At 64.2% G+C, this 448,231-nt stretch carries 461 protein-coding genes, 7 tRNA genes and 5 pseudogenes (1 of these 473 running past the window's edge); 233 read left to right on the top strand and 240 right to left on the bottom strand.

Annotated features, from left to right (window positions below; translation table 11 throughout):
• Window positions 1–101: 101 nt before the first annotated feature.
• Window positions 102–578: a hypothetical protein gene (locus BVU17_03235; protein ID AUG46581.1), complete on the top strand. Its 477-nt coding sequence runs from the start codon at window positions 102–104 to the stop codon at window positions 576–578.
• A 1-nt stretch (window position 579) separates the two neighbouring features.
• On the opposite strand, the gene BVU17_03240 is transcribed toward BVU17_03235, so the two are convergent.
• Window positions 580–801, bottom strand: coding sequence for a hypothetical protein (locus BVU17_03240; protein ID AUG46582.1), 222 nt, complete (start codon window positions 799–801; stop codon window positions 580–582).
• A gap of 86 nt (window positions 802–887) precedes the next feature.
• Here BVU17_03240 and BVU17_03245 point away from each other — a divergent pair, with 86 nt between their 5' ends.
• Both BVU17_03245 and BVU17_03250 read left to right on the top strand, forming a co-directional pair.
• Window positions 888–1,613, top strand: coding sequence for a uridine phosphorylase (locus tag BVU17_03245; protein ID AUG46583.1), 726 nt, complete (start codon window positions 888–890; stop codon window positions 1,611–1,613).
• Between the two features lie 87 nt (window positions 1,614–1,700).
• A complete protein-coding gene (locus BVU17_03250; GenBank protein ID AUG46584.1) occupies window positions 1,701–3,215 on the top strand; it encodes a universal stress protein UspA in 1,515 nt (504 codons plus the stop codon).
• Here the strand turns inward: BVU17_03250 and BVU17_03255 are convergent.
• Window positions 3,212–4,420 (bottom strand): potassium channel protein, encoded by a 1,209-nt coding sequence (locus BVU17_03255; protein ID AUG46585.1) that lies wholly within the window; start codon window positions 4,418–4,420, stop codon window positions 3,212–3,214. The genes BVU17_03250 and BVU17_03255 overlap by 4 nt on opposite strands.
• A gap of 29 nt (window positions 4,421–4,449) precedes the next feature.
• Between BVU17_03255 and BVU17_03260 the strand changes: the two genes are divergently transcribed.
• From BVU17_03260 to BVU17_03270, 3 genes are all read left to right on the top strand, one after another.
• The gene (locus tag BVU17_03260; protein AUG46586.1) at window positions 4,450–5,730 is read left to right on the top strand and encodes a potassium transporter TrkA; all 1,281 of its coding nucleotides are present in this window, start codon (window positions 4,450–4,452) and stop codon (window positions 5,728–5,730) included.
• Window positions 5,727–7,490, top strand: coding sequence for a potassium transporter TrkA (locus BVU17_03265; protein ID AUG46587.1), 1,764 nt, complete (start codon window positions 5,727–5,729; stop codon window positions 7,488–7,490). Before BVU17_03260 ends, BVU17_03265 begins: the two co-directional genes overlap by 4 nt.
• 109 nt (window positions 7,491–7,599) lie before the next feature.
• Window positions 7,600–7,878: a molybdopterin synthase sulfur carrier subunit gene (locus tag BVU17_03270; GenBank protein ID AUG46588.1), complete on the top strand. Its 279-nt coding sequence runs from the start codon at window positions 7,600–7,602 to the stop codon at window positions 7,876–7,878.
• A gap of 18 nt (window positions 7,879–7,896) precedes the next feature.
• Here the strand turns inward: BVU17_03270 and BVU17_03275 are convergent, their stop codons facing one another.
• The 3 genes from BVU17_03275 to BVU17_03285 form a co-directional block, all read right to left on the bottom strand.
• The gene (locus BVU17_03275; GenBank protein AUG46589.1) at window positions 7,897–9,552 is read right to left on the bottom strand and encodes a histidine kinase; all 1,656 of its coding nucleotides are present in this window, start codon (window positions 9,550–9,552) and stop codon (window positions 7,897–7,899) included.
• A gap of 63 nt (window positions 9,553–9,615) precedes the next feature.
• A complete protein-coding gene (locus BVU17_03280; GenBank protein ID AUG46590.1) occupies window positions 9,616–10,494 on the bottom strand; it encodes a GNAT family N-acetyltransferase in 879 nt (292 codons plus the stop codon).
• A 77-nt stretch (window positions 10,495–10,571) separates the two neighbouring features.
• Window positions 10,572–11,819 (bottom strand): glutamyl-tRNA(Gln) amidotransferase subunit D, encoded by a 1,248-nt coding sequence (locus tag BVU17_03285; GenBank protein AUG46591.1) that lies wholly within the window; start codon window positions 11,817–11,819, stop codon window positions 10,572–10,574.
• A 177-nt stretch (window positions 11,820–11,996) separates the two neighbouring features.
• On the opposite strand from BVU17_03285, the gene BVU17_03290 reads away from it, so the two are divergent.
• The 3 genes from BVU17_03290 (at window position 11,997) to BVU17_03300 (ending at window position 15,089) form a co-directional block, all read left to right on the top strand.
• Window positions 11,997–12,596 carry a hypothetical protein gene (locus tag BVU17_03290; GenBank protein ID AUG46592.1) on the top strand — a complete coding sequence of 200 codons (600 nt, stop codon included), beginning with the start codon at window positions 11,997–11,999 and terminating at the stop codon, window positions 12,594–12,596.
• A gap of 73 nt (window positions 12,597–12,669) precedes the next feature.
• The gene (locus BVU17_03295) at window positions 12,670–13,179 is read left to right on the top strand and encodes a hypothetical protein (protein AUG46593.1); all 510 of its coding nucleotides are present in this window, start codon (window positions 12,670–12,672) and stop codon (window positions 13,177–13,179) included.
• 344 nt (window positions 13,180–13,523) lie between these two features.
• Window positions 13,524–15,089 carry a sodium:proton antiporter gene (locus BVU17_03300; GenBank protein AUG46594.1) on the top strand — a complete coding sequence of 522 codons (1,566 nt, stop codon included), beginning with the start codon at window positions 13,524–13,526 and terminating at the stop codon, window positions 15,087–15,089.
• A 30-nt stretch (window positions 15,090–15,119) separates the two neighbouring features.
• Here the strand turns inward: BVU17_03300 and BVU17_03305 are convergent, their stop codons facing one another.
• The 3 genes from BVU17_03305 to BVU17_03315 form a co-directional block, all read right to left on the bottom strand.
• Window positions 15,120–15,767, bottom strand: a complete 648-nt coding sequence (locus tag BVU17_03305; protein ID AUG46595.1) for a MarR family transcriptional regulator — start codon at window positions 15,765–15,767, stop codon at window positions 15,120–15,122.
• Window positions 15,768–15,864: 97 nt separating this feature from the next.
• On the bottom strand, window positions 15,865–17,301 hold the full coding sequence (locus BVU17_03310) for a hypothetical protein (GenBank protein ID AUG46596.1): 1,437 nt from the start codon (window positions 17,299–17,301) through the stop codon (window positions 15,865–15,867).
• 108 nt (window positions 17,302–17,409) lie between these two features.
• Window positions 17,410–18,042 carry a hypothetical protein gene (locus BVU17_03315; protein AUG46597.1) on the bottom strand — a complete coding sequence of 211 codons (633 nt, stop codon included), beginning with the start codon at window positions 18,040–18,042 and terminating at the stop codon, window positions 17,410–17,412.
• Window positions 18,043–18,189: 147 nt separating this feature from the next.
• Here BVU17_03315 and BVU17_03320 point away from each other — a divergent pair, with 147 nt between their 5' ends.
• The 5 genes from BVU17_03320 (at window position 18,190) to BVU17_03340 (ending at window position 22,803) form a co-directional block, all read left to right on the top strand.
• Window positions 18,190–18,555 carry a hypothetical protein gene (locus BVU17_03320; protein AUG46598.1) on the top strand — a complete coding sequence of 122 codons (366 nt, stop codon included), beginning with the start codon at window positions 18,190–18,192 and terminating at the stop codon, window positions 18,553–18,555.
• Window positions 18,556–19,052: 497 nt separating this feature from the next.
• Window positions 19,053–19,718 (top strand): DNA-binding protein, encoded by a 666-nt coding sequence (locus BVU17_03325; GenBank protein ID AUG46599.1) that lies wholly within the window; start codon window positions 19,053–19,055, stop codon window positions 19,716–19,718.
• A 71-nt stretch (window positions 19,719–19,789) separates the two neighbouring features.
• The gene (locus tag BVU17_03330) at window positions 19,790–20,683 is read left to right on the top strand and encodes a hypothetical protein (GenBank protein AUG46600.1); all 894 of its coding nucleotides are present in this window, start codon (window positions 19,790–19,792) and stop codon (window positions 20,681–20,683) included.
• A 75-nt stretch (window positions 20,684–20,758) separates the two neighbouring features.
• Window positions 20,759–21,769 (top strand): hypothetical protein, encoded by a 1,011-nt coding sequence (locus tag BVU17_03335; protein ID AUG46601.1) that lies wholly within the window; start codon window positions 20,759–20,761, stop codon window positions 21,767–21,769.
• Complete coding sequence (locus tag BVU17_03340) at window positions 21,766–22,803, top strand: dipeptide epimerase (protein AUG46602.1); 1,038 nt, start codon at window positions 21,766–21,768, stop codon at window positions 22,801–22,803. The genes BVU17_03335 and BVU17_03340 overlap by 4 nt, the downstream gene beginning before the upstream one ends.
• A gap of 50 nt (window positions 22,804–22,853) precedes the next feature.
• Here BVU17_03340 and BVU17_03345 read toward each other — a convergent pair whose 3' ends face one another.
• From BVU17_03345 to BVU17_03360, 4 genes are all read right to left on the bottom strand, one after another.
• A complete protein-coding gene (locus BVU17_03345) occupies window positions 22,854–23,327 on the bottom strand; it encodes a peroxiredoxin (protein AUG46603.1) in 474 nt (157 codons plus the stop codon).
• A gap of 80 nt (window positions 23,328–23,407) precedes the next feature.
• Window positions 23,408–25,351, bottom strand: coding sequence for a hypothetical protein (locus BVU17_03350; protein ID AUG46604.1), 1,944 nt, complete (start codon window positions 25,349–25,351; stop codon window positions 23,408–23,410).
• A gap of 57 nt (window positions 25,352–25,408) precedes the next feature.
• Window positions 25,409–25,921 (bottom strand): gamma carbonic anhydrase family protein, encoded by a 513-nt coding sequence (locus BVU17_03355; GenBank protein AUG46605.1) that lies wholly within the window; start codon window positions 25,919–25,921, stop codon window positions 25,409–25,411.
• A 110-nt stretch (window positions 25,922–26,031) separates the two neighbouring features.
• Window positions 26,032–26,463, bottom strand: coding sequence for a universal stress protein (locus BVU17_03360; protein AUG46606.1), 432 nt, complete (start codon window positions 26,461–26,463; stop codon window positions 26,032–26,034).
• A 182-nt stretch (window positions 26,464–26,645) separates the two neighbouring features.
• Here BVU17_03360 and BVU17_03365 point away from each other — a divergent pair, with 182 nt between their 5' ends.
• The 5 genes from BVU17_03365 to BVU17_03385 all read left to right on the top strand — a co-directional run bounded on the left by BVU17_03365 (window position 26,646) and on the right by BVU17_03385 (window position 32,181).
• Window positions 26,646–27,212 carry a hypothetical protein gene (locus BVU17_03365; GenBank protein ID AUG46607.1) on the top strand — a complete coding sequence of 189 codons (567 nt, stop codon included), beginning with the start codon at window positions 26,646–26,648 and terminating at the stop codon, window positions 27,210–27,212.
• Between the two features lie 58 nt (window positions 27,213–27,270).
• The gene (locus BVU17_03370; GenBank protein AUG46608.1) at window positions 27,271–29,199 is read left to right on the top strand and encodes a threonine--tRNA ligase; all 1,929 of its coding nucleotides are present in this window, start codon (window positions 27,271–27,273) and stop codon (window positions 29,197–29,199) included.
• A gap of 95 nt (window positions 29,200–29,294) precedes the next feature.
• A complete protein-coding gene (locus BVU17_03375; protein AUG46609.1) occupies window positions 29,295–30,335 on the top strand; it encodes a hypothetical protein in 1,041 nt (346 codons plus the stop codon).
• A 49-nt stretch (window positions 30,336–30,384) separates the two neighbouring features.
• Entirely contained in the window at window positions 30,385–31,287 is a 903-nt protein-coding gene (locus BVU17_03380; GenBank protein ID AUG46610.1) for a diacylglycerol kinase, read from the top strand.
• A gap of 87 nt (window positions 31,288–31,374) precedes the next feature.
• Complete coding sequence (locus BVU17_03385; protein AUG46611.1) at window positions 31,375–32,181, top strand: hypothetical protein; 807 nt, start codon at window positions 31,375–31,377, stop codon at window positions 32,179–32,181.
• A gap of 17 nt (window positions 32,182–32,198) precedes the next feature.
• Here BVU17_03385 and BVU17_03390 read toward each other — a convergent pair whose 3' ends face one another.
• The gene (locus BVU17_03390) at window positions 32,199–33,041 is read right to left on the bottom strand and encodes a phage shock protein A (protein AUG46612.1); all 843 of its coding nucleotides are present in this window, start codon (window positions 33,039–33,041) and stop codon (window positions 32,199–32,201) included.
• Window positions 33,042–33,101: 60 nt separating this feature from the next.
• On the opposite strand from BVU17_03390, the gene BVU17_03395 reads away from it, so the two are divergent.
• From BVU17_03395 to BVU17_03420, 6 genes are all read left to right on the top strand, one after another.
• Window positions 33,102–33,695, top strand: coding sequence for an alpha/beta hydrolase (locus BVU17_03395; GenBank protein AUG46613.1), 594 nt, complete (start codon window positions 33,102–33,104; stop codon window positions 33,693–33,695).
• Window positions 33,682–33,951, top strand: a complete 270-nt coding sequence (locus tag BVU17_03400) for a hypothetical protein (protein ID AUG46614.1) — start codon at window positions 33,682–33,684, stop codon at window positions 33,949–33,951. Before BVU17_03395 ends, BVU17_03400 begins: the two co-directional genes overlap by 14 nt.
• Window positions 33,952–33,999: 48 nt before the next feature.
• A complete protein-coding gene (locus BVU17_03405; GenBank protein ID AUG46615.1) occupies window positions 34,000–34,191 on the top strand; it encodes a hypothetical protein in 192 nt (63 codons plus the stop codon).
• A gap of 77 nt (window positions 34,192–34,268) precedes the next feature.
• Complete coding sequence (locus BVU17_03410) at window positions 34,269–35,930, top strand: CTP synthetase (GenBank protein ID AUG46616.1); 1,662 nt, start codon at window positions 34,269–34,271, stop codon at window positions 35,928–35,930.
• Window positions 35,930–36,847 carry a GMP synthase gene (locus tag BVU17_03415; protein AUG46617.1) on the top strand — a complete coding sequence of 306 codons (918 nt, stop codon included), beginning with the start codon at window positions 35,930–35,932 and terminating at the stop codon, window positions 36,845–36,847. The genes BVU17_03410 and BVU17_03415 overlap by 1 nt, the downstream gene beginning before the upstream one ends.
• Complete coding sequence (locus BVU17_03420) at window positions 36,844–37,158, top strand: CTP synthetase (GenBank protein AUG46618.1); 315 nt, start codon at window positions 36,844–36,846, stop codon at window positions 37,156–37,158. The genes BVU17_03415 and BVU17_03420 overlap by 4 nt, the downstream gene beginning before the upstream one ends.
• On the opposite strand, the gene BVU17_03425 is transcribed toward BVU17_03420, so the two are convergent.
• The 5 genes from BVU17_03425 to BVU17_03445 form a co-directional block, all read right to left on the bottom strand.
• Window positions 37,159–37,833, bottom strand: coding sequence for an MBL fold hydrolase (locus BVU17_03425; GenBank protein AUG46619.1), 675 nt, complete (start codon window positions 37,831–37,833; stop codon window positions 37,159–37,161).
• A gap of 39 nt (window positions 37,834–37,872) precedes the next feature.
• Window positions 37,873–38,982, bottom strand: coding sequence for a glutamate--cysteine ligase (locus BVU17_03430; GenBank protein ID AUG48824.1), 1,110 nt, complete (start codon window positions 38,980–38,982; stop codon window positions 37,873–37,875).
• 213 nt (window positions 38,983–39,195) lie between these two features.
• Window positions 39,196–40,020 carry an aldehyde oxidoreductase gene (locus tag BVU17_03435; protein ID AUG46620.1) on the bottom strand — a complete coding sequence of 275 codons (825 nt, stop codon included), beginning with the start codon at window positions 40,018–40,020 and terminating at the stop codon, window positions 39,196–39,198.
• An 83-nt stretch (window positions 40,021–40,103) separates the two neighbouring features.
• Window positions 40,104–41,069, bottom strand: coding sequence for a hypothetical protein (locus BVU17_03440; GenBank protein ID AUG46621.1), 966 nt, complete (start codon window positions 41,067–41,069; stop codon window positions 40,104–40,106).
• 205 nt (window positions 41,070–41,274) lie between these two features.
• Window positions 41,275–42,249 carry a molybdenum cofactor biosynthesis protein MoaB gene (locus BVU17_03445; GenBank protein ID AUG46622.1) on the bottom strand — a complete coding sequence of 325 codons (975 nt, stop codon included), beginning with the start codon at window positions 42,247–42,249 and terminating at the stop codon, window positions 41,275–41,277.
• 404 nt (window positions 42,250–42,653) lie between these two features.
• On the opposite strand from BVU17_03445, the gene BVU17_03450 reads away from it, so the two are divergent.
• Window positions 42,654–42,974: a hypothetical protein gene (locus BVU17_03450; protein ID AUG46623.1), complete on the top strand. Its 321-nt coding sequence runs from the start codon at window positions 42,654–42,656 to the stop codon at window positions 42,972–42,974.
• Window positions 42,975–43,016: 42 nt separating this feature from the next.
• The gene (locus BVU17_03455; protein ID AUG46624.1) at window positions 43,017–44,756 is read left to right on the top strand and encodes a PAS domain-containing sensor histidine kinase; all 1,740 of its coding nucleotides are present in this window, start codon (window positions 43,017–43,019) and stop codon (window positions 44,754–44,756) included.
• Between the two features lie 9 nt (window positions 44,757–44,765).
• Here the strand turns inward: BVU17_03455 and BVU17_03460 are convergent, their stop codons facing one another.
• The 3 genes from BVU17_03460 to BVU17_03470 form a co-directional block, all read right to left on the bottom strand.
• Window positions 44,766–45,464, bottom strand: a complete 699-nt coding sequence (locus BVU17_03460; protein AUG46625.1) for a short-chain dehydrogenase — start codon at window positions 45,462–45,464, stop codon at window positions 44,766–44,768.
• Between the two features lie 70 nt (window positions 45,465–45,534).
• The gene (locus tag BVU17_03465) at window positions 45,535–46,098 is read right to left on the bottom strand and encodes an isopentenyl-diphosphate delta-isomerase (protein AUG46626.1); all 564 of its coding nucleotides are present in this window, start codon (window positions 46,096–46,098) and stop codon (window positions 45,535–45,537) included.
• A gap of 47 nt (window positions 46,099–46,145) precedes the next feature.
• The gene (locus BVU17_03470) at window positions 46,146–46,781 is read right to left on the bottom strand and encodes a helix-turn-helix domain-containing protein (protein ID AUG46627.1); all 636 of its coding nucleotides are present in this window, start codon (window positions 46,779–46,781) and stop codon (window positions 46,146–46,148) included.
• A gap of 153 nt (window positions 46,782–46,934) precedes the next feature.
• Here BVU17_03470 and BVU17_03475 point away from each other — a divergent pair, with 153 nt between their 5' ends.
• The 4 genes from BVU17_03475 to BVU17_03490 all read left to right on the top strand — a co-directional run bounded on the left by BVU17_03475 (window position 46,935) and on the right by BVU17_03490 (window position 49,587).
• Window positions 46,935–47,393: a hypothetical protein gene (locus BVU17_03475; protein AUG46628.1), complete on the top strand. Its 459-nt coding sequence runs from the start codon at window positions 46,935–46,937 to the stop codon at window positions 47,391–47,393.
• A 101-nt stretch (window positions 47,394–47,494) separates the two neighbouring features.
• Complete coding sequence (locus tag BVU17_03480) at window positions 47,495–47,800, top strand: hypothetical protein (GenBank protein ID AUG46629.1); 306 nt, start codon at window positions 47,495–47,497, stop codon at window positions 47,798–47,800.
• Window positions 47,801–48,874 (top strand): radical SAM/SPASM domain-containing protein, encoded by a 1,074-nt coding sequence (locus BVU17_03485; GenBank protein AUG46630.1) that lies wholly within the window; start codon window positions 47,801–47,803, stop codon window positions 48,872–48,874.
• Between the two features lie 65 nt (window positions 48,875–48,939).
• Complete coding sequence (locus tag BVU17_03490; protein AUG46631.1) at window positions 48,940–49,587, top strand: bacterio-opsin activator; 648 nt, start codon at window positions 48,940–48,942, stop codon at window positions 49,585–49,587.
• 18 nt (window positions 49,588–49,605) lie between these two features.
• Here BVU17_03490 and BVU17_03495 read toward each other — a convergent pair whose 3' ends face one another.
• The 5 genes from BVU17_03495 to BVU17_03515 all read right to left on the bottom strand — a co-directional run bounded on the left by BVU17_03495 (window position 49,606) and on the right by BVU17_03515 (window position 53,085).
• Window positions 49,606–50,766, bottom strand: a complete 1,161-nt coding sequence (locus tag BVU17_03495) for a hypothetical protein (GenBank protein ID AUG46632.1) — start codon at window positions 50,764–50,766, stop codon at window positions 49,606–49,608.
• Window position 50,767: 1 nt separating this feature from the next.
• Window positions 50,768–51,001 carry a hypothetical protein gene (locus tag BVU17_03500; protein AUG46633.1) on the bottom strand — a complete coding sequence of 78 codons (234 nt, stop codon included), beginning with the start codon at window positions 50,999–51,001 and terminating at the stop codon, window positions 50,768–50,770.
• A 110-nt stretch (window positions 51,002–51,111) separates the two neighbouring features.
• Window positions 51,112–51,408, bottom strand: coding sequence for a hypothetical protein (locus BVU17_03505; GenBank protein ID AUG46634.1), 297 nt, complete (start codon window positions 51,406–51,408; stop codon window positions 51,112–51,114).
• Window positions 51,409–51,457: 49 nt separating this feature from the next.
• Complete coding sequence (locus tag BVU17_03510) at window positions 51,458–51,736, bottom strand: transcriptional regulator (protein ID AUG46635.1); 279 nt, start codon at window positions 51,734–51,736, stop codon at window positions 51,458–51,460.
• Window positions 51,737–51,963: 227 nt separating this feature from the next.
• Entirely contained in the window at window positions 51,964–53,085 is a 1,122-nt protein-coding gene (locus BVU17_03515; GenBank protein ID AUG46636.1) for an aspartate aminotransferase, read from the bottom strand.
• A gap of 250 nt (window positions 53,086–53,335) precedes the next feature.
• Here BVU17_03515 and BVU17_03520 point away from each other — a divergent pair, with 250 nt between their 5' ends.
• Entirely contained in the window at window positions 53,336–55,168 is a 1,833-nt protein-coding gene (locus BVU17_03520) for a peptidase S8 and S53 subtilisin kexin sedolisin (GenBank protein AUG46637.1), read from the top strand.
• A 124-nt stretch (window positions 55,169–55,292) separates the two neighbouring features.
• Here BVU17_03520 and BVU17_03525 read toward each other — a convergent pair whose 3' ends face one another.
• Together BVU17_03525 and BVU17_03530 are read right to left on the bottom strand one after the other, a co-directional pair.
• On the bottom strand, window positions 55,293–56,456 hold the full coding sequence (locus tag BVU17_03525) for an acetyl-CoA acetyltransferase (GenBank protein AUG46638.1): 1,164 nt from the start codon (window positions 56,454–56,456) through the stop codon (window positions 55,293–55,295).
• Window positions 56,457–56,713: 257 nt separating this feature from the next.
• A complete protein-coding gene (locus BVU17_03530) occupies window positions 56,714–57,481 on the bottom strand; it encodes a Crp/Fnr family transcriptional regulator (GenBank protein ID AUG46639.1) in 768 nt (255 codons plus the stop codon).
• 126 nt (window positions 57,482–57,607) lie between these two features.
• Here BVU17_03530 and BVU17_03535 point away from each other — a divergent pair, with 126 nt between their 5' ends.
• A complete protein-coding gene (locus BVU17_03535; protein ID AUG48825.1) occupies window positions 57,608–58,288 on the top strand; it encodes a metallophosphoesterase in 681 nt (226 codons plus the stop codon).
• 228 nt (window positions 58,289–58,516) lie between these two features.
• Here BVU17_03535 and BVU17_03540 read toward each other — a convergent pair whose 3' ends face one another.
• Window positions 58,517–59,770 carry a phytoene dehydrogenase gene (locus BVU17_03540; protein AUG48826.1) on the bottom strand — a complete coding sequence of 418 codons (1,254 nt, stop codon included), beginning with the start codon at window positions 59,768–59,770 and terminating at the stop codon, window positions 58,517–58,519.
• Window positions 59,771–59,853: 83 nt separating this feature from the next.
• On the opposite strand from BVU17_03540, the gene BVU17_03545 reads away from it, so the two are divergent.
• Together BVU17_03545 and BVU17_03550 are read left to right on the top strand one after the other, a co-directional pair.
• Window positions 59,854–61,026 carry a threonine synthase gene (locus tag BVU17_03545; GenBank protein ID AUG46640.1) on the top strand — a complete coding sequence of 391 codons (1,173 nt, stop codon included), beginning with the start codon at window positions 59,854–59,856 and terminating at the stop codon, window positions 61,024–61,026.
• An 88-nt stretch (window positions 61,027–61,114) separates the two neighbouring features.
• Window positions 61,115–62,128: an alcohol dehydrogenase gene (locus BVU17_03550; protein AUG46641.1), complete on the top strand. Its 1,014-nt coding sequence runs from the start codon at window positions 61,115–61,117 to the stop codon at window positions 62,126–62,128.
• Between the two features lie 110 nt (window positions 62,129–62,238).
• Here BVU17_03550 and BVU17_03555 read toward each other — a convergent pair whose 3' ends face one another.
• Window positions 62,239–62,658, bottom strand: coding sequence for a universal stress protein (locus BVU17_03555; GenBank protein ID AUG46642.1), 420 nt, complete (start codon window positions 62,656–62,658; stop codon window positions 62,239–62,241).
• Between the two features lie 240 nt (window positions 62,659–62,898).
• Here BVU17_03555 and BVU17_03560 point away from each other — a divergent pair, with 240 nt between their 5' ends.
• On the top strand, window positions 62,899–63,789 hold the full coding sequence (locus tag BVU17_03560; GenBank protein ID AUG46643.1) for a universal stress protein: 891 nt from the start codon (window positions 62,899–62,901) through the stop codon (window positions 63,787–63,789).
• A gap of 18 nt (window positions 63,790–63,807) precedes the next feature.
• On the opposite strand, the gene BVU17_03565 is transcribed toward BVU17_03560, so the two are convergent.
• The 7 genes from BVU17_03565 to BVU17_03595 all read right to left on the bottom strand — a co-directional run bounded on the left by BVU17_03565 (window position 63,808) and on the right by BVU17_03595 (window position 67,185).
• Window positions 63,808–64,431, bottom strand: coding sequence for a molecular chaperone (locus BVU17_03565; GenBank protein AUG46644.1), 624 nt, complete (start codon window positions 64,429–64,431; stop codon window positions 63,808–63,810).
• A 143-nt stretch (window positions 64,432–64,574) separates the two neighbouring features.
• On the bottom strand, window positions 64,575–65,333 hold the full coding sequence (locus BVU17_03570; GenBank protein AUG46645.1) for a proteasome assembly chaperone family protein: 759 nt from the start codon (window positions 65,331–65,333) through the stop codon (window positions 64,575–64,577).
• A 5-nt stretch (window positions 65,334–65,338) separates the two neighbouring features.
• Entirely contained in the window at window positions 65,339–65,521 is a 183-nt protein-coding gene (locus BVU17_03575; GenBank protein AUG46646.1) for an H/ACA RNA-protein complex component Nop10p, read from the bottom strand.
• A 29-nt stretch (window positions 65,522–65,550) separates the two neighbouring features.
• Window positions 65,551–66,351 carry a translation initiation factor IF-2 subunit alpha gene (locus BVU17_03580; protein AUG46647.1) on the bottom strand — a complete coding sequence of 267 codons (801 nt, stop codon included), beginning with the start codon at window positions 66,349–66,351 and terminating at the stop codon, window positions 65,551–65,553.
• Between the two features lies 1 nt (window position 66,352).
• Window positions 66,353–66,526 carry a 30S ribosomal protein S27e gene (locus BVU17_03585; protein ID AUG46648.1) on the bottom strand — a complete coding sequence of 58 codons (174 nt, stop codon included), beginning with the start codon at window positions 66,524–66,526 and terminating at the stop codon, window positions 66,353–66,355.
• A 2-nt stretch (window positions 66,527–66,528) separates the two neighbouring features.
• Window positions 66,529–66,807 (bottom strand): 50S ribosomal protein L44e, encoded by a 279-nt coding sequence (locus BVU17_03590; GenBank protein ID AUG46649.1) that lies wholly within the window; start codon window positions 66,805–66,807, stop codon window positions 66,529–66,531.
• Between the two features lie 111 nt (window positions 66,808–66,918).
• Window positions 66,919–67,185 carry a hypothetical protein gene (locus BVU17_03595; protein ID AUG46650.1) on the bottom strand — a complete coding sequence of 89 codons (267 nt, stop codon included), beginning with the start codon at window positions 67,183–67,185 and terminating at the stop codon, window positions 66,919–66,921.
• A 186-nt stretch (window positions 67,186–67,371) separates the two neighbouring features.
• Between BVU17_03595 and BVU17_03600 the strand changes: the two genes are divergently transcribed.
• Window positions 67,372–67,644 (top strand): hypothetical protein, encoded by a 273-nt coding sequence (locus tag BVU17_03600; protein AUG48827.1) that lies wholly within the window; start codon window positions 67,372–67,374, stop codon window positions 67,642–67,644.
• Window positions 67,645–67,704: 60 nt separating this feature from the next.
• On the opposite strand, the gene BVU17_03605 is transcribed toward BVU17_03600, so the two are convergent.
• Window positions 67,705–70,023: a hypothetical protein gene (locus tag BVU17_03605; protein ID AUG46651.1), complete on the bottom strand. Its 2,319-nt coding sequence runs from the start codon at window positions 70,021–70,023 to the stop codon at window positions 67,705–67,707.
• Between the two features lie 117 nt (window positions 70,024–70,140).
• Between BVU17_03605 and BVU17_03610 the strand changes: the two genes are divergently transcribed.
• The 3 genes from BVU17_03610 (at window position 70,141) to BVU17_03620 (ending at window position 71,539) form a co-directional block, all read left to right on the top strand.
• Window positions 70,141–70,908, top strand: coding sequence for a dolichol-P-glucose transferase (locus tag BVU17_03610; protein AUG46652.1), 768 nt, complete (start codon window positions 70,141–70,143; stop codon window positions 70,906–70,908).
• Window positions 70,905–71,390 carry a sugar translocase gene (locus BVU17_03615; protein ID AUG46653.1) on the top strand — a complete coding sequence of 162 codons (486 nt, stop codon included), beginning with the start codon at window positions 70,905–70,907 and terminating at the stop codon, window positions 71,388–71,390. The genes BVU17_03610 and BVU17_03615 overlap by 4 nt, the downstream gene beginning before the upstream one ends.
• A gap of 74 nt (window positions 71,391–71,464) precedes the next feature.
• Window positions 71,465–71,539: transfer RNA gene (locus BVU17_03620), tRNA-Met, on the top strand.
• A gap of 368 nt (window positions 71,540–71,907) precedes the next feature.
• Here BVU17_03620 and BVU17_03625 read toward each other — a convergent pair.
• From BVU17_03625 to BVU17_03720, 20 genes are all read right to left on the bottom strand, one after another.
• Window positions 71,908–72,477, bottom strand: coding sequence for an adenine phosphoribosyltransferase (locus BVU17_03625; protein ID AUG46654.1), 570 nt, complete (start codon window positions 72,475–72,477; stop codon window positions 71,908–71,910).
• A gap of 44 nt (window positions 72,478–72,521) precedes the next feature.
• Window positions 72,522–74,426: a hypothetical protein gene (locus BVU17_03630; protein ID AUG46655.1), complete on the bottom strand. Its 1,905-nt coding sequence runs from the start codon at window positions 74,424–74,426 to the stop codon at window positions 72,522–72,524.
• The gene (locus tag BVU17_03635) at window positions 74,423–74,911 is read right to left on the bottom strand and encodes a hypothetical protein (protein ID AUG46656.1); all 489 of its coding nucleotides are present in this window, start codon (window positions 74,909–74,911) and stop codon (window positions 74,423–74,425) included. Before BVU17_03635 ends, BVU17_03630 begins: the two co-directional genes overlap by 4 nt.
• A 282-nt stretch (window positions 74,912–75,193) precedes the next feature.
• A complete protein-coding gene (locus BVU17_03640) occupies window positions 75,194–75,664 on the bottom strand; it encodes a type IV pilin (GenBank protein AUG46657.1) in 471 nt (156 codons plus the stop codon).
• 262 nt (window positions 75,665–75,926) lie between these two features.
• Window positions 75,927–76,505, bottom strand: coding sequence for a hypothetical protein (locus BVU17_03645; GenBank protein ID AUG46658.1), 579 nt, complete (start codon window positions 76,503–76,505; stop codon window positions 75,927–75,929).
• Window positions 76,506–76,617: 112 nt separating this feature from the next.
• The gene (locus BVU17_03650; GenBank protein AUG48828.1) at window positions 76,618–77,079 is read right to left on the bottom strand and encodes a type IV pilin; all 462 of its coding nucleotides are present in this window, start codon (window positions 77,077–77,079) and stop codon (window positions 76,618–76,620) included.
• A gap of 195 nt (window positions 77,080–77,274) precedes the next feature.
• Window positions 77,275–79,059: a Na(+)/H(+) antiporter subunit D gene (locus tag BVU17_03655; GenBank protein ID AUG46659.1), complete on the bottom strand. Its 1,785-nt coding sequence runs from the start codon at window positions 79,057–79,059 to the stop codon at window positions 77,275–77,277.
• Window positions 79,059–80,753, bottom strand: a complete 1,695-nt coding sequence (locus tag BVU17_03660; protein AUG46660.1) for a cation:proton antiporter — start codon at window positions 80,751–80,753, stop codon at window positions 79,059–79,061. The genes BVU17_03655 and BVU17_03660 overlap by 1 nt, the downstream gene beginning before the upstream one ends.
• Window positions 80,750–82,243: a cation:proton antiporter gene (locus tag BVU17_03665; GenBank protein ID AUG46661.1), complete on the bottom strand. Its 1,494-nt coding sequence runs from the start codon at window positions 82,241–82,243 to the stop codon at window positions 80,750–80,752. The genes BVU17_03660 and BVU17_03665 overlap by 4 nt, the downstream gene beginning before the upstream one ends.
• Window positions 82,236–82,592: a cation:proton antiporter gene (locus BVU17_03670; GenBank protein ID AUG46662.1), complete on the bottom strand. Its 357-nt coding sequence runs from the start codon at window positions 82,590–82,592 to the stop codon at window positions 82,236–82,238. Before BVU17_03670 ends, BVU17_03665 begins: the two co-directional genes overlap by 8 nt.
• Entirely contained in the window at window positions 82,592–83,065 is a 474-nt protein-coding gene (locus BVU17_03675; GenBank protein ID AUG46663.1) for a cation:proton antiporter, read from the bottom strand. Before BVU17_03675 ends, BVU17_03670 begins: the two co-directional genes overlap by 1 nt.
• Complete coding sequence (locus BVU17_03680) at window positions 83,062–83,607, bottom strand: cation:proton antiporter (protein AUG46664.1); 546 nt, start codon at window positions 83,605–83,607, stop codon at window positions 83,062–83,064. Before BVU17_03680 ends, BVU17_03675 begins: the two co-directional genes overlap by 4 nt.
• Window positions 83,604–83,924, bottom strand: a complete 321-nt coding sequence (locus BVU17_03685; GenBank protein ID AUG46665.1) for a Na+/H+ antiporter subunit G — start codon at window positions 83,922–83,924, stop codon at window positions 83,604–83,606. The genes BVU17_03680 and BVU17_03685 overlap by 4 nt, the downstream gene beginning before the upstream one ends.
• Window positions 83,921–84,196 carry a cation:proton antiporter gene (locus BVU17_03690; protein AUG46666.1) on the bottom strand — a complete coding sequence of 92 codons (276 nt, stop codon included), beginning with the start codon at window positions 84,194–84,196 and terminating at the stop codon, window positions 83,921–83,923. The genes BVU17_03685 and BVU17_03690 overlap by 4 nt, the downstream gene beginning before the upstream one ends.
• Window positions 84,189–85,253, bottom strand: a complete 1,065-nt coding sequence (locus BVU17_03695; protein AUG48829.1) for a cation:proton antiporter — start codon at window positions 85,251–85,253, stop codon at window positions 84,189–84,191. Before BVU17_03695 ends, BVU17_03690 begins: the two co-directional genes overlap by 8 nt.
• A 128-nt stretch (window positions 85,254–85,381) precedes the next feature.
• A complete protein-coding gene (locus BVU17_03700) occupies window positions 85,382–86,548 on the bottom strand; it encodes a DNA/pantothenate metabolism flavoprotein (protein ID AUG46667.1) in 1,167 nt (388 codons plus the stop codon).
• A 50-nt stretch (window positions 86,549–86,598) separates the two neighbouring features.
• Window positions 86,599–88,164 carry a hypothetical protein gene (locus BVU17_03705; protein AUG46668.1) on the bottom strand — a complete coding sequence of 522 codons (1,566 nt, stop codon included), beginning with the start codon at window positions 88,162–88,164 and terminating at the stop codon, window positions 86,599–86,601.
• Window positions 88,161–89,486 (bottom strand): hypothetical protein, encoded by a 1,326-nt coding sequence (locus BVU17_03710; GenBank protein ID AUG46669.1) that lies wholly within the window; start codon window positions 89,484–89,486, stop codon window positions 88,161–88,163. The genes BVU17_03705 and BVU17_03710 overlap by 4 nt, the downstream gene beginning before the upstream one ends.
• Complete coding sequence (locus BVU17_03715) at window positions 89,483–90,229, bottom strand: hypothetical protein (protein AUG46670.1); 747 nt, start codon at window positions 90,227–90,229, stop codon at window positions 89,483–89,485. The genes BVU17_03710 and BVU17_03715 overlap by 4 nt, the downstream gene beginning before the upstream one ends.
• The gene (locus BVU17_03720; GenBank protein ID AUG46671.1) at window positions 90,229–91,341 is read right to left on the bottom strand and encodes a hypothetical protein; all 1,113 of its coding nucleotides are present in this window, start codon (window positions 91,339–91,341) and stop codon (window positions 90,229–90,231) included. The genes BVU17_03715 and BVU17_03720 overlap by 1 nt, the downstream gene beginning before the upstream one ends.
• Window positions 91,342–91,442: 101 nt before the next feature.
• Here BVU17_03720 and BVU17_03725 point away from each other — a divergent pair, with 101 nt between their 5' ends.
• Window positions 91,443–92,507 carry a protease gene (locus BVU17_03725; protein AUG46672.1) on the top strand — a complete coding sequence of 355 codons (1,065 nt, stop codon included), beginning with the start codon at window positions 91,443–91,445 and terminating at the stop codon, window positions 92,505–92,507.
• Here BVU17_03725 and BVU17_03730 read toward each other — a convergent pair.
• A complete protein-coding gene (locus BVU17_03730; GenBank protein ID AUG46673.1) occupies window positions 92,504–93,232 on the bottom strand; it encodes a thioredoxin reductase in 729 nt (242 codons plus the stop codon). The two genes, BVU17_03725 and BVU17_03730, sit on opposite strands and share 4 nt — an antisense overlap.
• 155 nt (window positions 93,233–93,387) lie before the next feature.
• Between BVU17_03730 and BVU17_03735 the strand changes: the two genes are divergently transcribed.
• From BVU17_03735 to BVU17_03760, 6 genes are all read left to right on the top strand, one after another.
• On the top strand, window positions 93,388–94,602 hold the full coding sequence (locus BVU17_03735; GenBank protein ID AUG46674.1) for a peptidase: 1,215 nt from the start codon (window positions 93,388–93,390) through the stop codon (window positions 94,600–94,602).
• 127 nt (window positions 94,603–94,729) lie between these two features.
• Window positions 94,730–95,311: a hypothetical protein gene (locus BVU17_03740; protein ID AUG46675.1), complete on the top strand. Its 582-nt coding sequence runs from the start codon at window positions 94,730–94,732 to the stop codon at window positions 95,309–95,311.
• A gap of 63 nt (window positions 95,312–95,374) precedes the next feature.
• Window positions 95,375–96,598 (top strand): phosphohydrolase, encoded by a 1,224-nt coding sequence (locus BVU17_03745; protein ID AUG46676.1) that lies wholly within the window; start codon window positions 95,375–95,377, stop codon window positions 96,596–96,598.
• A gap of 21 nt (window positions 96,599–96,619) precedes the next feature.
• A complete protein-coding gene (locus BVU17_03750) occupies window positions 96,620–97,645 on the top strand; it encodes a nucleoside deaminase (protein AUG46677.1) in 1,026 nt (341 codons plus the stop codon).
• Window positions 97,646–97,678: 33 nt separating this feature from the next.
• A complete protein-coding gene (locus tag BVU17_03755; GenBank protein ID AUG46678.1) occupies window positions 97,679–98,137 on the top strand; it encodes a hypothetical protein in 459 nt (152 codons plus the stop codon).
• A gap of 72 nt (window positions 98,138–98,209) precedes the next feature.
• Window positions 98,210–98,689: a stress response protein gene (locus BVU17_03760; GenBank protein ID AUG46679.1), complete on the top strand. Its 480-nt coding sequence runs from the start codon at window positions 98,210–98,212 to the stop codon at window positions 98,687–98,689.
• A gap of 20 nt (window positions 98,690–98,709) precedes the next feature.
• Here the strand turns inward: BVU17_03760 and BVU17_03765 are convergent, their stop codons facing one another.
• From BVU17_03765 to BVU17_03780, 4 genes are all read right to left on the bottom strand, one after another.
• Entirely contained in the window at window positions 98,710–99,657 is a 948-nt protein-coding gene (locus BVU17_03765; protein AUG46680.1) for a biotin--[acetyl-CoA-carboxylase] ligase, read from the bottom strand.
• A 63-nt stretch (window positions 99,658–99,720) separates the two neighbouring features.
• On the bottom strand, window positions 99,721–101,565 hold the full coding sequence (locus BVU17_03770; GenBank protein AUG46681.1) for a carbamoyl phosphate synthase: 1,845 nt from the start codon (window positions 101,563–101,565) through the stop codon (window positions 99,721–99,723).
• Window positions 101,566–101,705: 140 nt separating this feature from the next.
• On the bottom strand, window positions 101,706–102,011 hold the full coding sequence (locus BVU17_03775; GenBank protein AUG46682.1) for an acc operon protein: 306 nt from the start codon (window positions 102,009–102,011) through the stop codon (window positions 101,706–101,708).
• Between the two features lie 2 nt (window positions 102,012–102,013).
• Complete coding sequence (locus tag BVU17_03780; GenBank protein AUG46683.1) at window positions 102,014–103,564, bottom strand: methylmalonyl-CoA carboxyltransferase; 1,551 nt, start codon at window positions 103,562–103,564, stop codon at window positions 102,014–102,016.
• Window positions 103,565–103,705: 141 nt separating this feature from the next.
• Between BVU17_03780 and BVU17_03785 the strand changes: the two genes are divergently transcribed.
• Window positions 103,706–104,329: a uracil-DNA glycosylase gene (locus tag BVU17_03785; GenBank protein ID AUG48830.1), complete on the top strand. Its 624-nt coding sequence runs from the start codon at window positions 103,706–103,708 to the stop codon at window positions 104,327–104,329.
• 45 nt (window positions 104,330–104,374) lie between these two features.
• Here the strand turns inward: BVU17_03785 and BVU17_03790 are convergent, their stop codons facing one another.
• Window positions 104,375–105,166 carry an ArsR family transcriptional regulator gene (locus tag BVU17_03790; protein ID AUG46684.1) on the bottom strand — a complete coding sequence of 264 codons (792 nt, stop codon included), beginning with the start codon at window positions 105,164–105,166 and terminating at the stop codon, window positions 104,375–104,377.
• A 224-nt stretch (window positions 105,167–105,390) separates the two neighbouring features.
• On the opposite strand from BVU17_03790, the gene BVU17_03795 reads away from it, so the two are divergent.
• Window positions 105,391–106,371, top strand: coding sequence for an EamA family transporter (locus BVU17_03795; protein AUG46685.1), 981 nt, complete (start codon window positions 105,391–105,393; stop codon window positions 106,369–106,371).
• A gap of 181 nt (window positions 106,372–106,552) precedes the next feature.
• Here BVU17_03795 and BVU17_03800 read toward each other — a convergent pair whose 3' ends face one another.
• From BVU17_03800 to BVU17_03810, 3 genes are all read right to left on the bottom strand, one after another.
• Complete coding sequence (locus BVU17_03800) at window positions 106,553–107,890, bottom strand: daunorubicin ABC transporter ATP-binding protein (GenBank protein ID AUG46686.1); 1,338 nt, start codon at window positions 107,888–107,890, stop codon at window positions 106,553–106,555.
• Between the two features lie 195 nt (window positions 107,891–108,085).
• Window positions 108,086–108,796, bottom strand: coding sequence for a glucose 1-dehydrogenase (locus BVU17_03805; GenBank protein ID AUG46687.1), 711 nt, complete (start codon window positions 108,794–108,796; stop codon window positions 108,086–108,088).
• An 83-nt stretch (window positions 108,797–108,879) separates the two neighbouring features.
• A complete protein-coding gene (locus BVU17_03810) occupies window positions 108,880–109,836 on the bottom strand; it encodes a zinc-binding dehydrogenase (protein AUG46688.1) in 957 nt (318 codons plus the stop codon).
• A gap of 399 nt (window positions 109,837–110,235) precedes the next feature.
• Between BVU17_03810 and BVU17_03815 the strand changes: the two genes are divergently transcribed.
• Together BVU17_03815 and BVU17_03820 are read left to right on the top strand one after the other, a co-directional pair.
• A complete protein-coding gene (locus tag BVU17_03815; protein AUG48831.1) occupies window positions 110,236–112,437 on the top strand; it encodes a histidine kinase in 2,202 nt (733 codons plus the stop codon).
• 2 nt (window positions 112,438–112,439) lie between these two features.
• Window positions 112,440–113,150: a sensory rhodopsin-2 gene (locus BVU17_03820; GenBank protein ID AUG46689.1), complete on the top strand. Its 711-nt coding sequence runs from the start codon at window positions 112,440–112,442 to the stop codon at window positions 113,148–113,150.
• 153 nt (window positions 113,151–113,303) lie between these two features.
• On the opposite strand, the gene BVU17_03825 is transcribed toward BVU17_03820, so the two are convergent.
• Together BVU17_03825 and BVU17_03830 are read right to left on the bottom strand one after the other, a co-directional pair.
• A complete protein-coding gene (locus tag BVU17_03825) occupies window positions 113,304–113,636 on the bottom strand; it encodes a hypothetical protein (GenBank protein ID AUG46690.1) in 333 nt (110 codons plus the stop codon).
• Window positions 113,637–113,770: 134 nt separating this feature from the next.
• Window positions 113,771–114,730 carry a transcription initiation factor IIB 3 gene (locus BVU17_03830; protein AUG46691.1) on the bottom strand — a complete coding sequence of 320 codons (960 nt, stop codon included), beginning with the start codon at window positions 114,728–114,730 and terminating at the stop codon, window positions 113,771–113,773.
• A 265-nt stretch (window positions 114,731–114,995) separates the two neighbouring features.
• On the opposite strand from BVU17_03830, the gene BVU17_03835 reads away from it, so the two are divergent.
• Both BVU17_03835 and BVU17_03840 read left to right on the top strand, forming a co-directional pair.
• Window positions 114,996–115,520, top strand: coding sequence for a hypothetical protein (locus tag BVU17_03835; GenBank protein AUG46692.1), 525 nt, complete (start codon window positions 114,996–114,998; stop codon window positions 115,518–115,520).
• A complete protein-coding gene (locus BVU17_03840; GenBank protein ID AUG46693.1) occupies window positions 115,517–116,242 on the top strand; it encodes an RNA methyltransferase in 726 nt (241 codons plus the stop codon). Before BVU17_03835 ends, BVU17_03840 begins: the two co-directional genes overlap by 4 nt.
• 3 nt (window positions 116,243–116,245) lie before the next feature.
• On the opposite strand, the gene BVU17_03845 is transcribed toward BVU17_03840, so the two are convergent.
• Window positions 116,246–118,720 carry a bacterio-opsin activator gene (locus BVU17_03845; protein ID AUG46694.1) on the bottom strand — a complete coding sequence of 825 codons (2,475 nt, stop codon included), beginning with the start codon at window positions 118,718–118,720 and terminating at the stop codon, window positions 116,246–116,248.
• 299 nt (window positions 118,721–119,019) lie between these two features.
• Between BVU17_03845 and BVU17_03850 the strand changes: the two genes are divergently transcribed.
• Both BVU17_03850 and BVU17_03855 read left to right on the top strand, forming a co-directional pair.
• On the top strand, window positions 119,020–119,508 hold the full coding sequence (locus BVU17_03850; protein AUG46695.1) for a hypothetical protein: 489 nt from the start codon (window positions 119,020–119,022) through the stop codon (window positions 119,506–119,508).
• Between the two features lie 61 nt (window positions 119,509–119,569).
• Window positions 119,570–119,989, top strand: a complete 420-nt coding sequence (locus BVU17_03855) for a hypothetical protein (GenBank protein AUG46696.1) — start codon at window positions 119,570–119,572, stop codon at window positions 119,987–119,989.
• Here BVU17_03855 and BVU17_03860 read toward each other — a convergent pair.
• Window positions 119,986–121,857: a glutamyl-tRNA(Gln) amidotransferase subunit E gene (locus BVU17_03860; protein ID AUG46697.1), complete on the bottom strand. Its 1,872-nt coding sequence runs from the start codon at window positions 121,855–121,857 to the stop codon at window positions 119,986–119,988. The two genes, BVU17_03855 and BVU17_03860, sit on opposite strands and share 4 nt — an antisense overlap.
• Before the next feature lie 88 nt (window positions 121,858–121,945).
• On the opposite strand from BVU17_03860, the gene BVU17_03865 reads away from it, so the two are divergent.
• A complete protein-coding gene (locus BVU17_03865) occupies window positions 121,946–122,740 on the top strand; it encodes a hypothetical protein (protein AUG46698.1) in 795 nt (264 codons plus the stop codon).
• A 33-nt stretch (window positions 122,741–122,773) separates the two neighbouring features.
• Here BVU17_03865 and BVU17_03870 read toward each other — a convergent pair whose 3' ends face one another.
• Window positions 122,774–123,070, bottom strand: a complete 297-nt coding sequence (locus tag BVU17_03870) for a hypothetical protein (protein ID AUG46699.1) — start codon at window positions 123,068–123,070, stop codon at window positions 122,774–122,776.
• Window positions 123,071–123,227: 157 nt separating this feature from the next.
• On the opposite strand from BVU17_03870, the gene BVU17_03875 reads away from it, so the two are divergent.
• Window positions 123,228–123,731 (top strand): GNAT family N-acetyltransferase, encoded by a 504-nt coding sequence (locus BVU17_03875; protein ID AUG46700.1) that lies wholly within the window; start codon window positions 123,228–123,230, stop codon window positions 123,729–123,731.
• A gap of 113 nt (window positions 123,732–123,844) precedes the next feature.
• Here BVU17_03875 and aspA read toward each other — a convergent pair whose 3' ends face one another.
• Window positions 123,845–125,251 (bottom strand): aspartate ammonia-lyase, encoded by a 1,407-nt coding sequence (aspA, locus tag BVU17_03880; protein AUG46701.1) that lies wholly within the window; start codon window positions 125,249–125,251, stop codon window positions 123,845–123,847.
• Between the two features lie 564 nt (window positions 125,252–125,815).
• Between aspA and BVU17_03885 the strand changes: the two genes are divergently transcribed.
• Genes BVU17_03885 through BVU17_03895 form a run of 3 tightly spaced genes read left to right on the top strand, consistent with a single transcriptional unit; the run spans window position 125,816 to window position 128,963 of the window.
• Complete coding sequence (locus BVU17_03885) at window positions 125,816–126,880, top strand: ABC transporter permease (protein ID AUG46702.1); 1,065 nt, start codon at window positions 125,816–125,818, stop codon at window positions 126,878–126,880.
• Entirely contained in the window at window positions 126,877–127,806 is a 930-nt protein-coding gene (locus BVU17_03890) for an ABC transporter permease (protein ID AUG46703.1), read from the top strand. The genes BVU17_03885 and BVU17_03890 overlap by 4 nt, the downstream gene beginning before the upstream one ends.
• A gap of 17 nt (window positions 127,807–127,823) precedes the next feature.
• Complete coding sequence (locus BVU17_03895) at window positions 127,824–128,963, top strand: sugar ABC transporter ATP-binding protein (protein AUG46704.1); 1,140 nt, start codon at window positions 127,824–127,826, stop codon at window positions 128,961–128,963.
• Between the two features lie 58 nt (window positions 128,964–129,021).
• Here the strand turns inward: BVU17_03895 and BVU17_03900 are convergent, their stop codons facing one another.
• Window positions 129,022–130,002: a flap endonuclease-1 gene (locus BVU17_03900; GenBank protein AUG46705.1), complete on the bottom strand. Its 981-nt coding sequence runs from the start codon at window positions 130,000–130,002 to the stop codon at window positions 129,022–129,024.
• An 80-nt stretch (window positions 130,003–130,082) separates the two neighbouring features.
• A complete protein-coding gene (locus BVU17_03905) occupies window positions 130,083–130,631 on the bottom strand; it encodes a GNAT family N-acetyltransferase (protein AUG46706.1) in 549 nt (182 codons plus the stop codon).
• A gap of 111 nt (window positions 130,632–130,742) precedes the next feature.
• Here BVU17_03905 and BVU17_03910 point away from each other — a divergent pair, with 111 nt between their 5' ends.
• Window positions 130,743–131,156 (top strand): hypothetical protein, encoded by a 414-nt coding sequence (locus BVU17_03910; GenBank protein AUG46707.1) that lies wholly within the window; start codon window positions 130,743–130,745, stop codon window positions 131,154–131,156.
• Between the two features lie 34 nt (window positions 131,157–131,190).
• Here the strand turns inward: BVU17_03910 and BVU17_03915 are convergent.
• Window positions 131,191–131,371: pseudogene (locus BVU17_03915) on the bottom strand (hypothetical protein).
• Between the two features lie 476 nt (window positions 131,372–131,847).
• Here BVU17_03915 and BVU17_03920 point away from each other — a divergent pair.
• The gene (locus BVU17_03920; GenBank protein ID AUG46708.1) at window positions 131,848–132,081 is read left to right on the top strand and encodes a hypothetical protein; all 234 of its coding nucleotides are present in this window, start codon (window positions 131,848–131,850) and stop codon (window positions 132,079–132,081) included.
• Between the two features lie 116 nt (window positions 132,082–132,197).
• Complete coding sequence (locus BVU17_03925) at window positions 132,198–133,205, top strand: ornithine cyclodeaminase (protein AUG46709.1); 1,008 nt, start codon at window positions 132,198–132,200, stop codon at window positions 133,203–133,205.
• Window positions 133,206–133,217: 12 nt separating this feature from the next.
• Here the strand turns inward: BVU17_03925 and BVU17_03930 are convergent, their stop codons facing one another.
• From BVU17_03930 to BVU17_03940, 3 genes are all read right to left on the bottom strand, one after another.
• Window positions 133,218–134,312 (bottom strand): hypothetical protein, encoded by a 1,095-nt coding sequence (locus tag BVU17_03930; protein ID AUG46710.1) that lies wholly within the window; start codon window positions 134,310–134,312, stop codon window positions 133,218–133,220.
• Between the two features lie 64 nt (window positions 134,313–134,376).
• Complete coding sequence (locus BVU17_03935) at window positions 134,377–134,604, bottom strand: H/ACA RNA-protein complex protein Gar1 (protein AUG46711.1); 228 nt, start codon at window positions 134,602–134,604, stop codon at window positions 134,377–134,379.
• Window positions 134,601–134,879, bottom strand: coding sequence for a signal recognition particle protein Srp19 (locus BVU17_03940; GenBank protein ID AUG46712.1), 279 nt, complete (start codon window positions 134,877–134,879; stop codon window positions 134,601–134,603). The genes BVU17_03935 and BVU17_03940 overlap by 4 nt, the downstream gene beginning before the upstream one ends.
• Window positions 134,880–135,000: 121 nt before the next feature.
• Between BVU17_03940 and BVU17_03945 the strand changes: the two genes are divergently transcribed.
• Window positions 135,001–135,774, top strand: a complete 774-nt coding sequence (locus BVU17_03945; protein ID AUG46713.1) for a hypothetical protein — start codon at window positions 135,001–135,003, stop codon at window positions 135,772–135,774.
• An 879-nt stretch (window positions 135,775–136,653) separates the two neighbouring features.
• On the opposite strand, the gene BVU17_03950 is transcribed toward BVU17_03945, so the two are convergent.
• Complete coding sequence (locus BVU17_03950) at window positions 136,654–137,415, bottom strand: cytochrome c oxidase subunit II (protein ID AUG46714.1); 762 nt, start codon at window positions 137,413–137,415, stop codon at window positions 136,654–136,656.
• Between the two features lie 142 nt (window positions 137,416–137,557).
• Here BVU17_03950 and BVU17_03955 point away from each other — a divergent pair, with 142 nt between their 5' ends.
• From BVU17_03955 to BVU17_03975, 5 genes are all read left to right on the top strand, one after another.
• Entirely contained in the window at window positions 137,558–138,949 is a 1,392-nt protein-coding gene (locus BVU17_03955; protein ID AUG46715.1) for a protoheme IX farnesyltransferase, read from the top strand.
• Window positions 138,946–139,647 (top strand): ABC transporter ATP-binding protein, encoded by a 702-nt coding sequence (locus BVU17_03960; GenBank protein AUG46716.1) that lies wholly within the window; start codon window positions 138,946–138,948, stop codon window positions 139,645–139,647. Before BVU17_03955 ends, BVU17_03960 begins: the two co-directional genes overlap by 4 nt.
• 31 nt (window positions 139,648–139,678) lie before the next feature.
• The gene (locus BVU17_03965; protein ID AUG46717.1) at window positions 139,679–139,918 is read left to right on the top strand and encodes a selenoprotein; all 240 of its coding nucleotides are present in this window, start codon (window positions 139,679–139,681) and stop codon (window positions 139,916–139,918) included.
• A 271-nt stretch (window positions 139,919–140,189) separates the two neighbouring features.
• Window positions 140,190–141,131: an ABC transporter ATP-binding protein gene (locus BVU17_03970; GenBank protein ID AUG46718.1), complete on the top strand. Its 942-nt coding sequence runs from the start codon at window positions 140,190–140,192 to the stop codon at window positions 141,129–141,131.
• Window positions 141,128–141,868, top strand: a complete 741-nt coding sequence (locus tag BVU17_03975; protein ID AUG46719.1) for an ABC transporter permease — start codon at window positions 141,128–141,130, stop codon at window positions 141,866–141,868. Before BVU17_03970 ends, BVU17_03975 begins: the two co-directional genes overlap by 4 nt.
• A 16-nt stretch (window positions 141,869–141,884) precedes the next feature.
• Here the strand turns inward: BVU17_03975 and BVU17_03980 are convergent, their stop codons facing one another.
• Entirely contained in the window at window positions 141,885–142,424 is a 540-nt protein-coding gene (locus BVU17_03980; protein ID AUG46720.1) for a protein phosphatase, read from the bottom strand.
• Window positions 142,425–142,585: 161 nt separating this feature from the next.
• Here BVU17_03980 and BVU17_03985 point away from each other — a divergent pair, with 161 nt between their 5' ends.
• The 5 genes from BVU17_03985 (at window position 142,586) to BVU17_04005 (ending at window position 146,148) form a co-directional block, all read left to right on the top strand.
• Window positions 142,586–143,578 carry a 2-phospho-L-lactate transferase gene (locus BVU17_03985; GenBank protein AUG46721.1) on the top strand — a complete coding sequence of 331 codons (993 nt, stop codon included), beginning with the start codon at window positions 142,586–142,588 and terminating at the stop codon, window positions 143,576–143,578.
• A complete protein-coding gene (locus tag BVU17_03990) occupies window positions 143,578–144,324 on the top strand; it encodes a dihydropyrimidine dehydrogenase (GenBank protein AUG46722.1) in 747 nt (248 codons plus the stop codon). The genes BVU17_03985 and BVU17_03990 overlap by 1 nt, the downstream gene beginning before the upstream one ends.
• The gene (locus BVU17_03995; protein ID AUG46723.1) at window positions 144,297–145,160 is read left to right on the top strand and encodes a triphosphoribosyl-dephospho-CoA synthase; all 864 of its coding nucleotides are present in this window, start codon (window positions 144,297–144,299) and stop codon (window positions 145,158–145,160) included. Before BVU17_03990 ends, BVU17_03995 begins: the two co-directional genes overlap by 28 nt.
• On the top strand, window positions 145,157–145,783 hold the full coding sequence (locus tag BVU17_04000; GenBank protein AUG46724.1) for a hypothetical protein: 627 nt from the start codon (window positions 145,157–145,159) through the stop codon (window positions 145,781–145,783). Before BVU17_03995 ends, BVU17_04000 begins: the two co-directional genes overlap by 4 nt.
• 173 nt (window positions 145,784–145,956) lie before the next feature.
• Entirely contained in the window at window positions 145,957–146,148 is a 192-nt protein-coding gene (locus tag BVU17_04005) for a 30S ribosomal protein S17e (GenBank protein AUG46725.1), read from the top strand.
• 62 nt (window positions 146,149–146,210) lie between these two features.
• On the opposite strand, the gene BVU17_04010 is transcribed toward BVU17_04005, so the two are convergent.
• On the bottom strand, window positions 146,211–147,272 hold the full coding sequence (locus BVU17_04010) for an MRP family ATP-binding protein (protein ID AUG46726.1): 1,062 nt from the start codon (window positions 147,270–147,272) through the stop codon (window positions 146,211–146,213).
• Window positions 147,273–147,417: 145 nt separating this feature from the next.
• Complete coding sequence (locus tag BVU17_04015; protein AUG46727.1) at window positions 147,418–147,717, bottom strand: hypothetical protein; 300 nt, start codon at window positions 147,715–147,717, stop codon at window positions 147,418–147,420.
• A 214-nt stretch (window positions 147,718–147,931) separates the two neighbouring features.
• On the opposite strand from BVU17_04015, the gene BVU17_04020 reads away from it, so the two are divergent.
• From BVU17_04020 to BVU17_04175, 32 genes and pseudogenes are all read left to right on the top strand, one after another.
• A tRNA-Ser gene (locus tag BVU17_04020) sits at window positions 147,932–148,016 on the top strand.
• Between the two features lie 21 nt (window positions 148,017–148,037).
• Window positions 148,038–148,571 carry a 30S ribosomal protein S13 gene (locus tag BVU17_04025; protein AUG46728.1) on the top strand — a complete coding sequence of 178 codons (534 nt, stop codon included), beginning with the start codon at window positions 148,038–148,040 and terminating at the stop codon, window positions 148,569–148,571.
• The gene (locus BVU17_04030; GenBank protein AUG46729.1) at window positions 148,571–149,086 is read left to right on the top strand and encodes a 30S ribosomal protein S4; all 516 of its coding nucleotides are present in this window, start codon (window positions 148,571–148,573) and stop codon (window positions 149,084–149,086) included. Before BVU17_04025 ends, BVU17_04030 begins: the two co-directional genes overlap by 1 nt.
• Window positions 149,083–149,472, top strand: coding sequence for a 30S ribosomal protein S11 (locus tag BVU17_04035; protein AUG46730.1), 390 nt, complete (start codon window positions 149,083–149,085; stop codon window positions 149,470–149,472). Before BVU17_04030 ends, BVU17_04035 begins: the two co-directional genes overlap by 4 nt.
• A gap of 3 nt (window positions 149,473–149,475) precedes the next feature.
• On the top strand, window positions 149,476–150,255 hold the full coding sequence (locus tag BVU17_04040; protein AUG46731.1) for a DNA-directed RNA polymerase subunit D: 780 nt from the start codon (window positions 149,476–149,478) through the stop codon (window positions 150,253–150,255).
• Window positions 150,256–150,359: 104 nt separating this feature from the next.
• Window positions 150,360–150,444, top strand: a tRNA-Leu gene (locus tag BVU17_04045).
• A gap of 24 nt (window positions 150,445–150,468) precedes the next feature.
• Window positions 150,469–150,819 (top strand): 50S ribosomal protein L18e, encoded by a 351-nt coding sequence (locus BVU17_04050; GenBank protein ID AUG46732.1) that lies wholly within the window; start codon window positions 150,469–150,471, stop codon window positions 150,817–150,819.
• Window positions 150,816–151,253 (top strand): 50S ribosomal protein L13, encoded by a 438-nt coding sequence (locus tag BVU17_04055; protein AUG46733.1) that lies wholly within the window; start codon window positions 150,816–150,818, stop codon window positions 151,251–151,253. The genes BVU17_04050 and BVU17_04055 overlap by 4 nt, the downstream gene beginning before the upstream one ends.
• On the top strand, window positions 151,247–151,645 hold the full coding sequence (locus BVU17_04060) for a 30S ribosomal protein S9 (GenBank protein ID AUG46734.1): 399 nt from the start codon (window positions 151,247–151,249) through the stop codon (window positions 151,643–151,645). The genes BVU17_04055 and BVU17_04060 overlap by 7 nt, the downstream gene beginning before the upstream one ends.
• Before the next feature lie 12 nt (window positions 151,646–151,657).
• On the top strand, window positions 151,658–151,858 hold the full coding sequence (locus BVU17_04065; GenBank protein AUG46735.1) for a DNA-directed RNA polymerase subunit N: 201 nt from the start codon (window positions 151,658–151,660) through the stop codon (window positions 151,856–151,858).
• Window positions 151,855–152,028 carry a DNA-directed RNA polymerase subunit K gene (rpoK, locus tag BVU17_04070; protein ID AUG46736.1) on the top strand — a complete coding sequence of 58 codons (174 nt, stop codon included), beginning with the start codon at window positions 151,855–151,857 and terminating at the stop codon, window positions 152,026–152,028. The genes BVU17_04065 and rpoK overlap by 4 nt, the downstream gene beginning before the upstream one ends.
• Before the next feature lie 2 nt (window positions 152,029–152,030).
• Window positions 152,031–153,236 (top strand): phosphopyruvate hydratase, encoded by a 1,206-nt coding sequence (locus BVU17_04075; protein ID AUG46737.1) that lies wholly within the window; start codon window positions 152,031–152,033, stop codon window positions 153,234–153,236.
• Window positions 153,233–154,048, top strand: a complete 816-nt coding sequence (locus tag BVU17_04080) for a 30S ribosomal protein S2 (protein ID AUG46738.1) — start codon at window positions 153,233–153,235, stop codon at window positions 154,046–154,048. The genes BVU17_04075 and BVU17_04080 overlap by 4 nt, the downstream gene beginning before the upstream one ends.
• Window positions 154,049–154,149: 101 nt before the next feature.
• Entirely contained in the window at window positions 154,150–154,533 is a 384-nt protein-coding gene (locus tag BVU17_04085; protein AUG46739.1) for a hypothetical protein, read from the top strand.
• Between the two features lie 55 nt (window positions 154,534–154,588).
• Complete coding sequence (locus tag BVU17_04090) at window positions 154,589–154,972, top strand: hypothetical protein (GenBank protein ID AUG46740.1); 384 nt, start codon at window positions 154,589–154,591, stop codon at window positions 154,970–154,972.
• 60 nt (window positions 154,973–155,032) lie between these two features.
• The gene (locus tag BVU17_04095; GenBank protein ID AUG46741.1) at window positions 155,033–156,370 is read left to right on the top strand and encodes a cytochrome P450; all 1,338 of its coding nucleotides are present in this window, start codon (window positions 155,033–155,035) and stop codon (window positions 156,368–156,370) included.
• Window positions 156,371–156,568: 198 nt separating this feature from the next.
• Window positions 156,569–157,552 carry a mevalonate kinase gene (locus BVU17_04100; GenBank protein ID AUG46742.1) on the top strand — a complete coding sequence of 328 codons (984 nt, stop codon included), beginning with the start codon at window positions 156,569–156,571 and terminating at the stop codon, window positions 157,550–157,552.
• Complete coding sequence (locus BVU17_04105; GenBank protein ID AUG46743.1) at window positions 157,549–158,301, top strand: acetylglutamate kinase; 753 nt, start codon at window positions 157,549–157,551, stop codon at window positions 158,299–158,301. The genes BVU17_04100 and BVU17_04105 overlap by 4 nt, the downstream gene beginning before the upstream one ends.
• A gap of 161 nt (window positions 158,302–158,462) precedes the next feature.
• Window positions 158,463–159,980 carry a hypothetical protein gene (locus BVU17_04110; protein ID AUG46744.1) on the top strand — a complete coding sequence of 506 codons (1,518 nt, stop codon included), beginning with the start codon at window positions 158,463–158,465 and terminating at the stop codon, window positions 159,978–159,980.
• A gap of 264 nt (window positions 159,981–160,244) precedes the next feature.
• Window positions 160,245–161,591, top strand: a complete 1,347-nt coding sequence (locus BVU17_04115) for a ribonuclease J (protein AUG48832.1) — start codon at window positions 160,245–160,247, stop codon at window positions 161,589–161,591.
• A 4-nt stretch (window positions 161,592–161,595) separates the two neighbouring features.
• Window positions 161,596–162,636, top strand: a complete 1,041-nt coding sequence (locus BVU17_04120; GenBank protein AUG46745.1) for a phosphoesterase — start codon at window positions 161,596–161,598, stop codon at window positions 162,634–162,636.
• Between the two features lie 94 nt (window positions 162,637–162,730).
• Entirely contained in the window at window positions 162,731–163,660 is a 930-nt protein-coding gene (locus tag BVU17_04125; GenBank protein ID AUG46746.1) for an arsenic-transporting ATPase, read from the top strand.
• A 183-nt stretch (window positions 163,661–163,843) separates the two neighbouring features.
• Window positions 163,844–165,583: a glutamate--tRNA ligase gene (locus tag BVU17_04130; GenBank protein ID AUG46747.1), complete on the top strand. Its 1,740-nt coding sequence runs from the start codon at window positions 163,844–163,846 to the stop codon at window positions 165,581–165,583.
• Between the two features lie 155 nt (window positions 165,584–165,738).
• Complete coding sequence (locus BVU17_04135) at window positions 165,739–166,110, top strand: molecular chaperone Hsp20 (GenBank protein ID AUG46748.1); 372 nt, start codon at window positions 165,739–165,741, stop codon at window positions 166,108–166,110.
• A gap of 54 nt (window positions 166,111–166,164) precedes the next feature.
• Window positions 166,165–168,309 (top strand): annotated as a pseudogene (locus tag BVU17_04140) (AAA family ATPase).
• Window positions 168,310–168,433: 124 nt separating this feature from the next.
• Window positions 168,434–169,375: a lipase gene (locus BVU17_04145; protein ID AUG46749.1), complete on the top strand. Its 942-nt coding sequence runs from the start codon at window positions 168,434–168,436 to the stop codon at window positions 169,373–169,375.
• A 49-nt stretch (window positions 169,376–169,424) separates the two neighbouring features.
• Window positions 169,425–169,754, top strand: coding sequence for a ferredoxin (locus tag BVU17_04150; GenBank protein ID AUG46750.1), 330 nt, complete (start codon window positions 169,425–169,427; stop codon window positions 169,752–169,754).
• Window positions 169,755–169,944: 190 nt separating this feature from the next.
• A complete protein-coding gene (locus tag BVU17_04155; protein AUG46751.1) occupies window positions 169,945–170,799 on the top strand; it encodes an electron transfer flavoprotein subunit beta in 855 nt (284 codons plus the stop codon).
• Between the two features lie 2 nt (window positions 170,800–170,801).
• On the top strand, window positions 170,802–172,460 hold the full coding sequence (locus BVU17_04160; GenBank protein ID AUG46752.1) for an electron transfer flavoprotein subunit alpha: 1,659 nt from the start codon (window positions 170,802–170,804) through the stop codon (window positions 172,458–172,460).
• The gene (locus BVU17_04165; protein ID AUG46753.1) at window positions 172,453–174,114 is read left to right on the top strand and encodes a flavoprotein; all 1,662 of its coding nucleotides are present in this window, start codon (window positions 172,453–172,455) and stop codon (window positions 174,112–174,114) included. Before BVU17_04160 ends, BVU17_04165 begins: the two co-directional genes overlap by 8 nt.
• 5 nt (window positions 174,115–174,119) lie before the next feature.
• On the top strand, window positions 174,120–174,479 hold the full coding sequence (locus tag BVU17_04170; GenBank protein ID AUG46754.1) for a hypothetical protein: 360 nt from the start codon (window positions 174,120–174,122) through the stop codon (window positions 174,477–174,479).
• A gap of 68 nt (window positions 174,480–174,547) precedes the next feature.
• Window positions 174,548–175,279 (top strand): GNAT family N-acetyltransferase, encoded by a 732-nt coding sequence (locus BVU17_04175; protein AUG46755.1) that lies wholly within the window; start codon window positions 174,548–174,550, stop codon window positions 175,277–175,279.
• Here the strand turns inward: BVU17_04175 and BVU17_04180 are convergent.
• From BVU17_04180 to BVU17_04195, 4 genes are all read right to left on the bottom strand, one after another.
• Complete coding sequence (locus tag BVU17_04180) at window positions 175,276–176,250, bottom strand: luciferase (GenBank protein ID AUG46756.1); 975 nt, start codon at window positions 176,248–176,250, stop codon at window positions 175,276–175,278. The genes BVU17_04175 and BVU17_04180 overlap by 4 nt on opposite strands.
• A gap of 75 nt (window positions 176,251–176,325) precedes the next feature.
• Window positions 176,326–177,927 carry a long-chain fatty acid--CoA ligase gene (locus tag BVU17_04185; protein ID AUG46757.1) on the bottom strand — a complete coding sequence of 534 codons (1,602 nt, stop codon included), beginning with the start codon at window positions 177,925–177,927 and terminating at the stop codon, window positions 176,326–176,328.
• A 284-nt stretch (window positions 177,928–178,211) separates the two neighbouring features.
• A complete protein-coding gene (locus BVU17_04190; GenBank protein AUG46758.1) occupies window positions 178,212–178,709 on the bottom strand; it encodes a hypothetical protein in 498 nt (165 codons plus the stop codon).
• Window positions 178,706–180,943, bottom strand: a complete 2,238-nt coding sequence (locus BVU17_04195) for a tRNA cytosine(34) acetyltransferase TmcA (GenBank protein ID AUG46759.1) — start codon at window positions 180,941–180,943, stop codon at window positions 178,706–178,708. Before BVU17_04195 ends, BVU17_04190 begins: the two co-directional genes overlap by 4 nt.
• Window positions 180,944–181,395: 452 nt before the next feature.
• Here BVU17_04195 and BVU17_04200 point away from each other — a divergent pair, with 452 nt between their 5' ends.
• The 5 genes from BVU17_04200 to BVU17_04220 all read left to right on the top strand — a co-directional run bounded on the left by BVU17_04200 (window position 181,396) and on the right by BVU17_04220 (window position 183,080).
• A complete protein-coding gene (locus BVU17_04200) occupies window positions 181,396–181,758 on the top strand; it encodes a 50S ribosomal protein L7ae (protein AUG46760.1) in 363 nt (120 codons plus the stop codon).
• Window positions 181,759–181,769: 11 nt separating this feature from the next.
• Window positions 181,770–181,997 (top strand): 30S ribosomal protein S28e, encoded by a 228-nt coding sequence (locus tag BVU17_04205; protein AUG46761.1) that lies wholly within the window; start codon window positions 181,770–181,772, stop codon window positions 181,995–181,997.
• Window positions 181,998–181,999: 2 nt separating this feature from the next.
• On the top strand, window positions 182,000–182,293 hold the full coding sequence (locus BVU17_04210) for a 50S ribosomal protein L24e (GenBank protein ID AUG46762.1): 294 nt from the start codon (window positions 182,000–182,002) through the stop codon (window positions 182,291–182,293).
• Entirely contained in the window at window positions 182,293–182,757 is a 465-nt protein-coding gene (locus BVU17_04215; GenBank protein AUG46763.1) for a nucleoside-diphosphate kinase, read from the top strand. The genes BVU17_04210 and BVU17_04215 overlap by 1 nt, the downstream gene beginning before the upstream one ends.
• A 65-nt stretch (window positions 182,758–182,822) precedes the next feature.
• Complete coding sequence (locus BVU17_04220) at window positions 182,823–183,080, top strand: NrdH-redoxin (GenBank protein AUG46764.1); 258 nt, start codon at window positions 182,823–182,825, stop codon at window positions 183,078–183,080.
• Here BVU17_04220 and BVU17_04225 read toward each other — a convergent pair.
• The 11 genes from BVU17_04225 to BVU17_04275 all read right to left on the bottom strand — a co-directional run bounded on the left by BVU17_04225 (window position 183,053) and on the right by BVU17_04275 (window position 189,822).
• Complete coding sequence (locus BVU17_04225; protein ID AUG46765.1) at window positions 183,053–183,766, bottom strand: hypothetical protein; 714 nt, start codon at window positions 183,764–183,766, stop codon at window positions 183,053–183,055. The two genes, BVU17_04220 and BVU17_04225, sit on opposite strands and share 28 nt — an antisense overlap.
• A gap of 48 nt (window positions 183,767–183,814) precedes the next feature.
• A complete protein-coding gene (locus BVU17_04230; protein ID AUG46766.1) occupies window positions 183,815–184,219 on the bottom strand; it encodes a peptide-methionine (R)-S-oxide reductase in 405 nt (134 codons plus the stop codon).
• 179 nt (window positions 184,220–184,398) lie between these two features.
• Window positions 184,399–184,472 (bottom strand) — tRNA-Thr (locus BVU17_04235).
• A gap of 32 nt (window positions 184,473–184,504) precedes the next feature.
• The gene (locus tag BVU17_04240; GenBank protein AUG48833.1) at window positions 184,505–184,951 is read right to left on the bottom strand and encodes a GNAT family N-acetyltransferase; all 447 of its coding nucleotides are present in this window, start codon (window positions 184,949–184,951) and stop codon (window positions 184,505–184,507) included.
• A 107-nt stretch (window positions 184,952–185,058) separates the two neighbouring features.
• The gene (locus tag BVU17_04245; protein ID AUG46767.1) at window positions 185,059–185,634 is read right to left on the bottom strand and encodes an inosine-5-monophosphate dehydrogenase; all 576 of its coding nucleotides are present in this window, start codon (window positions 185,632–185,634) and stop codon (window positions 185,059–185,061) included.
• Window positions 185,635–185,701: 67 nt separating this feature from the next.
• On the bottom strand, window positions 185,702–186,475 hold the full coding sequence (locus BVU17_04250; GenBank protein AUG46768.1) for a GTP cyclohydrolase: 774 nt from the start codon (window positions 186,473–186,475) through the stop codon (window positions 185,702–185,704).
• Window positions 186,476–186,584: 109 nt separating this feature from the next.
• Window positions 186,585–186,923, bottom strand: coding sequence for a hypothetical protein (locus tag BVU17_04255; protein ID AUG46769.1), 339 nt, complete (start codon window positions 186,921–186,923; stop codon window positions 186,585–186,587).
• A 55-nt stretch (window positions 186,924–186,978) separates the two neighbouring features.
• Window positions 186,979–187,278 carry a hypothetical protein gene (locus BVU17_04260; protein AUG46770.1) on the bottom strand — a complete coding sequence of 100 codons (300 nt, stop codon included), beginning with the start codon at window positions 187,276–187,278 and terminating at the stop codon, window positions 186,979–186,981.
• 45 nt (window positions 187,279–187,323) lie between these two features.
• Window positions 187,324–188,586, bottom strand: coding sequence for a hypothetical protein (locus tag BVU17_04265; protein AUG46771.1), 1,263 nt, complete (start codon window positions 188,584–188,586; stop codon window positions 187,324–187,326).
• A gap of 373 nt (window positions 188,587–188,959) precedes the next feature.
• Window positions 188,960–189,043, bottom strand: a tRNA-Ser gene (locus tag BVU17_04270).
• 26 nt (window positions 189,044–189,069) lie between these two features.
• Window positions 189,070–189,822, bottom strand: a complete 753-nt coding sequence (locus BVU17_04275) for a hypothetical protein (protein ID AUG46772.1) — start codon at window positions 189,820–189,822, stop codon at window positions 189,070–189,072.
• A gap of 100 nt (window positions 189,823–189,922) precedes the next feature.
• On the opposite strand from BVU17_04275, the gene BVU17_04280 reads away from it, so the two are divergent.
• Entirely contained in the window at window positions 189,923–190,465 is a 543-nt protein-coding gene (locus tag BVU17_04280; GenBank protein AUG46773.1) for a hypothetical protein, read from the top strand.
• Here the strand turns inward: BVU17_04280 and BVU17_04285 are convergent, their stop codons facing one another.
• The 4 genes from BVU17_04285 to BVU17_04300 all read right to left on the bottom strand — a co-directional run bounded on the left by BVU17_04285 (window position 190,466) and on the right by BVU17_04300 (window position 194,129).
• Entirely contained in the window at window positions 190,466–191,092 is a 627-nt protein-coding gene (locus BVU17_04285; protein ID AUG46774.1) for a uracil-DNA glycosylase, read from the bottom strand. It lies immediately after the preceding gene.
• 1 nt (window position 191,093) lies between these two features.
• Window positions 191,094–192,293 carry a chorismate synthase gene (locus tag BVU17_04290; protein AUG46775.1) on the bottom strand — a complete coding sequence of 400 codons (1,200 nt, stop codon included), beginning with the start codon at window positions 192,291–192,293 and terminating at the stop codon, window positions 191,094–191,096.
• A gap of 48 nt (window positions 192,294–192,341) precedes the next feature.
• Window positions 192,342–192,737: a hypothetical protein gene (locus BVU17_04295; protein AUG46776.1), complete on the bottom strand. Its 396-nt coding sequence runs from the start codon at window positions 192,735–192,737 to the stop codon at window positions 192,342–192,344.
• 102 nt (window positions 192,738–192,839) lie between these two features.
• Window positions 192,840–194,129, bottom strand: a complete 1,290-nt coding sequence (locus BVU17_04300; GenBank protein ID AUG46777.1) for a 3-phosphoshikimate 1-carboxyvinyltransferase — start codon at window positions 194,127–194,129, stop codon at window positions 192,840–192,842.
• A gap of 107 nt (window positions 194,130–194,236) precedes the next feature.
• Between BVU17_04300 and BVU17_04305 the strand changes: the two genes are divergently transcribed.
• A complete protein-coding gene (locus BVU17_04305) occupies window positions 194,237–194,932 on the top strand; it encodes a short-chain dehydrogenase (protein AUG48834.1) in 696 nt (231 codons plus the stop codon).
• A gap of 45 nt (window positions 194,933–194,977) precedes the next feature.
• Window positions 194,978–195,844, top strand: coding sequence for a ZIP family metal transporter (locus BVU17_04310; protein ID AUG46778.1), 867 nt, complete (start codon window positions 194,978–194,980; stop codon window positions 195,842–195,844).
• A gap of 9 nt (window positions 195,845–195,853) precedes the next feature.
• On the opposite strand, the gene BVU17_04315 is transcribed toward BVU17_04310, so the two are convergent.
• From BVU17_04315 to BVU17_04330, 4 genes are all read right to left on the bottom strand, one after another.
• Window positions 195,854–197,251, bottom strand: a complete 1,398-nt coding sequence (locus BVU17_04315) for a histidine kinase (GenBank protein ID AUG46779.1) — start codon at window positions 197,249–197,251, stop codon at window positions 195,854–195,856.
• Window positions 197,252–197,257: 6 nt separating this feature from the next.
• Window positions 197,258–198,748: a recombinase RecA gene (locus BVU17_04320; protein ID AUG46780.1), complete on the bottom strand. Its 1,491-nt coding sequence runs from the start codon at window positions 198,746–198,748 to the stop codon at window positions 197,258–197,260.
• Window positions 198,749–198,973: 225 nt separating this feature from the next.
• Window positions 198,974–200,203, bottom strand: coding sequence for a TIGR00300 family protein (locus tag BVU17_04325; GenBank protein AUG46781.1), 1,230 nt, complete (start codon window positions 200,201–200,203; stop codon window positions 198,974–198,976).
• A 62-nt stretch (window positions 200,204–200,265) separates the two neighbouring features.
• Window positions 200,266–200,652, bottom strand: a complete 387-nt coding sequence (locus BVU17_04330) for a hypothetical protein (GenBank protein ID AUG46782.1) — start codon at window positions 200,650–200,652, stop codon at window positions 200,266–200,268.
• A gap of 159 nt (window positions 200,653–200,811) precedes the next feature.
• Between BVU17_04330 and BVU17_04335 the strand changes: the two genes are divergently transcribed.
• The 3 genes from BVU17_04335 (at window position 200,812) to BVU17_04345 (ending at window position 204,386) form a co-directional block, all read left to right on the top strand.
• Window positions 200,812–202,461: an acetolactate synthase gene (locus tag BVU17_04335; protein ID AUG46783.1), complete on the top strand. Its 1,650-nt coding sequence runs from the start codon at window positions 200,812–200,814 to the stop codon at window positions 202,459–202,461.
• Window positions 202,462–202,495: 34 nt separating this feature from the next.
• A complete protein-coding gene (locus tag BVU17_04340; GenBank protein AUG46784.1) occupies window positions 202,496–203,197 on the top strand; it encodes a DUF159 family protein in 702 nt (233 codons plus the stop codon).
• A gap of 253 nt (window positions 203,198–203,450) precedes the next feature.
• On the top strand, window positions 203,451–204,386 hold the full coding sequence (locus tag BVU17_04345; GenBank protein AUG46785.1) for a cysteine synthase A: 936 nt from the start codon (window positions 203,451–203,453) through the stop codon (window positions 204,384–204,386).
• A gap of 7 nt (window positions 204,387–204,393) precedes the next feature.
• Here BVU17_04345 and BVU17_04350 read toward each other — a convergent pair whose 3' ends face one another.
• Together BVU17_04350 and BVU17_04355 are read right to left on the bottom strand one after the other, a co-directional pair.
• Window positions 204,394–204,678 (bottom strand): hypothetical protein, encoded by a 285-nt coding sequence (locus BVU17_04350; protein AUG46786.1) that lies wholly within the window; start codon window positions 204,676–204,678, stop codon window positions 204,394–204,396.
• A gap of 61 nt (window positions 204,679–204,739) precedes the next feature.
• The gene (locus BVU17_04355; GenBank protein ID AUG46787.1) at window positions 204,740–205,351 is read right to left on the bottom strand and encodes a translation initiation factor IF-2 subunit beta; all 612 of its coding nucleotides are present in this window, start codon (window positions 205,349–205,351) and stop codon (window positions 204,740–204,742) included.
• Between the two features lie 97 nt (window positions 205,352–205,448).
• Here BVU17_04355 and BVU17_04360 point away from each other — a divergent pair, with 97 nt between their 5' ends.
• Together BVU17_04360 and BVU17_04365 are read left to right on the top strand one after the other, a co-directional pair.
• Window positions 205,449–205,826, top strand: a complete 378-nt coding sequence (locus BVU17_04360; protein AUG46788.1) for a transcriptional regulator — start codon at window positions 205,449–205,451, stop codon at window positions 205,824–205,826.
• 9 nt (window positions 205,827–205,835) lie between these two features.
• Window positions 205,836–206,552, top strand: a complete 717-nt coding sequence (locus BVU17_04365; protein ID AUG46789.1) for a hypothetical protein — start codon at window positions 205,836–205,838, stop codon at window positions 206,550–206,552.
• A gap of 39 nt (window positions 206,553–206,591) precedes the next feature.
• Here the strand turns inward: BVU17_04365 and BVU17_04370 are convergent, their stop codons facing one another.
• Entirely contained in the window at window positions 206,592–207,725 is a 1,134-nt protein-coding gene (locus BVU17_04370) for a poly-gamma-glutamate biosynthesis protein (GenBank protein ID AUG48835.1), read from the bottom strand.
• Window positions 207,726–207,846: 121 nt separating this feature from the next.
• Here BVU17_04370 and BVU17_04375 point away from each other — a divergent pair, with 121 nt between their 5' ends.
• Entirely contained in the window at window positions 207,847–208,218 is a 372-nt protein-coding gene (locus BVU17_04375) for a hypothetical protein (protein AUG46790.1), read from the top strand.
• Window positions 208,219–208,254: 36 nt separating this feature from the next.
• Here the strand turns inward: BVU17_04375 and BVU17_04380 are convergent, their stop codons facing one another.
• The 6 genes from BVU17_04380 to BVU17_04405 form a co-directional block, all read right to left on the bottom strand.
• On the bottom strand, window positions 208,255–210,078 hold the full coding sequence (locus BVU17_04380; GenBank protein ID AUG46791.1) for a succinate dehydrogenase: 1,824 nt from the start codon (window positions 210,076–210,078) through the stop codon (window positions 208,255–208,257).
• A 94-nt stretch (window positions 210,079–210,172) separates the two neighbouring features.
• On the bottom strand, window positions 210,173–211,648 hold the full coding sequence (locus tag BVU17_04385) for a Na+/H+ antiporter NhaC (protein ID AUG46792.1): 1,476 nt from the start codon (window positions 211,646–211,648) through the stop codon (window positions 210,173–210,175).
• A gap of 202 nt (window positions 211,649–211,850) precedes the next feature.
• Entirely contained in the window at window positions 211,851–212,963 is a 1,113-nt protein-coding gene (locus BVU17_04390) for a spermidine/putrescine ABC transporter ATP-binding protein (protein ID AUG46793.1), read from the bottom strand.
• Window positions 212,964–212,988: 25 nt separating this feature from the next.
• Entirely contained in the window at window positions 212,989–214,824 is a 1,836-nt protein-coding gene (locus BVU17_04395) for a sulfate ABC transporter permease (protein AUG46794.1), read from the bottom strand.
• A gap of 12 nt (window positions 214,825–214,836) precedes the next feature.
• The gene (locus BVU17_04400) at window positions 214,837–215,949 is read right to left on the bottom strand and encodes a thiamine ABC transporter substrate-binding protein (GenBank protein AUG46795.1); all 1,113 of its coding nucleotides are present in this window, start codon (window positions 215,947–215,949) and stop codon (window positions 214,837–214,839) included.
• A gap of 64 nt (window positions 215,950–216,013) precedes the next feature.
• Window positions 216,014–216,406, bottom strand: a complete 393-nt coding sequence (locus tag BVU17_04405) for a hypothetical protein (protein ID AUG46796.1) — start codon at window positions 216,404–216,406, stop codon at window positions 216,014–216,016.
• Window positions 216,407–216,528: 122 nt separating this feature from the next.
• Here BVU17_04405 and BVU17_04410 point away from each other — a divergent pair, with 122 nt between their 5' ends.
• The 4 genes from BVU17_04410 to BVU17_04425 all read left to right on the top strand — a co-directional run bounded on the left by BVU17_04410 (window position 216,529) and on the right by BVU17_04425 (window position 220,444).
• Window positions 216,529–217,641 carry a pyruvate dehydrogenase (acetyl-transferring) E1 component subunit alpha gene (locus tag BVU17_04410; GenBank protein ID AUG46797.1) on the top strand — a complete coding sequence of 371 codons (1,113 nt, stop codon included), beginning with the start codon at window positions 216,529–216,531 and terminating at the stop codon, window positions 217,639–217,641.
• Window positions 217,642–217,683: 42 nt separating this feature from the next.
• Window positions 217,684–218,406 carry a hypothetical protein gene (locus BVU17_04415; protein AUG46798.1) on the top strand — a complete coding sequence of 241 codons (723 nt, stop codon included), beginning with the start codon at window positions 217,684–217,686 and terminating at the stop codon, window positions 218,404–218,406.
• 161 nt (window positions 218,407–218,567) lie between these two features.
• Window positions 218,568–219,893 carry an Mn2+/Fe2 transporter gene (locus BVU17_04420; protein AUG46799.1) on the top strand — a complete coding sequence of 442 codons (1,326 nt, stop codon included), beginning with the start codon at window positions 218,568–218,570 and terminating at the stop codon, window positions 219,891–219,893.
• Window positions 219,890–220,444, top strand: a complete 555-nt coding sequence (locus BVU17_04425; GenBank protein ID AUG46800.1) for a hypothetical protein — start codon at window positions 219,890–219,892, stop codon at window positions 220,442–220,444. The genes BVU17_04420 and BVU17_04425 overlap by 4 nt, the downstream gene beginning before the upstream one ends.
• A gap of 37 nt (window positions 220,445–220,481) precedes the next feature.
• On the opposite strand, the gene BVU17_04430 is transcribed toward BVU17_04425, so the two are convergent.
• Window positions 220,482–220,730, bottom strand: coding sequence for a hypothetical protein (locus BVU17_04430; protein AUG46801.1), 249 nt, complete (start codon window positions 220,728–220,730; stop codon window positions 220,482–220,484).
• A 256-nt stretch (window positions 220,731–220,986) separates the two neighbouring features.
• Window positions 220,987–222,903 carry a hypothetical protein gene (locus BVU17_04435; GenBank protein AUG46802.1) on the bottom strand — a complete coding sequence of 639 codons (1,917 nt, stop codon included), beginning with the start codon at window positions 222,901–222,903 and terminating at the stop codon, window positions 220,987–220,989.
• A gap of 268 nt (window positions 222,904–223,171) precedes the next feature.
• Between BVU17_04435 and BVU17_04440 the strand changes: the two genes are divergently transcribed.
• A complete protein-coding gene (locus BVU17_04440) occupies window positions 223,172–223,654 on the top strand; it encodes a hypothetical protein (protein AUG46803.1) in 483 nt (160 codons plus the stop codon).
• Between the two features lie 290 nt (window positions 223,655–223,944).
• Here BVU17_04440 and BVU17_04445 read toward each other — a convergent pair whose 3' ends face one another.
• The 4 genes from BVU17_04445 to BVU17_04460 all read right to left on the bottom strand — a co-directional run bounded on the left by BVU17_04445 (window position 223,945) and on the right by BVU17_04460 (window position 227,262).
• Entirely contained in the window at window positions 223,945–225,003 is a 1,059-nt protein-coding gene (locus BVU17_04445) for a hypothetical protein (protein ID AUG46804.1), read from the bottom strand.
• Between the two features lie 79 nt (window positions 225,004–225,082).
• Window positions 225,083–226,351, bottom strand: coding sequence for a Tat pathway signal protein (locus BVU17_04450; GenBank protein ID AUG46805.1), 1,269 nt, complete (start codon window positions 226,349–226,351; stop codon window positions 225,083–225,085).
• Between the two features lie 75 nt (window positions 226,352–226,426).
• Complete coding sequence (locus tag BVU17_04455) at window positions 226,427–226,930, bottom strand: ArsR family transcriptional regulator (GenBank protein ID AUG46806.1); 504 nt, start codon at window positions 226,928–226,930, stop codon at window positions 226,427–226,429.
• Window positions 226,927–227,262, bottom strand: coding sequence for a hypothetical protein (locus BVU17_04460; protein ID AUG46807.1), 336 nt, complete (start codon window positions 227,260–227,262; stop codon window positions 226,927–226,929). Before BVU17_04460 ends, BVU17_04455 begins: the two co-directional genes overlap by 4 nt.
• 81 nt (window positions 227,263–227,343) lie before the next feature.
• Between BVU17_04460 and BVU17_04465 the strand changes: the two genes are divergently transcribed.
• The 3 genes from BVU17_04465 to BVU17_04475 all read left to right on the top strand — a co-directional run bounded on the left by BVU17_04465 (window position 227,344) and on the right by BVU17_04475 (window position 230,500).
• Window positions 227,344–228,066: a hypothetical protein gene (locus BVU17_04465; protein ID AUG46808.1), complete on the top strand. Its 723-nt coding sequence runs from the start codon at window positions 227,344–227,346 to the stop codon at window positions 228,064–228,066.
• A gap of 89 nt (window positions 228,067–228,155) precedes the next feature.
• A complete protein-coding gene (locus BVU17_04470; GenBank protein AUG46809.1) occupies window positions 228,156–228,941 on the top strand; it encodes a hypothetical protein in 786 nt (261 codons plus the stop codon).
• A gap of 104 nt (window positions 228,942–229,045) precedes the next feature.
• A complete protein-coding gene (locus BVU17_04475; protein AUG46810.1) occupies window positions 229,046–230,500 on the top strand; it encodes a proline--tRNA ligase in 1,455 nt (484 codons plus the stop codon).
• Window positions 230,501–230,517: 17 nt separating this feature from the next.
• On the opposite strand, the pseudogene BVU17_04480 reads toward BVU17_04475, so the two are convergent.
• A pseudogene (locus BVU17_04480) lies at window positions 230,518–231,475 on the bottom strand (patatin).
• Window positions 231,476–231,960: 485 nt separating this feature from the next.
• On the opposite strand from BVU17_04480, the gene BVU17_04485 reads away from it, so the two are divergent.
• The 3 genes from BVU17_04485 to BVU17_04495 all read left to right on the top strand — a co-directional run bounded on the left by BVU17_04485 (window position 231,961) and on the right by BVU17_04495 (window position 238,236).
• Window positions 231,961–232,374 (top strand): histidine kinase, encoded by a 414-nt coding sequence (locus BVU17_04485; protein ID AUG46811.1) that lies wholly within the window; start codon window positions 231,961–231,963, stop codon window positions 232,372–232,374.
• Window positions 232,375–232,528: 154 nt separating this feature from the next.
• Window positions 232,529–237,076, top strand: a complete 4,548-nt coding sequence (locus tag BVU17_04490; protein AUG46812.1) for a glutamate synthase large subunit — start codon at window positions 232,529–232,531, stop codon at window positions 237,074–237,076.
• A 188-nt stretch (window positions 237,077–237,264) separates the two neighbouring features.
• On the top strand, window positions 237,265–238,236 hold the full coding sequence (locus BVU17_04495; GenBank protein ID AUG46813.1) for a membrane protease subunit, stomatin/prohibitin: 972 nt from the start codon (window positions 237,265–237,267) through the stop codon (window positions 238,234–238,236).
• A gap of 124 nt (window positions 238,237–238,360) precedes the next feature.
• On the opposite strand, the gene BVU17_04500 is transcribed toward BVU17_04495, so the two are convergent.
• A complete protein-coding gene (locus BVU17_04500) occupies window positions 238,361–238,891 on the bottom strand; it encodes a type IV pilin (GenBank protein ID AUG48836.1) in 531 nt (176 codons plus the stop codon).
• Between the two features lie 246 nt (window positions 238,892–239,137).
• Here BVU17_04500 and BVU17_04505 point away from each other — a divergent pair, with 246 nt between their 5' ends.
• Window positions 239,138–240,121, top strand: a complete 984-nt coding sequence (locus BVU17_04505) for an epimerase (protein AUG46814.1) — start codon at window positions 239,138–239,140, stop codon at window positions 240,119–240,121.
• Here BVU17_04505 and BVU17_04510 read toward each other — a convergent pair.
• Window positions 240,099–240,999 (bottom strand): annotated as a pseudogene (locus BVU17_04510) (transcriptional regulator). The gene BVU17_04505 and the pseudogene BVU17_04510 sit on opposite strands and share 23 nt — an antisense overlap.
• A gap of 155 nt (window positions 241,000–241,154) precedes the next feature.
• On the opposite strand from BVU17_04510, the gene BVU17_04515 reads away from it, so the two are divergent.
• Window positions 241,155–242,213, top strand: coding sequence for an NAD(P)-dependent glycerol-1-phosphate dehydrogenase (locus BVU17_04515; protein AUG46815.1), 1,059 nt, complete (start codon window positions 241,155–241,157; stop codon window positions 242,211–242,213).
• Here BVU17_04515 and BVU17_04520 read toward each other — a convergent pair.
• The 3 genes from BVU17_04520 to BVU17_04530 all read right to left on the bottom strand — a co-directional run bounded on the left by BVU17_04520 (window position 242,210) and on the right by BVU17_04530 (window position 246,509).
• A complete protein-coding gene (locus BVU17_04520) occupies window positions 242,210–242,728 on the bottom strand; it encodes a hypothetical protein (protein ID AUG46816.1) in 519 nt (172 codons plus the stop codon). The genes BVU17_04515 and BVU17_04520 overlap by 4 nt on opposite strands.
• A 110-nt stretch (window positions 242,729–242,838) precedes the next feature.
• Entirely contained in the window at window positions 242,839–244,650 is a 1,812-nt protein-coding gene (locus BVU17_04525) for a S9 family peptidase (GenBank protein AUG46817.1), read from the bottom strand.
• Between the two features lie 74 nt (window positions 244,651–244,724).
• Complete coding sequence (locus BVU17_04530; GenBank protein AUG46818.1) at window positions 244,725–246,509, bottom strand: hypothetical protein; 1,785 nt, start codon at window positions 246,507–246,509, stop codon at window positions 244,725–244,727.
• Between the two features lie 128 nt (window positions 246,510–246,637).
• On the opposite strand from BVU17_04530, the gene BVU17_04535 reads away from it, so the two are divergent.
• Window positions 246,638–247,696, top strand: coding sequence for a glycosyl transferase family 1 (locus tag BVU17_04535; GenBank protein AUG46819.1), 1,059 nt, complete (start codon window positions 246,638–246,640; stop codon window positions 247,694–247,696).
• Between the two features lie 48 nt (window positions 247,697–247,744).
• Here BVU17_04535 and BVU17_04540 read toward each other — a convergent pair whose 3' ends face one another.
• The gene (locus BVU17_04540) at window positions 247,745–249,484 is read right to left on the bottom strand and encodes a sodium:proton antiporter (GenBank protein AUG46820.1); all 1,740 of its coding nucleotides are present in this window, start codon (window positions 249,482–249,484) and stop codon (window positions 247,745–247,747) included.
• Between the two features lie 102 nt (window positions 249,485–249,586).
• Between BVU17_04540 and BVU17_04545 the strand changes: the two genes are divergently transcribed.
• Entirely contained in the window at window positions 249,587–251,452 is a 1,866-nt protein-coding gene (locus BVU17_04545) for a helicase (GenBank protein ID AUG46821.1), read from the top strand.
• A 12-nt stretch (window positions 251,453–251,464) separates the two neighbouring features.
• Here BVU17_04545 and BVU17_04550 read toward each other — a convergent pair whose 3' ends face one another.
• From BVU17_04550 to BVU17_04580, 7 genes are all read right to left on the bottom strand, one after another.
• Complete coding sequence (locus BVU17_04550; GenBank protein ID AUG46822.1) at window positions 251,465–252,073, bottom strand: methyltransferase type 11; 609 nt, start codon at window positions 252,071–252,073, stop codon at window positions 251,465–251,467.
• Between the two features lie 82 nt (window positions 252,074–252,155).
• Window positions 252,156–253,664, bottom strand: coding sequence for a methyl-accepting chemotaxis protein (locus tag BVU17_04555; GenBank protein ID AUG46823.1), 1,509 nt, complete (start codon window positions 253,662–253,664; stop codon window positions 252,156–252,158).
• A 137-nt stretch (window positions 253,665–253,801) separates the two neighbouring features.
• The gene (locus BVU17_04560) at window positions 253,802–256,243 is read right to left on the bottom strand and encodes a dihydropteroate synthase (protein ID AUG46824.1); all 2,442 of its coding nucleotides are present in this window, start codon (window positions 256,241–256,243) and stop codon (window positions 253,802–253,804) included.
• Between the two features lie 113 nt (window positions 256,244–256,356).
• Window positions 256,357–257,061 (bottom strand): hypothetical protein, encoded by a 705-nt coding sequence (locus tag BVU17_04565; protein AUG46825.1) that lies wholly within the window; start codon window positions 257,059–257,061, stop codon window positions 256,357–256,359.
• 42 nt (window positions 257,062–257,103) lie between these two features.
• Window positions 257,104–257,643, bottom strand: coding sequence for a hypothetical protein (locus BVU17_04570; protein AUG46826.1), 540 nt, complete (start codon window positions 257,641–257,643; stop codon window positions 257,104–257,106).
• A gap of 36 nt (window positions 257,644–257,679) precedes the next feature.
• Entirely contained in the window at window positions 257,680–258,666 is a 987-nt protein-coding gene (locus tag BVU17_04575) for a transporter (protein ID AUG46827.1), read from the bottom strand.
• Between the two features lie 147 nt (window positions 258,667–258,813).
• Window positions 258,814–260,394, bottom strand: a complete 1,581-nt coding sequence (locus BVU17_04580; GenBank protein AUG46828.1) for a phosphoribosylglycinamide formyltransferase — start codon at window positions 260,392–260,394, stop codon at window positions 258,814–258,816.
• Window positions 260,395–260,541: 147 nt separating this feature from the next.
• On the opposite strand from BVU17_04580, the gene BVU17_04585 reads away from it, so the two are divergent.
• From BVU17_04585 to BVU17_04605, 5 genes are all read left to right on the top strand, one after another.
• Window positions 260,542–261,096, top strand: a complete 555-nt coding sequence (locus tag BVU17_04585) for a hypothetical protein (GenBank protein ID AUG46829.1) — start codon at window positions 260,542–260,544, stop codon at window positions 261,094–261,096.
• Between the two features lie 245 nt (window positions 261,097–261,341).
• Window positions 261,342–262,409, top strand: coding sequence for an alcohol dehydrogenase (locus BVU17_04590; protein ID AUG46830.1), 1,068 nt, complete (start codon window positions 261,342–261,344; stop codon window positions 262,407–262,409).
• A gap of 125 nt (window positions 262,410–262,534) precedes the next feature.
• Window positions 262,535–263,917, top strand: coding sequence for an adenylosuccinate lyase (locus BVU17_04595; protein ID AUG46831.1), 1,383 nt, complete (start codon window positions 262,535–262,537; stop codon window positions 263,915–263,917).
• A 90-nt stretch (window positions 263,918–264,007) separates the two neighbouring features.
• Window positions 264,008–265,315 (top strand): MFS transporter, encoded by a 1,308-nt coding sequence (locus tag BVU17_04600; protein AUG46832.1) that lies wholly within the window; start codon window positions 264,008–264,010, stop codon window positions 265,313–265,315.
• A gap of 87 nt (window positions 265,316–265,402) precedes the next feature.
• Entirely contained in the window at window positions 265,403–266,047 is a 645-nt protein-coding gene (locus BVU17_04605; GenBank protein AUG46833.1) for a phosphoribosyltransferase, read from the top strand.
• Between the two features lie 16 nt (window positions 266,048–266,063).
• On the opposite strand, the gene BVU17_04610 is transcribed toward BVU17_04605, so the two are convergent.
• From BVU17_04610 to BVU17_04625, 4 genes and pseudogenes are all read right to left on the bottom strand, one after another.
• Window positions 266,064–267,191 (bottom strand): succinyl-diaminopimelate desuccinylase, encoded by a 1,128-nt coding sequence (locus BVU17_04610; protein AUG46834.1) that lies wholly within the window; start codon window positions 267,189–267,191, stop codon window positions 266,064–266,066.
• On the bottom strand, window positions 267,191–268,426 hold the full coding sequence (locus BVU17_04615) for a diaminopimelate decarboxylase (protein ID AUG46835.1): 1,236 nt from the start codon (window positions 268,424–268,426) through the stop codon (window positions 267,191–267,193). Before BVU17_04615 ends, BVU17_04610 begins: the two co-directional genes overlap by 1 nt.
• Before the next feature lie 183 nt (window positions 268,427–268,609).
• Window positions 268,610–269,068 (bottom strand): annotated as a pseudogene (locus tag BVU17_04620) (hypothetical protein).
• 271 nt (window positions 269,069–269,339) lie between these two features.
• Complete coding sequence (locus BVU17_04625) at window positions 269,340–270,170, bottom strand: 2,3,4,5-tetrahydropyridine-2,6-dicarboxylate N-succinyltransferase (GenBank protein ID AUG46836.1); 831 nt, start codon at window positions 270,168–270,170, stop codon at window positions 269,340–269,342.
• 177 nt (window positions 270,171–270,347) lie between these two features.
• Between BVU17_04625 and BVU17_04630 the strand changes: the two genes are divergently transcribed.
• The gene (locus BVU17_04630; protein ID AUG46837.1) at window positions 270,348–273,569 is read left to right on the top strand and encodes an alpha-glucosidase; all 3,222 of its coding nucleotides are present in this window, start codon (window positions 270,348–270,350) and stop codon (window positions 273,567–273,569) included.
• A 363-nt stretch (window positions 273,570–273,932) separates the two neighbouring features.
• Here the strand turns inward: BVU17_04630 and BVU17_04635 are convergent, their stop codons facing one another.
• The 3 genes from BVU17_04635 to BVU17_04645 all read right to left on the bottom strand — a co-directional run bounded on the left by BVU17_04635 (window position 273,933) and on the right by BVU17_04645 (window position 276,276).
• Entirely contained in the window at window positions 273,933–274,682 is a 750-nt protein-coding gene (locus BVU17_04635) for a 4-hydroxy-tetrahydrodipicolinate reductase (protein AUG46838.1), read from the bottom strand.
• A complete protein-coding gene (locus BVU17_04640; protein ID AUG46839.1) occupies window positions 274,679–275,599 on the bottom strand; it encodes a 4-hydroxy-tetrahydrodipicolinate synthase in 921 nt (306 codons plus the stop codon). The genes BVU17_04635 and BVU17_04640 overlap by 4 nt, the downstream gene beginning before the upstream one ends.
• Before the next feature lie 389 nt (window positions 275,600–275,988).
• Complete coding sequence (locus tag BVU17_04645) at window positions 275,989–276,276, bottom strand: hypothetical protein (protein AUG48837.1); 288 nt, start codon at window positions 276,274–276,276, stop codon at window positions 275,989–275,991.
• A 193-nt stretch (window positions 276,277–276,469) separates the two neighbouring features.
• On the opposite strand from BVU17_04645, the gene BVU17_04650 reads away from it, so the two are divergent.
• Window positions 276,470–276,967 (top strand): NYN domain-containing protein, encoded by a 498-nt coding sequence (locus tag BVU17_04650; protein ID AUG46840.1) that lies wholly within the window; start codon window positions 276,470–276,472, stop codon window positions 276,965–276,967.
• 131 nt (window positions 276,968–277,098) lie between these two features.
• Here BVU17_04650 and BVU17_04655 read toward each other — a convergent pair whose 3' ends face one another.
• Window positions 277,099–277,281 (bottom strand): hypothetical protein, encoded by a 183-nt coding sequence (locus BVU17_04655; protein AUG46841.1) that lies wholly within the window; start codon window positions 277,279–277,281, stop codon window positions 277,099–277,101.
• A 577-nt stretch (window positions 277,282–277,858) separates the two neighbouring features.
• Here BVU17_04655 and BVU17_04660 point away from each other — a divergent pair.
• Window positions 277,859–278,326: a pseudouridine synthase gene (locus BVU17_04660; protein ID AUG46842.1), complete on the top strand. Its 468-nt coding sequence runs from the start codon at window positions 277,859–277,861 to the stop codon at window positions 278,324–278,326.
• Between the two features lie 117 nt (window positions 278,327–278,443).
• A complete protein-coding gene (locus BVU17_04665; GenBank protein AUG46843.1) occupies window positions 278,444–278,923 on the top strand; it encodes a hypothetical protein in 480 nt (159 codons plus the stop codon).
• On the opposite strand, the gene BVU17_04670 is transcribed toward BVU17_04665, so the two are convergent.
• On the bottom strand, window positions 278,924–279,874 hold the full coding sequence (locus BVU17_04670; protein AUG46844.1) for a permease: 951 nt from the start codon (window positions 279,872–279,874) through the stop codon (window positions 278,924–278,926).
• 146 nt (window positions 279,875–280,020) lie between these two features.
• On the opposite strand from BVU17_04670, the gene BVU17_04675 reads away from it, so the two are divergent.
• The 4 genes from BVU17_04675 (at window position 280,021) to BVU17_04690 (ending at window position 281,803) form a co-directional block, all read left to right on the top strand.
• Window positions 280,021–280,410, top strand: a complete 390-nt coding sequence (locus BVU17_04675) for a nascent polypeptide-associated complex protein (protein AUG46845.1) — start codon at window positions 280,021–280,023, stop codon at window positions 280,408–280,410.
• A 1-nt stretch (window position 280,411) separates the two neighbouring features.
• The gene (locus BVU17_04680) at window positions 280,412–281,134 is read left to right on the top strand and encodes an SAM-dependent methyltransferase (GenBank protein ID AUG46846.1); all 723 of its coding nucleotides are present in this window, start codon (window positions 280,412–280,414) and stop codon (window positions 281,132–281,134) included.
• A gap of 76 nt (window positions 281,135–281,210) precedes the next feature.
• Window positions 281,211–281,420 carry a hypothetical protein gene (locus BVU17_04685; protein AUG46847.1) on the top strand — a complete coding sequence of 70 codons (210 nt, stop codon included), beginning with the start codon at window positions 281,211–281,213 and terminating at the stop codon, window positions 281,418–281,420.
• 2 nt (window positions 281,421–281,422) lie between these two features.
• A complete protein-coding gene (locus BVU17_04690) occupies window positions 281,423–281,803 on the top strand; it encodes a hypothetical protein (GenBank protein AUG46848.1) in 381 nt (126 codons plus the stop codon).
• Here BVU17_04690 and BVU17_04695 read toward each other — a convergent pair.
• The 3 genes from BVU17_04695 to BVU17_04705 all read right to left on the bottom strand — a co-directional run bounded on the left by BVU17_04695 (window position 281,784) and on the right by BVU17_04705 (window position 283,932).
• Complete coding sequence (locus BVU17_04695; protein ID AUG46849.1) at window positions 281,784–282,395, bottom strand: hypothetical protein; 612 nt, start codon at window positions 282,393–282,395, stop codon at window positions 281,784–281,786. The two genes, BVU17_04690 and BVU17_04695, sit on opposite strands and share 20 nt — an antisense overlap.
• A 9-nt stretch (window positions 282,396–282,404) precedes the next feature.
• On the bottom strand, window positions 282,405–282,731 hold the full coding sequence (locus BVU17_04700; GenBank protein ID AUG46850.1) for a transcription factor S: 327 nt from the start codon (window positions 282,729–282,731) through the stop codon (window positions 282,405–282,407).
• Window positions 282,732–282,849: 118 nt separating this feature from the next.
• Complete coding sequence (locus BVU17_04705) at window positions 282,850–283,932, bottom strand: hypothetical protein (GenBank protein ID AUG46851.1); 1,083 nt, start codon at window positions 283,930–283,932, stop codon at window positions 282,850–282,852.
• 134 nt (window positions 283,933–284,066) lie between these two features.
• Between BVU17_04705 and BVU17_04710 the strand changes: the two genes are divergently transcribed.
• Together BVU17_04710 and BVU17_04715 are read left to right on the top strand one after the other, a co-directional pair.
• The gene (locus BVU17_04710) at window positions 284,067–284,354 is read left to right on the top strand and encodes a hypothetical protein (GenBank protein ID AUG46852.1); all 288 of its coding nucleotides are present in this window, start codon (window positions 284,067–284,069) and stop codon (window positions 284,352–284,354) included.
• A gap of 150 nt (window positions 284,355–284,504) precedes the next feature.
• Window positions 284,505–284,705 carry a hypothetical protein gene (locus tag BVU17_04715; protein ID AUG46853.1) on the top strand — a complete coding sequence of 67 codons (201 nt, stop codon included), beginning with the start codon at window positions 284,505–284,507 and terminating at the stop codon, window positions 284,703–284,705.
• 619 nt (window positions 284,706–285,324) lie between these two features.
• On the opposite strand, the gene BVU17_04720 is transcribed toward BVU17_04715, so the two are convergent.
• From BVU17_04720 to BVU17_04755, 8 genes are all read right to left on the bottom strand, one after another.
• Window positions 285,325–286,095, bottom strand: a complete 771-nt coding sequence (locus BVU17_04720; protein ID AUG46854.1) for an amidase — start codon at window positions 286,093–286,095, stop codon at window positions 285,325–285,327.
• A gap of 80 nt (window positions 286,096–286,175) precedes the next feature.
• On the bottom strand, window positions 286,176–287,885 hold the full coding sequence (locus BVU17_04725; GenBank protein ID AUG46855.1) for a glucohydrolase: 1,710 nt from the start codon (window positions 287,883–287,885) through the stop codon (window positions 286,176–286,178).
• A gap of 11 nt (window positions 287,886–287,896) precedes the next feature.
• Window positions 287,897–289,606 carry a glucohydrolase gene (locus tag BVU17_04730; GenBank protein AUG46856.1) on the bottom strand — a complete coding sequence of 570 codons (1,710 nt, stop codon included), beginning with the start codon at window positions 289,604–289,606 and terminating at the stop codon, window positions 287,897–287,899.
• A 97-nt stretch (window positions 289,607–289,703) separates the two neighbouring features.
• Window positions 289,704–290,786 carry a peptidase gene (locus BVU17_04735; protein ID AUG46857.1) on the bottom strand — a complete coding sequence of 361 codons (1,083 nt, stop codon included), beginning with the start codon at window positions 290,784–290,786 and terminating at the stop codon, window positions 289,704–289,706.
• A gap of 131 nt (window positions 290,787–290,917) precedes the next feature.
• Window positions 290,918–291,877, bottom strand: coding sequence for a nucleoside hydrolase (locus BVU17_04740; protein AUG46858.1), 960 nt, complete (start codon window positions 291,875–291,877; stop codon window positions 290,918–290,920).
• A 115-nt stretch (window positions 291,878–291,992) separates the two neighbouring features.
• On the bottom strand, window positions 291,993–293,006 hold the full coding sequence (locus BVU17_04745; protein AUG46859.1) for an ornithine cyclodeaminase family protein: 1,014 nt from the start codon (window positions 293,004–293,006) through the stop codon (window positions 291,993–291,995).
• A gap of 78 nt (window positions 293,007–293,084) precedes the next feature.
• The gene (locus tag BVU17_04750; protein AUG46860.1) at window positions 293,085–293,357 is read right to left on the bottom strand and encodes a hypothetical protein; all 273 of its coding nucleotides are present in this window, start codon (window positions 293,355–293,357) and stop codon (window positions 293,085–293,087) included.
• Window positions 293,354–294,907 carry a sodium:proton antiporter gene (locus BVU17_04755; protein AUG46861.1) on the bottom strand — a complete coding sequence of 518 codons (1,554 nt, stop codon included), beginning with the start codon at window positions 294,905–294,907 and terminating at the stop codon, window positions 293,354–293,356. The genes BVU17_04750 and BVU17_04755 overlap by 4 nt, the downstream gene beginning before the upstream one ends.
• Window positions 294,908–295,237: 330 nt before the next feature.
• On the opposite strand from BVU17_04755, the gene BVU17_04760 reads away from it, so the two are divergent.
• A complete protein-coding gene (locus tag BVU17_04760; GenBank protein ID AUG46862.1) occupies window positions 295,238–295,990 on the top strand; it encodes a transcriptional regulator in 753 nt (250 codons plus the stop codon).
• Between the two features lie 99 nt (window positions 295,991–296,089).
• On the opposite strand, the gene BVU17_04765 is transcribed toward BVU17_04760, so the two are convergent.
• Window positions 296,090–296,836, bottom strand: coding sequence for a transcriptional regulator (locus BVU17_04765; GenBank protein AUG46863.1), 747 nt, complete (start codon window positions 296,834–296,836; stop codon window positions 296,090–296,092).
• 138 nt (window positions 296,837–296,974) lie between these two features.
• On the opposite strand from BVU17_04765, the gene BVU17_04770 reads away from it, so the two are divergent.
• Both BVU17_04770 and BVU17_04775 read left to right on the top strand, forming a co-directional pair.
• Window positions 296,975–298,018, top strand: a complete 1,044-nt coding sequence (locus tag BVU17_04770) for a hypothetical protein (protein AUG46864.1) — start codon at window positions 296,975–296,977, stop codon at window positions 298,016–298,018.
• Window positions 298,015–299,094: a dipeptide epimerase gene (locus BVU17_04775; GenBank protein AUG46865.1), complete on the top strand. Its 1,080-nt coding sequence runs from the start codon at window positions 298,015–298,017 to the stop codon at window positions 299,092–299,094. The genes BVU17_04770 and BVU17_04775 overlap by 4 nt, the downstream gene beginning before the upstream one ends.
• A gap of 43 nt (window positions 299,095–299,137) precedes the next feature.
• On the opposite strand, the gene BVU17_04780 is transcribed toward BVU17_04775, so the two are convergent.
• The gene (locus BVU17_04780) at window positions 299,138–300,238 is read right to left on the bottom strand and encodes an acyltransferase (protein ID AUG46866.1); all 1,101 of its coding nucleotides are present in this window, start codon (window positions 300,236–300,238) and stop codon (window positions 299,138–299,140) included.
• 201 nt (window positions 300,239–300,439) lie between these two features.
• Between BVU17_04780 and BVU17_04785 the strand changes: the two genes are divergently transcribed.
• A complete protein-coding gene (locus BVU17_04785) occupies window positions 300,440–301,285 on the top strand; it encodes a hypothetical protein (GenBank protein ID AUG46867.1) in 846 nt (281 codons plus the stop codon).
• A gap of 20 nt (window positions 301,286–301,305) precedes the next feature.
• Here BVU17_04785 and BVU17_04790 read toward each other — a convergent pair whose 3' ends face one another.
• Window positions 301,306–302,766 carry a trehalose-6-phosphate synthase gene (locus BVU17_04790; protein ID AUG46868.1) on the bottom strand — a complete coding sequence of 487 codons (1,461 nt, stop codon included), beginning with the start codon at window positions 302,764–302,766 and terminating at the stop codon, window positions 301,306–301,308.
• A gap of 329 nt (window positions 302,767–303,095) precedes the next feature.
• On the opposite strand from BVU17_04790, the gene BVU17_04795 reads away from it, so the two are divergent.
• Window positions 303,096–303,788: a hypothetical protein gene (locus BVU17_04795; protein ID AUG46869.1), complete on the top strand. Its 693-nt coding sequence runs from the start codon at window positions 303,096–303,098 to the stop codon at window positions 303,786–303,788.
• A 15-nt stretch (window positions 303,789–303,803) separates the two neighbouring features.
• Here the strand turns inward: BVU17_04795 and BVU17_04800 are convergent, their stop codons facing one another.
• Complete coding sequence (locus BVU17_04800; protein AUG46870.1) at window positions 303,804–304,802, bottom strand: LLM class F420-dependent oxidoreductase; 999 nt, start codon at window positions 304,800–304,802, stop codon at window positions 303,804–303,806.
• 240 nt (window positions 304,803–305,042) lie between these two features.
• On the opposite strand from BVU17_04800, the gene BVU17_04805 reads away from it, so the two are divergent.
• Both BVU17_04805 and BVU17_04810 read left to right on the top strand, forming a co-directional pair.
• On the top strand, window positions 305,043–305,309 hold the full coding sequence (locus BVU17_04805) for a QacE family quaternary ammonium compound efflux SMR transporter (GenBank protein AUG46871.1): 267 nt from the start codon (window positions 305,043–305,045) through the stop codon (window positions 305,307–305,309).
• A 108-nt stretch (window positions 305,310–305,417) separates the two neighbouring features.
• Window positions 305,418–306,098: a haloacid dehalogenase, type II gene (locus tag BVU17_04810; GenBank protein ID AUG46872.1), complete on the top strand. Its 681-nt coding sequence runs from the start codon at window positions 305,418–305,420 to the stop codon at window positions 306,096–306,098.
• A gap of 94 nt (window positions 306,099–306,192) precedes the next feature.
• Here the strand turns inward: BVU17_04810 and BVU17_04815 are convergent, their stop codons facing one another.
• The 3 genes from BVU17_04815 to BVU17_04825 all read right to left on the bottom strand — a co-directional run bounded on the left by BVU17_04815 (window position 306,193) and on the right by BVU17_04825 (window position 309,613).
• Window positions 306,193–308,430: an amino acid transporter gene (locus BVU17_04815; protein AUG46873.1), complete on the bottom strand. Its 2,238-nt coding sequence runs from the start codon at window positions 308,428–308,430 to the stop codon at window positions 306,193–306,195.
• On the bottom strand, window positions 308,427–308,858 hold the full coding sequence (locus BVU17_04820) for a universal stress protein (protein ID AUG46874.1): 432 nt from the start codon (window positions 308,856–308,858) through the stop codon (window positions 308,427–308,429). Before BVU17_04820 ends, BVU17_04815 begins: the two co-directional genes overlap by 4 nt.
• Window positions 308,859–308,959: 101 nt before the next feature.
• On the bottom strand, window positions 308,960–309,613 hold the full coding sequence (locus BVU17_04825) for a potassium transporter Trk (GenBank protein AUG46875.1): 654 nt from the start codon (window positions 309,611–309,613) through the stop codon (window positions 308,960–308,962).
• A 212-nt stretch (window positions 309,614–309,825) separates the two neighbouring features.
• Between BVU17_04825 and BVU17_04830 the strand changes: the two genes are divergently transcribed.
• Together BVU17_04830 and BVU17_04835 are read left to right on the top strand one after the other, a co-directional pair.
• Window positions 309,826–311,280: an amino acid transporter gene (locus BVU17_04830; GenBank protein AUG46876.1), complete on the top strand. Its 1,455-nt coding sequence runs from the start codon at window positions 309,826–309,828 to the stop codon at window positions 311,278–311,280.
• Window positions 311,281–311,283: 3 nt separating this feature from the next.
• A complete protein-coding gene (locus BVU17_04835; protein ID AUG46877.1) occupies window positions 311,284–311,937 on the top strand; it encodes a potassium transporter Trk in 654 nt (217 codons plus the stop codon).
• Between the two features lie 124 nt (window positions 311,938–312,061).
• Here the strand turns inward: BVU17_04835 and BVU17_04840 are convergent, their stop codons facing one another.
• On the bottom strand, window positions 312,062–313,219 hold the full coding sequence (locus BVU17_04840) for a dihydropteroate synthase (protein ID AUG46878.1): 1,158 nt from the start codon (window positions 313,217–313,219) through the stop codon (window positions 312,062–312,064).
• Window positions 313,220–313,342: 123 nt separating this feature from the next.
• On the opposite strand from BVU17_04840, the gene BVU17_04845 reads away from it, so the two are divergent.
• Both BVU17_04845 and BVU17_04850 read left to right on the top strand, forming a co-directional pair.
• Window positions 313,343–314,530, top strand: a complete 1,188-nt coding sequence (locus tag BVU17_04845) for a histidine kinase (protein AUG46879.1) — start codon at window positions 313,343–313,345, stop codon at window positions 314,528–314,530.
• 96 nt (window positions 314,531–314,626) lie between these two features.
• The gene (locus BVU17_04850; GenBank protein AUG48838.1) at window positions 314,627–315,643 is read left to right on the top strand and encodes a phosphotransferase; all 1,017 of its coding nucleotides are present in this window, start codon (window positions 314,627–314,629) and stop codon (window positions 315,641–315,643) included.
• Here the strand turns inward: BVU17_04850 and BVU17_04855 are convergent.
• Complete coding sequence (locus BVU17_04855) at window positions 315,640–316,518, bottom strand: sugar kinase (protein ID AUG46880.1); 879 nt, start codon at window positions 316,516–316,518, stop codon at window positions 315,640–315,642. The genes BVU17_04850 and BVU17_04855 overlap by 4 nt on opposite strands.
• A 168-nt stretch (window positions 316,519–316,686) precedes the next feature.
• On the opposite strand from BVU17_04855, the gene BVU17_04860 reads away from it, so the two are divergent.
• From BVU17_04860 to BVU17_04870, 3 genes are read left to right on the top strand one after another with little or no spacing between them, the layout of a single operon-like run.
• Window positions 316,687–318,180 carry a hypothetical protein gene (locus BVU17_04860; GenBank protein ID AUG46881.1) on the top strand — a complete coding sequence of 498 codons (1,494 nt, stop codon included), beginning with the start codon at window positions 316,687–316,689 and terminating at the stop codon, window positions 318,178–318,180.
• Complete coding sequence (locus BVU17_04865) at window positions 318,177–318,860, top strand: ABC transporter ATP-binding protein (GenBank protein AUG46882.1); 684 nt, start codon at window positions 318,177–318,179, stop codon at window positions 318,858–318,860. The genes BVU17_04860 and BVU17_04865 overlap by 4 nt, the downstream gene beginning before the upstream one ends.
• On the top strand, window positions 318,850–319,983 hold the full coding sequence (locus BVU17_04870) for an ABC transporter substrate-binding protein (protein ID AUG46883.1): 1,134 nt from the start codon (window positions 318,850–318,852) through the stop codon (window positions 319,981–319,983). Before BVU17_04865 ends, BVU17_04870 begins: the two co-directional genes overlap by 11 nt.
• On the opposite strand, the gene BVU17_04875 is transcribed toward BVU17_04870, so the two are convergent.
• From BVU17_04875 to BVU17_04930, 12 genes are all read right to left on the bottom strand, one after another.
• A complete protein-coding gene (locus BVU17_04875; protein AUG46884.1) occupies window positions 319,980–320,492 on the bottom strand; it encodes a hypothetical protein in 513 nt (170 codons plus the stop codon). The two genes, BVU17_04870 and BVU17_04875, sit on opposite strands and share 4 nt — an antisense overlap.
• A gap of 587 nt (window positions 320,493–321,079) precedes the next feature.
• Window positions 321,080–322,153, bottom strand: a complete 1,074-nt coding sequence (locus BVU17_04880; protein ID AUG46885.1) for a methionine synthase — start codon at window positions 322,151–322,153, stop codon at window positions 321,080–321,082.
• Window positions 322,154–322,157: 4 nt separating this feature from the next.
• Window positions 322,158–323,156: a 5-methyltetrahydropteroyltriglutamate--homocysteine methyltransferase gene (locus BVU17_04885; protein AUG46886.1), complete on the bottom strand. Its 999-nt coding sequence runs from the start codon at window positions 323,154–323,156 to the stop codon at window positions 322,158–322,160.
• Window positions 323,157–323,218: 62 nt separating this feature from the next.
• Window positions 323,219–323,839 carry a methyltransferase gene (locus BVU17_04890; GenBank protein ID AUG46887.1) on the bottom strand — a complete coding sequence of 207 codons (621 nt, stop codon included), beginning with the start codon at window positions 323,837–323,839 and terminating at the stop codon, window positions 323,219–323,221.
• Window position 323,840: 1 nt separating this feature from the next.
• Window positions 323,841–324,698, bottom strand: coding sequence for a 16S rRNA (adenine(1518)-N(6)/adenine(1519)-N(6))-dimethyltransferase (gene ksgA / locus BVU17_04895; GenBank protein AUG46888.1), 858 nt, complete (start codon window positions 324,696–324,698; stop codon window positions 323,841–323,843).
• 81 nt (window positions 324,699–324,779) lie between these two features.
• Window positions 324,780–325,352, bottom strand: a complete 573-nt coding sequence (locus BVU17_04900) for an adenosine deaminase (GenBank protein AUG46889.1) — start codon at window positions 325,350–325,352, stop codon at window positions 324,780–324,782.
• A gap of 174 nt (window positions 325,353–325,526) precedes the next feature.
• Window positions 325,527–325,883: a DNA-directed RNA polymerase subunit F gene (locus BVU17_04905; GenBank protein ID AUG46890.1), complete on the bottom strand. Its 357-nt coding sequence runs from the start codon at window positions 325,881–325,883 to the stop codon at window positions 325,527–325,529.
• Window positions 325,880–326,170, bottom strand: a complete 291-nt coding sequence (locus tag BVU17_04910) for a 50S ribosomal protein L21e (protein AUG46891.1) — start codon at window positions 326,168–326,170, stop codon at window positions 325,880–325,882. Before BVU17_04910 ends, BVU17_04905 begins: the two co-directional genes overlap by 4 nt.
• Window positions 326,171–326,283: 113 nt before the next feature.
• Complete coding sequence (locus tag BVU17_04915) at window positions 326,284–326,550, bottom strand: elongation factor 1-beta (GenBank protein AUG46892.1); 267 nt, start codon at window positions 326,548–326,550, stop codon at window positions 326,284–326,286.
• A gap of 2 nt (window positions 326,551–326,552) precedes the next feature.
• Window positions 326,553–326,732 (bottom strand): RNA-binding protein, encoded by a 180-nt coding sequence (locus tag BVU17_04920; GenBank protein ID AUG46893.1) that lies wholly within the window; start codon window positions 326,730–326,732, stop codon window positions 326,553–326,555.
• A 72-nt stretch (window positions 326,733–326,804) separates the two neighbouring features.
• Window positions 326,805–327,404 carry a DUF2391 domain-containing protein gene (locus BVU17_04925; protein AUG46894.1) on the bottom strand — a complete coding sequence of 200 codons (600 nt, stop codon included), beginning with the start codon at window positions 327,402–327,404 and terminating at the stop codon, window positions 326,805–326,807.
• A complete protein-coding gene (locus BVU17_04930; GenBank protein AUG46895.1) occupies window positions 327,401–328,273 on the bottom strand; it encodes a 3-hydroxyacyl-CoA dehydrogenase in 873 nt (290 codons plus the stop codon). Before BVU17_04930 ends, BVU17_04925 begins: the two co-directional genes overlap by 4 nt.
• Window positions 328,274–328,420: 147 nt before the next feature.
• On the opposite strand from BVU17_04930, the gene BVU17_04935 reads away from it, so the two are divergent.
• Both BVU17_04935 and BVU17_04940 read left to right on the top strand, forming a co-directional pair.
• Complete coding sequence (locus BVU17_04935; GenBank protein AUG46896.1) at window positions 328,421–329,389, top strand: xylose isomerase; 969 nt, start codon at window positions 328,421–328,423, stop codon at window positions 329,387–329,389.
• Between the two features lie 93 nt (window positions 329,390–329,482).
• Window positions 329,483–330,196 (top strand): TIGR00266 family protein, encoded by a 714-nt coding sequence (locus tag BVU17_04940; GenBank protein AUG46897.1) that lies wholly within the window; start codon window positions 329,483–329,485, stop codon window positions 330,194–330,196.
• Between the two features lie 31 nt (window positions 330,197–330,227).
• On the opposite strand, the gene BVU17_04945 is transcribed toward BVU17_04940, so the two are convergent.
• Window positions 330,228–330,608 (bottom strand): histidine kinase, encoded by a 381-nt coding sequence (locus tag BVU17_04945; GenBank protein AUG46898.1) that lies wholly within the window; start codon window positions 330,606–330,608, stop codon window positions 330,228–330,230.
• Window positions 330,609–330,710: 102 nt separating this feature from the next.
• On the opposite strand from BVU17_04945, the gene BVU17_04950 reads away from it, so the two are divergent.
• Both BVU17_04950 and ychF read left to right on the top strand, forming a co-directional pair.
• The gene (locus tag BVU17_04950; protein ID AUG46899.1) at window positions 330,711–331,820 is read left to right on the top strand and encodes an oxidoreductase; all 1,110 of its coding nucleotides are present in this window, start codon (window positions 330,711–330,713) and stop codon (window positions 331,818–331,820) included.
• 45 nt (window positions 331,821–331,865) lie between these two features.
• Window positions 331,866–333,047: a redox-regulated ATPase YchF gene (gene ychF / locus BVU17_04955; protein AUG46900.1), complete on the top strand. Its 1,182-nt coding sequence runs from the start codon at window positions 331,866–331,868 to the stop codon at window positions 333,045–333,047.
• Between the two features lie 16 nt (window positions 333,048–333,063).
• Here ychF and BVU17_04960 read toward each other — a convergent pair whose 3' ends face one another.
• Entirely contained in the window at window positions 333,064–333,990 is a 927-nt protein-coding gene (locus BVU17_04960; GenBank protein AUG46901.1) for a hypothetical protein, read from the bottom strand.
• A 137-nt stretch (window positions 333,991–334,127) separates the two neighbouring features.
• On the opposite strand from BVU17_04960, the gene BVU17_04965 reads away from it, so the two are divergent.
• A complete protein-coding gene (locus tag BVU17_04965) occupies window positions 334,128–335,399 on the top strand; it encodes a histidinol dehydrogenase (GenBank protein ID AUG46902.1) in 1,272 nt (423 codons plus the stop codon).
• An 88-nt stretch (window positions 335,400–335,487) separates the two neighbouring features.
• Window positions 335,488–335,862 (top strand): iron-sulfur cluster assembly accessory protein, encoded by a 375-nt coding sequence (locus BVU17_04970; protein ID AUG46903.1) that lies wholly within the window; start codon window positions 335,488–335,490, stop codon window positions 335,860–335,862.
• On the opposite strand, the gene BVU17_04975 is transcribed toward BVU17_04970, so the two are convergent.
• The 7 genes from BVU17_04975 to BVU17_05005 all read right to left on the bottom strand — a co-directional run bounded on the left by BVU17_04975 (window position 335,863) and on the right by BVU17_05005 (window position 339,746).
• Entirely contained in the window at window positions 335,863–336,063 is a 201-nt protein-coding gene (locus BVU17_04975) for a dodecin (GenBank protein ID AUG46904.1), read from the bottom strand. It abuts the gene before it with no gap.
• 47 nt (window positions 336,064–336,110) lie between these two features.
• Window positions 336,111–336,770 carry a hypothetical protein gene (locus BVU17_04980; GenBank protein ID AUG46905.1) on the bottom strand — a complete coding sequence of 220 codons (660 nt, stop codon included), beginning with the start codon at window positions 336,768–336,770 and terminating at the stop codon, window positions 336,111–336,113.
• Entirely contained in the window at window positions 336,767–337,387 is a 621-nt protein-coding gene (locus BVU17_04985) for a hypothetical protein (protein ID AUG46906.1), read from the bottom strand. The genes BVU17_04980 and BVU17_04985 overlap by 4 nt, the downstream gene beginning before the upstream one ends.
• A 58-nt stretch (window positions 337,388–337,445) precedes the next feature.
• Entirely contained in the window at window positions 337,446–338,360 is a 915-nt protein-coding gene (locus BVU17_04990) for a metal-dependent hydrolase (protein AUG46907.1), read from the bottom strand.
• A 67-nt stretch (window positions 338,361–338,427) separates the two neighbouring features.
• Window positions 338,428–338,961, bottom strand: a complete 534-nt coding sequence (locus BVU17_04995; GenBank protein ID AUG46908.1) for a hypothetical protein — start codon at window positions 338,959–338,961, stop codon at window positions 338,428–338,430.
• Window positions 338,962–338,985: 24 nt separating this feature from the next.
• Window positions 338,986–339,318 (bottom strand): hypothetical protein, encoded by a 333-nt coding sequence (locus BVU17_05000; GenBank protein ID AUG46909.1) that lies wholly within the window; start codon window positions 339,316–339,318, stop codon window positions 338,986–338,988.
• 188 nt (window positions 339,319–339,506) lie between these two features.
• Window positions 339,507–339,746 carry a GNAT family acetyltransferase gene (locus BVU17_05005; protein AUG46910.1) on the bottom strand — a complete coding sequence of 80 codons (240 nt, stop codon included), beginning with the start codon at window positions 339,744–339,746 and terminating at the stop codon, window positions 339,507–339,509.
• 72 nt (window positions 339,747–339,818) lie between these two features.
• Between BVU17_05005 and BVU17_05010 the strand changes: the two genes are divergently transcribed.
• A complete protein-coding gene (locus BVU17_05010) occupies window positions 339,819–341,177 on the top strand; it encodes a bifunctional metallophosphatase/5'-nucleotidase (protein ID AUG46911.1) in 1,359 nt (452 codons plus the stop codon).
• A 32-nt stretch (window positions 341,178–341,209) separates the two neighbouring features.
• Complete coding sequence (locus BVU17_05015) at window positions 341,210–341,656, top strand: universal stress protein UspA (protein ID AUG46912.1); 447 nt, start codon at window positions 341,210–341,212, stop codon at window positions 341,654–341,656.
• On the opposite strand, the gene BVU17_05020 is transcribed toward BVU17_05015, so the two are convergent.
• The gene (locus BVU17_05020) at window positions 341,626–342,687 is read right to left on the bottom strand and encodes a mechanosensitive ion channel protein MscS (GenBank protein AUG46913.1); all 1,062 of its coding nucleotides are present in this window, start codon (window positions 342,685–342,687) and stop codon (window positions 341,626–341,628) included. The genes BVU17_05015 and BVU17_05020 overlap by 31 nt on opposite strands.
• Window positions 342,688–342,764: 77 nt before the next feature.
• Between BVU17_05020 and BVU17_05025 the strand changes: the two genes are divergently transcribed.
• Together BVU17_05025 and BVU17_05030 are read left to right on the top strand one after the other, a co-directional pair.
• On the top strand, window positions 342,765–343,499 hold the full coding sequence (locus BVU17_05025; GenBank protein ID AUG46914.1) for a hypothetical protein: 735 nt from the start codon (window positions 342,765–342,767) through the stop codon (window positions 343,497–343,499).
• Window positions 343,500–343,624: 125 nt separating this feature from the next.
• Window positions 343,625–343,819 (top strand): hypothetical protein, encoded by a 195-nt coding sequence (locus BVU17_05030; protein AUG46915.1) that lies wholly within the window; start codon window positions 343,625–343,627, stop codon window positions 343,817–343,819.
• A gap of 9 nt (window positions 343,820–343,828) precedes the next feature.
• On the opposite strand, the gene BVU17_05035 is transcribed toward BVU17_05030, so the two are convergent.
• Window positions 343,829–344,050 (bottom strand): hypothetical protein, encoded by a 222-nt coding sequence (locus BVU17_05035; protein ID AUG46916.1) that lies wholly within the window; start codon window positions 344,048–344,050, stop codon window positions 343,829–343,831.
• Window positions 344,051–344,149: 99 nt separating this feature from the next.
• Window positions 344,150–345,001 carry an initiation factor 2B gene (locus tag BVU17_05040; protein AUG46917.1) on the bottom strand — a complete coding sequence of 284 codons (852 nt, stop codon included), beginning with the start codon at window positions 344,999–345,001 and terminating at the stop codon, window positions 344,150–344,152.
• A 90-nt stretch (window positions 345,002–345,091) separates the two neighbouring features.
• Here BVU17_05040 and BVU17_05045 point away from each other — a divergent pair, with 90 nt between their 5' ends.
• Window positions 345,092–345,523, top strand: a complete 432-nt coding sequence (locus tag BVU17_05045; GenBank protein AUG46918.1) for a type IV pilin — start codon at window positions 345,092–345,094, stop codon at window positions 345,521–345,523.
• 23 nt (window positions 345,524–345,546) lie between these two features.
• Here BVU17_05045 and BVU17_05050 read toward each other — a convergent pair whose 3' ends face one another.
• On the bottom strand, window positions 345,547–346,641 hold the full coding sequence (locus tag BVU17_05050) for a DoxX family protein (GenBank protein ID AUG46919.1): 1,095 nt from the start codon (window positions 346,639–346,641) through the stop codon (window positions 345,547–345,549).
• 120 nt (window positions 346,642–346,761) lie between these two features.
• On the opposite strand from BVU17_05050, the gene BVU17_05055 reads away from it, so the two are divergent.
• From BVU17_05055 to BVU17_05070, 4 genes are all read left to right on the top strand, one after another.
• Window positions 346,762–347,241, top strand: coding sequence for a GNAT family N-acetyltransferase (locus BVU17_05055; GenBank protein ID AUG46920.1), 480 nt, complete (start codon window positions 346,762–346,764; stop codon window positions 347,239–347,241).
• A 39-nt stretch (window positions 347,242–347,280) separates the two neighbouring features.
• Window positions 347,281–348,459, top strand: a complete 1,179-nt coding sequence (locus BVU17_05060; GenBank protein ID AUG46921.1) for a DNA primase — start codon at window positions 347,281–347,283, stop codon at window positions 348,457–348,459.
• Window positions 348,456–349,400 (top strand): hypothetical protein, encoded by a 945-nt coding sequence (locus tag BVU17_05065; GenBank protein AUG46922.1) that lies wholly within the window; start codon window positions 348,456–348,458, stop codon window positions 349,398–349,400. The genes BVU17_05060 and BVU17_05065 overlap by 4 nt, the downstream gene beginning before the upstream one ends.
• A 101-nt stretch (window positions 349,401–349,501) precedes the next feature.
• Window positions 349,502–349,930 (top strand): hypothetical protein, encoded by a 429-nt coding sequence (locus BVU17_05070; protein AUG46923.1) that lies wholly within the window; start codon window positions 349,502–349,504, stop codon window positions 349,928–349,930.
• A 31-nt stretch (window positions 349,931–349,961) separates the two neighbouring features.
• Here the strand turns inward: BVU17_05070 and BVU17_05075 are convergent, their stop codons facing one another.
• Window positions 349,962–351,047: a serine protease gene (locus BVU17_05075; GenBank protein ID AUG46924.1), complete on the bottom strand. Its 1,086-nt coding sequence runs from the start codon at window positions 351,045–351,047 to the stop codon at window positions 349,962–349,964.
• Between the two features lie 146 nt (window positions 351,048–351,193).
• Here BVU17_05075 and BVU17_05080 point away from each other — a divergent pair, with 146 nt between their 5' ends.
• The 3 genes from BVU17_05080 to BVU17_05090 all read left to right on the top strand — a co-directional run bounded on the left by BVU17_05080 (window position 351,194) and on the right by BVU17_05090 (window position 354,762).
• Window positions 351,194–351,457 carry a hypothetical protein gene (locus BVU17_05080; protein AUG46925.1) on the top strand — a complete coding sequence of 88 codons (264 nt, stop codon included), beginning with the start codon at window positions 351,194–351,196 and terminating at the stop codon, window positions 351,455–351,457.
• 138 nt (window positions 351,458–351,595) lie between these two features.
• Window positions 351,596–353,968, top strand: a complete 2,373-nt coding sequence (locus tag BVU17_05085; protein ID AUG46926.1) for a cadmium-translocating P-type ATPase — start codon at window positions 351,596–351,598, stop codon at window positions 353,966–353,968.
• A 74-nt stretch (window positions 353,969–354,042) separates the two neighbouring features.
• Window positions 354,043–354,762 carry a metal-dependent hydrolase gene (locus BVU17_05090; protein ID AUG46927.1) on the top strand — a complete coding sequence of 240 codons (720 nt, stop codon included), beginning with the start codon at window positions 354,043–354,045 and terminating at the stop codon, window positions 354,760–354,762.
• Here the strand turns inward: BVU17_05090 and BVU17_05095 are convergent.
• Window positions 354,759–356,111, bottom strand: coding sequence for a signal transduction protein (locus tag BVU17_05095; GenBank protein ID AUG46928.1), 1,353 nt, complete (start codon window positions 356,109–356,111; stop codon window positions 354,759–354,761). The genes BVU17_05090 and BVU17_05095 overlap by 4 nt on opposite strands.
• Before the next feature lie 321 nt (window positions 356,112–356,432).
• On the opposite strand from BVU17_05095, the gene BVU17_05100 reads away from it, so the two are divergent.
• Window positions 356,433–356,675, top strand: a complete 243-nt coding sequence (locus BVU17_05100; GenBank protein AUG46929.1) for a hypothetical protein — start codon at window positions 356,433–356,435, stop codon at window positions 356,673–356,675.
• A gap of 69 nt (window positions 356,676–356,744) precedes the next feature.
• On the opposite strand, the gene BVU17_05105 is transcribed toward BVU17_05100, so the two are convergent.
• Window positions 356,745–358,472, bottom strand: coding sequence for a dihydroxy-acid dehydratase (locus BVU17_05105; GenBank protein ID AUG46930.1), 1,728 nt, complete (start codon window positions 358,470–358,472; stop codon window positions 356,745–356,747).
• 120 nt (window positions 358,473–358,592) lie between these two features.
• Between BVU17_05105 and BVU17_05110 the strand changes: the two genes are divergently transcribed.
• Together BVU17_05110 and BVU17_05115 are read left to right on the top strand one after the other, a co-directional pair.
• On the top strand, window positions 358,593–359,558 hold the full coding sequence (locus tag BVU17_05110) for a GHMP kinase (GenBank protein ID AUG46931.1): 966 nt from the start codon (window positions 358,593–358,595) through the stop codon (window positions 359,556–359,558).
• 105 nt (window positions 359,559–359,663) lie between these two features.
• On the top strand, window positions 359,664–360,767 hold the full coding sequence (locus tag BVU17_05115; GenBank protein ID AUG46932.1) for an NADH:flavin oxidoreductase / NADH oxidase: 1,104 nt from the start codon (window positions 359,664–359,666) through the stop codon (window positions 360,765–360,767).
• 6 nt (window positions 360,768–360,773) lie between these two features.
• Here the strand turns inward: BVU17_05115 and BVU17_05120 are convergent, their stop codons facing one another.
• From BVU17_05120 to BVU17_05130, 3 genes are all read right to left on the bottom strand, one after another.
• Complete coding sequence (locus BVU17_05120; GenBank protein ID AUG46933.1) at window positions 360,774–361,775, bottom strand: DUF368 domain-containing protein; 1,002 nt, start codon at window positions 361,773–361,775, stop codon at window positions 360,774–360,776.
• 104 nt (window positions 361,776–361,879) lie between these two features.
• On the bottom strand, window positions 361,880–362,131 hold the full coding sequence (locus BVU17_05125; protein AUG46934.1) for a hypothetical protein: 252 nt from the start codon (window positions 362,129–362,131) through the stop codon (window positions 361,880–361,882).
• 91 nt (window positions 362,132–362,222) lie between these two features.
• Window positions 362,223–363,590, bottom strand: a complete 1,368-nt coding sequence (locus tag BVU17_05130; protein ID AUG46935.1) for a phosphoribosylamine--glycine ligase — start codon at window positions 363,588–363,590, stop codon at window positions 362,223–362,225.
• Window positions 363,591–363,708: 118 nt separating this feature from the next.
• Between BVU17_05130 and BVU17_05135 the strand changes: the two genes are divergently transcribed.
• Complete coding sequence (locus tag BVU17_05135; protein AUG46936.1) at window positions 363,709–363,981, top strand: hypothetical protein; 273 nt, start codon at window positions 363,709–363,711, stop codon at window positions 363,979–363,981.
• 78 nt (window positions 363,982–364,059) lie between these two features.
• Here BVU17_05135 and BVU17_05140 read toward each other — a convergent pair whose 3' ends face one another.
• Complete coding sequence (locus BVU17_05140; protein ID AUG46937.1) at window positions 364,060–364,887, bottom strand: hypothetical protein; 828 nt, start codon at window positions 364,885–364,887, stop codon at window positions 364,060–364,062.
• A 301-nt stretch (window positions 364,888–365,188) separates the two neighbouring features.
• Here BVU17_05140 and BVU17_05145 point away from each other — a divergent pair, with 301 nt between their 5' ends.
• Window positions 365,189–365,962 carry a transcriptional regulator gene (locus BVU17_05145; protein AUG48839.1) on the top strand — a complete coding sequence of 258 codons (774 nt, stop codon included), beginning with the start codon at window positions 365,189–365,191 and terminating at the stop codon, window positions 365,960–365,962.
• On the opposite strand, the gene BVU17_05150 is transcribed toward BVU17_05145, so the two are convergent.
• The 7 genes from BVU17_05150 to BVU17_05180 form a co-directional block, all read right to left on the bottom strand.
• A complete protein-coding gene (locus BVU17_05150; GenBank protein ID AUG46938.1) occupies window positions 365,959–366,282 on the bottom strand; it encodes a transcription factor S in 324 nt (107 codons plus the stop codon). The two genes, BVU17_05145 and BVU17_05150, sit on opposite strands and share 4 nt — an antisense overlap.
• A 32-nt stretch (window positions 366,283–366,314) precedes the next feature.
• Entirely contained in the window at window positions 366,315–366,950 is a 636-nt protein-coding gene (locus BVU17_05155; GenBank protein AUG46939.1) for a hypothetical protein, read from the bottom strand.
• Complete coding sequence (locus tag BVU17_05160; protein ID AUG46940.1) at window positions 366,943–367,815, bottom strand: hypothetical protein; 873 nt, start codon at window positions 367,813–367,815, stop codon at window positions 366,943–366,945. Before BVU17_05160 ends, BVU17_05155 begins: the two co-directional genes overlap by 8 nt.
• Window positions 367,816–367,948: 133 nt before the next feature.
• A complete protein-coding gene (locus tag BVU17_05165; protein ID AUG46941.1) occupies window positions 367,949–368,785 on the bottom strand; it encodes an HTR-like protein in 837 nt (278 codons plus the stop codon).
• Window positions 368,786–368,865: 80 nt separating this feature from the next.
• Entirely contained in the window at window positions 368,866–369,747 is an 882-nt protein-coding gene (locus tag BVU17_05170) for a carotene biosynthesis protein (GenBank protein ID AUG46942.1), read from the bottom strand.
• A complete protein-coding gene (locus tag BVU17_05175; GenBank protein ID AUG46943.1) occupies window positions 369,740–370,624 on the bottom strand; it encodes a lycopene elongase in 885 nt (294 codons plus the stop codon). The genes BVU17_05170 and BVU17_05175 overlap by 8 nt, the downstream gene beginning before the upstream one ends.
• Before the next feature lie 3 nt (window positions 370,625–370,627).
• On the bottom strand, window positions 370,628–372,115 hold the full coding sequence (locus BVU17_05180; protein ID AUG46944.1) for a phytoene dehydrogenase: 1,488 nt from the start codon (window positions 372,113–372,115) through the stop codon (window positions 370,628–370,630).
• Between the two features lie 134 nt (window positions 372,116–372,249).
• Between BVU17_05180 and BVU17_05185 the strand changes: the two genes are divergently transcribed.
• Together BVU17_05185 and BVU17_05190 are read left to right on the top strand one after the other, a co-directional pair.
• Window positions 372,250–373,425 carry a peptidase M24 gene (locus tag BVU17_05185; GenBank protein AUG46945.1) on the top strand — a complete coding sequence of 392 codons (1,176 nt, stop codon included), beginning with the start codon at window positions 372,250–372,252 and terminating at the stop codon, window positions 373,423–373,425.
• 461 nt (window positions 373,426–373,886) lie between these two features.
• Window positions 373,887–374,096, top strand: a complete 210-nt coding sequence (locus tag BVU17_05190; GenBank protein ID AUG46946.1) for a CopG family transcriptional regulator — start codon at window positions 373,887–373,889, stop codon at window positions 374,094–374,096.
• A gap of 8 nt (window positions 374,097–374,104) precedes the next feature.
• On the opposite strand, the gene BVU17_05195 is transcribed toward BVU17_05190, so the two are convergent.
• Together BVU17_05195 and BVU17_05200 are read right to left on the bottom strand one after the other, a co-directional pair.
• Window positions 374,105–374,515 carry a hypothetical protein gene (locus BVU17_05195; GenBank protein ID AUG46947.1) on the bottom strand — a complete coding sequence of 137 codons (411 nt, stop codon included), beginning with the start codon at window positions 374,513–374,515 and terminating at the stop codon, window positions 374,105–374,107.
• Between the two features lie 47 nt (window positions 374,516–374,562).
• Window positions 374,563–375,243 carry a hypothetical protein gene (locus BVU17_05200; protein ID AUG46948.1) on the bottom strand — a complete coding sequence of 227 codons (681 nt, stop codon included), beginning with the start codon at window positions 375,241–375,243 and terminating at the stop codon, window positions 374,563–374,565.
• A gap of 121 nt (window positions 375,244–375,364) precedes the next feature.
• Between BVU17_05200 and BVU17_05205 the strand changes: the two genes are divergently transcribed.
• Window positions 375,365–376,081, top strand: coding sequence for a fosmidomycin resistance protein (locus BVU17_05205; protein ID AUG46949.1), 717 nt, complete (start codon window positions 375,365–375,367; stop codon window positions 376,079–376,081).
• 117 nt (window positions 376,082–376,198) lie between these two features.
• A complete protein-coding gene (locus BVU17_05210; GenBank protein ID AUG46950.1) occupies window positions 376,199–376,489 on the top strand; it encodes a hypothetical protein in 291 nt (96 codons plus the stop codon).
• A gap of 106 nt (window positions 376,490–376,595) precedes the next feature.
• Here BVU17_05210 and BVU17_05215 read toward each other — a convergent pair whose 3' ends face one another.
• Window positions 376,596–376,898, bottom strand: coding sequence for a hypothetical protein (locus BVU17_05215; protein AUG46951.1), 303 nt, complete (start codon window positions 376,896–376,898; stop codon window positions 376,596–376,598).
• 134 nt (window positions 376,899–377,032) lie between these two features.
• Between BVU17_05215 and BVU17_05220 the strand changes: the two genes are divergently transcribed.
• The 12 genes from BVU17_05220 (at window position 377,033) to BVU17_05275 (ending at window position 389,220) form a co-directional block, all read left to right on the top strand.
• On the top strand, window positions 377,033–378,277 hold the full coding sequence (locus tag BVU17_05220; GenBank protein ID AUG46952.1) for a 2-isopropylmalate synthase: 1,245 nt from the start codon (window positions 377,033–377,035) through the stop codon (window positions 378,275–378,277).
• A gap of 345 nt (window positions 378,278–378,622) precedes the next feature.
• Entirely contained in the window at window positions 378,623–380,380 is a 1,758-nt protein-coding gene (locus tag BVU17_05225) for an acetolactate synthase, large subunit, biosynthetic type (protein ID AUG46953.1), read from the top strand.
• Between the two features lie 14 nt (window positions 380,381–380,394).
• Window positions 380,395–380,982 carry an acetolactate synthase small subunit gene (locus tag BVU17_05230; GenBank protein ID AUG46954.1) on the top strand — a complete coding sequence of 196 codons (588 nt, stop codon included), beginning with the start codon at window positions 380,395–380,397 and terminating at the stop codon, window positions 380,980–380,982.
• Window positions 380,975–382,006, top strand: a complete 1,032-nt coding sequence (locus tag BVU17_05235; GenBank protein ID AUG46955.1) for a ketol-acid reductoisomerase — start codon at window positions 380,975–380,977, stop codon at window positions 382,004–382,006. The genes BVU17_05230 and BVU17_05235 overlap by 8 nt, the downstream gene beginning before the upstream one ends.
• Entirely contained in the window at window positions 381,999–382,265 is a 267-nt protein-coding gene (locus BVU17_05240; GenBank protein ID AUG46956.1) for a hypothetical protein, read from the top strand. The genes BVU17_05235 and BVU17_05240 overlap by 8 nt, the downstream gene beginning before the upstream one ends.
• On the top strand, window positions 382,262–383,683 hold the full coding sequence (locus BVU17_05245) for a 3-isopropylmalate dehydratase large subunit (protein ID AUG46957.1): 1,422 nt from the start codon (window positions 382,262–382,264) through the stop codon (window positions 383,681–383,683). Before BVU17_05240 ends, BVU17_05245 begins: the two co-directional genes overlap by 4 nt.
• Complete coding sequence (locus BVU17_05250; protein AUG46958.1) at window positions 383,680–384,324, top strand: 3-isopropylmalate dehydratase small subunit; 645 nt, start codon at window positions 383,680–383,682, stop codon at window positions 384,322–384,324. The genes BVU17_05245 and BVU17_05250 overlap by 4 nt, the downstream gene beginning before the upstream one ends.
• 174 nt (window positions 384,325–384,498) lie before the next feature.
• Window positions 384,499–385,239 (top strand): hypothetical protein, encoded by a 741-nt coding sequence (locus BVU17_05255; GenBank protein AUG46959.1) that lies wholly within the window; start codon window positions 384,499–384,501, stop codon window positions 385,237–385,239.
• A 93-nt stretch (window positions 385,240–385,332) separates the two neighbouring features.
• A complete protein-coding gene (locus tag BVU17_05260; GenBank protein AUG46960.1) occupies window positions 385,333–386,094 on the top strand; it encodes an HTR-like protein in 762 nt (253 codons plus the stop codon).
• Window positions 386,095–386,481: 387 nt separating this feature from the next.
• Window positions 386,482–387,465: an isocitrate dehydrogenase gene (locus BVU17_05265; GenBank protein AUG46961.1), complete on the top strand. Its 984-nt coding sequence runs from the start codon at window positions 386,482–386,484 to the stop codon at window positions 387,463–387,465.
• Window positions 387,466–387,553: 88 nt separating this feature from the next.
• A complete protein-coding gene (locus BVU17_05270; protein ID AUG46962.1) occupies window positions 387,554–388,315 on the top strand; it encodes a DeoR family transcriptional regulator in 762 nt (253 codons plus the stop codon).
• Entirely contained in the window at window positions 388,312–389,220 is a 909-nt protein-coding gene (locus BVU17_05275) for a 1-phosphofructokinase (GenBank protein AUG46963.1), read from the top strand. The genes BVU17_05270 and BVU17_05275 overlap by 4 nt, the downstream gene beginning before the upstream one ends.
• Window positions 389,221–389,260: 40 nt before the next feature.
• Here BVU17_05275 and BVU17_05280 read toward each other — a convergent pair whose 3' ends face one another.
• From BVU17_05280 to BVU17_05290, 3 genes are all read right to left on the bottom strand, one after another.
• Window positions 389,261–390,388, bottom strand: a complete 1,128-nt coding sequence (locus BVU17_05280; GenBank protein ID AUG46964.1) for a hypothetical protein — start codon at window positions 390,386–390,388, stop codon at window positions 389,261–389,263.
• Between the two features lie 3 nt (window positions 390,389–390,391).
• Entirely contained in the window at window positions 390,392–391,174 is a 783-nt protein-coding gene (locus BVU17_05285) for an aldolase (protein AUG46965.1), read from the bottom strand.
• A 259-nt stretch (window positions 391,175–391,433) separates the two neighbouring features.
• The gene (locus BVU17_05290; protein ID AUG46966.1) at window positions 391,434–391,883 is read right to left on the bottom strand and encodes a hypothetical protein; all 450 of its coding nucleotides are present in this window, start codon (window positions 391,881–391,883) and stop codon (window positions 391,434–391,436) included.
• A gap of 177 nt (window positions 391,884–392,060) precedes the next feature.
• On the opposite strand from BVU17_05290, the gene BVU17_05295 reads away from it, so the two are divergent.
• Window positions 392,061–393,344, top strand: coding sequence for a hypothetical protein (locus BVU17_05295; GenBank protein AUG46967.1), 1,284 nt, complete (start codon window positions 392,061–392,063; stop codon window positions 393,342–393,344).
• Window positions 393,345–393,391: 47 nt separating this feature from the next.
• On the opposite strand, the gene BVU17_05300 is transcribed toward BVU17_05295, so the two are convergent.
• Entirely contained in the window at window positions 393,392–393,787 is a 396-nt protein-coding gene (locus BVU17_05300) for a hypothetical protein (protein AUG46968.1), read from the bottom strand.
• Between the two features lie 106 nt (window positions 393,788–393,893).
• Here BVU17_05300 and BVU17_05305 point away from each other — a divergent pair, with 106 nt between their 5' ends.
• Together BVU17_05305 and BVU17_05310 are read left to right on the top strand one after the other, a co-directional pair.
• On the top strand, window positions 393,894–394,265 hold the full coding sequence (locus tag BVU17_05305) for a hypothetical protein (GenBank protein ID AUG46969.1): 372 nt from the start codon (window positions 393,894–393,896) through the stop codon (window positions 394,263–394,265).
• A 52-nt stretch (window positions 394,266–394,317) separates the two neighbouring features.
• Window positions 394,318–395,172 carry a ubiquinone biosynthesis protein UbiA gene (locus tag BVU17_05310; GenBank protein ID AUG46970.1) on the top strand — a complete coding sequence of 285 codons (855 nt, stop codon included), beginning with the start codon at window positions 394,318–394,320 and terminating at the stop codon, window positions 395,170–395,172.
• Between the two features lie 71 nt (window positions 395,173–395,243).
• Here the strand turns inward: BVU17_05310 and BVU17_05315 are convergent, their stop codons facing one another.
• Entirely contained in the window at window positions 395,244–395,903 is a 660-nt protein-coding gene (locus tag BVU17_05315) for a molecular chaperone DnaJ (GenBank protein ID AUG46971.1), read from the bottom strand.
• A 127-nt stretch (window positions 395,904–396,030) separates the two neighbouring features.
• Between BVU17_05315 and BVU17_05320 the strand changes: the two genes are divergently transcribed.
• Window positions 396,031–396,579, top strand: a complete 549-nt coding sequence (locus BVU17_05320) for a hypothetical protein (protein AUG46972.1) — start codon at window positions 396,031–396,033, stop codon at window positions 396,577–396,579.
• Between the two features lie 62 nt (window positions 396,580–396,641).
• Window positions 396,642–397,502 (top strand): CAAX protease family protein, encoded by an 861-nt coding sequence (locus tag BVU17_05325; GenBank protein ID AUG46973.1) that lies wholly within the window; start codon window positions 396,642–396,644, stop codon window positions 397,500–397,502.
• A gap of 829 nt (window positions 397,503–398,331) precedes the next feature.
• Here BVU17_05325 and BVU17_05330 read toward each other — a convergent pair.
• Window positions 398,332–399,690 carry an electron transfer flavoprotein gene (locus BVU17_05330; protein AUG46974.1) on the bottom strand — a complete coding sequence of 453 codons (1,359 nt, stop codon included), beginning with the start codon at window positions 399,688–399,690 and terminating at the stop codon, window positions 398,332–398,334.
• Window positions 399,691–399,786: 96 nt separating this feature from the next.
• Complete coding sequence (locus tag BVU17_05335) at window positions 399,787–400,308, bottom strand: response regulator (GenBank protein AUG46975.1); 522 nt, start codon at window positions 400,306–400,308, stop codon at window positions 399,787–399,789.
• A 216-nt stretch (window positions 400,309–400,524) separates the two neighbouring features.
• On the opposite strand from BVU17_05335, the gene BVU17_05340 reads away from it, so the two are divergent.
• Window positions 400,525–401,478, top strand: coding sequence for a hydroxyacid dehydrogenase (locus BVU17_05340; protein ID AUG46976.1), 954 nt, complete (start codon window positions 400,525–400,527; stop codon window positions 401,476–401,478).
• On the opposite strand, the gene BVU17_05345 is transcribed toward BVU17_05340, so the two are convergent.
• The 4 genes from BVU17_05345 to BVU17_05360 all read right to left on the bottom strand — a co-directional run bounded on the left by BVU17_05345 (window position 401,479) and on the right by BVU17_05360 (window position 405,779).
• Window positions 401,479–401,859, bottom strand: a complete 381-nt coding sequence (locus tag BVU17_05345; GenBank protein AUG46977.1) for a hypothetical protein — start codon at window positions 401,857–401,859, stop codon at window positions 401,479–401,481.
• Window positions 401,860–401,951: 92 nt separating this feature from the next.
• Window positions 401,952–402,989, bottom strand: coding sequence for an aspartate-semialdehyde dehydrogenase (locus tag BVU17_05350; protein ID AUG46978.1), 1,038 nt, complete (start codon window positions 402,987–402,989; stop codon window positions 401,952–401,954).
• A 68-nt stretch (window positions 402,990–403,057) separates the two neighbouring features.
• Complete coding sequence (locus tag BVU17_05355) at window positions 403,058–403,492, bottom strand: hypothetical protein (protein ID AUG46979.1); 435 nt, start codon at window positions 403,490–403,492, stop codon at window positions 403,058–403,060.
• Between the two features lie 58 nt (window positions 403,493–403,550).
• Window positions 403,551–405,779: a DNA-binding protein gene (locus tag BVU17_05360; GenBank protein AUG46980.1), complete on the bottom strand. Its 2,229-nt coding sequence runs from the start codon at window positions 405,777–405,779 to the stop codon at window positions 403,551–403,553.
• 104 nt (window positions 405,780–405,883) lie between these two features.
• Here BVU17_05360 and BVU17_05365 point away from each other — a divergent pair, with 104 nt between their 5' ends.
• From BVU17_05365 to BVU17_05375, 3 genes are all read left to right on the top strand, one after another.
• Complete coding sequence (locus BVU17_05365) at window positions 405,884–406,924, top strand: tyrosine--tRNA ligase (GenBank protein AUG46981.1); 1,041 nt, start codon at window positions 405,884–405,886, stop codon at window positions 406,922–406,924.
• A gap of 12 nt (window positions 406,925–406,936) precedes the next feature.
• Entirely contained in the window at window positions 406,937–407,626 is a 690-nt protein-coding gene (locus BVU17_05370) for an SAM-dependent methyltransferase (protein ID AUG46982.1), read from the top strand.
• Between the two features lie 138 nt (window positions 407,627–407,764).
• A tRNA-Gly gene (locus BVU17_05375) sits at window positions 407,765–407,835 on the top strand.
• A gap of 304 nt (window positions 407,836–408,139) precedes the next feature.
• Here BVU17_05375 and BVU17_05380 read toward each other — a convergent pair.
• The gene (locus tag BVU17_05380) at window positions 408,140–408,454 is read right to left on the bottom strand and encodes a hypothetical protein (GenBank protein ID AUG46983.1); all 315 of its coding nucleotides are present in this window, start codon (window positions 408,452–408,454) and stop codon (window positions 408,140–408,142) included.
• 390 nt (window positions 408,455–408,844) lie between these two features.
• Between BVU17_05380 and BVU17_05385 the strand changes: the two genes are divergently transcribed.
• Window positions 408,845–410,206, top strand: a complete 1,362-nt coding sequence (locus BVU17_05385; protein AUG46984.1) for a DNA polymerase IV — start codon at window positions 408,845–408,847, stop codon at window positions 410,204–410,206.
• A 6-nt stretch (window positions 410,207–410,212) separates the two neighbouring features.
• Here the strand turns inward: BVU17_05385 and BVU17_05390 are convergent, their stop codons facing one another.
• Window positions 410,213–410,560, bottom strand: coding sequence for a hypothetical protein (locus BVU17_05390; GenBank protein ID AUG46985.1), 348 nt, complete (start codon window positions 410,558–410,560; stop codon window positions 410,213–410,215).
• A gap of 169 nt (window positions 410,561–410,729) precedes the next feature.
• On the opposite strand from BVU17_05390, the gene BVU17_05395 reads away from it, so the two are divergent.
• A complete protein-coding gene (locus tag BVU17_05395) occupies window positions 410,730–411,413 on the top strand; it encodes a 5,6-dimethylbenzimidazole synthase (protein AUG46986.1) in 684 nt (227 codons plus the stop codon).
• Window positions 411,414–411,572: 159 nt separating this feature from the next.
• On the top strand, window positions 411,573–413,477 hold the full coding sequence (locus tag BVU17_05400) for an ATPase (protein AUG46987.1): 1,905 nt from the start codon (window positions 411,573–411,575) through the stop codon (window positions 413,475–413,477).
• Window positions 413,478–413,504: 27 nt separating this feature from the next.
• On the opposite strand, the gene BVU17_05405 is transcribed toward BVU17_05400, so the two are convergent.
• Window positions 413,505–414,152, bottom strand: coding sequence for a triose-phosphate isomerase (locus BVU17_05405; protein ID AUG46988.1), 648 nt, complete (start codon window positions 414,150–414,152; stop codon window positions 413,505–413,507).
• Between the two features lie 97 nt (window positions 414,153–414,249).
• On the opposite strand from BVU17_05405, the gene BVU17_05410 reads away from it, so the two are divergent.
• Window positions 414,250–414,855, top strand: coding sequence for a HoxA transcriptional regulator (locus BVU17_05410; protein AUG46989.1), 606 nt, complete (start codon window positions 414,250–414,252; stop codon window positions 414,853–414,855).
• Between the two features lies 1 nt (window position 414,856).
• Here BVU17_05410 and BVU17_05415 read toward each other — a convergent pair whose 3' ends face one another.
• The 4 genes from BVU17_05415 to BVU17_05430 are packed head-to-tail and all read right to left on the bottom strand — an operon-like array spanning window position 414,857 to window position 417,619.
• Window positions 414,857–415,387, bottom strand: a complete 531-nt coding sequence (locus BVU17_05415; protein AUG46990.1) for a transcriptional regulator — start codon at window positions 415,385–415,387, stop codon at window positions 414,857–414,859.
• Window positions 415,388–415,428: 41 nt separating this feature from the next.
• Window positions 415,429–416,037: a CDP-diacylglycerol--glycerol-3-phosphate 3-phosphatidyltransferase gene (locus tag BVU17_05420; protein AUG46991.1), complete on the bottom strand. Its 609-nt coding sequence runs from the start codon at window positions 416,035–416,037 to the stop codon at window positions 415,429–415,431.
• Window positions 416,034–416,540 (bottom strand): adenylate kinase, encoded by a 507-nt coding sequence (locus tag BVU17_05425; protein AUG46992.1) that lies wholly within the window; start codon window positions 416,538–416,540, stop codon window positions 416,034–416,036. Before BVU17_05425 ends, BVU17_05420 begins: the two co-directional genes overlap by 4 nt.
• Window positions 416,537–417,619 carry a histidinol-phosphate transaminase gene (locus tag BVU17_05430; protein AUG46993.1) on the bottom strand — a complete coding sequence of 361 codons (1,083 nt, stop codon included), beginning with the start codon at window positions 417,617–417,619 and terminating at the stop codon, window positions 416,537–416,539. The genes BVU17_05425 and BVU17_05430 overlap by 4 nt, the downstream gene beginning before the upstream one ends.
• 258 nt (window positions 417,620–417,877) lie before the next feature.
• On the opposite strand from BVU17_05430, the gene BVU17_05435 reads away from it, so the two are divergent.
• The 3 genes from BVU17_05435 to BVU17_05445 all read left to right on the top strand — a co-directional run bounded on the left by BVU17_05435 (window position 417,878) and on the right by BVU17_05445 (window position 419,740).
• Window positions 417,878–418,576: a chemotaxis protein CheC gene (locus BVU17_05435; GenBank protein ID AUG46994.1), complete on the top strand. Its 699-nt coding sequence runs from the start codon at window positions 417,878–417,880 to the stop codon at window positions 418,574–418,576.
• A gap of 48 nt (window positions 418,577–418,624) precedes the next feature.
• Complete coding sequence (locus tag BVU17_05440) at window positions 418,625–419,077, top strand: transporter (protein ID AUG46995.1); 453 nt, start codon at window positions 418,625–418,627, stop codon at window positions 419,075–419,077.
• An 84-nt stretch (window positions 419,078–419,161) separates the two neighbouring features.
• A complete protein-coding gene (locus BVU17_05445; GenBank protein AUG46996.1) occupies window positions 419,162–419,740 on the top strand; it encodes a metal-dependent hydrolase in 579 nt (192 codons plus the stop codon).
• Here BVU17_05445 and BVU17_05450 read toward each other — a convergent pair.
• The 3 genes from BVU17_05450 to BVU17_05460 form a co-directional block, all read right to left on the bottom strand.
• Window positions 419,737–421,368, bottom strand: a complete 1,632-nt coding sequence (locus tag BVU17_05450) for a GMC family oxidoreductase (protein ID AUG46997.1) — start codon at window positions 421,366–421,368, stop codon at window positions 419,737–419,739. The two genes, BVU17_05445 and BVU17_05450, sit on opposite strands and share 4 nt — an antisense overlap.
• A 332-nt stretch (window positions 421,369–421,700) precedes the next feature.
• A tRNA-Arg gene (locus tag BVU17_05455) sits at window positions 421,701–421,774 on the bottom strand.
• 77 nt (window positions 421,775–421,851) lie between these two features.
• Window positions 421,852–422,091 carry a preprotein translocase subunit TatA gene (locus tag BVU17_05460; protein AUG46998.1) on the bottom strand — a complete coding sequence of 80 codons (240 nt, stop codon included), beginning with the start codon at window positions 422,089–422,091 and terminating at the stop codon, window positions 421,852–421,854.
• Between the two features lie 377 nt (window positions 422,092–422,468).
• Here BVU17_05460 and BVU17_05465 point away from each other — a divergent pair, with 377 nt between their 5' ends.
• The 7 genes from BVU17_05465 to BVU17_05495 all read left to right on the top strand — a co-directional run bounded on the left by BVU17_05465 (window position 422,469) and on the right by BVU17_05495 (window position 428,558).
• A complete protein-coding gene (locus BVU17_05465; protein ID AUG46999.1) occupies window positions 422,469–422,714 on the top strand; it encodes a hypothetical protein in 246 nt (81 codons plus the stop codon).
• A gap of 60 nt (window positions 422,715–422,774) precedes the next feature.
• Window positions 422,775–423,242: a peroxiredoxin gene (locus tag BVU17_05470; GenBank protein AUG47000.1), complete on the top strand. Its 468-nt coding sequence runs from the start codon at window positions 422,775–422,777 to the stop codon at window positions 423,240–423,242.
• A 41-nt stretch (window positions 423,243–423,283) separates the two neighbouring features.
• Window positions 423,284–424,096 (top strand): phosphohydrolase, encoded by an 813-nt coding sequence (locus tag BVU17_05475; protein AUG47001.1) that lies wholly within the window; start codon window positions 423,284–423,286, stop codon window positions 424,094–424,096.
• A 62-nt stretch (window positions 424,097–424,158) separates the two neighbouring features.
• Window positions 424,159–424,557, top strand: a complete 399-nt coding sequence (locus tag BVU17_05480; protein ID AUG48840.1) for a hypothetical protein — start codon at window positions 424,159–424,161, stop codon at window positions 424,555–424,557.
• Window positions 424,558–424,791: 234 nt separating this feature from the next.
• Entirely contained in the window at window positions 424,792–425,073 is a 282-nt protein-coding gene (locus tag BVU17_05485) for a hypothetical protein (protein AUG47002.1), read from the top strand.
• Between the two features lie 2 nt (window positions 425,074–425,075).
• Complete coding sequence (locus BVU17_05490; protein AUG47003.1) at window positions 425,076–426,650, top strand: chemotaxis protein; 1,575 nt, start codon at window positions 425,076–425,078, stop codon at window positions 426,648–426,650.
• Window positions 426,651–427,307: 657 nt separating this feature from the next.
• Complete coding sequence (locus BVU17_05495) at window positions 427,308–428,558, top strand: hypothetical protein (GenBank protein ID AUG47004.1); 1,251 nt, start codon at window positions 427,308–427,310, stop codon at window positions 428,556–428,558.
• A 2-nt stretch (window positions 428,559–428,560) separates the two neighbouring features.
• Here BVU17_05495 and BVU17_05500 read toward each other — a convergent pair whose 3' ends face one another.
• The 4 genes from BVU17_05500 to BVU17_05515 are packed head-to-tail and all read right to left on the bottom strand — an operon-like array spanning window position 428,561 to window position 432,517.
• Entirely contained in the window at window positions 428,561–429,484 is a 924-nt protein-coding gene (locus BVU17_05500) for an EamA family transporter (protein ID AUG47005.1), read from the bottom strand.
• Between the two features lie 7 nt (window positions 429,485–429,491).
• Complete coding sequence (locus tag BVU17_05505; protein AUG47006.1) at window positions 429,492–430,295, bottom strand: 5'/3'-nucleotidase SurE; 804 nt, start codon at window positions 430,293–430,295, stop codon at window positions 429,492–429,494.
• Between the two features lie 36 nt (window positions 430,296–430,331).
• Window positions 430,332–431,786 (bottom strand): SAM-dependent methyltransferase, encoded by a 1,455-nt coding sequence (locus BVU17_05510; protein ID AUG47007.1) that lies wholly within the window; start codon window positions 431,784–431,786, stop codon window positions 430,332–430,334.
• Entirely contained in the window at window positions 431,783–432,517 is a 735-nt protein-coding gene (locus BVU17_05515) for a prephenate dehydrogenase (protein AUG47008.1), read from the bottom strand. Before BVU17_05515 ends, BVU17_05510 begins: the two co-directional genes overlap by 4 nt.
• 163 nt (window positions 432,518–432,680) lie before the next feature.
• On the opposite strand from BVU17_05515, the gene BVU17_05520 reads away from it, so the two are divergent.
• Window positions 432,681–433,454: a 2-hydroxyhepta-2,4-diene-1,7-dioate isomerase gene (locus tag BVU17_05520; GenBank protein ID AUG47009.1), complete on the top strand. Its 774-nt coding sequence runs from the start codon at window positions 432,681–432,683 to the stop codon at window positions 433,452–433,454.
• A gap of 41 nt (window positions 433,455–433,495) precedes the next feature.
• Here the strand turns inward: BVU17_05520 and BVU17_05525 are convergent, their stop codons facing one another.
• On the bottom strand, window positions 433,496–434,326 hold the full coding sequence (locus BVU17_05525; GenBank protein ID AUG47010.1) for a halocyanin: 831 nt from the start codon (window positions 434,324–434,326) through the stop codon (window positions 433,496–433,498).
• A 317-nt stretch (window positions 434,327–434,643) separates the two neighbouring features.
• Between BVU17_05525 and BVU17_05530 the strand changes: the two genes are divergently transcribed.
• Both BVU17_05530 and BVU17_05535 read left to right on the top strand, forming a co-directional pair.
• Window positions 434,644–435,006, top strand: coding sequence for a transcriptional regulator (locus BVU17_05530; GenBank protein AUG47011.1), 363 nt, complete (start codon window positions 434,644–434,646; stop codon window positions 435,004–435,006).
• A complete protein-coding gene (locus BVU17_05535) occupies window positions 435,003–435,305 on the top strand; it encodes a hypothetical protein (GenBank protein ID AUG47012.1) in 303 nt (100 codons plus the stop codon). The genes BVU17_05530 and BVU17_05535 overlap by 4 nt, the downstream gene beginning before the upstream one ends.
• A gap of 22 nt (window positions 435,306–435,327) precedes the next feature.
• Here BVU17_05535 and BVU17_05540 read toward each other — a convergent pair whose 3' ends face one another.
• A complete protein-coding gene (locus BVU17_05540; GenBank protein AUG47013.1) occupies window positions 435,328–435,903 on the bottom strand; it encodes a halocyanin in 576 nt (191 codons plus the stop codon).
• Between the two features lie 170 nt (window positions 435,904–436,073).
• Between BVU17_05540 and BVU17_05545 the strand changes: the two genes are divergently transcribed.
• Window positions 436,074–437,603, top strand: a complete 1,530-nt coding sequence (locus BVU17_05545; protein AUG47014.1) for a cryptochrome/photolyase family protein — start codon at window positions 436,074–436,076, stop codon at window positions 437,601–437,603.
• A 32-nt stretch (window positions 437,604–437,635) separates the two neighbouring features.
• Here the strand turns inward: BVU17_05545 and BVU17_05550 are convergent, their stop codons facing one another.
• The 3 genes from BVU17_05550 to BVU17_05560 all read right to left on the bottom strand — a co-directional run bounded on the left by BVU17_05550 (window position 437,636) and on the right by BVU17_05560 (window position 442,797).
• Window positions 437,636–439,390: a hypothetical protein gene (locus tag BVU17_05550; GenBank protein AUG47015.1), complete on the bottom strand. Its 1,755-nt coding sequence runs from the start codon at window positions 439,388–439,390 to the stop codon at window positions 437,636–437,638.
• Window positions 439,391–439,442: 52 nt separating this feature from the next.
• Window positions 439,443–442,079 carry an ATPase P gene (locus BVU17_05555; GenBank protein ID AUG47016.1) on the bottom strand — a complete coding sequence of 879 codons (2,637 nt, stop codon included), beginning with the start codon at window positions 442,077–442,079 and terminating at the stop codon, window positions 439,443–439,445.
• A 127-nt stretch (window positions 442,080–442,206) separates the two neighbouring features.
• The gene (locus BVU17_05560; protein AUG47017.1) at window positions 442,207–442,797 is read right to left on the bottom strand and encodes an ArsR family transcriptional regulator; all 591 of its coding nucleotides are present in this window, start codon (window positions 442,795–442,797) and stop codon (window positions 442,207–442,209) included.
• Window positions 442,798–442,951: 154 nt separating this feature from the next.
• On the opposite strand from BVU17_05560, the gene BVU17_05565 reads away from it, so the two are divergent.
• Genes BVU17_05565 through BVU17_05575 form a run of 3 tightly spaced genes read left to right on the top strand, consistent with a single transcriptional unit; the run spans window position 442,952 to window position 445,814 of the window.
• Window positions 442,952–444,037: an adhesin gene (locus BVU17_05565; protein AUG47018.1), complete on the top strand. Its 1,086-nt coding sequence runs from the start codon at window positions 442,952–442,954 to the stop codon at window positions 444,035–444,037.
• 2 nt (window positions 444,038–444,039) lie between these two features.
• Window positions 444,040–444,843, top strand: coding sequence for an ABC transporter ATP-binding protein (locus BVU17_05570; GenBank protein AUG47019.1), 804 nt, complete (start codon window positions 444,040–444,042; stop codon window positions 444,841–444,843).
• Window positions 444,840–445,814 carry an ABC transporter permease gene (locus BVU17_05575; GenBank protein ID AUG47020.1) on the top strand — a complete coding sequence of 325 codons (975 nt, stop codon included), beginning with the start codon at window positions 444,840–444,842 and terminating at the stop codon, window positions 445,812–445,814. The genes BVU17_05570 and BVU17_05575 overlap by 4 nt, the downstream gene beginning before the upstream one ends.
• A 75-nt stretch (window positions 445,815–445,889) precedes the next feature.
• Here the strand turns inward: BVU17_05575 and BVU17_05580 are convergent, their stop codons facing one another.
• The 4 genes from BVU17_05580 to BVU17_05595 form a co-directional block, all read right to left on the bottom strand.
• Window positions 445,890–446,285 (bottom strand): hypothetical protein, encoded by a 396-nt coding sequence (locus BVU17_05580; protein ID AUG47021.1) that lies wholly within the window; start codon window positions 446,283–446,285, stop codon window positions 445,890–445,892.
• Window positions 446,286–446,351: 66 nt separating this feature from the next.
• A complete protein-coding gene (locus tag BVU17_05585; GenBank protein AUG47022.1) occupies window positions 446,352–447,059 on the bottom strand; it encodes a UPF0016 family membrane protein in 708 nt (235 codons plus the stop codon).
• Window positions 447,056–447,748, bottom strand: coding sequence for a DtxR family transcriptional regulator (locus BVU17_05590; GenBank protein ID AUG47023.1), 693 nt, complete (start codon window positions 447,746–447,748; stop codon window positions 447,056–447,058). The genes BVU17_05585 and BVU17_05590 overlap by 4 nt, the downstream gene beginning before the upstream one ends.
• 347 nt (window positions 447,749–448,095) lie before the next feature.
• On the bottom strand, window positions 448,096–448,231 hold the 3' portion of the coding sequence (locus tag BVU17_05595) for a hypothetical protein (GenBank protein ID AUG47024.1). Its footprint extends 113 nt past the window's final position; 136 of the gene's 249 nt are visible here — the last part of the coding sequence; its start codon lies off the right edge, out of view; the stop codon is at window positions 448,096–448,098.

The following is a 448,231-nucleotide window of genomic DNA, read 5'->3' on the forward strand; positions in this document are numbered from 1 at the left end:
TACTATATTAGGTGAACTAAACCCAGAGGGTGCCTCTGTCCGGTCGAGTCGCCATGACCGGATGACACAATCCTCATGGGCATCGCGAGCAAGAGAGACATGTGCTTGATTACCCCATCACGCAGTGGGCGTCTGTCTGTGTCGTCGCCGGCGCGGTCGTCGGCCTGCTGTTGAACATCCCGATGGTGACACAGGACGAGGGGTATCTGCCGGCGTACGTCGCTGGGGCTGGACTTACTCGCGCCGACCCAGCCGCGGTGAGCCGGCCCCTCGCTGTTGCTGTGCATCACGGTACTGCCTTCGCTGCGGCGCTGTTGTACGGCGCGGTCGTCGCGGGCCTCTCGTCCGTGCTTCCGATGGCAGTCTCGCTCAACGGCGTCCCGCTGCTACCGCACATCGCTGGCGTTGCGGGCGTTTCCGCGTTCATCTACTACTTTTTCGCTCGCATCGCCATGCCTCGCTTCGGCGGCAGCGTTCGAGACACCGCTGACGAGATTATCCGACAGTGGGCACTCACGGCGTTCATCTTTGGGACAGCGCTTGCGCTGTTCGTCCCGGTGCTCGTCACCTGGCTGTAAGCTACGTGTCCCCGGCCCGCTTCGAGAGGTTCCTGTAGGCCCCGAGATACAGGAAGACGGTGGCAAGCAGCGCGAACGGAACGACGAGGGTCCACGAGGGGCCGTCCGGCGTTCCCGCGCCGACGGTGTAGCCAGTCAGCAGCCCGAGGACGACTCCGGCGACAATAGCGATACCCGCCGGTCCTCGCATCCGTCTGTCGAACAGCGAGATATCGTCTGCCATACGTCCCCTCTATCGGGCGTCCTACCTCACTGTTGCGACCGACAGGAATCCACTGACTACTAAATAGTTCCGTGCGACTGGCCTGTATGGCGAAACAGCCGCATCTACTCGTCGAACCGGGTGACCTGACAGATATCGCGCTCGTGCCGGGCGACCCCGGACGCGTCGACCGCATTGCAGGCCTCTGTGACGACCACGAAGTCGTCGCACAGAACCGCGAGTACAAACTCGTCAATGCGACCTACGACGGCCGCGAACTGACGATCTGTTCGACCGGCATCGGGTCGCCGTCGACGGCCATTGCCGTCGAGGAACTGGAAGCGGTCGGCGTCGAGACGCTCATCCGCGTCGGAACGACCGGCGCGCTGCAGGAAGGCATCGAAATCGGCGATATGGTCGTCGCCAACGGCGCTGCCAAGGACGAGGGCACGTCCCAGCGCTACGAATCCAAGTCCGTCCCGGCCGTCCCCGACTACGAGGTGCTCTCGTCGCTGGTCGACGCCGCCGAGGCGAACGACGAGGACGTTCACGTCGGTCCAATTGCGACGGACGACGCCTTCTACGCCGAGACGGACGAGTATATCAACGACTGGGAGGACGCCGGTCTGCTGGCCGTCGAGATGGAGGCCGCCGCGCTGTTCTCGCTGTGTCGTCGCAAGGGCCTGCGCTCGGGTGCTATCTGTACCGTCGACGGCAACCTCGTCGAGGGGACACAGAAGGGCAAAACCGAGGACGAGGAACTCCCCGAGAAAGCCAAGAACAACGTCGAGCGCGCTATCGAAATTAGTCTGACGGCGGCCTCGTCGCTGTAGGCACCGCCGCTGTTGACTCCGCACGAGCAGCTAACCCCGCAACTTCCCGGCGGAGGGCTTAACAGATGTTCTCCCGTGGGAACCTGTATGCTCGACCAGTTCCGGAAGTGGTTCCACGCGGCGGTCAGGCGACTCCGGCGGGTCGAGCGCCGCGAACTGCAGGACTTCAGGCGGTGGGCCGAGGTGACGGAAAACCTCGTTCACCTCTCTATGCTGGTGTTTGTCCCGCTCGCTATCGTGCTGGTGACGACGCTGGCAAACGCCGTCCCACGACTGAGTTTCCTGCTGTTCCCGCCGCTCGCGGCGGGGTCGTACACGCTCTTTGTCGACCCGACGAGCAAGTACTCCGACCCGAAGCGGTTCGTCGCGGGCCTCACCATCGGCGCGGTCTGTGGGCTGGGTGCACTCGCAGTCTCGAACAGCTATCTCACAGCGCCGGGCGGCCAGTTCGGCGTCAACGCGCTCGGTGCCGGCCTCGCCGTCTTCGCCACTGGCGTAGTCACCTGGCCGCTGGACATCGAGGAGCCGTCGTCGTACTCGACCGCGCTGCTGGCACTGCTGGTCGAACCGAGCCAGCAGGCGACGTTCGTCGCCAGTGTCTTCCTCGCCAGTTCGCTCGTGGCAGTACTCTTCGTCATCTGGCGCGAGCAGTTCTACGAACAGCGAGCAACGTACCTGTACGAGTCGATGTCCGGTGACGACCACGTTCTGGTCCCGATGCGCGGCGACGCAGCGGGACAGACAGCGATGCTGGGCGCACGACTCGCGGCCGCTCACGAGGCCGGCAAAGTCGTCCTGCTGGACGTGGTTTCGGACAGCGACGCCGCCACGGCCCAGCAAACCCTCACACGGGACACGATACAGCTTGACATCCGGTCCGAGAACGGGGGCGAGCCGGCGTCGGCAGAAACCCGCCCGGTTGGCGACGGCGGTGACCCGGCAACCGCCCCGGCGTCGCCCGAGCAGACGGACCTCGAAGCGGAGATCGATTGGCTGGAGACCCACGCGGACCGGATCGAGACGCGGACGGGCGTCTCCTGTCAGGTCGTCGTCGCGAGCGACCACGGGTCGCCGGCGAAGACAACGCTGCAGACTGCGGCCGAAACCAACTGCGATCTCATTGTCGCACCCTACGAAAGCCAACACGGGGCGCTGACGCCGTATTTACAGCGGCTCTTCCGCAGTGAAAGCGATGTCGTCGTCCACCGCTCCCGGAGCGACCGGACCCGCTGGAAACAGGTCATCGTCCCCGTCCGTAGTGTCAGCGATGTGGCTCACAATATGGTCGACTTCGCCACACGACTGGCCGGCCGGAGCGGGCGGGTCGCCGTCGCGACCTGTATCGGCTCCCGTGGGGACCGCCGCCGGGCCGAAGAGATGCTTGCGGACCTCATCGAACCGTACGAGGGCGCGTTCGAGACGCGGGTTCCGCGGACGGATATCCAGACGTTTCTGTCCGATACGGCGTCGCAGTACGACCTCGTCATGATCGGGGCAAGCCGCGACCGGAGCAAGGCGTCGCGGTTCATCTCCCCACCGACGTTCGAACGGCTGGAGGACGTGGAAACGGATGTCGCTATCGTCGACCGCGGTCGAGCCTAAATCTCCGCGTCGTCCTCGTCGTTCACGTCGAGCAGGTGGTCGGCGATGTTCTCCATCCCCTCGCGGCCCAGCGCGGACTGGACGATGAGGTGGCCGCCCAGTACTGCGGGGCTGATGACCGTGTCCGCGCCCGCTCGCCGAAGCTTTTCGATGTTTTCGCGGTCCGTCGCCGCGGCGACGATGTTGACCGTCGGATTGAGCGTCTGGGCCGTCAGTATCGCCAGCGCGTCCTGCGCGTCGTCGTTCGTCGCCGCGACGACCGCTGCGGCGTCCTCGATACCGGCCCGTTGCATGGGTACTTCGTCGCTCGGGTCCGCAGTCAGGACGGCGATGTCCTGTTGCTGGAGCCGGGTGGCCGTCTCCGTGTCCGGCGTGATGACAACGAACTCGATTTCGCCGGTCAGCTCTTCGATAATCGGTTCCGTCAGGTCGCCGTGGCCGAGTACCAGTACGTGGTTCTCAAGCAGGTCCAGTTGTGCGTCAGTCATGTTTCCGAGTGCCTCCGAAAGCCGTTTTTCGATTGCCGGTCCCAGCAGCGACCCCAGCGCGATGGCGAAACTGGCCGTTCCGAGGACGACCACGGACATGCCGAACAGTTTCGCTTGCTGGCTCTGTGGGGTCATATCGCCGTACCCGACAGTGCTGGCCGTGACCAGCGTGTAATAGAACGCATCAGTCGCCGTCGAAAGGTTGGTGAATTCATCGCGGAGCGCGTACGACCCCGCCGTTCCGTACATGAGCGAGCCGAGGAGCGCCGCGCCAGCGGCCAGTTGCGCCGTCGAGAGGTCGATCGGTCGGTCGAACCGCCGTCGATTCAGGAGCATCGTCGGGAGCGAGAGCAGCGAGAGGGCGACAAGCGGAATCGAAACCGCCGAACTCGGCACGGAGCCGACGAACGGAATCGACACCGCGGAGTTCTGTACCAGCCCCTGTACCGCCGCCACGGGGAGCAAGACGACGGTCGCGTACCACGCGATTCGCAGGCGACGGCGGAGTCCAACGACGCTGACGAGGAGCGTGAACCCCGTGAGTGCGCCGGTGAACCCGGCGGTGCGCTGGATGCTGCGCGGAATGAGGTCCCCGAGCGGCCCGCTGATCGACACGGCACTGATATTGACCACACCAGTGACGAACGACAGCACCGCTACCAACACCGGCAAGAGGATTGTCGCGCGCGCTCCCAGCCAGTCCCGCGGTCTGTCCATACCCATCCAGATTACATCGGTCGGTGTAAATGTACTGTCCGCGGGCCGGAAGCGATTTACTACCGGCCACGCAGGGTGTGGACATGGCTTCGCTCCCGGTCGAGGTGTTGATGGGGATCTATCTGGGGCTGTTGGTGGGAGTGATACCGGCGCTCGTCTCGTGGGCGCTGGGGTTCAGTTTCAAGTATTTCACCGGTATTACCGTGCCAGGGTTCGGTGTCGTCGTGCTCGCAATCGCACTTGCCGGCGTCAGCGGCGGCCTCATGGCACTGGCTGATAAGTCGATTACGCAGGCCCCCAACGCCGAACGAGTGATCACTGCAATCATCCTCGTCGGGATGGTGTCGCTGTACGCACACAGCAAGGGCGACCAGCTCGGGGCAACGTTCCCGAAGCGACTCTCTTTACAGGGGCTACGCGAAAAGAAACTCTCCGCGGACGTGGTTGAATTCGTCGGTGGCCGTGACGAGGTCCGTATTCGTATTGTCGGCGACGTGGCCGACATGGAGGGGTATCCGCCGCTTTCGGAGCCGCTTCGTGCCGACATCCGAAACGAGGAGTGGCGGTTTCCGGCCGACCTCCGCATCGGCGAACTCGAACGCCGGATGGAAGAGCGACTGAAATCCGAGTTCGACCTCGGTGACGCCGCCGTCTCAATCGACGAGCAGGGGCGGGCGACGGTCGTCGCCGCGCCGCCGTTTTCGGGGCTGTCGAAGCGCGTGGGCGATAATCGCCACGCCGTTTCGGTTGAGGCGCTGTTGCCGACCGGTCTGGCCCGCAACGACGAGGTGACAGTGCTGACTGAGGACGCGCAGGTACGGGGGACTGTCGTCAGTGCCCGGTCGGACCCGGTGGCCGACGAGACGCCCGCCGAGACGCCAACGGAACCGGAAATCGCCGACACCGAGCCACCTCCGACGCCGGTCCGGGCCCCGACGACCGACGGTGGCGAGGGGCGACTCACCGTCGCCGTGACCCGGACGGATGTCCAACCGCTCCTGCGCTCAGCCCGGCCAAAGGTCGTGGTCGAACCCCGTGGCACACATCGGGAGTACGAACTCGTTTCCCTTCTCCGGCGAGCCGGCAACCGCTTTCGCCGACTCACGGTTCGCACCGACGGCCCGCTTGACGGGACGACGCTCCGGGACGCCCGTGTTCGGGAGGCCTACGACGTTGCTGTCGTCGCCATCCGGACGCCGGACGGCTGGCAAGTCGCACCGCGCGGCGAGGCAGCCGTTGAGGCGGGCGACGAACTGTACGCGATTGGTCGCCGAACCGACCTCGATGCCTTCGCGGAGGCGGTCGCATGATGCTGGTCGGCCCGACACTGCTCGCACAGGTCGGTGCGAACCTGCAACTGGGGACGGTGTCACGGGCGCTGGTCGAGGGTGTCGTCTGGCTCCTCGCTATTACGATTCTCGCCGCGACGCCAGCTGGTGCTATCGCCGTCTTCTACCGCTGGTACGTCCGTGAGCGCATTCAGACCGGGCTAGCGGTCCTGTTCGGACTGACTGCGGTCGTCCTCGTCATCGGCGCAACGACCGCGCTCAGTGAGGTCATCGCCCAGCGTGAGGACGTGCTGGCGGCCGGGGCGGTCCTGTTGAACCTCGCCGCGTTCCTCGCCGGCGGCGTCGGGGCCTACGGCGGGATGCGCATCGGGGACCGGCTGGGTGTCGACCTCTTTGCCGCGACCGGCGGCCGAAACATCGACGCCGACGTGAGCGAAATCGTCCAGACCGTCGGCCGCGTCACGTCGGTTCGTCTCCCCGAGGATATCGACGATATCATCGGTTACGACCCGATGCCCGACGAGACAAAAGAGACGCTCGCTGACCGCCGCTTTCTCTTCCCGCGGCGGCTGACGAAAGACGAACTCCGGGAGCGGCTGGTTGGCCGGCTCAAAACCGACTACGGCGTTGGCCACGTGGACGTCGAACTGGCCGACGACGGGAACGTCGACTACCTCGCCGTCGGCTCGCGGGCGGCCGGTATCGGGCCGACGTTGCCACCATCGACGAACGCCGTCGCACTCCGGGCTGACCCGGCCCACGCTGCGAGCGCCGGCGACCTCGTTCAGGTCTGGGAGCAAGCGCCATCGAAACGCGTACTCACCGGGGAACTCCGTGGCGTCGCAGACGACGTGGTGACGGTCGCTATCGACGCCGCCGACACGCCGAAACTCGACCCCCAGACCGAGTACAAACTGGTCACGCTCCCGGTGCAGGACCGCTCTGACCGTGAGTTCGCCTCGCTGCTCCGTGCGGCCGACGAGACAATGGGCACCACCGCCGTCGAACCGGGGAGCATGCTCGACGGCGCGCCGGTCGGCAGTCTAGCAGTGTCAGTGGTCGCGATCACCCGCGACGACACAGCGCCGGAGACAATCCCGTCCCGCGAACGCGTCCTCGCGGCCGGTGACACAATCTACGCAATCGCTACCCCGGACGCGTTGCGGCGGCTGGAACAGGCCACGACAGCGGCGGTGGCGGACGAGCCGGACGACGGCGCGGCTGACGGGGACGGACAGTCAAGCGCGTCTGACTCTGCCCCCCGGAACGAGCGAGCGGACCGACCGGAAACAACGGCGGACGACGCGACTGCTGTCTCGGCTGCCGACAGCGCGCAGAATGTCGACGCGGTCGAGACTGCTGCCGATGCCGCGACCGACGCCGGCACGGACACGACTACGGTCGACACTGCCGACGAGTCAGCAGACTCCGCTGTTGAAGATGCGGCGGCTGAGTCTGCGCTGGCTGATGCCGGCGCTGGCGAGAGGACAACCGAGACTGGCGACGAGGCTCCCGACGACCCGCTGGAGGCACTCCGGAACATCGACACGGAGGAGCCAGGCGACGACCTGACGGCCGAGGAAGCGTTCGACGACGTGCCGGCAGACGACGCCGACGACACCGTCGAGGTGTGGGACCCGGAAGAGCGGATCGGCGAGGCTGACGACGAGTCCGCCGAGGCCGGCGACAGCGACTCGACGGACTCCGAAGCGCCAACCGGGGACGGAGACGGCGCAGACGACGAACCGACCGCTGGTGACGGTTCGGAGGACCGAGACTGAATTTCGAGTGTCGGTACCGCCGGATGCACGCTGTCTGTCTCCTGCCTCCGAACCGACCGGACACACCTCAGTCCGGAACCCTCTTTTGCCAGACGCCCGGAGTACGGCTATGGAGTGGAAACTGTTCGCACACCTCCGGGACGCAGCCGACGGCCAGTCGGTCAGCGTCGATATCGAGGCGGACGCCACGGTCGGCACAGCGCTCGATGCGCTGCTCGCGGCCCGACCGGCGCTCGCCGAGGAGGTGCTCGACGAAAACGAGGAGCTGGCCGACCACATCCGGGTGCTCGTCGACGGCGAAGACCCCTTCGCTACCGGTGATGGGCTGGCGACGGCAGTCGACGAGGAGACGGAACTTGCGTTGTTTCCGCCGGTCAGTGGCGGCTGATACGGATCGGCAGCGGGCTCAGTTTTCCAGCGGCCCCGGCGCCGTCACGTTCGAGATGACGACGCGAACGCCGTCCTGATACTCAGTGTCGAGTGTCACGTCCCACCCGTGGGTCCGGGCAAGCATCCGCAAGTTCGGGAGTGTCATCCCGGCTGCGGCGTCCGGTATCGCGCCGCCGTACTCGAAAAAGGCGTCCGACGCTGTCTCGCCAGCCGGGGTCCCGTCGTCGGTGATGACGATCTCGTCGGCCTCCCGGGAAACGGTGACCGTGGACGCGTCGTTGTGTGCCGCGAACGTGAACCCGCTCTCGAAGAGGTCTCGCAGGCGTGTCGGGTCGGCGATGACCTGTCCCTCTACGTCGGCCGCCATCGTGAGGCCGTTGGTGTCAGCACGTTCCCAAGCCCCGTCGACGATTGGCCTGAGGTCGACAGCCGTCGTCTCGTCGATTGTCTGTCCATGTCGAGCCAGCGTCGCGAGTCCGTTGACGATTTCGGACATCCGTTCGGCCGTCTCGGATGTCGACCGGAGGGAGTCTCTTGCCAGGTCCACCTCGCCGCGGTCCAGAGCGTTGCCGGCGACGGAGACACGACCGGTGATTATCTGGAGCGTGTTCAGAAGCTCGTGTCTGATTGCAGTGGCGAACCCCTCCAGTTGTTCGTTCTGTCTGTCAAGCTCGCGGCGACGCCGTTCGCTTTCGGTCACGTCGGTGAACACGAGCATCCGACCGATATTGACCTGTCCCAGCGAAAACGAGGTGTCGCTGACGAGGTAGTACTCTGCTCCGCCACCACGGTTTCGTTCGAGAATCTGCTCGTCCGTTTGCAGTATTTCGGTGACGGCCGGCAGCACCGTCTCAAGGTTCTGTCCGCGGCTCCCGGACAGGGCCGGAAAAAGCCGCTGTGCCTTGCCGTTTGCTTCCTTGATATAGCCGTCATCATCAAGATACACGACCGCTTCGTCGACGCCATCGGTCAACTGGACGGCGAGAAACGCCTCGTCGTACACGTAGAGGACACCGAGCGCGAACAGTGCCACACCGAGCGGTTCGTGGTTGATATCGAGGAGGAGGTCGCTGACGTACCCGACGATATCGAGGATGACCGGCAGCGCTGTAATCCCGACAAGAACCCCGAGCGGACGGGTGTCGTAGTCCGCTTCGAGGAACAGTTCGAACAGCATGAAGAAGCCGACAGTGACGAGCGCGTAGGAGAGCCCTGTCACCACCCAGTGAAACACGCCGTGTGTAATTGCCAGGTGCGGGAACGGGTCGGAAGCGAACTGCGTGGCGAAATAGAGCCCGTGAAACGGATTGGTTAGCTTTACCGCAACGACAGCGAGATACACGCTGACAGCGACCGCACGGTACAGTCGATTCCGGTGGAATGCCCGCCCGGTGTACGCCGAGCAAAAGTATAGCCACGCGCCGACCGTCGCGAGCCCGACGACGAGGCTGCCGAGGTAGAACGCGTATCCCAGCGTCCCGGGCGTGATCAGGAAGCCGAGTTGCAGCGCCGCCCAGCCGCCGCTACAGAGGAGGAGTCCGACCATCCCGCGGCGAGTATCCGGGTCTTCCATGCGAGCGGCTCTGTAGAGCCCGACACCGCATCCGGCTGCCGCGAGAGCGTATGCCGCGACGTACGCGAGAAATGCCGGAGAGCTCCCGACCAGATTCATCTACCTATGGTATGGAGAGTCTTTCAATGAGTGTTGTGTCCGCGTTATCGCCTATGATAACTCTCAGAGGTCGCGGATTTCGAACACGTAGTCCGGACACTCGCTGATGTCTCCGCCGGCGTACGCGGCCTGGGCCACGTGTCGCGGTGTCTCGGGGATGAGGACTCGTGTCCCGTCGACGCCGAGCCTCGCTGCATCGGCAGCGATCGCATCGAATAGGGCCCGTGCAGCGTCGACGTTGCTCCATACCCCGACTGCGTACTCTGCGAGCCGTTCGCCGTCAGCGTCGGTCGTCCGGGCGCGACACGCCATCCCCTGTGGCTTCTCGCCGACGGTCAGGACCGCCCGTTCAGTCGCTAGCCGGTCGAGCGTCTCCCGCGTCAGCGTCGAGAGCGCCCAGCTCTCTCCGCTGTCGAGCGCGAGCCCTGACAGGACGTCTCGACCGTCGCTCCCCTGCCAGTAGCGCCATGCTGTCGTAGGATCGTTTCCGACAGACATCTCGGGCGTTACGTCGGCCGGCTCGGGGTGTGCCCAGCGGAACGACGTGACCGCTTCGAAGCCAGCAGCCAGCGACTGGCCGAGCCCGGCCTCGTTCCAGGAAAACACCATGCTTCGGCCGACTGACGCGCCGGCATCGGCCGCCCATTCGATGAGGCGGTCGGTCAGCAGCGACCCCAACCCCTGCCCTCTGTAGTCCGCGTCGACACGCATCCCCTGGAACCATGCTTCGGTCTCGGTGAGTCTGACGGCCTGCGCGATGCCGACGGCGTGGCCGTCAACGTCGACGACGAGGGTTTTCCGGTCCGGGCCGTCGTCGTCGACCCAGTCGTGGAACACGTCCGGGATGTAATCAGCCATCGCGCGGTCGGCCCAGACATCGCTGGTCAGGTCGACAATAGCCTCGTAGTCGTCGTGACAAGCCGTCCGAACAGTCGGCGACATACCGTTGGACTCGCCCGCGACGATAAAAAAGAGACGCTCCGCGGAGCCACACCGTGACTACTGCGCCGGTCCCAGCGCTACAACCAGGGTGTCGAGCGCTGCTGAATCTCGCCGGCAAGGGGCTCTTGCATCGTATCGGCCACGTCGTCGCTGTTGGCCAGCGCCCACATGAGCTTGACCTTCGCTGTACCGGGGAGCATATCTTCGCCCTCAGTGACGCCGGCGTCAAGCAGGTCCCGTCCGGTATCGTAGACGCGGTCACAGACCCGGCCTTCGAGGCACTGGCTGGTCATGACGACCGGGATGTCCAGTTCCTCGATGGTCCCGATCCAGTCGGTGTTGACATGGCCAAGCCCCGTGCCCTCGATGACAACGCCCTCGCTGTCCTCTGCGGCGGCTTCGAGCAGCGACGGGTCCATCCCCGGCGAGAACTTCAGGAGTTCCACGTCGGTCTCGATGTCGTCGTGCAGCGCCAGGTCGGCGGCGTCCCGTTCGGTGTACTCACGGTGGAACGTAACCGTGCTCTCGCCGTCGATGTCGTAGTCGACCTCGCCAAGCGGCTTCGCGCCGACTGTCTCGAAGGCGTCCCGGCGCGAGGTGTGGTTCTTCCGGACGCGGGTGCCGCGGTGGAGCGCACAGCGGTCGTCGGACTCGTCTGCGTGCATACAGACCAGCACCTCCGCACAGTCGCTCGTCGCAGCCTCGACCGCCGAAACAGCGTTCATCACGTTGTCCGAGGACGGGCGGTCCGCCGACCGCTGGCTGCCAGTAAACACGATTGGAACCGGCGTGTCGAGCATGAACGACAGCGCCGACGCGGAGTACTGCATCGTGTCGGTGCCGTGCATGACGACGATGCCGTCTGCGCCGGCCTCGATTTCCTCGTGGACCGCCTGCGCGAGGTCCTGCCAGACGGCCGGGGTCATGTTCTCCGAGAGAATATTCGCGACGACGCGGCCGCGGTAGTTCGCCATCCCGGCGAGGTCCGGGACCGCTCGCAGTACGTCCTCTGCGTCGAACTGGGCCGTCACTGCACCGGTACGGTAGTCGACGGTCGAGGCGATGGTCCCGCCGGTGGAGATGAGCGACACCGTCGGGAGGTCGTCGTCGAATTCGATTGCCGACTGACTCTGTTCGTCCTGCGCGCTCTCGACGTCGTACACGTCCGACTCCAGCACGTCGACGGATGCGCCCTCGCGGTCGATACCGACGTTGTACCCGCCGTCGAGTTTGACGACGAGGTGCTCGGGCGTACTCGATGGAAGCAACACGCCCTCGTATGTCTGGGCCGCGCGCTCGACGCGGACCCGGTCGCCTGCGTTCATGCGCGGCACTTTCCGCCGGTGGGACTTGAACCCACTCGTTTCGCCGAGCCTTTTCAGCTATACGCCGGACCTGACGACGACCCGCGGCTCCGGTGTGTGGGGCAGTTCGCAGTCGGACTCTCAACACACACGATACCAAACCACAATGTTATCTCACTCGACATGCTCCTAACACGTATGGCAGACAACAAGAACGGGCGCGAAGCGCAGGCTCGAAACGAGGAGCGCCGCCAGCGCGAGCGCGCTATCGCCGAGGAGCTCGAGCGCGCGGACGAGCCCGAGCCGCCAGTCGACTCGACGGAACTCGCGTCCTTCGAGACTGAACTCGACACGCTCGAATTCCCGGCATCAGCGGCTACGGTGGTCGATGCGGTTGGCGATTACGAGATCAAGTCGGCCGAGGGAACGCACACCGTTGCGAATCTCTTGCCCGATGCAGCGGTCGAGTCGTTCGACTCGCCGGCCGAGGTCCGGACCCGAGTCCAGCGGCCGACCGTAGCGGGGGCGATGAAACGGATTGTAAAGGCTGCCGACAGGTATCAAAGCGCGTCGTTCGGTGCCTCACAGCGCGACGGGTACGAGCGGACGTTCCGGGCGCTGCAAGCTATCGATGCGGATGACGACGACGAAGGCATTCGCGCTATCGCCGACTGGATTATTGAGCACATTCACGAGAACGAGACGCTACCGGGGTCCCGCGACGTGCGCCGACGGGCGTCGGAGTTCTGCCGGTCGAACGGTTACTCGGTTCGCAACGACGACTGGCTCGGTATCTGAGCGACACACCGCCGTCTCCCTGACTGCCGACAGGCCCCAAAAGGACCATACTACTCGCCGTCCCATACTCAGTATGGCCGAACGAACCGAGGAGCGGACCCGCGACGCGGACGCGCAGTCGGACGGTGACCTCGGCGTCGATGTCGGCACGACGGAATCAGTAGAGACGGACGTCGCTGTCGGGGAATCACGCGACACGACGTCGTCTATCACCGAAACGTCCACCACAGACAGCGGCAGCTACTTCTCACTGCGGGCGCTGCTGTTCGCCTTCGGCGCGGTCGGCGGCGGGATGGTGCTTGGCGGACTGATACCGCTCGTGCCGTTCACCGAACTGCTCGGCATCGTACTCGGCGGATTCGTCTACGGACTGCTCGCCAGCGAGCGCCGATACGCCGAACTGGGGCTGGCGGGCGGTGTCAGCGGCGGCGCAACGGCCGTTCTGTCCCTCCTCCCACAGCTTGCTGCGGGACTGAACGGTACCAGACTGTTCGCCATCGCCGGTGGGGTCGGTCTCGTCCTCGCGCTCGTCGGACACTACTTCGGCCGGGACCTTCGCAGTGGGCTGACGAGAGACCTGTAGCTTTTCAGGCGACTGTGCCGGTCAGTATCGCGACCGTGCTTGCTGCATTTGCTGCAGTGCATTCCACGGTCCCGTCGCTCGGACTGCAATAGAGGTATCAGACAAACGCTGTTGAAATCTTCTGCCCGTCTTTCGTTTGTGACGGCTCGCTACGATTTCGGCGTGAACGGACGTTTTCGGTGCGACCGATTGTCTCCGTCTCGTCGAACACATCTATAACTTGTTCAATAGTCCAAAAAATAAATAATAATATGATTATACGTTGTTTTCTATGGCCACCTAACCATAATATCTTGAGTTGACAACTCTTATAACTCTCGTATGTAAATCCCGGACCAGAACGTATGGCACCAGAGACATACGGGCTTATCAGCCTGTTCCCGGCGATGCTCGCGATTGTACTGACGCTGTTCACTCGCCAAGTACTCCTCTCGCTGTTTGCAGGCATCTGGATCGGCGCGACGGTGCTCGTCGGCTGGAATCCAGCCGCCGGAGCCGCCCGGAGCCTCCAGTTCGTCGTGGATAACGTGACTGAGCCGTTCAACGTCAAGCTGCTCCTGTTCACGTTCCTCATCGGGGCAATGCTGGGGATGATCTTCCTCTCCGGCGGGATGAATGCGCTGGCGTCACAGATGGTCAAGCGTATTCGGACTCGTCGTCAGGCGGCGCTTGGCACGTCGCTACTGGGAATGACGATCTTCGTCGACTCGTACGCCTCGACGATGATCACCGGGTCTGTCATGCGCCCGATCACTGATAAATTCGACATCAGCCGCGAGAAGCTGGCGTACATCCTTGACTCCACCACTGCACCGACCGCGTCGATATCGGTCGTCTCGACATGGCTCGGGTTCGAGGTCGGGCTCATCGCCGAGCAACTCACCACGATTGGGGTGGAGCGAAGCGCGTTCCTGCTGTTCCTCGAGTCGATACCCTATCGGTTCTACAGCCTGCTCGCACTTGCGATGGTTTTCATCGTCGTCATCGCGGACTTGGACTTCGGGCCGATGGCGAAGGCTGAACGCAGAGCAAAGGAAGAGGGCAAAGTCCTCGGTGACAACGCGGACCCACTCATGGAAACGCAGGAGGACGATATCGTCACGCCCGACCACGTAGAGCCACGGTGGTGGTACTTCGCAGCACCAATTGCCGCACTCGTGGGGGTGACCGGGTTCTCGCTGTATTACTCTGGTGGCGGGTTCGCTGGCCGGAGTCTCACCGATGCACTGTCGAACGCGGCCACCGCTGACGCAATCGTCTGGGCCTCGTTCTCGGCCTGTCTGGTCATTCTGACAATTCTGGTCGGACACGCACGGATTGCGGTCGATAAAGTGAGCGATGCCATCTTCGAGGGATTCAAAATGGTGATGTTCCCCGTTGCGGTGCTCTCGCTCGCGTGGTCCATCGGTGCTGTGAGTCAGGCACTCGGTGTCGGTCCCTACGTCGTCGCTATCAGCGAGGGAATTATCACAGCCGGGATGCTGCCCGCCATCATCTTCCTCAGCGCGGTCATTATCAGCTTCAGCATCGGCACGTCTTGGGGGACGATGGGTATCCTGTTCCCTGTCGCGATACCGCTCGGACACGCTCTCGGCGCGCCGCTTGCCCCAGCTATCGCAGCGATCCTGACCGGCGCGCTGTTTGGCGACCACTGCTCGCCCATCTCCGACACGACAGTGATGTCGAGCATGTTCGCCGCGAGTGACCACGTCGACCACGTGAACACCCAGATTCCCTATGCAGTACTGGCCGGCATCGTCGCAACCGGGCTGTTCCTGCTGGCCGGCTACGGCGTTTCGGCGTACATTGCGCTCCCCGCCGGACTGGTCGCTGTCGGGTCTGTGACGTACCTGCTCTCAGAACAGCTCTCGGTCGAAGTCCCCAGTTCGTACGGTTCGAACGCGGACTGAGACGGTCCGCTCTCCGAAACACCGTTTGGCTCAGACGATTTCCCAGCCGTCGTCGGTCCGTTCGACCACGTCGTCCTCCGCCAGCCGCGTGAGCGCTTCCTCGACGATTTCGGGCGGGGCCTCAATCTCTCGGGCCAGCGCTGGAACGGTATCGATACCGTTTGCGAGCCCGCTGACCAGTTCTGCGTACAGTCGTCCGTCGCCGTTCTCGAAGCCGGAGTCGATGCGGTCCCGTACGTCGGTCATGCGGGCTTGCACCCATCGCTGAGCCAGCGACAGTTCGTTCTCTAGCTGCTGGAGATGCTCCAGTTCGCGCGCCAGGTCGTGAAAGTCCCCGTCAGATGTGGCCCCAACGTCTATCGAGAGGTGGCGACAGGAGGGCATCTCGAACTCGGGGTTTGCCGGATAGGCGCTTTTGGTACCAAACTCGTACGGAGAGACGCGGACCTCCAGACGGAGGTTCCGGGCGATAGAGAAGTACTTTCGGCGTTGGTCGTCCGTCCGGGAGTCGACGAGGCCGGCGTCTTCGAGCTTCTGCAGGTGGTCGATGACCGCTTTCGGACTGACACCGATGTACTCGCTGATTTCGGTGACGTAGCAGGGTTTGTGTGCGAGTAGTTTGAGAATCCGCCGGCGATTGGCGTTTCCAAGGAGATTGAGTAGCTCGGCGGAGTCCATCGATACGTAGGTAGCGGGTCACGGTTCAAAAGTATGACTCTCGTCGGGCGGTTTGCTGGTGTGTCCCCCGCTCAGCGACCGGGTAGGCCCGCGACCCCTATGCGCCGCCGTTCCCGTTGCCCTGACTGCCGCCGTTTCCTCGGTCATTGTCCTGGCCGTTGCCGCCGTCGTTTCCTTGGTCACTACCCTGGCCGCTTCCTTGGTCACCGCCGTCGTTGCCCCCGTCGCCTCCGTTATTTCCCTGGTCCCCGGCCTGGTCGTTTCCGCTATCGTTTCCCTGCCCCTCCCCGCTGTCGTTCCCCTGGTCGCCTTCGTTACCGTTCTGGCTGGTATCGCCGTCGTTGCTCTGGTCGTTTCCGTTATTTCCCCGGTCTCCTTCGTCACCGTTTCCCTGGTCCCCGGCCTGGTCGTTGCCCTGCTCACCCCCGTCGCTGCCTTGGTCGCTCCCGTTACCGTTTCCCTCGTCGTTGCCCCCCTCGCCCGCATCACCGTCGGAATCCGTCTCGGACGAGCCGTCGGCCCCGTCGTTTCCGGATTCGTCGGCGTCAGAACCGTTCTCCCCGCCAGCGCCGTTTCTGGCATCGTTGCCGCTGTCGTCGCTGTCCTCGGTGCCGGACGCTCCACGCTCCCCGTTTTCGTTCCCGTTGCCCCGTTCCGCCCCCCTGTCAGACTCGTTTCCCTCGTTCCCGGCCGCGCCGTCTGCCCCCTCGCTATCGCCGTCGGTACCCCTGTCAGCGGGTGGGCCTCCCTCGGTCTCGTTTTCCTGCTGTCCGGGGGCATCGTCAGGTGGGCCTCGCTCGCTACTGTTTCCCTGCTGTCCGGGAGCCTCGCCGGGCGGGCCTCGGTTGCTCTCGTTGGCACCCCGGTCGGGCGTCTCGGCTGGCGGCCCCCGGTCGCTATCGTTGACTCCGGCGCCGTCGGGCGGTCCTGCTTCGCTCCGGTTGACGCCAGCGTCGTCGGGCGGTCCCTGTTCATCCGGGCCAGCGGTCCCCGGCGGTCCGGCGATACCCCGAGCAATCGATGCGACCTGCTGACCGGAAAGCTTGCTTGCGTTTTGTTTCAACCGTTCCAGTGCAGTGTCGTTTACACCGGTCTGTTCGGCCGCTGCATCGGTATCGTTAATCGCGGTCTGCAGGCCCGCAATCTCTGCGGTGAGTCGGCTCTGCTGTGCCACGTAGGCCTGCTCACTGATGCTTCCGTTCTCGTATCGCTGTTCGAGCGTGGCGTTTCGCTCCTGTAGCCGTTCGAGCCGGCGTTCGAGCGAGCCCGCCCGCTTCGTGACCAGCTCGGCTCGTTCAGTGCCGTTCGATTGGTTGTATGTCGACCGCCACATCCCGTTCTCGACCGTGTCGTTCGCGGCGGCAGCGTTCGACTGGAGGAACGCCGTGAGTTGCGTTCCCATTCCGCTGGCAGACTCGTTCTGCGTGGCCACTGTCTCCGTTGCGGTCTCCTGCGCTGTCACGGCTGGGAGGCCGACAGCGACAGTCCCGACGAAGACCAGCACTGTGAGGAGCGTGGCCTGGCGTGGGCTCATTCCTATTCCTACTTCGACCCTCCCACATCAAAAAGAAACGCCTTCGTTCGTGTCGTTCATCAGCCCCTGAAACAACCGCAGATAGTCCAAGAGTGTTTACGAACGTATTTAACGCGGCTTCCCCGACGGGAGCAGTCGCCAGGCGAGTCCCACCGACAGCACGGACAGCGCGACGGTGGCGACCGGCAGCGCGAGGCCGGGCTCGTAGCGCAACGGCGGATGATATCCGAAGGCGTAATCGAGCACGTCGTTGCACAGGGCCAGCACCAGCGCGGTCACGAGCGCGCCCCTCGTCGTTCGGGCGTAGTGGGGAACTAACAGCCCTTCGGCGATGAAGCCGAGGTGGGTGATGATGATGCCGAAATACGCCCACGGCGCGGGGAAGTACGCGTCGAAGCCGATATTTAACGCCACGACAGTCCACAGCCCCATCTTGACCAGCCAGACCAGCGCAATCGTATGGAGATACGCAAGCGGGACCGTCAGCGGGACCTCGTCGAGCGACTTGCCGAGAAAGGGCAGAAGGGTAGCGACCGACAGCGTCATCAGGAACAGTGCGGCCGGCGAGTCGGCGTACAGCGGCCAGAGGAACGTCGACACCTCGGGCATCGTCTCGACGTAGTACCGGATGCCGACGAGCATCGCCACGGCGTTGACGACCAGCAGCCACACGAGGCTCGGCGTCTGTTCGAGGTAGTACCGCGCGTACCGACGGGGCAACGGCCCCCGCTGCTCGCTCATGGGTCGACTCGGGACCGCTCGCGGCAAAGCCCTGTCGGACGGGAGTCGCTATCGAGCCACCGACTGTGCGTTGCCGCTGTTTGCACGGCGGCAAAAGGCTGCCGGCGAAGACTTATGTATGTGAATGGCACACATACACCTGCACCGATGTTCGAACAGTTTTCGCGTGGATACTACCTCGGCCGCCTCTACGTCGAACCGAGAGATGACGCGGCGGCCGCGATGTGTCGCGAGCAGCACGAACGAGTGAACGAACAGTTGTACGCCTCCGGCGAAGGGGTCGAACGCACAGACTATCCGCTGGTAATGAAACTCGGCTCCCAGCACTTTGCCGTCCACGGAGATGCACAGGTCCCGGCGGACACACTCGTTGTTCCCGAACCGATGCTCGAAGACGCCAACGTCCGGAACCCGCCCAGCCTCGAAGAAGTATTTCTGGCGAAAGCGGACCACGCCGCACAACTGCTCTCTCTCTCAGAGGGCGCGACGATACTCCCTGACACTGCTGTTTGAGCGGGTGAAACTCCGCTTCACTGCGTTCTCATTGGCTACCGGACGGACCGGAATTTTGAAACGTGGGATAAGTAGGTTATACGCTTAAGCTACAGAGCAATGCGGTTCGGGGGCCTCTCTTCACATGTATGTCACAGCGAAACCACGCTGAGGAGCAGGATAGCGCTACTGACTCCAAATTCTACCTCCCCGCCGGCGTATCTCCATCGCATGGTGCCGGCTGGCCCGAACGTCTCTGGGCGCTGCTGTTCAGCCATCGCGTCTGAACCGGTGACACCGCCGTACGGGAACCCGCCGGCTCAGCGGGCACGTATCCCGCTCGGACCGGCCGGACGAGACACGGAAATCGGGCCGCCTGTACTCGGCCCTCACGGCCAACCGACTCAGTTAAATTAGCGCACGACTACCCTCAGCTAGTACCAAGAGTTTGGGACGGATTTCCGCCGACGTCTCCACCACGTAATTGCACGCGCTGGCACACACCACTCTACAGACACATGACCGATATCAAGGCGGTCGTCCGAGCCGAACATCCCGACATCGTCCTCACACAGACCGTTTCCCACGACCGGAGCTCGAAAGTCAGGTCCGTGTCTGAGGCGGGCACGGACCCGACGTCGGGCAAGTTCTTTTACCACATTGAATCGTCCGACTTCCAGCAGTTCGAGGACGGATTACGGAACGACAGCACTGTCGGGGACTTCGAACGCGTCATCGAAACCAGAGACGACGAGGCCATCTACAGCTTCGAGTACACGGACGAAGCAAAGATCCTCTCCCCCGTCATCTCGGCCGCGAACGGGGTTATCCTCGACATGGAAAACGACGGGAGCGCGTGGATACTGACGATATGGCTGCCCGAACGGACGGCTCTCGCTCAGCTGTGGGACTACGCTCAAGAGAACGACATCGACATCGATCTGCTGCGCGTGAACGAGTACGCCAGTCTGGGAAACACGGACGCAGGGCTGACTGACAGCCAGCGGGAGGCGCTCCTCGTCGCACTCGAAATGGGGTATTTCGAAGAGCCGCGGAACGCGACTCTCAGCGATGTCGCCGCCGATCTGGATATCTCTCAACCCGCGGCCGGCGGTCGCCTTCGGCGCGGCATCAGGCGGCTCATCATCTCCTCGCTGAGAGATGACGACGAACCGCCGGACTGAGTGGTAACGCTTCGATGCAGTTGCGGTCCGGGAAGTCACTTTTAAGCCCGTCCCCGTCTGCCATCCAGTCGATGCTTGACCGGTTGCTGGGACGAGCGTCGCTGAAAGAGCGGGTCGCCGAACTCGAGGAGGAGAACCACCACCTCGAACGACAGCTCGACGCCGAGAAGGAGCGCCGTGCCGACGCAGCGACCGAGCGCCAGCGGGCCGAGGCCGAGGTCAATCGGCTGGAAGACCGGGTGGCTGAACTCGAAGACCGCGTCGAGCGCCTGCAGGACGAGGAGGGCGAATCGACGTTCCGGGCCGAGGAGACGCTCAGTCGGGCCCGTCTAAGTGAAGTACTCACTCGGCTGGAATCCTTCGAGACAGAGCCGGAAGGCGTCTTTACTGCCTATATCGACGCGGAGCGTTCCCTGCCCGGGCCAGTTCGGGACGCCTTCGGCGACCGCGCATCGCTGGTCGCCAGCGCCGCGCCGTGTCTAGCTGTGACGGATGACGCCGGCCTCCTGTCGGCGTGCCTGTCGGTCCCTTCGCCGCCGTCGCCGTTCACCGGGTGGGGCGACACCGTTCGGCTGGAGCGGTCGTGGTTCGAACCGACCGGTGAGCACGTCGTCGCGCTGGTCCGCTCGGACCTGTTCGCCATGGGCGAGTACGACGGCCGCGAGCGGACGGCGTTCCACGGCTTCGACTCGGAGCTGAAAAGCCAGCACTCCAAAGGCGGCTTCTCACAGAGCCGGTTCGAGCGGCTTCGGGACCAGCAGATCGACTCCCATCTCGACCGCTGTCGGGCCGCTATCGAGGAGGTGTCCCCCGACCGGCTGTACGTCGTCGGCGAAGGGTCAGTCATCCACGAGTTCGAGGACCTCGCGACGGCGACGAAGCCGGTCGACGCGACCGGGGAGCCTGCCGAGGCACTGGACGACGCCGTTCGGTCACTGTGGACTGTTCGGTTGCGCGTTCCGTAGCTCAGGACCTGTTCAGCCCGGCCCCGTCGGTACCGGTTCCGTAGCTTTTTCGCGGGGCGGCGACTCTGTCCGGCTATGGCCGTAGCCATTTTAACACACGACGCCTTTCCCGACCGGGCCAAGACAGCGGTCGGGTTGTTGCGGTACGGTGACCGAGCAGTACACGCTCTCGTCGACCGCGAGCGGGCCGGACAGCGCGTCAACGACACGCTCCCGGACGTGCAGGACGCCCCTATCGTCGCGTCGATGGCCGACGCGCCCGAGGTGGACGCGCTCGTCATTGGCATCTCTCCAATCGGCGGTGAGTTCGACGAGTCCTGGCGCGAAGACGTTCGCACAGCGCTCGAACGCGGCTGTGACGTGTACGCTGGGCTGCACGACTTCCTGGCCGACGACGAGGAGTTCGCCCGCCTCGCCGAGGAACACGACGCCGAACTCCACGACCTCCGCAAGCCACCAGAGGACCTGACTGTGGCGGCGGGCACCGCCGGCGATGTGGATGCGACAGTCGTCACAACTGTCGGCACCGACTGCTCGACGGGGAAGATGACTGCGTCGTTCGAGATCCGCGATGCGGCCCGGGAGCGCGGCCTCGACGCCGCCGTCGTTCCGACGGGTCAGACCGGCATCGCCATCACTGGCTGGGGCATCGTCATCGACCGTGTCATCGCCGACTACGCCGCCGGCGCGGTCGAGCGGCTGGTCGAAGAAGCGCAGACGGCGGACCTCCTCGTCGTCGAAGGGCAGGGTGCGCTGGCCCATCCAGCCTATTCGGGCGTGACGACGAGCATCCTCCACGGGTCGGTCCCGGATGCGCTCGTTATGTGCCACGAAGCTGGCCGCGAGGCCATCCACGGCTACGAGTCGTTCGATATTCCGCCGCTCTCCGAGTACGTCGACATCTACGAGCGCCTGGCCGCGCCCATCTCGGATGCGTCCGTCGTCGCGGGCATGCTGAACACCCGCCACCTCGACGACGGTGCGGCCGCGGATGCTGTCGCAGGGTACAGTGACGCTCTGGACGCACCGGCGACTGACCCGGTCCGCCACGGCGTTCCGGACGAGGTACTGGACGCCATCCTATGAACTGGCGCGTCGACCGCCTCGAACTGCCGCTGTCGAACCCGTTCGGTATCTCGCGAGAGACCAGCGAGACCAGCGAGACCGTCGTGGTCGAACTTACCCACGAGGGGACTACAGGTACCGGGGCCGTCACGCCGTCAGCGTACTACGACGAGAGTGCCCAGTCAGTGGCCGAAACGCTCCCCGAACTCTGTGAGACCGTCGACCGCATCGGCGACCCACACGCGCAGCAACGCATCGAGCGGGACCTCGACGAGCAAGCGCCGGGTCAGCCTGCCGCACGGATGGCACTCTCTATCGCTGTCCACGACCTCGCCGCTCGGCAGCTGGACCTGCCGCTGTACCGGCAGTGGGGCCTCGACCCCGATGCGGTCCCGCCGACCACCTACACAGTCGGCATCGACTCGCCCGAGCGGATGGCCGAGAAAGCATGGGAGGCGGCCAACAGCGGCTTCGGTCACCTGAAGGTCAAACTCGGGACCGACGACGACCGGGCGCGACTGGACGCGGTTCGGGATGCCGTCCCCGACGCCGAGATACGGGTTGACGCCAACGCCGCCTGGACCGTTCACGAGGCTATCAACAAGGCGGACTGGCTCGCCGACGCTGGTGTGACGATGCTGGAACAGCCGGTCGAGGCCGACGACATCGACGGCCTCCGCCGCGTGACCGACGCGACTGAGATTCCCGTCGCCGCCGACGAATCCTGTGTGACAGCGTCAGACGTACCGCGGGTCGCTGACGCCTGTGACATTGTCAACGCCAAACTGGTCAAATGCGGCGGCCTCAGGCCCGCAACACGGCTGCTCAACGCCGCTGCGGCCCACAATCTCGACCTGATGCTCGGGTGTATGGTCGAGTCCAACGCCAGCATCGCCGCGGCGGTCCATCTCACACCGCTTGTCGACTATGTCGACCTCGACGGGGCGCTCTTGCTGGCATCAGACCCCTACGACGGCGTGCCGCTCGACGGTGCCGTGTTCGACCTCACTTCGGTGTCGGCCGGCACCGGTGCTCGGCGGGCGCGAGACGCGTAGCTGCGAGACAGTACCGATAAAAATCCGGTTCGGAGTGTGATGTGGCCCGCTTATGCCGATTCGACTGCATTTAGCAGCTCATCGTAGTCCGGCTCGTTGGTCGGGTCGTCGGCGACCCAGCTGTAGGTGACTTCGCCGTCGTCGTCGACGACGAACACGGCGCGGTTGGCGACGCCGAGCAGCCCGAGGTCCTCAATGTCGATTTCGAGGCCGTAGTCCTGAATCGCCGACCGGCCCATGTCACTGAGCAGGTCGAACTCCAGCCCGTGCTCGTCGCGGAAGGAGTTCAGCGAGAACGCCGAGTCGGCGCTGACGCCGAGGACCGTCGCGCCGGCGTCGTGGAAGTCCCCGAGGTGTTCCTGCAGGGCCACCATCTCGTTGGAACACGGCGGCGTAAACGCGCCCGGGAAAAACGCGAGCACGACCGGCCCGTCGCCTAGATGGTCGCTCAGTTCGAAGTCCTCTACCTCACCGTTCGCGATTGTCGCCGAGATGTCCGGCGCGGTGTCGCCTGTGGAAACCATCACCCGAATATAACGGCGTCGTCCGAATAAATACCCGCCATCCGGCAGGGCGACCTCGACTCCCTGCCGCCGCTAGCCGCCTACAGCCACTCTTCGAAGGCGTGGTGTTCACGGGTCGCATTGATGTAGTCCCGCTGCATCGACGTGATGGCTGCCGAGAGGTCGTCGCCGTCGTCGAGAGACTCGCGAACGCGGGCGATCTTCCAGTCGCTCGGGGTCGTCCCGGCGTCGTATCGGGCTTCGATAGGCCCGAGGTACTCGTCAATGCGGGCCTCCGGGACGCCTTGCTCTGCCAGTCCCAGACGGGCGTACTCGAAGACCTCGTCGTAGATGGCCGCGCGGTCGGCCGTCCGCTCGCCCTCGGCGGTCACCCACGACAGGTCGGCCTCGAAGCCGTCCTGTGCGGCGTTGTAGAAGCTCCGCCTGGCTTCCTGCCACGGTAGTTCCGCGGCGGGGTGGTCGGCGGCGACCAGCCCGCGGATGAGGCCGACCGTCAGCGCCTGCAGCCCGATCATATCCTTGGCGTGGGGCTGGGTCGGGAGGGGACGGTACTCGATGCGGAGCGACTTTTCAGTGCTTGCTCCCTCGACCGGCGTTCCGCCGGCGACACAGCGGAGCCAGCGCCAGTAGGTCCCGCGCTTGTGGTCGAACTCCCAGAACTCGTCTTCGAACGCCGCCCGGTCGTCGTCGTGCAGGAACTCGCGGAGGAACGGCGCGAACAGGTCGTCGTCGACGACGCGGCCGACAACGTCCGTCGTATCGTCGAGGTCCCGTGGGACCCGGACCTTCGGGTTCTCACTGGTGTTGACAGACTGCTCGAAAGCCGCGATGCGGAGTTCGTGGTGGGTGTTCGCACAGAGCCACTCGCCGTCGGTGTCGCCGTACATATCTGCCGGGAGGAACGGCGAGTTCACCGATAGCGCAAGCAGCGGTCCGAGCGTCCGAATCGCGGCGTTGTAGTACTCGGGGAACGCCTCGGCGTCCGGAACCTGAAGGTGGGGCTGGATCGAGGTGGCCAGGGACTCGAACAGAATCGTTGGGAACGACCCGCTGTACCCCGGCACGTCGAACTCAATGGTGCCGCCGGCGTGGTCCAGCGCCTCGTTGTCCAGTGCCACGTATCTGGGGGCCTGCCGCATGTTGTCCGCGAGGACAACCCCGTCCCTCGTCTCGTGTGCCGAGAGGTACGCCTCGCTGCCCCCCTCGGGCGGGACGGTCCACATCGCATCAAGGACGAGTTCGCAGTTGTGTTTGCTCGCCTGCTGGCGGGCCTGTTTCGTCTGCATCTCTACCGCCGTCGTCTGGACCTCCATCCCGGTCTGGTCGAAGCTGTTTGGCTCGGTGTTGACCTCGGCGTTGTGCACGCCCAGTTCCTTGTTGGCCTCGCCCTCGAACACCACGTCGGGCAGGCGGGTCAGCCGTCCCTCCCAGTCCTCGGGGTCCATGTACGGCTCGTCGTCGTCCTCCTCGACGGACGACTCGACGGCCGGCTCGGCCTCCTCCTCTGGCGTCTCCGGTTCGTCCTCGGCCAGCGGACTGTCCGGGTCGATGTCGAGCGACGGCCCCTCTCCGGGGCCGAATGAATCCTCGGGCTCGTCAGCGGTTTCGGCAGCGTTCTGGTCCGATGGTTCGTTTCCAGCGGGTTCGAGAGAATCGCCCTCGTCTGGCGCAAGGGGCCCTCCGTCACCGTTTGGTTCCAGCGATGCGCCGCCGCCACCTTCTGGCTCTGCCGGCGCGTCGAGCGACCCGCTCCAGGCCGCTTCGCCCGATTCGCTCAGGTCGTCGTTCAGACCTGCTTCGGCGGTTTCCTCGCTATCCTCCGCATCGTCCGGTTCGGGCGGGTCCGGCTCCGCGTTGATGGCGTACAGTTCGATTTCCAGACCGACGGAGAACGCCTCGTTGTCGAACTCCCCGGCCTCGATGGCCCTCCGGAGCTGCATCGCCTGTTCGTCGACCCGTTCAGTGAACGCCGCGGCAGTCTCGTCAGCGAGCGACCGGGTCACTAGGTCGACGATATCGTCCATGCTCGGTACTGTGTGGGTTCTTCCACTATAAGTGACCCGTCGTTGTCCGACGGGGCGTTACTCGAAGAGGTCCTCGTGGCGGGCGGCGAGGTTGGCGTAATCGCCGGAGCTGAACGCCTCGAACACTTCGTTGGGGTCGATGGTGGTCTCGGACAGCGGTGTCACTGTGGCCGGGCTCCCGCGAACAAAGGACTCTGCTGGAACCTCGTAGCCCGGCGGAACGACCGTTCCCATCGCGACGATAGAGCCCTCCCCGATGGTGGCGTCGCTAACCGTCGAATTGAATCCGACGAGCGCCCCGTCCTTGACCGCTGCATCGTTGAGAACGGCCCCGTGGCCGACCATCACCTTCTCCCCGACGGTCGAGGCGTGGACAATGGCTCCGTCACCGATGGCCGATTCGCGGCCCACTTCGACGGGGGCCACGTCGCCGCGCAACACGACGCCGGGCCAGACGTTCGCGTTCGGGCCGACGGTGACATCTCCCACCAGCGTCGCCTCGCGGCTGACGTGGGCGTATCCGTGGATATCTGGCGTGGCTCCTTCGAAGGCGTACTCTCGGCTGTCCATACTGCTACCATCGTGTCGGCCACTCGAAAAGATACCGGTCAGAACGGGGCGCACCGGTCGTATAGCCGCTGTCGAGCGCGTCCGTACCGCAACCGCCAGCCGCACCTGAGCTATTCGATGTGGACGACGAGGACGGGGACGGGCGCGCTCTCGACGACGCGCTCGGTAACGCTCCCGAGATTGGCGACCCGGTCTCGCCCGGTTCGACCGTGGGTCCCCATTACGATGAGGTCGATGTCCTCCTCTTCGGCGTAGTTGGTGATTGTCTTGTGAGGAATCCCTTCCGCCATGGTCGTGACGACCTCGACGCCGGCCTCCTCGCCGCCGACCACGATGTCGTCGAGCGCGACCTCGCCCTCTTCCTCCAGCGACTGACGAACCTCGTCCTGATTGGCCTTGTCGGCCGCGACGTACAGCCGTCTGTCCACGACGTACAGCCCATGGAGGGTCGCGTCGTTGTCGCGCGCGATGGAGGTGGCGTGTGCGAGCGTTTCAGCCGTTCCCGAACTCCCGTCTGTGGCTACGAGCACCGAATCGTACATATCCGGCTTCTCATGCGAACTGTGCCCACATAGTACTCCCTATCACACTGATACGAGCCGTGACTGTCCAACCGACGGTGAAACCGTTTGATTCAGCTTCCGTCGTTCAGTGTATAACCGTTCTAACCATTATTTGTCAACAGGAATACTTTTGCCGGTTGCTGTCCATTCATTTCTATACGATGCAGGGGAGCACGCAGCCAGACGGTACACGGGCAGAACTGTACGTTCGTTCACTACTGCCCGACGGGCACACGCAGCAACAGGCTGCGGTAATTGACCGGCTCCAGGGGCTGTCGGACGACGGTGTTCTGTCAGATATCACTGTTCAGGTCATTGGACGGCAGATACCGTCCACGCCAGCGGAGGCGCGGACCGAACTCGGGCTGTTCGCACTCAACCGAGTTAGCGTCTTTCAGGAGTGGGCAAAACGCAACGAATGTTCACTCGAACCCGCGTTTCAGGTGCGCTCGGTAGACGCTGAAATATCGGGGGAGCAGTACCGGGCGCTCGTGTTTCCAGTCCAACTATTAGCCGAGTACGTCGGATCGAAACTCAGGTGCGTAACGCCGCACACGGCCGACGGGGAGACCGTCACTGTAACGGACCGGCTCACAATGCTCGAAGGCGAGGAAGAACTGACGCTCTCACCGCTCGAACGGGCAAGCGCGGCACGGCCACCAGCCCAGTCTGAGCTGCCAGCGGCCGACACTGCCGACGAGGATTCGGACCCGCCGTTACCAGAGTAACGCCAGCATCGCCCGCGTCTCAATACACTTATCCCCGGCCGCCGTCGTATCCTCGGATATGAGTACGGTCACGGTCACGCTGCCCGACGGGACTCCCTTAGAGGTCGAGCGCGGCAGCACGGTCGAGGATGTCGCCTACGAAATCGGGCCAGGGCTAGGTGACGACACGGTCGCCGGCGTCGTCGATGGCGACCTTGTCGACAAACACGCGCCGCTGACAGACGATGTCAGGCTCGAAATCGTCACCGAGAGCAGTGACGAGTACCTCGACGTGCTTCGTCACTCGGCCGCTCACGTCTTCGCGCAGGCCCTGCAGCGCCTCCACCCTGACGCGAAGCTCACAATCGGGCCGTGGACCGACAACGGGTTCTACTACGACATCACCGGCGTCGACATCGACGAAGACGATCTTGAAGCCATCGAGGCCGAAGCCGAGGAGATCATCGAGGAGGACCTCGACATCGAGCGCGAACTCGTCGACCGCGACGAGGCCTTCGAACGCTACGAGGACAACCCGTTCAAGCAGGACATCCTCGAAACCGAGGCCGCGGACGACGAGGAAGTCTCGTTCTACACGCAGGGCGAGTTCGAAGACCTCTGTCAGGGCCCCCACGTCGAATCGACCGGTGAAATCGGCGGTTTCGCCCTGCTGGAAATCTCGGCGGCCTTCTGGCGCGGCGAGGAGGACAACGAGACGCTGACCCGCGTGTACGGAACCGCCTTCCCGACAGAGGACGCGCTCGACGAGTTCCTCGAACAACGCCGCAAGGCCGAGGAACGGGATCACCGCAAGATCGGCCAGGAGATGGACCTGTTCTCCATCGACGAGACGACCGGGCCGGGCCTGCCGCTGTACGAGCCAAACGGCAAGAAAATCCTCAACGAACTCTCCGAGTACGTCGCCGGGCTGAACCGCGACGCGGGCTACGACGAGGTCGAGACGCCCCACGTCTTCCGCACCGAGCTGTGGAAGAAGTCGGGCCACTACGAGAACTACGTCGACGACATGTTCCTGCTCGACGTCAACGACGAGGAGTACGGCCTGAAGCCGATGAACTGCCCGGGCCACGCCACCATCTTCGAGCAGAACTCCTGGAGCTACCGCGACCTGCCGGTGCGGTACTTCGAGGACGGGAAGGTGTACCGCAAGGAGCAACGCGGCGAACTCTCCGGGCTCTCCCGGACGTGGGCGTTCACCATCGACGACGGCCACCTGTTCGTCCGCCCGGACCAGATCGAGGAGGAGGTGCTGGCGACGGTCGACATCATCCTCGACACGCTTGACACGTTCAACCTCGACTACACCGTCCAGTTCGCCACCCGGCCGGAGAAGTCCGTCGGCGGCGACGAAATCTGGGAGAAAGCCGAGTCCCAGCTGGAGTCGGTCCTTGACGAGCAGGACATCGACTACGTCGTCGAAGAAGGCGACGGCGCGTTCTACGGCCCGAAGATCGACTTCGCCTTCGAGGACGCGCTCGGACGGCACTGGGACGGCCCGACCGTCCAGCTGGATTTCAACATGCCCGAGCGGTTCGACCTCTCCTACACCGGCGAGGACAACGAGGAGCACCGCCCGGTGATGATCCACCGCGCGCTGTATGGCTCCTACGAGCGGTTCTTCATGGTGCTGACCGAACACTACAACGGGAAGTTCCCGCCGTGGCTCGCCCCCGAGCAGATCCGCCTGCTGCCGGTCAGTGACGACAACATCGCCTACTGCGAGGAGATTCAGGACGAACTTGAGGACTTCCGTGTCACCATCGAGGACCGCTCCTGGACCGTCGGCAAGAAGATACAGCAGGCCCACGACGACCGCGTCCCGTATATGTGCGTCATCGGCGACAACGAGGAGGAAGCCGGGACCATCTCGGTCAGGGACCGCAAGGAACGCGAAGAGAAAGACATCGACATCGCCGCGTTCCGCGACCACCTCGAAACCGAAGTCGAGCAACAGCGGACCGCCGTGACGTTCCTCGCCGGCCGATAGCTGCTGTTTGTTCGGCCGATTCTCGCTGCCGCTGTATTGGCACTCCGGAATGCGCCGGGCGCGCCCTTTTATCCCCAGCGGGCGAGCCGACCTGTATGACCACCGACAGCGGGGAGTCGAGCGACACCATGCGGGAGCGCGCCGCGGGCGACACCCGACTCCTCTGGCTCCTCCTCGATGCGGACCGCTGGCTCGTCACCGCCCTCCTCTCGGGCGTTCTGTTCTGTGGCATTCTCGCGGTCGGCCTCCTCCACCCCACGCCGGCCCTGGCGCTGCTGACCCGCGGCGACCCGGTGGAAACGCTGTTCCAGGCGCTGATTACGGGGACGATAACCGCAGTTACGCTGGTCCTGACGCTGAGCCAGCTCGTCCTGTCACAGGAACTCGGCGCGGCCGGCGACCAGCGCGAGCGGATGGACGGGGCGATGCAGTTCCGCGCGGACGTGGCCGACGCCGTCGACGCTCAGGTCAGTCCCGCGGAGCCCTCGGCGTTCCTCCGGTCGCTGGTCCGCGGGACCGCCGAGCGGGCCGAAACAGCCCGGGACGCCGTCGACGACACCGCGCTCGACGACGACCTGACGGCGCTGCTGTCGACGTATCTGGAGGACGTGACGAGCAACGCCGACAGGGTCACCGACCAGCTCGAAGGCGGGACCTTCGGGGAGTTCGACGTCATCAAGGCCGCCCTGAACTACAACTACTCCTGGAAACTGTACGTCGGCCGGCGCATCAGGGAGACCTACGCCGAGGAACTCACCGACGACATCGACGACTCGCTGGCGGAACTCGTCGAGACGCTCGAACTGTTCGGCCCGGCCCGGGAGCACTTCAAGACGCTGTACTTCCAGTGGGAGCTGTCGAACCTCTCCCGGACGCTGCTGTACGTCGCGGTTCCGGCGCTCACCGTCGCGGTCACGTCGCTGCTGTTCCTCGATACGCAGGACTTCGTCGGCCTCACGGCCGGCGTGCCCGACGTGCTGTGGCTCGTCGCCGTGGCGACGACGGCGGCGGTCCTGCCCTTCACCGTCCTGCTGTCGTACATCCTCCGCATCGTCACGATAACCAAGCGGACCCTCGCTATCGGCCCGTTCATCCTCCGGGAGACTGACCGGAGCGCCGACGTCGACTGGGACTGACGGCGACACATCACCACGGTATAAGTGCCGCTCCGGACTCGGTAGTAGTATGCAGATTGGCTCGCGCCGGTGTATCCTCAACCCCGTCAGCGGCGACGGCGAGCACGCCGACTACGTTCCGCGGCTGCTGGAAGCACGCGGGTTCGAGGTGTACGAGACGGCGGCTCCGGGCGACGCCGTCGCGTTCGGCCGCGAGGCGGGCCGGGCCGAGGCTTCCGAGGTCGCCGTCTGTGGCGGCGACGGGACGGTAAACGAGGTCGTCCGCGGCCTCGACGACGCCGGCCACCTCTCGGACGTGACGCTGAGCGTCGTCCCGGCCGGGACCGCGAACCTTCTGGCCGGGAACGTCGGCATCAGGGACATCGAACACGGCGTCGAAATCGCCGACACCGGAACGAAGCGGACCGTGGACGTGGGCGTCGCTGGCGGCGAGCCGTTCCTCGTCTCCTGTATCGCGGGCCTCCCAGCCGACGCCAGCGTTTCGACCCCGGGCGACCTCAAAGAACGGTTCGGCACGCTGGCGTTTCTGCTCACCGGCGCACAGGAGGCGCTGCGTTTCGACGGGCTCGACATCACTATCGCGGCTGTCGGCAAAGACGGGCCGTTCACCTGGTCCGGCGAGGCCACGTGCCTGCTGGTGGGCAACGCCCGCAAGTTCGTCGCCGAAGGCGGGCAGGCGAACATGGAAGACGGCCTGCTCGACGTGGCTATCGTCGAACAGATGCCGACGGGGAATCTCGTCGCGGAGGCTATCGGCCAGCGACTACTGGCACTTGATACCGACGGTGTAACCCACGTCCGAGCGGACGAGATCACCGTCGACGGACACGGTGAGACACTCACCTTCAGCCGCGACGGCGAACTCAGCACCCACGAGACGCTGTCGCTGTCGGTGCGCACGCAGTCGCTCACGCTCCGCGTAGGACCGGGATACGAGCCGAACCCGGAGTGACGGCTTGGACCGACGGTCAGCGGTTCCGCGCCCGAAACCCCGGCGGCGTCCCGGACGCCTTTGTCACCGTCCGTCGAGAGAGGTGGTATGGCCCCGCTCTCGACGGGCGCGCTCGTGGTATTCGCGCTCGTCGCCGCTGCGCTGGCGCTGTTCGTCACCGAATGGCTCCCGCCGGACATGACCGCCGTCGCCGTCCTCGTCGCCCTGGTCGTGCTGGAACCGTACACCGGCGTCCCGGCACGGACAGCCATCGACGGGTTCGCCAGCCCGGCGGTGGTCACTATCGTCGCGATGTACATCCTCAGCGCCGGCGTCGAATCGGCTGGCGTCGTCGACTGGCTGGCCGGGCGACTCGCGGCGCTGGACCTGCTTCCCATCTACATCGCCGCGCTGGGCGGCCTCGTCGCCACGGTGGCGACGGGCACGCTGAGCGCGTCGCAGGCCTACGACGCGGTGAGCTGGAACGTCGTGTTCCTGCTCGCCGGCCTGCTCCCGCTGGGGCAGGCGATGCAGGCCACAGGCGGGGCCGCGTTCGTCGGCGCGCTCCTCGTCGACGCCGCCGGGGTCCTTCCGCCGCTTGCGCTGCTGGCGCTGGTGTACCTCCTCACGGCCGTCCTCGCCAGCGTTATTACTCCGCCCGCAACCGTCGTGCTGATGATTCCGATTGCCGTCGCCACCGCCGCCGAGATCGGCGTTTCCGGGTTCCCGTTTCTCGTTGTCGTCACGTTCGCGGTCGCGACGGCCTTCCTGACTCCCATTGGATACCAGACGAACCTGATGGTCTATGGTCCCGGCGGCTACCGCTTCACCGACTTCGCACGCGTCGGCGGACCGCTCCAGCTGCTTCCGTGTGCCGTGACGACGCTCTCGGTGTCGGTTGTCTGGCCGCTGTAAAGTTCCGGGCCGCCGCGTTACTGCTCGTCCTCTTTCAGCTCGTCAAGCTCCGACTCGACCTCGCTCTCGTCGACGTCGACCTGCGTACTCTCGTCGGCGAGTTCCTGCTCCAGTTCGGCCTCGGAGACGTCCGCGTCGGTCGACCCGCTATCGCCGTCCTCGGCTTTCCCCATCTCGGCTTTCAGCGTGTCGAGTTCGGCGTCGACTGAGCCTTTCTGTCGGACTTCCTCAAGCTCCCGCTCCAGCGAACTCTCATCCGATATCTGACTTTCGAGGACGCCGTCCTCGCGGAGTTCGTCCATCGCCTGCGAGCGGGCTTCCATGTCCTCGGTGCGTTCCTCCGCACGCTCGATAGCCTGATTGATGTCCTGCATCTCGTCGCCCGCGCCGGTCATTGCCTCGTTGACGCGCGCCGACGCCTTGGCGGCCTCGTGGCGGGCCTTCATCGTCTCCTTCTTTGTGCGGAACTGCTCGATCTGTTTCTGGAGCTCGTCTTTCTGCTCGACCAGCTGGTCCTGTTGGTTCTGCAAGTCCTGTATCTGGCCTTCCAGATCCTCTATCTGGCTCATTTTCTGCTTTTTCTTTTCCAGCGCCTGACGAGCGAGGTCTTCACGGTCCTGCTCGACGGCTTGACGCGCCTGTTCGTTGTGCTTCTCGACGTTTTCTTCGAGGCGGCGCTTCTGGATCTCCAGTCGCTTCTTCTGGGTCGTCAGGTCCGCGATGCCCTGTTTGACATCCTGCAGTTCGTCACGCAACTGCTCGTAGCTGTAATCGAGGGTCTCTGTCGGGTCCTCCGCTCGGTTCAGGACGGCGTTGAGTTTCGAGCGGATGACGTACGACGCGCGCGAGAGGATTCCCATGTATGCGCATTGGTCTCTCCAACCTTAAATTTCTTACAGAGGGCTGGCGAGTGAACACGTATGACTACCGTCGGGATTCCGGGCGGGCGAGACGTCACCGCGACGCTCGACCGACCCGGGTCGGACGCTATCGTCGTTGCGTGCCCGCCCCATCCACAGTACGGCGGTAAGCGGTCGGACACGCGCCTGAACGCGGTCAGCGACGCACTGGCCCCCGATGTCGGCTGTCTCCGCTTCGACTACGGCGCGTGGGACGAGGGCCGCGGCGAACGGGTCGACGCCGAGAACGCGCTGGCGTGGGCGAGCGAGCGGGCCGACGCTGTCGGCCTGTTTGGCTACAGTTTCGGCGCAGCTGTGGCGCTCTGTGCGGCCGCCGAACTCGATAGCGAGTCCGAGCCGTCGGTCTTCTCCGTCCTCGCCCCGCCGGCCGGACTGACCGCCCATCTCGATGCTGTCGCCGCGCTCGACGCTATCGACTGCCCGGTACAGGTCGTGGTCGGCGAGCGCGACGACACTGTGGACTGGGAGCCGGTCGTCGACCGGGCCACCGAACTGGGACAGGCCGTCGAGCGTCTGCCGGCCGATCATCACTTCGTCGGCCAGAGCGGCCGTGTCGGTGAGACTGTTGGGCCGTTTCTCCGTGGCCATCTGTAGCCGGTGTCGAATCCGACTGCCGGGACCCGAGACTACCGGACAGTATCGAAAGACAGAGGCACTGTGGGTCCGAGTCCCGACCATGAACCGCCCGCTCGCGTTCGCTGCCGTGTCGTTTGTTGCCACGCTGGTGACGCTGTTAGTACTGATGCAGACGGCACTCGTCGCAGGCGGCCCGCTCCGGGCGCTCGTGCTCGCCTCGGCTGGTGCCATCGGGACCTACGTCGCTATCAGGTCCGGCGTGCTCAAGTCCTGACTCTCGGCCGAAGGTACATTTATACTATATACTGATAAATAGTGATGTATGTCAACGCGAACCAGGGAAGCGGCGTCTCACTCGACACGGCACGGCATCGTCTCGCTTCTGGGTGGGTTCGTCGCTGGCTATCTGTTGTTTATCGCCATCGGCTCAAGTCCCAGTGATGCGGTGTTTTCGGCGCTGTCACTCGCCGCGCTCGTGGCCGCGTGGCGTGTTCTCACGCTGCCCTCACTGTAGCCGCGTTGACACTGCGACGGGGTGGCGAACAGTGCGCGCTCCGAAACCGTTTAGACTACGCGGGGTTCACCGTCGGTATGCCGACCGAACCCGAAACGGACTACGACCCGGAACTGGGTCGGAAGTTCATCTTTGTCACCGGTGGCGTGATGTCTGGCCTGGGGAAAGGCATCACCGCCGCCAGCACAGGCCGATTACTCAAAAACGCCGGGTTCGACGTTACAGCGGTCAAAATTGACCCGTATCTGAACGTCGACGCCGGTACGATGAACCCGTTCCAGCACGGCGAGGTGTACGTGCTGAAAGACGGCGGGGAGGTCGACCTCGATCTGGGGAACTACGAGCGGTTCCTCGACATCGACATGACCTTCGACCACAACGTCACGACGGGCAAGACCTACCAGCACGTCATCGAGAAAGAGCGCGCCGGCGACTACCTCGGTCGCACGGTCCAGATTATCCCGCACATCACCGACGACATCAAACGCCGCATCCGCGAGGCCGCCGAGGGCAACGACGTCTGTATCATCGAGGTCGGTGGCACTGTCGGCGACATCGAGGGGATGCCCTATCTCGAAGCACTCCGGCAGTTCGCCCACGAAGAGGACGAGGACGACATTCTCTTTACCCACGTCACGCTCGTCCCCTACTCGAAGAACGGCGAACAGAAGACCAAGCCGACCCAGCACTCTGTGAAGGAACTGCGCTCTATCGGCCTTCAGCCGGACATCCTCGTCGGTCGCTGTTCGGACAAACTCGACATCGACACGAAAGAGAAAATCGCACTGTTCTGTGACGTGCCGACCGAGGCGGTGTTCTCGAACCCGGATGTCGACGACATCTATCACGTCCCGCTGATGGTCGAAGAAGAAGGTCTCGACCAGTACGTGATGGAGGAACTCGACATCGCGTCGGAGGCCCTGCCCGAGGACGAGCGGGAGAACCGCTGGCGCGACCTCGTCACGCAGCAGACCGAAGGCGAGGTCGAGGTCGCCCTCGTCGGCAAGTACGACCTCGAAGACGCCTACATGTCCGTCCACGAGGCGCTGAAACACGCTGGGTTGGAGAAGAACGTCGACGTGAACGTCCGGTGGGTCAACTCCGAGAAGATGAGCGACCACCACGCGGACCGGATGCGCGAGGCCGACGCCATCGTCGTCCCCGGCGGGTTCGGCGCGCGCGGGACCGAGGGGAAGATCGAGGCGATCCGCTACGCCCGCGAGAACGGCGTTCCCTTCCTCGGGCTGTGTCTCGGCTTCCAGATGGCTGTCGTCGAGTATGCCCGCAACGTCCTCGACCTGGCGGGCGCTCACTCCGCTGAACTCGACGAGGACACGCCACACCCGGTCATCGACATCCTGCCCGAACAGTACGAGATCGAGGACATGGGCGGGACGATGCGGCTGGGTGCTCACGAAACCGAAATCGACGCGAATACGCTCGCCGCGACGTTGTACGGCGGCGAGTCCTGTACCGAACGGCACCGCCACCGCTACGAGGTCAACCCCGAGTACATCGACGACCTCGAAGCCGCCGGGCTGAAGTTCTCCGGCCGCGCCGGGAACCGTATGGAGATACTCGAACTCGGACCGGAAGACCACCCGTACTTCATCGGGACGCAGTTCCATCCGGAGTTCCGCTCCCGGCCGACGCGTGCTAGCCCGCCCTTCGTCGGACTGCTCGAAGCCGTGCTCGGTGAGGACCCACACGCTGCGACGACCGAGGAGGTGAGCCACTGATGGTGAACGTTGACGAGTTCATCGAAGAGGCCAAAGCCGAAATCGCCGAGGAAATCGGCGACAAACACGCCGTCATCGGACTCTCCGGTGGCGTCGACTCCTCGACCGCCGCCGCGCTGGCCTACGAGGCCATCGGCGACCAGCTCACCGCCGTCTACGTCGACACCGGGCTGATGCGGAAAGGCGAGACCGACGAGATCCGCGAGACGTTCGACTACATGGACTCGCTGCGGGTCGTCGAGGCCCAGGACCGCTTCCTCGAGGAACTCGAAGGCGAGACCGACCCCGAGGAGAAACGCCACATCATCGGCGAGCAGTTCATCCGGGAGTTCGAGACGGTCGCCCGCGAGGTCGACGCCGACTACCTCGTCCAGGGGACCATCTACCCCGACCGCATCGAGAGCGAGGGCACGATAAAGAGCCACCACAACGTCGGCGGCCTGCCCGAGCGCATCGACTTCGAGGGCATCGTCGAGCCGATGCGGGACCTCTACAAGGACGAGGTGCGGGAAGTGGCCCGCGCGCTCGACCTTGAAGAGATAATCTCCGAGCGGATGCCGTTCCCCGGTCCCGGGCTCGCGGTGCGTATCATCGGCGAGGTCACCGAGGAGAAACTCGAAGTCGCCCGCGAGGCTAACCACGTCGTCGAGGAGGAACTGGAGGAGTACGAGCCCTGGCAGGCCCTGGCCGCCGTCATCGGCAAGGCCACGGGCGTGAAGGGCGACAACCGCGTCCACGGCTGGGTCGTCGCTGTCCGCTCGGTCGAGAGCCGTGACGGCATGACCGCCCGGGCGCAGGAACTCGACTGGGACACGCTCCAGCGCATCCAGTCGCGCATCACGGGGGCCCACGAGAACGTCGCCCGCGTCGTCTACGACGTGACCCACAAACCGCCGGCGACCATCGAGTACGAATGAAGGTCGTCCTCGTCGGGACGGACCCCAACGGCATCACGGACGCCCTCGACGCCGAGGGCCACACCGTGACGGTCGCCGACGTCGGCAACCGGCCGGGCCTGGAGGAGGCCGGCGTCCACGAGGCGGACGTGTACCTGCTGACGGAGATGTCCCAGGCCACCTCCATCGCCGTCGCCAAGGACCTCAACCCCGACCTGCGGGTCGTCGTCTACGCTGAGGGCTCCTTGCCGGACTTCGCCAGCCGGCAGACCGACCTCGTCGTCGACCCGGACCTGCTCGGTCCCGACGCGGTCGCCGAGGAACTGGACTGATTACAGCGTCACCGCCAGCCGGTCGAGCCGCTCCGAGCCGCTTTTTTTGAAGGGAACTCCGTGGCCCGCGACCGCGACCTCGAAGGCGGGCGACCGGTCCGCGAAGTCGCTGATACTCCGGGCGACGGCGTCGGTGTCGTAGCTCACCAGCCACGGCGAGGGTTCGAAGCGGCCGCCGTCCTCCCGGACGAGGTCACCCAGCAGTCCCAGCGACAGCGACTCACTGACGTAGCAGACGTGGCCCGGCGTGTGGCCAGGCGTCTCGTAGACGGTGAAACTGCCGACGGTGTCGCCGTCGGCGAGGGGGACCACGTCGTTGGTCGGCGCGTCCAGAAACGGCGAGACGAGCCGCTGGAACGCGCCCTTGTGATTGCCCAGCGGCGGGGATTGCTCGCCGGTGACCAGCGGGGCGTCCCGTTCGCCGACGTAGATGGTCGCGTCGATGCCGTCGAAGGCCGCCAGTCCGCCGACGTGGTCGAAATCGAAGTGGGTCAGGAGAATGCGGTCCAGATCCCGGAGCTCGTAGCCGGCGTCGCTCAGGCCAGCGATGAGTTCGTTTCCGTGCCAGGGCAGCCCCGTATCCACGAGCGTGAGCGTTCCGCCGTCGTCAACGAGCGTCGCGTTGACGCCCGTGAGATCGTACCACCAGCTATCGTCGGCGAGCGCCGTTACCATACCGCGGCGTTGGTGTGGCGGTTCCTAAACTGTCCCGTCTCAGTCGAGTGCGACCGGCGCGGCCTGTCGGACGTCGTCCTGGAGCCGGTCGGCGTGTTCCAGGCGAATCTCGCGGGCCTCGCCTTCCGTGACCGGTTCCGCCCTGTCGAAGGTCGGCGAGACCGGGTCGTAAGCGTCCACGTCGAAGCCCATCCGGTCGAGGTACGCCGCCACGTCGGCGCTGACCCCGTCCCGGATAGCGTCGTTGGCGTAGTCGAGGACGGCGTCGAACTCCGGAAGCACGATTTCTTCGTCGGTCACCCCGCCCGTCGCCCCGCCGATTCGCACCTTGGTGCCCCTGAGGTGGTCCATCAGGGACGCCACGTCGTCGGCCAGCCGCAGGACCCGGCTCGGGAGCGCGGCGTCCGGCGACCGCCACTCGACGGTGCCGAACTCGTCCCGGAGCTGGACCGGCGTCCAGATGGCGCTCTCGGGGTCGAAGTTGGCCGCGACGGTCCGACGGTCGATACCGGCGTCGATGGCCGCGGTCACGAAGTCGTCGTAGCGCCGTTCGAGCCGGCGGTCCCACTCCTCGGCGTCTTCGAGGTACGACCACAGCCACCCCTGGTGTGGCACCGAGTCGTACGCCATCCAGCGGTACAGTTTCGAGCGGGCGCTGTCGGCCAGCCGCCGGCCGCGGAAGTACGGCGACGACGAGACGAGCGCCAGCGCGGGGTCGACGGCGATGAGCGCGTTCAGCTGGTCGATGGCCCGCCCCGGCTGCTGTTCGACGTGGATGTGCGTGCCGGCACAGTGGCGCACGTACTCGAAGTCGTCGCCGACGACGCGGTTCTGAATCCGGGTCCGGTCGCTCGGTAGCTCCGATATCTCGTCGGCGTTGACCGGGGTCGAGAGCGGGACGAGGCGCTTCCCGAGGTCGTCGGCCCGCCGCAACACGTCCCCGAGCCGGTCGAGGAGTTCCTCGTGCAGTTCTGTGGCTGTCTCACACGGCGTCGTCTTGACTTCAAGCAGCGGCTCGACGAACTCCCGCTCTGCCCCCGGAGTTGCGTCGACGAGCGCGCCCGGCTTGACCAGCCGGCCCGCCTCGTCGACGACCCAGTACTCCACTTCGACGCTCCGTCGTATCGGTTCGGATTCGTGTACTGACACAGTGACCTCGCTGTGGGTTCGGCGGTGTGTTCCCCCGCTGTAGTTCAGTGGTAACACACCACACGAAAACTGCGGCCAGACGGGTTATGATAGTTACGCGATTAGTAATATTTGCCCCCACGAGCGGCAACGATTATCCGAATAGCTGCCGGCAAACCGAACAGACATATCACAATCGGGCGAACACCCGTCATTACTGGTTCGGCATGGCGCTCAGAGCGGCAACTGCGACCGGACGAACTGCATACCGGTCTTGACCTTCGACGGGTCCCGAATCCGCTCTCTCTCCGCGTCGGTGAGTTCGAAATCGAACACCGCGAGGTTCGCTTCGAGATGGTCGCGGCTGGATGCCTTTGGAATTGCGGCCACGCCGTCCTGCTGGAGGAGCCACCGGAGCGCGACCTGTGCCGGGGACTTGCCGTAGCGGTTCCCTATCTGAACGAGCGCGGGGTCGTCGAGGACGCCGCCGCGGGCCAGCGGGCTGTAGGCGGTCAGGAGCACGTCGTGGATGCGGCAGTAGTCGAGCAGCTTGCGCTGGTCCCAGTAGGGGTGGTACTGCACCTGGTCGGTCAGGATGGGGGCCGTGGAGATGTCTCGGGCCTCGTCAAGCAGCGACGGCGAGAAGTTGCTGACGCCGATGTGGCGGACCAGCCCCTCCTCGACGAGGTCGTTCATCGCGCCGAGCGTCTCCGACAGCGGGGCCATCCACGGGGTGTTCGGCCAGTGGATGAGCAGGAGATCGAGGTAGTCTGTCCCGAGTTTGTTCAGGCTCTCCCGCGTCGACCGGCGGACGCTTCGCTCGTCGCGGTTGGACCCGTCGAGCTTCGTCGTCAGAAACACGTCTTCGCGGTCGACCGCGGCGGCCTCTATCCCCAGTCCGACCTGCCGCTCGTTGCCATACGCCTGTGCGGTGTCGATGTGGCGATAGCCCATCTCCAGAGCCGTTTCGACGGTTTCACGGCAGGACTGGCCGGTGAGCTGCCACGTCCCGAGGCCGAGTGCGGGGACCGACGTTCCCTGGACCTGAATGTTGTCCATGCACGGTGTTGGAGGGGACCGGTGAAAAGTCAGTGGCTCCGGCGCACCGCGGTCTCGAACCGGCCTGCGCTACTGTACCGTCGCTATTGCTCTAGGATAGTCCCGCCCGAACCGACCGCAATGTCGGTGCCGCCGCGGACGACGGCCTTCAGGTTCTCGCCGGCGGGGGTCTCCTCCTGGGTCCAGTCACCGCCGCCGAAACCGTACACCTTGCCGCCGCCGCCGACGGTGTAGCCGGCGCTGTCGTCGTCGGTGACCTCGATGTCGCGCAGGCCGGCGTCGCCCGTGTCGGTCGGCGTCCACTCGGAGCCGTTCCAGTGGAATATCATGCCGCCGCCGCCGGATATCCACACGTCGTCCGGGCCGTCGGAGTCGACGCCGTAGAAGTTGACGTTGGCGTCGGCCAGCCCTATCTTGTCCCACGTCGAGCCGTCGTCGGTGACGAAGACGCTCTTGTTGCCGTCGACGATGTGGCCCGAGCGGACGCCGTGGAAGTCAACGGCGTTGATGGCCGACCCGGAGCCGGGCGTGGTGTAGTCCCACGTCTCGCTCGCGCCGTTCTCGAAGCTGAAGTACATCTTGCCGGAATCGCCGGCGACGTAGACGTTCGCCTCGCCGGCCGCCCCGGTCACGGACACGTCGTTGAAGTTGTTGGTGACGTCCATCGGGGCGCTGTGGTCGGTGAGCACGCCCGACTCCACGTCGTACTCGCCGATAGCGCCCGAGGCCCCGACGAACCAGAGGGCCTTCCCGTCGTCGGTCACGTCGGCCCCGTAGAGGCTATTTCCGTTGCCAGTCGGGCCGCCGCCGATGACCTTCTGCCAGCCCTTGCTGGTCCGTTCGAGGACGATGCCGCCACCCGCCACCGCGTACGCACCGGCCGCGGTGTATTCGACGTCGTGGAGGGTGTTCCCGGTCGGGGACTCGACGGACTCCCAGGGGCCGGCCGCCGCAACCGTCCCGGAGAGGGCCGCCCCGCCGAGTGCGGCTGCAGCTGTCGTGCCGATACCCTTGAGTACGCCGCGTCGTGTCGCGTTGCGATCGGACATGACACCCGGTCCTGTGGACTGTCTCCACTTCAATGGGGGGCGCAGTTAACGACCTTTCACAGCGATTTAAACGTTTAAACGGCCGATATTCGAGGGAATTGCCCGTCGGACATAGAAAATTGGCGGCCCGAACCGAACCGATAAAATATCAGGTTAAGTCGCGTAAACGGACACAAGACTGATACCGCGAATCCATCCCGTCGCCTCAGGACAGGTCGGCGACGAGAGACGGGGCTTCCGCCGCGATGATCTCGTCGATGGCGACACGGGCCGCCGCCGGGTCCGCGGGCAGACAAAACACCGGCGTTTCGTCAGCGATACCTGCCGTCGCACGGATGGAGATGACACCGGCCCCCTGTTGCTCGAAGAGCAGTGCTCGGTACACCTCTTCAAATCCCGGGAGGGCCTTCTCGAACAGCGGGTGGACTGCTTCGAGGGTCTGCTCCGACCGCGCGACGCCGAGACCGCCCGCCGTGACGACGACCTCCACGTCGTCGCGGCCGACCAGCCTGTCGATGGTCCCCTGGATACCGTCATAGTTCCCTCGCAGTCGCTCACGGGCTGTAACCGTCTGTCCGGTGGATTCGAGGGCCGCTTCCACCGCCTCGCCCGTCGGGTCGCCTTCTTCGGTCGCCGTCCCGACCGTGACGACAGCGGTGGTCACCGACTGTTCCTGTGACGTGTCGTCTTGGCTTCCTGTCTGTGCTGTCGGCGTATCCGTTGTCTGAACCGCCGCTTCCTCTGGTGTATCTGCCGATTGGGTCGCTGCCTGTGCCTCGCCGTGGCGTTCCCTCTGTGCGTCCTCGTCAGGGCTCTGTGTCGTTGCAGCAGTCACTTCACCGTCCTGCGTTTCGGCCGCTGACTGGTTGTCCGAACTTTGGGCTGTCGCCTCGTCGATTTGTTCCGCCACAGAACTGTCGGCTTCGGCCGCCGTGGTGGGTTCGTCGCGGTTCTCAGCGGTATCATCCACTGCAGCAGTCGCTGTGCTGTCGGATTCTCCTGTCGCTATGTCATCGTTTCCCGACTCTGTGTCGGCCGCTTCGGTGGGTTCCGAAGCGGTGGCCTCGGTGTCAGTATCGACGGCCGCGGATTCCTCGTCGTCCCCTGTCTCACCCTCTGCTGTCTCGTCGTCCCCGTCAGTCGGACCGCGGCGTGTGTCACGGGACTGGAAATCCACCATACTCGTTCAACGGTCGGGGTGAATAAATACCCTGACGACCGTTTGTGTGCTTACTATTGATATAATATTTGAAACCGATAGCCTTAAAATATAGTAAGAAGGACAAAAATGTATGGCTGGGAGATACCACGTCGTCTGCCATGAGTGTGCGTTCGAGGGACTGTACGAAGAGTCGTCGGTCGCGGAGGGGCAGCGGGACGCACACGCTTCTGCCAGCGGGCACCGGATGAGTCTGGGTGACATCTCGAGCCGGGAAACGCCCGGGCTGTCACAGTAGCGGGACCGTTAGCGTTTTGCGCACGCTTGCCTGATTCTGACCTATGCAGCGACGTTGTTCCGTCGGTATTACTGGAGGGTGTCCATCGTGACGCACCGTTCGAGCGGGCGCGACGGGGTGGATGTCGATGGCTGACGACGAGTCCGGCTACGTCCACCGTCCCGACACGGAGCCACAGTCCACAGACCGCTCTCGCACAGACGGTGAGACAGGCACGGACCCCACCGACGGTCCCGAGTTCGGGACGAGCGGCTGGATTCTCGTCGGGATGATCGGCGTGGCGTTCCTCCTCGTTCCCGGCGCAATTTTGCTTTTGCCGTCCGCACAGGGCGTCATCAGTAGCTTCGGCCTCACACTCAGAGACGCCTATCTCACGCTCCCGCTCGTTCCGGCGTTCGTCCTCGGTGCGCTCGCGGTGTGGTCCGCGGTTCGCTCGCAGTCAGAGTGACCGAGAATAATTATATCAGGGACGCCTTTGCTAAGCTACTGAATGGTCCTGTCGCCGCTTACTGTCGTTTTATTGTCGGGTGTCGTCGGCATGGGCGTCGCCTTTCTGGTGTGGCTCCACCGGGACCGGCCGGGTGCAGGACCGCTGGCAGTGTTCGTCGTTGCGGCGAGCCTCTGGGCCGTTACGTACGGTATCGAGCTTGCTGTGCCGGGGCTGGCAACCATGGAGCGACTCGTCCAGGTGCAGCTGACGCTCTCGGTAATCATCCCCGTCGCGTGGCTCGTGACGGTTATCGAGTACACGGGGCATCCACACTGGCTCACCCAGCGCCGAACAGCGCTGTTGCTTATCGAACCGGCGGTGTTTGTCACGCTCGTGTGGTCGAATCACGCACACGAACTCATCTGGTCCGGTCGCGGGACGCAGTACGTCTCGGCGTCGTCGGTGACGCTCGTGCCCGCGTACGAAGTCGTGTACTGGGGCCACATGTCCTACATACTGCTGTTGATCCTCGCCGGCGGTGTCCTCCTGTTACGAATGCTGTTCCGGTCGAATCAGGTATTCCAGGGCCAGGGGCTCGCACTGCTGCTCGCCATCGCCGTCCCGACGGTCGTCCAGACGCTGTTTGTGCTCGGTGTGCTGCCGACCGCCTTCGACCCGACGAGTCTCGGGTACGTTGCATCGGGAGCCGTCCTCTCGGTCGCTATCCTCCGCGGGCAACTGCTCGACGTGGCACCGGTGACCCGAGAACTGGGGCGAGAAGCTATCTTCACCGAAATGGACGATATGGTCATCATTGTCGACGACGAGCGCCGCATCGTCGACATCAACGCGGCCGCCACGGCGTTGCTTGACGGTGACCAGACCGCGGTTCTGGGCCGCTCGCTCTCTCAGACATCACCGACACTAGCCGAGACGGTCCCCGGCCCTGGCGAGCAAACACAGACCGAGATGGCTCTCGACCGTGGCGGGAGTGTGCGGTACTACGACGTGCGCGTGATACCGCTGTACCGCGCGTACGGCGTTGTTTCGGGCCATCTCATCAGCCTCCGGGATATCACAGACCGCCGACAGCGCGAACAGCGGCTGGACGTGCTCAACCGCCTGCTCCGACACGACATCCGAAACGAGATGAACGTCGTCAAGGGGAACGCGGACCTGCTCAGGGATACAGCCGACACCGACGAGCGCGAGCGACTCGACCGCATTATCAGCACAGTTGACGACATCGTCGACCGAAGCAACAAAATCGGGCGAGTCACCGAGGCGTTAGAGACCGAACAGCACAGCCCGACAGCGCTTCGCCAACTACTGGAATCGGTCGTCAGCGATGCCCGGGACCGCCACCCTGACGTGGCGATCACGCTCACCTGCGAGGATGATATCTGGATTCGGGGTGGTCCGTCGGTCCTCATCGCGCTGGAGGAGCTAGTCGAGAACGCTGTCGAACATCAAGCAGCCGATGCGGACCGAGTTACGGTCGAGATTACGGCGACGCGGGCCGGTGGAACGCCGGGCGCGCGTGTGGCCGTTCACGACAACGGTCCCGGTATCACCGACCACGAGCGCGAGGTCATCCGTTCGGGGACCGAAACGCCGCTCAAGCACGGCTCCGGCGTCGGGCTGTGGCTCGTCAACTGGATTGTCCGGAACCTTGGCGGTCGGATGTCGTTCCCCGATACGGACGAATCGGGAACGACCGTAGAGCTGCAACTGCCAACGGCTGAGCCCGCCCACGCGACGGACGACCCAGTGGCGGCCCACAGCGAGAACGCTGACTGACCGTAGCTGCTACCACTCGATTTCGGCCTTGTCGCGCCAGAAGCGTCCGCTTGGTGCGTCGGGTCGGAAGCGGGCGAGCCAGACCGGCGTCTCGGCCCCCTTCTCCGGCGTCCGCGGGGCGCTGCCCTCAGTCATGTCCGTCTGGACGTAGCCCGGACACACCGAGTTGGCGACCAGCCCGTCGGCCGCGTACTCGCCGTCGAGGTACTTTGTCAGTCCGTTGACGCCCGTCTTCGAGATTCGGTAGGCCGGCGTGCCACCCGACTGGCTCTCGGTAATGGCTCCCAGCCCGGACGACATGGTGACGACGCGGCCGCCCTCCTCGGCCAGCAACAGCGGAAGGGCGTATTTCGTCATGAGGACTGCCCCCCGGAGGTTCGTATCGAGGGTGTGGTCGATGATGTCGGTCGGCATCTCGTCCAGCGGGTCACGTGAGTCCATCACGCCGGCGTTGTTGACCAGCACGTCGAGGTGACCCTGTTCGCGCTCGATGCGGTCGACGGCGGCGACCATCCCCTCGTCGTCGGTCACGTCGAGTTCGACGGCGTGGCGGTCCGTGGCCTCGATGTCGTCAGTATCGCGTGCGCCGGCGTACACAGTCGCGCCGAGGTCGACCAGCCCGTCAGCGATTGCCTTTCCGATGCCCCGCGTCGCTCCGGTAACGAGGGCGACCTGCCCGTCGAGGGAGTCATAGAGCGGAACGTCCATACCCGAGGTTGGGCGGCCGAGCCGAAAAGAAGGGGGGTCGTGGCGAGGCCGCCGCGGCGTCGGGGCCGACCTACCGTTCCTCGTCCCGGCGCATCGCAATCTCGAACCAGGGACAGAGGCGCAGTTGCCGGTAGTACTCGGGGTGCTCGCGTAGTCGCTCGTAGGGAACCCACATGAGACCGTCGACCTCCTCGGGGTTCGGTTCCAGCGACGTGTCGTGGAGTGTGGCCTGTAGGACCGCACAGACCTCCCATTCGAGGCCGGCGTTCTCATAGTAGCGCTTGTACTCGAACCGGTCGGTCACGCGGAGGTCTCCGTACTGCGAGGGGTCGATACCCAGTTCCTCTTCAAGCCGCTCCTCGGTGGCTTCGACCTGCGTCTGGCCCTGGACGGGGTGAGAGGCGACGGTGCCGTCCCAGTGGGTGTCCCAGAGGCGTTTGTTGGCGGCGCGCTGTGCGAGCAGGATTCGGTCGTCCTCGTCGAACAGCAGGGCGGTGAACGCGCGGTGGCGAACCCCGTCGCCGGTGTGGGCGTCGAGCCGATTGACCAGCCCCTCCTCGTTGTCGTCGGCGTCCACCGCGACGACCTCTTGTCGAGCGTTTTCGTGCGTCTCGTCGACCGCGTCGGAACTCATATGTCGTACCTCTCACAGAGGCGCGTATTACGCCCTTCGACTTCCCGTCACCGCGCCGGGTGGTCCGACACGAACTGCTTGAGTATCTGCTCTTCCGCTCGATGGAGCGTTTCACTGCAGGTCGACTTCGCGATACCGACTCGGTCCGCAAGCTCTGTTAGCGAGCACTCCCGCGGCGTGTCGTAGTAGCCCGCCTCGATGGCCTCCTCGACCAGTTCGAACTGGCTCTCGGTGAGCACCTGTTCGGTTTCGAGGTGTTGCCGGATGCGGTCGACGCTGAAGGAGATACCGAACTCCTCCAGCTGCTCGCCGAGTTCGGAGAGCCGCTCCTGTGGCGCGGAGATGTCCCAGACGGCCTCCCCATCCGAGAGCGTAAACGGCATCTCCAGCGGGACGCCCGACCCCTGGACCGGGAACAGCAGGAGCGGCATCGACGTCTCGAACTGCACCAATGCGCTGTCGTCGCGGTGGGAGAGGATTTCGAGCGTGGTGACCGACTCCCGGCCCTCGATGTCGCGGAGCACCGCCGGGAGGTCGTCGGCTGTGATCTCCGCCAGTCCGACGCCGGAGTCCTCGCCGGGGAGCGCCGAGAGGATTCGGAACGTCGCATCGTTGTACGTGCGCGACACGTCGCCGATCCAGATTTCGTCCGGAATCGTGAGTGTGAGTTCAGCGTGTGGCATTGGTGTATCCGAATATATTCGCCCAACCTCTGCGGCCGTAATCCCGAACATGTTCGTCTACCCATGGCTCGGACAAGAACCTTGGGGGACCTGTCGTGTGCTCTCGGCGCGAGCGTCGGGCATGCAAGACCGACGGGCCGAACATCTACGGGTATGGCGAACGCTTATTTCGCCGGCCACTGGCCGTCTGGTATGGAGCGCGTCTCGCTGACTCGGACAATCCCGGCCGATCCGGAAACAGTCACTGATCTGATAACCGACGTGGAGCCGTTCATGATCGCGGCAGGATTCGACGAGGTGACGCTGGACGGGGACGACCTCGGCATCACGAACCGCGTCGGTCTCTTCGAAATCGAACTGGACCTCGAAATCGTCGAGACTGACGCAGTGCTGCGGTACGAGCAGCGTCAGGGCATCTTCGAGTCGATGATGACGGAGTACACGGTCGAAACCGTCGATGAGGGGACCGAGGTGACGGCGATGACGGAGTACAGCGCCCTCGACCTCCCCGTGCTCGGCGAGATGCTCGACTCGACCGTCATCTCCCGACAGCGCACGAAGGAACTCAACAGGCAGTTCGACTGGCTCGTCGAACAAGTATCATCGCGGTAAACACGAGTGTGACTGTTCGAGTGACCGCCTATCTGTTCTCTATTAATATCCCGAACATATTCGGGAAAGGACCGAGGGACACCCGCCGGTAACGGGTACCTATGAGCCACTCCCACGAGGACCTGCCGCCGGTTACGACCGAGGTCCACGACAACTCTTGGTCGGCGAACCTGGAGACGCCCGCACACGCCGATGACCTCGACGCCGTCGTCGAGCAGGCCGTCGACGCCGTCGAGATGACGACGGCTGGGAACCACGTCAATCTGGTGAGCCACGCCGATCACGGCCATCCCGAGACGTACCTATTCGACGCGCTTGAGGCGGCCTTCGGCGACAGCGTCTCAGTGGAGTACGTCCAGCAGTGTGGCTGTGGGGGCCACGTCACCCGCGTCCACCGGGAGGCATAGATGCACGGGAACCTCGACCTCGACCAGCAGCCGTTGGTGCTGATCTGGGAGGTGACGCAGGCCTGCGAACTGGCGTGCAAGCACTGCCGGGCCGATGCCCAGCCGCGCCGCCACCCCGACGAACTCTCGACGGCGGAGGGGAAGGCGCTGCTTGACCAGGCCCGCGAGTTCGGCGAGGGCCAGCTGGTCGTCCTCTCGGGCGGGGACCCGCTGACCCGCGAGGACCTCCCGGAACTCGTCGCCTACGGGACCGAGCAGGGCCTCCGGATGACGATGACCCCGAGCGGGACGACCTCGCTGACGCGGGACCGGCTGGCCGAACTCGACGACGCCGAGCTCCGGCGGCTGGCGCTGTCTATCGACGGCGGCGACAGCGACGCCCACGACGCCTTCCGGGGCGAGTCCGGGAGCTTCGAGGCGACGATGGAGGCCGCCGAGGCGGCCCGTGACCTCGACATACCGCTGCAGATAAACACCACCGTCTGCGCGGAGACGGTCGAGCAACTGCCGGCGATACGGGACCTCGTCGCGGACCTCGACGCGGTGCTGTGGTCGGTGTTCTTCCTCGTCCCGGTCGGCCGCGGGCGGGTACTGACGCCGATTCCCCCCGAGCGGGCCGAGCGCGTACTGGAGTGGCTCCGCGAGGTCAGCGAGGAGGCGTCGTTCGGCCTCAAGACGACCGAAGCGCCCCACTATCGGCGCGTCGCGATGCAGAATCAGGACGAGGGTGCTGCCGGGCTCAAACGGCGGATGGGTATCCGCGCTGGCAAGGGGTTCGCCTTCGTGAGCCACACCGGCGAGGTGTATCCGTCCGGATTCTTGCCTGAGTCGGCCGGCAACGTTCGAGAGGAAAGCGTCGTCGACATCTACCGGGAGTCGTCGCTGTTCCAGCAACTCAGAGACGACGACGCGCTGACGGGCAAGTGCGGCGCCTGCCGGTACCGGTCGGTCTGTGGCGGCAGCCGGTCGCGGGCCTACGCGACGACGGGGGACCCGCTGGCGGCGGACCCGCTGTGTGACTACCAGCCCGAGGGGTTCGACGGGACGGTTCCCGACCAGCACCCGGCAGATTGAGGGGATTTTTCACTCCGTGGGAACGCGCCTCGCCCGTTTTGTAACACGGTGTCACAGTATTCGGTATGAGCGACTCCGGCATCAGAGTGGAGCTATCGGTCGATGCCCCGGGGGCCTGTCCGGTGGCGAGCGTCTCGGACGAGGCGGGCGCGGCCGTGACCGATGTTGCCCGAAGTAGCCCAGATGCAGACGGGCAGGTCATCGAAGAGTTCACCGCGACGGGCACTGACGGAGGGGAAATCGAGACACGGGAAGACATGGACAAGGTGTTCTCGACGGGCACCGGCGCCCGCTACCAGTTCTCTCGGTCCCGAACCGAGTGCGTCTGTGAAGCGGTCGAAACGTATGACTGTCCGGTGGCAGATATCCGCGCCGAGGGCGGACAGCTCCACCTGACATTTCACGCTCCCGATGTCGATCGGGTGCGCGCCATCGTGACGCGGCTGAAAGAACTGTACGACGGCGTCTCGCTCCGGTCGATGCGTCGAAACGGTGACGTGGACCCGGCGGACTCGATACTGGTCGACCGGAGCAAGCTCACCGACCGGCAACAGGAAGTGCTCGAAACGGCCGTCGAGATGGGGTACTTCGAATACCCCAAAGGGGCCAACGCCGGCGACGTGGCGACGGAACTGGATATCTCCGTTTCGACGTTCGCGGAACACCTCGCCGCCGCCCAGACGAAACTGCTTGACAGCATCATCACGGAATAGGTCTCTGGTGGGTCGCCACTACTGCCAGCGGCGAGCGAACGCTGCTACCAGGAGATACGTATAGAGGAGCGCGCCGAGACCGCCAGCCGCTGTGCCGACTGGTCTCATCCAGCCGATACGGCCGACAAGACCGAGTAGCTGTATGCCGAGTCCGCTCCCAAGCAGTGCAATCGACAGCAGTGCCGTCCGGTCATCTGCACAGGGCCAGACGCCGACTGCCGGCGGGTAGAACTGGAACGCTGCCCCGACCACAGTGAGTCCGAGAAAGCCCGCCAGCATCGCCCGATAGTGCGCGGTGACCAGCGCCGGGCTCCGACCGGTTACGGCGACAGTCAACCCGAGTCCGATACCGACGACTCCGGCCACGACCGCCAACAGGACCGCGTAGAACCCCACGCGGCGTCGCTCCGACCGCAGAAAGAGGGCCAGATACGACAGCGCGAACCCAGCGACTGCGACGGCCTCGACGACGCCACCAATGAGGAGGAGCGTGCGGTCGAACAGCCCGAACCCGAGCAGCGCGGGACCGACGGCACCGGTCGCGACGACGACGGCGACGACCGGGCGCGGCACTGCCGCGACCAGAAACCGGGGGAACAGCCGGAAGCCGACGCCGAAGACGAACAGCGCGGCCGTCCCCGCGGCCAGCAGGTGCGACAGTTGCTGGGGGTGGACCGACCCGAAGCCGGCGGTCGTGGCGAGCGCGCTCCCCGCGGCGAGCGCGAGGTAGCCGAGCGCAATCGGGACCGCGACGTTGGCGGTTCGGTCGACCGGCTCCCGGTGGGCGTTCGCGCCGCCGGTCCCCGTCGCGGTGCCGGTGACGTTTCCGGCAATCGTCCACCCAAGCGTTCCGAGAAAGACCCCGACGCCGCCGACCCAGAGAAGGGTTCCCACTGGTCGGAGCCACGACGGGCCAAGCGGCGCGAGCGCCAGCCCTGTTGTGCCGAGGACGGACAGCGGGAACTGGACGGCTGGCCCCAGTTCCCACGCGAGGTCCCGTTCGAAGTACGGCGGCACGAGCGCGTAGGCCTTCCCGAACAGGACGTGCAGGACGAACCCGTAGAGACCGAGCGTGACGACGACTCGCCGGGGGGCGGCGACCGCCATCGCGGCGTGAAAGCCGACGAAAAACAGCGCGCTGGTGGCGACGAACCACCGCGAGGCGCGCTCGGTCCGCATCTCAGTCCGGCCGTATCGTGATGTGCCACTTCTCGTCGGCGACCTGCTCCGCGTCGTACTGATACCCCTTCTTCGTGAGAACGTCGTACAGCGGCACCGGCTCGAAGCTGTTCACCAGCCGGAGCGCCTCGTCCTCGCTGACCGAGTCGAGCGCGTCCATGATGTGCCCGAACGGTTCCCCGTCGATGTCTCGAACGTCGAGTTCGCGGACCGCGTCCTGCTGATCTGTGCTCATACGTCCGATGATGGTCCACGCCAGTCAGGCGTTTGTCCCGAACCTGTTCGGGCGACAGCACAGTGTCACTCACGGACAGTCCGGAAACGGGCCGTCGCTGCCACCCGCGGTTACCGAAGCGTCGTGTAGCTCAGTCCGGCGATGGCGATAAACTGCAGTGAGCGCAGGACCAGTACGGCTTGCTGGACGTGTGGGTCGCCGGCGTAGAAGCTCTGCATCGAGAAAAAGAAGTAGACGGCGATGGCGTTCTCGGCGAGCATGGCGACGGCGAAGGCGATGAGGCCGGCGACGAGTCCCGTCCGGAACGTCGCGTAGTTGCGGACCCAGACGCCCAGCAGCGGAAGTAGTAACAGGACGTTGAGTCCCGCGAGCGCCGCCGCGGCGGTGATGAGCGGTCCCATCGCCATTAGCGCCGCCCCTCCCGTCGGCCGGTCGCGGCCCGGGTGATTTGTTCCCTCATTCGTCCATTTTCTCCACGATCTCCTCGAAGGTGTCGCGGTAGTTGTCGAACCGGTCGGTCAGGAAGTAGAGTTTGGCGTACTCCTCGTCGCCGGATTCGACCACGCCGTGTTCTTCTAGCTGTTCCATATGATGTCTGATCGTCTTGTAGCCCACGTCGAGTTCGTCGGCGAGTTCGTTTGCGTTCATCGGTCGGTCCGAGAGAGCGTCGATGATACGCGCCCGGTTGGCGCCGCCACGCGTCGCCGTCAACAGGTACCAGAGCGCTTTCTCCATCCCACTGTCCTCCCGGGACCTGCGTCTGCCGGTCGTATAGTCCTGTCTCTCCCCGCCGACGGGCGCGCTGGACTCGGATGCATGTGCCACGATGGGATACCGGAGTCCAGACGGCCGACCGATAAAGGGTTTCTTCGCACTCTCCCCCGAGACTGTTCCAATTTCGGGGCGACTGGTCCGGTCCGACGACACCTGCGAGCGTCCGCGTCGGCCGCGCTGACCCCCGCTCAGCGGAGCGCCGCCGTCGCGTCGGCCATGACATCGATGGCCTCTTTCAGCGTCTCCGTGTCCGTCGCGTAGGAGATGCGAGCGTAGCCCGCGCCGTGTTCGCCGAAGGCGTCGCCGGGGACGACCACGACCCCGCGATCGATGACCTCGTCGACCCACCCGTCGGGGACCTTCGGCATCGCGTAGAACGCGCCCTTGGGCGTCGGGCAGTCCAGTCCCATCTCCTCGAGGCCGTCCAGCAGCACGTCGCGGCGCTCCTGAAAGGCCTCGCGCATCTCCGCGACCGGCTCTTGAGGGCCGGTCAGTGCCGCCTCGGCGGCGTACTGGGCCGGCGCGGACGCACAGGCTTGTGCGTACTGGTGAACGCGCAACATTCGCTCGATTCGGTCCGTCGCGCCGGTGACCCAGCCGAGCCGCCAGCCCGTCATCGAGTACGCCTTCGAGCAGGCGTTGACGACGACGACGTTTCCCGAGTCGCTGAACTCCGCTGGTGACCGGTGCTCGCCCTCGAAGACCTGGTGTTCGTACACCTCGTCGGAGATACACAGCACGTCGTGCTCGTCGGCGATACGGGCGAACGCCCGCATGTCCTCGGGGGTCTGAACCGCGCCGGTCGGGTTGGCAGGCGAGTTCACGACGAACGCCGCCGTGTCGTCGGTAATTGCTTCCTCGACCGTCTCGGGGGCCATCGTGAGGTCCTCACGCAGCGGCACCGGTCGCGGCGTCCCACCGGCTAAATGGGTCAGCGCGTCGTAGGAGACGAACCCCGGGTCCGGAAAAATAACCTCCTGTCCTGCATCAACGTGGGCCTCCAAGGCGATGTGCAGCGCCTCGCTCCCGCCCGACGTGGCAATGATGTCTCCGGGGTCGACGTCGAGGTTGTTATCCCGCTCGTGCTTGGCGGCGATGGCGTCTCGGAGTTCCTCGGTCCCTTTGTTCGACGTGTAGGCGTCGACTTCCCCCGTTTGAATTGCCTCGACGGCCGCTTCGCGTGCGTGCTCCGGCGTCGGAAAATCCGGTTGGCCGAGGCCGAGGTTAATCGCGTCTTCGCCGGCCGCCTCGAACACTTCACGGATGCCCGAAATCGATACCTGCTCTACTCGTTTAGAGAATTCGGTCATACTCTGTTTCGGGGCGGCTGGCCCGATAATTCTTCCTTGTGCTTCGGTAGCATTGGAATCGTCCGTCTGTTCTGCTGGACCCACTGACTAAAGAAACTAATAACAAGTTTATTTCTATCCCATTATATATCAGATATCAGAATAAACACGTATTCATAATGCAGTTTATGTTATTCGGTTTATTGAATAACGGGCTGCATGAGGAATTATATATTAGTTTTATAACTCACCCATATTTAGTGGGAGTCGGATGTCTCGACATACTCTGCCGAAACCGTCCAGAAGATCAGTCATCAAGATGCTCGGTTCCGCTGTAACGGTCGCAGCCTTTGGTGGAGAAGCCAGTGCATCACAAAATTCTGATACAAAAGAATATCTGATCGGTGTTTCAAATGATAAAAACGCATCAGATGTTCATAGCAAAATAAAGGAGCGATCCGACCTCGAGCAGCTCGATATTATCGACGTGAACGAGTCGCTTTCGTACCTTCGCTCAGCAGTCCCACAGAAATTCACGGAAGAACTTCTTCCGACGGTCGAAGCAATTGAGGGAGTCAAGTACACGGAATTCAACCACGTTCGCGAGCCGATCGCCACGATTCCAAACGATCCGAAGTTCGACAGCCAGTACGCGCCACAACTTGTCAATGCTCCGAAAGCCTGGGATGTTACCTTCGGCAGCAAGGATGTCACCATCGCTGTCATAGACACCGGTACGGATTACACTCATCCCGACCTTGACGGACAGTTCGGGAACCAGAAAGGACGGGACTTCGTCGACAACGACAGCGACCCCGCACCACAATCCGCTCAGCATGGGACACACGTTTCCGGCATCGCTGCCGGCGAAACGAATGACGAAACCGGTATCGCAGGTGTCAGTAACTCACGGCTTCTGAGTTGTCGTGCACTCGGCCCAAACGGGGGCCGAACCGCCGATATCGCTAACGCTGTCGAGTGGGCGACTGATCAGGGGGCGGACATTATCAACATGTCCCTCGGTGGTGGCGGCTACAACCAGACGATGAAAAACGCCGTCTCGTACGCATGGAATCAGGGTGTCCTCCTCATCTGTGCAGCCGGTAACCACAAGGACGGTGACCCGCCAAGTCAGCAGGACGTGTCGTACCCAGCAGCCTACGAAGAATGTGTCGCCGTCGGTGCCGTCGATCAGAACAAGAGTCCCACCGAGTTCTCGAACTACGGTGAGAAAGTCGACATCGCAGCTCCGGGCAATGATGTCCTCTCATCCGTTCCGGGAGGAGACTACGCGCAGTTCCCCGGAACGTCAATGGCGTCCCCTGCCGTCGCCGGCGTTGCGGCGCTCGGACTCGACAGACACGAATGGCCCGTCAGTCAGACCCGACAGAACCTTCTGGACACTGCCCAGCCACTGAGTGAGGACAGCCAGTTCGTCGGTGTCGGTCTTGCGGATGCATACAACTTCGTCACTGCCGGCGGGGGCTCGAAAAACGAACCGCCAATCGTGACGCTCAACGACGACTCGCGAACTGTCACTGTCAACAGAGAGATTATCTTCGATGCCAGCGGCTCCCGTGACCCCGACGGCTCGATAACGAACTACCGCTGGGAGTTCGGCGACGGCTCTGACCCTGTTGAGGGGTCGGACGCAGCAGAGGTCAGCCATACGTACACCGACACTGGCGATTACACTGTTACCGTCACTGTGACCGATAATGACGGTGCCGAGGCAACCACGTCAGTCAACGTCTCTGTCTCTTCTGAAGCAAAAGACCGCATCACCACTGATTCGTCCGGCTCGCTCAGCGGGATGCTTGACTATGATACGTACACGTACTCCCTGAAGACGGACTCGCCGCTGCAACTGATCCTCAGCCTCAATGGGCCGTCTGATGCTGACTTCGACCTCTATGTCTCCTTCGACGGTCGCATACCCACGCCGAACGACTACGACCGCGCGTCCTACACGCAGGACAGCAACGAACAGATAATCATCGACGACTTCTCACAGGTCAGCGAGATCGGTATCCTCGTGTATGTCTACAGCGGACGCGGAGACTACACACTCTCACTGGAGGAAATCGGAAAAACAAGCTCGTAATCTAACTGTTATCCTCTCCTTTCGGCTGATTTCGTGCGGCGTGCCCGCTTGCCCTTCCGCTTTCAGTTCGTGGCGTTTCGCGCCGCCACCGCCGACGCTCACTCGCCTCGTCGCTGGCGAGTCCTTACCGAACCACAGACATCGCGATTGCGCCGCCACCGCCGACACTCATCCCCACGATGCCGCGGTGATGGTCTTCTCGTTCCATCGCGTACAGCATCGTGGTCGTGAGGATGCCGCCGCTGGCCCCGATAGGGTGGCCGAGCGCCACCGCGCCGCCGAGCGGGTTGTGTTTCTCGGCGGGGATGTCGAGTTCGTCAGCGACGTACACCATCTGCGCGGCGAACGCCTCGTTGAGTTCGAAGTGGTCCACGTCGGCGACGGCGAGGTCATTGTGCTCAAGCAGTTTTTCGACGACGTCGCGGACGGCGATAGAGAATTCCGACGGGTCCCGGTAGGCAACCGCGTAATCTTCGACGTGGGCCATCGGTCCAAGCCCTTCGCGCTTGACCGTCTCGGCGTCGGCCAGCACCACTGCACCCGCTCCGTCAGAGAGCTTCGAGGCGTTGCCGGCGGTGATCGTGCCGCCCTCGACGAAGGCCGGCGGCAGCGTCGCCAACTGCTCGACGGTCGTGTCCGGCCGCGGCCCCTCGTCCCCGGTCACGAGCCCGTCGGCCGTCTCGACGGGGACCAACTCCTCGGTGAACTTCCCCGACTCGATGGCGTCGCCGGCCCGGTGGTTGCTCCGCCGAGCGTACTCGTCTTGCGCCTCACGACTGATATCGTGCTCTGTGGCGAGTTCCTCTGTCAGCGTGCCCATGTGCGCGTCGTAGTGTTTGTCCCACAGCGAGTCCCAGATCATCGCGTCGACGAGTTCGCTGTTCCCGTGTCGGTGACCGCCGCGCATATCCGGAACGAGATACGGCGCGTTCGACATCGACTCCATACCGCCGGCGAAACACACCGACGCCCGACCGGCCTCGATACGGTCGGCGGCAGTCGTGATCGCCCGCAACCCGGACCCCGATGCCTCGTTGAGCGTCGTGGCGGCGACATCGTCAGGGAGCGGCGACTCGACGACGACTTGTCTGGCCGGAACCTGGCCGACGCCCGCCTGTACCGCGTTTCCGAGGCCGACCCAGTCGACACTGTGTTTATCAATTGCGGTTCGGTCAAGCAGTCCCTCGACGGCTGCCGTACCCAGCTCTATCGCGCTTCGTTCTGCGAGGCCACCCAGCAGTTCACCGTGTGCAGTGCGTGCGCCGTCTACCAGAACCACATCCGTCATACGGACTACATGAATCTGAGACTACAATACTGTTCGCCCGACGATGGACGGCGTCCTACTCCTCGGCCGCCGTCCGCAGTTCCTCGATAGCCGTTTCCAGCCGGCGGAGCGTCGCATCAGCGTCGGTGTACCCTTGCTCGTACTCGCCGTAGGCGTCGTCGGCTTCGTTCAGGAACGCCTCGACAGCATCATGGATATCGTGGTCGCTCATGGGTGTCCTGACGGCAGCCGAGCGGAAAAGTCCCGCTACTCGCGGGTCACTGCGTCACGTCGTAGTCGACGCTCGCGTCGCGAAGCGCGTCGGTCACACGGCCGACAGTGTCCTGTGTCGCGACGACGACGGCATTGAGTCCCCGTGATGCGGCGGCGGCAGCTACCTCGCCAGCCGCGAAATGTGTCGTCGGTTCGATGTCGGCATCGCGGAGCGCGACGACGGACTCGACGCCCGCTGCGGTGACGATGGGGACATCTGCACAGGCTGTGGCGATCTCGTCAATGTTCTCGACTGGCCCCGACCGGACTGGCGGGACCTGGATGACGCTGACGTGGCCGGGGTCGAGGTCGATGACGCCTTCGAAGCCGGTGACGCCGACGACATCGCCCGCCGCGGCGCTCGTCGTCGTCACGCCCGTCGCGTCGCCGCCGCCGGGATGGGCGTGCAACAGCCCGTCCGACAGTGAGAGTGTCACCGTCTCTCCTTCTTCCAGATCCGCCGTGGCGATGGCGGCGTCCTCTTGCACGCTCCCGAGTACGTCGTCGGTGACGTGGTCGGCGAACCGCCGAACGTCGGTCGCAGACTGGAACACCCAGTCGACGCCCTCCTTGGTGACCCGGTAGCGGGACCGGCCTTCCTTCTCAACGAGTCCGTCGTCGACGAGTTCGCGGATGTACTCGCTGACGGCCTGGCTCGTCACGCCGACGGCATCGGCTATTTCGCCCTGACTCACTGCGGGCTGGCGCTCGGCGATCTCCACGAGGACCCGAAACCGCGTCGCGGCCCGCTTGTTCTCCAGGACGTCGACCATACAGGAGTCACGGGAGTCGCAGGTAAAAATACCACCGACACTGTCAGGCCCGGATACACGGGCGGCTCCGCACCGACCATCCGCGTGACCGACAATATAAGCGTCACCAGCGCCGACCTCACGGCGATGACAGCCAGCTACGACGACCGGTCGCTCCTGCTCGACGGCACGCTCGTCGTCGCAGACCTCCACGTCGGCCGGGGCACCGGCGGGACCCTCGAACTCCCGGTCGGCTCCGGTTCGGACATGGTCCAGCGGTTCCAGTCGCTCGTCGAGCGCCACGACCCCGACGAGGTCGTCGTCGCGGGCGACCTGCTGCATTCGTTCCGGACCGTCCCCCGGTCGGTTGAGAGCACCGTCGCCGGCCTCAGGGAGGCCTGCCGGACGGCCGGTGCACGGCTGCTCGTGACGCCGGGCAACCACGACACGATGCTCGACAGCGTGTGGGACGGGCCGACCGAGACGGCCTACCGGGTCGGCGACACCGTCGTCTGCCACGGCCACGAGGCCCCCGAGGCCGACGCCGACCGCTACGTCGTCGGGCACGACCACCCCACCATTGCCATCGAGGGCCAGCGCCGGCCCTGCTACCTTGTCGGGTCCGGCCAGTACCGTGGCAGTGACGTGGTGATGCTCCCGTCGTTCAACAGGCTGAACGCCGGTGTCGAGGTCAACGAGATGCGAGCCAGCGACTTCCAGTCCCCGCTGGTCACCGACGCCGACCGACTTGAGCCAGTGGTCTGGGACGAGAGCGGGCGCGAGACGCTGTCGTTCCCGCCGCTGGGGGAGTTCCGTCGCATGCTATAACGGTAAGTATTTGAGCCGCGACGGTGGACGCTGGAATATGGTTCAGACAGAAATCGCGCTGGGTCTCATCGCGATTACGCTGCTCTCGCTACTGCTGCTGTACTTCGCGACAATAAAGTACGTCTCTGAAGTCCTCGAAGGGGAGGGGCCAGACCACGAGGGAAACACGAATAGCGGCGGTCCAGCCGCATAGACCGCCGTCTCTTCGGAGCTGTCTCAGCAGTTCTACTATCGTAACAGATCAGCGGCGACCTTGCCGCTTTCCAGCGCACCCTGTATCGACGACCAGCGGGTGTAATCGCCGGCCAGCACCGCGTTTCCGTCCGGCGCTGTCGGGTCCGGGAGCGACTCTCGGTACCCCGGCGGCTGAGCGAACTGTGAGAACGGGACCCGGTCGGTCCGGAGGTGTTCGAGCGCCTCGAAGCTCGCGTTCGGGTACCACGACCGGAGCGCGTCCCGGACCTCGGCGGCCAGGTCCGCGTCGCTCGCGTCGGGCGTCCCGAGGAACGTGGCGCTGTACAGCTCCATGCCGGCGGGCGCGTACTCGCTGGCGACCGCCGACAGCGGCGCGACGGTGTTGGGCCGGTCGTCGGCCGCGTTGAGGATGATGCGCTGGCCGGTCGTCGGCGCGCGGTTCGTCGGGAGCGCGAAGTACTGCGTGACACAGCCGACCGGCGCAGTCGGAATCGCATCAATATCCGTCAGCTCTGCCGCTGTCTCCGGGTCCGTCGCGACGACGCAACTCTCGGCCGTCACCGTCTCCGTGCCCACCTCGACAGTGACCTCGCCGTCGTGGGTATCTATGTCAGTTACGGCCGCGTCGGTCTCGATGGTCGCGCCGGCCGAGCGAGCGCGGTCGGCGAGCTGTCGCGGCATCGCCTGCATCCCGTCGGCCGGGACGAATATCTCGCCCTCGCTCAGCATCTTGTATGTGTACTCGAAGATGCTGCTGTCGGTCCCCAGCGAGCGGTCGAGCGTGATGCCGCCGTAAAAGGGTGCGGCGAACCGCTCGACGAACCGCCGCGAGAACCCGTAGTCGGCGAGGTACTCCCGGATGGTCCGCCCGCCGCGGGAGAGCAGTTCGACCGGCTCGACGCCGGCCAGCTCGCGCTGGAGCCGGAACAGCCTGAGCTTGTCGGCCGTGCGCACGTCGGTGTTGAGCAGCGTCTGTGGCGCGGCCGTGGGGTTGCGAAGCGGGTCCGACAGCACCGAACGGTGGTTCGGACTAGCGATAGTGGCCCCCGGCGTGAATGTCCGGGGCGAGAGCGCCTCGATGTCGAGTTCACGCTTGGCCGCGGGGTACGCAGTGAACATCACCTGGAACCCGCGGTCGAACGTGTAACCGTCCTCGTGGACCGTCCGGACGCGACCCCCGACCTCTGAGGCCTGTTCGAAGACGGTCACGTCTCGGCCCGACTCCGCCAAGTGCCGGGCGGCGACCAGCCCGGCGAGTCCGCCTCCGGCGACGACGACATCTGTCATACCCTCAGGTTCGACCGCCCCGGACAAGAGCGTGCTGAAGCGGGACCGGACCACACTTGGTCGTCCCGTCCACAGGGGGAGACATGGAGACGACTGCGGCGTTTCGCGGCCTCATCTGCACGGCGTGTGGCGCAGAAACCGACAGCACGGCCGACCGCTGTCCCGACTGCGGCGGGGTCCTCGTCGGCGACTACGACGTTCCGGAGCTGACGCCCGCGGCGCTGCCCGACGCGACGGGGCCGGGCCGGTACGAGCCGCTGCGGCCGTTCCCGCGGGACGCGACGGTGACGCTGGGCGAGGGGGCGACGCCGCTGGTCCCGGTCCCGGACCTGGCCGCGGAACTCGGCGTCGACTCGGTGTACGTCAAAGACGAGGGGCGCAATCCGACGGCCTCGCTGGGCGACCGGAAGCTCTCGCTCTCGGTCACCGCCGCCACCCAGCGCGGGGCCGAGCGCGTCGTGACGCCCTCGACGGGCAACGGCGCACAGGCCAGCGCCGCCTACGCGGCCCGCGCCGGCGTCGACTCGAAGGGCTTCGTCCCCTCGCGGTGTCCGTTCCTGAACAAGGCGATGGTGAACGTCCATGGCGGCGACATGCGCGTCGTCGAGGGCCGGTACGACGACGCCGTCTCAGCCTTTGAGGAGGAACTGGCCGAGGCCGCTGAGGGCTGGGTTCCGGTCGCGCCCGGACACCCCTTCCGCGTCGAGGGGGCCAAGTCCGTCGCCTTCGAGACCGCCGACGACCTCGGCTGGGCGGCCCCCGACGCGGTGGTCCACCCAACCGGCCACGGTGAGACAGTTGTCGGCCTCGAACGCGGATTCCAGGCGGCGGTCGACAGCGGCCTCGCGAACGCAGTCCCGCGAATCTACGCCGCACAGCCCGACTCGGCGGCCGCCATCGCCGACGCCGCACGCGAGGGCGACGACGAGCCGGCGACGGTCGAACACCCCGACACCATCGTCGGCCCGCTCGAAGTCCCCGACCCCGCCGCCGGCGCTGCGGCGCTCGACTCGCTGGAGCGCTCGGGCGGGGGCGGCGTCGCCGTCCCGGACACGGACATCCTGGCCGGTGCCGTCGACGGCTGCGAGATGGGGCCGGAGACGGGCGCGACCGGCGGGACGGCCGTCGCCGGCGCGCGGGCGCTGGCTGACGACGGTGCCTTCGACAGCGACGACGTGGTCGTCCTCGTGAACCCCGTCGCCGGCAGCAAGGAGGCGGACCTGCTGCGCAGTCACCTCATGAGCCAGGGCATCTGAGGCCGCCGTCGGCCGGAGTGGGGGACGCCGTGACACAGCACCGCACACTTCGGTGTCGTTTAGCCCGTCGTGGCACAACACTGGCCTGATGCGCGCCGCAGCGTTCAGCGAACTCACTGGCCCGGACGGCGTCTCGATTGTCAACCGACCGACCCCCGAACCCGGACGCGGCGAGGCGGTGGTCTCCGTCGAGGCGTGCGCAATTAACCGCCACGACCTCTGGATTCTCGAAGGCGATTCCGCGATGGTCGACGCGGACGACCTGCCCTTTGTCACCGGTCTCGATGTCGCTGGGACCGTCGACGCCGTGGGCGAGGGCGTCACCGCCGTCGAACCCGGAGACCGGGTGGTACTCTGCCCGAACGAGACCTGCGGGACCTGCCGCTACTGTCGGGAGGGGCCGGAGAACCTCTGTGCGAACTTCTCGCTGTACCACGGCGGCCTCGCCGAGGCGGCCCGCGTGCAGGCCGACCGCCTCGTCGCGCTCCCCGACGGCGTGGACACGGTCGAGGCGGCCGCGCTGCCGACGGCCTACATGACGGCCTTCCACATGCTCCGGCGGGTCGAGGCTAGTCCGGGCGACCTGGTGTTCGTCCCGGGCGTCACCGGCGGCGTCGGTGTCGCGGGCGTGCAACTCGCCGACGCGCTCGGCGCTGACACTGTCGGCACCTCCTCCTCTCAGGACAAACTGGACCGCGTCGAATCGCTCGGTCTGGACCACGCAATCAAGAGCACCGACCCGGACGAGATTCGGGCGGCAGTCGACGATGTCGGCACAGTCGACGGCGTGCTCAATCACCTCGGTGGTGAGTACACGCAGGTCGGCCTTGACGTGCTGCGACGCGGCGGCCGGATGGCGGTCTGTGGGCGGACGGCCGGCGGCACGTCCGAAATCGACATCCCGGACCTGTTCCTCGGGCATAAACGTGTCATCGGGAGTACGATGGGGACGCAGGGCGACCTAGAACGACTCGTCGGCCTCGTTGCTGACGGCTCGCTCTCCCCCGAAATCGAGGAGACGTACTCGCTTGAAGAGACCGGTACGGCGTTTGTGGCAATGCAGAATCGCGATAGCGTTGGCAAGCTCGTCGTGACGCCGTAGTCACTCTTGCGACCCGCAAGACTTTCGAAACTAACTCTGGCACAGACGGCCGGTGTCCCGTCGCTGTCGGTGCTTAGGGCAGTCTGTCCATCGGTCGCAGCTGCCACCACTTATCGGGCGATAATGACTGGAACAGGCGAGTTACGGAACACTTTCTGAGCGACGTTCCCGACGACCAGCCGATCGGCTAAGGAGCCGCCGTGCGTTCCGAGTACGACCGCATCGAAGTCGTCAGCTCTATTCAGAATCGCCCGGACCGGGTGGCCCAGTTGCACTTCAGTGGTTATTTCGACATCGTACTCGGCGGCGCGCTCACGAGCCTCGTCGAATACTCCTTCCGCACGCCTCTCGGCAGCCGCTTCGACATCATCCTCAAGAGCAAGTGAGGTGGCCGCTCCCCCCAACGGCGACGGTCCGCCCACGACGTGTAAGACAGTAATCTCCGCGTCAGGATGGTTCTCAAGGGCGTACCCAAGCGCTCGCCGGGCCATTTCCGAATCGTCCATCGGAACGAGAATCCGTGCGATCATACCGTGACTACGGTCAGCCTGTGGATAAAATGGTGGTGCGCCTTGTTCGGAGACACGATGCAGTCCCGTCGGCTGTGAACGCCTCTCGGTCTTGCCGGCGGCAGCTGGTCGGTTCGCCGTCCGTTGACCGAGGCGTGCAAGATGCAGTACACCTACGAGCACAGAGCGGTCGTAAACTCACTCTGCAACGTGGCGGGAATCGAACGTAGTGTTAAATCAATAGCCTGTCAAACCGTGGCTATGAGCCACACGATCAACTCGATTCTCGTGCCGACCGACGGCAGTGACGGGGCACGAATAGGGGCTCGGCGAGCTATCGATCTCGCAGCTACAATCGGTGCCGACCTCCACGTACTGTCAGCAGTTGACGCCCGTGACATCGAACCGGAGCTGAATTCTGACGGGCAGACCGACCGGGAGCGTCTCCTCACGGAGGCGGCTGAACGGGCGGTAGACTCCATCGCGAGACTCGCCAGGGCGCATCTCTCCGGGCAAATCACTACCGCCGTCGAGTCGGGGATTCCGTTTCAGGCGGTCAACGACTACGTCGATGCTCACGACATCGATCTCATTGTTATGGGGACGCAGGGACGGACAGGGTTCGAACGGGTTGCACTCGGGAGTGTTGCAGAAAAGACGCTGCGGACTGCCGCTGTCCCAATCGTCACGGTCACTCCGGATGGGGATATCGTCGAAATCGGCGAGCAACGGTACGAAAACATTCTCGTCCCGACTGACGGCAGCGAGGGGGCAACACTCGCAATCGAATGGGGGGTCACGCTAGCGGAGCTGTATGACGCAACCGTACACACGCTCTACTCTGTCGACACGAGCCGGTTCGGCGGCGCTGAAGGATCAGCAGAGATTCACGAGGCGCCTGAGCAAACTGGCCAGGAGGCACTTGCGACGGTCCATGAGCGTGCCAGCGACGCAGATGTCAGTGTCGCAGGTAACATCGCAAGCGGCCCGGCTGCACGCGCGATTCTCTCCTACAGCGAGGAACACGATATCGACCTCATCGCGATGGGAACACACGGCCGCTCCGGCCTCACGCGATACCTGACCGGAAGCGTCACCGAGACCGTTGTCCGTAATGCGTCTGTCCCGGTCTGCTGTGTCCCGATGCAGTGAGGGGCCTTCAGTCTCCGCTTACGACGCTCGCTGTCGCGATGCCCCGGACGCGTGCTGTTTCGCAGTGGTGTATGCCTCCCGGACGCGCTTGAACTCGTCCTCGTTGCCGCCGTGGTCCGGATGGACCTCCTTGACGCGCTCGCGGTAGGCCGATTTCACGTCGTCCAGCGACGCGCTCTGTGTCAGTCCCAGTTCGCTGAACGCCTGGACTGTCGGGTGTGGTTCCTCTTCGGGATCCGGGCCGAGGTCAACTTCGGGCGTTTCGAAGGGCAGGCGTGCGCCGAGATAGACGCCCGGCATCTCGTGTTCGACCAGTACGGGAATAGTCGGGGACCGCTCGATGCGGTAGTACGCTCGGGCGTCGAACGTGATTGCCACGTCCCGCTTGGGGAGATAGAAGGCGACGTGTTGCCCCTCGACGAAGTGGTTCTCGGCGAACTGCTCGTCGATAGCGGTGAGGTACTCGCGCAGCTCCGCCCGGCGTCGCATCTCCCCGCCGTCTGTCGCCTGCCGGTTCGGCCGCTCGGCCGGAAACACGCGGTTCGCGAGGACGAATAGGCCGGCGACAACGAGGGTTCCGGCGATGCCGAGGGCGAGCCCGAGGACCAGCCACTCCGGCGGCATACCCGGTTGTGTCTGCACGGCCACGAATTAGGGTCCAGTGGTAAAGAAATTCCCGCTCTCCGGCAACAGGTGACTGCTTCAGGCGGGCTCCCACCAATCAGTTTCGGAGGGTACCGGCTCCGCCGTCGGTGACAGCCGAGACACGGGGACAGAAATCCGTCTTAACCGATGTATCTGAGGTCCTCGTCGGTGGGCGACGGGGAGTTCTGCTGTTCCATCTCCTGAATCTTCCGGACGACCTCCTCCATCTCGTCGGCGCGGTCCTCCAGCGAACTGTAGTCGACCTCGAACCCGATGACGTCTTGGAGGATTTCGAGAACGGCCTGCGCGCTCTTGGGATCGACCAGATAGCCCGAGGTCTCGCCCATGAGGCAACTGGCCGGCACGTCGCGGCGCTTGCTCAGGCCCAGCAGCAGGCCGGAGACGCCGACGATGCCGCCCGCAGGTTCGTCCTCGCGGAAGGCCACGCCAGCGTCTTCCAGCGTTTCCTTGAAATCCTCGGTTGTCGTCGCGCCGAGCACGTCGTACTCCTCGATGAGCTCGCCGGTCGGGACGCCGCCGAGAGCGAACACCCGCTGAACGCCGAACTCGTCGGCGATGTCGAGGAACGTGTCGGTCAGGCCATAGTGGCCCTGGTTGTCCTGGGCCTGATGATTCCCGGAAAGCACGAGCAGGTCTTGGCCTTCCTCCGGCGTCACGGCGTGGAACTCTGCGCAGGCAAGTTCCGCCTGTCCGTCGTCAATGCTGACCTGTGGCGGGAAATGTGTTGAGTAGACACGCCGAACGAGCTCGCTTTCGAGTTCCTCCAGTAGGTGTTCGGCGGCGAGTTTGCCGACGTGGCCGACGCCGGGCAGCCCCTCGACCAGTACCGGGTCGTCGAGGTCGGGGTCCGCTACAGTCTCGATGTCGAATTCGTCCATACGGCTTATTCGCGGCTGCGGCGCTTAAGAGAACGTCGATACTCGCCGTAGCTGTCTTCAGGCGAGAACGGCGCGGGTACGCTGTTGACTGCTTCGGCCCCGCAGTCCGGACAGGTGTTGTCCAGCGTGTACACCGGCCGGGCGTGCTCGGACTTCCAGGCAGTGCAGACGCGGATATCCGATTTCATCGGTAGTGACTCACTGAACGACAACCGGCTTACTCGTCGTCTTCGCTGCGCTCACGGTGGAATTGTCCCGTTCCACCGTGTTGCTGGACGACCGCCGCGGCGCGGTCCGCGCTCTCTTCGAGCGCGTCCTCGGCGGTCTTGTAGTCGGGCGCTTGCACCTGGATGCGGTACTCAGGTGAGCCGACGTAGGTCACTTCGAGTTCGATTTCGTCGGGGACCTCGCCGTTGCCCTCGGCGGCCTGCAGTGCTTCCTTGATGATGTCGACGCCGTCGCTTTCGGGACAGGACAGGTCGACATAGCCGGTGACCTGAACGTACGGCACAGAGACGTTGTTCCGAGCCGTCTGCACGATGGCGTCGATTTCCTCCTCGGAGAGGTCGACCTCTTCGAGGGCGTCGTTGCCGTGGATTGCCGCTGATTCGAACCCGTCGTACATCGAGCCGAACTCAGCCAGCAGTTCGTTTGCGATGGCGGCGTAGGTCTCGTCGTCTAAGTCCTCGCCGAAGGCCAGTTCCATCCAGTTGTCGGCCTTCTGCTCGTTTTTCCACTCCTGAATCTTCTCCTTTCGCTGGTGGTCGTTGACGTCCTTGATCGAGAGGTCGATCTGCTGGGCGCTCTCGTCGACGTCAAGCACCTTGGCAACGACTGTCTGCCCTTCGTTGACGTGGTCGCGGACGTTCTTGATCCATCCGCTGGCGACCTCGGAGATGTGACAGAGGCCGCGCTTGCCCTCGTACTCGTCGAGGTCGACGAACACGCCGAAGTCCTCGATCTCGTCGATCTTGCCGACGACGAGTTCGCCCGGTTCGGGCCAGCCGCTGTATTTCATCCTATCGGGCCTCGACGACGGCGGTCACTTCGCCTTCGATGTCGGCCTTGCCGCCCGTCGGGCGGGCGATTGTGTGGCCACAGACGGCACACGAAACTTCGCTCGCGGCCTTCTCGAAGAGAGTCTGTTCGTTCTCGCAGTCGGGGCATTCGACGGTAATGAAGCTTCCTGCCATCGTTACTCCTGGAACTCCAGTCGGCCGGCGCGCCATCCCTCGCGGAGGTGGGCCTTCCCACACTCGCCACAGCGGTACTTGAGGTCCGTCTTCTTGGTGGGCTTGTCGCCACCCGGGACCTTCGAGAACTTCCCGTCGTTCCCGATACCGGAGTTGCGTTCGCGCTGGCGGTCGATCCACTTCATGCCGGTCTGGCGGCCGCTCCGGACTTTCTCGACCTCGTGTTCCTGGTGCTCGTTACAGTGCGGACAGTACGTATTGAATCGTCGTGGCATCTGCATAGATATCGGCCTTACCGAGCGATTTGACGTGACCGCTTAAAACCCGTTTGGTTCGCACCTGCCGTTTGCCCCACTTCCCGCGTCTGTCCGCCCGACCCACCCCATGACAGCCTACTGGAACCGCGCGGCGGGACCGGTCGCTTTGATGCGGACCGCGCCGAACACGTCAGCGGCGTCCGTTCCACCCATGAGTTCGAGATTCACCGCTTCGCCAGCGGAGAGTGACCTCAGTTTCTTTGCCAGTTCGTCGTCGATGTAGTCCACGACCTCGTAGGTCTCGTCGGCTTCGACATCTCGGAGTTCCATCCGTCCGTCGTCGTCCATCGGGCTGACGACGACTGAGGCCCGCTCGCACGACCGCTGGTGTTGTTTCAACATACACGACTGTCATCTACTCGGATATATAAATCTCCGCTATCATGGTGTTAAGCATCTAACCACAATCGGCAAGAATATAAGGACATTCTAGTTACAGGCCGGTTCACGGTCGCTCTCTGTCGGTTGGTGCGCTGTGTCGCAATCGGCTTCGAAGTCACTAAGTACGCTGTTGGCAAAGGAACGCGCATGAAGAAGCTCATTATCCACGGCGACCCGGGGCTGCGCAAGGGCGGCCGCATCGAGTACGACGACGAGGAGTACGAGGTGTTCTCGGTCTCACGGCAGGGCGACTGGCACGGCCCGGACCGGCCACAGCTCTGGTGTACTATCGGCTCGGAGGACGAGGAAGAGACGTTCAAAACCCAGGAGTACATCCCGATGCACCTAGATACAGACGACATTGAGGCAGAAGCCGTCACCGTCCTCCGCGAGCGCGCACCGCCGAACGCCGAGTCCTGATCGGCCCGACACTGCGCGCTGAGTAACTGCCGTTCGCCCGCAGCAATCCGCTCTCCGTTTTCAGAAGTACTCCGGTCGCACCTGATAGATAGTGACGCCGTCGGCCTGTTCCGCCACGGTCACGCCCTGTAGCTGGTCGACAGTTACGTCGCCGTAGCGGGCCCGCTCTGCGGGGCCGACGTAGACGTAGCGCACGTCGTAGGCTTCGAGGAGGCGACGCTGCTCGGCCGGCTCGCCCGTGTAAATCGTCGCCACGTCGTCGACGCGGCGGTCATACACCGTGTCGTTGCGGTACTGGGCTTCGTGGGTCCAGCCCGCGACGGTCGGCAGCCCGGTCAGGCTCGACGGCGCGCTCGCGCCCTCGCCCTCGGCGGCGTCCCACTCGTAGTCAGCGGGGGCGGCCGTGACGATGGTCGGCCGTCCGGTCGTCGTCTCGTCGAGCCACCGGATTGCCTCGGCTTCCGCGGGGTGGTCGTCGTCGAGGTACGCCAGCCCATCCAGCGTCGGGTCGCCGGCGTACTTGACGTGGTTCGAGAGCGCGAACACGCCGTACAGGGATGCCGAACAGACAAGCAGGGCGACGAACGCCCGAACGCCGATGCTGGTCCATTCCCGTGCCTGCTCGCCGGCCGGCCGCCAGCGGGTAAGCAGCCACGCCAGCACGGGGCCGGCGGCGACCCCCCAGAGCACCCACACCTGCATATACGTCTTGAAGACGGTGTTCATCCGGCCGATGTTCTCCCTGACGAAGACAAACTCGACGAGCAGGACCAGACCCGCACCGGCGAGAATCAGCACGGACTCGAAGCCGACAGGTCGGTCGCCACCGTCAGCGAGCGCCGGGACCGCATCGACTGTTCTGTCAAGCGTCGGTGAGCGCGCGAACAGCCACGCGCCCAGCAGTAGCGGACCAAGCAGGCCGACCGCCGCGATGTCAAGCGTCGCCGCCAGCGCCGCCGTGCCAACGGCCACGAGACCGACAATTCGGGCCGTACTTCGCTCGACGGCTCGCCCGGTCTGGGCGTACAGGTACAGCCAGAACGGGGCGACGAACAGGCCGTGGACGGCCAGCAACTCCAGCAGCGAGGTCCGGTCTGGCAGGACGGCGATCTCGCGTCCGCTCGCCGGGCCGAGCCAGAACGGCAGCGACCAGAGCAGTCCCAGCACCAGAACGACAGCAGCGACGCCCAGTCCCATTCCGATCCGGACACCCTCTTGCCCCGACCCGTTCAGCCGGAGTCGCTGTCCGATGGCCTCTGGTAGGAGCGTCGTTGGGTCGGCCGGCGCGACGGTTACTGTCAGCAGCGCCAGCCCGCCCGCCGATGGGAACGACCACGTGTTCGTCACGGCCATGATGCCCGCGACGGCCGGGAGCGCAGCGAAAAGTAGTCCGAGCCGCCGCCGGCGTTCGGCGGCCGGCGTCTGGTAGTAGCTGAAACAGAGCGCAGCAGCAAGTAACAGGAATCCCGTGCTCATCATGTGGGCGTGCATATCGCCGTTGAGCCAGGAAAACAGCGGGAACTCATCGATGACTAGCGCCACACTGGGCTCGTATGTGCCGAAATCAGATGCCGTGTCTTCGATGACGCGGCTCGCGTCCCAGTAACTGAACGAGTCTGGCCCCGCCGCGAGCCCTTTCAATTCGTAGCCGGCCCGTTCGGCGACGCTCTGGCCCAGCCCTCCGGGCAAGAGCCAGATGACGAACTTGACCGGTGTCGATAGGTTGCTGGCAAACCCGACACAGAACGCCGTGAGGCCGGCCGCTAGCCGTCGCGGGAGGCCGCGTTCGCTCGCGACAGCGCCCGCCAGTCCGTACGCCGCTGTGACCAGCGTGGCGTAAAACCCCGCTAGCGCGAGATTGTACGCGAACTGCCCTTCGGTCCCCGTTATCCTGGTGAGAATCGCTGTGATGAGATGCCCGCCGTAGTAGTACGCGACCGGTTCGCCGGCGAACCACATGTCCTCCAGCGGGAGGCTGTCAGCCCGCACGAGCGACTGTAATAGTCCAAAATCGAGGAACTTCTCGCCGCCGATGGGGACGATTGCAGGGTCGAACGCTCGGATGCCAACAAGAAACAGGAACCCGACGGTAAACACGCCCGCCGTTTCGGCGTACGTTCGGAGGTCGAGTGCGCCGTCGACCCGCCGGACAGCTACCGTACTCGTCGCGAGCACGGCGACGCCGAGCCAGACGCCAAGCGTCAGCGAGAGGCGACCGACGAAGTAGGTGACCAGCCATAGTATCGAGACGGCGACCGGGACGCCGAAGGCGAGTCCGCGGTCGGCAAAGCGGGGAAACAGCAGTCCAGCGACGGTTCCGCCAGCGTACAGTAACAGGAGGTAGAGGGCGAGCCAGGTGGCGAGGAGCCCGTATTGCATCAGTGAAGGGACCGGTTCGCTGGCCTATACGCTTTTTTGTTGCTCCCGCGATTATCGACTGGTTAGGAACCGGCAGCTTCGAACTGTTTTTAGTTCCGCCTGTCCCACTATTCGGCAATGTCGCGTTCCGTCGGGGTAGTTCTCCCCGCCTACCGTCCCGACACAGAGCAGTTCGGGACCTATATCGCCGCTATCGACGATGCTCTTGAACCGCAGACTATAGTCGTTGAACTTGATGCACCCCGGGACGGTGTTCCCGCACGGCTCCGCTCGCTCCCAGCCGAAGTCCACACCGTGCCCTATCGCCGCGGGAAAGGTGCAGCTATCACTGCCGGGTTCGAGCGGATGGAGACCGACGTGCTGGCCTTTGTCGACGCCGATGGATCGACACCGGTCGCCTCGCTCGAACGGATACTGGCCCCGGTCACCGAGGGGCGGACGGACCTCGCCGTTGGCTCCCGTCGCCACCCGGATGCCATCGTCGCCAGCCACCAGACGTTCGCTCGCCGATTCCTCGGCGACGGCTTCGCGTGGCTGGCCGGCCAGTTGCTCGACGTACGGCTGTATGATTACCAGTGCGGTGCAAAAGCCATCGATGCGGCCGCCTGGGAGCGCGTCCGCGACCATCTGTACGAACCCGGCTTCGCGTGGGACGTCGAACTGGTAGCCATCGCCGCGGCGCTGGACCTGTGTATCGAGGAGGTCCCCATCGAGTGGGAGGACAAGCCCGGCTCGACGGTGTCGCCGATACGAACGTCGATAGACCTGCTCGAAGCGCTGTTGACGGCTCGCCACCGCTCGAAGCAACTGCGCGACGACGGGTTCCACACCGCCCTGGCCGAGCACCTCGACGAGCCGACCGCCCTCGTCGAGAAGGACCGATGACGGACCTCGAACGGCGGGTCCGACGCCTCGTCCCGGACCGGTTCGAGTCGCTGGTCTCGGGCGTCCGGTTCGGCCAGTTCGTCTCCGTCGGCGTCGTCGGCGCGATAAGCGACAACACCGTCCTCGCCGTGCTCGGCCTGGCATTCGGCGTCAGCGACATGTGGGCCAAAGCCGCGGGCGTCGAGACGGCGATTCTCGTGATGTTTCTGGTCAACGAACACTGGACGTTCGCGGGTCAGGGTGAGACCGGTCGCCGGTCGTTCGCAAAGCGCCTCGGCAAGTCCCACTTGGTCCGGTCCGGCGGCGTCGCGGTCCAGCTCGCAGTTTACTGGCTACTCACGCAGTGGCTGATGATCGAACTCGTTGTCGCTGGAACTGACCTGTGGTTCATCGCCGCGAGCCCGCTCGCGATTGGGGTCGCGATGCTGGTCAACTATGTCGCCGAGAGTCTCTTCACCTGGCAGGTCCACGCGGACGGGTGACCGTAGCGCGTTACTAACTCACGGACGGCACTCGAATCACAACCCTTAATGAGGGGACCGAACTACGAGAAGGTAGCGGGATGGGATAGCCAGGAGATTCCGGCGGGCTCATAACCCGCAGATCGGTAGTTCAAATCTACCTCCCGCTATCATTTTGCCGAACTCACTCCTCCAGCGAGGCGTTTCATCGCCGAGCGCCGCTGAGTTCGGCAATTATTGGCCAGTAGATTTGAACGAGAGAACGCCGAGCGGTAGCGAGGGGCTCGCGTTGTTCAAATCTACCCCCCGCTATATTCTGTCGCTCATAAATCCGTGAGCGACTGGAGTGGTCCAGTATGCCTGATGCGCCTCGCGAGCTGCTGGAGCGTGTGGCCTGAACGGGTTCAAGTCTTCTGTCATACGCTACGACGCTGTCGGCTGCTCTGAGTATCCCGCCGCCGTGTCTCACCGCTCTGGAGGGACGCTCCCACGGCTGTGAGTACTGGTGCGACCTACAGGAACCGTATCAACAGCCGTTCTAGTCGTCGCCGTGCTCGTCGACGATAGTGACCTCGCCGTCGATGACCTGGACGTTGATCAGCGTCTTGGCGTCGTAGCCCGCCTCGTCAAGCTTGTTCGTCCCGTCGGCCTTCTTGATGACACAGACGATGTCGCGGATGTCAGCGCCAATGTCTTCGAGCGCGCCCGTGAGCCCGGCTAGCGTCCCGCCGGTCGAGAGCACGTCGTCGAGCACGAGCACCTGGTCGCCCTCGTACACGTCGTTAACGTACATCTCGCTCTCGGAGTAGCCAGTTACCTGTGACAGTGATACTTCTCCATCAAGCCCGTACTGGCGCTTTCGGACGACGACGAGTGGGATATCGGTCATCAGCGAGACGGCTGTCGAAATATGGATACCCATCGCCGCCGGTGTGACGATCTTGTCGACGTCGTCGAGTTCTGCCTTCCGGATGATCTTGATGACGATTTCACGCAGAAGTTCCGGTCGAAGCATCGGGACCCCGTCGCTGATGGGGTGGACGAAGTAGTGATAGCCTTCCTTCTCGATGATTGGCGCTTCGAGTAGGGACTTCTTGAGTCGGTCCATGCTGGCGGTACTACAAGCCCGTACTAAAATTCTCCGTCACCGACTCAGTAGAGCGTCAGCAGCTCACCGAGTGCTCGCATCATCGGCAGGAGGTGTGCATCACCCAGTGCGTAGTACTCGACGGTGGTTAGGAGTAGAAACACAGCTGCTACACCCGTTGCAGCACCGAGAAGCGCTGCACCGACCTGCCCGGTTCGACCTTTGGAGCGACCGCACAGCGCCCAGATACTGAGTGGGACAGCAACGCCAAGCGCGAGCAGCGCGTGCAACTGGAACGCTTCGCCGATACCGTTCACCGTCAGCGCAACGAACACTACGGTCAGCTGCCCGCCGATAAACACTGTTCCTGCAACTGCCCAGAGGAACATGTGCCAGTGGTCTGCGAGAGTCTGGCGTACCGCTGGAAGCCGCACAAGCAGATACACGCCGAGTGGGTAGAGGGGGAACAGATACCGGGCAGTCACCTGCGCGTGCAGTGGCAAGCGGTTGTTGTACAGCAGGATAACGCCGACGAATGCCGCTATGGCAAACGCGTCCACGACGCGGTCGGCACTGAGTGTTCGGTCAGCTATCGACGATGGCAAACGCAATCGTCGGACGACCGGGAGTGTACCGGCGATGGCGACGAGAACCGGCGCGGATTCGAGCACTGAGAGGTTGACGGATTCCTCGCCGGTCTTATCAAGCGCACCGCCTGCACTTCCTGACCGGACGAAGGCGTGATACACGTCATCTGGTTGCTGCTGGAGCGCTTTGAATCCCGACGCGAGTTCACCGCCCAGCAACAGCAGTGGACGCATTCCGCTCTCGATGGGTCCAAGCAGCGGTGCCAGCGGTGTAAGCAATCCGCCAGAGCCACCACTGCCGCCGCTACCGCCGCCACCGCTTGCACTGCTCGCAGTACCGCCGCCCAGAGAGCCACCGCGGGCAATCAATCGCGGGGGCTTAACCGGAGAGCCCGAGATAACGACGTTAGTGATAACGAACGGCAGCAAGGAGAGGCCGAAAACGACGCCGATACGAGCGAGCGTTCGCGGACTGTTGTCCGGTGCTGTCGGGAGGTCGACCAGCGCCAGGGCGACACAGAGCAGGAGCGCTTCCGGCGCATGCACCCACGCATACAGTCCTACCAGCGCGTAGGCGAGCGCGCGGAAGGTCTGTTGCTTTGTGATGACTCCCCCATCTGTTGGCTTGCGGCTCCGATAGAGGCAGTACGCGATGCAGACGACCACTGTCCCGGTGACGGCGTGGCGCTTCGGCACGGATGCCCAGAACGCGAGCGGTGTCCCAGCCGTGAGCACCACGGTGCTCAGGAGCCCCAGCCGACGTGTTTGCATCCGGCTCAGGAGCCGATAGAGAACCACCGGCGTGAACGCCGCAATGAGGAGATGCGTGAGTTGCAGCGCGTACAGATGGATTCGACCGGCGTCGAGTGGCTGGGCCAGTATCACGTTCAGCCCGAACAGTCCCAGAACGGCGACAGTACCGCCGTAGAGAATCCAGTCGTCGTCGGTGTAGTAACTGCACTGGACCACCAGCGCCAACAGCGCGAGCGACCAGAGCGCGACCAACGCAATGCGGAGCTCGACGATGGTGGTGAGCAGGTCAAGCACGAACACGAGCGGTAGCGAGAGGACAATGACGCCGTAGTTTCGCGCGTGCCACTGGCCGCCGTAGTTATTTGCCCCCGGCGTGTTGAGTCCAGGGCCGTAGGCAGCTTCAGTCATCGCTAGCTGTCCGTTTGAGAGGCTGTACAGCCCATTCGCCAGCGTGTAGGAATCGTTTATCAGGAACGCCGTCCGCCACACCAGCCCGAACAGCACGACTGTCGCGAGAAACACGATCAGGCCGAGCCGGTCGCCAAACAGCACAGCGTACGCTGTCTCGCGAGTGTTTGAGAGGGCGGGCGTCCGCCGTCGAAGACGTCCGACAAACTCTGTTGCCGTCATTTGACCACCGATATCGTGACGTTGCGCGTCGCCACCACGCCGTGGCCCGCCCCGTCGCGCTTGCTCACGGCCACCGTGCCGTTGTACTGTTCGCGCTTGATCTCCCCGTCGGTGAACGTGTCCGACGCCAGCGTCAGGTCGTACGTGTCACCGGTCGAGTCGTCCAAGAAGTGATTCGTCGTCCGCGTGTACCCCAGTTCCTCGATTGTGAGTTCGTAGACGAGTGTCGGCTGTCCGGTTCGATTCGCGAACTGTATGCGGACCGGTGGCGCATCGAGGTAGTAGCTCGCCGCCCCGTAGGACCCTTTCTCAAGCGTTACTTTCTCAGGCATTTCGACTGCAGAAACCGTGACGTTGCCAGTTTCTAGTGCGACTGGCTCCGGCTCCGTTGCCAGTGTTACGCCGGGGACCAGCGGGCCGGAAAGCAGTGTAACGCCGAGTATAATGGCGATTACACTGGTGGTAATGGCCCGCATTTTTTCCATTGTTACCAGTCACTAGATATCTGGCAATAAAAGTGTCGTGGCGTCTTCTCGTGTCTGATTCTATATGGGCAACTCCGACGTTAGGAGATCACTCACAGCTGGTTATCCAATCACAGAGAGTGGCGCTCGGTGCTCAAGAAAAATGTAAGTGCTGCAATAAAGTGAAGAAAGCAACGAGTATATATCCCAGCGAGTGAGAGGTTTGGGTTCTGTAAAGCCAGAATTAAGATAGCGGTGACACCGCTCATTAACTAAAAATTAAAAACAAAATTGATGGATGGATTATGCGTCCGGACCGGTGTCCTGAGCGAGCGTTGCGGAAGTATCGCCTTCCGGAGGCTCGTAAATCACTCGAAGGTCGTAGTTACTGTCAACGTCTGCTTCTACGTTACTGCCTGCCGTGACGTCCGAGCCGGAACTGGTATATGATTCGTGGCTTGTCCAGTCTCCATTACTTGATGTACCACTGTTACTGCCAAACGTTCCACGAATGTACAGACTGCTTACTTCGATACTGTCTCCACCATCGTGGGTGACAGTAACAAGTCCATCAGCAGTCCCAGACTCAGCTTCTCCAGCTTCATATTCCCATGAGAAGCTAGCCTGCGGCGTGGCCTGCTGTGCCTGGTCACCGAGACCAAGCACAAAGGAGGCGATTACTGCGGCCAGAATGACCGTGATTGCGACCATCAGGATGACCCCGATGACCGGCGACACTGCGTCGTCGTCGTGGATGAGTTGTTTGATATCCATGGTTTGTTCGACGCACACCGCGAGCGTGACCCGAGTAGGAAACCCCTATAGTTTGAAGGATTTCCTTACTGGCTCGCGGGGTGTGCTGCTTCAACCACATGAGAGGGACCCACTTATACACACAGCACGTTTTAGCCGTTCAACGTTGCCTTGAAAGCCTTCAAGGGTGGCTGTACCGCCGAAATTTGATATAGCGCTGCATGAATAGTTCAGCGCTAACCAAGACAAACGAAACAATGAACACCGTGAAATAAACAGAAGTTTAGTTGTCGGACTCGGCTTCCTCTGCCACATACTCGGTCAGAGTCATCTCACGACCAGCGTAGGTGTGATAGCCTGCGGAGACGCTGAGCACAATCGCGATCAGCGTGGCCCAGACCAGCGGTGGAATGACCGTGAACGGGTAGACGCCGACCCAGAGAATCGTCACGATTGCTAGACTGACCGCGCCGAGCGAGAGATAGTACTCGCGCCAGGGGAACTCGCTTCCCGGCACGATTTCGAGATAGACAGTGAGCTCCTCCGTGTGTGCTGTCTTTGAGATCGTCCCGTTCTCGTCGTCATAGTCGATGATACCCGTCTCATGCATCCGCGGAAGATGAGACTGCTGTAACGTGGTGTAGACACGCTTCCGTTGGGCGCTCGTGACAGCCGTGTTCGGGCAGTCGTACTCCTGTGCCGCGACGTGTGACGCAAGGTCGCCGAGCTGTACTGGCCCGTCGTGTTCTCGTAGATACTGAAGCGTGTACCGACGCCGCTCATTCTGCAGTACGTCGAATATTTCGCCTTTTGAAAGATCGTCGTCCCCAGCGGAGTCCGACCGTTCTACCTGCTTGCTCATATTATTCTCTCCAGTCCCCACCACCCATCGCAGGGAATACAGCGAACATCAGGGTGTCCATCAATTATAAACTCACGGATTTCACTGCCGGAAAAAACGATATGTCGCGAGCTTATGCGTCAGGTCCGGATGCAGTGGCGAGTGTTGCGGAGTTGTCGCCGGTAGCCGACTCGTAGACGACGCTGAAGTCGTAGCTATCGCCAGAGACCATGACAGCGACTCTGTCACCTGCAACGACTTTGCTGTTACTGCTGGCGTTGGCACTCGGCCACTGCTGGTTATTGCTATCGATTTCATTAGTAGCAGCGCCGGATCCGAATCCGCTCCCTCTGAAGTAGAGGTTGCTTGCCTTGATCGAATCACCACCGTCGTGAGTTACCGTAACCTCGCCCTTATCTGAGTCGTAGTCCGTACTGAAGCTAGCCTGCGGTGCCGTGTTGCTGACCTGATCGCCCAGACCGAGGACGAATGTTGCGATAACGGCCGCGAGGATGACCGTAATTGCGACCATCAGGATGACCCCGATGACCGGCGACACAGCATCGTCGTCGTTGAAGAATCGTTTGAGTTCCATTGTCTTGTCCGCACGCATCAACAGGTTCCCCTGTTATGCCGTGCTTACCGAATCGTGGCTATGGAGCTATATAAGTCTGCACCTGTATTATCAGAAACTGTAATTACCCTGTCTGTTAACAGCTATTCTTTGGGTGTTTGAAACCAGATACGGCCGATCTAGTACGCAATTATCGCAGAAGATGTTTTTGAATCTTCATGAAAGGGCCAGCAGCGCTACCGTAACGAATACTGCAAGAATGAGGATGCTGAGTCCGATGCCGGCCCGCATCGGATGCACGAGACTATCGTCGTCACGGAGCCGCTGAATAACGTCGTCCGGGGAAGTCACTGTCTGCGTGACGATGCTCGTGGCCCGAACCACTACGCGGTCTACGGCGGCGTACAGTTCGGTCACTCCAACAACGAGACCACGAGACCCGTAGAAGATAGCCGGGTTGTACAGCGAATCGACGTCCGGGACCCGTCCGAGCTTCGAGAGGGGCTTCTTTGTCACCGCGAAGCCGATCAGCCCGAGGACAGCGAGCACGACTCCCTCGATGAGATGGGGAATAGTGTAGGTCTTGTAGACGTGGTCGACGACTGCTCCGCTCGTCACGTCGAACGGAAGGATGGTGAACAGTGCCGTGTCGTACACACCGTAGATGATACAGAGCGCGGCTACGGACACCATTGCGACGCTCTGCAGACGGTTCGCGTCCGGGACGCTGCTGTCGTACTCGCCGTGGAAGAACGCGTAGTAGCCGAACTTGATGAACGACATGAATGTGCCGACGCCGCCCAGCAGCAGCATCCACTCGAGCGTATAGAACTCACCCACCGGGAGCGGTCCTTTGCTGAAAGTATAGTGGCTCCCGGAGATGATAATCCCTTTGCTGACGAACCCGTTGAAGCCGGGGAAGCCAGCGATAGATAGCGCAGCGACGGAGAATGCACCTGCCGTGATTGGCATCTCTCGCCAGAGACCGCCGAGTTTCTTCAGGCTCTCCGTCCCGGTCCGGTAAATAACAACACCGGCGGTCATGAACAGCAGGCCCTTGTAGAGGATGTGGTTGAACACGTGGGCGAACGCGCCAGCCTGAGCCAGTGACGACCCGATCCCGACGCCGGCGACCATGTACCCGACCTGCGACTGGATGTGATACGAGAGGAGCCGCCGCATATCGTTCTGGAACAGTGCGAACAGCGCGCCGAAGATAGCCATCCCGCCGCCCATGTACGCGATGGCTTCGTGGCCGTTGGGGAACGCGCGGTACATCCCGTAGACGCCGGTCTTGGTTGTGAACACACAGAGGAAAACGCTAGCGGCGATGTGCGGGCGCGGATAGGTGTCTGGTAGCCACGCGTGCAGGCCAATGAAGCCGACGTTGACGCCGATACCGATGGCTGCGAGCGCGGCGGCCAGTCCGGACGTGATGCCGGCCGTTTCCGGACCGCCCGGCACTGACGCGAACAGGAACGTCTCCACCGCGACGTAGTGCCGGAGGATAGCGGCCATCAACAGCGTGCCGCCAAGTCCGTGTAGCAGGGCGTACCGGAAGCCGGCCCGGACCGCCCTGCCGCCGTAATGCCACACCAGCAGCGTACTGGTGATGGCCATCAGCTCCCAGAAGAAGATGAGTGTCAGCCAGTCGCCGGCGAAGACGGCTCCAAAGCTGGTCGCGACGTACGAGAGCGCGTACCCCGTCTGTGTCGTGTCCGCCTCGCTGGCGTAGGAGTAGAGTACAGCAACCGCGGCGATGAGCCCGAAGATGATCCCCATCAGCCGCGAGAACGGGTCGACGTTCAGCAGGACGGCTTCGAACCCGAGGAAGCTGTCTACATGGAGATGTGCACCTTCAGGGACCATGACCGCCCACGGCACCGCGAGCGCTGGTACGAGCGCACCGACCGCGTGACCGGCACGCCGCGGGAGTCGGGACACGACGATTGCCAGCGCCAGTAGGACGACGACTGGCGGAACCGCTGTAAGCATCGACATCAGGCCATCACCCCCGGAAGATTACCGACGATGGTGTCGACGATCCGCAGGAAGACAGCGGTGTACGGCACTGTCCCCAGCAGGAGCGACAGCGTGGCCGCAGTGAGAATTGGCCCGAGCATAAACCACGTACTCTCGCCGCCGCGCCAGCCACGGTCGTCCCAGCCCCCTGCGGGGGGGCCGCCGTGATGTTCGTGCTCCTCGTCGTGTTTCCCGAGGTGGTCAACGTGTTCCGGCTTCGGCACCTCGTCCTCGTCGGAGTGACCGCCGGTAGCGTCCGAGTCGTGGTCCTCACCGCCGTCGGCCCGAATCTCGTCTCGTCCGCCGAATGGTCCCTCGATGAGTGGCTTCTCGTCGTGGCTCTCCGGCGACTCGAAGTACGCCTGATAGACGATGGGCCAGAAGTACGCGATGTTGAGGACGCCCGAGACCAGCAACGCAGCGGCGAATACGAGCCCACCGCTTTCGAGACTCAGCGCACCGATGACGAGATACCACTTGCTGACGAAGCCAGCGACCAGCGGAATCCCGGCCATCCCGGCCGCGGCGACGGCGAAGGCGGCCATCGTCAGCGGCATCCGCTTCCCGATTCCGGCCATGTCGCTGATGTCGTCGGTGTGGGTCTCGACGTGAATCGCGCCAGCACAGAAGAACAGGGTGAGTTTCATGAACGCGTGGGCGGGGATGTGAAGCAGTCCACCGGTCAGCGCCTGTCCGTGGAGCAGCCCCAGTCCCAGCACGATATACGATAGCTGGCTGATCGTCGAGTACGCCAGCCGGCGCTTGAGGTTGTCCTGCCTGAGTGCGATGATACTCGCTGTCAGGAGAGTAAAGGCCGCAATCGCGGCGAGCGGGAGGCCGACGCCGAGTTGCTCCATCGTCCCGGTTCCGTACACGTCCAGCACCACGCGAGCGATGCCGAACACACCGCTCTTGACGACTGCGACGGCGTGGAGCAGACCCGACACCGGCGTCGGCGCGACCATCGCGTCCGGGAGCCAGGAGTGCATCGGCATCAGGGCAGCCTTGACGCCGAAGCCGGCCGCCAACAGGGCGAACGCCGCCCGTGCCAGCGTCGGGTCGGCTGTCGCGAGACCTTCGAGCCCGCCCGGCGTGAACGCGGTCGTCCCAGCGAGGACGAACACGAGGACAGTCCCACCGAGGACTGCGACCCCACCGCCGAAGGTATACGCGAGGTACTTCCGGCCGGCGGCGCGGGCCTCGTCGGTCTCGTCGTGGGTGACGAGCGGGTACGTCGACACCGTCAGTAGCTCGTAGCAGACGAACAGTGTCAGCAGGTTCGACGCGAACGCGACGCCGACCGCCGATGCGAGACTGGCGGCGAACGAGGCGAAATAGCGCGTCTGGGCGTGTTCGTCCAGCCCGCGCATGTAACCGATGCTGTAGAAGCTCGTGACGATCCACAGCAGGCTCGCAAGCAGGCCAAAGAGCAGCCCAAGCGGATCGACGGTGAACGCCAGTTCAATACCAGTGGCGAACTGTCCGATGACGAATTCGTACTCCGTTCCGCTCAGGACGCCGGGGACCATGCTCGCAATGATCGCGAACTTCGCAAACGCGACGGTCAGGGTCACCCCCTCTCGCAGATTCGGCCGTCGTTTGAGCGAGAGAATCACGGGGATAGCCACCGCCGAGACGAGGATTGCCAGGATTGGGCGTAGCGACTCAGTCATTGGTTTAGAAGGGGTGGAAGCGTTTCTTCGAGCACTCTCTGCAACTCCGGTACGGCTGCGGTCAGCGCGACTGCGAGTGCGGCCGCGACGACGACGACGGCGATCATCCCGAACGAGACCGCCTGTCCGCTCCCGTCTGTGACGGGTGCCTCGTCGGGTTCCGCGTGGATGGTCGGCTCGGCGAAGTAGAGCCGCTCGACGAGGCGGGCGAAGTACGCCAGCGTCAGGAGCGTACTCGCGAGCAAGACGGCCACGACGGGCCAGTTCTCGGCGTTGACCGCGCCGAGGACGATGTACCACTTGCCGACGAAACCGACTGCTGGCGGAACGCCGACCATCGCCAGCGAAAGCACGGCGAAGGCAAACGCCGAAACCGGGACGCGGCTCCCCATCCCGGCGTAGCCGTTCACCGTCGTCGCACCCGTCTTGCGCTCGATAATGCCCGTCGCAGCGAACAATCCACCCTTCATCACTGCGTGGCCGAGCAGGTGGACAGTCGCGCCGACGACGGCCAGCGGGGTGGCGATGGCGAACCCGGCGACGACGAGGCCGAACTGTGACACTGAGGAGTACGCCAGCATCCGCTGAACGCTGTCCTGCGAGACGGCGAGCGCGCTCCCCGCGATGATGCTCACGCAGGCCAGCCCGACCAGCGCCCAGCGAGCGACGGGCACAGCCGTCAGGAACTCAACAGTGAACACAGAGAACAGCAGGCGGGCGAGCGCGTACGCCGAGACCGTCGAGACGAGCGCGGAGATGAACGCACTCACCGTGTCCGGCGCGTTCGCGTAGGCGTCGGGCTGCCAGGTGTGCAAGGGGAACAGGGCGACTTTCACCGTCAGTCCGCCGACCATCAGCCCGAACCCGGTCAGGACGAGCGTCGAGTCGTACGCCGCCATCTCCCCGAGCTTCGCCGCAAGGTCGGCCATGTTGAGCGTGCCTGTCGCCGCGAGCAGGTAGCCGATGCCAAGCAGGTACAGTGAGGCCCCGACGGTCCCGATGATGAGGTATTTCAGCGCCGCGACGGCGGCACTGGCGTCCCGGCCGCTCGCCACGAGGCCGTACGCCGCAAGCCCCGTGATTTCGAGGAACACGTAGAGATTGAACACGTCGCCAGTGACCGTCATGCCCGTCAGGCCGGCGACCAGAAGCAGGTACAGGCCGTAGAAGGGACCCGAATGTGGGCCGGCCTGTCGAGCGTACGCGAGCACGCCCAGTGACACGACGGCCACGAGCACGGCGACGGCCCCTGAGAGGCCGTCGACGACGAGTTCGATACCGTACGGGGCGGCGAAACCACCGACCGCGTAGGACACAGTCCCGCTCGTGCTGACAGTCCACGCGAGCAGTCCGGCCAGGCCGGCCTGGACGACGAGCGTCAGCGTCGCGACTGGCCACCCTGCCCGCTCGCTGACAAGGCTAGCGACCAAAGGTATCGCGCCGCCGACGATGGGCAGGACCACCAGCAACACAGGGATTTGTTCAATCATAGTAGAGCTGTTTGAGTTTGTCTTCGTCCAGCGTGCCGTACTCGGCGTAGATGCGGATAATGAGCGCAAGCGCCACCGCGGTCAGGCTCACCCCGACGACGATAGCGGTCAGAATGAGCACGTGCGGGAGCGGGCTGACGTAGGGGCCACCACCATCCTTGATAATTGGCGGGTTCCCGCCGGCCCGGAACGCGAGCGTGATGAAAAACAGGAAAATGCCTGTCTGGAAGATATTCATCCCGATGATCTTCTTTACTAGGTTCCGAGACTCAATGAGCATATACAGGCCGATGCCAAGCAGCAGCATCACCGCGAAGTAGTTGTAATGTGAGTTCAGCAGTTCAAACATCAGCTCTCATCCTCCGGTGAATCGACGGCGTGGCCGAATCCCGCCGCGAGCAGGAAAAAGAGGCCGATGGCAACGCTGGCGACGATACCACCGATGGCCAGTTCGACAAGCTCGATGGCGTAGGCGACCACATGCGAGATGAACTGCTCGTACAGGTGATACTCGAGGAAGTTCCCGCCCAGAACTATCGTTCCCAGCCCGATGGCTGCGAACGTGAGCACACCACCGGACGCGAGCGCGGCAACGACGCGAACGTCGAGCCACTCTCGAGCCGCGTCAATACCGTAGGCGAAGGCGAGCATCATCACGACCGACCCGGCGATGACTCCGCCCTGGAAGCCGCCGCCGGGGGAGTTCGCCCCGTGGAACATCACGAACAGAGCGAAGGTGAGTACGAACGGCGCGACGACCCGCACCGTCGTCATGATGATGGTACTCTCGACGTAAAGCCCGGTACGCTCGTCGCTACTCATGCGAACACCTCCTGTCTGAGGACGGTCAGCGCCGCGACGCCGGCCGAAAAGACCACCACGGCCTCGCCCAGCGTGTCGAACCCACGGTAGGCCGCGAGCACTGCCGTCACACCGTTTTTCACTTCCGTGTCTTCGTAGGCGTTTTCGAGGTAGTACTGCGTTACGTCGCCGCTGACAACGGGGTTCGCAGCGCCATCCGCACCGACGGCAGGCAGCGACGGCACGGTCGCAACCATGACGATGACGAACGCGCCGACCAGCACGACGGTTCGAACGCTGATCGACTCGAACAGGCCGTTCTCCTGTGGCCGCACGGTGTTTGCCAGCGCCAGGATGAACAGTATCGTCATGATTCCGGCCCCGACAGCCGCTTCGGTCAGCCCCACGTCGGGGGCCTCAAGCATCACCCAGATAATGGAAATGCCGAGGCTGTAGGCAGCAAACGCCATCAGTGACGCCAGCACGTCACGGAGTACGGCCGCACCGATAGCACAGCCCAGCACGAACACCAGCAACAAGCCCTCGATGAGAGAGAGTGTCATGACTTCCCCTCCTCATCGCTGGTGGTCCACGGCTCGATACCCTGGTCCTGTGCCGCCCGGGCGATAGCGTGGGCGGCGGTGGGGTTCGTCAGAAACATAAACACCAGCAGGAAGACGGCCTTGATAGTCGCGAGGTCGGTCTGAATCGCGAGCGCGGCGGCAGCAATACTGAGGACGGCTCCCAGCGTGTCGCTTTTCGATGCCGCGTGAGCGCGCGTGTACACGTCAGGCAGCCGCACGATTCCGATTGAGGCGACGCCGCCGAAGAACGCCCCGACAAGCGCGAGCGCGACAATCGCCCACTCTGTCGGCGTCATAGCACACCTCCGTGCTCGACGTTGAACTTCGAGAACGCTATCGAGAGCAGGAAGTTCAGCAAGGCGTACACGAGCGCGATATCGAGGAACAGCGGCTTATCGAGCGCGCCGGAGACGAGCGCAATTGCGATGACGGTGTTCGTCCCCATCACGTTGACCGCGATAACTCTGTCGTGGTCTGTCGGCCCTGCGAACACACGGTACAGCGCCACGATAGCGAACAGGACGAACGCGCCGGCGATAGCCAACAGTGCCGCTTCGAACTCAATCATCGTCGGCCACCTCCGGGTCGCCGATATCGCCCTCGACCGCGCCGTCGTCCCCCTGTCCTCGCTCGCGTGGCGAGGGAATCGCTGCTGCCTCCCGGCCGTAGAAAACGAACCGGACGGCTCGTTCGAGGCCGCCGTCGAACAGGTCCTCTCGGGCACTGCCGGTGAGCGAATGGATATCGAACGCCTGCTCAGAGACGCTGACGGTGAGTGTCCCGGGCGTCAGCGTGATGCTGTTTGCAAGCGTCGTCACTGGTCCGTCTCCCCAGATGGCGGCCTCCAGTTCGACCATCTTCGGGTCGATAGGCAGTGACGGGTGCAAGACGACGTAGGCGATTTCGAGGTTGGCGACGGCGATTTCCTTGAGCAGGTACGGAACGTAAATCGCCAGCCGTGCGAGCTGTCTCGGAACCCGTGTCAGCGACGGCTGGCGGCTGAACGCGATCGGTGCAAGCAACGCAGTGACAATCGTCGCCGTTATCGCGCCAGTGAGGAAATCCAGCGGTTTGTACGAACTCAACAGCATGTAAAACAGATACGAGGTTCCGAAAATGGTGAGATACTTTGGGAGCGTCGCGGCGCGAGCAAGCGCGGTCGACCGCGCTGGCCGCTCGACGGGCGCGGTCTCGACCTCGATATCGCCCCGGACGAGTTCGACTTCGAGCGGCCGAAGCATCGGCGTCGTGCCGCCCGGGTTGAACTCCGGATCGAGGACGACCCGTTCGATGCTGTGTTCGTCGGCGTAGGTCAGAATTGCGTCGGCGTAATCACCGGGGCTGAACAGGTAGCGGTCGGCACCGATGACGCCCAGTTCAACGTCGAGATTCGACGGCGGGACAGCACCTAGGTCTTCGTCGAGCCAGACCTCGATTCGGTCGAGCAGGTCCTTTGCCTGGCCAAGTTCCGTCTGGGCGTCAGGGTCAACAGCGCGCGTGCTTGCGACGGCGACGAGGTGCAGCGATATCTGTTGTTGTCCCTCTTTGGCCGCCGATTCGGCCTGTTCAACGGCGTAGGCGACGGTGTTACGGACCGTCACCGAATCAGCTACTGGCACGAGCAGGCGACGGGGTGGTGGTACAGTCACAGTCTCTGTTTAGAAACTCCGAATAGGCGGTTCGTCGGGCAGTACTGTCGTTATCGGACCGGAGCAACGGAACACGCAAAACTATTTCGTAATCGGTTACGCTCTCAGTCACGACTGGACAGATGGTCACCGAGTTCGTCGGCGACACGGGCACCCAGCCCCTGCTTTTCCCCGATGTACTCCGTGGCCGAGTCTCCGTCGACAAGTATGGCACGCGTCTCGTCGCCACCCATCACGCTCGCGTCGTTAGCGACCACGAAGGTCAGCCCGGTCCGCTCCCGTATCTCGCGGGCGCGCTCGATTAGCGTCCCGTCGTCGCCCTCTGTCTCGACTTTGAACCCGACGATAGGGAGGTCGGGGTGATCCGAGCGAACGGTGTCGATGAGTTTCGGCGTCGGCTGCAGCGTCAGCGTCAGCTCCGCCTGCCCGCTCTTGATTTTCTCGGGGGCCTCCTCGACGGTGTAATCCGAGATGGCGGCCGCGGAGACCAGCGCGTCGGCCGCGTCGGCGACCCGCCGGGTAGCCGCCGTCATCTCCGCGGCCGACTCGACCTGCTCGACGGTCGCGTAGGGAACGTCCGGCCCGTCGTGGACGAGCGTCACGTCGGCCCCGCGGGCGTAGCAGGCCCGCGCGACGGCCCGCCCGGTCCGCCCCGAGGACCGGTTCGAGAGCGTCCGCACCGGGTCGACTGACTCTGTGGTCGCACCCGCAGTCACGACGACGTGCTTGCCTGCAAGTGGTCGGTCGCCCGCTGCCCGGGCGGTCGCCGTGACGATGGCCCCCTCGGTCGCGATTTTGGCCTTCCCCTCCTCGATTCGCGGGTCAACGAACTCGACGCCCCAGGACTCGACGCGGTCGATTGCCTCCAGTACGCCGGGGTGGTCGTACATCGGCTCGTGCATTGCCGGTGCGACGACGACCGGCACGCCCGCGCCGAGAGCGGTCGTCACACACGTCGTCACGGGCGTGTCGTCGATTGCCGCGGCGACCTTGCCGACAGTGTTTGCCGTTGCAGGCGCGAGCAAGAATACATCGCCCCAGCCCGAGCGCCCGCAGAGGTCGACGTGTTCGACGTCGCCCGTGATTTCGGTAATCACCTGATTGTCCGTCGCGAACGACAGCGCCCACGGATGGATGATACCCGTCGCGCTGTCGGTCATCACCGCCCGGACGGACGCCCCCTGTCGTCGGAGTTCGTGTGCGAGTTCAACCGTCTTGACGGCCGCGATAGACCCCGACACCCCCAGAACGACGTTGACTCCGGTCAGCATACCTGCCGGTTCGCGGTGCGTGGGTAAAAGCCCCTGTCTCTCCGGCGGCACTAGTCGCTGTCGCCCGCGATCTGCTCACTCCGATTGCCGCTCTCGTCACTGCTGATACGTGGCCTCCCGTCGTGCGCGTTCAGTGCGAGGCTGAACGCGGCTATCGCCAGCAGAACCAGCCCGAGTGCGACTACCGAACTGAACGAGAGTCCGGTCGACGGAGTCGGAACCGCGACCGGGATGAGTACGTATCGAACGACCAGCACAAGGAGAACGGCCCCGGCGAGGATCGCCGCAGTTCCGGTGACGTGGACGAACTGGCTGTCGGTCGTGTCGGCGTCCCGGCCCAGTTGTTTCCCGATACTGCTTGCGTGCGCGCCGGTGTCCCAGACCAGTAGCGCCGCCGCGCTCCCGACGAGGACGAGTATCGGTGCGAGTCCGCGCTCAGCCCCGAACAACGTCACGATGAACAGGAGCGCGCTTCCAGCTGCGAACCCTGCCGTCTGCCGGGATAGCAACTCTGAATCGACCAGCTCAGCCAGTAGTGTGACGAGTCCACGGAGGACGACGACCGAAATCAAGACGCCGAGGAGCAACACAGTAGCCGAGCCGTAGTGGCCGCCCCCGGCATACGTGGGCGCTATTCGCCGGGTCACGCCAGCGGCTGTAAGGATCAGCGCGCCCAGCAACAGCACCACAGGGAGCACGATACTACCGGTCTGCCGCGCCAGCAACCGTCCGGGGTTGTCCCCCAGCCACTGTAGCAGCCATTGCCGGAGCCGTTCGACGACGAGAATACACAGTACGGCCGGGAGCCCGACTGCAAGGGGGAGATGGAGCAGGCCACTGAAGGCGACCCGCAGAGCCGGCCCGAGCACCGGGAGACTGTGGAGAAAACGGTCGAACAGTCCCTGTGCTGTCGGTATAAACGCCACGAGCAACTGCAGGCCAACGGCGGCTTTGAGCGAGATGTCGATATCCCACCAGCTTCGTCCCAGCAGGTCCAGCCGCCCAAGCGCTCGGTCTGTCGTCGCCGCGGGTGCCGGAATCCACGACTCCAGCGTCTCCGTCGCCCGGTCCAGCAACAACAGGGCGGTCAGGATCCCGGCCTGTAGCGTCACGAAGCCCACGAGCGGATGGAGAGAGAAGCCGGTGACGACATGTACGAGCACCCGGGGCAGCCTGACGGCAGCCGCGACGGCACAGACGATTGTGATGAGGATGCCGGCCACCAGCATCACGAAACTCTCGTCGAGCATTGTCGAGAGTTCGTCCGATGCCTCAGCCGGCGGCACTAACCCGCTACTCGCGTCGATAACGACGAGCGTGGCGGCCAGCGGGAACCCGAGCGCCGCAACGAGTGACCGGTAGTCAGCCGCCAGCAGCGCGGTCCCACAGAACACGCCCGCACCGATGACGATGGCGACGCTGCCGCAGGCGATACGCTTGTGGGCCTCGCTGCGGAGCGCCCAGACTCCGGCCGCGATGCAGAGTCCGCCGACGAAGCTGGCCAGCACTGGTATCGCGTCCGCGACAGCGAGGCCGAGGACGAGCGAAACGAGCACCGCGACTGTCCCGGCCAGCGCCGCGCTCGATGCCGCCGGTCGACTGTCGAGTTCCGTCATGCCCACCGCTCCGTCGCGCGAATGAGGGCTTTAGCGAGCGGTTCCGTGGGCGTCCAGTCGACGACCCGGACTGAGCCTCGAAGAGCGTCGAGGCGGGCTGTTCGGTCGATTTGCTCGACGGTACTTCCCGGACTGTCGCCGGTCGTTATATCGGGACTGACGACCGTAACCGCGTGTCCGTACGCGGCGAGTCGTTTCGCCGAATCGGCCGCCCGGTCGTCGAGCAGGGGTGTACAGAATACGATCTGTGATTCGCTCGGTATCGAGCGGTCGAGCGTCGCCACCGCGTCCCCGCCGTCAGTGATACCGTACCGGTCTGCTGTCTCGGTCGGCGACTGCATTCGCCGAGTGCGGGTGTCGGTGTCGAGCAGCCACGACTTACGGGTCCCCGTCGGCCTGTCGGCCGACCCGTCCACAACCGCTTCCAGAAACGCCTCTAATCGCTGCTCCTGTGCCCGATTAGCCGATGGCTGCAGCGTCTCGCAACTGTCGTAGACGGCGGCCCCGACGCGGTTGTCCGTCGCCAGAAGCGCCGCGCCGACCTGCTGGGCCGCGTAGACGCAGAACTGGACGGCCGTGGGCGCGCCTGCGTTGCCTGCAACGGGATGTCTCGAATCTACCAGCGTGACAACGGTGGCCGCTCGTGTCTCCTTGAACTCGACTGTCGCCAGTTCATTCGTCTTCGCGAAGCGGTTCCAGTCGACGCGGCTCATCGGGTCCGAGGACTGATGCTCGCGGATCGCGTAGAACGCGAGCCCATTCCCGCCGGCGTCCGTCGGCACACGCCCCGACTGTGAAAGGGTCTGGCCCGAAAGCGAAACGGTGTCCACACTGGCACTGCACGAGAGCGTCGTCTCGGCGGTGACCTGCTCGGCGAATTCGACGGTCCCGGTCAGGTTCCGGCAGGCGATTGCCACGTCGGTGAACGCGTGGTCGCCACGCCGGGCTTCGACGGTGTAGGTGACCGAATCCGACGCACCGGCTTCGAGGTGGGTCCCGAACCGCGGTGAGCCGTCGATGACCTCGAGCCGCTCCGGGACGCCGTCGAGGACGCGAACGTCGGGCAGGGTCGCGCCCCCGTCGTTCGTGAGCGTCAGCGTCACTGTCACCTCTGTGCCGGGGAGCGGGTCGGTCGGCTCGATGCGCCGCTCGACTGTGAGCGTCGGTTCGGGGTCGCCGATAGCCGTCTGATAGGCCGCATACACCAGCGCCACTGCCGCGACCATGAAAACCGCCGGGTTCCCGGTGACGATGCCGGCTCCGCCGGCAACCAGCGCGGCCGAGACGCCGACGTTGCGCTGTGTAGTCTCGCGCGTGCTCACGACTGCTCACCCCGCTGGAGCCGTCGTATCTCTGTTACCGCCGCCTCGACCTTTCGGTCGAACCCCGCACCGCTGGCCCAGTCCCGTAGCTGCATCTCGATAGGTGGGTCAGGTGCGTCCGGGCCGCCGAGGAAGGCTATTGCCCGGCGGTCGTCCGTCCACGACCCAGCCCGAACCTCTCGGGCTGCTGCCTCTGTCGACAGCTCCGCCGTTTCGACCAGCACCTGTCGCGCGGCCTCGCGGAGTCTGTTCCTGATTTCCGACGCGTGACTCGCTTCGAGGCCGTTGTAGGGGTCAACACGCCCGTCGATTTTTTCGAGCAATTCGTCGATGTCGTCGCCGACCAGCGCGCCGGAGTCTGCCTGTGTCGCTTTCGGTTCCAGTAGCTCATCGAGCAGCTCTGTCGACTCGTCGCCCGAACCGTCGTGATACGGCTCACGCGGTTGTTTCCCTCGTACCGGCGGCAGCGTCGAGTCCTGTGTCCGAACAACGGTGTACAGGCCAAAAAGTCCGATGGCGGCGGCGCTGACGCTTGCGACGAGCTGTAGTTGCCTGGCCGACCCGCTCCCGACGTTCGGAAGTACTGATGGGAAGGTGACGACGAACACAGCGCCGGCAAGTGCAGCGAGTCCCAGCAGGGTGTATCGGACGAACCTGGACCCCGGTGTCGGGCGGTTGACGCTGACATCGATGGTCGCCCGGGCGGTTCCCGCTTGCTCGTTCCGCGATTCCGCGCCATTCATCAGTTGTCACCTCGGTTGAAGAGGTCTCTGAGGGCGTTCTGAGCCGATTCTGTTCGCTCTCCGGTCGCCGACCGCCCGCCGTATTCGACTTCCCGGAAGAGGGTCGTTAGCTGGCGGACGGGAGCTTCCGGAAGCCCGCTGTCGATAGCCCGGCGAGCGTACTCCCCTGGCGTCGCCGTCTCGGGGTCCGGGACTGACACACGGTCAGCCAGCAGCGCCCATGCCTCCCGCACCGACAGTGAATCGATGTCCGGCCCCTCGTCCGCCTCTGCCGTCGATTCGGCGGCCGCTGTCCGCCCGGACGCTGTATCCGACGACCCAAACAGCGACGGGCTGTCGACGCCACTCCGAACTGAGGCAAGGAAGCCGCTGGACCCACCGAAGCCGCTCAGCGCTCTGAACGGCGCAACTGAGAGCGACCCGAGCGCGCTCGGCAGACCGGCGACGCCCCGCAGTGACATCGTGCCGACCGACCCGAACCCCGTCGCCAGTCCGGACAGGATACCGCCGGAGACGGCAGCGAGACCGGCCCCGACTCGTGCGAGCGCCGACGATCCCGAGAGTAGCGCGGCGGTCGTCACCTTCGGAATCCGGGCGAGAGTCCGCCCCACCGCGCCGTCCGAAACTGCTGAGACCACTGTCCCGAACAGCGAATCCAGAATCGGATGCAGGTGGAGTCCAGCCGCTGTCGACCCGTCACCCTCGGCGTCCGATGCGGCACGAATAACACTGACTGCGACGACGCCGAACCCGCCGATAAGCGCCAGCCCGAGCAGTTTCACCAGCACTGGAGACCCGCTGTCTTCGCCTTCCCCGGCTCCCGGCGTCTCTGTCGCCGTCTCCGTCGGTGTTGGCGTCGCTGTCGCCGATGGAGTATCGCTCGTCGCTCCCGGCGGCGTCTCTGTCCCATCACTGGTCGCTACCGGTGTCGGCCCGCCGTCGACTTCGCCGGGGGCTGTTCCGTCGGGCGTGACCGGCTCGCTCGCTCGACTGTCGAGGGGGCCGCTCGACTCGAATTCGACGCCGAGCGCGCCGGGAAACAGCGCTGTGCCGAACAGGACAGCGACCGCACAGAGGAGGGCGAGGGCGGCACGTACCAGCTTTGTTGACACTACGGCCCCGTTCCCGGCGGCAGAGTAAATACTTTCCCTCACTGATAGACTGTCTGAGCAGAAAACCTTTCATCCGCTGTGGGTATAGCAGAACTACCACTATGCGGACACTGACCCGCCGGATGCTGTGGACCCTCCTGCTCCTCCTTGCCGTCGACATCGCTGTGGTCGCTACCGCGGCGGTGCTTCTGACACCCTGGCTTGCGCCGGTTCGGGACGCTGTTGCCACCTCCCTCCCGTTCGGTGGGGCGTCGGCACGCATCGCCTGGTGGGTGGCTGTTCTCGTCCCCGCACTCGTGGCGTTTGTCTGGGCTCAGCTTCGATACACCAGTGCCCAGACGATGGCTGAAGTCGACGCTCGAATCGTCGGCCCCGAGGAGTACCCCGCCCTCCACGAGCGAGTACAGCGGCTCGCGCAACTGGCCGACCTCACGCCGCCACGGATTGCCGTCACAGACGCCGAGGTACCGAACAGTTTCGCCATCGGAACGCTCGGTGGCGCGACGGTGGTCGTCAGCGAGGGACTGCTGTCGGTTCTTGACGGCGACGAACTCGACGCCGTGCTGGCCCACGAACTCATGCACGTCGCCAACCGCGACGCGACTGTCATGACGCTGGCCAGCTTCCTCCCGTCGCTGACAAACGGCGAGTACGACCCGCTTGCGGACCTGCTCCCGGGCGAGAGTCGTTACGCGCCCGGATTGGTCGCGCTCGGTCTCGCATATGTGTGCAGCGCCCGGGTGCTTGAGGCCCCGTTCGGAAGCCTCTCGTTCACGCTCGGGTTCCTGTTCCTGTTCGCGGTGACAGTCCTGTTCGGCGGCGTCGCGCTGGGCGTGTTCACCGCTCCCGTCGTTGTTCTGGGGCGGTCGCTGTCGCGCGCTCGGGAGTTCGCCGCCGACCGGAGCGCGGCACAGTTGACCGGCGACCCCGCCGCGCTCGTCGGGGCGTTAGAGACGCTCGACGGAGATGACGACCGCCCGAGGACCGACAAGCGCTCGGCGCACGCGGGCGTCCGCGGCCTGTGTTTCCTCCCGTACGGGTTCGATTCCGACGGGCCGACGGACTCGCTGGCCATCGAAACACGGTCCCACCCACCGACAGCCGAGCGGATCGAGCGACTGCAGGCGGTCGCACGCTCGCTCGAACAGGGTCAGTCTGACTCCTAATCGACGCTCGGGTGCATCGTCGGCTCGCCCGGCATCGGCTCCTCGAAGTACCGCCGCATGACCTCCAGTGACTCCTGTTCACGTTGCTTGCGCTCTGTCTCGTCGATTTCTTCACAGCCCGGCGGAACCGGTCGGTCGCGGCCGGTGAAATACCCCTCCGGGGCGGTCCAGTCGTGATAAAAGTCGACGTCGGAGTCCTCTATCAGTGTAAGCCCGACTTGTGCGCCGTGGCCCGCGGCGACGATGGTCTGGTGATGCTGCTCGGCCAGCCGGCCGGCCGCGTACAGCCCCTCGATATCGGTCCGGCCCTGCTCGTCGGTCGAGATGAACTGCTTCGACCCCCGGTCGACAAGCGAGATGTCCAGCCCGTTCAGATACGACGGGTCCGACCAGGACGCAGCGATGAGGTATGTCGCGTTATATGAGTCGCCACCGGCACAGGTCACGTCGAACCCTCCCGCAGTCTCCGCCACCTGCTCGGCTTCGCCGTCGATGAACCAGACGCCGGCGCGCCGCGCCTGTGCCCGAATGAGTTCGAGCAGGAGCCGGGGGTTGATTCCCGCCGGAAATCCGGGGTAGTTCTCCAGATGTGCGTTGCGGTTCAGTATCGACTCGCCGGTCGAGATGATCCGGGTCGACAGGCCGGCGCGAGCGGTGTAGATCGCCGCCGACAGCCCGGCGACGCCCCCGCCCACGATGATGACTTCTTCGCGGTCGGTTGGCATAGACAGATGTTTCCAGTGGGGGCAAAGAAACGTGCCGGTTTGAGACCTATAGACGGGGAGCGGCCAGTAACAGCCCCTACAGGGCACACACCGGGCGGTACAGTTTCTGAGGTGACCCGAAGCCTCATAACGATACACCCACTAAAGGCGTCGTAATGACCGACACCGTCGACGAGGTCGATATGCCGTACGACGATGACGCGTCTCAGCAACAGAAGATCGAGGCGCTGCAGGAGCGGCTAGAGGTGCTCGAATCGCAGAACGAGGAGATGCGCGACAAACTGCTGGACGCGAACGCGGAGAACAACAAGTACCAGCAGAAGCTCGAACGGCTCACACACGAGAACAAGAAGCTCAAACAGTCACCGCTGTTCGTCGCGACCGTTCAGGAACTCTCCAGCGATGGCGTGATTATCAAACAGCACGGCAACAATCAAGAGGCCCTGACAGAGGTCACTGACGAGATGCGGGAGGAACTGGAACCCGACGACCGCGTCGCCGTCAACAACTCCCTCTCTATCGTCAAGCAACTGGACGACGAGACCGACGTTCGCGCCCGCGTGATGCAGGTCGACCAGTCGCCGGACGTGACCTTCGCCGACATCGGCGGCATCGAAGAGCAGATGGAGGAGGTCCGCGAGACCGTCGAGATGCCGCTGAAGAGCCCTGAGATGTTCGAAGACGTGGGTATCGACCCGCCGAGCGGTGTTCTGCTGCACGGCCCGCCCGGCACCGGGAAGACGATGCTGGCGAAAGCGGTCGCCAACGAGACCGACGCCACCTTCATCAAGATGGCCGGCTCCGAACTGGTCCACAAGTTCATCGGCGAGGGCGCGAAGCTCGTCCGGGACCTGTTCGAACTGGCCCGGCAGGAGGAGCCCGCCGTCGTCTTCATCGACGAGATAGACGCTATCGCGGCCAAGCGGACGGAGTCGAAGACCTCCGGCGACGCCGAGGTCCAGCGGACGATGATGCAACTGCTCTCGGAGATGGACGGCTTCGACGACCGCGGCGACATCCGCATCATCGCGGCAACGAACCGCTTCGATATGCTCGACCGCGCCATCCTCCGCCCCGGTCGCTTCGACCGTCTCATCGAAGTCCCGAACCCCGACCTCGAAGGTCGCAAACAGATTTTCCAGATCCACACTCGCAGCATGAATGTCTCCGACGACGTGGACTTCGAGGCACTGGCCGAAGAGATAACGGACGCCTCCGGTGCTGACGTGAAAGCCATATGTACCGAGGCTGGGATGTTCGCCATCCGCGACGACCGGACCGAGGTCACCATGGCGGACTTCCACGACGCCTGGGAGAAGATTCAGCAGGAGGAGACCGACGACGAGGACGTCTCCCGGACGTTCGCCTGATTTCGGCAGCGTTTCCATCCGGTTCTCCACGCTTTTGTAGGTCTGTAGTCACCGCTGTGACGCGCAACTGCGCTGTCGTCTCGCCCGTTTCAGAACACAGTTACCACTCCGGTCCTGACCTGCTAGTATGGCCGTCGCAGATACACTCCAGTCGCGTGCCCGCGCTCGTCCGCGGCTCGTCACCGCCGTCGTCTCGGTCGTTGGCTACACGCTCGTGTTCGGCGCGTTCGGTGGCGTATTACCCCTCCCCGAGCTCTCGAACGGCATCGTCATCCTGCTTGGCGACGCAATCGCCGTCGTCAACAGCGTCGCGCTGCTGGCAATCGTCGCCGGCGTCTACTTCATCAAGAACGACCAGGTCCAGAAACACCGCGCGGCGATGCTGACGGCGTTTACCCTCATCATGGTGTTCCTGACGCTGTACATCCTCAAGGTCGGTGGCGGCTTCGAGAAGGAAATCGTCGCCGAAGGGTTCGTCTGGACGGCGTACATCGTGATGCTGGCTATCCACATCCTGCTGTCCGCGGTGTCCGTGCCGGTCGTCGTCCACGCGGTCGTCCTCGGGCTGACCCACTCCCCGGCGGAACTCAGGGAGACGGTCCATGCTCGTGTGGGCCGCATCGCCGTCTCCGCCTGGGGGCTGAGCCTGTTCCTCGGGCTCGTGACCTACGTGATGTTGAACCACATCTACGGCTGGGTGCCCCGGTAGGCGACCCCGCGCCGCCCGTGCGGTGGCGAACGATTTTGCCGGCCGCCGTCGTAGACTACGGCGATGACCACAATCAAGGACAGCGTCCACGACCACATCGAGGTCCAGGGCGTCGCGGCGGCGCTGCTCGACATGCCGCCGGTCCAGCGGCTCAGACACATCTCACAGCTCGGCACCGTGACGCTCGTCTACCCCTCGGCGAACCACACCAGATTCGAGCACTCGCTGGGGGTCTATCACCTGGCCGACCGGGCGCTGTCCCACCTCGGCATCGAGGGCCAGCAGGCCGAACGGGTCCGCGCCGCGGCCCTGCTCCACGACGTGGGGCACTCGCCGTACAGCCACAACGTCGAGGCGCTCATCCACCGCCGGACGGGCAAGTACCACGACGACGTGGACGAACTCCTCGGCGACGGCCCGGTCGCGCGGGTGCTGTCCGAACACGGGCTCAACCCCGACCGCGTCGCCGGCCTAGTCGCAGGGGAGGGCGAACTGGGCCAGCTCGTCTCCGGCGAACTGGACGTCGACCGGATGGATTATCTGGTCCGTGACGCCCACCACACCGGCGTCCCCTACGGCACTATCGACCACGAGCGGCTGGTCCGGGAACTGAGCTTCGTCGACGGCGAACTCGTCTTGGACGAGGGGAACGTCCAGACGGCCGAATCGCTCCTGCTCGCGCGGGCGCTGATGAACCCGACCGTCTACCAGCACCACGTTGCCCGCATCGCCAAGTCGATGCTGCGCCGCGGAACCGAGGAACTGCTCGCCGCGACCGACACGACCGCTAAGACGCTGCGCCGGTGGGACGACAACGACCTGCTCGTGGCGCTGCGACAGTGCGACGCAACGGCGGCCTACGCCCGGCGGCTGAGCCAGCGGGACCTGTACAAACGCGCCGTCTGGGCGGAGTGGCAGGCCGTGCCCGAGGAGGTTCTGACGGCCGACCACGAGGCGGTCGGCGCGATGGAACGGGCCATCGCCGACGAGGCGAACGTCGACAGCGACGCCGTTATCCTCGATATCCCGCCGGAGCCGTCGATGACCGAGTCGAGCAGCCGCGTCCTCGTCAACGGCGAAGTCCGCCGGCTCGGCGAGCAGTCGACGCTTGTCAACGCCATCCGCGCCGCCCAGCGCGACCAGTGGCGGCTCGGTGTCTACGCGCCAGAGGGCGAAAGCGAGCGGGTCGGCGCGGCGGCCATCCGCGAACTGGGACTGGACCTCGACGGGGCCAGGGTCCGGGACGTGCGGCCCGGCTTCCACGCGACCCTCGATGAGTTTAACTGAGAGAGCGGGCGAACAGGGAACATGATTGTTGAAGGGACGATTCTGACGGGACGGTCGTTCGAGGCCGTCGAGGGCCGCGTCGTCGTCGAGGACGGCGAGATAGCCGCCATCGAGGAGACGGCGGTCGACAGCGACGACATCGTGGTGCCGTCGTTCGTCAACGCCCACACCCACATCGGCGACTCGATTGCGAAGGAGGCCGGCGAGGGGCTCTCGCTCGAAGAACTGGTCGCGCCGCCGGACGGTCTGAAACACCGGCTGCTCCGGGATGCCGACCGGGACGAACTGGTGGCCGCGATGGCGCGGTCGCTGTCGTTCATGCAACAGGCCGGGACCGGCGCGTTCGTCGAGTTCCGCGAGGGCGGCGTCGAAGGCGTCGAGGCCATCCGGGACGCGCTGGCGGACGCGTCCCTAGAGAGCGTGATTCTCGGCCGCGAGACGACCGACGCGATGGAACTGGCCGACGGGTTCGGCGCGAGCGGGGCCAACGACAGCGAGTTCGGGGCGGAGCGCCGCGCCACCCGCGAGGCCGGGAAACTGTTCGGCATCCACGCCGGCGAGGTCGACAGCTCCGATATCAATCCCGCGCTTGACCTTGACCCGGACTTTCTCGTCCACATGGTCCACGCCGAACCGCTGCACCTCCAGCGGGTTGCCGACAGCGAAATCCCGGTCGTCGTCTGCCCGCGGTCGAACGTCGTCACCGACGTGGGCCGCCCGCCAATCGAGGAACTAGCCGACCGGACGACCGTCGCGCTCGGGACGGACAACGTCATGCTCAACAGCCCGTCGATGTTCCGCGAGATGGAGTTTACCGCGAAACTGTATGACCTCTCGGCCCGCGAGGTGCTGCGGATGGCGACAGTCAACGGGGCCGAGATCGCGGGTCTCGGCGGCGGACTCGTCGAGCCCGGCCACCCGGCGCGCCTGCTCGTCCTCGACGGCGACTCCGACAACCTCTCCGGGGCACGAAACCCCGTTCGGGCGGTCGTTCGTCGGGCAGGGTTGGCCGATGTCCGACGAGTCGTCCATCCGACGACGGACTAATTCTTATCACTGCGGAAATAGTATGTACGGGCAATGCCCTCCACCACTGACCGCGCCCTGAGCACACCGCTGAAGATACTCCTGTACGGGCTGCTAGGGCTTGTCTCGTTCCTCGTTGTTATCGCAGCTGTGAGGTTTGCGTTCGGGCTGTTCTTCGGTCTCATCGGTCTCGTTCTGGGACTGCTCTCGCTGGCCGCCACCATCGGGGTTCTGGCGGCTATCGGCTATGCTGTATACTGGGCCGCGTCGACCGTCTTCAGTCAGGACGAGGCGACGGCGTCGGCGACTGACGCGTCACGAACGCAGGCCGCACACGCAACAGATGCGGCCAGTGCCAGCGAGATAGACCCCGTCGAGCGGCTCTCAGAGCGCTACGCCAACGGGGAAATATCCGAAGCCGAACTCGAGCGACGGCTCGAACAGGCTCTCGACGAGCCGTCGCTGGACGGCTCCGGGGCAACAGAGGCCGAGCGGAACCGAGAGTTGAACTGAGCCAGCGTCTGTTCGGCTGTTGTGTGCTACCTGTTACCAAACTATATCTGTTCAGCCAGTCAACAGTACAGTATGTACGACAGGATACTGGTGCCAACGGACGGGTCGCCGGGGACACGGGCGGTGCTCACACACGCTGAAACGCTTGCAACAACTCACGACAGCGAGATTCACGCGCTGTACGTCGTTGATACCGGCCGATTTTCGACGCTCCCGAACGAGCCGACGTGGGAGAGTGTCACCGACTCGCTCCATCGCGAGGGCGAGATGGCGCTGGACATGGTGAAGCGTCTCGTTGCCGACGATTTGACTGTCACACGGGCCACGGCCGAGGGAAGCCCGAGTCGAGAAATCGTCGACTACGCGAGCCAGAACGACTGCGACCTCATCGTAATGGGGACCCACGGACGCGGCGGTATCGACCGCCTGCTACTGGGGAGCGTCGCCGAACGGGTCGTCCGGTCAGCCCACGTCCCCGTTGTCACTGTTCCGGTAGAGACGACGACGCAAGATGTCTCGGAAGACGAGCAGCCTGCCGGCGTCCCACAGTGACGCGTCTTTCGCCGTCGCGCTCACTCCGTAATCGGGCGGAGGTGTTCACAGTCGCCCGCGGAAACGATTTCTGTCCCAGAGTCTGTCTCGATGACGAGCGCACCCGGAAACTGGATGTCTACAGCTTCACCCTCGATGGTGCCACCCGGCGTCTCGACCCGGACCTGTTTGCCCAGCGTCGTGGCGGACTCCCGCCACGCCTCGACGACGTTCGCCGGGTCCTGTCGGAGCGTGTCGAACTCCTCCAGCAGCCGCTGGGTGAACAGCCGTCTGTCGACCGGATCGCCTCGCTCAGCGAGCAGGCTCGTCGGCTCCGCCTCTGCGGGCAAGTCCGCCGGATCGACGTTCGCGTTGACGCCGATGCCGACGACGACCCACGAGACTCGGTCGGCCTCACCTTCCATCTCGGTGAGGATGCCGACCAGTTTCCGCTCCGCGTCGCCGTGGCGGACCAGCACGTCGTTGGGCCACTTGATGCTTGCCTCGACCCCGGCCTCGCGTGCCGCCCGGGTCACCGCGACAGCGGCCGCGAGCGTGAACACCGGCGCGTGGGCCATCGGCACGTCGGGTCGGAACAGCACCGAGAGCCAGACCCCGCCGCTGGGCGAGTGCCAGTCGCGGTCGAGCCGTCCCCGGCCGCCGGTCTGTTCGTCGGCCAGAACGACGGTGTCTGACGCCCCATCTGCCGCACGGTCACGAGCGCGTGCGTTCGTGCTCGGAATGCTGTCGTGGTACTCGACAGAAAACGGTGCGTCCAGGCCGTACTCGACCGCGCTCGCCCCGAACTCCGGCACCGAATCGAGGGTGTAGCCCGCGTCGCTGCTCCCGATTTCGAACCCCTCCTCGCGGAGGGCTTCAACGTGTTTCCAGACCGCAGAGCGGGAGATGTCCAGTTCGTCGGCGAGGGCCGGCCCCGAGACGGGGCCGTCCGCCAGCGCATCGAGTACCCGATGACGTGTTTCGTTCATAGGTGGGGCTTCGACCGGCCGGAATAAAAGGCGTCTGCAGAGCGCGACGGTCAGTCCACTGGCTCACCCGATCACAAAGAGCAGGTCGCCCATGTCGACTGATTCGCCCTCGCTAACGGCCACGTCGTTGACAGTGCCGCCTCGTTCGGCGACGATGTCGTTTTCCATCTTCATCGCTTCGAGCACACAGAGAACGTCGCCGGCCTCGACCTCGTCGCCCTCCTCGACGTTGACCTCCAGAATTGTCCCCTGCATCTCTGCGGCGACTTCCTGACCCTCGGCGGTAGAGGCACTGCCGCCGCCGCTGTCGGAACTACTGCCGCCCCGTGGCCGCTGTGGCTGATTGCCGCCGTCGGCGTCCACGTCGCCGACGTTGATGGGCGGTGCGCCGCGCTCTTCGAGGTCGACTTGGAATCGCTTGCCGTTGACCTCAACGGTGAACTCACGCTCGACGACCTCCTCGTCCTCGTCGCCGTCGGACTCGGTGACGGTGCCCCACTGCTCTTGGGCCTCCTCGATGCGCGAGCGGTCGAGTTGCTCGTCGAGGTACTTCGTGGTGTGGGTGCCGCCGACGAACCGGTCGTCGGTGAGCATCAGGCGGTGGAACGGGATGACGGTCGGGATCCCCTCGATGTCGAAGTCCTTGAGCGCCCGTTTCCCGCGCTCGATGCACTCCGCGCGGTCCCCGCCGTAGGTGATGAGCTTCGCTATCATCGAGTCGTAGTCGGTGACGAGGTCGTCGCCCTGCCGGAGCGCGTCGTCGAGGCGGACGCCGATGCCGCCCGGCGGGTCGTAGGTGTCGAGGCTGCCGCCGGTCGCGGGGGCGAAGTCGTCGGCGGCGTTCTCGGCGTTGATGCGGAACTCCATCGCGTGGCCCTCTATCTCCACGTCGTCCTGTGCGAAGGTTATCTCCTCGTCCATCGCCACCCGCAGTTGCCACTTGACGATGTCGATGTCGGTTATCTCCTCGGTGACGCAGTGCTCGACCTGGATGCGGGTGTTCACTTCGAGGAAGTAGAAGTTCGCGTCCTCGCCGAGCAGTTCTCCCTGTTCGCGGTCGGTGTCCTCCTCAACGAGGAACTCGACGGTCCCGGCGTTGTAGTAGTCCGATTCGCGGACGCCGCGTCGGGCGGCGTCGCCGATCTTCTCGCGGAGAGCGTCGTTCAGGGCCGGCGACGGTCCCTCTTCGATGACCTTCTGGTGGCGTCGCTGCAGCGAACAGTCGCGCTCGCCCAGATGCCGGACGTTGCCGTGGTGGTCGGCGATAATCTGGACCTCGATGTGGCGGGGGTTCTCCAGATAGCGTTCGAGATAGACGGAGTCGTTCGAGAAGTACGCCTCTCCCTCCCGCTTTGCGCTTTCGAGTTGCTCCTCAGCCTCCTCCGGGTCGTGGACGATTTTCATCCCGCGGCCGCCGCCGCCCCCTTCGGCCTTGATGGCGACCGGGAAGCCGTTCTCCTCGCCGAACTCGACGACCTCCTCGGGATCCTCGACCGGGTCGGTCGTTCCCGGGACGATGGGCACGTCAGCCGACTGCATGATCTTGCGGGCCTTCGTCTTCTCGCCCAGTGCCTCCATCGACTCGCTCTCGGGGCCGACCCAGGTGACGCCGTCCGTTTGCTGAACACGCGCAGCGAAGTCGGCGTTCTCCGCGAGGAAGCCGTACCCGGGGTGGATGGCGTCGGCATCGGCCTGTTTGGCGGCGTCGATAATCGCTTCCTGGTCGAGATAGGAGTCGGCGGCACGGGCCGGGCCGACGTTGTACGCCTCGTCCGCGTACCGGACGTGCCCGGCGTGCTTGTCAGCGTCAGAGTAGACGGCCACTGTGCCGATGCCCAACTCCTCGCATGCGCGCATCACGCGCACCGCTATCTCCCCGCGATTAGCGACGAGCACCTTATCGAACATACGCCCTCATACTGAGAGTCGGCCCATAAAACTATGCGCAGATAGCGGCCAATCTTACACATATAATCATGTTAGTATGGAACATGGCCACAAACCCGTTCAGGGCGTCGTCAAATAACTGACGGACGGACTGACCACCATTAGAACCGCTCGGCGCGGCCGGCGGCACTCCAGGGGTCAGTCGGCGCGTCCGAGCGGACTCGAACGGACCGTTTCTGCGTGGCTTCCACGCGCCCGGAGAACGACCACTGCTTGCCGTCCCAGGAGTCGCCGTCGTCTGCCGCTGCAGCCGCCGCGGCCGCTGCCGCCGCGCGCTGGCGGTCGGTGAGGTGTGCGCCGATAGCAACGGCGATCGCAGCCGCCTCGTCCGTCGACGCGTCGTCGAGCTGTGCAGCGATTTCCGCGACAAGTTCGGCGTCGACCGCCGAGTCAGTGTCTGCCGCCATCGTCACAGTGGGATGTTGCCGTGCTTGCGGTCGGGCTGGTCCTTGCGTTTCCCCCGCAGGAGGTCCAGGTCGTCGATGAGCCGCGGGCGGGTCTCCTGCGGTTCGATGACGTCGTCGACGAAGCCGCGCTTGGCCGCCGTGTAGGGGTTCGCGAAGGCGTCGCGGTACTCGTCGATGAGTTGCTGGCGGCGGGCTTCCACGTCGTCGGCGTCTTCGAGTTCGTCGTCGTAGAGGACGTTCACCGCGCCCTGTGGCCCCATCACGGCGATTTCGGCGGTCGGCCAGGCGTAGTTCATGTCCGCGCCGATGTGCTTCGACGCCATCACGTCGTAGGCCCCGCCGTACGCCTTCCGCGTGATGACGGTCACCAGCGGGACGGTGGCCTCGGAGTAGGCGTACAGGAGCTTCGCGCCGTGGTTGATGATGGCGTTGGTCTCCTGGTCCTTGCCGGGCATGAACCCGGGCACGTCGACGAACGTGAGAATCGGGATGTTGAACGCGTCACAGAAGCGGACGAAGCGCGCGCCCTTCCGCGAGGCGTCGATGTCGAGCGTGCCGGCGTTGACCCGCGGCTGGTTGCCGACGACGCCGACGCTGTGGCCGTCCATGCGGGCGAAGCCGATGACGATGTTGCGCGCGAAGTCCTCGGCGACCTCGAAGAAGGAGTCCTCGTCGACGATGCGCCCGACCACGTCCGTCATGTCGTAGGGCTTCTGTGGCGCATCAGGAACGGCCGTCTTCAGCCCCTCGTCCCGGCGCTCGGGGTCGTCCCAGGGCTCGACGCGGGGCGGGTCCTCGACGTTGTTCTGTGGCAGGAACGAGAGCAGGTAGCGGATGTCGTCCATCGCGTCCTTCTCGTCGGCGGCCGTGAAGTGGGCCACCCCGGACTCGGAGGCGTGGGTCTTCGCGCCGCCGAGTTCGTCGAAGCCGACCTCCTCGCCGGTCACCGTCTCGATGACGTCCGGCCCGGTGATGAACATGTGGCTGGTCTCCTCGACCATGTAGACGAAGTCCGTGATGGAGGGGGAGTACACCGCGCCGCCGGCACACGGCCCCATGATGGCCGAAATCTGCGGGACGACACCGCTGGCTTGCTGATTGCGGTGGAAGATGTCGGCGTAGCCCGCCAGCGAGTCGATGCCCTCCTGAATCCGCGCGCCGGCGGAGTCGTTCAGGCCGATGATGGGCGCGCCTGTCTCGATGGCCTTGTCCATCACCTTACAGACCTTCTGTGCGAAGGCCTCGCCCAGCGAGCCCCCGAAGACGGTGAAGTCGTGGGCGAAGACGTACACCTGTCGACCGTCGACCTTGCCGTAGCCGACGACGACGCCGTCTCCCGGTACTTTCTTGTCGGCCATGTCGAAGTTCGTCGAGCGGTGTTCACGGAGCGAGTCGATTTCCACGAAGGTGTCGTCGTCGAGGAAGTAGTCGATGCGCTCACGCGCGGTGAGTTTCCCGCGGTCGTGTTGGGCCTCGATTCGTTCTTCGCCACCGCCCCGCTTGGCCTCGGCTTTTCGTTCTCGAAGGTCCTCGACACGGTCGTCGTGGCTCACGCCACATCACTTCTCCCGGACCGGAGCATATCCGACTCCTTGCGGGCATCCGAGAAAAGCGTTATCAAACTTAACCATTATTTCCCGTATTCGGTGGCCGAAACCGGCGGAGTTTTGAGCGGCGACCTGCTGCTATCGCGCGTGAAGAACGTCACGGCCCGCCAGCACAACCCCTTCGGCTTCGACGCCCCGTGTGAGCCGTTTGTACCGGGGTACGGCGATGCCAATGCCCACTTCCACGTCATCGGCGACCACCCCGGCGTCCACGGTGGCGAAACGTCCGGCATCCCCTTTACCGACAATCCCGCGGGCGAACGTCTCCAGCGGGCGCTCGTCGAGGCCGGACTGCTCGCCGAAGTCGGCACTCCGCCGACCGTCGAGAAGACGTACCTGTCGTATCTGTATATGTGCGGCGGCGAGCCGCCGACGGACGCTGACTACGAGGCCCAGGAACCGCTGTTCGACACGGAACTTCGGGCTATCACCGCGCACGTGCTCCTGCCCGTCGGCGAGCGCGCCACGCGGCACGTGTTCGCCAACACGACCTCGGAGCCGACCAAGCCGATAGACATGGACGCCCGCCACGCCACGGAAGTCCCCGGGAGCGGCTGGCTCGTCGTCCCCATCAAGGAGCCGGCGGAGTGGACCGACGACGACGAGACCGCCCTCGTCGACGCACTGACGGCGCTGCTGAAGACCGACTATCGCCGCGAGGCGGACCTCGGGCGGTTCCTGCCGAACGACGACCCGTATCTGGTCCGGTAGCGACTCGACTGATTCTCACACGGCTCTGACAACCAGAAACAGTAGCTACAGCGACCACTCGTCCGAGAGCGGCTCCGCGGACGCCCAGTACGTGTCGAACGTCTCGATCGCCCACTCGCGGACGGCCGGCGCGGTCGTATCGACTGACGCCTGTAGCACGCCGTTGTCGTCCCGCAACAGCAGATGCACAACGTCGTCGGCGATCATCACCGCGAGTGGCACACCGTCGTTTCGTACCCGGACCGACGCGTTCGGTTCGGAACGCAGCGATTCGAACCGACTCCGGAGCCGGTCGTCTGCTGCCAGTGCGTCTATGGCGCTGGGCGAGAACACGCCCGAGAACCGCTGTTCGCCGGCGGTGGCTCGATCCTGAACGACTCGGATCGCCTGGTCATTGAACGCATGGGAGAACGTCCGGACCTCCTCGGCGTCCCGAAGCAGGTCAAGGAGTCGCTGGACCGGCGCGTTCGGGCGCGTCTGGCTCGGGACAGTTATCGTCGCGTCGGCCAGGTGTTGCAGGTCGAAGTCCATCGCATCGGTGGGCAGATACTGGACGATGTCGCGCAGTCGCTGCTCGGTTTCGAGGCTGTCGAGCAGGTCGGTGAACCCGTCAGCGACGATGCGCCCCGTCGCCGTGGCGACGTACTCGCCCCCCGTTCGGCGGATCCACGACCGGTCCTCGAAGTCCGCGATGATACGCCCGAGCGTCGCCTGCGACGCGCCGGTTTCGGTCGCGAGCTCCCCGCGCGAGTGGGGTTCCGCCGCCAGGAGCCGCAAGACCTCGACCCGGTTCGACGAGAGCGCGAGGAACTCGATCTCTTCGAGCGCCGATTCCATACCGCCGCGTTGGGGGTTCCGTCCTAAAGCGCTTTCGCACTATGAAATAATTTCACACCGTGAATATCCGCCACGGGTATTCAGCTATTTCGCGTTATGTAAGATTTTCTAAACGGAACTATACGTCTCGACATCTTACTGTAGAGTACGATGAATCCGGTTTCTACATGTGTTCTCTCTGTCGGCTGTGTAGTTATTTCAGAAAACACATACGAGGTGGTGGCATGATTTCGCGCCGGACGTTCGCCCTCGCTGCCGTTGCCAGTGTTCTGCTTGGCGGGACCTTCGTCGGCGCGAAGGCCGGGCTGTCGTACCTCCCGCCGCTTCTGTTCGTCGCCCTGCGGTTCGATATCGCCGCCGTCGTGCTCCTCGGCTACGTCGTCGTGACGCGGTCCCGGGACGACCTGCTCCCACGGACCCGCGGTGACGTGCTTGGGATTCTCTCGACGGGTCTGTTCGCGCTGGGTCTCACGAACGCGCTGATATTCGTGGGCCAGCAGTCCGCCACCAGCGCGGTCGCCGCTATCGTGTTCAGTCTCAATCCGATACTGACGCCGGTGTTCGCTGCGCTCCTGCTCTCCGACGAGCGACTTTCGGCCCGCGGTGGTCTCGGCATGGTTATCGGCCTGCTCGGCGTCGGCCTCGTCGTCAGTCCCGACCCGGCGATGCTCCTGAGTGGGGGAATCGGCAAACTCATCCTGTTCGGCGGCGCGACCAGTGCGGCGCTTGGCAGTGTTCTCATCCGCTGGTCCGACGGTGGCCTGTCGAGTACGGTCCGGACCGCGTGGGCGCTCCCTGTCGCCGCCGCGTTCTGTCACGCGCTGAGCGTCGGTATGGGCGAATCGGCAGCTACGGCGGTCTGGTCGCCGACCGCGGTTGCGGCCCTGCTGTACGTCGGCATCTTCGCCGGCGCAATCGCCTACATCGCCTACTTCGGCCTGCTCGATGTCACCGGTGCAATCCAGGCCAACCTCATCTTCTACGTGGTCCCCGTCGTGTCGACGCTCGGCGGGTGGGCCTTACTTGGCGAGGCGATCACCCCGACCGCAGTGGCGGGTTTCCTGACTATCTTCACTGGGTTCGTGGTGCTCGGCAGCGAGTCGGTCGACATCCACGCACTGCTCTCGGGTACTACCGACGAGGCTGACACTGTGTCGGACAGTCTGGGGATTACGGACGAACCGTGCGGGTTCGAATCGGACTGACATATACTCTGGGTGTCGTATGCCTGCTGGCAACCGCCCAGACGATTCGTGAGAGTCGCACCATCCCGTGAAAAGATGGCTGGCCTTCTGATGGGCTACTGTCACTGCGACGACCACACACTGGGCGGTCACTACAGACCGTCGCGAAGAATGTCTGCGGGAAACCGATGTCGTACGTCGGTTATATCGGCGGGATGATTGCGGGGTCCTCAGCGAGGAGGAGCGTCTGTAGTCCGAGGCCCAGCGTCAGGATGACACCGAGGATGACTACTGTCCGGACCATCCAGAGCCAAGCCGGGCCGAACGCCCGGAGCCCACCCGTCCCCTGTCGGAGCTCGGCAACCGCGTTCGAGGAGAGCACCCAGCCGACGAACACGAGGATAAGCAGCACTGACAGCGGGAGGAACAGCTTGTACGCGAGCGTGTCGAACCAGCCGAACCACGCCAGGTCCCAGGCTGACGGGAATCCGAGCACGAACAGCACGGCCCCGAGCATCGCCGACAGCGACACCCGCGAGTAAGGCGTGTTGTCGACGCCGTAGGAGACTGCAACTTCGAGCAGGCTAATGGCAGAGGAGATTGCGGCGATGAGGACGACACCGAAGAAGACGACACCGAGGAGCCGTCCTCCCGGGAGCTGTGGGAACGCCGATGCCATCGCGACGAAGATAGCTGACGGGCCGCTGGTGTCGGGACTGATGCCGATGGCGAAGAGAATCGGGAACACGACCAGCCCCGCCAGCACACCGACGAGCGTGTTCGTCACGACGATGATTCCACCATCGACCGGGAGACTCTCGTCGTCACCGATGTACGAGGAGTACGTAATCATGGCTGCCATCCCCAGCGAGAGGGTGAAAAACGCCTGACCCACTGCGAACGGAATCAGGTCGCCAGCGTTCGCTGCCAGCGTGGAGAAGTCCGGGGAGAGGAAGTAGCTGTAGCCAGCCCCCGCTCCCTCGAGGGTGGTGACCCAGGCCGCCATCCCGAGCATGAGGAGAACGATGCTGGGGACCATCACCTTCGTCGCCTTCTCGATCCCGTCCTCAACACCCACTGCGACGATGCCGACACAGATGAGCAGGAACAGCGCCTGTCCGACGACGGCTTCCGGGCCACTGGAGATGGCTCCGAAGTACTCTGCGGAGTTTCCGAAGTATGCGCCCGTTGCGCTACCGAGAATATACCGCATGACCCATCCGCCGACGACGTTGTAATACGAGAGAATCCAGAACCCCGTGAAGACGCCCAGGCCACCGACGACCCGCCACTGCTTGAATCCGAGTTCAGCGAACGCGTCGACGGCATTACGGTTCGTTCGCCGTCCGATGATGAACTCTGCTAACATTGCCGGGAAGCCGATGAGCAACACGGCGACGAGGTAGAAAACGAGGAACACTGCGCCACCGTTTGTCGCGGTCTTGAACGGGAACTGCCAGATGTTTCCGAGACCGACTGCGCTACCGATCGCTGCGAGAAGGAACCCGAGCCGTGAGGCCCACGTTTCTCTGTCACTCATTGTGATGCGGCATATTATGTTGGGGTATAAAAACCACCGTGATTCCAGTTCGCGATACGGGCCGATAGTGTCTGGATTGAAACACGCCTTCAGAAACTGCGTGGCAGCAACTTGGCGAGCCGTCTTGTTGATTTTTGACTGTTTTTCGGGTGTGTGACCGTGCGATATGAAGGGCTGGCCCGAACCGATTGCGGGTCAGACCTCGCCGTACACCGGAACCGCTGCGCCGCTCGTCACGGTTGCGGCGTCCGAACAGAGAAACAGTATCACCGCTGCGATGTCTCTCGGGTCGACCCACGACTCGGTGTCGGCGTCGGGCATCATCTCGCGGTTCATCGGGGTATCGATGACGCTCGGCATGACAGCGTTAGCCCGGACGGATCCGAGGTTCTCTTCCGCGATAGTCTCGGTCAGGAGTCGGATGCCGGCCTTCGTCGCCCGGTAGATGCCGTCGCCCTCACCACCCTCAAGTGACGTTCGCGCAGACACGGAGACAATCGCGCCTTCTGTGTCCCGCAGGTGCGGAATCGCGTGTTTCGACGCCAGGAACATCGTCTTGAGGTTCACGTCGAACAGGAAATCGAACGTGTCGAGGTCCGTCTCGTGAATCGGCGTGCCGCCGCGCCAGGTGCCGGCGACGTTCAGCAGGTAGTCGAGCCGTCCGTGTTCGTCGACGACCGCCTCGACCGTCTCGGCCACGTCGGCCTCGTCGCTGAAATCCGCCTGGTAGAAGTCGACGCGCTCGGGTTCGGCCAGCAGGAAGTCCTCGGTGTTCGGTTCGATGATGTCGCTGCCACAGACGGTCGCGCCGGCGTCGAGGAAGGCGTCCGCGACCGCGCTCCCCAGCGCTCCGCCGACGCCCGTGATTAGCGCTACCTCGCCGCCGAAGTCAAAATCGGCTGACATGTATGTGACAACGGCTAGCAGGGAAATAAATCTCCGTCCGCGAGGCACCGGGTCCGGTTTCGCGAGCACCAGCGGTCGCTCGGCTACGGTGTGACGACGAGTTTGCCGAGGAAACTGTCGTTCAGTACGTCGTCGTGGGCGGCCGCCACTTCGTCTAGGTCGTAGCGGCGGGCGACGACCGGCGACAGGTCGCCGTCGGCCATGAGGGTCGCTAGCCGGTCCAGTACCGCGCCGAACTCGGGCGTGTTGAACATCGAGACGTGGTGGACGCTGAGGGCCTTCGCCCGGCAGCGCGGGACGTTCTCGAACGTCGCCGCGAGGTCGGTGTTCCCGATGGCGGCGATGCGAGCGCCCTGTGTGGCCACCTCTGCGTCGAACGCGAGGTAGTCGTCGAGCCGGTGGTCGAGAATCACGTCCGGCGCGCCGGCCTCGACCACGGCGTCGCTGAGGTCGTCACGGCGGTAATCGAACACGTCGTCCGCGCCGAGGTCGGCCAGCCGGTCGTGGTAGTCCGGCGACGCTGTCGTCGTCACCTGCGCTCCGTTCGCCGCGGCCAGTTGGACCGCGACGTGGCCGACGCCGCCGCTCCCGCCGTGAACCAGCGCTCGCTCGGCTGGCTCCAGCGAACAGGCTGCGACGAGGGTCTGCCAGGCGGTGACGCCGACGAGCGCGACGGCTGCGCCCGCCTCGGCGGAGACGCCCTCGGGGAGCCGCGCCAGATGCGACTCGGGGACGGTGGCGTACTCCGCGCAGGTCCCCTGGAGCCAGTTGCCCAGCCCGGTGGCAAACGCCCGGTCGCCCTCGGCGAAGTCAGCCACGCCCTCGCCGGTCGCGGCGACGGTCCCGGCGCAGTCGGAGCCGGGGACCCAGGGCAGTTCGCCGGGTTCGTAATCGCCTGTCCGGAAGTACGTATCGACCGGATTGACCGCCGCCGCCTCGACTTCGAGCAGGACCTCCTCCGGACCCGGTGTGGGTCGTTCGACGTCGTCGACACGGAGTACGTCTGTCGGGCCGTATTCGTGGAATCGTACAGCACGCATTGGCGTATGCGTCTGGTGGTACCGGGAAAACCTTTCCCCACAGCCTGGGTGAGTTCAACTCCGGTTCTCTGCACATCGCGGGCCGGGATGCGACATCGCCGACAGCGAACGGGTCAGGTCGGTGCTCAGTCCGGTAACTGCAGTGTACACTATCCAAACGCCAGATCTTACACCGTTAGCTGTGCCGGGGCGACGGATTACCACAGTTGGCCATGTCGTTTATCAACGGTGAAAATTGCGCACCAACCCTTTATTAGGATGTTTGCATAGCATTGGATGATGGAACCAGATAGGGACTCGCCGCTCCCGAGTTTTATTGCTGGCAGTTACGCTGCCAGACTCGGGCTGGCACTTTCATTTGCGATAATTGTCATTATCGCTGTTGGGGTCCTGACAAGCGTGCAGGCGTCCGCCACTCTCGAGGAAGACGTGGCAGACGACATTACGGCGCTGTCAGAGACGCAAGCCGAACAATTGGACGAATGGTTGACAACATCGCGCCGGAATGTCCGGTCGGTGTCACGACTTCCCGTGTTTACTGACGGAACGGCCACGGAGAAACAGCAACGACTGGAGGAGCTCCGGTCCAACGAGGAACTGCCACCCGGTGTCGTTGCAGTGCACTACTTCGACACCGAGACAAACGAGATTCGCGCCAGTTCGAATCAGGACTTCGTCGGGGTCAACGCTGCCGAGCAGGGGGCCCCGTTCGCGACGGACCCGCCACAGTTCAACGACGCCGATGATACCCACGTGACAGAGCCGTTCTCTGTCTCGGTCGTCGACCATCCGATAGTTGCTGTCGTTTCGCCCGTTCCCGGAGACGATGACAGGGCGCTCGTGTATATGATCGACCTCCGAGAGAAGGCCGATCAGATATCGAACCAGCGCGATGGGTCATTTACCACGGTCGTCAACACCGAGGGCGAGTTCGTTTCCCACCCCAACATCTCGATGATCGGGTCGACAGCACCGATTTCACAGATGGAGTCGAACCCGCTGGGGACACTTGAACCCGGCGAGAGCGCCTTCCACGAAACAGACCGTATGTTGATGGGGCTGAACCGCCTCGAATCGAAGGACTGGGTCGTCATGGTCCACTCCGACCCGGAGGTCGCCTACGCGCTGAGCGATCAGATCAACTCCGACCTCATCGCGCTCATACTACTCGCTGTCGTCAACCTCGGGCTCATCGGGGTCACGATCGGTGGAAACACGATTGCGTCGCTACGGCGGCTTTCGGTGAAGGCCGAATCGATGGCCGATGGTGAGCTTGACGTCGACCTCGATACGTCGCGCGAAGACGAGTTCGGAACGCTGTACACGGCCTTCGACAACATGCGGACGAACCTCCGAACGCAGATTTCCGAGGCCGAAACTGCCCGGCAGGAGGCCGAAGAGGCCAAAGAGCAAGCACAGGCGGCTCGCGAGGAAGTCGAATCCGAGCGCAACGAGATGGAGGCGCTGACCGGCCACCTCGAACTCAAGGCCCAGCAGTACAGCGACGCGCTGGAGGCCGCCGCCGATGGCGACCTCACCGCGCGGGTGGACACCGACAGCATGAACGAGGCGATGGCCGAGGTCGGTGAGGATATCAACACCACGCTGGATGCGCTCGAAGACACCATCGCGGACATGAAGGCGTTCGCGGCCAACGTCATCCAGTCTAGCGACCGCGTCAACTCGAACGCGGAACGAGTTGACCAGGCCAGCAAGCAGGTGTCGAAGTCGATAAACGAGATTTTCGAGGGCACGACCGAGCAAAACGAAGGCCTCGAATCGGCGGCTGCCGAGATGCAGAATCTCTCGGCGACCGCACAGCAAGTCGCCTCCTCTGCTCAGCAGGTCGCCGACACGTCCCAGTCGGCCGCAGAGGTCGGCGAGGACGGCCGCGAAGCCGCACAGGAAGCTATCTCGGAGATGAGTGCCATCGAGGACGAGACCGGCGAGACCGTCGCGGAGATCAACGCGCTTGACGAGGAGCTCGACGAGATCGGCGAAATCGTCGGCGTCATCACAAGCATTGTCGAGCAGACGAACATGCTCGCGCTGAACGCCTCCATCGAGGCCGCCCACGCTGACGGAGACGGCGACGGGTTCGCCGTCGTCGCGGACGAGATCAAGGGCCTCGCTGAGGAGACCAAAGAGGCCGCCGCCGACATCGAACAGCGCATCGAGGGCATTCAGGAGCAGGCCGGCGACACCGTCGAGACGATGGAGTCGACCAGTGCCCGGATCACCGAAGGCGTCTCGACGGTCGAGGAGACCGTCGACGCGCTGGAGACCATCGTCGAGTACACCGAGGAGGTCGACACCGGCATTCAGGAGATCGACCGGGCGACCGAGGAGCAGGCCCGGACTGCACAGGACGTGATGGGGACCATCGACGACCTGACGACGATCAGTCAGCAGACGGCGACGGAGGCCGACACCGTGGCCGGTGCCGCACAGGACCAGTCCGCGTCCATCGACGAAGTGTCAGACTCCGCGACAGAGCTCCGACAGCGGGCTGACGACCTCGAATCGCTACTGGACCGCTTTACCGTCGAGAGCTCCGCCGGGACGGGTTCTGATAGCACGGCCGCAGTGGGGGACGACTAACAATGGCAACGATAACGACCTGGTTCATACTGGGACTACTGGGTGAACTGCTCGGGACGGCGGTGCTGGCGTACGGCTACACGCTCGTCCCAGAAGAGACACGGAAGCGGTACCTGCTGTTGATCGCAATCCCGGGTATCGCCATCGTCGCCTACGCGCTGATGGCGCTTGGCTTCGGGTCGATACAGAGTGGCGGCCATACGGTGTACGTGATCCGTTATGTCGACTGGCTATTGACGACGCCGCTCAACGTCTGGTTCCTGGCACTGCTCGCTGGCGCGAGCCGGCAGGACACGGTGAAACTCGTCGTCCTGCAGGCGTTGACTATCGTCTTCGGCTTTGCCGGTGCCATCACTGCGTCGCCAGTGAGCTACCTGCTGTTCGCGGTCGGCGCAGCGCTGTTCGGTGGCGTCATCTACCTGCTCTATGGCAACATCGCGGTGGCTGCGAAGTCGACTCTGTCCGACATCGAGATCAGCCTGTACCGCACGCTCCGGAACTTCGTCGTCGTTCTCTGGCTGGTGTACCCAGTTGTGTGGCTGCTCGGTGCGGCGGGACTGGGGCTAATGGACGTTGAGACTGCGACGCTCGTGATCGTCTACCTTGACGTGGTAACCAAAGTCGGCTTCGGCGTCATTGCTTTGCTGGCGATGATTGATCTCGGCTCAGTCGGTGAGACTGCCGAGGAGCCGACAGCGGTTGCGGGAGACTAGCGAGAGCGATCACTCTGAAAGACACGCACGGAGAACCCGGGAGGCGTGTGCGGTAAACGGCTCCCGAAAATGCGAACGCCGACGGGGTTGTGTGGTCCTCGTTCTGCGAGAGAGTCACTCTACGTCGTTGTAGCGCCTCAGAGTGGGTGCCAGTCAGGATTGCTCCTCACTGACGGTCCCGCTGGTCTCTGTGTCGTCAGTCGCGCCGGCGACCTCGGTCTCGTCTACGGTAGCAAGTGCGTCTGGAAGCCGGTCTTGGATCAGCCAGAACGTCAGCCGGTAGACGCCGTACCCGAGCAGGACGAACAGCACGAGGTCGATAAGATACAACTCGACGAATTCGAGGAGCGAAATATCGCTGAGCGCGAGGTTGCCGGACAGGATGAGAAACTCAAGTGTCGCGAGGACAAACAGCGCGGGTGCAAAGAGGATCACCAGCCCGATGACGAGGAGTGCGATCCGTTTCTGCGAGGGGGAAACAGGCATACCGACAGTTCGCTGCCCAGACAGATAGCTCTACACGTTCCGTGCTACTGTACCGACTGCCTGTGCCGTGCTACAGCTGGCAGTACCGTACGAACAGCGGAAGCGAGACCATCGAGTGAACAGAGCGCGGCCAGTCAGTGGATGCCCATCGCTTCGATCTGCTCCTGATACCGGTTCCGGATGGTGACCTCCGTCACCTGGGCCACGTCGGCGACCTCGCGCTGGGTCTTCTTCTCGTTACAGAGCAGCGAGGCGGCGTAGATGGCCGCAGCAGCGTAGCCGGTAGGTGATTTCCCCGAGAGCAGGCCCTGCTCGGCGGTAGTGTCGATGATTTCGTTGGCCTTCGACTGGACCTCCTCTGAGAGTTCCAGCTCGGACGCAAACCGCGGGACGTACTGCTTGGGATCGACCGGCTCCATCTTCAGTTCGAGTTCCTGGGCAACGTACCGATAGGTCCGCCCGATCTCCTTCTGCTCGACCCGGGAAACGTCCGACACCTCTTCTAAGCTGCGTGGGATGCCTTCCTGACGACAGGCCGCGTACAGGCAGGCGGTGGCGACGCCCTCGATGGAGCGTCCGCGGATGAGGTCCTCGTTGAGCGCGCGCCGGTAGATGACCGAAGCGACCTCCCGAACCGAGCGAGGAACGCCGAGTGCGCTGGCCATTCGGTCGATTTCCGACAGCGCGAACTGCAGGTTCCGCTCGCCGGCGTCTTTGGTCCGGATGCGTTCCTGCCACTTCCGGAGGCGGTGCATCTGGCTCCGCTTCTCCGAGGAGAGCGACCGACCGTAGGCGTCCTTGTCCTTCCAGTCGATCTGTGTGGTCAGCCCCTTATCGTGCATCGTCTGGGTCGTGGGGGCTCCGACGCGTGACTTGGACTGGCGTTCAGAGTGATTGAATGCCCGCCACTCCGGCCCGCGGTCGATGTTCTCGTCTTCGATGACCAGGCCACAGTCCTCGCAGACGAGCTCTCCACCGCCGTCGCTAGATATGGACTCCGACTCACACTCTGGGCAGGTCTGCTGGCCCGTGCTCTCGGACTCCTCCTCGCGTTCCTCCTGTTCAGAATCCCGCTGGCGCGTCGGCCGTTCCATGTGTTCTTTTACGGAGAAAAGCCAATCACGTATAAATGTTTGGGCGGGCTTGATACTTTTGCCTGATTTGGACGCCGATTGCGAATGCTAGGTCGAATAATTATGTTAAATTTACCTAGAACTGTCTACGTTTCGAGTCACCACAGCGTGTAACCGGTTCGGGCACCCGTCTCACACCCCGGGGCTACGATGGAGCGCGGACGGGCCGGCACTGTTCGTCCGACACATCGCGCTCTTTTAGTCTGGGACTCTCCCATCTTGAGATATGGGCAAAGTCAATATCGGGCTTCGGGGCTGGCGTTTCGACGAGGACGTGCTCGGGTCGGACGGACGGGTCCGGCCGCTCAAGACGATGGAACCGGAGACCCGACAACGGTTGCTGGTGCTCGCAGAACGGGTCGTCGACCCCTGTGACGCCTGCTGGCTGATTCACGGTGACGAAGACATCGAACAGTGCAACGTCGCGGACGCGATTTACGGCGAGCCGATGGGCGAGGTGGTTGTCTGCTCGGACCACGAGACAGACTTCATCTACTGGTTCCGCGAGGCGGGTGGCGAGACCTACGCTGGCGATACTGAGCTGGCCTCGGCCTTCCACGAGTGGTTCCTCGACGGGAATCGCGCCCCGGAGGGGTACGTCGGCCTCGAACACGTCGATGAGGAGCCGACAGCGCTGCCGGAGGCCCCCGACAGGGACGAAGCGATTCCGGGGCTCGAAGAGGAGGTCAAGCAGATGGACGAAGCGGACCTCGACACAATCGACATGGACCTCAGCGACCTGGACGTATGATATCTGTCGCTGTCGTCGACGCGGAGACGCCGGGCAACGTCGGCACCATCGCCCGCTCGATGAAGAACTTCGGCCTCTCAGAGCTGTTGCTCGTTGACCCACCGGAGCTAGACCCGGACGGCGAGGCGTACGGCTTCGCCGGGCAAGCCCGTGACGACATTCTGCCGAACGCCCGGACAGTGACGTTTGACGACATCGTCGAGAACTACCACACTGTCGCCTGCACGGCGACGACGAACGAGGACCCGGCCAACCACGTCCGGTATCCGGCGACGACCCCGGCCGACTTGGCTGACTCGCTCCGGGATGTCGAAGGAGACATCTGTGTCGTCTTCGGTCGCGAGCGTGTCGGACTCTCCAACGACGAACTCGCACAGCTGGATGTTATCTGCTCTATCCCGGCCAGCGCGTCGTATCCGGTGTTGAACCTCGGGCAGGCGGCCACCATCGTTCTCTACGAACTCCGCGAACTGACTGTCGACGCGAACCAGCACCCCGAGGAACTGCACACCCTCGCCGAGACGCCGGCCGTCGAGGGACTACACGAGGAGTTCGACCGGTTCCTGCGGGCTATCGGCCACCCCAGAGAAAAACAGCACAAAGCCCGCCGGCTGTTCCGTCGGGTACTCGGGCGTGCGCAACCGACCGGTCGGGAGACGAAGACGCTCCGGGGCCTGTTTCGGCAGGCCCGGCAGCGAATCGAGCGTGCCGAAGACGACTAATCTTCAGTCGAGTGTCTCGGGGCCGCTTCCGGAGTCAAACAGCGCCCCGATGACGGCGTCGTGGGCTTTCCGCAACCGGTAGTGCAGGGTCGGCGCAGAGATGTCGAGCGTCTCGGCCAGTTCCTCCGCGGCGCTCCCTCGCGGCCAGTCGTAGTAGCCGCGTGCGTAGGCGGTTTTGAGCGCGGCGGCCTGTTTTGGCGTCAGCCGGTCGCGTATCCGTGTCCGGAAGTCCGTCACCGTCGAGACCGGCTGGTCGACGTACTGCTTGCTCCGGAGCTCCGTCCCGGGCGTTACCTCTTGGACCGCTTCAACGACGGCGCGGACGTTGATATCCGGTGCCATCTCTGCTGTGAACTGCAGGTCGCCGTCCGCCGCCACGGCCTGCCGCACCGCCCCGCCGTAATCTATGAGAGTGTCAAGCGGCGATGCGGATATCTTGTCGAGCGTGACTTCAAGCAGGGGCGCTCGGTTCTCCGACGCAGTCTCGACGACGGCACAGGATTCGACCGACGGCAGCCCAGTGAGCGCCTGGCTCACCTGGTCAGTGCCGACCCCGCTGACGCGAACGTAGTGGAGGCTGCGTCCGGAACTGGTCGGGACGCGCCGTTCGAGTGTGAACGAACAGTCAAGCATCGCGGAGAGGCTGGCGAAGATGTCGTCGGAATCTGGCGTCAGGAACTCTAGCTCGACGGTCGTCGCCGACTGCAGCGACTGCTGACTGTGGACGCGCTGGATGGACAGTGCGATAAGCCGCCCCAGATCGCCAAGGATGTCCGACTCACGACAGCCAATCGTGGTGTCGGTCGATGCGTACACCATCAGGACGCCGTACGTGGTCTGGCCAGTTGTCAGGGGAACTGCCGCGACGGAGCAGTGGGCTGCGATTAGCGGGCGGTCCATCTCGGTGTCCGACTGGGTCGACACGTCGGCGATGTCCGCAACGACCTGTACCTCACCGGTCTCGATAGCATCTATGGCAAGACTGTGCTCGCCGGGCGAAATCTGCTCCGGCGTCGCCGTGGCAATCCCAGCGGCGGCACCCAGTGTTATCTGGGTTGCACTCCCGCGGCTTCCGGCCCACACGGCCTGGTACAGGTCTGATTCAGTGAGGTGTGCACACACCGCCGATTCGATCTCCTCGCGCGTCTGTGTGTCCTGTAGCGCTTTCGCAATTTCTCGACCCAGTACGTTGAGCCGCTGTGCCTGTCTGAGTTCGTCTCGCTGGCGTTCGAGTTCGGCCTCGCGGTCTTTGTGAGCGGTGATGTCCCGAGCGACGAAGATGACAGTATCGAGGTCGTACGCGCGACTTTGCAGCGGTGCAACCCGCGCTTCGAACCATCGCTTGTCACCGGGAGTCTGCAGTCTGTACTCCACGGACTGAAACGACCCGGTCCGCAGGGCTACACGAACAGTCGCCAGTAGCGAATCAGCGGTGTCGCGGGGAAGAAACTCGTGTAGCGTCTGGCCGACAAGCGTGTCCGTCTCATCTACCTTCAGCATCGTCTCGGGGTCGGTCAGACAGTCGAGAAATCGCCCCTCCGCGTCGATAATGTAACTGGGGTCCGGAAGGGCGATGTTCAATGCATCGCGCTGTTCCGTGTGGCGCTGTCGTTCGAGTTCGTAGCCCGCCCAGTCGGAGAGCAACCGGACGAACGTCAGGTCCCACTGCGTGTACGGCGCCGCGCGCGGCTCCAGTCCGTAAAAGCAGAACGTCCCGTACACGGCCCCGTCAACGACGACGGGCGCGCCAATGTAGTTCTCAATGCCCCACTCCGAGTCAGCGAGCGCCGGGGCGTCCGCTGCAACATCGCCGATAGCGAGCGGTTCGCGGTGTTCGACGACGTGTCTGCAGTTCGGGAGTGTCTCGATGCTGGTTGTTCTGCCGGCTTCGAGGTCGGCAGACGACGGTGTAGTGACTGCTTCGAACACGTACTCGTCGCCGTGGACCCGGGAGAGGGTCCCGAACGGCGAACCGAGCGTTTCACAGCCGAGTTCTAACAGCGCGTCGAGCTGGTCAGTGAACGTCCGGTCCGAGTCGGTACAGACCTCGTAGGCCGATTCGAGGGCCAACTCCCGCTGTTTCCGGGCTGTGATGTCGATATGTGCGATGGACGCAAACGTCGCACCGTCGATAGTGAACGGAGCGGCGTACAACCGGAACCACCGTTTCGCCGACTCAGTGTGACACGGGTATTCAAGTTCGAACGAGGCCTGCTCGCCAGCGAGGACGGCCCTGATGCCGTCCGCCGCCTGTTGCCCGGTCGTATCGTCGGCCGTGTCAGCAACGTCGAGATAGTTCCTGCCGAGCGTACTCGGCGTCAGCCCTGTTCCGTTTGCCCGACCAAACTCGTGCCACGTCTCGTTCGTCGAGAGGATCACCCCGGACGAATCTACAATCGCAAACATGAGCGGCAGTGTATCGATGGCTGGCCCGTACAGGGCAGGGATATCGTGGCCATCCACGACACTTGGAACCATGCATCAACTGTAGCGGCGAGCTACTTAACGCCCGGTGTCTAGTTAGATTGTTAATATTTCTTCCGAACACATGCACGCGATGAATACATCTCGAATAACGGTCTATCGGGCTACGAAAAGCCGTAACTGAATGCCGACCTGACAGAGAAAGTACCACATATTCATATACTAACTACTAATCGAGTGGCCCGGATATATCAGCCATGGTTCGGGTTTGCTCCGATTTATTCTAGGGGCCTAGAGAGAGTACTTAGGACAGTTACCGCTGTAGCGATCCACAGGATACGCACCACCTCACTATGGATTCCACTGTCAATCCTGTTCGCGTCGAACTGTTCTTCCGGTCCCTGTGTCCGGAAGACGCAAGACAACACCAGCACTACGTGCTCGACCGGTTACAGGCTCTCGAAAGCGCTGGCCGTATCGAGGACCTGTCGATACTGATCTGGGGACGCCGGATCGAACCACGACTCGCACAGCGGACTGCGGAGGGCCGACACCTGCTGGAGCGCCTTTCGATGTTCGAACAGTGGGAGCGCGACTCCGATGCCTCGCTTGACGCCTTCGACTGGCAGCACCCGGTGACGAACATGGTTTCCGACGAGTCGGTCAATGTCATCACGCTGCCGACGCTTGCCCTCGCTGAATACGCTGACGGAGACCTCCAGCACGTCGCACCCTGCACGCGAGATGGAACGGTCCACCGCGTCGTCGACCGTGTCAACGCCCTCGCGGATACCGGAGACGTTGCCGACGACCGTGAGCACGAGCGTACCGTGGCCCAATAGCATTCGAACCACTCCAAACCTGACACGATACCTGTCCCCATCCAGTTCCATACCAGACAAAATGAATACGAAACAAACCGAGATTCCCGACTCGCTTCCGCTGGACGACCGACTGTCGCTCCTGTCGTCGCACTATCGGCGATACCTTCTGTACGGGCTGTCACAGTACACGACACCGGTTTCACTGGCTGTGCTCGCGGACACGGTGACCGAGTTCGAACACGGAACACCGGCTAAACAGTACCGCGACGAGCGGCTCACGATTTACACGGCACTCTATCACAACCACCTTCCGCGGCTGGTCGATGCCGGTGTCGTCCAGTACAACCAGTCGGAAGATATCGTCGATATCGGGCCGAACGCGCCGGCTCTCGTTCCGCTGCTCGAATCGACACTCGAGCACGACCTGTCGGCAAGCGGTAACGGACTGACCTCGAACGCCGTCGATATCGACTCCTTGCAGCCCGAGCGAAGCAATTAAGCCCGCTTCTGTATCTCCGAACGCAACACGTCGCTCACCGTATCGCCGTCAGCTTTGCCGCGGAGTGCGCCCATGCACTCGCCCATCAGCGCCGAGAACGCGCCCATTCCCTCCTCAGCGACCTGGTCTTCGTGACGCTCGACGACATCGACAACGGCGTCCCGGACCTCCGACTCGTCGACGCCGCCCAGTCCCTCCTGTTCGACGGCTTCCTCGGCCGTCAGCGACGGGTCCTCGGCGAGCGCCGTCAGCAGGTCCTCGATGCCCTCTCGGGGCACGTCACCGCCGTCGACCAGCAGAATCGCCTCTCGAAGGTGCTCGTCGGTGAGGTTCTCAACGGGCACGTCGTCGCGACGGAGTTCGGTCAGCGTCGACTCCAGCGTGCCGGCGGCCAGCGTCGGGTCGACACCCTCACCCTCGACCAGCGCCTCGAACAGCGGCCATCGCTGGCCGTAGGCGACCTGCTCGGCGAGGCCGGAGCCGAGGTCGAACTCGCTTTCGTACCGGTCGACCTTCTCGGTGAGCAGTTCCGGCGTCTCGACTTCGGTTACGTCGGGCTCGACCGGGGGCACGTCTGTCTCGGGGTACATCCGCGCCGCGCCCGGGAGCGGGCGGAGGTACCGCGACGTGGCGTCCTCGTTCGCATCTCGCGTTTCTTCGGGGACGCCTTCGAGCGCGGTTTCGGCTCGCTCGGCAACGGCGTCGATGGCCAGCTCGGCGGTTTCTGGGTCGTCGGCGACGATGGCGACGGCGTCCTCGGGACCCGCGCCGACGGCGTCCCGCAGGGCCTCGACCTCTGCCTCGGTGACGCCGTAGGCCGGGAGTTCGTCGGTGTGGAAGATGCCGCCCGCGCCGTGGCGCTTGGCGTGGTCGGACAGTTCTGTCCCGAGCCGCCGGTCGGGTTGAATCTCGCGGCCGACGAGGCCGTCAAAGCCCGAAAGCAGGAGGCCCTGTACCTCGCCGCCCGAGGAGAGTGCGCCCTCGATAACGCCTGAGTCCGTATCCTCGAACACGTCGGTCACGTCCTGTGGCTCACCCACCGAAGCGTCGCGCGCAGTGAGTTTCTCGGCGATATCCAGCAGTTCGACCTGCCGGCGGACCTCGTTGCGGACGAGGTCGTCGATGTCGTCGAGGCTCTGGACGCCCTTCAGTTCGATGCGCGCGCCCTCGGCGATGGAGACGTTCACGTCCTGGCGGATGGTCCCGAGGCCGCGCTTGACCTTCCCGGTCGATCGGAGCAACATCCCGATACGCTCGGCGGCCTCGCGGGCCTGTTCGGGCGAACTGATGTCCGGCTTGGTCCCGATTTCGACCAGCGGGATGCCCAGGCGGTCCAGGGAGAAGCGCACGCCGTCGTCGGTCTCCTCGACGCGCTGGCAGGACTCTTCCTCCAGCAGTATGTCCTCGATGCCGACCGGGCCGGCGCTCGTCTCGATGGCTCCGTCGTTGGCGACCAGCATCGAGCGCTGGAACCCCGTGGTGTTCGAGCCGTCGACGACGATTTTCCGCATGACGTTCACCTGGTCGACGACGGACATATCCAGTAGCTGGGCGATTTCGAGCGTCGTCTCCATCGCCTCACGGTCGACGCGGTGGGGTGGCTCGTCGTCCTCCTCGACGAGGCAGGTCGTGTCATAGGCTAGGTACTCGAATTCGCGGTCGACCATGCTCTCTTCTAGCGCCGCCTCGTCTATCTCCCCGAGTTCGCTCTTGGTCGGGTGCAGATAGCGGGTAAAGGAGCGCTCGCTCTCCTCGGGTTCGCGGGTCGTCGTCGGACAGTCACAGAACAGTTTCGTCGCGGTGTCGAGTTGCTGGTGGATCTCCAAGCCGGCGACAAGCCCCAGCTCCTCGTAGTCGTACTCAGTCATTGTCGGGGTGTCCGGGACCGGGGGCCAAAAAACGCACCCTTCCCGCGCTCGCCGCCGCGCTTTTGACCGTGTCTCCCTCACTGTCAATATGCGCTGGCTGTCGACAGCTGCGGTGACTGTCCTGCTCCTGACAGCCGGCTGTAACGCCTTTGTCGATGCTGACAACGCCGACCGGCCCACTGTCACGCCGGCCCCGGTTCCGACTGCGGCGGAGTCGGACACGGTACCGACGCTGGACCCGCCGCCCGGCGTGACTACCGACCGGCTCGAAAACATCGCCCTCTTGGCGGCGGCTCATCGGCAGGCGGTCAACGGCACTACATACACGCTGAACGAACGCTACAGCGAGTTCAGGATCGGGAACGACAGCAGTTCCGTCCGGCGCGCCGAAACTGTGACCGTCGAATCGCCAACGCGGTACCGCGACGAACTGGTCAGGATGACGACCGACTCGAACGCGACTGTCGAGCGGTACGAACAGTCGACCTACGCCGACGGCACCAACTGGTATGAACGCCGTGACAACGGCACTGTTGAACGCCAGCGCGGTGAGGTGCAGTTCAGCCGAGACAAGTACGCCTACCGGACAGCATTCTACCTGAACCGCTACGCGGTGGTCAACCAGAGTACCACGACCGTCGTCACGCGGGACGGCAGCCGAGCCTACCGGATTCGTGGGTCCGGCGGCGATATTCCGGCGACCGAACAGCTGACGGAGTTTCGTGTCGAACTGCTGGTCGAGCCTGCCGGCCTCGTCCGCCGATTCAGCGTCTGGTACCGAACCGAAGATCGCATTGTCGAATACAGCTTCTGGTACGAGGACATCGGCGAGACGACAGTGCAGCGGCCGACGTGGCTCAACGAATCGACGCCAGCGAACTGAGTGCGGACAGCACCCGACACCACAGCCCAGCGGCTACAGACGGTCTGTCTCGGTTCGAACTTCGTCAGTTCCGGACGTGCTCCCGGCCCGGTCGTCGTAGTACTTCCGGCCGATGAAGTCGTCGTCCAGATTCCCGACCAGAGAGTTGTACAGCCCCTCTGGGGACTGGTAGGTGGCCTCGCTGGTCCGGGCCAATACTTCACTCATTTCGACCGAGTCGCCGTTCTGGGCGACCAGTTCGACGTCGCCGAGTTGCTGAACGACAGCGGCGTGGTCAGCGGGGAACTCACAGGCCTGGTCGAACAGCTGCAACGTTTCGGAGTAACGCATTTGTCCCACAGTTCAGAATCTCTAATCAAAAAACATTATGAATACATATGTCCGGCACCCGGTTTTGCCGACCATACCCAGTCGGTGAGGCAAGACCTGCTATCTCGCACCACTTGACGCGGGAAAACATTTCACAGACTATGACATACGTTTTCACATGACAATCAGACTGGCAACTCCGGACGATGTAACGGCCATCAATCAGGTCGCGACAGCGGCCTGGAAGACGGATTACCCGGATATCCTCACCCGCGAGACGGCCGAGGACGGCGTTCGAGACTGGTATTCGACCGAACAGATCGAATCGGAACTGGTCGAATCGCAAACCATCCTGCTGGTCGCAGAGCGCGAAGAGCGCGTCGTCGGGTTCGCACACGCGACGTGGCACGAAACCGACCGTGCGGGGTATATTCTCCGGCTGTACGTCCATCCCGACTACAGGCGCGAGGGAATCGGCCGGTCGCTGCTAGAACGGACCTGCGAGGAGCTGTTCGAGCACGACATCGAGCGGGTCAACGCGATGGTGCTCACGGCGAACGAGCCGGGAGCCGAGTTCTACGAGGGATTCGGGTTCGAGTTCGCCGACCAAAGCGAAACCGAGATCGGCGGCGAGCGCTACCCCGAGAGCCGCTACGTCCTCGACGACGAGTCCCACGTATAGACATCGGTCGCGGTGGCCCGATGCTGGTTCCCAGCCGTTCGCGTTATCGAGGGCCGCTCCCTCCGGTTGCGCCGCTCGCATTTTCGAGGAAGCTCCCTACGGTCGCTTCCTCGCTACTCGTCGCCGAGGATACCACGCTTCGTCATCTTCTCGGGGTCGAGCACGTCGTCGACCTCGTCCTCGTCGAGATAGCCCTCTTCCAGAACAACCTCGCGGATGGTCTTCTCCTCGGCGAGTGCTTTCTTCGCGACCTTGCTCGCCTTGTCGTAGCCGATGGCAGGGTTGAGCGCCGTCGCCAGCGCCATGCTCTGTTCGACGCGCTCGGCGCAGTGGTCGGCGTCGGCCTCGAGCTTGGCGACGAACTTCTCGCCGAACACCGCGCTGCTGTTGGCGATGAGCTTGGCCGACTGCAGGAAGTTCGATGCCAGCACGGGCTTGTAGAGGTTCAGGTCTATCTGGCCCTCGGCCGCGCCGGCCGAGACGGCTGCGTCGTTGCCGACGACCTGTTTGTGGACCTGATTGACCGCCTCAGCGACGACGGGGTTGATCTTCCCGGGCATAATCGAGGAACCGGGCTGGTTCTCCGGCTGGTCGATCTCGCCGAGGCCGTTACGCGGGCCGGAGGCGAGCAGTCGGAGGTCGTTGGCGATCTTGTTCAGCGAGCCGGCGACCGTCCGGAGCGCACCGTGGGCTTCGGACATTGCGTCGTGGGCGGCCTGGGCCTCGAAGTGGTTGTCCGCTTCGCGGAACTCCAGCCCGGTTTCCTCGCTGATGTACTCGGCGGCCTTCGCCGGGAACTCGGGATGCGTGTTCAGCCCGGTCCCGACCGCGGTCCCACCGAGCGCGAGCTCGGAGAGGCGACCGTGAACGTCTTGAACGCGGGAGATGCCTTTCTCTACCTGCGTGCGGTAGCCGGAGAACTCCTGACCGAGCGTCACCGGGGTCGCATCCTGCAGGTGGGTCCGGCCGGTCTTGACGACGTTCTCGAACTCGTCTTCCTTGGCTTTGAGTTCGTCGCGCAGCGTCTTCAGGCCGGGAATTACGTCTTTCTCGACCGCCTCCAGCGAGGCGACGTGCATCGCCGTCGGAATCACGTCGTTGCTGGACTGGCCGAAGTTGACGTGGTCGTTCGGGTGAATCTCGCGGGTCCCGATGTCGCCGCCGTACAGTTCGGTGGCGCGGTTCGAGATGACCTCGTTGGCGTTCATGTTCGAGGACGTGCCCGACCCGGTCTGGAACACGTCGACGGGGAACTGGTCGTCGTGCTCGCCGGCGATGACCTCGTCGGCGGCTTCAACGATACAGTCCGCTTTGTCCTCCGGAATCGTTCCGAGGTCGCGGTTCGCCTGTGCGGCCGCCTTCTTCACGACGCCGAGGGCGCGGATGAACCGCCGCCCGAAAGTAACGTCGCTGATTGGGAAGTTCTCGACGGCGCGCTGGGTCTGGGCCCCCCAGTACGCGTCGGCTGGCACCTGCATCTCACCGAGGCTATCCTGCTCTGTCCGGTACTCGTCGGTCATACGTCCGGGGGGTGGTCCGCCCGGTCGTAAAACCCACCGGTACGAGTCGGGACAGCACTCGGTACAGCCCCGTAACCGCCGGGACAGTCACTCACGGGCTGCACCGAGTCCCTAGTCAGCCAGCAGAGACCGTGGGGTTCAGAACTCAGGACTTGGATAAACGTGTATTATCATTCGGAAATATTAAGTAGAATCTCTCTCCACTTACCATGAGTTCGACGCCACAGAGACGTTCATGACCGATGCCCCACGACATCCGGTGACTGCAGTGTGTTGCTGCCGTCGTCGGCTGTCGGGGCCAATGGGACACCGACGGACGTGACCCTCGCGATCGCTCGCAGCCGGTGTACCCGCCGCGTTGCAACCGCTCGCCCGTCCGGCACGACGACGGGATGGCACACCCGTCACCCAGCGTACCCACGTCGGCCGCCAGCCTGTGTTGGTGCGACAGGCTGTGCGGATCGCGTGGTTTCCGCGCGTGCTGGCTGGCGAGCCTATGTGACTGACGACACATCCGTCGGGACGATGGACGGCGAACTCACGTCGGCGAACCACTGACAAACCATGCGCGAGATACTCAGTAGACTCCTCGCCACCGGGGGTCGGCTCCGGTCGGCGGTATCGAGAGACGAATCGGACGGCGATCAACTGGCAACAGACGGCGGAGCGACGGTGAAAACGACCCGGAGAGACTCGATCCGGAACTCACTGCCGGTCGAGTGGGAACTCATCGAATCCGCCCCGTTCTGGCTGCCGCCAGTCCTGTTTGCGGGCTTTTTCGTCTACGGCGCTATCGCCTGGAACTTCCTCCTGTCGCTGACTGACTACAACGGTCTTGGCGGTGCGCAGTACGAGACTCTCGACTTCAGCATGTACAGCCGTCTGCTGAGCGATGGGGCGTTCTGGCAGGCGGCACAGAACACGGTAGTGTTGCTTGTCGTGTTCACCGTCCTCTGTCTGGCGCTTGGCCTGTTCGTGGCCATCCTCATCGATCAGCAGATACGTTTCGAGAATACGTTCCGGACCATCTACCTGCTCCCGATGAGCCTCTCGTTCGTCGTCACGGCGACGATGTGGGCGTGGGTGTACAACGCCCGCAACGGCGTGCTCAATCAGTTCCTCCGGTTGTTCAACCTCGAAGGAGCCATCGTGGGACTGCTCCGCCCGGCCGGGGTCAACGCCGAGGTTATTCAGTGGCTCTCCTGGAACACGACCGCGCTGGCGGCGGTCATCTTCGCGCTCATCTGGCAGTTCAGCGGCTACGCGATGGTCGTCTTCCTCGCTGGCCTCCGAGCGATTCCGACCGAACACTACGAGGCTGCGCGGGTCGACGGCGCGTCCACAGTGCGGCTGTATGCACGGGTAATCATCCCGCAACTCCGCGCCTCCGCCGTGTCTGCGTCAGTGGTGCTGATGGTGTTTGCGCTGAAAGCGTTCGACTTCATCTACGCGCTCCGTGGCTCACAGCCGGGGGCGAATATGGACATTCTGGCGACGATGATGTATCGGGTCGCGTTCGACAGCCTGCAGTGGGCGTACGGGTCCGCCGTCGCTATCGTGCTGTTTGCTCTCGCACTGCTGGTCATCGGACCGTACCTCTACAGCGAATACCGACGGGGTGAACTATGAGCATTAGAGACGGAGGTTTCATCGACGAACTCCGAAGTACAGAGAATAGCCGTCTCGGCCTGTATGCCCTCCTGCTGGCGGGCATCGTCTTCTACCTCTTCCCGGTGGAGACGGCCGTGATGACGATGTTCAAGACCGAGAGCGCGTTCGCCCGAACGCTCCCGTTCGCGCCGCCGGGCGGTGACGGCTTCACACTCAGTGCGCTCGCCACTGCCTGGAACACGCTTCGGCCGGGACTGCTGAACTCGCTGCTGATGGCGATTCCCGCGACGCTCATGTCGGCGCTGCTCGGGAGCCTGACTGCGTACGGACTGACGACGATTAGCTGGCGCGGCCAGGTCGGCGTGGTCGTCCTCATCATCGCGGGCATCTTCATCCCCTATCAGGCCGTGCTGGTCCCGCTGTCACAGTTTTGGTTCCAGGTGCTTCCGGGGCTGCTCAACGGCTTCGTCAACACCGTCTTTGGCTTCATCACGGGCGGTAACTGGCAGTATCCGAGCCGTAACGGGTACGTACAGCTGCTGCAGCTGTCGATCACACACGCGGCGTACGGTATTCCGATCTGTACGCTGCTGTTCCGGTCGTACTATCAGACCATCTCCGACGAGATGATTGAGGCCGCTCGCCTCGACGGCGCGAGCGCGTTCAGCATCTACCGCAACATCATCCTCCCGCTGTCGCTGCCGATGTTCGCGGTGACGCTCATCTACCAGTTCACGCAGGTGTACAACGACCTGTTGTTCGCGCTCGTACTCGTCAACGAACCGGCTTCGCAGGTGGCGACCCAGCGCCTCGCGGCGCTCACTGGCGGGGTCGTCCAGTCGTTTAACACCACGATGGCAGGGGCCATCGTCGCAGCACTTCCGACGCTGCTCGTCTACATCCTGTTCGGCGAACAGTTCGCGAAAGGCGTCGCTGGAGAATAATCACGGAGATATTCACAATGGCACAACTCACACTGGACGAGGTAACGAAGACGTTCCAAGACGACGACGGCGAAATCATCGCGGTTGATGAGGTATCGGTCGACATCGAGGACGGCGAGTTCCTCTGTGTCGTCGGTCCATCTGGCTGCGGGAAATCGACGACGCTGCGGATGATTGCCGGGCTCGAAGACATCACGCGCGGCGAGATCCGGCTGGACGGCCAGATCATCAACGACCAGCCGCCGGCCCGCCGGAACGTGGCGATGGTGTTCCAGTCCTACGCCCTGTACCCCCACATGACCGTGCGGGAGAACATGGCGTTCGGGCTGGAGGAATCGACGGACATGCCTGACGACGAGATCAACGAGCGCGTCGAGCAGGCGTGTAAGGACATGGGCATCTTCGACCTCATCGACCGCAAGCCCGGCGAACTCTCGGGCGGCCAGCAACAGCGCGTGGCGCTGGGCCGCGCGATTGTCCGAGACCCCGAAGTGTTCCTGATGGACGAGCCGCTGGCGAATCTTGACGCGAAGCTCAAAGCCGAGATGCGGACCGAACTGCAGGAACTCCAGCACGACCTCGACGTGACGACGGTGTACGTCACCCACGACCAGACGGAGGCGATGACGATGAGCGATCGCATCGCCATCCTCAACGACGGCGTCCTCCAGCAGTGTGCGACGCCGCTCGAGTGTTACCACGAGCCGAACAACCTCTTCGTCGCCGGCTTCATCGGCGAGCCGTCGATGAACTTCTTCCCGATGACGCTGGAGGGGTCGACGCTCAAAGGCGAGTGGTTCGAGTACGAACTCAGCGACGAGACGGTCGCTCAGGTGGAAGGAACGACTGACATCACGCTCGGCATCCGACCCGAAGACATCGAGTTCGTTCAGAGCGACGCCGGTCCGAACGTGTTCGATTCGACGGTCCACGTCGTCGAGCCACGCGGAAACGAGAACACGGCCCACCTGCAGTTCGACGAGTCGATGGACGACCAGTTTATCGCGACGGTCGGTGGGATGAAACAGCTCAAGGCCGGCCAGCGCGTCAAAGTCCGGTTCCCCGAGAACGCGATTCACCTCTTCGACACGGTCAGTGGCGAGGCCATCCGGAACCGCAAGCTCGACGAGATCGAAACGGTCGAATCGGTCGTCTGAACTGAAATCGTCCGGAGTCGTTTTTAGTGCGCTACTGGTCGGCCGTGGCTTTTCGCTGTCACGCCCACCGGTCCAGCCCGGTCTGGACGACCGAGTCGTCGATGCGCTCGAACCCGCGGGCGACCTCGTCGGCGTCGACCTCCCACTGCTCGGTGACGAACGCGCGGGCGGCGTCGACGTCCGGGTCGAGGCTGTCCGGAATCTCGTAGTCGTCGGTGACGGCGGGGTCGAGAAACAGGTCCCGGATGCGGTCGGCGTGGTCGATGTGGTCGCCACGGGCGTCCAGCACGGCGTAGAGGTCGCCGTGCTCGCGGAGTTCCTTGACCGCGGTCTTCGGTCCGATGCCGGAGATACCCTCGTTGAAGTCCGTCCCCATCAGGATGGCGGCGTCGACCAGTTGCTCCCAGGTGAGGTCGTGGGTTTCGAGCGTGGCCTCGAAGTCCATCAGCTCGGGGTCACCCTTCGACGTAATCTGGCGGAGTGTCATCGGCGCACCGAAGAGCAGGGCGTCGTAGTCCTCGGTCCCGACGTAGTCCACGTCGCCCCGCCGGGCCATCACCGACGCCTGCCCCTCGCCTTCCGCCGGAGCGTCGACAATCGGGACATCGAGTAGCGCAAGCAGGTCCCGCGTCGTATCGACGATAGTGTCGGTCAGTCGCTGGGTTCGCGAGTCGAGCTTGGCGACACGGGTGCTGTCACCCGCTTCGCGGGCCGCTTCGAGTTCGGACTCGTACCGCTCTCGCTGTTCGCGGCGCTTCTCGACCTCATCGTCTTTGAGATCGGTGACTGCCCCGTCGAAGACGAACACCGGCGTCATGTCGTGTTCGAAGAACTTCGGCAGGCCCTGAACGACGCCGATGAGGTTTGCCACCTCCTCGCCGTCGCTGGTGGTGTATTTCGACTCACTGGTGAACTTCACTGTCGTCGTCAGATAGCGATAGAGCCAGTTGTGGGCGTCCACCGCAACGACGCTCCCGCCGAGGTCGCCGAACGACACGTCCGACAGCGCCGCAAGCGACCGTAAATCAGCGTTTCCCATTGACTGGCCTTCGGCCGACAGCCGCTTGAATCTCCCGGAGATGGGACGACTCCAAGCCGAGATGATACGGGTCGAGCGGTTCAGTCAGTCCGTGCGGCCGACCGGTCGGCCCAGTCGTCGAGGATAGATGGCGGGTCGGTGTCGGCCTTCGCCGCGAGGAACGACTCCTCTTCCGGAGAGAGGTCGCGCTCGCGGAACAGGTCAAGCCCGGCCTGATACCGCCCGGTACTGCGGTTGCCCGGCCAGACGAGGTCGAGTTCGGCCATCCCCGACTCCGCGCCGCTGAAGCAGAACCCGGCCCGGTAGGCGGCCTGATACGAAAAGGGGTTGTTGACGCCGATGGACACCCGTTCGAAACCTCGGTCCGTGGCCCGTTCCCGGACGAACCGGAGGAGACGGGCACCGAGCCGGTCCCCCTGCCGGTCCTGCCGAACGGTGATGTACCGGACACAGAGCGTGTCGGGGTCCGTCCGGTCGGCATCGAACGCAGCCGCGGCCACGACCCCATCGTCTCCGACGACGGCCTTTCCGGTCGAAGTCATCACGAACTTCCCCGCGTACGCGAACTGCTCGTGGTCCAGTCGGAGTCGGTGCCCGTCCTCGGGCCAACTGAGCAGTGTGAACTCCATGGTACAACTGAACGGCCCGCCCAGTGTAATCAGTACTGGTCCCTATTCCAGGGAACCAGCCGCCGTCGTCGAATCCGGGAGAGCGAAGTGTCCGGAGCCGGAACGTCCTGTATGAGCGTCTCGACGGTGGGGAACGGTCGTATCGAACTGTCCACTCGGACGGCACTGCTCGCTGTCGGCGACCTGCTGGCGATTGCCGTGTTCGTCGGCGTGGGCGAGGTGACCCACGGTATCAATCCGATACTCAATCCCGGTCGGTTCGCCGGGACGCTGACGCCCTTTTATATCGGCTGGCTCATCGTCGCGGGATTTGGGGGACTGTACACCGCCGCCGCAACCGCGACGGTTCGAACCGCTCTCGGGCGCACTATCGTGGGGTGGACGCTGGCAGTTGGGATCGCACAGGGCCTTCGGTCAACGGCGCTGTTCCCCGGTAATGCGGCGCTGACATTCGCACTCGTATCCGTGCTCGTCGGTGGCGTGCTGCTGGTGCTCTGGCGGGGCGCGATTGCAATCGCAAAATAAGGGCTCGCAGCGGAGATGCGGTGCCGATGACGGACTATCGCAGGTCGGCGACTTCAAGCGACTCTGTCGACTGGATCCATGCTTGGTGGTTCTCTCGGTCGTAAATTACGAATTCCTCGTCCCCGATGTTCAGTTCGGCGTATCGTCGTTCTTCGTCGTCGTTCTTCGTCGTCGGTCGCGGCGTCCGTCGTGTTGTCCGTTGCGTTCGTGCTCATTGTCTCGTTTGGAATCGGTGTTCCGTTTTTCTCCGATTTAACGTATCCTTGCGTACCTAATAAGCACATGGACCCAGTTATCATCGGAGAAAATAGGCGGCATTATCACGGCACTAATCCGCTAATCTAGTTCTCAAATTCTGAAAAAGGGCGTGTAGGTGGGTTTTATCCCGAGAAACAGATAGCTGGTACAACGGTTACTGTATACTGGTTCGTAGCCACTTAGTTTCGTTTTTGTGTGAAGATACCACTGGCAGACTGTGGCCGCGGACTAGCGATACCTGCCCGCTTTGTCCTTATATTGTGAACCGTACACAGGAATTATAATACATATACTTTCCCCTGCTATCCCACTCATAACTTATGAGATTGTTACCTGACGGGTACTGAGTAAATTTGTAGGGGCCATTGTGTGCATTATCCCGTGTTTTAGGGAAACATTCATATACTCCGCTGCCCTAAAATAGCTTATACTTATGACGGGTTATTACGACATCATTCTCGGGCTCATTCCGCTCGCCATGGCTGGCATCACTGCCTCTCTGCTCGTTGCCGGCTTCGAACTGACGACGGCGATTCCGATGGCGTCTGTCGTAACAGTTGGCCTCATCGGCCATGCGATGTTCGTCCGTGCCCCCGTCGACCCGGTCCCAAGCGACGCGTCGACCCAGCAAGGCGCGCAGTCAGACCCGCTACAGACAGCGGATTAGACGGCACCCCGTCGATAACTTCTCCTGTTTTTGATAGACATCCGCTGACCGTGCGCCGCTCGAACAGATTGGTCACCGCCGGACAGTATAAGAGTCGGTCGCCCAAACGACGGAGTATGACAACAGATGCGACAGCGCTGTTCCTGCAGAGCGACGAGGTTGCCGACCTCGCTGAACCCGCCGAGTACGTCGATGTCGTCCGGGAGGGGTACCGCCAGCGTGGCGACGGTGCCCCGGCGACGCCCAGAACAACGCTGTTTTCGGACGAACCCGCCGGTATGTTGACGGGCTATCTCGCGATTCTCCCCGACACCGGTGCGATGGGTGGGTACACCTACGCGGCCGGCTTCAACGGACGGGATGCACACTTTACGCTCCCGATCTTCAACGCCGAGAGCGGCGACCCGCTTGCTGTCCTTGACGGTGCAAGTATGAACCCTCACAAGACCGGCGCAGCCGGGGCCGTCGGTGTCGACGCACTGGCCCGCCGCGACGCCAGCGACCTCGCGGTCATCGGCAGCGGTGCACAGGCCCGCGGCCAAGTCCGTGCGACAGCGACGGTCCGCGACTTCGACCGCATCGAGGTGTACTCGCCGACGGCCAGTAACCGGGAGTCCTTCGCCGCGGAAATGAACGACGCGCTGGACCCGACAGTGGCGGCCGTCGCGTCCCCGGCCGCAGCAATCGAAGGGGCCGATGTCGTCATCACGGCAACCAACGCGAGCGAACCAGTGTTCGACGGCGACCTGCTCGAACCGGGAACCCACGTGACTGCGATGGGCCAGTATCACCCCGAAAAGAACGAACTTGACGCGACGACAATCGAACGCGCCACGTACGTTCCGGACCTGCGCGAGCGGGTGACACAGGATGCCGGGTCGTTCATCAACGCCCTCGACGCGGGAGTTGTCGACGAAGACCACGTCCATGCTGAACTCGGTGACATCGTTGCCGGAAACGCGCACGGGCGGCAGTCACCTGAGGAGATTACAGTCTTCGACTCCGGTGGTACAGCCATCGAAACCGTCGCTGCCGGTCATCTGCTGTACGAGCGGGCGAAGGCAGAGGGCCGAGGCGAGGAGATCGAATTCGCACCTGCGAGCAAAGCCCTGACCGGTCGGTAACAGTCGCAGGACTTAGAGGTACGGACCAAGTCCGAGAGCGTCGACCAGACTGATGCCGGCGGCGAGTGCGCCGATGACGTAGCCGGCGATAGTTCCACCGTTCAACAGCGGGAGGCCTGCGTGTGCGCGCCCTTTCAGCACCATCCACAGCAGTATCGTCAGGCCGACGTAGGACCCGACCATCGCGGTCAGCGCCGGCAGCGGGATGCCAAGTACCGTCAGTACGTCCGACGAGGCGAAGAACGCGGCGCTGGCGACGAGTATCGACGGGATGATGGCGTCACCGAGACCGATAAACAGCGCGTCGCGCTCCAGCGGGTCGGCGTGACCGTCGGCACTCTCGTCTGCTTCGTCGGGATGTTCCGCCGGCTGGCTCCCATCCGCAACTGCTGGACTATCCGCGCCGGCCCCGGACTCCGCGGTCGCCGGCCCCCCGGCCGCATCGTCCGCCGTTTGGGACCCGTCACTCGTCTCGTCTTCTGCCATCGGGTCCGGTGTCGTTGCGTCGAGATAGGAGTACGACACCGTCATCGGAATGACGAGGACAACGGGGACCCTGAGGTCCATAACGCCCGAGGCCAGCGTGAGCATGTGCTCAGTCCCGTAGACGCTGATCGCATCGTACACTGCGAGAACAGTTAGCAGGACGAGCGCTGGCAACACCCCGAAACTGATACCGAACAGGCCGGCGGCGCCGGCCCCCATCACCGCACCGGCACCGTCGATGACGTACCACTCGGGATAGACCAGCAGCGCCGTCCCCAGGCCCAGCGCTAACAGGCCGGCAACGACGTTGATGCCGCCGAAGGTGACCACCGGTGGCACCAGCACCTGAAACACGTACAGAGAGAGCCAGGCTGCAGAGAAGATGATAAGCCCGCGGATAAGCTGGTCCACGTCGTAGCGGAAGGCAAGCAACATAACGGCCGTCGCGACCAGAATCGCCCCGATGTACATGAGGCTGTTCGTGGGGTCAGACGGGTCTTCGACGGCCTGGTAACCGGCCGATTCGAAGGGCTGGACCAGCGCCAGCGCACCGAGCTGGACGAACAGGAAGATACCAGCGATGAGGCCACAACCGCCGAGGATTCGCCACCGTCGCTCCATGCACACACGTCCTGCAGGAACCGGCTTGAGCGTTACGAAGCAGGTGTGGACAGGTCAGAAGGTGTCACCTCGCGTACAGGACCGTACCGACCAGCGCTGGAAGATGTACGCCATCGTTCGGCGAAACTGCGAGATACGGGCGTTCGACCGGACCGAACACGTCGACAACGGAGCCAACGGCCTGGAGTTCCTCGTCGACCACGTCGGTTCCAACGGATGCGTACTCGTCGTCAGGTGCCCGGACGACGGCCAGCCCCTGTGCGACCCGCGAAACGGTGCCGAGACGCTTCATTCACGGAGCGCCTGCATGTAGGCTGCCACAGCCCCGAGCAGGTCGCTTTTCGTCGCATCGTCCGCGTCCTTAACGACGACTCGCCCGCGGGCCTCGTACTCCCGTGGATACGCCTTGTCTCGCTCGATGACCGCGTCGTACCCGACCTGCTGGACAGCTTTCGCGATCTCGTCGACAGTCGGCTCCTCGACGGCCAAATCTAGTGCCACACGACGCCCGTCGCTTCGCGAACGGTTGGCGTCAAGCGCCGCCGGCCAGATAACGTTCTCGACCATACCGGCAGTGGCCGCCCGTGGCATATATGGGTTATCGTCACCGCCGACAGCGGGAAGGTGATAATTGGATGAAATATATGAAGAATCAAGCTTACATACCTCTGTAATCTACCCGTGGCATATGGTAAAGAAAGGGTTACTCGCTATTGCTGCCGTGGTGCTCCTCGTGGCTCTAGGGACAGGCGTTCTTATCGGAGCACAGTTTGCAGGCGGGACAGCGGACACACCGACACAGACAACGGATTCACAGAGCGATACCGGGGGTAGTAATGGCGGTAGTTCAACGGCGACGGCGACAGCCGGTAACAGTACGACGCCGACAGCAACGCCGGAATCAAACGGGACACTGACCGAGACAGCGACCCCACAGCAGGAGTCGATCCCGGCACGGGAGTTCAACGAACAGAACGTCTCGAGCTACATCCGGCAGTTCCTCAACGAGGAACGCGAAGCCGCGGGTGTCCCACCGTTCGAATCTGGGCTTCGGACCGAAAACGACCTCAATGAGATGGCAAAGAACCACAGCAAGCAGATGGCCATCGAAGGGAAGGCAATCCACAAGGTTGACGGTGTCTCCAGTAAGGACCGATACGAGAACACCGGCCTCTACGACCGGTGTACGTTCGACTCCGCAGAGGGCGAGTACATAGAGCAACCGGATCGGAACCGGTTCGAGGCGGTTGAGAAGACAGTCGCCGGCCAAACGTACGAGGAGAACGGCGAGGAGCAGTTCCACGCCACCGACAAGGAAGTCGCAAGGCAGATTGTCGATGACTGGATGGCGTGGCCGGACTACCGCGAGCGGCTCACGCTCCGCAACGCCAACCTCGTCGGCATCGGCGTGGAGATAACCGACACCGGCAACGTGTACGCGACTGCCAACATCTGCGGATAGAGGCCGGTCTGGACGACCGACGCGGCAATTGTTCTGACCGCCGGGCTGCTCGTGAGTGCTGTCTTGCTGCCACCGTTTCCTCTCTGTTCAGATTCTACGCTTTCGTCCAAATGCAAGCAGTGCCGTCGCTGTCCCGTTGTTCTCTGCGATCGGTTGGGAACTCGCTGGTGGCAGTACTCAATCAGTCTATAGCGTTCCCCGGCATGCTGGCCTCTCATAGCGTGGCTAAACCAGTAGCTGTTCTCCTGCCCCTCACAAGACACTTACACAACCGGTCTCACCAGCTATCATGAATCGCCGACAGTTCCTCTCAATCTCTCTCCGGTTGTGGCGGGTGGACCTTTGACGGTACAACCGAAGACGACTCTTCAGCACCGAAGGCGACAGAAACGCCGAGCAACACCGACACTGAAACCGGGATGCCGCCTTCCGAGGTAGCGACAGCGGAACGCTTACTATCGATGTGTGCCGGATCGAAACTCGTGACAGTCCAAGTCGCAGGTGCTTTTTCGGGCGACGTTGTGCTAATCCGCACCTGCGAAAAAAGGAGGTTTCAATACAGCAAAGCGAATCAGTCCGGACCAACCGCGAGGTAGACACTGAGACCTGTCGAATCAGCCTATCTGCCGACAGCAAGGAAGTAGTCAGTGAGAGGTCACCAGCCACCAAAGCGTGAATCTGACAGCGGACTCAAACGGCGAAGTAACTGAAAGATGGAGCGTTCAGTGACAGAATGGCAGGTCGGCTCAGTCGTCTCTGCCTTCGATTTCGTCTGACCTATATTCACCGTCACCGTGCCGGAAATTCGCGGTTTTTTGGATGAGCGTGATACTCCGTGACTCGGCAGCTCTCGAAACAAAAAGCCGCTCAGTTACCGCGTTACTCGCTGCTGCCTTCGGAGTCGCCGCCGCTCTTTTGCTCTGCCAGCCAGTCCTCGTACTCGTCCTGCGGGACGACCTCAACGGTTCCGAGCATCTGTGAGTGACCCGAGCCGCAGTACTCAGCACAGTAGAGCTGGTATGTGCCGGTATTACTCGCGCTGGTTCGGAGACGGTTGTACTGACCGGGGAACGCATCGGACTTCAGTCCGAGTCCGGGAACGTGGAACGCGTGTAGCCAGTCAGCCGATGTCACGCGCAAGGATACGTCCTGGTTAGCCGGTATCTTCAGGTCCGTTCTAGTGGTCACTTCCGCCTCGCCGTCCCAGCTCGATTCGTTGTAGTAGAACGTCCAGCCGTACCGCTGGGCCTCGACGGTAATGAGCTCAGTGTCCTGTTCCTGTAGTGCAGCCTGATCACCGGCCTCAGCGGTGACGTACGGGCTGGCCATCACCTGATAGGAAGCGACGCCGACGAACAGGAGAATGATTGCCGTCGCGATGGTCCAGGTCACTTCGAGTCGGCGGTTCTCCTGTGTGGGAAGCGCCTCCTCCTGGTTACGGAACCGCCAGACGGTGTAGATCAGAATCCCTTCGACAAGGACCGTAATTGGGATAGCGACGTACAGGAGATTCATGTTCAGCCCCCAGATGAGGCTATCCGTTGTCGAGTCCTGAATCTGTGCGGCGGCGGCCGGCTCGGCGGCGAGTGCGAGCAACGCAGCACCGAACAGAGCGACCAGACCGGCGCGTTTCCGGGTCATGGGTGCGGCTTAGGATTTCGGAGATAAATAACTGCTGTCTTCTCCGCAGCCCCTCGATTTGCAGCAATAGGGAAGCAGCACCGATCCGGATAGAGACAGCGGAATCGCGAGGTCTAAGTGGCCAGCATCGAAGGATACAATAATGGCAGAGAGCCGGACCTTTACCGGGCTGCTCGCCGCGACCGCTGTCGGCGTGTACTTGTTAGTCCTCGCCGGCGCGACAACAACGCTCACGGACGCGGCAGCAGCCTGTACGACCTGGCCGCTGTGTGACGGACCGGTCGACGTGACGAACACGGCCCTGCTGGTCGCCTGGGGCCACCGACTCGTCGCGGCCGCCGTCGGCCTCCTCGTGGTGGCCGTCGCCGTTATCGGGCTTCGCTCCGGCTGTCGTGGCCGTGTCAGGGCAGCTATCCTCCTCGGCACTGCGCTGTACCCGGTCCAGATTGCGCTGGGAGCTGTCGTCGCGACGAGCACCGAGACGGCACTCCCCGGTGCCCACCTCGCGCTGGGGATGGGTATCTTCAGTTCGTTCGTGCTGGCTCTGGCGTGGCACCTCGAAGCTGAGACGGGCAGTGACGACGAGACTCCGGTGAAGAACCCGACACCTGCGCCGGAACCGACCGGAGGCGAAGCCGCCGGCCGGCCCACGACACTCTCCCTCCGCGAACGCCTCGTCGGGACCGCGTCTGCGTACTTCCGCCTGATGAAGCCCCGGCTGATGTGGCTTCTGTGCTTGGTCGCCGCCGCCGGGATGGCGCTCGCGGCGGGCCAGACGCTCACCGTTCGGACGGTGCTACTCACCCTCGGGGGCGGCGTCCTCTCTATCGGCGCGTCGGGGACGTTCAACCACGTTCTCGAACGCGATATCGACAAGCGGATGGACCGGACCTCGGACCGTCCTATCGCGACCCACCAAGTGCCGGTCCGGAACGCGCTGGCGTTCGGACTCCTCCTGTCGCTCGCCTCGCTGTGGCTGTTCTGGCAGGTGAACGCGCTCGTGGCCCTGCTCGGACTGACCGCGATTGTGTTCTACAGCGTTATCTACACGCTCGTGCTGAAGCCTAACACCGTCCAGAACACTGTCCTTGGCGGGGCTGCGGGTGCACTGCCGGCACTTATCGGCTGGGTCGCCGTCGACGGGTCGGTCGGCCTCCCCGGCGTCATCCTCGCGGTGGTCATCTTCCTCTGGACGCCGGCGCACTTCTACAATCTCGCGCTCGCGTACAAGGACGACTACGAGGCTGGCGGCTTCCCGATGATGCCGGTCGTCCGCGGCGAGACGGAGACGCGCAAGCACATCGTCTACTATCTCGGAGCGACGCTCATCGCAGCAGGTGTTCTGGGCGTGCTCACGCCGCTGGGCTGGCTGTACGCCGTCACGTCGGTGTTGCTTGGTGCAGTGTTCCTCTGGGCAGTTATCTTGCTCCACCGCGAGCAGACTGAAGCGGCGGCGTTCCGGGCGTTCCATGCGTCGAACGCCTATCTCGGAGCGGTCTTGATAGCCATTGTCATCGATGCACTGGCCCTATGAGCACCACGACAGCGACCCTCCGAGACGCGATACCGGACACGCGCTCGCTGGTCATCTTGGCGGCCGTCTTGAACGCGGAGGTCATCCTCATTCTGGGCTATATCGTCAACACGGCTCAGCCCGCGACGGACCCGTTTCTGCTGGCGTTCCCGTTCATCTGGCTCAACATCGCCGGCCTCGTGTTCCTGCGAGTGCGTCCGGAACTGCCCGGCCGCCGTCGGACGGTCGGCAGTGTAGTTATCGCTCTTGGCTATCTGTTCGTGCTGGGGTACGTCGGCGGCGTGTACGGAACGGGCGGTCAGGGAACCGGTCTCCGACTGGTCACGCAAGCCCCGCCCGGGTTCTCGCCGACGGTGGTGTTCAGCGGCGCGACCCTCAGCGTGGTGCTCATCCCGTGGAAGGTCGCCGGCTACCTGACGCTCTCGTATCTGGTATTCGTGACCGCTGTCGACGCGAGCGGCGGTGCAGTGGGCGGCATCGTCGGTCTCTTTTCCTGTGTCTCCTGTGTCCTCCCGATTATCGCGTCGATACTGGGCGGGTTCGTGGGTGTTGGCGCAACGCTGTCGCAGGCGGCGCTGTCTCAGTCGTATGGGCTCTCGACGGTGGTGTTCGTCACCTCGGTCGGTTTGCTGTACGGCGTCCATCGGTTCGACGTGACGCTCGTCGGGCGACTCCGAACGCTGATCGGCCGACGATAGAGCTTTCAGGCCGACAGGCGTGGAAGACGGTATGAGTACTGTCGAAATTGAATACTGCGTTCCCTGTGGCTTCCGTGAGCGGGCAGTACGTGTCCAGCAGGCGATTCTGTCGGGACTCGAGCGGGAACTCGACAGCGTCCGACTGGTCATGGGTGACCACGGCGTGTTCAGGATCAGTGTCGATGACGAGACTGTCTACGACAAGGCCGAGGCCGGCGACGAGTTCGACGTGGATGCTATCGTGCGTGAGATACGGTCGCACGTCGCGTAGCAGGCCACAGTAAGACCGGTAATAAACACTGCGGCGAAGCCACCACCTGTTTGTGAAAGAGTGCCACACAACAAGCTATTTATTGTTCTGCTGTGACACTTCCGGCACATGGCGACGAAAACCGAATTCTGTGACCACTGTGAAACCAGCGTACCAGTCGTCACGGACAAGCCGTGGCTCCCCGCTGTCTGTCTGGAATGTGGCCGCAACGTGTAGCCCTTAGTCGCACGAGAACGGAACTGCTTTCGGCCACCCGACCGGACGAGGGCGCATGGACGAGGTACTGGTCGCGTCGGATGTCGGGCGGCGCTACGGCGATACGGTCGCACTCGACGGTGTGTCGCTGACGGCGACCACTGGAGAGGTGCTCGCGCTGGTCGGTCCCAACGGGGCTGGCAAGACCACCCTGGTACGGGCGTTGACCGGAACGACGGACGCGACTGGCGACGTACGACTGTTCGGCCAGTCGCCCAGAACGGTCGCTCGCGACCGAATCGGCCTGTTACCACAGTCGTTTTCGCCCCACGAGCGGCTGACGGCGCGGGAATTGCTGGAATACTACGCCGGCCTGTACGACGGGACCCGCGATGTCGATGCCGTGCTTGACGATGTGGGGCTGGCCGACACCGCCAGCACAACATACGAGAACCTCTCGGGTGGGCAGCAGCGGCGAACCTGTGTCGCGACGGCACTGATAAACGACCCGGACCTTCTCGTACTGGACGAACCGACCACCGGTATCGACCCGGCCGGTCGGCGGGACCTCTGGCGACTGCTGGAAGGGCTCGCCGACCGCGGCGTGACGATACTCGTCACGACACACTATATGGAGGAGGCCCAGCGCCTCGCGGACCGCGTCGGTCTCCTCGCTGACGGGACGCTCATCGCACTCGACTCTCCGGACCAACTCGTGGCCGAGCACGGCGGTGACAGCCAGCTCATCGTTGATGGGTCTTTCGACGAAACTGCCGTTTCAGCCATTGACTACCCAGCGGAGACGGCAATCCGGAACGGTCGGCTGGTCGTCTACGGCATCCGTCCGGAGTCTATCGGAAACATCACCGAGGAACTGGGGCAGGCGGGTATCGAGTACGACAGCCTGACCTGGAAACAGCCTGACTTAGAGGACGTGTACCTCGAACTCACTGGGACGGCCGTCGGCCAGCGCGGTGAACCACAGCAGACGGGACCGGTCGCGGGTGGTGCCCAATGAGCCGACTGGGGCGACTCACAGCGGAGACGCGTGCGGCGTCGCTGGCCTTCCTCCGGCGACGGACAGCCGTCTTCTTCACGTTCTTCTTCCCGGTTATCATCGTCGTCATCTTCGGCGTGCTGGTCCAGACCCAGCCGGGCGGTGGCGGGCTGTTCACCGAGCCGCCGAGCTTCTATGCGCCGGGGTATCTGGCCGTCGTCGTCCTGTTTACGCCGCTGTCTCGCGTCGGAAGCGAGGTAGCCCGTCATCGGGACGGGAACCGCTTCGAGAAGCTGGCGACGACACCGCTGACCCGGACCGAGTGGTTGCTGGCACAGACACTCGTCAACGTCGTCATCATTGGTATTGCCGGTCTCCTGATTCTGGGCCTGATGGTGTGGCTCACCGGCGCGACAATCCGCCCATCCGGTCTGTTGCTGCCCTTCGTCGGCCTTGGTGTCGCGCTGTTCTGTGCCGTCGGCGCGATGCTGGGGAGCCTTGCGGACTCACAGGATGGCGTCATCGCGGCGAGCAACGGTCTCGCGCTCCCGCTGCTCTTTCTTTCGGAGACGTTCGTCCCGCAGACGCTTCTGCCCGCGTGGTTGCCGACGTGGCTCTCGCCGCTGACGTACTTCTCGCGTGGCGTCCGTGCGGCGACGACCGGCACTGGCGATGCGCTCGGCCCGCTGGCTGTTCTCGCAGTCTGTGCCGCCGTCGGCTTTGCGGTCGGTGCGCGTCTCCTTCCGCAGACAGATTGAACTCCGACGCTCTCTTCTACAGGCGTGCGACTGATGATAGCAGATCGGACAGTTCTGCTTCAGTCGCGTTGCCCGATTTAATAGCATCTCTGGGGTCGCGGCCCATCTCCTGTGCGGTCTCGATGGCGCGGTCGGGACCGTAGTCGTAATGATACACCAGCCAGGCAGCGAGTACCTGGCCGGTGCGACCGATACCGGCCAGGCAATGAACGACGACCCGTTCCTCTGTCTCGCAGGCGTCAACCAGGAACGGCAGGATATCGTCGTGGAGGCGGTCTTGAGAAATAAGTCGGTGGTCGGGAACCGGTACGTGGCGGACTGATGACGCTCCGAAGGCCTCCCGATAGCGCTGAATATTGGCCCCAGCGTCGTCGAGTTGTTGCCCGGGAAGCAGACAGCAGACCCGCTCGATGTCGTGTGCCTGCATGTGTGCGACCCACTCATCGAGGGCGTCCTGATGCGCGGCGGCCGTATGCCAGCCCGGCGCACAGGAACCGTAGACGTACTCTTCGTTGGAGGCTGCAGGCGCGAAGCGGTGTGGATTCACGATGGGCATAACACCCGTTACCCTGCCTATCTTACCGACCCTCTTCATTCTACCCACCCAGTTCTCAGCTGTGATTCTCTGAATAGAAGGGTATTCCTAGAAGGTCGCTTTCCAGACCTCATCAGTGTCAGTGACCACGTTTATACTGTCAGTTCCCTCTACGTCGAGACATGGTGACGTTTCTTGCCGGCGGGACGGGAACGCCGAAGCTCCTCGCTGGTGCCGACGACGTGTTTGCGGCGGCGGCGACGACTGTCGTCGCCAACACCGGCGACGACATCGAACTGGGAGGCCACCTCGTGTGCCCGGACCTCGATACTGTCCTGTTCTTGGAGGGTGACGTCCTCGACCGGGAGACGTGGTGGGGTATCGACGGCGACACCGCCGAGACACACGCCGAACTAACGCGGCTCGCTGACGCTGCCGAGCTTGACGGCGGGCCACGATACCTCTCCGACGAGGCACAGACAGCGGGGCGTGACATCGCTCGCTGGCGGCGCTTCTCCGGTGTCGCGGAGTTCATGCACATCGGCGACCGCGACCGCGCGATCCACGTCACGCGCACCTCGCTGCTTGATGAGGGCCGATCACTGACCGAGGTTACGCACACGCTCGCCGACGCGTTCGAACTGGACCGGACGCTGCTCCCGATGAGCGACGACCCGGTCGCTTCCATTATTCACACGCCGACCGGGCCGATGCACTTTCAAGAGTGGTGGGTCGGCCATAACGGGGAACCGCCGGTCGAGGACGTGGTGTTTCGTGGCTCAGACGCGGCCAGCGCGACGGACGCCGTTCTGACCGCGCTCGACGATACTGTTGTCATTGGTCCGTCGAACCCTGTAACTTCGCTCGGCCCGATGCTGGCCATCAACGACATTGAGCAGGCACTCCACGAAACAACGGTCGTCTCTGTCTCCCCATTCATCGAAGACACGGTGTTCTCGGGGCCAGCGGCGGACCTGATGGCCGGCGTCGGACTTGAGCCGAGTACCGCTGGAGTGGCCGAGGCATACCCCTTCGCTGACGCGTTCGTACTGGACGACGACGACTCAACGCCGCTTGACGTGCCGGTCGTTCGGACCGACACCACCCTTGACGACGCGGCCGACGCCGAGCGGGTGAACCGCGCCGTCGAGGAGGCGCTCGCGGAGGTGACCTGATGTTCGAGCCGCGAGTCGCCCTCGCGAGTCTGAGCGGCGAGGCCGACGTATCGTGGGCGTGTGCGGTCGAGTCCCACGTCGGGTGTGCGTTCCTCGGCGGCATCGCACTCGACGAGCAGACCCGCGACGCCGCCCGGGCGATGGTGGACCGCGACCGCTCCGAGTTCCTGCCCGACGACCCGGTTGCGTTTGTCGACGACCAGTTGGCTTCGCTTGTAGACGCACCGCTTCGTCCCGCGTTCAACGTCCGGAGCACGACACTCGGCCCCGTCGAACGTACTGCTACTGTTTGTCAGCGCCACGACGCAATCATCGAGATCAATGCCCACTGCCGGCAGAACGAGATGTGCGCCGCCGGTGCTGGCGAGTCACTACTCCGGGAGCCGGACCGACTGGCGACGTTCGTGGAAGCAGCAGCGTCGACAGGGGCGACGGTCTCGGTGAAAGGGCGTGCAGAACTCGACGGTGTCTCACTCCCGGGTGTTGCACAGGCAATCGAAGAGGCCGGTGGTGACCTGTTCCACGTCGACGCGATGGATTCAGAGTCCGTTATCGACGAGGTGACCGACGCGACCGACCTGTTCGTCGTCGCGAACAACGGCGTTCGTGGGGCAGAAACCGCACGGGAGTACCTCTCGTACGGCGCCGACGCCGTCAGCGTCGGTCGCGCGAGCGACCGGCCGGCGGTCCTCGACGAGGTCCGGGCGACGACAGCGGAGTGGTTCGCATCGGAGGTGTCACCGTGACAGAGCGGTCGGTCGGACAGAACGCCCAGCTGGCGCTGCTGCTGGAGGTCTCCGGCACGCCGAAGCCCGGCAACGTCGACCGCGAGCGGGAGTACGACGATCTCCGGTTCGAGCACTTCGTCGCCGGGGCTGTCGGAGCGCGACCGGGGCTCGACCGCGCGGCCGCGGGCGACCCCATCGGTCCCGCCTTCGAGGCCGCGGTCGAAGGGATGTCGGGCCAGTCCGGCGGAAATACCCAGTTCGGAGCCCTGCTGGTGCTTACGCCGCTTGCCGCCGCAGCCGCCGACGGGCGACTGACGCCGTCGGGCGTCGACGCCGTGGTCCGCGAGACGACCGTCGAGGATGCGGCGGCGTTCTACCGTGCTTTCGAGCACGTCGACGTAGCCGTCGACGACCCGCCGGACGGACTGGAGCCGCTCGACGTTCGCCGCGGAAGCGACGCCGTCCCGGAACTCCGAGCGCGCGAGATGACGCTGTTCGACGTGATGGCGTCCAGCGCTGATGTCGACGGCGTGGCCGCAGAATGGGTCTCCGGTTTCGAGCGCGTGTTCGACGCCAGCGAGACGATACTGGCCGGCTCCGGCCCGGTCGCCGACCGCGCATCCGACGCTTTCCTCGAACTGCTCGCGGCGGACGTAGACACTTTCGTCGTCACGCGACAGGACCGCGAGACCGCCGCCGAAGTACAGCGCCGGGCGCAGGCCGTTCTCGACGGCGAGGAGGACGCCACGGCGCTGGCCGAGGAGTTCGTCGAGCGGGACATCAACCCCGGGACGACCGCCGACATCGTCGCGGGCGCGTTGTTCGTCGCGCTGGAGCGGGGGCTGGACGTGTGACCGGGGAACCGTCGGCGGGTGACGGGGGTGACTCCAGTAGCTCCGTGACGGCATGGCCCGTCGCGCTCGCTGGCGTCTCCGAGACCGTCGTGACCACGCTGGGACCGAACGAGCGCTGGAACGTCGCCGCCCTCGGTGTCCACGCGCCCGACGGCGAAGGGCCCGCCACGGCGACGACGTGGGGCCGGACCCGGACCTGGCGGAACTTCCGGGAGCGTGGCGGCGGCTACGTCCAGTTCACCCGGGACCCGGTGGACTTCGCCGAGGCGGCGCTGTCGGTTCGGGAAGCAGACGAGCCGATTCTGGACAGCGCGGACGCGTGGGTCGAAGTGACCGTCGTCCGGCGAGACGCCGGCACGGAGGGCGACACCCAGTGGGTCGAGTGGGCGCTCGAACCCGTTGACAGCGCCGTGGAGCGACGCGTCGTGCCGACGACGAACCGCGGCCACGCCGCCGTCGTTGAGGCGACCGTCGCGGCCTCGCGGCTGGACGTGCCGAGCTACGACCGCGAGACGCTGCTGGACCGGATCGCGTACTTCGAGTCAGTTGTCAAAACAGCTGGTAGCGAACGCGAACAGGTGGCTTTCGAGCGGGTCCGCGATCTGGTCGATGCCGAGTGGTAGGTGGGCAAGCAGGCGACACACGCTATATCATGACAGGCTGTGTCGCACTTCCGCGGGACCTGCCACGGCGACAGTCAGCGCACGGTCCCGGCTCGCTCCGTTCCTCCTGATAAACGTTCGCGTGCGTGGTCCGTTCCGAACCCTTTTTGAGTGCGACCAAGCAAGTAGCGCGCATGGCAATCAAACCCGCCTACGTCAAGAAGACCGGGACGCTCCTCATGGAGCGATACCCCGACGCCTTCGGCGCAGACTTCGAACACAACAAAGACGTCGTCGAGGAACTGACAAACATCGAGTCCAAGGGCGTCCGCAACCGCATCGCCGGCTACGTCACCCGGAAGATGAACAACCCAGTCGAAGCGTAACTCGGTTCTTTCTCTCTGTCTCCCGCGGCATCTGAGCGGCCGCTCTCTTCAGTTACTGCCCGCTACTGTTCTGGCTGTGCACGCTGGCTATCACTCTGGCGTTTCCGGTGGATGATGCCCTGCATATTCGCCGTGCGGGCGGCGATATCCCGGAACGACTCGCCGACATCGCTGTTCTCGTCGAGGACCAGCGGCTCCCCGGTCGTGCCCCCTTCCCTGACTTCGGGGTCGAGCGGAATCTCGCCGAGGAACGGCATCTCCGTCTCGTCGGCGAACTCGCGGCCGCCGCCGCTGCCGAAGATGTCATGCGTGCCGCCACAGTCCGGGCAGACGAACGACGACATGTTCTCAACGATTCCCAGCACGGGAGTTTCGTGGCGGCCGAACATCCGAAGCCCCTTCCGGGCGTCGTCGAGCGCGACCTCCTCCGGCGTGGTGACGATGACGGCTCCTGAGACGGGCACCTGCTGGAGCATCGTCAGTTGCGTGTCGCCGGTCCCGGGCGGCAGGTCCACAATCATGTAGTCGAGTTCGCCCCAGAGCACGTCGTCCCACAGCTGGGTGAGGACGTTGTCGACCATCGGGCCGCGGAAGATGACCGGGTCGTCCTTGCCGACGAGGAAGTCCATGCTCATCAGCTTCATCCCGTGTTTCTCCACAGGGATGATCTCCTCGTCTTCTGTCGCACGCGGCTGCTCATCGGCGTCAAGCATCCGGGGGACGTTCGGGCCGTACACGTCGGCGTCGAACAGGCCGACGCGGGCACCGAGCCGCGCGAGACCTGCAGCGAGGTTCACCGCGACGGTCGACTTGCCCACACCGCCCTTGCCCGAGGCGACCGCGATGACGTTTTTGACTTTCGGAAGTGGGTCCTCCGCTTCCGGGACGCCACGGTCGACGCTCGCCGAGAGATCTATTTCGCGGTCGGTGTCGCCCAGCGCCTCGCGGACCTCGTTCGCGATGCTCGTCTCAGTCGGCGAGTACGGCGCACCGAGCGCCAGGTCGATGCTGACCTCGTCGTCGGTCACGTCGATGCTGTTTACCAGCCCGAGCGACACGATGTCGGCTCCCAGGTCCGGGTCCTCGACCGTTCGCAGGCGCTCGCGTACGTCGTCTGTATTCATGCACAGGAGTAGGTCCCGGAGGTGCGATAAGGATTGTGACACCGCCGGACACGGCAGCCGTCGAACGACGCCAGCGGTGTGACAAAGATTTCTGTCGCGCATGCAGGCATGCGATTAAGTGGAGACGTACAGCGGCGATGTTGGATCAGGGGCGTCGAAACACGTAGACGCCGCCGTCGTCAAGTTCTGCGCGTAACTCGCCGCTATCGTGGTTGAACACGAGCCGCTCCGGCATCCCGTCGAACGAGTGTAGTGGCATTCCGGTGTCGATTGCTCCGTCGGGAGTCACTGCGATGTGTGTTCGGCCACTGAATTCAGCCCGGAGCGTTCCGTCGTCTGCCTCGGTCACGGCGGCAGGCCCTGCGAACTGTTCCAGCTGGTCGCGGACCGCCGTTCGGTTGGTCGGGTCGACGGTGCTGCCGCCATCGGCGACGCGCCGGTGCATGTGTGGACGCACGCAGTCCCACAGGGAATATCTTAGGCCGCCGTCTACATGGTGGGACTTGGTATTACATGTCTCAGTGGCCATGTTGAACACTCACGCGGCAGACCACCTTCGTTGCGTTTAAATACAACCCCGGAATAGAGTCGGATAGACTCGTGTAGGGGGACCGGCCCCCGAGTCCGCGTGCCGCGGGCGCGAGTGTCATAGAACGCGTGTCGTGGTAGCCAAGCCTGGCCCAAGGCGCAGGGTTGCTAACTCTGTGGCGTACAGCCTCCGGGGTTCGAATCCCCGCCACGACGCTCACCCATCAGTACCTACATATGAGTGCAGAAGACCCCAACGCGGGCGAGGACGCGGATGCCGAAGAGGAGGAAGACATCCGCTATTTCGTCCGTATCGGACAGACAGACCTCGACGGGACGAAATCCGTCGAGCGAGCACTGACAGAACTGAACGGTATCGGCCATCGGGCCGCCCGAATCATCGCCCAGAAAGCGGATGTCGACCGGCGCGCTGTCTTCGGCAAACTCGACGACGACGTCATCGAGCGCGTTGTCGACCACGTCGAGAACTTCGCCGACGAGGTGCCCGAGTGGATGGCCAACCACCAGAAGGATTACTTCACTGGTGAGACCACCCACGAGACCGGCAACGACCTCCAGCTTACCCGCCGGCAGGATATCAACCGCATGAAGATGATCGACTCCTACCGCGGTATCCGCCACAAGCGCGGCCAGAAGGTCCGTGGACAGCGAACCAAGTCCACTGGCCGGACGGAGGGTACCATCGGCGTCAACGTCGAGGCGATCAAAGAAGAGCAGGCCGAAGATGCCGCCGCGGAGGATGACGAATAATGGCACTTGGCTCAAACACGAAGTTCTACGAGACGCCGAACCACCCCTTCCAGGGCGAGCGCATTGCCGACGAGGCCAACCTCATCGGCCGCTACGGCCTGAAAAATAAAGAAGAGCTCTGGCGAGCACAGTCCGAGCTTCGTGGCTACCGTCGTGAGGCCCGGAAGCTGCTGGGCAGCGCCGGCGAGCACGAGACTGAGTCCGAGGAGTTCCTCGCTCGGCTCAAGCGCTACGGCATCCTCAACGAGCAGGACCAGCTCGACGACGTGCTGTCGCTCGACGTGACCGACGTGCTGGAACGCCGCCTGCAGACGGTCGTTTACCGCAAGGGCTACGCGAACACGCCCGAGCAGGCCCGCCAGTTCATCGTCCACGGACACATCGTGCTGGACGACGCTCGAGTTACCCGACCCGGAATGACGGTGGAGACCGCCGTCGAGAGCTCGGTCGGCTTCGACGAGCACAGCTCGCTGTCGGACGAACTCCACCCTGAGCGCGCGGAGGCCCAAGAATGAGCGAAGACACCGAAGACATCTGGGGCATCGCCCACGTGCACGCATCGTTTAACAACACGATCATCACCATCACCGACCAGACCGGGGCAGAGACGCTCGCAAAGAGCTCCGGCGGGACGGTCGTCAAGCAGAATCGCGACGAGGCGTCGCCGTACGCGGCGATGCAGATGGCTGAGGTCGTTGCGGAGAAGGCCCTCGACCGTGGCGTCGAAGGCGTCGACGTTCGGGTCCGCGGTCCCGGCGGCAACCTCCAGACCTCGCCCGGCCCGGGTGCGCAGGCGACAATCCGCGCACTCGCCCGAGCGGGTCTGGAGATCGGTCGCATCGAGGACGTCACGCCGACCCCGCACGACGGTACTCGTGCACCCAAGAACTCCGGATTCTAACCAATGACACAGGACTACGAGGTTGAGTTCGTCGAACGCGGCGAGCGCGAGGCCCGCATCCTCGTGCGCGGCATCACGCCAGCTTTCGCCAACGGCATCCGGCGAGCGATGGTCGCGGACGTACCGACGTTCAGTATCGATACCGTCCGCGTCATCGAGAACACCAGCGTGATGTTCAACGAGCAGATCGGTCTCCGACTGGGACTGGTCCCGCTGACGACCGACCTCGACGACTTCGAGATCGGCGACGAGGTGACGTTGTCGCTGTCCGTCGACGGGCCGGCCACGGCCTACTCCAGTGACCTCGTTTCCTCGGACCCGATGGTCGAGGCCGCTGACGACAACATCCCGATCATCGATCTCAAGGAGGGCCAACGTCTTGAAGTCGAGGCCGACGCCGTCCTCGACACCGGTCGGGAACACGCCAAACATCAGGGTGGCGTGGCCGTCGGCTACCGACACCTCCAGCAGGTGGAGGTCGTCGGCGACCTCGGCGAGTTCGAGGACGACGATCCGAACATCCTGCGTGGCGTCATCGAAGAGCAGGCGGCCGAACACGCCGCCGGCGACGCCACCAACGGCGAACTCGTCGCGACAGACGAGTTCGACAACGACCTCCGGAACCGCTACCCCGGCAAAGATGTCGAGGTTTCAGACGTGCCGAACGCGTTCGTGTTCCACGTCGAGACGGACGGGTCGTTCACCACCGAGGAACTGGTCCTGCGCGCGGTCGAGACGCTGCGTGACCGCGCGACCGAACTGAAAGACGCAGTCCAGCTGTAACGATACAATGCCCCGATACACCCCACCACGGCCGATGACCGCCCGCTCCCCGAGCGCGAGGACCGAAAGGGGTTTTACGGGGCACGCAAAACGAACAATCGCGCGCAGGGATAGCCAAGTTTGGCCAACGGCGCAGCGTTCAGGGCGCTGTCCCGTAGGGGTCCGCAGGTTCAAATCCTGCTCCCTGCACTTTTCCCACAACGGAGGAATCATATGAGTAAGACGAACCCGAGACTCAGTAGTCTCATCGCCGACCTGAAGTCAGCCGCCCGCAGTTCGGGCGGTGCTGTCTGGGGCGACGTCGCCGAGCGCTTAGAAAAGCCACGGCGCACACACGCGGAAGTCAACCTCGGCCGTATCGAACGATACGCCCAGGAAGACGAGACCGTGGTCGTGCCCGGCAAGGTGCTTGGCTCCGGTGTCCTGCAGAAGGACGTCACCGTCGCCGCTGTCGACTTCTCCGGAACCGCCGAGACGAAGATCGACCAGGTTGGAGAGGCTGTATCACTCGAACAGGCAATCGAAAACAACCCAGAAGGCTCCCACGTCCGGGTGATCCGATGAGCGTCGCAGAGTTCGACGCGGATGTCATCGTCGACGCCCGCGACTGTATCATGGGCCGCGTCGCATCACAGGTCGCCGAACAGGCACTCGACGGCGAGACGGTCGCCGTCGTCAACGCTGAACGCGCCGTGATCACCGGCCGAGAGGAGCAGATAACGGAGAAGTACAAGAAACGCGTCGACATCGGTAACGACAACGGGTACTTCTACCCCAAGCGACCGGACGGCATCTTCAAGCGCACCATCCGTGGCATGCTGCCCCACAAGAAGCAGCGTGGCCGCGAGGCGTTCGAGAACGTCCGTGTCTACCTCGGCAACCCGTACGACGAGGACGGCGAGGTTCTAGACGGCACGTCGCTTGACCGACTGTCGAACATCAAGTTCGTCACGCTGGGCGAAATCAGCGAAACGCTTGGAGCGAACAAGACATGGTAACGAACACGTCTGGCAAGAAGAAGACCGCCGTCGCCCGCGCGACCGTACGCGAGGGCGAGGGCCGCGTGCGTATCGACTCGCAGCCGGTCGAACTCGTCGACCCCGAGCTGGCGCAGCTCAAGATGCTGGAACCGTTCCGCATCGCCGAGGACGACCTCCGCGGCGAAGTCGACGTCGAGGTGTCCGTCGAAGGTGGCGGCGTCATGGGGCAGGCAGACGCCGCCCGAACCGCCATCGCTCGCGGCCTCGTCGACCACACCAACGACGCCGAACTCCGCGACGCGTTCATGGAGTTCGACCGCTCGCTGCTGGTCAACGACGTTCGCCAGTCCGAACCCAAGAAGTGGGGCGGCCCCGGTGCGCGGGCCCGCTACCAGAAATCGTACCGCTAAGGTGATACAGGTATGATGGTACCGGTTCGGTGTTTCACGTGCGGTAACGTCGTCGGCGAACACTGGGAGGAGTTCAAAGCACGCACCCGCGAGGCCGAGGAGCCAGAGGACCCGGAGAAGGTCCTCGACGAACTCGGCGTCGAGCGGCACTGCTGTCGCCGGATGCTCGTCTCGCACAAAGACCTCGTCGACATCGTCTCACCCTACCAATGAACGCACAGGAAAGCCGCTACGAGAAGGCCCGCAAACTCGGCGCACGAGCGCTGCAGTTGGCCCACGGTGCTCCCGTGCTCATAGAGACGGAACACACCCAGCCGATACTCATCGCCGCCGAGGAGTACGACGCTGGCGTCCTACCGTTTACGGTCAACAGGAGTGACTAACGATGACGCTCATCACTGACATCCGACTCCGCCGCGTCCTCGACTCCCGCGGGAACGCGACCGTCGAGGCCGACGTTCTCACCGAGAGTGGGGGCTTCGGTCGTGGCAAGGCACCGAGCGGCGCAAGCACGGGCGAGTACGAGGCCATCGAACTCCCCGCCAACGAGGCCATCGCCAACGCCCGCGAGGAAGCACTCCCGCGGCTCATCGGCGAAGTCCACGCCGGGAACCAGCGCGACGTCGACGCGGCGCTCCACGCCGCTGACGGTACCGACGACTTCTCCGGTATCGGAGCCAACAGCGCCGTCGCCATCTCTATGGCGGCCGCGAAGGCCGGTGCCGACGTGCTCGGCGCGCCGCTGTACCAGCACCTCGGCGGCACATTCCGGGGCAACGAGTACCCGACGCCGCTGGGCAACATCATCGGTGGCGGCGAGCACGCCGCGGACGCGACCAACATCCAGGAGTTCCTCGCGGCCCCTGTCGGCGCACCGAGTGTCGAGGAGGCCGTCTTCGCCAACGCTGCGGTCCACCAGGAGGTCCACGACATTCTGGCCGACCGCGACCTGCCAGCGGGCAAGGGCGACGAAGGCGCTTGGGCACCGTCCGTCTCGGACGACGAAGCGTTCGAGATCATGGACGAGGCCGTCGAAGCTGTCGCCGACGACTTTGGCTTCGCAATCTCCTTTGGCCTTGACGTCGCCGGCGCGGAACTCTACGACGACGAGGCGGACGGCTACGTCTACGACGACGGCGTCAAATCCACCGAAGAGCAGATCGAGTACATCGCCGGGAAGGTCGAGGAGTACGACCTCGTCTACGTCGAGGACCCCCTCGACGAGAACGACTACGAGGCCTTTGCGGACCTGACCGCACAGGTCGGGGACCAGACGCTCGTCTGTGGCGACGACCTGTTCGTTACGAACGTCGAGCGCCTGCAGGCCGGTATCAACGCCGACGCCGGGAACTCCATCCTGATCAAGCCGAACCAGATCGGGACGCTCACCGACGCCGTCGACGCCATCGAACTGGCGACGGCAAGCGGCTACGAGTCCGTCGTTTCCCACCGCAGTGGTGAGACGGAAGACACGACAATTGCACACCTCGCTGTCGCCACTGACGCACCGTTCATCAAGACCGGCGCGGTCGGCGGCGAGCGCACAGCCAAGCTGAACGAACTAATCCGTATCGAGGACAACGCAGTATGAGCGGCAACGAAAAAGAAGGTCTCGACGCGTCCGATTCCGACTTCGACCCGTCCGAGGAGGACGACGAAGCGGTCGACGCGGAGACCGAAACGGAAGCCGAACAGCCCGCCGACGACGCCGAAGAGGCGACAGAGGCCGAACCAACTGACGAAAACACAGACGCCGACGAAGCGGCTGACGAGGCCGCCGGTCCACAGCTGGACGAGGACGTCATGCCCGACGAGCAGTCGGAGGCCGACCTCCTCATCCCCGTCGAGGACTACCTCGGCGCTGGTGTCCACATCGGGACCCAGCAGAAGACCCAGGACATGGAGCGGTTCATCCACCGCGTCCGGACCGACGGGCTGTACGTGCTGGACGTCTCGATGACCGACGAGCGTATCCGCACCGCCGCGGACTTCCTGGCCAACTACGAGCCGGAGCAGATTCTGGCCGCGTCGTCGCGCCAGTACGGCCGGTTCCCGGCCGAGAAGTTCGCCGAAGCCATCGGGGCGCGCGTCCGCACCGGCCGGTTCATCCCCGGCACGCTGACCAACCCCGACTACGACGGCTACATCGAGCCGGACATCGTGGTCGTCACTGACCCCATCGGTGACGCCCAGGCCGTCAAGGAGGCCATCACGGTCGGCATCCCGGTCATCGCGATGTGTGACTCCAACAACACCACGTCGAACGTCGACCTGGTCGTCCCGACGAACAACAAGGGGCGCAAGGCGCTGTCGGTCGTCTACTGGCTGCTGGCCAACGAGACGCTCGACCGCCGCGGTGCCGAGCCGACGTACGGACTCGACGACTTCGAGTCCGACCTCTAACGTCGCTGAACTGTTTCGTTTTCCGGCCCGCTGACCCACGAGTGACAACGCCGGTGTCGCCAACACAAGACCTACCACGGGGCCCGGAGTACCACCGGGAAATGGGAGAGGGAGACACGTTCGTCAACGCCGTCATCGGTGCCGTCGCGACCGCACTTCTGAGTGGGTTCGTCCCGCTCGCGCCGCTGCTCGGCGGTTGCATCGCCGGCTATCTTGAAGGGGGTGAGCGAGACGACGGAGTCCGCGTCGGACTGCTCTCGGGCGTCGTCGGGCTGGCGATTTCGCTAGTCTTCTTCGTTGTCGTGTTCGTCTTCCTGGCCGCGTTCCTGGCGGTCGTTCCCGAGGCGCTCGGTGTGTTCGGCGCGGCGGGCTTGTTCGTGCTCGTCCTGGGAACGATCACGGCGGCCGCGTATTTCCTCGGATTGAGCGCGGTCGGCGGCTGGCTGGGCAACTACGTCAAGTATGACACGACGTTCGGCGACTGACAGCCCGAAACTGTCGGTAACTACATCAATCGAGAGCGCACTACGAGCAACGCGTATGCGTGAGTCGGTGACCAACGCTGGTATCGGGGCACTCGTCACGATTGCGCTGTCGTTCGTTCCCTTTTCGTCGGTGGCTGGCGGCGCAGTGGCCGCGGCGAACCACGGCAGCGGCGGCTACCGGACGGGGCTCTGGCTGGGAACGCTTGCTGGCGTCTGTGCGATGGTTCCCTTGCTCGCGCTCTTCCTCCCGGCGCTGTACATCGCCGGCCTCCTCGGGTTCGGGATTCCACCCGGCGCACCGGGGTACGACCTGTTTCTGGCGCTCGTGTTCAGCTTCTTTCTGCTGTACACTGTCGGGCTCAGCGCCCTCGGTGGCCTCGGCGGCGTCTGGGTATCGGTACACACCAGCTGGGACATAGACGCCGACCGCTGGCTCTGAACCGCGCGCTTCCAGCCATTTGGCACACCATTCAAGCGTGTTCGACACTAACAGTAGTCGATGTCAAAGACGCCGCCCGGACCGAAGGGCGAACCGCTGTTCGGCAGTAGTCGCACGTACGCTCGGGACCCGTTCCGGTTCATCTCAGCGCTGGAGCGGGCCTATGGTGATGTTGCCCGCTTCGACATGGGGCCGATGGATACGGTCATGCTGTGTGACCCAACGGCAATCGAGCGGGTACTGGTTTCAGAGGCCGAGCGGTTCCGCAAACCCGACTTTCAGGGAGATGCGCTCGGGGACCTGCTGGGAGACGGACTGCTGTTGAGTGAAGGCGAAACGTGGGAGCAGCAGCGAAAGCTCGCCAATCCAGCGTTCTCGATGGCTCGACTTTCGGGGATGGCTGACCGCATCACCGGCCACGCGGAGGACCGCATCGCCGACTGGTCTCACGGCGATGTTATCGACGCCGAGCAGTCGATGACCCGAGTGACGCTGGACGTGATCTTGGACCTGATGATGGGCGTCGAACTCTCCGAACAGCGAGTCCGCACAATCGAGGAACAACTGTTGCCACTGGGCCAGCGGTTCGAGCCCGACCCCATTCGGTTCGCCATGCCACAGTGGATGCCGATGCCTGACGACGCCGAGTTCAATCGCGCCGTGCGGACGCTGGACGAGGTGCTGGACGACATCATCGAGGTCCGCGAGGACTCGGTCGGGACAGCTGAAGACGGTCCGATGGACTTCCTGTCGGTACTCCTGCGTGCCCGCGACGAGGGGAATCAGTCGCCCGAGCAACTGCGCGATGAGATGATGACAATGCTGCTTGCGGGCCACGACACGACGGCGCTGACGCTGACCTACACCTGGTTCCTGCTGTCGGAACACCCTGAAGTCGAACAGCGAGTCCACGAGGAACTGGACGATGTTGTCGGCGACGACCGGCCGGGGATGGAACACGTCCGCGAACTGGACTACCTCGAATGGGTAATTCAGGAAGCGATGCGACTCTACCCGCCCGTGTACACCATTTTCCGGGAGCCGACAGAGGACGTGACGCTGTCCGGCTACGATGTCGAGGCCGGGACGACGCTGATGGTTCCACAGTGGGGCGTCCACCGATCCGAACGGTTCTACGACGACCCCGAGTCGTTCGACCCGGAGCGCTGGAAGCCCGAGCGAGCGAGCGAGCGGCCGCGGTTCGCCTACTTCCCGTTCGGTGGCGGCCCGCGTCACTGCATCGGGAAGCACCTCGCAATGCTCGAAGCACAGCTCATCACCGCAACGACGGCCAGTCAGTACCGACTGGAGTTCCAAGGCGAGACGCCGCTGGAGTTGCTACCGTCGCTGACTGCCCATCCCCGGCAGGAAATGTCGATGCGAGTGCAGGAGCGGTAGCGCGGACTCCGACGGGACTACTCCGACGTCACTGTTGCCTCCCGCAGTGGGCGCTCTACGTGACCGTCGGCGAACTGTCCGGCGGCGGCATCCGCCTCGACTTCGCCGATGTCGACACCGTTTCTGCATCGTATTCCGACAGCCGTCCTGACCATCGACTCCGAAAACGCCTAACGCCCTGGGTGCACACGGGCGGGTATGGTCACGTCGAGCGCTCCCGGAAAAGTGTATCTGTTCGGGGAGCACGCAGTCGTCTACGGCGAGCCGGCGGTGCCCTGCGCCATCGAGCGGCGGGTGCACGTGACGGCAACTGAAATCGACGAGGGGTTACGCATCCACGCAAATGACTTGCAACTGGACGGTTTTACCGTCGAATACTCCGGTGACGGAGAGAGCCATCCAGACGTGGACGTCGCTGAATCGCTTGTCGAGGCTGGCATGGGATACGTCAACGAGGCGGTGGCACAGGCCCGCGACGCGGCCGACGCGCCGGATGCGGGCTTCGAGATCTCTGTTGAGGGCGACATCCCGCTCGGCGCGGGGCTGGGGTCGTCGGCCGCGCTCGTCGTCGCGGCGATAGACGCGGCAACCAGAGAACTCGGCGTCGAACTGCCGGCGAGCGGAATCGCCGACCGCGCCTACCAGGTCGAACATGAGGTACAGGACGGGCAAGCCTCGCGGGCGGATACGTTCTGCTCAGCCATGGGCGGGGCGGTCCGCGTGGAGGGCGACGACTGCCGGCGGCTGGACGGCATCGACACGCTCCCCTTCGTCATCGGTTACGACGGCGGGGCCGGCGACACCGGGGCGCTGGTTGCCGGCGTCCGAGACCTCCGCGAGGAGTACGACTTCGCCGCCGACACCGTCGCGACAATCGGCGATATCGTCCGCGAGGGCGAGGCGGTGCTGGGAACGGGCGACTACGAACGGCTCGGGGAGCTGATGGATTTCAACCACGGCTTGCTTTCGGCGCTGGGCGTCTCCTCGCGGTCGCTGGACTCGATGGTGTGGGCGGCCCGCGACGCTGACGCACACGGCGCGAAACTCACCGGGGCCGGCGGCGGCGGCTGTATCGTCGCACTGGACGAGACGGACGACGCACTCACGGCGCTGAAGTACACGCCGGGGTGTGAGGATGTCTTCCGGGCCGAACTGGACACCGACGGGGTCCGGCAGGAATGACGGTCGTCCTCAAACTCGGGGGGAGTGTCATCACACAAAAAGACGAGCCCGAGACGGTCGACCGGGCCGCCCTGTCGGACGCGGTGTCTGCCATCGCCGAGTCGGCGGTCGGCGACGACATCGTCGTCGTTCACGGCGGCGGGAGCTTCGGTCACCATCACGCCGCCGAATACGGCGTCAGCACGACCGAAGGGACCCACGACGGTGACGGTGTCCGGGCTATCCACGGGGCGATGTGTCGGCTCAACGCCGCTGTCGTTGAAGCACTCACTGACGCGGGTGTGCCGGCGGTTCCGGTCCACCCGTTCTCGGCGGCCGCACGCGACGCCGACGGCGGCCTCTCCCTGCCGACGGCACAGGTCACGACGCTTCTCGGTGAGGGGTTCGTCCCGGTTCTCCACGGTGACCTCGTCGCACACGCCGGTGCGGGCGCGACGGTCCTGAGCGGCGACGAACTGGTCGTCGAACTCGCGCCGGCCGTCAACGCCGACCGCGTCGGCGTCTGCTCGACTGTTTCCGGCGTTCTCGATGACGACGGGACAGTCATCGACCGTATCGAGACGTTCGAGGCCGTCGCATCGGCACTGGGCGAGAGCGAGGCGACGGACGTGTCGGGTGGGATGGCCGGCAAAGTACGTGCGCTGCTTGCGCTCTCCGCCCCTGCCCTCGTGTTCGGTCCCGATGCGTTGCCGGCCTTTCTCGCCGGCGAGAGTCCGGGGACGACCATTGCTGGTGGAGACGCCGACTGACTTGTCGTCAACAGCCCCGTCCCAGGGCACGCTGTAGTCGATGTCGACCCAAGACTTGCTGCTGAAGCGGTATCACTGCTTGACTTCGGCAGACTGGTAGCTTAAATATCACTTCAGCAACTGTCGTAACATATTTGTCCTCTGTTAGCAATTATGCGACTATGTCTGCAGTAGGTCTGACCGACGTCTATCGATACGGAACGAGGTTTCTTGGGACATTGCTTGTCGTCGCCGGCGTCGGTGGCGGCCTCATCGCTGCAGGGTACGTGTTGATACAGAACGGCTCGCTCCGCTCACTTTCGGGGACCGCGGGCTATCGTGCGGTACTCGGCATTGTCGTCGGTGCGCTCGGTGGGCTCCTGTTGCTCTCCGGCTTGCTTGGCCTGACTCACAAGCTCATCGCCGACGCGACGATGGCGGGTACGCTCGCGGCACAGACAGCACAGCGTGATGCGGGCGATGTGCCAGCTGCCAGTTCCTCAGCGAGCGACCAGACAGCGACTGGCACTGTCGAAGGTAACGCTGCGCCCGCTACCGAATCGACTTCGAAGTCCGACGAGCCCACGCCGGAGCCGGCTGAGTCTGATCCGGCGGTTTCACAGAGCACCGGTCCGGCTGCTGCCCCGACGGCTGTCGAGCCGGCGACTGACCAGTCCGAAGTGTCGGAACCGGTCGCTGACTCCGAGCCAAACGCCGACCCAGCCGGTGAATCGGGAATCCACGCGCCCGAACAGCACCACTCCGACCAGTCTGACACAGCAGCGCCGTCTGCTACGTCCGAGACTGCGGCGACCGGGACTGATGACACTGCGGTGTCGGCGGCCGACGAGAATCCGCCGGCGGATGCTGACTCGGTGACGGCCGCTGAGCCGGTGGCAGACGATGTGCCGGCGACAGATACGGACCGTCGTGATGCCGATGACACTCCGGAACCACCGTCGGCCGACGAGACGATGGCCCCGGCGACAGATGGAGAGACAGCCCCGGCAGCGCAGGATGACCAGATATCGGAGCCACAGCCAGCTGAAAACGCTGCCGGACCAGAATCTCAGACAGTGGACGACACCACTGCGGAGCCATCTCCGGCGGAGTTCCCCGACGATTCGGACCCGGTCGCACCTCAGTCCGAACCCAGCGAGCAGTCGGACCGTGATTTGCTCGCTGAGGACGCCACCGAAGAACCCGAACCGAGTACGGAACCACAGGAATGGACGCCGCCGGACCCTGCGGAGTTCGACACGCAGAGCGAGGACCCCGCGGCGGCTGACGACTGGGAAGGGGACGAGCCAGCACCGGCCGACGACTGGGAAGGGGACGAGCCAGCACCGGCCGACGACTGGGAAACTGAACCCGAAGCCGATACCGAACCCACTGGCGTCGACTCAGCCGGTGCTGACGAAGCGGATCAGCACGACGCCGTGACTCGAGACACCCGACTACTCGATGAAGCTGGTGAGACGGACACGTCCGGTGGCCCACGGACGACGGACGACCTGTTCGGTGGCGCTGATACCGAACACTCTGGAACCGACGCTGACGAGAGCGTGCAGGGCGAGTCGAAGTCACAGGACACAGAGACGACCGCTGATGATGACTCGACGCTCGCGGACGACGGTGTCACTGGCTTCGATGTCTCCGGTGATGACGACCCGCTCTCGGACCCCTTAGACGACGAGTAGCGACGAACCCACACCGTTTTAAGAAGCGCCGTTGTAGACCGACGTAACCGAGCGCACGGCCGCCCGTGGACTGCGGTTCGGCGGCCGGCAGACGGCGGATGTAAGTTGCGGGACGGAAGTCCCTCCCACTGCGGTTGCACAGGCTACGGGCGTACCCGACTGGCCTGGAGCGCCGACGCGGACGAAGTCGCCTACATTGCAGATACCGTCGTTGCCGTGCCCCACCGGATGCCCGCGGCCGGCTTTCCACTCGGAGCTACAACCATGGAAGTCGAAATTGCGACAATTGGCGGTTACGAGGCTGTAGGCCGACAGATGACGGCCGTCCGTGCAGGGGACGACGTCGTCATCTTCGACATGGGCCTGAACCTCTCGAAGGTACTGATTCACGACAACGTCGAGACGGAACGGATGCACTCGCTGGACCTCATCGACATGGGTGCCATCCCGGACGACCGGGTCATGTCCGACCTGGAGGGCGACGTGAAGGCTATCGTGCCGACACACGGTCACCTCGACCACATCGGCGCGATATCCAAGCTCGCCCACCGCTACGACGCACCTATCGTCGCGACGCCGTTTACTATCGAACTCGTCAAACAGCAGATCAAGAGCGAGGAGAAGTTTGGCGTCCAGAACGACCTCGTCAAGATGGACGCCGGCGAGACGATGTCCATCGGCGAGCGCAACGAGCTTGAGTTTGTCAACGTCACTCACTCCATCATCGACGCCATCAACCCAGTCCTCCACACGCCGGAGGGTGCGGTCGTCTACGGACTTGACAAGCGGATGGACCACACGCCGGTCATCGGCGACCCGATCGACATGAAGCGGTTCCGAGAGATCGGCCGCGAAGGCGAGGGCGTCCTCTGTTACATCGAGGACTGTACGAACGCGGGCAAAAAGGGCCGCACGCCTTCCGAGTCCGTCGCGCGTCGCCACCTCAAGGACGTGATGGACAGCGTCGCCGACTACGACGGCGGCATCGTCGCGACGACGTTCTCCTCGCACATCGCCCGCGTGAAGAGCCTCGTCGAGTTCGCCGACGACATCGGACGCCAGCCGGTGCTGCTGGGCCGCTCGATGGAGAAGTACTCCGGGACAGCGGAGCGACTGGACTTCGTCGACTTCCCGGAGGACCTCGGGATGTACGGCCACCGCAAGTCCGTCGACCGGACGTTCAAGCGCATCATGAACGAGGGCAAGGAGAACTTCCTCCCCATCGTCACCGGCCATCAGGGCGAACCGCGCGCGATGCTCACACGCATGGGCCGGGGCGAGACGCCCTACGAGCTAGACGACGGCGACAAGGTCCTGTTCTCGGCCCGGGTCATCCCGGAGCCGACCAACGAGGGCCAGCGCTACCAGTCCGAGAAGCTCCTGGGCATGCAGGGCGCACGCATATACGACGATATCCACGTCTCGGGCCACCTCCGCGAGGAAGGCCACTACGAGATGATCGACGCGCTCCAGCCGAAGAACATCATCCCGGCCCACCAGAGCCTCGAAGGGTTCGCACCGTACGTCGACCTCGCGGAAGACATGGGCTACAAAGCCGGACGGGACCTCCACATCACCCGCAACGGCAACATGATCAAGCTCACCGAGTAAATCGATGTCCGAACGCCATCAGCAGGTCGAAGACGCGATTGTCGCCCGACGAGACCGGGTCAACGACGCTCTCCCGGAGGACCTCCCGGTGCAGAAACCGGACCACCTCTACGAGGCGTCGCGGTACCTGCTGGACGCGGGCGGGAAACGGCTCCGCCCGACGGTCCTGCTGCTGGTCGCGGAGTCGCTGCTCGACGTCGACCCGCTGACGGCAGCCTACCGTGACTTCCCGACGCTCGAAGGCGGGCGGGCCGACGTGATGTCGGCCGCCCTCGCTATCGAGGTCATCCAGACGTTCACGCTCATCCACGACGACATCATGGACGACGACGCGCTCCGGCGCGGGGTGCCCGCCGTCCACAAGGAGTACGACCTCTCGACGGCGATTCTCGCCGGCGACACGCTGTACTCGAAGGCGTTCGAGTTCCTGCTCGATACGGGCGCGGCCCCCGAGCGGACCGTCGCCGCGAACAAGCGGCTCGCGACGACGTGTACCCGCATCTGCGAGGGCCAGTCGCTCGACATCGAGTTCGAGCAACGCGACGTGGTCACGCCCGAGGAGTACCTGGAGATGGTCGAACTCAAGACGGCCGTGCTGTACGGCGCGGCCGCCTCGATTCCGGCCACGCTGCTGGGGGCCGACGAGGAGACTGTCGACGCCCTGTACAACTACGGGCTCGACGTGGGGCGGGCGTTCCAGATTCAGGACGACCTGCTGGACCTGACGACCCCCTCGGAGAAGCTCGGCAAGCAGCGGGGCTCTGACCTCGTCGAGAACAAGCAGACGCTCGTGACGCTGCACGCCCGCCAGCAGGGCGTCGACGTCGGCGAACTCATCGACACGGACTCCGTCGAGGCGGTCTCGGAGGCCGAAATCGACGCCGCCGTCGAGCGCCTGCGGGAGGTGGGCTCCATCGAGTACGCCCGCCAGACCGGGCAGGACCTCATCGCGAGCGGGAAGCAGAACCTCGAAGTCCTGCCGGACAACGAGGCCCGCTCCCTGCTCGAAGGCATCGCCAACTACCTCGTCGAGCGCGACTACTGAGGGCCTTCACTGGCCCGTTCTCCGGTCCGGTCGTCTACCCGACCTCGATAGCTGCTGGTCAGCAACTAAGACGCGTCGCTCCCTAGCGACGCCCGTGACTCGATTCGTCCTCTACGGCGGCAAGGGCGGCGTCGGCAAGACGACGGTGGCGGCGGCGACCGGCCACCGGTTGGCAGCGGCGGGCCACGAGACGCTCGTCGTTTCGACAGACCCCGCACACTCGCTTGGCGACGCCGTCGAGGCCGAGGTCAGCGGCGACCCGACGGAAATCCGGCCGGGGCTGTGGGGCGTCGAGGTGGACCCACAGACCGGCATCGACCGCTACCGCTCGCTGTTCGAGGCGCTGGCGGCGGAGTTCTCCGACGCCGGCATCCGGATGGACGAGGACGAGGTCGCGGAGCTGTTCACCTCCGGCGTGATGCCCGGCAGCGACGAACTGGCGGCCATCGAGGGCATGGCGACGTACGTCGAGAGCGACCGCTGGGACCGCGTGGTGTTCGACACCGCGCCGACCGGCCACACGCTCCGCCTGCTGGACCTCCCGTCGGTGCTCGACCGCGGCGTGGCGACGGCGATGGACCTCCGCGACCAGGTCCGTCGAAAGGTCAACACCGCCCGGACGATGATGTTCGGCCCGATGGCGCGTCGCCGCGACGACGGCCCGGACGACTTCACGGCGATGCGTGAGCGGATGGAGCGGGTCGGCACAGTGTTGCGGGACCCCGACCGGACCGCGTTCCGCGTCGTCACCATCCCCGAGACGATGGCCGTCCGCGAATCCGAGCGGCTGGTCGAGCGACTCCGCGAGTTCGAGGTCCCGGTGACGACGCTCGTGGTGAACAAGGTCATCGAGGACGCCGGCGACTGCGAGCGCTGTCGGGGCAAGCAAGCAGTACAGGACGAGGCCATCGAACAACTGCGGACGTCGCTGTCGGACCTGGACCTGTGGACGGTTCCCGACCAGTCCGGCGAGGTGACCGGGGTTGAGGCGCTGGAGAAGATAGGGGCGCATATAGCTGGGTAAAAGAAACGATGGGTGGAGACGAGCATCCGCCGGCGAAGCCGGCGGTTCACGGGCCCGAACAGCGTGGGGGCTCCGCTTTTTCGCCCACGTTTTTCGAGGAGCGGTTCGCGCGGTCAGCGCGAACCCGACGCTGAAAAAGGTGGTCCGACGGCGTTTTGACCCTCCCAGTCGCAGGTCCCGGTAATGGACGACGAGCTGCGAGACCGAATCACGGAGGCGGCGGAGACGAACGCCCTCCTCAACGCGGTCAAACACGATAGCGAGGCACAGGTCGGCGCAATAATGGGCCCGCTCATGGGCGAGAACCCCGAGTTCCGCGAGTACGGCGACGAGATTCCGGGCGTCATCGCTCCGGTCGTCGAGCGGGTCAACGGCATGGACGCCGACGAGCGCCGCGAGCGACTGGCCGAACTCGCCCCCGCGAAGCTCGAAGAACTGGAAGCCGAAGACGAGGGTGAGGACCACCCGCTGCCGGACCTGCCCAACACAGAGGAGTACGACACCGTGCGGATGCGGGTCGCGCCCAACCCTAACGGCCCGTGGCACATCGGCCACGCGCGGATGGCCGCCGTCGTCGGGACGTACAAGAAGCGCTACGACGGGGAGTTCATCTGCCGCTTCGACGACACCGACCCCGAGACCAAGCGGCCGGATCTGGACGCCTACGACGCGATACTGGACGCAATCGACTATCTGGGCTTCGAGCCCGACGATGTGGTGAACGCCAGCGACCGCGTCGAGACGTACTACGAGCACGCTCGCGACCTCATCGAGTTGGGCGGGGCCTACACCTGCTCGTGTCCCCAGGGTGAGTTCTCCGACCTGAAAAACAGCGGCGAGGCCTGTCCTCACCGCGAGAAGGACGCCGAGACCACCCGCGAGGAGTTCGAGGCGATGGTCGACGGCGAGTACGAGAGCGGCGAGATGGTCCTGCGGGTCCGCACCGACATCACCCACAAGAACCCGGCGCTCCGGGATTTCGTGGCCTTCCGGATGATCGACACACCACATCCACGCGAGGCGGCCGAAGAGTACCGCTGCTGGCCGATGCTGGACTTCCAGAGCGGGCTGGACGACCATCTGCTCGGCGTGACCCACATCATCCGCGGCATCGACCTCCAGGACTCCGCGAAGCGCCAGCAGTTCGTCTACGACTACTTCGGCTGGGAGTACCCCGAGGTCATCCACTGGGGCCACGTCCAGGTCGATGCCTACGACGTGCCGCTGTCCACGTCGAGCATCGCTGAACTCATCGCGGACGGCGACCTCGCGGGCTGGGACGACCCCCGCGCGCCGACCGTCGCCAGCCTCGAACGCCGGGGCATCCGCGGCGAGGCCGTCGTCGACGCGATGATTCAACTGGGCACGTCCACCTCGAATGTCGACCTCGCGATGTCCTCCATCTACTCGAACAACCGCGACCTTGTCGACGACGCCTCGGACCGGGCGTTCTTCGTCCGGGACGACGAGGCTCACGGCGGCCTCGTTGAGCGCCAGGTCGTCGGCGGTCCCGAGGCCGGTGAACCGCCGCTCCACCCCGACTTCGAGGAGCGTGGCCGCCGCGAGATTCCGGTGACCAGTGGTGTTGCCGTCGAAGGCGACGACTTGCCGGGACACGGCGAACGGGTCTGGCTCAAGGGATACGGCTGCGTGCGCCACACTCGTGACGCCTTCGAGTACACCGGCGACGACATTGACGCGGTCCGCGAGGAGGGCGTCGACGTGATTCACTGGGCACCGGCCGACGGCCCACGCCTCCGCCTCCGGACAATGGACGGCGACGTGTCAGGTGTGGCGGAACCCGGCCTGCTCGATTACGACGCCGACGAGGTCGTCCAGTTCGAACGTATCGGGTTCGCCCGCCTCGACGAGGTCGCGGACGACCCGGACGCGGAGTCCGTCGCGTACTTCGCACATCCCTGACACGCGCGAGTCGCCGGTCCCGCTGGCCTGACTCCGGCCTCTGTACCGTAACGGTTCGCTTACGTTCTAGCTGTTGTGTGTTATCATTTATCAAAATTAGTAAGATTTTTTACGAACCACAACACTAGTGTCAAATGGATACGAGGTGATGGCCAATGGCCCTGCCAACGACCACACCGAGTTCCTGGATGCGCAGCTTTGACCTTCCGTCCCGCTTGTTCGAAACAGGTAGCGACGACTACGAACTGTACGAAGAGGACGACGAGTTCGTCCTCAACGTCGAACTCCCGGGTTTCGACGTCGGGGACATCGACGTCTCCTGGGACGACGGCATGCTGAACATCGCTGCCGAGCGCGAGGACGAACAGCGAGGCGAGCGTCGGACGTACCACCGACGCTTCCGGTTCCCGAAGCGCATTGACGACGAGGGTATCGCTGCGAACTACACGAACGGTATCCTCGAAGTGCGTCTGCCTGTCGAGGCAGGCGCGACGGCCCGCGGCAAGCAGATAGAGGTCGAAGGCTAACCGTCGGGCCACAGGCGTACCGCTCGATAACCGAGTTTTTTTGTTCCACTACCGATGCAACTGACTGTCAAGCCACTCAAGAACAGAGAGCCGGGGAGTGGGATGGCAGTCATCGACCGGCAGGTCCTGGAGGACAGTTCGCTAAGCAGCGGTGACTTCGTCCGCATAGAGGGACGCACAAGCGACCGGTCGGCCATCGCCAGAGCATGGCCGAGTGACCGCAGCGACGCCGGCCGCGGGTACGTCCGTATTGACGGCCAGTTGCGGAACACGGCTGGCGTCAGCGTCGACGACCGCGTGACCGTCGAACCGACCACTGTCAGTGAGGCCGAGCGGGTCACCCTCACCCTGCCCGAGGGGCTCCGGATACAGGGCGACCTCGGTCCCCACGTCCGGGAGCAGCTGGCCGACCAGGCCGTGACTGTCGGCCAGACCATCGCGCTCCCGCTCGGATTCGGGTTGCTTTCCAGACAGTCTAACCGACGGGTGCCCGCCCAGGTCGTCGACACCACGCCGTCCGGGCCGGTCGTCGTGACCGGGTCGACCGCGGTCGACCTCGCGGACCAGCCCGCCGACACCGTCGACGTCGAACGCGCGGACTCGCCCGAACCGGAGATGCCCGGCGTCACCTACGAGGACGTCGGCGGTCTCGACGACGAGCTCGAACAGGTCCGGGAGATGATCGAATTGCCGATGCGCCACCCCGAACTGTTCCAGACGCTCGGTATCGAGCCGCCGAAGGGCGTCCTGCTGCACGGCCCTCCCGGCACCGGCAAGACGCTCATCGCCCGCGCTGTCGCCAACGAAATCGACGCACACTTCCAGACGATATCTGGGCCGGAGATCATGTCGAAGTACTACGGCGAGAGCGAGGAGCAGCTCCGCGAGGTCTTCGACGAGGCCGAGGAGAACGAACCGGCCATCGTCTTCATCGACGAACTCGACTCCATCGCGCCCAAACGCGAGGAGGTCAGCGGCGACGTCGAGCGCCGGGTCGTCGCCCAGTTGCTCAGCCTGATGGACGGCCTCAAAGAGCGGGGCCAGATTACCGTCATCGGGACGACCAACCGCGTCGACAGCGTGGACCCGGCGCTGCGCCGCCCCGGCCGCTTCGACCGCGAAATCGAAATCGGCGTCCCTGACCGCGATGGCCGCAAGGAAATCCTACAGATTCACACCCGTGGGATGCCGCTGGCAGAGAGAATCGACCTCGACACCTACGCCGAGAACACCCACGGCTTCGTCGGGGCCGACATCGAGAACCTCGCCAGGGAGGGCGCGATGCACGCGCTGCGCCGGGTCCGTCCCGAACTGGATTTAGAAGAAGACCGCATCGACGCCTCGGTGCTCGACGCTATCGAAATCACCGACGATGACTTCCGTGCAGCGCTTCGCAGCATCGAGCCCTCGGCGATGCGCGAGGTGTTCGTCGAAGTGCCCGACGTGACGTGGGACGACGTCGGCGGCCTGGCCGAGGCCAAGGAGCGCCTGCGCGAGACCGTCCAGTGGCCCCTAGAACACGGCGACGCCTACGACCACGTCGGCCTCGAACCGGCGAAGGGAGTCCTTCTCTATGGCCCGCCCGGCACTGGGAAGACGCTGCTTGCCAAGGCCGTCGCCAACGAGGCCCAGTCCAACTTTATCTCCATCAAGGGGCCCGAACTGCTGAACAAGTACGTCGGCGAGAGCGAAAAGGGGATCCGTGACGTGTTCAGCAAGGCCCGCGAGAACGCCCCGACTGTGGTGTTCTTCGACGAGATTGACGCCATCGCGGCCGAGCGGACCGGCGGCGTCGGCGACTCCAACGTCGGCGAGCGCGTCGTCTCGCAACTCTTGACGGAACTCGACGGCCTCGAAGAACTGGAGGACGTGGTGGTCATCGCCACCACGAACCGCCCGGACCTCATCGACGACGCGCTCTTGCGCCCCGGGCGACTCGACCGCCACATCGCCGTGGAAGAACCCGACGAAGACGCGAGACGCGACATCTTCGCGGTCCACACCCGCGACAAGCCCCTGGCCGACGACGTAGACCTCGACGACCTGGCCGAGCGGACCGAGGGTTACGTCGGGGCCGACATCGAGGCCGTCTGTCGAGAGGCGGCGGCCGCGGCCGTCCGCGAGTACGTCGGGTCCGACGGCGAACTCGACGACGTCGCTCTGACGATGGCCCACTTCGAGGACGCCCTCGCGGAAGTCGGGGCCGGCGGGGCCGAGGGGTCGCTGGCCGCTGGCGGTGTCGACACAGCATTCAACCCCGACTCAGAGGGGGTCGAGAGCGAATAGCGTCGGGCTTAAGCCCGTGACGGCCCGACCGTTGCCCGTGACAGACCCCGCTCCCGAGTCGGTGACCGTCCAGCGCGACATCCCGTTCCAGGAGGTCGACGGCGAGACGCTGACGCTCGACCTGTACGACTCGCCGGCGGCCAGCGGCCCGAAGCCGGTCGCTGTGCTCGTCCGCGGCGGCGCGTTCGCGTTCGGCGACAAGGGCGAGTTCGCCCGGCACGCGCTCGACCTCGCGGCGGACGGCTTCCTCGTCATCGAACCCCAGTACCGCCTCGCACCCGAGTGGACCTTCCCCGCGGCGCTGGTGGACGTGAAGGCCGCTATCGAGTGGGTTCAGGCGGAGGGCGAGGGCTACGCCGCTGACACCGACCGAATCGTCGGCGTCGGCCACTCTGCCGGCGCGAACCTCGTCGTCCTGGCCGCGCTGACGGCCGACGAGCCCGGGTTCGAACCCGAGCTGTACCCCGGCGCGTCCTCCCGCCTGTCGGCCGCCGTCGGCTACGCCGGCGTCTACGATTTCCGCGCGCTCGACGCCGAGATGGGGGAGGGACAGCGGTTCCACCGCCAGTACCTCGGCGGCGGGCCCGACGACGAGCCCGCGGCCTACGACCTGGCCTCGCCGGTCGCACAGGCCGACACCGACGCGCCCCCGACGCTGTTGCTCCACGGCACCGAGGACGAGACCGTCCCGCCGTCCCAGTCCGAACTGCTGGCCGACGCCCTCGGACCGATGACCGACGTGGCTCACGAGTCGGTGTCGGCGGACCACGGGTTCCCGTTCCACGGCGCTCACTACGACGACGTATACGAGCGGACCGTCGAGTTCCTCCGGGGAGCCGTCGCCGGGCCGGACGCCGCCGACGCGGTCGACGACACCGGAGTGCCTGGCGGCGACCTGCCGGACCCGACCGACCGCATCGGCGACCTCGGGCCGGCGGGCGGCAGGGGTCTGGATCGCTCCGACGGCCCCGGATTCTGACGGTCAGGTCGAAAAGTTAAGTAGCTTTCAAAAGTGAGATAAGATACCAATGGCCATAGACCCGGAGTTCGAGGAGAACCGCGACGTTGTCGAACAGCACGACGGACACGACGTCTGGGGACCGGTCGACGAACCCGAGGAACTGGGTATCCACGGGACACACGTCGCCGTCGATTTCGACATCTGCATCGCCGACGGCGCGTGTCTGGAAGACTGCCCCGTCGACGTGTTCGAGTGGGTCGACTCGCCGGATCACCCGGAGAGCGAAATCAAAGCCGACCCCGCTCACGAGGACCAGTGCATCGACTGTATGCTCTGTGTCGACGTGTGTCCGGTCGACGCTATCGACGTGGACCCGGGCCGCGCTGGTCGTATCTGAGTTCCCGAATCCGCCTGTTTTCACGGGTTTGTAGTAGCCATGTCATGAACATAAACGGCCCGTAGCTGTCAGTCCGCGGGTTCCTTTGGGTTGCTGGACTCTCTGCCCGCTGAGACCTGTCATCGAGAATTGTAAACATACATTTATTATATATTCTTGTGTGACATTCACTTACGAGGATCATACTGCCATGCACTCAGTCGTTATGACCAAAGGCGTCCCTGATTTCCGCGAGGGACAGGTATCGTTCGACGAAGACGGCCATCTCGAACGGGGCAAGACACCGACGGTGATGAACCCTAACGACAAGCACGCGTTACGGGCCGCGTTCCAGACGAAAGTCCGTAACGGCGGTCACGTCTCACTGATGAGCATGGGGCCGCCGGGGTACAAAGAGGTGTTGCAGGAAGGGATGGCAGACGTGTACGCTGACGACCTGTATCTCCTCTCGGACCGGGAGATGGGGGCGGCGGACACCTGGGCCACCGCGATGACAGTCGCTACCGGCCTGCAGAACCTCGACGAGCAGCCCGATCTGGTGTTTGCTGGATTCAAGACGGCCGACGGCGAAACGGGCCACACCGGCCCACAGACCTGCTGGTGTCTGGACTGGCCGATAATTACCCACGTTCTCTCGCTCGATATCGACGAGGATGGTGGCACCGTCCGGGCGAAGCGGCTGGTCGACGGCGACATCTCCGAAATCGAGACCGTCGAAGCGCCGATGCCGTGTTTCATCGTCGCCGACCCCGAGTTCGAACCGACCTACCGGCGGGCCAGCCACCGGCTGAAACACAAGGACCTCCGCGCCGAGACCAAAGAGCGCGCCGAGGAGTACGAGGACCATCTGACGGTCTGGGACCACGAGGACCTCAACCTCGACCCGGACTACATCGGCCTCGACGGCTCGCCCACCATCGTCGCCGGGGTCGACCCGATTCCGAAGGCCCCCTCGGAGCGGGAGGCCACGGTCATTGAGGCAGACGAACGCGAGGCACTGGGACCGGTGCTGGACGAACTCGCGCCGTACGCGGCGGGTGACTGAAAATGGTCGAAATCGACCCCACAGAGTACGAAATTGCCGACCTCGGACCGAAAATAAAGGACGTCGACGACGCCGACGAACTGCGGGCGATGCTGGAACTGGAGGAAGGCGGCGAGGACCGTGTGCCGGTCAAGACACTCATCGAGGACCGCATCGAGAAGGTCGAAGACGAGGGCGACGGAGAGATAGACCCGGAGACCGTCGACCTCGGCACGCTGACCGTCGCCGACGTGGCGAACATGGTCCGGGACATCGACGACGCCGCGGTGCTCCGGGACCTCCTGGAGCGCGAGCAGGCCGGCGAGGACCGCAAGACGGCGAAGTCCCAGATAGAGAGCCGCATCGAGTCCGTCGAGGGAACCGACGAGGAAGAGACCGAGGAGGCCGAGTACGTCCCGCCTGAAGAGAAGTACCCCGACCTCGACCACCCGACCAACGACAAGCAGTGGGTCGAGGGGACCGTCGGCGCAGAGTACCGCGACATGTGGGTCTACTGCGAGACGCAGGCCGGCGACCTCGTGGACGTGTCAAAGGAGATGCTCGGGAAGGCCCGCGACCTGATGGACACCTACAACGCCGAGTACGACGCCGACGAGCGCGTCGTCGCGGTGCTCATCGGGGCCGACGCCAGCGACCACGTCGACGACGTCATCGCCTACGGCGCGGACCTCGTCCTCTATCACGAGGACGACCGCCTCGAACGCTTCCGCCACCAGCCCTACACCGAAATCTTCTGTGACATGGCCCGCGCGGGCGGCGACCTTGCCTCCGAGGGCCGCGAGGAAGTCGACTGGAAGGACTACCACGAACCGCGCTACACGGTCTTCCCGGCCACGAACAACGGCCGCGACCTCTCGGCGCTCGTCCAGGGCGAACTCGACTCCGGACTAGCGTCGGACTGCTCGGGGCTGTACATCGAGAACGCGATGATATCCAACCCCGCGAAGGTCGGCACGGCCGGCGACAAGAAGGAGTTCGAGCGCGTCCTGCACATGAAGCGCCCGGACTTCTCGGGCTTCGAGTACTCGACCATCCTCTGTATCGACAAGCCCAACCGGGATTTCCACCCGCAGGGGGCGTCCGTCATCCCGGGGAGCTTCGAGATTCCCGACCCCGATTACGAGCGCGACAGCGAGGTCGTCGACTACGAGATGGACCTCGAGGATGCGTGGTTTCAGGTCGAAGTCGAGGAGTACGACCGCCTCTCCGGCGGTGTCGACCTCACCGGCCACGACGTTATCGTCGCCGTCGGTCGGGGCATTGGCGACGACCCGACGCGGGGCATCGAGCAGGCGCTGGACCTCGTCGACGCCTTCGAGGACGCCGACCTTGGGCTGTCCCGCGGGGTCATCACCTCGTCGTACTCCTTCGACAGCCACGTCGAGCAGTACGTCACCGAGGAGCGCCAGATCGGCGAGTCCGGCCAGGCGGTCGAACCGGACGTGTACATCGCGGCGGGCATCTCCGGCGCGATTCAGCACAAGGTCGGCTGCGACGAGTCGGACACGATAATCGCCATCAACACCGACCCGGACGCCGACATCCGCGACTTCTCGGACTACCTCATCGAGGGCGACCTGTTCGAGGTCCTGCCGCGCCTGACGGAGGCGGTCGAAGCCGGCGACCTCGGCGCGGTCGTGGGGGAGGTCAGCGATGACTGACGCCTACGAGGAGTACGAGGCGGTCGTCGTCGGCTGTGGCCCCGGCGGGGCCGCGGCGGCGGCGAACCTCGCGCGAAACGGCGTCGAGACGCTCGTCCTCGAACGCGGCGTCGACGCCGGGTCGAAGAACGTCTCCGGCGGCCTCATCTACGCCGAGGAGTCCGCGCCCTACACCATCGACGGCCTGTTCCCCGGCTTCCGCGAGGCGGCGACCGAGCGGCCGGTCACCGAGAACTACATCCACAACGTTGCCGGCGAGAAGGTCAAGACCTTCGACATCGGCGACCTCCACCACCACGACACGGCGTGGGCCGACGCGGTGCTGCGCCGGAAGATGGATTCGTGGCTCGCCCAGCAGGTCCACGAGCGCACCCGCGAGACCGGCGGCGGCCTGCTGACCGAGGTCCACGTCACCGGCCTGCTGCGCGAGCGGGGGGAAATCGTCGGCGTGACGACGGAGGAACTCGACCCCATCAAGGCCGACCTCGTCGTAGCCGCCGACGGCGTCAACTCCGAACTCGCGCGGGACGCGGGCCTGATGGACTGGGAGGAACCGGAGGAGTGGTTCCAGGGCGTCAAGGCCGTCGTCGACGTGGAGCCGGATGTCATCAACGAGCGCTTCGACGTGGACCCGGACGACGGCGCGGCCCACCTGTTCTCGGGCGACCTCTTCGACGGCGTCCGGGGCGGCGGCTTCCTCTACACCAACGAGTCGTCCCTTTCCATCGGCACCGTGTTCCACCTCGACTCCATCGCGGCGGAGAAGGCCGAGCCCCACGAACTGCTCGACAGCCTGCTCACCCACCCGCTCATGGCCCAGTGGCTCGGCGACGAGTACGACGAGCGCGAGTACAGCGCCAAACTGGTCCCGGACTCGAAGAAGGCCGCCCATCCGTCGCCCCACAAGGACCGCCTCGTCCTGGTCGGCGACGCCGCCGGCCAGATGCAGGCTCAGGGTCCCATCATCAAGGGGATGAACCACGCGGTCACAGCGGGCGCGCTGGCCGCTGAAGCCTTCGCCGACGCGCGCTCGCGCAACGAACCCCACCGCGCCGGCGAACTGTACGAGAAGAAGCTGCACGACGAGGGCGTGATGGACAAGCTTCGGCCGACCCGCTACGAGGTGTTCGGACGGCTCGGCGAGCTCGGGCCGGTCGACGACTTCTCAAACGCAATCGCCGAGTCCGCCGTCGGTCGCTTCGGCGTCCGGGCCGCGTCGGGCCTGCTCGAACGGGCCTACGCCTCGCCGACGCTGGTGTCGATGATTCCGGACACCAAACTCCCCTACGTGACGCTGCCGACGGTCATCGCCGAGGAACTCGGAGAGGAGGTCGACGACGAGAACACCGTCTCGCCGCCTGATCTGGCCGACCGCATCGGCGACCTGACCTACGACGTGGGCGACCCACACATCGAACTGGTAGACAAGTCATTCGAGGCGTCGGGGACCGCTGTCACGGCCTGCCCGGTCAGTGCCGCGGACTTCGGCGGCGGCTGTTACCGCGACGAGCGGGTGCAGACGAACGGCCACGAGGAACACCTCGTGAGCCTCGACACCCAGCCCTGCGTGGAGTGTGGGACCTGCGCGGTCGTCGCCGACACCGAGTGGGAACACCCCGCCGGGGGCAAGGGCGTCGAGTTCGAGCAGGGCTGAGAGCCGTGAGCCACCAGTATCACGACCGGATACGCGCGCTTGCCCGGCGCGCCGAGACGGCCCGCGAGTCGCTGGACCCGGACCCGCCGGACGACGAGCGCGCGATGGCCCTGCTCCGGGAGGGTTTCGGTCCCACCGTCGCGCTCTATTGTGAGGCCCGCACCGGCGGCACCTGGGTCCGGTTCACCGAGTCCGAGTTCGAGCGCCTGGAGGCGACGATGAACGACTGGCTGGACTGCTACGCCGCCTGCTACGGCGTGGAGTTAGCCGGTTCCTACGCCATCAGGGAGGCCGCGGAACTGCTCGTCGACACCCACAACGCCCGCGACGTGGCACAGGTGCTGACCGGCGTTCCGGAGCGGTAGCGACCGTTTACCGAGACGTACATTGTTTATGATAAAGGATTAAGTACTGTGTCGTGGTAGCAGATACCATGGAGTTGACAGAGCCACTGCAGTTCGACCACGAGGACCGACGGGATATCTACGAGTACGTCGAGTCACACGGATCGGTGGAACCGAGGGCTGCCCGGTCGGCGCTACAGATGGACCCACGACCGTTCGGCCATCACGTCGCGATACTCAAACGCGACGGCGTACTGGAGGAGATCGACGGCGAACTCCGCGTCGCCTACAACGACACCGTCGAGGAGGAGTTCGAGGCCGACGACATCGAGTTCACCATCCGCCAGGCGCGACAGGAGGATCTGACTGGCCTCGTCGGGGCCATCCGGGCCGCTATCGGCGGCGGCGAGTACGTCGACGCGGAGACCGTCGCCGACGTGGTGGACAGCGAGGGTGTGCTGCTCCGGCACAATGAACTGGAGTCGCGCATCTTCTTTGTCGCCTGCATCAACGACGACGTGGTCGGGTGGGTCCATCTCAAGCACCCGGAGGTCGAGAAGCTCAGTCACACGGCAGAGCTAACGCTGGGTGTGCTCGAACGGTATCGGGGCCACGGCATCGGCTCGCAGTTGCTCGCCCGCGGGACCGAGTGGGCGGCGTCGAACGGCTACGAGAAACTGTACAATTCTGTCCCATCGACGAACGGTGACGCAATCGATTTCCTCGAAGGCCACGGCTGGGACACTGAAGCCGTCCGCGAGGACCATTACAAGTTCGGCGACGAGTACGCCGACGAAGTGATGATGGAGATCGATCTCTAGCTCGGTCCCAGCGCGCGAATCGTCGTCCGAGCCAGTTCCCCGTCGACCTGCTGTGGCACAGTTAGCAGAAGGCGGTCGATGACATCTCTGTCCGCAATGCTATCTCGTTTCTCCCGCGCCTGTGCTGGCGTCCCTGCGATGCCGAGGTCAGTCGTCATTTCGTCGGTGACGAGTTCTGTTGCTTCGCCCCGGTCACCCGCCTGCCAGGCGTCGGCGATGCGTTCCGCCCGGTCCGGATACGTCTCTGCGACCGCCCGGCGGTAGCCCTCGCCGCTGCCGACGTAGTAGGCGATGTGCTGCCGGAGTTCCTCGCGCGCTCGCTCGGACTCCTCGTGGACCACTGCCGGCACGTACGGCGCGACCGTAATCTCGCTCGGGTCGCGGTCGGCATCGCGTGCGGTCCCGGCGATGTAGTCGAACGCCGACTCCAGTTCGGAGAACGGAATCATGTGCGGGAGCCAACCGTCGGCGAGTCTGGCGACGACCCGCCTGTTCGCTGGCCCGAGGGCAGCGTGGTACACCGGCACGTCACGGTCTAGCGGCGGCACGCCCCTGACCGAGACCACTTCGCCGTCGTATGTCACGCGCTCGTCGCTGGTCATGAGGCGTTTCACGATGTCGATGGTCTCGTGGGCGCGACGGACTGGCCGCTCGAACTCCATGCTGTGCATGTTCTCAATGGACCGGGCTGTACTCGTTCCCAGACCCAGCACTGCCCGCCCGTCCGAGACCCTGTCGAGGGTCGTCGCTGTCATCGCAAGTACGGCCGGCGACCGCGAGAAGACGTTGAGTATCGCGCTGCCGATTTCGATGTCGTCGGTTCGGGTCGCGATGTCCGTGAGTTCGACGACGGAGCTAGCGCCCCACAGTTCGTTCAGCCAGACCGAGTCGTAGCCGTGGTCTTCGGCTTCGACGGCCAGGTCGATTGTGCTGTGGTCCTCGACGCGTGGCACGACGACTCCCAGATGCATGGTGTGACCGACTGTTGGAACGCTAATAAAGAATCGTGCTAATACTGTCCCGGCGCTCCACAGCCACCGCCGCGCTTACTCCTGGCCGATCATCCGCTCTTGTTCCTGCCAGTACTCCTCGCGGAGCTCGTATTTCTGGATTTTTCCGGTCGCCGTTTCGGGGAGCGAGTCCCGGAAGTCGATGCCTGAAGGGACCTTGTAGCTCGCGACGCGCTCTCTGAGGAACTCCAGAATATCCTGTTCGGTTGCATCGCTGTCGGCCGTCGGGACGACGATTGCCATCGGGGTCTCGCCCCAGTCCTCGCTCGGCGCCGGAATGACCGCGGCTTTCAGCACATCGGGGTGGTCGTACAGCTCGTCTTCCAGTTCTATCGAGGAGATGTTCTCGCCGCCGGAGATGATGATGTCTTTCCGGCGGTCCATGATCTGTATCATCCCGTCGTCGTCCCACGTCGCGAGGTCGCCGGTGTGGAAGTACCCCTCGACACGGTCGTTGAACGCCTCCTCGGTGATTTCGGGTTTGTTGAGATAGCGGTCCATCACCTGATTGCCCTGCACAACGATCTCGCCGATAGTCGCCCCGTCGCGTGGCACGTCGGTGCCGTCCTCGTCGACGACCCGGATGTCGGTACACAGCGTCTCCGAGCCTTGCTTCACCTTGAGTTCACGGCCCCGCTCGGCGATGCGCCGCGGGGAATTGCTGGTCGTGATGATAGGGGCTGTCTCGGTCAGGCCGTAAATGTGGATGATGCGCCAGCCGAACTCGTCTTCGACGCGCTCGATGGTCGCCGTTGCCGGGGCGCTGCCGGCCGTCGCGATTCGCACGTCGCGGTCGCCCTGTGTCACTACGTCGCCGTCGCTGGCCCGGTAGTGCTGGATGAGTTTGTTCAGCACCGTCGGCGCGCCGCACATGAACGACACGTCGTACTCACGGACCCGGCGGAAGGTGTCCGCGGCGTCGAAGGTACGCTGACAGACGTGGGTCCCGCCGGTCCCGGTGATGGCGTAGGTGTGGCCCCAGCCGTTGCAGTGGAACATCGGCAGCGTCCAGAGATACGTGTCGTCGTCGCGTATCTCCATGTGTTGGTTGAGCACCAGCGCGTGCCAGCTCTCGGTCCGATGGGTCCTGACCACGCCCTTCGGGTCCCCCGTCGTTCCGGACGTGTAGTTGATGCTGGCGTCGTCGTCCTCTGTCAGGTCTGGTCGGTCCGGTTCGGCTGTCGGTTGCCCGTCGAGAACATCGCTGTACCCCTCCCATTCCCCGTCGATACGGTCCGGCTTGTAGCCGATGAACGTCTCCGCTGGGATGTCGTCTCGTACCGGCTGGACTTTCTCCGCGAAATCGTAGTCGGCGATGACTGTTGCGGCTTCGCAGTCGTTCAGAATATACTCGATTTTCGCAGGGTCGAGCCGGTAGTTCAGCGGGACGAACACGGCACCGAGTTTGTTTGCTGCGTACAGCGTCTCGATGAAGTAGTGCGTGTTCGGGGCGAGGAGAGCGACGCGACTTCCCTTCGAGACACCGCGGTCCGACAGCGCGTGTGCCAACTGGTTGACCCGCTCGTTTACCTCCGCGTACGTGTACTCGGTGCCGTCATGTGCGACGATACCGGTCACGTCGTCATAGATGTCCGCTGCACGGTCGATGAAGTCGGTGGTGAGCATCTCGCGTTTCATGATAACACGCCTCACTTGTCGTATTCAAACCCAATTATTATTATATTTTCTTCGAGAACAGTTGACAGCGTGCTGATTAAATACCTTCGCGTGAACTAATACGGCTATCGGGAGAACAACAGTCTACGGCCACTCGTCCTCGTGGCCGTCCATCGGCGCTGGGACGACGCCGTCTTTTTGCGCCCAGACGCGGGCATGGTCCGGACACACCGCTCGGTTCGCGTCCCATGGGATGTGGAGTTCGACCGCGGCCTCGGTTTCGCAACCGTCCTCCGCGCACTGTGTCATAGGAGCGCGACAGCGACCATGGTGACCAGTATCGATGCCGTCAGCAGGGCCTGCACAACGCTTGAGGCCAACATCCCAGCGGTCGTCACGAGGGCAGCCTTCGCGCTCCCGCGAGCGTCCTCTTGCCGGTAGAACTCGACGACGAACACCGTGCCGGCGACGCCCAGCAGGATGCCGAGCGGGCCGGTAACAAAGAAGAGAACGAGTGCGACGACGCCAGCGAGGGCCGCTGTCCAGTTCGACGCCCCGCCGACGCGTGCAGCGACGGCCCCACCCGCGACATCGACAGCCCACGTCAGCAGGCCGACCAGCGTCAACAGGGCCAGCAAGAGTGTGCCGGGGTCGGTCATGCCGCTGGCGACCCAGTAGAGATAGACGCCGGCGAGCGAGACGAGCGCGCCGGGGACCTGGGGCGTGAGACTGCCGACGACGCCCCCGACCAGCAGGGCGAACGCGAGTACGACCAACAGCGTTTCGAGGCCAAGCAGGCTCATTGGTGTCTGTCGAGTTCCTCCTGTACCCAAAGGTCGCCGTACAGACGCGTCAACCTTTCGACTATTCCACCGAGTGTCCGCATGCACTCACGCTCAGAGACGAATCCCAGTTCCTCGGCGACTGTCGGCCACGGCTGTGCTTGCAACACCTTCTTGACCAGCAGGCGTTCCTCCCGCGGCGCGAGCGCGGTCGCGTCGGCGGGGGCCGACAGGTGCCGGCGGGCGAGTTCACGGAACGGCTTCGGATTCGTGTCGAGAACCGACGCGCCGCCGGGGACGCCGGCAACCAGTCGCCACTCCCACTCGGAGAGGGAGAGGGACGGCTCTCCGTGGGTCGCTCGAAGCACTGTTCGAACCACGTCAGGGTCGCAGTCGTCGAGCGGGTCTGACAGCACTGCGGGGATGCGGTCCTGAAACCACGTCCCGTGCCGCGCCGCGAGCGACGCCCCGTCATCGGAACACGGGTCCAGCATCACCACGGAGTACTCGCCGCTCGTCGCGTTCCGCGAGGTGGCGAGGTGTACCGTCTGATATCCGTTATCAGCCCAGAAGCGGACGAGTTCCGGCGTCGCGCCGTACCCGACGCCCAGCCAGTCCACGTGGTCGGCGAACTCCGCTCTGATTTCCGAAAGGAGTTGGGAGCCGAGCCCGCGGGACCGGACCGCGGCGTGGGTTGCGATGCGGAGGACCCGCTGGCCGACCGGGATTCCGGCGGCCTCGTCACGGAGCTGCGTCGACAGCACGTCCGGGAGCATATTTCCCCGCACCCGTCCACCCTCGTACATCGCAGCTCGCGTATCAGCCGAGAGCCCGCCCTCCTGTGCCAGCAACGCCACAGCAACGACGTGGCCCTCGTGGGTCAGCGCCCGGACAGCGAGATTGGGTGCGTCGAGCAGTCGGGCCAGGTCCGAGGGTTCCGTCCGGTAGTGCGCCAGCACGAGCAGGCCAAACACCTCTCGGAGCAGGTGTTCGTCGGCGAGCAGGTCTGCCGCCGAGAGCCGGCGGTACTCGACGGTCTCCGGCGTCGAACCGTCGATGAGCTGGTCGACCGGCGGGCGGGCATCCAGCAACAGCGCCCGGAACGCCCACACCTCCACGGGGTCGGCGTCGCCGTACCGAATCGGTGTCGTCATCGACACGTCGGTGACGGCGTGGTCGCTTTCTTCGAGCCGGTCGCGGAACCGGACAGAGAAGCCTCGGCCCGCCCCCTCGTAGCCGTGGACAGTCGTGGTGAAGGCGACTGCCGGGGCGTCGAGGAACTGTTCGAGCCGTCTGACCGGCAGGGCCGCAGCCTCATCGACGATGACCACGTCTGGGCCATCCGGAAGCAATGCAGCTTGCTCCGGCGGCGCATACCGCACACAGCCCGCCCCGGAAACGTCGAGCCGCTGGGGGTTCGACGCCCGGTCTCGCGCGAAGTTACTGCCGAGTACCTCCAGCAGGTGTGCCGCCCGCGTAAACACCTCGCCGGCGCTCCGGTACTGTGGTGCGGTCACCAGCACGTCCCGCCCTTCGACAGCGAGGGTTCCAGCGGCCAGCCCGGCAGCGCTTGACTTTCCCCGGCCCCGGTCAGCCTCGACCACGAGTGCCTCGCTGGCGGTTCGTAGCGACTCGAACGCCCGGACCGCGTCCCGCTGGTCGTCGGTGAGACACTGAGCGTAGGTCTCGGGGCGGAACTGCGCGTCGGCGGGCGGGGTCGGGCTCTGAACCGGACGGCTCGGTGGCGGGTCCGTCAGCCCGTCTTGCTCGACAGTGCCCGTGTCGGCGTCGACGATGGCGATACCCCGGTGTACCCGGAGCGTCTCGACAAACCGACGGCGGAAGTGACCGGTCACGTCCTCGACCTCGAACGGCGGGACTGCGAGCGAGGCGTCGAACCCGTCGCGACCCTCCGGCCACGTCTCCAAGGGCGGCGCGAGGAGGACGTATAGGCCGCCGCCGTCGACGGCACCGACGGTCCGCCCGAGCGCGTCGGGTCGCAGTTCCTCGTGTGCATCGAGGACGACAGCTGTCCGAGTCCGGCCCAGAAGCTCCTCGGCGCGGGACTGTTCGTGCTGCTCACACGCGAGGAACGGCTCCGGACCGACTACTGTCGTCTCCGCGCCGGGAACGTCCGCCGCGTCGAGCGCTGCTCTCGCTCGCTCCCGCGTGCTTTCAGGGTCGCCCGCCAGAACGAGGAGCCGCCGCTCGTTTGCGCGGCGGGCCTCCGCTCGGAGCGACCGCGCGATGTCCATACCGGTGGTGGACGGTGCGCCGACATGGGCCTGACGGTCACAGCGCTCCCCAAGTGCGCTTTTCACTGGACCGGACACAGTCGCCGGTGTGTCTCCCCGCCAGACCCCGCTCTGCTCCGAGCGGGTATCGATTATCCAGTCGTCCAGACAGCGATTGGGCGCGTCTCGACGACGGCCCTGACCGCAGCAGTCGCAGACGTGCGGGCCGTGCTGGCCGACGCGTCAGTGGCCGCAGAACAGGCAGACCCCCGACAGCACCTGTGTGGCGGGCTGGCACGCGATTTCGGCTTCGAAAGCGCTTTTAGGGCCGGTAGCACAGAATGGGGTACAGCCTGCGCCGAGTTGATGATGCTCCCAGCCTTTTCAGGATACACACCACCACGGTGTGACGGGCCTCGCGGCCCGGACACGGCGGGGGAGCCTGAGCTCGCGCGCAGGAGGTGAACATACAAATGCCAGTATACGTAGATTTCGACGTTCCCGCGGACCTCGAAGACGACGCCCTCGAGGCGCTCGAGGTCGCCCGGGACACAGGCTCGGTAAAGAAGGGTACAAACGAGACGACCAAAGCTATCGAGCGCGGCTCCGCCGAGCTCGTCTTTGTCGCTGAAGATGTCCAGCCCGAGGAGATCGTCATGCACATCCCGGAGCTCGCCGACGAGAAGGGCGTCCCCTTCATCTTCGTCGAGCAGCAGGACGACCTCGGTCACGCCGCCGGGCTCGAAGTCGGCTCGGCCGCCGCAGCCGTCACCGACGCCGGTGAGGCTGACGCCGATGTCGAGGACATCGCCGACAAGGTCGAGGAGCTTCGGTGAGGTGACCTCGGATGAGCGCTGAGGAATCCGAAAGCAGCGGTTCCACGCCCGCCGAGGTCATCGAAGTCGTGGGCCGGACGGGGATGCACGGCGAGGCCATGCAGGTCAAGTGCCGCATCCGCGAAGGCGAGAACCAGGGGCGCATCATCACGCGCAACGTTCTCGGCCCGGTCCGCGAAGGTGACGTGCTCCAGCTCCGCGAGACGGCCCGCGAGGCCGACACTATCGGAGGGCAGTAACCATGCCCCGGACACGCGAATGTGACTACTGCGGCGCGGACATCGAGCCCGGCACGGGCACGATGTTCGTCCACAAGGACGGCGCGACGACGCACTTCTGTTCCTCGAAGTGTGAGAACAACGCCGACCTGGGCCGCGAGGCCCGCAACCTCGAATGGACCGACACCGCCCGCGGCGATGCCGGCGAGGACGAAGCCGAAGCCGAAGAAGTCGAAGCTGACGCCGACGAGGCAGAAGCTGAGGCCGAGGCGGCTGCGGACGAGGCTGACGAAGAAGCTGAGGAGGCTGAGGCCTGATGTCAGAGCACGAACGCACCTTCGTGATGGTCAAGCCTGACGGCGTCCAGCGTGGTCTCATCGGGGACATCGTCTCCCGCTTCGAGGACCGCGGCCTGAAGATGGTCGGCGGCAAGTTCATGCAGATAGACCAGGACCTCGCCGAGGAACACTACGGCGAGCACGAGGACAAGCCGTTCTTCGACGGTCTCGTGGACTTCATCACGTCCGGCCCCGTGTTCGCGATGGTCTGGGAAGGCCAGGACGCGACCCGGCAGGTCCGAAACATGATGGGCGAGACTGACCCAGCCGAGTCCGCGCCCGGCACCATCCGCGGCGACTACGGGCTCGACCTCGGTCGGAACGTCATCCACGGCTCCGACCACGAGGACGAGGGCGCAAACGAGCGAGAAATCGAGCTGTTCTTCGACGAGGACGAACTCGTCGACTGGGACCAGATCGACGCGTCCTGGCTGTACGAGTAACGCCAGGTCGACTGCCGTGTTTTTTCGAGCACAACCACCTTGAGGACAGCGTCCGTAACGCCGGTATGAGCCTGACGCTCTACCAACTCGACGGCTGTCCGTACTGTGAGACGGTCGCGGACCGACTGGACGAACTCGGTATCGATTACGACAGTGTCTGGGTCGAGGCGCTGCACTCGAAGCGCGACGAGGTAAAACGGGTCTCCGGCCAGCGCGGCGTCCCGGTGCTGGTCGACGACGACCGTGGTGTCACAATGGCCGAATCCGGGCGCATCCTCGAATTTATCGACACGACCTACGCGCCAGAGGTCCAGTCGGCGTAGAGATACCGAGCGGCCGCGCCGAGACTCGCAAATACGAGCGGGAAGAAAAACAGCAGGATGAGGAGCCACAGCACTGCCGGTGCGGCCTGTCCCTCGGCCCCGCTGTCGAACATGACCGTCCGGACGAACACGAAGCTCCCCGCGAACCCCGTTGCGACATAACCGAAGCCGATGCTGGTACCGACGAGCGCCGCCTCTTCGAGCATGCTGTCCGACCGGGTATCGCCGCGATAGCGTTCGAACAGCGCGCCGACGACGAGCAAGGCGACAATCGGAATCAAGAAATAGACGAGCGGCGGGACGCTCGCACCCTGTGCGCCGTACAAGACGTTCCGGGCGGCCGAGCCGTACACCTCTGCGTCCGACGCCGTCACCAGCGTCGGCACGTGGTGGGCGTTGTACAGCACGAACCCGTACTGGATTAGCCGGTTCGACAGCTCCGGGAAGTCGACCGACGACGGGCCGACGAGAAAGAGCAGTGCGACGAGCAAATACTCGACAGCGAGCGTCCCGATTGCGACACTGGCCGCGCGGAGCCACGGAAACGTCCGGAGGCTCTCAGCTAGCAAGTGGCTCTCCGGCTGTGGCTGTTCGGCGGTGGCAGTCGGCGGCTCGTCGACCAGCGACTCGTCGACCGGTGGTCCGGCCCCCTCGTCGCCGGCCTCGTCGGTCCCGTGTTCAGTCACGTCTAGCCGTATCAACTTCAATGACGGAAAAAAGGGTTCCGGTGGTCGCTACTCCGACTCGAAGTCAAGCGCCGCACCGTTGATGCAGTACCGCTTCCCGGTCGGCTCCGGTCCGTCATCAAACACGTGACCCAGATGACCGCCACACTCGGCACAAACGACTTCTGTTCGCTGCATCCCGTGGCTGTTGTCCGCCCGTGTCTCGACGTTGCCTTCCTGATACACGTCCCAGAAGCTCGGCCAGCCGGTCTCTGATTCGAATTTTCGGTCGCTATCGAACAGTTCCGTCCCACAGCCGGCACAGGTGAACACACCCTCGCCTTCTACGTCTATGAGGTCACTGCTAAACCGCGGCTCCGTTCCGGACTCGCGGAGGATTCGGTACTCCTCGTCAGAGAGTATTTCGCGCCACTCCTCGTCGGTGCCCGGCAGTTCTTCTTCGGATTCACTCATACTCTACCGTACGCCCTCCAGCGGTAAAAACGTAGACCCATCTGGCAGTCTCACCCACGCTGGGGGTCCAGCGATGCGACATATCTGGGCCGTCAGTGAAGGCGCACAGTGGTTGCCAGTGTGGCAGTCACAACTTCTCGTCGCGGGGTCCCGTGTCCGGTTCCGAACCGAACTGGCGAAGCCAGGGGTGGGATTTGAACCCACGAACTCTCGATTACAAGTCGAGTGCTTGGACCACCCAAGCTCCCCTGGCGCGGTTGCATACCAGCGTTGTGTGGGGACCATTTAGAGAGTATCGTTTTCGGTCGGCTTTTCGAGCTCGATTCGATGTGGTGTGTAGCCGTGTGCGCGATATAACTGTCGGGCGGACTCGTTGTCCGCCATTGCTTCCAGCGCGAGGATGTCCGCACCAGCCTGGCGGAGTAGTTCTTCCGCCGTATCGAGCAGTTCGCTGCCGATCCCCCGGTTTCTGTGGACCGGTTCGACGAAGATGTTCTCGATGATGCCCCGTGTCTTATCTTGTTCGTACCGGCCGCTGTCGATAGTCACCATGACGAACCCGACGACGTGTCGGTCTATACGGGCGATACAGACGTTTTCGGCGACGATTCGCTGTACGACAGTCTCCCGGACCGCGGTCCGGTTCCGGTCCCCGAACAGATGTGACCCGTGAGCACGCTGGCTCTCCGCCAGTCGGACCCACAGGTCGACGATGGTGTCCACGTCATCCATCGAGGCGGTGGCAATCTCCACGGTAGTACTCCGTGGCGTACGGTCAAAACAGTTCGGCCACGCCGCCGTCTCTGTCTGCTGTGAGCGCAGAGGCCCGCCAGCGCGGCTCAGACATCACGACAGTCCGAACAGAGGAGTTGCCCGTTGAACGACGCTAGATCCCGTGTAAACGTGCTGCAGGCAGAACAGATACCCTGATTATCAAACGAATCCTCGGCGGCGGACTGCATCCCATCGGTGGTGGCTTCTTGACCGGTCGTTGCAACCGGCGAGGGCTGCTCGACAACGCTCGTCGACTCGCTCTCTAGTCTCGCGGTCGAGAGGATGTCATGCTCAGTCAGCGTTCCGAGCGGTTCACTGTCCGCCGTGACCAAGAGGAACTCGGCGGACCGCGTCGCCATTCGGTCGCGGGCCTCCGGAAGCCCGGCGTCAGGGTCAATCGTTGGAATGGACTCGCGCATCACGTCGCCGACTGTGGCGGTGTCCGGGTCGCCCCCATCGACGATGTATGCCAGCACGTCCCTGTCCGTCGCGACGCCGACCGGTTCGTTCCCCCGCAATACGAGAATCGGGTGCTGGTCCTCACGGATCAGCAACTCCGTCGTTTCGAGGAGGTCGTCGGACTCGCTCGCACCGACGTACTCTCGGTTCATAACCTCCCGCACAGTGACCTCACCGTTCATGTGTGTGGTTACCACACGACCGGTCTAAAAGATACCTCCACTACGTTTATATCGCGTGACTCACAAATTACTCAGTTGTTTCGGTTTCGATGGTGACGGCCTCGCCGGTCGATCGACAGGTCTCTAACGCGTGCTTGGCGTCCATCCCGGCCGTAGCTGCCGTCCGTCCGCGTCCGACGCCGACTTTCAGCTCCACATCGACGGCGTCGCGGACGTGGTTGATTGCATCGTGGTAGTCCGCCTCGTCCAAGTCCGGGCAGACTGCGATGACGTTATCACCGCCGACGAAAAACGATAGCGAGTCGTGGGCCTCACGCATATACTTCATGAGTGCCGCGTACCCCTGCTCTATCTGGATGAAGGTGTCGAACTCATTGAGCTGGTCTGTGTACTTCTCGGTGGCGTCGTCGACATCGAAATGCGCGAGTTGTACGTCTGTGGGCTTCCGGAACTCATCGTCGATCGTCTGGCCGCGTAGCACTTCTCGCCGCCCCTTGTCCTGCGCACTCCCGGCCTCCTGAAGTTGTTCCGTTGCCGTCCCCAGCGCCGAGACGGGTGTCGTTCCCGTCGCGACCGAGAGGCTCATCGTCACCGGGTAGCGATTGCCGACGGACTCCTGAATGAGTGCGTGTGCCGCCTCGTCCAGTCCGTTCGTCACGGCAATCATGTTGTCGAACCGCGAGAAGAAGATGTAGCCGTCGCGGTTCCCGAACAGTTGTGCGAGGTCAGCGTACAGCCGAGATTGGAGTGTTTGAAGATCGACTTCACGGCGAGGTTTCGGCGTCACGGTCCACGGGCCGTAGTTGTCTATCTGTATATGGGTTATCTGGGTGTTAGTCACTGTCCATCGACAGTTTGGAAGCAACGGGTATTGCTCTATCGAAATGTACCGGCAGCGGGGACTGTGATCCGGTCCGATCGGTGTCGGATTCCGGACGCGCAACCCAGTATCAACAGTGGTCAGTCGGTACTACGTCGCGCTGCTGTATCTCGACAGTCCCGACCATTGAGTTGTACGCAACGATGTCTGTCGCCGTCAGCTTTGGAAGGTGTTCGGTGAACAGTTCCTCGGTGAGTTCGGCTCTCGCAGTGTCCGGGACTGCTGTCGGCTCGATGTCACGCTCGGCCGCCAGAACCGACGCGGCGAGGTCCGACACGACGACCGGCTCATCGCGGTCAGCCAGTATCGACAGCGCGCGACGGCGAGTGTCGTTCGACAACAGGTCAGCAATAACGTCTTCGGGAAGCCCCTGTCCGGTGCGGCCACCGTTTGAAGATGTCGTCGCCATACGCGATGCTACACCGGCCACCCACAAGTATGTGTCGTGCCCACACACTACACAGTCAGGCCTGTTCGAGTCTGTACGGCCACCAGTCCGCCTCGCGCAGCGCGCGCCCGAGCGATTTATGAAAGTCCGGGAAGTCCTCGAACTCCTCTTGGTCGACATATTCGAAGATGTCCGCCACGCTAACGACTGTCTCGTAGTCGATCCGAACCGGGTGGTCGCCGTACTGTTCGACGTATTCCTCGGCGGTCAGTGGGAAGTCCTCGTCCTCATCGACTTTCTTCGCCAGCACAGCGTGACCGTACTTGCGCCGGCCCTCGCTTCCTTCCTCACCGTCCGGATCGTGTGGCCAATCCATACGCGGTTCTCTGGACACTGGCATAAAAAGGGTTTCTCTCCCCGTCTACAGTTCGAAGCCGCTGTCGTTCCGGCTGCCGCTCCGTCGGAGAATCGCGATGACGACGCCGAACAGGAGTAACGCACCGAGCAGCCCGCCGATGATCAGCATCGTACTGATACCCATGACTGTCGCCGGGAGCGGCCCGAGTCCGCCGCCACTACCGACTGCGGGTTCAGTCTGGACTGCTGGATCCGTGCCTGTCGGTTCCGCCTCTGGTTCGGCACCGCCGTTTCCGTCGGTCTGGACCTCACTCTCAGTCACCCGAATGTCGCCAGCGTTGACATCGTTGAACTTGATCTGGAACTGTCCCGGTGTCGTCACGACCGTCGACAGCGTGACTGTCCGCTCGCCGTCTGCTGGCACAGTTACCGATGTCCGATTGACGACGTCACCGTCCACCTGCATCCGTGCGTCGTAGGTTCCTTCGATACCGCCGCTGTTGGAGACCGTTGCTTCAACGACGACCTGCTGCCCCTCAGAAACTTGCTCGCTGACAACCGCGGTTCGCGTGATGCTGAATGCAGGCTCGATCTTCCCAATCGCGTAGGCCGATGCCCCCGCCGTGTCCGCCTCGTAGACGACTTGCTCGGTTCGCGCCTCGACAACGCTCGTTTCGGCGGCTCGCCATGACCCGTTCACACGGTGATACACGCGGACCGCCGAAGCGTCGATGCCAGCCGACTGGAGATTCGAGCGGTTCAACACGAACTGCATTGACGACGGCTGGACCCCCGCCGACGATCCGACGGTAACCACGCCGAACACTGATGCGTCGTCACCGGATGGCACTGGGATGTTTGCCGAGCTGGGATCGGTGTACTCCGTCACGTCCTGCGTGAAAGCCTCTTGTGACGCGTTGACCGTCCAAGACTGAAGCGTGAATGAGCGATTCGCTGGCCCCGAGACGTTCATCACGTATGGTTCGTTCGTCGGGACCATCCCACCGCGTATTTTGAGTTGCCGTGTAGCCGGGTCCATCCGAGTTGGCTCCACAATTGCGGGCTTGACTTTGACTCGTCCGGCGGACTTCCCCGGGCTCTGGACCTTAATCCTGTACGTTCCAGGACTATCCAACTTCAATGCCTGTGTTCGCTCAACTGAAGAACCGGCGTCGACGACGACTCGCTCAGTCACTCTAGTTGTACCGTTTACTACATACTCAATGTTCATTGCACCGCCCGAGCTGCCGGTGTTTTGGACTGTCGCGGTGACGTTCACCGAGTCACCGGCAAGTATCGTATTTGTACCTTTTGACGCCCCGGACACAAATAGACTCGGTTCAGCAACAGCGGGCCCTGCCGCCGACACTGCGAGAAGGAGAGCGATGATACACACCGTCAAGAGGCCCGAAAAGTGCCGTCTTGTGGACCTATCCTCACGTACCATTATACGGATATAATCCGGACCATCGACATAAAACCGCCCGATTGCCTCGGTTCAGTAAACTGTCCTTACGACTCAGAAAGATGCGAATTCTGTGGTTCCCCGTTGCGGTGTTGTTGCTCGCGCCGTCTGTTGATTCAGGCCCGACGCACTCCAGAGCAAAGCGATCACACTCACTGCGTTCGGGCGACGGGACTTGCAGGGTTCAAATCACAGCTGGCGTACTTGCCACTCACGGTTTGTTCGTGGCAAAATACGGTGGGACTGGGATTTGAACCCAGGAATCCGTGAGGATACCTGCTTTCAAGGCAGGCGCAATAGGCCGCTCTGCCATCCCACCGCAGTCAAGCATATTCGGTGGGCCTTCTAAGGCCTGTCGGTCTCTCGGACCACACTCGGCTCGTCATCGTCGTCGATAACGCGTATTCCGAGGTCGTCGAGAAATGCCATCGTCCGTTGCGGTACGACCCGACCAGCCCGGTTTCGGGCGCGTAGCAGCGGCACGATGGTCTTGAGATCGGCTCGTGTTTCGAGAGTGGGTGTCGATGGGAGAAAGTCTACATCGAGACCGGCGTCGGCAGCACGCTCACCGATAGTTTCGATTGCCGGGGTAGCGTAACTGTCCTCGAAATCTATCGGTTCGCCGAAGCCGGCGTAGTAAACGCGGCCGCTCGAAGCAGGGCCGAGAACCACGCCGCTGGACCGAAGTTTCATCGCCGCACTGTCGATAAGTTGGCGTGTCAACAGCGCCGCTGTCGGTTCGACGGCGGCGACAGTTGCGACGTCTTCCCGGTCAAGGAGGTGCGTCACTGTGTTCCCGACCCGACCCGCGAACGTCGAACCGACCTGTACCTCGAACCGAGCGTTGCCCGGTGATTCGAGCGCCTCCGTCACCGGCTCTCGCACCGCGGCCTCGGGGTCGACGCCGTCCGGGACCTGTTCCGAGGGTCGGTAGTTCACCAACAACTCGGCACCGCTGATCTCCACTGCACGACAGACGTCGAGCAACATGGCCTCGTATAGCTCAGCAGCCTCGGCGTCGTCTACAATGCCGCCAGCCAACTCCTGTAACACGAACCCTTCAACTGGCGGGTCAGCCAGCACAGTTACCGTAGTCATACTGTCTTCTCGGCCCGACTGTGATTAGTCCCTTGTGTTCCCGTGCAGCGACAGAACAATTATAAGATGTGAGTAGTATTTGATAACTAAGAGAAACTATATGGAGCAATCCCAGACCTACAAATGTGATGGATGTGGGTCGGAGTACCGTGTTCTTGGGGAGTCGCAACCGAAGATTGTGTGCCGCGACTGCGAACGCGAAGCCACGCTGTCCGGGACCGCAGCGGCACAGCGGGCGTACCATGTCGGCTACATCCGGTATCGTGAGGCGCGCCGCCAGCTATCCGACGCACTGGAGACCGTCGAAGACGGAGAGATGGCGCTCGCTCGGGGCGGGTTCGACAGTGCCGCAGCGGACTTCGAGGAAAGCGTCGAGGAGTTCACAACGGCTGTCCGTGAAGCAGACGATAACGGGCTGGCCGAGTTGTCGGAACGCGCGCGTAAGAAGGCGACCTGTCTCTGGCAGGCCGCCGAGTGGCTCAGCGGGATGACCTACGCCAGCGAACAGGGTGAGTCGACACAGGCGAGCCAGTACCGCCACGACGCCGAAAACCGGCTACAGGCAGCAACAGAGTACGGGACAGTGTCGAGCCCGGACGAGTTGCTTCAAGACGTTGACACCGAAGTCCGGTCTGACACCTGACTACCGCCCGCGTCGGCCTTTCGTCTGCCGGTAGTCCTGTCCGAGCGTCTCGCTGAAGTGGTCCAGAAATGCCGTCCGTTCCGCGTCGGTCTGTTCGGCGGGCGGGAGCATCGGCAGGATTTCGAACCCGCGACCGCGGATCGTCGTCGCATGCCGGTCTTCAATGTCGAGTTCGTCTTCACTCATCGTCGTGTACTCGAAGGCTAGCTCTTCGAGGGGTCGCTGCCCAACTGGCAGCAGAATCTCGGGGTTTATCATCCGTATCTCGCTGTTGAGATAGGGTTCGCAGTTGACGACCTCCTCGTCGGTTGCCGCTCTGTCTGGATGGCGACAGCGGGTCACGTACGTCAGGAACGTGTTCTCCAGCTGCGGCCTGTCGGCGTCCGGGTCCGAGCACATGTCGACCGCCGCGAGAATGTCGAGCAGTTCGCGCTCGCGCTCGTCGGTGAAGGGGATGCCAGACTCGTCCGTGCCGACCGAGGGCGAGTCACCGAGGACGATGAACTCGGCACCCACGTCGCCGTAGCCGTGGACGACGTTCTCGCGCGTCTCACAGAGTGCGGGGCAGTTCTGGCACTCCTCGTCCATCCCGAACGGGTTCGACTTGGACTCCTGATGTGCGTCCATGTTAGTCGTCGTCGATGGTTTTCGCGTGGGTGTCCGCGTCCTCGGGGTCGTTCTGCGGGCTGGACGGATGGTAGTCGGTGTCGTACTCGCCCGGCCGGTCGTCGAGTCGGTCGGGGTTGATGCGCCCGCCGAGCAGCATGAAGTCCAGTATCGTACAGGCGAGCATGGCCTCGACGACCGGGACCGCCCGCGGCGGCAGAACTGGGTCGTGGCGGCCCGTGACCGTTATCTCCTTTTCCTCGCCGGTCTCCCAGTCGACGGTCTTCTGGGTCTTCGGGAAGGAGACGGGCGCGTGCCAGGTGACCTCGCCGTAGATGGGGTCGCCCGTCGTGATACCGCCCTGGAGCCCGCCGTGGTCGTTGCCCACGGGGACCGGGTCGCCGTCGGCCGAGAACTCCCAGTCCTCGGTGTACTCCGACCCGGTGGCGGTGCGGGCCTCGCGGCCGATGCCGAGTTCGAAGTCGGTGACCGCCGGGATGGAGTACATCGCTTGGCCGAGCCGCGAGGGAATCGAGTCGAAGCGGGGCGCGCCCAGCCCGCGGGGGACGCCGCGACACTCGAAGTAGATGGCCCCGCCGATGGAGTCGCCCTCCTTCTGGTACTTGTCGGCCAGTTCCCGCATCTCCTCGGCGGCCTCGGGGTCGCCACAGCGGACCTCGTTTTCCTCGCTGTGTTCGAGCATCTCCTCGAAGGTCACGTCGTCGGCCTCTACGTCGCCGATCTGGCAGACGTGGGCCTTGATCGTCACGTCGTAGTCGGACTGTTCGAGCACCTGCTTTGCGACGCCACCGGCGGCGACCCAGTTGACCGTCTCGCGGGCCGAGGAGCGGCCGCCCCCGCCCCAGTTCCGGGTCCCGAACTTCGCGGAGTAGGTGTAGTCGCCATGTGAGGGCCGCGGAGCCGTGATGAACGGCTCGTACTTGCCCGAGCGGGCGTCCTTGTTCTGGATGACCATCCCGATTGGCGTGCCCGTGGTGTAGCCGTCCTGAATTCCGGACTGGATGCTCACCTTGTCGGGTTCTCCCCGCGAGGTGGTAATCATCGACTGGCCGGGCTTGCGCCGGTCGAGGTCCTTCTGTATCTCCTCCTCGGAGAGTTCGACGCCCGCCGGGATGCCGGAGACGGTACAGCCCATCGCATCCCCGTGAGACTCGCCGTAGGTCGTCATGCGGAACAGACGACCGAACTCGTTGCCGTTCATTACAGTGGTGTCGGGGTTCAGGGCATTTGAACCTTGTAGATGCGCCCCTCAGTCGTCGAGCCACCTGACGCGGTCGAGTAGCTGTATCGTCCCTGTCGGCTCGACCTGCTTTTCGAGGACCGAATCGAACACCTCGCCCGCGCCGTCTTCTCCGGTCTCCCAGGCGTACCGTACCAGCGACGTGTCGGGATATGTCGCCTGAACCTCGCGGGCGAATCCGTGCGCTGACGTGATGGTGCGCTTGCCACCGACGACGACGTACTCGAACTCGCTGTCGTCCAGCAGCGCCTTCGCCCGGTCGGTATCCGGCGTCGTCGCTAGTTCGATTCCCTCGCGTTCGGCGGCGATGTCGGCCTGCAGGTCGAGCAGCAACTGGTCGTCGTCGAGGTAGAGAACTCTCGTGGTGTCCGTGGGGGAGTGCGCACCGTCGTCTAATTCGTTCACAACGTTCGTTGTAAATATTCTTCGCGGGTGATAAGGGCACTTATCTGTTAGCTACCTACCAATTTTTCATGGCAAAACTCTGTGCGTCCTCAGCCCTGTGATTTACCGCCCGACGGCCGCGCCCAGCGATTCGAGCACGTCGAAGAAGTCCGGGAAGGACACGTCGACGTGTTCCGCGCCGGTCACCGTCGTCTCGCCGTCGGCGACGAGGCCGGCGACGGCGAGTGACATGATGATGCGGTGGTCCGCCCGGCCCTCGACGGTCGTGCCGACGAGGTCGCTGTCCCCGCCGTAGACGAACAGTTCGTCCTGTTTCTCTTCGACCTCGGCACCCATCTTCGTCAGTTCCTCGGCCATCGCGCTCACGCGGTCGGTCTCCTTGTACCGGACGTGCTCGGCGTCGGTAATCCGGGTGACGCCGTCGGCGGCGGCCCCCAGCGTCGCGATGGTCGGCAGGAGGTCCGGCGTGTCCTCGACGCCGACCTCGATGCCGGTCAGTTCGGACTGCGAGACGGCTATCTCGCCGTCGTCCTCGTCCCAGTCGAGGTCGGCCCCCATCCGGTCGAGGACCCCGATGATGGCCGAATCGCCCTGGGCGCTCGGGTAGGCCGACGTGACGCGCAGGCTGTCCTCGGCGGCGAGCGCGCCGGCCGCGAGCAGGTAGCTCATCGACGAGAAGTCGCCGGGGACGCTGTACTCGCCGCCGGTCGGCGCGTAGGACTGGCCGCCCTCGACGGTGAACCCGGCGTCGGTCTTCGCGGCGTCGACGCCGAAGTCGGCAAGCACCTCAAGCGTGATATCGACGTACGGCGACGACTTCAGCTCGGTCGTCAGGTCCACGTCGATGCCCTCCGGCGAAACGGCCCCGGCCATCAGCAGGGCCGTGATGTACTGAGAGGAGACGTCGCCAGGGATTTCGACCGCGCCGCCGTCGACGCCGCCCCCGACCACCAGCGGGGCCTGCCCGTTCCGGCGGGTCGACTCGGCGTCGCCGCCCAGCTGTTCGATGGCGTCGAGCAGCGGCCCCTGCGGGCGCGACCGGAGGGACTCGTCGCCGGTCAGCACTGTGAGATCGTCCTGCAGCGCAGCCGTCGCGGTGACGAGTCGCATCGTCGTCCCGCTGTTGGCACAGTCGATGACGTCGTCCGGGGTCTCCGGCCGGCCGTCGAAGCCCGTCACCTCGACCGACGATTCGTCTTCGGCCAGCGAGACGCTGCCCCCGTAGGCCTCGACTGCGCGCATCGTGGCTTTCGTGTCCGCGCTCACGAGCGGGTCGCGGACGACCGCGCCGCCGGCGTAGCCCGCGGCCAGCACCGCCCGGTGCGTGTAGCTCTTCGACGGCGGCGCTTGCGCCGTCCCCTCGACCGTCGACTCGGCAATGGTGATGTCCATGCCCGGTCGGTAGCGGGCGTTCGACAAGAGACTACCGCTCCCACCCAACCGAGGGTGAGAGCAACGACCTTGTGGCTGGCAGCGGTACCCCCGCTATGGTCCCAGCGATGGACAGCGCAACCGCTGTCGTCACGGGTGCGAGTAGAGGCATCGGCGAGCAGATAGCCCACGCGGTAGCGGATGCGGGCGCACAGACGGTCATCTGCGCTCGTGACGCCGAGGCGCTCGACGCGGTCGCAACCGACATCCGGGACGCTGGCGGCTCCGTGACTGCGATTCGGACGGACGTGCGCGACGAGTACGACGTGGAACGGCTGTTCGAAACTGCCACGCGCGCCGGCAACGGTGCAATACAGTACGTCGTCGCCAACGCCGGCGTCTACCACGGCACCGCCGGCGAGACACCGCTTACCGAGGAGTCCTACGCCGCCTTCGACGACCACCTCCGGACGAACGCCCGCGGCGTGTTCTCGACGATTCGCGAAGCCGTTCCGCACCTCGGTCCCGACGCCCGCATTGTCGTCCCCACGGGCGTCGTCGCCCGCGAGGGGATGCCCGGGTACGGCTCCTACGCCGTTTCGAAGGCTGCTGCGGAGGCTGTCGCCCGCGGGTTCGCGGCTGACCTCGATACGCCGGTCGGTGCAGTCGACCCCGGACAGGTCGCGACGGACCTCTCCGGTGACGGCGGTCGTGACCCGGAGTCAGTCGCCGAAATGGTTCTCTGGGCACTCCGCGAAGCGGACCCGACCGCGCTGGACTCCAGTGTCCTTGACTGGGGCGACTATCGGTCAGCGACCCGATAACCGCCATCGATGGGTTTATTAGCAATAGGCCGGTGATTGTAGATAATGTCTATTAACTCAAACCCGATTTTTAATAACACTGGCAGTGTGTCCGCGACTGGCCTCGCGAGCGTCGCCGGCCTGCTGATCCTGTCGGCTGTCGCAGTCACTGGCGGAGCGAGCAAAGTACTCGTTATCTCCTGGGTTGCGTTCGTTGCAATGGCATTGGGCGCGTGGCTCGGTGCGCGGGCCGACGAAACGAATCCCTACCGACTGGTCTGGGGCTACGGGCTCGCGAGCGGGGCAATGGTCACGTCGGCAGCCATGTTCCTGGTCCCGCAGGCGATGGGGCTTGGCGGGCAAGCCGGTGCTGCGCGAATCGGCGGCGTCGGTATCGCCGCCGGACTGGTCGTCGGCTACGGCACCCACACCATCGGTCACCGGCTCACCCACGTCGAAACGTCCTTCGACATGACGACACTGGCTATCGCGGCCCACGCGCTTTCGGCCGGGCTGGTCATCGGGCTGGTCTACGCCTCAATGCCGGAGCTGGGTATCCTGCTCGGGCTTGCTATCGTCTCGCACAAAGGGCCGGCCGGCTACGCCGCCGCCCGGCGACTCGGACGTAGCGACAAGTCCGCCACGGCACTGTTGCTTCCCGCGGCCGGCGTCGGTCTGACGGCGATCCCGTCCGCGCTGCTTCCGGTTCCGGAGTCTGCGCTCCTCAACGCAGTCATCTTCGGGTTCGCCGCCGGCATCTTCCTCCACGTCGCGATGGATTTCCTTCCGAACTGCGAAGCCGGCAGCGAAATTGACGAAGTCTGTGAACTCCACGACCACTCCCACGACCTCCTCGACGAACTCCGGACGCACGCCGTCGGCTCAACGGCGGTCGGGGCTGCTATCATTGTGCTGGCATGGGTCGCTATCTGACGCCCGCGGTCACCGAACGGGGATAGTCACGGCGATTCTGGTCCCGTCACCATCGGTCTGGATGTCGATATCGCCACCGACGTAGCTGATAAGCCAGTACGCGAACCACAGTCCGAGCCCGGACCCGTGTTCGAGCGGCTTTTCGTCTGCGGCTTCGATGACCCGCCGCTCTTGATCTGGGATCCCCGGTCCGTTGTCCGCAATCGTCACCGTTGCTGTCGAGCCGTTGCGCTCCGTCCGGACGTCGACCCGCGGTGCCGAGGCGTCCGAGTGCTTGATACCGTTCTCGATGAGTTCCTGCAACGCCGGGACGACCTTTGCGTCTATCGTCGGCGGCTCGGAGCCGCTTTCGACGACGAACTCGGCGTCGGGGTACGCTGCGGCCAGCCCGTCCGTGATGTCACTGAGCACGTCTTCGAGTTCCCGTTCGACATCGTTGGTCAGCGAGTCCGCGAGCAGTTCCTGGACATGGTGGGCTTTCTCGCTGATATCGAGCAGGGACTGTACGTTCGCTTTGATCGTCTCAAGATGGCCAAGAGCGTCGTCGTCCTCGACTAACTCTGACAGGATATCTGCGCGCCCGCTGATCGTCGTGCCGTTGTTCCGGAGATTGTGCCTGAGAATCCGATGAAAGACGGTGAGTTGTTGCTCGCGCAGCCGACGACCAGTGATTTCGTCCTGCATCCCGACAAATCCCTGAATCGTTCCATCCGCATCCTGAATCGGGGCGATGGTCTGGTTGATGATGAACCGCTCACCGGACTTTCGCTCGTTTACGATCTCGCTCGTCCAGACCTCGCCGCGACAGATCGTGTCCCAGAGCCGTTCGTAGAACTGTTCGCCCTGTTCGCCGGATTTGAGTATCCGCGGCGTTCGGCCGATTGCCTCGTCCGCGCTAAACCCGGTGAGTTCCTCGAACGCGGGATTAACGTACTCGATAATACCGTTCGTGTTCGTTATCAGAATCGCGTGGCCCGCGTGTTCGACGGCGTTTCTGAACCGCCGGAGTTCGTTGTTCTGCTCTCTGAGGTCCTCGACGAGGTCCTCAGTGCGACGCCGGCGCGCGAGGAGGTTCACGATGGTTCGAAAGAGCGCCTGCGTGTCAATCGGTGCTGTCACGATGTCGTTCACGACGAGTGGCTGCTCGGCAGCGTCGATGTCTGGGAGGTCAACCCTTGCTCGGGACCTCTCGCGGCGGACCAGAATCACGGGACAGAACACCGGATCTGCCCGGTGTTTGTACGCCTCTATCGCCGCTCTGTACTTTGGAAACGATGACTCGTCGACAATGTGGAGGTCGGCCTCCTGGAATTCGTCGTCCGTGAGCGGCGTGTGGTGTTCGGCGACGACGGAGGCGAGTGCCTCCCGATTGCCGTCGCCAGCTAGTAGTAACTGGATGTCAGCCATCAGTAGTTAGCGAGTGGGCGAGCGTCCGTCGCTGTCTCCGTGCTGTTCAGGAACGCCCTCGAACACGCCGTGCATCCCTGAGACGGGGTCACCGACCTGCAGGCCGTCGGCGGTTATCTCGAAGCGGCGCGGGACCGCCTCGAACCCGCCGACGCGCTTTTTCAGCGCGCCGACGACGCGCTGGAGTTCGCCCTCGACCTCGATGTAGTTCTCAAAGAGGATGTTGTCAGCGAGGTAGCTGACGTTCTCGCTCGTCGGTTCGCGCAGGCCCGTCACATCCCTGCGCTGGTCGATCAGAATTACTGCGGTGTTCCTGCGCGTGAGATGCTGTGTCAGGGCGTGGAGCCGCCGGCGCAGTTCCACGTCGTCATGTCCGTGCTTGATCGCGTTCTTGTAGCCCGCGATGCCGTCGATTACGACGAGTTCGGCTCCACGCTCCTCGGCCTGGGTCTTGACGCGGTTGGCGAACTCCTCGGGTGACAGCGCCAGCGACTCGACCTCCTCGACGAGCAGTGTTCCGTCCTCACGCAATCGCGAGAGCGGCATCCCGAACGTCTCACAGCGGTGCGTGAACGTGTCGATTGATTCGTCGAACAGGTAAGCGAGCGCCGGGGACCCGTCCGCCGCTGCGGAGGCGAGGAACTCCGTCGCCGTCGTCGACTTGCCGACGCCGGAGGGGCCGCTGAGAATCGTCACCGTCCCGCGTTCGAGTCCGCCGTCGAGCAGCGAGTCCAGTTCCGGTATCCCGGCGGAAAACTGCGTTGGGTCGAACGACCGCGTCCGCTGTTCCGGTTCGAGCGCCGGGTAGACCTCGACGCCGGACTCGCGGATTTCCATCCCGTGTGAGCCGTCCTGCTGGCCGATACCGCGATGTTTTCGCAGTCGAATCCGCCGCCCTGCCTTCTCGTCGCCGTAGCTGAGCGAAATGATGCCGTCGCTGAGTGACCTGAGCTGGCTGTCCATCTGATTGCTTGGCGTCTTGGTCGCCAGCACGGTCGTCTCCCTGTCCTGCAGAAAGCGTGCGAAGGAGATGACGCGCTTGCGGAACTGGTACTCGGTCGGTTCGAGGTACTGGAAGTGCGTTATCGGGTCGATGAGAACGCGGTCCGGGTCGACCGTCTCGATGGTCTCGCGGATGTCGGAAATCAGGTGGCCGTCTTCGACATCCCGCGGCTTGACCACGTCGTACGACTCGGCCTCCTCGAAGAACTCCGAGTCGGGGCCGACGTCGAGAAACGTCGCCTCGCTGATGTCGATGCCGAGTTCGGCGGTGTTGGCAAGCAGGTCCGTGGCCGACTCCTCGGCGTGGATGAACAGCACGTCGTCGCCGGCCTCAAGCCCTGCTTCGAGAAACTGCGTGCCCAGCAGTGTTTTACCGGTTCCGGGCGGCCCGATAACGAGATAGAGTCGCCCTTCGACCAGTCCACCCCTGAGAAGCGAATCAAGGCCAGAGATACCGCTAGAAAGCTGCGTGAACTGCCGCTCGAAAGAGGACATAGAAGGAGTATCGGACGGGGAGTAATAAGCATCTCGCGAGAAACCGACGCGTGATAACGGCGGACGCCGCGGCTACGTTAGTCCTCGCCGAGCAACTGCTCGGCCAGAATCGGGACGAACGTCCGCAATCCACCTTTTTCGGCGTCGGGTCGCGCCCGCCGGCCGCGACCGCTCCTTGAAAAACGTGGGCGAAAAAGTCGACCACTCGCTCTGCTCGTGGTCGCGCTACTCCTCGTCGAGCAACTGCTCGGCCAGAATCGGGACGAACGTACCGATGTCCGTCACCATCCCGACGGCCTGCGCGGAGCCGCGGTCGAGGAGTTGCGTGACCGTCGCGGGGTTGATGTCGACGCAGACGACCCGCGTCGTCGACGGCAGGCAGTTCCCGACGGCGACCGAGTGCAGCAGCGTCGAGAGCATCAGCACCATGTCGGCCTCGTGGGCCTGCTCGCGGATGGCGTTCTGGGCCTCGACGGCGTCGGTGATGGTGTCGGGCAGCGGGCCGTCGTCGCGGATGGACCCGGCCAGCACGAACGGGCGGTCGTTGTCGACGCACTCGTACATGACGCCGGACTCGATGGTCCCCGACTCGACGGCCGCCTCGATGCCGCCCTCGCGGATGACCTCGCTGATGGTGTAGATGTGGTGCTTGTGGCCGTGGCGGGGGTGGTCCAAGCTCTCGGTGTCCATCCCGAGCGACGTGCCGTAGATGTCTCGTTCGATGTCGTGGACGGCGAAGCCGTTGCCGGCAGACAGCATGTCGACGTAGCCCTCGCGGACGAGCCGCGCGAGGTCCTCTCGCGCGCCGGAGTGGATGAGCGCCGGGCCACAGACGGCAAGCACTTTGCCGCCCTCCTTTTTCGTCTCGCGGATGGCGTTGGCTATCTTGCGGATGGTCGACTCCGAGGGACGCTCCGAGGAGACGCCGCCCTGCATGAAGCCGAACGCGCCACCGGCGTCACGGGGCCGCTCCGGCGGCTGGACCTTGATGCCGGTTTCGTCGGTGACGACCAGATCGCCCTCTTCGATAGCGTTGAGGACCTTGGTGTAGGCCCGAGTGGAGTCGCCGTCCTCGACAACGACGGCGCAGTCCATCTCCATGTCCTCGACTTCGACCCACTCGCCGTCGTGACGGATGTATGTGGGGTGGTTCGTCGTCGAGTAGAAGCCATGCGGGACGACCTGGTCGTCGGGCGCGGGGACGAGCGTGGCGTCTTTCGGGTCCGAGGGGTTGACGCCGTGCTGGTGGAGTTCGTGGACAATCGACTGGAGCTGGTCTTCGTCGTCGGCCTCGACGAGCATCCGGGCGTATGACTCCTCGTCTTTGTGACGGCCGATATCGAACTCCTGAACGGAGAAAGAGCCGCCCAGGTCCATGATGATGCCGAAACAGGACTGCATCATCCCGGAGTCGATGATGTGGCCCTCTAGCTCGACTTCGCGAGAGACGGTCATGGCGAACACATGGAGGCAGGTGTGTAAGACGGTTTTGGGTCTGCACTCTCTCGGCCGTCCGGCTACTGCCCGTCGACGTGTCGCTGCACCGTCCACGACCCCTCTGTGCAGGTTTCACACAGGCGCTCGAAGAAGCGCTGTAGCCCGGCAGACTCCGTGGTGGGCAGGACGTGCAGTCGCACCGTCCCGTCTCGGACTGCGACGCGGAACACATCGGTCGTCTCCTCGTCGCGGACCAGCCACAGCGGCATCGGCAGGTCGTGGAAATCACCGAAGCGGTAGGGCCCAGCCTCAAGCATATTGGCGACCGTCTCGGCGAGGGCTGGCGTTGCCCGCTCCTGTTCCGGGATGAGTCGGAACTCCGTCCCGCCCTCGTATTCGACCCCGTTCCCGTGTGGAAAGCGCCGCTGTGGGTGTGCGGGGATGCTGAACGAGGGGTCCGTGGTCATCTGTCACGTAATTGGGCGCTGTCGGATTTAAATTCGCGGGCCGTGCAGCCCTCGGTTGTCTCTGCCCGCCTCGTGGCTGTGGTACCCCCACGCGGTCTAGCATGGCCGGCGGCGAACTAAAGTCATGAGCGTGACTTGAGGTACGCGTGAGGAATCAGTATGCGCGTTAGTCTGGCGGTGGTAGACCGTCTCGTCGCGAACGGTATCGATACCGTCTTTGGAATCCCCGGAAAGCAGTCCCTCCCGCTGAACGAAGCCATCGGCAAGCGAGACGATATCCGCTTTGTCGTGGCACGACACGAAACTGCGGTCTCACACCAGGCCTGGGGCTATGCAGAGACGAGCGGAGAGATAGCGAGTACTGTCGTCGTCCCCGGCCCCGGCGATATGAACGCGATGAACGGCCTGAAAAACGCGCTGAACGACTGCACGCCACTGGTGCATTTCGCTATCGAAACCGAGCCGACGCTCCGGGGCGGTGATGCGATTCACGAAACCCCACCGGACACCTACGACAACGTCGTTAAAGAGAACATACTGCTGAAAAACCCCGAAACGACAGCGGCGACGATTGACCGGGCGGTGCAGGTCGCTCAAACACCCCCAAAGGGGCCAGTCAGGGTCGGAATCCCCAAGAATTATCTGCAGATGGACGTGCCGCTCGCTGGTGCAGGCACACCTTCGGCTCCGTCCGCAAGCACCGTTCCGGAACAGGAAGTTTCGACAGCCGCCGAGCACCTGCTCGCGGCCGAGCGGCCGCTTATTCTGGCCGGCGGCGGTGTGCGAGTGGCGGACGGCTCGTCGGCGCTCCGAAGCCTCGCCGAGCGGCTTGCTGCACCCGTCGTGACGACGTACAAGGGTAAAGGCGTGCTCCCCGAGGACCACGCCCTCAGCGCCGGCGTGTTGGCCGGAAGCGCGAGCCCAGAGCTACTGGACTGCCTCGCCGACGCCGATGCCGTGCTCGCCGTCGGGTCCGACCTTGACGCACACGGGACACGCGGGTGGTCCGTCGAACTGCCTGAGACGCTCGTTCACGTCACCATGGACGCTGACGACCTCGGAACGGGCTATAATCCGACCGTCGGTATCCTCGCGGATGCCGCAGAGACGATGGCGGCGATTGAGGACAAAATTGCGGCGGCTGACACCGCTCCCGCCTCGAAGGCGGACGGCACTGAACGCGCACAGGCTGTCCGTGCTGCCACTGCACGTCGAATCGACCCACTCGTGGATTCGGAACCGCCGCTGACCTCCGTCCACGTGTTGCAAATCCTTCGAGACGCACTTCCTTCTGATGCTATCACGGCCGTCGATGCCGGGGGGTTCCGCGTCTGGGCGCTGAATACGTTTGAGGCGCACGGGCCACGCAGCTACGTCAACCCCGGGTCGTGGGCGACGATGGGGACGGGACTGCCGTCGGCGATTGGAGCACAGCTAGCGAACCCGGACACGCCCGTCGTTGCGCTGACTGGTGATGGCGGTCTCATGATGTGCGTACACGAACTCCATACTGCGGTCGCAGAGGACCTCCCGATCACCGTCGTCGTCCTCAACAACGACGATTACGCGATTATCAGCGAGGAGGCCGGGCGCAGCTACGACCTCGACCAGCAGGCATACGGATGGGACACGACGCCGATTGACTTCGGAACTGTCGCTGCCGGAATGGGGATGGAAGCCATGCAGGCCGACACGCCGTCCGAAATCCACACGGCGGTTCGCGAAGCGGTGCAGACGGACGCGCCGACGCTCGTCGAGGTCAGGACCGACCCGACGGAGCCACAGGCGAGCGAGTGGATGAGCGAGTAGTGGATTTATCCAGTGAGAACGCCAAAAGCAGGTCATGTGTGGCCGCTACAGTTTGTTCTCTCCCCGCGAGGAAATTGAGACGCGGTTCGACGCCGAGTTTTCCTTCGACTACGAGCCGCGATACAACGCCGCTCCGAGTCAGGACCTGCCAGTCATCACCGGCGAGTCGCCCAGCACCATCCAGCGGCTAGAGTGGGGACTGATTCCGAACTGGGCAGACAGCCGAACGGACCACGGGCACATCAACGCCCGCGCCGAGACCCTGTCGAAAAAACGCTCGTTCGCTGAGGCCTACGAGTCCCGGCGCTGTCTGGTTCCCGCTGATGGATTCTACGAGTGGGTCGAGACGAGCGACGGCAAGCAACCGTATCGCGTGGCGCTGCCGGACGACGACCTGTTCGCGATGGCGGGGCTGTACGAGCGGTGGGAGCCGCCACAGCGCCAGGCCGGACTAGGTGAGTTTGGTGCAAGCGGCGACGATTCGGGCGGCGAAGACGATCTCGTCGAGTCGTTCACGATAGTGACAACCGAGCCAAACGAGGCCGTCGCTGACCTCCATCACCGGATGGCCGTCATCCTCGACCCCGATGAGGAGTCGACGTGGCTCCGGGGTAGCGCCGGTGACGTATCGGCACTGCTTGACCCGTACGACGCCCCCATGCAGACCTATCCGGTTTCGTCAGCGGTCAACAGTCCGGCCAACGACTCGCCGGAACTCATCGAACCGGCCGGGTGATGACGGCGTTACTCGCTTGGCGTGTTCTGGCGCTTGAACTGGTGCAGCATTTTCCAGAGCGTCTCTTCGTCGACCTGATTTTCCGCGGCGGATAGCTGTCGGTACAGGCCTTCTGAGACGGTAATCTCGGGCATTACTGGACACATCGGACGGGGCCGACATAAGCTTCTGGAGACTCGGAATCGAGTGAATGTCTTCAACCCACAGTATTCTGGGTACTCCGTTACGGGGGCCACTGGCCTTCTCCCGATGTATGCAGTCGTACGCCCAGCGAGATGACGACGGCACTGTCGCGGCCAGCGTGACCGACCTTATCGGCGATACGCCGCTGGTCTGTCTCGACGGCTTCGCAGACAACCTACTCGGGAAGGTCGAAGCGGCAAACCCCTACTCGGTGAAGGACCGCATCGCGCTGTACATGGTCGAGGCGGCCGCGGAGTCCGGGGCTCTCGCCGACGACGGGACGGTCGTCGAGGCGACCAGCGGTAACACCGGTATCGGACTGGCCGCTGTCTGCGCTGCACGGGGGTACGACTGCGTGCTGACGATGCCAGAGTCGATGAGCGAGGAGCGCCGGCAGTTGCTGTCGGGGCTGGGCGCAGACCTCGAACTCACGCCGGCCGACGACGGAATGAGCGGCGCTATCGAGCGGGCGAACGAACTCGCAGACGCCCCTGGCACCGTCCGCGCCCGGCAGTTTGAGAACGAGGCGAACCCGCGCGCCCACCGCGAGACGACGGGGCCGGAGATCTGGTCGGATACGGGCGGTGACGTGGACGCCGTCGTCGCCGGTGTCGGGACCGGCGGGACGATCACCGGCATCTCGGAGTACATCAAGGAGGAGGTCGGTACGGACCTCACCTCGGTCGCCGTCGAGCCGGAACAGTCGCAACTGCTCTCGGCAGATGACCCGGACAGCCACGACATCCAGGGCATCGGGCCCGGGTTTGTTCCGGACGTTCTCCGGCGTGACCTCATCGACGAGGTGCGGACCGCGAGCAAGGCGGCCTCCACCGACGCGGCCCGACGACTCGCCAGTGAAGAGGGCATCATGGTCGGTATCTCGTCGGGCGCAGCGCTACACGCGGCCGCGGAGTACGCCACCGAGAATCCCGACGAGACGGTGGTCGTCGTTCTGCCGGACACCGGCGAACGATACCTCTCGACGGATCTCTGGAACGGCGACTGAGTGGGCTTCACCGGACGAACTCGTGGGGGTTCGTGTCCTCGGTCAGCGCCCGGGCGTCGTCAGCCGTCTCGAACGCTTCACCCGCCAGCAGAAGGTACAGCGCACACCCGGTAGCGAGGAGGACGCCCGCGAGTGGCATCGCGAACGTGGCGCCCGTCACGAGGGGGAGCAACTGGACGACGGCGATACCGCCGAACGCGACGACGCCGACCCAGCGGCTCCAGGGTTTCCGGAGCGCGAGCGCTAGTACTGCGACGGCGTACAGGCCCGCCTCGCCGTGGTTATCGAGCATACTACGGCACTGAGCAGGCGAAATAAATGCTTTCTGTGGTGTCTCCCGTCCGGTGAACGGTCTACTGAACGCGACCGAACGCCAGCGTGCCGCTGATGCTCTCGATGTAGGCGTCGACGACCTGCCCTTCTCGCGCTCCGGAGACGAAGATGGTGTACTTCCCTTTCTCGGCGACGCCGTCGCCCTCGCGGCCCGTGCCGGTAATCTTGACCTCGTAGGTCTCGCCCTCTTCGAGCGTGGGTCGGTCCTGCTGGGTGTTCGAACTCGCGCCCTTGGCGACCGGGCGGAACGCACCACAGGCCTGACAGCGCAGCATGTCGACGCCGTCCTCGTTCTTGAGGACGGTGTCGGGCAGGCCACACTCGGAACAGGTGACGTATTCGGCGACGTACGCGTCGATAGCGGCCTCGAAATCAGCGGTGTCGAACGACCCGTTGTAGCGGGCTTCGCCGCCGTCGAACTGGCCGTTGGTCCCGAACTCGCGCTGGATGGCTCGGTGGAGGTGCTGGGCGTCCCGCGAGACGGCGTCAGCGACTGCCTCCAAGTTTGTCAGGCGTGTGAACGCACCGTCAGTTTGGCCTTCGGGGTCCGGAATCGAGAGCCGTTCACCGGCTTCCCGGGGCTGGTCTGGTAGCACGTCATACGCACGCTGTAGGGCGGACTCGTAGTTCATACGTTTTAGACGGCACTGACACGTAAATGGATTCCGTCACATCTGCGATTACCCAGCGGCCAATGACGTTAATACTGAGAGTGGATAATTGTTTGACATGGATCAGCACGAACAGCCTGCGGAGACGCCGGGACTCACGTCCGAGCGACTCGATACGCTATTACGGGCGCTGGCAGCCGAGCCCCGGCGGATGATATACACTTACCTCACCGAACACGACTCGGCCTCGCTCGCGGAACTCACTGATGTGGTCATAGGCTGGACGAAAGCGCGTGGGCGAGCCACCGACGCCTGCAACTGGGACGATACCCGCACGTCGCTCCACCACCGCCACCTCTCGGTTCTCGATGACGCTGGCATTGTTAGCTACGATGCTGACCAGCAGACCGCGACGCTGGTGTCGCTGCCGCCCTCAGCGACCGAGGTTCTTGCAACGATAATCGATCTGGATGGTGGGACAGACCGCGGAGACTGACGAGAGGCGATGACAGTCAGCACGCTTCTTCGACGGTTCGAGCGCTCGGACGTAGCGGTGACTGTGTATGGCCCGTCCGAAGCGACCGCTGTGGTTGAGCGTCTCGAAAGCCAGGGTCTCACCGCCACTTGGCGGAGGCTCCCGACCGGCCAGCAAGATGCGTTTGCCGTCATCCGTCGGGACGGCGTGTTCGCCGAGGCAATCCCCCTCACCGCGCTGCAGGCATTTCTGTGCAAGCCGACGGTCCGTTCCGGCGATAGCGGACCGCCTGACAGTGACCCGGGCAGACAGCTTCTCTACTCGGCGCTTGCGAACACACTCCTATCATCGCTCACGCCGGCACAGTTGCTTGAAACGTCCCACGAGTTCGAGGACAGAGCCTACCGTGTCGGGGAAGGTACCCTTCGAGTGAGCTTCCAGTCGCTGTCGATCTTCCGCTCTCAGCGCGCCCGGTATGAGACGCTTGCCAGCGACACGACCCTCGATATCCACGTCTACGGACAGGACGACTGGGAGCCGCCGAGTTGCGGCATTACCTTCCATCCGCTCACAGGCACCGCCCTCGAACAGGTGTGGTTGCTGGCATTCGACGCTGCCGGTGACAACCAGAACAAGTGTGCGCTTGTCGCCGAAGAAACGGATGATGGCCCGTTCCGGGGCCTCTGGACGTACAGCCCACGGCTCGTCGACGAAATAATGGCCGCGGTTGTGGCTGTTGATAGGTAGCAGCCGAACCCGCACCAAGTCGGAAACACACAACAGATGTTATGCCGGACACGACAGCGGAATCCGGAGTCTACGGCCGGCACGGTCGATACGGTCGATAGCTGTTCCGAAGGGCCGAGAGCGCTCTCGTACTGTCTCACGAAGCCACGCCGCTACCGCGCTGTCGGCGCGTCTGACCTGCGTGTACGCGTTCTCGACCGGCGTGAGTTCGAGCGCGGCCAGCTGCCCGGCCTCGATGTGCAGTTCGAACAGGAAGCTCCGGTCGTTGCGATAGCCGTCCTTGACCGCGTAGTCGTCGACGAAGTTGCCGGTGTCGTACATGATGGGGCGACCGCGATACACCTCGATCCCCTGAATAACGTGGGCGCTGTGGCCGTGGACCACGTCGGCCCCGTTGTCAATCAGCCAGCGGGCGAACGCCTGCTGTGTTTCGGCTGGCTCTGTCACCCAGTTTGGTCCCCAGTGGGTAGTGGCGACGAGCAGGTCCGGGTCGGCGTCGCGAGCCGCCGCCAGCGCGCTCCCGACGCGGCGGCGAGTCAGCGGGTGGCTCGGGTCAAGCGGTGCGTAGGCCGTGCCGGGGCTGTCCCGTCCGGCGGCGTAGCTGGGCGACTGGTCAGTGACGGCCACGACGGCGACAGAGAGACCGCCGATTTCGACGGTTGCTGGCTCGAATGCCGTCTTTCTACCGGCCCCAGCCCCGGCTGAGGCGATGCCAGCGTCGGCGAGGTGGGTCGGCGTGTCCACGAGCGCTGCCGGGCCGAAATCGAGCAGGTGGTTGTTCGCCAGTCCGACACACGAGACGCCGACGCGGTCTAGCGCGGGTACGGCCCATCCCGGGCTCGCTCGGAAGTGGAACCTACGGCCGGGCCGCGGTTCGCCACGGTCCGAGAGACAGCATTCGAGGTTCGCCACCAGCCCATCGAGCGACTGGAGCCGGTCGAGCATCGACCCCCAGACGGCGGTCGGTCCGTCGGGGGCATCGCGCCAGCGTTCGTCGACGCTCCGGCCCAGCATGACATCGCCGACGAAGCCGATGCGCAGCGACGCGTCGGTCGGGACTGAGGGCGGACACGACACGTCCGCGTCGCCGGCACCCAGACAGCCTGAAACGGCGGTGAGACTCCCGAGTGCGGGACCACCGCTGGCGAGGACGGTCCGGCGAGTCGGTGCCACAGTGAATAGAGCGTCGGCGGGGACCGTCTTGAATCTCGGTGACATAAAAAGCCACCTGGAGTGTGCCGTGTCGGGACACACTCCAGCTGATTACTTTCAGTTACCGACACTCTGTTAACGTATGTCAAGCGATACTGCACGCGACCACGACAAGGACGAGGAGTGTACGACCACGGAGTCGTTTGCCGATCACGGCCTCAAGGACGGCAGCGTCCTCATCAGCCGGACGTACAACCGAATCGCGGCGGACGGCGAACCCACGTTCGAACCGACCCCGGAGTTTTTCGACACGCTGGAGGCGGCGTTCATTTGGGCCTACATCGGTACGATTGACGAACCCGGAGTTCCGCCGCACGTCGACGCGGCCATCGAAGACGCGCGTGAGTTCACGCGTCAAGAGTTCGCGGACGACCCTGATGCGGACCTTAGAACAGACGTGATTCCGACGTTCTACCAGCAGGTCGCCGGCTTCCACTGCGCCTACCGGGATTAACAAAACAATCGCGAACAGACTGCGTAACGGACCGGCCTATTCGAGGTGGTGGTAGTCGAGTTCGTAGCCGACATCGACTGCCTCGCTGACTTCGTCGCTCGGCTCGCCGACGCCGCGAGTCGTCAGTTCGAGCCCGGTGTCGCCGCGGTTCACGAGGATGTTTCTCCGCCAGTCGGGGTCCACGTCGGAGGCGTCGGTGCGGTAGTGTGCGCCGCGTGACTCGTCGCGCTCGCGCGCGCTCAACAGCAACGCCTCAGCGACCGTGAGGCTGAACGAAAGGTCGACAGCGAGTTCGAACGACAGGCTGGTTCGGTCGCCGTCGACGCCGATGTCCCCCGTCCGCTCGCGCAGGTCCCGAAGTTTCTCCAGCCCGGCCGACAGCGAGTCCTCGGTGCGGAGGATGCCGGCATGCTCCCACAGCAAGTCGCCGAGGTCCGCGAGGAGTTGTTCGGGAGTCTCATCGCCGTCCGAGGCTGCCAGTTCCCGCAGCGACCGGAACTCGCGCTCGGCGACGGCACGCTGTCCGTCCGGCAGGGCGTCGTCGCGGTCGTCATCTGTTACCTGCGCCGCGACGTGGTCGCCGACGAGCGCTCCGATGGCGACCGTCTCCGCAAGTGAGTTCCCGCCGAGGCGGTTCGCACCGTGAACGCCTGCGACTGTCTCACCGACAGCGTAGAGTCCACCAACGCCGGTTTCCCCGGTCTCGAAGTCGATATCGACGCCACCCATCGAATAGTGGGCTGTTGGCGCGACTTCCATTGGCTTCTCTGTGATGTCGACGCCGAGGTCCATGAACCGCTCGTACATCCGCGGGAGCCGCGATTTGATGTACTCGTCGTCACGATGGGAGATATCCAGATAGACGCCGCCGTTCTCCGTTCCACGGCCTTCGCGGAGTTCCTGTGCGATGGCGCGGGCCACCACGTCCCGCGCGTCGAGTTCCATCTGGTCCGGGGAGTACTCCTCCATGAACCGCTCGCCCTTGGCGTTGAGCAACCGACCGCCCTCGCCGCGGACCGCTTCGGTGACGAGTCGGCCGTCCCAGTCCTCGCCGTAGCGGTCGCCGACCATCCCCGTCGGGTGGAACTGGACGAACTCCATGTCCATCAGCGACGCACCGGCGTCGAGCGCCAGCGCCGGGCCGTCGCCGTTGTTCTCCTCGTCGCGCGAGGAGTGGCGGTTGTACAGTGCGGAGGAGCCACCCGCCGCCAGGACGACGTGGTTCGATTCGAAGAGAATGAACTCGCCGCTCTCCATGTCGTAGCCGGCCGCGCCGTAGACGCGGTCGCCGTCCGAGAGCAGGCGCGTAACCATCACGTTGTCGCGGTAGGGAATTTCGAGCGACTGGGCCCTGTCGACGAGCGTGTCCAGCATCGCCTCGCCCGTGCGGTCGCCGACGAAGCAGGTCCGGCGGAACGACTGCGCGCCGAAGTACCGCTGATTTATCTTGCCGTCTTCGGTGCGGTCGAACGGCATCCCCCAGTCGTCGAGTTCCCGGATGCGGTCGGGCATGTGCTTGGCGGTTAGCTCGACCGCTTTCGGATCGTTGATGAAATGCCCTTCGTCCAGCGTATCCGCCGCATGGATGGTCCAGTCGTCTTCGGGGTCCAGCGACCCCAGCGAGGCGTTGATACCGCCGGCCGCCCACGTCGTGTGGGCGTCGCCGTGGTCCCGCTTGCCGATGACCAGCGGCTCGACACCGTTCTCGGCAAGTCCGATGGCAACCCGCGCCCCGGCAGCGCCAGCGCCGATGACCAGCACTGGAACCGACACCGTCTCGTAGTCGACTGCCGGGCCTGCGTCGCTCGCCCGACCGTCGGCAGCCTGCTCGCCGTCAGCGGATGGCTTCTGTGGTGTCATCATGTCGTGTAAGGGCTGTGCACTTATCAGGGCTTCGCGCGCACGCGCACGCGGAGCCGCCGAAGCCTGCCCTTACTGTCGGTGGTCAGGGCCGTTAGTCCTCGCCAGCCGTCACCGACCCAGTGCCACCGGACTGCATGGCCGTCTCGTCGGCGTCAGCTCGGTCCGCAGAGACAATCTGCCAGCCGGTGACCCCCATGAACAGCAGTACGAGCGGCGAGAGGAAGCCAAAGAAGTAGTACGGTGCGTATTCAAGCGTCGGGACCCCGAGCGTGCCGGCCATGAACAGCCCGCCGCTGCTCCACGGAATAAGCGCACTCGTCGTCGTGCCCGACGCTTCGATGGCCCGGGAGAGGTTCTGACTATCGAGTCCCTGTTCGTTGTACAGATTCCCGAGCGTCATCCCCGGGACCACGATACTCACGTACTGTTCCGCCGCGAGGATATTCATCGAGACGGCGGACACAGCGGTCACGCCCGTGAGGCTCGCAACGCTGTGGCAGAGTCGGCCGAGATGGTGGGAAAGGACCGCCAGCACACCGGCCCGTTCGAGCAACCCGCCCAGCGCGAGCGCGGCGATCGCGATCGTCACAATCCATGCGCCGCCGGTCAGCCCGCCGCTCTCTAGGAGTCCGTTCACGAGTTCCATGCCTGTTTCTGGGGCCGTCCCGGACTGTGCCGCCGACCAGGCAGCGCCGAATCCGGTTCCCTGCACGAGCATCGCGGTCCCGACGCCCGCGAAGACGCCTGTTCCGAGCGTCGGCAGGGCGGGGATGCCACGCAGCGCAAGTCCAAAGGTCACGACGACCGGCAAAAATACGAGCGGCGAGACGACGTACGTGGTTTCAATGGCCGCCTGAATGGACGCAACGCGGTCCGAGGGAATGGCCCCAGCGGCCCGCAGTCCGAGGCCGGCGTACAGGAGGACGGCAATCGTGAACGCGACGAGCGTGCCGGCCCGCATCGCGTTGATGTGTTCGTACAGGTCCGTGTCTGTCACTGCGGCGGCCAGGTTCGTCGTATCCGAGAGCGGAGACTGCTTGTCTCCCGTGTATGCCCCGCTGAGAATCGCGCCGGCAGTCATCGGCTCGGAAATTCCCAGGCCCGACCCGATACCGATGAGCGCGACCCCGAGCGTCCCGGCCGTCGTCCACGAGGAGCCAACGGCGAAGGAGATGATCGCGGAGAGGATAGCCGCCACCGGGAGAAACACCGTCGGTGTGAACAACTCCAGCCCGAAGTACATAAGACTGGGAATCGTGCCCGCCTGAATCCACGACGCGATGAGCGCGTACACGGTGAACATGATGAGAATCACACGCATGCCCATGAGCAGGCTGCTGGCGATCCCGTCGTACAGGTCTTCCCACGTCAGCCCGAGGTGATACCGTGCGAACAGGCCGGTGAAGGCAATCCCCCAGAACAGCGGGAACTGTGGGTCCAAGTCGAAGGCAATGAGGCCCACACTGAGGAACACGATCATTCCCGCAATCGGCACGAGCGCGGCACCCAGCGACGGGCGCTCAGACGGGTCGATATCGTCGAAAAGCCGGGGTTCGAACTCGACCATCACCGCCCCCCGTCGCGCCTATCCGGCAGGACTCTGGCGTGGCTCTGGTCTGGAACCGGTGCTTCCCGCCAGCCCTGTCGAGACGCTCCGATACGCCCGTTTCGAACAGTTGCGACGGCACCGCGTGTCATACTGATATCGGCGATAGCCACAGGTGGGTTAAAACAGACTTCATTCCGGTGCCGGCGTGTGGATTGGTAGCTTACGACTGCCTGTCGACGATGTGGGTGTCTGTCGGGGCAAAACCGACAGTCACGGTGCCGGTCGGCGGGTCTTCGGCTCGCAACAGGAGTTCTCGGCCCTTCCAGTCGAGGTGCACACGCGTGGTCTCCCCGAGGAACTCCGCGCTCGTGACGGTCGCCGTCAGCGCGTTTCGGTCGGCGTCGACAGCAAGCCGCTCCGGCCGAACGCAGAACGTGAGTTGGTCCCCGGACGAGACTGTCGCCGGGTCGCCGTCACCTTCCAGAGCAACTGCAAGCGTCGTCCCGTCGACCGTCACGTCCGCGATGGGTTGGCCACTCTCAGCACCAGAATCGCCGACATCATCGGTCGACCGCACCGCGGTTACCGCACCACTGAGAACGTTGTTGTCGCCGACAAAGGTGGCGACGAACTCAGTCGCCGGCTCGCGGTAGATGGTCCGCGGTGGCGCGACCTGTTCCGGTGTCCCGTCGCGCATGACTGCCACGCGGTCGGACACGGCCAGGGCCTCCTCCTGGTCGTGGGTGACATAAATCGTCGTAATACCCAGCTCCTGCTGAATCTCGCGAACCTGCACACGCAACCGTTCCCGGAGCTTCGCATCGAGGGCGCTCATCGGCTCATCGAGCAAGAGCACGTCGGGGCCGGGAGCCAGTGCGCGGGCCATCGCTACTCGCTGTTGCTGACCGCCGGACAGCGTGTCGGGGTCCCGGTCAGCCATCCCGCCGAGGTCCACCAGTTCAAGCAGCTCACGCACCCGGGCCTCGTCGCTGCCGCCGCCCGGCGGGTCGGTGAAGGAGAGTCCGTAAGCGATGTTCTCCCCGACGGTCATGTGCGGGAACAGCGCGTAATTCTGGAAGACGACGCCCACGTCGCGGTCCTCCGGCGGGACGCCGGTGGCTGACGTGCCGCCGAATCGGACTTCGCCCTGTGTGGGGTCTTCGAACCCGGCGATAAGCCGGAGTGTCGTCGTTTTCCCACAGCCGGAGGGACCGACCAGCGTGAAGAACTCGCCGTCCTGAATCGACAGCGAGAGGTCGGAGACGGCGGTCGTCTCGCCGTAGCGTCTGGTGACGCCGTCGAGTTCGACCGCCGGCGGGGCAGTCCGGTTCACGGCAGCACTGTCTGATCGGGGTCCCTTAGAACCCAACGTCGTCACCTCCCAGCCGGTCGATGAGCAGGAAGCTCGCGCTGGTAACCACGAGCAAAACGACACCCATCGCTGTCGCGGGACCGAGGCGGCGACCGATGAACCGCTCGATGGCGATTGGCATCGTGAACTGGTTCGTCCCCGAGGCAAGCACAATCGTCGCCGAGAACTCCCCGATAGAGATAGCGAACGCGAAGGCGGCCCCAGCGATAACGGCTGGCCACACGAGCGGCAGTTCGATGTCCAGCAGCGCTCTGGCACGCGGCGCGCCGAGCGCGCGGGCCGATTCGACCAGCGTGTGGTCGATGCTTTCGAGGCCGGGCGCGACCGTCCGAACGACGAACGGGTAGCCAGCGACGGCGTGGGCGGCGATGATAGCGAGACCGCCACCGACGGCGAGACGGGTGCCGCCGATTTCGAAACCGAAAACGAGGCCCCGGAGCAGGCCGAGGCCGACGACGATGCCCGATACGGCGAGCGGCGCCATCGCGACGGCGTCGACGACCTTTCGGCCGCGGTAGTCCCGCGTCGTCAACACGGCCACGACGACGCCCATCGGCAGGGCGACGGCGAGGGAGGCGACCCCGAACAGCAGCGAGTTCCGAACGGCGTCCCACGGCTGAACCTGGAACGACGCGCCGGTCGTCTGCCGCTCGACGAGGAACCGGTAGTTCGACAGCGTCAGCCCCTCCGGCCCGCTGAGGCTGGCCAGCACCATGCTCGCTATCGGCGCGACGAACACCGCCAGCGCGACGACGGCGTAGGCGGCGAGCCCGACTCTGGGGAGCAGTTCGCGAGGCGAGAGCGACGGCGGGACCAGCGGCCGGCGCGGCAGCGGCCGAATTCCCCGCGACCGGACGGTATGCTTGGCTTCGTACCGGAGATACGCGTACAGCAGGCCCAGCGAGATGCCGAGTTCGATGAGCGCGAGGGCGGCCGCTTCGGCGTACTCCAGATCGCGGATGAGCCGATAGACGAACACTTCGACGGTCGCCAGCTGGAAGCCGCCCAGCGCGAGGACGATGGGAAACGTGCTGAAGGTGAACACGAAGGTAAGCGCCCCGCCCATCAGCACCGACGGGTACAGTTGCGGGGCGACCACGTCGCGGAACGCACGGAGCGGGCTCGCGCCGAGGCTCCGGGCCGTCTCGACCGCGCTGGCGTCGACGGACTCCCAGGCGGCGGTCGTCACCCGTGCCACCAGCGGCGCGTTGTAGAACGCGTGGGCGACGACGACGGCTTCGAGCGTGAACAGGAGATTGACCGGCCCGAGGCCGAGCGCGCCGAGAACGGCGTTGAGCGTCCCCCGCTGTCCGAACGTGGCGACGAAGCCGACGGCGACCATGATGGACGGGAGGACGAACGGGAGGATGGTCAGCGACCGGAGCGTCCGCCGGCCGGGGAACTCGTAGCGGGCCAGCAGATACGCCGCCGGAAGACCGAGTGCAACGCTGGCGACCGTCGACAGCGCCGCCTGGTACGCCGTGAAGCCGATGACGCCCAGCCGTCGGCCCGGCGAGCGGACGCTCTCGATGACGGCTCCGACTGGCTCGCCGGCGAGCACCCGCGCCGGCTCGCCGAGGTAGAACGGGTCCCGGAGTATCGAGACGAACACCCGCGCTGTCAGGCGGCCGTCGACGAGGACGCTGTCGACGAACACCGTCGCCACCGGGTAGTAGAAGATGCCGAGCAGCAGGGCGACGGTCCCCGCCGCGAGCGCGACGAGGGCGCGGCGTTCGACGCTGTCGCGGATAGCGCGGCGCCGAACGCCGTCGCCACTGCCGCCAGCCTCGCCGTCTCCGCCGCCGTCGGAATCTCGGGCCACAGTCCGTGGTCGTTAGTTCGAGGCGAACTGCCGTTCCCAGTCGGAGATCCAGCCCGAGACGGAACCCTTGAGTTCGTCGTAGCCGAAGGTGACCGGCTCCGGGGGCTCCTGTGCGAGCTCGGCGTAGTCCGCGGGGAGTTCGGCGGATTCCGTCGCCGGGAACTGGACGTTCCGGACGGCGATTTCGCCCTGAATCTCCGGCCGCAACAGGAAGCCCATGAACTCCCGGGCGAGGTCGGGCGTGTCCGCGCCCTCGAAGACCGCCATCCCCTCGGGGTTGGCGTAGCCCTGGTCGTTCAGGAAGCGAATCTGGTGTTTCGCCAAGTTGGCGTCGTTCTGGTCGGCAAACACTTGGTCGGTGGAGTAGGAGACGACCATCGGCGCTTCGCCGCCCGACCACGCGCTGTATGCGTCACTCCAGGAGCCAAGCACCCGAACGTCGTTGTCCTGCAGGTCGCTCCAGTAGTCCAGATAGCCGTCCGGGCCGAACTGCTTGATTGTGTGCAGCAAGAACGCCCGCCCGGTCGCGGAACTGGCGGGGTTTTGCGTGATGAGGTCGCCAGCGTGTTCCTCGGCCAGCAGACCGTCGAACGTCTCGGGTGCCGTAGTGGCTGTGCCGTCGAACACCAGGCTGATGTAGCCGGTGTCGTAGGGAATCGCCCGCCCGTTGGGGTCGAACTGTAACCCCGGCTTGATGTCGTCCTGCCCGGCAACGTCGCCGACCTCGGCGAACAGCCCGTCATCGAGATTCTCGTCGACCCGGACGAGGTGGTCCGTGTTCAGTCCGAGGTACATGTCGGCCTCGATGTCGACGCCGGCGTTGCGGCGTTCGATGTAGTGGTTGACCTCGTTGCTCGGCGTCTGCCAGATCAGGCGGGCGTCGAACTCCTCCTCGAAGCGCTGTTTCACCCACGCACCCGGACTCGTCGACGGCGAGTCGACGAACGCGCTGTACGTCCCGACGACCAGCGTCTCGTCGGCACTCCCGGCGTCGCTGGTGCTCGTCCCGGTGCCCGTCGACTCGTCCGTGCTCGATTCCTCGCCACCGCCGCCCAGCCCGGCACAGCCGGCCGACGAAACCGACACCGCCGCGCCGGCCGCTGTCAGGAAGGAACGCCTATCCATTACTCCGTGGTCACACCCAGTGGTACTTAATCTCGGTGTTCCTGAATTCTAAGGTCTCAGACGTTCAAATACCTGCAGCGGCCGTTATTATCCCGCGGTACTGCAGGATGGCGATTGAGTTGTAGGCGACGACCGCGAGCGTCACTACTGCGAACAGGGCGAGAAAGACCGTCGCGTTGCGCTCGGAGAGCAGTCGCCACCCGGCGACCAGCCACAGCATCGCCCCGAACTTCACGACCCAGAGGCCCGCCAGCCCGAACTCCGCAAGCATCGTGCTGACGACGACGTTGCCCTCCTGCAGGCCGACCGTGAGGCCGGTCATCGTCAGGAGGACGTCACCGACTGTTGCGACGAGGATGACTGTCCAGAGCACCGCATGCGTAGGCGACAGGTGGTGTTCTCGCCAGAGTGTCCCCCTCTCACTGTCTGCCTCCGGACCCTCTTTGCCGAGCATCATGGCTATGTTGGGCGGAAATGGCATGAATACTCGGGCCAGATTGTCGGTGCGTGCTGGAGTGGCTTGACTGACCAGAGCCGAACACAGCTTTTTGACGGTCCTCTCCGAGGGTAGAATACGAAATGACACAGGACGTTCTCAACCGAGCGCCTGACGACCGTATACAGGCGCTCGATTCAGAGGGTGAGATCGTCGACCCGGACCTCATCCCGGACCTGTCTGATGAGGAACTGGTGTCGATGTACCGCGATATGCGCTTTGCCCGCCGGTTCGACGAGCGGATGATAAGCCTCCAGCGACAGGGTCGGCTCGGCACCTACTCATCGCTGGCGGGCCAAGAGGGGGCACAGGTCGGGTCGACGTACGCGCTGGCCGACGAGGACACCATCTTCTACCAGTACCGGGAACACGGCGCGCTCGTCGCCCGTGGGCTCCCCTGGGAGTACGTTCTCTACTGGATGGGTCACGAAGCGGGTAACGCCGCTCTCGGCGACGTGAACGTGTTCCCGCTGAACATCTCCATCGGCGCGCATCTGCCCCACGCCGTCGGGTGGTCGTGGGCGGCGAGAAAAAATGGCGACGAGCGAGCGGGCGTCGTCCACTTCGGCGACGGGGCCACCAGCGAGGGAGACTTCCACGAGGCGATGAACTTCGCGGGCGTGTTCGAGACGCCGACGGTGTTCTTCTGTAACAACAACCAGTGGGCCATCTCCGTGCCGCGGGAGCGCCAGACCGCCAGCGAGACGCTCGCGCAGAAAGCCGACGCCTACGGCTTCGACGGCGTGCAGGTCGACGGCATGGACCCCCTTGCGACCTACACCGTCACCGAAGCCGCCAGAGAGCGGGCTGTGGGAGCCGACGGCGGGGAGCAGGAGCCCATCTTCGTCGAAGCCGTCCAGTACCGCTTCGGTGCGCACACGACCGCCGACGACCCGGACGTGTACCGGGACGAGGCGGAGGTCGAGCAGTGGCGCGAACGCGACCCGCTGGACCGCATGGAAGCGTTTCTCCGGAACTGCAGTCTACTGGACGACAGGAAACTCGACGTGATGGACGACACCATCGACGAGCGCCTCGGCGAGATTATCGACAACGCCGAGGCCCACGCCGCGGACCCGACGGACCTCTTCGCCGACGTGTACGCCGAGTCGACGCCGAATATCGACGAGCAACGCGAGTACTTCGAGAGGCTCCGAGAACGCCACGGCGACGACGCGCTACTGGAGTCCGAGTAGCCGACCGAGCCTGTTATTGCCGTCCCCGCGCTCCCGTCTACTGTGACTGAGTGGCCACCGGCGGACCCCGCCGACGCAACGGCCGTTGCACAGCAGCGTGACGAACTGGTCGCGGCGGTCCGCGACCACGCCGGACAGGTCGCCTACCAGCTCGCCCGGCTGGAGGGCGGCGACTACGGACAGGCGGATATCGAGACCGACCGCGGCGAGTGGACCGTAAAATACGAGGGCGGCGACCTGGAGTATCTCCGATTCTCGCCCTCGCGGGGCTCGGACACGTACGTCATCTCGACCAAACAGCCACCGGAGCCGGAGCCGCTGGCTGACGCGCTCGCAGACTACGACGCCTTCGTGGCGGGGTTCAACGACTACGTCGCGTCGCTCGACGGCGTACTCGATGATGTGTCGACAGAGTTCCCGGACATCGCAACGACCGACGGCGTCGTGGCCGAGCGGGACCGTGTCCTCGGCCGAATCCGTGAAATCTGTGACCAGATCGCGCGGGAACTCCAGCGCTACGAGGGCGGCGACTACGGGACCTTCACCAGCCGCATCGGGGGCACGCGCTGGGAACTGAAGTGGGACACCGACGGGGCGTCGTATCTCCGGGTCGGCGGGAGCAGCGGGCTCTATCTCCTCTCGCAGTACGAGCCCCCCTCGGCAGCCGACATCCGCGAATATGCCCCACAGTTCGCGGATTTTGTCGACGCGTACAACGACCACGTCGAGGAACTGGAATCGGACCTCGGAGCCGTCGACCTCTGACCGGCCGGTCCCGCTTTCGACATTGCCTCCGCCGAGCGGCCGGTGTGTCTCTCGATTAACACCAGTCTCGAATAATCGCCATACAGCGACCGGATTACTGCAGAATACCACCGAAAGATATGTCGGCAGAGTTTTCAGGTGGCCTCACCCAAGCCGGAGGTATGAGTTCGACCGAGACCGTCGATAATTCGGCCGTGAGCAAGGGCACGATTGGTGACTACGTCGAGGCGATGGGGCCGTCTTGGATCGCGGGGGCAATTGCCGCTGGTCCGGCGACGATAGCCAGCCTCGTCACCGCGGGCGGCGCGTTCGGCTACAGCCTCCTCTGGGTCGTCGTCCTCTCCGCCGGGGCGGGGGCGCTGGCCCAGTATCTCGCCATGCGGCTGGGACTGCTGACCGAGCGGGGCATCGTCGGCGTCGTCGAGGACCACCTCGGTGAAACGTGGGCGTGGCTGCTTGTCGGCGACGCAGTACTTGCCGCCGGCGTGGCACAGTTGGTCATTATGAAGACCGTCGCCACGGTCTCGGCGACGGTGACCGGTATCGATGCGCGGGTCTGGGGCGTCGTCTGGGCGCTACTGCTCGCCGTGGGGCTGGCCGGCGGCGGCTACCGCTTTCTGGAACTGGGCGCGAAAGTCCTCGTCCTGCTTGTTGTTGTCGCGTTCGTCGCCAGTCTGTTCGTCGTGCCCATCGACGCCGGCGCGGCGGTGACCGGACTGATACCGTCCGTCCCCTCCGGGAGCGCGCTGGTCGCGGCCGGCATCCTCGGCGGTGCGGTCCACATCACGCTCATCACGATGCACTCCTACACGATGCGGGCGCGGGGCTGGACTCGCGACGACTACGACATCGCGACGGTCGACGTGGGGGCGTCGATGTTCGTGGCCTTCGGCGTCTACAGCCTCGCCATCTTCCTGGTGACCGCGAGCGTGCTGACCTCCGGCGACCTCACGACGGTCGGCGCTGCGCAGGCGCTGGGCCCGCTGGTCGGCGACAGCGCCCGCTGGCTGTTCCTGCTCGGTCTGTGGGGCGCTGCCGTGTCGACCCTCGGCGGCAACACCATCGTCCCGCCGTTCCTGCTGGCCGACAAGCTCGGCTGGGGCACCACCATCGAGGACAGCCGCTACCGCGGACTGCTGGTCGCCGTCGCGTTGCTGTCCGCGCCGGGGGCGTTCATCGGCGGGAACGTGCTGGGCCAACTCGTCCTCGTGCTCGCGCTCGGGACCGTCGGCACGCCCTTCGTAATCGCCGTCGTCCTCTATCTCCTCAACTCCGACGCGGTCCCGGAACCGAACTCGACGCTCGCCAACGTCGGCGGGCTGGCCCTGCTCGCGGTCTCGGGCGGGCTCGCCGGGAACTTCGTCGTCGAACAGCTCGGGGGCGGCGTCGGCCCGCTGTCCGGGTTCGTGCTGGCCTTCGCCGTCGCGCTCGGCCTCGCCATGGCCGGCCTCGGCGGGAAGTTCCTGCGGGAGGAACTCCTCGCGTGACCGGCGTCGAGATCCCGCTCTCGGGGTCGACGCTGGTCGTCGGCCCGTCGAACGCCGGCAAGACGCGGACGACCGCCAGCGCCCTCGACACCTGGCTCGACCGTGAGGGGTCCGACGGCGTCGTCGTTCTCGATTTTGCGCCCGAACTCCAACGCGACGGGACCGTCCTCGGCGGCCGCCTCGACCGATTCACCACCGTGCCGGAGTCGGTCTGGGTCGGCCGCATCGACGCCAGCGCCCCCAGAGCCGAAAGCGAGACGGCCGACGGGGCGGTCGCGCTCGCCCGGGAGAACGCCCGGCGTGCCAGGCGACAGATGGATGCGCTCCCGGCCAACCCGCGGGCAGTGTTCGTCAACGACGCGACGATTCCGTTCCAGCACGAGGCCGCTGCGGTCGACCGGCTCACCGCGTACTGCGACGGGGCGGACGCCGCCGTCCTCAACGCCTTCGACAGCGACGAACTGGGCGTCGACGACCCGGTCTCGCGGGCCGAGCGGGACGCCCTCAACCGGCTCCGGCGCTGGGCCGACCGGACCGTCGACCTGTCGTAGCGGCGGTCAAAGCCGGACCGAATGGGTTAGCGGCTGGCTACGACCCGCCACGCTTCCGGAACCAGACACGCTCGCCGACCGGGCTCTCGTTGTCACCGATGTCCAGCCGACTGATAAACAGGTCGCGAACGGCCATGGTAACGACGAGTTCAGTTGGCTCGCCGGACTCGTTTTCGACGGTGACGACACAGTGGCCGTCTCGCTCCGCTAGCTCGGCAATTGTGCCGACCGTCCAGCGGTCGCGGTGGTGTGACGGTTCCTGGGCGTGAATTCGGTCGTGATTCATGAGGACTGCTCCGAGTTATCTCAGCGGTTCCACTCGTAGAACCACCATGCTCCACCGAGCACCATCAGGCCGATTCCGAGTGTCGACGTCGCAGGCTCCGGGATGATAAACAGCACGAGTCCGATGAGCACCATCCCGACCGGTTCGAGTTCGTCGAGATACTGGGTGATGTCCATACGCGGTGGTTCACCCGCCTGCCGTATAGAGGTTCGTCTGGCTATCGGGGAGTGAGAATGAACCGGGAACAGCAACTGGCTCAGCGGAAGCGGAACGTTTCGAGGTTCTCCGGCGCGAAGGTCCGAATGTTCTGGTCGTGGTACAGCGACGAGGAGAGGTCCTGTGTCGCCGATTCGTCGCCGTGGACACAGAGGATTTTCTCGGGCCGAGGGTTCATCGTCTTCACGAAGTTCTCTAGCCCCTGGCGGTCGGCGTGGCCGGAGAAGCCGTCGACCGTCTCGACGGTCATCTCCAGCGGGACCGTTTCGCTGCGCCCGCTGCGACCGACGGGCACCTCGTCGACACCGCGCTGGACTCGGTTGCCGAGCGTCCCCTGTGCCTGGTAGTCGACGAAGGTAAGCGCCGAATCCGGGTCGGGGCCGAGCTGTTCGAGCCAGGACATGACCGGGCCGCCGGTGAGCATCCCGGACGTAGAGAGTATGATACAGGAATCGCCGTCAGCGATTTCAGCCCGTTCCTCGTCGCCGCCGTCGATCGGGTTGAACTGGTCTGCCAGAAACGGGTTCTCGTCTTCGTCGAAGATGCGGTCCTGCAGGCCGTCGCGGAGATACTCGGGGTAGGTCGTGTGAACGGCTGTCGCCTCCCAGATCATCCCGTCGAGATGGACCGGCATCTCGGGGATGTCGCCGTTCCGCATTGCCTCTTCGAGGACGAGCATGAGTTCCTGCGACCGCCCCGCAGCGAAGGTCGGAATGAGGACCTTCCCACCACGGTCGTAGGCGTTCTGGATAATCTGCTTGAGCTTTCGCTCCGAGTCCTCCTGGTCGGTTTGGTAGTCGTTGCGGCCGCCGTAGGTCGACTCCAGCACGAGCGTCTCCACTCGCGGGAAATCGTTGACAGCGCCGTCGAACAGGCGCGTGTCGTCGTAGTGGATGTCACCGGAGAAGGCGACGTTGTACAGGCCGTCGCCGACGTGGAAGTGACACACCGACGAGCCGAGGATGTGGCCGGCGTTGTGCAGCGTCAGCTTGATATCGGGCGCGATGTCGGTCACGTCGCCGTACTCCAGTGGGATTGTGTGTTTGATCGCCTCGCGGACCATCTCGGAGTCGTACGGCGGGGTCCGGCCGTCGTCCGCGGCGGTGTCGAGGTAGTCGAGCGTCAGCAGTCCCATGAGGTCCCGCGTCGGCTCGGTACAGTAGATGGGCCCGTCGTAGCCGTACTCGAACAGCAAGGGGACCAGCGCGGAGTGGTCCAAATGCGCGTGGGTCAGGACAACGGCGTCGATACCGTTGGTCCCGGCCCCGAACGCCTCCGGGATGTCCAGATACGGCTGCTCGCCGTTCGCGCCGGGCTTGTTCCCGCAGTCGATGAGGATTCGCGTATCCGGCGTCGAGAGGATAAACGCGGTGCGGCCGACTTCACGACAGCAGCCAAGCGTCGTGATGCGGACGTACTCGTCGTCGGACATCGGCTCGCGGTGGATCTGCCGGCCGACGCGTTCGAGGATGTCACGACGGTCTTCGCGCTCTTGCTTGAGGAAGTTCCGGACGTTCTCGACCGTCGAGGACTCGATTGGTGGCGTTCGAACGACTTCGGGCGTCCACCCGACCTCCTGTGTGATCTCACGCAGGGTCGCGCCGCGCCGGCCGATGACGACGCCGGGCTTCTGTGCCTGAATGACGACTTCGCCGGTATCAGCGTGGAAATTCAGGTCCATGACGCCGGCCTCCTCGGGGATAAGTTCCCGAATCGCCGCCTCGGCCTCGGCTGGCGGGGCCAGAACGTCCGGGTCCGGGCGAACTGTGATGCGTTTGCGGAGTTTCGACGCGAGCCGGCGAACGAGGTCGCTGTTCGCGGCGAACTCCTTCGGGTCCCGCGTGTATATGACGAGTTCCGGTCCCTCGTACGTGACATCCGAGACGGAGATACGGCGCGGGACTTCCTCGTCGATCGTTGCTTTCACGTCTTCGAGTTGCTTGTCTACAGTGCTCATAGCTCAAAACGGGGAGTCATCCCGGTAGCGGGGCCGTCCACGGCTGGCGCGGGCCGACCTGGTGCCGCGGGATGTACGCTCTCTAATAAAGTCATCAGTTATCGGTGAGTTGCCTCCGGACGTGGAGAGATGTCCGGAAAACCGTCCTCTATTTCTCAGTATTCCCCTCGTGTTATAAAAGCCTTCGCAATACGGAGGTCGGACCTGTCCCACAGTCGCCGTTGCGCGCGCCCACAAGCGGTAAGCGGCCTCCACGTCAGATGCCGACATGCGACTGACACCTGAAACCGTCGACGAGGAGTACAAGCGGGTGCAGGACCGGGCCAGCGATGTCGTCCCGCTGATAAACGACACGCGGGCCCACCTGGGTTCGCAGTTCGGCGTCGACGTTGATATGCTCACAGACGACGCTTACACGGCCGCCATTGACGAGGTGTTCGCCGACGGCGACCGGGCGGTCAACGTCGCCGCGCTGGTCCGTTTGCTCCGAACACTGGACGTTACAGGCGATTACCCGGGCTTTGTTATCGACGAACTCCTTGGCCGCGAGTTAGCGGCGATGATTGCCGGCGAGCAGCCGCTCCGACTGCTCGCGGAAGCGACCTTCCACGTCGCGGACGTGCGAACCCACGGAGCCGATACAGCGACCGCAGGCGCTGACGATCTCGATGCCGCGCTCGCGGCCGGGGTCCAGACGCGAGTCCCGGGCTGGCCGTGGCAACAGGCCGAGAGTCCGTTCGGTGTCGAATGAGGTCGGCCTTGTTGCGTGTGTCCCCATCAGGTATTGCCGTCATTTGCGCCGCACGCTACTGAGATTGACTGAGGGAAACTATCTTAGTGATAGCTGAGAATTATATCTCAAACAGATAATAGCCTCTGATGTCTAACTCCAAAATCCCTGGACAGTGCCCGAGGTGTGGCTCGGTGAACGTTACCGTAATCAAGGTGGCACCGTCGGACCACGACCGCGGTGACGGATGGGCGACCCGCACGGAATGCGACGACTGCCAAGACTACGTCGAATGGATTGACTGATTGTGGTCAGGCACCCGAAAATGAGAACGACGGCGTTGTCAGGAACGCCGTCTCGTACCCCTCGTGACGGGACACCTGCGGCGGGGCGACGACGTCGACGCCGACGGACGGTTCCTCCACTGTCGTCTCGACGACCGCGCCGTAGTGGTACCCGAGGTCGGGGTGGACCGCGGCGGTCAGCGCGTCCTCGAACACCGTGTCGCCGTCGGCCTCTACGGTTCCGTCGAGAGACATCATCGGCAGGGGAACGCGGTTGTACGGCGTCCGGGCGGACACGGCGAGATACGACTGCCCTTCGGTGAGGAACGCGGCGTCCTGCAGCCACATGACGGCGTAGACGCCGTCGCTCCCCTTGTCCGTCCCGAGGACCGTCCCGGGCAAGGCCGACACTTCGGGGACCTGCGAGGTCGGCATCATGTCCATGTTCATCAGGTCGACCGCCGCGCGTTCGCCCTGTGTGTCCGGGAACTCCTCGAAGGAGAGTTGGTCGCGGGTGCTCTGTGCGAAGTCGAATTCGACTGTTGCCTCGCCGGCCTCGTCGAATCGGCCGTCGAAGGCTCCGAGCCTCCGCTCGTTCATGCCGTTGACGCGGACCGAGAGTTGATAGACGCCGTCGCCGTCGAGCGCGTAGTTGTCGCCGTAGTGAAAGCCCATGTTCTGGGAGATCATCGGCCACGGGGATTTGTCGGCAACCGTCTCGCCGCCACGCTCGATGGTAATCGAGAGCCCGGCCGAAACCGGGAGGACCATCTCGGTCTCGGGGTCCCAGACGGTCGCCATCAGGTGGATGCTGTCTTCGCTCCGGATGGTGACCTTTTCGGCCGTCGTCCCGGTGACCGTCCAGAAGCGGTGAGGAAAAGAGTAGCTCAGTCCGACCATGTACTCACCCGCCTGTGCCATCCCGGCCATTCCCATCCCCTCGGCGTGGGTAGGGCGGTACGTGGCATCGGGTCGGTTTTCGACCAGCGGTGGGGCGCGTGTCGACTGGGAACTCAGCGAACCACACCCCGCCAGGACCGTCGTGCCGGCGAGGCCGGTACTGGCGAGGAACTGTCGGCGATTCATGAACCGCCTTTCGGTCCTCATCTGAAAGACCGTTCTGGTACGGCGGCCGAAAGCCGGACTGTGTGGCTCCGCCTCCCGCTCACGCGTCCGGGTTCGCTGGCGGCAGGGACCGTAGCGACCGCGGCGGGAGCAGGTAGTTCCCGCGCCGCGTGACTGTCATGTACTGGAGAATGCCGTTGTTCACCTGCTGACCGACGGCGGACTCGTTAGCGACGTCCGTTCCGTTCATCGCCTGTTTCGTGGCGACGAAGTCGGCGATAGAGCGCTGCAGCGAGAGGAAGTGCAGTCCCGCTTCGCCGCCGTCGGTCGAATCGAAGTCCCGGCGGAGAATGGTCGGTGTCCCGTCCTCTCTGACGCGGGACATCTTCTGTGCGTGACCGACGACGCCCTTCCGACGGCCGCTGTCGACCACGTCGTCGGGACACTCGCCGGCACCGTTGTCGGTGCCGAGGTTCTCGCCGACGCCTTCGACCTTGTCCTCGGCGGCGTGGGCCGGACAGAACATCTTCGAGACGCGCTGGCCCCGGGAATCCTGTTCGTACCACTGCTGGAGTTGCAGCCGGATCTTCGAGAGGTGCTGTGTCGCACCGCCGGCGAACGGTCCCGAATCGACCGTCACTCGGTCCTCGGAGGCCTGGTTTTCCTTGAACCCGGACTTGAACCCCATGAACAGCGGAGCCTCGTCGGGGACCGGTTCGGAGTCCGGAATCCCGTCGACGTCCTGATTCTCGGCGGGCAGGCCAGCCCCGACGAACCCCGTGCGGCGCTCCGCCTCACGGAAGACGCCCTCGAAGGTCGCGCTCATGTCCTGGTCGTTGGCGCTGTCGCGGTTGCCTTTCAGCGCCTCCTCGGCCTCGATGACGACTCGCTCGTCGTCACTGGCGAGATGCAGGAGCGCGTCGGGCGTGTCGAGTTCGGGGTCTTCGAAGGGGGCGAGCGCCATAGGCTCTGGCAGGTCGACGCCAGCCACGTCGGCATCGAAGCGGTCGAAGTAGGCCGGGCTGTACCCGAGCGTGAACAGCAACCCTTCGTTGCTCCATTCGTAGGCCCGCTCGAGGTCCCGAAGCGCCGCTTCGACCTGCTCGCGGTCGCTATCCGACGGTATCCCGTCCTCAGTGTAGTCCAGTAGCAAGAGGACGTGGTGTCGCGACAGCCGACGGTTCCCCGCGTCGTCGGTCGCCAGCGACGCGTCCCATGCGTGCTGGCGGTCCGGAAGCGACGCGGGGTCGTCGGTTCCCTCGGGTATCGTCCCTGACCCGCGGTCGAGACAGGCGGCCAGCGCCGCGGTGCCGCCGATGGCGACGGCGCTCTTGGCGAACTCGCGTCGGGAAATCCCGCGTTCAGTCATCACCCACTCTATGGCCTGCTTGTCCAATTGGATTGTGGTACGGGACTCGAAAGCACCCCTGTCCGGGCAGTTGAGCTAGCCGCCCTCGAAGAGGCGGTCGAGTAACCGGGTGAAGCGGTCCGACAGGCGGTCCGAGGCCGTGGGGTCGACCGCCGCGAGCAGTTCGACAGTCGAGTCCGGCCGGCAGAGCGCCAGCGTCACTCGTCCCTCGCTCCGGCGCTTCTCGACGATATCGTGCTCGGTCAGGCTGCTGAGATGGTGTTCGAGCGTACTCCGCGCGATGTCGAGGTGGTCAGCCACCTCCTCGGGGCGAGCGGTTTCGCACTCCATGAGCGCGACGAGAATATCTCTCGCCGTCTCCCGCTGGAAGAAGGCGATGGCGTGGCGTTCCCAGGGGTCGAACGACGTCGTGTAGTAGTGTGTCCGTCCGTTGACCGACTCGCTGTGTACGCGGTCGAGCCGAGCCAGATGGTACTGTACCTGTCCTGTTGCGAGGTCCAGCGCCCGCGTTAGCTCTCGGAAGTGGACACCTGGATTGGACTTGATATGCTGGTAAATCCGCGCTCTGGTATCGTTCATAACCCCTCCTCGTCGAGGCGCTTCTCGACTGTTCGCGCGTAGTACACTGCACCGAGGACGAGGGCGACGAAGAGGGTATCGAGCACGTGTTCGAGGAAGTGGTGTGTCGGTCCCGAGACCAGCGAGAACCCCGACAGCAACGCGACGAGCGGGCGGGCAAACAGCGCGGTGAGCGCGAGCGAAATCAACAGATACGCACGCGTCCCGCGCTGTCGGTACGCGGCCAGGGCGAGCCCACACAGGACTGCTCCGGCCACAGCAGAGAGGACAACGACGGCGGCGATGTCCCCGCTCCCGGTGCCGAGGTGGCCCCAAGTACTGAGCAGTTGCATCAGATATCCACTTCGGAGCCACGACGCCTCAGTCGTTCGGTTTTGCGCGACTTTTTTATCGGACCGCTGAGATGTGGCGGTATGGACTGCATCGGCTTCATCTGCGAGCCTGAACACCCGGTGTTCGGTGCCGTCGCAGAGCGGCTCTCCGCTCGGGGGTTCGATGTCCAGTTTCTCCGCCCCGGAAATCCGGTGGCCAAAGCCGATATCGACGACCTGGCTGCGCTTGTCAACACGACGCTTCGGCCCGAGTCGTTCAGCGCACTGTGGTACGCTGACAGAACCGGTACCGAGACGTGGAACGGCTTCCTGCCGACGACGGCGCTCGCCTGTCGGCTCGTTGCCCTGCACGGACTGGAGCAGGTCGGCTGTCGGGTCCCGGCCGTCTGGTTCGAGAAGCCGGACTGTGACTACACTGCCCGGACTCGGTACTCGTGGGACGGTGTGCCAGCGGACAGCGACGAGGGCGATTTCTATCAGGCCTGTGTTCGGGAGGAACCGGTCGAGTACAAGTACTTCGCCGTCGACGACGGCCGCGAGACGCACCTGCGGGCGATTCGGGTCCGGTCGGAGGTCACCGGGCTGGACCGCGTCGTCAGCGAGGAGACCGTCGAGGTGACGCTCGCGGCCCGGGTCCGGGAGCTGCTGGACCGCTTCGGCGCGCGCGCACTCAGCGTCGAGTTCGTCGAGGGCGAGTCGAAAGTCTACGCACAGGCCGTCGACCCCGCGCCGGGGTTCGCCGGGACGGGGATGGAGCGCCGCGTCGCCGACTCTATCGCCTCGCTGACGACAATCGGGGCCTGAACTCCTGTGTCCGCCGCCACCCCTCGGCTGGTGTTGACAGGGCACAAGACTCTACAGGCGCACCGACGTGGTAGCGACCGGAGCTTCACATGAGCACGTTCGTTCATCTCATTGCGGACTACGGCCCGGCCGACCCGGCCTTCTCGGAGGTCGTCCACCGCCTCACCGCCGCCGACCCGACGATGACTGTCCAGTCGAGCGAGGTACAGCCGTTTTCGACGGTCGCCACCGGCTTCTGGATCGCGCAGCTCGGTGTCCACAACCCCGCCTTCGACGACCTGCTGATTTACTCGAACACGGCACCGCGAACGACGGAATCAACGCCAGAACGGGCCGATACCGGCGGCCCACTGTGCTATCTCGAACTGGACAACGGCGTTCCTGTCGTTGCCGTCGACGCCGGCTACAACCTCTCGTTTGTCGCCGACCACGCCACGACCGTCCGCGAGGTCGAACTGCCGGCCGACACCGGCCAGTTCCGATCGCGAGACCTGTTCCCGCGTCGCGTCGCCGAGATAGCCAACGGGGACCGCTCGTCGCTGGGCGCGGAGCGGTCGCTTGCGGACGTGCCGGCCCCGCCCGAGTCCGTAGTCTGTCACGTCGACGGCTACGGGAACGTCAAGACCTCGATTCGGACCTCGGTGTTTGACCCGGGAAGCGACACGGTCGTCGTCGAACTCAACGGCGAGTCCCGTGAGGTCGTCGTCAGAGAGGCCGTGTCGGACGTTCCGGAGGGGTCCCTCGCTATCGTCCCGGGGTCGGCCGGCGGTGGCGACCCGTATCAGGAGCTGTTCCTGCGCGGCGGCTCCGCGGCGGCGGCCTTTGGCCAGCCGGAGTCGGGCGACGAACTCACAGTCCAGTCGGTGCGGGATTGAACCCTCGCTGGCACACGGCACGGTGCGGACCCGCTCCGGTCGGTGTGCCAGCGGCTCACCACCCTTCGGGGAGTTTATTAGCGCCCTGGGCCAGGACACACCTAATGAGTGGCGAGCAGGAACTCGGTATCACCGAGAGCAAGGAGCATTCACCCGGCGAGTGGTACGCCGAGGTCGTCCAGAAGGCAGGCCTCGCGGACTACGCCCCCATGGGCGGGTTCATTGTCACGCGTCCACGCGGCTACGCTATCTGGGAGCGTATCCAGAACAACCTCGACGGCTGGTTCAAAGACACCGGCGTCCAGAACGCATATTTCCCGCTTTTCATCCCTGAGAGCTATCTGGAGAAAGAGAAGGACGTGGTCGAGGGGTTCGACCCCGAGGTCGCGTGGGTGACCCACGGCGGCCACGACGAACTCGAAGAGCGTCTCGCTGTCCGGCCTACCAGCGAGTCTATCATCGCGCCGTTCATGGCGCAGTGGACCCGCTCGCACCGAGACCTCCCGATGCGGCTGAACCAGTGGTGTTCGGTCGTCCGGTGGGAGGCCACCGAGACCAAGCCGTTCTTCCGCACCAAGGAGTTCCTCTGGCAAGAGGGCCACACCGCCCACGCCGACGAGGACGGCGCGTGGGAGGAGACGATGACCCGGCTGGACCAGTACGCCCGCCTCTACGAGGAGGTCATGGCGATGCCGCCGCTGAAGGGCCGCAAGCCGCCCCACGACAAGTTCCCCGGGGCGCACACGACGACGACCATCGAGACGCTGATGCCCGACGGCAAGACCGTGCAGGCGGCCACCTCCCACTACCTCGGGACCTCCTTCGGCGAGGCCTTCGACATCACCTACGCCGACGCCGACGAGGAGGAGAACACCGCCCACACCACCTCCTGGGGACTGTCCTGGCGCGCGATGGGCGCGCTCATCATGACCCACTCCGACGACCAGGGGCTCGTGCTCCCGCCCGCGCTCGCCCCCGACCAGGTCGTCGTCGTCCCCATCTGGCAGGAGGACAACAAGGACGAGGTCGTCGACTACGCCGCGGACCTCGCCGCAGAACTCGACGAGGCCGGCGTCCGCGTCGAACTGGACGACCGCGAACACCGAAATCCCGGCTTCAAGTACAACGAGCACGAACTCCACGGCGTCCCGCTCCGGGTCGAAATCGGCCCCCACGAGGTCGAGGACGGCGAGGCGACGCTCGTCCACCGACCCGACGGCGAGAACGCGACTGTCGACCGCGAGGACATCGCCGAGACGGTCGAGGAGCACCTCGACACCGTCCACGCGAAGCTCTACGCCGACGCCGAGGAGACGCTGGAGGGCGAGATTCGCGAGGCCGAGTCCCGCGAGGAGATCCTCGGCACCATCGGCCAGCACGGCGGCTACGTCAAGTGTGGCTGGTGTGGCGACGAGGACTGCGAGGAGCCCATCAAGGACGCTATCGCGGCCGAAATCGTGATGGTCCCGCTGGACCGCGACGAGGAGCCGATTCACGACGACTGCGCTATCTGCGGCGAGGAGGCCGAGGAGACAGCGTACTTTGCCAAGAGTTACTGACTAGGCGGTTCGGCTGCTTATTTCGGCAACCGATCCAGAAACGCGTCGGCCTCGGCTCGGCCCGTTTCCATGACGGCCTCGATGAACCGAGGGTCGCGGTCGCGTTTCGAGGCTGCTGTCAGCTTCGTATCAAGCACCAGTCGACGTATTCCACGTGTTTGAAAGCCTCCGGGAGATACTCCTGTTCGATCCAGTCGTTGACTTTCTGGACGAAGAACAGCTCCTGATTCAGCGAGAGATTCCCGGCTAGTTCCTGCCGACGGTCGGTGATCTCTGCCAGCGATGCCGGACGGTCGTCGCGGGTCTGTGGCTCGATCTGGATGACCGATATCTCGTCCGGTTTCGGTCGGTTGCTGGTCAGGAACTCCCGTATCGGTGGGTTCTGTGAGAACAGACCGTACCAGTGCCAGTGGCCGTTCAGCTCGACAGCCTCGTACAGCAGCGGGAACGCGGCCGAGGCAAGCACTGCCTTCGACGTGACGGTAGCATCGGTGAACGTCTCGAACACGCCGCTGTTGACGGTGACCGTGCCGATGGTTACGTGTGGCGGTGCCTCGTCGGTGAGGTTGTCGAACTCGTCGAACGCGATGTGGCGGTCAGCAGTGACAGGTACCAGTCGTGGCCGACCGCGCCAGGCGTCGCGTAGGGCGAGATATCGGCCGCGGGGAGCATCCGGTTCTGCAGTCGCTTGTGCCACACGAGAGATTCGTTCAGCAGGAATGAGGGCGGTGTTGTTGCGGCGACATCACACCAGACATCCTCGAGTAGCTCCCCGGCATGGCCGGGGCCTTCACTGAGCAGGCCGTACCAGGCCGTGACCGCACACAGAGCACCGCCGGAGGTGCCACTCAATCCCACGAGATTGTACTCGGTGTCGACCGCTGGCAGGAGTCGTTGCAGCGCACCGGCGGTAAACGCACTGTGGCTGCCGCCGCCCTGACAGGCGATGGCGACGCTGGGGCCATGACCAGACATGGTTTAATTCATATACGAAGAGCTTGCATAGATAACTGCCGGCCCACCGATACTGCCGGCTGTGTGCCCGTGAAATATGTTGCTACCGAGAGGTGGCACGTCTCTTCATGACGGCACAGCCAGTAGTATGAAGGAAGGATGGGGTCGGGGAGCGTGTGACATTTTCCTCCGTGCCCCCGATGACCACTGCTGGCCCTATGTATATAAATCGCCGTCAGACTAGGGTCATACAAACGCCAAACGGCGAACAGATACCGTCGTGGGAACTACGATTCAGCCAACCGCTTGCGACGGCGACGGGACCTCGACAGCCCCGTGATGGTCGAGCAGTCGGCACGGGCAATCGGAGATAGCTGGCAACTTCTTGAACGGCGGATTCATCGCAGTGACCGAGCATATTAAGACCTTATATATTCCTCAGGTGGTGGAATCGACAGATATCCGGAACCAACACGGTTATATCAAGTCCCATGTTATCGACTGGCATGGAAGACGTGTTTGTCGGACGGATTATGTCATCGCCTGTCACCACTGTTGCCGCCGATGCGAACGCGAAAGCGGTCGCCAAGCGGATGCTCGACGAGAGCATCAGTTCTGTTGTTGTCGTCGACGCTGACGGAGAGTTGCGGGGGACTCTCACCTCCACAGACTTCGTCGAGATCGCCGCGGAGGGCGGCGATACGACGGGGCTAGCCGTATCTGACTACATGACGACGGACCTGGTTACAGTAACAGCAAACGACTCCGTCGAGGCGGCCGCAAGTCTGATGCTGGACCATACTGTCCACCATCTCCCGGTCGTCGACGAGGCGGAAGGTGTCGTCGGAATGTTGACGACAACTGACATGACGGCATACGTTTCGGGCATCGAGCAGTCATCTGCACCCGTGCTCGGTTGAACACCGTGTAAACCGGCAGCCATCGGACAACGGTTTATAAATGATGATACAGTTCAAACAATCATGATGAATATATACTCCCTAATGTGGGGTTAAACAACACTAATACCATTAGGATTACCCTCTTATAGTGGCATCCCCAGTCGTGAAACACATGGTTGAGCGACAGACAGGTCTCTCTGCAGGCGACGCCGGGCTTGCAGATCCCACGGACGAACGGTCGAACTGTGGTGTCGGGGTCGTCATGGACCTCGACGGCGACAGCGACCACTGGGTTGTATCGGACGGACTCGAACTCCTCGACAACCTCGAACATCGAGGGACAACAGGGGCCGAGCAAGATACGGGCGACGGGGCGGGCATCATGCTCCAGATTCCACACGAGTTTTTCACTGCCGAAGTCGACGCCGACCTGCCGCCCGCTGGCGAGTACGCCGTTGGCACGCTCTTTCTCCCGCAGGACGACGAAGTCGCCGACAGTCTGAAAGACCTCGTTGAGACGGAACTCGCCGCTGAGGGTCTCGATGTCATTGACTGGCGCGACGTTCCCACGGACAACAGCGACCTCGGCGCGACGGCGCTTGAATCCGAGCCGGACATCGTCCAGTTCTTCGTCACCTCCGCGACGGGCAAGACCGGCGACGCCTTCGAGAACCAGCTGTACGTCGGCCGCCGGGCGCTCGAAAACACTGTCGAGGAAGAGAAACCGGCGGGCCACGAGCGGTTCTACGTCGTCTCCCTCGCCACCGACGTCGTCGTCTACAAGGGCCTGCTCAAGGCCGAACAGCTCGAAGACTATTACCCTGACCTCGAAGACGAGCGGATGCAGTCGACGTTTGCGATGGTCCACGCCCGGTTCTCGACGAACACGCTGGGCGCGTGGCATCTCGCGCACCCGTATCGGCGCGTCATCCACAACGGCGAGTTCAACACGATTCAGGGGAACATCAACTGGATGCGCGCTCGGGAGACTGACATCCAGAGCGACGAGTTCGAGGGCGACTTAGAGAAGATCAAGCCCATCATCGACGACCCCGAGCAGTCAGACACCGCGAGCGTCGACAACGCGCTCGAACTCCTGCTTCAGGGCGGCCGCGACCTCCCCCACGCTCTGCGGATGCTCATCCCCGAAGCTTGGCGCGGCGAGATGAACGACGTGACCGGCGACCGGCGCGACTTCTACGACTACCACGCCTCGCTGGTCGAGCCGTGGGACGGCCCGGCGCTCGTCGCCGCGACCGACGGCGACCGTATCGGTGCGGTGCTAGACCGGAACGGCCTCCGCCCCTGCCGTTACGACGTACTTGAGGACAATACGCTCGTGATGTCCTCGGAAGCCGGCGCGCTGGAACACGACGCCAGCGAGATTCAAGAGCGCGGCCGCCTCCAGCCGGGCCAGTGCTTCCTCGCCGACCCCGAGGAGGGACGGGTCATCCCCGACGCGGAAGTCTTCGACGACATCACCGACGACAAGTACGGCGAGTGGGTCGCCCAGGAGCAGGTCGACATCGACGACGTGGCCGACCGCGAGGACAACGCGCCCCGGAATCCATCGGACGCGCTCCGGAGCCACCAGGCGATGTACGGCTACACCTACGACGAGGTCGACCACCTCATCGAGCCGATGGCCGAGAAGGGCAAAGACCCCGTCGGCTCCATGGGCGATGACACGCCGCTATCGGTGCTGTCGCAGTTCAACCGCCCGCTTTTCACCTACTTCAAGCAGCTGTTCGCCCAGGTGACGAATCCGCCGCTTGACTACATCCGCGAGGAACTCGTCACCTCACTGGAGTCTCGCCTGGGCCATCAGCGAAACATCCTCGACGAGAGCCAGGACCACGCCCGCCAGCTTGTCCTGGACTCGCCGATCCTCACCGACGAGGAGACGGCGTGCATCAAGGACCTGGACGAAAACGGCATGTCCACGAAGGTCATCGACATCACCTACGAGAAGGGCGGTGACCTCCGCCAGGCCGTCGAGGACGTGCGGGCCGAGGCCGACGCCGCCGCCAAGGAGCACGACGTCCTCGTGCTCTCCGACCGTGGCGCGGACGAGGACCGCGTGCCGATACCGAGCCTGCTGGCAGTCGGTGGCGTCCACCACCACCTCGTCCGCAACGGCCTCCGCAACCACGTCGGGCTCGTCGTCGAGTCCGGCGACCCGCGAGCCGTCCACCACTTTGCGACGCTCATCGGCTACGGGGCCGGTGCCGTCAACCCCTACCTAGCCTACCAGACCATCGAGGACCTGGTGGCCGGCCCGGACGGCGCGGACCTCCCCGACGCCATCGACGCCTACATCACCGCCGTCGAGGACGGCCTCCTGAAGACGATGGCCAAGATGGGCATCTCCACGGTCGAGTCCTACCAGGGTGCCCAGATCTTCGAGGCCGTCGGCCTCTCTTCGGACTTCGTCGCCGAGTACTTCGAGGGGACGACCTGCCGGACCGAGGGCATCGGCATCGAGGAAATCGAGGACGACCTCACCCAGCGCCACGAGGTCGCCTGGAGCGAGGAGGAACCCGACATGCCCCGCCAGGGCGAGTACGAGTTCCGCTCGAACGGCATCCACCACCAGTGGAACCCCAACACGGTCGGCAAGATTCAGCAGGCCGTCCGGATGGGCGACTACGACACGTACAAGGAGTTCGCCGAGCTGGTTAACGACCAGAACGAGGAGCTCCAGACCCTGCGTGGGCTGCTCGAGTTCGATTCCGATCGCGAGTCCATCCCCATCGAGGACGTGGAACCGGTCGAAGACATCGTCGAGCGCTTCGAGACCGCGGCGATGTCGCTCGGGTCGCTGTCGCCCGAGATGCACGAGAACAACGCTATCGCAATGAACCGGCTCGGGGCCAACGCCAACACCGGCGAGGGCGGCGAGCCGCCCGAGCGGTTCGACACCGAGAAGGAGTGTACGACCAAGCAGGTCGCCTCCGGTCGCTTCGGCGTCACCTCGGATTACCTCGCGTCGGCCGACGAACTCCAGATCAAGATGGCACAGGGCTCGAAGCCCGGCGAGGGCGGCCACCTGCCCGGCAAGAAGGTCAACGAGATGATCGCCCACGTCCGGTACGCGACGCCGGGCGTCGGCCTTATTTCGCCGCCGCCGTTGCACGACATCTACTCCATCGAAGACCTGAAACAGCTCATCCACGACCTCAAGGCCTCGAACCCGGAGGCGGACATCAACGTCAAACTGGTCTCCGAGGACGGCATCGGGACCATCGCGGCCGGCGTCGCCAAGGCCAACGCCGACGTGGTCCACATCTCGGGCCACGACGGCGGCACCGGCGCGTCGCCCAAGACCTCCATCAAGAACGCCGGCCTCCCGTGGGAACTCGGCGTCTCGGAGGCCAACCAGATGCTCCGGGCCACCGGCCTGCGCTCGCGCATCAAGGTGACCACCGACGGCGGCATGAAGACCGGCCGCGACGTGGCCGTCGCCGCCCTGCTCGGTGCCGAGGGGTACACCTTCGGGACCGCCTCGATGGTCACCTCCGGCTGCGTGATGGCCCGGCAGTGCCACGAGAACACCTGTCCAGTCGGCATCGCCACCCAGAACGAGAACCTCCGCGAGCGGTTCCCCGGCGAGCCACAGCACGTCATCAACTACATGACGTTCGTGGCCCAGGAACTCCGGGAGATCATGGCCGAACTCGGCTTCGAGACGATCGACGAGATGATCGGTCGGCCGGGCGTGCTGGCACAGCGCGACGACGTGTCCCAGCCGAAGGCCCAGAAGCTCGACCTCTCGTCTGTCATCGCAGAGCCGGCCGACAACGACGGCCGCTACAAGCAACGCGAGCAGACCCACGAGGTCGACGAGCAACTCGACTGGGACCTCATCGACGCCGCCGAGGACGCCATCTACCAGGGCGACCCGGTCGCCATCGACGCCGACATCACCAACGTCGACCGCGCGGTCGGGGCGACGCTCTCGAACCGCATCTCCCGCGAGCACGCAAGCGACGGCCTCGCGGACGACACCATCCGGGTCGACTTCGACGGCACGGCCGGCCAGTCCTTCGGCGCGTTCCTCGCACAGGGCGTGACGATGGAGCTGACCGGGACGGCCAACGACTACGTCGGCAAGGGGCTCTCTGGCGGGAAGCTCGTTCTGAAAACGCCGGACAACGCTCCCTTCGACCCGACCGAGAACATCGTCATCGGCAACGTCGCGCTGTACGGCGCGACCCAGGGCGAGGCCTACGTCAACGGGATGGCCGGCGAGCGCTTCGCCGTCCGCAACTCCGGGGTCAAAGGCGTCGTCGAGGGCGTCGGCGACCACGGCTGTGAGTACATGACTGGCGGTGCCATCGTCGTGCTGGGCGAGACGGGCAAGAACTTCGCGGCCGGCATGTCCGGCGGCGTCGCCTACGTTTACGACCCCAACGGCGAGTTCGAAACGAAGGCAAACACCGGTATGGTGTCCCTGTCCGACACGCTGGAGGGTAAGGACCGCCAGATGATTACCCGACTCGTCGAAAACCACGCCGCCTACACCGACTCAGACCGAGCGGCGGAACTGCTTGAGGACTGGGACGCCGAACTGGAGAACTTCACGAAGGTGATGCCCGACGCCTACGCCGAGGTCATCAGCGACCGTGAGCGAGACGACGTGCGCAACGAACCGCCGGCCAAGGCCGCGCCGAGCGCTGAAGCCGCTGAGGCTGACTTCATCGCCTCCACCGACGACTGAAGCGCCGCCGGTCGGCACTTTCGTCCACGCAGTCGCCATCGCTACTTTTCTTGTGATCGCGTTTCGAAGGAGCTCCAGCAGCCGCGATGTGAGGCCGTGGCACGCAACCGCTGGCTCTATAGCTGTCGGGCCAAAGTGCTGGACATGGTCCCCGTACAACCACCCGCCGTATCACATCGGAGCACAGCATGAGTGACATCCCCGGTCCCGATCCCGATTCCGGGTCGGACATCGATGTCGACGTCGGCCGCGGCCTCCGAATCGCCGCCAGTGTCGTTGTCGCCCTCGCCGTCGTAACGGCGCTGTTTGGCGGCTATCACCAGGTTCCCGAAGGCCACGTCGGCGTCCAGAAATCGTTCGGTGCGGTAACCGGCGCTGAACTCCAGCCGGGCGCACACATTATTGTGCCTGTCAAGGACACCGTCCAGGACGTGGAGATCCGGCCACGGACCTACACCATGGCCAACACCGAGGGCGAAGGCGACAGAGCGGCACAATCCGACGCCGTGACGGTCCAGACGATCAACGGAACGACGGTCGATATCGACATCACTGTCCGGTACAAGGTGGACGAAGCAGACGCGTCAGGGTTCGTTATTCAGTGGCGGACCGTCGAACAGGCAGAAGAACGACTTATCCGACCGTCCGTCCGGTCGCAACTCCGCGACGAGGCTGCCGGTATCCAGACAAGTGAGATATACACCAGCAGCGGCCGCGAGCGGCTTGGCGAGGCAGCACAGCAGAAACTTAAATCTGCGTTCGAGGGCGAAGCGCTCGTCCTCGAAGAGGTGCAGGTCCGTGACGTCGACCTCCCGGACTCGTACGATCAGGCGCTCAACGACAAAGAAATTGCAAAGCAACGCGTCGAAGAGAAGAAATTCGAGATTCAACAGGCCGAACGCGAAAAGGAACGACAGGAGATTCGGGCCGAAGCCGACGCCCGGGTCATCGAAATCCGCGGTGAGGCGCTGCGGGACAATCCGGTCGTGCTGAAACAGCAGTACGTCCAGAGCATCGACGACTCGGATAAGGTCATTCTGGCGACTGACGACGAAGGGACACCGATCATCCTGCAGACTGGCAGGCACAGCGGTGGAAACACTTCCAGTGCCGATACTGGGTTCTCGACAAACGTGACGAACGCGACGGGCGGCAACTGACTGCAGACGCGAGGGTACGCCTCGTTTCGTATTTTATTTCGCTGTGTCACCTGTCGTAGAGGACGACCATCCGTGCACAGCATGGTAGCGATATCGGGACAGGCCGTGCAGAGTCCCTGCCGAATCAGGCCGTTAACTGCTGTCGAATAATAACCGCGTTTGACGGGGTGTGCACAACTCGGACGGTCACTGTGTCGCCCGGCCGCAAGTCACAGTCCCCGCCTGCGATCCGGAAAACGATCACGTCTCCGGGGCGGAACTCATCTGTGACCAGTGCCCCGGTAGTATCGGCACCGCGTTCCGTGAGCGAGCCAGTGCTCTCGTCGAAGATATCGTCGCCCTCGATATTGTCACCCTGTGGCCGATCGCCGGATTTCGCTGGGAGATTGACTAACCGCCCGTGCTTTTCAGTTCCGTCGCCGCCACAGTCAGCACTGACAGCCACTTCAATCTCCGAGACACGAATGACATCCCCGGCAACGTGTGTGATACGGACGATGCCTCCGCCGAACCCATCCTGTGGGGTAAACGCACCGTCGGATTGGCCGACCACGGGCGCTGTGTCATCCAACTTCTCTGCGAGGCCAAGCGTCGCCGCTGACAGCACTGCTGTGAGAACGACAGTGACCGCCACGAGGAGGATAACCGAAATCACCGAAGAGACAGCACGGGACTGATCTGTCACTGGGCCTGCTACTGTCTGGGTATACAAAAATATCCGCAACAGGAGCGCTACGAGATGTCGTCCTGAACCATACATGGCCGCCCCTCCCGCCCTGTTCTTCAGCGGGGCATCGGTCGTGATGTATCTCCAGCCAAACACTTGGCGTCAACTGTCGGACCCGCGGCAGACGCCCACGGTGAGCCACACTGTTTTGCGGATTCCGTCCGAGCACGGTGTATGGACAGTGTCCTCGTCATCGGCGGTGGGCGGTTCATCGGCCGGCACACAGTCACAGAGTTCCGAAACGCAGGCTACGACGTGACGATGCTCACCCGCGGCCAGCACCCGAACCCGTTCGCTGACACCGACGTCGCCCACATCGAGGGCGATCGAAACGACCGGGAGAGACTTGAAACCGCACGCGAGCGGGTCGACCCGGACGCTGTCGTCGACTGCGTCGCGTACTTCCCGCGCGACGTGCGAGAAGCGACCGACGTGTTCGCCGACGCCGAGGCGTACGTCTACGTCTCCAGCGGCGCGGCCTACGGCGTCGAGCGGACGCCCAAGCGGGAGGGCGAGACGCCGCTCGCGGGCTGTACCGACGCGCAGGCGACGACCGACAGCCGCGAGACTTACGGCCCGCGGAAAGCCGAGGGTGACCGCGAGGTATTCGCCGCCGCGGCCGACGGCGTGCGGGCGATGAGCGTCCGGCCGACCGTGGTGTACGGCCCCCACGACTACACCGAACGGTTCGCCTACTGGGTGGACCGCGTGGCCGAGTACGACCGAATCGTCGTCCCGAGCGACGGGCTCAGTCTCTGGCAGATGGCCTACGTCGAGGACGTGGCAAGTGCGCTCCGCCTCGTCGCGGAACGAGGGACGGCCGGCGAGGCGTACAACGTCGGCGACGAGCACGCGCCGACGCTCCGTGAGTGGGTCGACCTGCTCGCCGGCGTACACGAGACGGACGTTGAGACAATCGGCGTCGGCGAGCGTGAACTCGCGACCGCGGGGCTGGAGCCAGACGACTTCCCTATGTACCGCGATTCGCCGCATCTGCTATCGACGGCCAAGCTCCGCGACATAGGCTGGTCGTCGACGCCGCATGAGACGGCACTGGCCGTGACCGTCGCTGAACATCGGGAGAACGACCGAACCGGCCGCGAGTTCGGCCCTGACCGGGACACGGAGACTGCGCTCATCGACCGTCTGACCGAGTGACCGCTACGCTCGACGCAGCCGTCGTGTGCTTGACCTCGTAGTCCTCCAGGAACGCGCCGTAGCCGCCGACGGTGATGCGTTCGCGCCCGGTGTCGACGACCAGCGAGTTCTCGAAGCCGAAGTCGCTGTCGTGCGGCTCGGCGAGGTTCTGCCGGACATCGACGATCAAGCCGGTTATCACCCTGAAATCGGCGTCGGACCCCGTCGCCCGGGCGTAGAGGTCGGCGACGAGAGCGTCGCCGGCCCGGAGCGCGAGCGTGGTCGCGAACACGACGGGGCGGAACATGTCGTACCGGGCCGGGAGCGAGGGGGGCCGCGAGACCAGCACCTCCTCGCCGATGGGCCAGTAGTTGCCCAGGTAGGACCCGACGAGCACCGCCGCGACGGCCTCCTGTGTGAACGTTATCGCGTTCGTCTCGTCGTGGTCCCAGCTGGGCATCGTCGCCCGACAGGGTCAGGAGCACGAGGATGCCACGCTCGCGGGCACGGCGGAGCGTGTCGCGGATGTCGGGGAGCAGGTCGGCCGGGACCTGGAGCACGACCTCGCAGTCGGCGGCCTCGATGTGCCGTTTCAGGCGCTTGATGATGGTTGGTCTGGACTTGCTGACCTCGAAAGAGTGGTCGCCGGGCGAGCCGTCCTCGTACCGGGTCTGGACTGCTGTTTCGAGCGTGTCGAGTTCGCGTTTCAGCGCGTCGAAGGCCTCGAAGGAGCTAATCGCCACCTGCGTCATCTGGCCCGCCTTCTGTCCCAGCGTGAGGTCGTCGACGAGCGACCCGATGTCCGGTTGCGCCGCGGCGGTGCCAACACCCGCGCCGGTCGCGGCCGCCGCGCCGGCTACCCCGGTCGCCTTCAGAAATGTCCGTCGAGACGCCCGCATGCCGTCGTCAGTCGTGCCACTCCCATGACAACCCTACCCAAACCCCGACCTTAATAATCGTTTTCGGAAAGCTGGTGTGTGATAGTTGTCAAAACGTTTGCCGGAACATCCCACGCACCTAAACTGTTTTCACGCGTGCCCGGGGACAGGCAACCATGTTCGAGAAACGTACCTGGATTCGCCTGCCCCGGAACGTCGTGGTCGGGCACGGTGTCCTCGGCCGGACAATCGAGGCCGTGAGCGAGCTTCACCTGACCGGCCGGCCGCTCGTCGTCTCCAGTCCGACGCCACACGAGGTCGCTGGCAAGCGGGTCGTCGAACAGTTCGAGGACGCGGGGTACGACCCCTCGGAAATTGTTATTGAGGAGGCCAGTTTCGACGCTGTGCAGCAGGTTATCGACCACGCGTCGGAGATTGACGCGGGCTTCCTGCTGGGGGTCGGCGGTGGGAAAGCCATCGACATCACGAAGATGGCGGCCGACGACCTCGGGCTGGGGTTCGTCTCGGTCCCGACGGCCGCGAGTCACGACGGCATCGTCTCCGGCCGCGGCTCAGTCCCCGAGGGCGATACGCGCCACAGCGTCGCCGCCGAACCGCCACTGGCCGTCATCGCCGATACAGAGGTGCTGGCGGAGGCTCCCTGGCGGCTGACCACCGCCGGCTGTGCCGATATCATTTCGAACTACACCGCCGTCCGGGACTGGCAGCTCGCCCACCGGCTCAAGAACGTCCCCTACTCCGAGTACGCCGGCGCGCTCTCACAGATGACCGCCGAGATGCTCGTCGAGAGCGCCGATTCGATAAAAAAGGGCCTAGAGGAGTCGTCCTGGATTGTCGTGAAGGCGCTCGTCTCCTCCGGCGTTGCCATGTCCATCGCCGGCTCCTCGCGCCCGGCCAGCGGCGCAGAGCACCTGTTTTCCCACCAGCTGGACCGGCTCGTCCCCGACGGTGCGCTCCACGGCCACCAGGTCGGCGTCGGCTCCATCATGACCGAGTACCTCCACAGCGGCCAGAAGGGGAAGTGGAAAGACGCCAGGGACGCCCTGGCCGCCATCGGCGCGCCGACGACCGCGGACGAACTCGGCATCGACGACGAGACGGTCATCGAGGCGCTGACGACGGCCCACCAGATACGCGACCGCTACACGGTGCTCGGCGACGGGATGAGCGAAGAAGCGGCGATAGAAGCGGCGACGGTCACCGGCGTTATCTAAACCAGTTCTGCGACCGCGACGTCGCTGGCGTCGTCCCATCGAATCGACGCTTCTGTCTCGTCGACCGCCTCGGTACCATCGCCGTCGTTGAGCGCAGCACCGTTGATTTCGGCGTCGAACACGATACTGAGTCGGTACACCGTCTCGGCGTTCGAGTCCGACTCGTTTCGCACGCCGCAGATGGTCGCCCGAACCGCGTCCCGAACCGTACACTCGACGCCGGCGGTTTCGGTGACGACCCGCCTGACCGCTGCCGCCGGCCGCTCGGCCCCCTGTGTCTGGCCCTTGGGGACTTCCCAGGATCCGTCAGTGTCCCTCAGCAACACGTCACCCGACTCGTTGTGGACGAACGCGTGGACGTCCACCTGCCCCTCTCGTGAGCGCTCGACAGCACGCTGGTACGCTTCCCCACCCACCGAAAAGGTGGTCTGGTCCACCGGTGTCGAGCCGAACTCCTGTTCGAGGCGGGCGAGGCGCTCTTGGACCCGCGCTCGCGAGCGCTCGGCTATCTCCATACGAAACGCTGCTTCGGCAGCATCATAAAGCCGCCTGAACGTTTTCGTCGCTTGAAACGCCCTTTTAAAAACGCCGTGCCGTCGCCGTCGCCGGGTTTCTGTCGTAACGCTCAGACGTGGTCGTCGAGGAATTCGACGACGGCGGTGTACGCTTCGATTCGGTTCTGGCGTTTGCTGATGCCGTGGCCTTCGTCGTCGAAGACGAGTTTCTCCACGGGAACGCCCCGCTCGGCGGCCTGCTCGGCGATCTGTTCGGCCTCGCTGACCGGGACGCGCGGGTCGTTTGCCCCATGGAGGACGAACAGGGGCGCGTCGATGCGGTCGACGTTGTTGATCGGCGAGATGGATTCGAGGAACTCCCGATCCGTCTCGAGAGACCCGTATTCGGCCTCACGGAGTTCCCGCCGCCAGTCGCCGGTGTTCTCCAGAAACGTCACGAAGTTGGCGATGCCGACCACGTCGACGCCGGCCGCCCAGAGGTCCGGGTACTCGGTCAGCGCCGCAAGCACCATGAACCCACCGTAGGACCCGCCCATCGCCACAATTTTGTCGGGGTCGACGGCCGGCTGGTCGTGGAGCCAGTCGACGCCGGCCCGCAGGTCTTTCACCGAGTCCATCCGTTTTTCCACGTCGTCGAGGTGCGTGTAGGCCTTCCCGTAGCCGGTCGACCCCCGGACGTTGGGCTCGAAGACGGCGTAGCCCCGCGAGAGGAAGTACTGGGTCAGGCCCGAGAACGACGGGCGGCGCTGGCTCTCCGGGCCGCCGTGGATGTCGACAATGACTGGGGTGTCTCCGCCAGCCCCGGTCCCGCCGGCTGCACCGTCCGGCAGCGAGAACAGCGCCGGAATCTCTCGCCCGTCGAAGGATTCGAACCGGACGACGTCTGGCTCGATGAACGTCTCACGCGGGATGCCGGCCGTCGAGGCGGCCGTCCACTGCTCGCTCTCGCCGGTCTCGGCCTCCACGACGAACACGTTAGTGTTGACCGTCCGCCCGGTGACGCTGACGGCGAACCGTTCGGCATCGGGTCCCCAGGAGACGCCGCCGGCCAGCCCGCCCGGCAGGTCCGGCGTCGGGAACGTCTCGACCGTGGTCGGCCCCGTCAGTTCGCCGACGGTGAGTTGGTTGAAGCCGTCGACGTTGCGTGAGCACACGAGGCGACCGCTGTCTTTGTCCAGTGCGACGCCGTCGATGTTCCACTGGTCGTCCGAGCGCACGATGTCGAGGTCACCCTCAAGCGAGAGGCGGGCGAGTTCGAGCGTGTCGCTCTCGGCATCGGTGACGAGATACACCGCCTCGCCGTCTGGTCCCCACGACGCGCTCGTGTAGCGGACCGTCCCCTCGTGTGGCGTGAGGTGCGTGAGGCTCTCGCTGTCGATGTCTAGCACGTAGATGTCCTGGTCGAAACTGGAGTGGGCTTCGCTGACTAACAGTCGCTCGCCGTCGGGCGAGAACCCGCCCACGGAGAGCCAGCCGTCGCCCTCCCAGACCCGCTCCGCGTCGCCGCCGGTCGCGTCGCGGTCCTGGACGTAGATGTCGAAGACGGACTCGTCGCGGCGGTTCGAGGCGAAGGCAAACTGCTCGCCGTCCGGCGACCAGCCGCCCCAGCGGTGTTTCGCGTCGGGCATCCCGGTGAGTTCGTGGACGCGCCCGTCGTCGTCCAGACGGTACAGCTGGGCCCGCTCGTTGCCGCCCTCGTCCATGCCGAAGACGAGTTCCTGGCGCTCGGGCGAGTAGTCGACGAAGCTCACGGTGTCGTCGTAGAACGTCAACTGTTCGGGCCAGCCGCGGGGCTCCGACAGCGACCAGAGCTGGGCGACGCCGGTCGTGTTCATCAGGAAGGCGAGCGTTCCGTCCGGCGCGAACGAACTGCCGTAGGCGCTCCGGACGTTCAGATAGCGAGAGAGGTCGTACGCGGTCACACCGGGAGGGAGGGTAGCGACCGGCAAAACCCTTTGTGGCGGCCGTGGTCTGATTCAGCGGAACGCGGCGGCTGTTATCCAGAGAGTCGCTTGAGTGGCTCCTCACCCTGCCAGCGGGCGTACGCGTACGAGGCGACGAGGAGGATGCCACCCAGTACGAGGAACGAGAGGGTCCGGGCGAGCGTATCGAGCCCCTGCGTGTCGTAGAGGAACACCTTGGTCGTCACCAGGCCGAGGACGACGACGCCCCGGAGCCGACGACTGCGGTCGTCCAGCGCGAGGCCAACCCCGACGAACGCGAGCCCCAGGACGGCCCACGCAACCGACAGCCCCGCCCCCGAAAGCTCCAGTCCCAGAAGCACCACCGCGAGCCCGGTCGCCGTCCAGGCGTACGGCGCAGCCACCGAGAGTTCGCGGTCAGTGCTTGGCACCGTCGCCGATACGCCGCCGAACCACCGACCGAGCGCGTAGAAGACCGCGATTCCCAGCAGGTATGCGGCTGGTCGCCCCATCGCGGTCGCCAGCGGGTCCGCGAGCGAGAACGGCGGTAATTCGGTCGCGTCCACGGCGAGCAGTTTGGCGACGGTCCCGACGGCAACGAGGTGCCCGCCGAGCCGAACCGCTCTCGCGTCGCGGCGGGACCCGACTGTCAGCGCTCCACAGAGCAGGCCGAGAAGCCCGGCGGTCGCGAGGAACGGGTCGGCCGCGAGGACGACGCTGACGGCGAGTAGCACGACGGCCAGCACCCCAGCCACGCTGTCTTGCTGTCCGAGGCGTGACTCCGTGACGGCGTAGACGCCGCCGAGGGCGAGTCCGACTGCGCCGACAGCCACCCCGTCTGGCGCTGTCGGGATGAGCCGACGAACGACGTCTTCCAGCAGGATTACGGCGAACACGGCGTTGAGCCCGGTCGTTGCCTCCACCAGTCGGCGGTGCCATCGGTCCGTTCGGTCGCTCGCACGGAGCACGTACACACCAGCGGCGTAGACGGCGAACGTCGCGACGAGAACAGCGGTGGCGACTGCCTCTGGCGGCTCCAGCCGCTCCAGCCACGCGAGGTGGAGCACGTAGGCCGGGAGGACGCTGCCGAGGACGAGCCGGCTCCACGGCCGGACGACGGCGATGGTCACCAGCCCGGCCGTGAGAAGCACGACGTAGGCCGGCGAGACGACGAAGGATGCGGCGTCGAGTCCGACGTAGGCCGTGACGTATCCCAGCAGGAACGCCTCACCGGCGACAGCCGGTGCGTGGTCCCGCACCGAGACAACCGCTGTGGCGGCCACGAGAGCTGTCAGAACCAGCAGAACCACCCACAGCGGCGCTCCGATGGCGGCTCGATACGACTCGAAACCGTAGGCCGCGTAGACGCTGAAATACGCGATGGCGAGGCCGGTCCCCGCGACGAGCCGACCCCATCGGCCGTAGCCCTGCCGCTCGGCGGCGTATCGACCGCCTGCGAGCAGTATGAGCCCGCCTGCTGTGCCGGTGAGCACACGCCCGAGCGGGCCGAGGTAGCCCGCTTCGATGGCCAGACGAATGAAGAAGACAACGCCGACCACCAGCGCGAGCCCGCCGACCCCGCCGAGCCACTTCATCCCGATGTCGCGCTCCCAGTTCCGCTCGTCGACAGGCGCGTCGCTGACGGCTGTCTCGCCGGTCTCTGGCGCTGTCCCCGAATTTTCTGTGGGCTCCGATCCGGGAGCCGCTGTGTCCGCTTCAGTGGTTGCAGTTTCGTCCCCGACAGACGGAGGCGGGTCGGTGTCCAGTTTCGATTCCAGGGCGGTGATGCGTGTCTGGAGGGCATCGACCTCGGCGCGGAGGTCCCGTACTTCCGCTTCGAGGTCGTCATCATCGCTCATACACTGACACGTTGCAGAGTCGCTGTAATAAACATCCAGTCGAACGACAGTTCCGACGGCTAATCCGCCATCTGTCGTCGTCAACCGCGAACGGGTGGATTTTTGAGCGGCCACGTTGTCGCTCCTGTATGCGTGTCGCGGTCGTCGCCATGGAGACGAGTCAGTACCGGGACACAGTGGGCCGGATCCGGCTAGAGCGGGTGGCTACCGAACTCGCCGCTGCCGGCCACGACGTGACAGTGTTCTGTTCGCAGTGGTGGTCGGGATTCGATAATCAGCGCGAGCGCGACGGCGTCACCTACCGTGCCGTCACCGTCTCGCCGACCACCCCCTCCTTCTGTGTCCGCCTGCCGGTCATGCTCGCCCGGTTCCGTCCAGATGTCGTCCACGTCCACCCGACGCCGTCGTCGGTCGCACTCGCGGCCAAGGCCGGTGCAACGCTGTCTCGCGCGCCGCTTCTCACGGAGTGGTATGGGGACGAGGACGTGCCCGAGAGCCGCCGGGCCGACCTCGCGCTCCGCGCGTCGGATTGCCTCGTCACACCGTCCGAACTCGTCCGCACGCGAGTCCGCGAGCGGGGAGCGACGGCGGACCAGACCACGATTCTCCCACAGAGCATCGACATGGACCTCGTTAGAGAGACCGATGCCGGCGAGGAGATCGACGTGGTGTACGCCCACCGACTGGACGGCAGCGCGAACGTCGAGTCGCTGCTGCTCGGGCTGGCGGAACTCAGACAGAAGGGCTGGTCGGCGACGATCATCGGCGACGGCCCCGAGCGAGCGTACTACGAACAGGAGGCCGCCGACCTCCGCATCGACGACCGCGTGACCTTCGTCGGTGCGTGCGACGTAGAGGAGCGCGTCTCGATTTACAAGGGCGCGCACGTGTTCGTCCAGACGGCGTTTCGCGAGTGTTTCGCTACCGACCTCCTCTGGGCGATGGCCTGTGGCTGTATCGGCATCGTGGAGTACCAGGCTGAGTCATCAGCCCACGAACTCATCGAGCAGCGCAACCGTGCGTTCCGAGTGACGAACCCGCAGGAAATCGCCGACAAAATCGCTGAATCAGCCGGATTCGAGCGCCGGACGGTCGACGAATCCTGTGCCGAGTTCGACCACGCGCAGGTCCGAGCAGAGTATGAGGACCTCTACGAGAAGCAAATCGAAGATACCGGTCTTTTCTAATCGGAACGTCGCTCAGACGCGCTGGCGACGTGGACAAATTGCCGCCAGTCAGTACGGGATGACGCGGAACCCTTCGGGAAGCACCAGCCCGAACACGAGGAACAACACGGCCGCGATACCAGCCGCGATGAGGGCATAGGGTGCTTGACTTCTGACGTGAACCATGTGGTCGCTTCCGCTCGTCGACGACGCCAGCACGGTCGTGTCGCTGATGGGTGAGGTATGGTCGCCGAAGATGCCGCCGCTGAACACCGCGCCGAGGACGAGCGGGAGGTTCGCACCCGTCGAGAACGCCAGCGGGATGGCGATGGGGAACATGATCCCGTAGGTCGACCACGACGACCCGTCTGAGAAGCTGACAAACGAGGTTACGAGGAAGACACCGACCGGAATGACAAACGCAGGCACGCCGCCGAAGACGTTCGTCACGAACGACGAGATGCCCAGTATCGTCACCGCGTTCTGGATGGAACTGGCGAACATCAGGATGACAGCCGCGAGGAGGATGCCTTTGAAGCCGACCATCATCGCATCGGTCGCGTCGTCGTTGGACGGGATGTCGCCCTTCCAGCGATACAGCAGGAAGGCGACGATGAGCGCGGAGAACGAGGCCAGACCGAGCTGGACGCCGCCGATGTTGAACGCCCACGGCCCGCTCGGCGGCGTGATTAGCTGCCAACTGCCGAGCTGGAGCAGTGTGGTCCCCATCCCTTCCTTCCCCTTGACGTAGATGACGGGGCTGGCTCGCCAGAACATCGCGCCGAGGCCGACGACAATCATCGTGAGGATCGGCCAGGCGAAGTTCCGCCAGTCCGGTGTGGCGGTTTCGGCCACCTCGTATTCGTCCATCTCTGCGGAAATCATCGGGTCTGCGTCGTCTCCGACGACCTTCCCTTCGCTTCTCGCCCGGGTCTCTTCGGTCCCCATCCCGTAGATGTTTGGCACGACCTGCCACGCGACAAGGCCAGCGAGGCCGAGCGCAATCCACGAGTAGAAGCCGGTAAACAGCGTGTTGAAAAACAGCGGCCAGACAGCCCCGGTCGCCGCAGTGACCTGCTCGCCGCCGGTGTTGACGAAGTTGGTCATGCCCGACGGGAGCGTCCCCTGCTGCTGTGCCTCGACGAGACCGCCACCGATGAAGCCGACCATCGCCGCGCCCCACGTCGAGTAGAACGCGAGCCGTGACGCTGGCGACCCCGCTGAGTCGACGTAGTAGGCCAGTTTAGCCCGCGAAACGTCGAACTTGTCGGTCAGCGGCCGCATCATCGAGCCGACCACGAGGCAGTTGAAGTAGTCGTCGATATGGATGGCGATACCGGCCAGGAAAGCGGCCTTCTCGGCGTCTGCGGCGGAGTCGGCCCGCGCCACCAGCGACTCCAGCACGCCCTGTATCGCCCCAGCTCGAATCATCAGTCCGATCAGCCCGCCGATGGCGAAGATGGCGAGGAGGACGTTCTTCACGTACCATTCCCCGAACAGCGGGGCCGTGGCGATGATTTCCGGCACGAGCTTCAGCCCGAAGATCGCTCCGAGTACGATGCCACCGACGCCGACTGTCCAGGGACTCCCGTCCTCGGCCTGTGGCTGGACGGTGGCCACCTCACCGCCAGCGGTGATCAGGTCCGACGGGACCCCGACAGCCTGGGGGTGTAATGCGCCGACCAGCACGCCTGTGATGACGATGCCCACGAACAGCCCGATAAGGGCGTCACGGGTGTACCAGGCGAGACCGATGGCGACGAGCGCAGGGACGATAGACCACGGTCCAGCCGCGATTCCCTCAACCATGCCGGCACGTCTAGGTGGCGCTATATTAAGGTATGTATTCGCAGCCGCGTCAGGGATTGTCCAGACGAAACCCGTTTGAGCGTCGGTCCCCTCCACTCGGTAGTGACAGTCGAGGAGCCAGCTGACCGAGACGACGACTCGGATGCCACCACGGAACTCGAACTCGACGCCGTCTACGACGCCATCGATGCTGTCGGCCGCCCACATCTGACGGCGACGGAGCTCTCCCGCAAAACGGATCTGACGCCCGACGAGGCGCGGGCGGCACTGGAGGGGATCGCCGACGACGGCGACATCGAGCGCCAGGACGTGTCCGAAGTCGAGTCTGTATGGTATCCGACGGACATCGCAGAAGTGACCGACCGCGAGCGCGTCGTCCTGTTTCCCGACCGCCGTGAAGTGGTGGTCGAACACCCCGACCAGTTCACGCGTGCGCAACTCTCGCAGTTCGCCCGACTGCAGGACACCAACCGCTCGGGCGGCTACGTGTACGAACTCCGCGAGGAGGACATCTGGGCTGCACCCCACGAGTCTCTGGAGGACCTGCTCGCGACGATGCGAGACGTGCTGGGCGAACGCTCGCCACACCTCGAAGAGTGGGTGACGAGCCAGTGGGAGCGCGCCCGGAAGTTCCGCCTGAAGACCCACGAGGACGGCTACGTCGTGCTCGAAGCCGAAAGCGACGATCTGATGGGCAACGTCGCCCGGCCGAAACTCGACGACGACCACCTCCGGGCCCCCATCTCCGACTCGGAGTCGTGGGTCAACGAGGACGCGACCGCCGAAATCAAGCGCACACTGTACGAGGCGGGCTATCCGGTTCGGGACGACCGCGACCTCGAAACGGGCGACGCTATCGAGATGGATCTGCGCCTGCGCCTGCGGGACTACCAGCAGGACTGGGTGGAGCGGTTCACCGAGCAGGGCTCGGGCGTGTTCGTCGGCCCGCCGGGGTCGGGCAAGACCGTCGCCGCGATGGGTGCGATGGCCGCTATTGGCGGCGAGACGCTAATTCTCGTCCCCTCGCGCGAACTCGCGACCCAGTGGCGCGACGAACTGGTCCGGCACACCTCGCTCACTGACGACGACATCGGCGAGTACCACGGCGGCGAGAAGTCCATCTGCCCGGTCACCATCGCCACCTACCGCACCGCCGGCATGGACCGCCACCGGAAACTGTTCGACCAGCGCAAGTGGGGGCTCATCGTCTACGACGAGGTCCACCACGTCCCCTCGCCCATCCACCGGCGGAGCGCGGACCTCCAGACCAAACACCGCCTGGGCCTGACCGCGACGCCGACCCGCGAGAGCGACGACGAGGAGGAGATATTCACGCTCGTCGGCCCGCCAATTGGGACCGACTGGGGCAAACTGTTCGACGAGGGGTACGTCTCCGAGCCGGAGGTCGAAATCCGCCTCGTGCCGTGGGGCAACGAGACCGAACAGTCAGAGTACAGTTCCACGTCGGGCCACGACCGCCGGCAGGCCGCCGCCAGCAACACCGGGAAGGTAGACGAGATTCGCTACGCGCTGGCCGAGAACCACGCCGCGAAGGCGCTGGTGTTCATCGAGTATCTCGATCAGGGTGAGGCCATCAGCGAGGCCATCGACGCACCATTTATCAGCGGTGAAACGCCACACGCTCGCCGAGAGAAGCTGTTTGACGAGTTCCGCCGGGGCGAACTCGACACGCTGGTCGTCTCCCGCGTCGGCGACGAGGGTATTGACCTGCCGGACGCCGAACTCGCCATCGTCGCCTCCGGGCTTGGCGGGTCCCGCCGCCAGGGCGCACAGCGGGCCGGTCGAACGATGCGCCCCGCCGGCGACGCCCGGATGGTCATTCTCGCGACGCGAGGGACGACTGAAGAGGACTTCGTCCGCCGGCAGATGCGCCACCTCGCTTCAAAGGGCATCCGCGTGACAGAGACGGAGGCCGAGGCCGTCGAGCCGCCGGCCGAGACGGAGTGAGCAGAGATGGGATTACGCTCGCGCCCGGAAAAACGCGAACACCCCACCGAGTTCGTCGTCGACGGTTTCGACACCGGTGACGGAGAAGCCGGCCTCAGTCAGTAGCTCGCGATTGCGACTGCGCCCGTAGAAGCTCCAGGCCATCTCGGTATCGGTCCCCAGCCAGTTCTCGTTGGTGCCCGCCCACTGTTCGTCGCCCAGCGCGGCCAGGAGTCGACCGCCCGGCTCGAGCACGCGTTCGAACTCGGCGAAGACGGCAGCGTGTTCCGCTCGCGGAACGTGGATGACCGCGTGCAGTGAGACGACCGCATCGAACGTGTCTGCTGGGAACGGCAGCGCTGCCAGGTCCCCCTGACAGAGCCGCGGTCCGGGGACCCGCTCGCGCGCCGTTCGTAGCTGCTCGCGAGAGATGTCCAGTCCGGTGACAGTGTGCTCGGCTGCGAGACTGTCCATCGCGGGCGTTCCGGCGCCACAGCCGGCATCGAGAACCCGGCTTTCGGCAGGCAGGCGATCCGCGAGGCTTGCGACCAGATCGCGCTCGCGACCCTCACCGTCACGCTCGGTCGCGTAGGTCGCGGCGATATCGTCGTAGCCCTCGCGGACGATGTCGCGTCGATTCATACGCGGTGCTCTCGACAGTCCGGAATAGCTCTTTGGGTGGTGTGGGAGCGGGTACAACCCGGGCACCACAACACTACGTGGCTCAGCGGGAATCGAAGTTGCGCCGTTCGGTGTCGAGTCGACGAGCGGTCTCGGCCACGTCCTGTATCTTCTCTGTCTGCCGTTCGTTCGTCGCTGCAAGGTCGTCGAGCTGTGCCGACATATCGTCGATACCGCTCGACAGCTCGTCGATCATGCTGGCGACTTCTTCTGTCGACGCCGCCTGGTCGTCGGTCGCCGCAGAGACCTCCTGAATGCCCTGTGACGCCTCGTTGACCGCCGAAACAATCTCTTCGAGCCGTTCAGCTGCCGTCTCGACCTGATCGATGCCCTCCGTCACCTGTTCGGTCACGGTTTCGAGGCTCTCGACGGCGTCGACGGTCTCGTCCTGAATCTCCGTGACGGTGTCTTCGATCCGGTTCGCGTGTTCCTGTGAATCCCCGGCGAGCGTCTTGATTTCGTCGGCGACGACGGCGAACCCATCGCCCGCCTCGCCGGCGCGTGCGGCTTCGATGGAGGCGTTCAGCGCGAGCATGTTCGTCTGGTCCGCGATGTCGTTTATCACTTCGACGATGTCATCGATTTCGTCGGCCTGCTCCTGTAAGCCCGCGATATCTTCCGAAACCGTATCGACGGCGTCGTCGACGTCGTTCATCATGGCCGCAGCCTGCTGTGCGGCTTCGTTCCCACGTGCAGCCTTCTGTTCAGCTGACGTGCTGGTACTCGCGACTTCCTCGGCGGTCGACGCAATCTCCTCGATGGTCGCGCTCATATCCGCGACCTCGCCCGCCACCTCGTCCATCGACTCGGATTGGGTCTCGGCTGTCGCAGTGATCTGCTTGTTCGTCTGAGCGACCGCCTCAGCGGAGGTGCTCAGTTCGTCGATGGGTTCCTGGAGCCCGCTCTCGACCTCCTCCATCAGCGCCTGCTGGTCATCGATTGCCGATTCGAGCCGCTGGCTGTACGAGTCGATGTAGGTGTCCATCGCGACCTGCTGGTCGAGATTGAGGAGTTTGAACACGGAGAGCGCCCGCGACTGCATTTCTTCGAGCGCTTCGTCCCGGGCAGCGTCGCCCGATTGCAGGTCCTCGACAATTGTCCGCAAGAAGTGCTCGAAATAGATGCTGTAGGCCCCGAGATAGATTTTCGGCCCGAGGTCGAGCATATCGTGAATCTTCCCGATACGGGCCCGGTTCTCGAAGTACTGTTTGTCGTAGCTCCCGGCGACGAGGTCCCGGAGGTACTGCGTCTGCGTGTTCTTGAGTTGGTCGACTGACTTGGTGGACCGCCCGAAGATCTCGACGGTTTCATCGTACGACTGGAGATGATCGTAGAAATCGTCGACGACAGATTCGGCCCGGGCGTTCGTCTCGTCCGCCATCGCGGTGAGATTGTCGACATCCGACTCGTCAAACCCAGTGAACTCCTTTCGCCAGCGTATCTCCCCGGCGTCCAGTCCGATACGGTCTGTCAGTGTCCCGCCATCGACGCCAGCCCTATCAGATTTAGTGATCCGTTTTCGAGAGCTTGTACTTTCGCTCTGAAATGCCATGGCGAGGAGTCAACCGACATAAGGGTTATATGTTCGCCCCTAATTCTCATCGTTGAGAAACATAAATAATTGGAGGGAATATCCGGGTATGGCGGTATAGTCTGGCGGTTGTCCAACTGTCTGTTTGGCTGGCCGACTCAGTCCTCGAACTTCTGTGGATCACGGGCCGCCTCGGCGACGCGAACGGCAGCAACGTTCTCCGGGACGTCGTGGACACGAACGATATCGGCCCCTCGTTCGGCCGCCAGCGTCGTCCCGGCGATGGTCGCCTCCAGACAGTCGCCCGCTTCCTGTCCGGCCAGCCTGAACAGCGACTTGTGAGAGTGTCCGACCAGAATAGGGCAGCCAAGCGCCTCGAACTCTGGCAGTCGGTCGAGTAGTTCGAAGCTCTCTGTGGCCGACTTTCCGAAGCCGATGCCCGGGTCGACGATAATCTGGTCGCGGTCGAGTCCGGCCTTTTCGGCGAGCAAGACACGCTCGGTCAACTGGTCAATACAGTCCTCGACCACATCGTCGTAGTGGATGTCGCTATCCGGGTCGACCGGCGTCTCGATGGAGTGCATCACGACCACCGGCACGTCGTACTCGGCGGCGACGAGTCGCATCTCGGGGTCTTCCAGCCCGGACACGTCGTTCAGGATGTCTGCCCCGGCGTCGAGTGCCGCCCGCGCGACGGGGGCCTTCCGCGTGTCGACGGAGATGGCGACGTCCAGCTCCGAAAGCGCCTCGATAACCGGGACGACGCGGTCAATTTCCTCCTCGACCGGGACCGGTTCGGCACCGGGTCGGGTCGACTCCCCGCCGATGTCGAGAATGTCCGCGCCGGCCTCGACCATTTGCTCGGCGCGGGCGACAGCGTCCTCGACGGCGTTGTACTCGCCGCCGTCGTGGAAGGAGTCCGGCGTGATATTGCAGATGCCCATGACTGCCGTGCTGTCGTCCCAGGGATACACTGTCGACGTATCCCGCTCGGGCTGCTGGATAGACAGCGCGGCCCGTAGCTCGTCGGCGAACGACGCGAGCCCGTCGGACTGGCCGTCCAACTTCTCCGCGAGGCGTCTGTACTGCGCCATCGTCGCCATCATGACCACATCGATGGCTTCCTCGTCCTGACCGCTCAGGCCGGAAATCGCACATTCGCCGCCCAGCGACAGCAGTTCCTCCTTGAGATACTGGGCCTGTCGCGGCTGGACGCGGGTGCGCAGGACGCGGTGGACGCCCTTGCCTCGCATCCGCTGGGTCCCGGCCGCGGTAACGTGGGCGCTCTCCATGGTCTCGCGGGCCTCGGCCAGCGAGTCGACCTGTTTGGGGACCAGCGAGCGCGACCAGTTGGTCCGGGCCTCCCGCACAGCGTACAGCGACCCAACCACGAGGACCGCATCGCCTGCTTCCGCGGCGTCGAGTGCGATATCCAGCGCCCCCGCAACGTCGCTGCGCGTCTCGACCGTCGCGTCGGTCGCGTTCTCCACTGCGGCCGCGACAACGCGGTGAGACTCCGCCCGGTCGACGTTGGGCTGGCAGGCGACGACGTGGTCCGGGTCCGGTAACGCCGCGGCGATGCGCTCGTGGTCCTTGTCGACCATCGCGCCGATGACGACGTGGAGGTCGTCGTAGTCGAACGAGGACAGCGTTTCGGCGGTGCGCTCGATGCTTCCGGGGTTGTGTGCCCCGTCGAGAACGACCAGTGGCGACTCGTTCATCACCTCGAACCGACCGGGCCAGTGGGCGTTTCGCAGGCCCCGTTCGAGGTCCGTCTGTGAGATGTCCGCGACTTGCTGGCACAGCGTGGCTGCGATTCCGGCGTTCTGCGCCTGGTGTGCGCCCAGCAGCGGGAGGTAGGTATCGACGCTCCAGTCGGAACCGTCGACCGAGACCGACCCTTCCAGTCCCTCGCGACCGTTATACGTCGCCGTCACGTCGTCGTCGCCCTCTCCGACAGTCACAACATCGCCGGCAACCTCGCGGACGGCCGCGAGCGCGTCGCCGGTCGTTCCGGTCACCAGTGGAGCGTCTTCGGGGGCGACGTGGGCCTTGTCGTGGGCGATTTCCGCGACAGTATCGCCGAGAATGTCTGTGTGTTCGAGCGTTACGGACGTGACAGCGCTGGCGACTGGGTCGACCACGCTTGTAGCGTCGTACCGACCGCCGATACCGACTTCCAGCACCGCGACGTCTACGTCCTGACGGTCGAACTCCCACAGCGCCATCGCGGTCATCGTCTCGAAGAAGGTAGGCGAGTCGTTGGCCGCGCCCTGTTCGGTCACGTACGTCCGGATCGCTTCAACGAACTCGACGAGGGCGGCCTCGGAGAGTTTCCGGCCGTTGATACGAATCCGCTCGCGCACGTCGTCGAGATGCGGCGAGGTGTACAGCCCGACATCGAGGCCGGCTTCCCGCAACGTTCGTTCGACCATCCGCGCGGTGGACCCCTTCCCGTTGGACCCCGCAATCTGGACGCAGCGAAGTCCCTCCTGTGGGTCACCGAGCGACGAGAGCAGGTCCTGCGTGGCATCAGTACCGGGTCGTGGGGCGAACCGGCGCAACTCGAAGAGGAAGTTCGCGGCCTCGTGGAACTCCATGGTCGGGCTATCAGAGCCGTTCGCTTTAGCCTGTCGGACTGTTGCGTGTCTCCGGCGCGAAGACGCCCCGAACGCCCGCTTCCCAGACTAGCGCCACGGCCTCGCAGCGACAATTACGCCTGTTCGCTCCGGTCGCGCGTGGCCCACCGACCGAGCGCGCTCGACAGAATCAGGAACGCGGCACCCAGCAGCGGTGCCGGGTCGATCTTCGCACCTGGTCGGTCTGCCGTGTCCGTCTCCTCTGGCTCCCCCTCCGCTGGTGTCTGGGTCTCCGGGCCGGTGACGCCAGCCGGCTCGGTCTCTTCCTCGCTGTACTGCTGCCGGTACCCGGACTCCGTCTGTGGCTCCTCTCCGGCCAGCGCAGTTTCCTGTGTCTCCGGAGTCGGCGTGTCCTCGGCTTCTGCGACCGCTGCTGGCGGCTCGAACTCCGTGTCGACCGGCGATGGCGTGTCGACGGTCGGCTCAGCCGGTGGTGGCGTCTCGCTTGCACGTTCCGCGGCCCATCCCGACGTGTCCTCATCGGTGCTCTCGACAGCAGTTTCATCGGCATTTCGGCGGCGGTACCACCAGAGCCCAGCCGTCGCTGCGCCGAGCGCGATAAGCGACACCCCAGTGCCGAGCAGCCCCCACTGTCGCCATAGCGACCCGAGACGGTCCGTGAGACTGGGACCGGAATCCTCGGCTCCATCCGGCCCTTCCAGTCCAGATACGGGGACAGCAGTGGCGTCGTCGACAACAGCGACGCCGGGGACGGCGTCGAGCACCGAGGCGACGGCGTCCCGCTCCACCTCGACTTCGAGAAACGTAGGTGTGTCCATATTCGACCCGTCGTCGGGCGAGCATGTAAAACCCGCTCAGTATTATTCCCGGGCCGGTTCGTACTCGGCATCGGTCGCCGTGGTCCGCGATAGGTCGGTTTCGATACCGGCGGCGTCTTGCGGTTCCCTCCCCGGGTCCTCGTCTTCGTCGAGAAGCGTCCGCAGTTCCCGCTCGTATTCGGCCTCAGAGAGTTCCCCCTCGACGTACCGGCGCGTCAACACCTCGTGTCGCTCCTCGACGGTCGGCTCCGGCGGCGCGAACACGTCCGAGAGACTGAACGACGCGAGCGGTGGGACGACGGCTTCGAGACGGGCGAGTCCATCAGCGACGCGCTGGCTCTTCGGCACCGACGCCCGCCGGGCCAGCGCACGGACCAGCGCGACTGAAAAAACGATGTCGACACCCACAAGTAACAGTGTGCCAAGCAAGAATCCGGCGACGGTCTGGACAACCGCGCCGCCGCCGAGAAGCGCTCCGACTGTCGCGACGACACCGACGATTCCCAGCCCGACAGCCCCCAGTGTCGTCAGAACGACAGCGGCAAACAGAAGCAGCAGGCGGTTATCTCTCATCCAGTTCACACATACGATAGCCGGAGGGCGTTGAAATGGTTTGTGTCAGCGCTCGTTCTCTCGCGATTCCGGATCGCTTCGGGGGATCTCCTCAGTTGCCGGCACGTACGAGCGGCCAGAGGCGGACCACCCACCCCAGATCCACTCCCGGATAGTGAGCTGGCGCTTGGACCCTTCATCCCGCGCCGTTTCGAGTCGTCGCTCGGTCGTGTGGAAGTAGTTGACGACGGTCACGAGGACGACACCACCGACGGAGTTACCGATGAGTACCGGCAGGACGAACTGCCAGAGACCGACGGACAGTGCCAGTTCGCCGATGAACACCAGGTAGAACATCTCCGTCGCAGAGACGACAACGTGGTAGAGGTTTCCAAACGGGATCGCAAGGAACGAGATGTAGATCAACATGAGCCGCGAGATGCTGTCCCGTAGCGAGTAGTCGACCCAGACGACGCCAGCGACGATGAGGCCGGCAAACACCGCCTTCGAGAACAGTGTTATCTGGGATGTCTCGATGGCCTTCTCCGCGAAGCCGGCGGCGGCCGCCGCCGCGTCGGCGGAGAGAACGTTCGTCGTCGCCAGTGCGAGTGCGCCGAGCATGCCGCCGAAGACGTTTGAAAGCAACACGACACCCCAGATGCGAAGCAGCGACGGGAGGCTCGATAGCCGCTCGAGGACGAGCGCGACCGGCGGGAGCGTGTTCTCGGTGTACAGCTGGTAATCCCCGAGAATAATAAATATGAACCCGAGTGGGTACAGCAGCGCACTTAGTATCGGGTCGCCACCGGTCGTGCCGTACAGCGACGCGTACAGCAGGAACGTCACTGTGATAGCGAAGCCGCCGGCGAGTCCGCTGAAAAAGAGCTCCCGGGTTCCGGACGTCACCTCCTCGTCGGCCGCGACGATGATACGCTGGAAGATTTCGTCGGCGGAGAACCGGTCACGGATGACGCTGCCACCTGCCGGCGCACCGCTTCGAGAGACGTCCACGGCATCGCGGACAGCCTCCTCCCTGTCGTCGTTGTCTGCCATCAGTCGCCCGTTCAATAGCCGGTATGAAACCTCTTTCGTTGCCGACAGTCAGCCCGGCGACACATCATAAAAAGTCCGCCCTCAGCCGTGAGCCGCCGATAGCCTTGCAGTACTTGTCACTGAGGTTCAGACACTCGTTTCTCTTGGTCAGTCGTGTCTGAACGACCGCTGACCGGTGAACACCATCGCCATGTCGCGTTCGTCCGCGGCCTCGATGACGCTCTCGTCGTTCTTCGAGCCGCCGGGCTGGATAACCGCCTCGATACCGGCGTCGGCGGCCTCTTCGATACCGTCAGGGAAGGGGAAGAAGGCGTCGGAGGCCATCACCGCTCCGTCCGCGTCTTTCCCTTCGGCGTGTTCGTCGGCTTTCATCGCGGCGAGCCGGACGGCGTCGACACGGGAGACCTGCCCCATGCCGATGCCGACCGTCTCCGTCCCGTCGGCGAAGAGGATGCCGTTCGATTTGACGTGTTTGAGCGTGTGCCAGGCGAACAGCATCGACTCGATCTGCTCGTCGGTCGGCTCGCGCTCGGTGACGACTTCGAGGTCGTCAGCCGAGAGGTGCTGGGTGTCACGCTCCTGGACCAGTCGACCCCCGACGAGGGGCTTCTCAGTCAGCGTGTCCGTAACCTCGAAGTTGTCGTTCACGTCAAGAGCCCGGAGATTCTCCTTCTCGAAGAGGACGTCTAGCGCGGCGTCGGTGTAGCCGGGCGCGACGACGACTTCCTTGAAAGAGTCGATAATCTGCTCGGCGGTGGCGGCATCGCATTCGCGGTTCAGCGCGACAATACCTCCAAAAGCGCTCATTGGGTCCGTCGACAGCGCCTTCGCGTAGGCGTCGGCCACGGAGTCAGCCGTCGCACAGCCGGCCGGGTTGGTGTGCTTGATGACCGCCGCGGCGGGCTCCTCGAACTCCTTGATGAGATTCAACGCGCCGTCGGCGTCGTTGTAGTTGTTGTACGACAGCGCCTTCGCGCCCTCGTTGAGCTGGTCGGCGTGGACGACGCTGGCTTCTGAGACGGTCGTATCAGTGTACAGCGCGGCGTCCTGATGTGGGTTCTCCCCGTAGCGCAGGCTCGCGGCGAGATCGTCTGAGACGACGCGGCGGGCGGGGAAGTCGCCGCCGTCGTCGCCCTCGACTGAGACCGTGCCCTCGTCCCAGTCGATACTGACGCGGCCCTCCGCGAACCACTCGATGACCCGGGGGTAGGCGGTGAACTCACCCTCGTAGAGCACGCGCTCTTTGAGGCTGTCCTCGTCGTCACCTTCGAAGACGGGAATGGGTTCCTGCGTGACGATGGGGCCGCCGTCGACGCTCTCGTCGAGGACGTGGACGGTACAGCCCGTCACCTTCACACCGGCGTCGAGGACCTGTTCGTGTGCGTTCGCTCCGGTGAAGTTCGGCAGGAGACTCGGGTGGATGTTCAACGCGGTCGGTGTCTCGTCCAGGAACGTCTCGCTGAGGACGCGCATGTAGCCGTCCAGCGTGACGAGGTCGAAGTCGTACTCCGAGAGCGCGTCGAGAACGCGCTCTTCGTGGGACTGGCGCGACTCGTCACCGTCGCGCTCGACGACCTCGGTTGGGATGCCGCGCTCGGCTGCTGCTTCCAGTACTGGCGCGTCCGCGTCGTTCGTCAGAACGACAGCGAAGGACGCCCCACCCGGGGCGCGGTCCGCGATGTTCATGAGATTCCGGCCGCGGTTGCTGGCCATACCGGCGAGTTTCATGTGCGACCGACGGACCGGCCGGTGCAAAGTTGTTGCGAAACCCCCTTCGGAATATTGTGGTATGCGACCGAGCCACGCTATTTATGTCCATGGTGTCGGTGTCTATCGGTCCGGTGCGCATTTGTAGCCCGCCGCCAACTCGCCCGTATGGCGAAGCTTCGGTGTCAGCGCGCTGGCGCGGTCGCTGCCGTTGGCGGTATCGTCTGGATCGGCTGGGCCGCGGCGCTGTCCGCGACCGGCCAGACAGCCACGAGCCTGCCGATTATCGCTGGAACCATCGTCTCCGCACTCGGCGTCGTGGCCGGCCATTATGCCATCGAGGATTTCTACGGCGCACGGATGAAACGACCCGGGACCGTCGGCGCGTGGGCCGGCGGCCTCGGCGGTCTCGTCTTCGCGGCCGGGCAACTGGTCCGTCTCCTCTCCGGCGACGGCGAGGCAATCATCGGAATCGGCGTGCTCATGCTGGTCAGCGGGTCACTGCTGGTCGCCGCCGGTCTCGTCAGGACGCGGATTCAGCCGCCGTGGCTTGGCGTGGCGCTGGGCCTCGGGACTATCGCGTTCCTCGGATTCGAGGTCCAGCCTGCGACGGCAACTGCATACGGCCTCGCGTGGGTCGCACTCGGACAGGACCTCTACCGCTTCGATCCGCCGGACGGCCGCTTTGGCGATGCCGATGGCGACTACGGCTGGCTGAGTTGAAGCTTACCCGCTAGTGGGACCAGGTCCTCACTCTCTCGAAGGTATTTCGGCGTGAGCGACCGTCGAAACTCCTGACACGTTGTATCGGAGCTGGCCGTTGTATGCGTAGAAGTAAACGGAAATTAGACTTATTTATAGAGCACTATATTCCTCAAAACTGGCGCTTCAGTAGCTCCGTCGCACGTTAGCTATGTAGTTTAAAAACCATAATGTTCATTAGTAAGATACCCAATGTTAATACTGTAATGCAGGCAGTACTACTAGAAGAGTTTCAGGAGCCGCTGACAGTACAGGACGTCGACCGCCCCGAGCCGGAGCCGGACGGCGCTGTCGCAGAGGTCATCGGCTGTGGTATCTGTCGGTCCGACTGGCACTGCTGGCAGGGGGACTGGGACTGGTTCGGCTACCGGCCTGACCCGCCACACGTCCTCGGTCACGAGCCGACAGGCCGAATCGTCTCTGTCGGCGAGAACGTCGAAAACATCGAGGAAGGACAGGAGGTCGCGATCCCGTTCAACTTCGCCTGCGGGAGCTGTGACCTCTGTCGGAACGGACGCGAAAACATCTGTGAGAACCACATCGGGCTCGGCTTCATGAACCAGGCGCCCGGCGCGTTCGCCGAGGAGGTCCACATTCCCAACGCCGACCTCAACGCCGTTCCGCTCCCGGACGGTATCGACGCCGAGTCGGCCGCCGGGATGGGCTGTCGGTTCATGACCTCGTTCCACGCGATGGCCCACCGAGCACCGGTCAGCGCCGGCGACGACGTTGTCATCCACGGCTGCGGCGGCATCGGCCTCTCGGCGGTCCACATCGCGAACGCCCTCGGCGGCAACGTCATCGGGGTAGATCTGATGGACGAGAAACTGGAGCGCGCGGAAGACCTCGGCGCTGTCGCCACTGTCAACGCACAGGAGGTCGATGACCCCGCGAAAGAGGTCAGAGATATCACTGACGGCGGGGCCGACGTATCCGCAGATGCCCTCGGTATTGCAACGACGTGTCAGAACGCGGTGAACTCGCTCCGGAAAGGCGGTACGCACGTCCAGATCGGACTCACTACCAGCGAGGAGGAGGGGATGGTGCCGCTCCCGACCGACGAGTTCGTCGCCAAAGAAATCGACTTTAAAGGGTCGCTCGGCCTCCAGCCGTCGCGGTACAGCGAAATGCTCGATATGGTCGAATCGAGCAAACTCGACCCGACCGCGCTGGTCGAGGACACGGTGGATATCCATCAGGTGCCCGACGAGCTGGCCGCGATGAGCGACTACAATACGGTCGGTATCCCGGTCTGCAACGAGTTCAGCAACTGACGGCGCGACTGCCCCCTCACCCGAACCCCGACTCTCTCTTTTTCGCCGTCACGCGTCGCTGCCGCAGCGCGTCACGGTTGCAGGAGAACGACACGCTTTTTCGCGCCTCCCGCGCACACTCGGGTATGACCGACAGAGGGCCACTGGCCACCGTCTCGCCGCTCGACGGCCGATACGCCCGCTACACCGAACCGCTCGTCCCGTACGCCAGCGAGCGGGCGCTAATGTCCGCCCGCGTGGAAGTCGAAGTCGAGTATCTCATCGCGCTCGCGGACCTCGACGCCACGCCGCTTTCCATCGACGACGACCAGCGCGCGACGCTCCGGGCGCTGTACGAGGAGTTCGACGACGAGGACGCCGCCGTCGTCAAGCAACTGGAGACGGAAGGGTACGGCGAGTACGCGGCGACCAACCACGACGTGAAGGCCATCGAGTACTTCATCCGGCTGGGCATGCCAGAGGGGCTGGACGCCGACAACTGGATTCACTTCGGGCTGACCAGCGAGGACGTGAACAACCTCGCCCAGCGGCTGCTCGTCAAGCCCGCCGCCGAGGACGTGCTCGTCCCGGAACTCCGCGAGATTCGGGACGCGCTCGTGGAGATGGCCCACACCTACGCCGACGTGCCGATGCTGGCCCGCACGCACGGCCAGCCCGCGACGCCGACGACGTTCGGCAAGGAGATGGCCGTCTACGCCTCCCGACTGGGGCGGGCTATCACCCGCGTCGAACGCGCTGCAGAGGGTCTTTCCGGGAAACTGGCTGGCGCGTCGGGGACCTACGCGGCCCACGTCGCCGCCTACCCCGACGTGGACTGGCCGGCGTTCGCCGAGGACTTCGTCGCCGACCTCGGCCTGGAACACGAGCCGCTGACGACGCAGGTCAACCCCTGTGACGACCTCGCGGTCCTGTTCGACGCCCTCCGTGGCGCGAACAACGTCCTGCTGGACCTCGACCTCGACGTGTGGCTGTACGTCTCGGACCGCTACCTCGGGCAGGAGGCCGTCGAGGGCGAAACGGGGTCCTCGACGATGCCCCACAAGGTCAATCCCATCGACTTCGAGAACAGCGAGGGGAATCTCTCGAAGGCGAACTCCGATCTCGTGTTCCTCGGGGACTACGTCACGAACTCCCGGCTCCAGCGGGACCTCTCGGACTCGACGGTCAAGCGCAACATCGGGGCCGCCTTCGCCCACTGTCTCATCGGCTACAGTAAGTGCCAGAACGGGCTGGCGAAGGTCGTCCCCAACGAGCAGGTGATGGCCGACGACCTCGCGGCCACGCCGGAAATCATCGGCGAGGCTGTCCAGACGATCCTCCGGCGCGAGGGGTACGCCGACGCCTACGAGCAGGTCAAAAAGGCAACACGGGGCCGGGAGGTTACCATCGAGGACTTCCACGACATGTTCGCAGACCTCGACGTGAGCGACGACGTGCGGGCGGAACTGGAAGCGCTGACGCCGACCGACTACACTGGCATCGCGGAGCAGCAGGCCGACGACAGCTGAGAATCGCTACTCTGCCGCCGTTTTCATGTTGTCACGCCCCATCGCGGCGAACGCAACTATCACGAGTGTGGCCGCCTTCGTCAGTGATAGATGGTTCTCGGCACTGACACGCGGGTCCTGACGCTGGCGTTCGCCCGGATGGCAGACGCGCTCGGCAACTCGTTTCTCATCATCGTCCTCCCCCTGTACATCGCCAGTGGTCAAGTGTCTCTCGCCGGCATTGCCGGCCAGCAGATATTCGGATTCACGCTCCAGACAGAGACGCTCATCGGGCTGGTGTTGTCTCTGTTTGGCCTGCTGAATAGCTTCGGCCAGCCCGTCACCGGGCGGCTCTCGGACCGGACCGGCAAGCGCCGGGTGTTCGTCCTCACCGGACTGGTGCTGTTCGCCATCGGTAGCGCGGCCTACCCGTTCCTCTCCTCGTACTGGACGGTGCTTGCCGCGCGGGCGTTCCAGGGCCTCGGTGCAGCCTTTACGATTCCGGCGACGGTCGCACTGGTCAACGACTACGCGGCGAGTGACGCCGAGCGCGGCGGGAACTTCGGCGTGTTCAACACTTTTCGGCTCATCGGCTTTGGCTTCGGACCGATTATCGCCGGTGTCGTCATCACCGGCGGACTCGCGGCGAACGACGTGGTGACCTACCGAATCGCCGGCACTGCGGTATCTGGCTTCACCGCCGCCTTCGCTATCGCCGTACTGGGCGCCGTTGTGAGCTTTGCCCTCGTCTGGGCGCTGATTCGGGACCCGCCGTTCGAGGCCGACGCGGGCAAGGACCTCTCGATAGCCGTCTTCGACCGGGAAGGCGAGGGGCTGGATTCGGTGTTCGTCCTCGGCGTTGGGACTTTCATGATGGCGTCCACTATCGCGCTGTTTGCCACCCTCGAAGGCCCGATTCGGATGCGACTGGACGAGTCGACGCTGTTCTTCAGCGTCCAGTTTGCTGCCGTCGTCATCGCGAACGTCGTCTTTCAGGTCCCCATCGGCCGAGCGAGCGACCGGTTCGGTCGGCGACCGTTCATCGTCGCCGGGTTCGTCATCCTTGTTCCGTCGGTGTTTGCACAGGGTGTCGTGACAGGACCGTGGAGCATGCTCCTGGCGCGGTTCGTTCAGGGCATCGCCGTCGCGCTCGTGTTCGCTCCGTCCCTTGCCCTTGCCGGTGATCTGGCCGGCGCACGCGGGTCCGGAACGACGCTGTCGGTCCTGACGATGGCGTTCGGCCTCGGCGTCGCTATCGGGCCGCTGGCGTCGGGCCTGCTGTACAACGTCGGCTCGTTCAGCACGCCCTTCACCGCCGGGGCCGCGCTCGCGTTCGTTGGACTCGTCCTGACGTACACACAGGTCGATGAGACGCTAGACCTTGGGCCGGAGTCAGACCAGCCGGCACCGCAGGACTGAGCCCGAGAACGCCACTGACTGCTCGCCCGCCAGTCACGGTGACCACTGACCGGAATGATTAGGATGTACGATTCCATATGATGAGGTATGTTCACAGACCGCTCGGATGCGGCGCAACAGCTCGTGGCTGCGCTGCGCCGGCGGGATGCCGTCGCCGATATCGTCGTCACGCTCGCACCGGACGGTGTCCCTGTCGGCACCGTGGTCGCTGACGAAACTGGGCTCCCGATGGACGTCATTGTAATACAGCGCATACAGGCCCCAAACCATCCAGAACTGACTATCGGGGCCGTTGCGCCGGGTGGCTTCTCGTGGATCAACAGCCCGATGATGCGGTTTCTGGACGTGAACTGGGAGTACATTCAGGAGGCGAAGATTCACGCGAGCGACACTGTCGAGTCACGAGCGGTCGACTACGGCGAGACGTGGGGGCCGCTTGACGTGGCCGGCAAACGGGTGTTGTTGGTCGATGACGGGATTCCGACGGGTGCGGCGATGCGCGTCGCAATCCAACGTCTCCGGAAAGCAGGTGCGAACGAGGTTATCGCCGCTGCCCCTGTCGCGCCGCCGGACGTGCTTGAGGAGGTCCAGCGGTGGACGGACGACGTCATCGTCCCGCTGAAACCGACAGCGTTTCAGGCTACTTCAGACTACTACGAAGAGTTCGATAGCGTGACAGACGAAGACGCGACGACAGCGCTCCCTGACCTCGTCCAGCGACGGTCGGCGTAGGTCCTAATTTGCCGCCTCAGACAAGTCGTTCGACCGTCTCCCGCACGGCTCGTGCGGCAGTTCGCACATCGGAGAGGCGGACGTACTCGCGTTTCGAGTGAGCGACAGCACCCAGTTCGTCGCCCAGGTCGCCGGGGCCGAACACCACGGTCGGGCCGTGTTCGGCGAAGTACGAGGCCTCCGTCGCGGCCCCGAACTGCCGAACTGCGCCGCCGCTGGCGTCCTGTAGTGTGCGGACCAGTTCCGCATCGGTGTCGGTCGCAAACGCCTCGGGGAACGGCGTGTCCGGGCGGATGAGGTCCACGGTGAGGCCCATGGACTCCGGAAGCCACTGTTCGAGGTGGGCCTGCAGGTCGCCACAGAAGGTCTCGCTCGTCTCCGGCGGGACGCTGCGCCGGTCGAATGTGATGGTACATTCGGCCGGGACCTGATTGGTCGCCTCGCCGCCCTCTATCATCGACGCCGTGAGGATGGGGTGGCCGAGCGTCTCGTGTTCACCTGGCCCTTTCTTTTCATCGTATGCCTCCATCGCCTGCAGAACCGGCGCGGCGGCCCGAATCGCGTTCTGCCCGCTGCCGGGGTCGGCGGCGTGGGCGCTCTCACCGTGGATAGTGACGGTCCCCTCGAACTGCCCGCGGGCGGCCGTACACACGTCGAGCCCGGTCGGCTCGCCGACGATGTAGCCGTCGGCGTCGACGGTCTCGGCGAGGTGTGCCCCGCCGGTCTGGGTGGTCTCCTCGTCTGTCGAAACCGCCAGCGTGACCCGGCCGTCGTCGGGCGTGACGGTGAGAAACCCGTCCAACAGGGCCGTGAGTGGCCCTTTCGCGTCACAGGCCCCGCGGCCACAGACGATGTCGCCGTCACCGTCGCCGCCGGTGCCGTCGACGGCTTCGCCCGGCCCCGGCGGCTCCGTCCGCCGCTCGTAGGGCAGATGCGGCGGCACGGTGTCGATGTGCGTGTTGAGGAGGATGTGGGTCCCGTCGGGATCGCCTCGCGAGGCGATGACGTTGCCGAGGTCGTCTATCTCCGGGTACTCGCCGGCGTCTTCCAGCGTGTCGACCAGCAGCGAGCGCATCTCGTCGACGCGCTCGTGGGAGGGCGTTTCGACGGCCCGCCGGTGGAACGAGGGGATGTCGAACGACATTACTGTTCCATGCGGGTCACGTCCGCCAGTGTCTCGCGCTTCCTGACAACTCGCGTCTCGCCGCCCTCGAAGCCGACCTCCGCTGGCCGGGGCTGGGAGTGGAACTGGTTCGCCAGTTCGTAACCGTATGCGCCGGCGTTGCCGATTGCCAGCAGGTCGGTCCGCTCGGGTCGGGCGACGGGCCGGTCAGTGCAGAACACGTCGGCGCTCGTACAGCAGGGGCCGCCCACAGACACCGGTTCGGTCTCCCGGTCCGGCGCGGTGACGTTCCGGATCGGGTGGTAGGAGCCGAACATCGCCGGCCGGATGAGCGTCGCCAGCGAGGCGTCGACGCCGACGACCGTCGCCGCGGGCGTCTCCTTGATCGTGTTGACCTCGGTCAGAATCAGTTCGGCGTCGGCGACGACGTAGCGGCCGGGTTCGAGTTTGACCTGCGCGTCGAGATCGCCGACGGCCTCGCGGACCTTCTCGCCGACCACGTCCATGTCCAGCGGCTCGGTCGTCTCGCGGTACGGGACGCCGAAGCCGCCGCCGAAGTCGACAAAGTCTAGCGCCGCGCCGTCGGCGATGACCTCCCGACCCATGTCTGCGACCTTCCCGATGGCCCGGCAGTGGTCGTCTAGGTCGTCGTGGAGGACGCCGCTGCCGGCGTGGGCATGCAGACCGACGAGATCGAACCGTTCGCGTACGTCCGCGGCGACCTCGGGGACCTCGTCGTAGGGGATGCCGAACTTCGCGTCCTTGCCGGTAGCGACCTTCTCGTGGTGGCCCGTGCCGATGCCGGGGTTGATGCGGATGGCGACCCGTCCGTCGTAGCCCCGCTCTTCGAGGCGGTCGAAGGTGTCCCGCGCACCTCCTGTAATCGTCAGCCCGGGATTCTCGGTGGCCAGCTCGACGGCACGGTCGAGGTCGCGATCCGGCGGGTTGACAGCCGTGTACTGGAGCGTATTCGGGTCCGCGCCGGCGTCGATGGCCCGCTGGAGTTCGCCCCAGGCGGCACACTCGATGTCGGCCCCGGCTTCGAGCAGTTTCGAGAGGACGGCCTGCCCAGTGTGGGCCTTCGCGGCGTACATTACGTGGGCGTCGGGAAACGCCGCAGCGAACCGCTTGTAGTTTGCTGCGACCCGGTCGAGGTCGACGACGTACAGCGGCGTGCCGTACTCGGCGGCGACTACCTCCAGGCGCTCGTGGTCCCAGTCCGCGAGACGGCGGACTGGCGGCGAGTCGTGGGTCATTGAGGAAACAACGGTGTCGGCGGCTAACAAGGGTTCCGTTTCGAGACCCAACGACGCCGGCCAGCGGCGACGAAAGCGGCGACGCGCCGGCTTCGTGCCCGTCGGCCGACGGCACGTCGGCCACTGTCAGGCCCCGCTCGCCACGCGCTCCGGGTCGTCGCGCGCCCTGACCGTGGTGTAGGTCTAGCCGAGCAGCAGGCCGTACACGAGATGGACGACGCCACGACGAGGAAGTTCCCGAGCAGGCCCGGCAGCGGGACCAGCGGCTCGGTGAACGACTGGACCCCCAGCGCGCTCATCGACACCGGAAACAGGAGTCCCGTCGAGAGCAGGCCGATGGCGGCGGCGAAGGCGACGCCGGCCGCGACGCTCTCACCGACGGATGCAATCTGGCCGTGAAACACCGGCCGGGAGACGACGAACGCGAACAACAGGCCCGCGAAGACGCTGTGCAGCAGGTGGACGACCCACCCGCCGACGACGGTCGGCCAGCCGTACAGCGCCCCGACGAACGGCATGAGGTTCGCCCCGCGTGGAACACGACCCCATGCCGACGCCGGCGACCAGCCCGCTTGCACTGCCAGCGACCCATCTGTACCTCGCCACCGCCGAGACGCGAGAGACGGTGTGTCCCTGGCTCATGCGACAAAGTTTGTAATATGGTACCAAATATACAGACGATTGTTCACGCCGCGGTAACCGGTGCTTGTTCGCATGGCCACAGCAGCACGCCCGGTGAGGGTACCCACCCTCACCCAGATACGGCACGTCACGGCTCACGATGGTCGCCCGTCGTCTACCGAGAACCGCTCCCGACGGTCGCGCCTCACGGCTTCGCCGTTCATCCCGTTACTCCACGGTTCGCTTCGCTCACCGTTCCGTCGAGGCTCGCTCACTGCGTTCGCGCGCCTCGCTACTCCCGAAGCGCGTCCTCTCGCTCCGTCGCTTCCAGCGTCTCCTCCTCCACGTCAGTCGCCACGACAGCGGGCTTGTACGCGCCCCCGGGGATGAGGTCGTTCTCGCCGACGGAGGAGTCGACGAACCGCTGGAATGCGCGTCGCTCCGGCGGCAGTTCGCCGTACAGCACCTCGTCCTCGACGAGGTCGTAGACGGGAATCCGCGGCGTCAGGAGCGTGTTCTCGCCGACAATCGAGCCCTCACCGACGACAAAGCCGCTGGTGACGCGACAGCCAGCACCCAGCGATACTTCGTCCTCGACGATGACCGGCGCGTTCTCGACCGGTTCGAGGACGCCGCCGATGAGCGTGTTTGCGCCGAGCTTGACGTTCTCGCCGATCTGGGCGCAGGAACCGACGGTGTCACAGGAGTCGACGAGCGTGCCGTCGCCGACGTAGGCCCCGATGTTGACGAAGGAGGGCGACATCATGATGCAGTCCTCGCCGAGGTACGCGCCCCGGCGGATGGCGGTCCCGTCCGGCGTGTTGCGGGTCCCGCGCTCGCCGAGGTCCGCGGTCTCGCGCAGCGGCAGTACGTCGTGGTAGTCGACGCCGCCGTACTCGCGGGCCACCGTCTCGCGGAGGCCGAAGTTCAGCAGAATACCCTGCTTGACCCAGGCGTTTGCTTCCCACTCGCCGCCGGACTTCTCCGCGGCGCGGACCTCGCCGGCTTCCAGGGCCGCGAGGAACTCGTCGAGGATGGCGAGGTGGTCGTCGGTCGCGTCGGCCGCTGAGAGGCCGTCCTGTTTCCGTTGCCAGAGGTCGTCGATATCGGCTTTGAGGCTCATGAGAGTCACTATTTCTCGGATGGTATTACTTGTCGGGGTTTCGACTCGGGGCGACCGCTTCTGCACAGTACTGCCGGGGTCGGAAAATGGTTTTAATGTAACATAACCGCCAGGATGCACGACTGTCAGCTGACCTGGAAAAAAGTTTATTAAGATTATTGTAAATTTACAACCCGGATGACTGACGACGATTGGCACGATCGTTCGGTGAATCGGCGTGACTTCCTCAGCGGTCTTTCAGGGCTGGTGGCAGCCGCAGCGTACTCCAAGGAGGTCCCCGATGCGGTGGCAGCGCAGGTAACCGCTGGTGACGCTTCCGATACCCAGCAGGTGACATCTCCAGATAGCACTATTACGGTGACTATCGATGTCTCCTCGGGCGTCCCGCAGTACGAGGTTGCGTTCGGCGGGACGACGTACATCGCTCCGTCCCCGATCGGGTTCGAGTTCGCGGACCAGGCGGCCTTTGGCACAGCCGTCAGCGGGTCTGGACCGGACATCACTGTCACGGGAAGCGAGAGCGGAACCACCACAGAGACGTGGGAGCCGGAATGGGGTGATTTCGCGACAGTCTCCGAGGAGTACAGCTATCTCCGGGTCGGCCTGGAAGAAACGGCGAGCCCCGGCCGGTCGGCGAACATCGAAGTGCGTGTGTTCAACGACGGCCTCGGCTTCCGCGTCGCGTTCGACGACGACTTCGGCGACTTCACCATCAGCAGCGAGACGACGGAGTTCAATTTCAGCGGCGATTACACCGCGTGGTGGATCGAGAACGAGTACGTCAATCCCCGCTTTGAGCAGGAGTACACCGAAAGCTCGCTCAGCGACATTCCGGCCGGGAATAAGACGATCCGTCCCAACGACAACGTCGTTCGAGCCGGTGCACACACCCCGCTGACGATGGCGGCCGGCGACGGGACGTATCTCAGCGTTCACGAGTCGAACCTCGACGACTACGCGTCGATGGCACTCGCCTCCCAGTCCGACAGCGGGAGCAAGGAGATGGCCGTCGACCTGGCCCCGCTCCCGGACGGAAACAAGGTGTCGGCGTCGGCACCGCACGTCACGCCCTGGCGGACTGTCCAGATCGGGACCTCGCCCGGCGATCTCGTCGAATCACAGCTGGTGCCACTGCTCGCTGACCCGCTGGATGAGAGCGTGTTCCCGACGAATTCGGACGGTACAGCCGACACCAGTTGGCTGGAAAGTGGCCGGAAGTACACCGGTATCTGGTGGACCATGATCGCAGGCAGCGCCAACTGGGAGTACAAAAGCGACAGTGAAATCGAGAGCAACGGCAACAACCCCGCCGAATACGTCCACGGAGCGCGGACCGAGCGGATGAAGCGGTACATGAAGTTCGCCGACGAGCACGGCATCGACAGTGTGCTCGCCGAAGGGTGGAATCAGGGCTGGGACACCTACCCCGGGGACGGTACCGGGCTGGAGATGGCCGTCGACGAATCCTATCCGGATTTCGACGTTCAGGAGGTCACCGACTACGGTGCAAGCCGCTCGAACCCCGTCGAGATGACGATGCACAACGAGACGGCCGGAAACATCGTCACTTACGAGGACGAAATCAACACCGACAACATCTTCTCGGGCTACGAGAACGCCGGCATCCGGTCTATCAAGAACGGCTACGTCTCGGACCCCGGACTGGGCTTCGATGGCGACGGCTCGACCCCGTCGCACAACCAGCACTGTCAGACTGCGGTCAACCACCATCGCTTTGTCATCCAGCAGGCCGCCGCGAACCGGCAAATGCTGGAGATTCACGAGGGCATCAAGCCAACCGGGGAACTCCGGACCTACCCGAACGTCGCGGCCCGCGAAGTCGTCAAGGCGCAGGAGTACGACGGGTTCGACTCGCTGGGTGCGAACGTCGGTCGGGACCACCACGTCCTTCTCCCCTTTACCCGGATGCTGGCCGGTCCGACGAGCTACCAGCCCGGCATCTTCGACATCACGTTCAACGACAGCGAAGGCGACCAGATTCAGACCACGCGCGCCAAACAGCTCGCGATGTACCCGAACTATCTGGGCGGCATCCAGATGGCCGCCGACCGGATGGAGGCATATATCGACGAGTCGTTCGGAGTCGGTGAGTTCGTCCAGGCCCAATCAGGGACACTGAACGGCATGATTACTGCCGACCGCTGGCGCAATGCCTTCGGCGCGCACTACGTTCCAGTCGATCCGAACCGCGAGCCAGAGGGCGCGACGGTGCGTTTCACCGTCACAGATGTCCCCAGTGCCGGAACCTACGACCTCCACTTGCGCTATGCCGCCGACCAGGAAGACAATTCGACAGCGGTTCAAAACAACGGGAGTCCCGAAGCAACCCTCGTCGTCAACAGCACAGAGCAGACACTTACGCCGTCGTTCACCGCGTACTGGGACACCTGGGACATCCACACAGTCTCGGTCCAACTCGACGCGGGCACGAACAGGCTCGCTATCAAACTCGGGCCGAACGATGTCGGTGGCTTCAACCTCAACACCGTCGGCGTCACCGAGCAGGGTGCCGGCGCACCGTTCCCGGCTGCCTACACCGACTTCACCGACAGCGTCGCCGCCGCCGAGAACTACGACACCGAACCGGAGTTCGACTTCATCGAGACCGTCCCCGTGAGCTGGGACGAGACGGTCGCTGTCGACGGCCAGGTCGGGGACTACGTTGTCACGGCCAAGCGCAGCGGCAGCGAGTGGTATCTCGGCGCGATGACCGACGGAACTGCCCGCGACGTAACCGTCTCACTCGATTTCCTGTCGAGTCAGACTGACGGCTGGACTGTCACCGAGTACGCCGACGCTGCCGAGGCTGGTGTTGACAACAACCCGACAGCGGTCGTCATCAGCGACTACGACGTGACCGCAGGTGAAAGCGTGACCCTCTCGATGGGCGCAAGCGGCGGGACCGCGATGCGAATCGTCCCGTCCGACGGCAGTGACACGAACGACATCGTCTCCGGTGAAGCGTACGTCCTCCGGAACGAGAACAGCGGGAAAGCGCTGGATGTCGAGTTCGCTTCGACCAGTGACGGCACGAACGTCCACCAGTACGAGTACAGCGGCGGTGAGAATCAGCAGTGGGTCGTCACTGACCTCGGCACCGGCTACTACAAACTGGAAGCCGTCCACAGCGGGAAGGCGCTGGACGTCGAGGCGGCTGCGACCGGTGATGGCGCGAACGTCCACCAGTACGAGTACAGCGGCGGCGAGAATCAGCAGTGGGCCATCACGGAGAACGCCGACGGCACCTACCGACTGCTGGCACGCCACAGCGGAAAGGCGCTGGATGTCGAGGCAGGCGCAACGTCTGACGGCGCGAACGTTCAGCAGTACAGCTACGTCGGTGGTGACAACCAGAAGTGGACGTTCGAACAGCTGTAACCCTCGTATCGCCGCCCGCCGACACGTAATTGTCCTGTTCGCAGTTCTGTTTCGATGCGGTCGACCGCGAGCAGTGCAACCGAACCAGTTCGCGGCCAGGTACCAGGACCTCGGCGCCAGCTAATCCCGCTTCAGTCGGCCCCGTGGCCGGGAATGTAGCCGCACTCCGGGCACATACTGATTCGCAGAGCCGTTACTTCGAACGAGGTTGCACATCGGGGACAGTCAGACGCGGGGAGTCGAACGGATTGGTTCGTAGCCATGCGAAATTGTCGCACAGACCTGCATATAAGTATTCTTCTAATATTTATCGCAGTGTACTAGTCCATATAATTGGGTATGTACTGCGCAGCGTAGCCCGTATTACGCGTCTACAACGTCGCCGAAGGCGTACCAGCCGGCATCACGGCCGACGAGCCACGCCGCCGCATCGAGTGCGCCGGCGGCGAACACGCCGCGGTCTTCGGCCCGATGCGAGAGCGAGAGGACTTCGTCGTTGCCGGCCAACACGAGTTCGTGCTCGCCGCGGACATCGCCGGCACGGCGGGCGAACACGCCGATTTCGTCCGCCTCGCGCGGGGCGTGTCCCTCCCGGCCGTACACCGGCTCAACGTCGCGCTCTTCCTGAATCACGTCGAGGATACTGGTGGCTGTTCCCGACGGGGCGTCGACCTTACGGTTGTGGTGGGTCTCCATGAGTTCGAGGTCGTAGTCCTCGAGCGTGTCGACAGCCTCGCTGACGAGGCGCTGGAGGACCTGAATCCCCTGCGAGAAATTGGTCGCCTTCAGCAGCGGAATCACCTCGCTTGCGTCTTGCAGGCGAGCCAGTCCGTCCTCGTCGAAGCCGGTGGTCCCGACGACCATCGGCACGCCTGTTTCGGCGCAGGCCTCGGCGACGGTCAGCGCGCCCTCGGGGACGGCGAAGTCGACGACAACGTCCACGTCGTACTCCCGGAGCGCCGTGGCGGCGTCGGCCGGGTCGACGACCGGGACGCCCTCGACGGCATCCGTCTCGCTGGTGGCGAAGCCGACCACGACCTCGCTGTCGGTGGCGGCCTCGATGACAGCGCCACCCATCTGGCCGGTGACGCCGTTGACCGCCACCCGCGTCATCGCTCGGCCTCCGCGTACTCGTCTTCGAGATCCTCGGTTTCGAGCGTGGCGAGTACGTCACGCAGGTGGTCGAGGTGTTCGTCCGAGAGGCGAGTCAGCGGCGAGCGGAGATGTGCCGGGCCGTAGCCCCGGATCCGCATGGCCTCCTTGACCGGAATGGGGTTGGTCTCGACGAACATCGCGCGGAACAGCGGACCGAGTTCGTGGTGGATCTGGCGGGCGCGCTCGAAGTCGCCAGACAGCGCTGCGCCGACCATCGCGCAGGTGCGCTCCGGTTCGATGTTGGCCGAGACGGAGATACAGCCGGTGCCGCCGACCGACAGCATCGGCAGCGTCATCCCGTCGTCACCGGACAGCACCGCGAAGTCCTCGTCCCGGGTGCGCTCGATGATCTCTGAAATCTGGTTCATGTCGCCGCTCGCGGCCTTGTACGCCCGGATGTTCGGATGCGACGCGAGCTCGACCGCCGTCTCGGGTTCGATATTCTGGCCCGTCCGCGAGGGGACGTTGTAGACGATCTGTGGCAAGTCGACGGCGTCGGCCAGCGTCGTGTAGTGGTCGATGAACCCCTGCTGTTCGGGCTTGTTGTAGTACGGCGAGATAAGCAACAGAGCATCAGCACCGGCTTCAGCGGAGCGCCGGGATAGCTCCAGCGCTTCCTTGGTGTTGTTCGAGCCCGAGCCGGCGATGACTGGCACGTCGTCGACGGCGTCGATGACCGCCTCGACGACCTCAATGTGTTCGTCGTGTGAGAGCGTCGCCGACTCGCCGGTCGAGCCGACAGGAACGAGGCCGTCGACACCAGCGGATTCGAGCCGCTGAGCGTCCTCTCTGAGTGTTTCGAAGTCAATACTGCCGTCCTGGTGAAACGGCGTGCACATCGCCGGGAACACGCCGCGGAAGTCGATAGCTGTCATTGCTGTGTGTCGAGTGTCGCTGTGGGTTCGGTTCTCCGGTCGGAAACGGTGCGACGGCCGGCCGAGACGGCCGGCTGTTGGTTGTCAAACGACCCGACCCGAGACGGAGTCGCCACGTCCGCCACGAGTCACTAAAACGTTGGCTTGCGCTTTGCGCGGACGACGCCCTCACCGGGGAGCCATGAGGCGGTTCCGGACTGAAGGCGTTGTCGCATGGTCGAGTAACTGCGTGTGACCGACTTAGCTTTTGTGTTCTCGCTGCCGCCGTTCACGGTCCAGCTAAAGTGCTATCGGGGCGTTGACGGAGCGACTACGGTTTAGTTATCTCACTGTTGTCTGAAACAACCGGTCAGTGGGCAGGTATCTTACTGAAACCCGATTACTCGCGTTCAACCCCAGATTGATTCTGGAACAGAGACGAGGAGAATCACGAAGAGAACGAGGGTGCCGAGACCGAGGGTTCGCAGCGCGCCCGCTGCACGCCGTCGGTCCGGGGGCAGGAACTCAGCGAATCCAGAGAGTCCGAACGCGATGCCTAAAAAAAGCATATTGTGAGGGCCGTCGAGTACAATCCCGAAATACACCCACGCAAGGATGCAGATGAGTGAGAAGAGTGAGAAGAGGAGACCCTGCTGCCGCCCCTCTGGCTCACGAAATACCATTCGTTGAATTGTCATCATACGTACTGACAGACGGTTGACCCAATAAATCGTTCGGCTGCACTACCGTATATCCGGTCCCTAGATTGATACATTCGGGCCGCGAGTATAACTGCTGAATCTACAACAACTGGGTAGTTGGGGCATAAATGCGCCGCTGTTTCACGTTTGTATCCCGAAAGCATATTCGGGCCGATAGCCAATACCTGATATGACAGTTTCCCAGCCGGGACAGCGCGTGGCCGTACTGGCCGACGCGCAAAACCTCTACCACACTGCCCGGAGTCTTTACTCGCGGAACATCGACTACGAGGCACTACTGGAAGAGGCCGTTGACGGCCGCGAACTGACTCGTGCTATCGCCTACGTCATCCGGGCGGACTCGCCCGAAGAAGAGACGTTTTTCGAAGCGCTCGTCGACATTGGCTTCGAGACGCGCATCAAGGACATCAAGACATTTCAGGACGGGTCGAAGAAGGCGGACTGGGATGTCGGAATGAGCCTCGACGCGGTCTCGCTGGCGAACCACGTCGATACGGTAGTGCTCTGCACCGGTGACGGGGACTTCGCCCGTGTCTGTCGGTATCTCCGCCACGAAGGCTGTCGCGTCGAAGCGATGGGCTTCGAGGAGTCGTCCTCCGAAGACCTCAAAGCGGCCGTTGATGGGTTTATCGACATGAGCGCCGATTCCGACAGGTTCCTGCTATAGCTACGCCAGCATGTGGGCTGCCGCTGTGACCACTGCTGGTTCACCCACGAGCGACATGCCCTCCCGCGGCTTCCCGTGGCTCGACAGACTCACAGCTACGGTGTTTGGGTTGTTATCGAAAAAATCGGCGGTTAGACCGGGCGACCGTCTTCTGACGTTCCAACGAGGAGGGCACCGGCGGCCAGTCCCAGTGCAGCAAGCGCTCCGGCGGCGGCCGGGATGCCGATGTCGATTGCCCCTGTACCAAGGATGAGCACAGTGCTGATCACCAGCAGTGCAGCACCCAGCATCACTTTTCGCGTGTCAGTAGCCATATCACCCGTTTCTAGGAAGTCATCCGGTATAAATTTCCCCAAAACCGACGGAGGAAAGTATGGCACAAGGCAGCAATGCACACTTTTCTGCGATATCGCCGCCGCTCTAGCATGATAATTTCGGCCCACCTTCATGACTGAAGCAGCAAACACATCCCCTTGTAGTGCCCCCCACCAGTTGGGTCACAGAGACGGTATGTTGCCACGCGCTGAGGATAGTCGAGACACCTCGCGGCTGCTCGTCACGAGCCAGGCGCGAGACGGAGACCCACTGCAGTTCCAGGCATCGTAGTCGGTCCTCCGACCACGGATTGGATACAGAGGCACGCGCCCCGTGTACTCGGGCCGGGGCGACTGACGGAGCGAACCAATGGCATTCCGGTTCGGGGCCGTCACCCGTCGGGCTGGACCGTTGATTCGGAACGGATCGGGGGGAGTGGCATTCTCATTGCCACACGATTTTGCCGGCCGTGGTCCGGGCAGCCACGGTCGGGCACACATCTCATTTCGAACTGCGCCGGATAGTGGGGCAGACAGAACCGAAAGGCGGTTTATGACCCGGCATCGAACACGAGCAATGAGTGACGACGAGTTCCGGGGGCTCCGGCGTGCGGCCGACTACCAGTTCGGCGGTGGCGGCGGGACGGCGCTGTTCGCAGGCCCTGACGCCCTCGACGTAACACACACCAGCTCCGGCCGTCCGCGACAGGTCCATGCCACGGACGGCCGCATCGCCACGTACGGTGCCGACGGCCGCTTTCGACTCGGGCTCGCCGGCGGGACCCGGCTCCTCGATGCGTTCGACACGCCGCGACACCGCGTGGTCGTCGGCGACGAGAGCGAGCCGTTCATCCGCGAGGGCCGCAACGCCTTCGCCAAGTTCGTCCAGTCGGCCGACCCGACGCTCCGACCGGGCGACGAGGCCCTCGTCGTCCACGAGGACGGCTCTCTGCTTGCCGTCGGCCGCGCGGAACTGCCCGGCAGCGGCATGGACGACTTCGAGACGGGGATGGCCGTGAAGGTCAGGCAGGGCGCAACGGACTGAGACGGAGTCTGTAGCGCCTCCCGGTACGTGTCGACCTTGGAGTTGGCACGCTCCGGCCCTGCTCGACACCGTCTCGTGTGACAGAAAGCATTTGCTGCTCCCGTCGGGACGAGCGATATGCGCCGCCGTACGCTCCTCGCCGCGCTCGCGCTCTCCCCAGTCGCCGGCTGTGTCGCACCCGGTGACGACACGGCGATGAACGGCTCGACGCCATCGACAGCGACAGCGACGCCAACAGCACAGTCGACAGCACCGACGACTGGAACATCACAGGACACACCGACAGTAACGCCCGCTCCTGACGACCCAATCCTGTTTGTCGTCGACAACGACACGGGCAATGAGCAGACCGTCACGCTCACGATCACACGCGACGAAACGACGCTCCTCGATGAGACGGAGACGATGGCCGCTGGCGACTCGGTCGAGTACGACCCGATGATCGGTTCGACCGGGACGTACACGATTACCGTCGCGGTTGCTGGCGGTCCCAGCCGGACTCTCGAACGGACTATCGGCCGGTTTGCGGTCAGCAGCGGCTCGAACCACTTCGTTGACATCACCGCTGGCGAGATCAGGATATACTGGGAGGAGTAGTCACAACACGAGCCCGGACTGCAGCAGCCACACCAGCAGCGTGACTGTCACCGCGCTGGCGACGGTCGTCAGGAACACGGTCGCGCTGACGAGCTCGCCCGGCGAACGGTCCCCGGTCCCGTGGCTGAACGCACCGACGAGGATGATGGTCGTCACGCCGGTTGGCGTCGCGAGCAGGAGCACGACCACCCGCGCGACTGTCTGGTTCTGGAACCCGACGGCAAGTACTGCGGCGAACGCGAGCACCGGGGCCAACAGGAGTTTCAATGCGCTGGCGATACCGACGGACTGGAAGTCGCTGTTCCCGTCGACGTTCGAGAGCTGTATCCCGAGGATGAGCAACATCACCGGAATCGAGGCGTTGCCGAGCAGTTCCAGCGTCTGCATCACCGTCGACTCCGTCGGCGGGACCGCGCCGAGCCAGCGGAGGCCGAGCGCGACGACGACGGCGTAGACGAGCGGCACACCGAACACGCGACGCATATCCGCCAGCGGACTGCTCGCACTGCCTCGGGCGGCGATGTAGATGCCGACGGTGTAGAGCAACACGCCCTGCAGCGCGGTCACGAGGACGGCGGTGCTCCGTCCTGTCGCACCAAAGGCGAAATCCGCCAGGGGAATGCCGTAGTTCCCAGTGTTGGGGAAGATAGAGACGAGGACGAACGCGCCCAGCAGCGGTTCGGAGTGTCCGGTCAGACGGCCGACGCCTTCCGCGAGGAGGAGCATCGCGGTGGTAAACAGCACGACAGCGAGGACGACGCTCAGAATCGTCCCGCCGGCCAGCGTCGACGTGGCCAGGCTATGGACCACCAGCGCCGGCGCGAGGACGTACACCGTGATGGTGTTGAGCGCGTCGGGGTCGGTGTCCTTCACCCGACCGAGTGCGAAGCCGGCCCCAGCGACGGCGACGACCGGGAGGATCGCCGTGGCGAAGATAGACAGCAGTGACACGGCGGGGATGCACGGGCGAGCCTTAGAACCGTTACGAAGCCGTGTGCGCGTGCCGGTTTTGTCCGGTCCGCCGGCCTGTCCTGTGACGAACACCTGTCCGGGTCCGGGTCGCTACGCTTTTCTGCCCTGCCCCGCCAGTCCTACGTATGTTTGGCGGAGGCGGCGGGATGAACCCGCGCAAGATGAAACAGATGATGGAACAGATGGGCATCGACATGGAGGACATCGATGCGCAGGAAGTAATTATCCGCACACCCGACGAGGAACTCGTCTTCGACGACGCGGAGGTCCAGCTCATGGAAGCCCAGGGCCAGAAAACGTACCAGGTCGTCGGCGAGCCCGAGAGCCGCGAACTCGACGCCGGTGAGGGCTCGGCCGCGGCCGACGACGCTGATGAGTCCGAGAACGATTCCGGTGTCGACGAGGACGACGTCGAACTCGTCGCCATGCGTGCTGGCGTCGACGAGGACACCGCGCGAGAGGCGCTCGAAGCCAACGACGGCGACCTCGCGGACGCGGTCGACCAACTGGAGTAACGTGGCGTACCTCTTCGTCCACGAAGACCGCGAGTACCTGCTGGACCCCGGCGAGCGGTTCGAATCCGACCTCGGTATTTTGGAGGTGCCCGAAGACGTTGAACCGGGCGATGTCGTCGAGACCCATCTGGGGACCAGCTTCACCGTCCGTCGGCTGCGCGGCCCGGACCTGTTCACCCACCTCGAACGCACTGGCGCGCCGATGATGCCCCGCGACGTGGGGCTGGTCGTCGGCAAGACCGGCGTGGCAGCGGCAGATCGCGTCCTCGACGCCGGTACCGGAACAGGCATCCTCAGTGCGTACATGGGCCGTATCGGCGCGGACGTGGTGACCTACGAACAAGACCCCGAGTTCGCGGAGGTCGCGCGCCAGAACATGGCGGTCGCGGGCGTCGCGGACACTGTGGAGGTCCGGACCGGCGACATCACCGATGACCTCGACGACCTCTCGGGCTTTGACGTGCTGACCCTTGATACCGAGGATGCACCGACCGTGGTCGAGCGAACGCCCACGCTGCTGGAACGGGGCGGGTCACTGGCGGTGTACTCCCCGTTCGTAGAGAACACGCGCGAGGTCGTAGAGACGGCCACCGAGGTCGGCCTCGACGGCGTCGAGACGCTCGACACCATCCAGCGGGAGATGGACTTCGACGACCGCGGCTCCCGCCCCTCGACCGGCGGCGTCGGCCACACCGGCTATCTGACGTTCGCGCGGCGTCCCTGACAGAACCTGTCAGTTCTGCCGAACCCCTGTTGTTGGGGTCGACTTTAAACATGTATGAGTACGTATGGGATACTGCATGAGCGAATCAGAGACGCCGATGGAGACGACAACCTGGCCAGACCTCGCAATCGGTCTCTACGACCGCCTGACCGGACGCAATGCGGAAATAACGTACGACTTCGACGACATGGAAGTCGACGTCCCGAGCAAGGCCGGCGAAGACGCCGAGCACGCTCGCTGGCGGGTCGACGGCACGCTGACTATCACGACACGCGATAACGACTGACAGTGGCCACGACGACGAAGGCGGTCGGCGATCTGTTCGACCTGCTCGAGCGAAAGCCAGACCTCCTCGTCGACGCCGATCTGACCGTCGAGCGGGACGGGGTCGCGTTCACCGTCCGGGGATACGACGACTTCGTCGCCGTCGACCTGCCGTCACTCGGGGCGGCGGTCGCCATCTGGCGGGACCGGCTGGTCGGAGGACCGGACGCCGCCGCGGCGCTGGCTGCTGCCGGACTGACGGCCGAAATCCGGGTCCGAGGCGCACCCGTCGCCCGCCTCGGTGTGGACGCCGTGCCGAGTTCGCTCGCGAAGCGACTCGGCCTCGGGCCGGTCCAGCTGTTCCTCGACGGCGCGCTCCTGGCGATTACGCCACGGCGCGGATGAGGGCAAGCAGTTCGGTCCGGTAGTCCGACGGCGACCGCCGGAGCCGCTCCGGCGGGTTTTCGACGTTCAAAAGTGTCGCCAGCGACCGGTCAGGGTATGCGCCGGCGGCGATGCGGAACCCATCGCCGTGCCAGACGCCGACCCAGCCGGTAATCGACAGCGTCGCATCGACCGGTTCGAGGTCGAGTTCGGCGCTGTAGGTCCGGAGCCGCGCCCGGTCGCCGCTGTCGACGCGGACCCGTTCCCGCCGCCCGCGCTCGATGGATTCGAACCCTCTGTCGGCCAGTTCCTCGGCGAAGGCCGACTGTGCTTCAGAGCGGACCGTCGGGAGAATCATCGCCGGCCCGACGCCGGGCGCAAGCGGCGGTGTAAACGACAGTGCGGTGGCGAAAAAGAACCGCCACTGGTGGTCGAGTCCGATTGCTTCCCGGACCGCCGCGCGTGTCTCGGCGGCGTCGTACACTTTCGTCGCTCCCTGGACGCGCGCCGTCGGTAGCTGAAAGACCGTTTCGACGCTCTCGTCGACGAGCTCCCAGCCGCCGTCGCGTAACTGGTCGGCGGGCACATCCGGGAACGCGGGGTCAGTGGGCACGGTCCGGCCTCAGTGGTCGTCCTCTCGCCACTTGTGTTCGCACTCGGTGCAGGTGAAAAAGCGTGTTTCGGACTCGTCGGCCGCGCGTATCTGCTTCATCTCGTAGAACGCTCGCTCGTTGCCACACTCTGGACAGCGTGCGCCCGTCGTCGGCCCCATGTCTTCGGCATCGACTTCGGAGGTGTCGACGACTTCCGACTCCTCCTGGCCCTGCGTGGTGACGGCCATTTCCTGTTCGGTCTCGGCGTTTCGAGCCTTCTCGTAGCCGCAACTGCCACAGACCCAGCGCTCGTCGTCCGTTTTCATCATCGAACCGCATTCGTCGCAAAACTCCATTGTAGTACCACCATTTGCTTGCCGGCCGTGTTAAACACCCGGTTTCGACCGAACCGCTCTGTCTCTCCGTGTCGCCGTACGCTGTGAGACGAACAGCAAAATCGGACTGGCGACCGTCTCAGTCGTTGCGAACCCACGCCGAGCAGGCTTCCATGTCGTCCATGACCTCACCGTGGAACGAACAGTACGGCTCGATGTCGCCGTCCTGCATCACGTACTCGAAGTGTCGGCAGTTCCCGCAGTAGGTGTCTGGCTCGCCCTGATGGACCGCCGTCTCGGTAATTGCGTCGTGCCCCGTCGTCGCCGTGCCGCCATCGGTCGACGGCGAGGCTTCCGGGCCGGCCTCAGCTATCCTCGGGTCGAGCGCGTTCTCAGAGGGCCCACTCTGGTCCCTTCGACGCGACGCGGTGTTTTGCTGCCCGGTGTTCGAGCGCGCGTTTGCCTGGCGGCCCGACTCCGTCGCTGCGCCGCTGTTCGACCGTCGCTGGGACCGCGTGTTGCGGTCAGACTGCGTGTCGGTCGACGGTTGGCGGTGGCGGCCGTTGACCGTGCGCGCATCATCCGAGGGCTGTCCGGTCCCGCCGTCGCTGACAGCACCGCTCGCTCCCGGTCTATTCGTCTGCGTCTCGACTGTGCCCTCCGGGTCCTGTCCGAAAAACCCGATGCCGCCCAGCCCCGGGAGCGTTCGGGCTTCCTCAACGAGGCGAATCGTCCCTTCCTCGGTCACTTCCATGCGTGCCGTCCCACCGGGGTCGTTTCGCGTCTTGAACGTCGCGAGCGACGCGAACAGACACCAGAACGTCGTCACGATGCCGGCGAAGTAGACGACGCCGGTAAGTAGTGCCAGCAGCGGGTCGTTGCTGGTCCAGCTGTAGGGATACAGCGACTGGAACAGCCAGACGCCGACCGCAGCGACGCCTGTCCCGCCAAGGGCAGTCAGCCGGATTCGTCGACTGGCCGGCAACACTGCGAACACGCCGAGGATAACCGACGGCAGCCCGAGGCCGGCGATGATGCCGGCGATTTGTCTAGCTGCGTAGGCGTCCAGCCCGTATCTGTTGCCGACGGTGGTCGTTGCGAGTGCGATTGCCCCGACGAGTCCGGCAACACCAACGAGAAACAGGACTGTCCCGACGAGTTGCTGGCGGCGCGATGCGACGCGCCCAACCTCCCCTTCGTACACGTCGGTGAGACTAGTCATGCAGTACACTACTGCTACATCCGATAAAACTACCCGTCAGACACACGCATGACGCGGGCACGCGCGAACGCGGCTCTGAGGGACACGCGAGCCGTTCCGAAAGCACTAATCGGACCCACGGGCACTGTTCGGGTATGAGCGACGACGAAAGCGAGGACGCGGAGGAGCCGGCTGTCGAACTCGGCGACGGACCTGACGTTGCCGGTGCGCCGCTGGCCCGCGTCTCGGCCCGGCTCACCTGGGGCATCGAACACAGCACCATCGTCAGCCGCGAAGGGGACACGACGATTCGGACGCCGGACGGCCCGCAGGAACTCGCAACGGTGCTCGAGGACGTCGACATCCCGTACTTCGCCGACCGTCAGGAGTTCGAAAGCGCGGTTCGGGACGTCATCGGGACCGGCCCCATCCCGACCGAGTGAGGGCGGGAACGGACTTCTGTGGAACCAGCACGACCCATCCCAGTTACAGCTGCTGTGATCTGTGCGGCGTGTGTTATCACCCCCTTATACTCGCGGTCCGATATCGCGTCGAACCACAGGCTTTGATAGCGTCTGTTGCGGAGACAGCGTGTGTTCCACAGAAGTGGCCTCTCCTGGAAAGAGCGGACCGCATTCGCGATCTGGGGACTCGGGGTTATCATCGTTCTCCGGACTCTGTACGACGTATTCGGCGTGGCAGGGCGAGAATTAGCTATCGCGGCTGGTGTCCTGGTTTTTGGCTCGTTCTACGGCGTCTTCATGCCAGTCTGGCGGCGGTTCTCAGCGGAATGACTCACACGAAGAACCGGCGGGACAGACACAGCGGCGTCACCGTTCCGACGCAGTTGGATCCACTATCGTAACGCCACAACGCAACAGTTTGCTACCTGTTACCGCATATTTTCGAGCGCATACACCGTGTCGGAGATGAGCCATTCCGTCTCACAATCGGCGTGCTCGATACTGAGCGCGTTGAAGGTCTCTCGTCCGTCATCAACCGTTATTTCGAACGCTCGGCTACGAAGCGACTCGGGATGGGGACTCGGTGGGGACACACATCTCCATCATAGAGTGGGACCGATAAACGAGTCGATTCGCCGCGACAGGCCCATTACGCGCCGATTGGCCGCCGTCTGGCGATTGGTTATGAATCGCCCGACTCGCTCACTTCGGCTCTGCCGCGGCGCTTGCCGAACAGGTACGCGGCCACGACGAGTGCGAGGGGCACGACGAGAAACATCCCCATCGTGACGAGCATGACGACCATTTCAGTAGTACCGGGCATCCCGGGAAACAGGAGGAGGGCCATACGCCCCGTACATCCGCCTGTCTCAAAAGTCCAACTCAGGGTCCACTGTTTAGCGTCGGGCACGCAGACCGGGAATCGCGTTCTACCACCGGCAGCCCCGCGTTAGACGTGTGGCTTCGGCAGGAGGTCGTCGAACGCTTGCGCGTCCAGCCACTCACAGAGCCTGACGAGCTGTTCGGTCGCGGCCTCGAACATCTCCGCGCCCTTTTCGGCCGTGGCATCGGTCTGGTCGCCCAGAACACCGTTATCGGTGTTATCAGCGGCGTCGTAGAAGGTTCGCGAGCCGTACTTCTTTGTCTCGGCTGCCGCAACGCTCGGAATCCCACCGTCCCGTGCGTCTTCGAGGCGGTCGTCGTGAACTAGGTCGGAGCGCAGGTGTTGAATCATGGCCGTTTCTTTCGGGCCGCCGTGTGGTCCGTTCTGTTCGAACAGGTCGTCCACGAGGTCTGGGATGCTCTCGTCCCACATCCACTCGATGGCGTACAGCACTTCGTCGTCCCGGAGCCGACGGCCGACCTCACGGAGGTGCTCGACGTTCCCACCGTGAGCGTTCACGTAAATGACCCGGTCGATGCCGTGGTAGGCCAGATTCCGTGTGAATGACTCGACGTAGTCGCGAAACACCGGCGCGTCGACCCACATCGTCCCGTTGAACTGTCTGTGATGGGGGCTCACGCCGACGTTGATCGTCGGAGTACAGAGATAGCCCGTCCTGTCGGCGGCTTCTCTGGCGAAGGCTTCCCCGATGAGGTGGTCCGTCGCCAGCGGGAGATGCGGCCCGTGTTGTTCAGTCGACCCCAGCGGCACGAGCGCGAGCGACTCCGTCTCGAAATAGTCACCGAGGTCCGGCCAAGTCTCGTCGGCAAGGTACATACCACTGCTGGTGACGGGCGCGTCTTGAATCTGTGCCTCTTGATGACCGTTTCGGTGGGAGTGCCATAGGGCGACGGTTGTCAGTCGAATAGCTCGTAGACGCGAGCCTCATACGGTGCAAGCGTCACCGTTTCCGGATCTGCGTCGTCGCGGTCGTAATTGCCCTCGAGCAGCGTCGCATCGGCGTACTCGACCGGGAGTGCAACGGTTTCGCTCCCGTCATCGAAGTGCAAGACGACCAGAACACGCTCGGTTCCCGCGTCCGTCGACAGCGACCGCGTGAACGCGAAGACGGTTTCGTGGTCGGGGAGCAAGTCGGTGTAGTCTCCGTACACCAGCACGTCCCTGTCGGAGCGCAACTGGATGAGTCGCCGGTAGTAGTTGTAAACGGAGTCTTCGTCCGTTCGCTGGGTAGCGGCGTTGATATCCCTGTAGTTCGGATTGACCTTTATCCAGGGGTCACCGTCGGTGAAGCCGGCGTTTCGGGAGTCGTCCCACTGCATCGGTGTCCGGGCGTTGTCGCGGGTCCGGTAGCCGACGACCTCTCTCACGTCCTCGTAGTCCTCGACATCGTCTTGCCCGAGGAGTTCCCGCGCGTGGTTGATGGCGTCCACGTCACGGAGGTCGTCCATCGTCTCCCAGTCGGCGTTCGTCATCCCGAGTTCCTGCCCCTGGTAGATGTAGGGCGTGCCACGGAGCATAAGGACGAACGTCCCGAGCAGCGTCGCGGATTCCCGGCGGTAGTTCTCGGGGTCGCCGTAGCGGGAGACGCTCCGCGGCTGGTCGTGGTTCTCCCAGTACAGGGCGTTCCAGCCGTCCGCCGCCAGCCCGTCCTGCCAGCGGTCGACGATGGTTTTCAGCTCCGGCAGGCTCCAGTCGCCGACCGACCACCGCTCGCCGCCGTCGTAATCGAGCTTCGTGTGCTGGAAGTGAAACGCCATGTCCAGCGGGCCGTCCGTGCCGGCGTACTTGCGGGCCGACTCGACAGTGAGCTGTGGCATCTCGCCGACAGTCATCACGTCGTAGTTCGACAGCACCGACTCGTCCAGTGCCGTCAGATACGACGACAGCTCCGGCCCGTTGATGAAATGCTCGGAGCCGATCCATTCGCTGTCCGGCTCGCCGTCGGGCAGCCCCTCGACTTTCGACAGAAGGTTGATAACGTCCATCCGGAAGCCGTCGATGCCCCGCTCCAGCCACCACTCGATGGTGTCGAAGACGTCCTGCCGGACGGCGTCGTTGCGCCAGTTCAGGTCCGGCTGTGAGGTGTCGTACAGGTGGAGGTAGTACTCGCCGCGCTCCTCGTCGAACTCCCAGGCGGAGCCCCCGAAAAAGGACTCCCAGTTGTTCGGCGGCACGGGCTCGCCGTCCGCGTCAGTGCCGCCCTCGCGCCAGATGTAGTAGTCCTCGTACTCCGGGTCGCGCTGTCGGGACTTCTGGAACCACTCGTGTTGGTCTGACGTGTGATTGACGACGAGGTCCATGACGAGCCGCATATCTCGGTCGTGGACTTCCGCGAGCAGCGCTTCCCAGTCGGCCATCGTTCCGAACTCGTCGTAGATTGCCTGATAATCGCTGATGTCGTAGCCGTTGTCTTCCTGTGGAGAGTCGTAGACTGGATTGAGCCAGATAACGTCGACGCCGAGGTCGGCGACGTAGTCCAGTCGGTCGACGATGCCCTGCAGGTCGCCGACCCCGTCGCCGTCGCTATCGCTAAAACTGCGTGGGTAAATCTGATAGACGACTGCTTCTTTCCACCATTCGCGGTCCAGTTCGCCGTCGGAAAGCATCTGCGATGACATCATTGTTGCTCTGAGAGTTCGTAGAGGCGCGCTTCGTAGGGCTGCAGTTCCAGGTCTGTGCCGTCGTGGCTGCTGGATTCGACCGCCGTGTCCAGTTCGTTCCCGAACAGCGGTGTTGCCTCGGCCTCGACCGGGACCGAGACGCGTGTGGCCGTCGGTGAGACGTTCAAGACGACCAGCACGTCGTCGACATCGACCGCCGGGTCGTCGAGCGTGCGCCGATAGGCGTACACCGTCTCGTGGTCGGGCAGTAATAGTTCGTATTCGCCGTACACGAGCACGTCCAGGTCGCTCCGGAGGTCGATGAGGTCGCGGTAGTACGACAGAATACCGTCTTCGGTCGCCTCGGCCGCAGCGACGTTCACCTCCTCGTAGTTTGGATTGACCTTTATCCAGGGGTCACCGTCGGTGAATCCGGCGTTCCGGGAGTCGTCCCACTGCATCGGCGTCCGGGCGTTGTCCCGCGAGCGGAACTCGACAACGTCGCGTGCCTCGTCGTAGTCGTCGATATCACCCGACTGCAGGGCGAGTTCGACGCGGTTGGACGCGTCCGCGTCCCGGATCTCCTCGACTGACTCCCACGGGCAGTTCGTCATCCCGATCTCGTCGCCCTGGAACAGGAACGGCGTCCCCTGATGTGTGAGCAGGAAGGTCGCCAGCAGCGTGGCCGACTCCTCGCGGTACGCCTCGTCGTCGCCGAAGCGGGAGACGATTCGTGGCTGGTCGTGGTTGCCTAGGTAGACGGTGTTCCAGCCGTCGAGTTCGGTCTGCCACTCGGCCATCACCGACTTCAGCTCGGGCAGCGACCAGTCTTCGATAGTCCACCACCCTTCCTGCTGGTCCAGCAGCATGTGCTCGAAGTGAAACACCATGTCCAGCGGTCCGTCGGCGCTGACGTAGTCACCGGCGGTGTCGACGTCGATATCGACGCACTCGCCGACCGTCATCGAGTCGTAGTTGTCGAACGTTTCGGCGGCCATTTCTTCGAGGAACTCCTGTGTCCGAGGCCCGTTAGCGAACTGCTCGATACCGACCCATCCGGTGTCCGGGTCGCCGTCGGGCAACCCTTCCGGCTTGGATATCAGGTTGATGACGTCCATCCGGAAGCCGTCGATGCCCTTCGCCAGCCACCAGTCGATCATCTCGTAGATGTCCGAGCGGACCTCGGGATTCTCCCAGTTCAGGTCCGGCTGGCGCTCGTGGAACAGATGGAGGTACTGCGCCCCGACCTGCTCGTCGTAGGTCCAGGCCGACCCGCCGAAGCCGGTGGTCCAGTTGTTCGGGGGCGCGGGGGTACCGTCCTCGTCGGTGCCGCCCTCGCGCCAGATGTAGTAGTTGCGGTAGCCATCCTCGTCTCGGCGCGAGCGCTGGAACCACTCGTGGTCGTCGGAGGTGTGGTTGACGACCAGGTCCATGACGAGTTTCATGTCCCGGGCGTGAATCTCCTCGAGTAGCTCCTCCCAGTCTTCCAGCGTGCCGTACGCCTCGTGGATGGCGCGGTAGTCACTGATGTCGTAGCCGTTGTCGACCTGTGGTGACTGATACACCGGGTTGAGCCAGATGACGTCGACGCCGAGGTCAGCGACGTAATCCAGTCGGTCGATGATACCCTGCAAGTCGCCGACGCCGTCGCCGTCGCTGTCGTTGAAGCTCTGTGGGTAGATCTGGTAGACGACCGCTTCCTTCCACCAGGCGCGCGCTGCGGTCATACACAGGGGTAGCCTGAGCCGTTCCTTAAACCCACGGATTCATACAACACCTGTTGTAAACACTCTCTCCACAATCGGAAACAGTGTTCCAGCGCCGCTACAGCTCAAGCACCGTGTGCCGCGGCAGTTCGAGGTCGTAGCCGACCGCCGAGACCGTCTCAGTCGGCCAGTCGCCGGTCCCGGACAGCAGTTCGACGTCGTCTGCAGAGACGAGATACGTGTCCTCGCTCTTCGTACCGGCGATAGTCGGATTCCAAGCGTACCCGTGTGGCAGCGCGACCTCACCCTCGTGTCCGGGCGTGGCGATCCATTCGCGACCGGCGAAGCCCGTCGCACCGCCCTGATGATGATTCTGCCACTCGCCCTCCCAGCCGACCTCGGCGTAGGCGTCCTGTATCGCGCCGAATACGTCGCCCGCTGTGCCGCCATCTCGGCCAGCAGCCTGTGTCGCAGCCAGCGCAGTGGTTTCGACGCGGGCAGCCTTGCGGGTGCGCTCCATGAGCCACTCCGGCGGGTCGAACGCGACCGCTCGGGTGGTGCTGACGTGGAGGCCGTTCCGCTCGACGGTCACCGACATGAGCGCGTAGTCACCGAGTTCAGCGTCTGTCGGGGTGTAGTGTCGGTAGGATTGTGCTCGCTCGGCGCTGCCGACGAGCACAACGGGTGTGGCGATGCCCCGGCCTTCGAGCTTCTGTCGGAGCACCGCGGTCACATCAAGCTCGGTGTGCGACGGCTCGACGTTCCGCGCGACAGCCTCGACTGCTTCGGCCGTGTCTCGCGCGAGTTCGCGGCACTGCTCAATCTGGGTCTCGGTCAGTGGCTGACGGAGACGCGCGGCGTCAACTGATTCAAAGCCGGGGACATCGAAATCAGCCGCCGCCGGGGTCGGACTCGCTTCAGCGACGGCTTCGGCCAGCGACTGTGCGTGCCAGTCGAATGTCTCGACGGCCACGTCGCTGTCGAGTTCCTCGTCGCGGAGCCGCGGCGCTTCGATGTTGTCGGTGACGACCCGTACCTCGTCGCCGTCGTAACCTGCGGCGGCGACGCCAACGCCGACCTCCCGGTCGACGACGTTGTCACCACCGCCGGTGAGCCACGCGAAGGAGTTCGGTCGGGCGAACCAGACGGCTTCGAGCCCCGCTGTCCGGAGGTACCGGTCGAGACGGTCTGTAAGCGTCATACCCTGACATGCCGCCGGCCCCCAGTAAAAACCAGGGACAACACGCGGCACCGGGACTGGTGCCACAGGTCTCACACAGCGGCAACGACGACACACCGTCCGTTACTCTCGTGTTCGCCTCCGCTCCTGACTCACTCGGTGATGCCGCTGTCGGGGTCTCGGGACTGGAGCAGCGAGTACATGACTGACTGGAAGGCGTCGCTATCGACGGACTCTACGACGTGGGTATTCGGGTCGCTGTCGGTCACACCGTTGACATCGACGCTGGTGTACCCACGGGTGAGTCCCTCGCGGTCGTCCACCGTAACGTGATACGTCGACACCGCCTCGCGGAGTTCCGGGTACGCAAACAGCGCGGCGGTGACACTGTCCGGGAGTGCCGTCCACCCGGGGTCATCAGGGCCCTCACTGTTGAACGCCCGGGCCTGCGCTGTCACCGACTCGAAGAACGACGCCAGTTCCGTGTCGAACGCCGATACCGCCTCGAACTCGGGAGTGCCGAACACTGCGTCCCGAAGGCACACGCCCCAGTCGACGAGCGTCACCTCGAAGGCGTCGAACACACGCTTGGCGGCGTCGGGATCGACCCACAGATTGAATTCCGCGGCGGGGGTGACGTTCCCTGCACAGTTGACGTTCCCGCCCATTACCCACACTTCATCGACGAGGTCTGGCAGCTCGGGCTCGCGGGCGTACGCCAGCGCCAGATTGGTCAGCGGGCCGATACAGAGCAGCGTGATTTCACCCGGGGCCGCCCGACAGCGGTCGACGATCTCGTCGGGGCCAAACCCCGCCGCCGATTCGATGCCGGTGTCGGGGAACACGTCCCCGCCGAGGCCGTCCTCGCCGTGAATGTACGTCGCGTGTTCGAACTCCTTGAGAAGCGGCTGTCTCGCCCCTTCGTAGACGGGCACGTCGAGTGAATCGGCGAGTTCGAGCGTATACTTCGCGTTCTCGACTTCTCTGTCGAATGGAACGTTGCCGGCGACGACCGTGATTGCGTCGACAGTAATCCGGTCACTGAGACAGGAAAGCAAAATTGCCTGTGTGTCGTCGCCCGCGGTATCCGTGTCGATGATGACGCGTCGCATACCCCCTCGTCGGATGGCACATACAAATGATACCGGGCCACAACTACGTGCCACATCGACACTGCGTCGCTCGATACCACTGTAGAGCGACTACCGGTGCTGTAGACCGGCGTACTTACACCATTTCGAGGCGGTGTCCGCTGTCGTCACCGAGCGATTCGTACACGATACGTGCGGCAGCGATGTCCTGAATCGCGAGGCCGGTCGAGTCAAAGACGGTATTCCCGGACAGGTCCTCGCGACCCGACGCGCTCCCGACGACGATCTCGCCGAGTTCGGCGTCAATATCCGACTCGTCGATATCGCCTGTGCTCCATGGAACGTTTATCTCGCCGGAGTGGGTCGTCTGTTCGAAGTCGTCGATGACAAGTGTCGCCTCACGGATAACATCGGTGTGGAGTTCCTGCTTCCCTTCGGCGTCGGCACCCATGGCGTTGACGTGGGTGTGCTCCCCGAGGTCCTCAAGCGTGACGATGGGGTCTTCGACCGGCGTGACCGTCGACAGGACGTCACACTGGGCCGCCTCAGAAATCGTGCCGGCGCGCACGTCGAACTCGTCGCCGAACGTGTCGATAAACCGCTGGACCCGGTCGTCATCGAGGTCGCTAACGACGACGGACTCGATCGGTCGCACCTGCGAGATGGCCTCCAGTTGCGTGTAGGACTGGACGCCGGCACCGATGATGCCCAGCGAAGATGCCCCCTCGATAGCGAGGTGGTCCGTCGCCACGGCGGCGGCCGCACCGGTTCGCTTCATCGTCAGCGTCGTCGCGTCCATCACGGCAAGCGGGAAGCCGCTCTCGGGGTCCGTGTATACGAGTGTCCCCATCACGGTCGGTAGGTCGAACTCGTCGGGGTTGTCCGGGTGCACGTTCACCCACTTGATGCCCGACGCCTCCCAGTCGTCCGTTTCGAGGTATGCCGGCATCGACCGGAAGTCCCCGTTGTGCTGTGGCAGGTCGATGTAGGACTTCGGTGGCATCTGCGCCGTGTCGTTTTCGTATGCGGCGAATGCGGCCTCGATGGCCGGGACGAGGTCCGCCATCTCGACGGTCGCTTCGATGTCCGTACTGGGAACGATAGTCGTCTGGTTGTGCTGTCGTGCTGTGGAATAGAGTGAATTGCTCATATGCTGTGAATCTCTTATATCGGTTTTATCGGTCGCGCTATACTGGCTCGCTGCACTGTTCGGCACTCTGTGGCACTGCTAGAACGACCCCTGCGACAGCGTCTTCCGGTGAGTGACCCGGCCGCGGTGCTCGGCGTCGTCGAACGACTCGACCGTTGCGAGCACGCGACAGCCGACGATATCCGCCTCACCGTTTTCGAAGTAGAGGCGGGTCTCGCCGACCTGTGCGACCAGCTCGCCGGATTTCTCGTCGAGTTCCGTGACGTACACTTCTATTTCTTCGCCCGCCTCGAACGTCGGCGTGGTCGACCTGAAGGACATCCCGGTGAGGAACTTGCTGAGCATGCTCATAGACGGGTCACATCCTTGGATTTGCGGTCAGTGGTGTACTCAAGGCCGAAGCCGGTCAGCGCGGAGAGGAGGAACACACCGAACAGGAACCAGCCGTGGAAGACGTACGGCCACACCTGGACGGGGTTGACAATCATCGCGCTGGTGAACCATTCGTACTGCTCCGGGAGGCCCTGTAGCGTCGCGAAGCCGATGAGAACGCCGCCGCCCCACGGGAAGATGTACCCGAGCGCCGAGGTGTTCGCGTCGAGGATATTCGCCCGTCGGTAGCTATTGATGTTGTACCGCTGGCCGATGCGAGCGATGTACGGCGCAATCGCGATCTCTGCTGCCGTGTTGATCGTAATCATCGAGTTGACGAGGGCGGTCCCAACCACCATCGTCGTCTCGGCTTTTCGGACGCCCGTTGCGACATTTTCGAGAAGCCATTCCTGTATCGCTTCGAAGCCACCGCCACGGATCATGATCTCCGACCCGGCGACGATGAGCAACACGAGCACGATAAGCGGGAAGAAGCCGGCTGCACCGTTGTAGATCGAGCCGGTCACGCCGGCGTTTTGCGGCGCGACCACTTCGGCAACAGGGAGCGCACCGGCCCAGCTCGCGGCTGCTGACGTTTCGGGAACTTTGAACAGCAACACGTCACTCAGCGGTGCGAGATCGAAGATGACGTTGAACACAACCGCGACGATGAGTCCCCACGAAATGGCCTCGACAATGTGTCGGCCCATGACCGCCGTCACGATGACGACGAGCATGGAGATGAGATGCAACAGTCCCGCTGGTTCGCTGTTCTGGACGAACAGGTCCTGTGCTTGCTGGGAGATGTCCAGCCCGGCCATCGCGTTTCCGGCGAAGACGTACGCCGCAAGCGCCAGTATCGCTGCGATAACAGCGTACTTGAACCGCGACGCGACGACGCCGCCGATATCGGCGTCCTGCGTCACTGCGCTCACGATCGTCGTATCACTGACTGGCGCGAGGTTGTCCCCGAAGACGGCCCCGGAGAGAATTGCTCCGAACAGCAACACCGGATTCGCCCCGAGCAGGATGCCGGCCGGGAAGAAAAGCGCCGAGAACGCGACTGCCGCGCCGTAACCAGTACCGATCCCGGTCGTGAACAGCGCTGCGAGGATGAACGTGGCGGCTGGGAACAGTGTGCCCCCGACGTCGGCCGCGTTCGCTGCCCAGACGAGTCCGCCGACGAAGCCGCCTGCCTGGAGCGTGCTCGAGAACATCCCTGCCCAGAGCCATGCGACGACTGCTGTCGCGGCGACTCGCTTCGTCATCCCATCGAAGATGGTGTTCGCGTAGTTCTTCCAGTCTCCTTTGGCGAAGAACATCCCGACGATGAGCGCCACGAGCATTCCCGCGACAAGACCAGTCGTATCCCCGATTCCGAACAGGCCACTCTGGACAATCGCCCACAGGATAAACAGCCCTATGGGAATAACGCTCATCCACCGTCCGCCGTAGAACTCGATTGCTTCGACATCTGGGCCAGAGATCTCCTCGATCTCAGTCCCATCGCCGCTATCCGTGTCTGACATGCATTCTGTGCCTCGTCAAATACACACGCAAAAGTTCATGATAATAGCTAACTCAGCGGTAACAAATCATCGGAGCCGCCTCTGGTAAATTCTCATCCCGTCGCCGTCGCTGTAGACATATAAAACTCCGCTAGGATTGGAATTCGAGTGGTGTATTACCCCTGAATATCGTCCAGATTGAACTGAGTGGACACAATTTCAGACATGTACTCTAAAAATATAACCCGTGGCAATCACTAGGCCGAGTACTATCAGCGAATGGTATAATATCGACAGAACCTGTTCCACTATGACCGGACTTTTTTATACTGGTGTCGAGTCCACTGTGGTATGGACAGCTCTAGCGGTCGTCGTCTCCAGACGACCGAAACCTCCCTCGCGATCATTGATGCGGTAAACGAGCTGGGGGAGGCGCGAATGAGTGAGCTTGCGGACCGGCTGGACCTCTCGACGAGCACCATTCACGTTCACCTCAGGACACTCCTGGATCAGGAGTATCTGGTCAAGCGGGGTGAGCAGTACCGACTCGGCATGAAACTGTTCCACCTCGGAGAGGGCGCCCGGACCCGAAACGAGTGGTACGAGGTCGCCCGTCGCAAAACACACGAACTTGCCGATAGCTGTGGTGAGGAAGTCACGTTTGCCATCGAAGAGTACGGGCGTGCGATAACGTTGTTCAACGTCGTCGCTAACGTCCCGTCGAAAGGGTTCCAGGTGGGACGGTACTACTACCTGCACAACTCGGCAGTCGGGAAGGCGATCCTCGCCGGGTTGCCAGAAACCCGTGTCAACGAGATTCTCGACCGGTGGGGACTGCCCGCCGAGACGGAGTACACAATCACCGACCGCGACGCCCTCATGGAAGACATCGAACGCACGAGCGAGCGCGGCTATTCGGTGAACGATCAGGAGGCAGTCGAGGGGCTTCGGTCCGTCGGCGTGCCGGTCACCGCCCCACACGGCGGCGTTCTCGGCGCGCTCGACATCTCCGGTCCGCTGTATCGGCTCCCACCGAACGAGGAACTCGCATCGATGTTGCAAGACGTCGTCGAGGAGCTGGAATCGGAACTCGGAGTCCAGTAGCGCTCTGTCGCGCCTGTCGTCGCAAGCTTGGAACGCTGCCACCTGCTCTGTGACAGGAGACACGACAACTGGCAAGTGGGCCGAGACGCTGTGTTGTCGTCAGCCCCGGTCGGCGTCTCTCGGACCGAGAAGCGTGGCCTCGACTTTCCGGAGGTGTTCGTGAAACGTCGTCTTCGCGATACCGAGCTCGTCGGCTAGCTCGCTCCCGCTTACCTCTCTCGGGTAGTCGTAATAGCCGCGTTTGCGGGCCAGTTCGAACACGTCGCGCTGTCTGTCGGAAAGCTGTCGGACCGCCAGTTCGTCCCGCTCCCTGCTTCCGGTGGTCGCGGACGTAATCTGGGTCACGGTGATCGTCGCGTCTTTCTGTGCGCACACGGCGTCGAGCTTCTCCTGTATTGTCGTCCGCGATTCGTCGATAGCGACCGTCCAGTACTCGGTCCCGTCGCGGATTCGGATCGGCTCTTGATTCATGAACCCGTGTGAGACCAGCGCGTCGTGGATGCTCTCTTCGGGGCCGTATTCGACGAGAAGCGTGCGCGTCGCTTTGTTTACCGGTGCCGATATCCCGCCGAAGCTACGACGAGTATCCATTTCTGTGACTGCATGGGTGTGGTCGGATGCCCGGGTCGCCGCAACGAGCGCCTCGACCGCGGCCGCCGACTCAGCGTATGCGACGACGTGGGCTTTGACCTTCCCGTCGACCAGATACGCCGCGTTGACCAGCAGTTTGGCTGCAGTGGCCGCCGTCACTTCCCGCATCCAGCAGTCGGGATGCTCCAGTTTGAGTGTCAACTGGAGACCGCCGCTGGACGGGGACGCGGCCATATCGGAGCCGTCAGTGGCCATCGTTCTCTCCGGGTTCTGTGACGCGATAGCGCTCGCCTGTTCTTGCTTTCATTACCGGTTGTCGTCCTCCAGTACTCTCAGTGGAGGCCACACATGTAAGGCTCTGGTTTGTCAGTCACGCCCGCAGTGTCCTTCAGTATGGACTTGCGGCGAAAATACGACGAAGGCACGCCCGCCGTTGTGCTCGCGGAGGGGGAGTTCGGACAGCCGGAAGGCAAGACGGCCAACGGTATCGTTATGCACGGAGAGCTGTTCGACGCGCAGGCCGTCGTGGACTCGACGTGTCCGAGCCCTCACGCCGGAGCGGCTCTTGAGTGGCCTGCTGCCGACAGCGTCCCGGTCGTCGAAACCGTCACCGAAGCGCTGGATCGGGCCCCGGACGCGGCCGTCCTTGTCATCGGCGTCGCGCCCGCTGGTGGTGACCTCCCGGAGTCATGGGCCGAGGCAATCAAGCACGCGATGGAGCGGGGCTGTGATATCGTCTCTGGCTTGCACGTCTTTCTGAGCGAGCGCCCGGCCTGGACCGAGCGCGCACAGCAACACGGTGTCGACCTCGTTGACGTTCGGAAGCCTCCAGCCGTCACCGATCTGACGCTCGGTGACGGCCGCGGGGCTGCGGCCGACGCAGACGTCGTCCTGACGATGGGGACTGACTGTGCAGTCGGGAAGCGAACGACGACCTTTGAACTGTACCGGGCCGCGACCGATGCCGGACTCGACGCCGGCTGGGTCGCGACGGGACAGACCGGCATCCTCGTCGGCGCGGACCGCGGCGTCGTCATCGACCGGGTCCCGGCTGACTTCGTCTCGGGCGTCGTCGAGGACATGGTGCTCGACGTTGCGACGGACCACGACATCGTGTTCGTCGAAGGGCAGGCCGCCCTCACGCACACCGCATACGGCGGGGTGACGCTCGGACTGCTCCACGGAGCGGCCCCCGACGCAGTCGTACTGGCCGATGACCCTTCTCGGGAGGCCCGGTCCCACTTCGATGACCTCACTGTAGCCGGTGTCGAGGCCGAATGCCGCGCGATTACCGCCCTCACAGAGACGACAGTCGCCGCCCTCTCGACCTGGGGGGACCCGGAGGCGGAAACCGCCAGAACAGGGCTTCCGGCGGCGAACATCTACGACGATGACGGCCCGGAGACACTCCTCACAGCTGTTCTGGAGGCGCTATGACCCGTATCGACCGTGTCTCTGTCGAATCGCTCGATCGCGAACTCCGCGAGCCGTTCGAGATCTCGCTCGGAACTCGTGAGAAAGCGCGGAATCTGGTCGTTCTGGTCGAGACGGACTCGGGCGTCGTCGGCCACGGGGAGGGGTCCCCGTTACCGCCAGTGACCGGCGAGACGCAGCCGGCTGCCGTGGCGACTGCCCGGTCGGTAACGTCGATGCTTGAGGGAGCGTCCCTCGCCGACTACCGCGAACTCGCCGGTGAGGTGCGGGCCGCAGTACCCGGAGCGGTTACGGCACTGTTCGCCGTCGAGACGGCGCTGCTCGACGCGTACTGTCGCGACCGCGGTATCCCGCTCTCGGAGCTGTTCGGCGGAGCGCCGACCCCAGTTACCACCGATATTACCGTTCCGATAGTCGCGCCCGACGCGGCAGCCGAGCGAGCCACCCGTGCCGCGGCCGCGGGCTTCGACCATATAAAGGTCAAAACCGGCGGCGCGATTGACGACGACGTGGCCCGAACCGTTGCGGTCGCAGACGCCGCACCCAACGCAACGATTACCGTGGACGCGAACCAGGGCTGGACGCCGAAGGCTACAGAGCAGTTTGTCGACGAGGTGGCGACGGCTGGGGTCGACCTCGCTCTGGTCGAACAGCCGACGCCGAAGGACGATATCCGCGGTCTCGCGAGGACCCGCGACAGACTCTCGGTCCCCGTCGCCGCGGACGAGGCCGTATTCACGCCCGCGGACGCAACTACCGTGGTTCGCGACGGGGCTGCCGACGTGATCAACGTCAAACTCGGGAAGTCCGGGCTCCTCGGGGCAGCGGCAATTGCGACAATCGCCGAGGCCGCCTCGCTCGATTGTATGCTCGGCTGTATGCTCGAAGGCGCGACCGGGATTGCGACGAGCGCTCACCTCGCCGCTGGGCTCGGTGCCTTCGACTACGTCGACCTAGATGGCCACCTGTTGCTCGACGAAACGCCGCCATCGATGGCGTTCGGTCCGGGCATCGATATCGACGGGCCGGGCCACGGAGTTTCGCTGCCGGCGGCTGTGAGTGGTGCGACTCAGAGCTGATGCTGTGGCGGGACGGTTCTCACGCAAAATAGCGTCCGGGCAGTTACTCTGCGGACTCCGCCGCCTCTTCGACGTCGGAATCGGCTTCTGAAGCATCGCTGCCAGTCGTTGCGCCAGTCCCATCGCCGCCGTCGGTTGCTGCGCTGTCCGCAGTGGCAGCGGTATCGTCCGCTGTTACATCAACCGCCGGATCGGTATCGTTGGACTCGCTCTCTTCGGTGGCTGGCTCCGTAGTGTCAGTATCAGCTTCAAGCGATTCGGCCATTTCCGCCATCGCCGCAGCGGACTCGTCCGGCCGGTCCAGAACCGCTTCGGTGTGCATTCGCATCTCTTCGCTGGCCCGGATCGTCCCGTCGACCGTCGCGTTCTCGTGGAGTTCGACGGTCGTCCCCGAGATGTCGCCCCAGACCTTCGCGCCCGGGCCGACGCGGACGGTCCCGTTGCGGGTCGTTACGTCCCCTTTGATCTCTGTGCCCCGGCCGACCACGATGTCGGCTTTCGCGCGGAGGCTTCCGAAGACAACCGTGTCACGGCCGACTTCGAGTGATTTTGCACGGATATTTCCATGGAGCCGGCAGTCGTCGCCGACCGTCGCTGGCGTCGACACGCGCCAGGCGTCATCCGAGACGCTCGCGCCGCGTGGAATCAGAACCGGGTCGTGCTCGTCACTGCCGTCGTCTAGCATCTCGTCGATTACTTCCTCGGCCGCGTCTTCCTCGCCGATGCGGAGGAGTTGTGAGAGGTAGACGAACAGGAAGACGATGGTCGGCATCGGATTGCGGATGACGATCCAGCCGTTCGCCTCGAACCCGTTCTCGATGTCCACGTCGTCGCCGATATCAAGGTCGCCCGCGACACGGAGTTCGCCGCCGATGTGTACTCGTTCGCCGATGTAGGCGTCCTCGCCGACCAGCACGTTGTCCGCCACGTCACACCACATATCCAGCCGACAGTCACCTTCGGCTTCGATGTGGCCGCCAAAGCGGACTCGCTCGTCGGCGATGACCGTCCGCCCGCGCACACCGAACTCCACGGTCGACTGGCCGCCGACGATGACATCACCGTCGGTCACCAGGTCGTGTTCCTCGACGGTTGTTCCGTCGGGAATGTCGAGTTCGGACAGCGGGTCGGAGCCGAGTGGCACGGTTCCTATAGCGTTTTCGTTCGTATTAAACCCTCATGACGTGCATGACGGGCGTCTGACGCGGGTCGGACGGGACCGGCATCGCCGCAGTCTCGCGACGGCAGCGGGACGGTCATCGAGTCCGTGTATACCCTGAAGCCGGACGGAATCTGACAGCTGAACGGCCATAACGAACTAACCCACTGATACAGTGGCACCGATATGTCTCTCGAACGCCGTCATCTCTCGCTTGCACTTGCGGTGCTACTGATAGCGTCCGCTGGCTGTAGCGGGCTGTTGGGCACTGAATCGGGTACAGCTGGAACAGACACCGAAATAACATCGACCTCGGCTGACGTCAACGGCCCCGCACCCGGCTCGTCCGGCTTCGATGCGGCGGCTATCGAACGCGGACACTTCGAGCGGCTGTCGAACTCGTCGTTTACCACGTCGCTGTCGTTCCAACTTTCGACGGTCCGCGACGGCGAGAACCGGTCGGTGTTCATCAACCGGACCGTTGCTATCGACCGTGCGAACGACCGGTCGCTAGCGCAGGGCGAACTGGTTCAGGCTGGCGGCGACACGCTGGTGACAACGACGTACACCGCCGATGGAACCACCACACAGCGCCGTGTCCTCACCCGCGGTGAGGAGGCGATGACGGAGATCCGGGCTGCGTCACCGCCGTACGACGGGTCGGTCCAGCCGGTCAACGAGAGCAGTGTCATCGACCGCTCGCTGCTCCAGTCACTGGGGTCGGACATCAACTGGACGTACGCCGGTACCGAGACGGTCGACGGTGACAGGGTCTCGCGGTTCGAAGCGACAGGGGGTAACGTTACTGGCTTCGCGGCCGACGACGCTGTCTCGGCGACCGTCTCGGCCAACGGGACGACGGACTCGGCCAGTGCAACCGTCCTTGTTGACGAGGATGGCGTCATCCGGTCGTTCCAGTACCGGGTGACCACTGAGCGGGACGGCCAGCCGGTGACGGTGACGCTGTCGCTTTCCGTTTCGCAGGTCGACGATACCACCGTCGCGGAGCCGGACTGGCTGTCGAACGCGTAGCGCCGGTAACTGACGGCCCCCTACGGTGACTGCCCGGGGCTGAACTGTCTGGCGACCCACTGTGAACTGTCGAGCGCTTCGGCGCTTTGCTGCAAGCGCGCCAGCCGGTCTGCTCTGTCCGCTTCCTCCAGTTCCAGCGCCCGCTCGATGGTGTCCGCAATCGCACCGATATCGTGCGGATTGACTGTTAGCGCGCCGTCGAGATGGGTCGCCGCGCCGGCCAGTTCACTCAGTACGAGTGCGCCGTCACCATCAACACAGGCGACCGGATACTCGTGGGCGACGAGATTCATCCCGTCGCGGTGTGGCGTCACGACCATGACCTCGGCAGCCCGGTACAGCCCGGCCAACGTCTCGTTGTCGAGGGTGGCTTCGGTGTAGACGATGGGCTGCCAGTCATCGGTCCCGAAGCGGTCGTTGACGCGTTCGACGGCATCGACGACGTCCGCTCGGTACCGTCGGTAGGCGGCAATCCCCTCCCGCGTTCGACTTGCCTTCTGCACGTACGTGAACTCCCCTCGCAGGTCCGGTCGCCGGTCCCAGAGGTGCGCCAGCGCCTCAATCCGCTCGGGGATGCCCTTCGAGTAGTCGAGCCGTTCGACGCCGAGCGCGAGGCGGATGGACGTGTCCGAGCGACTGCCGCCCAGCACGGTATCGCGGATACTGCCCACGTCGGCAGCACGCGCTCGGTCCCGGACCCCCTCGGCATCGATACCTAGGGGGTTCGCGACGACTCGCGTCCGCTCGTCGTTCCGGGTGACTGTCCCGGTGTCCGTGTCGATGGTTGCCGCGGAGAACGCACTATCGACGCAGTGCAGGAACTGCTCGGCGTACCCTGCTGTGTGAAAGCCGATGACGTCACACGCCAGCAGTCCGTCGAGTAGCGCGTCGCTGTGGGGACAGTGCTGGAACACCGACGGCGCGGGCCAGGGGATGTGCCAGAACTGCAGTAGCCTTGCCTCCGGCCGTCGCTCCCGGAGCAGTTTAGGGGCGAGCGCCAGATGATAGTCCTGGAACCAGACCGGCTGGCCCGCGTCAGCGACCGTGTCGACGGCCTCGGCGAACTGCTCGTTGACGGCGCGGTACTGCTCCCAGTAGGCTGGTTCGGCCCACATCCGGCCCGTATCCTCGTGACAGAGGGGCCAGAGCACTTGATTGGCGTAGCCGTAGTAGTAGCCCTGGACCGCCGCGTCGGAGAGCGGGACGCGTTTCAGGTCGTAGGCCGGGTCCGACGGCGGCACTTTGACAATACCTTCGTGGGCGACAGTCATATCGGCGTCGCCGCTGCCCCAGGCGACCCAGGTGCCACCCCGTGACTGCATCACCGGGTCGAGTGCGCTCGTCAGGCCACCCGCGGCGGACTGGACCCGTATCTCGCCGTCGTCGCCCCGCTCGTGGCTATACGGTTCGCGGTTCGAGACGATCACCAGCGAATCCGGAACTGCACCGTCTTGCGCATTCACCGACAGTTCCGGGACCATTTGTCCTCCGTAAGGACTGCCCCGTCTTGAGGCTGTCGCGGAGTGCTGGCGTAGCTACGGGGTGGAACAAGTTATCGCTGCCCGTGAGGTCCGCCATTCGTGTCTGACGGTAAGAGAAAACTTATACCGGAGGCCTCGAAAGAAAGGGGTGAAAGCCGAAAGGGCACCCGGGTAGGGGTACACGGACGTGCCATTTCGGCTCAACTCGGTTTATCTGGCCACGAATCCGGTAGCGACAGCAACGCTCCGGGCCAGTGACAGCGTCGTGCAGTGTGACTGACCGGGGAAACAAGACAGAAGCATGTCCACTTCGTGGTGTCTGATAACAGATGGAATTTCACACCTGGGAGCCAGTGTATTCGGACATTCTCGACGACTTCGGGTACCCTCGTGACGGCGACGAGCTCGCCTGTGACCGCTTCGTCGAACTGCTCGGCGACGATAGCACATACGACCCGACGACCCTCGGACTCGACGGTGCATCGGTGGCTATCGCCGGAGCCGGCCCGTCACTGGAAACCGAGGCCGACCGTGCAGCCGACGCCGACGTGGTCCTCGCGGCGTCCACTGCTGCCGACCGTCTCCAGGCGGCAGGCGTCGCCGTCGACTGTATGGTTACGGACCTGGACAAGAACGCCGATACCGGGCGGAAACTGACTGCCGCCGGGACGCCGGTTGTCGCCCACGTCCACGGTGACAACATCCCCGCACTGGAGACACACATTCCGGCCTACGACAGTGAGTTCGTTGTACCGACGACGCAGGCGACACCCGCCCCGCCGGTCCGCAACTACGGCGGCTTCACCGACGGCGACCGCGCCGCGTTCCTCGCGGACCACTTCGGCGCTGCCTCGCTGGTATTCCCCGGATGGGACTTCGAGGATCCGTCCGTCACTGCTGAAAAGCGGCAGAAGCTTCGCTGGGCCGAGCGCCTGCTTCGCTGGCTAGAACAGCGCCGTGGCGAGCGCTTCAACGTTCTCGATGGCCGTCGCGACGCCATCGAGCCGGTAGTGACCGACTGAAAGCCACTCCCCACTTCAGGGTGCTAACACGTCGATGGTCGCGTCGATAGTGTCCCGTTCCGCAGCGCGGGGGAACGAGATGTTAATCGCGTCCACGCCATCGATAGTCTCGAACTGTGCGATACGGTCACGACATTCTTCAGGTGTCCCGGCAACGGCAATGCTGTCCAGTAGCTCGTCACTGATCGCGTCGACGGCGGCCGCTTTGTTGCCCGACCCCCATTGCTCGGCGATCTCGTAGGCGGTGTCCTCGTACCCCTGCCGGGCCAGCGCGTCGCGGTAGAACGTCCCCATCCCGCCGATGTAGAACGCGACGTGCTGACGGGCCAGTTCGCGGGCCTGCTCCCGGTCGTCCATCGCACAGCACGTCAGCGACAGCGTTACCCGCTGGTCGGCGCGGTCGCGGTCGCCGAGGTCCGCGCCGTGCTCGAAGTCTTCGAGCCGGTCCCGCAGGCCGTCAGCGGTCAGCATCAGCGCGTGCCAGCCGTCGGCGAAGCGACCGGCGAGTTCGACTGATTTCGGTCCGAGACCGCCGGCATCCACGGGGGGCGCGGGTTCGGGCGGTTCACAGCGCAGCCGGAACCCGGACAGCGAAAAGATGTCTCCGTCGTAGTCGACGGTCTCCCCGGAGAGTACCAGTTTCATGATGTCGACTGTCTCTCGGGTGTACTTGAGGGGGCTCTCGAACTCACGGCCGTGCCAGCCTTCGATGACGATGGGCCCGGACGGGCCGACGCCAGCGCGGAAGCGGCCGTCTGAGACCTCCTGCAGTGTCGCTGCGGTCTGGCCGAGCAGCGCCGGCGACCGCGAGTACACGTTCAGAATCGATGAGCCGAGGCCGACCGCCGACGTGTGTTCGGCGATGCTGGTCAGCGTCGTCACTGCGTCCCGCCCCCACGTCTCCGGGAGCCAGACCCGGTCGTAGCCGCTGTCCTCGGCCTGCTGGCTCATCCCGACAAGCGTGTCGACCGACGGCTGGGCTGCGACCGGGAGATACACGTCTCGCGCTGTCATCTGTCGCCCTCCACGCGTCGAGCGGCGACCGGCCGTACTCCTGTCGGCTGGAACGTATGTACCTGAAACATGGCTCGCAGTGCGGCCGCACGGGAGATAAAGCCACATGAGAGGGGGAGTGTCGCCCGTTGTCCGCGGTTTATTCACAGGACGGTCAACTGGGCCGGGAGCGTCTCGGAAAGGGGACTGGTGAGGTGACGACAGTCGAAATGTATCGTATCTGTCCACAATTCTCGACGAGTGAACCCATACGCCTTCCTCGGAGCCGTGATTGTGTCCGAACTGCTCGGGACAACGTCGCTGAAACTCTCAGAAGGGTTCCCACGTCCCGTTCCCCGTCTCGGCGTCGTCTACGGCACCTGGGCCGCGCTGGGAATCGTCGGTGTCGTGGCGATCGGGACTGTCGTGTTCGACCGGCCTATCGACCTCCCCGGTGCCGTCGGGATATTGCGCATCATCATCGGCGTGTACTGTGTCACCGTCCTCTCGGAGACGTCTGCGCACTGAGCGGGAACCGGCCACAACACGCCCAGCGTCGTGAGTCTGCCCGTGCCGAACAGCTGTGCGTCCGGCTTGGCGACCGGCTATATGAGGCACCCGGTTCTACGGGGGCCTATGTCGTTCGACCCGGACCGCGTAACGACGATTACGTTCGACTCGTACAGCACCATCGTCGACGTTGAGGCGGCTCAGAAAGCCCTCGCCGACCGGGTAGATGACCCCAAACCGGTATCCCGGCTCTGGCGCTCTCGTTCACTGGCGTACACGTTCCTCGCTAACCAGATCGACGCCTACAAGCCGTTCTACGAGATGAACCGCGACGCGCTCCAGTACGCCCTCGATGTCCACGGCGTCGACATCACTACCGAGGAGCGCGACGAGATTCTCGCCGTCTACCACGAACTCGACGTGTTCGACGACGTTCGTGACGGCATGAACAAACTCTACGACGCCGGCTACGACCTCTATGTCGTCTCGAACGGGAACCCCGAGATGCTCGACTCCATGGTTGATTTCGCCGGTATCGGCGGCCTGCTCGAAGACACTGTCAGTGCCGACGAGATCCAGACGTTCAAGCCGGCGGCGGAACTGTACCGTCACGCATCGGACCGGACGTCGACTGAGATCGAGGAAATCGCCCACGTCACTGCAGGGTATTTCGACGTGTACGGGGCGATGCACGCCGGGATGCAGGGCGTCTGGGTCAATCGCGATGACGGCCCCTGGGACTCGTTCGCCGGCGAGCCGGATCTCACTATCGCGTCGTTCCACGACCTTCACGATGAGCTGATGTGAAGCGTCGAAAAGGCATGTCGCGGTTCTGGTTCCGCGGATAGTCAGGGGAGTCAGGAGATGGCGTCGCAGGAGTCTCAGAAAAAATACCGGCTACTCAGAACAGCCGCTCAAGCAGGCCGCGGTCGCGGCGTTTCTCCGCCAGCAGGACGGAACACTCCACGTCGTCGACAACGTCCAGCACGAGCGACTTGGAGACGAGCCGGCGAAGTAGACCCTCCTCGGTCGCGCCGATGAGGAGCAGCGTCGAATCGGTGGCAGCGTTCCGGATCGCGGTCTCGACATCGCCGGATTTGACGAGGCGCTCCGCGTCTTCAAGCCCCTGCTCGGCCGCCCATTCCCGCAAGAATTGCTTGCCTGCCTCGCGGTCGTCGTCGACGTTAAGCAGCGTCACGTCGGAACCATATTCGGACTGTAACAGTTTCGCGATGGCGGCCGACAGCTCGGAGTCCGGCCCACCGGCTGTCGGAAGCAGGATACGCGAGGGGTCGAACCCGCGGTCACGGAGCACGAGGAAGTCACAGGGAACTGTCTCTGTGAGTTCGTCCATGGCAGACTCCGCCCGCCCGGGCGAGCCGTGCGCGTCTGGCCCCCATCCCATCACGACGAGGTCCGCCGTCTGCGTGCGGGCGGCGTCGAAGATAGCCTCGTAGGACTTGTGCGAGAGGACGGTGTGTGTTTCGACATCGACGCCGAACGTCTCGGCGTCCTCGCGAGCTTTATCGAGCAGTTGCTGTGAGCTCTTGTCGATCTCATCGGATCGGTCGGCGGCAGCCGAAAGCGCCGTCTGGTCGGGGACGGTGACGATGTGGGTCGCGATTACGGTTCCGCCGCGCTGTTTGGCGATGGCGCTGGCGAGCGTAATGAGGTCCTGTTCGTGTGCAGGATTGGCTAGTGGGACCATCACGCGGTACTGCCCGCCATCGGGCTGGACGCCGGCGGCCGCGCTGACGGCCGCGTCCGGCATTTCGTCGGACCGCGAGATGATGTGTTTCGACAGGATGCCCTGTTTTTCGGTGCGCGACCGAGCGTAGAACCCGTACCACAGTATCGCTGCGGCGGCGATGCCAAAGGAGAGCAACAGGGCGTCGCTGGCAACGAACACCAGTAGGGCAAAGGAGAGCACGACTCCCAGAATCGGCAGTAGAGGATACAACGGCACCACGAAATCCGGTGCGTACTCCTCCGGATTCACGTACCGCATGACGATGAGTGCGACGTTGAGTAATCCGTAGATGATGAGATGCAGGCCCGACGCAGCGCCCGAGAGCAGCGTCAGGTCCCCGATGATGATAAACAGGAGAATCAGGCCGCCGGTAATGCCGATTGCTCTGTACGGCGTCCCGTAGCGGGGATGTATCTCGTTGAGGGCCGGCGTGACGATCCGGTCACGGCCCATCGCGAAATTGATGCGTGACGACGCGAGGATGGAGGCGTTCGCGCTGGACGCTGTAGCGAGCAAGCCGCCGAACAGGAGCGCACCCCCCATTACAGCCCCCTGAATGTAGCTCCCGACCTCGACGACGGCGATCGGGTTCTCGGCGTCGGAGCTGATGATGTCCGCGATGAACCCCTGCGGAACGGCCGCGCTCATTATCACGAGGACGAGCGCGTAGATGACAGTCACGATGACGACGCTGCCGATAACTGCACGCGGAAGGTTCTTTCCGGGGTCTTTGATCTCTTCGGCCACGCTCGTAATCTGGACGAAGCCGAGATAGGAGACGAAGATGAGTCCCGTCGTCTCCAGAGTCGTAACCACGTCAGTAGCGGCCGGCAGGTTCGACGGCTCTGCCCGGAGCGTTCCGAGGAGTGTGAACACGGAGAGAATGGCGATAAGCAGGACGACGATGATGTTCTGCAGTCGCCCGGTTTCCTTCGCGCCGACGTAGTTGATGAGGACGAAGAAGGCCCCGCCGACGAGTGCGATAAGTTTCACGACGGTGAGCGATATCGGACCGACGCCGACGCTGCCGGAGAGACCGAAGATGCGGGCGATGTACCGGCCAAACCCGACCATGTAGAACGCGCTCGCGAAGGCCAGACCGAGCCAGTTGGCCCAGCCGGCGACCGAGCCAAACATCGGCCCGAGCGCGTGGTTGACGTAGTAATAGGCCCCGCCCGAACGCGGCATCGCTGTGCCGAGTTCGCTAGCCGACAACGCCGTGAACATGGCGATAACGCCGCCCAGAATGAACGCCACGGACGCCAGCGACCCGGCCTTGAGGATGGCCTCGCCCGGGAGGACGAAGATCCCCGCGCCGATCATCGTCCCGACGCCGATAGTCAGCGCCGCCAGCGGTCCGAGGTCCTTGGCAAGGTCTTCCTCGCTCATGTTCCATCCTCTCGGGGGAGTGCAATGACGGGCCGGTCCGAATTTGTCACCAGTTTCAGGGAGACGTCACCGGAGAGAAACTGCATGAGTCGGTTCCCGCCACGGGACCGATAGGCAATAGCGCTGGCGTCCACTTCTGCAGCGGCCTCGAATATCGTCTCCGCGACATCTCGGCCGTACGCGGTGTGTTCGCTGGCGTCAGGGAACACTGTCCGGACGGCAGCGTACGCCTCTGTGGCCAGTTCTTCAGACTGTTCGACCGGCGTCTTGTCCGGAACGCCACCGCCCTTTTCGACGACATGCAAGGCGGTCACGCTGCTCGGTTCGTACGGTTCGAGCGCCTTCGCCGTCGCCAGCGCGTCATCCTCGTCAGTGACGGGAAGAAGTACGTGGCCGAGGAGACCCTCGTCCGTGGGCTCACTGGTCATAGTGGTGGGAGAACCTACTCGCTGTTAAGCGTGTGTATCCGCTTTCTCGCATACGAATAAATAATAAGAGATGCTGACTATCAGGCTGACAACTCGGCCTGTTACCCGCGCATGAGATTCAACACTTCGTCGACGACATCAGTTTCGACGGCGAGAATATACTGCTCGTCAGGCTCCAGCACCGTCTCAGCGCCTGCGAGTTCCGTTCGGTCGGCCGTCGAAATCAGGAGACTGCCAGCCGGAAGCGCGATCTCGTCGAGACGACGCCCTGCAACGGGGGCCGACGGAGCAACACTCACCTCGATGATATCGAGGTCAGCGGTTGGGTAGACGAGCGTTCGGATATCCTCACCGGTCAGTATATCGGCCGCGTAGTCTCCACCGAGATATTCGGGAAGTAGCGTTGCGTCGACGACTTCACCGTACTCCTGGTCCGTCTCCGTCTCTGCTCTCGCGATGGTCCGAATCGAGGGTGCGTACTGCTGTGCCTCCATACAGATGGCGAGATTCGTGCCCGGTTCGTCAGTGAGTGCGGCGATAGCGTCAGCCTCCGACAGGTCTGCCTGTTCCAAAATTGACGGTCGCGTGGCGTCCCCGTGGATAACTGGGCCGATATACGCATCCGATAGCGCCTCGACGCGTTCCGCATCGGACTCGATCAGTAGGACGTCGTGCCCCTGTTCAACGAGGTTTTCGGCGGTTTGTTTCCCGACGCGGCCGCCGCCGGCGATGACGAATCGCTTTGTCCGGGCCATTGTTGTACTGTTATCGATGTGTTATCTTCAATGCCCCGCCAGTTCTAACCGAGCGGGAACGCAACTGGCTGAATCGGCGGTCACGCGGCAGAAGGCTTAATGAAATCCCATCACAGTTCTTACAATAGGAGAACTCCCCCCGGTACTCAAATGGACCGAGCGAAGCACATACAGCGTACGATGGACAGCGCGCCAGTTACAACCAGAACGCAATGAGCAAGAGCCAGACGCGGTCGCCCGAGGCTGAACTCGGACTCCTCGACGCGACGATGATCGGGATGGGTGCGATGATTGGGGCCGGTATTTTCGTGTTAACGGGACTGGCCGCCGAAATCGCTGGCCCAGCCGCGATTCTCGTCTTCGCACTGAACGGCGTCGTGACGGCGTTCACAGGACTTTCGTACGCGGAACTCGCCGCTTCGATTCCAAAGAGCGGCGGTGGATACGCGTTCGTGCGGGAGATATTCGACGACTTCGCCTCGTTCATCATGGGCTGGATGCTCTGGTTCGCCTACATGATTGCGGGAGCGCTGTATGCACTGGGATTTGCGCCGAACTTTCTCGAACTGTTGCACGTCTACGGCGTGGTCCCGTCACCGGACGAGGTCGGCGCCGTTGCAGTTCCGGTCATTGATACAGCGCTCCCGCCGGCCTTTTTGCTGGCGTTTATTGCAGTCCTTGGTCTCGTGGCGCTCAACGCCGTCTCGACGGCCGCCAGCGGTAGTGTCGAGACGATTTTCACAATAATCAAAGTGTCTATTCTGGTGGTGTTCGTCGCGTTCGGGTTCGCGTCACCGATGTTTTCGGGAGCCGAATTCCAGCCACTGTTCCCGGAGGGGAGCGGAGCGGCTGCCGTCTTGCCGGCGATGGGGCTCACCTTCATCGCCTTTGAGGGGTACGACCTCATCACCACTGTCACGGAGGAAGTACAGAACCCGCGGGAAAACATCCCGAAAGCGATCTTTATTAGCCTCGCTGTGACTGTCGTCGTCTATCTGGCAGTTGTGACAGTCGCTATCGGAACGCTCGGAGCCGAGGGACTCGCCGACGCTGGCGAAGCCGGTATCGCCGCGGCCGCGACGTCGTTCATGCCGACCGGGCTCCCGGTTATTCAGAACGGTGGGGCACTCATCGTCTTCGGGGCTGTGTTCTCGACGCTTACCGCCCTCAACGCCGTCGTCATCGCGTCGTCGCGCGTCGCGTTCTCGATGGGGCGCGAAGGGCAGTTACTCCCTTCGATTGGCCAGATACACCACCGCTACGGGACGCCCTTCGTTGCTATCCTCACCAGTGCCGTCGTGATGCTTGGCTCAGTTGCACTGCCGACACAGAGCGCCGGCAATATGTCGAGCCTGTTCTTCCTGCTCTCGTTTATCATTGTCAACGTCGCGGTCATTAGACTCCGCAGGGAGCGACCGAACATGAATCGGCCGTATGAGATGCCATACTACCCGGCACCACCGATAATCGGTATCGCACTCAATCTGATTCTGACCGGGGTGCTGATAGAGTTTCTGCTCCGGACGGATCCACTGGCCCTGGCACTCAGCGTCGCATGGATCGTGCTCGGCGCAGTCGTGTATTTCGCCCTCAAACGGGTAAAACAGCAATCGGACCGCGAGCAGGCGACTGCCGCCAGCGAAATAACACCTGAGGCTGAAGACTAACTCATGACCCGAACACTTGACATTATCATCGCAGGCGGTGGCCGCGTCGGCTTCCAGACAGCTGAGATACTTGCCGACCGCGGGCACGACGTGACGATCATCGAACGGGACGAACGGATGGTCTCGGAAATCGCCGATCAGTGGGTCGCGACGGTTATCCGAGGCGACGCGACGAATCCGGAGATCATCGAACAGGCAGGCATCGACCGAGCGGACGCGATTGCCGCGCTCACGGGTGAAACCGGGCTGAACCTCGCGGTGTGTTTAGCTGCGTCGGAATTGACACCAGATATTCGGACGGTCGCGCGAATCGACCGCACAGCCGGTAAGGCGTACACCCGATTTGTCGATGCGGTGGTCTTTCCCGAACGGGCTGGTGCGAGGGTGGCAGCGAACGAAATCCTTGGGAGTGATGTCCAGACGCTTGCCGACGTGACAGGCAACCTCGATATCATGCTCGTCCGCGTCGCTGACGGTGCTCCAGCCGCCGGAAAAGCACTCACAGACGTACGCTTTCCCGAGGGGACGCTGGTTGTCTCCGACGATAACGGTGAGCGGATCGCCCGTGCCGACACGACCTTGACGCCAGGAAGCCGCTACGTTATCGCGGTTGAACCTGATGTTGTCGATGAGGTCTTGAATTTGATGCGCGGCTAGTGACTTTTTCGACTCGCAGACCGCTCCGCGTAATTCGCTCGTCTCCACGGACAGCCACTGTGGGACCGCTGCGGAGTAGTCTATGAAAATCCCGTCACTTGCAAGTACGGACCAGCCGCGGTGCCTACACCCGCCGGGACAGCGAGGCCCGTAGTTCGCCGGCAAGCTCCCGGTGTCCGTCCTCGGCGAGGCTGTCGGTGACGACCTTCAGCGCAGCCGCGGCACCACCGACGTAGAGGCTGCCGCTGTCTTTCTCGACCACCACTACGTCAGTCACCTCGGCGACAGCCCGGATACTCGAGCGGGCGTCGTCGGTCAGGTCGCCGAGCAGGAACGTGAGCGTCGCGCCGTTGTCGGTGCCGCCGGCGACCGTCTCACCGAGGGCCTGATGGCGCGCGACCTCACGCAGAGACACGTCTGTCAGTTCCGACACGGTGGGGCCGGAGTCGGTCTCAGCCCGCGTCGTCCGCTCGTCACCGAGCGCGTCGGCCACTTTGACCACGTCATGTGTCTCTTGCGTATCGTGTGTTCGGATGATGTGTGCGCCGCGTTCGACTTCCATCGTCGCTGCGGCCAGCGAAACGGCGAGCTGGTTCTCCGTCTCGGGCTGGTCGGCCAGATCGCCGAGGAAGTCCTCACGGTTGGTCGCGGTGAGCATCGGCCGGTCGAAGGCACGGAACTCCCGCAGCCGACGGAACATCTCCCAGTTGTCCTCGAACTCCTTGCCGTCGTACCAGCCGCCGAAGGCCGGGTCGATGATGGTTCTATCCGTGAACCCGTCTCGCTGAAGCGCCTCGAAGATGTCGTCGATAGTTTTCAGTGCGCCGGGTCGCGAGAGGTCCGGCGGGCTGGCCATCTTGACGACCGGCATATCGTGGTCCTCGACGACGCCTTTCATCTCCGGGTCGGCGAAGCCACACACGTCGTTGATGAGGTCGAAACCGTGGCCGATGGCCTCTTCGGCCACCTCAGCGTAGCGCGTTTCGAGCGACAGCGGCACATCGGCGTCGAGTTCGTCGACCAGCGGCGCGACCTCTTCGAGCCGGTCTTTCTCCATCTCGACCGGTTTGGACTCGTATTTGGGGTTCGCCGACTGAAGGCCGACATCAATGATATCTGCCCCAGCGGGGACGAGGTTCTCCTCGATAGCGTCGGCGGCTTCGGCTGGGTCCAGATACACGCTCGGTTTGTACCCGGAGTTCGAACTCATATTCAGCACGCTCATGACGCGCGTTGGGTGGCCATCACCCACCGGGAGGCCGTCGATTTCGACCGTTCGCATACTGCTTCCTGAGGGCTGTGCATACATAGGTCCCGCGACATCGGCGGACTGGCGACGCCGTGTAACGTATCACTGACACAGAATCACCGAGTTTTATATACCGAGTTGCATGATTTGTACGGGATGGGTGGGGAGTTAACCGTTACATTCGATCTCGATTCGTTCGAGGCTGTAACACGACAGCTGATGGCTGCGGAGTCCGAGCGAGAGATCTGCGAAATCGCAATGTCGGAGATTTCGTCTGTGTTTGACCTGCCACTCGGAGCACTGTGGCTGTATGACAGCGACGCGACGGAGCTACAGCTGGCCGCGTCGACGGAGCGGGCGGACGAGGTGTTCGACTGGCCGGTTACCTACCGACCCGGCAACAGCCTCTCGTGGGAGGCGTTCGAGCAGGACGAAGTGCGGACGTACTCGGAACTCGACGACGAGCAGCGCCAGTACAACGAAAACTCCCCCGTCAGCAGCGAGATCATCCTCCCGCTTACCGAGTACGGCGTTATCAACATTGGGTCGCTAACCCCCGTTACGTTCGACGATGAAACGGTTCGACTCGCGAGGATGTACGCGACGCACGTTCAGGCGGCACTACAGAAAGCCGAGCGCGAGCATGACCTCCGCGTCCAGCGCGACCGGATGGAACAGTTCATCGGTGTCGTCTCACACGACCTCAGAAACCCGCTTCACGTTGTCGAGGGACGCATTGAACTCGTCCGAGAGAGCGGTGACCTGTCCCACCTCGACGACGCGGCGGAAGGCGTGGCTCGCATGGAATCACTCATCAATGACTTGCTAACACTTGCCAAGGAGGGGTATGCAGTCGAAGACCGCACTGCCATATCGCTTGACACCATTGTCGAACAGACATGGGAGATGGCCCGAACAGCCGACGCGACGTTGCAGATCGAAGGGTCCGCCCCGGTGTTCGGTGATCAGAACCGCCTCAAACAGGTGTTCGAGAATCTCTTTCGGAATGCGGCGGACCACGCGGGCGACGACGTGACCGTCTGGGTCGGCCCACTTGTCGACAGCGGGGCAGCCGATATCGGCAGTGCGGATGCGCGGAACGAAGGCCGAGTAATCGGCTTCTACGTCGCCGACGACGGACCAGGAATCCCGCCCGACAAACTGAACGACCTGCTCTCGGTCGACGCTCTCTCAGGCAGTGACAGCGGCCTCGGCCTGTCTATCGTCGCACAGATCACTGATGCCCACGGCTGGGACATCTCTGTGACCGAGAGCAGGGCCGGCGGCGCACGATTTGAAGTGACCGACGGGACGAAACCGGTCTCACCGTTTCACTCCTCGTAGCGTAGAGATGGCCACCGACGGCGCTTGAACCGGGTGCCAGTGCTGTCCGTGGCGGGATTGACAGATTTATTTGCTCGCCCACTATATGGTATGGCAGTGCAGACCCCGGAACAGGACATCGAAGCCGTGCTGAAAGAGTCAGGCCCGGACTACGAGGGGTTCCAGTTCGAGACTCCGGGTGGGGGCCACCAGAGCGATGTCTACATGGTAACGCTGCGCCACAACGGTGAGGCGTACGAGGTCGTCGTGAAGTTCAAGCCACAGGGCGATGTCCCGTTCGCCGTCGAACCCTGTCTCCACGATTTCGTCGCTGCCCGGACCGATGTCCCTGTTCCACGCATCCTTGTCTACGAGGACAACCCCGACGCCGATGTCCCGCCGTATTTCGTCACCGAGCGCATCCACGGCGAGAATCTCGCCGAGGAGTTCGCCGGGCTTTCCACTGACGACCGACAGCGGGTGCTGGCACAGTCCGGTCGGATCCTCGGAGATATGCACTCCGAGATCGGATTCGAGGCGTTCGGCCGACTCACGCTCCACGACGACCGGATTATCGTGAGTGACTGGATGGGCAACTGGCGGGAGTACTTCGAGAGTCTCACCAGATCACATCTGTCGCACCTTGCCGGGACGCCCTTCGAGGACATGACAGACCGAGCGTGGGACTGTATCGAACCGGCACTGAGTATGGTGCCCGAGGACGGCGTTCCGCGACTGGTTCACGACGATTTCAGGCCGGCGAATCTGATGTTCGAGCAAACGGCGGACGCGCCGATCACGGCGGTCCTCGACTGGCAGGACGTGCTCGCGGCACTGCCGGAGTACAACCTCGCACAGACGGAGTTTCTCTTTATCGACTCGTCGTTTCAGGACCCGGAACTGCGCGACTCGCTCCGGACGGTGTTTCACGAGGGGTATCAGGAGATGCGCCCGATGGAGTTCGACGAGGGGTACGAGCAGCGACGCCCCCTCTATCAGCTCTCGACGCTCCTGTGGCGGATGGCCGGCTTCGAGGCCGCCTTCGCTGACGAGTCCGGCCTCGCCACCGCTCGTGCCGAAGCCCAGTACCGCCAGCAGTTCGAGCGCCTCGTCGAAGAGATACAGGCGAACTAAACTGGGTCCGGTGAGTGCCCGCTGTCGACGAGGGCCCACACCGACTCCCAGTCGAGCGTCGTCTGTGCGCCGGGTGACTGCGCCGCGAGTGCACCACAGGCATTGGCGACTGCGAGCGCGCGCTCTGGGCCGCTCTCCTGTGCGCTGGCGAGCAGATACCCGGCAGCGAACGCGTCGCCCGCGCCTGCAGTGTCCACAGAGTCTATCGGATACCCGGCGTTCGTGACTGTTCGGTCACCAACATATGCGGTCGCGCCGCAGTCCCCGTGTTTGACAACAACTGTCGGCACTGTTTCGAAGAGCCCGCTGTCTCTGGCGTGGTCGGCCTCCCGGTCGTTGCAAAACAGGATATCCGCATGTGAGAGCACCGACGAGTAATCGCGGTACGGGAGCCGGCGGCCGGGGTCGAAGCTTACCGGAACATCCGCGGCCGTGGCATCGCGTGCGAGCGCTGCAGCCGTCGTCGGATCCTGTCCAGTCAGGTGAAGGTGGTCCGCCTCGGCCAGGGCCTCGGCTGGGAGGTCCGACGCGCCGAACGCCTCGTTGGCCCCGTCGTTTCCAAGCACTGCAACGTCGCCGCTCTCGTCCACGATGAGGTACTTCACGGCCGTCGGCTTGTCCGATTCGATCAACACCGTCTCGACACCGGTGGCCGACAGTTCGCGCCGAGCCATGGTTCCGTGGTCGTCCCGCCCGACGCTACCGAGAACTAGCGGCTCCGCATCGAGCCCGGCCAGCGCGACGGCCGCGTTCGATGCGCTCCCCCCGCTAGACTGTGACCGGTCGGTGATACGCCCCTCGCCGTCGGGTTCCGGGAGGTGGTCGACGTGGAGCGTCACGTCCCAGTTGACGTGGCCGGCACAGATGACGCGCATATCCACCGCTGGGAGGGGCGCTATGATATCAGTTTCCCACTCAGATATATGCAGCATGTTTAACATTGACCGGAACGGACCGGCGCACATGGCAACGGTCCCCGATAGCGTCCTCCCGATGAGTTGTCGGACCGGCATACGAGTACCACAGCCAGAGGTGACCGCCTGATGCGTCACAGTGTGGCTGTACTGGCCTGCTTAGTCGTCGTCGGCTCGCTTCCGCTGTCAGTCGCCGGCGCGAGCGTCAACGCGTCGATCTCGAACGTCGAGGTATCGCCGTCATCACCAGCACCGGGTGAAACCGTCACGTTCGACACGACTGTCCGGAATCTCCAGAGCAGCGATTCACCGCTCGAAATCAACGACATTGCAATTCGGAAATCGGGTGGGAGAGGAATCACCGAGTACGAACGCGTTTCGAATCTGGGCTCGATTTCCCCGGGCAGCACACTGGAGGTACCCTTGACCGCCTCGTTTGATTCGTCCGGAAGCAAGGACCTCCGCGTCATCGTGTACGGCCGTGACCGTGGCACAGGCGACAACGTCGAGCTCAGATACCCGGTGAAGCTAAACGTCGAAGAGCGTCACCCGCAGATGGATATCACGGCTAACGACTCCGTCGCCGGCGTTGAATCGACCGGCGAAGTCACCGTCGCAAACGGACTCGATTCCCAGATAACGAACGTCGAAGTCGTCGTCGAGGGCGATGGCGTCGAGATGACAAAGAGCCGGACGGTCCGGTCAAGCATCGCCCAGAACGGGTCAATAACCGCACCGTTCCGGTTCCGACCTGAATCTGCCGGCGAACACTCGCTGACCGCAACGGTCAGCTACACAGTCGCTGGCGACACCACGCGCACCACAACCCGGTCAAAAGTCATCGAGTCGGACCCGCTCCGAAACAGCGTGGAACTCGATACGACTGCGGTCGGTAGCGGCACTGACCGCGCGTTGCGGGTCGCGGTCTCTAACGGGGCCAACGCTCCGCTTTCGGATGTCATGGTCAGTGCAACGTCGGAGAACGCGTCGTTCCAGCGCGTCCTGCTTGAGAACATCTCAGCCAGCACGACCCGGCAGGTGCGACTGAACGCCACGATGAACGAACCCCGCGCTGACGTTACTGTCACGGCCACCTACGAACTCGGGACTGAAACGGAACAGACAACAACCGAAACGACGCTTCGATCCGTCCCGGGAACGATAGACCTCACCGGTCTTGACGTGGTCCGACAGGGCGGGCGCCTCCAGATCTCAGGGAGCGCGAGCAACGTCGGGTCGACGGATGCGGACAGCGTCCTCGTCAGCGTCGTCGATACCGAGCGCATCACCCCGGCAACTCCGAACCGCGATTACTTTGTCGGCACGGTCCCGGCCAGTGACTTCGTCTCCTTCGACGTGTATGCCCGGACGACGGGGAACGTCACGTCGGTGCCGCTGGAGGTGACCTACCTCGTCGACGACACGCGCAAGACACAGCGCTTCGACGTGGACATCAACCAGATGGGCAGTGCGGCACAGCAGCCGGAGCAGGACGGCGGCAGCGAGGGTGGAAACCAGAACAGTATGCTGCCGGTGTTCATCGCCGGCGGCCTGGCGCTACTGGTCGTCGTCGGTGTCCTCGTACGCCGCTACCGCCGCAGTGATGACGATATCGAGGTATGACGGTCATCGACGCACAGGGACTGGTCAAGCGCTACCGGACCGGCGGCCAGACCCTCTACGCACTGGCGGGCATCGACTTCGCACTCGAAGCCGGTGAGTTCGTCTCGATTATGGGCCCCAGTGGCAGTGGCAAGACAACTCTGTTGAACATCCTCGGGCTGCTGGATACGCCGACGGAGGGAACCGTCTTGCTGGAGGGACAGGATGTGACCGGACTCGGCGACAGCAAGCGGACGCGCCTCCGGAAGCAAACAATCGGGTTCGTGTTCCAGCACTTCTATCTCCTGCCGACACTGACTGCTGTCGAGAACGTCGAGGTACCGCTGCTGTTGGACAGTGATCCGAAAGTCAAAAAGCGGGCCAGAGCGCTCCTGGAGCGGCTTGGGCTCGGTGACCGACTGGATCACAAGCCCGACGAACTCTCCGGCGGCCAGAAGCAGCGCGTCGCTATCGCACGCTCGCTCATCAACAGCCCGAAGGTCGTTCTCGCCGACGAGCCGACGGGCAACCTAGACAGCGAGACGGGCCGACAGATACTCGATGAGTTCCGCCGCATCGCCGACGAGGACGACGTGGCGATCGTCGCGGTCACCCACGACGACCTCGTCAACGAGTACGTCGACCGAACCGTCCATCTGGTCGACGGCACCATCGGGAGGGAGCGGAAGAATGGCGGGTAGGTTCTTCCCGGCCGCGCTGATGGCGCGGCGCAACCTCACGCGGACGAAGATGCGGTCATTGCTGGCGTCGCTGGGTATCGTCATCGGTGTCGTTGCCATCGCTTCGCTGGGAATGTTCGGCGTCGCGCTCCAGTACTCGTTTACCCAGAACCTCGGTAACGTCGGCAACCAGCTCACGGTATACCCGAACTCCGGCGAAAACATCACTGAACTCACCGAACGCGATATCCGTACGATTCGCAGAGAGGCAAGTCCGACAGCGACTGTGTCGCCGGTAAAGACGCGCGTAGAGCCGGTGTCGTACAACCGTGAGGACGCGGTCAGGGAAACGATCTACGGCGTGGAAGACCCTGCAGCGTTGTACGAGGCCAAGGAGGGACGGGTATCGCCGTTCCGGTCTGGTGCACTCGTCGGTTCAGATGTCGCGGAAGAGCACGAACTGCATCCCGGGAGCCAGATTACCGTCAACGGGACCAGCGTCCGCGTCCGGGCCGTCCTCGAAGAAGGCGACCCGTTCTCCTCGACAAACCCCGATAACCGAATCATCATGCCGGCTACTTCGTTCAACCAGCGCGGTTACTCAGAAGTGTACGTTATCGAGTCGACCGGGACACAGGCCAACGAAACGGCGATTGGGATCCGCGACGCGCTCAACGACCGCGAGCAGCGAGTCTTCGTTCAGGAACTCGGCTCGCTCGTCGACACTATCGAAGAGCAGTTCCAGATCATCAACACTGTCCTCGCCGGCATCGCATCGATTTCGCTGCTCGTGGCTGGCATCTCCATTCTCAACGTCATGCTGATGTCCACCGTCGAACGACGGGAGGAGATTGGCGTCCTCAGAGCGGTGGGCTACCAGAAGCGGGATGTCCTCAAAGTGATGTTGATGGAAGCGACGCTGCTCGGCTTCCTCGGTGGCATCGCTGGTGTCATTCTGAGTCTCGGTGCCGGGTTGGCGATAAACCACTACGCCGTCGGCGATGCCATGGCTGTCTTCAGGCTGCCAAACGCCTGGTACGTCGGTGCAGCGTTCTCCTTTGGGGTGCTGACGAGCATCGTCAGCGGGCTGTATCCGGCCTGGAAAGCAGCGAGCGAGGAACCGGTCGAAGCGCTGCGCGGTTAAATCGTCGCGTCGACGCCCGGTTCCAGCAGCGGGTCGGTCCGGTCGACCGAGAGCGAGTCGAACTGTGCAAGCCAATCCTTGTCGCCGCGCTCGAAGGCTTCTAGCGCGTCGCCAACCGTGTAAGTCCGTTCCTCGTCCGAGCACGGGAACACGCCTTCTAGGTCGTCGCCGTCGTAGATCGCCAGCGAGACGACCGGGAACACGACCACATCGTCGATGCGGTCCATCCCGACGTAGCTCCGGTTCCGTCGCTCGAATGCCGGTTCGAGCGAGTGACCGTTCCGGGCCGCCCAGCCCGTGAACTCCTCGTAGGTCTGGATGGCTTCCGACCGTTTGTCCTCCGCCATCGTCCTGATCCGTTGCCACTCGCCAGCGACCATCGACTCGCTGAACACGCCGTTGGCCTCCAGCCGCTTCACCCGATTGAGCACCTGCTGTTGTGCATCGAACGTGCCGTAGGTATCTCCGCGAAGATACAGTTCCGCCCGAAGATGTGTGTCCCCTGTCATAGCTTTCTCATCGCTAGCTTCTCCAGAGACCCTCAAAACTCTTTCCCAGATTTGCGTGCCAACACACCACACGAATCTGGGAGCGGAAATTAGTGGTATGAGGCGCTCTATATCCATAATATAGAATATTTACCTGAATACAGCATCCCCCAATATTATTAGTTCAATAATAATTATTTTCCCCTTAGGTCGATGTTAGGTTCGATATTTGTCGAACAAACTACTGGCAAATAGCTTCCAGTTTAGCTGATGGATTCGAGGATACATAAGAAAATTAATGACTTTATGCCGGGAGCCTTTGTGCTCAGGCAACCTCGTGATGGCCTGTTCGAGATACTGCTAGCCAGCGGTTCCACAGGTCTCGTCTGATTCCAGTTCCGGATAGCCGCTGTATCTGTCTGCGACATTTGCCGGATTCGGGTGCGGTGCGCCCGAGAGAATTCGATAGTTGCCGAAATCGTAGCCAACTTTCGTCGAAATACGGTCAGTCATACCGCAATCCGAGAGCCCCCTTGCTGCGTTCGGATACTCGCTACTCGTCCGCTACAAAAACGGTTGCCAACTCGTGGCCGGGTCTTCCCGCCGATTCAGTCGTCTGCGTGCGCTTGTGCACCACTCGCAACAATATCGATCTCGCCGGCGTCCAGTTCTTCCTCGATTTCGCGGGCGGCCTGCACCATGTTCTCCATCTTGCCGTAGGCAACCTCGCGCGGCAGGAGCTTCACGCCACAGTCCGGGGAGACGGTGAGTCGCTCCGGCGGGACGACCTCCAGTCCCTTCTTGATGTTCTCCTTGATTTCCTCGACAGGTTCGACTTCGGCGACGTGGGCGTCGACGACGCCCATCGCGAAGTCCTTCGTGAACTCGTGCTCTTTGAAGACGTCGAGCTGGTCGTAGTCGCCGTTGGCGAGTTCCAGGTCGTACTCGTGGACCGGATAGTCCAGAATCTCGGGGTAGATACGCGAGTAGTCGCCGTAACAGACGTGTAGCCCGAGGCGCACGTCGTCGGGAATCTCGTCGACGATGCGCTCCAGACACTCGCCGACGATGGCGTGGTCGTCCGGCGTGGTGGCGAGCGCAGGCTCGTCTATCTGGATGTAGCGCGCGCCGGCCTCGACCAGCGCCTCGATTTCCTCGTTGACGAGTTCGGCCAGCTCGTAGGCCAGTTGCTCCTCGCTGTCGTAGACCTCGTTGAACGACCAGTTGGCGAGCGTGTACGGGCCGGTGATCGGGACCTTGACCGGTCGCTCGGCCACCTCGTCGGTGAACTCGAACTCCTCGACGAGCCACTGCTCGCCGTACTCGACCTCGTCGGCGACCGAGGGCTTGTCGAAGTAGTTGTGGCCCCACACCTTCACGCGGCCGTTGAACTCGTAGCCGTCGATGCGGTGGGCGAAGTACTCGACCATCTCGTTGCGGCGCATCTCGCCGTCACAGATGACGTCGAGACCCGCGCGCTCGTGCTCGTGGGTGATGAGCCGCGAGGCGTCGTCTTTCGATTCTTCCCACTCGTCCTCGCCGAAGTCGGCGTCCTCGTCCTCGAACAGCTCGCGGGCGCGGTCGTGCCATTTGGGCTTGGGGTAGGAGCCGACGACGGTCGTCAGCAGGAAGTGGTCGTTCGGGTGATCCGCCGGTTTGAACTGGTCTCGTGGTCCTGTCATCGTTTTATGCCTCCGCCGCCTCCAGGTCTGCGGCGTTTGCGAGCGCTTCGAGCTTGTCTTCGAACTTGTTCACCGGGAGATAGAACGTTTCCGTGTTCGCCGTCGCGTAGACGGTGTCGTAGGCGGTGTTGGTCTGCTGTTCGAACCAGTCGATGCGGTCGCGGATGGTCTCGGGCGACTCGACGAGCGTGTTCTGGCCGTCGACGACGCCAAGTGCCACGTCGTCCTTGGTGCCGTACTCCTGTACGTTGTAGACCGTCTGATCGTGGTTCGCCACGAGGTCGAAGCCGATGGCATCCACGTCAGCGTCCATCAGATGCGCGTAGGCCTTCTCTTCGATTGCGCCCCAGTAGGTGTGGGCGACGACTTCAGCGTCGGCAGCCGAGGCGATGGCATCGATTGCCTCGGCGGCGCGTTTGTCTTCGCCGTCCTCTGGCGTGTTCTCGACCAGCGACGGTTCAAGCAGGAACAGGGTCTCTATCTCGGGGAACGACTTCACTTCCTCGACGAGGAAGTCGGCGACCGCATCGAGGAACTCGGCGTCGTCGCCGTAGTGTTCGTCCGTGGCGAGGTCCGCGAGCGAGTACGGTCCGGGGAGGACCGCCTGCAGGCCCGAGTCGACGACGTCGGCGGCGGCATCGAGGTCCGCGGCCACGTCGCCGCCGTCGGCGGAGAGGTCGCCCTGCACGACCGGCTCCCGATAGAAGTTGTTGTTGTCGTAGTAGCGGACGATGCCTTTCGTCTCCACGCTGTCGTGGACGGCCAGCGGGTGCGCGAGCATGTCGTCCCAGCGGAACTGGCCCTCGACAACGCGGTCAAGGCCGGCGTCCTGCTGGACGCCGATGACTTCCTCGCGGGCCTCGTCGTAGGCCGCAACGACCTCACCGGACTCGTCGCCCGAGATGAGGTCGGTCTTCTGATGACCTTTCAGATCTGCCAGTTCGTCCTTGGCCCAGTCCGGGAGCGGAAAGAGCCCAGGTGTCGTGGCGATTACCTGTGTCATTGGCGTGGAGTAGGAAATGACGGGCTTTAATATTTCCTATTCGATTAAATGCCCAACGGTAATTACTCGGCGGAGAACCGCAGGACGACGAGCACTTCATACGGATGTTTCTCACTCGCCACGCGTTCGCTTGCCAGTCCGTGGTCGCTCGCGTACGCTCGCACCGCATCCGGGTCCGTGAGGCTGCTAACGAGCACGAGCGCCTCGCCGCCCGGGGCCAGCACGCGCTCGACGGTTTCGAGGAACGGGTCGACCAGCCGGCGACCGTCCTCGCCGCCCGAGAGCGCGTGTTCCATCCAGTCGTCCCACTCCTTCTCGGGCGGCGTCGGCAGATACGGGGGATTGAACGCCACGAGGTCGAAGGCGTCCGCCCGGAACGGTTCGACGAGGTCCCCGCGGACGACCGGGACGCCGTTGCCGGCGGCCTCCCGACACGCGAGCGGGCTCACGTCGACCCCGACCGCCCGCGCGCCGGCCTCGGCGAGCCTCGCGGCGACGTAGCCCGACCCCGTCCCCACGTCGAGGACGGTATCGCCCGCCCCGACTCGCTCGCGGGCCGTCCGGGCCAGCAGGTCCGAGTCCTCCGCGGGCTGGTACACCGATTCCACGCCGCGCTGGTCGGCCAGCGAGGGGCGGTCGCCGTCCCCGCCAGCGTCGGCCGCGTCGCTCGGCTCCTCGCCCATCTCAGACCTCCGGCTGGCCGACCTCGTAGGCGAGCGTCGCCAGCGTGGCGAAGTCGGCCGGCGTGAGCTTCCCGGCGCGGGCGCGCATCAGGTCCTCGTCGGCCGCCTCGACCACCGCGTCGGGGTCGCCCAGCCCGGAGATGTGGGCCGTGTTGCGGACGGCGTTTCGCATCGTCTTCCGACGCTGTGTGAACACTGCCTTCAGGAAGTCCATGAAGAAGTCGTCGCTGGGGACGGTGTAGTCCGGCGTCCGCGGCGTCGTCCGGACGAGCGCGCTGGTGACCCGTGGCTGGGGGTCGAACGCTTCCGGCGGGACCGTCTCGACGACTTCCACGTCCGCGTAGTGGCCCGCTGTCACCGAGAGCCGCCCGTAGTCGTCGGTTCCCGGGTCGGCGGCCATCCGCTCGGCGAACTCCCGCTGGAACATCAACAGGAGCGGCCGTCCTTCGGGCAGCAGTCGGAACGCGATTTCCGAGGACGCGCCGTAGGGCAGATTCGAGATGCTGGCGGTGAACTCGGGGAGGTCGACGTCGAGCGCGTCGCCCTCGACGACAGTGAGCCGGTCCGCCGCGACCTCCTCGGCGAACTCCTCGCGGAGATGCGCCGCGAAGTCCGGGTCGCGCTCGACTGCGGTCACACGCTCGGCCGCCGCGAGCAGGCGGTCCGTCAGCGCCCCTGGGCCCGCGCCGATCTCCAGCACGTGCGCGGTGTCGATATCGGCCTCGGTCGCGTACTCGGGAATCCGGTCCAGCACCCGGTCGTCGACGAGAAAGTGCTGGTCCTGTCGGGTGTCGGCCCGTTTGCCGGCCCGCCGGACGAGTGCGTCGGGGTCCCGACTCCCTGTCTCGATCGTAGTCATTAGCGAGCCGTAGCGGGTCGCGGTAGAAAAGGGTCGCCTTATACTGTCGGCTGTCGGGTTCGCTGCTTGCAGCTGACAGGCTTAGGAGGACTGTTCTTCACGCCGGACGAACAGCCGGTACTTCAGGTCGTCGTCCTGTAGCTCTTCGAGTATCCGCTCGACAAGCGTCTCTTTTGGACTGTGGAGGCCGTTGACGCGCTCTTCGAGGTCGTCGAAGCTCTCGAAGGGCTTTCGCTTTCGCTCGTCGAGAATCGTATTGCGGAGCTTCTTGCCGATTCCCGGCAGGAGGTTCAGCTGGTGGAGCCGCAGCGTGATCGGCTGGGCGTCGTTGTAGAAGTCGACGAACCGCTGCTCGTTTGCCTCGACGACTTCCTCGACGGCGTAGTCGAGCTCCGAACGGGCGCCGCTCGGAATATCTTCGAACTCGACTTCCGTCACGCGGCCGAACTCCGTCAAGTCAACGCGGTCGCCAAAGGCGATGTCAGCGTCCTTGTCCGCAAGCTGCAACTCGTAAATATAGAACTCATCGATGTCGAGCGCGTACGCGAGCGGCTCCTTCTGGTGCTGCGGCCGGTCGTCGCCGGGCCGTCCGTGCGGGAGCACATCGAGGACAGCTGCCATCATAGTGTCGCCGCCGCTCTCCGATTCAGTCATGTCAGGCAGTACGAGCACAGCATACTTAATGCCGGTGGATGCCCCGAACCGCTTCACGGGACGCCGGCGCTCCCTTCGTGTCCGTTTGGCGGCAACTGGAACGAATCTGTTCGCGTGGCTGCTCGTCTGTAAACGTAGAGAGAGCGGCCGAGAACCGAGCTGACGAGTTCCTCGTTATGCGTACTGCTTGACGATGTTGAGTATCTCGTCGAGTTCGCCACCGTCAAGCGTGTACCGCTCCTGAGCGAACACGGCCCGGAGCTCGTCGCGGTCTAGCGGCCGCAGGTTCGCGATCTTGTAGGCCGTCGGCGTGTCGACTTTCTCGAGTTCTTCGAGGTCTTCGACCAGTTGTAGCGACTCCTCGGGGTCGAGAACGGCAAAGCGGTTGACGTGCTCGATGGCCCGCTTGAGCTCGTAGCGCATCTCGCGGTCCTCCTCGGCCGCCCGCTCCATCTCGAGGTCTTCGAGTATCTCCTTGGTCTCTGCGACCGTCAGGAACTCCTCGCTGACTTTCTCTTTGAATATCGTCATTCTTGCCGGCGCAGGTGCGCAGCGGTGACAATGATGGTTTTCGCCTTGCCACCGTCGACGATGTCGACCTTGTACGCGTCACCCTGCTTCCCTTTGACGGTCCCGGTCTGACCGTCGAACCGTGGGTGGAAGCGCCCATTGGGCACGGACGGGTCGATCTTGAGGTGAACCTTCTCGCCGTCGTCGAACTCTTCGACGGCGCGCTGTGGCGGCGAGGTGCCGCGGTCGCGGGGCTTGTTCTTGAGCTTGTCTCGTGTTCCTTCGAGGGGTCCGTTTGAACTAGGCATTCTTGCTCCTCGCTAATCCGGTCGCCCTAATAAAACGTGCGTTCCGCGACTGTCGCTGGTTGTGCTCTTGCAGTCGCTACAGACTCAACTAGAAAACGACGGCGGCGAGTCGATTACAGGCGACCGGTGCTCTCGACGGAGACCGACTCGACATCATCGACGTTCGCGAAGGCCTCTTCGACGGCTTCCGTGCCGCCAGTGTCGTCGGGGACGATGACCGTCGGCGTCAGCGCGACGAGACCGAAGGCGACGTCCTCGCGCTCGAACCCGTTGATCTTCGTTCCTTCGGGAAGCACGCCCTCGAGACGCTCCTGCAGGTCGTCGAGGTCGACTTCGGGACTTTCCGGCATGACCTTGATCTTGGCTGCTACTTTCCCCATTGTTATGGCCCCATGAAGCCGCAGTCCGGGCATTTGTAGAGGTTGCTCTGCTTCCGGCAGGTGGCACAGCGGTAGATCTGCTGGCCACAGTCCGGGCACTTGAACGCGGCGGCGTTCGTGCCGGCGATGTTGATGCCACACGAGACGCACTTGCGCGCCTGTTTCTGTTGGCTCTCGCTCATACCTCTCCGTATCCGACCGCGGCTTTTAACGATTGCCAAACGCGACCGCCACCGCGAGAGACTGCCATGGCCCTAGTTCCCGGGCAGAATGTCCCCGAGCGCAGCGCCGATCGCCATCGGAACGAACGCCACGGCACAGATGCAGGCCGATTCGTAGACGACTGCGGTGTCCGCCGACCACTCGACCAGCCCCCACCCCGTGAGCAGGGCCACGGAGACGACTAGCGCTGTTCCGGTGACGCCGACGAGTCGCCGGGGAATCAGCCCGAAAATCGGGTTCGCCACCCGCACATCCTGAAAGTCGGCCACGTACAGAATCGAGATGACCAGCCCGATGGCGATGACGACCGTCGCCGCGAGATACAGCGGATGCTGGGCGATGTGACGGCCGGCGTCGACTGTCCCGCCCTCGACGGCCATCGGTATCCCGAACAGCAGCGAGCCCAGCAGCGCCTCGGCGAGGTCGGACCGGCCGAAGCCCCAGACGACCCGGCCGAAGGTCGCAGGCTCGTGGTCCTGTGAATCGGCGGCCGCGCGCATCGCATCTCGGACCTGCTGGCGCTCGTGTTCGGAGTCAACAAGCTGTTCTAACTCCTGCAGCTCGTCGAACAGGGTCGCGAACTCATCGTCCTCTCTCTCCGGTTCGGCCGGGGTGTCCTCCTGCGTGCTCATCTGAGATCTGGGTCGCTGTCTCGCGTTGGTACCTCCGGGTCCGGGGCGGCTCCGGTCGTCGGCTCGCCGTCTTCCCAGACGTAGAACCCCTCGCCGGAGACTGCACCGCGTTGTCCATCCGCGAGCTTTTGACGGAGCAGCGCCGGCGGCTCGAACCGCTCGTCGAGCCGCTCGGCGAGGTCTTCTAGGGCCGTCAACACCGTTTCCAGTCCGTGCTGGTCAGCGCGAACGAGCGGCCCGTCACGGTCCGAGCCGCCACGCTCGAACGTCCGGTCGATATCACGAACGCCGGCGACGCCGTCCTCGAGCATCCGGATCGCTTCGGCGATGGTAGCGAGCTCGAGTCGGAGCGCGGCAAACCCCGGCGTGTCGCGGACGACGACCGGTGAGGCGTCCAGACTCTCGACGAAGTCAGTGACTCTGTCGCGGGTCGCCGCTGTCGTTTGTTCGGCGATGACGACCTCGACGATAGCGCCGTCCGGCGGGTCGACAAGGTTGAGACCGACGGCCCGGTCCGGGCTCCGCAGGCCGGTCGCGACCGCAGTCACCGACAGCGACGTGTCGCTGACGGCGATGAGCGTCTCATCTTCGACCATGGTCTCCGTTTCGGCGACCACTTCTCGGTGGCTGTCCGTCCCGCCGTCGGTTACGTCGATGCTGATGTCGCTGCCGCTGACGGCGCTTTCGAGCCCGGTGGTTCCGTCGATACTGGCCGAGACGTCATCGTTTAGCGCCCGCCGAATCTCGTCGACTCGGTCCATCACGTCCGTCGCATCTGTTCCCCGAAGACGCACTTCGTGGCCCGCACGGACACACCGCTGTGCGATATCCCGCCCCCGCTGTCCGGTTCCGAGTACGGCCACAATCATGACAGAACCACCGCACTCCCGGCGTTAATCCTTTACGCCGACCTGTCCCCTCGGTGTTCTCTTTCCGGTCTGTATCGCTTGCTGGCCGGACAGCGAGACCAGCGCGTCGGCAGTACGCTTTTTTTAACACCGGCTGTATCGCTGGGTATGGATATCGGCGTACTGACGGTCCCTCTGGGCGGACAGTCCCTCGACGAGGCGCTGGCGTATCTCAGCGACCTGGGCGTCGACGCGGTCGAACTGGCCTGTGGCGGCTTCCCCGGCGACGACCACCTCGACCGGCAGGCGTACCTCGACGACGAGGACAAGCAGGCCGAACTGGCGGCGCTGCTCGACGACTACGACCTCCGCGTGAGCGCGCTGGCGACACACAACAACCCACTCCATCCCGACGACGACCGCGCTGCCGAGGCAGACCGGGAACTCCGGGAGGCGATTCGGCTGGCCGACCAGCTCGACGTCAACACCGTCACTGGATTCTCGGGCCTGCCGGCCGGCGGCCCCGACGACGAGGTGCCGAACTGGATTACCGCCCCCTGGCCGACCGAACACGCCGACGCCCACGAGTACCAGTGGCGCGTCGCCGACGAGTACTGGTCGGACCTCGCGGCCCACGCCGGCGCACACGACGTGGACGTCGCCATCGAGATGCATCCCAACATGCTCGTCTACGAGCCCCGCGGCCTGCTCGAACTGCGCCGCCGGACGAACGACCGCATCGGCGCGAACTTCGACCCGTCGCACCTGTACTGGCAGGGCATCGACGTGACCGAGGCGATCCGCCTGCTCGGTGAGCACGACGCCATCCACCACGTCCACGCCAAGGACACGAAAGTGTACGAGTCAAACGCCCGCGAGAAGGGCGTACTGGACACTGCGCCGTACACGGACGAGGCAGACCGGTCGTGGCTGTTCCGCTCTATCGGCTACGGGCACGACGAGTCCCACTGGAAAGACGTGGTGTCGACACTGCGGATGGTCGGCTACGACGGCGCGCTTTCTATCGAACACGAGGACTCGCTGACCAGCGCACGTGAGGGGCTGGAGAAAGCGGTCGACGTACTCGACCGCGCTGTCTTCGAGACTCGGCCCGGCGACGCTTACTGGGCTGAGTGACCGGTACAACGAGCGACGCGGCTTTCTCGGCACGTAGGCTTATATAGTGTCTGTGAGATAATACGACCGGATTCCCGTATCCAGTGACACTCTATGGATATCGAACTTACACACAAGCCCTCGTACACGCACGTCCGCGCCGCCCTCGACAGCGGCGAGTCGATACTCGCCGAACCCGGCGCGATGGTCAGCCACTCGCCGACTATCGACATCGAAACCACAACCAGCCGGGACGGCCTTCTTAGCTCCGCGAAGTCGATGCTTGGCGGTGAATCGCTGCTCGCAAACGAGTTCACTGCCACGGGCGGTCCCGGCACCGTCACCCTTGCCCCGCCGACGCCCGGCGATGTCCATCACCACGAACTCACCGGCGAGACGCTGTACGCCGTCGACGGGGCGTTTCTCGCGGCCGACCCCAACATTGATATCGACTCGGAGTTCGGCGGCATCCAGTCGCTGCTGGCCGGCGCGAGCATCACGCCGCTGGCGCTGAAAGGGACCGGGAACGTCCTTATCGAGGCCTTCGGCGGGCTGGAGACCGTCGAACTCGACGCTGGCGAGTCCTACACCATCGACAACGACCACGTCGTCGCCTGGGAGGAGTCGGTCGACTTCGACGCCCACCGCGTCGGCGGGCTGAAGTCGACGCTGCTCAGCGGCGAGGGGCTGGTGATGGACTTCACCGGGCCGGGGACGGTCTGGTACCAGACCCGCGGCCTCGACTCGTTCACCTCGGCCATCGCCGACGCGCTGCCCGGCACGGGCGACAACGGCGGTGACGCGGCCGGGCTGGACGATTTCATATAGCCGGCGACGCGGCGCCGAAAAGAGCCGCAATTCAGGACAGCGCCTGCGTGATGTCCGTCGAGGACACCATGCCGACGTAGTCCTGGTGTTCGTCGATGACCGGGAGGTGCTTGATGTCGTAGGTCGTCATCATGGCGGCGGCCTCGCCCAGTTCCAGCGAGGTCGTCACCCGCTCGACCGGCGAGGTCATCACGTCGCCCACGGTCGCCGTCGAGAGGTCCTTGCCGGCCGCGACGGCGTCGACGATGTCGGTGGTCGTGATGATGCCCGCTTGCGCCCCCGGGACGAAGATGCCGTTGATGTTCTGGGCCTGCATCTGCGTCGCGGCCGCTTTGACGGTCTCGTCGGCGGAAATCGTCTCTAGCGGCGTCGACATGATGTCCTCGATGCGGACAGTCGTTTCAGTGGCCATGCAGGGTCAACGCGCGCATCCGGTTTTGGCTTTTCCCTCGCGGCGGTCCGCCGCCCTGCCGTCACCCTGAGCGTTATTTCGGCCCCGGGTGAACAGCCGTGTATGACCCTCGATATCGGCATGCTCGGCTACAAGTTCATGGGCAAGGCCCACGCCAACGCGCTGGACCGCCTGCCCATGTTCTTCCCCGAAGCGCCCGCCGTCAACAAGGACGTGCTCGTCGGCCGCAACGAGGACGCACTGGCCGACGCGGCCGACCAGTTCGGCTTCGACCGGACTGCAACGGACTGGCGGGATATCGTTGACGAGGTAGACGTGTTCTACAACCTCGGCCCGAACCACGTCCACGCCGAGCCGTCCATCGCCGCGCTGGAGGCCGGGACGCCGACGTTCTGTGAGAAACCGCTCGCGCCCACGCTCGACACCGCCGAGGAGATGGCCGAAACGGCCGCTGACGCCGACGTCCCCGCGGGTGCGGCGTTCAACTACCGGTTCGTCCCGGCTATCCAGTACGCGAAGGGACTCATCGACGACGGCCAACTCGGCGAGATTCACCACTTCCGCGGCCAGTACCTCCAGGACTGGCTGGTCGACCCCGACGCGCCGTGGTCCTGGCGCAACGACGAGGAGATGGCCGGCAGCGGGGCGCTGGGCGACCTCGGCTCCCACACGGTCGACCTGGCCCGGTTCCTGCTCGGCGACGCCGCCGGCGAGATAACGGACGTGAGCGGGCACCTCCGGACGTTCACGGACGAACGCCCCGTCGAAGGCAGCGACGAGACCCGTCCGGTGACCGTCGACGACGCCTACAGCGCCCAGATTGCCTTCGAGAACGGGGCGATGGGCACGCTGGAAGCGTCCCGGGTCGCCAACGGCCACAAGAACGCCCACACCATCGAAATCGAGGGGTCGAAGGGCGCAATCAAGTTCGACCTCGAACGGCTGAACGAACTGCAGGTGCTCACGGAGGGCGACCGCGGCTTCCAGCAGGTGCTGGTCACGGACGCCGACGACCCCTACGTCGACCACTGGTGGCCCCCCGGCCACGTCATCGGCTGGGAACACACGTTCGTCCACGAGAACTACGAGTTCCTCACGGCCGTCGCCGAGGGCGGGACGCAGGAGCCCTCTTTCGCCGACGGGCTCGCGGCACAGCGGGTCCTCGACGCCGTAGCGCGCAGCGACGAGCGCGGCGAGTGGGTCAGCCCGTAAGGCCGAACCGAAACCCCCTTTCGACGGCCACTGGTAGGGGCTGACATGCTCTCTATCGCGCTGGCCGGCAAACCGAACGCCGGCAAGTCTACCTTCTATAAGGCGGCGACGATGGCCGACGTGGACGTTGGGAACTACCCGTTCACGACCATCGACGCCAACCGCGGGGTCAGCCACGTCCGCACGGACTGTCCCTGTCTCGACCGGGAGGAGCGCTGTGGCGACGACAACTGCCGGGCGGGCAAGCGGTACGTCCCGGTAGAACTCATCGACGTGGCCGGCCTCGTCCCCGGGGCTCACGAGGGCCGTGGCCTCGGGAACCAGTTCCTCGACGAACTGTCGACCGCCGACGTAATTCTCAACGTCGTCGACGCCTCCGGCGGCACCGACGCCGAGGGCGAACCCGTCGAGGTCGGCGAGCACGACCCCGTCGAGGACGTTCACTTCGTCGAGGAGGAGATGGATCTGTGGCTCGCCAGCATCGTCGAACGCAACTGGGAGTCAATCGAGCGCCAGTCCCGTTCGCCGGATTTCAAACTCGACGAGTCGCTCGTGGATATGCTGGCCGGTGTCGGAGCCTCTGAACTCGACGTGGCCCGCACCCTGCGGGACCTGGAGTACCCCGAGGACCCCATCGCCTGGACCGACGAACACCGCGAGGCGCTGGCGACGGAGATCCGCCAGCGGACGAAGCCGCTCGTCGTCGTCGCGAACAAGGCCGACATCGCCCCCGAAGGGAACATCGAGGCCCTGCAGGCGGCCGCCGACGTGGTCGTGCCGGCGACGGCCGACGGCGAACTCGCGCTGCGTAACGCCGCGCAGGCCGGCGTCGTCGACTACGACCCCGGCGACCCGGACTTCGACATCGTCGGCGACGTGAGCGACCAGCAGCGGGAGGGGCTGAACCGCATCCGCGGCGTCATGGAGGAGTGGGATGGCACCGGCGTTCAGGGCGCGCTCGACACTGCCGTCTACGACCTGCTGGACCATCTGACCGCCTACCCCGTCCAGAACGAGACTCACTGGACCGACGGCCAGGGGAACGTCCTCCCCGACGCGTTCCTGCTGCGCAGCGGGTCGACGCCGAAGGACCTCGCCTACGCCGTCCACTCGGACATCGGCGACGGCTACATCCACGCCGTCGACGCCCGCGAGAACCGGCGCATCAGCGACGAGACGGAACTCGAAGAGGGAACGGTCGTCAAAATCGTCAGCGACGCGAACTGAGCGCCGTCGCCCGCACTCACTCCGGCAGCAGGTCCCGCAGCGTCGCCCGAACCCCCTCGCTCCCGGGGCTCTGTGGCACTTGTCCGAGTACGTCCCGGCCGAGTCGTTCCGTCGCCGCACCGACCGAGAGTTCCTCAAGGAGCGCCCCGTACTTCAGCGCCAGCCGCGGCGACACGTCGAACAGCAGGTCGCGCTTCCCGATGAGCGAGTGGGTTATCGACAGGATTTCGACGGCGTTGTCGACGTACTGCTGTCTGGCGTCGTCGCTACCGCGTTCAGCCAGCGCAGCCAGCAGGAACTGCTCAAGTTCGGCCTCGCGGTCGTGGAGCGCTGGCGGGTCCGGAAGCACAGTCGTTCCGTCGGGTCGTTCCGGGAGCATACTCCAGCGAGGCGCATATGAGAGGACCGCGCCGGTGGTGGGCGTCGTCGCGGCGGGCAGCGGCACGGATAGCCGCTTCGAGGGGTTGGTGTCAGTGAAGACGACGTGGAGGTTCGCCGGGTCGCCGCGAACCGGCTCGTCCCAGCTGTCAGGGGTATGCGTGTAGTCACGGCGGAGCGCCTCCCGAAGCGTGCGTACAATCCGCCCGCCCTCGCCCTGCAGTTCCAGGTGGAGCACGACGGGGCCGCGCCCGCTCTCGTCGACGACGGACCACAGGGCCGGAAGCGCGTCCGCGGCCCCGGCCGAGAGTTCGTAGCAGGGTGCGCCCGCCTCCGCGGCCAGCAGGCGGGCGAGCGTACTGCCGCGCCAGCCGGTCAAGTCGGCCACGTAGAACCACGGGAGGGCGTGTATCGGGCCGACGGCGGCGTCCCCGGCCGCCGCGTCGATGGTCGCCGGCACCGTGTCGAGATAGCTGTCGAGAGCGTCCAGTTCGGGCGCGAAGTAGTCGGTCGCCGCCGCTGGCAGGTCGGTCGTCCGGCGACGATGGTCGTCGGCTGAAGCCATACCGCCCGTAGGCCCGAGTGTCGGAAAACGGTGACGAGAGGTCGACGGGACGCGGCGCGTCTCCCCCACGCCGCGCTCGCGGCCGCCCCCGGCCGACGAAGGGAAACCCGTTTTTTGCCCCGTCCCGAACCAGGCGTATGAACGTACGGCCGATAGCCGACTTAGGTCCCGACGAACGGGCCGCTTTCTTCGACCGCGACGCCGGTGTCGACGCCGTTAGAGACGATGTCAGGGATATTGTCTCGCAGGTCCACGAGGAGGGTGACGTGGCGTTGCGGCGCTTCGCCGAGGAGTTCGACGATGTCTCGGTGGGCAATATCGACGTCACGGACGCCGCCGAGCGAGCCTACGAGGAGGTCGACGACGACGTGCGCGCGGCCATCGAGGACGCCGCGGCGAACATCCGCGCGTTCCACGAGCGACAGGTCCCCGAAGACTGGCGCGACGACTTCGACGGACGGGAACTCGGCCGTCGGTACCGGCCGCTCGATAGCGCTGGTGTGTATGCGCCCGGCGGCACAGCGGCCTACCCTTCGAGCGTGCTGATGGGTGTCATCCCGGCGAAAGTCGCCGGCGTCGAGCACGTCGCCGTCGCCACCCCGCCGGCCGAGGAGGTCAATCCCGTCACGCTGGCGGCTATCCACGTCGCCGGAGCCGACGCCGTCTATCAGGTCGGCGGCGCACAGGCCATCGCGGCGCTCGCCTACGGGACTGAAACCGTCAGCGCGACCGACATTGTCGTTGGCCCCGGCAACCGCTGGGTCACGGCGGCGAAGGCCGAGGTCCGTGGCGACGTTGCCATCGACTTCCTTGCCGGCCCCTCCGAGGTTATGGTCGTCGCCGACGGCGACGCGGACCCGGAACTGGTCGCAGCGGACCTCGTCGCACAGGCCGAACACGACGAGAACGCCTCCGTCGTCGCCGTCACCGACGACGAGACCCTCGCCGAGCAAGTCGTCGAGGCCGTTGACGAGCAGGCCGACGGCCGGGAGCGCGAGGCGGTCATCCGCGCCGCGCTGGACAACGACGCGTCCGGCGTCCTCCTCGCTCGCTCGATGAGCGAGGCTGTCCTCTTCGCCGAGGAGTACGCCGCCGAGCACCTCTCGATTCAGGCCGCCGACGACGAATCGCTCCTCGAACGGATTCCCTCCGCCGGGTCCGTGTTCCTCGGCCCGTACAGCCCTGTTGCGGCCGGCGATTACGCGACCGGGACGAACCACGTCCTGCCGACCGGCGGCAGCGCACGAGTCTCCGGCGGCCTCTCCGTGGACACGTTCGTCCGGTCGACGACGGTCCAGCGACTCTCGAAGGACTCGCTGGACGATATTTCGGACACGATTACAACCCTCGCCGAAGCCGAAGGGCTGGAAGCCCACGCCCAGAGCGTCCGCAAACGGTTCGAGGAGTAACGCGGTTCCCGGTGCCGTCCGTCTCTGACGCTTGCCACAGTGTTCCACCGGCGTCACTGTTAACACGTTCGGGCGTGGATACTTGTGTATGAGCAGCACAGCGGACGACGGCGACCCGAACCTCGGGGGCGAGGACGTAGCCGTCACCGAGCAGGCAGCGGGAGAGGCACTGGACCTTCTCGAAAGCGAAGGCATGGACGTCGAGGAGTCCGGGCTCCGCCTGTACGTCCAACAGGGCGGTTGCGCCGGCCTCTCATACGGGATGCGGTTCGAACACGAACCGGAAGACGACGACGAAGTGTTCGAGCGCAACGGGCTTCGCGTGTTCGTCGACGACGCCAGTATCGACTACATCGAAGGGTCAGTACTCGACTATGAGGGCGGCCTGCAAGGGGCCGGGTTCCACGTCCAGAACCCGAACGTGGTCAGCGAATGCGGCTGTGGCGAGTCCTTCCGGACGTAGCTACTCTTCGAGTTCGAACGCTACGACGACCTCGGCCTGATACTCGCGACCTTCGACGCTGGCGATTTCGACGCCGAGTTCTTCCACTTCGACCCATTTGAGATTGTCCAGTGTCGCCTCCGCGCGCTCGATGGCGTCGTCGGCGGCTTTATCGAAGCTTTCCGAACTGGTTCCGATGAGTGTGATCTTTTTGAAAACCATCTGCGTGACATTTGTTCACACACCGATGTGATAAAAGTACGGACAGGTCACTGCGACTGGCGGTTCAACAGTGCCTCGACGTGACCGACAGCGTCGGTGAGATGTGCGGTCCCCCAGATAGCCACAATAATGGCGCCGATACCATCGAAAACGAGATCGAGCATCGTGTCGCTGAGCCCGAACTGTGTCAGAATCGTGTCGTTCCCGGTCGCCGACGCGGCGAGGCTGATCGAGAACTCGATAACCTCCCAGAAGACGCCGAATGCCATCACGAACAGGAGGAGGAACACGAACATGAACCGCGGGGGAATCGAGATCTCATCGGTGTGTTCGTCGAGCGCGCGAACCGTCGTGTACCCGACCGCGGCGACGACCGACGACGAGAGAGCGTGGGTGAAGTGGTCCCACCACCAGATGGTGACATAGAAGTTCTCCTCGGCCCCCGGGAGACCAACGGTTCCGAGTGCATGGAAGAACGCCGCTGAGGTGATCCACAGAGTCAATGCTGGGTCGAGCGCGATGCCGTAGTCCCGTTCCAGCAGCGCCGGGAGTTGCGTGACGAGGATGGCGACGCCCGAATTGACGATGATACCGACGTTGCCTCGCTCGATCCCAACCGCAAGCAGGCCGATGAGTGCGAGTGACAGGGCTCGCGAAAGCCGTTGCTGTGTCGCTGTGCTGATGCTGAAGCGGTCACGGACCCTCATACGTCCGACTGGACCTCCTCGGGGACGCGGCTGATCCCGGCCTGCCGGCGGACGTAGTACGCGAAAACCACGCCGGCACCGATGCCGGCGATAGTCGACGCGACGAACTCCCACATCACCGCTTCCTCGATGACGTGTTCGGACACCGTCGGATCGAGGATGAAGGTGGTCCCGAGAAACTGGTCGGCTACCCAGCGGACGACGGCCCAGACGCCGGCGGTAGCCATCGTGGTTATGGCGACGAAGACGACGGCGAACCGGGGCGTCATCCGGACGGGCGTAAAGAGCTGGAGTTCGACGGCGAGGATGAGCGCGATGGCGGCAACCGAGAGGTAGGTCGCGAGATTGCCGGTCATCGAGAGCGTTGCAAACAGACGGCCAACGACGGGCGACGCCGCAAGCAAGAGGATTTCCCAGGGGAGCATGGCGTCCCGGTTGCGCAATAGAACCGGCGGAAACAGCGCCAGCGCCGCAACGGCCGCCGCGAATCCGGCCCACAACAGGTCGGCCTGAACGGCACTTGTCACCGAAACGGCCGCCAGCATAGCGACGATGCACCACGCCGCGAGGGCGTTGACGCGCCTGTCCCGGAGCAACCGCGCCACGTCTCGGCTCATATTGTCTGGTGAGCCCGGACTGGAAAAACCCTATCGACCGATATCGGCGGGGACTGTTTCAGACAGCCCCATATGCCATGGCGTACGCGAGTGCGGCGATGGTCACCGCTGCCAGCCCCGTCACGACTGTCTCCAGCCAGTCGACACCGTCACTGAAGGGCCGAGTCGGTGCACCGACGACGCCCAGCGCGAGGACGCTGAACACGAAGTGTGCCGACTTTTCGAGCGTCGGTGCGGGCAAGAACAGGACAGCTGCCCCGTAGCCAATTCCCAGCGCTGCCCGGGGACGGACGAGTTCGGTCAGCACGTATCCGCGGAGGTGGGCGTACGTCCACACGGCGAGCCACACCGTCGCGAGTTCGATGGCGAACGCCGCCAGGAGGTGCGTCGTCGGGTCGGGGTGGAGTATCACCCGCTCGGCGACGAGGCTCACGTCGAAGGGGTAGAAGAACGGGGGCGGGCCGCCAGTAAAGAGGTCACCGAACGGGTGGGTAAGCAGTCCCAGTAGGGCCAGCCCGGCCACCGTCCGGGAACTGATGTCGCGTGACTGTGCGACTGTGGCGACACCAAGCACGGCTACGATGAATACGAGCGTCACGAGTCCTGCGACGGGACCGCTAAGTGTGCCCGTGAGAACAGTCAGTGCGACGCCGATGGCCAGCACGAGGGCTCGGCCAGTCCGAGAGTTACTTGCCCAGAGGCCGGCCGCGGCGGCGAGTACGACCCCCAGCACGAGCGAGTGTGTCGGCCCGCGGTGGACGACGTTCGCTGTCTCCCAGAAGCCGTCCGCTGTCAGGTTCTCGGCAGCCCCGACGAGGAGTCCGAAGGGGGCGTAGACGATGTCAACGTCGGGAGTTGCGGCGAACAGGCCGGCCACGACGCCCAACTGGACCGCTCGCTCGCGCGAGAGTCCAAGCCACCACGCGGCGAGGGCTCCGAGGGCGAACGCAAACAGCGCATGCCCGACGAACATACACCGAATATGATGGCGAGAGGCTTAAACACCTCGTGTGAACGGGTAGCGCGGGACTCGCCCTCGTTCAGGACTCGGCGCTGACTTTCGTCCAGCGTTCTTCGATGGCCGCGTTAGCTCTGACGACGGTGTCACCGTCGACACGGAACCGCGTCTTCCGGAGTTCGATGGCGGCCACCTCGCCGGTGGTGTCGCCGGCTTTGACCGTGTCACCGGGGTTGAAGTCGGGGTCGCGGAGGAGATAGACGCCCGCGACGGCGTCCTTTATCATCTCCGAGAGCGCGTACGAGACGCCAAGTGCGAGGAATCCGGTCGCCGTTCCGAGAGATGCGGCGATGGCGGTCAGGCCGACGATAGAGAGGAACGAGAGCGCCACGCCGAACCACAGAAACACGAGTACGATCACCGACAGAAACTGTCGGTACACGGGTGATTCGCCGGGCAGCGACCGCTTCAGAACGGCCTGGACGACGAACATGATTGCCTTGATGCCGACTGCAGCGATGGCGAGAAAGACGAACGCGGTTATAAGCCGCGGGAGTGCGTCGACGACGTTCGTGACTAGCTGTTCGAGTGCTCGATTGATGACACCGACTTGCACGCCGGATGGTGAACGGAGAGACTCCTAAGTGTTGGCGTCAGCCGACATGGCTGTGTCGTCGGGGTGACGAACCACCTCGTAGTCGCCATCTTCGGTGATTTCAATGACGGCCCAGTCATATGATACGTCTAGCCGATTGAGACGGCGGCTGAGGTGTGTTGCCTCGCCAGTGCGTGTGACGAAACAGCGCAGATTGCCGCTCTCTGGTATTGGGTCCTGCGAGTCGAGCACTGAGACCGTGACGACCCGCCAGTCGTGTTCCGCTCGCAGTTCGGTGCCAGTGCGCGACACGGTGTATCCGAGGTCGTCGAATATCGACCGGGCCTGCTCGTCGAGTGATGTGGTAACGGCCCCCATCTGAGAGTTAGTATCATTGGCTATCGCATAAACGTTCCCACTAGCCACCTAGCTGACAGTTCACTGGGACAGACGGCGGCTGCGCTGAGCGGGTGGATCGGTACTGGCAGGGGACCGGTTCTCTGAGCGACTGTCCGACTCACCGAGGCGGTCAGAAGGGAAAACAGTCCGGTCGCCCGGGTCCGCTGTCACTCGTGGGCGGCGTCCCACTCCTCGGCCTTGCGGAGGTTCGAGCAGTCGTTACAGCGGATGCGCCCCATCGAATCCATCGCGTTGTTGAACGTCTCGCAGTTGCTACAGAAATAGCCCCAGCGCCGCTCGCGGTCGGCGTCGCGGTAGACGACGTAAAACGCGCCTTTCGTGCCGATGTCGCCGTCGCTGCGGTCGACATACAGTGTCTCCCCGTCAGGACCGTCGAGTGCGTCCATACGTGATCATGACAGGCCAGCGGCTAAATCACTGCGGAAACCATTAGTGACTGGTTCCCCTGCACTGTGGGTGTGAGTCCCCGGCTGATTCAATACTCTGACGTGGAGAAAGCGTACGACACACCCGAGCGAATCGGTCGATTCGCGGGGACAGTGGCCGCCGCTGATGGCTCGGATGCGCTGGTGGTCGGCACCGGGGACAACACCGGTCCGGGGGTGCTGTCGCTGGTCACCGACGGCGAGCAGTCGCTCGACCTCTTTACCGCGCTGACGCCCGCGTTCGAGACGCTGGGCAACCACGATTTTGACCACGGACTCGATGCGACGCGGGCGATTATGGCACGGTCGCCACAGACGTGGCTGACTGCGAACGTCGAACAGGACGGCGAGCGGTTCGCTCGACGGGTGACCCGACCGTGGGCGAGTCGGGCCGTCGACGGAGTGCAGGTCGGTTTCGTCGGCGTCACCAGCCCGGACACGGCCTCGGCTAATCCACAGGCGACGACGCTGACGTTCACCGACCCTGTCGAGGCCGTCAGCGAAGCGGCCACAGCGCTTCGGAACGACGGGGCGGCCGTCGTCGTCGTGCTCTCACACCTGGGGCGGGCTGACGAGAAACTGGCCCGCGCTTGCGACGTAGACGTAATCCTCGGCGGGCACGTCCACGAGCGCCGTATCGACCGCGTCGCCGGGACGTTGCTCACCAGACCCGGAGCCAACGGCCAGGCCGTTGTCGAGGTGGACCTCACCGGGCCGAAACCGACTGCGCAGTTCCGCGAGGCCGCCGACGGCCCTGTCGACGCCCGACTCGCGGCAGCTATCGAGGACAGACTCTCCGCAGCTGGACTGGACGAAGTCGTTGGGCATGTCGCCGAGCCTCTCGACCGACGGCAGGCGACGACCTACGGCGGCGAGTGTCGGCTCGGCAACCTCGTCGCGGACGCGTACCGGTGGGCGACGGGCGCAGATGTGGCCCTCCAGAACAGCGGCGGTCTCCGGAACGACACGGTTCCGCTCGATGGGGCGCTGACGGTCGCCGATATGATTTCTGTCGTTCCGTTCGAGGAACCGCTGACTGTCGCCGAACTGACGGGCGCGGAGCTCCGGACGCTGTGTCGACAGGGAAGCGGACAACAGGTCGCGTTCGGCGACCAGAGCTGGTGGCACGCTCATTTCAGCGGCGTCGAACTGATCTGGAACGATGAGACACAAACCATCGAGCGACTGCGGGTCGACGGAGAGCCGGTCCGCGACGACGAGACCTACACGCTCGCGACGAGTAACTACCTCTACTACACCGAGCTGGAGTTTCCGGTCCTCACCGAGTCCCACCGGGTCAGCGTCGCCGACGTACAGTACGAAGCGCTGGCCGACTACGTCCGCGAGACGGACATCGACCCGGCGGTCGATGGGAGACTCACTCGCCGCTAGCGATTTAAACCTCGGCACGGTACGTTCGGCCGATGCCACAGGTCGTCGTCCCGGTCAGATACCCGCTCTCGGAGAACTCCCGAGCCACGCTCGCGGAGGCCATTCAGATCGCCGACGAGGAAGACGCGGACCTCACCGTCCTGCATGTAAACCTATACCAGAACAGCCACCGTGTCGACCGGACAGAACTCAAACGTGCCGTCGAGCAGTCGTTCGGCCACGTCCCGCGGACGCGGTACGTCGTCCGGTCGGGGATGCTCGTCGAAGAGACTATTCTCGACGAGGTCGCCGCACAGGACGCCGACATCGTCGTCATCGGGAGCAAACAGGCGAGTCGCTGGCGACAGATGATCCGCCGGCTGGTCGACGACCCCGATGTCGAACAGTTCCTCCGCGAGGAACTCGACTGCGAAATCGTCACCGTCGAGCCGGATGCCCAGTCTAGCCGTCACTCGTCGGCGAGGTCATCAGGGTCCTGATGGGGTGGGACGGGTGAGTCACCGGTGGCCGTACGGGTCCGGTCAATGCCGTTTATGGCATCAAACCCGTTATTGAGTGAGACGTTCATTTCACCGCTGGTGTCGTCGAAGTACAGGTGCGAGTGGGGATAGGCGATCTCGACGTCTGCATCTTCGAGCCGCTGCCAGACGTTTGTCTGGACCTTCGAACGGACAGCGAGCAGTTTGTACGGTTCGGTCACCCAGTACCGGAGTGTCAGCAACACGCCGTGGTCAGCGAAATTGTTGATATACACTGTCGGCGAGGCGGGATATCGGGCCGCACCGACGCGGATGTCCGGCCCGCCGGAGATGACGTTGTCCACTTCCCGGGCCGCCGCTTCGATAAGAGTCCGCGCGACAGCGATGTCGCTTTCGTAGGTGACCAGCACATCGAGGGACAGCCGCGTCCGTGAGTCCTCCGCGGAGTAGTTGACGACATCCCGCTGGCGGATCTCCCCGTTGGGGATGACGAGAAACGTGTTGTCGAGGGTGAACACCTTCGTGTGTCTGAGCGTGATGTCCTCGACGAACCCTTGCTGGCCAGTGTCGGCGAGTTCGATCATATCACCGATTTCGTAGGGCTGGTCGGCCAGCAGGAACACCCCAGAGATATAGCTGCCAAGGATCGGGGCGAGCACGACACCGACCACGGCCGTGAACACGGTGACCGAGAGGGCGATGTCACCCAGTTGGAGGCCGTAGATGTTCAGAATAGTCAGCAACGCGAAGACGTACACGCTGACACGGATGCCGCGCAGAACCGTCCGGGTGAGGCTCGGCCGCCGGAACTGCCGAGCGACGCGTCGACCGAGAAGACGGACGAGAAGACGGGAGACAACGATTGCCAGCCCGATGACAATCAGAGACCGCCCGATGTTCGCCACCCACACCGGAATCGAGAACGGGAGCAACCCACCGATGTCAGTCGCCACTTCTGTCGCCACTTCCGTCGCGGCTTCGGTCGGCGTCGGAGTGGGCGTCTGCAACGGCCAGACAGGGCCAAAACGCATGCCAGGGATTCAACCCCGCCACGAGAAAAGGATTCCCCTCCCGAACTACTTAGCCCTCGCACTCCGACTGACCGACTATGTCTTCCGATGACATTTCGGTGGTCCTCTCAGATGACCGGCAACCGGTCGATACGCTGGTAATCGGTGTCTCTGAGTACGGGCTGGCTGGCCTCACCGCCGTCGATTATCTCGCCGACCAAGACTCGATGCACAAGGTCGGCCACCTGCGGACGACGGAACCGCCGTTCATCACGCCCTTCGAGAACGGGACCCCGAGACACCACACGCGGCTGTACGCGGACGAGGCAGCGTCGTTTGCCGTCGTCGTGGGTGAGCGGTTCGTACCGCCGGCCCAGGCTGGAGCGCTCGCCGCGGCAATCACGACTGCTGGGAGAAAACTAGATGCTTCGAACATGACGATGCTCACCGGCGCTCCCGTCGCACACGGCCCGGAAGACCACGTTCCGTTCTACATCGCAACGCCAGCGTACCGGGACTCGTATCTCGACGACACCGACATCAGGCCGATGGGGAACGGATTTCTCGATGGACTGAGTGCGGAGCTAGTCGCGCGAGGCATTGATGAGTCGTTTCCGACCGGCGTGTTTACGACGCCGACTCACCCGCAAGCGCCCGACGCGGCCGCCGCAATCAGACTGCTCACCGCGCTGGGAGCGGCCCACGCAATCGACATCGACACCGGGCCGCTGGAAGCCTTCGCCGCGAACATCGAAGCCCACTACCAGGCGCTCGCAGAGCGGATGGAGGCGGCCGATTCCGAGCAGCTCCTAGATGACCGAATGTACATGTAAAAGGCAATATCTGGAACAAATATCCACAATTCGGGGAATTTAAACTATGGTAATTCCACATCGTGCGTGAACAATCAAACATTCTGCCGACACATTTTTCAGCCTACAGCGCATTCTTTTCCTTGATGACCTCCACCGAAATCTACACGACCAGCGCGGTCGATTCAGACCCCCCACCACAGACACGGTCCAAGACATCGCTGTTCTGTCCCGACTGTGGGCACGAGAGCGCAGTGACTGGCGACTGGACAGCCAAAGCAACCGAGAACAGTTTGGAGCTCCGGTGTCCGGACTGTGACGCCGTCGTCCAGCAGCGGTAGACTACGTACTTACCTCTCGTCATCTGTAGACGAGGAACGACTGGCGTTCTCAGCAGTCGGATTCACCCTGATGAACTCAGCAGCGAGATACACCACTGCGCCAGTGGCCAGTATGAGCAAGTAGCTCGCTTCTGAGGCACTCTGCAGGCTCACTCCAACAGTGGCAAGCGTTACAACAAGTACCGCGGTACACCGACGGATCGTCTGGCGGAGGAGGGCAGTGTCGTCCATACGTGGCTTCTTCACTGCCAGCAACAAGAATCTTCGACCTCGCTTTTCGGTACTAGAACCCGCCCTGCTGGCTCTCGAACGAACGTACAGCGCCCCGTCTCAGTACTCGTGGATCCCGTCGTCAGTGACGACCGTATCCAGCAGCTGCGTCGGCGTCGCGTCGTAGGCCGGGTTTGCGACCTCGAATCCGTCTGCGGGCTCCCGGAGTACTTCCGACGGCGACCGAATCTCGTTCTCGAAGGCGAAGGCCCCGTCGACGTATTTCGCGGCAGCCCCGACCACCGTTACCGGAACGTCGTTGTCCGCCGCCGCTGTCGCAATCGGATACGTGCCGATGCGGTTGTACAGCGTGTCGTCGACGATGCAGTCCATGCCGACGAGCACGCGGTCGACCTCTGACATGAAGTGGCCGGCGGCGCTGTCGACGATGAGCGTCACGTCGACCCCGTCCCGGTCGGAGAGGTGGCGCGTCATCTTTCGGCCGAGGAAGCGCGGTCGTGACTCCGTAACGTACACCTCGAAGCTGTGGCCGGCTTCGATAGCGTCGTCGATGGCCGCAAGGACCGTCGAGGAGAAGTCATGTGTCAACAGCACGTCGTCATCGGCAATCTCCGACACGGCGCGTGCCGCGGCGCGGTCTTTCGACGACTCTACAGAGTCGATAACGTCGTCGATAGCCTCGTTCGTCAGTTCCTTGGCGGCCGCCACGTCGTCGGGCTCCGCATCTGAGACGGTGTTCACGATCCGGTGCTGGGTCGTATGGAGGGAGGCATGCGAGGGGTTCGCTCGTCGGAGGGCGCTGCTGTTCCGGTCGAGCGAGCGGAGGTAATCCTCGACCGTCGGGTACTCCCTGTCAGTCAGGTCCCGGAGTGCCTGGGCAGCTTTGACTGCGACCACGGAGGAACTGTGGGTCTGCATCTCCGAGATCTCCTCGACAGTCTCGTCTATCATACCGGTGGCTGTGAGTTGGACCGATATGTGTCTTCCCCTCGCCGTCGAACAGCATTTAACGCCGTCTCACATTAGGGGTGATAGACGCCTATGGGACGGCTCAGCACTGACACGGTCGGGATGACAGAGGGCATCGGCGTCGCCGTACTCGTCGGGATGACGCTACTCGTGACGGCGATTGTCGGGCTGAACGTCCTCGTCATCGAGGACGATGACGGCGGCGGCCCGCAGGCGAACTTCAGCTACGACTACGTCGAGGACAACGAACTGCTCATCGTCACACACGAACGCGGCGACGAGTTCGAAGCCGGGAACGTCGAATTCGAAGGGCCGAGCCAGACAGTCACCTGGGCCCAAGTGGCGAGCCGCGAGCCCGACGCGATGATCGGCCCGGGCGATATCGCACAGTTGAGCAGCGGCAACGCCTATGGGCGGCGCGTTGGCGCTCGTGACACGATCACGATATACCACAACGCGAGCGGGAATCGGACTCAGTTGGACCAGTGGGACGGCGCGAACTGACCTGCGGGACTGCTGTGGCCTGCTCAGTCAGCCGACACGACGGTCTCCCGGTCGCTCTGTGCCGGTCGACCGAACCAGTCATCGAACGAGAGCGGCCCAGCACCCATCGTGAACACCGCCGAGGCCATCCCGAACAGCGTGATGTGCGCGAGTACCGGGTCGTCCGGGAGTCCGAACAGCGTCGTGGTAAACAGGACAAAGGACACGGCCGCGGCCCCGCGAGTCATGAAGCCGAGTATCAACACCAGTCCGACCAGCATCTCGGTCAGGCCGGCCCCGAGCACCCACATCCCGGGGTCGACGGGGACGACGGCAGTGAGGTCGTACTTTTCTACGACCAGAAGCGCCTGACCGGGTTCGGCGAGCTTCTGGAACAGTCCGAGATAGATGAACGTCACACCCATGCCGATCCGGACGATGACCGGGACGTACTCGCGGTACGGTGTTGTTACCGAGTCCAGAAAGCCCTTCAGATGGTGAACCGGGTCGATGCGGCCGTAATAGGTCCCGTCAGTGCTGGCGACCTGCTGGAGCATGTGGTCAGCGCTCGGGCGACCACCGCCAAGAATCAATAGCGCCAGAAACGCCGGCACGTACTCCATAGCGAGAATGACGCCGAGGTCGACGCTCAGCGCCCAGCCGTAGGTCACTAGCCCGACCGCCGTGACGATACGGGTCGCGAGTCCGAACAAGAGCGTGAAACCCAACCCGATGAACAGGATGCGGACAGCCGGGCTCGTGGCGGGGTCAAACGTCACTGTCGGGGCGAACAGATACCCCTGAAAACCGGCACCGACGAGTGGCAGTCCAACGCTGAGTCGGAGCATCCACGGGACGAGGTCCGCGTAGCCGACGAGTACGTCCCGGAGGATGACGATGTCCGCAATCGTCGGCCGGACCCGGAGATACGCTACGAGGCCGACAGTCACGGCCACGCCCGAGACGCCGAAAACCGCCGCGTTCACCGGATTAGACAGCACGGATATCGCAAACGCTACCGCGTCAAGGGCCTCGCCCGGCCCGTCCGTCACGTAGTCGACGTGTGCCGCCGCGGGTCGCGACAGGAGAGCGAGCGTGAGGACGGCGGTGCCGATAAAACTCGGTACGCGTGTGTCCATACCTGAGAATTCGTGTGCTATCCACCTAACCCTGTTCGTCCGGTTCGCGGCGCTGGGCGTTGAGATACCCCTCTCTGTAGGCGGTGGAATTATATCCACGCCTCTACTACTTATACGGCAGTGAGCGTCAATATCGAGACACAGATCGTCGAACGCGGGGACGACGAACACGTCGACGCGGCGTGGCGGCTCAAGGAGGACATCCGCGAGGCTGACGGCGTCCTCCGGCAGCGACGGGGGTTCTTTCGTGACGCCTACCGACGGTCGACCACCTATCTCTACATCGACCGCTCCAGAGACCGCCTCATCGGCTTCGCCGCAGTTCGACGCGACGGCTACATTCTCTTTCTCGCAGTCGACGACGAGTACAGGGGCCACGGCTTCGGCAAGCGACTCGTCGCTCGCGTCGCCGAGGACTACGGCAGCGTGACCTGCCACGCCCGGGCGACGAATCGGGAGGCACTCGGCTTCTACAAACACATCGGCTTCGAGATTACACGGCGCATCGACAACTACTACGAGGACGGCGGCGACGCATACTACCTCAAACTTGGAGAGGACTCGATTACGGACAAACTGTCGAAGTTCCTGCGCGGTTAAGCGAACGCTTTTCAAGGGACCTCCCCAAGCAGGTAGCCGATGGAAGAGCGGACCCGCGCGTACCTCCGTGGCCGGTTCGGCGACCACTACCGCCAGGCATCCGTAACGCCGCCGCCGGCCGCAAACGAACGCGAATGGGGGTTCATCCCGTGGACTGAGGGCCCCGGCGAGACGATGGTCCGCCATCGCTCGCTGCTGGACCTCGGCGAAATTGAGGACTTCCTCGGCCGGCGGAAGCCCCGCCACGTCTACTTCTCCGCGGGCCGCTACGACGAACCGAGCGCCTCCACCATGTCCGAGAAGGGCTGGCGCTCCTCGGACCTCGTGTTCGACCTCGACGCCGACCACCTGCCCAGCGTCGTGCTGGGCGAGGACAGCTACGCCGAGATGCTCGAAAAGTGCAAGGACGCGCTGTTGCGGCTGCTCGACTTCCTGGAGGACGACTTCGGCTTCGAGGACCTGACGGTCGTCTTCTCCGGCGGTCGCGGCTACCACGTCCACGTCCGCGACGAGCGCATCCGCCACCTCGAACGGGACGCGCGCCGGGAAATCGTCGACTACGTCCGCGGCATCGGGCTGGAGTTCGACGAACTCGTCGACGAGGAGGCCGTCGCCGGCACGGCTGGCCGGTCCAGCCCGGCCCAGAAGCGGACGCTCTCAACGGAAGGCGGCTGGAGCGCTCGCGCCCACCGCCACATGCTCGCCGTCGTCGACGACCTGCTAGCGATGGAGGAGGCCGACGCGCTGGACCGACTGCAGGAGTACGACGGCATCGGCGAGGGGAAGGCGACGGCGGCGCTGAACGCCGCCCGGTCGAACTACGAGCAACTGGAGGCCGGCAACATCGACGTGCATCCGGCGTTCTACCAGTTGGCGAAGATTCTGCTCCACGAGGTCGTCGCGGCGGACAACGCGCCGATAGACGAGCCGGTGACAACGGACACGAACCGACTCATCCGCCTGCCTGGCTCGCTACACGGCGGCAGCGGGCTGGAAGTCCAGCGTATCGACCGCGAGGACCTCGACGCGTTCGACCCGCTGGTCGACCCCGTCCCGGAGACGTTCCGAGGTCACGACATCACCGTCGAGGTGACCGACGGCGGGCTTGTCGAACTGGATGGCGATAGCTTTACACTGGAGGCGGGTAATCAGACTGTACCAGAGCACGTGGGCGTGTTTCTCATGGCCCGCGGGCGTGCCGAGAAGGGGAAGGAATGAACGTAGACGAGCTCCAGTCCGTCCAATCGCGCGAACGCCAGACAGATCAGCTTCAGCAGCTGCGCGAGACGTTCTACGAGGACGCCGGACAGTTCATTCAACAGCTCCGGACCGAGCGCGAGCGCGCGGCCGAGCGCGCCGAGGACCCGTTCGACTCCCCCGAGGTCAACCGCCTGACCGACGACATCAAGACCGCAGAACAGACTGTCGAGGCCGTCTACGAGCGCCGCGTCGGCAAGATAGTCAAGATGGCGTCACTGGCCGCGGCGGACATGCCGACCGAGGACGACGGCCTCACGCGGGAGGAGCGGGACCTGTTCGAAACGATGGTCGATGCTATCGAATCCAATCGGGGTCACGTCCTTGACGTGATCGCCGGCGAGGCCCCGACCGGCGCGGTCGGCGACGAGCCGAAATCCGATGAGCGACAGGCCTCCGATCCGGAGCCACACCAGACGGCGAACGAACCGGCAGCCAATGAGTCCGAGCCGGTATCGACACCGGACTCGGGCGTCGACGCGGCTGACATGATGGGCAGCGGCGGAGACCAGTCGCCGCCAGCGGCGGACTCCGACCCACCGACGCCGCCGCCCGAGCTAGACACGGACAGCAATCCCACTGCCGCCGGACAGTCCAACCCGGCGGACGTGCCGGCCGAAGACGACGTTCCGGTCCCACCGGCCGAAGCCGGCGCTGAGTCCGACCCCGAACCGGGAACGGACCCGACACAGGCCGACGGCGGCCGGCAGTCACCAGGCGGTTCTGATACGTCCGGGGCCGCCGACGTGGACCGACGAATGGTGCGCATTACGGACGACGTGGGCGAGATATTCGGCGTCGACCAGCGCGAGTACGACCTCTCGACCGACGACGTGGTGACGCTGCCAGCCGACAACGCTGACCCGCTGGTCGAACAGGACGCTGCCGAGCCGTTAGAGTAAGCCGGCCGGTGGAAGGAACTGGCCGCTGTACGAAGCGCCGCCCGACGAACTGCTTCGTGGCGGCGATGGGCTATTTATATTGAGTCGTCAAGCTGATACGTATGAACACGCACGTCCGAATCGTCGTTGCCTTGCTTCTCGGTGCACTCGTGTTCGCAGTCACAACCGTCGCAGTGACCGCCGGCTTCGAACCGGGGATAGAGTTCTCGCTGCTCATCGGGTTCCCTGTGGGCGTTTCAGCCGGTCTGACGGCGCTGTTTGCCGGCTACGTCCTGCTGTGGTACCGCGACCTGGCGGCCGCGGGTACGGTCTCCGAGCGCGCGGTTCGCCTTCGACTGGCCGCGCTGGCGACCGTCGCTGACTTATTCGTCGTTACTGCGGCCGGCGTTACCATCTACACACTCGCGGATGGCAGTACAGGTATCGGACTGCTGGTCGCGGGACTCCCGGTGACACTTCCGCTGGCTGCCGTCGTCGGGTATCTCACCGCCGGTCGCAGGCGTCGCGGACAGGGTTGGTTCCGAACGTAGTGACGCGCGCTGCCACAACCGCTGAACCGGCCTACGGCTCTGGTCTGGTTCCGAGCGTGAGTGCGACTGTCTCCTGTGCCCCGTCGCGCTCGACCAGAACGTCGACCGTCTCGCCGGGACTGGTCTCCAGTGCGAGGAAGCTTCCGAGCGCCTGTCGCGTCGGCGTCGGGGTGTCGCCCATCTGCCTGACCACGTCACCGCCAGTGGGAATCGCCGCCCCCGAAATCATCGTCTCCCCGTCACTTCCCTGCAGAACGCCCGCCGCCGGGCCGCCCTCAAGGATGCTGTCGATGTACACGCCAGAGGCCGGGTCTAGGTCGTTTGCCTCGGCGAGTCGGGGCGACACGCCCCGGAGGCCAACACCCATATACGAGTGATCGTAGTCGCCGGTCTGGATGAGCGACGGCACGACACGCTGAGTCAGCGGGGCCGAGATGGCGAATGCGACGTTGTCGCCGCCGCCCGAATTGATGACGCCGAGTACGTCGCCGTCTAGCGTGACCAATGGTCCGCCGCTGTTGCCTGGGTTGACGGGGGCGTCGGTCTGGACCGCGTCTGCGATGGAGAAGTTGTTCGCGCTCTGGAGCGTGCGGTCGACGCCGCTGACGATACCCGCAGACACTGACCCGGACAGCCCGAACGGGTTCCCGATAGCGACGACTTCGGTCCCGACGGTGGGTTCAGTCTCGGCAAACGAGAGCGGTGTCACGTCCGGCGTCGCACCGACACGGAGGACCGCAAGGTCGCTGTACACGTCCGCACCGACCACGGAGGCGGAGCGCCAGCCGGTGTCTGCGAAGCGGACGTAGTATTCGTCTCCGCCCGCGACGACGTGTTCGTTCGTGACGATATGCTCATCGTCGATGAGGAACCCGCTCCCCTGCCCACCACGGGCGTCTTCGGCGTACACCCTGATTGAGACGACGGCATCGGCTACCGCCCGGTACACGTCGGTGTAGACACTGTCTGACTGTGCGAGTGCGTCGGCCGACCCTGACTGATCCCCGGTGTCACCGCCAGAGGTGCTGTCTGTCCCGGGACTCTGACAGCCAGCCGTGGCCGCGACAGCTGTCCCGAGGGCTCCCAGCATCGCCCGGCGAGTGAGAGACTGTTTCATACTGGAGCGTGGGTCTGGGCTGCGAAAAAGGCACGGTCAGGGCAATTTATCGTGGCCAGGTTGCTTGATTGCTGTTGACTGGGGCTTTCAGTTCGACCCGGAGAGCGGGCACAAACTACAATCGTCCCGATAGCATACGGGGGCGCATGGCAGAGGATTCATCGGGAACGAACACGCCGACACCGGGGTTCCTGTTGCCCGGACTGCGATGCGGTGTCGAGATGGCACTTGTCGGGACAATCGTGTTGCTCATCGGCCTCCCGACTGAGGAACCGATACGGCTTGGAATCGTCTTCCTGTCGGCGCTACTGGCGATGACTGTCGTACTGTTCTGGGCCGTCGGTCGACACATGCGGCGCTGGATCCGGTACGCACAGGGGAAACCGACGCGGACGACACCGTTCGAGTGAGTGACGGCTGGCAATGCCAGCTACACGGTCGATACTGGCTGGGTTAATAATAAGCCCGCACTTATTTATTAACTAATCCCAGTTTGTGGGCCATATTTAGCAGCTGGATTAATAAGACCGGGTAGCCTAGCACCGGTAATGACGGAGTCCGACAGCTGTTCGGATGGTGGTGCGTGTGTCGGCGCGGGTGACGACGGCCCTCCGACAGTGACAGACGGAGAACGGACGCCGCAGGTCGCACAGCTGTCCGTCCCGGAGATGGACTGTGCCTCCTGTGCCGGGAAGGTCGAGAATGCGCTCGGGGCGGTCGACGGTATCAGAGCCGTCGAGACGCGCCCGACCACAGGAACGGCCGTCGTCACGTACGACCGGACGGCAGTGACAGAGCGGGACCTCGTGACGGCCATCGAGAGCGCCGGCTACGAGGTCACGGAGACGGCTGGGGAAGACGAGACGGCGACGGGAGGGCCCGACGAGAGTGAGTCGCCCTGGACCAGCCCGCGGGCGCTGAAAACCTGGGTCAGCGGCGTGTTCGTCGCCTTCGGCCTCCTCTTCGAGTTCCTGCTTCGCGGCGCGAACGCGCAGGTCGGGGCCGTGCTTGGGTTGCCGCTGCACGTCGCCGATATCCTTTTTATCGTCGCCGTGGCGACCGGCGGCCAGGAAATCTTGCGTGGCGGCTACTACTCCCTGAAAAACCGGAATCTGGACATCGACCTGCTGATGTCCATCGCCATTCTGGGCGCGCTTACTGCCAGCTTGGCTTTCGGCGAGGCGCTGTACTTTGAAGCCGCGACGCTCGCGTTCCTGTTCAGCGTCGCGGAACTGCTGGAACGCTACTCAATGGACCGCGCGCGGAACTCGCTGGAAGAACTGATGGACCTCTCGCCCGACGAGGCGACAGTTCTGCAGGACGGCGAGGAGACGACAGTCCCCGTCGACGAGGTACAGGTCGGCGATGTCGTCGTCATCAGGCCCGGCGAAAAGATTCCGATGGACGGCGAGGTCGTCGATGGGACCAGCGCAGTCAATCAGGCTCCGATCACCGGCGAGAGCGTCCCGGTCGACAAGACCGACGGTGACGAGGTGTACGCCGGGACCATCAACGAGGAGGGGTATCTGGAAGTGCAGGTCACAGCGGCGGCCAGCGACAACACCCTCTCGCGCATCGTCAAGATGGTCGAGGACGCCCAGTCGAACAAGACCGAGCGCGAGCAGTTCGTCGAGCGCTTCTCGGCGTACTACACGCCGGTCGTCGTCGCCTTCGCCGTCCTCGTGACGCTGGCGTCCCCTACCGTATTCGGCGTAGCGTGGTCGACCGCCGTCGTGCACGGGCTGACGCTGCTGGTGCTGGCCTGTCCCTGCGCGTTCGTCATCTCGACGCCTGTCTCAGTCGTCTCCGGCATCACCAGCGCCGCGAAGAACGGCGTTCTCATCAAGGGCGGGAACCACCTCGAAGCGATGGGCGCGGTCGACGTGGTCGCCTTCGACAAGACCGGCACGCTGACGAAAGGCGAACTGACCGTCACCGACGTGATTCCGCTGAACGGGAACACCGAGGACGAGGTCCTTCGGTGTGCCCGTGGGCTCGAACAGCGGAGCGAACACCCCATTGGCGAGGCCATCGTCGCAGAGGCGGGAACGACCGGCGTCGAGAGCGCCGACGTCGATGACTTCGAGAGCATCACTGGGAAAGGCGTCCGTGCAGACCTCGACGGGACGCCCCACTACGCCGGGAAACCGGGCCTGTTCGAGGAGCTCGGCTTCGACCTCTCGCATGTCCACGCGACCACCGATGGCGGTGTTGTCACCAAAACGACCCAGCAGCTCTGTGAGCGCAACAACTGTCTGGACTTGCTGGAAGATGCCGTGCCTGAACTTCAGGCCGAAGGAAAGACGGTCGTCATCGTCGGGACAGAAGACGAGATCGAGGGTATCATCGCCGTCGCCGACGAGGTGCGCCCGGAGGCAAGAGCCGCCATCGCCCGGCTCCGTGACCTCGGCGTCGAGCGGACGGTGATGCTCACCGGCGACAACGAGCGAACGGCGGGGGCTATCGCACGGGAAGTCGGCGTCGACGAATACCAGGCCGAACTCTTGCCTGACGAGAAAGTCGCCGCTATCGAGGACCTCGTCGAGGAGCACGACGGCGTGGCGATGGTCGGCGACGGCATCAACGACGCGCCGGCGCTGGCGAGCGCGACTGTGGGAGTCGCCATGGGAGCAGCCGGCACGGACACGGCGCTTGAAACGGCTGATATCGCCCTCATGAGCGACGACCTCTCGAAACTCCCGTACCTGTACGAACTGGCGAACGACGCCAACGGCGTCATCCGGCAGAACATCTGGGCCAGCCTGGCGGTCAAAGCTGGCCTCGCCGTCGCTGTTCCGTTCGGTCTCGTTCCCATCTGGGCGGCCGTGCTCGCGGGCGACGCCGGGATGACGACGGCCGTGACCGGGAACGCGATGCGGCTCTCACGGGTCCGGCCGGAAAGCGGTGTCGACGAGCCGTAAGTTCGTTCGGCTCTGCCGTTTGGCGCCCACTCACTGTAATATTAAGTAGACGCCGCGAGTAGCGTGCATCCGGTATGGAACTCACATGGTACGGCCATTCGACGTGGCACGTGACAGTCGACGACACCGAGTTGCTCATCGATCCGTTCTTCGATAACCCCAAGACGGATACGGACCCCGAGGAACTGGACCCCGATTACGTGCTGTTGACCCACGGCCACGCGGACCACATTGGCGACGTGGACCGCTACGAGGGCAGTGGGCTCGTGGCGACGCCGGAAGTCGTCGAGTACTGCGAGGACAACTTCGGCGACTTCGACGCCGTCGGCGGCATGGGGATGAACCTCGGCGGCACCGTCGAAATCGGCGACGCCTTCGTCACGATGCACCGGGCCGACCACACCAACGGGATGGACACCAGCTACGGCACCAGCGGCGGGATGCCCGGCGGGTTCATCATCTCCGATACGAAGCCGACGCAGGTCAGCGACGCGGAGTCGACGACGTTCTACCACGCCGGCGACACCGGCCTCATGACGGAGATGCGCGACGTCATCGGGCCGTTCCTCGAACCCGACGCCGCGGCGGTCCCGGTCGGAGACCACTTCACGATGGGACCCATGCAGGCCGCCGTCGCCGTCGACTGGCTCGACGTCGACCACGCGTTCCCGATGCACTACGACACGTTCCCGCCCATCGAAATCGACACGCAGGACTTCGTCAACGAGGTGGCGGGCACCGGCAGCGACGCCGAGGTCCACGTCCTCGACGGCGACGAGACTTTCGAACTCTAGTCCGGTCGTTCCACGTCGGTCACGGTGAACCGCGCGCCGCCCGCCTCGCTGTCATCGACGGACAGCGACCAGCCGTGTTCTTTTGCGATCCGGTTGGCGATGTAGAGTCCGAACCCACTGTTTTGCTTCTCTGATGCGTATCCCGCCTCGAACACCCGCTCCGGCGGCGAGACGTCGACGCCGGGCCCATCGTCCGCGACGAAGAACCCCGAAGACGTGGCACCGACCCGAATCGCCACGTCCGGCCCGCCGTGTTCGACGGCGTTCGAGAGCAGGATTTCGAGAAACAGGCGCATTGATTCCGGGTCCGCCAACAGCCGCCTGTCTGATGTTACTTCGAGCGACGCGGCTTCGAGCGACAGCGAACTCCATACGTCCCAGGCGACCGTCGAGAGCCACTGTTGCTCGGGTTCGAACTCCGGCGAGTCGCTCGACGCCAGCGAGACGACTTTATCGACGATACTGGAGAGTCGGTCGATGGACTCCTCCACAGCGCCAATGTGCTCGTCGTCGGCCTCAATCTGCGAGAGGTGGCCGGTCGACACCTGGAGTTCGTTTCGGAGTTCGTGTGCGGCCAGCAGTGCCACCTTCCGGAGACGTTCGTTCTGCTGTCTGAGAAGACGTTCGCGTTCCTTCTGGTCGGTGATGTCCTGTGTGATCCCAATAAGGCCGGCCAGCTCGTCAGTTTCGTCGTACCATGGGACCTTCGATGTCCGGAGGTGCTTTCCCATCGACGGCGAGAACTCGTGGATGTCGAGGATGTCGGTCTCGTCGTTGATGACCTGTAAGTCGTCACCGCGCGCCGCATCCAGATACGTCGCCCCCGCGGGGAGCCCATCTTCGTCCCGCCGGCCGAGCAGTTCCGGGGGCGCGTACGAGGAATCGTTGAGCAGCAAATACTGCCTGTCAGTGTCTTTTACGTACAGGTGTTCGGAGTTCCGTTCGAACATCGTGGCGAGAATCGTCTCCGGCCGGGAAGCCGGCCGTGCGGCCATTGTCTCACTGTTTTCGAGCGCCTCACCGACTGCGGCTGCCAGTTCCGGCGACCCAAGGTCGTCGTCGGCGACCGCCTGAATGTGCTCTCCACGGTCTGCCTCAGAGCCGTACATGATTACTGGGAGGGTCGGGTAGAGACCGGTAGCCGCCTCCGCCAGATGTCCGCCGGCCATACCCTCACACGTCACCGGAACGACGAGGCAGTCAACCGCAGTACGTAGCAGTGTCGTATCGACGCATTCGGGCTCGGTCGTCTCAACCGTGGCGTCGATTGCTGCCTGTTCAAGTGCCGCCTGTAACCGCTTCCCGGCAGCAGTCTCGGCGGTGATGAGGAGGACGGTCGGCGGGGACATCAACACGCCCACGGTTTGTACTGGGATTGTAAATAGGTTTAGTAGTCATGATGAAAATAAAATATGACGTAGTAGCGGGATGCGCTCCCACGACTTATATCGGACACTGCCGTCCGCAGCGACCGGCCGCCGTCTGAATCGTCCCGGCAACTGCGCTCAGTGGCCGCTATACGGCAATAACACATCACGGGGGCTATTTCCCGCCCAGAGAACTGTACGGTAGTCGACGAGTGCCGTCGATAGAAACAGTCCATAGCCAGTCATGACGCCCAGATGAAATGTTTCACAACACCCGAGTATCCGGACGGCGTATAGTCAGGTGTGTCCGAAACGTACGTGTGTGCCCGATGCCAGGCCGGCGTCGAGCGGGACTTCGAGGTTCGGTCGATAATCAAGACCTGCGATGACTGTGGCGAGAACGGACGGTTCCTCCACAGGTCGCTGGTCGAGTCGCTCGCTGAGATTGCCGCGGAGAATCGGCCAGACGGCTGGGAGCAGATGACGCTTGACGAGCGGTTCGAAGCGGCACTGAAAGAAGGGCTTATCACGGTCACGCGGACGTGAATCTTCGGGGCGGGTCCAGCGGGGCCGTCGCGGGCGGTTCGTTCCGCGCGCCGAAGCTGTGATCCGGTCTCAGTCCCACTTCGCGCCGGGGTTTGTCACCGCACCGTTGGCGGCGGAGCCGAAATCGCTGTGGTACTTCGCCAGCACGCCGCTGTCGTACGTCGGCTCGGGGTCGTAGTCTTCGAGGCGCTGTTGCATCTCCTCGTCAGTGAGATCGACCGACAGTTCGTGGTTGTCGATGTCGATAGTGACGGTGTCGCCGTCCTCTAGGGCGGCGATTGGGCCGCCGACGAACGCTTCGGGCGCGACGTGGCCGATGGAGAAGCCGCGGGTCGCGCCGGAGAAGCGGCCGTCGGTAAACAGCGCCACGTCCTCGGCGTGGCCTTGCCCGGCGACGGCCGAGGTGACGCCGAGCATCTCGCGCATGCCGGGCCCGCCTTGGGGACCCTCGTTGCGGATGCAGATGACGTCGCCCGACTCGACGTGCCCCTCTTGCACGTACTCCATGGCTCCTTCTTCCTGCTCGAAGACGCGGACCGGCCCCTCGTGGTGGAGGTGGTCCTCGCCGGTGATTTTGATGACTGCGCCGTCGGGCGCGAGGTTGCCCGAGAGGATGCGGATAGCCCCGCGCTCGTGGATCGGGTCTTCGACCGGGTACAGGTAATCTGCGTCGAGGTCCTCGATGGCCGGCGGGTCGATGCGGTCGAGTTCCTCTGCGATGGTGTTGCCAGTGACAGTGAGTTCGTCGCCGTGGAGCAGGCCGGCGTCGTTCAGCGCTTTCAGGACGACCGGGACGCCGCCGACCTCGTGGAGGTCGTTCATGACCTTCTCGCCGCCGGGCTGGAGGTCGGCAATCTTGGGCGTCCGGGCGCTGATGTCGTTGAACGTCTCGATGTCGAGGTCGATGCCGGCCTCCGCCGCGAGCGCGAGCAGGTGGAGGACGGCGTTGGTCGAGCCCCCGACCGCGACCTGCAGGGCGATGGCGTTCTCGAAGGACTCGCGGGTGAGGAAATCCGAGGGGCGGCGCCGTTCTTGGACCACCTCAACGGCGAGTTCGCCGGCCCGGCGGGCCTCCTCGTAACGGGACTCGTGTTCGGCCGGCGGGGAGGCCGACCCAAGCGGCGCGAAGCCGAGCGCCTCGGAGATGGAGGCCATCGTGTTGGCGGTGAACATCCCGCCACAGGAGCCCGCGCCGGGGCAGGCGTGGCGTTCCATCTCGTCGAGTTCGCCCTCGGTCATCTCGCCGTCGGCGACCGCGCCGACGCCCTCGAAGACGTTCTGGATGGTGACCTCGCGGCCGTCGTGCTCGCCGGGCATGATGGAGCCGCCGTACAGGAAGACGCTCGGCAGGTCCGTTCGGATAGCGGCCATCATCATGCCGGGCATGTTCTTGTCGCAGCCGCCGATGGTGACGATGCCGTCCATCCGCTCGCCGAAGGTGACGAGTTCGACCGAGTCGGCGATGATTTCGCGGGAGATGAGCGACGCCTTCATTCCCTCGGTCCCCATCGAGATAGCGTCGGAGATGGTGATGGTCCCGAACTCGATTGGCATCCCTTCGGTATCGTCGATACCGTCGTAGGCAGCATCGGCCACGTCGTCCAGATGGACGTTACACGGGGTGATGTCGGCGGCCGGGTTCGCGATGCCGATCATCGGCGAGGAGAGGTCCTCGTCGTCGTAGCCCATCGCGCGGAACATCGCGCGGTGGGGGGCTTTCTCGTATCCCTCCGTCACCTCGGTACTCCGCAGGTCCGGGTCTTTTTCCGGACGTTCTTGCCGCTCCTGATTGCTCATATTTCACCGAGGCCATGGGCAACCTTAAATAACTTGTACTCGCGGTACCGTCTCACACGGAGCACGGCGAAACCGACCGGTGACAGTACCTTCTTTTCCGTCGGGGACTTCCGCCGCCGTATGCCGACGGTCACGACCGCCGCGCGACTCCACTTCGGCTTTCAGAACCTCTCGCTCGCCCACGAGCGCCTCTACGGCGGCGTCGGGCTCGCGCTCGACAAGCCGCGGCTGACCGTCGAGGCGTCCCGGGCCGAGACGGTCCGGTGTGACGACGCGGCGACTGAGCCGTACGTTCGGCGCGTCGTCGACGCGCTCGACGTACCCGGCGCGTCCGTCTCCGTCGACGAGCGGTTCCCGCGACACGTCGGCCTCGGGAGCGGCACCCAGCTCTCGCTGGCGACGCTCATCGCCGTCGTCCGGGCGTACGACCGGACTGCCGACGCACGGACCTACGCGCCGCAACTGGGCCGGGGCGGCCGGAGCGGCGTCGGCGTGGCCGCGTTCGAGTCGGGCGGGTTCGTCGTCGACGGCGGCCACCCGACGGAGCGGTTCACTGCCGAACCGCCAGCCGAAGGTGACTGGGACGTGCCGCCGGTGCTGGCCCGTCATGACGTCCCCGCACACTGGCGGTTTGTCATCGTCGTCCCGGACACCGACCCCGGACAGAGCGGGAGCGCAGAAGACCAGAGCATGCGGCAAGCCGTCGAGCGCGCCGACCCCGGTATCGCTGACGAGATCTCGACGTTACTGACCCGCCGGGTCCTCCCCGCGATTGCGACCAGAGACCACAGCGACTTCGGGCAGGCCGCGGCGCGGCTGGGCCGGCTCAACGGCGCGTGGTACGCCGACGAGCAGGGTGGCGTCTACCGCCCACCCGCTGGCGAACTCGTCGACTCGCTGTCGAGCGCCCCGGTAATTTCGGGGGCCGGCCAGAGCTCGTGGGGGCCGACCGTCTGGGGGCTGACGACGGCGGCCCACCAGTCCGAGGCCAGGGAGGCTGGCGTCCTAGCTCTCGACGAGGCCGGCGTCGAGGGCACAGTCACCGTCGTCGCTCCCCGGAACACCGGTGCCTCGCTGACCGAGTAGGGCGCTGGCGGCGAGACGCCCAGGTGACGACGGAAACCGCCGGAACTAACCACGACTCTTGCAGCCGCCAGTGCGGTTATCCGTCTCGACGGCAAACTCCCGTCGATGACTGCACTGTTCTCACCGCTGGAACTCCGTGAGACGACAGTCCCGAATCGCGTCATGGTGTCTCCGATGTGCCAGTACTCCTGCGAGGCTCGTGACGGCCTCGCCACCGACTGGCACCGCACGCACCTCGGTTCGCGTGCCGTTGGCCGCGCAGGCCTGGTCATGACCGAGGCGACTGCTGTCGAAGCCCGTGGCCGTATCTCTCCGGAGGATCTGGGTATCTGGAGCGACGAGCACGCGGCAGCGCTGGAACCGATTACGGAGTTCATCACCGAACAGGGAAGCGTGCCGGGCATCCAGTTAGCCCATGCTGGGCGGAAAGCCTCCATCGAACGACCGTGGGATGGCCACGACCCGCTCCAGCCCGACGACGGCGGCTGGGAAGTCGTCGGCCCGAGTGACGACCCCTGGCCATACGAAGGCGGCGAGGCACCGCCGACAACGGCGCTCGATCAGGGCGGCATCGAGGCTGTCATCGGCTCGTTCCGCACCGCCGCTGAGCGCGCGCTCGACGCCGGATTCGAAGTCGCAGAGGTCCACGCCGCCCACGGCTACCTCTTGCATCAGTTCCTTTCACCGGTGACGAACCACCGCGAAGACGACTACGGCGGCGACTTCGAGGGCCGCACGCGGCTGGTCCGCGAAATCACGACCGCCGTCCGCGAGGTCTGGCCCGACGACAAGCCGGTGTTCGTCCGTATCTCTGCGACGGACTGGTTCCCCGACCGCAATTCCTGGACCGTCGAGGATTCCGTGCGACTGTCGGACCGGCTCGCCGACATCGGCGTGGACCTCATCGACGTAAGCGGCGGCGGCATCCACCCCGAGTCCCGCCCCGACTACGCCGGGCCGAACTACCAGCTCCGGTACGCCGAGCGGATCCGAGAGGAAACGGAGTCGGACATCGCCGTCGGCGCTGTCGGCGGCATCACGACGCCCGAACAGGCCGAAGCCGTCGTCGCCAACGACCGGGCAGACATGGCCATCGTCGGCCGCGAACACCTCCGGGACCCGTACTTCACGATGAATGCCGCGAAGGAACTCGACGCGACCGACGAGATAGAGGGACCGCCGCAGTACCGCCGTGCCTGGGGCTTCTGAACCTGTTTAGATCTTATCCAGGTCGAGGTCGACGGCGTACCAGTCGAGCGCGAGCAGGAAGGCCGCGCCGATAGCGGCGGCAGCGACGAACGCGATGAGAACGTCCGTCGAGAAGCCGACTTCACTCCGGACCTTCACGACCGGAGCGCGGAGTGCGCCGACGACGAGCGCGACGAGGAAGGCCAGCGTTGCCCGACGGTTGTACTCCAGTGCCCGACGGACGACGCGTGCGATGGTGAACAGGCCGACCAGCCCGCCGACGATGAACGTCACGACCGGCACGGCGGTCGTTGTCACGTCTTCGGCTGGCCCGCCGGTGACGAGCGCAATGAGCGCGTCTACGAAGTCGGCGAGCGCCATTGACATCCTGTCGTACTGCCCGAGGATGACGAGCAACAGCGATCCCGAGATGCCGGGCAGAATCATCGCGCTGACGCCGATCATGCCGGCGATGAAGACGAGTGCGAGACTGCCGCCGTCGGCGGCGGTGTTCGAGACGCCGGACACGTAGAACGCAAGCAGAAACCCGAGGACGCCGGCCCCTATCTGGAACGGCGACTCGACCGTGAGACTGCGCAGCAACACCACCGCGGAGGCGGCGATGAGGCCGAAGAAGAAGCCGAAAAGCAACGCCGGCGTCTCCTGGCTGGCGACGGTGACGATGTGTGTTACGATGACGACGGCGGTACCGACGCCGGCGACCAGCGCGAGGAGGAACCAGATGTCGAGTTCGAGGAGTTCGGCAAACGCACCGCGCAAATCAACACCGCCGTCTAGCGGCGTGAGAGCGCGAACGAACCGTATTACGCGGCCCGGCGTAACGGCGGTAATCGCGGCGATGAGTCGCTCGTAGACCCCGGCGATGAGCGCGATTGTGCCCCCGGAAACACCGGGGACCCCGTCCGCGCTGCCCATACAGAGGCCGATGAGAAACGTTCGAATCCACGCACGAAGCGGTGGCACCGAGCCCAGAACCGTCGGCGGGTCCTGGTCGGGAGGGGTGGTCATCACTGAACGCTTCCAGCATCACGCTCAAATCCCTTGTGGAGTCGTATCGTGTTGCTGGACTGTCACAAAGGCAGGGTATGGCTAAAAAGTAGCCCGCGACAGCGCTAACTTCGCTGCGAGAGCGTGAGCACGCCGTTTCTGAGTGTCTGGACTGCCCCGGCAGCCGGTAGATCGATGTCGAACTCCGTCTGGAGGTGCGGGGCGTCGACGGCAACGATGGCTTCTGTTCCAATGACGTCGACTGTGACGTGGTCGTCGCTAACCTGAAGCGAGTCGAGGTCGACGGCGACCGTCCAGCCGTCGTCGTGGTCGGTGTGCGAGACGTGTAGCGGCGACCGCTCAGTTTGTGCGTCCATTCGTCAATCATGGGTACGTGTTACACACATAAAGGTCCGCGTTCGGCGCGTGCCAAAGCTCGGTCACACGGGAACGCTATCCTGCACGTCGCTAGACGGCAGGGCCGAGATAGCCCCACGCCTGCAGGCGGTCCCCGTCGCCGTCGATCCAGCGCTCGCCGATGTCGTCGCGGTAGTAACAGTTCGGGATGAGGATATCGTCGATTCGCTCGTAGGCCTGCTCCCGTGCCGCCTGCATCGTTTCGCCTTTCCCCGTGACGACTAGCGGCATCCCGCTTTCACCAGCCACACGCCACTGCCCGTCAACAGCCGCTTCCGGCTCGCTTCTCTCGCCAGCCGAGCGTTCCGCACCCTCAACGGGTACACGCTTCGCGTCCTCGATGTGGATGCCATCGCGGCTGTCGGATTCGAAGACGACTGCGGCGTTGCGGGAGTTCTCGTCGTACGTCTCTTGGTCGTCGAACGGGAACGGCGGGAGGACGACTCGAACCGCGATCTGATACCCCCGGTGGACCTCCAGCCCGGGGTCGCGCCCGTTCGCCAGATCGAGGAAGAACTGCCCTGTCCCCGACTCAAACGACTCCTCCTGCAGCGTGACTGTGGGGTACCCGAACCGCGGTGTAAATTCCAGCGGATAGATACCGTCCTCGTTGACGATGCAGTTGATGTCGATGCTGCCGACGTACTCCTCGCCGGCGAGCCAGCCCTCCAGTTTGCCGAGCGTCTCGGTGAACAGTTCGTTGCGCCCCGCCCAGAACATCGAGGTCCCCATCTCGCCGGTCGAAGGACCGATGTTGCCCGGGAACAGTTTCTTGTGCTCGAAGTTGAAGTTGATCGGTTCGACGAACGACTCGCCGTTGAAGAAGCCACAGACGGCGACTTCGACGCCCTCGACCTTCCGCTGGAGCTGGAAGCCTTTCATCCGGTGCCCCCACGCTTTTTTGTAGGCACGAAGGACGTCAACGACGTCGCTGCCGTCGTCCTCATTTCCGACGTAGAGGAGTCGCTTGACGTTCTGGACCTCGCCCAGCGGCTTGATTACATAGGGTGCGGAGTCCTTCTGGACGTGCCGGATGCCGGCGTCGAAGTCCTCGAAGACGTGATGTTCGATAGTGTTGACACCGTGTTCTTCGAGGATCGCCATCGCGTAGCCGCGGTCCTCTTCGAGCCGGTCCGTGTTCGGAGTGCCTCCGACGACGGCGTGGCCCTCGGCCCGGAGTTCCCGCGCGAGTTCGCCGGTGCCGACATCGCTGCCGACCCAGATGTCGTCGAATATAATGACGTCGGCCCACTCGACTTCGGTGCGCCAGTCGTCGGTCTTCGGCACGAACCCGTCGGCGATTTCCCTGTCGCTGTCGGCCTCGATGTAGTACTTCACGTCGTGGCCCTCTCGAGCGACCTGCCAGGCGATGTCGCCGACGAGTGCCGCATCTAGCGAACAGAAGAGGAAGGTTGCCATGCCCGGTCTGGGAGCGGGGACTGGGTAAGCGTTGCGCGGCCTCCGGCCGCTGTTTATTTATAACAATCCTGCTCGCGTAAGCCGAACCGTTTTAGTCCCCATCTGTAAACTTCCACGTATGACACGCGACGAACTCGCATCCGCAAGCGAACTGCTCGAATCGGCGTCCGAAGACACTAGCAGCGACGAAGCGAGCGAGCGCCTCGCCGAACTCGCCGACCAGCTCGACACCCTCGCGACCGCCGAACGCGGCCCGGACCACGGTCGGCTCGCCCGCATCCAGTCGGCGCTCAACGACCTGAGTAGCGGTGACGCGGGAGACGTAGCCGGTGTCATCGAAGACGCCGACGACGCGATCAACGAGTACCGGTCCGACCTGGAAGGGGTCTGAGGCGGCGCTCCTGTGCCAGCGTCTGACTGTTTGCTGTCGTCTCGATGCGCACAGGCGGCTCTCGAATGCGATGGATTTCTATGATTCGGTCGTAGCTTCCTCATCGACCGGTTTGATTCGGTGTGTCGCGTCGTTGTGGTCTTCCGAGGCTCGCAGGTGATACGTGACTTCGCGCGGTTCCGTCTCGTCGACGTAGGGACTCTTGCCATCGCGTGTAATGCTCTCTGTTTCACCCGGCGCCAGCTCACCGTCAAACCGTCCGACGGGCGTGTAAGCGACGCGTGGACCGGTTCGGTTGAGTGCGAGGACGTACCGACCTGCGGTGTCGCCCGTGTTCGTGACTGTTATCTCAAGCGTCGGCACGGCTGGCTCAGTGACGCGCCCCGGTCCGTCGAGAGTGACATCGAATGACGGCAGCGGCGCTTTGAGCCTGTTCTGGACAGTCTCTGGCGGTGTCCACTCCCCGCCGGGCCAGGAGAGTCGGGCGTCGCTGGCTGTGCCGGTTTCAGGGAGATCAAAGACCAGTGGTCCACCGGCCTCGGTGAACTGTTGGCCCCACTCACCGTCGCGATACAGCCCGTTCCTGAAGGTCTGTGGGCTGTACGTCGACCCGTTGAATCTGAGCGAGAACGCGGCGCGGTCTACTCCGGAGCCTTCGACAGTCACTGTGAGCACGAGGTACTGCCCATCGGCTGACTGGACATTGATAGAGTCAGTTCCCGGGACCACGACGCCGGGCATCACTACTGAGTCCGTAATCGTCACCGCGGGCAGCGGCCCGGTGTCAGTTTCGCTGATGGCCGGCGACGGGACCGGCGTCACTGTTTCGGTGTCAGCAGTCTCACCCTGACATCCTGCACCGGTGAGAGCCAGTCCACAGAGTGCCAGAACACGACGACGGTACATGGCTTTGCGTTGCCCTGCCCTGAATAAATGCCTTCAGAAGGCTCAGGTTCTGTTTTGACCAACGGTGCCCTGTCCGGCCCATAGATCGGTCCCCCCGCTCTGCATAGTTTGTATCATTAGCATTCAGGCGCTGGCTGCGTAAATAACATATTAATTAATGTTTGTGTCTAACCAAAAGCTTTTGACAATTCCATTGGTTTCAGTCAAACGTATATCAGGTCGGGGGATTGGGTGGCGGTACCATCCCTATGTGGTGATATCAATGAGCAAATCAACGAACGGCCGAACGGCCCCCAAATCGATGCGTCACAAACAAATACTCGACGTAGCGGCCGAGAACCCTGAGGCGTCCATCGCAGAGCTTGCGTCCGAAGTGCCGAGCGCGACAGCGGAACTGGTCGAGCGGGTCCTCGAAGAACACGGCGACCCAGCCGAGGCCGACGAGACCGACGAGTCTCCGAGTGAATCGTCCGCGGAGACGCAGTCGCATCCGGCCCCGGAGGACCTCTCCTCGACAGAACGAGAGACGCTCCGGGCGATTCGGCAACACCCCACCGCGTCCCAGCGAGACCTCGCAGAGAAGCTCGATGTGACTGCCTCGACTGTGAGCAATCGTGTCAACGGTATCGACGGGTTCGACTGGGCGAACCGCGAAACGTTCGCAAACGCTGTGTTTAGCGACGAACAGACCGATTCAATGTCCTCTGACGAGACTGAAACACTGGCATCCGAGAGCGAACCCCCGGAGTCACCGGACGCCCCCGACACCGGGGACGAACAAGTGTCAGAGACCGATACCGAGCCCGACGACGGCGACCGCTCGGCAGCGGTGGTCGAGACAGCGGCCGGCGAGGTGAATACCACGCTGACTACGTTCCAGTCGACTGTCGAGGACCTCTCCGCACAGCTGGCCGAGCTTGAAGGGCAGGTCGAAACCATCGCGGACGGTGGCGGCTCGCTGCAATCCAATCCGTTTCAGGATCCCGAGCTCGTCCATAAAGTCGTCCACGCGTGTATGAACTCCGAGCAGATATCCGAGGAGGAAGAGCTCCAGATTCTGGAGTCGCTGCTCTAGTTGTACTCACGCCACCGGTGGCCACACTCCTGGCACTTGAAAAACCGCGTCGGCGGTTCGTCGGCTGACCCGGTCTGTTTGATCGTGTACCACGCTTTTCCGTGCCCGCATTCTTCACAGGTCACGTCGTCGGCCGTCGGCTTGCCCTCGAAGTTCGAGCCCTCTTCGGTCTCTATCAGTTCGTCGCCGCTCTGTTCGTCCGTGGTGACGAACTCAGCCGCCCGGTCCTCGTCTTTCGCGACCCGCGCGCCACAGGACTGACAGACCATCTCGTCACCGTCGGCGTGCATCATCGAACCACAGTCGTCGCAGAACTGCATACACGCCCGTCCGACACCGAGGCAAAAAGCCGTTACTGCTCGTCCTCGATTTCGTGTTGCTCGGCGACGACCGGACAGTTCAGGAGCCGGACCGTCTCCATGTCGAGGAACTCCACGATTTCAGTCCCCTCGTTCGTGCAGTGTGCGTTCGGCGGTTCGGAGAAGTGTTCACACTGCTCGCAGTAGCGATGTTTCGACACCTCCGCGTAACGGCTCTCTGGCGCGGTCTCGCTATCGTCGTCGTCAGCGATTTCTGCCCACACCTTGTCGGCGTCGATGTGGTCGACATCGACCCGCTCGAATGCGCTGTCACCGCTGCCGAAGGGGTCTTCGCCGCGGTCGTCCATCCCCGAGAACGGGTCGTTCGGGCTAGGTGCCGACTCTGAAACAGGGCTGTCCGATTCAGCCGCCGAATCCGAACGGAACTCCGCCGTGTCGACAGCCGAGAGCAGGTCGTCAGCATCGGTTGCAGCGGGTTCACCGTTGGACCCGCTGTCGGCCGGTACGTCGCTCGATTCGCTGCCCGGCCAACCGTCGTCGGACGGCTGGCGTGTGTCTGTCGAGGTGTCCGCGTCGTCAGGTCCCGACCCGAGTCGCTCGAACGGGTCGCCCTCGCGGTCGTCACCGGAGTCGAGCGCTTCGAAGGGGTCTGGCTCGTCGTCACTCATTGTTCTCGCCCGGTTCAAGCTGTGCTGCGGCCACCAGCCGCGCCTTCGAGCGGATGATACCGCCCTCAGGCCGCACGTCCGACACCGTCGTGTTGCAGTGCGGACACTGGGGTTCGGTCAGGAGCCCGATCTCGACCTGCTCGTCACAGTTCGAACACCGTGCCGCTGAGATGTTCTCCTGTGCCGCGGCGCGTTTCAGGCGGTCGACCGCTTTTTGATTCTGGTCCCGGCCACCCTGGTCGTCGCGAAGGTCGCTGACGACCCAGGCGACGCGGGTGAGCTTGTCTTCGACATCATCGAGACGGTCGTCGATGTCGGCGATGCGCTCGTCCTGCGTTTCGAGCGAGTCAGTCACGTCACTTCGAAGCGCGGCGAGTTCCGTCTCTATCTGTTCAATCTCCTGTGTGAGTGCATCGATGCGGTCGAACTCCTCGTGGCTGTGGTCGGCAGGCGCTTTGGCGTCGGCCTCCCGTTTGACCTGTACGACGCGCTCGCGGACGTCTTCGATCTTCGTCTGGAAGTCTGCTTCCAGCGCCTCGAACCGATCAGCAAGCTGGCGTTCTACCGTGTCGACGATGTCCGGGACACGAGCGTTGACGGCGCTCTCGGTCGCCGCTTCGACTGAGCCGTTCAGCTTCTCGTCCACGGTCGCGGCGACGACGGCATCCAGTTCGTCCGACGACGGCTGGATGTGATCGCCCATCTCGCTGTCCGAATCGACCGTCGTCATGTATGCGGCCAGCAGTTGCTCCATGACGGCATCGCGAGACACGTCGAGTGTCTCGGCCTGCTCAGTCAGCCACTCGTCTAGATCTGCAGATAGCTCGACGTACACTCCCCCGTCATCAGTCGACTCGGAGGACATTACGACACCCTTGACGAACAAGACTGATAAGGGTTTACCGCCGATTTCAGATACCGAGAGTTGAAGCGATTCCGAAGCGCCGTTCTCGTTGTTCCCTGCCGACAGCTACTGCCGGCTGTCCCGCCGACTATCGCTATCGAATCTTGCGGACGTCGCTGATATCGAAGCCGGCATCGCCCAGTTCCGTCTCGAACTGAACGATGTCCTCGTCCTCGATCTGTGAGAGGACGCCACGGAACTGTTGAACGACGAGGGTTCGAGCCCGGGTGGAGCCGCCGGACTCCCACGCGAACTCCATCGTTCCGTGGGATGCGTCGACGAGTTGCCCGTATCGAACCGCCGACAGCGTCTCGGGATTGATGTGCAAGAGGAGCAGACAGCGCCACTGATGGGCCGCCTTCTGGAGCCCCTGGACGAGCGAGCTGATGTCCGCCCAGTCGATCTCCTCACCCATGGCGCTGACGAGGTCCGAAAGCGAGTCGATGATGACGAGGTTGTTCGCCGCCACCTCGTTCAGAACCATCCCGAGTGTGCCGAGCAGGTCCTCTCGCTCGTGGCGCGCCCGGAGGTCGGTAATCGACGCGGTTTCGTCTGCGTACCAGTCCCGAGGGACGGGGCTGATATGGAAATACCGCTCCGAGAGGTCGTGGAACTCGACCGCTTTGCTCCCTTTTTCGACTACGTTGTCGTCCATCGCCAGCCGCATCTCGCTGACCAGCTGTGTCTCGCTTGCGGTAAAGGAGATGTAATGGACTTCCTCCGGCGCGACGGCGTCGGTCGAGCGGTCGCCGTAGTAGAGGTCATGTAGCTCCCCGTCGACCTGCTCGAGCCCGTTGATGAGCGCGCTCGTGTGCATGAACTCCCGGGAGCCAGCACCGGCCTCGCCGGAGAGCAAGACGACGCTCCCGGCGGGTGCCCCACCGTTGATGATGGAGTCGAGCTGGCGGATTCCGAACGGGATTCGCTCCATACGTCCTCCTACCTACGCGGTCGCTTAAACGCTTGGCTGTCGCAGCGTCGTCGGCAGCGCGGCAGCGAGCCTGCAGACCGTCACCGCCAGACGGCACGGCCGACCCGAGTCTCCGAGAGGTCGAAGTCAAAGCGGTCCGTCCAGAGAAGGCCCGCTCCCAGCAGCGCGGCGATACCGACCGGCACCCAGTTCGCGTAAAAGAGGTTGATACCGCCCCACAGCAGGACAAAGCTCACCAGGTCATCGAGCATGAACGGACACGCTTCGAGCCGCTGTCGGAGCCCCGCACGGTCGAACCCGAGGTCGAACAGCAGGACGGCAACCGAGCCCGACAGGAGCCAGCCAGCGTAGTTCTGCCACGGAACGCCGTAGAACTGGGGCACCTCGTAGGTCCAGAACCCGATGGCCACGGCACCCGGATCAAGTACGAGATCGATAAGCATGACCGTCGAAAGCGTCGCCAGCAGCCGAACCGCGGTTGACGCCGCTCTGTTGCCGAGCAACAGCAAGACGAGCAGGTAAGCGTTCAGGACCAGCGGGAAGAAGAAGACCGGGAGGCCGAACGGTACCTCACCGAGCAACATTGGACCGAGGTCGACACCGTAGGTAAATTCGCCGTAGGGCCACCCGGTCCTGACACCGACAAGCTCGATGCCGTAGGAATACAGCGTCAGCGCGACCAGCGCCAGCCCGGCCCGGCGGTCCACGAGCGGGAAGACGCCGGCCACGAGGGGTAATCGCATCACGAACGTGCCAAAGAGGACGAAGTAGGGATTGAACGCGAGCGGATCGGGCAGGACTCCCTCAGCGCTGGCAAGCAGGGTGACCGCGCCGACGAGCGGAAAGACGACGGCGATGGTAAACCGGTTCTCGGTGACGAACTGGTCGAACTGCGCGGTCGCGTCGGTCTTTGTCTCCGGGAGCGTCCAGCCCGGTCGCGTCCGGTCTTTGCCGCTACCCATACAGCATCACCCACAGCGCGATGAGCGTGAACACCATGCCGACGATGGTGTTGATCGCGGGGTACCACCAGTAGGCCTCGTCGATGTCGACGCCGACGCCGAGAATCCCGAAGACGAGGCCGGGGTAGACGAGCAGTAGCAGGCCGAAGACCCAGTGCGTGAAGTTGAACGCGAACGACGCCATGAGCCAGCACATCACGCAGTAGTAGTAGGTGTTTGACTCGCCTAGGAACGTCGCCGTCGTCTGAATACCGGCCTCGCGGTCGGGTTCGATATCGGGAATCGCCGAGAAGGTGTGCATCCCCATCGCCCAGAGCCACGCGCCAACCACCGCCGTCGCCGGTGGGGCGACGCCTTCGATAGCGGTGTAGCCGATGACGCCGGGCAGGATGTACAGGCCGTTCGAGATGGAGTCGAGGAAGGGCGTCGTTTTGAACCGCAGTGGCGGGGCCGAGTACTCGACAGAGAGCGCAATCCAAGCGAGCAGGGCTACGACCCCGAGCGTCGGCAGCCCGAGCATAAACAGCAACGCGAGCGCGCCGCTGACAACGACGATGGCCGTGACAGCGCTGTCCCCGCGGTAGCTGACCTCGCGGCCCTCGTCTTTCTTGGGATTGTGTTCGTCGATGTCGGCGTCGAAGATGTCGTTGACGCCGTACAGGAACACGTTCCCGGGGATGGTGAAGTACAGAAACAGCGCGATAGCCAGCGGCGAGAACAGTTCGCCCGGGCCGTCGGCCGCATAACTGACGCCGACGATGACCGGGCCACCGAGGTACAGCCAGAACCGCGGCCGGGAGAGGCGCAACAGGTAGCCCACGAGCGTCTCTTCCGGCGGGATAACGGCGGTAATGCGGTCGGTCGGAAGTTCGGGCATTACTCAGGCGATATCCTCGATGAGCGCCTCTGCAGTGTGTTCACCGCTGATGAGACACATCGGCACGCCGATGCCGGGCGTCGTGAACGACCCCGTGAAGTAGAGGCCGTCGACGGCCGACGAGCGGTTGTTGGGCCGCAGCAGGGCCGTCTGGCGGAGCGTGTGGGCCAGACCGAGGGCCGTTCCCTCCGTGGCGTTGTACCGCTCACCGAAGTCGGAGACGGCGAACTGCTTCTCGTAGACGATGCGGTCGCGCAGGTCGACGCCGGTGTTGTCGGCGATGTCGGCCAGCACCTTCTCGCGGTACTCCTCACGTATCTCGTCGCCGTCGTGCAGTCCCGGCGCAATCGGGACCAGCACGAACAGGTTCGAGTGCCCGTCTGGGGCGACGCTGTCGTCGGTCTTCGAGGGCACACAGAGGTAGTAGGCCGGGTCGTCGGGCCAGGCCGGTTCCTCGAAGATGTCGTCGAAGTGAGGGTCCCAGTCCGTCGGCAGAACGAGTGTGTGGTGTTCCAGCGGCTCCACGTCACCCTCGACGCCCATGTACATGAGGAAGGCAGACGGCGCGTACGTCTTGTCGTCCCAGTAATCGTCGTCGTACTGGCGTTCGTGGTCCGGGAGGAGTTCACGCTCGGCGTGGGCGTAATCGGCGTTGACGACCACTTCGTCGGGGTGGGTCGTCTCGCCATGAACCGTCTCGACGAGGAATCCCTCCTTCCGTCGGGAAATCTCCGCGACCTCGGCGTCGGTCTCGTAGGTGACGCCGAGTTCTTCGCCGAGTTCGACCAGACCGTCGACGACTGCACCGACGCCGCCGTCGGGGTAGTACACGCCGAGGTTGAAATCGACGTGGCTCATCATGTTGTACAGCGCTGGCGTCGTTCGAGGTGAGCCGCCGAGGAAGACAAGCGTGTACTGCATTATCTGCTGGAGCTTCGGGTGCTCGAAGTAGTCCTCGACGTGGCTCTGCATCGAGCCGACGAGCTGGAGGCCGACCGGGGCGGCGGTCATCACGTCGAGGTCGACCCAGTCACGGAGCTTCGAGCGGTCCTTGTAGACGAACTTGTTCATCGCCGTCTCGTAGTGGCGTTCGCTGGTCGACAGATATTCTTCGAACGCCTCGCCCGCGCCAGGTTCGTACGCCTCGAACTTCTCGCGCATCTCGTCGTTGTTACCGGTCACGTCGATCTGGTCGCCGTCCTTGAAGAAGATACGGTAGTGCGGGTCGAGCCGCTGGAGGTCGTAGTAGTCGCGTGGCTCCTTGCCGAAGTACGCAAAGAAGCGCTCGAACACGTCGGGCATCAGATACCACGACGGCCCCATGTCGAACCGGAATCCATCCACCTCCAGCCGGGAGGCGCGGCCCCCGAGTTGCTCGTTTTTCTCCAGTAGCGAGACGTCCGCGCCTGCGTCCGCCAGGTAGCACGCGGCGGAGAGCCCACCGATGCCGCCACCGACAACGGTCACGTCTTCACCGGACAAGTCACTCATTACTAGAACTGAGGGGCTGGAACGTCAATAAATGAGCGGCCAAACTGCATCGGTATGGTATTCGTGGCCATATGTCGGGCCGCCGAGCGGCGCAGTGGGAGACGTATATGGGGATGGGGGCCAATCTGACACGTATGGAACCTGCTCTCTCAGCACTGGACGCATATCTCGACGACGCCGGCGTCGATGGCTACCTCCTCGATGCGGATTCCGAGGTGTCAGACCAGTACTATCTCTCGGGCTTTGACGCGCCGGACCCGTTCATCACGCTGTACGACGGTGAGACACGCCTTCTCTTCCCACGGAGTCTGGAGTTCGGCCGAGCCAAGCGCGAGTCGCGGGCCGAGACTGTCGAACGGTATGTCGACTTCGACCACCAGCAGAAAGTCGAGGAGTACGGCCCGGACGAAGCGGTCTCGCACGTCCTCGCGGACTTCCTCGCGGCTTACGACGTCGAGAGCGTGGCCGTGCCGCCGCGGTTCCCCCTTCGGACCGCGGACGGCCTGCGCGCACGCGGCGTCGACGTGACGGCCGACACTGACGGCATCGTCACGGAGATCAGAGCGACGAAGACAGAGACGGAAGTCGACCACATCCGGACGGCACAGCGGGCAAACGAAGCGGCGATGGCGGCGGCCGAGTCGCTGCTTGACGCGTCGGACATTGCGGAAGATGACACGCTCGAAGTCGACGGCGAGACGCTGACGAGCGAGCGGGTGAAAGAGGAGATCGAGGTGACGCTGCTCCGCAACGGCTGCTCGCTGGACGAAACAATCGTCGCCTGTGGCGCGGACGCTGCGGACCCTCACGACCGCGGGAGCGGGCCGCTCCTCGCTCACGAGCCGATTATCATCGACATCTTCCCACAGGACAAGATGACGAAGTACCACGCCGACATGACGCGGACGTTCGTCAAAGGCGAGCCAAGCGAGACGGTGCGTGAGTGGTACGACCTCACTGAACGCGCGGTGGACGCTGCGTTCGACGCGCTGGAACCCGGCGCGACCGGTGCAGACGTACACGACGCTGTCTGTGACGTGTACGAGGACGCCGGCGAGCCGACGTTGCGTGACGACGACCGAACGGAGACTGGGTTCATCCACAGCACGGGCCACGGCGTCGGGCTGGATGTCCACGAGCTTCCACGGCTGGCACCGAACGGGGGGGAGCTCGAACCCGGGCACATCGTCACCATTGAACCTGGCCTCTATGATCCCGACGTGGGTGGTGTGAGAATCGAGGACATCGCCGTCGTCACCCCCGACGGATACGAAAACCTGACTGAGTACGAGATTCAGTTCGTCGTCTGAAGCAGTCGAACAGACGCGAGAGGCACGGTAGCAGTTGTAATCTGGCTACTGGCCAACGCTGTGTTACCTATTACCAAAACACTTGTTACCATGAGACAGTATTTTCCACACCTACATCATGAACATTTATGATGGATGGGGCAAAAGGTGGTGGTACCCAATGCTTGTATCCGACGTACGCCCCGCACGCGACCCACACATTGCACTGCCCACGAACCACAGACGCCGGCCGACACCACCCCCAGGATGACAACACGAATCACGACCCCTCGAAACGACGACTCGTACCCGACAACCACGCTGCCATTCGACAGCGCGGACGACCAGTCCCGGTCCCGCCATGCGCCGAAGATGTTCTCGCCGACCAATCACGCGACGATGGGCCAGTTCGACACTGAGGCGACGGACCCGCGCTGAACTGGGACATAACGCATATCCCGACGGCCCGCCTCCGTCCCGATATGGCTGACTACACCACAGTATCCATCCCGAAGGACCTCGCGGAGCGCGTCGAAGAGACTATCGAAGGGACGAGTTTCTCCAGTACGTCCGACCTCGTTCGGTTCCTGCTCCGGAGTATCGTCGTCGAACACCAGCGGGAAGGAGAACTGACCGAAGCACAGTTTCAGGATATCACCGACCAGTTGCGGGACTTGGGCTATCTGGAGTAGTCGGGCCGCTACTGCGGATACTTCTCGGGCGGTTCGACGTCGAGAACCGTAATCTCCTGTGCCTGCCCGGCTCTGTCAAAGGCCCCGAAGGCGTCGATATCCCACGGCGGGATGCCGACGAAGACCACCTCGTGGAGGTCGTCGGTCTTGCTGACTCCCATGTAGCCGTCGGGATGGGAGACGAACCGGCCCTGCGTCTGGCCGGCCGGCGTCCCCAGATCAACGCCGAACACCGCCTTCACGGAGGCCCCGGCTGAGGGGAGGTAGAAGTCAGTAAATACCGGTGTTTCGTCTGGTAGGTCCGCATCGGGAAGGTCCCCTGCAGGTGTGACGGCCAGCGAAATCGTCACGTCGTCAGGTTCGGCCTCGCTGGCGAGCCGTAACAGCGTCTCGACGAGTCCGCGTGTGACGTAGACCACGCCATTCTTTCGCACGGCCCGGGTAAAACGGCGTCGCTTGCCCCGGTTCAGCCGAGCACGAGCGACTTGAGGTTCTTCGCGTACAGCCCCGGCGTCCGGCCGCGAGACCCGCGAAGTGCGTAGGCGATGGCCTCGGCGGCGTCCTCCATCACGCCCTCTCCGTGTCCGACCAGTACTCGCTCGGGGTCGAGGCGGCTGAGCTTCTTCGGCGGGAACAGGCGCAACATCGGGTGGACGCCGAGCCGCTCGTCGCCGGCGAGGAAGTAGTCCGCCGCCCCGACCGCTTCGGGGACGACTAACGTGTCGTCTGCATCGCCATACAGCGCGGCTTCTTGCCAGAACGTGTTATCGATTATCTTGTGGACGCCGTAGTCCGTGTCCGGCAGTTGTCGATGCATGCGTTCGACCGGCGCGTCGATATCCTCTTCGACGCCAGACATCCAGTCGGGGATGTACACTGATACGTCGTGTCGGTTTGCAACGGCGGCGCTGTCACGTTTGTGCCGATCCAGCAGAATGACGACGCCGGCAACCGCGCCGAACTCAGCGAATAGCTCGTCGATACCGTCGACGTCTATCGGGTCGACGACGAACACACCGGCTTCCGTTTCGAGAACGTGACTCGCCCGGACCATCATTTCGTCGGGATACGGAATGTAGCTCACGCCGCGCTCCCAGCGGTTCGTCTCTAGCCACTCCGTTGCCTCGCCCTGGCCTTTCATTGGCATACGCTTCCATACGAGCCTGAGGTGAATAAATGGTCGAGAACGGGAAACACGCGTGCTGGGGTTGTTTCGCTCCCGAAACGGGTCCACAGCGGCTTTGTCGGTGGCGGTCGAAGCGCCGATTATGCTCTCATCGCCCGCCTGGCTCACGCTAGAAGTGAAGTATCCAGACCGTGCCACAGCGTTCTACGAGGCCTTTCTGGAGCTCGACATCGTTTCAGAGGGCCCAGATGAAGCCGTACTCGCGGCCGGTGATACCGAGCTTAGACTCCGTGCACCGGGAACAGTGCCGCGCGGTGGGCTCCACACGCACTACGCACTGACAATCCCCGAGCGGGAGTACGACGACTGGTACGACCGGCTGGACGAGCGCTTCGACCTGGTCGAACACACCTTCGGCGACGCGCGCTCGCTGTACTTCTACGACCCGGAGGGCAACTGCGTCGAACTCGGGGAGCGTGCGATCGACGGCACTGGCGTCACGGGCCTGTTCGAACTCGTCCTTGAAGCCGAGGAGCTGTCCTCGGCGATGGAGTTCTACACCACGCTCGGGTTCGAGGTGGTCGACGACGGCCGTGACGAGGGCCGGGTCAGACTCTCGACTGGCGAACTCGATCTGGAACTGTGGTCGCCGCGGCTGGGCATCGCCGACGCCCGCGGCGGTGTCCACGTCGACTTCGGCGTTGTCGCTGACGACCCGAAATCGACGGCCAAGGAGGTCGCCGACGACGCGCTTGCGGTCACGTCGGTCGATGACGGCGTCCGAATCCGGGACCCGGACGGCCACTACCTGACGCTGGTATCCGCGCAGGTAGCCGCGGGTGTCGGCGCGGCCGACTAGCGGTACCGGGGGAGACACTCGCTGGACGCGAATATAATGACCTCCCCTGTACTAGTAGCCGTATAGACCCCTCATAGGCAGGTTCTTTTCCAGTCGATAGCCACCGTCTAAGTGAGGATGTCCCCAACTGACTCCCGGACCGAGCACGGTGGCCTTACAAAGGCGACACTGTTCTGTCCGGACTGTGGGCACCAGAGCAGGTACGACGGTGACTGGGTCGTGGTCGAGCAACGCGGTAGCACGCACTATCGCTGCCCGGAATGCCACGCTCAGATTGCGACCAGACCGAGCCACACTGACTGTGGAGCGTCCCGGTTCTTCGACACCTACTGGCAAGCGTGGAACCACGGCATTCGAGCGTGGAACGGACTGTTACAGCGCCTGCTCTCCCCTGAACGGTCGTGCTAACTGTGGTGGTGTCGATCAAGATCGCTACGCTTCGGGTTCGGCGAATGGCCGCAGAAACGCATCGCCCGCGACAGGACTGCTCGGTGGGGACCGGCTGTTCTGGCGCTCAATCTAGGCGTTCGGAGTCGATGCTGACTCCCGGTGGCGTCACAATCAGGAACCCACGGAAGTGCATCAGTTCCCCACCGGCCTCCCGGACCGGGCGGGCGAACCCGGCGGCGAGTTCGTTCAGGTCGCCTTCGACGTTGAGAACCAGGACCGACCCGTTTTCGATGGTGTTGACCCACTGTTCGGACGGTTCCGACCCGTCGAGGACGCCCAGCACGACGCGGTTGCTGCCGGCCCCGTCACGGTCCTCGTCCATCTGGTCCTCCACGGCCTGCAGGTCCAGGCCCTCGAAATCACTCATAGCCACATCCATGCGCGGACGGAGCAAAAATCCTCCCCACCTGTCTGACGCGCGGCAGTCGCGCTGGCTGCAATACCCGGCTTGCGGCTGTGTGCCGTGTCGACGTGCCACCGCCTTATGAACAAGTATAAATAGTGGAAGCATCCAGTTACGGGTGCTTATGTCCAACAACGAGGGCACGTCGGAATCTCCGGCGGATCGAGTTCTTCCAGGGCACACTGGATTCCACGTCTGAGATTACAGACGCACGGATTTTCGACACCACGCTGCGCGATGGTGAGCAGTCACCACGTACGTCGTTCAACTACGAGGACAAACGCGAGATAGCCGCGCTGCTCGACGAGATGGGGACCCACGTCATCGAGGCCGGGTTCCCCGTCAACTCCGACGCGGAGTTCGAGGCAGTGCGCGATATCGCTGAGTCCACGCGAGTGACGACCTGCGGACTGGCGCGCGTGGTCGAGAAAGACATCGAGGCGGCTCTGGATTCGGGTGTGGACATGGTCCACACCTTCGTCTCGACGTCGGATGTACAGTTGCAGGATTCCATGCACGCGACCCGTCAAGAGGCGCTCGACACTGCCGTCGACTGTGTCGAGATGATCAAAGATGCGGGCGTCGAATGCATGTTCTCGCCGATGGACGCCACGAGGACCGACGAGGACTTCCTCGTCGAAGTCATCGAGGCCACGTCCGCGGCGGGGGCGGACTGGATTAACATTCCGGACACGTGTGGGGTCGCCACGCCGCGGCGGTTCTACGACCTCATCGAAATCGTCGACGACTGCACCGACGCCTACATCGACGTGCACACGCACGACGACTTCGGGCTGGCGTCGGCCAACGCCATCTCCGGCTTCGAAGCTGGAGCCAGTCAGGCGCAGGTGTCGGTCAACGGCATCGGCGAACGCGCCGGCAACGCGGCCTACGAAGAGGTCGTGATGGCGCTGGAGTCGCTGTACGACGTCGACACCGGAATCGACACCACCCGCATCACGGAGCTGTCGCGGATCGTCGAGGAGAAATCCGACATCGGGGTGCCGGCGAACAAGCCCGTCGTCGGGCGCAACGCCTTCTCCCACGAGAGCGGCATCCACGCCGCCGGTGTCATCGAGAACTCCGACACGTTCGAGCCGGGCGTCATGACCCCCGAGATGGTCGGGGCCACGCGCGAACTCGTGCTCGGCAAGCACACCGGGGCCCACTCGGTTCGGGAGCGGCTCGTCGACGCGGGCTACGACCCGACCGAGGCGGAGGTCAGAGAAGTGACCCGCCGCGTCAAAGAGTACGGCGCGGAGGAACAGGTCACCCTGTCGGTGCTCGAACGGTTCGCCGAGGAGATCGGCGTGACCGAGGAGAGCGAGGAGGTCCGGGCGTAGGCCAATGACCTCGCTTCCGGCCGTCACTACGAGTGACCAGCCACCGGTGAGTACCCGGTTTCGAGCGGCTGCCCGCCAACAGCTATCACAGAACGTTTATTATTCGGGACGAACTGCATTCGGGTGTGATGACCGCGGCTGCTGGACAACAGGTTCGAACCCCCGCCAGCACCGCGACCGCTATTCTCGGCGTGCGTATTGTAGGGGCACTATAGCCCCTCTCTTCACCTTTTCACCCCCGGCCGAATCGATTCGTCATACCACCACAGAGTCATCAGTCATGCACGCAGCACACACATCACCGCGGTATCGACCCCGAACACGAACAGATGGAGGGCTAACACGATGAGCGAACGCGCATCCGTCCCCAAGGAAGAGGACGACACGGAGCCAGAAACCGAACCGGAACCGGTCACAACGGGCGCACAATCGGTCATCCGTGCGCTTGAAAACGCCGGGACAGACTACGTCTTCGGCGTTCAGGGCGGCGCGATCATGCCCGTCTACGACGCGCTGTACGACTCAGACATCAACCACGTCACGATGGCCCACGAACAGGGGGCCTCACACGCGGCAGACGCGTACGGCATCGTCACCGGCGACCCCGGCGTCTGTTTCGCCACGTCCGGGCCCGGCGCGACGAACCTCGTGACCGGCATCGCCGACGCCAACATGGATTCGGACCCGGTCATCGCACTGACCGGCCAGGTCCCGACGGAGTTCGTCGGCAACGACGCCTTCCAGGAGACGGACACGGTCGGCATCACCCAGCCCATCACGAAGGAGAGCTACTTCGCCGCCGACTCCGATACAGTCGGCGACGATGTCAGCGAAGCGTTTGCGCTTGCCGATGCCGGCCGGCAGGGACCGACGCTGGTCGACCTTCCGAAGGACGTGACCCAGGGCGAGACCGAGGTCGAACCCGGCACGCCGGAGACGCCGGAGACCTACGAGGTGCCCGAGGAAGCCGACGACGAGAACGTCCAGGAAGCCGCAGAGGCACTGGCCGCTGCCGACCGCCCGGTCATCCTCTCGGGCGGCGGCGTCATCAAGGCGAACGCGTCGAGCGCGCTCCGTGAGTTCGCCACGGAGTACGAGATTCCGGTCATCACGACGATGCCCGGTATCGGCTCCTTCCCCGAAGACCACGAACTCTCGCTCGAATGGGCCGGGATGCACGGCACCGGCTACGCCAACATGGCGATTAGCAACACCGACTGCATGCTGGCTATCGGGACGCGCTTCGACGACCGCCTGACCGGGGGCGTCGACTCCTTCGCCCCCGACGCGGAGGTCATCCACGTCGACATCGACCCCGCCGAAATCAGCAAAAACGTCTACGCTGACTACCCACTCATCGGGGACGCCCGGAACGTGCTGCGGCAGCTGTTCGATGCGATGCCGCGCGCACCGGACGCCGACGAGTGGCGCGACCAGTGCCAGACCTGGAAAGACGAGTACCCGATGGAGTACGACACGCCCGACGACGAGCCGTTGAAGCCGCAGTACGTCGTCGAGCGCTTCTCGGACGTGACACCTGACGACACCATCGTCTGTACCGGCGTCGGCCAGCACCAGATGTGGGCCTCCCAGTTCTGGGAGTACACCGAACCCCGCACGTGGGTGTCTTCGCATGGTCTCGGGACGATGGGGTACGGCGTGCCCGCCGCTATCGGCGCGAAACTCGCCGCCCCGGACCAGGAGGTCGTCTGCTTCGACGGCGACGGCTCGTTCCTGATGACTGTCCAGGGCCTTTCCGTCGCCGTTCGAGAGCAACTGGACATCACCTACGTCGTCCTCAACAATGAGGCGGTCGGGATGGTCCGGCAGTGGCAGGACGGCTTCTACGAGGGCCGCCGGATGGCCTCGGAGTACCCGTGGATTCCGCAGTTCGACAAGCTCGCTGAGGCCTTCGGCGCACGCGGGTTCACGCTCGAATCCTACGAGAACGTCGAGGAGACGATACAGGAAGCACGCGACTACGACGGCCCGAGCGTCATCGACGCCCATATCGACCCCGGGGAGAACGTCTTCCCGATGGTCCCCAGCGGCGGTGACAACGGCCTGTTCGCGCTCAACGAAGACCATCTGGACATGATCTAACAATGACTGGAGGAATGCCAGGCCCCGCGCCGGACGAACGGATGCGCCCGAAGGGCCGACGCAACACGCAGGGAATCCGCGTCGACCCCGAGGCCGAAGTGACACACGAACCGCGCCAGGCGGTGCTGTCCGCGCTGGTCAAACACCGACCGGGCGTGCTGTCGGAGGTGTCGGCGCTGTTCAGCCGGCGGCAGTTCAACATCGAAAGTCTCACCGTCGGGCCAACAGTCGACGAGGACACAGCCCGGATGACGATCCTCATCGAGGAGCCGGACCCGGGGATCGACCAGGCGAAAAAGCAACTGCGGAAGCTCGTTCCCGTCATCTCGGTCAGGGAACTCGAAGGCGAGGCCGTCCGCCGGGAGCTCGCGCTGGTGAAAGTCAGCGGCGAGAAGCCCGACGACGTCAACGCCGTCGCCGACATGTACAACGGGCAGGCCGTCGACGCGTCGACCGACTCTGTCACCGTCGAGATTACGGGCAGCAAGCAGAAGATCGACGCCGCCATCGAGGCGTTCAAGCAGTTCGACGTGCAGGAGATTGTGCGAACCGGGGCCGCCGCACTGGAACGCGGCCCGAAAACATTAGAGAAAGATGTCTGACGAACTTACCACAACAGTCTATTACGACGAGGACGCTGACGTATCGACTATCGACGACGAGACCGTAGCCGTGCTGGGATACGGGTCGCAGGGCCACGCCCACGCGCTGAACCTCCACGAGTCCGGCGTAGACGTAATCGTCGGTCTCCGGGAGGATTCGTCTTCCTGGGCCGACGCCGAGGACGCCGGCCTCCGGGTCGAGACCCCCGACGTGGCCGCCGGTGAGGCAGACCGCGTCGTGATGCTCGTCCCCGACACGATTCAGCCGGCCGTGTACGAGGCCATCGAGGACGAACTCGACGCCGGCGACACGCTCCAGTTCGCCCACGGCTTCAACATCCACTACGGCCAGATCGAACCGCCGGAGGACGTGGACGTGACGATGGTCGCGCCGAAGTCCCCCGGCCACCTCGTGCGCCGGACCTACGAGCGCGGCGAGGGAACGCCGGGTCTCATCGCAGTGTATCAGGACGCGACCGGCAACGCCAAGGAGGAGTCCCTGGCCTACGCCAAGGGCATCGGCTGCACTCGCGCCGGGGTCATCGAGACGTCCTTCCAGGAGGAGGTCGAGACGGACCTCTTCGGCGAGCAGGCCGTCCTCTGTGGCGGCGTCACCGAGATGGTCAAGGCCGGCTTCGAGACGCTGGTCGATGCCGGCTACGCCCCGGAGATGGCCTACTTCGAGTGTCTGAACGAACTCAAGCTCATTGTCGACCTGATGTACGAGGGCGGCCACATGGGCATGTGGAACTCCGTCTCCGACACCGCCGAGTACGGTGGGTTGACCCGCGGCGAGGAAGTCATCGACCGCGATGGCATGGAGAAGATTCTCGAAGAGGTCCAAAACGGCGAGTTCGCCCGCGAGTGGATCAACGAGAACCAGGCCAACCGACCCGCCTACAAGCAGTATCGCGACGCAGAACAGAACCACCAGATCGAAGCCGTCGGCGAGAACCTGCGCGAACTGTTCGCGTGGGGCGAGGACGCCGACGCAGAGAAGACAGAAGCTCCAGCAGATGACTAACGAACGCACGGATACGACGGACGGCGAACAGAGCGAATCGCGCACAACGATGGGCAGCATCGAGCACACCCACCCCGAGACGAACGGGACCTTCGGCGCGGTGTTCCGCCGCGGCCCGGTTGTGGCTGCCGACGGCGGCGAACGCGATGCGGAGGAGGAGACTGACGAGACGATGGAAGACATCGACCACGAAGCTCCCGACGAGGGTGTCACCCGCGCGTACGAGCGCGGAACTGAAGGACGGGACGAGACAGTATGAGTTCGGGAACGCTGTACGACAAGGTATGGGACCAGCACAAGGTCACAACCCTGCCGAACGGTCAGGACCAACTGTTCGTCGGGCTGCACCTCATTCATGAGGTCACCAGCCCGCAGGCCTTTGGTATGCTCAAAGAGCGCGGCCTCGAAGTCGCGCGCCCGGACCTGACCCACGCGACAGTTGACCACATCGTCCCAACCGCGAACCAGGACCGGCCCTACAGCGACGACGCGGCCGAGACGATGATGGCCGAACTCGAAGAGAACGTCCGCGACGCCGGCATCCAGTTTTCCGACCCGACGACGGGCGATCAGGGGATCGTCCACGTCATCGGCCCGGAGCAGGGCATCACCCAGCCCGGCAAGACTATCGTCTGTGGCGACAGCCACACATCGACTCATGGTGCCTTCGGTGCGCTCGCCTTTGGTATCGGGACCAGCCAGATTCGGGACGTGCTGGCCACCCAGACCATCGCGATGGAGAAACAGAAGGTCCGCAAGATAGAGGTCTCCGGCGAACTCGACGAGGGCGTCGAGGCCAAGGACATCATCCTCGAAATCATCCGCCGGCTCGGCACCGAGGGTGGCGTCGGCTACGTGTACGAGTACGCCGGCGAGACCATCGAGAACCTCGACATGGAGGGGCGGATGTCCATCTGTAACATGTCCATCGAGGGCGGCGCTCGCGCGGGCTACGTCAACCCCGACGAGACCACCTACGAGTGGCTGGAGCAGACGGACTACTTCCAGGAGCACCCCGAGAAGTTCGAGGAACTCAAGCCGTACTGGGAGTCCATCCGCTCGGACGACGACGCCGAATACGACGACGTCGTCGAAATCGACGCCAGCGAACTGGACCCGGTCGTCACCTGGGGAACCACACCCGGCCAGGGCATCGGCATCGACGACCCGATTCCGGAACCCGAGTCGCTGGCCGACGACAAGGTCGACACCGCCCGCCGCGCTCAGGAGCACATGCGCGTCGAGCCCGGCGAGACCATGGAAGGCTACGACATTGACGTGGCCTTCCTCGGCTCCTGTACGAACGCTCGACTCCCCGACCTGCGACGCGCGGCTCGCATCGTCAAGGGCCGAGAAGTCGCCGACGACGTGCGCGCGTTCGTCGTCCCCGGCAGCCAGCGCGTCCAGCGCGCCGCCGAGGAAGAAGGGCTCAAGGACATCTTTGAGAAGGCCGGCTTCGAGTGGCGAAACGCCGGCTGTTCGATGTGCCTGGGCATGAACGAGGACCAACTGGAGGGCGACGAGGCCTGTGCCTCTTCCTCCAACCGGAACTTCGTCGGTCGGCAGGGCAGCAAGGACGGCCGCACGGTCCTGATGAACCCCCGGATGGTGGCCGCCGCGGCCATCACTGGCGAGGTCTCTGACGTGCGCGAACTGAAGGAGGTGAATTTAGCGTGAGCGACCCCACTGAGGACATCCCGTCGGTCGATTACGTCGAGGGTTCCGGCATCCCGATTCGCGGGAACGACATCGACACGGATCAGATCATCCCGGCGCGGTTCATGAAGGTCGTCACCTTCGACGGGCTGGGCGAGTTCGCCTTCTTCGACCTGCGGTTCGACGACGAGGACAACGAGAAGGACCACCCGTTCAACGAGGAGCGGTTTCAGGACTCGAACGTGATGGTCGTCAACAACAACTTCGGCTGTGGCTCCTCCCGCGAACACGCGCCACAGGCCCTGATGCGTTGGGGCATCGACGCCATCATCGGCGAGGGCTTCGCAGAGATTTTCGCCGGGAACTGTCTCGCGCTCGGCATCCCGACGGTCACCGCCGACCACGAGACGATCAACGCGCTCCAGCAGTGGGTTGATGACAACCCCGACGGCGAGATTGAGGTTGACGTGCGAGCGGAGACTGTCACCTACGGCGACAACGAGATCAACGTCAGCGTTGACCGCGCCCAGCGCGAGGCGCTCGTCGAGGGCAACTGGGACACGACGGCGCTGATGAAGGCTAACAAGAACGCTATCGAGGAGACAGCCTCGCAGTTGCCGTACCTCGATCAGACGCGGTCGGATATCGAAGCGGACGATTGACGCGAGGTCACTTTGTGACCTCGGTTTGTGCGGACGGCAGAGCCGTGCGCGCAGTGCGCTCATTTTGAAGCGCCGATATCCAGATCGCGGAGGGCAGCTACTACCGTCGGCCTCTGTCGATTTCTCCCTTGGAGATGGCAAGACCAATAGCTGTGCGGGGCGCGTTCTTCCCGCATGGATCAGATTCGGGAGATACACATCGCGCCGCTGGGACACGAACGCGACCGGGTCACCGAGCCGATTCACCAGCACAACGCTGACGACGTATACCTCCTCACGGCGACGCCGGAGCTGTCACGGTTGACACCGTATCAGCAAGCACTTATCGAAGAACTGGACGCCGACGGTGTCAGCGTCGAACTACGACAAACAGATTTACACGACCTGTATGATGTGCTGGCCGAGGTCACGACACTGACCGCCGACCATCCCGAGGACATCGTACGCGTCAACGTCTCTACAGGACCCAAGGTGGCAGCTATCGGGAGCGCAATCGCATGTATGGCCACAGCGGCGACGGCCTACTACGTCCACCCAGAAGAACACGTCCCACCGATTTCAGCGAAGCCTCTCACACGCGGGATGGACCGCGCGGAGGTCCTCCCCTCGTACCCCATCGAAGCCATTTCCCGTGACCAGGTCGCAGTGCTGGACTATCTCACGCGGACAAATACAGACAAGTACACGGCAAAGAAATCGGACCTCATCGGGTTCGCTGAGGACGCCCGGCTTTCGTTCATCGACGATGCGGACCCGGCAAACGAGAAAGCGAAGTTCGCGCTGTTGAACGCCAACATCGTCGACCCGCTGGTCGAAGACGGCTACATTGAGGTCAACGATGTCGGTCGGACGAAGCAGGTGGAACTGACCGAGACCGGAGAGAACGTCCTCCACGCGTTCCGACACAAGCTCTGAGCTTCTGTTGTCTCGATTGTCATACCATCTAAAATACAACCCAACGCTTTCGTGGTTTCACACGATACCTGCATACAGTTGGGAGACGCCCGCATGGACCACTTCTCGATAGATAACATCAGAGTGCTCCACGTTGACGACGATTCCGGCTTCGCCGATATCGTCTCGGAGTTCCTCGAACGGGAAGACGACGCGTTCTCCGTTGAGACCGCGACGAGCGTTGATGACGCGCTGACAGTGCTTCAGGACGCCCGGGTCGATTGCGTCGTCAGTGACTACGATATGCCGCAAAAGGACGGGCTGGACTTTCTCGAACTGGTCAGAGACGACTATCCCGGACTCCCGTTTCTCCTGTTTACCGGCAAGGGCTCGGAAGAAATCGCAAGCCGAGCGATTTCGGCCGGGGTCACCGATTACCTCCAGAAGGGGACCGGGACAGAGCAGTACACCGTGCTGGCAAACCGGGTCAGGAACGCGGTCCGGAGCAGTCGAGCCGAAACCGCGGTGCGGCGCACGGAAGACAGATACCACAATCTCGTCGACACTGCACCGATCCCGATCCTCCTCTTTGATCATAACTGGGAAGCTCTGTACGCTAACGAGGCGGCCGTCGCATTTCTCGATGCGGATTCCTTCACCGAGATTGCTGGGAAGAAGGCGAGCGACTTTCTCCACCCCGACGACCGGGAGGCGGCTAGAAAGCGGTTCCAGCGGCTGATGCGTGAGGACATCTCGGTTCCGGAACGGGAGTACCGCGTGGTGACCGTCGAAGGAGAGACGAAGACAGCGACAGTTGCCACCGCACCCGGCTACTACCGCGGTGAGAAGGTCGCGCAGGCGATGCTGTACCGATAGCTGGCGGGCGGTTGCGAGGACCGTATTCGTAGATGACTCTGGTAGTCTGTCTCAGTCCATGGCGTACACCAGTAGCACAGATTGTATTGTTAGTATACATAGTATCAACTGTGTTCGTAGTATTGAGATAGAACATACATAGCCACCATCGCTACGAACAGTTGCGCACGGGTCGCCAGCGATCACCCCTGATTCGCTTCGGCCCTCCACACGCTCACGTCGTCCGCTGGTCACCCGTGCCATTCCCCTGAGCGTGTCCACTGTCTGTCGTTTTCTTCGCTGCCGCGCCGATAGCGCGAACCGGTCACTCGCATGTGGTGCACCGGCGATTCGCAGGAGATAGTTGGAACCGAACCACTTTCACCGGGCGGGTACGTCCCTCCCGCCATGACACACGAGATAGCCGTTATTCCCGGCGATGGAATCGGACAGGAGGTCACACCCGCTGCGGTGGAAGTGCTGGAGGCCATCGATACCGTCGACTTCGACTTTATTGAGGGCGAGGCCGGCGACGCAGTGAAGGAAGCAACCGGCGAGGCGCTCCCGCAGGAGACGCGTGACTTGGCGGCTGACGCCGACGCGACGCTGTTCGGCGCGGCCGGTGAGACGGCGGCCGACGTAATCTTGCCGCTCCGGCAGGTTGTCGGCTCGTTCGCCAACGTCCGCCCAGCCCGTTCGTATCCTGGTCTAGACGCCGTCCAGCCCGACACCGACATCGTGTTCATCCGGGAGAATACCGAGGGCGTCTACAAGGGCATCGAGAGCGAAATCGCCGACGGCGTCACCACCTGCACGCGTGTCATCACTGAGGACGCCTCGGAGAAAATCGCCGAGTACGGCTTCAGCTACGCGAAGCAAAACGACTACGACGATGTGACTATCGCCCACAAGGCCAACGTCATGCGCACCACCGACGGCCTGTTCCTCGATGCGGCCTCGGCGGTCGGCGACGACCGGGGGGCGTCCTACGACACCGCGCTGATGGACGCGCTGGCGATGCACCTCGTGATGAACCCTCAGGACTACGGCGTCGTCATCTGTCCGAACCTCGCCGGCGACATGCTGTCGGACCTTGCTGCGGGCCTCGTCGGCGGCCTCGGCCTGCTGCCGTCGGCCAACATCGGCGAGGAGAACGCGCTGTTCGAGCCGGTTCACGGCTCCGCGCCCGATATCGCTGGTGAGAGCATCGCTAACCCGTCAGCGATGATTCTCTCCGCAGCGATGTTGCTCGACCACCTCGGCTACGACGAACAGGGCGATGCAGTCCGAACGGCTGTCGAGTCCGTGCTCGACTCAGGCCCTCGAACGCCGGATCTGGGCGGCGACGCGTCTACTGCGGACGTAACCGCCGCGGTTATCGACGAACTGTAAGCAGTTTTCTCGCGTTCTATCTGGGCAGAAACAAGCACGGTCCAATAGAAAGAGGTAAAACCGAAGCGAAACAATCACGCCCGAAAGAATGCTCCCGGCCGAGCGAAAGCGCACTATCGTCCAGTTGGTGACAGAGCGAGACGGCTGTTCAGTGTCGGAGCTGGCCGCGGAACTGGAGTTCTCGAAGGCGACGATACGCCGCGACCTCCGGGATTTGGAATCCGAAGGCCGGATCGAGCGATCCCACGGCGGCGCGGTACCGGCGTCCTCTGTCGGCACCGAACGACCCTACGGCCAGCGTGAGGTCGACCACTACGCCGAGAAACAAGCGATTGCGGAGCGAGCCGCGCAGGAGGTCCGGGAGGGACAGGTCGTCTGTTTCGACGCGGGTTCGACGACAATGGAAGTGGCCCGTGCGGTTCCGGACAGTGATTATGTCGCGGCGACGAACATGCCGGACCTCGCGACAGAACTGGCCGAACGGGACGTTGACGCCAAACTCACCGGTGGCAGTCTGCGGCCCCGAACCCGTGCGCTCGTCGGCCCGACGGCCGAGCGCGCCATCGAGCGGATGAACTTCGACCTGCTGTTCCTGGGGACCAACGCCCTCGACAGCGCCGCCGGGCTGTCGACGCCAAACGAGGACGAGGCGGCCGTCAAGGAACTGATGGTCGAACGCGCCCGCAGGGTCGTGCTGGTCGCCGACGCGTCGAAGTTCGGCGACCGGAGCTTCGTCAGTTTCGCCGACCTGGACCAGGTCGATTTGCTCGTCACCGACGCCAGCCCGTCGGGGGCACTCGCCACAGCGCTCGCAGACGCCGACGTGCCCGTTGAGGAGGTCAGCACATGATTGTCACCGTCACCTACAACCCTGCAGTCGACCAGACAGTCCAGTTCGAGGAACAGATGGCCCCCGACCGCGTCATGCGGGCCGACAGCGCGCAGTTCGACGCGGGCGGGAAGGGTATCAACGCCGCGCAACTGCTCACCGCGATGGACCGGCCCTGCGTCGCGACGGGACTGCTGGGCGGGTTCACCGGCTCGTTCATCCGGGAGACGCTGCAGGGCGACGGCGTCGAGACGGCCTTCGTCGACGTAGACGGGATAACCCGGCTCAACACCACCGCCATCGCGGCCGCGGAGGAGTACAAACTGAACCAGGCCGGGCCGACCGTCGAGGAGGCTGTCGCCGACTCGCTGCTCGAACGGGTGCGAGCGCAGTCTCCCGACCGCGTGCTCGTCGGTGGGAGCCTGCCGCCGGGGCTGTCCCCCGAGGCCATCGACCGCATCGCGGCCGGCGGCGACTGGGAGACCGTCGTCGACACCGGCGGCGACGTGCTCCGGGCCCTCGACGCCCAGTACGGGCTCTGCAAGCCCAACCGCGCCGAACTCGGCGACGCGACCGGGGCCGACGTGTCCACCGTCGAGGGGTGTGCGGACGCGGCGGACACGTTCCGTGAGCGGGGCTTCGACCGCGTGCTGGCCTCACTCGGCCCGGACGGCGCGGTCCTCGTCGGCGACGCGGGCCGTCTGTACGCCGAGGCGCTCGACGTCGACGTCGTCGACACCGTCGGGGCCGGCGACGCGCTCCTCTCGGGCGTCCTGAGCGCCTGGGAGGCCGGCGCGGACGACGAGACGGCGCTCCGGACCGGCGTGGCCGTCTCCGCGCAGGTCGTCCAGCGGGCCGGAACGGCCGTCCCCGACCTAGCGGATATCGACTCGCTCCGAGACGGTGTGACGGTACGGCGGCTCTAAGACGGGGCTTCGCGCAGAAATAGAACTCCAAGCGGGGCGCTCAGAACTTCTCGAGGTAGTCGTCGACGAACGCGCGCACGTCGGCCAGCGACGGCTGGTCGGCGGTCCGAACAAAGTATCCGGCGACGGCGTTGCCGACGACGACGGCGGCGGCGGACGGGAGGCCGGCGATGCGGGCGAGGCCGAGCCCGGCGTTGAAGTGGTCGCCGGAGCTGGTCGTCAGTTCCGGGTCAGAGACGGCGGGGACGGCCACGCTGTCGGTGCCCGTCTCCGAGACGACGACGGAGCGTTCGACGCCGTGGCCGACGAACCAGGTCGGCTCCAGCGCCTCCGCGACGGCCTCGGCGGCCGCCTCGAAGGAGCGGTCGGCCTCGCCGGCGTAGGCGTCGGCGAGCACGCCCGTCTCGGCGCGGTTCGAGGTGACCACCACGTCGGTCACCTCGTCCAGTCGGCCGATGGCCTCGCGTCCGGCCCGCAGGCGGTCGGCGTCGAGTTTGCGTACGTCGCCGGGGTCGACCAGCACCGTCCCCGGCGGGTCGTCGATGTCGCCCCAGAGGTCGCGCAGACCGTCGAAGACCGTCGGCAGGTCCGGCGTCTCCGACCAGTAGCCGGTCCCTAACAGGCTCGCGCCGTCCAGCGTCTCAGCCAGTCGGTCGTGGCCGAAGGCCGCGTCGAGTTCGGCCCAGTCCAGCGTCATCGTGTCGCCGATTTCGGTGAGCATGAGCTTCCCGTCGTCGAACTCGACGGCGTCGGTGACGCCGGGTTCGCCAAGCGAGTGGAGTTCGTAGTCGCCGAACTCCGACTCGAAGGCCTCGTGGACCGGGTCGCCGTACATCCCGACCATCACCGGGTCGAACGACCAGCCGCCGAAGGCCCGCGCGAGGTGGCTGGTGTGGCCGCCGGTCCGGTTGCCCTGCTGGAGCCACTCGAAGGAAAGCGAACTGTCGGCGGCGACGGACCGGTCGATGCGGTCGCCGAAGCCCTCCAGCGTGGCGAGGCGCTCGTGGCTCTCGGGGTCGATGCGGTCGGCGACGACCTCCCGGACGCGGTCGAGGTAGCCGTCGAAGCCGAAGACGACCCGGCCGGTGTCGATAGTGTCGGGGAGCGCGTCGCTGTAAGGCAACGCCTCGTCCGCCGCGGCGACGGCTCGGCGCGTCTCCTCGTCCATGGCCTACAGGACGTCGTCGGCGGTCGCGTCCTCGAAGATGACGCCTTCGAGCTTGTCGAGGATGTCGTAGGGGTCGTCGCGCTGCCAGACGTTGCGGCCGACGGCGAGGCCGGCGACGCCGACGTCCATGCAGTCCTCGACGAGTTCGAGGAAGTCGCGGTCGGAAGTCTTCGACCCGCCGGAGAGCAGGACGCGGTTGTCGGCCGCCGAGCGGACGGCGTGGGCCATCGCTTCCTTGTCGCGGGGGTATTTCACCTTCGTGAAGTCAGCGCCCAGTTCCAGCCCGATACGGGCCGCGTAGGCGATGGTCGAGGGACTGCGGTGCTCCTTGATGGCCTGTCCGCGTGGGTACGACCACATGGCGATGGGCAGGTCGTGGTCGCGGGCGTTTTCCTGCACCGGGCGGAAGTCCTCGAACATGTCGGTCTCGCGGTTGACGCCCGGATAAATGGTGTAGCCGACGGCGTCGGCACCGAGTTCGGCGGCGTACTCGACCGACCAGTTCTGGGGCGAGTACGGGTCACCCATCCAGAGGTCCGAGCCGCCGTTGAGCTTCGCCAGCAGGTTCACGTCGTCCTCGTAGCTCGGGTAGTACGTTTCGGCGAGGCCCTTCCCGACAGCTAGCGCCGTCACGGCGTCGTGGGTCGCCATCTCGAACACCTCACGCGGGTCGAGGCGCTCCTCGACGCCGCTGAACTGCTTGGGACCGTGTTCCAGTCCGTGGTCGTGGGCCAGCACGAGCGTCTTGTCGTTCCGTACAAGCGGTGAGTCACCCAGTGGTCGCATGTGTCGTGTTTCTACCGAGAACGACCATTAACCGTTTTCGGTTCTGATTTGTTACTACTGTTCGCGTTTGTTTTTGATTGTGGGCGGGAATTAAGTGTGTTCCACTGAAAGGTTCAGATATGCCATCCGTGGAACTGGATGCCGAGACAGTGGAGCGCCTCGATGACCTTCGTGTCGAGGACGAGTCGTACGACGACATCGTGACGGAACTTATCAACATCTACGAGGCCGAGGAGCTAACACTGTTTCACAGCGGCGACTAACCCTGTGCCTGCTCGCAGACAGACTTCCAGCGCCCGTTCGACTCCAGTTTCTCCTGTAGTTGCTCAGCGTACGCCTGTGCGAGCCGGGCCGCCTCTTCTTTCTGTTGCTTGTCCCCGCCACCGGACCCGCCCAGTCCAAGCGCGTCCTTGACGCCAGAGAGGAGGCCGCCGCCCGAATTCCCGGACTGGTCGCCCCCGGGACCGGCCATCGGTCCCTGGTTGGCGACCCGTTCCATCTCCGGCATGACGCTGGAGAGTTTCGACGTATCGGCGACGATTCGAGCGGCGTCCGGGTCCTCCGGGTTCTCGATCTCGAACTCGACGGCAGTCATCACCAGCCCCCACTGCTGGCTGGAGAACGACGACGCTTTGACCTGTTCGTTGAACTGCTGGTCGACCGCCATCCGTTCGCCGGCGATACGGTCGGTCCAGTCTGAGTCACTCATGGACTGGTGTTTGCGGGCCGACGGTATGAGCGTTTCCCGCTCCGTGCAGTGATCTACGAGAGGGCGTACCGCTTCCGGCGCGACTGCCGGGGGCTTCGAGTGAGACCCCTGCTCCGCACTGTTATTTTCAAAACGGTTCCAATATGTTAAGTTAGCCCACGATATACTTGCATTTCAATGACTACTGAGTTTGGGACAGGGCAGGCGACGGGAGACTCGGGCGATGCCGCAGCGATGGACGCCATACGGGATGCCATGGCCGGTATATCGGCCAGCGAACCGGACTTCTGTCAGATTTTCTGCTCTCCGAGGTATGATTACGAGGCGGTGCTGTGGGGTGCTCGGAGTGTTGTCGGTTCGGACACCGAAATCGTGGGCTGTTCGTCCTCCGGAGAGTTCACTGAATCCGGTTCGGGGAACGGAACTGTCACAGTCGGTGTCGTCTCGTCGGACTCGATGCGGTTCTTTTCCAGCCTGTCGACCGAACTGAGCGCTGACCCCGAGCGCTGTCTGTTCGAAGCCGTCCATGACCTCCCTGCGAGCGAGGACGCCACTGTCGAGGGGCATCCGCATCGGACGGTCATCAATCTCCACGACGGCATGGCCGGAATCGGAAACAAAGTCACTCGGCTCACCGAGCAGTACCTCGACGACGAGGAGACGCCGGTTGTCGGCGGGTCTGCGGGTGACGACCTCCAGTTACAGCAGACCCACGTCTTCCGGAACGACCGCGTCGAGACGGACGCCGTCGTCCTCGCGCTCATTGCCTCAGAGGACCCGCTTCCCGTGACAGTCAACCACGGCCACGAACCGATCTCCGAGGCGATGACGGTAACCCGAGCAGAGGGCAGCACCGTATACGAACTCGACGGCAGGCCCGCGTTCGAGGCCTGGCGGGACGCGATTCGGGAGGATGCGATGGAGACGTACGACATCGATGTCGACGAGTTGGAAGCAGGGTCCGAGGACCTCGTCATGTTGCTCGGCCGCTACGAACTCGGTATCGAATCGGAACCTGATGCCGACGCGGACGGACTCGCCTCACGAATCAAGACCTTCATCGAGAGCAAACTCATCTCGACGACAGGATACAACATCCGATGGCCGGGCCATACAACCGACACCGATGGGCCGCTGGATTTCGCCGTCGCTGTCTCCGAGGGGACGGAAGTGCGGGTGACACATAGCAACAAATCCGACCAGGTGTATGCGGTCCGGAACGCCGCCACCAACGCCGCCAATGAACTCCGCGGTGGAAATGTCGCGGGCGGATTCGTCTACGATTGCGCCTGCCGGGCGATGATTCTCGGCGACGACTTCGACGACGCCGTCGAGACGATTCACAGCGCTATCGACGCGCCCTTCGCCGGCTTCGAAACCTACGGCGAAGTCTGCTCGGCCGACGAGGATTACACCGGCTATCACAACACGTCCTCGGTTATCCTGCTGTTCCCGGAGTAACGACGACGGGGCTGCTACCAGCGAAAATAACCCCGGCCCTTGCCCGCTCAGACGCCGGACTCGATAGTGATTTCTGCGTGTAGCTCGTCCTGCAGCGCCGAGTGGACGTGGCAGATGTCCTCGGCGAGTTCAACGATGTCCTGTTCCTCGTCTGCGAGTGACTCCTCGACCTCGACATGGAAGTCGATATACTCTAGGTCGTCATCCTCGTCGAGACCTGCGGCGACTTCGACGTCGACGCTGCCGATGTCTTCGTGGCCGTACTTGTCGGCGGCGACGCGCAGCGCCGGGATGTAACAGGAGGCGTAGTCGGCGGCCAGAACCTCGTTCGGCGACGGGCCGTTCTCGCTCAGCGCGTCGACGATAAGCTCCCATTCGCCGTTGATGACGCTTTCGACTGTGTATCCTTCCTCGCACGTACTCTCGACTTCAATATCTGCCATAGCAATTCTGTGGACACGGCCCTGACCCTAAACATTTCCTGCATGGCGTTTCTACCGGCGAGGCACTGCCGAAAGGTAATACACCTCCAGTCCCTACAAACGACCAATGGAACACCTCGCACCGTCGAACGTGCCGGTGTATGCTACGCGGGACCACCAGCGCGAGATCTGGGAGCGCTGTCGGGACCGGGGCCACCCGGTCCTCGCCGTCCGAGACGCGACGCGGGGATTCATCGTTCGATACGACCTCCAGCATCTGTCATACGAACTCTCGGACGCTACCGTTCAGGAACTCCGGGACCGCGTCCGGTCCCGCCGACCGTATCCGACGACGACGGACCCGATCTCGGAGACGGAGGGCGTCGGCGGCGAAGCCGGCCCGGTGTCCGGTGAAATCCACGCGGACAGCGAACAGGCCGCCAGAGAACTGGCCTCGCACATTTCTGGCTTCGTGCTCGACCGCTCGAACTGGCGGTAGTACCGAAACAACGCGGCTGGGGATTTTTGCCACAGCCGTACCTTGAGTCCGTATGGCAGTCGCCCGACACGAGACCGGTCCGCTCGCGACCGTGAGTGCCCTGGCCTCGCAGGTGCACCCGGTGTTTATGCTGCCACCGCTTGCGACCTCGCTGTTCGGGGGGTTGCTTTCCGGTGGGTTCTGGCCCCCAGTGGCCGCACTTCACGCGAGTGCGATGTTCTTCGCCGTCTACACGGCCCACGTCAAGGACGGCTACGTCGATTTCCACGTCCGCGGCGAGGACGACGACCACCCTCTCACTGGCTCGGGGTGTCGCATGGCGCTGGTCGGCGCTGGCGTCGGCTTTGCGCTCTGCACGGCAGCTATCTGGCTGTTGGTCGGTCCCGGCGCGGCGCTGCTGACGCTACCGACATGGGTTATCGGCTACACCCACGCGCCACAACTGGACATGAACCCTATCGGTGCGACGATGGGCTACCCGACGGGTATCGCGCTGTCACTGTTGGGCGGCTACTACGCACAAGTGACGACGCTGACGCCGCGTGCTGTCGGTCTCGCCGCCGTGTTTCTGCTGTTGCTGACCGGCATCAAGATAATCGACGACGAGCAGGACTACGACTACGACCGGTCGATACAGAAACGCACCGTCGCCGTCGTACTTGGCCATCAAGACGCCCGGCGACTCGCGCTCGGTCTGTTCGGAGCGGGCCTTCTCGGAATCGTTGGGCTGTCTGTGGCATTGCCCGGGGTCCCGCCGAGTGCTGCGGCGGCTGCGGTCGTCTTCGGGACGGTCGCGGCTATCGCCCAGCGGGGCGACCCTGAAACTGCGACGATGCTGCTGATCCGCGGCTCGTATCTTCTGCTGGCCGTCCTCGTTACCGCTGTTTGGTTCCGGCCGCTGTCGTGAATGTGGCTGTGCTGCCGGCTTCGCGTCTGCTGGCTCTCGAAACTGCCGCTGTGCGAACCGCTCCGTGCCAGTCAGCCCGAGATGTGTGTGAGGACATGGGTCGCCGAGACGGCGAGCGAGATGGTCACCATCGAGGCTGCCATGACACCGGCGACGACCGGTGAGAGGTCTCCAGTGAGGCCACCGACTGCGAGCAGTACGGCGGCAATGATCGTACAGACCAGCAGTGCCAGATGGACGAACAGCCACGGCCCGACACGTCGCAGTGACTCGAGCAGTGTCTCGACTCCCGACGGCTGTGCCGGCCGAACCCGCTCGCCGGGCCGGTAGTACTCCGCGGCAGTCCCGTAGCCCGTGCTTCCACCGCGGGTCTGGGTTGGCCGCTGTGTCGCTTTCGCCGTTGTCTCGCCTGCCGTCTCTGCGTCGGCTCGCTGGTCGACGTACTGCTGTGCGATGTCACTGACACCGCCCGTGGCTGTACCTCCGTCCGCGACGCTGTCGACGTGCCTGTTGACGTATGCGTCGTGGCCGAGCCGGTCGTATCGCGCTCGCTCGGCCTCGTCTGTGAGCACGTCTTTCGCCTGCGTGAGGCGCTTAAACCGGTCTCTAGCGGCAGGGTCGTCACTCACGTCCGGGTGATGCGTTTTCGTCTGCTCCCGGTAGGCGCGGACTATCGTCTCTTCGGTGGCATCTGGGTCTACCCCCAGAATACCGTAGAACGTCGCTTCCATACACACCCCTGTGTAGTTATCGAGTTGGACTATACGTATAATAAGGTATTCACTCCCTCACGACACGATATTGCCGAGCTGTCGCTGAGTCGCCGGACTGAAACTGCGTGGCCACCACCGTCTCAGTATGGACGAAGACACCGAAGACTGGGCAGCGCAGTTGGAGGCCAACCGGGCCGAGAAAGACCGCTTCTTCGCAGAGCATCGCCAATCACCGATTCCGCCCGAGGAACGCGACGAGTTCGACGGACTCAGTTACTTCGACCCGGACCCCGACTATCGGGTCGAAGCGACCGTTACCGTTCACGAGACACCGGAGTCGGTCGATCTGGAGACGAGCGACGACCGGACGGTGCGCTATCTCCACGTCGCAACACTGTCGTTCGACCTCGACGGCAAGTCCCGCGAACTCCACGCGTTCCGGCAGGCCGCCGACGAGTCACGGACGCTATTTGTCCCGTTCCGGGACAAGACCACCGGCCAGCAGAGCTACGACGGCGGTCGATACATGGAACTGGAACCCGACCGCGACCTGAGCGACGGCGACGAGATTACGCTGGATTTCAACCTCGCCTACTCGCCGTTCTGTGCCTACAGCGACACGTTCTCCTGCCCGTTGCCGCCGGAGTCGAACTGGCTCGATGCCGCAGTGACGGCCGGCGAGCGGATCGACTGAACGCGGGTCGCGACACCGATACCAAACGAATTGTTTACACATCGCCACGACCAAGGTAGCGTATGGCAACGGCGACCCGCGACCGTCCGGTTCTACAGGCCTTCCAGTACGGGTTTACGCTTTTTTCGGCGCTCTCGCTGGGTGTGATAGGACTCGGGTTCGGCTCGATCCTGCTTCTCAGCATCGCTTTTTTCCTCTCACTCGGTGCCGGAGTACAGATAACGCAAGTACAGACGCTGGTCCTCGGACTGATAACAGTTCAGGGAATCGGATGTCCGGTCATCGCGTACACGTACATCAAACTCAGACCGGTAATCAGAGCGAAAGTCCGCGAGGTGTTCTCCTATGCACCGGACACCGGCGCATTCAGTATCGGCATTGCTGTACCGAGTCTCCGTGAGGCCGGCATCGTCGTGCTGGGCTACGTCAGCGCGATGGGCGGACTCGTGGTGGTTGCCACCATTATCACGACACTCGTCTCGCTGTTCGGGATCGAAACGGCAACCAATCAGGCGGCTGAGATTGGCATGGAAAACCCTGATGTCCTCCTCCTGTTGATTCCTGCCTCCTTCCTCCTCATCGGCCCGGGCGAGGAACTGCTGTTCCGCGGTGTCGTTCAGGGCCGCATTCGGGACTACTTCGGCCCGATCTCGGGCGTCACTATCGCGAGCGTCATCTTCGCCGGCATTCACTACCCCGCCCTTAGTGGCGGATCGGTCACGGGGAAACTCGTCGGGGTGGGTGCCCTTCTCGTTCCGTCGCTCATCCTCGGCGCCACCTACGAGTACACGGACAACATCGTCGTCCCGTCACTCATCCACGGCGCGTACAACGCGACGCTGTTTACTGGCCTGTACGTCTTCGTGAAATTCAGCGGGGACCTCTCGTCCGCTCCGGCCGTGCTCGGTATCAGCGGCTTCTGACCGGCCTATCCCACCAGGTCCGCAATCTGGCAGGTCCGTACCTGACTTGAATGATTTCCTGCCCTGTATTCGCAAGGGATACCAGCGGCGACCTGTCTCTCACCGCCCGGCGATAGCACATCTTCGTCTCACCCCTACTGCCGAAAATCGGCGAATCCGACGGCCTGCTCTCCGTCTACAACACTGAGCAGCAAGGGCTGGATGCCGACGCTGCATACCAGCGGTGGAGTAGCAACTGGTCCATCGATGCGAAAATCGAACTCAACGGTAGGCTATTCGAGACAGCCTGTTTCGTTGCCCGTCCACCGGTCAACTACGTTCAGAGAGGACGAACAGGCCTTCGTCGAACTGCTTACCCGCTGGCCCAGATACGAACTGAGCCGATGCGACGGGCAGAGCCAGTGGCCGCCACAATCCTGCTCACATCGAGTGTTGCGTAGCCGGCTCGCAGAACGATTTCCGACGCTCTCGGGACACACCTCCGTCTCCAATTAACAGTAGCATGTCGCCCGGAACACTAACGTCCGGCATCATCCTCGGCGGTGTGCCACGTCAGCCGGCAAACCCTCGTGCCGGGCGGGTCGTCCACAGACGACCAAGTGCGCGAGCGGCGTCAGCCGCGAGCGCGGGTGATTACGGCGTAATCACCGAACGCCCAGACGGTGCAACCGTCTGGCGGGTCGCCGGATACGGCGACCAGATGCGGTGTGAACCGCGGTCATGTCGCGTGCCCGGGTTCTCCGGGTCGTCATTGTCCCGGTGACGGGTCTCAGCCGGGGATTAAAGGCACGCAGATGCATTTCGCCGGTGGGACACCTAAGGGTGACGTTCAGACGGCGTAGTCGTCCTCGCGCAACTGGACGTACTTGCCGTTACGGTAGGAGAACTTCCCCCATTTGTAAGCCAGAACCATCTTGATGCCGTTGAAGCCGCCACGGAGCGCTGCGTCGGCCTTGATGCCGCGGGCGTCCATCAGGTCGTTGGCGGTGGTAAAGGCCCGGTCCCAGTCGCCGGGCCGCCAGTCCCGCACCATGTCCGCGAAGGTGACGTTCCGGAGGATTTCGTCGCCGATGGCGTCGTGCCAGGCGTCGTTGTAGCGTTCGAGGCGGTCGTTCGCGGCGAGGCGGCCGGCGATCTTCCCAGTGCGAACGGCGACGTGGTCGCCGCCCTCGTGGAACGCTGACGTAGTCCCCATTGCCCCACCGGCCACGGCAATGCCGGCACCAACTGGGGACTCTATCGGGCGGGTCGAGGAGATAGGGTACGTCTCTGTGCCCTTCGATTTTCCCCGGTCCTCGACGAGCGGGAAGTCGTCGAGGTCGTACGCCTGAAACTCCCGTTCGAGCAGCCGTTCGATGTACTGCCGTCCCTGCGGGATGCTGTCGTCGCTCGCTTTGAGCAGGTCCCACTCGCTGCGGTCGTACGCGTCGATATTCAGCCCGATAGGCATCGTCAGACCGATGCGGGCGACCGGGGCGTCGTTTGGGAAAATCCACGGATACGCTGTGTGGCCGGGCATGATGCCCCACCAGAACTCGATGAACTCCGGTGTGAACAGTTCCTCCGGCATCCGGCGGTGCTCTTGATAGGCGATGTGATTGACCTTGTTCGACGGCATGATGTCGGCCATCGTCTGCCCGTCTGGGAGAAACTGATCGAGCGTCCCGCCGGTGACGGTTCGCTGGGGGCCATCCGCGAGTATCACGTACTCCGCAGCGATGTCCTCGCCGTTGGCCAATCGAACGGTGTGTCGCGGCGAACTCCGCAGGTCGGTCTCGACGCCGGTGACGCTGACACCGACGCGGTAGTCCGCGCCCGCTTCCGTCGCCCGTCTGCGGAGCCAGTCGTCGAACCGCGCTCGGTGAAACGTGATGCCAAAGCTGTCGGCGCTAGAACTAATCCCGGTCTCCGTGAGCGTCATCTCCGTCGAGGGACCATAGAACTTCGCCCCGTCGAGTTCGCTCAACACCACGTCCTCGGGGAACTCGGACCGGGGAATACCCATGATGTCGAACCAGTAATCGAGCAATCCGGCGGCATCTGTCGAGTCCGGTCCCGCCCCCTCGCGGTCGGCTCTGGGGACCCCCTTTTCGAGGAGGACGGCGTCGGCCCCGTGGTCGGCTGCGGCCTCGGCCGCCGACGAGCCGGCCGGGCCACCACCCACAATGGCGACGTCTACGTGTTCCATACCCGCTACGGTGTCCCGCGCCCGCTAAAACCTATTGTCTTGCATCGAAACTACGGTGTGACGCGCTCACCGGACTGAACTGGAACGCCCTGCGCGCTACGGTCCGGACACTGCGCCGCCGAGTGATACGTCGTGTCGCTCCAGCCGCTTGACGACCCGCTGGTACGCGTCGCTCTCAGCGAGCGCTGTGGCCCGGACAGCGTCGGCAACTGTTGCTCGGCGGTCGGCGAGGCCCAGGAGCTCGCGGCGTTTCGCCTCGTACTCACACCGGGTACGAACGGTCGAAAGAACCGACAGCAGAGTGTCCCGGTCAGCGGGCTTTCTGAGATACGAATCCACAGGGATATCCAGAATATCCACGTCAGGCTTGACGCTACTGATCATGACGACCGCAGGGGTAACTGTCCGCTGTTGGAGTTTTTCCGCGACCGTTGCGCCGCTCAGGTCCGGCATCTGGCGGTCCAGCAATACCGCATCGGTTGTGTCGTCGATGCACTGTAACCCTGTACGGCCGTCTTCCGCTTCTATAACCTCGTATTCGTCCGGAAGCCAGAGCTTGTAGAGCTGTCTGTAGTCCTCGTCGTCATCGACCACCACAATGCTCGTCGGTCTCCTCATCTCTTGGAACTCATACGCTGGTCATCCTACAAATATGCTAAGATATCGGTGTACTATTACTACAAATTTTACTAATTCAGGCTGGTAATTCTCCTACTCTCTAGATGTAGAAATACCAACACCAGCCTTGGCGTGCGACCAGCGGTCTGCCGGCACCGTTTTGAGGCCCCCGCGTGGAACAGCCGGTATGGCTCCGCACGCCACAGGAGGGGTTCAATGGCCGATATCGTCGTGATGAGATACGACGTTCACGGGATGCCGGTCGACCAGTACGCGACTGCGCTCCGGGACCGACTGCCCGAGTGGGACATCACCGTCGCGGAGACACCAGACGCCGAGCGCGACCTGATTGCGGAGGCGACAGTCCTGACCGGTAATGATGTTTCGCCGAAACTGGTCGATGCGGCCGACGCCCTGGAACTGTTTGCAGGGACGTACGCTGGATACGACCACCTTCCGCTGTCGGAGTTGGCAGACCGCGACATCGCCCTGACGACGGCCTCCGGGGTCCACGGCCCGAACGTCGCCGAGAACGTCGTCGGCTCGTGGCTCGCCTTCGCCCGCGGTTTCTTCACCGCCCGCCGCCACCAGCGCGAGGGCGTCTGGCAGTCGTTCCACACCGACGACTTCGCTGGCAGCCGCGTCTGCGTTGTCGGCCTCGGCGAAATCGGGCAGGCCATCGTCGACCGCTTGCAAGGGTTCGACGTGGAGACCGTCGGCGTCCGCTACTCGCCGGAGAAGGGCGGCCCCACCGACGAGGTGTACGGCTTCGACGAGATTCACGAGGCCGTCGCCGATACGGAGTACGTCGGACTCGCCTGCCCGCTGACCGACGAGACACACCACCTCGTCGACGAAGCGGTGTTCGACACGATGCCCCCCGAAGCGGTGCTCACCAACGTCGCCCGTGGCCCCGTTGTCGATACCGACGCGTTGGTCAGTGCGCTACAGCGCAACCACATCGGCGGCGCGGCACTGGACGTGACCGACCCCGAACCGCTGCCCGGCGACCACCCGCTGTGGGACTTCGAGAACGTCCTCATCACGCCACACAACGCCGGCCACACGCCGAGCTACTACGATCGACTGGCCGATATTGTGGCCGAAAACGTCAGGCAGGCCGAGCGAACCGGCGAGTGGGACGGGCTCAGAAACCAGATCGAACTGTAGTCACTGCCGGCTGGCGAGATGGCCAGCGCGGGCTTCGTACACCAGATACGAGACGACGGTCACACCAAACACGCCGCCGAGTAGGTGCGAGACTGTAACGCTCCCGAGGCTAGTTCTCCCGACGGTACCCTGCAGCAGTTCGACTACGGCCACTACCGCCGCGAGCCCAATGTACCGCCAGCGGGCCGCGACCGGAAGCGTCTCGCTATCACCTGCCAGCGCGAGATACAGGTGTGTGCCAGCCAGAACGGCGAAGTACGTAGCTGCGACGAGCACGACAGAGGCAACAGGGCCGAGTGGAACCGCCCGGAACAGGAGCGCCCAGACGAGGACGACAGCGCTCACCACCCCGATCTGAAGCTTCGTATCGCGGGAGACCATATGCCAGAAGTCGAGTCTGGCCGTGAAAAAATATCGGATCGCCTAGCAGTTCTCGTGCGACTCGGAAGAACGGCGCTCGGCGAGCGTGACCGTTACAGATAGCCGCGCTTGTTCAGCAGTTCGCCGTTCAGCACGCTCGCACCGGCGGCACCGCGCATCGTGTTGTGCGCGAGGCAGTTGAACTGGACGCCGTCCGTCGTCTCGCGGAACCCGCCGACTGCGACGCCCATGCCGTCCTCGACGTTGCGGTCGAGGCGTGGCTGTGGGCGGTCGGGTTCCTCGAACACCGTGATGAGTTTCTCCGGCGAAGACGGCAGGTCGATGCCGGTAACCGACTCCGTCGCGGCCTCGGCGTCGGCCGCAGAGATGTCCTCGGCGGTGTCGGCCCAGACGTTTTCGAGGTGGCCGTCGAGCGTCGGGATGCGGTTACAGGAGGCGGCCACGTCCATCTCGTTGAGGTGGACCTCCGCGCCGTCGAACGAGCCGAGCAGCTTGCGCGATTCGGTCTCCATCTTCTGCTCTTCGCCGCCGATGTGCGGGATGGCGTTGTCGATGATCTCCATCGATGTGACGCCAGAGTAGCCCGCACCGGAGACGGCCTGGAGCGTCGAGACGCGCACGTCGGTCAGGTCGAACTCGCGGTCCAGCGCGGCCAGGGGCGGGACCATCGTGATCGTCGAGCAGTTCGGGTTCTTCAGGAGCGCGCCGTCCCAGCCGCGCTCGTCACGCTGGACTTCCAGGAGGTCGACGTGGTCGGCGTTGACCTCGGGAATGATGAGCGGCACGTCCTCGTCCATCCGGCCGTTGGAGGAGTTCGACGAGACTGTGTAGCCGGCCTCACAGAACTCCGGTTCGACTTCCGCGCCGACGCTCGACGGGAGTGAGGAGAAGATGAGATCGACGTCGTCAGGCACCGAATCCGGGTCGGTGGCGCGGACTTCTAACCCGGCCACGTCTTCGGGAATCGGGGAGTTGACGCGCCACTTTGCGGCGTCCTTGTATGTCTCGCCAGCGCTTGCGTCGCTGGCGGTCAGTGCTGCGATCTCGAACTCGGGGTGGGGGTCAAGCAGTTGGATAAGTCGCTGCCCGACCGCGCCAGTCGCACCGAGCACACCTACGCGTACAGTCATCGGTTGACACACGGCTACGGGTGGTCAAAACAGTTTGGATACGGGGCCATGCCGCTGCCTTCGTCGGGTTACTCGCGCTCGGTGTCTTCGAACACCCATTCGATAACACGGGCCTCCACGAGATCCCGCTCCTCGACGTATGGGTCGTCGCGGTTCGCCAGCGTCTCCGCGGCCTCAGCGCGCATTTCGGCTTCGATTTCCGTATGGTCCGGTTCGTCTCGGATGTCATTCAGCAGTGCCTCGAAATCCTCACGGAGATCGAAGGAAGCTCGGGCGGCGTTACACCGCGACAGCGGGCTCATTCCGGTCTCTAACACGAGGTCCCGCACCGTCTCCCAGTCGGAGCCACAGAAGTAGATGGACACCTCGCCGACGATGTCCTGCCAGGCGATTGGGTCTGCGTGCTTGAGCAGCGGGACCGCCCGCGGCGGCAGATCGAGACGGGTCTCAGTGTCGGGATTCCCGCACAGACAGCATGCCTTCTCGGTCTTCCCCGTGTACATATGAGACAGTTGTGTCGGACGTATTTGGACCCATCGCAGTTGCGCAGTCGCTGGCCGGCTACACCGGAATGAATTCGGGGTCCACGTCGTTCAGGCGGTCGGTGTTCGAGACGAACTGGTAGAAGTCGCTGTAGAGATCCGTACACTTCCCGTCGGCGTCGTAACGGAGTGTGTGCCAGTCGGCGACGACGGCGCAGTAGCGCTTGGCCCGCGTGAGCGCGACGTTCAGCCGCCGGGGGCCGTCGACCGGCCGCCCGAGGAACCCAACGGTTCCGTCGGCGTTGCTCCGGACGAGCGAGAGGACGATGGCTGTCCGTTCGCCGCCCTGAAACGAGTCAATGGTGTCGACAGTCACTCCGTCTCCGGCGTCGGTTCGCTCTGCGAGCATCTCCCGGATGCGTGACACCTGCGCGCTGTACGGCGTGATGACACCGATTTCCTCGGCAGGTACGTCTGCCAGCAGGTCCTGAACGAGATGCGCGACGAGGCGGGCTTCGGTGGGATTCGCCTTGGAGTGCCCGGCGGTTTCGACCCGACCGCCGACGTTGTACCCTTCAAGCGCCGGCCTGTCTGGGAGCGGGTCGACGGCGCGCCCGTTCCGTAGCGTCCGGTCGTAGAACCGACGGTTCGGGAAGTACGCGATGTCGCGGTGCATTCGATACTGGGTCTGTAGCTGGAGGCCGACACCCTCGTAGACGCCGCCGTCAGCGTAGAGATGCTCGAACAGCGAGTGACCGTAGCTCGACGCCGGCGGTTCGTCGCTGGCGCTGTAGGGCGGGAGCTGTCGGTGGTCGCCTGCGAGGACGGCGCGGTCGGCCCGGACCAGCGGGATACACGACGCTGCGCAGGTTGACTGCGTCGCTTCGTCGAGGACTACCAGGTCGAACTCCCTGGCGAGCGTCGCGGCGCTGTTGTTCGTTACCGCCACTACGTCAGCCCGCCCGGGCACGTCGCTGTAGGCGCGCCCCACAACGTCGTTTGCTGACTGGCTCGCGTTCACGCGGTCGAGGGTGTAGTCGCCGTCGCCGTGCTGGCCATAGGCGTGCAGCGACTGCGGGTCGGCCCCGTCACCCGTCGACGACCCTGCCACGAGGTTGTCGACGGCCTGATTCGAGTCCGCACACACCAGCACATCCTCACCGGCCTGTGCGGCCCGCCGGACGATTTCGACGAGCGTCCGCGTCTTCCCTGTCCCCGGTGGGCCGTGGATACAGAACAGGTCGTCGGCCAGCAGCGCGTGCTCGACAGCCAGTTGCTGCTCCTGGTTCAGTTCCCCGTCGAACTGGTCGCTCCGGGCGGCAGCCCCGTTCGAGAAGGTTATCGGCCGGTCGCCGGCGAGTACGGCCCGAAATCGGTGGTCGGTCAGCAACTCAATCGCCGCACGTTCGCGGTCGAACGGAACGGGATTGAGCAGCGCCGTGAGCCCGTAGGTGGCATCACTGTCAGTGAGTGCGCTTTCGAGTGTTGTCGCCCCGTCGACCTCGCCCCAGTCCACCGCGAGCCAGACCGAACGCCCGCGGATGCGCTCGACTGTCGCCGGGACAGGGAACGGGTCGTCGCCGCGTCCGCGCTCCCTCTCGGCGTGAATCAGCACCTCGTTTCCCTCGTGAATGCCGAACACGGATTCGACGACAAACGCCCAGTCACCGTCCCACTCGGCGGCGATGTCAGCGGGTGGGTCGACGCGAAACCGATACGCTCCGTCATCTCGGCCGCGCGCGTGCAGGTCGGGGACTGCATCACCACCGGCCCCGTACACCTCGGCAGGTGAGCGCCGTTCGGCGCGCTCTCGGTTTTGCTGGCGAGTCGCCGCACGTTCGCGCTCGACGTGAGACCGCAAGCCGTCGATCAGTTCTGCCGACGGGATCGGATTTCGGGGCGGTTCGCTGTCGTCTATCGGTGCGTCGTAGGAGGGTGGGTACGTTTCCGGGACGTAGTCGGAGTGCCAGAACCGGAGACGGTCGGCCAGCCCCGTGGCTCCGAACCCGTCCGCATCGACGAAGTCCCGCTCGCCGTCGCGCTCGAAGACGAAAATCTGTCCGTGTAACGAGTGGTCAGTGAAGGCGACGTACTCTCCCGTCGGTCGCGCCGAGTCTGGTTCGTGTAATGGGATACAGACCCAGTCTTCCGCGGGATGGGCGAGCTCGTCGTGGTGGGCCGCAAACTCGGCAACGGGCCGCGCGGGGACGACATCGCCGCTGTCGTCGAGAGCAGCGTCGGTAACGGCACACAACGACGCGTCGTCGAGGGCAAACGACCCGATGACGTGGTCGAACAGGAGGGACATCTATCGCCGATTGTGCGCCGCTGTGGTAAAACAGTACGGCCCACCTCGACAGCGCGTCACACCGGACAGGAACGTTTTAATCGCCGGACCGGCCACACTGCGGTATGGATACCGCCGAGCGACTCGATCTGGTGACGCGACACACCACAGAAGTCGTCACCGAGGACGAACTGCGGACGCTGTTCGAGGAGAGCGACCCGTCGGCGTACATCGGCTACGCGCCGACCGGCGAGATGCACATCGGTCACTTCACGACGATGCGAAAGCTCGCGGATTTCCTGCGGGCCGGCGTCGACGTGACGGTCCTCATCGCGGACCTGCACGCCCACCTCGACGACAACAAATCGCCCTTTGACCTGCTGGATGCCCGCTCGGCCTACTACGAAACGGCCATCGAGGGGATGATTGAAGCGGCCGGCGCAGACCCCGAGGACGTGGAGTTCGTCCGCGGGACTGACTTCCAGCTTGACGAGGAGTACACGCTGGAGATGTACCGGATGGCCGCCGAAACGACGATCTCCCGCACGCAGCGTGCGGCCAGCGAGGTCGTTCGCGAGTCCGAGAGCCCGAACCTCGGCGGGCTCATCTATCCGCTGATGCAGACGCTTGACGTGAAGGCGCTGGACGCCGACATCGCCTACGGCGGCGTCGATCAGCGTGGCATCTACATGCTCTCGCGTGAGATTCTGCCGGACCACGGCGGCGAGTCGCCGATCTGCCTGTTCGCGCCGCTCCTGTCCGGTCTCTCGGGCGGCAAGATGAGCGCATCCGACGAGGCGTCGAAGGTTAACCTCACCGACAGCCCCGACGAGGTTGACGAGAAAATCGGGCAGGCGTACTGCCCGGCCGGCGAGGTCGAGGAAAACGGCGTGCTGGAGTACCTCGAACACCTCGTGTTCCCGGTGCTGGACGTCCGCGACGAGTCCTTCGTCGTCGAGCGCCCCGAGGAGTACGGCGGCGACCTCACCTACGAGAGCTACGACGAGGTCGAATCGGACTTCGTCAGCGGCGAACTCCACCCCGCCGACCTGAAGCCGTCCGCCGCGGGCGCTATCTCGGACGTTATCGACCCGGTCCGGGAGCGCCTAGCCGACGAGGAGGACCTCCTCGCCGAGGCCTACCCCGAGAAGTACGGCGCGGAGTAACGCCGCGTCGCGATGCCCCCCTCCGACCCGAGCGCCGACAACGACGAACTGGTCCGCTCGCGGGCCGCCGTTCGCCGGACGTACGAGGACATCGGCGATCACTTCTCGAAGACCCGCGAGTACGCCTGGCCAGAGGTCGAATCGTTCGTCGACGAGTCCAGCAGTGCTCGAACGGCGCTCGATGTCGGCTGTGGCAACGGCCGCCACGCGGAACTGCTCACAGAGGTCGCTGACCGCGTCGTCGGCCTCGACGCCAGCCGCGCGCTCCTGCAAGCCGCGACCGACCGCGTCGGCGACAGCGTCGCGCTGCTGCAGGGCGACGCGACGCGGCTCCCGCTTGCTGCCGGGTCCGTCGACCTCGCGGTGTACGTGGCGACGCTGCATCACCTCCCGTCGCGGTCCGCCCGCCGCGCCAGTCTGGACGAACTGGCTCGCGTGCTCGCGCCGGGCGCTCGCGCACTCGTCAGCGCGTGGAGTACGGCCCACGACCGCTTCGACGCCGACCCCGACGCGGACGCGGGCTTTGACACGACAGTCGACTGGACGCTCCCCGGCGGCGAGACAGTGCCGCGGTTCTACCACATCTACGCGCCGGCCGAATTCGAACGCGATGTCGCCGACAGCGACCTCCGGCTCGTCTCGATGGAACTCTCAAGCGGCAACTGTTACGGGGTTGTCGAACCAGAAGGGAAACGCACTTAATTGCCTTCCATCTATGAGTGTATACGTTCGCACTCGGGCGGTCCCGATTCGAGAGAATCAGGGCTGCATGAGTGAGCGGTGGTGGTGAGCAAATCCAACGGATTTGCGAACGACGCCGCGAGCGAACGGCGTGAGCGAGCGGCGGTGGTCTAGTGGTAGGACCTGAGCCTTCCAAGCTCATGGCCCGGGTTCAAATCCCGGCCGCCGCATTCTGCGAGGAACGGACGTGACGAGCGAAGGCCGTACGGCGGGATTTGAATCACGCGAGACGAGCGCAGCGAGTCTCGCCATCGGGTTCAAATCCCGGCCGCCGCATTTTGCTGTGAGTCCCATCCGCGAGCGGCAGATACACCATTGAGGGGCCTGAACGACGGAGTTCCAAGCGACAGCAGGGGCGTGCAGTCAAGTTCACTCCCGGTTGCCTAATTCTGGCGTGACACCAGCGACCGACTGAAGCGGTAGCAGGCGGTCTTGCCTTCGAGAGCCATTCAGCCGCCGCGACCAATCGACACCTCACTCCGGTTCGACGGCCGCTTCCTCGAACTCCTCCCAGTCGTCGCCCATCCACTCCTGCAGGCGATCAGTAACGCCCGCGAAGTCCTCGCCGTCTTCGAAGGACTCGACGACGACCCAACCGTCACCGTCGCGGTCGTAGCCGAGGCTGTAGCCCCGGTCGCCGTCGATGATGACGACGAACGCGGCCACCACGTCGAGGTCGGGGAAGAACCCGACCGGCGCAAATCCGTAGTCGTCGTGCTGGGCTTCGAGGGCGGAGATTTCGCTCGTCGAGAGCGGTCTGTCCGGCAGCGAGTCGGTCAGTTCCGTCATTACGTCGCAGTCATGTGGAGAGAACTGAAAACGTTTCGAGCGGAACGAACGCAAAGTCTGTGCCAGATAGCACTGCAGCCAACATTGAAGTGTTTCCATGAGTTTTGTTAACATGGAGCTTCCGACGCTCCCGGCGGGAACGACCGTCGTACCATCCGGGATTGGCATCGGCGGATGACCACTCGCCGGTGGAGCGATGGCCACTCCACCGGCCACGTATCGCTTTGCAACCAACGGCGTACGGAGCACCTGACACCCAACCCCCACCCACCCCCACCACTTTCCCTGCTCCCGCCTTTCGAGGTGTTTTCGATACATCGGACAGTACCCTGACCTGATGCGTTCGGCGAGGGCCGGTGGGGTTTTCTGCCAGTACACGTAGCGTCGAGTATGGACGCTGCGCGACTCCCCGGGACCAGCGGCCCCGAGCAGATCGTCGCGCACGTCGACATGGACTGTTTCTACGCCGCCTGCGAACAGCGGCGGGAGCCGGCGCTCCGCGGGGAACCACTCGTCGTGGGAATGGGCTACGAGAACGGCACGACACACGGGGCCGTCGCGACGGCGAGCTACGAGGCGCGGGCGTACGGCGTCGAATCCGCGATGGCCATCTCGGAGGCCCTAGAGCGGCTCCCCCGGAAGGTCGATGCCGTCGAGGACCCGGACCTGGACGTCGAGGACGCGGGGTTCTACCGCCCCGTCGACATGGACTTCTACGAGTCCGTCGCCGCGGACGTCCGGGAGATACTTCACGCTGAGGCAGCGGTCGTCCGCGAGGTGAGTATCGACGAGGCGTACCTCGACGTCACCGACCGGGTCTCCTGGGAGACCGTCGACTCGTGGGCGCAGGACCTGAAAGACACAATCGAGTCGGCAGTCGGCGTGGTGGCCAGCGTCGGCGTCGCCCCGACGATGAGCGCCGCGAAGGTGGCGAGCGACCGCGACAAGCCCGACGGGCTGGTCGTCGTCGAACCCGGAGATGTCCGCGAGTTCTTCGCCGACCTGCCCGTCGAGGACGTCCACGGCGTCGGCCCAGTCACCGCCAGCGAACTCGATTCGCTCGACATCGAGACCGCAGGAGACCTGGCGGCCGCCGACCCGGAACTACTGGCCGACCGCTTCGGCGAGCGCGGCCGCGAGATACGCCGCTACGCCCGCGGCGAGGACGAGCGGTCGGTGACCCCGAAAGGCGACCCCAAGAGCCTCTCGCGGGAGTCCGCGTTCACCGAGGCGACGACCGACTCGGAGGCCAAGTGCTGGCAGGTCCGCACGCTCGCCGAGGCCGTCGCCGACCGCGCCCGGCGGAAGGGCGCGCGCTACCAGACCATCGGCATCAAGGTCGTGACGCCGCCGTTCGACGTGAACACGCGCGCCCGGTCGCTCCCCGGCCCGGTCGAGGAGCCCGATCTGGTCAAGCGCGTCGCGCTGGACCTGCTTAGTGAGTTCGACGACGACCCGGTGCGGAAAGTCGGTGTCCGCGTCTCGAACCTTGATTTCTCGGCCGGCGAGCAGGCCAATCTGGACGGGTTCAGCGGCGACACTAGAACCGAGGAGACGAGCGATAGCTCCGTCGCCGACAACAGCTCAGAGAGGGCCAAAGAACAGAACGAGGAAGGACAGGTCGGACTCGGAACGTTCGGTGAGAACGACGAGGGAAACGAAGCTGCGGGAGATGCGGTAAACGAGGGAGAAGACACCGTCAGTACCAACATTTCGCTCCCGCCCGGCCAGACCACCCTCACAGATTTCTAACGGTGTTCAGGCGACACCGTGTTCCAGATTCTCCAGCAGTTTCCCGACGAACAGGCCGGCCCGCGGCGAGATGGTGTCATCGGCCGCAACTGCTGTTGGATGCGCGGCCAGCGTGTCGACGAACCGTTGGCTGTGGGTCATTGCGTGTAACATATCGACCACGTCGACCACTAGTCCCTCGTCGCTGGTGTCCATCCCGGCGTACCGCTCCTTCTCGGCCTCGGAGTAGGTGATTGTCCACGCCGGGCCGCCGGCAGCGGCGACGATATCCTCCAGCGGTGCCACTTCGAGCGGGCCGTCGTCACTCCCGACGTACACCGTTCCGTCCTCGACGAACGTCTCGTATCTGTCCATGGACAGCCCTCAGCGAACGAGTGTGTCAAGGTGTCCCACCACAATAGCCGTTGCCCCGTCTCGGACTGACTGGCAACGATCACGGTCGGCTTCGCCTTCACATCCTACCGTACTCGGGACACTGTCGGTCAGCACAACCGGTTTACAACTGTCGTCTGTCAGTGAGGATATGGTTGAGTTCGGACCACGCGACCGCGAGGCGGTCTACAAGTCCATCTATTCGCGACGGGACATCAGACGATTTGCCGCGGACTCCGTTCCCGAGGACGTACTGGCACGGATCCTCGATGCCGCACACAACGCGCCCAGCGTCGGGTTCTCGCAACCGTGGGATTTTGTCGTGATCGAGGACGAACAGACGAAGTCAGCGGTCGCCGCGATTGCCGAACGGGCGATAGCCGCCGCACGCGAAGGCTACGAGGAGCCGCGCAAATCGGATTTCGGCCAGTTGAAACTGGAGGGGATAACCGATGCCCCGGTGAACATCTGTGTTACCTGTGACCCCACGCGCGATGCGCCACACGTCCTCGGCCGGAATACGATGCAGCGAATGGATGTCTATTCGACGTGTCTCGCCGTACAGAACCTCTGGCTCGCTGCCCGTGCCGAGGGCATCGGTGTCGGCTGGGTCTCGTTTCTGTATCCCCACGAACTCCGTGAGGTGCTGAACATTCCACACCATGTTCAGCCTGTGGCCTACCTCTGTGTCGGCTACCCCGAAGACGGCTTCCCTGCGGAACCGGTACTGCAACAGGAAGGCTGGCGTAGTCGCATCGACAGAACGGAACTGGTCCATTACGGCGAGTGGGACTCCGGTCGGACGCCCGAAACGAAGTCCCAGCGGCGTCGGTAACCGAAGCCGCGTCGGTAGCACACGAGAATTTGAAGCCCGAGCGAGCGAAACCTCGGACTGGCTTCGAACTGTTTGCGTTGCGTCCAGACCTGTTCCACAGTTGATGGGCGTCTGACGGAGAGTTATGGGGTGTGAGCGTCTCCGTTCCGACAGTAACGCATGGCAGAGACCGAACAGATAACTGTCGCGACGACGAGCGCGGGGCCGGGTGGGACCGGGGAGCCGGGCGAGACGGTCAATCTCCCGGTGGTGGAACTGCTCACCGGCCGGGGGTTCATCACCGGCAAGAGCGGGTCCGGGAAGTCGAACACGGCGAGTGTCATCGCCGAGAAACTGCTGGACAACGGGTTCGGCCTGCTTATTGTCGACATCGATGGCGAGTACTACGGCCTGAAAGAGGAGTACGAGATCCTCCACGTTGGCGGTGACGAGGAGTGTGACATTCAGGTCACGGAGGACCACGCCGGCAAGATCGCCTCGCTGGCGCTGGAACAGAACGTCCCCATCATCCTCGACATCTCGTCGTTTCTCGACGAGGAAGAGGCCGAGACGCTGCTGACAGAGGTCGCAAAGCAACTGTTCGCCAAGGCCAAAAAGCAGAAACAGCCGTTCCTGATGCTCGTCGAGGAGTGCCACGAGTGGATGCCCGAGAAGGGGTCGATGGGCGAGGTCGGGAAGATGCTCATCAAAATCGGGAAGCGCGGCCGGAAACACGGGCTTGGCATCGTCGGCATCAGCCAGCGCCCCGCCGACGTGAAGAAAGACTACATCACCCAGTGCGACTGGCTCGTCTGGCATCGCCTGACCTGGAACAACGATACGAAGGTAGTCGGGCGCATCCTCGACAACAAGTACGCCGACGCCGTCGAAGACCTGGACGACGGCGAGGCGTTCATGATGAACGACTGGGCTGAGCAGGTCCGCAGGGTGCAGTTCCACCGCAAGCAGACCTTCGACGCCGGCGCGACGCCCGGCCTCGACGACTTCGAGCGCCCGGAACTCAAGTCCGTCAGCGACGACCTCGTCTCCGAACTGGAGACCATCAGCGAGGAACAACAGGAGACGGAGAACCGCATCAAGGAGCTCCGGGAGGAACTGGACAAGAAGAACTCCCGCATCGCCGAACTGGAGGCGGAACTGCAGGACGCCCGGGACCTCTCGCGGATGGCCGAGCAGTTCACCGAGGCGATGGTGGAGCAGGCTGAGGACTACAACCCCGGACGGACGGAACAGGAGAACATGCGCCGCAAGCGCGAGCGGTTCGCCGACCAATCTCCGTCGGACGGCGACGCAGACGCCGAGGATGAGGCGGACGCCGACGGTCCCCGCGACGAGCCCCCCGAACCAGACGAGACGGCCGATGCCACGTCGGGCGGCGGGTTCGGCGACGCGTTCAGCGCCTTCGCCGCGGACGACGCTGCGATGAACGGCGGCAGCGCCAGTGGCGGCGCGGACGCGACTGGGAGCAGCGCGGACGCTAAATCGGTGTCGGCTGCCAGCAATACGGACGCAGAGCCGGCGTCAAATGGCCACGCTGACAACGCTGCTGTGGCGACGAACGGGGACAGCCCAGACAGCAGTGCGGCGGGCGTACCAGTCAACGGCCGGGCTGAGACGGACATTGCTGAGGCTGACGACGACGCTCTGAGAGCGGCCATCGCCGAGGCCGTCGAAGCTGAGCAGTCGGCGGAGGTGACCGGAGCCACCGACGACGAGATGCCCTCAGATGTCGACGGTCCCGCCGTCTACGCTGACCTTCGAGCCGACATCGAGGAATTGGACCGAAAGACCTGCCGGATGCTCGCGTACTACCGGGAGCAGGGACCCGGGACGCCGCTAAACGCCCACTTCTCGGCGGGCGGCTCCGGCGACCGGACGGCGGCCTACGCGCGGAACAGGGAACTCCGGCTTCGCGGGCTGGTCGAACACGTCGGCCGTGGAAAGTACGACGCCCGGCTGGCGGCACTGGTCCGAGAGGAGAGCGACCGCGGACTCGACGACGACGAGGTCGAGTCGGTGATCTCTCGACTCGAATCGGCGTTTCTGGACGGAGACAGCGAGTGAAAAGTCCGCACTTCGACGACAGCGATTCTACAGCAGCGGTTCGACGAGGTCTTCGAGCGCCGCGCGCGGGTCGTCAGCTTTCGCAACGCCGCTTGCCAGCAGGACGCCGCTCGCGCCGAGGTCGCTCGCCGAGACGAGGTCCTCGCCGGTCGAGATGCCGGCCCCACAGAGCACGTCCACGTCGCCGTTGACGCGGGCGGCGGCGTCGACTGCGCCGGTCACGATGTCCGGGTCGGCCTTGCTGACGGGCGTGCCGGTCCCGATGAGTTCCGGGGGCTCGACGGCGACGCCGTCGGGGTCGAGCGCGGCGGCCGCGCCGATCTGTGCGGGGTTGTTCGCACAGACGATGGTTTCGAGGTCCGCGCGGTCGGCGGCGTCGAGCGCGCCGTCGATGTCCGCGAGCTTGAGGCGGTTCTCGGAGTGGTTCAGCAGCGTCCCGACAGCACCGGCGTCCGCAGCGGCCTCGGCGAGGGTGCTGCCGGTGTGGCTGCCGTGTTCGACGGCGCTGACGTGCTGGGCCCACGTCTCGACACCAGTCTCCGCCACAGCGCCGATCTGTGCGGCCTGTGGCGCGACGGCGACACGGACACCGGAATCGTCGCTGACGTCAGCAGCGGCGGTCGCTACTTCGACTGGATCACACGGGTACGCCTTCAGATTGACAAGGACGAACATACGAAACGCACCGGTTGCTGTGGGGAAATAGGTTGCGAAGCCGCCGTTTGGCGTCCCTACCACTCCGCCTTCGATTCTCCCGAACCACGGCTCGGGGATGACAGTTATTACGGTTCAGCCGAGACAAGAAACGAGACAAGCCGTGACAGCAGGGGATGATGACACACCGACCGTTCTGATAGTCGAGGACGAACAACATCTGGCTGACCTGTACACCGACTATCTGTCCGACCAGTATCACGTCCAGACGGCCTACAGCGGCGAAGAGGGCTTGGAACTGCTGTCGCCCGACATCGATGTCGTGCTGCTCGACCGCCGGATGCCGGTCGTCTCCGGCAACGAAGTGCTTGCACAGATCGAGGAGAAGGGGCTTCGATGCCGCGTCGCGATGGTGACCGCCATCGACCCCGACTTCGACATCATCGAGATGCGCGTCGACGACTACCTCGTCAAGCCTGTCACCCGGGACGACTTGCAGGAGGTCGTCGACCGACTGTACAAAATCCGGGAGTACAACAACCGACTCCGGACGCTCACGTCGAAAAAGCTCAAGCGCAATGTTCTCCGGGTCGAGAAGACCGACCGTGAACTCCAGGACAGCGAACGGTATCAGGCACTGCAGGACGAGATCGAGCGGATCTCGTCGAACGTCGAGTCACTCGCGAACGAACTCGATGTCGAGAAAGACGACCTCCAGCTGTGACCTAGTCCTTTCGTTTCACGACGTCGCCGAGCGTGTACTCGCCGTCACTGCTGCCGCCGGACCACTCCGTTTCGTCAGCGCTACCGCCGGCGCTCAGAGAGATTTCGAGCGCGCTTTCGAGCTTCTTTTGTACGTCGTCGCTGGGCAGCGAGTTGCCCTGTTCGAGCTTCCGGATGAGGCTCGCCTTCTCGTTGAGTTGCTTGGCGAGTTCCTCCTGGCTGAGGCCCTGTGACTCTCGGCCTTTGCGGATCCGGTCGTCGTAATCCTGTGCGATCTCGTCCATCTCGTCGAACATATCTCGGCGGCGGCCACCGGATCCGCCACCACCCGAGGAACTCGATGAGGAGGACGAACTCGACGACGATGACGAGGAGGACGACGTCGAGTACTTCGTCGACGTGGACGACGTCTCCTCCGTCTTGACCTCGGTGCCGAAGTCGGTACACTCGTCACAGACGTCGAGTTCGGCGCCCTCGATTTTGACGCGGTTCGGAGACGAAACCTCCGTTCCGCACATCTCGCACTGAACCATACCGACGGCTTGGACGGGGCGCGGTATAAATGGTGCGCTGGCTACTCCAGCGCGACCATCGCGTGATAGAACCGCTGGACGGCGGTAACGTGCCCAACGACGGCGAACACGACCAGCAACCAGCCGACCAGCGTCAGGCCGGCCAGTGCGGTCGGGACGAACGCCGCGACGCCTGTGACGACACCGACGAGCGCAAGCCGGTCGGCCCGCCCGAGCAGGCCGCCGTAGACGCGGTCGAGGCCGACCGCCTGAGCTTGCGTTCCGAGATAGGAGGTCATCAGGACGCCGGTAACAGCGGCGATGCCGAGCGCCCACTGGCCGACGCCGGCGGCGAGGCCGATGATGATGCCGATATCGGCGTAGCGGTCGAGCACGTGGTCCAGCAGGTCGCCGCCCGAGGACGCGACGTTCAGTTCTCGCGCGAGCGCCCCGTCCACGAGGTCGAGCCAGCCGTTCAGGAAGACGAGAACGGCACCGCCGAGATACAGCAGCGGCTCCCGCGTTGCGGCGGCGTACACCCCACCCGCGCCGAGCGCCAGCAGGAAGGCGATGACGCTGACGCCGTTGGGCGAGAGGCCGGCCACCTTCGCGGCGCTGACGAACGGGCCCAGCGCGCGGTCGGCCAGCGGGCGGAACTTGTCGAGTGTCATAGCCAGTCGATGTAGGAGACAGTGCCCGCGCTCGGCTCGCGCTCGCCAGCCACGACGGCCTGAATCTCTTGTGCCACCGCGTCGGGGTCCCGGTCCGTTGTCTCTATTTCGTAGACGGAATCCACGCCATGCTCTTCTACGGCTTCCCCGAGAATGACGTCGAGCGCTTCTGACTCCGCGTTCTCGTAGGCCTTCGAATCGTCGTCGCCGCGCTCTCGAAGTCGCTCGACGATGGTTTCGGGGTGCGCTCGCAGCACAATCACGCGGTCGGCGTCGAAGTGATGCGCGAGGTGGGATTCGAACAGCACGTCGTCGCGGCCGTCGAGCCACTCGGACAGCCTGTCGAGGTCGGCGACAAGGCTCCCACGGTCTTCGTCGATGCCCGTCGAGAACCCCTCGGCCTTGATGATGTCGTTGAGGTGGAAGACATCGAAGTCTGTGTCGAGGTGTTCCGCTGCCGTGGTCTTGCCCGTCCCCGGCGTGCCAGTAATGGCGACCCTCACGGCTCGACCACCTCGATGACCTCGTTCAGTACCGAGACGGCGCGCTCCGTGTCCTCGCGCGTCCCGCAGGTGATACGGATGCATTCGGGGAGCCCGAACGAGGAGCAGTCGCGGATGATGACGCCCCGTTCCTGGGCGGCGTCCGCGACGGCCGACGCGTCGCCGACCTCCGCGAGAATGAAGTTCCCCGCGCTGTCCCAGGTCGGCGCGTCGAGTTCCTCGGCGAGGTACTCCCGGGCCCACGCGGCAGTATCGACGGAGCGCTCGACGTGCTCGTCGTCGTCGAGCGCCGCCAGCCCGGCCCGGCAGGCGAGTTCGCTGGCTGAAAAGGGCGTGTTGATGCGGGCGTAGGCGTCGGCCCAGTCGTCCGGGACGACCGCGTAGCCAAGGCGAATCCCCGCGAGGCCGTAGGCCTTCGAGAACGTTCGCAGGAGCGCAACGTCGTCGCGGTTGTCCAGTAATGGCCGCTTGCTCGGTTTCTCGGTGAACTCCCCGTAGGCTTCGTCGACGACGACCAGCGTCTGCTCGTCGGTTTCCTCTGCGATAGTCCGGACCGCGTCGGTCGTGAACTCCGCGCCGGTGGGGTTGTGCGGGCTGGTGAGATAGACGATCCGCTCGCCGTCGTAATCTTTCAGGACGGTGTCGGCGGTCTGAGCGAAGTCGTCGGCCTTCGAGAGCGTGTACTCGTTGACCTCGCCGTGGTGATAGCGTGCGCTCATCGCGTAGTACGCGAAGCCCGGTGACGGGACGAGCACGTCCTGGCCGGGTTCGAGCATCGCCCGGGCGAGGCAGTCGAGCGCGCCGTCGCCGCCGTTGCTCAGCCACACCTGTTCGGGCGTTACGTCCCACATATCCGCCAGCTCGTCGACGAGGTCGGCGTGGGAGGCCTTCGGATAGGAGTGCATTCGCTCGGCCGCCCCGCGAATCGCCTCGACGGCTCTCGGGCTCGGCCCGTACATGTTCTCGTTCGACGCCAGCTTCACCATGTCGTCCGGGTCGAGGCCGAGTTCCCGGGCGACTTCCTCGATACCGCGACCTGCCCGATAGACAGTGTGAGCGGAGAGGTCCCGTGGTTCCATGGCTGTGCAAAACGGACGGGGCGGCTTAAGCGTGCTCACATCGGGCGTGGCCGTGGCTTCCCCAGTCAGTGTCGCACAGAAATCCGCTGGCGGCTTCCCGTGAGAAACCCGTCGATGACGGGTACGACACGGAATAGCACGCTCCCCACCGAAACCCTGTCAGTCAGTGGTAATGAGCGTTACGGTGACCCACCGTGCAGCCCCGGGACGCCGTCCCCACCGAAAACGGTAACATACCATAGGTCCTGTTAGCCTGCAATGCCGCTTCTCATCGATATTCGGAAACTCACGCTCATCACCAGACTCATTCAGGATGGGGCCGAGCAGGTCGCTGATTCGCTGGCGACGCTGGCCGGCGTCGACGCGGCCGTTGAGATCAAGAGCCTCTCGTTCGTTCAGCCGGAGGACATCGCCACCGAGATGGGCGGCGGGAATATTTACAGTGCTCGCGTCCGGTTGACAGAGCCGCCGTACGGCGTCTTCCTGATGACGTTCGAGACGGAGACAGCCGCGGAGATTGCGGAGTTAATGACCGGCTCCAGTGTCGACGATGGGTTCACACAGCTCCACGAGTCCGCGCTCCAGGAGATGTGTAACATCCTCACCTCGGGCTTTATCGACGGCATCGCGAACACGCTGGACGCGACCATCAACATGGGGACGCCGACGGTCGTCCAGGACGACGCGACCGAAATCGCCGACAAGGCCCTCTCGCACGTCCGCCGGGACTCGCTGACCATCGTGCTTGACTCGCTGGTCGACATCAAGGAAAGCGACGTGGCGTTCTCGCTTCGTATCTTCCTCATCCCCGACCCCGGCTCGTTCGTCCACCTTATCGACCAACTGGACTACGACACCGACCGCGAAACCCACATCTCCGCCGACACTGACGCGGTCAAGGAACTCGATATGTCGGGTGATGCGGACGCCCTCGATGCCTTTGATTCCTCGAAGTAGCCGGACCAAACCCACGACGTTGAAGAGGGTCGCGTCCAACCGCCGGATATGAGTGTCGTAAACGCGGCTGTCTTCGGGGTACACCTGATATTCGCCGCGCTGTGGGCTGGAACCGTGTTGTTCATGACCTATGCCGTGCTCCCGACGGCGCTGAACGGCGACTCCTCGCCGGGGCCGCTGTCGGCGATTACCGCGAAGCTCCAGACGGTGTCGCGTGCGAGTGCGACGCTCCTGTTTCTGACGGGGGGACATCTGGCAGCGACCCGCTACACCGCTGAGTCGCTGACTGGAACCGGTCGCGGCCACCTCGTCATTACGATGATCGTCCTGTGGTTCATTCTGGCCGGCCTTGTAGAGGTCGGCGCATCGAAGCTCAGCGATGGCTTCGCCCAGCAGAAGGTACGCGAACCGGCCCGGAACGCGCGCCCGTTCCTGCTGGGGGCGTCTCTCGTGTCGATTTTACTTCTGCTTGACGCCGGCGCTATTCTCGGCCTGTACTGAACAGCCGGCATCTCGGTCCCCGGGCTCGACTCACGGACACCTGTATCAGCAGATACAAATCACAATCCAGCATAGCACGACACAATGTGGCCGTGGGGACATCTCGCCGTCGCCTACCTCGTCTACGCTGTGTACACTCGGTTCGACCCGACCCGTCGCCAGACAGCGGCCACGCTGACCGCGCTGGCGGTGGGGTCGCAGTTCCCGGACCTGATCGACAAGCCCTTGGCCTGGACGTTCGGCGTCTTGCCGTCCGGTCGGTCACTGGCACATTCACTGCTCTCACTTCTCTTCATTGCCGTAGTCTTGCACCGGCTCGCCGCGCTGTATCGCAGAACGGACCTTTCGACGGCGTTCACGCTCGGTGCGTTCGCACACACGCTGACGGATATGAGCCCGACGGCGGTGGGCGGGGTACTCGGCGGTGACCTGACACAGCTTCAGTGGCTGCGCTTTCTGGTCTGGCCCCTGCAGCCACCGCCGCCGTACGCCAACGACGCCTCCTTCGTCGAGCAGTTCGCGTCGCTCTCGCTCGAGCCGTACGTCCTGTTTCAGTTCGGGCTGTTCGGCCTTGCCGTCGCCGTGTGGCTCGTCCATGGCGCGCCCGGGCTTCGGTCGGTCACTCGCCGGAGCAAGGCCATGTTCACCGACTTCGCCGATTAAAGCCGCTCGGAAATATGGTCGGCACATTTCAACGCCAGCGCGGCGATGGTCAGCGTCGGGTTCATCGACCCGGCAGTGACGAACACCGACGAGGACGCAATCGAGAGGTTCGCCACGTCGTGAGTCCGTAGCTGTGGGTTCACGACGCTCTCTGCGGGGTCCGTCCCCATCCGCGTCGTCCCCATGTGATGGTACGCCGGGCCGGTGTTTTCCGGCCCGACCGTCCAGGAGACGTCGACGCCGAGTTCGTCCAGAATCGCGTGCTGAATCTCGTTCGCCCGCGAGAGCGACCGCTCCAGCCGGTCGCCCCACGACCACTGGATGTCCGGCACCGGGTTCCCGTGGTCGTCCGTCGTCGAGGTGTCCAGCGTCACGCGGTTCTCCTTCCGCGGCGGCTGGCCGACCAGCCCGCCCATGGCGATGCTGTTGCCGTAGGCGTCCCGCAGACTCGACAGCAGGGTGTCGCCCCACTCCTCGCCTGAGAGGGCGAGTTCGACCGGCGACGGGCCGGCGTAGTTCAGGAACTCCAGTTTCAGCGGCGACAGCGCCCCGTCGGCGGCCTCGACCACCGTCTCGCCGTCCGCGACCCGCTCGACCGGCTGGCCGGGGTCGTCGTAGAACTGGTGGCACTCGCTCGTGAGGAAGCCGACGTGATTCTGGCGCGTCTCGCGGTCGAGCGTGCCGCCAGCGCCGGCAAACAGGTGGTCCATGAAGTAGCGCCCGACCAGCCCGGACCCGTTCGCCAGCCCCTCGGGGTGGTCCTCGTTCGCCGACAGCAGGAGGAGCCGCGGCGTCTCGACGCCGCCCGCCGCGATGACGAACTCGCGGGCCGTCTGTCGGTGTTCGGTCCCGTCCGGCGTCGCGTACACGGCCGCCTCGACGCGCCCGTCGCCGTCGGTTTCCAGGCGCTGGACCGGCGCCCGGTCGATAACTTTGGCCCCTTCGGCTTCGGCGTCTTCGATGTGGACGCTGGCGTCGTATTTCGCTCCGGAGGGACAGACCGGCTGGCAGGTCCCGTAGCCGACGCAGGGGCCTCGGCCGTCGTAGGGCTCTGAATTGCGGGCGTTGGGGACGGAGTGCATCGTGATGCCCAGCTGCTCGCAGGCCTCGGCGAACAGCGAGTCGCTGTACGACGGCGGGAACCCGGGCAAGGGGTACGCGCCGTCACGCGGCGGCGCGAAGGGGTTGTCCACGTCGCCGGCGACCCCAAGCGCCCGCTCGGCGTCGGCGTAGTACGGCCGCAGGTCGTCGTAGTCGATTGGCCACGCGGGGTCGTCGGTGTCGTGGCTCCCGTCGAAATCCGAGGGGTGCAGCCGCATCACCATCCCCTGCCAGTGCAGCGTCGACCCGCCGACGCCTTTGACCCGTGAGATGTTCAGCGGGTAGTACCGCTCGCCGCTCGCACTGAACGCGTCGCGGTCGCCGCCCATTTCCCAGACGGAGCCGTGGTCGCCGGGTCGAATCGTCTCTTCCATCTGCTGCTCTCGTTTCGACCTGTCGAACCGCGGCCCGGCCTCTAGCACCACGACCTTCTGGCCCTCGCTAGCGAGCTGGCTTGCGATGAGTGCCCCTGCCGGCCCGGCTCCGACGACACAGACATCCGCCCGCTCGGACGGCTCCCGGTCCATTTCAGCAGGAGTTAGGCAAGCCTAAACTTATACGTTGGCATCTCAGGTGCTGTGGGCTGTCTGCACACCGGCGCGATGGGGTCTCGTCGTGTGGCAGGTAAGTCATCAGCCCGGCTCCGATCTCAGCGGTGACTGCACGGGCGTGGCGGGAGTGAGCGAAACCGCAGGTTTCGCGAGGGTCGCCACGGCCGCGAGTGTGTTTCGAGCGAATGTGAGAAACCACGAAGCGGGCGTGGCGGGATTCGAACCACGGTCGGACGTGCTCGCTTCGCTGCGCGCGACCTCCCTGATTAGAATCCCGCCATGCCGGTTCGCTCCCTTCGGTCGCTGCACGGGCGTGGCGGGATTCGAACCCGCGTTCTAGGGGTTAGGAACCCCTCGCCCTGGTCCACTAGGCCACACGCCCTACCGAGTGGTTGATTGACCGGCGAAAAATCCTTTCGTTATCACTAGCGCCCGCTGATAACGGAGAAGTGGTCGAGATTACGTCTCGGTTTCCGTCGCCGTCTCGGTCGACTCGGTCGAGTCCACAGTGGGCGCGTCGGTCCCTTCTGCAGCGCCGCCCTCACGCATCTCTTCGAGTTCCTGTTCGACTTCTTCTCGCCCCTTCTGGAACTCGCCCATGGCTTCGCCGGTCGACCGCGCCAGTTTTGGAATCTTGTTCGCCCCGAACAGCAGGACGGCGATGAGGAGGATGACCATCATCTCCGTCGTCCCGGGCATTCCCGGGAACAGTACTCCGGATGTCCCTAACATTGTGTCCGAAGGTTACGTGGTTGCTATTATAACCTTTTTGCTCAGGATGGCCTGCTGGGTGATTCACCGCCGTCGGGACTGTGTTGGGGCGCTGTATCGGCCTCTTGGCAACAAAACGAGAACACAACTGAGACAGACTTGAGCAGCCTGTGGCAGTGGCCTCGCCGGGGACTGCCGACGAGGCTCGACGTCAGGGGGTTGTGGATCGGACGGAGCGCCACGAGGCACCAGGTTTCCGACTGTTCCATCTCGATGGGCTGGGAACTCAACAGCGAGACCACACCGTGAGCAGCGGACTCCGCCGCCCGGGGATATAACTACTGTCGGGCGCTCAGAGATACCAGATGCCGGCTGATAGCCACACGATGGAAGTCAGGAGCGGACAGGAGGTAACGATTCGACCGATCAAACCCGTCGGGGAGGACGTCGTTCGGGTCGACATTGAGGCCGATGGGGTGTGGCGGCTCGATATCACGCGCGAGGGCGAGATTGCGGATGTCGTCACGACCCGGGACGCAGACGGGACACTCGCGGACCGCGAGCTCCCGGAGTGGATCGACGAGGTCACGGCGAAGTTCGCACAGTTCTGACAGCCGCTGTACTCGCCCGGGTCGGAAAGGGTTTTACCTGCCACGACCCAGGTCGCCACTATGGTATCAGTCGGCGACGCTGCGCCCGATTTCACGGCACCGATAGCAAATGGCGATATCGACGAGATAACACTGTCCGAGGCGGTCGCGGACGGCCCTGTCGTCCTCGCGTTCTTCCCGGGGGCGTTCACCAGCGTCTGCAGCCACGAAATGAACACGTTCCAGGACCGACTGGATGAACTCACCGATGCGGGAGCGACGCTGTACGGCGTCAGCATCGACACGCCGTTCTCACAGAACGCGTTCCGTGACGAACTGGGACTCGAATTCGACCTCGTGAGTGACTCCGGGCGGGAGATAGTCGACGCCTACGACATCTCGATGGACTTCGAGGCACTCGGCGTTCCGAACGTCGCCAAGCGGGCTGTCTTCGTTATCGACGAGAACCAGGAAGTCACGTACGCCTGGGTCAGCGACGACCCTGGTGTCGAACCGGACTACGACGAAGTTATCGACGCCGCCACCTGAGCGGTGGGGGATTTTTCGCGGTGGGCCGTCTGGGTAGTCGTATGAGCGTCGACAGAGACGATACCGGCGGCCGTATCTACGACCCCGAAGCGGACCATGCGTTCCCGGACGGACGACTGAACGCGGTTCTAGACACGATCACGACTGACGAGGAGATTCAAGCGTATCTCGAGGCCCAGAACATCAATCCCGTCGCGCGCAAGCGGTACAACGACCACGGCGCGAAACACATCGGCATTGTCCGAAATCGAGCGCTGTGCCTGTACGACCTCCTCAAGCAGGGGGGCGTCGAGTTCAACGGCGCGGCAGACCACGGCCTCGACGAGGCAGACGAGGCCGTCATCATCGCATTCGCAACGACGCTGCATGACATCGGACACGTCGTCCACCGCGACTCACATCCGTATTATTCGATTCCGCTTGCGGCCGACATCCTTGATGACATCCTCCCGGAGTTCTACGACATCCGTCAGGCGGTACAAATAAAAGGTGAGGTCCTCCATGCGATTCTCTGCCACCACACCGAAGAAAACCCGCTGACGCTGGAAGCCGGCGTTGTTCGGGTCGCTGACGCGCTGGACATGGAGCGTGGCCGGTCGCGGATTCCGTACAAGCGCGGCGGCCGCGGCATCGACACCGTCTCCAGCCAGGCCATCGAGACGGTGACGCTGACCACGGGCGATGACTACCCCGTCCTCGTTGAAATCGCGATGAACAACGCGGCCGGCGTCTATCAGGTCGATAATCTGTTGAAAGCCAAACTGAAAGACTCCGGTCTGGAGGAACACGTCCGCATCGTAGCGCTCAACACCCGAGAGGACGGCAACCAGATCGTCGAACGAATCGAGCTCTAATCCGGATCGACACAACGGTTTTGTACCGTGGTTCCCTAGCTATGACCATGAGTCTCACACCCATGGATGAGCCACGGGGTGCCCGGGGCAACACGGATGACGGCGACGTGCCGTCGCCCTCGCTTCTGGACCGGGTCAGGTACCGCGTGCGCTCAGCCATTGAGACCATTTCAGTTGGGGAGCGATGCTCTGCGTGGCTTGATAGACGTGGTCGAGACAAACCACAGTCACAGATTCACACCGATGGGTTCGCTGACGATGTCGTTGCGCCGCCGGAGTGCCCGTCGATCAGCGACCTGCCGACGCGGTCACGACCATTTACATACCCGACGCGGAATCACACGGAGAGCAACACTGTCGACCTGATCGCAGTTGAGGGCGGAGACCAGCTCACGATGACGCACCCAGACAACTCGGACGCGAAAATAACATCTGATATGTGGATGGACGTCGAGCAGTAACCGCAGAACACCACCTCCTTTTTAATCCGGCATTGCCACTCCCCGCTCACTGGAATGGTTTCAGATCGCTTCGGATAGTGAAGCTGTAACCCGTTCTTTGCCTGTGTAGAACTCGTTATTGTGTACTGTTATTATGTGTGACTAATTGTGGATATATAACGCTGAGCGCGCGGTTATTATCGATTTTGATGCCTCGGGCGAGAACCTTTTTTAAACCCAATGGCTTGACCGGGTATGGCTGGCATTGGCCCATTCGGAACACTGGAAGTTGTAGGTCTGCTCGTTGCAGTAATCGGCTTAGTACCCGTTCTCTCACAATACCGGGAGGAAACTCGGTGGTTCACTGCCGGGTATGTCCTCCTTGTGGTTGGCATGGTCGCAACGAATCTTGAAGCGGTCGTTCTCGGTGACGTCCTAAATTTCGTTGAGCACGGCGTCGGAATCGGTGTTGCCGGACTTACCTTCTTCCTGGCCGCCTATCTTCGTCGGGAAAACCGGATCAAGACTGAGGGATAACGATGGTCGGAATTGCACCTATCTTTGATGGGCTGGGCGCGCTGGGGTTTATTGCTGCGACGGCGCTCGGCTGGCTCAATTATCGAGACACGGAGGCTGAATCGGCCTTCTGGCTGACGTTCAGCTTCGCATCTACGCTTGGTGCTGTCTGGACATTCAGCCTTATGCTGGAGAAGGCCGGCATCTACGAGGAGGTGTTCAATCTGGCAACGGGGCCGTTGATGACAGCAACAGTTGCTGTCTTCGCAATCGGGGGCACAGCGACTCTCTCGCTGGTCACAGAGATGCAGGAACTGGTCGACGAGGCAGAGACGAAACGACAGGAAGCAGAGAAAGCGAAACAGAAAGCGGAGGAACAGCGCAAGCAGGCGAAAGACGCACAGCGCGAATCTGAGGAGGCGCGCGCAGAAATTGAGGAACGCGAGGCGGAGCTCGAGCAGCTGACCACGGAGCTTGAATCAACTGCCACGTCATACGGTCAGGCGATGGAACGAGCAGCCGCCGGGGACCTTACTGTCCGGGTAGATGCGGACAGCCAGAACGATGCGATGGCAAGAATCGGGTCGGGGTTTAATTCGATGATGGACGAACTCCAGACCGTTATCGCCGAGATTCAATCGTTTGCACAGCAGGTTGATACGGAAAGCACAGAAGTCACGGGCGGTGCCTCGGATATCCGGTCCGCCAGCGCAGAAGTCGCGGAGAGCACTGAAGAGATTTCGGCCGGAACAGAAACACAGAGCGAGAAAATCAACGAAGCGAGCAGCGAGATGAGCGACTTATCGGCGACGATTGAAGAGATCGCCTCCTCATCAGAAGAAGTCGCTACCCAGTCACAGCAGGCCGTAGAACTGGGTCAGGAAGGCGAAAAAGCGGCCGAAACAGCCGTCGACAAGATGGCTACGCTTGAAGCCCGGACTGACGAAACTGTCTCAGAGGTGGCAAACCTCCAGAACGCTGTCGAGCGAATCGAAGAGGTCGTGAACCTGATAAACGACATCGCGGAACAGACGAACATGCTCGCCCTCAATGCGTCAATTGAGGCTGCGCGTGCCGGCGAAGCGGGTGAAGGATTTGCTGTTGTCGCATCCGAAATCAAATCGCTTGCCGGTGAGACCGCCGACGCAACTCAGGAAGTCGAAACGCTCATTGAGGGCATCGAAAACTCGACCGAAAGTGTCGCCGACGATATCTATGACACGCAGTCAGAGGTCGAGGAAACGCGTGAGACAATCGACGAGACAGCCACCGTACTGAACCGGATTGTCACCGAGGTTGAGGAGGCCAGCAGCGCGATCCAGTCGATCAGTCAGGCCACCGACCAGCAGGCTGATTCCGGACAGAAGGTCGTCACGATGCTGGACGAGGTAACATCGATCAGCGACCGGACGGCCGACCAAGCACAGGAAGTCTCGGCGGCGACGGAGGAGCAGACCGCGACGATTCAGGAAATCGCGACCAGCGCTGAGTCGCTGTCGGACAGTGCAGATCGACTCCTCTCTCTCGTCGCACAATTTGACGTTCAGGAGCAACAGGCCCGGCCGGGGACTGTGAGTGCGGAGGTGACGACGGACTAACTGAGCGCCGACGGCTACAGATCGTACCGCGCGATAGCACTGGAGTCACAGATCGGGCAGGTCGTCGCGTCCGTTTCGAGGGTCGTTCCACAGCGTCGACACTCCAGATGTGACTGCTGTCGAGCCCCTACGACCCGGCGTAATCGCTCCATCATATTGCCAGACAGGACACCAAGACTCATATCATCAGTCAATCCACGGTGAAAGTGAAAATCGCAAGACATAGGGTCGATTCGGATGGGCGTCAGCCGAGCGTCAGACGCCGCTAACAGACCGTCCAGCCTATACAGCCACCCCTGTTACGCCCGGACCTGCTCCCGATCCTGCTTGCCGGACGCATACAGAAGCGCCAGAACCAGTCCGACTGCAAACAGCCAGACCACCACCAGCAAGAGCACTATCGACTGGACCCCGGTCCCGAGCATGAGCGGTACGCGTCACTGTCGGTACTTAATTAGGAGCTCTGTATCGGGAACGGGGACAGTGCCACACAGCGGATTATGCCGTCGATAACGGTGCAACCGGCGTCGGTCACTCTACAGCCGAATCGACTCGGTGCGCATGAACACTGCGCTCCTGTCGATTGGGTGGTCCCAGACGCCTGCCCGTCCAGGGCACGCCCAGACGTTTTTGTGCACGCCAACGTAGCCACCTCCGATGACGGGAACAGCCGCAGCCGAGCCCACTGTGACGACGTTTACGTCGACCGTCGACCGTATCGATTCGACCGCCGTCGTGCTAACGGAGACGTACTTTTACGCCGAAGGCGGTGGCCAGCCGGCGGACCGGGGGACGCTCGGTGGTGTCGAGGTTGTCGACGTGCAACACCGGGACGGGGACATCGTCCACGAACTGGCCGAACCGCCGTCTTTCGAGCCGGATGAGTCGGTCGAAGGCGTAGTCGACGCGGCGTTTCGGACCTACTGTATGCGTGCCCACACGGCCAGTCACGTCCTCTATGGCGCCGGTCGCCGGCTGCTGTCGGACCTCGGCTACGGCGGCTTCGACATCAGCGCGACGGTCCCAGACGATGCAGGTGACGACGACTTCGGGCCAGCTGTCAGCGGGAAGGTGCGGGTGGACTTCGAGACGACGACCGAAATCGACGACTCGACGCTCGCGGAACTCGAACGGCTGACCAACCGCGCCGTCTGGGAGTCCTACGACGTGACCTGGGAGCAAATCCCGCGCGAGGAGGCGCTGGGCCGCGAGGACATCGCGTTCAACACGAAGACCGAGGAAGGTATCCAGGGCGAGACGGTCCGGGTCGTCACCATCGAGGACTGGGACGTGGCGGCCTGTGGCGGGACACACGTCGGGAACACGCGCGAAATCGGGCCGGTGACCGTGCTGGGGCGGTCGAACCCCGGCGAGGGGCTGACCCGCGTCGAGTTCGCCGTCGGCCCGCGGGCGATTCGCCAGCGCGCGACCGAACACGAGCAGTCCAGACGGGCCGCACGGGCACTGGATACGAACGTCGCCGAACTGCCGGACGCCGTGGCGGCCCTGCAGTCAGAGCGCGACGACCTCCGGGATACCGTGGCGACGCTCCGGGAACGACTCGTCGACGCCCGCATCGCCGACCTGCGGGACGACGCCGTCGAGGCGGACGGACGGCGGTGGCTCGTCGGCACCGTCGCGGGACTCGACGCGAACGGGCTGGCCGACCGGGCGGAAGGTGCCGTCGGCGACGCCGTCGACGTGGCCGCGCTGGTGGACGACGACGGCCAGTACCTGGGCGTCGCGACGACCGGCGACGTCGACGCCGGCGAGGTGGTCGACCGCGTGACCGCGGAGTTCGGCGGCGGTGGCGGCGGCCGGCCGACCGTCGCGCAGGGCGGCGGGCTCGACGCCGACGGGGACGACGTCGTCGCGTTCATCCGTGACACGACGGCCGGCGGCGACTGACTTCAGTCCCCCCGCCTCGGCGTCCCGCCGAACCGCGCGACCTCGTTTCGCAGCGCGTCCCGCTTCAGCAGGCCGAATCCGATGAGAATACAGCCGAACCCGACACCAGTGTAGACCGTCGGGGTCTCGCCAAGGAACAGCAGTCCGGTGGCGGCGGCGACGACCGGCGCAGCGTAAGAGACGAGATTGATCTCGATAGGTCCCAGCCGCTCCAGCAGGTCGAAGTAGATGAGAAAGCCCAGCGCGCTGGCGACGACGACCAGATACAGCAGGGCCAGCACGGCTTCACCAGTCCACTGAACATCGGCTATCGATTCAGCGGCCCCGAGGCTGACACCGTGCATAAGCACCGCACCGAGCAGCATCGACCACGCTTCCATCGTCTCTATCTCCAGATCGTCGTCGACCCGACGGGTCAGCACGCTTCCGAGAGCGAAGGCCGTGGCCGCGAGGAACACCAGAACCAGCGAGACAGTCCGGGGGTTGAGGAGGTTTCCCGGGTCGGGGTTGCTGAGGACGCCGACACCGACGAATCCGACGAGCAGGCCGACGATGCCCAGCGTCGTGAGCCGTTCGTCCGGCAGGAACGCCCGCGCGAACCCGGTCGTGAGAATCGGCGAGAGGCTGACGACGATAGCGGCGGCGGCGCTCGTGGTCCCCTGCTCGCCGACGAACAGGAAGATGTGATACGCCGCAATCATGAGTGTGCCGCCGATCCCTATGACGATCCAGTCGGAGCGGCCCTTCGGGACCCACTGGTCGGTAGCGTACACCGCGTAGCCGAGCATCAACACCCCGGCGAGGTCGTACCGGAACGCAGCAAACAGGATCGGTGGGAAGTACTCCAGCCCGGCTTTGATAGCGGTGAATGCGCTGCCCCAGGCGACTGCGAGCGCGACGAAGAGGATTGCGTTACGGAACCGCATCGTCCGCTCAGTCGGCCGCCTCGTCGCCCGGCTCGTAGGTCTCCGCGATAGCGTCGAGCGCCTCGTGATGTTCCGTCGTGTGTGGCGCAGTCAGCGGCGAGACACTGACTTTTCCGTCGACGACGGCGCGGCGGTCCGTCCCCTCGGGGTCGGGGATGTCGCCCTCGGCCATGTGCTCCCAGATGCGGTCGTGGAGGGTCACGGCGTCGCCATCCTGCACAGCGTCCATCTCGTAGAGGTGAGACGGTCGTGTGACCGTCATCTGTGCGTCGCCCCACTCGGCGACGGGGGCGTTGATGTTCAGGTAGTCGCACTGTTCGAACACGCCGGCATCGACGGCGTGGTCGGCGAGGTAGGTCGTCGCTTTCGCTGCCTCGCGGTAGCTGTCGCCGTTAGCTTCGATATCGGCGAACGCAGCGTCCTCGCGGACCGGGATGTACATAGAGACGGCCATCGCCGGCACGTCGAAGAAGGTAGCCTCGACGGCGGCGCTGACGGTCCCCGAGCGGCCGAGAACGTACGCACCGAGGTTCGCCCCGCGGTTACAGCCCGCGACGACGAGGTCAGCGTCGGTGACGAGCGCTTCCAGTCCCGCCACGACGCAGTCTGAGGGCGTCCCTTCGACGGCGTAGCCGAGTTCGTGCTCGTGGACGGTCACTTCGTGGGAAATAGCCCGCCCGACCGCGCTCTGGTCTTCCGCCGGGGCGACAGCGGTCACGTCGCCGACTGTCGAGAGACCGTCGTACACCGCCCGGAGGCCGGCGCTCTCGATTCCGTCGTCGTTCGTCAGCAGAATCGTCGGCTCGTCCATACGTTCCGTGGGGCCGTCTGCGAGAAAAGCCCACCGCTAGCGCGCTCGGTCGACAACCGTCTCGCCGTCGACGACGACGTTGTACGCCTCCTCGTCGTCGTTCCACAGGACCAGCGCGTTCTCGAAGGACAGCAGGTCGCCGTAGTCGGCTTTCCGGAGGTCTTCGTTCAGTATCGACGCCTCTGTGAGGACGGCGAAGTGGTCGACCTGCTGGCTCCCGTCTCCGAGCAAGTACAGCGGGTTTGCGCCCTCCCGCTCGGCGAGGTCGTGGCTGAGCTTCACGCCCAGAAAGTTCACCCGGTCGGTGACGTAGTTCTCGGCGTCGGCCATCGGTGCGTGAATGCCGCGGTCCGGCGTCACGTCGTGCGTTCGCTTCCCGTCGGTTCGCAGGACGCTGTAGGCGAACTGCACGTCCGTGTTGACGAACTCGCCCGTGCCGCCACCGGCGTCGTCGAGCCGTTTTTGCATCGTCGGAACCGCGATGTCCGGCTTGCGGTCGAACGACCACGACTCGCTGTCGGGGGACTGGTGGGGCCAGAGCCGCACCGTCGGCCCGTACACCGTTGCTGGGCCGCCGTCGGCCACCTCCCGTTCGACGGTTCGGAGCTGTATCGCCGTGTTGCGGTCGGCCGGAGCCAGCGCCAGCAACGTCCCGTTGTCGGCGATCGCCTCGACGTACCGGTAGAGCGTCGCCGCCGCGTCGTCGAGTTCGCTGAGGACGTTCCCGAAGATGACGAGGTCGTAGCCGGCGTCGCCGTTCCCGTCTCCGGTCCCATCACTGCCGTCGCCCTCGAACGGCGACGCCGGGTCGAACGCCTCCGCCGTCTCCCGGTGAATCTCCCAGCGGACGTTCCCGCTGCTGTCCTCTAGAAGGTGTTCCAGCACGTCCGCAGCGGCGCTGGGTTCGACCGCGTGATAGTCGAGCAGGGCGTCGTCGGGGAGCAGGTCCCGCAGGGCCAGCGCCGGGCCGCCGACGCCGGCCCCCACGTCCAGCACTCGAAGCTGTGACGGGAGCAGGCCGTCGGCGGCGAGGTCCGCGAGGACGTACTTCGCCACGGCGTAGTAGTCCGGGAGGTGGTAGACGGCGTAGCCAAGCGCCGTCAGTTCGTCGTACTCGACGGCCTGCCCGCGGAGGTACCGCTCCTTGATGTCGCGGATGCGCTCGCGGAGCTGGTCGCCGCTGTCGCCGCTGTGCCACTCCAGCCCGCCCCACTCCGTCAGCAGGTCGATGACCTGCTGTTCGTAGCGGTCGGGGAACCGGTCGACGCCGTCGAAAGTCACCGAGAGCCGTTCCTCAGGTGCCGGGACGAAGGTCCCGTCCTCGCGCTCGACGAGTCCGAGGTCGAACGCCTCCTCCCGGAGCACCTGCCTCACGACGGCGGGGTGGGGCTGGCCCTCGACGTACTCGTGTAGCTCCTCGGGGTCCAGCGGCCGGACGTTCCGGAGGTACTGGGCGTTCTCGCGTATCTGCTTTCGTGTGTCCTGGTTCATGAGAGTCGCTCGTACAGCTGTTCAAAGGTGTCTGCGTCGGCGTCGGCGAGTTCCCTGGCCGCGTCGGCCACGGCGTCCGCGCCGTCGAAGGCGTCCTGGATGTCGGCGTACACCCGCGGGTCGCCGCCGGTGACCTGCTCGACGAGGTCGAACAGGCCGGCCGAAACCGGCGTCTGGAACCGGTCGGGCACGTCGTCGGCGACCATCGCGAACGCGAGCACGGCCGCGTGGGCGCTGGCCTGGACCGTCTCCATGGCCTCGTCGTGTTCCGCCGCCGTCGTCTCGAAGCAGTTGTTCCCGGCCGCCCCGAGTGCGTCGACGACGGCCTCGGTCTCGGGCCCCGGCGCGTCGGCGACGACGGCGACGTTGCCGGGCGCGTTCTCGGGGGCGAAAAGCGGGTGGAGGCTCAGCCGCTGGCCGTCGGGCACGGCCTCGCGCATCGCCGCGACGGGGGTCGCCATGCTCCCGGTCACGTCGACGACCGCGCCCGCGGCGAGCGGCGCGAACTCGTCGATGGCCGCCCCGGCGACGGGCATCGGCACGGCGACACAGACCACGTCGAAAGTCTCGGCCGCGTCGCTGGCAACAGCGCGCCCGCCGACCGCGTCAGCGGCGGCTTCAGCGGCCGACTGGTCGAGGTCGGTGAAGGCGACGGACGCGTCGGCGTGAGTCCGGACCGTGCGGGCGAACCACCGGCCCATCGCGCCGGCACCGACGACGAGGACGTTCATCGGCCCAGCGTAGCCCGTCCCGTCTCAAAAGCCGTTCGGTCACGCTTCTGCTCGCCGCGACACCGCAGGTGACGATGGACGGGTAGACAGCCGTCGAACAGCCCGCTGTAGTCCGGTTTCCCCCTCCTAAACGCTTATCTGTCGGCCCTGAGAGAACGGTGACATGAAGCGCGTTCGATTCCGTGATACCGCGGGGAACGTCCGGGGGGGTCGCTGGACCGTCGAGGACGGTGAGCCCGTCGTCACCGCCGCCGCCGGACCGTACGGCCGTATCGCCTTTGGCGACGAGTCCTACGACCCCGACGAGGTGGATATCCTGCCGCCCTGCGAGCCGACGAAAGTCGTCTGCATCGGGCGCAACTACGCCGACCACGCCGAGGAGATGGACTCGGAGCTCCCGGACCGGCCGATGCTGTTTCTCAAAGCGCCAAACGCCGTCGCCTCGCACGGCAAGCACCTCACGATGCCCTCGGGGAAGGAGCGCATCGACTACGAGGCGGAACTCGGCGTTGTCATCGGCGAGCAGTGCCGGAACGTCAGCGAATCGGGCGCGATGGATGTCGTCGCAGGGTACACCTGCGTCAACGACATCTCGAACCGCGACGACCAGCGCCAGGAACAGAACTGGGTCCGCGGGAAGGCCTTCGACAACGCCTGTCCCATCGGCCCACTCGTGGCCACCCCAGAACACGTCCCCGAAGACGCCAGCATCGAACTCCGTCTCAACGGCGAGACGAAGCAGTCCTCCTCTCGCGACCACCTCATCTTCTCCGTCCCCGAACTGATCGCCGAAATAACGTCATACATGACGCTGGAACCCGGCGATGTCATCGCCACGGGGACGCCGGAGGGCGTCGGCCCGATGGAAGACGGCGACGAAGTCGAAGTCGAAATCGAAGGTATCGGGACGCTCAAACACAGCGTCAAGATTCCGTAGGCGACCGACATGTCCGTTCCGACGCGGTTCGACGACGATTACTATTCGACAATGATTGCGCCTCTCATCCCCAGGCCTTGGTGCGGTTTACACGAGTACAGGTAGGTCCCGGTTTCCTCGAAGGTGTGCTGATAAGCGCTTCCGTCTTCGGCGACGAGTTCCGAATCGAGCGGCCCATCTCCCTTTGAGACGATGTTGTGGGGACCCCCCTCGCCGGTCCACTCCCAGCGGACGGTCGTCTCAGTCGAAACCTTCAGCGCCGGGGGGTCGAACGCGAACCCCCCGCCGTTGCCTTCCGCGCCGGTTGTGACAGTTGCCGTGTCAGTGCCGGTCCGATCGATAATGGTGCCGTCGAAGTTACTGGATTCTACGAGCCACTCGTCGACCTCTGTGTTGCCTGAAGACGGTGGCTCTTTCACGATAATCGCACCCTTCATCCCATCGTCGCGATGCGGTTCGGAGACGTAGCGGTACTCGCCGGTCTCCTCGAAGAAGTAGTGATACCCCGTCCCGGGCTGGGCGTTTGTTCGGCCGCTGTCAAAGGTACCGTCTACGGCGACTACGTTCTGCTGACCGCCGTGCCCAGTCCAGTCCCAGCGGACTATCGTCCCCGGTGGGACTTCTATGGCCGGTGGGCTGAATGCTAGTCCGCCATCCGTCTCCTGTCCAACCAGGATTGTTGGCCGGGACTCGGGGCCGTACCTGTGGGGTTCGCCGTCGTAGCCGTTGGCATCATCAAGCCAGTCGTCAAGCGATTCAGGCGTCGGTTCAGGCGTCGGTTCAGGCGTCTGTTCAGGCGTCGTGGTTGGCGTCGCAGTTTCGGTCGCTGTTCCGGTTTCGGCCGCTGGTTTCGAACTACTTCCCGAGGACACGCACCCGGCGGTAACGGCGAGCGCTGTCAACCCTGTGCCTGCGAGAAACTGTCTGCGAGTGGAGGGCCGTTGCATAGCAATCTAGCTGTTGTCATTCGATGATAGAAAAGGGAGTGTGCCCTTTCCAGATTCTGGAAACAAACGGTCGCCCTTTATCTGAGGGTGTTTTATATTTCCGACACTGACAGGAAACTGCTACCGGGGTACCGCAGGACATCGGGTCGAAGTATCCCACAGGATTCCCGTCGTTGCCCCGTCATATCGAAACCGAACCGTCCACAGAACCACCTCCACCTGTTCCCTGAGAGGGCCCCTCCGTGGCACACAACGACGCGAGCGAGACACAGGCGCTGTTCGACGCTCTCGCCGACCCTGACTGTCGCGACATACTCAGGGTGCTCGACGAGCCGTTGCCAGCCAAGGAGGTCGCCTCGGTCTGTGATCTTCCCCAGACAAGCACCTACCGGAAGCTCGAACAATTGAGCGAGGCCGAACTGGTCGCCGAGGAAACAGAGGTGCGTGCCGACGGCCATCACGCGACGGCGTACGTCCGGGATTGTGACGGTGTGTTCGTTGGTATCGACGCCGACGGCGCGTTCGAGGTCGACGTTCTGCCGACCGAGGAGCGGCCGAGTGATCGGCTCGCCCTCCTGTGGTCTCGTGTCAGCGAGGAACTATGAACGCAGATATCCCACTCATCGTCATCGGATTCAAGACTGTGACAGTGTTACTCGGTGGGCTTATCACCTACTTCGCTGTTCGCGCAGCAGTGAAAACGAGGGCCACCGGACTCACGTATCTCGCCGTCGGATTCGCGACGATTACTGTCGGCTCGTTGCTCGCCGGCGTCGCAGACCAGCTGTTTGGCTTACCGACCGACGTCGCGCTGATAGTCGAGAACGCGCTCACCGCGGTCGGCTTCGCGGTCATCGCGTACTCGCTGTACGTCACCAGCCGCTCCGCGCTGGTAACACGATAAAAATCTGCCAGACAGCGATCCGTTATTCGACGACGACTGCGCCGACCATCCCGAGCGCCTTGTGCGGGACGCAGTTGTAGAGGTAGGTGCCGGTTTCTTCGAACGTGTACTCGTAGGTGGTCCCTTCCTCTGCGACAGCCGAGCCCGAGTCGAGCGGGCCGTCGCCCTCGGATTTGACGTTGTGGCCGGCTCCTTCGCCGGTCCACTCCCAGACAACCGTCGTTCCGGTCGAGACGTTGACCGCTGGCGGGTCGAAGGCGAACGCGCCGCCGTTGCCCTCGGCCCCGACAGCGACTGTGACCTCGTCCTGGTCGGTCATCACGACCATGGAGCCATCGAAGTTCGACGAGTCGCCGACGTAGTCCGCGACCTCGCCCGGCGCTTCGGCGGTTTCCACTCCCCCGCTGCTCTCGGTGTCCATTGACTCGGCATCAGTGGTTTCCATCTCCTCGGCGTCGGTGGCCTCCGTTTCGTCGCTGCCACCATCGCCGCCACTGCCGCCATCGCCGCCGGACCCGCCACAGCCAGCGAGGAGTCCAGCGCCTGATACGGCTGCCGTCGTGCGGATGAACGTCCGCCTGTCGAGGTCGTCTGTCATGCATTTAAACTTATGACTGTGCACGTATAAGCGAGTCGTTTCTGTCGTTTATCAAGAAACAATAATTGAGGTTTTGACCGCTCCGCTGTCCCGGAATACCAACACAGTTCGGACGGGGATTGATGCTGATACAGGCCCGTAGTGGAACTAATGGGAGTGTCTGTTTGTCGATGACTGTCTGGCTTCGCGGAGACCACCTTGTCCGGCGGTCCGGTCCCGTCGCTCGACGACCTGACGAACCGGTGCTTCTGATAGAATCGGAGTCGTTCGCTCGCAAGTTACCGTACCACCCACACAAGCTGATTCTGCTGTTCAGCGCGATGCGGCATTTCCGCGACGAACTGCGCGACGACGGCCGACCGGTCCGCTACCAGCGAGCAGCGACCTTCGAGGACGGACTGGCAGCACATTTCGAAGCCACCCCTGACGACACGCTCGTCACCCACCGACCACAGACTGAGTCTGCACAGTCGCGTCTCGAATCGCTGGTCGCTGATGCCGGCGGAACTGTCGAGTTTGTCGCCGACGAACGCTTCCTCTGCTCACCGTCACAGTTCGACGACTGGTGCAGTAGTGACGGTCGCTACCGTCACGAGGACTTCTATCGGTTCATGCGCCGTGAGACGGGCTACCTGATGGCGAACGGCGACCCCGTCGGCGGCGAGTGGAACTACGACGACCAGAACCGTGAGACGCCGCCCGATGGGTGGACGCCAGCGGACCCCCCGCAGTTCGAGCCCGACGACGTGACCCGGAACGTCGTCGAGTGGGTCGAAACGACCTTCGAGGGAAGCTACGACGAGCGGCCCTACGGCGGTGACTGGGCTGACCCAGACCCGTTCCGCTGGCCGGTCACTCGTCGGCAGGCCGTCCGCGCGCTGGACCACTTCGTCACGGACCGGTTGACTGAGTTCGGCTCGTATCAGGACGCGATGTTAGAGGACGAGTGGGCGATGAGCCACAGTCTGCTTTCCACGTCGCTCAATCTGGGACTCCTCGGCCCTGCGGAGGTCATCGAGCGCGCTATCGCCGCCTACGAGGGCGGAGACGCGCCGCTCAACAGCGTCGAGGGGTTCGTCCGCCAGGTGCTGGGCTGGCGTGAGTTCCTCCGGCACGTCTACCGCCGGGAGATGCCGGAGCTGGGCGAGGCGAACCAGCTCGGCGCGAGCGAGGCCCTGCCGGATTTCTACTGGGACGGTGACACCGACATGGCCTGTCTCTCCGACGTGGTCGACGGGGTCCGGGAGCGCGGGTACTCACACCACATCGAGCGGCTGATGATTCTCGCCAACTTCGGGCTTATTTACGGCGTCGAGCCGGCACAGCTGAACCGGTGGTTCCACGCGGGCTACGTCGACGCCTTCCACTGGGTGACGACGCCGAACGTCGTCGAGATGGGACTGTACGGCGCGGGCGTGTTCGCCACCAAGCCCTACGCCTCGTCGGCGAACTACGTGGACAAGATGAGCGACTACTGCTCGGGCTGTCCGTACTACAAAACGAAGACCACGGGTGACGGAGCCTGCCCGTTCAACGCGCTGTACTGGGACTTCCTCGACCGCAACGAGGAGACGCTCCGGTCGAACCACCGGATGGGGCTGATGTACAGCCACGTCGACAACAAAAGCGACGAGGAACTCACGGAGATCCGCGAGCGGGCCACGGAAATTCGGGACATGGCGGCCGAGGGCGAACTCTGAGCGCCGCTGCGGCCTGAACGCGGGTTTGGGGGCTACTCTTCTCCCTCTGTACCGTCAGTCGCCTGCCGCTGTCGCATTTCGTGGCGAGTGAACTGCGGTGACGACAGCGCCGGTCCGCGACTCCGGCGGAACGACCACGCGAGAACTCCGACCACCGCTGCGCTCCCGCCCAGTGCGAGAGCTGCAGGCTGAAGCCCGCTCACGGTGTAGAGGTAGGCACTCACCGGCACGCCGGCACTGGCGACGATACCGAGCAGAAGCCGCTTGGCGAGCACCCGGCTCAGTCCGTCGGAGTCTTCGAGGACGGTCTTGACGAGCAGTTCTTCGCGCTCGACTCTGTCAAGTGTGTCCTCCACCTTCGGCGCTGTCCGCACCGCTGATCGGGTCGACGATGTCACCGCGTCCTCTAGCTCTGTTTGCACCTGCTCTCGCACGTCGTTCACAGCACCTCGCTCCATGACGTACTCGGAAATGATTTCGATGAAGTCGAACTCGGGGTCGAGCGTCCGACAGACGCCTTCGAGGACCGTCGTCACCCGAACCACCAGCGCCAGGTCCTGCGGGAGCCGCATCGGAAACTCGTACAGTTGCGTCTCAAACTGGCCCACTAGCTGCTCGATGCGGTACTCACTGATGTCTTCCCCGCGGAACTGTTCGATGACGATGTCGAACGCCTCCCGCATCACCCCGCGGTCGGCCATCGGGTCTAGCGCGCCCATCTCGACGAAGGCGTCCATCACGCGGTCCACGTCATCAGTCGCCAGTCCGACGTAGAAGTCAAGCAGTTGGTCCTGCGTCCGGGGACCGAGGTAGCCGGTCATCCCGAAATCGTAGAACACGAGCGTCCCGTCTGACTGGACCGCCAGATTCCCGGGATGTGGATCGGCGTGAAAGAGGCCGTCCTCGACGATCATCTGGATGTACACCTCTTCGAGCCGCCGGACGAGTGCCGGCCTGTCGATGCCGAGGTCGTCCAGCCGCTCCACGTCGTCGATCTTCACCCCGTCGAGGTACGTCATCGTCAGCACGCGGTCCGTCGAGTGGCTCTCGACGACATCCGGGATGGCGATGTCGTCGTCGTTTGCGAAGTTGTCGCCAATCTCCCGAAGCATCCGCGCCTCGTGGCCGTAGTCCATCTCCCGGCGGACAGTCGTTGCGAACTCCTCGGTGAGGTTTTCCAGCGTGAACGCCTGACCCGGGTCCGCGCCGTAGGTGAGCACTGGTAGCAGCGTCGACAGTACGCGCAGGTCGGACTCGACGCGCGTTCTGATGTTGGGTCGAAGCACTTTCACAGCGACCCGCTGGCCGTCGACGCGTGCTTCGTACACCTGCCCGAGCGACGCCCCGGAAATCGCCGTGGTGTCAAACTCCTCGAACAGCGCGTCGATATCGTTGCCCAGTTCCCGTTCGATGACGGGCTCGATGGTCGCCCACGCGTCCGGTGGGACGTTGTCCTGCAGTTCAGAGAGCACGTCGACGTACGCTCGCGGCAGCGCGTCGGGCCGGGTCGACAACATCTGTCCGAGTTTGATGAACGCCGGGCCGAGGTCGACAAAGGTGTCTTTCAGGTAGCGTGCGCGCCGCGTCCGGGTTTCGGGGGCCACTGTCCGGGACCGTCCGAACAGAAGGTACCGCTTGCGGTCCCGGCCCCACTGCCAGAGCAGCGGGACGAACTGCCAGACGATGACCAGCGCCCGCCAGAGCGCCCGGAGCCGAACGCCGACGCCGCCTGGCTGTGACACTGTCTGTCCCGTCGGCTCGTCGGCGACACGCTCCTCAGCAGTCACTGTTCGCAACTGAGGCCCGGCGACAAATGAGTCTGCTGGAGACGGTCCCCGCTCAGCGCCGGAGGAAGCCCAACAGCCGATACGCCGAATCCGGCGTGTACCGGCGGAATGCGAGGCTGTTCGCGAGAACGGACACGGACGAGGCGGCCATCGCGGCGGCGGCGAGCACCGGCTGAAGGAGTCCCAGCGAAGCCAGCGGAATCATCACCGTGTTGTACCCCAGCGCCCAGAACAGGTTCTGCTTGATCTTCTGGAGCGTGGCCTCGGAGATTCGGATGGCCTTCACCACGTCGGCGGGGTCGTCCCGGAGCAGCGTCACGTCCCCGGCTTCGATTGCCACATCGGTCCCGGAACCGATGGCACAGCCGACGCTCGCGGCCGCCAGCGCGGGCGCGTCGTTGACGCCGTCGCCGACCATCATCGCCTGGTCGCCGTCGCTCTGGAGGTCGTCGACGGCGTCGGCCTTGTCTTCCGGCAACACGTCGGCCATCACGTTGTCGGGGTCGATGCCGACTTCCTCGGCGACAGCGCGGGCAGTCCGCTCGTTATCGCCGGTGATGAGCCAGACGCCAAGCCCCCGCTCGCGCAAGCCACTGACTGCAGCTTTGGCGGATTCTTTAACCGTGTCTGCGTCGGCGACGATACCGATGAGGCGGTAGTCCGGGTCGCCGTCGCCCTCGATGCCGTCATCGCCTTCGTCCTCGGCCAGCGCGACCAGCATCGCCGTCTTCCCTTCTCGCTCGAGTGTGTCCATCCGGTCCTCTGCCGGAGCGGTGTCGACGCCGGCCTCGGACAGCAGTTTTCGGTTGCCGACGAGGACGCGACCGTGGCGCGTCGTCGCTTTCACGCCCTGGCCGGGGATGTTCTCGAACGCGTCGGGGTCCTCGACCTCGATGCCCCGGTCGCGCGCGCCCTCGACGATAGCCTCGGCCAGCGGGTGCTCGCTGGCGTGTTCGGCGCTGGCTGCGACTTCGAGGACGAACTCTTCGGTCAGCTCGCGCCCGGGCTTGAGCGTCCCGCCGTCCGTAGCGGGACCGACGACTTCCACGTCCGTGAGTTCCATTTCGCCTTTCGTCAGCGTCCCCGTTTTGTCGAAGACGACCGTGTCGACCTCGTGGACGCGTTCGAGCACGTCCCCGCCCTTGAACAGGACGCCGTTGCGCGCGCCGATAGCCGTCCCGACCATCGTCGCGGCGGGCGTCGCAAGTCCGAGCGCACAGGGACAGGCGATCAGGACGGCAGAGGCGAACACGACGACCGCGAACTCGCTCACACCGACGCCGGCCGGGCCGCCCGCGGCCAGCCCCCACAGCGGGAGCGCGTCGACGACGGCCGCCAGCGTCTCCGGCACGACCGCCCACAGCACTGCCCAGAGGACGGCGTTGCCGATGACCGCCGGGACAAAGTACGCCGAGATGCGGTCGGCGACGTTCTGGATGTCGGGCTGGCGTGACTGGGCCTGCCGGACCCGCTCGGCTATCTGCTGGATGGCCGTCTCGGAGCCGACCTTCGTCGCCTCGATTTCGAGGACGCCGTTCTGGTTCACCGTCGAGCCGATGACCTCGTCGCCCTCGCCTTTCTCGACCGGGACGGACTCGCCGGTCACCATCGACTCGTCGACCGCCGAGTCGCCGTCGACGACGACGCCGTCGGTCGGCACCTTCTCGCCCGGCCGGACCTTCAGCCGGTCGCCGACCCCGACCTCGTCGATAGGAATCTCTTCCTCGCTGCCGTCCTCGCGGACGACCGTTGCCGTGTCGGCCTCCATTTCCAGGAGCTGCTGGATGGCGGCCCCGGCCTGACTTTTCGAGCGGGCTTCGAGGTAGTTCCCGAGCGTGATGAAGACGAGAATCAGCGCGGCCGTATCGAAGTACAGCCCCGTGCTCGCGATGAGGTCCGCCAGCGCGGCCACTGAGTAGAGGTACGCCGTCGAGGACCCCAGTGCGATGAGGACATCCATGTTCGCCCGCCCGTTATTGACAAGCGCCTTGTAGGAGTTCTCGTAGAAGGGCTTGCCAAGGAGTATCTGGACCGGCGTCGCCAGCGCGAAGGCGACCCAGCCCTGTGGGACGCCCAGAATCGTCTCGCGGACGAGCCCGAGCGAGAACAGGTGGTCCGCCATGAACAGCAAGAGGGGGGCCGAGAGAACCGCTCCAAACAGCGTGAGCCGAAGTTGTCTGCGCGTCTCCTCGTTGCGCGCGGCGGCGCGGCGATCAGCGCCGGACTGCTCACCGCCGTCGCTGTCGTCGGCGTTTGCACTCTCGCTGCTCTCTCTTACGGGCGTGTAGCCGGCGGATTCGATAGCGTCGTAGAGGTCCGAACGCGACACGTCGGCCGGGTTGTAGGTGACCTGACCTTCGTCGGTGGCGTAGTTCACGCTGGCTTCGATGACGCCTGCAGTCTCCTCCAGCGCCTCCTCGTTTGCCTCCGCGCAGTTCGCACACGACATATCGGTGATGCCGATGGTCACCGTCTCCGTCGCCACGCCGTAGCCAGCGTCCTGTACGGCAGTGACGATATCAGCTAGCGATACCACATCGGGGTCGTACTCGACGCTCCCCTCGTCGGTGGCGTAGTTCGCGTCGACGGATGTAATCCCGTCCAGTTCGCCCACCGACTCTTCGATGGTGCCCGCGCAGTTGGCACAACTCATTCCCGTCAGTTCGAGCCGGGTGGTCCGGTTGCTCATCTTGTCTTACTGTACGCCCCCCGTATTCATGCGGTTTGTCCCTTTGACTCGAAGGTCAGACCCGGCTGCTTAATTTAGAACTAAACTCGAATAGCCGATAAGTTTCCATTCTGAACCCCGAACCGGTTCAGGCCCCTTCTTTGAGCGATTCGTACTGGTCGACGAACCGCTCGGCACAGGAGCCACAGCAGAAGTAGTACCGCTCCCCGCCGAGCGTTCGCTGTTCCCCCTCCTCGTCGACGGAGTTGCCACACTCCGCGCAGTCGGGCGCGAACTCCGCCGCACCCAGCCCGGCGGTCCATTCGGTGTCCGCAATCATCCGGACCTCGTAGCGATCCACGTCCCCGAGGTCGACGTGTTGGGAGAGGAGGTCGCTCGCGTCGGCCTGAGAGACGTTCGCCACCAGTACGACTCGGCCACCAGCGGTCCGATAGACCCGCTCGACGGCGTCTGCGTCGCTGACCGCTGTAGCGATGTCGGCGGCCCGACCCGGCTTCGCAGTGACTTCGATCAGAACCGGCACGCCGGCCTGTAGCAGTGAGCGGTCGATATCGACGGTAAATCCCTGTATCAGTCCCATTTCGACGAGCCTGTCGACCCGATCGGAGACGGCAGGGGCCGAGAGGTCAACTCGTTCAGCGATGTCGCTGTATGGTCGCCTCGCGTCTTCGAGTAGCAGTCGGAGAATTTCGTGGTCCGTGTCGTCGAGTCCGGGCATACCGGACCAACTTCCAGCGCCGGTTTATGTGTTGTGTCCACCCGCGTCTGTGCCACAGAGCTGCCTTCAGGTACGAGCTGGCTTGCGAATTAGACTAGTCTAATACTATAGTTAGATGGAAACTGTTATATTCTTCTCCGACAGCAAGCCACACATGGAAACTAACCAACCCTGCGACGAGCGGCCGTATGGAGTCACCCGCAGGCAGGCACTCAGTGCCGGAGCCGGAGCCCTTGCGACCGGCTTTGCCGGCTGCCTGACCGGCGGCGGGAGAGAGGCGGCATCGACTAGCAGCGGCGGGACGGACGGTTCGGACGGACCGGTTGCGGTCGCGTCGTTCTTCAGCTTCTACGACTTCGCCCGCAAGGTCGCACGCGGGACGCCGATAACGGTCAAGAACCTCATCCCGACTGGGTTGCACGGCCACGGCTGGGAACCGGACGCCGGGATCACGCGAGATATCATCGACGCGGACGCGTTCATCCACGTCGGCCCGGACTTCCAGCCATGGGCCGACCGCGCGATTCAGACGCTCAAAGACGACAACGTCGATACCGACCTCATCAATGTCCGCGAGGGTATCGAACTCGAATCGCTCGCGGCGAGCCTTGACCGCGACGAAGAGGGCGTCGGGCAAAACAGAGCCAGCGACCCTCATTTCTGGCTTGACCCACAGCGCGCGAAACAGTCGGTCGACAACATCACCGAGGGGCTGGTCGCGCTCGCCCCGGACGCTGAAGACACGCTCCGGGACAACGCCGAGACGTACAACGCTGAGGTCCTCGACCGCATCGACGCGGACTACGCCGATATTTTCGACCGGGCCGACAGAAACGTGGTCCAGCTCGCGGCGCACAACGCATTCCAGTACATCGGAACGCGCTATGGCGTCGAGATGCGCCCGCTTGTGGTTAACCTCGCTGCCAGCGGTGACGTGAAACCCTCTGACATCACTGAGGCGAAAGCGGTCATCGAGGACAACGATATCCGGTACATCGGAGCCGGCGTCTTCGAGACGCGCAAACCAGCGAAGCAGCTACTCGCCGAAACACCGGTCGAAGCCTACTACCCGGTGACGCCATATGCTGGCGTCCGTGAGGAGTGGGTCGAAAACGGCTGGGGATACGAGGAAATCGCTTACCAGATAAATATGCCGACGTTCGAGGTCGTTCTGGGCAACACGGCTCCTGAAGACGCGGGCCCCGACGGCTGGAGCGAGAAGTGGCGGAATTTCGAATAAAGATGGCCATGCGCTCACACCACCGAGACGATACCGACGAAGCGACGACCGACTCGAACGAAAGCAGGTCATCAGTCGTCGAACTCACAGACGTGTCGTTCGGGTACACGTCCACGCCTGTCGTCGAAGACATCACTGTCAGCATCGACGCCGGAGAGTACGTCGCCGTTGTCGGCCCCAACGGGTCCGGCAAGTCGACGCTCATGCAGTTGCTGCTCGGCCTGCTGGAGCCAGATAGCGGGACTGCAAAGCTGTTCGGCGTCGACGCGACGGCGTTCGACGACGGAGCCAAGGTCGGCTACGTCGCACAGCGTGCCGGGGCGAGCCGGGAGATGCCCATCACAGTCCGCGAAGTGGTGAAGATGGGCCGGTTCCCACACGTCGGGTTCGGACGTCTTTCCGCAGCCGATTGGCGTATCGTCGACAGGGCCATCGACACGGTCGGGATGTCTGCCTTTGCCGACCGGCGAATCACCCAGCTTTCCGGCGGGCAGCGCCAGCGTGCGTTCATCGCTCGGGCGCTCGCGGGTGAGGCTGACCTGCTCGTGCTGGACGAACCGACCGTCGGCGTGGACACCGAATCAGTCGACGCCTTCTACGGACTGCTCGAATCGCTCCACGCCGAGGGCATCACCGTCCTGCTTATCGAACACGACCTGCAGGCCGTCATCGAACACGCGGAGCGCGTCATCTGTCTGAACCGGGAGATCTACTTCGACGGGCCATCGGCGGAATTCACCGACAGTGCGGCGCTGGCCAGAGCGTTCGGGACGGGTGCACAGTCGTTGACCGGAGGCAACCGATGACGTTCGCGTTTGCGGCCGGCGGCGTCTACGAGGCGTTCGTCCCGATCCTCGACGTGTGGTACTGGCTTCTGGCACTGCTCTACCACCTGACCGGACTGGAGCTTATCAACCCCGAATACACGTTCATGTACCGGGCGATACTGGTCGGGCTGTGCGTCGGTGTTATCGCACCACTCATCGGAACTTTTCTTGTCCACCGCCAGCTCGCCCTCATCGGGGATGCACTCGCCCACACGGCTTTCGCCGGCGTTGCCGTCGGGCTGTTTCTCAACGCCGTCCTCGAACTGAGCGTGTCGCCGTATCTCACCGCTGTCGTCGTGGCCGTCATCGCGGCGCTGCTCATCGAACTAATCTCCGAGGCGACCGACGCCTACAACGACGTATCGATGGCGATTGTCCTCTCAACGGGGTTCGCACTTGGGACGGTTCTCATCAGCCTCAACGCTGGTGGGCTGGCCGTGGGTATCAATCAGTACCTCTTTGGTAACCTCTCGACGGTGTCTGCCGAGAACGCGGTCATCATGCTCGGGCTGTTCAGCGTCATCGTCGCAACGGTCGGGATCACCAGAAACCAATTGCTGTACGTCACGTTTGACGAAACCGCCGCCGCCGTCTCCGGACTGCCGGTCGCCTGGTACAACCGGATTATGGTGATGCTGACGGCGCTCGTCGTGGTCGGCGCGATGCAGATTATGGGCGTCATCCTCGTCGCGGCCATGCTGGTCGTCCCGGTTGCCGGCGCGACGCAGGTGTCCCGGAGCTTCTCGGAATCACTGCTGGTCTCGATTGTGCTGGCCGAACTCGCCGTCCTGCTCGGCATCGGTATCTCGTACTACGTCGGTGCAACAGCCGGCGGCGTCATCGTACTCGTCGCAGTCGGGATCTACGTCCTCTCGGTTCTCGTCGGGAAGGTCCGACAGAGGGGCGCGCCGGACGAAGCGCGGGAACTTGACAGCATCAGTCAGGACTGAACGCCGGTCTCGACTGGGGGCGGTGGGTGCAACTGAGAGCCACGGCTGGCGGCGACACGCTGGCCGACGGGCGAGTCACCGGAACGCATCACAGTCGCTGCTCGCGCTCTGCCAGTGGACGACGTCGTCCCCGGTGTACTCGACAATGATGTCGTAACACGCGTCGTCGTCGAACGTCGTCTCCGCCGACACATCGGTCCCGGCGATGGCCGTCGCTATCGTTATTTTGCCCTGTCTGTCCGGCAGCGCATCGTCCAGTTCCACTGCACCGTCTGCCCCAGCCCTCACAGTGTGTGTCTCCTCGTACACCGTCTCGCGGTCGACCGTGACCGTGAATTCGAACTCATGTGTCGCTGAACCGGTGTTGGTTAGCCGTACGCCGGCAAGTCGAGCGCTCGCAGGACTGAGTGCTACACACCCCGAGAGGGCAGCGAGTGTTGCTGCTGTGAGGATACTCCGTCTGGAGGGCATCACCCGGGGCTGGTCAACCGTTTAGCAAAAGTCTTCTGTCGGCTCAAGACAGCCGAACTGCTCGTCTCAGACACCCGCCTGCGCCGCGATGGTCGAGACCATCGTTTCCCACAGCGAGAACCCCATCGTCACGCTCAGGGCGAAGTCCGCGGCGAAAAACAGGAACAGCCCTGCGCCGAGGAAGTGCGCTTTCCGCAGGTCGAAACGGTGGGTGAACCGGTGGAAAAACAGCGCGTTGACGAGGCTCACTGGAATGATGGCGAGCATCTCCCCGGTCCAGATAGCGCTGGCGTGGGCGCTGTACTGAGCGGCAAGCGTGATGGTGATGAGTTGGGTCTTGTCCCCGAACTCGCCGAAGGCCATCATCGCGAAGATGGGCAGGAAGCCGCCGAGCTTGTTCGGCACTTGCCAGTCGACGACGGGAACGCGAACGTCTAGCTGTCCGCCGTCAGTGGTGAACCCGGACGCGGGTTCCTGCTGCTCTGTGTCGGCTGCCGGGGCACTGCGGACCAGCAGTATCGCGAACAGCAGGAACATCCCGGCGGTGAGGCTTTCGAGAACGATACCGGGTAGTACCGCCGTGATTGCGGAGCCGAACCAGATCTCCAGTGCCGTCCAGCCGGCGAAGGCGGTGCCCGCGGCGCTGACGACGAGGAACGGATTGAACCGCGTCGACAGGCCGGCGATGATGAACTGTACTTTCTCGCCGGGGAGGACCGCAAGCTGTGCACCGGCTGCTATCGCGACCACTGTCAGCCACGTCGCGTCGCTCACGCCTGACTCACTCCGTCCTCGCCCTGCGTATCCGGTGCGCGGACCTGAATCGCATCGGCGATGTGGTCCGGGAGCGACACTGACGACCCGCTCTCTAGCTGGACCGTCACCATCCCGATGGGCGCGACCTCCTCGACAGTCAACACGGTCCCCGGCGTGACGCCGGCGTCGGAGAGATACGTGAGTTCGTCGGGGTCGCGGTCCCGGACACGTGCGACTTCGAGTCGCCCACCTTCGCTGTGCTCTGACAGCGCCGTCGCGGACTCGTCGTCAAGGGGGTCGAGCGAATCGCTGGGAATCGGGTCCCCGTGGGGGTCAAACTCCGGTTCGTCGAGGACCGCCGCAACTCGGCGCTCGAACTCCTCGCTGATGTGGTGTTCGAGTACCTCCGCTTCCTCGTGGACCTCGGCCCAGTCGTACCCCAACTGCTCGGTGAGAAACGTCTCGAGCAGGCGGTGATGGCGGATGATCTCGAGGGCGACTGTCTCGCCTTCCGGGGTTGTCTGTACGCCCTTGTACTTCTCGCGTTCGATCAGCCCGCGGTCGGCCAGTTTTTCCACCATACTGGTGACGGTCGGTGCGGTCACGTCCAGCATCTCGGCGATAGTAGACGGAGCAATCGGCGGGTCGCCGTCCCGCTCGAGGCGATAGATGGCTTTCAGATAATCCTCCATCTTGGCACTCAGCATACACCGGATTAGACGAATCTAACGCAAAAAATTGACGGTTCCAACAACTTCGTGCGCCCGGCCGCCTGCTGTCACTCGTCGGCGGCGTATGTTTCCCGTCGGTTCCGGGTCAGGAGCCACAGAAACAGATAGCCGATGGCACCCAGAACGAACAGCGTTGCGGGGATGAGAAACGGTCCGAACGTCCGAACGAGCGTCTCGATCCCCGACAAACCGACCATACCCTAGGTAGGGACGTTGCCCTGATAAACCTCAAGGGTACGCGGAGACGGCGACCGGTGCCCTCTGCGGAACCCTGTGAGTTGTGGCGCAAAAGCGGTACCGCAGTCGGATTCAGTGTGGTCTGTTTAGATGAGGTCCTGATCTTCCAGCGAGGCCATGACGTCGTCGACGAAATCGTCGACACTCTCGTACGGGAACTCCCCGTTGAGCTTCGTGTTCAGTTCCATCGCTGTCATCGAGAAGTCACCGGACTCGAACTTC

The sequence above is a fragment of the Haloarcula taiwanensis genome (assembly GCA_002844335.1).
Classification (GTDB): domain Archaea; phylum Halobacteriota; class Halobacteria; order Halobacteriales; family Haloarculaceae; genus Haloarcula; species Haloarcula taiwanensis.

Bases quoted from the DNA above. Each gene is read 5' to 3' on its own strand.
- BVU17_05450 (AUG46997.1), bottom strand. From the start codon at position 421,368: ATGGACCGGGAGCCGTCCGAGCGGGCGGATGTCTGTGTCGTCGGAGCC.
- BVU17_03745 (AUG46676.1), top strand. From the start codon at position 95,375: ATGACCACAATCAAGGACAGCGTCCACGACCACATCGAGGTCCAGGGC.
- BVU17_03610 (AUG46652.1), top strand. From the start codon at position 70,141: ATGTCGCGTTCCGTCGGGGTAGTTCTCCCCGCCTACCGTCCCGACACA.
- BVU17_04110 (AUG46744.1), top strand. From the start codon at position 158,463: ATGTCTGCAGTAGGTCTGACCGACGTCTATCGATACGGAACGAGGTTT.
- BVU17_05235 (AUG46955.1), top strand. From the start codon at position 380,975: ATGTCTGACGAACTTACCACAACAGTCTATTACGACGAGGACGCTGAC.
- BVU17_03335 (AUG46601.1), top strand. From the start codon at position 20,759: ATGGCCGTAGCCATTTTAACACACGACGCCTTTCCCGACCGGGCCAAG.
- BVU17_04845 (AUG46879.1), top strand. From the start codon at position 313,343: ATGGGTGGGGAGTTAACCGTTACATTCGATCTCGATTCGTTCGAGGCT.
- BVU17_03520 (AUG46637.1), top strand. From the start codon at position 53,336: ATGTCTCGACATACTCTGCCGAAACCGTCCAGAAGATCAGTCATCAAG.
- BVU17_03510 (AUG46635.1), bottom strand. From the start codon at position 51,736: ATGGAGAAAGCGCTCTGGTACCTGTTGACGGCGACGCGTGGCGGCGCC.
- BVU17_04445 (AUG46804.1), bottom strand. From the start codon at position 225,003: ATGAATCGCCGACAGTTCCTCGCCAGTACCGGCCTCGCCGGCACGACG.
- BVU17_03445 (AUG46622.1), bottom strand. From the start codon at position 42,249: ATGGTGGATTTCCAGTCCCGTGACACACGCCGCGGTCCGACTGACGGG.
- BVU17_04940 (AUG46897.1), top strand. From the start codon at position 329,483: ATGGATATCGAACTTACACACAAGCCCTCGTACACGCACGTCCGCGCC.
- BVU17_05300 (AUG46968.1), bottom strand. From the start codon at position 393,787: ATGGCAGATATTGAAGTCGAGAGTACGTGCGAGGAAGGATACACAGTC.
- BVU17_05355 (AUG46979.1), bottom strand. From the start codon at position 403,492: ATGTACACGGGGAAGACCGAGAAGGCATGCTGTCTGTGCGGGAATCCC.
- BVU17_05040 (AUG46917.1), bottom strand. From the start codon at position 345,001: ATGATAGACGAGACTGTCGAGGAGATCTCGGAGATGCAGACCCACAGT.
- BVU17_05540 (AUG47013.1), bottom strand. From the start codon at position 435,903: ATGACAGACGACCTCGACAGGCGGACGTTCATCCGCACGACGGCAGCC.
- BVU17_05190 (AUG46946.1), top strand. From the start codon at position 373,887: ATGGCTGACTACACCACAGTATCCATCCCGAAGGACCTCGCGGAGCGC.
- BVU17_05535 (AUG47012.1), top strand. From the start codon at position 435,003: ATGAACGCAGATATCCCACTCATCGTCATCGGATTCAAGACTGTGACA.
- BVU17_03310 (AUG46596.1), bottom strand. From the start codon at position 17,301: ATGAGCCCACGCCAGGCCACGCTCCTCACAGTGCTGGTCTTCGTCGGG.
- BVU17_05580 (AUG47021.1), bottom strand. From the start codon at position 446,285: ATGCCCTCCAGACGGAGTATCCTCACAGCAGCAACACTCGCTGCCCTC.
- BVU17_03375 (AUG46609.1), top strand. From the start codon at position 29,295: ATGACCACCGACAGCGGGGAGTCGAGCGACACCATGCGGGAGCGCGCC.
- BVU17_03250 (AUG46584.1), top strand. From the start codon at position 1,701: ATGCTCGACCAGTTCCGGAAGTGGTTCCACGCGGCGGTCAGGCGACTC.
- BVU17_04450 (AUG46805.1), bottom strand. From the start codon at position 226,351: ATGACTGAACGCGGGATTTCCCGACGCGAGTTCGCCAAGAGCGCCGTC.
- BVU17_04290 (AUG46775.1), bottom strand. From the start codon at position 192,293: ATGAACGGCAACGAGTTCGGTCGTCTGTTCCGCATGACGACCTACGGC.
- BVU17_04515 (AUG46815.1), top strand. From the start codon at position 241,155: ATGTTCGAGAAACGTACCTGGATTCGCCTGCCCCGGAACGTCGTGGTC.
- BVU17_04860 (AUG46881.1), top strand. From the start codon at position 316,687: ATGCGTCACAGTGTGGCTGTACTGGCCTGCTTAGTCGTCGTCGGCTCG.
- BVU17_05205 (AUG46949.1), top strand. From the start codon at position 375,365: ATGCTCTCATCGCCCGCCTGGCTCACGCTAGAAGTGAAGTATCCAGAC.
- BVU17_05515 (AUG47008.1), bottom strand. From the start codon at position 432,517: ATGAACGTCCTCGTCGTCGGTGCCGGCGCGATGGGCCGGTGGTTCGCC.
- BVU17_04195 (AUG46759.1), bottom strand. From the start codon at position 180,943: ATGGACATCGCGCGGTCGCTCCGAGCGGAGGCCCGCCGCGCAAACGAG.
- BVU17_03640 (AUG46657.1), bottom strand. From the start codon at position 75,664: ATGGATATCAAACAACTCATCCACGACGACGACGCAGTGTCGCCGGTC.
- BVU17_04650 (AUG46840.1), top strand. From the start codon at position 276,470: ATGACAGTTTCCCAGCCGGGACAGCGCGTGGCCGTACTGGCCGACGCG.
- BVU17_05290 (AUG46966.1), bottom strand. From the start codon at position 391,883: ATGAGTGACTCAGACTGGACCGACCGTATCGCCGGCGAACGGATGGCG.
- BVU17_05330 (AUG46974.1), bottom strand. From the start codon at position 399,690: ATGGAACACGTAGACGTCGCCATTGTGGGTGGTGGCCCGGCCGGCTCG.
- BVU17_05575 (AUG47020.1), top strand. From the start codon at position 444,840: ATGACGTTCGCGTTTGCGGCCGGCGGCGTCTACGAGGCGTTCGTCCCG.
- BVU17_04890 (AUG46887.1), bottom strand. From the start codon at position 323,839: ATGGGCGAGGAGCCGAGCGACGCGGCCGACGCTGGCGGGGACGGCGAC.
- BVU17_05000 (AUG46909.1), bottom strand. From the start codon at position 339,318: ATGGGGGCCGTTACCACATCACTCGACGAGCAGGCCCGGTCGATATTC.
- BVU17_04105 (AUG46743.1), top strand. From the start codon at position 157,549: ATGACGGTCGTCCTCAAACTCGGGGGGAGTGTCATCACACAAAAAGAC.
- BVU17_04740 (AUG46858.1), bottom strand. From the start codon at position 291,877: ATGCGACGCGTCATCATCGACACGGATACCGCGGGCGACGACACACAG.
- BVU17_04040 (AUG46731.1), top strand. From the start codon at position 149,476: ATGACACAGGACTACGAGGTTGAGTTCGTCGAACGCGGCGAGCGCGAG.
- BVU17_03330 (AUG46600.1), top strand. From the start codon at position 19,790: ATGCTTGACCGGTTGCTGGGACGAGCGTCGCTGAAAGAGCGGGTCGCC.
- BVU17_03730 (AUG46673.1), bottom strand. From the start codon at position 93,232: ATGCCAACCGACCGCGAAGAAGTCATCATCGTGGGCGGGGGCGTCGCC.
- BVU17_04380 (AUG46791.1), bottom strand. From the start codon at position 210,078: ATGACACCACAGAAGCCATCCGCTGACGGCGAGCAGGCTGCCGACGGT.
- BVU17_03770 (AUG46681.1), bottom strand. From the start codon at position 101,565: ATGTTCGATAAGGTGCTCGTCGCTAATCGCGGGGAGATAGCGGTGCGC.
- BVU17_04855 (AUG46880.1), bottom strand. From the start codon at position 316,518: ATGCGCGTCATCTGTGCCGGCCACGTCAACTGGGACGTGACGCTCCAC.
- BVU17_03455 (AUG46624.1), top strand. From the start codon at position 43,017: ATGGTCCTGTCGCCGCTTACTGTCGTTTTATTGTCGGGTGTCGTCGGC.
- BVU17_04530 (AUG46818.1), bottom strand. From the start codon at position 246,509: ATGAGCGATGATGACGACCTCGAAGCGGAAGTACGGGACCTCCGCGCC.
- BVU17_03260 (AUG46586.1), top strand. From the start codon at position 4,450: ATGTACTGTCCGCGGGCCGGAAGCGATTTACTACCGGCCACGCAGGGT.
- BVU17_03570 (AUG46645.1), bottom strand. From the start codon at position 65,333: ATGGACGAATTCGACATCGAGACTGTAGCGGACCCCGACCTCGACGAC.
- BVU17_04540 (AUG46820.1), bottom strand. From the start codon at position 249,484: ATGGTTGAGGGAATCGCGGCTGGACCGTGGTCTATCGTCCCTGCGCTC.
- BVU17_03675 (AUG46663.1), bottom strand. From the start codon at position 83,065: ATGAGTAGCGACGAGCGTACCGGGCTTTACGTCGAGAGTACCATCATC.
- BVU17_04035 (AUG46730.1), top strand. From the start codon at position 149,083: ATGAGCGAAGACACCGAAGACATCTGGGGCATCGCCCACGTGCACGCA.
- BVU17_04865 (AUG46882.1), top strand. From the start codon at position 318,177: ATGACGGTCATCGACGCACAGGGACTGGTCAAGCGCTACCGGACCGGC.
- BVU17_05155 (AUG46939.1), bottom strand. From the start codon at position 366,950: ATGAGTGACGACGAGCCAGACCCCTTCGAAGCGCTCGACTCCGGTGAC.
- BVU17_04735 (AUG46857.1), bottom strand. From the start codon at position 290,786: ATGACGCTTACAGACCGTCTCGACCGGTACCTCCGGACAGCGGGGCTC.
- BVU17_03680 (AUG46664.1), bottom strand. From the start codon at position 83,607: ATGACACTCTCTCTCATCGAGGGCTTGTTGCTGGTGTTCGTGCTGGGC.
- BVU17_04945 (AUG46898.1), bottom strand. From the start codon at position 330,608: ATGGCCACTGAAACGACTGTCCGCATCGAGGACATCATGTCGACGCCG.
- BVU17_03955 (AUG46715.1), top strand. From the start codon at position 137,558: ATGGCAGAGAGCCGGACCTTTACCGGGCTGCTCGCCGCGACCGCTGTC.
- BVU17_03765 (AUG46680.1), bottom strand. From the start codon at position 99,657: ATGAACGAAACACGTCATCGGGTACTCGATGCGCTGGCGGACGGCCCC.
- BVU17_05215 (AUG46951.1), bottom strand. From the start codon at position 376,898: ATGAGTGATTTCGAGGGCCTGGACCTGCAGGCCGTGGAGGACCAGATG.
- BVU17_03665 (AUG46661.1), bottom strand. From the start codon at position 82,243: ATGATTGAACAAATCCCTGTGTTGCTGGTGGTCCTGCCCATCGTCGGC.
- BVU17_03505 (AUG46634.1), bottom strand. From the start codon at position 51,408: ATGGCGATGGGACCGCTCATCACCGCCGCGGCGGCGCTCGCGGGACTC.
- rpoK (AUG46736.1), top strand. From the start codon at position 151,855: ATGAACGCACAGGAAAGCCGCTACGAGAAGGCCCGCAAACTCGGCGCA.
- BVU17_03685 (AUG46665.1), bottom strand. From the start codon at position 83,924: ATGACGCCGACAGAGTGGGCGATTGTCGCGCTCGCGCTTGTCGGGGCG.
- BVU17_04750 (AUG46860.1), bottom strand. From the start codon at position 293,357: ATGAGCATGCTCAGCAAGTTCCTCACCGGGATGTCCTTCAGGTCGACC.
- BVU17_05315 (AUG46971.1), bottom strand. From the start codon at position 395,903: ATGGAAGCGACGTTCTACGGTATTCTGGGGGTAGACCCAGATGCCACC.
- BVU17_04585 (AUG46829.1), top strand. From the start codon at position 260,542: ATGGCGAAGCTTCGGTGTCAGCGCGCTGGCGCGGTCGCTGCCGTTGGC.
- BVU17_04305 (AUG48834.1), top strand. From the start codon at position 194,237: ATGGACAGCGCAACCGCTGTCGTCACGGGTGCGAGTAGAGGCATCGGC.
- BVU17_03705 (AUG46668.1), bottom strand. From the start codon at position 88,164: ATGACGGAACTCGACAGTCGACCGGCGGCATCGAGCGCGGCGCTGGCC.
- BVU17_03245 (AUG46583.1), top strand. From the start codon at position 888: ATGGCGAAACAGCCGCATCTACTCGTCGAACCGGGTGACCTGACAGAT.
- BVU17_03270 (AUG46588.1), top strand. From the start codon at position 7,600: ATGGAGTGGAAACTGTTCGCACACCTCCGGGACGCAGCCGACGGCCAG.
- BVU17_04350 (AUG46786.1), bottom strand. From the start codon at position 204,678: ATGCTCGATAACCACGGCGAGGCGGGCCTGTACGCCGTCGCAGTACTA.
- BVU17_03285 (AUG46591.1), bottom strand. From the start codon at position 11,819: ATGAACGCAGGCGACCGGGTCCGCGTCGAGCGCGCGGCCCAGACATAC.
- BVU17_04175 (AUG46755.1), top strand. From the start codon at position 174,548: ATGGAGTTGACAGAGCCACTGCAGTTCGACCACGAGGACCGACGGGAT.
- BVU17_04120 (AUG46745.1), top strand. From the start codon at position 161,596: ATGTCCGAACGCCATCAGCAGGTCGAAGACGCGATTGTCGCCCGACGA.
- BVU17_04990 (AUG46907.1), bottom strand. From the start codon at position 338,360: ATGTTCGTCGGGCATGCGCTGTTTGCGTTCGCCCTCGGAGCCCTCGCC.
- BVU17_03820 (AUG46689.1), top strand. From the start codon at position 112,440: ATGGCAACGATAACGACCTGGTTCATACTGGGACTACTGGGTGAACTG.
- BVU17_04310 (AUG46778.1), top strand. From the start codon at position 194,978: ATGTCTATTAACTCAAACCCGATTTTTAATAACACTGGCAGTGTGTCC.
- BVU17_03825 (AUG46690.1), bottom strand. From the start codon at position 113,636: ATGCCTGTTTCCCCCTCGCAGAAACGGATCGCACTCCTCGTCATCGGG.
- BVU17_05140 (AUG46937.1), bottom strand. From the start codon at position 364,887: ATGTACCGTCGTCGTGTTCTGGCACTCTGTGGACTGGCTCTCACCGGT.
- BVU17_04430 (AUG46801.1), bottom strand. From the start codon at position 220,730: ATGAATCACGACCGAATTCACGCCCAGGAACCGTCACACCACCGCGAC.
- BVU17_04455 (AUG46806.1), bottom strand. From the start codon at position 226,930: ATGAACGATACCAGAGCGCGGATTTACCAGCATATCAAGTCCAATCCA.
- BVU17_05505 (AUG47006.1), bottom strand. From the start codon at position 430,295: ATGGACGAGCCGACGATTCTGCTGACGAACGACGACGGAATCGAGAGC.
- BVU17_03575 (AUG46646.1), bottom strand. From the start codon at position 65,521: ATGAAATCGGATATCCGCGTCTGCACTGCCTGGAAGTCCGAGCACGCC.
- BVU17_05110 (AUG46931.1), top strand. From the start codon at position 358,593: ATGCCGACGGTCACGACCGCCGCGCGACTCCACTTCGGCTTTCAGAAC.
- BVU17_05170 (AUG46942.1), bottom strand. From the start codon at position 369,747: ATGGGTAGCGGCAAAGACCGGACGCGACCGGGCTGGACGCTCCCGGAG.
- BVU17_05035 (AUG46916.1), bottom strand. From the start codon at position 344,050: ATGGACGACACTGCCCTCCTCCGCCAGACGATCCGTCGGTGTACCGCG.
- BVU17_04050 (AUG46732.1), top strand. From the start codon at position 150,469: ATGAGTAAGACGAACCCGAGACTCAGTAGTCTCATCGCCGACCTGAAG.
- BVU17_04080 (AUG46738.1), top strand. From the start codon at position 153,233: ATGAGCGGCAACGAAAAAGAAGGTCTCGACGCGTCCGATTCCGACTTC.
- BVU17_03540 (AUG48826.1), bottom strand. From the start codon at position 59,770: ATGACAGATGTCGTCGTCGCCGGAGGCGGACTCGCCGGGCTGGTCGCC.
- BVU17_03990 (AUG46722.1), top strand. From the start codon at position 143,578: ATGTTCGAGCCGCGAGTCGCCCTCGCGAGTCTGAGCGGCGAGGCCGAC.
- BVU17_03355 (AUG46605.1), bottom strand. From the start codon at position 25,921: ATGGACAGCCGAGAGTACGCCTTCGAAGGAGCCACGCCAGATATCCAC.
- BVU17_03700 (AUG46667.1), bottom strand. From the start codon at position 86,548: ATGCTGACCGGAGTCAACGTCGTTCTGGGGGTGTCGGGGTCTATCGCG.
- BVU17_04405 (AUG46796.1), bottom strand. From the start codon at position 216,406: ATGATGCTCGGCAAAGAGGGTCCGGAGGCAGACAGTGAGAGGGGGACA.
- BVU17_05005 (AUG46910.1), bottom strand. From the start codon at position 339,746: ATGGACGCACTCGACGGTCCTGACGGGGAGACACTGTATGTCGACCGC.
- BVU17_03920 (AUG46708.1), top strand. From the start codon at position 131,848: ATGACGGGTTATTACGACATCATTCTCGGGCTCATTCCGCTCGCCATG.
- BVU17_05285 (AUG46965.1), bottom strand. From the start codon at position 391,174: ATGCGACCACTGGGTGACTCACCGCTTGTACGGAACGACAAGACGCTC.
- BVU17_05125 (AUG46934.1), bottom strand. From the start codon at position 362,131: ATGGACGCACAAACTGAGCGGTCGCCGCTACACGTCTCGCACACCGAC.
- BVU17_05090 (AUG46927.1), top strand. From the start codon at position 354,043: ATGGAACTCACATGGTACGGCCATTCGACGTGGCACGTGACAGTCGAC.
- BVU17_03975 (AUG46719.1), top strand. From the start codon at position 141,128: ATGAGCCGACTGGGGCGACTCACAGCGGAGACGCGTGCGGCGTCGCTG.
- BVU17_04565 (AUG46825.1), bottom strand. From the start codon at position 257,061: ATGGACACACCTACGTTTCTCGAAGTCGAGGTGGAGCGGGACGCCGTC.
- BVU17_04030 (AUG46729.1), top strand. From the start codon at position 148,571: ATGGCACTTGGCTCAAACACGAAGTTCTACGAGACGCCGAACCACCCC.
- BVU17_03530 (AUG46639.1), bottom strand. From the start codon at position 57,481: ATGGTCGACGTCCTGGAGAACAAGCGGGCCGCGACGCGGTTTCGGGTC.
- BVU17_04185 (AUG46757.1), bottom strand. From the start codon at position 177,927: ATGAAACGCGAGATGCTCACCACCGACTTCATCGACCGTGCAGCGGAC.
- BVU17_04825 (AUG46875.1), bottom strand. From the start codon at position 309,613: ATGGCCCGGACAAAGCGATTCGTCATCGCCGGCGGCGGCCGCGTCGGG.
- BVU17_03440 (AUG46621.1), bottom strand. From the start codon at position 41,069: ATGTCCGATCGCAACGCGACACGACGCGGCGTACTCAAGGGTATCGGC.
- BVU17_03860 (AUG46697.1), bottom strand. From the start codon at position 121,857: ATGACTGAGTACGACTACGAGGAGCTGGGGCTTGTCGCCGGCTTGGAG.
- BVU17_05400 (AUG46987.1), top strand. From the start codon at position 411,573: ATGGCAGAGACCGAACAGATAACTGTCGCGACGACGAGCGCGGGGCCG.
- BVU17_04160 (AUG46752.1), top strand. From the start codon at position 170,802: ATGGTCGAAATCGACCCCACAGAGTACGAAATTGCCGACCTCGGACCG.
- BVU17_04755 (AUG46861.1), bottom strand. From the start codon at position 294,907: ATGTCAGACACGGATAGCGGCGATGGGACTGAGATCGAGGAGATCTCT.
- BVU17_04245 (AUG46767.1), bottom strand. From the start codon at position 185,634: ATGAACGGTGAGGTCACTGTGCGGGAGGTTATGAACCGAGAGTACGTC.
- BVU17_03775 (AUG46682.1), bottom strand. From the start codon at position 102,011: ATGGCGGCAGACACTGACTCGGCGGTCGACGCCGAACTTGTCGCGGAA.
- BVU17_03595 (AUG46650.1), bottom strand. From the start codon at position 67,185: ATGTTGAAACAACACCAGCGGTCGTGCGAGCGGGCCTCAGTCGTCGTC.
- BVU17_03405 (AUG46615.1), top strand. From the start codon at position 34,000: ATGTCAACGCGAACCAGGGAAGCGGCGTCTCACTCGACACGGCACGGC.
- BVU17_04870 (AUG46883.1), top strand. From the start codon at position 318,850: ATGGCGGGTAGGTTCTTCCCGGCCGCGCTGATGGCGCGGCGCAACCTC.
- BVU17_03615 (AUG46653.1), top strand. From the start codon at position 70,905: ATGACGGACCTCGAACGGCGGGTCCGACGCCTCGTCCCGGACCGGTTC.
- BVU17_03910 (AUG46707.1), top strand. From the start codon at position 130,743: ATGAGCGTCTCGACGGTGGGGAACGGTCGTATCGAACTGTCCACTCGG.
- BVU17_04055 (AUG46733.1), top strand. From the start codon at position 150,816: ATGAGCGTCGCAGAGTTCGACGCGGATGTCATCGTCGACGCCCGCGAC.
- aspA (AUG46701.1), bottom strand. From the start codon at position 125,251: ATGACCGACGAGTACCGGACAGAGCAGGATAGCCTCGGTGAGATGCAG.
- BVU17_04065 (AUG46735.1), top strand. From the start codon at position 151,658: ATGATGGTACCGGTTCGGTGTTTCACGTGCGGTAACGTCGTCGGCGAA.
- BVU17_03420 (AUG46618.1), top strand. From the start codon at position 36,844: ATGAAGGTCGTCCTCGTCGGGACGGACCCCAACGGCATCACGGACGCC.
- BVU17_04025 (AUG46728.1), top strand. From the start codon at position 148,038: ATGAGTGCAGAAGACCCCAACGCGGGCGAGGACGCGGATGCCGAAGAG.
- BVU17_03905 (AUG46706.1), bottom strand. From the start codon at position 130,631: ATGGAGTTCACACTGCTCAGTTGGCCCGAGGACGGGCACCGACTCCGA.
- BVU17_03960 (AUG46716.1), top strand. From the start codon at position 138,946: ATGAGCACCACGACAGCGACCCTCCGAGACGCGATACCGGACACGCGC.
- BVU17_03300 (AUG46594.1), top strand. From the start codon at position 13,524: ATGGCACCAGAGACATACGGGCTTATCAGCCTGTTCCCGGCGATGCTC.
- BVU17_03835 (AUG46692.1), top strand. From the start codon at position 114,996: ATGGGCAAAGTCAATATCGGGCTTCGGGGCTGGCGTTTCGACGAGGAC.
- BVU17_03255 (AUG46585.1), bottom strand. From the start codon at position 4,420: ATGGACAGACCGCGGGACTGGCTGGGAGCGCGCGCGACAATCCTCTTG.
- BVU17_04625 (AUG46836.1), bottom strand. From the start codon at position 270,170: ATGAGCCTCAAAGCCGATATCGACGACCTCTGGCAACGGAAACAGGAC.
- BVU17_04810 (AUG46872.1), top strand. From the start codon at position 305,418: ATGTCGTTCGACCCGGACCGCGTAACGACGATTACGTTCGACTCGTAC.
- BVU17_03760 (AUG46679.1), top strand. From the start codon at position 98,210: ATGTACGACAGGATACTGGTGCCAACGGACGGGTCGCCGGGGACACGG.
- BVU17_05565 (AUG47018.1), top strand. From the start codon at position 442,952: ATGGAAACTAACCAACCCTGCGACGAGCGGCCGTATGGAGTCACCCGC.
- BVU17_05015 (AUG46912.1), top strand. From the start codon at position 341,210: ATGCCACAGGTCGTCGTCCCGGTCAGATACCCGCTCTCGGAGAACTCC.
- BVU17_05460 (AUG46998.1), bottom strand. From the start codon at position 422,091: ATGCCCGGGACGACGGAGATGATGGTCATCCTCCTCATCGCCGTCCTG.
- BVU17_03605 (AUG46651.1), bottom strand. From the start codon at position 70,023: ATGCAATACGGGCTCCTCGCCACCTGGCTCGCCCTCTACCTCCTGTTA.
- BVU17_03900 (AUG46705.1), bottom strand. From the start codon at position 130,002: ATGGGAAACGCTGATTTACGGTCGCTTGCGGCGCTGTCGGACGTGTCG.
- BVU17_03840 (AUG46693.1), top strand. From the start codon at position 115,517: ATGATATCTGTCGCTGTCGTCGACGCGGAGACGCCGGGCAACGTCGGC.
- BVU17_05085 (AUG46926.1), top strand. From the start codon at position 351,596: ATGACGGAGTCCGACAGCTGTTCGGATGGTGGTGCGTGTGTCGGCGCG.
- BVU17_04010 (AUG46726.1), bottom strand. From the start codon at position 147,272: ATGAATACAGACGACGTACGCGAGCGCCTGCGAACGGTCGAGGACCCG.
- BVU17_05480 (AUG48840.1), top strand. From the start codon at position 424,159: ATGGATGAGCCACGGGGTGCCCGGGGCAACACGGATGACGGCGACGTG.
- BVU17_04765 (AUG46863.1), bottom strand. From the start codon at position 296,836: ATGGCCACTGACGGCTCCGATATGGCCGCGTCCCCGTCCAGCGGCGGT.
- BVU17_04790 (AUG46868.1), bottom strand. From the start codon at position 302,766: ATGGTCCCGGAACTGTCGGTGAATGCGCAAGACGGTGCAGTTCCGGAT.
- BVU17_04635 (AUG46838.1), bottom strand. From the start codon at position 274,682: ATGACGCGGGTGGCGGTCAACGGCGTCACCGGCCAGATGGGTGGCGCT.
- BVU17_05165 (AUG46941.1), bottom strand. From the start codon at position 368,785: ATGGAGCGAATCCCGTTCGGAATCCGCCAGCTCGACTCCATCATCAAC.
- BVU17_05045 (AUG46918.1), top strand. From the start codon at position 345,092: ATGGGACGGCTCAGCACTGACACGGTCGGGATGACAGAGGGCATCGGC.
- BVU17_05120 (AUG46933.1), bottom strand. From the start codon at position 361,775: ATGACCACCCCTCCCGACCAGGACCCGCCGACGGTTCTGGGCTCGGTG.
- BVU17_03560 (AUG46643.1), top strand. From the start codon at position 62,899: ATGAGCCACACGATCAACTCGATTCTCGTGCCGACCGACGGCAGTGAC.
- BVU17_03475 (AUG46628.1), top strand. From the start codon at position 46,935: ATGGCGAACGCTTATTTCGCCGGCCACTGGCCGTCTGGTATGGAGCGC.
- BVU17_03885 (AUG46702.1), top strand. From the start codon at position 125,816: ATGCGCGAGATACTCAGTAGACTCCTCGCCACCGGGGGTCGGCTCCGG.
- BVU17_03555 (AUG46642.1), bottom strand. From the start codon at position 62,658: ATGATCGCACGGATTCTCGTTCCGATGGACGATTCGGAAATGGCCCGG.
- BVU17_04275 (AUG46772.1), bottom strand. From the start codon at position 189,822: ATGACTACGGTAACTGTGCTGGCTGACCCGCCAGTTGAAGGGTTCGTG.
- BVU17_03645 (AUG46658.1), bottom strand. From the start codon at position 76,505: ATGAGCAAGCAGGTAGAACGGTCGGACTCCGCTGGGGACGACGATCTT.
- BVU17_03415 (AUG46617.1), top strand. From the start codon at position 35,930: ATGGTGAACGTTGACGAGTTCATCGAAGAGGCCAAAGCCGAAATCGCC.
- BVU17_03365 (AUG46607.1), top strand. From the start codon at position 26,646: ATGCAGGGGAGCACGCAGCCAGACGGTACACGGGCAGAACTGTACGTT.
- BVU17_03465 (AUG46626.1), bottom strand. From the start codon at position 46,098: ATGAGTTCCGACGCGGTCGACGAGACGCACGAAAACGCTCGACAAGAG.
- BVU17_05175 (AUG46943.1), bottom strand. From the start codon at position 370,624: ATGCCCGAACTTCCGACCGACCGCATTACCGCCGTTATCCCGCCGGAA.
- BVU17_05070 (AUG46923.1), top strand. From the start codon at position 349,502: ATGAACACGCACGTCCGAATCGTCGTTGCCTTGCTTCTCGGTGCACTC.
- BVU17_04285 (AUG46774.1), bottom strand. From the start codon at position 191,092: ATGGACGCACATCAGGAGTCCAAGTCGAACCCGTTCGGGATGGACGAG.
- BVU17_05150 (AUG46938.1), bottom strand. From the start codon at position 366,282: ATGCAGTTCTGCGACGACTGTGGTTCGATGATGCACGCCGACGGTGAC.
- BVU17_03930 (AUG46710.1), bottom strand. From the start codon at position 134,312: ATGGAGCGACGGTGGCGAATCCTCGGCGGTTGTGGCCTCATCGCTGGT.
- BVU17_04420 (AUG46799.1), top strand. From the start codon at position 218,568: ATGAGTTCGACCGAGACCGTCGATAATTCGGCCGTGAGCAAGGGCACG.
- BVU17_03500 (AUG46633.1), bottom strand. From the start codon at position 51,001: ATGAGCACAGATCAGCAGGACGCGGTCCGCGAACTCGACGTTCGAGAC.
- BVU17_04410 (AUG46797.1), top strand. From the start codon at position 216,529: ATGACACAGGACGTTCTCAACCGAGCGCCTGACGACCGTATACAGGCG.
- BVU17_05020 (AUG46913.1), bottom strand. From the start codon at position 342,687: ATGCGTTTTGGCCCTGTCTGGCCGTTGCAGACGCCCACTCCGACGCCG.
- BVU17_03805 (AUG46687.1), bottom strand. From the start codon at position 108,796: ATGTCAGCCGATTTTGACTTCGGCGGCGAGGTAGCGCTAATCACGGGC.
- BVU17_05560 (AUG47017.1), bottom strand. From the start codon at position 442,797: ATGCCCGGACTCGACGACACGGACCACGAAATTCTCCGACTGCTACTC.
- BVU17_05360 (AUG46980.1), bottom strand. From the start codon at position 405,779: ATGTCCCTCCTGTTCGACCACGTCATCGGGTCGTTTGCCCTCGACGAC.
- BVU17_03740 (AUG46675.1), top strand. From the start codon at position 94,730: ATGGCCGTCGCAGATACACTCCAGTCGCGTGCCCGCGCTCGTCCGCGG.
- BVU17_03845 (AUG46694.1), bottom strand. From the start codon at position 118,720: ATGGTTCCAAGTGTCGTGGATGGCCACGATATCCCTGCCCTGTACGGG.
- ksgA (AUG46888.1), bottom strand. From the start codon at position 324,698: ATGACTACGATCGAGACAGGGAGTCGGGACCCCGACGCACTCGTCCGG.
- BVU17_04075 (AUG46737.1), top strand. From the start codon at position 152,031: ATGACGCTCATCACTGACATCCGACTCCGCCGCGTCCTCGACTCCCGC.
- BVU17_04925 (AUG46894.1), bottom strand. From the start codon at position 327,404: ATGAGCACGCAGGAGGACACCCCGGCCGAACCGGAGAGAGAGGACGAT.
- BVU17_04165 (AUG46753.1), top strand. From the start codon at position 172,453: ATGACTGACGCCTACGAGGAGTACGAGGCGGTCGTCGTCGGCTGTGGC.
- BVU17_03325 (AUG46599.1), top strand. From the start codon at position 19,053: ATGACCGATATCAAGGCGGTCGTCCGAGCCGAACATCCCGACATCGTC.
- BVU17_04900 (AUG46889.1), bottom strand. From the start codon at position 325,352: ATGACTGAATCGGAGAGCGGCGGCGACACTATGATGGCAGCTGTCCTC.
- BVU17_05470 (AUG47000.1), top strand. From the start codon at position 422,775: ATGGTATCAGTCGGCGACGCTGCGCCCGATTTCACGGCACCGATAGCA.
- BVU17_04100 (AUG46742.1), top strand. From the start codon at position 156,569: ATGGTCACGTCGAGCGCTCCCGGAAAAGTGTATCTGTTCGGGGAGCAC.
- BVU17_04910 (AUG46891.1), bottom strand. From the start codon at position 326,170: ATGCCTAGTTCAAACGGACCCCTCGAAGGAACACGAGACAAGCTCAAG.
- BVU17_03980 (AUG46720.1), bottom strand. From the start codon at position 142,424: ATGCCCATCGTGAATCCACACCGCTTCGCGCCTGCAGCCTCCAACGAA.
- BVU17_04685 (AUG46847.1), top strand. From the start codon at position 281,211: ATGAGCGAATCAGAGACGCCGATGGAGACGACAACCTGGCCAGACCTC.
- BVU17_04640 (AUG46839.1), bottom strand. From the start codon at position 275,599: ATGACAGCTATCGACTTCCGCGGCGTGTTCCCGGCGATGTGCACGCCG.
- BVU17_03360 (AUG46606.1), bottom strand. From the start codon at position 26,463: ATGTACGATTCGGTGCTCGTAGCCACAGACGGGAGTTCGGGAACGGCT.
- BVU17_04205 (AUG46761.1), top strand. From the start codon at position 181,770: ATGAGCGCTGAGGAATCCGAAAGCAGCGGTTCCACGCCCGCCGAGGTC.
- BVU17_04520 (AUG46816.1), bottom strand. From the start codon at position 242,728: ATGGAGATAGCCGAGCGCTCGCGAGCGCGGGTCCAAGAGCGCCTCGCC.
- BVU17_05135 (AUG46936.1), top strand. From the start codon at position 363,709: ATGACACGCGACGAACTCGCATCCGCAAGCGAACTGCTCGAATCGGCG.
- BVU17_03940 (AUG46712.1), bottom strand. From the start codon at position 134,879: ATGGTCGAGAACGTTATCTGGCCGGCGGCGCTTGACGCCAACCGTTCG.
- BVU17_03715 (AUG46670.1), bottom strand. From the start codon at position 90,229: ATGAATGGCGCGGAATCGCGGAACGAGCAAGCGGGAACCGCCCGGGCG.
- BVU17_04645 (AUG48837.1), bottom strand. From the start codon at position 276,276: ATGACAATTCAACGAATGGTATTTCGTGAGCCAGAGGGGCGGCAGCAG.
- BVU17_03240 (AUG46582.1), bottom strand. From the start codon at position 801: ATGGCAGACGATATCTCGCTGTTCGACAGACGGATGCGAGGACCGGCG.
- BVU17_05115 (AUG46932.1), top strand. From the start codon at position 359,664: ATGACTGCACTGTTCTCACCGCTGGAACTCCGTGAGACGACAGTCCCG.
- BVU17_05080 (AUG46925.1), top strand. From the start codon at position 351,194: ATGGCAGAGGATTCATCGGGAACGAACACGCCGACACCGGGGTTCCTG.
- BVU17_04840 (AUG46878.1), bottom strand. From the start codon at position 313,219: ATGCGAACGGTCGAAATCGACGGCCTCCCGGTGGGTGATGGCCACCCA.
- BVU17_04155 (AUG46751.1), top strand. From the start codon at position 169,945: ATGCACTCAGTCGTTATGACCAAAGGCGTCCCTGATTTCCGCGAGGGA.
- BVU17_04795 (AUG46869.1), top strand. From the start codon at position 303,096: ATGGAATTTCACACCTGGGAGCCAGTGTATTCGGACATTCTCGACGAC.
- BVU17_03750 (AUG46677.1), top strand. From the start codon at position 96,620: ATGATTGTTGAAGGGACGATTCTGACGGGACGGTCGTTCGAGGCCGTC.
- BVU17_03480 (AUG46629.1), top strand. From the start codon at position 47,495: ATGAGCCACTCCCACGAGGACCTGCCGCCGGTTACGACCGAGGTCCAC.
- BVU17_04660 (AUG46842.1), top strand. From the start codon at position 277,859: ATGAGTGACGACGAGTTCCGGGGGCTCCGGCGTGCGGCCGACTACCAG.
- BVU17_05445 (AUG46996.1), top strand. From the start codon at position 419,162: ATGTGGCCGTGGGGACATCTCGCCGTCGCCTACCTCGTCTACGCTGTG.
- BVU17_04060 (AUG46734.1), top strand. From the start codon at position 151,247: ATGGTAACGAACACGTCTGGCAAGAAGAAGACCGCCGTCGCCCGCGCG.
- BVU17_04610 (AUG46834.1), bottom strand. From the start codon at position 267,191: ATGTCGTTCGACATCCCCTCGTTCCACCGGCGGGCCGTCGAAACGCCC.
- BVU17_05420 (AUG46991.1), bottom strand. From the start codon at position 416,037: ATGACACTCGACAAGTTCCGCCCGCTGGCCGACCGCGCGCTGGGCCCG.
- BVU17_03290 (AUG46592.1), top strand. From the start codon at position 11,997: ATGGCAGACAACAAGAACGGGCGCGAAGCGCAGGCTCGAAACGAGGAG.
- BVU17_03970 (AUG46718.1), top strand. From the start codon at position 140,190: ATGGACGAGGTACTGGTCGCGTCGGATGTCGGGCGGCGCTACGGCGAT.
- BVU17_03890 (AUG46703.1), top strand. From the start codon at position 126,877: ATGAGCATTAGAGACGGAGGTTTCATCGACGAACTCCGAAGTACAGAG.
- BVU17_05240 (AUG46956.1), top strand. From the start codon at position 381,999: ATGACTAACGAACGCACGGATACGACGGACGGCGAACAGAGCGAATCG.
- BVU17_04505 (AUG46814.1), top strand. From the start codon at position 239,138: ATGGACAGTGTCCTCGTCATCGGCGGTGGGCGGTTCATCGGCCGGCAC.
- BVU17_04590 (AUG46830.1), top strand. From the start codon at position 261,342: ATGCAGGCAGTACTACTAGAAGAGTTTCAGGAGCCGCTGACAGTACAG.
- BVU17_04135 (AUG46748.1), top strand. From the start codon at position 165,739: ATGGCCCTGCCAACGACCACACCGAGTTCCTGGATGCGCAGCTTTGAC.
- BVU17_04340 (AUG46784.1), top strand. From the start codon at position 202,496: ATGTGTGGCCGCTACAGTTTGTTCTCTCCCCGCGAGGAAATTGAGACG.
- BVU17_05060 (AUG46921.1), top strand. From the start codon at position 347,281: ATGGAAGAGCGGACCCGCGCGTACCTCCGTGGCCGGTTCGGCGACCAC.
- BVU17_04985 (AUG46906.1), bottom strand. From the start codon at position 337,387: ATGAGCCGAGACGTGGCGCGGTTGCTCCGGGACAGGCGCGTCAACGCC.
- BVU17_05320 (AUG46972.1), top strand. From the start codon at position 396,031: ATGGACGAAGACACCGAAGACTGGGCAGCGCAGTTGGAGGCCAACCGG.
- BVU17_03315 (AUG46597.1), bottom strand. From the start codon at position 18,042: ATGAGCGAGCAGCGGGGGCCGTTGCCCCGTCGGTACGCGCGGTACTAC.
- BVU17_04090 (AUG46740.1), top strand. From the start codon at position 154,589: ATGCGTGAGTCGGTGACCAACGCTGGTATCGGGGCACTCGTCACGATT.
- BVU17_03945 (AUG46713.1), top strand. From the start codon at position 135,001: ATGGTAAAGAAAGGGTTACTCGCTATTGCTGCCGTGGTGCTCCTCGTG.
- BVU17_04885 (AUG46886.1), bottom strand. From the start codon at position 323,156: ATGACACAGGTAATCGCCACGACACCTGGGCTCTTTCCGCTCCCGGAC.
- BVU17_04015 (AUG46727.1), bottom strand. From the start codon at position 147,717: ATGCACCGGCGCGTCGCCGATGGCGGCAGCACCGTCGACCCGACCAAC.
- BVU17_05545 (AUG47014.1), top strand. From the start codon at position 436,074: ATGACTGTCTGGCTTCGCGGAGACCACCTTGTCCGGCGGTCCGGTCCC.
- BVU17_04575 (AUG46827.1), bottom strand. From the start codon at position 258,666: ATGGCAGACAACGACGACAGGGAGGAGGCTGTCCGCGATGCCGTGGAC.
- BVU17_04600 (AUG46832.1), top strand. From the start codon at position 264,008: ATGGTTCTCGGCACTGACACGCGGGTCCTGACGCTGGCGTTCGCCCGG.
- BVU17_03650 (AUG48828.1), bottom strand. From the start codon at position 77,079: ATGGAACTCAAACGATTCTTCAACGACGACGATGCTGTGTCGCCGGTC.
- BVU17_03600 (AUG48827.1), top strand. From the start codon at position 67,372: ATGAAGAAGCTCATTATCCACGGCGACCCGGGGCTGCGCAAGGGCGGC.
- BVU17_03460 (AUG46625.1), bottom strand. From the start codon at position 45,464: ATGGACGTTCCGCTCTATGACTCCCTCGACGGGCAGGTCGCCCTCGTT.
- BVU17_05275 (AUG46963.1), top strand. From the start codon at position 388,312: ATGATTGTCACCGTCACCTACAACCCTGCAGTCGACCAGACAGTCCAG.
- BVU17_04210 (AUG46762.1), top strand. From the start codon at position 182,000: ATGCCCCGGACACGCGAATGTGACTACTGCGGCGCGGACATCGAGCCC.
- BVU17_03470 (AUG46627.1), bottom strand. From the start codon at position 46,781: ATGCCACACGCTGAACTCACACTCACGATTCCGGACGAAATCTGGATC.
- BVU17_05395 (AUG46986.1), top strand. From the start codon at position 410,730: ATGGTTGAGTTCGGACCACGCGACCGCGAGGCGGTCTACAAGTCCATC.
- BVU17_04335 (AUG46783.1), top strand. From the start codon at position 200,812: ATGCGCGTTAGTCTGGCGGTGGTAGACCGTCTCGTCGCGAACGGTATC.
- BVU17_05555 (AUG47016.1), bottom strand. From the start codon at position 442,079: ATGAGCAACCGGACCACCCGGCTCGAACTGACGGGAATGAGTTGTGCC.
- BVU17_03350 (AUG46604.1), bottom strand. From the start codon at position 25,351: ATGGACGATATCGTCGACCTAGTGACCCGGTCGCTCGCTGACGAGACT.
- BVU17_04465 (AUG46808.1), top strand. From the start codon at position 227,344: ATGGACTGCATCGGCTTCATCTGCGAGCCTGAACACCCGGTGTTCGGT.
- BVU17_04880 (AUG46885.1), bottom strand. From the start codon at position 322,153: ATGACAGGACCACGAGACCAGTTCAAACCGGCGGATCACCCGAACGAC.
- BVU17_04700 (AUG46850.1), bottom strand. From the start codon at position 282,731: ATGGAGTTTTGCGACGAATGCGGTTCGATGATGAAAACGGACGACGAG.
- BVU17_04470 (AUG46809.1), top strand. From the start codon at position 228,156: ATGAGCACGTTCGTTCATCTCATTGCGGACTACGGCCCGGCCGACCCG.
- BVU17_03370 (AUG46608.1), top strand. From the start codon at position 27,271: ATGAGTACGGTCACGGTCACGCTGCCCGACGGGACTCCCTTAGAGGTC.
- BVU17_04255 (AUG46769.1), bottom strand. From the start codon at position 186,923: ATGGCGACGACATCTTCAAACGGTGGCCGCACCGGACAGGGGCTTCCC.
- BVU17_04355 (AUG46787.1), bottom strand. From the start codon at position 205,351: ATGAACTACGAGTCCGCCCTACAGCGTGCGTATGACGTGCTACCAGAC.
- BVU17_05385 (AUG46984.1), top strand. From the start codon at position 408,845: ATGGACGCTGCGCGACTCCCCGGGACCAGCGGCCCCGAGCAGATCGTC.
- BVU17_03495 (AUG46632.1), bottom strand. From the start codon at position 50,766: ATGCGGACCGAGCGCGCCTCGCGGTGGTTCGTCGCCACCAGCGCGCTG.
- BVU17_05410 (AUG46989.1), top strand. From the start codon at position 414,250: ATGACAGTTATTACGGTTCAGCCGAGACAAGAAACGAGACAAGCCGTG.
- BVU17_03390 (AUG46612.1), bottom strand. From the start codon at position 33,041: ATGGGAATCCTCTCGCGCGCGTCGTACGTCATCCGCTCGAAACTCAAC.
- BVU17_05200 (AUG46948.1), bottom strand. From the start codon at position 375,243: ATGCCAATGAAAGGCCAGGGCGAGGCAACGGAGTGGCTAGAGACGAAC.
- BVU17_05570 (AUG47019.1), top strand. From the start codon at position 444,040: ATGGCCATGCGCTCACACCACCGAGACGATACCGACGAAGCGACGACC.
- BVU17_03425 (AUG46619.1), bottom strand. From the start codon at position 37,833: ATGGTAACGGCGCTCGCCGACGATAGCTGGTGGTACGATCTCACGGGC.
- BVU17_03670 (AUG46662.1), bottom strand. From the start codon at position 82,592: ATGTTTGAACTGCTGAACTCACATTACAACTACTTCGCGGTGATGCTG.
- BVU17_04785 (AUG46867.1), top strand. From the start codon at position 300,440: ATGTCTCTCGAACGCCGTCATCTCTCGCTTGCACTTGCGGTGCTACTG.
- BVU17_03515 (AUG46636.1), bottom strand. From the start codon at position 53,085: ATGACCGAATTCTCTAAACGAGTAGAGCAGGTATCGATTTCGGGCATC.
- BVU17_05225 (AUG46953.1), top strand. From the start codon at position 378,623: ATGAGCGAACGCGCATCCGTCCCCAAGGAAGAGGACGACACGGAGCCA.
- BVU17_03830 (AUG46691.1), bottom strand. From the start codon at position 114,730: ATGGAACGGCCGACGCGCCAGCGGGATTCTGAACAGGAGGAACGCGAG.
- BVU17_05160 (AUG46940.1), bottom strand. From the start codon at position 367,815: ATGTCCTCCGAGTCGACTGATGACGGGGGAGTGTACGTCGAGCTATCT.
- BVU17_04400 (AUG46795.1), bottom strand. From the start codon at position 215,949: ATGGATAGGCGTTCCTTCCTGACAGCGGCCGGCGCGGCGGTGTCGGTT.
- BVU17_04230 (AUG46766.1), bottom strand. From the start codon at position 184,219: ATGAGTGAATCCGAAGAAGAACTGCCGGGCACCGACGAGGAGTGGCGC.
- BVU17_05590 (AUG47023.1), bottom strand. From the start codon at position 447,748: ATGCTGAGTGCCAAGATGGAGGATTATCTGAAAGCCATCTATCGCCTC.
- BVU17_05255 (AUG46959.1), top strand. From the start codon at position 384,499: ATGGATCAGATTCGGGAGATACACATCGCGCCGCTGGGACACGAACGC.
- BVU17_04815 (AUG46873.1), bottom strand. From the start codon at position 308,430: ATGAGCGAGGAAGACCTTGCCAAGGACCTCGGACCGCTGGCGGCGCTG.
- BVU17_04770 (AUG46864.1), top strand. From the start codon at position 296,975: ATGGACTTGCGGCGAAAATACGACGAAGGCACGCCCGCCGTTGTGCTC.
- BVU17_04385 (AUG46792.1), bottom strand. From the start codon at position 211,648: ATGGTCGAGTTCGAACCCCGGCTTTTCGACGATATCGACCCGTCTGAG.
- BVU17_04375 (AUG46790.1), top strand. From the start codon at position 207,847: ATGTCAAGCGATACTGCACGCGACCACGACAAGGACGAGGAGTGTACG.
- BVU17_03985 (AUG46721.1), top strand. From the start codon at position 142,586: ATGGTGACGTTTCTTGCCGGCGGGACGGGAACGCCGAAGCTCCTCGCT.
- BVU17_05210 (AUG46950.1), top strand. From the start codon at position 376,199: ATGTCCCCAACTGACTCCCGGACCGAGCACGGTGGCCTTACAAAGGCG.
- BVU17_03345 (AUG46603.1), bottom strand. From the start codon at position 23,327: ATGGTTTCCACAGGCGACACCGCGCCGGACATCTCGGCGACAATCGCG.
- BVU17_04550 (AUG46822.1), bottom strand. From the start codon at position 252,073: ATGAATCGACGCGACATCGTCCGCGAGGGCTACGACGATATCGCCGCG.
- BVU17_04615 (AUG46835.1), bottom strand. From the start codon at position 268,426: ATGACCCACGACTCGCCGCCAGTCCGCCGTCTCGCGGACTGGGACCAC.
- BVU17_05380 (AUG46983.1), bottom strand. From the start codon at position 408,454: ATGACGGAACTGACCGACTCGCTGCCGGACAGACCGCTCTCGACGAGC.
- BVU17_04220 (AUG46764.1), top strand. From the start codon at position 182,823: ATGAGCCTGACGCTCTACCAACTCGACGGCTGTCCGTACTGTGAGACG.
- BVU17_05310 (AUG46970.1), top strand. From the start codon at position 394,318: ATGGCAGTCGCCCGACACGAGACCGGTCCGCTCGCGACCGTGAGTGCC.
- BVU17_05415 (AUG46990.1), bottom strand. From the start codon at position 415,387: ATGGTTCAGTGCGAGATGTGCGGAACGGAGGTTTCGTCTCCGAACCGC.
- BVU17_04630 (AUG46837.1), top strand. From the start codon at position 270,348: ATGACTGACGACGATTGGCACGATCGTTCGGTGAATCGGCGTGACTTC.
- BVU17_03635 (AUG46656.1), bottom strand. From the start codon at position 74,911: ATGGAAAAAATGCGGGCCATTACCACCAGTGTAATCGCCATTATACTC.
- BVU17_04760 (AUG46862.1), top strand. From the start codon at position 295,238: ATGGACAGCTCTAGCGGTCGTCGTCTCCAGACGACCGAAACCTCCCTC.
- BVU17_03535 (AUG48825.1), top strand. From the start codon at position 57,608: ATGACAGCCAGCTACGACGACCGGTCGCTCCTGCTCGACGGCACGCTC.
- BVU17_04190 (AUG46758.1), bottom strand. From the start codon at position 178,709: ATGAGCCTGCTTGGCCTCGAAACGCTGTTGGTCGTACTCGCGTTCGCC.
- BVU17_05305 (AUG46969.1), top strand. From the start codon at position 393,894: ATGGAACACCTCGCACCGTCGAACGTGCCGGTGTATGCTACGCGGGAC.
- BVU17_04435 (AUG46802.1), bottom strand. From the start codon at position 222,903: ATGAGCACTGTAGACAAGCAACTCGAAGACGTGAAAGCAACGATCGAC.
- BVU17_05350 (AUG46978.1), bottom strand. From the start codon at position 402,989: ATGACTGTACGCGTAGGTGTGCTCGGTGCGACTGGCGCGGTCGGGCAG.
- ychF (AUG46900.1), top strand. From the start codon at position 331,866: ATGCTCTCTATCGCGCTGGCCGGCAAACCGAACGCCGGCAAGTCTACC.
- BVU17_04775 (AUG46865.1), top strand. From the start codon at position 298,015: ATGACCCGTATCGACCGTGTCTCTGTCGAATCGCTCGATCGCGAACTC.
- BVU17_04330 (AUG46782.1), bottom strand. From the start codon at position 200,652: ATGACCACGGACCCCTCGTTCAGCATCCCCGCACACCCACAGCGGCGC.
- BVU17_03790 (AUG46684.1), bottom strand. From the start codon at position 105,166: ATGGAATCGGCGCTCGAAGAGATCGAGTTCCTCGCGCTCTCGTCGAAC.
- BVU17_05065 (AUG46922.1), top strand. From the start codon at position 348,456: ATGAACGTAGACGAGCTCCAGTCCGTCCAATCGCGCGAACGCCAGACA.
- BVU17_05050 (AUG46919.1), bottom strand. From the start codon at position 346,641: ATGGACACACGCGTACCGAGTTTTATCGGCACCGCCGTCCTCACGCTC.
- BVU17_03925 (AUG46709.1), top strand. From the start codon at position 132,198: ATGACAACAGATGCGACAGCGCTGTTCCTGCAGAGCGACGAGGTTGCC.
- BVU17_03655 (AUG46659.1), bottom strand. From the start codon at position 79,059: ATGTCGATGCTTACAGCGGTTCCGCCAGTCGTCGTCCTACTGGCGCTG.
- BVU17_04095 (AUG46741.1), top strand. From the start codon at position 155,033: ATGTCAAAGACGCCGCCCGGACCGAAGGGCGAACCGCTGTTCGGCAGT.
- BVU17_05145 (AUG48839.1), top strand. From the start codon at position 365,189: ATGCGTCACAAACAAATACTCGACGTAGCGGCCGAGAACCCTGAGGCG.
- BVU17_05095 (AUG46928.1), bottom strand. From the start codon at position 356,111: ATGTCCCCGCCGACCGTCCTCCTCATCACCGCCGAGACTGCTGCCGGG.
- BVU17_04835 (AUG46877.1), top strand. From the start codon at position 311,284: ATGACCCGAACACTTGACATTATCATCGCAGGCGGTGGCCGCGTCGGC.
- BVU17_05025 (AUG46914.1), top strand. From the start codon at position 342,765: ATGTCTTCCGATGACATTTCGGTGGTCCTCTCAGATGACCGGCAACCG.
- BVU17_03435 (AUG46620.1), bottom strand. From the start codon at position 40,020: ATGGACAACATTCAGGTCCAGGGAACGTCGGTCCCCGCACTCGGCCTC.
- BVU17_03265 (AUG46587.1), top strand. From the start codon at position 5,727: ATGATGCTGGTCGGCCCGACACTGCTCGCACAGGTCGGTGCGAACCTG.
- BVU17_03545 (AUG46640.1), top strand. From the start codon at position 59,854: ATGGAGACGACTGCGGCGTTTCGCGGCCTCATCTGCACGGCGTGTGGC.
- BVU17_05105 (AUG46930.1), bottom strand. From the start codon at position 358,472: ATGAGCAATCAGGAGCGGCAAGAACGTCCGGAAAAAGACCCGGACCTG.
- BVU17_05295 (AUG46967.1), top strand. From the start codon at position 392,061: ATGACTACTGAGTTTGGGACAGGGCAGGCGACGGGAGACTCGGGCGAT.
- BVU17_04980 (AUG46905.1), bottom strand. From the start codon at position 336,770: ATGAGGGTCCGTGACCGCTTCAGCATCAGCACAGCGACACAGCAACGG.
- BVU17_04490 (AUG46812.1), top strand. From the start codon at position 232,529: ATGGTTGAGCGACAGACAGGTCTCTCTGCAGGCGACGCCGGGCTTGCA.
- BVU17_04720 (AUG46854.1), bottom strand. From the start codon at position 286,095: ATGTACCTTGCCGACGAGACTTGGCCGGACCTCGGTGACTATTTCGAG.
- BVU17_04725 (AUG46855.1), bottom strand. From the start codon at position 287,885: ATGCTTTCCGACGGCGAACTGGACCGCGAATGGTGGAAAGAAGCAGTC.
- BVU17_04950 (AUG46899.1), top strand. From the start codon at position 330,711: ATGACCCTCGATATCGGCATGCTCGGCTACAAGTTCATGGGCAAGGCC.
- BVU17_04595 (AUG46831.1), top strand. From the start codon at position 262,535: ATGACCGACAGAGGGCCACTGGCCACCGTCTCGCCGCTCGACGGCCGA.
- BVU17_04705 (AUG46851.1), bottom strand. From the start codon at position 283,932: ATGACTAGTCTCACCGACGTGTACGAAGGGGAGGTTGGGCGCGTCGCA.
- BVU17_04930 (AUG46895.1), bottom strand. From the start codon at position 328,273: ATGATTGTGGCCGTACTCGGAACCGGACAGCGGGGGCGGGATATCGCA.
- BVU17_04215 (AUG46763.1), top strand. From the start codon at position 182,293: ATGTCAGAGCACGAACGCACCTTCGTGATGGTCAAGCCTGACGGCGTC.
- BVU17_05435 (AUG46994.1), top strand. From the start codon at position 417,878: ATGCCGCTTCTCATCGATATTCGGAAACTCACGCTCATCACCAGACTC.
- BVU17_03550 (AUG46641.1), top strand. From the start codon at position 61,115: ATGCGCGCCGCAGCGTTCAGCGAACTCACTGGCCCGGACGGCGTCTCG.
- BVU17_03870 (AUG46699.1), bottom strand. From the start codon at position 123,070: ATGCGTTACTCCGAAACGTTGCAGCTGTTCGACCAGGCCTGTGAGTTC.
- BVU17_03395 (AUG46613.1), top strand. From the start codon at position 33,102: ATGACTACCGTCGGGATTCCGGGCGGGCGAGACGTCACCGCGACGCTC.
- BVU17_03935 (AUG46711.1), bottom strand. From the start codon at position 134,604: ATGAAGCGTCTCGGCACCGTTTCGCGGGTCGCACAGGGGCTGGCCGTC.
- BVU17_04085 (AUG46739.1), top strand. From the start codon at position 154,150: ATGGGAGAGGGAGACACGTTCGTCAACGCCGTCATCGGTGCCGTCGCG.
- BVU17_05245 (AUG46957.1), top strand. From the start codon at position 382,262: ATGAGTTCGGGAACGCTGTACGACAAGGTATGGGACCAGCACAAGGTC.
- BVU17_03410 (AUG46616.1), top strand. From the start codon at position 34,269: ATGCCGACCGAACCCGAAACGGACTACGACCCGGAACTGGGTCGGAAG.
- BVU17_04535 (AUG46819.1), top strand. From the start codon at position 246,638: ATGCGTGTCGCGGTCGTCGCCATGGAGACGAGTCAGTACCGGGACACA.
- BVU17_05030 (AUG46915.1), top strand. From the start codon at position 343,625: ATGACCTCCACCGAAATCTACACGACCAGCGCGGTCGATTCAGACCCC.
- BVU17_04485 (AUG46811.1), top strand. From the start codon at position 231,961: ATGGAAGACGTGTTTGTCGGACGGATTATGTCATCGCCTGTCACCACT.
- BVU17_05405 (AUG46988.1), bottom strand. From the start codon at position 414,152: ATGTTCGTCCTTGTCAATCTGAAGGCGTACCCGTGTGATCCAGTCGAA.
- BVU17_03795 (AUG46685.1), top strand. From the start codon at position 105,391: ATGATTTCGCGCCGGACGTTCGCCCTCGCTGCCGTTGCCAGTGTTCTG.
- BVU17_04280 (AUG46773.1), top strand. From the start codon at position 189,923: ATGGAGCAATCCCAGACCTACAAATGTGATGGATGTGGGTCGGAGTAC.
- BVU17_05185 (AUG46945.1), top strand. From the start codon at position 372,250: ATGGAACCTGCTCTCTCAGCACTGGACGCATATCTCGACGACGCCGGC.
- BVU17_04905 (AUG46890.1), bottom strand. From the start codon at position 325,883: ATGACGATATTCAAAGAGAAAGTCAGCGAGGAGTTCCTGACGGTCGCA.
- BVU17_03485 (AUG46630.1), top strand. From the start codon at position 47,801: ATGCACGGGAACCTCGACCTCGACCAGCAGCCGTTGGTGCTGATCTGG.
- BVU17_05230 (AUG46954.1), top strand. From the start codon at position 380,395: ATGCCAGGCCCCGCGCCGGACGAACGGATGCGCCCGAAGGGCCGACGC.
- BVU17_04325 (AUG46781.1), bottom strand. From the start codon at position 200,203: ATGACCGTCTCTCGCGAAGTCGAGCTAGAGGGCCACATCATCGACTCC.
- BVU17_04710 (AUG46852.1), top strand. From the start codon at position 284,067: ATGAGCGACGACGAAAGCGAGGACGCGGAGGAGCCGGCTGTCGAACTC.
- BVU17_04365 (AUG46789.1), top strand. From the start codon at position 205,836: ATGACAGTCAGCACGCTTCTTCGACGGTTCGAGCGCTCGGACGTAGCG.
- BVU17_04960 (AUG46901.1), bottom strand. From the start codon at position 333,990: ATGGCTTCAGCCGACGACCATCGTCGCCGGACGACCGACCTGCCAGCG.
- BVU17_04580 (AUG46828.1), bottom strand. From the start codon at position 260,394: ATGAAACTCGCCGGTATGGCCAGCAACCGCGGCCGGAATCTCATGAAC.
- BVU17_04675 (AUG46845.1), top strand. From the start codon at position 280,021: ATGTTTGGCGGAGGCGGCGGGATGAACCCGCGCAAGATGAAACAGATG.
- BVU17_04475 (AUG46810.1), top strand. From the start codon at position 229,046: ATGAGTGGCGAGCAGGAACTCGGTATCACCGAGAGCAAGGAGCATTCA.
- BVU17_05325 (AUG46973.1), top strand. From the start codon at position 396,642: ATGGCAACGGCGACCCGCGACCGTCCGGTTCTACAGGCCTTCCAGTAC.
- BVU17_03690 (AUG46666.1), bottom strand. From the start codon at position 84,196: ATGATTGAGTTCGAAGCGGCACTGTTGGCTATCGCCGGCGCGTTCGTC.
- BVU17_04320 (AUG46780.1), bottom strand. From the start codon at position 198,748: ATGTCCTCTTTCGAGCGGCAGTTCACGCAGCTTTCTAGCGGTATCTCT.
- BVU17_03660 (AUG46660.1), bottom strand. From the start codon at position 80,753: ATGACTGAGTCGCTACGCCCAATCCTGGCAATCCTCGTCTCGGCGGTG.
- BVU17_03950 (AUG46714.1), bottom strand. From the start codon at position 137,415: ATGACCCGGAAACGCGCCGGTCTGGTCGCTCTGTTCGGTGCTGCGTTG.
- BVU17_05340 (AUG46976.1), top strand. From the start codon at position 400,525: ATGGCCGATATCGTCGTGATGAGATACGACGTTCACGGGATGCCGGTC.
- BVU17_03590 (AUG46649.1), bottom strand. From the start codon at position 66,807: ATGCAGATGCCACGACGATTCAATACGTACTGTCCGCACTGTAACGAG.
- BVU17_05485 (AUG47002.1), top strand. From the start codon at position 424,792: ATGGCTGGCATTGGCCCATTCGGAACACTGGAAGTTGTAGGTCTGCTC.
- BVU17_04605 (AUG46833.1), top strand. From the start codon at position 265,403: ATGTTCACAGACCGCTCGGATGCGGCGCAACAGCTCGTGGCTGCGCTG.
- BVU17_05345 (AUG46977.1), bottom strand. From the start codon at position 401,859: ATGGTCTCCCGCGATACGAAGCTTCAGATCGGGGTGGTGAGCGCTGTC.
- BVU17_04440 (AUG46803.1), top strand. From the start codon at position 223,172: ATGCGACTGACACCTGAAACCGTCGACGAGGAGTACAAGCGGGTGCAG.
- BVU17_05510 (AUG47007.1), bottom strand. From the start codon at position 431,786: ATGAACCAGGACACACGAAAGCAGATACGCGAGAACGCCCAGTACCTC.
- BVU17_03800 (AUG46686.1), bottom strand. From the start codon at position 107,890: ATGAGTGACAGAGAAACGTGGGCCTCACGGCTCGGGTTCCTTCTCGCA.
- BVU17_04460 (AUG46807.1), bottom strand. From the start codon at position 227,262: ATGCAACTGCTCAGTACTTGGGGCCACCTCGGCACCGGGAGCGGGGAC.
- BVU17_03855 (AUG46696.1), top strand. From the start codon at position 119,570: ATGAATACGAAACAAACCGAGATTCCCGACTCGCTTCCGCTGGACGAC.
- BVU17_05270 (AUG46962.1), top strand. From the start codon at position 387,554: ATGCTCCCGGCCGAGCGAAAGCGCACTATCGTCCAGTTGGTGACAGAG.
- BVU17_04830 (AUG46876.1), top strand. From the start codon at position 309,826: ATGAGCAAGAGCCAGACGCGGTCGCCCGAGGCTGAACTCGGACTCCTC.
- BVU17_04970 (AUG46903.1), top strand. From the start codon at position 335,488: ATGAGCAGCACAGCGGACGACGGCGACCCGAACCTCGGGGGCGAGGAC.
- BVU17_05475 (AUG47001.1), top strand. From the start codon at position 423,284: ATGAGCGTCGACAGAGACGATACCGGCGGCCGTATCTACGACCCCGAA.
- BVU17_04130 (AUG46747.1), top strand. From the start codon at position 163,844: ATGGACGACGAGCTGCGAGACCGAATCACGGAGGCGGCGGAGACGAAC.
- BVU17_03725 (AUG46672.1), top strand. From the start codon at position 91,443: ATGCGGACACTGACCCGCCGGATGCTGTGGACCCTCCTGCTCCTCCTT.
- BVU17_03630 (AUG46655.1), bottom strand. From the start codon at position 74,426: ATGACGGCAACAGAGTTTGTCGGACGTCTTCGACGGCGGACGCCCGCC.
- BVU17_04730 (AUG46856.1), bottom strand. From the start codon at position 289,606: ATGACCGCAGCGCGCGCCTGGTGGAAGGAAGCGGTCGTCTACCAGATC.
- BVU17_04260 (AUG46770.1), bottom strand. From the start codon at position 187,278: ATGGATTGGCCACACGATCCGGACGGTGAGGAAGGAAGCGAGGGCCGG.
- BVU17_04300 (AUG46777.1), bottom strand. From the start codon at position 194,129: ATGGACATCACCATTGCCGAGTCGACGGTCGAGGGGACGGCGCAAGCG.
- BVU17_05520 (AUG47009.1), top strand. From the start codon at position 432,681: ATGAAGCGCGTTCGATTCCGTGATACCGCGGGGAACGTCCGGGGGGGT.
- BVU17_03625 (AUG46654.1), bottom strand. From the start codon at position 72,477: ATGGACCGACTCAAGAAGTCCCTACTCGAAGCGCCAATCATCGAGAAG.
- BVU17_05490 (AUG47003.1), top strand. From the start codon at position 425,076: ATGGTCGGAATTGCACCTATCTTTGATGGGCTGGGCGCGCTGGGGTTT.
- BVU17_04360 (AUG46788.1), top strand. From the start codon at position 205,449: ATGGATCAGCACGAACAGCCTGCGGAGACGCCGGGACTCACGTCCGAG.
- BVU17_04005 (AUG46725.1), top strand. From the start codon at position 145,957: ATGGCAATCAAACCCGCCTACGTCAAGAAGACCGGGACGCTCCTCATG.
- BVU17_05440 (AUG46995.1), top strand. From the start codon at position 418,625: ATGAGTGTCGTAAACGCGGCTGTCTTCGGGGTACACCTGATATTCGCC.
- BVU17_03875 (AUG46700.1), top strand. From the start codon at position 123,228: ATGACAATCAGACTGGCAACTCCGGACGATGTAACGGCCATCAATCAG.
- BVU17_04800 (AUG46870.1), bottom strand. From the start codon at position 304,802: ATGACAGCGCGAGACGTGTATCTCCCGGTCGCAGCCCAGCCGTCGGTC.
- BVU17_03810 (AUG46688.1), bottom strand. From the start codon at position 109,836: ATGCGTGCTGTACGATTCCACGAATACGGCCCGACAGACGTACTCCGT.
- BVU17_03280 (AUG46590.1), bottom strand. From the start codon at position 10,494: ATGTCGCCGACTGTTCGGACGGCTTGTCACGACGACTACGAGGCTATT.
- BVU17_03865 (AUG46698.1), top strand. From the start codon at position 121,946: ATGCGCTGGCTGTCGACAGCTGCGGTGACTGTCCTGCTCCTGACAGCC.
- BVU17_04820 (AUG46874.1), bottom strand. From the start codon at position 308,858: ATGACCAGTGAGCCCACGGACGAGGGTCTCCTCGGCCACGTACTTCTT.
- BVU17_05370 (AUG46982.1), top strand. From the start codon at position 406,937: ATGCCCCCCTCCGACCCGAGCGCCGACAACGACGAACTGGTCCGCTCG.
- BVU17_04150 (AUG46750.1), top strand. From the start codon at position 169,425: ATGGCCATAGACCCGGAGTTCGAGGAGAACCGCGACGTTGTCGAACAG.
- BVU17_04655 (AUG46841.1), bottom strand. From the start codon at position 277,281: ATGGCTACTGACACGCGAAAAGTGATGCTGGGTGCTGCACTGCTGGTG.
- BVU17_05130 (AUG46935.1), bottom strand. From the start codon at position 363,590: ATGGCAACCTTCCTCTTCTGTTCGCTAGATGCGGCACTCGTCGGCGAC.
- BVU17_05495 (AUG47004.1), top strand. From the start codon at position 427,308: ATGACGGGAACAGCCGCAGCCGAGCCCACTGTGACGACGTTTACGTCG.
- BVU17_04200 (AUG46760.1), top strand. From the start codon at position 181,396: ATGCCAGTATACGTAGATTTCGACGTTCCCGCGGACCTCGAAGACGAC.
- BVU17_05390 (AUG46985.1), bottom strand. From the start codon at position 410,560: ATGGACAGATACGAGACGTTCGTCGAGGACGGAACGGTGTACGTCGGG.
- BVU17_04495 (AUG46813.1), top strand. From the start codon at position 237,265: ATGAGTGACATCCCCGGTCCCGATCCCGATTCCGGGTCGGACATCGAT.
- BVU17_03580 (AUG46647.1), bottom strand. From the start codon at position 66,351: ATGAAATACAGCGGCTGGCCCGAACCGGGCGAACTCGTCGTCGGCAAG.
- BVU17_05280 (AUG46964.1), bottom strand. From the start codon at position 390,388: ATGGACGAGGAGACGCGCCGAGCCGTCGCCGCGGCGGACGAGGCGTTG.
- BVU17_05335 (AUG46975.1), bottom strand. From the start codon at position 400,308: ATGAGGAGACCGACGAGCATTGTGGTGGTCGATGACGACGAGGACTAC.
- BVU17_03385 (AUG46611.1), top strand. From the start codon at position 31,375: ATGGCCCCGCTCTCGACGGGCGCGCTCGTGGTATTCGCGCTCGTCGCC.
- BVU17_05260 (AUG46960.1), top strand. From the start codon at position 385,333: ATGGACCACTTCTCGATAGATAACATCAGAGTGCTCCACGTTGACGAC.
- BVU17_04180 (AUG46756.1), bottom strand. From the start codon at position 176,250: ATGCATCTGGGAGTCGTCGTGCCACGCGTCGAGGACCACAGCACAATC.
- BVU17_04560 (AUG46824.1), bottom strand. From the start codon at position 256,243: ATGGAGTTCCACGAGGCCGCGAACTTCCTCTTCGAGTTGCGCCGGTTC.
- BVU17_04875 (AUG46884.1), bottom strand. From the start codon at position 320,492: ATGACAGGGGACACACATCTTCGGGCGGAACTGTATCTTCGCGGAGAT.
- BVU17_05365 (AUG46981.1), top strand. From the start codon at position 405,884: ATGGATACCGCCGAGCGACTCGATCTGGTGACGCGACACACCACAGAA.
- BVU17_04935 (AUG46896.1), top strand. From the start codon at position 328,421: ATGGATATCGGCGTACTGACGGTCCCTCTGGGCGGACAGTCCCTCGAC.
- BVU17_03450 (AUG46623.1), top strand. From the start codon at position 42,654: ATGGCTGACGACGAGTCCGGCTACGTCCACCGTCCCGACACGGAGCCA.
- BVU17_04315 (AUG46779.1), bottom strand. From the start codon at position 197,251: ATGGCTGACATCCAGTTACTACTAGCTGGCGACGGCAATCGGGAGGCA.
- BVU17_05465 (AUG46999.1), top strand. From the start codon at position 422,469: ATGCCGGCTGATAGCCACACGATGGAAGTCAGGAGCGGACAGGAGGTA.
- BVU17_05430 (AUG46993.1), bottom strand. From the start codon at position 417,619: ATGGAACCACGGGACCTCTCCGCTCACACTGTCTATCGGGCAGGTCGC.
- BVU17_04915 (AUG46892.1), bottom strand. From the start codon at position 326,550: ATGGGGAAAGTAGCAGCCAAGATCAAGGTCATGCCGGAAAGTCCCGAA.
- BVU17_04555 (AUG46823.1), bottom strand. From the start codon at position 253,664: ATGGCATTTCAGAGCGAAAGTACAAGCTCTCGAAAACGGATCACTAAA.
- BVU17_03305 (AUG46595.1), bottom strand. From the start codon at position 15,767: ATGGACTCCGCCGAGCTACTCAATCTCCTTGGAAACGCCAATCGCCGG.
- BVU17_03340 (AUG46602.1), top strand. From the start codon at position 21,766: ATGAACTGGCGCGTCGACCGCCTCGAACTGCCGCTGTCGAACCCGTTC.
- BVU17_03320 (AUG46598.1), top strand. From the start codon at position 18,190: ATGTTCGAACAGTTTTCGCGTGGATACTACCTCGGCCGCCTCTACGTC.
- BVU17_03585 (AUG46648.1), bottom strand. From the start codon at position 66,526: ATGGCAGGAAGCTTCATTACCGTCGAATGCCCCGACTGCGAGAACGAA.
- BVU17_05265 (AUG46961.1), top strand. From the start codon at position 386,482: ATGACACACGAGATAGCCGTTATTCCCGGCGATGGAATCGGACAGGAG.
- BVU17_03735 (AUG46674.1), top strand. From the start codon at position 93,388: ATGACCGACACCGTCGACGAGGTCGATATGCCGTACGACGATGACGCG.
- BVU17_04665 (AUG46843.1), top strand. From the start codon at position 278,444: ATGCGCCGCCGTACGCTCCTCGCCGCGCTCGCGCTCTCCCCAGTCGCC.
- BVU17_03965 (AUG46717.1), top strand. From the start codon at position 139,679: ATGAGTACTGTCGAAATTGAATACTGCGTTCCCTGTGGCTTCCGTGAG.
- BVU17_04345 (AUG46785.1), top strand. From the start codon at position 203,451: ATGCAGTCGTACGCCCAGCGAGATGACGACGGCACTGTCGCGGCCAGC.
- BVU17_03895 (AUG46704.1), top strand. From the start codon at position 127,824: ATGGCACAACTCACACTGGACGAGGTAACGAAGACGTTCCAAGACGAC.
- BVU17_04975 (AUG46904.1), bottom strand. From the start codon at position 336,063: ATGGTTTTCAAAAAGATCACACTCATCGGAACCAGTTCGGAAAGCTTC.
- BVU17_03755 (AUG46678.1), top strand. From the start codon at position 97,679: ATGCCCTCCACCACTGACCGCGCCCTGAGCACACCGCTGAAGATACTC.
- BVU17_04115 (AUG48832.1), top strand. From the start codon at position 160,245: ATGGAAGTCGAAATTGCGACAATTGGCGGTTACGAGGCTGTAGGCCGA.
- BVU17_03850 (AUG46695.1), top strand. From the start codon at position 119,020: ATGGATTCCACTGTCAATCCTGTTCGCGTCGAACTGTTCTTCCGGTCC.
- BVU17_04920 (AUG46893.1), bottom strand. From the start codon at position 326,732: ATGAGCGAGAGCCAACAGAAACAGGCGCGCAAGTGCGTCTCGTGTGGC.
- BVU17_05180 (AUG46944.1), bottom strand. From the start codon at position 372,115: ATGAGTGACTTGTCCGGTGAAGACGTGACCGTTGTCGGTGGCGGCATC.
- BVU17_03275 (AUG46589.1), bottom strand. From the start codon at position 9,552: ATGAATCTGGTCGGGAGCTCTCCGGCATTTCTCGCGTACGTCGCGGCA.
- BVU17_03490 (AUG46631.1), top strand. From the start codon at position 48,940: ATGAGCGACTCCGGCATCAGAGTGGAGCTATCGGTCGATGCCCCGGGG.
- BVU17_04240 (AUG48833.1), bottom strand. From the start codon at position 184,951: ATGGATGACGTGGACACCATCGTCGACCTGTGGGTCCGACTGGCGGAG.
- BVU17_03525 (AUG46638.1), bottom strand. From the start codon at position 56,456: ATGACGGATGTGGTTCTGGTAGACGGCGCACGCACTGCACACGGTGAA.
- BVU17_04745 (AUG46859.1), bottom strand. From the start codon at position 293,006: ATGAGCAATTCACTCTATTCCACAGCACGACAGCACAACCAGACGACT.
- BVU17_05500 (AUG47005.1), bottom strand. From the start codon at position 429,484: ATGCGGTTCCGTAACGCAATCCTCTTCGTCGCGCTCGCAGTCGCCTGG.
- BVU17_04965 (AUG46902.1), top strand. From the start codon at position 334,128: ATGAACGTACGGCCGATAGCCGACTTAGGTCCCGACGAACGGGCCGCT.
- BVU17_05075 (AUG46924.1), bottom strand. From the start codon at position 351,047: ATGAAACAGTCTCTCACTCGCCGGGCGATGCTGGGAGCCCTCGGGACA.
- BVU17_03380 (AUG46610.1), top strand. From the start codon at position 30,385: ATGCAGATTGGCTCGCGCCGGTGTATCCTCAACCCCGTCAGCGGCGAC.
- BVU17_03295 (AUG46593.1), top strand. From the start codon at position 12,670: ATGGCCGAACGAACCGAGGAGCGGACCCGCGACGCGGACGCGCAGTCG.